Genomic DNA, 461,373 nt, shown 5'->3' on the forward strand with positions numbered 1-461,373 from the left:
AAAGTGTTCCTCGGCGTGGCGAACGCCTCGAGTTTCACGAAAACCGCGCAAAGCATGCACCTGAGCCAGGCTGCGCTCAGCGCGATCATCCGGGAACTCGAAACCCAGTTGCAATGCCGTCTGCTGGAACGCACCACGCGCACCGTCGCGCTGACGGAAGCCGGCCGCGCGTTCTATCCGACCGCGATGAAAATCGTGGAAACGCTCGAAAAGTCGGTCGTCGAACTGAACGAGCTCGGCCGCCAGAAGCAGGAATCGCTACTGCTCGGCTGCACGCCGATGATTGCCGCGAGCCTGATGCCGCAGGTGCTCGGGCGTTTCGCGGCTGCCTATCCGACGTCGACCGTCGAACTCGTCGACCGGCCGCCTGGCGAGTTGCTGCGGATGGTCGAGGACGGCGACCTCGATGCGGCATTCGGTATATTTTTCTCGCAGCTTTCCGGCATCGACCGCGTGCCGATGTTTCCGTCACGGCTCGTCGCCGTATCCGCGGAAAGCGATATGTCGCTGGGCGGCCCCGCAGCGCGCGAGCGGCATGGCGTGCGCTGGAGCGCGCTCGAAGGGCTGCCGCTGATCACTCTGCCGAAGGACAACCCGCTGCAACGGCTGATCGAGGCGACGCTCTCGAAAGAAGAAGTAACCGTGAGCCGGCGCATGGTGGTCGGGCATCTGCAAACTGCAATCGCAATGGCGCACGAAGGCCTCGGCATCGCCGTCATGCCTTCGTTCTGCGAACACATCTGCAAGCACTATCGCGTGCAGATCGACGTGATACGGCCGGAAGTGGAGTTCTCGTTTTACCGGATCACGCGCAGCGGCCGCGATACGCTGTCGGTGCTCGATGCGTTCACGGAAATGTTTGCGCAGGCTGCTCAACAACGGCCTTCGGCACTCGCCGCGCAAGCCGCTGCGACCACGCAAGCAGCGCGGAAAACAGCGCGATAAACACGAACACCGCCGACACGTTCACGAAGAGCCGGCCAAGCGGCAAATGCATCGCAAGCAGTACGCCGCCGAGCATCGATCCGGCCACCGAGCCCAACTTGCCCACGCCAATCGCGCTGCCGACACCGGCCGAACGCAGCGTCGTCGGATAGACGATCCCGGCCACCGCATACAGTCCAAACTGCGTGCCGATCACGCAGACGCCGCTCGCAAACACCGCGGCAAACAGCAGCGCGACGGGCATCGGCATACCGAGCGAGGCCGCGATCGGGCAACCGAGCACCGCGAGCGTCAGCACGACAGCCATGCCGTAGCGGTCTACGCAGCGGCTTAGGGCAAGCGCGCCGACCGTGCCGCCGACCGGAAACATCATCGCAACCTGCGCGGCGCGCACGGGTTCGAGATGACTCATGCCGAGCAGAATCGGCAACCAGTTCTGCAGAAAATGCAGCGCCAGCGAATTGAGCACGAACACGATCCACAGCAGCGGCGTGATACGGCGAAGTTCATTGCCGAACAATGCAGCGACGCTTGCGCGCTGCGTTTGCGATTCGTCGTCGAGCACATAGTGCGCATCGGCATTTGCGTTCTGATCGGCGCCGAGACGGCGCGCGAGCTGCGCGATACGCTGAGGATCGCGCCCATTCATGATCAGAAAGCGGATCGATTCGGGCAGCAACGCGAACGATGCAAACGCAACCGCCACCGCAGCGATGCCGCCGACGACAAACACGACCTGCCAGCCGAAATGCGGCAACAGCCACGAAGCAACCGCACCGCCGCCTCCCGCGCCGATCGAAAAACCGGAGAACATCAGCGTGATCCATGTCGCGCGGCGTGCCTTCGGCGCGTATTCGGACACGAGCGCAACGGTGTTCGGCACGACGCCGCCCATGCCGATGCCGGCGAGAAAACGCAACAACGTCAGTTCGCCGAGCGAAGATGCGCGCGCGCTTGCCAGCGTCAGGACACCGAATAGCACCGTGCCGTAGATAATCGTGCGCCGGCGGCCGAAGCGATCGCCGCTGAAGCCGAGCAGCAGCGATCCCACCAGCACGCCAAACAATCCGAAGCCGAAGACGTGTCCGAAACCGGCGGCGTCCGTATGCCACTCGGCGATCAATGCAGGAGCGGAGTAGGCAACGGCAACCTGATCGTAGCCGTCGATCAGCACGATCAGAAAACACCATGCAATCAGGCCGATTGCGAACCCGCCGAGCTTCTGTCGCTCGACGAGCGCGGAAACATCGACGGTGGGGCGGCGATTGGCAGCCGTGCCGGCGCCGTCGTGGGTATCTGAAACCACGGTCATGTTCGTCTCCTCCCTGCGCGCGTCGCCTCGATCGGCGAGCGGTGCGCCTGCGCTTTAGCGCAGGATTTTGTCTCGTTGGGCAGCTTTCTGTTTGTGATGGCCTGACGAAGCAGGCCGCAAGCCGTCAACGAGTGTAGTGAAACGCACCAGCGAAGGGAATCAACGAATCATGATTGGTTGATCGAACGATTCGATGAATCGTCAAACTTCAAAAAAACTCAATTCGAGGCTGAACGGCAGGCTGAACGGCAAGCCACGCTCAGCCGCGACGCTCGACCGCGGGCTCGGCCCGATTGCCGCGTGCCATGCTCGAAAACACGCCATCGCGCCGAATCAGGCCATGGAACATCGCCGCGGCCAGATGCCCGAGAAAGCTTAGAAACAGCAGCATCGCGAGCCACGTATGCGCGCCGCGCAGGAACGCGTAGAGCCGCGGACTCTGCGGGACGATGGGCGGCAGATCGAAACCCGGAAACATATGCACCGGAAAGCCGCCCGCCGACAGCATCGACCAGCCGACCAGCGGCATCGCAAACAGCAAGAGATAGAGCAGCCAGTGCGAACCTTGCGCAACACAGCGCTGCCAGCCCGGCATATCGCCCGGCAACGGCGGCGGACGGTGCGTGATACGCACGATCAGACGCAGCACGACGAGCAAGAGAATCGCAATGCCGAGCGGCCGGTGGATCGCGATCAACGTCAGATGCAGCCGCGAAACGGTTGCGACCATACCGACGCCGATAAATAGCATCGCGACGACAAGCGGCGCCATCAGCCAATGGAAGAAGCGCGCCGGCAAACTGAAATGTGCATGACCTGATTTCATTGATGCCCTTCTGCTATCGATGATTTCCGAGCCGCCGGCCCGTGCGCTTCTTCGCGAATCCGGCGATTGAACGATACCGCGTAGGCAGCCGAGCGCGCCGCGAGCAGTGGATCGTCGGACGGCTTGAGCCCGTCGGGCAACACGGTCGGATCGTAGTTGATATCGCGACAGTCGCCATCGGCCTGCGCGGTTTCGTGCTCGATCGTAAGCGTTCCCGCATCGATCTGCCGGCGATCGTCGGGCCACGCCTGCGTGGCGTCGTTCGTCACGTCGCCGGGCGCGGCCACCGTCAGAATCAGATGCCAGCGCAACGGTCCTTGCGCGAGCCGGTCCGAAAGCTCGCCGGACAGATAGTTCGGCGCATTGCCGCTTGGCTTCGCGGGCGCATAGGCCGCTTCGGGAACCATCGCCCAGCGGATAAACGACGTATTGCCATCCGCATCGATCGCCCGGAACGCGTTGATGCTGTAATACGCGGCATTCGCGAAGCTGCTCGAAGGCGAATGCGCCTTGACCCACTGCTGGAACGGTTGCGTTTCAGGGTGAGCGGCGTAAAACGCTTTCAGTTTAGCCGGATCGGGCTTGCCCGTTGCCGGGTCGGGCTTGCCCGCCGCGAGCTGCTCGTAGAATGCTTCCGGCGTGTTGACTGCAAAAACCGGCGTATTGTTCATTCCGGTGCGCCACTGCGCATGATTCGGCAACTGGAATTCGAGCGCGAAGCTGCGTACCGGCGTGCCCCCGTCCGGTGCAACCGGGTTTGGCCCGGGAATCGCAAAGCGCCCGATGACCGGCGTGCGCACCGGATCGAATACCTCCGCGCGCGAAATGCCGGACGCCTTGCCGTTGCCTTCGAAGTAACCGGCCACACATACACCCTTCGCGTGATTGCGTCTGAAACCCGGATGCACGCCGCCATACGTTTCGAATTTGTTGACGATGCGTTGCGGGCTCAACCTGTCCGGCGCGGCAAAACCCGCAACGTAGACAAAGGCACCGCCCACCGCGAGCACCACGACACCGATTGCGCATAGCTTGCCGATTTCGCCGAGATGCTGACCGGGATGGCGCGCGAGTTCGGCCAACGAAAACGGTCGTTCGTTCATGAAACCTACCCTTTGCGTGAGATTTGCAAATGGGCGAACACAGGCTTCGCGTGTTTATTCCATCGCCCTCAAAGTCGTGCAAATGAAAGGTTAAACGTTTACATGGGCGCTTAACGAAGCAATGCAAACAATTGATCTCGCGTTTATCCTAGGCACGCTCGAACTTGTCCCGGGGAAACCTCATCATGTCTGAATGCAACCAATTTGAACTATTCGGTTTCTGGCGATCGTCAGCGACCTATCGCGTGCGCGTCGCATTGAACCTGAAGAATATGAATGCGGAAGAGATGACCATCGATCTCGACGCCGGTCAGCAGCGCACCCCTGAGTTTCTCAAGGTCAATCCGCTCGGCGCGCTGCCGACACTGATCGAAGCGGGGCAGCAGCCGCTCACGCAATCGATCGCCATTCTCGAATATCTCGAGGAACTGCAACCCGATCCTCCTCTGTTGCCCTCGGATCTCCAAGGGCGGGCGCGCGTGCGTTCCATCGCGTCGATGCTCACTGCGGATACGCATCCGCTCGTCGTACCTCGTGTGAAGAGCTACCTGATGGAGCGCGGCGGCTTCGATCTCGCCGCATGGCGCGACTGGCAGATCCAGTGGTTCGGCACGGGAATTCGCGCCGTGGAAAAGCGTCTTGCCACCGAAGCCGGCACCGGCATCTGGTGTCACGGCGATGTGCCGACGTTCGCCGATATCGCGCTTGCAAGCATCATCGCGGTGATGCGCGTGTTCCAGATCTCGATTCCGAATACGCCCACCGTCGACCGCATCATCGCGCAGTGCGATCTGCACGAGGCATTTCTGAAGGCCGCTCCATACCGGCAGATCGGCGCACCGCCGGTGCCGATGCGAGGCTGATGCAAAACCGTCAGTGCAACGACGGTTCGTCGAGGCCGAAGTGGCTGCGCAATGTGTCGTGCAGCGACAGCGCGGCATGCGAGATTGCAGGTGTCCATGTGCTCGCCCCATCGCACATACGCTGCAACTCGCGGCAACAGTCGGCGAATTGCGGCTCGTGCACGATCAGGAATGCACCGCCCGCACTGTGCGCCCAGTCGCGTAATGCCGAGCGGTCGCAAGCGTCGATGATGCCCGCGAGCCGCGGCAGATCGGTGCTTAAGTGGTCCTTTAGCATGGCGAGGTAACGCGACTTGTCGACGGCATCGAGTGTGTGCGGTTCTTCGTGGGCTGCTAACGGATGCGGTGCATCTGCTGCATGACGTTGTGTCTGCGCTGCCGGCGCGGCATCCCATAGGGCGAGCAAGCCGCTTCGCAATTGCTGCAGCGACGCGGGCTTCGGAATATAGCCGGCGAAGCCGCGCTGCCGCCATTCCTGCGCCTGCTCCGCTCCGGTGACCGCGCTGAATGCGGTCACCGGCAGCGCGGGATGCGCGTCGCGCAGCGCCGACATTAGCGCATATCCGTCCATCTCCGGCATATGGATGTCGGTTAGCACAAGATCGACTTCGGTCTGCGAAAGAACGGCGAGCGCCTGCTTGCCGTCGCCGACGACGATCGGCTCGCAGCCAAGCGCCGTCAACTGGTCCGTGATGAGCGCCTGATTCAGAGGGTTGTCTTCCGCCACGAGCACGCGTAAGCCGGTTAGCGCCAAGGAATCCGGCGCTTGCGCGTCACTGGCTGTTCGGGAAGAACGCTGTTCGCGCGCGTCGTTCAATGCGGGCGACGCGGGCGTTTGCGGTTCACGGCGCGCCGCAAGCGAGTTTGGCGCGTCGGGCACGGCATCGCCTTGCACATCGCCGCACGCATCATTGTTCAATGCTTCGTCGCGCTGTTCGTCGCGCTGCTCGTCGTTCACTGCGCGCTCGATCGCCGCGCCTAGCGCGCGTTGGCTAAATGCCGTTACTTCCCATACACCGTCACTACGTGCAGCGGCGCCAGGCGGACCCGCGGGCGTCATCCACACGACATTGGCCGAGCGGCACGCGCGCAGTTGCGCGATGGCGTCTTCGCCGTACTCGCCCGTCACGATCATGAACGCTGGCCGGTTGATACGCAGCCAGTTCGGCGCCGCATCGAGCGACGTTACACAGGTCACCTGCCATCCTTGCAGCGCCAATACTTCGTCGAACCACTTCGCCCCCGCCAGTTCCTTGCAAAGAACGAAAGCGCTGCCGCGCATCGCAGACGCAGGACCCGATGCCGCCGCGGGATGCGCCGCCACGCTTTCATCGTGACCGGCAGGCATCGCGAGCGGCAAGCTCACCGTGAACGCACTGCCGACGCCGTGCACGCTTTCCACGGCGATCGTTCCGCCCATCAGTTCGGAGAGCCGCACGCAGATCGACAGGCCCAGCCCGGTGCCGCCGAAGCGGCTCGCCGTACCGGGCTCCGCCTGCACGAAAGGCTTGAAAATGCGCGCGACCTGTTGCGCATCCATGCCGATTCCGGAATCGCTGACGCGACAGACAAGCCTGTCGCGCCCCGCGTCGTCCGTGTGTATCTGAGCGCCAAGCACGATCTTGCCGCTCGACGTGAACTTGAACGCATTGCTCAGCAGGTTATTGACGATCTGCACGACGCGCGTGCTGTCGCCTTGCCACACACGGTTCAAAGCCGGCGACAGATAGGCGTAAAAATTCAGCGACTGCTTGCCGGCCAGCGGCGCATACGACAGCGCGAGATTCTCGAGATCGTCGAGCGGATTGAACGGCTCGCTGACGAGCTTCATCATGCCGGCATCGATCTTCGAGAAGTCCAGAATATCGTTGACGATGCGGCGCAATCCGTCCGCCGCCATGCCGACCGCGCGCACACGCGGCTCATGCTGCTCGAGACCGGGGCTCGACGACAGCAACTCCAGATTGCCGAGCAGCGCATTCATCGGCGTTCGTATTTCGTGGCTCATGGCGGCGAAGAAGTTGCTTTGCGCGCGCATCATCGCTTCCGTTTCGCGTTGCGCCGCACGCAGTTGCTGACCAAGCGCATAGCGGGCCGAGATATCGAGAATCGCGCAGAACAGCACGTCTTCGTTGTCGTGGCGCGCCGCTTCGTAGTTGATTTGCAGCATTGTGGCGTCCGGCGCGGACGATGCGTGCCATGCCCCCGATGCGTCGGCCTGCCTCGGCAATGCGGCCACGATAAATTCAGATGCCGATGCACCGGCGGCGGCGGATGCGGACGCAATCGCATGCAGACTATGCTCCGTATAGGCCGCCGCGATGTGCGGCGGCAAATGCGCCGCGTCGCCGAGGCGCATCAGATCGCGCGCAAGCTGGTTCGATGCCGCCACTGAAAAGTCCTGTTGCCTCACGATGCACAGCCCGACCGGCGTCGCACTGACGACGATGTGATTGATCGTCTCGTTCTCGAGTGCGCGCCGCGCTTCGTCGTGCCAATCGCGTAGCAACCGCATGCCCCAGAACTTCGCGGTCAACGCCATTGCGATCACGATCAACAGTCCAAGCCCAACGATGGAGAACAGCTGCAGTGCCGCGCCGGCAATCACCGCACGCCACGGCACATAGCTGACCAGCAGGCCGTGCCCGGGTGTCACCGCATCGACGAGTACGACGCCGCGCCACGCGTAATGGATGACGCCGACGCGTGTGTGGCTTGCGACGTCGCGCAGCCATTGCAGCGTCGATGGCGCGAGCGCCGGCTTCGCTGTGATCGAACGCTTGCCGCCCTCGCCCAACAATAGCGTTGCCGAACCCTGTGGTTGATCGAACCCGGAGAGCATCGCACTGGCGTCGACCGTCATCGCGATCAGCATGACGGGTTTGCCGTCCACGCTCGGCATGCTGAGCGCGGTCACGACGGGCACGCCTAGCAGCGGGTCCGCGTAGGGTCCGATAAGCGCACGCTCGCCGGCCGCGAGCGTGCGCTTGCCCGTTTGCGCCGCGAGTGCATCCAGCGTCGCTTCGCGCAACGCGGCCGCAGTGCGGGAAGTCAGCGAAGGCGCATGGGCACTCGTGTGCATGCCAGGCGCCGGCAGGATCGCCGCGAAGTCGCCATCGAGCCCGATCAACAGCGTTTGATAGGGCAAGCCGAATGCTTCGCGCGTCATGAACGTCGATTCGGCGGTTTCGGCGATGCGCCGCAGGTGCGCGCCCAGATCGGCGCCCCATGCGTTGCGTGTCGCCTCCGAAACGACCACGTCGAAGGGCACACCGAGCGTTGCGGACCGGCCCGTCGCCACGCCGGACCGGCTGATCTGCCGAACCAGGTCTTCCGGTGCATCATGCGCGTCCAGCGTCCGCCGATAGAACTTCACCGTCAATTCGCTGCGGATCAGGAACGACACACAACGATGCAGAAACAACGAAATGTCGGATGCATTCTGCGCGCCGATTCTGCGCTGCATATCGAGTTGCCTGTCGATCGCAAGCGTGGCGAGCAACGTGACCGATATCGCGATGATCGCGATCAGCGCTGCAATCGTCGCGATGTACAGGCGTTGCTGGCGCCGCGCATTCGCGGCGAGCGAGGCGAATGCGTCTGCGAGCGACTGCTGCGTGCGGTCGAGGATGTTGGGCATCGCATCGGGCAAGTATGTGGGCCGCGGCATGGCGCGCGTCACGCTCTTCGCCTGCATACCATCGCAAGCAGCATGAGCGCGGCCTTTCGCGGGCAACACGGTGAATCCACTATAGGTCGTTTCGATGCACGGGACGCCGATATGTCTGATGGATCGGCGTAAGCCCCACCTCGACAAAAATTTATTGCGCCGTCAGCATGGCAATCGTCAGCGCCCCGAAGTGTGTGCGGGCCGGCTGACCCGAGTAACAACGGCGTTTTAGCGGCCCGTCCCTTGTGGACGGGCTATTTTTTCGCGCCGGCATAAAACGCGGCGCATTCGCGTCGCTGAAAGCGCAATAAATACCGGCGCAGATGCTGCCCGGCATAAATTTCCGCATGGCGTGCTAGCTCGCGCGGATATCGACGCTGGTGCACGGCGGCTAAAGAACATATCGTCCAGGGGTGGTCATCGGGCGATGATAGGCTGATCACTTCGCGCGAGCGCCGCGTCGAACCGGCACATCCCCGGGGTTGTCCCGTGCGCATCGCGTTGCTTCGTCGCAACCGGCAGCGGGAGAATCGCCATGCATGCACCAGTCGCCACGCTATCGGCGCATTTCGCCGCGATGGCCCGCAACAACGCGTGGTCGAATGCGCGGCTTTATCGGGCATGCCTGACATTGTCCGACGAGGCGTTCGCCGAGCGCCGCGTAAGCTTCTTTCCTTCGCTGCAACTGACGTTGCACCATATCCTGCTGGTCGACCGTTACTACTTCGACGCGCTCGTCGACGGCGGCGCAGGCCTCGCGATTTTTGCCGACGAAACGGCCCGTCCGCGCTGCGCGGAGCTGTGGCCGGCGCAGCGCGAGCTCGACCGCCAGCTGATCGCATTCTGCGACGCGCTCGACGATGGCGCGCTGCGGCGCGGCGTCGTCATCGACCGCGGCCCGGACATCGGTCAGCAACATGAGACGGTCGGCACGGTGCTGCCGCACCTGTTCATTCACCAGATTCATCACCGGGGCCAGGCGCATGCGATGCTTGCCGGCACCGATGTGCCGCCGCCCCAGCTCGACGAGTTCTTTCTGCTGGCCGATACACCGGCGCGCGAGCGCGAGCTGACGGCGCTCGACGACAAGCGGTAGGAGGCGACGCGACGCGCCCGAAGCGGCGACCGCACCGCAACAGGGCACAAAAAATGCGTCCGGCGACGCGGCAACTCGCGTTAAACTGGCTCCAGCATTCGCTCGCGGCTTCGGTGCATGGTGTGCCGGGCCGCGCGACAGAACGGTGAAGCTCCCCGTACAATGCTTGTTCTATAACGGATGAGGAAATTTTCGATGCGCACCACCGGGTCTTCCGGGGCAATGGCCCTGCTCACCGAGTACGACGACGCGACCGGGCGTGAACTGCGCACGCTGCGGCTCGAAGCGACAGAAGACGGCAAAGGCATTCTTCTCGTTGAAGTCGACGAACGCAAACCGGGCATTCATCGCGAAGTGCGTTACGAAATTACACCCGCCGAACTGATCGCGGCGATTCGCGCGCATGGCGCGGAACTGCCGGGCGAGCAGCACAACCACCACCGGCACGCAACCTGATCCGCGCGGCGGCGCGCTCGCAATGCCGCGCTGCCGCGTCTGCCTGCGTCTGCTTGTTTTCTCGCGCTCCTGCCGTTTTTCTGCCGCCCCTCTGCTGTCGTTCCAGTTCCCGCTGCACTTTTCTTCGCCACACGCGGCTGTCATTTTCACCGGCGTTTTTCTGGTAGTCTGCCGACCGTTCGACGTCGTCCAAATGCCGCCCGCGAGCCTTGCGGACGGCATCCAGCCATCCGCCCGGCGCAAACGGAATGGCTGACTGTAGCAGCCGCTCCAGCGCTGACGGGGTGTTGCCCCCGTCGCTTGCACGCGGCGCAAATGCGTCCATAATTCTTAACTTACCTGACGCAATTGCGGCTTCCCGAGCCGCGAAAAAGTAAACCGATGCTACATGACCTCGTCGAGCAATACGGGCCCGCGATCGTCTTCGCCAATGTGCTCGCCGCATCGATCGGGCTGCCCGTGCCCGCGATGCCGTCCCTCGTGCTGTTCGGCGCGATGGCCGCCATGAATCCTGCCACCGTCGGCACGCAGCTCGTGTCGGTGCTCGTGCTTGCGATCTTCGCCACGCTGATCGGAGACAGCGCGTGGTATCTCGCCGGCCGCATCTACGGCGGCAATACGCTCAAAACGCTTTGCAAGCTGTCGCTCTCGCGTGACAGCTGTGTCAAGAAGACCGAGCGCTTTTTTGGCCGGTGGGGCGTGCGCGTGCTCGCCGTCGCAAAGTTCATTCCGGGCCTGTCGATCGTTTCGATTCCGCTGGCGGGCGCGATGGGCACGCCTTACCGCACGTTTCTCACGTTCGACAGTATCGGCGCCGCATTATGGTCGGGCCTCGGCCTCACGCTCGGCGCGCTCTTCGCGCAGCAGATCGACATGCTGTTCGCCGAAGCGGGCCGGCTCGGCAAGCTGACCGCGGTCGTCGTCGTCGCATTGCTGCTGCTTTACGCCGCCTACCGCTGGATGCGCCGCCGCCAGTTGCTCAACAAACTCGCGAAGGCACGCATCAACGTCGACGAGCTGTACGACCTGATGTCGAACAAAAAAACGCCGGTGCTATTCGACATCCGCTCCGAAGAAAAGCGCAAGCTCGATCCTTTCGTGATTCCGGGCTCGAAATTCGCGGACGAACGCAACCTCGACGACATCGTCGCGACCTATAAGCCCGACCAGAAGCTCGTCATCTATTGCTCCTGCCCGAACGAAGTGTCCGCCGCATGGATGGCCAAGGCACTGACCGAGGCCGGCTTCAAGGACGTGGTGCCGCTGCGCGGCGGCCTCGACGCATGGCGCGACGCAGGCCGCCAGCTCGAGCCGCTGGCCGACGAACCCGCACCGCACGTCGACGACGTCGGCATTTCGCCGAAGGCCGTATAGCGATCCGCGCGCCGGCCACACCGTTTTATCTGACTTGACGCAACCGAATGATGCAACCGACGCAAGGAGCGGTCCGATGCTTGTAGCAACCCGCGATGGAGAAGGACAAGCCAGCGAAGTCGTCGCGGAAGCGCCGTACTCGACGCTGTCTACGCGGCGCCACCAGATGTTCCCGACGCTGACACCCGCCGAAATCGATCGCGTGCGGAATTTCGGCGATCTCAATCACTGGCATGCGGGAGAATTTCTGTTCCGCACCGGGCACAATGGCCCGGGCATGATCGTGATGCTGTCCGGTACGGTGCGCATCACGCAGCGCGACGGGCTTGGCCGGGAGCACCTTGTCGTCGAACACGAAGGAGCGGGGCAATTCCTCGCCGAAGTCGGCCAGCTGTCGGGCAAGCGCGCGCTCGTCGACGGCATTGCGATGAAGCCGGTCAGCGCGGTGCTGATCCCGCCCGAGCGCCTGCGCGCGCTGATCATCGCCGAAGCCGAACTGGGCGAACGCATCATGCGCGCACTGATTCTGCGGCGCGTGGCGCTGATCGAAAAAGGCGCAGGCGGCCCGATCCTGCTCGGCAAGAGTTACGATGCGCGGCTCGTCGCGCTGCAAAGCTTTCTGTCGCGCAATGGCCATCCCCATTCGGTCATCAACGAGCGCGACGAAGAAGCGCTCGGCCTTATCGAACAGTTCGGCGCGCAGCCCGAAGACCTGCCGCTCGTGATCTGCCCCGACGGCCGCGTGCTGCGCCGTCCGAGCGATCCGGAACTCGCTTCGTGCCTCGGTCTGCTGCCCGACCTCGACGAGAAACACGTGTACGACGTTGCCATCGTCGGCGCGGGCCCCGCCGGCCTCGCGACAGCCGTCTATGCGGCGTCCGAAGGACTGTCCGTCATCGTGCTCGACAGCCGCGCGCCAGGCGGCCAGGCGGGCGCGAGTTCGCGCATCGAAAACTATCTCGGCTTTCCGACCGGCATCTCCGGTCAGGCGCTCGCGGGCCGCGCCTTCGTGCAGGCGCAGAAGTTCGGCGCGCACGTCGCGATTCCGCTGAAGGTGAAAGCGCTGCATTGCGAAGAGCGGCCGCATCGGCTCGAACTGACCTGCAACGCCGGCATCCGGCACGGCAACGTGCGTGCGCATGCCGTGGTGATCGCAAGCGGCGCCGTGTACCGCCGTCCGTCGATCGAAGGGCTCGACCGTTTCGATGGCCGCGGCATCTACTACTGGGCGTCGCCGGTCGAAGCCAAGCTCTGCAAGCACCAGGAGGTTGTCGTGGTGGGCGGCGGCAACTCGGCGGGGCAAGGCATCGTCTATCTTGCGTCGCACGCGGCGCACGTTCACGTGCTGATCCGCCGCAGCGGCTTCGAAGCGACGATGTCGCGCTACCTGATCGACCGGATCCGTTCGCTGCCGAATGTGACCGTCCATCCGCAGTCGGAAATCGGCTGGCTCGATGCGGACGACAGCGGCCTGTCGACGATCGGCTTGAAGTCGCCGCTGCCGAACGGCCAGGACCGCTTCGAATCGCGGCATCTGTTCCTGTTCACGGGCGCCGATCCGAATACCGCATGGTTGCGCACGTGCGGCGTGCAGCTCGATGCGAAGGGCTTCGTGCTGACCGGTGCAGATTCGGCTTGCGATCTCGTCACTTCGGTCGAAGGCGTGTACGCGATCGGCGATGCGCGCGCCGGATCGACGAAACGCGTTGCGGCCGCGGTCGGCGAAGGCGCGGCCGTGGTCGCGCAGATCCATCAGATGCTCGCCGTGGCGAACGGCGAAGCGATCGCGCTCGGCGCGTAAGCACACGAAAAACGTAAGCACGCAAAAAGCGCCTGATAAGCGCGGCATCGTCAGCGTCGGAGGCCGCGATCGAAGGCCGCGGTCCAAGCCGCGGCCTAGTGCGCAGTCGGATCGGCAGTGGAGCGCGCCGCGGCGCTCAGCCTTCTTCAACTCACCTTCAGTGCTCGACCTTTGCGCGCAATTCGCGAGCCGTTTCGAGCAGACCTTCATAGCCCGCGCGAGCGTGCTCGGGTAGATCGGGATCGCCGACCAGCGTGCCGAGCGTCTCGATCAGGCTATACAGAATGCCGCGTGCCGCGCTGATCGCGATATGGCCGGACTGCACCATTTCGCCCACATGGGTGACTGCTGCGTCGAGATGTTCGAGGTCGGGGTGTTCGGCGTCAGGCGCGCCGCTTTCGGGCCGTTTTTCAGGTGCATCGCCAGTCATGGTGGTGTGCCGTTTCGGTTAGTCCATCGTGGATCGGAAGCGTTGTTTTCGTTATATACCGATCGCACGCAGCCGTCACGCGCGCGATCGCACGCTTTCGATCGACGGGGCGCGACAGCCGGTCGCATCCCGCGCGCGAACCCGCGACAGCGGAAAGCGCGAGCCCCGATATGGGCCCGCACCCGCGATCTGACCGCGACTAGCGCAAGCGGCGCGTAGCGGTCCTCAAGGCTTCCATTGATACACGACGATCTTCGCGCGTGCGTCGTCTTCGACCAGCACGTCGTACTCGCCGTTCGAGCGCAATGTCGCGCTGATGCCAAGTTCGACGTCGACCTGCCCGCTCGTGTTGCCAACCGTCGCGCCGGGCGTCATATACCCGATCTCCTGCCCCGTGCTCGCGTCGTAGACGTCGATCCTCTGCGTATAGAGTTGCGCAACGAACACGTAGTTGCCCGCGGCCGCCACGCCGACGGTCGTGACCGGTGGATTCGACTGCAGGTTCCACTGCAGCGGCACCACGTACCGCTGCGTCGGATGGCCCGTCGTCCAGTTGTCGTAGCGCGCGAGGATCGGCCCAGCCTCTTTCCACAGCGACAAATTCCACGGATGCGCCGCGGTATAGCCGGTGACGTACATCGTGTCCGTTTCGGGCACGTAAAGCACGCGGCCGGTGCCGGTGAATATCGCCGGCGTCGGAAAGGTTTTCGCGGCTGCATAGTCGTAGACCGGATTGCCAAGCGAGTCGAAGCCTTGCAACGGCAGTTCGCGGATGCCCTTCGTCGGCGTGCCGAACCACACGTTGCCGAGCGAATCGACCCAGATAAAGCTGTTGCCGATCGTGCTCGACGCCGACGGATTACTCGTCAATTCATTCGCATCGATGCCGCCATTCCCGTTCGTATCGCGCCACATCCATTCCCCGACCGCCGGCTGACCCGCCGGATACCCGCCGGCGATCGGCAGCTCCGCGAACATGCCCGAAGGAATCGCGATATTGCCGTGCGCCGGATCGAAGCGATAGATATAGAGTTCGTGCGAATACGGGTCGAGCGCATAGAGATACGGCTTGCCGCCGTTCAGGCGCCGCAGCATCGGCTCGCCGCGCACGAGGCGCCCGAGGTGCAATTCCGGATCGTCTGGATAGTTGAAGCGATCCACGGTGAAGGCCGAATAGGTCCATTGCTTTCCGGCCGGGTTGTTCCAGTTCATCGTGAAGACTTTCGAACCGGTGTAGATCGTGTTCTCCGACGCCGGATCGAAGGTTGCGCCATCAACGAACAGCAACCCGTCGAGCTCCCACCGCAACGCGCGCGACACGCCCGTAAACGCCTGCAGCACCGCGCCGGCGCCGACCGACGGCGAGTTCAGCTGACGCGGCCCCTCGCTGTTCTGTCCGACATAGAGATTGCCGGCCTGATCGAAGCCGAAACCGGTAATGCCGTTGTAGCTGCCCAGTTGCACGGCGCCCGCGTTATGGAAGATGCCGCGCGCGGTGCCCATCGAACCAGCCGGTGTCGTCAGACCGCTCGCACTCTTGTTGTAGATGAGCAGTTGCTGGCTCCGTCCGTTGTCGGAGATAACCAGCTGACCCGATGGCGCAATCGAGATATCGGTCGGCACTACACCGGCAGGCAACACTGGTGCGCCCACGATCGGCACACCGCTCGACGAATAGTGCGCAATCGCATATTGCCCCGTCATCGCACCGGTAATGACCCATAGCGTCGAATCGGTATCGATCGCGATGCGACCCGGCGACGTCACGTTGAACGAGCGCAGGCGCTGCATCGTATTCGCATCGTAGGCAATGACCTGGTTTGCGTACTGGTCCGACACGTAGAGGGTCGTGTCATTGGCCGCGAGACCGCGAATACCTGCGTCAGTGCCCGTGCTCACCGTATCGACAACGAGAAAGCTGTTCCTGGTGGCATTCGCGCTATTGGCGATACCGCTGGCAAACGGCGCGCCCTGCGCGATGTTGCTGACGAGCCGCCGCGTGATGCCGTACCACTGCTGGTTAACCGGCGGATAGTCGGCACCGGTGAGCCCGTTATTCTGATTGCCGATCGACATCGCCGCATACACGTATGTGCGGTTCGACGCGATCGCCTCGCCGCCGCTCGCGCCCCAGCCGTGCGTCGCGCCGCCGACCGCAAGCCTGTCACCATTTTTGTATGCGGCGATTTCGCTGCCGCTTTCGTCCCAGCCGCAATTGACATAAACGGTGCCATCGGGCGCGACGTTAATGGCCTGAATGTCCTGTTGCATCCATTTACCATCGCCATAACCAAATGTATTGCCAAGCCATGAAGTAGCGTAATTCAATTTCGATTGTGCATTACAACCAACAGGGACAAGGCTGCTCAATGCGAGCAGCGCCGCACCCAGATAAGAGAGGGTCTTCAAGTTCTGCGTCCTTGCGGGGGATAATGAAGCGAATTGCAGGCGGGACGTGGGAATCGGGCACATCATGCGCCGGATTCCCGTTACACCTGGATTTGTCCGCAGAATACCGCGACGCTCGAATCGCAGAACTGGATTGAAATGGTGGAAATACCGCTCTATTAGGCGATTTGGAATGCGTGCCTACGGTTTACTCGGTGCACATCGAAATAATTCGGCCCTTTTATAGGCTCATTATCCGAGGATATTTATAAAGGACTCGATGAATTTTTACGGCGTATTTCGAAGCACTTTTATCGAAGCGGTTTGAGGCAGTCAAAGCACGCCGTTCCTGCGATACAGAAGCCGCGGCACCACGCCGAACGCGACCAGATTGCCTAGCGCAACGAGCATCAGGCCGGTCACTGCGAGCAAAGACCATCGGTAACCTTCGAACACTGTCGATACTGCGAGCGCGACGAACGGAAACAGCACCGTGCAGTAGGCGGCGCGTTCCGGGCCGATCCGGCCGACGAGCGTCAGGTACGCGGTAAAGCCGATCACCGAGCCCGGCACAGCGAGATAGACGAGCGCGCCGAGATATCGCGCGTCGGTCTGAGGCGCGAACGACAGGCCAGCGAGCGCGCTGCCGGCGGTCAGCACCGCCGCGCCGATCAACATGCCCCAACTGTTGGTGACGAGCGGATGCAAACCCATCGCCTGCATTTTGGTCGACAGCAAATTGCCAACCGAGAAGCACATCGTGCCTGCGAGTGCAATCGCGAGCCCGAACCATACGGCCTGTTCGCCGAGATGCCCGCTGATCTGCTGCAGCGACAGGCAGACGATTCCGGCAAAGCCGAGCAACGCGCCAGCGATTGCCGCCGGCTGCAGCGGCCGGCCGAGAAAGATGCGCCCGTTGATTGAATTCAGCAGCGGTGCAGTCGAAAACACAACGGCGACGAGGCCGCTCGGTACCGCGCGTTCAGCGTAGTAAAAACAGAGGAAGTTCACGCAAAACAGTGCGAGTCCTTGCGCCACCAGATATCGCCACGCGCCGCGCGGCGGCCGCAGCGGACGCCGCGTCGCCGCGACCAGCGCGAACAGCACGGCCGACGCGAGCCAGAAGCGATAGGCAATCGACACCGGCGGCGGCACATCGCCGAGTTGCCATTTGATCGCAATCCACGTAGTGCCCCAGATCAACACGGTCACCACATAAAGCAGCAAATTCATCGAACGCACCTACAAGGCAGGAAGAGTCCGACTATGCGGTTTTGCACACCGCAGCGCATGTCTGGAATTGCGCACTTTCTGCATGAACGGACGAGCGTGCCGGCCGCCGGTCTTATACTACGTACGAACATGCGCCGACGAAAATGACCTCCGTCCCTTCCCCCGACACTGCCGCTGCCGCAGACCCGGTCGATCCGCCGTTCGGCGTCCATTCGATCTGCCACACGCTGGCCGTGTCCGACGCGACGCTCGACCGCTTTGCATGGCTTGGCGACAAGCTCGCGGTGGCCATCTGGACTCGCGAAACGAGGGAGGCGGAAACAGCCTACGAGCAGCCCGGCCATCACACGCTCTCGTGCTATCTCGACGGCGGCCATCGCACCGAACGGCAAAAGCTGCCGGGCCGCTACGGCGCACCGAGCCGGCTGTGCGCGCTGCCCGGCGATCACGAATCGCGCTGGTGGGTGCGCGGCCATATGCATTTCGTGCATCTGTACTTCCTGCCCGAGCATTTCACGCAGCGCGCGATTCGCGAACTCGATCGCGAGCCGCGCGAACTGACGCTTGCCGACCGTACGTACTTCGAAGATGCGCGCATCGCAAGCTTGTGCCAATCGCTCGTGAACGACCGCTGGGACGATACCGACGGACGTTTGCGTGCCAACGAAACCGCGCACGAAATGCTGTCTCTGCTGTTGCGCTCGCAAGGCGTGAGCCGCACGAATGCGCCGCTCAAAGGCGGCCTCGCCGTGGCGACACGCCGGCGCCTGCGCGATTACATCGACTCACACCTCACGCAAGCGCTGACGCTCGGCGAACTGGCGAATGTCGCCAATCTGTCCGAATATCATCTTTCGCGAATGTTCCGCATTTCGTTCGGGTTGCCGCCACACGCCTGGATCGCGCAACAGCGCATCGAACGCGCGCGCGGGCTATTGCGTACCACGTCGCTGCCGCTCGCCGACATCGCAATGCGATGCGGCTATGCAAATGCAAGTCACTTCAGCCATCGCTTTCGCGAGGCGCTTGGCGCAGCGCCGATCGTTTATCGGTGTGCGTTGCGCAACGAGGAGACGCGATGAAAATCCGCGAATTCGGCGTCGAACGCTGGATGGATCTGTACGAGAACCGCTGCGAACTGAACCTCGCGGAAACCTGCGTCGAATCGTTGACCGTCGGCGAACTGCTGCGCATCGCGGGCAAGGAAGACGCGCTGCTCGACGAGATCCTGCCGATGAAGCTAACCTACGGCGCGATCGACGGCAGCGACCGGCTGCGCGCGAACGTCGCATCGCTCTACGACACGCAGCGCGTGCCGAATATCCTGATCACGCACGGTGCGATCAGTGCGAATGCGCTGATCTACGAAACGCTCGTCGAGCCCGGAGACCACGTCATCTCGGTGCTGCCCACCTATCAGCAGCACTATTCGATTCCGGAAAGCTACGGTGCGAACGTCGATATTCTGCGGCTACGCGAAGAAAACGGCTTCCTGCCGGACCTCGACGAACTGAAGCGCCTGGTCACTGCTAAAACGCGCGTGATCGCAATCAACAATCCGAACAACCCGACCGGCTCGCTGATGGACCGCGCGTTTCTCGAACGGCTCGCCGATATCGCGCGCTCATGCGGCGCGTATGTGCTCAACGACGAGGTGTATCGCGGCACCGATCAGCACGGCAACGGCTTCACCGCGTCGATTGCGGACCTCTACGAACAGGGCATCAGCACCGGCAGCATGTCGAAGACATGGTCGCTCGCGGGGCTGCGCGTCGGCTGGTTCGCGCGACTTCTGTGTCGCGCTCGTCGAAAAGACCGGCGTGATGTTCACGCCGGGCAGCGCGCTCGATATCGAAGGTTATGTGCGGATCGGCTATGCGAACAGCACCGATGTGCTGGAGAGGGGACTTGCGAGGGTGTCCGGCTTCATGAAGGATCTTGCGCGCCGTTAGCGGTGCCGTCAGCCGTTAGTGTTGTTCACCCGATCAGGCCCCGCACGCTATGGGTCGCGCTTACGTCGTGTGATCTTTGCGGCGCAGCGCTTCGGGCAAGCCGAACATCAGAATCGCCGCGCATACGAGGCTCATACAGCCGATCACATACAGCGCCGGCGTCGTACTCCCGGTCACGTCGCGAATCCGGCCGACCATCACCGGGCTCACGATACCGCCCAGCTGACCGAGCGTGTTGATCAGCGCGAGGCCGCCCGCGGCGCCGGCGCCGGTCACGAGCTTCGGCGGCAAGGCCCAGAACGCAGGAATCGACGCGACCACGCCGCCGCCCATCACCGCAAGCGCGATCACGAGAAATACGGTCTGCTTGTCGAAGATGCCTGCGGCAAAGAAGCCGACCGTCGCCATCAGCAACAGGCCCGCAACGAACTTGCGGCGTTCGCCGGTCGCATCCGATATGCGTCCGACGATCACCATGCACAGCGCGCCGCAAATATACGGAATCGCGGTCAATAGCCCGATGATGGTCGGGTTATGCGTACCCGCGCTGCGAATCAGTTGCGGCGCCCAGAAGTTGAGCCCGTACGACGCGACCTGGATCAGGAAATAGATAAGGCCGAGCGTCAGAAAGCCGGGCGTGCGGATCGCTTCGCCGAACGACTGGCTGTGATGTTTCTGCTGCGTTTGACCTTCGATCTGACTCGACAGGTAGAGCTTTTCCTGCGGCGTAAGCCAGTTCGCATCTTCGACACGGTCCTTCAGCACTTTCAGCACGAGCAGGCCCAGCACGATGCAAGGCAGGCCGCCGAGCAGAAACAGCCAGTGCCAGCCGCGAATGCCGAACACGCCATCCATATAGCCGAGCACGAGGCCCGACAGCGGTGCGCCAAACAGGCCCGAAAACGCGGAGGCGAGAAACAGCAGCGACGTGATACGGCCGCGGAAGCTCGCCGGGAACCACAGCGTCAGATAGTAGAGCACGCCGGGCGCAAAGCCCGCTTCCATCGCGCCGATCAGAAAGCGCAGACCGTAGAACTGCCATTCGGTTTGCACGAACACCATGGCCGCCGTCGCGAGACCCCACGAGATCATGATGCGCGCGATCCAGCGTCGCGCGCCGACCTTGAAGAGCAGCATATTGCTCGGCACTTCGAAGATCACGTAACCCACGACAAACAGGCTTGCGCCAAGACCGTACGCGGTATTCGAAAAGCCGAGATCGCTCTGCAGCTGGAACTTCGCGAAACTGATGTTGATCCGGTCGAAGAATGCGAACAGATAACAGATCATGATAAGCGGCATGAGCCGCCATGCGACCTTGCGGATCAGCTCAGCCGTGTCTTCAATGCTCGTGGTCGGTTTGTCTGCTGCGACTGCGCCTAGATCGCTCATTCTGCGTCTCCATGCCGGATTTGGCTACCTGCCTTCCGGTCGTCGGTTGTTGTTCGTGGACTGTGTCCCGTTCAATTCGTCAGGGGTTCGAACAGGTATTGCCGTTCGCGTTTTTCTAACACTCGCTACTCACATGCAGACGATGCCGTCCGGCACCGGATGCAGATCCTTGTTGCGGCCGGCCTTGGCCACCTGTCCCGAGGTCTCGTGACCGAGCAGCGCGGGCAGCGCGCGCGACAGCGTGATCAGCTTGTCGAGATCGATACCGTGCGGGATGCCGACTTCCTCGCACATGTTCACGAGGTCTTCGGTGCAGATGTTGCCCGACGCGCCCGGCGCGAACGGGCAGCCGCCAAGGCCGCCGAGCGACGCGTCGAAGCGGCGCGCGCCGGCTTCGTATGCGGCCATCACGTTCGCGAGGCCGAGGCCGCGCGTGTTATGGAAGTGCAGCGTCAGCGCGCTTGCCGGCATGCGCCCGAGCGCGCGTTTGACGATGCGCGCAACCTGGCGCGGATTGGCCATGCCGGTCGTGTCCGCAAGCGTAATTCCCTGAAAACCGAGCGCGAGGTACTTGTCGACGATCGACATCACGAGGTCCTCGTCGATCTTGCCTTCGAACGGACAGCCGAACGTCGTGGCGACCGTGCCGTTCAGCGAGACCGGCGCGCCGCGCGTGAAATCGACGATATCCGCGAATCCCGCAAGCGACTGATCGCGCGTCATCCGCATGTTCGCAAGATTGTGCGTCTGGCTCGCCGACATCACGAGGTTCAGCTCGTTCGCGCGCGATTCGAGCGCGCGCTCCGCGCCGCGCCGGTTCGGGATCAGGGCGACATAAATCACGTCGGGATGGCGGCGGATCCGATGAAACACGGCCTCGCCGTCGCGCAATGCCGGAATCGCTTTCGGCGACACGAACGAACCTGCTTCGATGCGCGAGAAACCGGCCGTCGACAGTGCGTCGATCAGCGCGACCTTGTCGGGCGTATCGACCCACGTCTTTTCGATTTGCAGGCCGTCGCGCGGAGCGACTTCCTGCACGATCAACCTGTCGTATGCGGTGTCGAAGTTCATTGCACTGCTCCTTCGTTACGAAGCCGCTCGATGTCGGCGGGCGCATAGCCGAGTGACGCAAGCACGCCGTCCGTGTGTTCGCCGAGCGTCGGACCGCTCCAGCGCACTTCGCCCGGCGTATCGGACAGTTTCGGCACGATGCCCGGCATCTTCACCGATGCGCCGCCCGGCAGTTGTGCCTGCAGCAACATCTCGCGAGCCTGATAGTGCGGATCGCCAACAATATCCGCAACCGAGTAGATGCGGCCAGCCGGCACTTCGGCGCGCTCGAGCGCGGCCATCACGTCATCGGTCGAATGGTGCGACGTCCATGCAGTGATCGCCGCATCGAGCATCGCGCTTTGGGCGGCGCGGCCGTCGTTGCGCGCAAGCGCCGGATCGTCGGCGAGGTCGGGACGGCCGATGACCTGCATGAGCCGCTTGAAGATCGGATCGCTGTTGCCGGCGATCACGACGTAAGCATTGTCTTCGGTGCGGTACGTGTTCGATGGCGCGATGCCCGGCAGCGCACCGCCGCTGCGCTCGCGCACGTGGCCGAGCAGGTCGTACTCGGGGACGAGGCTTTCCATCAGATTGAACACGCTCTCGACGAGCGATACGTCGACCACCTGACCTTCGCCCTGCCCCGTCTTCACGCGCAGCACCGACATCAGCGCGCCGATCACGCCATGCAACGACGCAAGCGAATCGCCGAGGCTGATGCCGACGCGCGCCGGCGCGCCGTCGGGCTCGCCGGTCGTATAACGGATGCCCCCCATCGATTCGCCGATCGCGCCGAAACCCGGCCGGTCGCGATACGGGCCGGTTTGTCCGTAACCGGAAATACGGACCATCGTCAGTTTCGGATTGATGGCGTGCAAGGTGTCCCAGCCGAGGCCGAGCTTTTCGAGCGCACCGGGACGGAGGTTTTCAACGAGGATGTCGGCGTCGGCAACGAGCCGCTTGACGATATCGGCGCCATCGGCCGATTTCAGATTGACGCAGATGGATTTCTTGTTGCGAGACTGGAGGTACCACCAGAGCGACGTTCCCTCATGGAGCTTGCGCCATTTGCGAAGAGGGTCTCCGCCGTCGGGTGCTTCGATCTTGATCACTTCGGCGCCGAATTCCGCAAGAAGCCGTGCGGCAAACGGCGCGGCGATCAGTGTTCCGATCTCGACGACCCGGATACCCGTAAGAGGGCCACTCATGATGCTGTCTCCTGATGCTTCAAGGCGTTGGAAGACAGCTTAGAAGCCCCACGGATACAGCGTCCAACCTCCATTCACCAATGATATTTCGCGAAACGCGAAAGGTCGTTTTGCCGCCGATTTCAGCGGAAATTCGTTTTGCAGTGCATCAAGCCGCGGTTTCCACCGCCCGCAGGTGGTCGAAAAGCAGCCGCCCGACCGGCGAAAGCGAGCCGGCATCGCGCACGACGATCACCAGACTGCGTTCGGCCCACTCGTCTTCGAGCTTGACGGCCACGAGGCCGAGCGGCCGCCCCATGATCTGAAATACGTTCGATGGCACCAAGCCCACCCCCATATCGGCCTGCACCATCCGGCAGACCGCGTCGAAGCCCGGCACATGAATGCGCAGCCGCAGCGGTTTGCCGGCCTGACGTGCGGCCATATGCGTGCGCGCATTGATGGAGCTGGCCGAATGCAGGCCGACGTGGTCGCTATCGAGCGTTTCCGCGAATGCAATCCGCTCGCGACCCGCCAGCGGATGGTCTTCGCGCATCACGACCACGAGCGAATCGTGCCGGTAGTGCGTGGCCTGCAGGCCGCGCGTGTCGGCCTCGCCCGAACAGATGCCGAGGTCGGCCAGGCTGTCGGCGACGGCCTCGACGACACCGCCGCTCGGCCGCTCTTCAAGGTCGATCTTGATCTGTTCGTTGACAGAGAGGAAACCGCGCAAGTCTTCCGGAAGGAATTCGACGATCGCCGACAGATTGGCCATCATGCGCACATACCCGCGCACACCGGTTGCATGACCTGCGAGTTCGATACCGATATTCTCGACGTCGCGCATCACGCGCCGCGCGTGATGGAGCAGCGTTTCACCCGCCGGCGTCAAGGTCATGCCGCGCGCGGTGCGCTGAAACAGCGTCGCGCCGACGGCCTGTTCGAGTTCGAGCAGCCGTTTGCTGGCAGCCGAGATCGCGATCGCTTCGCGTTCGGCGGCGCGCGTGAGCGTACCTTCTTCGTAAACGGCGATGAATAACTGAAGCGTCGTGAGATCGAGTCGTCTCAGCAGGCTTTTTAAAACCATAGGTGGGGTGCGCAAGGGCGGGAAGTGGGAGCCGGTCCGTATTTTGCCGCGATGCTGCGCGCAGCGCTGGCGAACGGGCAAAACGCGCGATGAATGGCGTTTATCGGCACTTCACACCGTATTTGCGCCGGGGCCGCTTCGCATAATCGCGCCATGCTTCGGCTGACACCAAGGCTCGGTCCGCTCGACGCTCGCCCCTTCAAATCCCTGCCGGCCGCAATGCGCGAACTTCCTCGTTCCTTTCACGCAATGCCTGCATCATTTCGCCGAAGCTTCAGTCGAACGCCGACAGCGAAACCGGATCGCTGGCCGGAAATGTATCCATCAACGCCTGATCCACAAGCCACTCGTGATGTTCGCTCGCGCTGCGTTCCCTCTGTGCGAGTGTCTCTTCGTCAAATTCGAAAACGGGTTTGATATGCTGTCTCATGATGCGCTCCTCGAAAGCATGAAAGGGGTGACGTCACGTTCAGTATTGGCGCGCGGCGCGTCGGCCACAATCGTTATGCACCGTTCAACGCTGCCAGACATACGGCGTCCTCTGCCAATGCGCACAGAGGGCGATCATCCGAGGAGAGCAATGCATGCCGAGCGTCGCGATCGCGATTTTTCCGGGCGTACAGGCCCTCGACGTCGCCGGGCCGGTCGACGTCTTTGCGGAAGCGAACAGGTTTATCGACCGTGCAGAACACTACCGCGTGACGCTGGTCGCCGCCGATGTGGGCACGATGCGCGCGTCGAACGGCATGTCGTTGACCGCCGATGCGACCTTCGATGCAGAGCGGCGCAGCTTCGATCTCGCGCTCGTCGCCGGTGGCCCGGCATTGCCCGAGGCCACACCCGACGAACGGCTGCTCGAGTGGTTGCGTTTTGCGTCGGCACACTGCGGCCGTTATGGGTCGATCTGCACCGGCGCATTCGCGCTCGGCCACGCGGGCCTGCTTGACGAACGCAACGTCACGACGCACTGGCAGCACGCGGCGCAACTCGCCGCGCAGTTTCCGCGCGCGAACGTCGATTTCGACCGTATCTATCTGCGCGACGAACGTCTCGTGACATCGGCGGGCGTCACGGCGGGTATCGATCTCTCGCTCGCCCTCGTTGCCGAAGATCACAGTCCGCAAGTCGCGCTTGCGGTCGCGAAACGGCTGGTCGTGTTCTCGCAGCGCCAGGGCGGGCAATCGCAGTTCAGCCCGTATCTGACGGCACCCGCCGACGATGCTTCGCCGGTCGCGAAAGTGCAGGCGCATGTCATGGCGCACATCAGCAAAAGCTTCACGGTGAAGCAACTCGCAGATGTAGCGGGCATGAGCGCCCGTAATTTCGCGCGCGTATTCGTGCAGGAGACTCACGTCACGCCGCATGAATTCATTGAACGCGCGCGCATGGACGCGGCGCGCAAACTGCTCGAAAGCACCGGGCTCGCCCTGAAGACGATCGCCTACGATTGCGGGTTCGGTACCGCGGACCGCATGCGCATCGTGTTTACAAAGCGTATTGGCGCAACACCGATGCAGTATCGCGAACGGTTCAAGAATACGTAGCGCAGCGCGCCATGAGCCTCTCCCTCGGCGCATGGCGCGGCCAAGGGCAAATACTCAATATCCCGTGAGAAAATAGACTGGAACTCATAACTGTCTTTCTCGGGATCGATACCATGTCCGACGCATCCTCTTCTTCGTCTTCCATCTGTGCGGTCGTCACGGGACACACTCGCGGTTTCGGCGCAGCGCTCGCCGAAACCTTGCTCGCACGCGGCATTTCGGTGCTCGGGTTGTCCCGCAACCGGCATGCGACGCTCGCCTCGCGCGGCGACGCCGCATTCGAGCAAGTTGAACTGGATCTGTCGAGCATCGAGGAAATCGCGCAGTGGCTTGGCGGCGGTCAACTGCCACGCTTTATCGGCAATTCAGAACGCGTATTGCTGTTCAATAACGCCGGGACCGTGCAGCCGATCGGTCCGCTCGAGGTGCAGGATCCTTCCGCCGTTGCGCAATCGGTCGTGCTGAACGTCGCTGCGCCGTTGATGCTGTCTGCTGCTCTTGCCGCCGCCAGCACCGGCGCGGCAGACCGGCGCATCGCGCATATCTCGAGCGGAGCGGCACGTAACGCGTACGCGGGCTGGAGCGTGTATTGCGCAACGAAGGCCGCCCTCGATCACCACGCGCGTTCGGTCGCGCTTGATTCGAATCGCGCCTTGCGCATCTGCAGCATCGCGCCGGGCACGCTCGACACAGACATGCAGGCGGAACTTCGCGACTCGACTGACGAGCGCTTCCCGATGCGCGGCCGCTTCGTCGAATACAAGCGCACCGGCAAGCTCGCCACGCCGCACGATGCCGCGGTCAAAATGATCGACTTTGTGTTGAGCGATGCATTCGGCACGACCCCGACCGCCGATCTGCGCGAATTGCCGTAACGCGGCGCCGTATCGGCGTTTCAATCAGCGCATAGGGATCAAATATTTTTAATCGGCTACGCAGTAGCCGATTTTTTTATCGCCAACCCTCTGACATTTTTTTTATCGGCCATCCGTTGTAGCGTGACCAGACAAACTCCTGATTAGACGAGGTTTCTGGCAACTATGTCAGTGCTACTGATTGCACGGTACATAAGTGCACTCGAAGCGGCACGATCTCGGCACAACTGACCGATCTATGGAACAAGTGCGAGAAAAGCGGTATGAAGTACTGGACGGACTGCGAGGGGTCGCTGCGATCAGCGTCATGCTGATGCATTACTCGGAGAACACCGCGCACCCGCTATTCAAGACTGCGGACATCGCGGTCGATCTCTTTTTTATCCTGAGCGGCTTTGTATTGATGCACTCGTACAGGAAAAAACTCCTGTTCGGCCTGAGCGCCCGTGAGTACATCAAAAAGCGCATCATCCGGCTCTATCCGATGTTCGCCATTTCAATGGCGATCGGCATTCCTGCGCTATTGATAGCCGCGGCAGCCGGACTCGCCGATTATCCGATACGCGCGATGATTGTCGCGTCGCTGAACAACTTGCTATTTATGCCCTACCTCGGCGATCACGGAGTCGGAAATTTCGTCGGTGCCACTGCACATTTTCCCGTCGAAAAATTCACCGTCGGAGAAATCTTTCCGGCCAATCCGTCCGCATGGTCGCTGTTCTTCGAAATGGTTGCGAGCGTCGCCCTGCTGGTACTGGTCCGCCTGCAAAAACGCGACCTGATCAGAATCATCGCCGGGAGCGCATTTCTGTTGCTGGCGACCGGCGCGTTGCTAGGCTGGGAGCACAAGGGTGCGGTGCCCATATTCTTCGGCGCAGGCTGGGGAACGCACAACTTTTTCGTCGGCTTCATTCGCGTGGCGTATGGATTCACAATGGGCGTGCTCGTCTACCTGCTGCATGAGAAGCCGTTGCCGCGGCGCTTCGGCGGTGTGCTATCGGGCATCGTTCGGAACGACATCGCGCTTTACGCGCTATTGGCGGTGATCGTTGCCTGTCCGTTCGGCGTCAAGGGCCTCTTCCCGATGGCAGTGATCTTCGCTGTCGCGCCGCTAATGGTCTATCGTGGTGCGAGTATCGCGCCGAGCGGGCGCATCGGTGCGCAGTTTGCACACTTCCTCGGCTGGCTGTCGTATCCAGTCTACTGCCTGCATTTCCCGATCGGCCGGCTCGTCTTTATCTACCTCCCTCAGAGCGAGCAGCATCCGGTCGAGACGATCGCGATATCGGTTGCACTGACCATCGCGGTCTCGGTGGTCGCGACGAAGCTGATCGAAGAGCCCGTGCGCGCGTATTTGACGAAGAAGTTCGCGTCGAGAAAGCGCGAGAGCCTGAAAAAGGCCGGCTCTGTTGTTTGACGACAATGTCCAGCGATCACGGGCAGTGACCCGCAGTGATCCGCAGCGACCACACTGCACTTCCCGAAAACCCTCACCTTTTCAGGCGCTCACGGCCGTCGCTTCACATCGATCGAGAAAAATATCCGTTAAAACGCGACACTTTCTCTACGCCCAAACAAAAAGCGAGCGCCCAAGGCACTCGCTCCCGAAAAACCTCACCTTGATTCGAAGCGCACCCAACATCGGTGCGGCAGCTTCAAGGCCAATGTGCGACGCGGGTCAAACCTTCCGGCGGCTGCGGCGGAACTGGTCGAACAGCACGGCGAGCAGCAGAATGCCGCCGCGAATCAGATACTGATAGAACGTCGGCACGTTCAGGAGACTCATCGCGTCCTGCACCGAGCCCATGATCAGCACGCCGACGAGCACGCCCGAGATCGTCGCGACACCACCCGTCAGCGAAACGCCGCCGAGCACGCACGCCGAAATCACGCCGAGTTCGAGGCCCACCGACGTCTTCGGATCGCCAAGGCTCATCCGCGATGCGAGCATCACGCCGGCAAAACCGGTGACAAGCCCCTGCAGCACGAACACGGTGATCTTGATACGCGTCACCGGCAAACCGGCGAGCAGCGCCGCTTCGCCATTGCCGCCGACCGCGAGCACGTTCTTGCCGAACACGGTCTTGCGCAGCAGGAAGCCGAACAGCACGAAGCCGACGATATTGCTCCAGATCGGATATGAAATGCCAAGGAACGAACCGCCGCCGAGATCGAAGAAGCGCTCTTCGGAGATCATCACCGCATCGCCGTTCGACGTGATGTACGCAAGGCCGCGCACGACTTCCATCATCGCGAGTGTGACGATCAGCGAGTTGATCTTGTAGCGCGCAACCAGCACGCCGTTCACGAGCCCGACCGCGCCGCCCGCGAGCACGCCGCCGGCGACACCGAACAGCACACTATGCGTAGCCGTAATCAACGTCGACGCGACCACACCCGAAAACGCGACGATCGACGCGACAGATAGATCCACCTCGCCGAGCGCGAGCACGAACATCATCGTTACCGAGATCGAGCCGATCAGCGTAACCGACAGCAACAGGCCCTGCATGTTGCGGCTCGTCAGGAAGTCGGGCACGGTCAGCGAGAGCACGGCGAACAGGATGATGAACACCATCACGATGCCGGACTTGTTGATCAGATCCCACATGCGCGCGGCGTGCGACGACGCGCCGGGCTGCGCGGCACGGGTAGCTTGGGTAGTCGGAGTTTGCATGGTCATCTTCATCCAGTGGCGCGCTAGCCCGCACGCCGTTGCTTTCGGCGGCTCAATGCGGCAGAGCCAGTTTGATCAATTGGTCAGGGGTGGCCTGCGCCTTCGGCAGATCGCCGACAACGCGCCCTTCTTTCATTACCAGCACGCGATCGGCAATGCCGATCACCTCGGCGAGATCGCTCGACACGACGACCACCGTGCGTCCCGCTTCGGCGAGCTCGTACAGCAGTTCGTAGATTTCGGAACGCGCGCCGACGTCGATGCCGCGTGTCGGCTCGTCGAGCAGGAAGATGTCGATGCGCTCGGCAAGCCAGCGCGACAGAATCACCTTCTGCTGATTGCCGCCCGACAACGTGCCGATCGCCGTCTCGGTGTTGCGTGTCTTGATCGACAGCTTGTCGATATATTCGCGCGCGAGGTCGCGTTCGCGCTTGCCGTTCAGCAGAAAGCGCGCCGCGCTGAAGTGACGCCGCGCGCTGATGTTCAGATTGTCGGCCACCGACGCGATCGCGACGATGCCTTCCTGCTTGCGGTCTTCGGGGCACAGCGCAATACCGGCGCGCACCGCGTCGCGCGGCGTCGCGAACGCCATGCGCTGGCCATTCAGCTCGATATGGCCCGCGGTCGGCGCAACGGCGCCGTAGATCAGCTTCATGAGCTCGGAGCGACCCGCGCCCACGAGCCCGAAGAAGCCGACGATCTCGCCCTTCCTCGCGGCAAACGACACCGGTTCCGACAGCCCCGGCCCAAGCAGCCCCTTCACTTCGAGCTGCACCGCGCCGGTCTCGCGGGCACGGTACCCATAGACGTCCCGAATCGACCGGCCGACCATGCAACTGATCAGCCGGTCGCGGTCGAGGTCTGCAACCGATTCGAACGTTTCGATGCGACGCCCGTCACGGAACACCGTGACGCGGTCGCACAGTTCGTAGACTTCATCCATCCGGTGCGTGACGTAGATCACCGCGCGACCTTGCGCACGCAACGCGTTGATGATCCGAAAAAGATTCTCCGTTTCTCTGGCGGACAGCGAACTCGTCGGCTCGTCGAACGCAATGACGCGCGCGTCGCGCATCAGCGCCTTGCCGATCTCGATCATCTGCCGCTGCCCGATCGACAGGCGTTTGACCTGCGTGTTCGGGTCGATCGATTCGCCGAGACGCTCGAGCTCGTCGACGGCGCGCTTGACCAGTGCCCTTTCGTCGAGCACGCCGAAGCGGTTCGGCAATTGCCCGAGCATCAGGTTTTCCGCAACCGTCAGCTCAGGAACGAGATGCAACTCCTGGTAGATGATCGCGATGCCGGCCTCGATCGCCGCTTTCGTCGTCGTGAACTTGTGCTCGACGCCCGCGAGGCGCAGCGCGCCCGACGCGGGTTGATTCACGCCCGACAGCACTTTCAGCAGCGTCGATTTGCCCGCGCCGTTCTCGCCCATCAGGCCGTGCACCTCGCCGCTGCGCACCTGGAACGACACGTTGTCGAGCGCGAGCACGCCCGGGAAACTCACGGAAATTCCGTCGAGCTCCAGATACGTGCCGCCGTCGGCGCGCGGCCGCCCTTGCTGCGTAGCGGCGCTTGTTTCAGCATTGACCGTCATCGTTGATGTTTCCGTTATTGCATCCCGCAAACCTGCAACTGCGCGTTACACCAGGCCGAGCCGTGCGCAAAGGCCTCCCGGTGGTCCGGGTGGCCCGGCCTCCCGAAACTCGCCCTGCCTTAAATCCCGAGTTCCGTGCGCACGTCCTTCCAGTTATCGCGCGTCATCAGCTTGCCGGTGGTCTGCGTGTCAGCCGGCGGTTGCTTGCCCGTCTTGATCCAGTCGACGAGGTTCTGCGCGCTTTGCTTGCCGTGATTCGTCGAGCTCACTGCGATCGTGCCGTAGAAGCCCGTCGGTTCCTTCTTCTGGAACTCGGCGAACGCCTCGCCCGCACCGTTGATGCCGACGCCGATCACGTCCGAACCCGGGATATGCACCTGCTCGGTCGCGCGCACGCCGCCCAGCACCGTCTCTTCGTTCAGCGCGAAGATCACCCACTTCTTGATGTTCGGGTGCTTCGACAGAACCGGCGATGCCGCGTTGAAGCCGCCTTCGTCGTCGGTCGTCTTCTGCGGCGCGTCGAAGATGTTGTCCTTCTTGAAGCCGTTGGCGAGCAGCGTTTCGGTCGCGCCGTCGGTGCGCAACTTCGCGGTCGGCAGTTCGTAGTCGGTGATGCGGATCGCGCCGACTTCTTCCGGCTTCCAGCCGCGCTTCTTCATTTCGTCGCTGATCGCCTGGCCAACCTGATTGCCGATCTTGAACGCCGACATGCCGAGGTGCGGCACGCCCGCGAGCGGCTTGCCGGACGAATCGACGAGCTGGTCGTCGACGGTCACGAACTTCATGTTGTAGCGCTTTGCGCGCGCCTGAATCGCCGGTCCGAGACGCACGTCCGGCGGGCAGATCACGAAGCCCTGCGCGCCTTGCGCGCCGAGGTTGTCGATCGCGGCGAGCACTTTCTCGCCGTCAGGCGTGCCGATGTTCACCACCGAGAAGCCTTCCTTCTGGCCAAGCGCGGTCGCTGCCTTTTCCTCGTTGATGAACCACGCCTGCTCCGGCATCTTCACGAGCACGCCGATCTTCAGCGGTGCGTCGGCGTGGGCGGACAGGGGCAGTGCGAACGGCGCCGCGCACAGGGCGGCCACGAGCGCGGACAGCGTCAGGCGGCGAATCGGGTTGGTCATGCGTGTCTCCTTTTGAGTCGTTGAACCGTAGGTGCGGTTGAATACGTTGATTGCTCTGGTTGCTCTGGTTGCGTTTGTTACTTCAAGTGCGCTTCCTGTTGCTTCGGACGCGCTGGTTACTTCAATTGCGGCTTGTTTGCGCACGTCGTTGCCCTCGGTGCACGCAGCGCCGCTTTTCTCCCGTTGCCTGGCTTTTTCCTGCTCAGTCCTCGAAAGGCTCGACTGCATGGTGGCTGCCGAGCAGGAATGCATCAGCCACGAGGCGCAGTGGACGCACGTCGACGTCCTGCTCGCCGTGATCGATGAGCCACTGGAAACGCTCGTACAGCGCCGGATATTCGCGTTCCGCCGCGAGATCGACGGGCTTGCCCGCGATCGACAGACGCTTGCCGCCTTCCGTGAGGAACAGCGTGCCGTCGGTCGTCGCGACTTCGATTTCCCATTGCTCGACCGGGCCATAGCGCCAGTCGAACGACGCATGCACAGGCACGCCCGCTTCGTCGACGAAATCGAGTTCGGCAGCGATCGGCGTCTGACGGTTCGACGGCACATGAAGCTGCGCAGACTTCAGGATCACTTCGCGCGGCAGCATGCGCGTGACGATCGACAGCGCGTTGATGCCCGGATCGAACACGCCGAGACCGCCCGGCGTCCAGATCCACTCCTGGCCCGGGTGCCAGCGTCGCACGTCTTCTTTCCAGCGCACATGAACCGATTGAATCGCGCGCTGCGCAAGCCATTCACGCGCCACTTCGACGGCCGGCGAATAGCGCGAATGCCAGGTCGCGAAGAGCGTGCGGCCCGCCGCGCGCGCCATCTCGCGCAGCACTTCGACTTCGTGCACGCTCGCGCCGGGCGGCTTTTCGAGCATCACATGCTTGCCGGCCGCGAGCGCGGCGCGTGCCTGATCGAAGCGCACATGCGGCGTCGCGCACAGCGAAATCGCATCGAGATCGGGCTCGCCCTGCAGCAGCGCGTCGATGGTCGGATAGTTGCGCACGCCTTCGACTGTCGCATTGCGGCTCGCGCACGCAACGAGTTCGAAGCGCTCGAGCCCCGCGATGGCGGGCAGATGCTGGTCACGCGCGATCTTGCCGACGCCGACGATACCGATCGAAAGTTTTCTGTTCATACTGCTGCTTTATTGCTGCTGTTTTAACGGTTACGTGCTGATTGACTGCACTCGGCATCCGCGCCGGGTGTCCCGCTTGCCGCGCGTTTCAATGACCCCAGCGCAGCGCGAGCGGATTCGCTTCGCGCGCGAGTTCGAGCAGTTCTGCGCGCGTCGCACCCGACAGCGCTTCGAGCGGATGACGCACCGCATCGCTCCTGATCACGCCGCCTTCCATCATGACGGTTTTGGTCGCACGCAACCCGCACTGGCGGTTTTCGTAGTTGATGAGCGGCAGGATGCGTGCGTAGCCGGCGCGCGCCTCGTCGCGGCGCCCGGCGCGGAACGCGTCGAACACAGGACGGATCAGGTCCGGCAGCAGCGCGCTCGACATCGTGCCGGTCGCGCCGGCGTCGAGGTCGGGCATCAGCGTGATCGCTTCCTCGCCGTCGAACGGCCCTTCGATTGCGTCGCCGCCGGCGGCGATCAGCGCGCGCAGCTTCGCGGCCGCGCCCGGCACTTCGATCTTGAAGTAGCGCACGAGCGGCAACTCTTTGGCGACACGGACCAGGAACGGCACCGACAGCGCAACGCCGGAAAGCGGCGCATCCTGAATCATGACGGGCACGCCCGCCGCATCGGCAATGCGCGCGAAGTGCTCGAACATGGCGTTTTCGTCTACACGCAGCGAAGCGCCGTGATACGGCGGCATCACCATGATGATGCTCGCGCCGGCCGCGACAGCGCGCCGCGCGCGCTCGCTGGCGATCTGCGTGCTGAAGTGACTGCAGGTCGCCATCACGGGAACGCGGCCAGCCGTATGCGAGAGACACAGATCGACGAGCGTGTCGCGCTCCGCATCGGTCAGCACGAATTGCTCCGAGTAGTTCGCGAGAATGCAGATGCCGTCGACCTTCTGATCGACCATGCAATCGATCACGCGCCGCTGGCCGTCGAGGTCGAGTTCGCCCGACGCAGTAAACGGTGTCGGCGCGACGGGGAAAAGACCGGAGAAGCGAGGCGAGTTGACCACTATTTGAGACTCCTGTTGTTCTGCCGTGCGCAACGGGTAAAACCCGGGCGCAATCTTGAATTAGCCAAACTATATGCGCGAGCGATCCGTCTAGTGATTAGTGTTTTCCCCCATTCTCGCAGCATAAAAAGTCATTCTATTTGTCTTCCAGTGAGAGTAAATTCCCGATATGCGGGCACGTAATACTGGTGTCACTGACAAACGCGCTCCAGAATTCGACGCGCGCCGTCGCAACCAAAAGTCTAGCTACAACAAGGCTTGGCACCGACACGCGGCATCGCATATAGTCTTACTATATTGAACAAAATCGATCGAGACAACATGACTGATCAACCCCGCAAGCTCCGCTCGGCCCAGTGGTTCGGCACCGCCGACAAGAACGGCTTCATGTATCGCAGCTGGATGAAGAACCAGGGCATTCCGGATCACGAATTCAACGGTAAGCCGATCATCGGCATTTGCAATACGTTCTCGGAGCTGACGCCTTGCAATGCGCATTTCCGTAAGCTCGCCGAACACGTGAAGCGCGGCGTGTTCGAAGCGGGCGGCTTCCCCGTCGAGTTCCCGGTATTTTCGAATGGCGAGTCGAATCTGCGGCCCACCGCGATGTTCACGCGCAACCTCGCGAGCATGGACGTCGAGGAATCGATTCGCGGCAATCCGATCGATGCGGTCGTGCTGCTCGCCGGCTGCGACAAAACCACGCCCGCGCTGCTGATGGGCGCGGCAAGCTGCGATGTGCCGGCCATTCTCGTGACCGGCGGCCCGATGCTGAACGGCAAGCATCATGGCCGCGATATCGGGTCGGGCACCGTCGTCTGGCAGTTGTCCGAACAGGTCAAGGCCGGCAAGATTTCGATTCACGAGTTCATGTCGGCCGAAGCGGGCATGTCGCGTTCGGCAGGCACCTGCAACACCATGGGCACCGCATCGACGATGGCGTGCATGGCCGAAGCGCTCGGCGTGACGCTGCCGCACAACGCGGCGATTCCCGCGGTCGACGCGCGCCGCTATGTGCTTGCGCATATGTCCGGCATGCGTATTGTCGAGATGGCGCTGCAAGACTTGCGGCTGTCGAAGCTGCTCACGCGCGAAGCATTCGAAAACGCGATCCGCGCGAACGCGGCGATCGGCGGCTCGACCAATGCAGCGATTCACCTGAAGGCGATCGCCGGCCGCATCGGCGTGGACCTTTCGCTCGACGACTGGACGCGCATCGGCCGCGGCACGCCGACCGTCGTCGACCTGCAGCCGTCGGGCCGCTTCCTGATGGAAGAGTTCTATTACGCGGGCGGCCTGCCCGCGGTGCTGCGCCGCCTCGGCGAAGCGGGCCTGCTGCCGCACCCGGATGCCCTGACGGCGAACGGCCACTCGCTGTGGGACAACGTGAAGGACGCGCCGAACTATAACGACGAAGTGATTCGCCCGCTCGACAAGCCGCTCGTCGCCGACGGCGGTCTGTGCGTGCTGCGCGGCAACCTCGCGCCGAACGGCGCGGTGCTGAAGCCGTCGGCGGCTACACCCGCGCTGCTCAAGCACCGCGGCCGCGCGGTCGTGTTCGAGAACTTCGACGACTACAAAAAACGCATCGTCGACCCCGAGCTCGACGTCACCGCCGATTCGGTGCTGGTCATGAAGAACTGCGGTCCGAAGGGCTATCCGGGCATGGCCGAAGTCGGCAACATGGGCCTGCCGCCGAAGCTGCTCGCGCAAGGCGTGACCGACATGGTGCGCGTCTCCGACGCGCGCATGAGCGGCACCGCGTACGGCACCGTCGTGCTGCACGTCGCGCCCGAGGCGCGCGCGGGCGGCCCGCTTGCGGTCGTGCGCGACGGCGACTGGATCGAACTCGACTGCGAGGCCGGCAAGCTGCGCGTCGATATCGACGAAAAGGAAATGGTCGCGCGCCTTGCCGAATGGAAGGAAATGCAAAAGCCGAACCCGAAGGATGCGACCGGCTACCGGAACCTGTATATCGAGCACGTGCTGCAAGCCGACGAAGGCTGCGACTTCGACTTCCTCGTCGGTTGCCGCGGTGCGGAAGTGCCGTCGCACTCGCACTGACGATCGGCCTGTGAGGCGCGAATAAGGGCTGTCGAGGCCCTTGCGCGCCTGCTCTTTCTCCGCTTTCCCTGCTCGCCAGAAGCCGGCGTGATGGTTGCGCCGGCAACCACATTTGCCGCGACACGCCAGCCGCGATGTGCGGCAAGTCTGCGCGCGCCCCGCGTCCGCCCTCGGCCCGGCTAGCCTAGCCCGCGCGCCGCGAACCCGAGAATCGAATCGGCATCGACGCGCGCGTTTTCGAGCTGCACGAGGCTCGCTTGCCGCGCGCCGAGTGCATCGCGATTCAAAATCGCCGTCAGAATCGCCTTATGCCGCGGTAGCGACAACGCGTGCGTGTCCGGGTGGCGGCTCGTCAGCTTGATCGACTCCGATAGCGCAAGCGACATCATGTTGCCGATATACGCGAGCATGTCGTTGTGCGTTGCAGCCATGATCGCGCGGTGAAATTCGAGGTCCGGCTCGAGCAGCGCGCCGGCGTTTTGCGCGTGTTCCATCTGGTCGTACGCGGAGTTGATCCGTTTGAGGTCTTCGTCGGTGGCCGCTGTCGCCGCAAGCGCCGCGGCCGCCGGTTCGATGATGCGCCGCACCGTCATCAGCGCGCGGAAGAACTCGCCTTCGGGAATGCTGTTGAGCGTCCAGTACAGCACGTCGGGATCGAGCATGTGCCACTCGTCGCGCCCGCGCACGATGCTGCCCACACGCGGCTTCGAAACGACGAGCCCTTTCGCCACGAGCACGCGCGTCGCTTCGCGCAGAACGGGCCGGCTCACTCCATACTGTTCACAGAGGGTGGATTCCGCCGGCAGCCGTTCGCCCGGCTGCAACCGCCCGCTGACGATCTCGATGCCCAGTTCCTGCACGATGCGGGCATGCATGCTTTTTCGTTTCTGGAGGTGCCGATAGTCCATTGCCGTTTGTTTTCGAAGCCGCTCGAGTGCGGACTTTGTGCGCGGAACCGATGGCGGTCAGGCCGCTGTGGACCGGCACACTGGGCGGGGCCCGCCGGGGTGAGCCAAGCATAGCATGCGAGTCGCGAGTTGTTGCCTGGTGCAGAGACCAGGTGCAGCGAGCAGGTTCGCTTCTTGCTAAAGGCAGGTTGGCGGAAGTTGTACCGCTTTTTGCGAGGGACATGACAATGAAACGTAAATTCTTCGCTGTACTGCTTGCATTCGTTTCTCTGGGCTGCCAGACCGCATTCGCTGCGTCGTCGGAGCAGGACGGCAACAAGGCGTGCCGCCGCGACGCTTTTCGGCTTTGCTCAGCGGAAATTCCGAACAAGGACAAGATCGAGGCCTGCATGAAGCAGCACTACGATCAGCTATCGCCTCCATGCCAGAAGATGTTCCAGTCCTCGTCGTCCAACAATGATGGGAAGTAACACTCAAGGAGAAGATGCAGATGAAGACTTTGGCTCACAACAGATACACGATGAAGCACAAGACGAAGCTCGCCGCGTGGCTAGCCGGCGCAGCGCTCGCCGCCGGCGCGGCAACCTGCGCCTTCGCACAGGACAACCCACAGACGGGCAGCACACAAGGCAGCGCGGCAGCCCAGACGGCAAATCCGTCAACGAGCGCGGCACCCGGCGCCGCCAGCATGACCAAGGCGCAGCGCAAAGCCGCGCAAAAGCAGGCGCGCAAGGAGGCACGCGCGAAGCGCACTGCCGAACTCAAACAGCTCGAACAGCACGGTTACCAGCCGGGGCGCGACGATCCGAACTACCCGGACGACCTGCAGAACGCGCAAAGAAAGGCCGGCATCGGCCAGGGCGCGAGCCAGTAGCAGGCACGCTCGACAGTTCCGTCCAACATTTCACGCCGTAAGCGCCGCCGGAACCGGCCGCGGCGCCCTGCGCTGCTGAAACACGCAGGCAAAGCGTCTATGTGATACTTCCGACGCTCGACGGCCGGTCATTTCGCTCCGCATTGCGACAGCCGGTCCTGGTATAAGACAATCCGACAAGACCAAGCCATTCCAGCCAAACATGCCGACATCACTAGAACAAGCGGACGCGAAGCCCGACAGGCAGGCGGCTGTCGCAACCGTCGACGAGGCGAATTTCAGGCGCATCATCCGGCGCAATATCGCATTGCCGCTCGCGGTCGGGCTCGTTACGGTCGCCGTGTTCGCGGTGCTGATCGCGTACCTCGTCTCGACGGTGAACTGGGTCGAACATTCGGAGCGCGTGATCGGCGATGCAAACGAGGCGCTGCGCCTCGCGGTCGATCGCGAGTCGTCGCTGCGCGGCTTCCTGCTGACCGGCGACGACGAGTTTCTCGCACCGTATCAGGCCGGCCAGCCGCGCTTCCAGTCGCAGATCGCCGAGCTGACCGGGCTGGTTGCGGACAACCCGCCGCAAATCGAAAAGCTGAAGACCATTCAGGCGATCCAGGCGCGCTGGAACACGTACGCGCAGCAAATGATCGATGCGAAGCGCAAGCATCAGGACGTCAGCGATGTCGTTGCCGCCGGCCGCGGCAAGGCCGAATTCGACGAGACACGCCGCATATTCGGCGAATTTCTGGAGATCGAGCAAGACCTGCGGCGCCAGCGGTCTGAGTCGGCGCGCAGCCTGACCGGCACCACCGTCGTCGTGTTCCTCGTGTTCAGCGTGCTGATCAGCGCACTGCTCGCGTTTCGCGGCCGCCGCGATCTGCTCAATCTTTCCGGTAATTACGACGCCGTGTTGCGGCAGCAGCTCGCGCACACCGAACAGTTGCAGCAGCAGGTGTGGCTGCGTTCGGGGCAGCGGCTGCTCGCGGAAAAAGTGGTCGGCCAGGCGACGGCGCCGCTCGTCGGCCGTGCGATTCTCGAGTTTCTTACGCAGTACCTCGACGTCGTCGTGGCCGCGCTTTATGTGCGCGACCGGGTCAACGGCGAATTGCGGCGCGTCACGACTTACGGCTTCAGCGCGGAAAGCGAGCAGAACACGCGCAACTTCCATGACGGCGAAAGCCTCGTCGGCCAGGCGGCCTTCTCGCGCCGGACCATCGTGCTAGAACAGGTGCCCGACAACTACATCAAGGTCGTCTCGGGTACGGGCGCGGGCACGCCGACGAGTGTGATCGTGCAGCCGATCGAGAACGACGGCATGGTCAACGGCATCGTCGAAATGGGCTTCATGCGGCCCGTCAGCGTCCGCGATCAGGAATTCCTGCAACTCGTGTCCACGAGCATCGGCGACTTTATCGAAGCGGCGCTTTATCGCGAGCGGCTGCAGGATGCGCTCGCCGAAACGCAGCAGCTCAACGAGGAACTGCAGGTGCAGCAGGAAGAACTGCGCGTGTCGAACGAAGGACTCGAGGAACGCGGGCACGCGCTCGTGGAATCGCAGGCGCGGCTCGAAGCCCAGCAGGCAGAGCTCGAACAGACGAATGTGCAGCTCGAGGAATACGCGCAGCGGCTCGAACGGCAGAAGGCCGAACTGATCGCCGCGCAGGACGAGCTCTCCGCGAATGCCGCGCGGCTCGAGCAATCGAGCCGCTACAAGTCCGAGTTCCTCGCCAACATGTCGCACGAACTGCGTACACCGCTCAACAGCTCGCTGATTCTCGCGAGACTGCTGCAGGAAAACCGCAACGGCAATCTGACCAGCGAACAGGTGCGCTACGCGGAAACCATTCACGCATCGAACAGCGACCTGCTCGTGCTGATCAACGACATTCTCGATCTGTCGAAGGTCGAGGCCGGGCAGATCACGATCGAGCCGACCGGCGTGTCGATCGACGCGCTGCTGCGATCGCTGCGCGAAATGTTCGAGCCAATGGCGGCCGCGAGGCATCTGCGATTCTCGGCGCAGCGCGCGCCCGGCGTGCCGAATACGATCGTCACCGACGGCCAGCGTCTCACGCAGATTCTGCGCAACCTGCTCTCCAATGCGCTGAAGTTCACCGAGCGCGGCGAAGTCGCACTCGACGTCGCTGCCGACGAAGCAGGCTTGTTGCGTTTCGACGTGCGCGACACCGGCATTGGTATCGCCGAGGATAAGCTCGAAATGATTTTCGACGCGTTCCAGCAGGCGGACGGGTCCACGAGCCGTCACTACGGCGGCAGCGGCCTCGGGCTGTCGATTTCGCGCGAGTTCGCGCGGCTGCTCGGCGGACGCATCGGCGTAGTCAGCGATCTCGGCCGAGGCAGCGTGTTCACGCTGTGGCTACCGACCGAGTTCCCGGCTGAAGCCGCGGCGCCCATCGCGCAGACCGCGCCGGCACCGGCGGGCGAACTGCGCGGCGCATCGTCGGGTGCAGCGGGCCCGACAGGCCCGGCGCGCGGCGCCGGGCGCGGCGCTGCCGCGCCGGCCGGCACAGGCAGCGCAGCGCAGCGCGCATCGGACGCATCGGCGGCCGGCACGCCTAACGGCGCGCGCGCGTCCGGTGGCTTGCGCTCCGACGCGGCGCGACAGCCGATCGACGACGACCGCGACAACCGCAAGCACGACCAGCGCCTGATTCTTGCCGTCGAAGACGACCTTGCGTTCGCCGAGATCCTGCGCGATCTCGCGCACGAACTCGAATTCGACTTCATCCACGCGACCGACGCCGCGAGCGGCGTCGCGATGGTGCGCGACCTGCAGCCAACCGCGGTGCTGCTCGACGTCGGCTTGCCGGACCGCTCGGGTTTGACGGTCCTCGAATGGTTGAAGAACGACCCGGACACGCGCCACATTCCGATTCATATCGTGTCCGCCACCGACCATGCCGCAAAGGCGCTGCATCTGGGCGCGGTCGGCTACACGCTGAAGCCCACCGCGCGCACGACGCTCGAGGCCGCGATTCGCCGCCTCGAAACACGCCTGCAGCAGCATATGAAGCGCGTGCTCGTGATCGAAGACGACCGCGCGATGCGCGAAAGCATCCGCGCGCTGCTGCAAGGCGAAAGCACCGAGATCGTCGCCGTGGCGACGCTCGGAGAAGCGCTCGAAGAACTCGAGCGCACGCAGTTCGATTGCGTCGTCACCGACCTGGCGCTGCCCGACGGCACCGGCTACGACCTGCTCGAACGGATGGCCGCCGATCCGGCCCTGCAGACGCTGCCCGTGATCGTCTACACGGGCCGCATGCTGTCGGGCGACGAGGAACATCGTCTGCGGCGCTATTCGAAGTCGATCATTATCAAAGGGGCGAAATCGCCCGAGCGGCTGCTCGACGAAGTGACGCTGTTTCTGCACAGCGTGGAGTCGTCGCTTGCGCCCGAACAGCAACGGATGCTGCGCACCGTGCGGCAGCGCGACAACGCGTTCGAAGGCCGCACGATCCTGCTCGCGGAAGACGACGTGCGCAATATCTTCGCGCTGTCGCACGTGATCGAACCGCTCGGCGCGAGGCTCGAAATCGCGCGCAACGGCCGCGAAGCGCTCGATCTGCTCGAACAGGGCGTCGATGTCGACCTCGTACTGATGGACATCATGATGCCGGAGATGGACGGCTTGACCGCGACTGCGCAGATTCGCGCGAATCCTCGCTTCTCGCAGTTGCCGATCATCGCGCTGACCGCGAAGGCGATGGCGCACGACCGGCAACGCTGCCTCGAAGCCGGCGCCGACGACTATATTTCGAAGCCGATCGACGTCGACAAGCTGATCTCGCTGTGCCGCGTGTGGCTGCGGCAACGATAGCCCGCTGGATCGAGCGCATGCCGGACCGAACGGAGAGCCGCATCAGCATGGAGACCAACCCGATGACCCGCTCGTCCTACGAGCTGTCGCCGCAACGAATGCACGATTTCGACATCGAGCTGAAGCTGTTGCTCGAAGCGATCTATCTCAAGTACCAGCACGACTTCCGTCACTACGCGATGTCGTCGTTGCGGCGCCGGCTTGCCCAGGCGCTCGACGAATTCGGCGTGACCACGCTATCGCAGCTGCAGGACCGCATCATGCGCAGCGAGGATGAATTCGGCCGGCTGTTTCACTACCTGACGGTGCAGGTCAGCGACATGTTCCGCGACCCGCAGTACTTCCTCGCGCTGCGCGAACACGTGCTGCCGCTGCTGCAGACGTATCCGTCGATCAAGGTATGGGTAGCCGGCTGCAGCACGGGCGAGGAATTATGGTCGCTGAAGATTCTGTTCGACGAAGAGGGTTTGACCGAACGAACGCTGTTCTACGCGACCGACATCAACCCGGGCGCGCTTGCGCGCGCCGAAGCGGGCATCTACGCGCTCGACCGCGTCGCCGGCTTTACGCGCAATTATCTGGCGGCGGGAGGCAAGCATTCGCTGTCCGACTATTATCATGCGGCGTATGGCGGTGCGCGCTTCGCCGGTTCGCTGAGCGACCGCGTGGTATTCGCCGACCATAGCCTCTCGACCGACGAGGTGTTTCTCGAAGCGCATCTCGTGTCGTGCCGCAACGTGCTGATCTATTTCGATCGCGGCCTGCAGGACCGCGCGCTCGGCCTTTTCAGCCGCTCGCTCGTGCGGCGCGGCTTTCTGGGACTAGGCAGCAAGGAGAGCCTGCGCTTTTCGAACCACTACGACGGATTCGAAGAGTTTCGGGAATCCGAACGCATCTATCAGAAACGATAAATGCGGTAACGAATGCAGCGTTGACCACCGCGCACGGATCGGCGCTAAATTCGACGCTTGACCGGCCGTTAAACCGGGGGCCATTCGATCCGGCATCGAATGGCCCCGCCACGACCGACCGACTGAACAGGACCCGTATGCGAGACGACAGAGCCAGTGCCGCCGCCCCGCCGCAGGCGCGCCGTTCCGCGCGCGCGTTGGACGCGTTCGACGCGGTCGTGCTCGGCGGGTCTGCCGGCGGCATCGAAGTGATCGCCATGCTGCTGGCTGCGTTGCCCGCCGGCTTTGCATCGGCCGTGCTCGTCGTTTCGCACCTGTCGGCCGACCGGCCCAGCTACCTCGTCGAATCGCTGCGACACCGCTGCCGGTTGCCGGTCGTCGAACCGGATTCGGGTGAAAGCGTCGTCGCGGGTCGTGTACACGTCGCGCCGCCCGGATATCACATGCTCGTCGACGACGATCGCACGATTGCACTGTCGGTCGATTCGTCGGTGCGTTTCTCGAGACCGTCGATCGACGTGCTGTTCGAATCGGCAGCGCATGCGTACGCGTCGCGGCTGCTCGGCATTCTGCTGTCGGGCGCGAACGACGACGGCGCGCATGGCCTCGAAGTGATCCGCGCAATGGGCGGCATCGCATGGGTGCAGGACCCGCAAACAGCAAGTTCGGCTACCATGCCGCGCGCGGCGATCGCTCGGGGAGCGGTCGACGACATTCTTTCTCCAACTCTCATGGCCCAGCGGCTCGCCGCGTTGCAGGCCTCATCGTGATCCGACGCCATGGCGCATCCATCAGTCAATATTCTGATCGTCGACGACACCGCCCATAACATCACGGCGCTCGAAGCGTTGCTGTCGCGTCCCGGTGTCGAACTGCTCGTCGCCAACTCGGGGACCGCGGCGCTCGATCTGCTGCTCAAGCACGATGCCGCGCTTGCGATTCTCGACGTCAACATGCCGGGCATGAACGGCTTCGAACTGGCATCGCTGATGCGCGGCAGCCCGCGCACGTCGCACGTACCGATCATTTTCCTGACCGCAACCGCTGAAGACGCGTCCCGCACGTTCCGCGGCTACGAAGCGGGCGCCGTCGACTTCCTGCATAAGCCGTTCGATCCGCGCATTCTGCAATCGAAGGTCGATGTGTTCGTGCAGCTCGAGCAGCACAAGCGGCAGCTCGCCGAGCAGCTGCTCGCCACGCGTCAGTTGCTCGAAGCGAACGAGATGCTGATGGCCGTGCTCGGACACGATCTGCGCACGCCGCTAGGCACCGTGCTCGCGTCGGCCGAGTACCTTGCGCGCATCGCGCCGGACGAACAGGCGGCGACGGTCGCGAACCGCATCAGGAACAGCTCGATGCGGATGTCGCGGATGGTGCATCAACTGCTGAACCTCGCGCGGCTGCAAGGCGGCCGGATGCCGCTTGCGCCGCGCAACGCCGACCTCGCGGCGCTCTGCGGTTCGGTCATCGAAGAGTTCGCGACGCAGGAAGGCGTCGAACGCATCGCACTCGATGCGCGCGGCAACTGCACCGGCAACTGGGACACCGATCTGCTGTGGCAAGCAATTTCCAATCTGATCAGCAATGCGTTGCATCACGGCGCGCAGGACAGCGGCATTGCCGTCGAAGTCGACGGCGGCGAAGCGGGGCGAGAGTCCGCTCACATTACGCTGACCATTACGAACGGGGGCGCAATTCCGCCAAACGTGATGCCGCATCTGTTCGAAGCGTTCGGCAGCACGACGCCGGGCCGGCGCGCGGTCGACAACCGCTTGCCCGCCGCACAACCCAAGGACGGCCGCCCTCGCGGAGGACTCGGGCTCGGCCTGCATATCGTGCGTACGATCGTGCAAATGCACGGCGGTAAAGTGTGCGGCGCGTCGGATGCGGAACGCGGCACCGTTTTTACGATCGAATTGCCGCGCGCAGCGCCCGGCATGTCTCGCTGACGGCACAGACAGCGTTGCAAAAACAGCGTGGTTTTACCTCGCGCGGGCGAACCGCTCTACAATGCTTCCCGGCTGTTTCGAGGCGTCGCGCGCCGACGCTTCGTTGCGCCGCTGTTTCGCTGACTCGCTCGTGTTCAACATGCTTATCCGTCGATCCCGCTTCGCGCTCGTGCTGCTGCCTGGGTTCGCCCTCGCGCTTGCCGCGTGTACGTCCACACCCAAACCGAAGCTGCAGGACGAATTCCTCAGCAGCGACATGAGTCCGTTCATGCACACGTTCACCGTATCGAGCGCGGAAGCATGCGATTCGGCGCGCCGCGCGCTCTTGAGCCAGGGCTATATGACGACGGCCGCACGGCCCGACACGATCGATGCGTCGAAAAATTTCCAGCCCGCGAGCGACTCGCACTACACCGTCGAATTTCACGTGGTGTGTACAGCGGGCGACGATGCGGCGAATTCGAGTGTCGTCTATGCGAACGCCGTGCAAAACGGCTATGCGCTGAAGAAGAGCGACACGTCGGCCAGCGTCGGGCTCAGCATTCTCGGCTCGCTGTCGCTGCCGATTCGCTCGAACAGCGACGCGATGGTCAAGATCTCGAGCGAGACGATTCAGTCCGGCAGGTTCTACGACCGGTTCTTCGATCTGGTCGGGCGCTATCTGCAAGCCTCCGTACGTACGGCGCCGGTGCCGGGCACATCAGTCGATGCGACGTCGTTGCCTGGCGATCCGTTGCCGCTGCCTGCGCCCGCGCTCGTTGCGGCGCCCGTGACGGTCACGCCGCCGCCTACGCCCATCGCCGCGCTTCCGGTGACGGCGACGCCTGCTCAGGCGCTGCCGGCGGCGGCTGCGCCGAGCGCGGTTGCGACGTCGGCACCGGCCGCCGCCGTCACGGCACCTGCCCTCGAGCCCATCGCGGAGCATGCGGTCGCCGCCTCGCCCGCGTCGAACCCGACGATCGCGCCGCAAGCGCAGTAGGCCTGCAGCAAGCGTTATGCGCTTGCCTCTGCGCGTTCGCGAATCAGGTCGATCAATGCCCGCAGCCCCGCGGGTACGTGACGCCGCCCCGGATAGTAGAGACACAGGCCATCGAACGGCGGCGTCCAGTCGGCCAGCACGCGCTGCAGCGTGCCGGCTTTCAGATCCGCCCCGACGGTCCATTCGCTCAGGTATGTAAGCCCAAGGCCGGCGCGCGCGGCCAATAGCATCAGTTCGGCATCGTCGAGCGTGATCGCCCCTTTCACGTCGACCGTGAGCGCCTCGCCATGGCGCTCGAACTCCCAGTGGTAAATCGCGCCGCTCGGCATGCGCGTGCGGATACAGCGGTGCGCGGCGAGATCGGCGGGCGTGCGCGGCGGCGGATGCTGGGCGAAGTACGCGGGGCTGCCAGCCACCGCAAAGCGCAGCATCGGGCCCAACGACACCGCGATCATGTCCTGCGGCACCGTTTCCGCGAGGCGGATGCCCGCATCGAAGCCTTCGACGACGATGTCGATCATGCGGCCCTCGGTGACGATGTCGAGTTTCATCTCCGGGTAGCGGCGCAGAAACTCGATAAAGATCGGCATCGCCTGGCGAGCCGCCCCCACGGATGTATTGATCCGTAAAGTGCCCGATGGCGTGTCGCGGTGGCTCCCCGCCTGCTCGAGCGCAGTGCGGATTGCCGAGAGCGCGGGTGCGACGCTGTCGGCGAACTGGGCGCCGGCTTCGGTCAACGAAACGCTGCGCGTGGTCCGGTTGAAAAGCCGCACGCCGATACGCGCTTCCAGCGCTGCAATGGCATGGCTTAGTGCCGACTTCGACACGCCCAGTTCGGTTGCCGCTGCCCGGAAGCTGCGATGACGCGCGACGGCGAGCACGGCCTCCAGTTCGGTCAGCCCGGATGTTTCCATTGTCCTGAATTACTCAACAAGTCGTCCTTGATTATATGGCTAGTCAGGCCAACGGACTGGACCTATCTTTGAGAGCCACTCAGACGTTCATGCACGTAGAGGAGCTTTCGACTCATGCAAGACATCGACAAAATCTATATAGACGGCGAATTCGCAACGCCGCATGGCGAGGAAAAGTTCGATCTGTTCAACCCGGCCACCGAGCAGGTGATCGGCCGCGTGCGGCTTGCCGACGAACATGACGCGAATCGCGCGGTCGCGGCCGCGAGACGCGCGTTTGCGTCGTTCTCGCAAACCGGCAAAAGCGAGCGGCTCGACATGCTGCAGAGCATGGCCGACGCCGTGGCCGCGCGCGAAGACGAGCTCTACGAAGCGATCATCGACGAATACGGCTCGCCGGCGGACCGCGCGCGCTGGATGGCCAGGTACGCGCAGACGGCAATGGTCGAAGCCGCGAAGACGCTGCGGCAATACGATTTCACGAAACGCATCAACACGAGCGAGGTAGTGATGCAGCCGGTCGGGGTGGCCGGCCTGATCACGCCGTGGAACGCGAATGCGCATTTCATCTGCAACAAGCTCGCGACCGCGATGGCGGCAGGCTGCACCGCCGTCATCAAGCCGAGCGAGATGAGCGCGATCCAGACGCGCATCGTCACTGAAGCGCTGCACGAAGCGGGCTTGCCGGCCGGCGTGTTCAACATCGTCACAGGCCGCGGTGAAGTGGTCGGCGCGACGCTCAGCGCCCATCCGGATGTCGCGAAGATTTCGTTCACGGGCTCGACGGCGGTCGGCAAGTCGATCCTGCGCGCCGGCGCCGATACGCTCAAACGCATCACGCTCGAGTTGGGCGGCAAATCGCCGTTCATCGTGCTCGACGACGCCGATTTCGACGAAGCGGTGCCGCTTGCACTGCAGGCCGGCTTTATGAACAACGGGCAGGCTTGCATTGCCGGCACGCGCATCCTCGTGCCGCAACAGCGCGTCGCGGAATTCGAGGCGCGGATTCGCGCCGCGGTCGAAAAAATCCAGTCGGGCAATCCGCGCGACCCCGCTACCGCGATCGGCCCGATGGTCAGCGAAAAGCAGTGGAACCGCGTGCAGCGCTATATCCGCATCGGCATCGACGAAGGCGCGCGCCTCCTCACGGGCGGCGCAGGGCGGCCCGATGGGCTCGCGTCCGGCTGGTTCGTGCGGCCTACGGTGTTCACCGACGTGCGCAACGATATGACGATCGCGCGCGAGGAAATTTTCGGCCCGGTGCTGTCGATCATCGCGTACCGCGATCTCGAAGACGCGATCGCCATTGCGAACGACACGACCTATGGGTTACAGGCGTATGTCGTCTCAGCCGACGCGGCGAAGGCGCGTGAAGTGGCCGCGCACATCGATGCGGGCCGCGTGATGATCAACGCGATCACCCACGACCCGGCCGTGCCGTTCGGCGGATTCAAGCAGTCGGGCATAGGCCGGGAAATGGGGACGCTGGGGCTCGAAGCCTATCTGGAGCCGAAGGCGGTAATGGGGACGTTTTGAGGCGAGTCCGAGTGTGGTGATCTTGCCGCTGTAGAGTACACAGCGAGCGCTGTCTGATGTACAGCGCCGCGCTACGCCTACGTTTGCGCCTCACACCAGACCCCGCATCGTCCTCGCGATCGCCTGCGGCGGCTGCCCGAATGCGCGCAAGAACGCGCGCCGCATTCTTTCGCGGTCGCCGAATCCGGTCTCGCGCGCGACGACGTCGACGCCATGCCGCCCGCTTTCGAGCATCAGCCGCGCCGCTTCGACGCGCAGCCGCTCGACGGCCTTCGCCGGCGTCTGTCCCGTTTCCGCGCGAAACGTACGCGTGAACTGACGCGGGCTCAGATGCGCCGCGCTCGCCAGTTCCTCGACCGAGAGTTCCGCCTGCAGATTCTGCTTCGCGTAGTTGAGCGCGTCCTGAATGCGGTCCGATTTCGGCTCGAGGTCCAGCAGCGCCGAAAACTGCGATTGTCCGCCCGCGCGCCGGTGATACAGCACGAGCTGTCGCGCGACCGTGCGCGCCGTCTCGATACCCGCATCCTTCTCGACGAGCGCGAGCGCCAGATCGACGCACGCACTCATGCCCGCCGAAGTCCATACCGGCCCATCGATGATGAAAATGCGGTCTTCCTCCATCTGCACGTCCGGGTAGTCGCGCCGCAGTTTGTCCGCGAAGAACCAGTGCGTGGTCGCGCGGCGGCCCGCAAGCAACCCGGCCTCGGCCAGATTGAACGCGCCCGTGCACGTCGAGCCGATGCGCCGGACGCGCGGCGCCGAGCGCTTCAGGAAGTCGACGACAGCCGGCGGCGACACCTGCGCGTCGTTGGCGCCGACCACGAGCAGCGTATCGAACGGGCTGTCGTCGAACTTCTGCGTCGTGACCGCAAAACCCGACGAACCCTGGACCGGGCCGCCCTCTTCCGAAAGCAGCACGAGGTCGTACATCGGGGTGTCGGCCACCCGGTTTGCGAATTCGAAAACGCTCAGCACCGACAGATTCATCATCTGAAAGCCCGGAAACAGCACCACGCCCAAGCGCAACATAGCGATTCCTTACTGATGTCCTAAAAGGTTGCATATACGACATTGCCGCCATGTGAGTATGCACCTATTCTTCGGGACATGCAGCAACGCATCGCGATTCGAACCGAATCTACTCACTTTCTGGAGGCTGAACATGTCGAACACATCTTTCAAGGGTACCGCCGTCGTCACGGGCGCATCGACCGGCATCGGCGCTGTCTACGCGCAACGGCTCGCGCACCGCGGCTATGACCTCATCGTCGTGGCCCGCAACCGCTCGCGTCTCGAACAACTGGCCAAGCGCATCACGAGCGAGACGGGCCGCTCGGTGGAAATCGTCACCGCCGATCTTTCGAAAGACGAAGACATCCGCCGCGTCGAAAACGTGCTGCGCACCGACGCCAGCATCACGCTGCTCGTCAACAATGCCGGCATCGGCGCCGCGCTGCCGTTGTTGAACTCGGATGTCGACGCGATGGAAGCGATGATCAAGCTCAACGTCGTGTCGCTCACGCGCCTCACGTATGCGATCGCGCCGGCGTTCGTCGCGCGCGGCAGCGGCAGCATCATCAATGTCGCATCGATTGCCAGCGTCGCGCCGGAAATGCTGAACGGCGTCTATGGCGGCACGAAGTCGTTCGTCGTCGCGCTCACACAATCGCTGCATCATGAACTCGGCGACAAGGGCGTGCGCACGCAGGCCGTGCTGCCGGGCGCAACGCGCACCGAGTTCTGGGGCATCGCGGGCCAGCCCGTCGAGAACCTGCCTGCGCACATCGTGATGGACGCCGGCGACATGGTCGACGCCGCGCTTGCCGGCTTCGATCAGGGCGAAACGGTGACGATTCCGTCGTTGCCCAATGTGGCCGACTGGAACGCATTCGAAGCGGCACGCCAGGCGTTGATGCCGAATCTGTCGCGCAACAAGCCGGCCGAGCGCTTTGGGGTGCACGCGAAAGAAGCAGTAGGGGAAGCCGTGTAAAGAGGCGCGGCGCCGATTCGCGCCAGCACCACGCTTCGGCGCACCACGCGTCGGCAAAACACGCCGGCCGTCGCAACGTCCGCTCCCGCGGACAAGGCGATGGCCGGCGCGCTGCCGGATAAAGGCCGCAAACAGCCTGCTAGTTCGCCAGCGACTGAAGTTGCGCGAGCAATGAATCCGGGATCTCGATGCCGTCGCGGCCAGCCGCGGCGGCCAGACCGTGACGGCGCTGCCCCGGCAGGCGCACGTCCGGATCCTGCAACAGGCTTTCGATAAGCGCTTCGACACGCGACAGGTACATCTCGTTGCCGGCGAGCGCACCGGGGTCGACCGCCCAGAACAGATGGCCGATGCGCGAACGCTCGCCTTCCTCGGTCAGGAACGAGCCTGCCTCATAGCCGAAGTTCGCGCCCGCGAGCGCGGCCGCGAGCAGTTCGACCATCAAGGCAAGCATGGCGCCCTTGGCGCCGCCGAACGGCAGCACCATGCCGTCGAGCGCCTCCTTCGCATCCGTGGTCGGCGTTCCGTCGCGCGCGGTTGCCCAGCCTTCGGGGATCGGCTTGCCCTCGCGCGCGGCGATCATGATCTTGCCGCGCGCGGCCTGCGACAGCGACAGGTCGATCATCAGCGGTTCGCCGTCGCGGCGCGGAAACACCGCGGCGATCGGATTGGTGCCGAACAGCGGATGCCGGCCGCCCCACGCCGGCATCGCGCCCGGTGAATTGCTGAATGCGAGACCCACAAGACCGGCTTTGCCGAGTGCTTCGAGATGGTACGCGCCGACGCCGAAGTGATGGCTGCGCGTGACGCTTGCGACCGCGCTGCCGTGTTCGCGCGCACGCGCGATCAGCGTTTCGATCGCAAGCGCGCAGGCGGGAAACGCCATGCCGTCGGCCGCATCGACGAGCACCGCCGCATTGCGCGACGCGATCACCGTGGGCCGCGCATGCGGATCGACGCGGCCGTTGCGCAGTTGCGCGATATACATCGGCAGCCGCGCGACGCCGTGCGACGACAGGCCACGCTCGTCCGCATAGACGAGTGCACGCGCCGTGGTCACTGCCGTCTCGTGCGGCGCGCCCGTGCGTTCGACGGCGCTCGTTGCAAGCGCAAGCAGGACATCGGATGAAACACGCGTCATGGCAGAGTTCCTTTTTCATGTTGCGGCCGGGACGCGCCGAAGCCCGGCCGCAACGTCCCGCCACGTCAGTTCGAATGTTCGCGCGCGAAAGCCGGCGGCGCGCCGCCATCGGTCTCGCCCGTTTGCGTTTGCGGCTCGTCGCGCAGCACGTCTTGCGGCGGCGCCGCGAGAAATTCTCGGGCGGCGCGCGCATCGAACGCGCCTTCCCAGCGCGCCACGACGATCGTCGCCACCGCATTGCCGATCATGTTCACGATCGCGCGTACCTCATTGAGCACGCGATCGATGCCGAGAATCAGCGTGATGCCCGCCACCGGAATGATGTTGTGCGTCGACAGTGTAGCGGTAAGGGCGACGAGCGCGGCTCCTGCGACGCCCGCACCGCCTTTCGACGTCAGCATCAGCACCGCGAGCAGGCCGAGTTGCTGCCATAGCGTCAGATGCGTGTTCGTCGCCTGCGCGATGAACAGCGACGTCATGGTCAGATAGATCGCCGCGCCGTCGAGGTTGAACGAGTAGCCGGTCGGCAGCACGAGGCCGACCACCGTCTTCGGACAGCCAAGGCGCTCGAGCTTTTCCATGAGCCGCGGCAGCACCGATTCGGTCGTCGACGTGCCGAGCACGATCAGCAGCTCCTCGCGCAGATACTTGAGCAGCGGCCACAATCCGACGCCGGCCCAGCGGCATATCGTGCCGAGCACGAGCACGATGAACAGAATGCTCGTCACGTAGAAGCACACGATCAGCAAACCGAGCTGCTGCAGCGTCGTGATGCCGTACTTGCCGACCGTGAACGCCATCGCGCCGAAGGCGCCGAGCGGCGCGAGCCGCATGATCATCTCGACGATGCTCATCAGCGTATCGCTGGTCTGCTCGATCACGCGCATCAGAAAACGGCTGCGGCGCGCGCCCAGCGAAAGCGCGATGCCGAACAGCACCGAGAACAGCAGCACCTGCAGCAGATCGCCGCGCGCAAAGGCGCCGACCACCGAGTTCGGCACGATCTGCTCGAGGAAATTCGTCGACGCCTGATGATGCACTTCGGTGACGAAACGTCCGACCGCTTGAGGATCGAGCGTCTTGGGATCGATGTTGAGTCCCGCGCCCGGATGCAGCACATTCGCAACGACGAGCCCGATCACGAGCGCGATCGTCGTGACGATTTCGAAGTACACGATCGTCTTCAGGCCGACGCGGCCTACCGATTTCAACGACTCCATCCGCGCGATGCCGACCGACACGGTGCAAAAGATCACGAGCGTGATCAGCATCTTGATGAGACGGATGAAGGTGTCGCCGAACGGCTTCATTTGCACGCCGAAGTCTGGCGCGAAGTGACCGACGAGAATGCCGGCGGCAAGTCCGATCAGGACCTGGACGTAGAGATGTCGTAGCACGCGCAAGATGGTGTCTCCTCCACTCGCTGCTGCCTTGCTGGAAATGGGACAATGCCGCGCGACGCGCGCCGGGCTTTATATGCGTCTGCTTGCCCTTGTGCGTGGTGATGGACTGCGCGTTGCGCGAGCAATGCATGTGCGGCGCCACGCGCGGGGGCGAAATGCGCCCGCGCGTGAGCCGTAACGCCGTGCTTGCAGGCCAGGCCTTGCGGCTTCGCCTTCGGCTTTACATCCGGCCGATCAGGCGCTTTCGAACAGACGCGTCAGCACGAACTCGCGATGGCCGAGCGCTTCCGCGGCCGTGAAGCGGCCGTTGATTGTCGCCATCATCGATTCGAGCAGCTTGTCGCCGGCCTGATCGAGGTTCTGCTCGCGCTGCAGCAGGCCCGACACGTCGACATCGATATGCTCGCTCATCGTGCGCACGGTGCGCGGGTTCGCGCAGATCTTGATGACGGGCACGATCGGGTTGCCGATCACATTGCCCTGACCCGTCGGGAAAAAGTGCACGGCAAAGCCCGACGCCGCGCACAGCGTGACCATTTCCGCCGCCGCGGACGACGAATCCATGAACCAGAGGCCCGAATGCGTCGGTTCTTCGGCCTTGTCGAGCACGCCGTCGATCACACACTTCTTGCCGATCTTCTGGATGTTGCCGAGCGCCTTTTCCTCGATCGTCGTGAGACCGCCCGCGATATTGCCTTTGGTCGGTTGCGATTCGGAAAGGTCGTCCGTCTTCCAGCGGTTGATCATGTCCTGGTAGCGATCGAACATGAACTGGAAGCGCTCGCGCACCTTGTCGTTTGCACAGCGCGCGGCGACGATCTGTTCGCCGCCCGTGAGCTCCGACGTCTCTCCGAACACGAGCGTCGTGCCGAGCCCGTACAGCTTGTCGAATGCATTGCCGACCGTCGGGTTCGCGCCGCAGCCCGACGTCGTATCCGATTCGCCGCACTTCGTCGACACCCACAGGTCGGAGATCGGGCACTCGGTGCGATCGAGCGACGTGGCGTACTGCACCATTTCCTTCGCGGCCTTCGATGCACGCATGATCGTGTCGTGATCGCCGTGCAATTCGATGCCGAAGCCCATCACCGGCTTGCCCGACTTCGCGATGCCGTCGACCACGCGCTTGGTCCAGCCCTCTTCGATGCCGATCACGACGACAGCCGCGACGTTCGGGTTGCAGCCCGCGCCGATCAGCGTGCGGAAATGCAGGTCGAGATCGGCGCCGAATTGCAGGCGTCCGTACGGGTGCGGCAGCGCCATCGTGCCTTTGATGTTGTTTTCGACAGCAAGGGCCGCCGCGTTCGACAGATCGTCGACGGGCAGGATGATCACATGGTTGCGCACGCCGACGCGGCCGTTGTCGCGACGATAGCCGCGGAAAGTGGTGTTCTTGTCAATCACGCTCATGATGTGTCTCGATGTCTTGGATGTAGGGACGATGCAAAGCGGGTAGCCGGAGCGACTCCGGGCATGTGACCCGGGCGGATAGTCCCGGGTTTACCAGCGCTTCGTCTTGATGTTGTGCACGTGAGCGTGCTCGCCCGCCTTGATCGGCGCGACGACCTTGCCGATGTCGACGCCGTACTTGAACACCGTGTCGCCGACGGCCATGTCCTTCAGCGCGACCTTGTGGCCGATCGGAATGTCCTGCTTCGCCGGCACCGTGACGATTTCGTCGTCGTCCATGATCCATGCGTTCAACTGCGTGCCGGCCTTGATGCCTTCAACCACCGCAACGCCGACGGTGTCCTTCGCTTCATGCAGCACGATGTGAATCGTTCTTTGCGACGCTTTTGCCGCACCTGCTTCGGTGTTGCTCATTGAAATGTCTCCAGGGTGGTTGGTCGGTCGGCGCGTTTTGTGACGTCCGTGGAAATCATCTTAGGCGGCGATATTGCCTATGTCAACCATATCATCTATATGTGTTCAATGAGCCGGATGAAGTAGAATTCCGATGAGAACCTGACAAAGCGATTGCATCGCCGGCATGCTGCGAGACACGGACCAAGGGGCACCCGCCATGAATACGCCGACCATCATCGGTACGACGCCCGCCATCGGCGGCACGCGTTACAAGGAAGTGAAGAATGCGATGCTCGCGGCGCTAGCGGCGCACGAATGGAAAGGCGGCGAGACGATTCCTTCCGAAAAGCGCCTCGCCGAGCGTTTCGGCGTGTCGATCGGCACATTGCGCAAGGCAATCGACGAACTCGTTGCGGACAACATCCTCGTGCGCCATCAAGGGCTCGGCACGTTCGTTTCCCAGCACCAGCGCGACCGGCATTTCTTCCGCCTGTTCCGCATCGTGCGCGCCGACGGCGAGAAGACCTATCCGACCGTGAGCCTCGTATCGTTCAGGAAGGCGAAAGCCACGCGCGAAGTCGCGGCACTGCTCAACATCGAAACCGGCGCGCGCGTCTTCACGTTCCTGAACCAGCTCGCGCTGCACGGCGAACATGTGATGACCGAGAACATCACGGTGCCGGAGTCCCGTTTTCCCGGGCTCAGCGAAACCACGCTGCGCGAGCGGCCCAGCACGCTCTACAACCTCTATCAGGACGTATTTCACATCAACGTGGTAGGCACCGACGAACGCGTGCGCATCGCGCTCGCGGACGAGGTGGAAAGCGCATTGCTCGGCGTCGAACCGGGCGCGCCGATCCTCGAGATCCGGCGCGTCGCGTACTCGTATCATCGTGTTCCCGTCGAGGTGCGCATCTCGCACGTCAATACCGCGCACTACGACTATGTGGGCGCTTCGGCTTCGCACGACGAAGCTTCGTGAGCCGCCCTGCGCGTAACCGTATTCTGTTAATTTGCAATCGGCGAAACGATCACCTACACTCGCTACTCATACAGATGATGTAAATCATAAAGCTGCGGTACGCGCTAACCGCCAACTATCAGGAGACCCTCACGATGCATACCTGCCTGCTTTCACGAAGCTCCAGAGCGATCCACCCCTCCCGTCGCCCGGCGTCCTGTCGCGCCGCAACGAATCCTTAATATTGGCGACTCATACTGCGCCGCTCCGTCCCCGGAAACTTCTCTAACGATTTGCCGTGCCGTTCCTCTCGCAAGGAGTGTCGAGCAATGAGCTTTCGCAAAGTCGCCGTCGTACTATCCGCGCTGGCCGCGCTGTTCGTCTGCACGGTGGCCCGTGCCGACATGACAGAAATCAAGATCGCACGCCAGTACGGCGTCAGCTATCTGCCGCTGAGGCTGATGCAGGATCAGAAGCTGCTGGAAAAGCATGCCGCGCAGTTGGGCATTCCGAATCTGAAGGTATCGTGGGTCGAATTCGCGGGCGGCAACGTCATGAACGACGCGCTGCTGTCCGATTCGCTGCAGATCGCCTCGGGCGGCGTCGCCCCGCTCGTGCTGCTGTGGTCGCGTACCCACGGCACGCCACTCGAAGTCAAGGCGCTCGCCGCGATCAATTCGATGCCGCTGCTGCTGAACACGACGAACGCCGCGGTGAAAACCGTTAAGGACTTCTCCGGTAAGGACAAGATCGCGCTGCCGGCCGCCAAGGTGTCGATCCAGGCGATCACGCTGCAAATGGCCGCGGAAAAGGCCTTCGGCGCGGGCAATCAGGGGCAGCTCGACAAGTACACGGTGTCGCTGTCGCATCCGGACGCGCAGCAGGCGCTGCTCTCGGGCAGCAGCGAGGTGACCGCGCATTTCGGCTCTCCGCCGTTCCAGGAGCAGGAGCTCACGCATCAGAACGTGCATACGGTGCTCAATTCGTACGACGTCCTCGGCGGCAAGTCGACGTTCAACCTTGTCTGGTGCACATCGAAGTTCTATCAGCAGAACCCGAAGCTCGTCCAGGCGTTCATGGCCGCGCTCGACGAGGCCGAAGCGTCGATCAACAAGGATAAGCACGCGGCGGCGCTCGCCTATTTGCGCATCAGCAAGGACAAGAGCAGCGTCGACGATATCGAGAAGATGATCTCGGCGCCAGACGTGCAGTTCACGACGGTCCCGAAAAACACGGTCAAATACGCGGACTTCATGGCGCGCACCGGCCTCATCAAGACGAAGCCGGCCTCGTGGAAAGACATGTTCTTTCCGACTGCGCAATCGCAGCAAGGGAGCTGACCATGTATTCGATGCGTAACAGCAATGGCGCGTCTTCGTCGGGACATGCGCCGGACAATGCACCGCTGCTCGACGTGAAAGGCGTCACGCTGCAATACAAAACGCGCAAGCATCTCGTGATGGCCACCTATCGCGTCGACTTCCAGGTCTTCCAGGGCGACCGGTTCGTGCTGCTCGGCCCGTCCGGTTGCGGCAAGTCGACCTTGCTCAAGAGCGTGGGCGGCTATCTGCCGCCCACTGAAGGCTCGATGACGCTGAAAGGCAAGACGATCACGAAGCCGGGCCCGGACCGCATGATGGTATTTCAGGAATTCGATCAGCTGCTGCCGTGGAAGACCGTCAAGCAGAACGTGATGTTTCCGCTGCTGTCGTCGCGGCGCCTCAATGCGCGTGAAGCGGAGCAGCGTGCGATGCACTACATCGACAAGGTCAACCTGACGAAATTCGCGGACAGTTACCCGCATACGCTGTCGGGCGGCATGAAGCAGCGCGTCGCGATTGCGCGCGGCATGGCGATGGAACCGGACATTCTGCTGATGGACGAGCCATTCGCGGCCCTCGATGCGTTGACGCGCCGCAAGATGCAGGACGAGCTGCTCGCGCTATGGCAGGAAACGCGCTTCACCGTGCTGTTCGTCACGCACTCCATTCCGGAAGCGATCAAGGTCGGCAGCCGCATTTTGCTGCTGTCGCCGCATCCGGGCCAGGTGAAGGCCGAACTCAACACGGCCGTATCGGGCGAGGCCGCGGTCGCGCTCGAGAAGCGCATCCAGCACATGCTGTTCGAAGACGAAATCGAAGAGGCCGAGAATGTCTAACGGTACTGCACACGACGCCGCATCCGCCACTGCATTTCCCCCTTCAACCGGCCGCGGAGCAGGCCGCGATGCAGGCCCCAACGCGGCAGCCGGCCTCGCGTCGGCGCCGCGCGAAGAGATCGTTCGCGAGACGAGCGACACGCATCAGTTCAGCGTAGTCGAAAAGCCGCTATCGACGTTCGAGCGGCTTTACAACCAGGGATGGATTCGCAAGTTCGTGATTCTCGCGTTTCTCGCGATCGTCTGGGAAGTGTACGGTCGCATCCTGAACAACGCCCTGCTGTTCCCGACGTTCAGCGCGACGGTCCAGGCATTCGTCACGAGCATCGCGAGCGGCGAATTGCCCGGCAAGGCCTGGGCATCGATTCATGTGCTGCTGATGGGCTACGCGTGCGGCATCGTGCTCGCCGCGCTGCTGACGGCAGCGGCGATTACCTCGCGCATCGGCACGGACTTTCTCGAAACGATGACGTCGATGCTGAACCCATTGCCCGCCATCGCACTGCTGCCGCTTGCGCTGATCTGGTTCGGCCTCGGCAACGGCAGCCTGATTTTCGTGCTCGTGCATTCGGTTACATGGTCTGTCGCATTGAATACGCATTCGGGCTTTCTGTCGGTCAGCAACACGTTGAAGATGGTCGGACGCAACTATGGACTGCGCGGCGGCCGCTACGTCACGAAGATCCTCGTGCCCGCCGCGTTCCCGAGCATTCTCACAGGGCTGAAAATCGGCTGGGCGTTTGCATGGCGCACGTTGATCGCCGCGGAACTCGTGTTCGGGGTGAGCTCCGGTTCGGGCGGTCTCGGCTGGTTTATCTACGAGAACAAGAACCTGCTCGATATCGCGAATGTGTTCGCCGGGTTGTTCACGGTGATTCTGATCGGCCTTGCAGTCGAGAACCTGATCTTCCGCACGCTCGAACGTCATACGGTGCAGCGCTGGGGCATGCAGTCGTGAGCGCATCGAGGCCGGCTGCGTGGACAACGAGATCGAGGCGGCATTGCTTATGTTGCGCATGAGGTCGCGCGCCGCTGCGGAGCGAAATCGTTGAGCACGCAACTCGCGTTGCTCGTCATCGGCGGCAGCGCGATCGCGGGCTTCGTATCGGGTCTGGCCGGCTTTGCATTCGGCCTCGTCGCGATGGTGTTCTGGGCATGGACGCTGCCGCCGCAAGCGATCGGGCCGATGCTCGTGGTCGGCTCGCTGGTCGGCCAGGTGCTGACCGTCGGCACGGTGCGCGGCCAGATTCGCCCCAAAGTGATCGGGCCGTTCATTGCAGGCGGAATGATCGGTGTGCCGATCGGCGCCGCCCTGCTGCCGATCATCAATCCGACCGGCTTTCGCATCGGTGTCGGACTGTTGCTGATTGTCTATTGCGGCGTCATGCTCGGGGCAAGAAATCTTCCGAGGGTAACCGCCGGTGGTGCATGGGCCGATGGCGGCATCGGCATGATCGGCGGTATTCTCGGCGGCATTGCGGGTCTCGTGGGCCCCGCACCGACTGTCTGGTGCATGCTGCGCGGCCATCACAAGGACTTGCAGCGCGCGATCTGCCAAAGTTTTTTTATCGCCATGCAGTCGCTGACGCTCGTCATGTACGCGCTGACCGGCCTCATCGGCCGGCAAACGCTGATGCTGTTCGCGTGGATGCTGCCGTCCACGCTGATTTTCGCGTGGCTCGGATCGCGTCTGTACGTGCGCATCTCCGATACGGCATTCAGGCGCGTGCTGCTCGCGCTGCTGTTTGCATCGGGTGTCGCGCTGCTCGGCACATCGCTCGTTCACGCGTTGCGCTAACTGCGTGCATCGGTCCAAGCCGCATATCGGCGGCCAGTTCGCGGAGAACCCGCCATGAGTGCGATTCGCTATTTCGTCACGTTTCTCTCGGTTGCGCGGCACGGCTCGTTTGCCGCGGCCGCCGACGAGGTATGTCTCACGCAAGCCGCCGTGAGCCAGCAGATGCGTTCGCTCGAACGCGATCTCGACATGGTGCTGTTCGAGCGCACGCCGCGCTCCGTCTCGTTGAGCGAACAGGGCCGCACGATCCTGCCGCTCGCGGAAACGCTCGTCGCGAACTATCGCAAGATTCTCGCGGCCGGCGAGCGCGACGAAGTGGCCGGTGTCGTACGCGTCGGCGCGCTCGTGTCGTCGCTGATGGGCGCGTTCGCCGATGCGATGCTGAACCTGAAGCGCCGCTATCCGCGGCTCGAGCTCAAGCTTTTCACGGGGCTATCGAGCGATTTCGCGACGCGAGTGGAAAGCGGCGAACTCGATGCGGCCATCGTCACGCAATCGCCAGCCGGGTTTCCCGCGATGCTCAAGTGGACCGCGCTCTACAGCGAACCGATGGTGCTCATTACCTCGGCGGAAGATCCTCGCACCGACGTCGACGCGCTATTGCAGGAACCGTATATCCGTTTCGACCGGCAAACGTGGACCGGCATCCTGATCGAAGAAGCATTGCAGGGGCTCGGGGCTTCGGTGCACGACATCATGGAATTGAATTCGCTCGAAGCGATCTGCGAGATGGTGAAGCGCGGTTTCGGCGTTTCGATCGTGCCGCGTCTTGCGAACGCAAACTGGAATGAGGAGTCCGGCCTGCGAGTGACTGCACTGCCGGAGCGTATCGCACCGCGCCGTGTCGGCTTGCTCGAACGCCGCGAGCATGATCGCGGCGCGTTCACCGACGCCGTGAAGCGTCATTTCACCGGCGGCGCCGACGAGCCGGCCACAACCGCTTCGCGCGGCGCGGGTACAGATGCAGGCGTCGCGTCCGCCGGCGTGGCGGTGGGTGCATCGTCGAGCAACGACTGACCGGGCCGCACGCGCGTGAACTGAACGCGGCGGCGCGTCGTTTCGAGCGCGCCGTCGTCGAGCATGCGCAGGCACATATAGTCGGATGTCTCGAGATCGCCCGCGTCGGGGAAATCTTCGCGGAAGTGCGCGCCGCGCGAGTTCTCGCGCAGCAGCGCCGATTCGGTGATCGCGCGGCTCACGAGCGTGAGATTGCGCAGATTCAACCAGTCGTGCCATGACAGATTGAACCGCAAATCGCGGCCGTCGACGCCCGTGCGATCGAGCCGCGCCTCGATCTCGAGCAAGGCGCCGCGGGCGCGCTCGAGGCCCTGCGCATCGCGCAGAATGCCGACGTCGTTCCACATCAGGTCGTAGAGCGTTTCGCGAATCGCTTCGAGGTCGCCATCGGGCTTGCGTGTAAGCGGCGCGCGGCATCGTTCTACCGCACGCTCGATCTGGCCGCGGTCCGCTTCTTCGTCGCGCCCATGGCGCGGCACCCATCGCGCCAGTGTTTCACCTGCAATGCCGCCGAACACGGTCGAATTCGCGACGCCGTTGCCGCCGAGACGATTCGCACCATGCACGCCGCCCGCATCTTCGCCGGCGACGAAGAGGCCCGGCAGCGTCGTCGAGCAGTCGGCCTCGAACGCGACACCGCCCATCATGTAGTGCGCGGTCGGCACGACTTCGACCTGACCGCCCGCGAGATCGAAACCGCAATCGGCGCAGCGCTCGACCATGCCCTTGAAGCGCTGGCGCACCGACTCGGGCCCGAGATGGTCCATGCGCAGATAGACGCCGCCGTTCGGCGTCGCATTGCCCGCGCGCAATTCGCGGAAAATACTGCGCGATACGATATCGCGCGTCGCGCGTTCGCCGCGCGGATCGTAGCGATGCATGAAGCGCTCGCCGTCGCCGGTTAGCAGGTAACCGCCCGCGCCACGCAAGCCTTCTTCGAGCACGGTACCGGTCATGCGCGTATGGGTGCCGGCCAGCAGCCCCGTAGGATGGAACTGCACCATTTCCATATCGCGCAGCGTGAGGCCCGCGCGCATGGCCATCGCCATGCCGTCGCAGCTCTTGTCGCCGCTCGGCGTGTGGTACTTGTACATCGTCGGGCCGCCGCCGGTCGCGAGCAGCACCGCTTTCGCACGCACGAATACGAACTCGCCGCTGCGCATGTCGATCATCAGCACACCGGCGAGCGCGCCGCCCGACTGCGTTTCGATGAATTCAACCGCGCGGTGTTCTTCGAGGCGCGCGATGCCGCGCGCCCAGACCTGCTCGGCCAGCCGGTTGATGATCTCGATGCCGGTCTGGTCGCCCTTGTGCACCGTGCGATCGAAGGTCTGCCCCGCGAACGCCTTCTGCTTCAGCGTGCCGTCCGGATTGCGATCGAAAAAGCAGCCGAGCTCGTTTTCGAGTTCGTGAATGCGTTCTACCGCGCGCGTGACGAGCGTCCACGCGAGATCCTGGTTCGACAACCATTTGCCACCCTCGATCGTGTCCATGAAATGACGCTCGATCGAGTCGCCTTGCGCGAGCGCGACGTTATAGCCGCCCTGCACCATGCGCGTACAGCCGCATTTGCCGAGCAGGCCCTTCACCGCGATCGTGATGCGCAACTGCGGCGCTGCGGCGTGCGCGTGCAGCGCCGCGAACAGGCCCGCGCCGCCGCTGCCGAGAATCAGGATATCGGTGTCGTACTGCTTCATCTGCGTGGACTCCGGGTCGGCTTTATCAAGGCTGCGAACGAACACCGAGCGACGCGAGCACCTTGGCGCGCTGCGACTGCGTGTTCTGCTGCACTGTCGAGTAGACGCTGCCGCCGTGGCTATCCATTGCAACCAGGAGCGGCCCGAACTCGCCGATCCTGAAGCGCCACAATGATTCGGGGTTCAGGTCGTCGAGGTCGACGTCTTCGATCTGCTCGATCCAGGTCGTTTCGAGCGCGGCCGTGCCGCCGACAATCGCGAGATACACGCCGCCGTGTTTCGCGAACGCGTCGGCGGAGCCCTGCGCGAGGCCGCCTTTGCCGATCACGATGCGCACGCCGTATTGCGCCATCAGCGGCTCGGTGAAGCGCTCCATGCGCATCGACGTCGTCGTGCCGATGCATACCGGCTCGTAGCCGGCTGGGTGTTCGGCCGATGCCGGCACGCGACGCACGTTCGGCGCCGTATGAATGACCGCATGGCCATTCAGATCGAAGCGCGTCTTGCGGCCGCGATCGAACATATGAATCTGCGTGGCGTCGCGAATGCCGAACAGCGTGCCGGTCAGCGTCACCATGTCGCCGATTTTCAGTTCACGGATCTGCGCCTCGGTGACGGGCATCTGCAATACGTGGTGCGTCATTTATCAGGTCTCCTCGCGGCCGGCGTCCCTGGGCCCCGGTGTCGGTTGATTCCGGTTTCCCATGGACAGCCCATCAATAGCCGTATTCGACTTCACCGCGCGTCAACGTCGCGCGTGCGCGCCGCGCCGAATGGCATTGCATGTTCACCGCGACCGGATTCATCGTGATGTGCGTCGCGGCAAGTTCGACATGCACGGCGAATGCGGTCGCATCGCCGCCGAGCCCTTGCGGACCGACGCCGAGCTGATTCACCGCGGCCGACAGCTCCGCTTCGAGCGCGGCCGCATGCGGATCGTCGTTGCGCGTGCCGAGCGCGCGCGTTGCCGCGCGCTTCGCGAGCCACACGCAAAGGTCCGAGGTGCCGCCCACGCCGACGCCGACGATCGTCGGCGGGCAGGTCTTGCCGCCGGCGTCGATCACGCAGTCGATCACGAAACGCTTGATCGCGTCGATGCCGTCGGCCGGCGTAGCCATCTTCAGAAACGAGTTGTTTTCGGAGCCGCTGCCCTTCGGGATCATCTCGATCACGAGCGTATCGGCGGTCGAATCGAAGTCGAGATGGATTGCCGGCATCAGCGGGCCGCATGACGTCTGTTCGTTCTGTCTCGTCAACGGATGGACGACCGACGAGCGCAGCGGATGTTCGCGCGTCGCGCGCTCGCAGCCGCGGCGAATCGCCTCTTTGAGCGCGACCCCATCGAGCGCGAGTCCGGAACCGATCGTCACGTTGTAGATCGGCAAGCCCGTGTCCTGACATAGCAGGTTGTCCGCGCTTTCAGCGACGCCGATATTCGTGCGCATGATGCCGAGCACGCGGCGCGCGGTGTCGTCGGTTTCCGCGCGCTCGAGACGCGCGATGCCGTCCTTGATGTCCGGCGGCAATTGCTTCAATGCGCGAATGTACAACTGCTTCGCGACTTCTTCGACTTGCTGCATGTCCATCGGGTGGTCTCCATCGCGCTCGAATACTGGCGCGCCGGGTCTTGTTAAACAGGTTGCGCCTTAACAATTACAACGTGAGCGACAGCGCGAAGGCGAGCCCGATCACGAGCGCGCCGCCCGCGGTCGCTGCGATCAGATTCTTGCGCAGGCCGCTCCACGGGCGGTATTCGATCAGCAGAACGCGCACGCCGCCGATCAGATGCGCCGCGAGCAGCGTGACAAGCCCCCATTCGGCAAAAACAAACGCGGGCTGACGCGTGACCGCGAGAAACGAATCGAACGCGGCGGCGCCATGCAAGGCGGTGCCGAGCGCCCAGAAATGCATCGGCAGGAAAACGGCGAGCGCGAGGCCCGACAGGCGATGCACGAGAAATGCCCACCACGCGGGATGATTGCGCGCGCGAACGTCGGCACGACGGCCGGGCGTTTTGCGGCGGCCCGCAGCAGCGGTGCTCGCGGCATGCAATGCATCGAGTTCGCTCATAGCGGCCCTCCAGTCAACGCGAAGACCGCGCGCAAGCCTGCAATGGCCAACATCAGGCCGACCAGCACGCTGACGGCGAACACGCTCGGGCCCCGCCACCGAAGCCATTCTTCGGCGATGCGGCGTAAGCCGACCGGCACGTGCGCGGCGGCGGCCAGCACGAATACCGTATAAAACAGGCCCCAGACGACGTTGCCATGCAACCGCGCGAGAATCGCACCCGCGGAAAGGCCGCCATGCACAACGGCAATCATCGTGATCAGATGTACGGTCACGCACACCGCGAGCACCATTGCCGAAATGCGCTGTACGCGCCAGCCGCTCATCGCTGCCTTCATTCGAGTGCTCCTCGCGGTGCCTTGCCGTTCAAACGCTTCAGGCCGGCTATGCTCGCGGTTGGCGCAAGCGACTTCGGACAGCGTTCGGTGCATGAGCCGAGCGTGTGGCACGAATGGCAACCCGCGTCGTTCGATATCGCGGCGACGCGCGCCTGCTGCTGCGTGTCGCGCACATCGTTGACGAGCGTCCATGCGCGGTTCAGTGCGGCCGGGCCGAGGTAGTCAGGATTCCAGGCGACGACGTCGCAGCTCGCATAGCAGACGCCGCAGCCGATGCATTCGATGCCTGCATCGGCGGCCTTACGCTCGGCCGATGCCGGATCGACACGTGCCGCCGGGTCGGCGCGCGTGCGCTGGCCCGCGAAATAACCTTTCGCATCGCGCCACTTATCGAAGAAGCCGGTCATGTCGGTGGCAAGGTCTTTCACTACCGGCAGGTGATTGAGCGGCGCGATTTCGAGGACGTCGTCGGCGTGGCGCATGACTTTCGTCACATGTGTACGACAGGTCCAGCGCGCGCGGCCGTTGACCGTCATCGCACATGAACCGCACATGCCGACGCGGCAGGCGAAGCGATACGAGAGCGTCGCGTCGAGATGGCGCTGGATATGAATGACGACGTCGAGAACCGTCTGGCTCTCCATGCGCGGCACGTCGAAGCGCTGAAACTCGCCTTCTTCGGCACCGCGCCAGACGCTTACTTTCAGTGTTGTGGGGGTAGCGCTTGGCATCCTGGCTTTTGATTCGCGTGGGGCAGCGAAGCCAGTCTACGGTGCTCGCGCAGCGGCTGAAAGCCAAACATTTTTGCGGCGAGATAAAGAATTTCTTTTGCTCAGAGCGTGCCCGCCATGTTGCGCACCCAAGTGGCGAAATTCTCGTTTTCGAACTCGTACGCGTCCCTCGGCGACTTGACGACAACGCCTTTTGCCGCGAGGCGCCCAAGCGCGCGTTGGACATGAGTAGCGCCTAGCGCCTCGATACCCAGCTGTTTCCTGAAGTCCGCCATCGCGTCGCGGGTAAACGGCCTGAAAAGAGGATTTCCCGCGACTTCCCGAACCAGCAAGCGTTCGAGTGCGCTCAAGCCCTCCCACGTGGTTTCATGGCCTTCCGCTCCGGCCAGCTTCTCGATCTGCAGCGACACCGCGGTATCGAAAGACATGCGCGGCTGCATCATCAGCGTAATTGCAACTTCGAGCAGCGGTTCCGGACGGTGGTGAAACTGCGCGAACGCGGCCTTCAACTTTTTCTCGTTGAGCTTGCGCGAAGTGGCAGCCGCAAACCGCTTCGCAACGAATTGCACGAACGCTTCGTCGAGCAGCGGAAAGTCTTGCAGCGGATTCGCTGCCGAATAGAGCGGCGCACGCGTGTCCGTAAAAACATGGCCGAGCTGCGTGCGCGATGAACCGGTGAACACGACTCGAAGATTGTCGCGATACTTCGTCAGCGCCGTACGCAGCGCGCGCGCCACGTCTTCGCCTTCTTCGCTTCGGCCGAGAGACTGGGCTTCGTCGACGAGCAGCAGCACGGGCCTGCGCCGCGTCAGATCACCAAGTAATTCGTCGAGCCGCAGTGCCGCAGCGGTGGCGGCCCGCTTTTTGTCGTCATTGAGTTCGATCGCGCCTTCTATCGACGTGCCGGCGATTTCAGCCTTGCCCCTTAACGACTTCACGGACGGCGCCAGCCTCGCTTTCAGCTTCTTCGCGAATGTGTCGGGCTCCTGCGGTAATTCCAGCGCGTGCAGCAATGCGGCAGCAGGTGTTTGCCGCGTTTGCCAAAGATCGGCGTAGACGACGTGGTAGCCCATCTGCTGGGCAGCGGGCGCCAGATCCTGCCGCAGAAATACCGTTTTGCCCGTGCGCCGCGGCGCAAAGATGGTGAGCGACGCGAGAATGCCCGAATTCAGCGCAGCCAGATAGGCGTTGGCCAGATCCGGGCGAGGAAAGTGCCAAAGCTCGGTCAGCTTCATGAATTACACAAAATTATTGTCGATTTGAGTAATTATACACACCGGTGATAATTTCGTGTAATGGCCGCCAGGTAAGGAGCGGCCGAGCCGGCGGCCGTGCCGAGGCGCTTGCCAGCGCTTCGGGTGCCGCCTCGCGCGCTCAGGCTGCCTGGCGGTAATAGAGGTTCTGCGGATGACGCGCTTCGGCGAAAAAGAACCAGCGCTCGGCCACGAGCCCCGCGTACTGGATCGCACACGCGGCGCATAGCAGCACGGCCGACAGCGCGACCGAACCGACGCTGCCACCCAACGCAATCAGCACGAACGGCACCGGGAACGCCGCGATCAGAAACGTCCACTTGATGCGCTGCAGTGTTTGCGGCGTCTTGCCATGGAAGAACTCGCGCAGATTGAACGCGCCAGCCGTAAAGCCGCGCGATTTCTGGACGACCTTCGCCGAACGGATACCGGTCGCGCTTTGCACCGTCGATTTCGGACGCAAGCGCGCATTGCGCCTGAGCGACGCGACGCGCGCGACACAGCCGGCGAGCGTCAGCACGCACGCGCAGACCGCGAGCCCCGGCACGAGCGTTGGCGCGCACCACGCGGCGCTTGCCGTCGCGACCGTGAAGCCCGACGCGCAGCCGAGCAGCACGAAATTCACCATCGTGAGCGGTGTCGCCCACTCCTGCAGAAAGCGCAAGCACGCATAGATCATCGACGTGCAGACGAACAGTGCGCCGCTCGCGAGCACAGCGATCGCGCCGGCCGCGAGCGAATACGGCAAGCCAAGCGCATGCAGCACGCCGTACGCAAACACGCATGCGAGAAACACCGGCAACGCGAGGCATTCGCGCGACAGCCACGACGTGCGCCACATCGCGATCGCGCGCCACGCGCGCTCCGGATGTCCGAGGTGAAAAAACGATGCGAACAGTCCAAGCACGCCGAGCACGACCGACAGCGCGGCGCCGGCGACAAAGAACGCCTGCGGCGGCATCGCGATCAGGCCGAGCTGCGCAACGAGTTCGACGCCGAAGAGCGCGATCATCAAGCCTTGGCCCGCTCCGCTCAACGTCGTCAGAAATACAACCGAGAAAGCCGGATTCATCGTGGGGTCTCCTGATTCTTTTAAACGCGCGTCGCCATCGACGCGAGATCGACCGTGCCGTGCTCGAGCCCGGCCGTCCCCGCCGTATGACTGTGCCCTTCGTGGTCCGCGCTTCCGGCATCCGAACCGCACGAGCATGACCCGCTGCCGCACGCGGTGGTCTTCTGCCGCGGCAAATAGTGGTTTGCGGGACGCGTGCCCCACTCCGGCATCAGCTGGTACCCGCCGCGCTCGCGAATCGCCTTCGATACGACGGATTCAGGATCGTGGATATCGCCGAACAGACGCGCCGACGTCGGGCACGCGAGCACGCAGGCAGGCTTGCGGTCGCGCTCGGAGAACGCCTCGTTGTGAATGCGGTCCGCGCAGAGCGTGCACTTCGTCATCTCCTTGCGCTCTTCGTCGAGTTCGCGCGCGCCGTAGGGGCATGCCCACGCGCAGTATTTGCAGCCGATGCAGCGGTCGAAGTCGACGAGGACGAGGCCGTCTTCCTTGCGCTTGTAGCTCGCGCCGGTCGGACACACGGGCACGCACGGCGGATCCTCGCAGTGCAGGCACGATTTCGGAAAGTGGATCGTATCGGCGAGTGGAAATTCGCCGGCCTCGAAGGTCTGCACGCGGTTGAAAAACGTGCCGGACGGGTCGGCATCGTAGGGACGCGCATCCGAAAGGCTGCCTGCCTCGCCGGACGTGTTCCATTCCTTGCAGCTCGTCACGCAGGCGTGGCAGCCGACGCAGACGTTCAGATCGATCACGAGCGCCATCTGGGTCATCGGGGTGCTCCTCAAATATCTTTCGAAGTTTTGACAGTCCGGCGCAAACGCGCCGCGAATTCGCCGCTCCCCGCGAAATAGGTCTGCACGATGCGCTTGAACGTGCCGACCGATCCGGGCAGCGGCTGCATCGGCGCGAATTGCGGCAGCGTGTGATCGGCATCCGCTTCGGCCGGATAGACGCGCACGCGCACGTCATACCACGCGGCCTGGCCGGTAATCGGATCGGAGTTGGAAATGCGCGAGGGCGACTGAGCGGAAGAGGTTTTGCCCGCCTTGCCATCAACGGGCAATTCGTCCGTGATCAGGTGATTGAGCAGAAAGCCGCGCTGCGATTCGTTGGCGTCGGGCCCGAGATTCCATGCGCCCGCGGCCTTGCCGATCGCATTCCATGTCCACACCGTGCCCGGTTCGACCGCCTCGCTATAGCGCGCCATGCAACGCACCTTGCCCCATTGCGATTCGACGTAGATCCAGCCGCCGTCTTCGATGCCCTGCTCGCTCGCCATGCGCGGGTTCATAAACAGGTAATTCTCGCCATGAATCTGGCGCAGCCAGGCGTTCTGCGAGTCCCACGAGTGATACATCGCCATCGGCCGCTGCGTGACCGCGGCCAGCGGAAAGCGCGCGAGATCGGTGGTGTCGCGTTCGAGCGGTTCGTACCAGAACGGCAGCGGATCGAAGTAGCGTTCGACGCGTTCGCGCAGATGGTCGGGCGGCTGACGTCCCTTCGTTTTGCCTTGCGCCGCCAGACGGAATTTCTGCATCACGTCCGAATAGAGCGCAATCACAATCGGTTCGGGAAACTTGCGAAAACCCTTTTCGACCGCGAATTGCAGATACGGACCATTCTGGCCACGCATGTACTGCATCGTTTCGGGCAGCGTGTAGTGGTACACGCAGTTGTGTTTCGCGTATTGCTCCCACTGATTCGGGTTCGGCTTGCCGACCAGCGCATCGCTGCCGTCCTCGCCGCGCCAGCCGATCAGGAAGCCCACGCCCGAACCCGGCGCGGTTTCATGCTTAACGATGAACTCCGGATAGTCGCGATATTTGCGCGTGCCGTCCGGCTTCGTGAAAGCCGGCAGCTTGAGACGGCTGCCGAGTTCGATCAGCACTTCCTGGAACGGCCGGCATTCGCCGCTAGGCGGCACGACCGGCACCCGCACGGAATCGACCGGACCGTCGAATTCGGAGATCGGGCGGTCGAGCATCGACATCGCATCGTGACGTTCGAGATAGGTCGTATCCGGCAGAATCAGATCGGCAAACGCCGTCATCTCCGACTGAAACGCATCGCACACGACGATAAACGGAATCTTGTATTCGCCGTTGTCGTGCCTGTCGGCGAGCATCTTGCGCACTTCCACCGTATTCATCGACGAGTTCCATGCCATGTTGGCCATGAAGATCATCAGCGTATCGATCGGATACGGGTCGCCGCGCCAGGCATTCGTGATGACGCTATGCATGAGCCCGTGCACCGCGAGCGGGTACTCCCACGAGAACGCCTTGTCGATGCGAACCGGTTCGCCGTGCTCGTCGATAAACAGATCTTCGGGCGCAGCCGGCCAGCCGAGCGGCCCCGTTGCAAGCGGCGTGTTCGGCTTCACCGCATCCGGGCTGTTCGGCGGTTTCGCCGACGGCGGCACCGCGCGCGGAAACGGCGACTTGTGGCGAAAGCCGCCCGGCCGGTCGATCGTGCCGAGCAGCGACATCAGCACGGCGAGCGCGCGAATCGACTGGAAGCCGTTCGAATGGGCAGCCAGGCCGCGCATCGCATGAAATGCAATCGGATTACCGGTTACGGTCTCGTGCGTTTGGCCCCATGCATCGGTCCAGCGAATCGGCAGCGTGATCTTGTGATCGCGTGCGGTATCGGCCATTTCGCGTGCGAGACGACGAATCGTGTCGGCGGCAATGCCGGTGATTTCAGCTGCCCACTCGGGCGTGCATTGCGCAGCGCGTTCGCGCAGCAGTGCGAACGACGGCGTGACCGGTGTGCCGTCGTCGAGCGTATAGCGGCCGTCGAGCGCGGGCGTAGCGCCCGGCGTGTGATGCAGCACCGGGCGCTGGCTTGCGCTATCCCACCACAAATGATTTTGCGGAAACAGCGGATTGCTTTCCGGTGCGTCGAGATTGCGCACGAACAGGCCGAACTCGTCGCTTTGCTCGTTCATATTGAGCAACTCGGCCGCATTCGTATAGCGTTTGACGAATTCGTGATCGTAGCTGTCGGTGGCGAGCAGTTCGTGGATCAGCGCCATGAACAGCGCGCCGTCGGTGCCGGGTCGAATCGGCACCCATTCGTCGGCAATCGCGGCGTAGCCGGTGCGCACCGGATTGATCGCGATAAATCGGCCGCCCGCGCGCTTGAACTTCGAAATCGCAATCTTGAGCGGATTCGAATGGTGATCTTCCGCGGTGCCGATCATGAAGAACAGCTTCGCGCTGTCGAGATCGGGGCCGCCGAATTCCCAGAACGAGCCGCCTATCGTATAGATCATGCCGGCAGCCATGTTCGCCGAGCAGAAGCCGCCGTGCGCCGCATAGTTCGGCGTGCCGTACTGCTTCGCGAAGAGACCGGTCAGCGCCTGCATCTGGTCGCGGCCCGTGAAGAGCGCGAACTGCTTCGGGTCGGTGGCACGCAGATGCGCAAGCCGCTTTTCGAGCGTGGCGAGCGCCACATCCCATGAGACCGGTTCGAACTGCGCCGTACCGCGCTCGGCGTCCGCCTTGCGCATCAGCGGTTGCGTCAGACGCGCCGGCGAGTACTGCTTCATGATGCCTGACGAGCCCTTCGCGCAAATCACGCCCTGATTCAGCGGATGCTCGGGGTTACCGTCGATGTAGCGCACTTCGCCGTCGCGCAAATGCACGCGAATGCCGCAGCGGCACGCGCACATGTAACACGTCGTGGTTTTGACCTCGAGCTTTTCGTTTTGCGTACGCGCGTGATGTTCCATGCTTGCCCCATACCTCGCAAAGTCCATTCGATAAAACAGACGAGAGTCCGCTTTTCATCGTAGAGGCGTTATAAGCAAATGAAAAATCGTTATTTCGAATCCGTTCTATCGAACCGACCGATAGTTTTACGCGCGCTCCCGCGACGCCCCGGCTCTGGCGCCAAGCCTTTGCTGGCGGGCGATTGCGGGCGCGCGCGGTCCCGAAAGCGCGCGCTTTTCAGGAATTCCGGCCGCTGGTTACCGAAAGGCTAATGAATGGTTCAGGTCGAGGCGGCGACGCGGCGCTGCCTTGAAAGCGACGCCGCGTCACTTATGACCGCGAGCGAACCCGTCAGGCGTTATGCGCTGAGCAACATTGCGCGACGTGTCGGCACGGTGCCCGTCACACGTCCAAGCGGCGCGCCGGCCGTCACGAAGCGGATCGCGCGACGCATGTACAGCACGCCTTCGTTGCGGCTCACGACTGTCGTCGTCGCGTCGGTCAGCGGATCGATGATGTCGAACAACGGTTCGCCCGCGCACACGGTCGCACCAATTTCGGCGCGATGCACGAGGATCCCGCTCGCCGGCGCATACAGCTGTTCACTACCGGCAAGCGGCGTAGGAGACATCAGGAGCGCGGGCAACGGTCTCGCCTCGCCGCGCAGCGCGCCGCGATGCGTCAGATAGTCGATCAACGCATCGCCGTCCTGCTGCGCGACGTCATACGATACGTCGCGCTGCCCGCGGCACTCGACCGTCACCGCGGCGGTGCCCGTGCGTACCGGCTTGCTCGCCGGCAACGCCTGCTGCAGTTGCCACCAGAACAGGCTATGCGCTTCGTCGAACGACTGGCCGCCCGAGTCGTTCGCAAGCATCGACGCGCGCGAACCGAGATAGCGCGCCAGCGGTTCGAACTGCGCCCAGCCCGTTTCGTTCGTATAGAGATGCATTGCGGCTTCCTGCGAACAGTGCAGATCGATCACGATGTCCGCGTCGAACGACAGCTTCAGCAATTCATGCTGCAACGATTCGAATTCGTCGACAGGGGTGTGGAGTTCGAGTTCATCGTGCATCAACTGCCGGACGATGCGGCGGTTCTCGAGCGGATCCGCGCCGAGCGTCTCTTTCGCGCGCTCGATCGCCGCATTGAACGGCAGGAAATGGCGGTTGAAATTCCTGCCGCTGCCGAGTTCGAAGCGCCCGACGAACTGGCCGAGCACGTACTGCGACAGCCCGATCGGGTTGGCTACGGGCACGAGCACGATTTGCGCAACGAGCGCGCCTTGCGCTTCGAGTTCGACGAGGCGGCGCTTCAACAAGACGGCCGTTAGCATCGCCGGTGTTTCATCGGCGTGCAGCGATGCCTGGATGTAGATCTTTTCGTCGCTTTGCGCCGGGCCGAAACGGAACACCGTCAGCTCGCGGCGCGTGCCGACGGCGGGTGACAGAAGCGGGATCGATTGCTGGTTCATCTCTGGCGGCGCCGGTTATGAAAAGTTCGGCGTCATGCTACGGCGGTTCGACCGTTTAGTCACGGGGCGCCTGAAGCTGCGGCGCACCGCCCCACTACCCTCGGCACAGGCCGCGCGAACCCTGCCGCGAGCGTCGTTCCCGAATCGGCTCACCGTTGGCGCGGCTGAGCAATCATCTTTTCAATTCGAAAATACTGTCGATCTCGACGGGAATGCCCATCGGCAACGTATGCACGCCCAACGCGCTGCGCGCCGGCAATTTGTCTTCGCCGAACAGGTCGCGCAGCAGATCGCTCGCGCCGTTCGCCACCTGAGGATGCTGCGTGAACGACGCATCGGCGCGCACATACACGGTAAGCCGGCTGCAACGGTCGACCTTGTCGAGACCGTATTCGTCGTCGATGCAGGACAGAATCATCAGCATCGTGAGCTGGGCCGCGCGCTGCGCCGCTTCGAGCGACAGCTCCGTGCCGACCATTCCGACGACAGGCTTGCCGTTCTCGAACGGACCAAGCCCCGATACATACATCTGGCTGCCCGATATCGACACCGTACGATACGAACCGAGCGGACGGATCGGAGCGGGCAGTTCGAAGCCGAGTTGCGCAAGGCGCGAGGGGAGGTTCATGGCTGGGTTCCAGGTAAAGTTGAGCCTTGCTCGCGCGAGGCGAAAGGCAAAGGCCGAAAGGCCCGTACGTCTGGAACAGCAACCTGTGGCGCTTTATTCCAGAACCCGGATAAAGCGCCACCGAAAGGAAAGAAAGAAACAGCCGAAAACGAAAACGTTACGCGTTGGCCTTGGCAGGATAGCCGCCCGCGTCGTCAACGCGTTGCCGGATCGCGGCCGCGCCTTCCGGCTCGCCCGTAACGGTACCGGGCATCTCGCGGCCGCGCAGCGAGCAACCTGCGGTCTCCCTGACGAACAACAGCGCGACCATGCCGACCACACACGCGGCCATCATGTAATAGGCGGGCACGAGCGTCGAACCCGTATGCGCGACGAGCCAGTCGTTCGCCATCGGCGCGGTGCCGCCGAACACCGACGTCGAGACGTTGTACGCAATCGCCACGCCGGCGTAGCGCGCCTGGGTCGGGAACATGGCGGGAAACATCGCCGAAATGCTCGCGAGTTGCGGCACGTACAGCAGTCCCAGCACGGCGAAGCCGATCAATGCGCCGGTCACGCCATGCGACATCAGCGTGAACATCGGCACTGCCGCGACGAACAGGCCGACGAGCGAGATCCACCAGACGCTCTTGCGGCCGATGCGATCCGACAACGCGCCCGAGAACGGCAGCAGCACCATCATCGACAGCATGCCGATCAGCGGCACGAGCAACGACATGTTGTCGCTCATATGCAGCTGCGTCTTCATGAAGGTCGGCATATAGGCAAGCAGCACGTAGTTCACCACGTTGAGTGCGATCACGAGCCCGCCCAGCAAAAGCATCGGCCTCAAGAATTGTCCGACGAGCTGCCCGAGCGGCATGCCCGTCTGCTCGTCGTGCTGCGCAGCCTCGGCGACTTCGCGGAACACTGGCGTATCTTCGAGACGAATCCGCAGATACAGGCCGATCAGACCGAGCGGCGCCGCGACGAGAAACGGCAAGCGCCATCCCCACGCATGCATCGTGTCGCTGCCGAGCGCGACGGAGCAGCCGAGCATCAGAAACGCACCGAGCGAGAAGCCCGCGAGCGTGCCGAATTCGAGGAAACTGCCGCACAAACCGCGTTTGTGGTCCGGCGAGTATTCGGCCATGAAAGTCGCCGCGCCGCCGTATTCGCCGCCGGTCGAGAAGCCCTGGATCATGCGCAGCACGATCAGCAGCGCCGGCGCCCACCAGCCGATGCGCTCGAACGACGGCAACAGGCCGACGCACAGCGTGGCGATGGACATCAGAATAATTGTCAGCGACAGCACATGCTTGCGTCCGACGCGATCGCCGACCGGTCCCCAGAACAGCCCGCCCAACGGCCGCACCAGAAACGAAACGGCAAAGGTCGCGAGCGCGAACAGCGTTGCCTGTGCGGTGCTGCCCGGAAACAGCGCCGCCGATACATAAGTCAGACCGTAGCTATAAATGCCGTAGTCGAACCACTCGGTGGCATTGCCCATCGCCGAGGCGGCTATCGCTCGCCGCAGCGAGCAGCGGGGCTGGGGTGTGATATTTCCCTCAGCCATGGGTCGCGCGTAGCTCATTGGTCGTCATCCGTGAAACGTGAACCGGCCGGCGCCGAGCATGGCACCGGGCTATGGACTCACGATACAGAGCGACAAATTAATCTCAGGTGTCCCAGGACAATCGGCAGGCTGGGGTTTTCCCGCACATCCGGCACCGCGGCAAAAGCGGTGCGACGATGCCGCGCAATGGTGCACGGTGCGCACGCGCGCGGGGCAGCGCGCTGCGACCGAAACGCAAAGGCGGCAGCATCGTCATCGTCGGACCCTGCGGGCCCGAAGCCGCGTGCCCGGCGCTAGCGCACCTGACGCGCGCCGCGCATCCCGAAGCCCGCGAGCGCGCCGACGACGCACAGCACAGCCACATACAGTTGCGGCGCATCCGGATTCGACTTCAGCATCAGCGACACCGCGATCGGCGTCAGCCCGCCAAACACGGCATAAGCGACGTTGTACGAAAGCGAAATGCCCGAGAAACGCACGGTCGGCGGAAACGCGTTGACCATCGCCACCGGAATCGCCGCCACCGAACCAACGAAAAAGCCCGTCACCGCGTAGTACAGAATGAGCGACGATGGATCGGCTGCGACCCGCGTGAACATCGCGTAGTACGACACCGCGAGCAGCAGGCAACCGACGAAAATCGTGCGCGCCGCGCCGAAGCGCCCGGCGAGCGAGCCGAAAATCACGCAGCCGATCGTCAGGCACAAGGTCGCGACCGAGTTCGCCGCGAGCGTCGTCGCGGCGTCGAGATGAAAGCGCTTTTGCAGCAGCGTCGGCGTCATCAGGATCACGACGACGATCGCCGCGGTCAGCGTCCATGTGAGGATCATCGAAACCAGCACGGGGCCGCCGTGATCGCGCAGCACGGCCTTCAATGGCACTTCGGACGCAAGCGACTTGCGCTGCTGCATTTCGACGAACACCGGCGTCTCCTGCAGCCAGCGGCGCATGAAGGCGGCGAGCAGGCCGAACAGTCCGCCGATCAGGAACGGAATGCGCCACGCGAACGCGACGATTTCCTCATACCCGTAGCGATGATTGACCGCCGATGCGATCAGCGAGCCAAGTAGAATGCCGGCAGTCAAACCGGCTGTGAGCGTGCCGCACGCATAACCGACGTAACGGCGCGGCACATGCTCGGAGACGAACACCCACGCGCCCGGCACTTCGCCGCCGACCGCCGCGCCCTGCAGCACACGGCATATGAGCAGCAGTACGGGCGCGACCAGACCGGCCACGTCGTACGTGGGCAGAAGTCCCATCAGCAGGGTCGGCAGCGCCATCAACAGCACGCTCAGCATGAACATCCGCTTGCGCCCGACGAGGTCGCCGAAGTGCGCCATGATGATGCCGCCAAGCGGGCGCGCAATGTAACCGGCCGCGAAAATGCCGAAGGTTTGCACCTGCCGCAACCAGTCGGGAATCGATGTGGGGAAGAACAGCTGCCCGATCACCGCCGCGAAAAACACGTAGATAACGAAGTCGTAAAACTCGAGCGCGCCGCCGAGCGCCGCGAGCACAAGCGTTCTATGGTCGCTGCCCATTAGTGGGCGGTGGGGGATGAAAGAGGCTTGAGTATCGGTGGTAGTCATCGTTGGAGATCTTATCGGTACAACTGCACGATGGGTGTCCGGGATCTGAAGGCCGTTTGAAACGATGCGGCTTTCAGCATTCGGCTTCTGGCGGGGGCATCAGGCAGGGGCATCAAGCTTTCACAACACCTTGTCGCCGAGGAATATTCCAGACGGCGCATCGCTTTTGACCCGGCGCGGCTCAGTCGTCCCATGTCCGCATCCCATGTCCGCATCCCATGTCCGCATCCGATAGAGAGGTAAACGAAAACGGCGGAGCCGCTATTACGGTCCGCCGTTTTCACCTGGACTGCTGTGCTTTACTACCCTTACCCGCGATTACTCGCGCCGTGTGGCGAGCTCCGCCCCCTGGCGCAGCGCTTCGAGCAGACTGCCTTCGTCGGCAATGCCTTTGCCCGCGATATCGAAGGCCGTGCCATGATCGACCGACGTGCGCACGACCTGCAAGCCAACCGTGACATTGACGCCTGCTTCGAGGCCAAGCACCTTGACCGGTCCATGTCCCTGGTCGTGATACATCGCGACCACGAGATCGAAATCGCCGCGCCCCGCACGGAAAAACAGCGTATCCGCCGGCAGCGGCCCTTCGATATTCCAGCCGCGCTCGCGCAGCTCCTGCACGGCCGGCACGATCTTCTCGTCCTCCTCGCCGTAACCGAACAAACCGTTTTCACCGGCGTGCGGATTGATCCCGCACACGGCAATCTTCGGATTCGCGATGCCTGCCTTGACGAGCGTCGCATGACCGCGCTCGATCGTGCGCTTCACGAGGCCCGGCTCGATCTTGCGGATCGCATCGATAATGCCGATATGCGTCGTCACGTGAATCACGCGCAATTGCGGTGCGACGAGCATCATCGACACTTCTTCGACGCCGGTCAGATACGCAAGCATCTCCGTGTGGCCCGGGAATTTGTGGCCGCCTGCATGCAGCGCTTCCTTGTTGAGCGGCGCCGTGCAGATCGCATCGATCGCGTTTGCCTCCGCAAGTTCGACCGCGCGCGCGATGTACTGATAGGCGCCATCGCCCGCAATCGGCGACAGCTTGCCGAACGGCAGGTCTTCGGGAATCAGGCCGAGGTCGATACAGTCGATGGTGCCGAGCTCGTAGCGCGCCTCGGATGGTTGCTCGATACGGCGCACCTTCGCCGCGCTGCCGACGATTTGCGCGGCGCGCTCGAGCCGCTTCGCGTCGCCGATCACGAGCGGCCGGCACTGCCGGTAAACCGTTTCATGGGCGAGGCTCTTGACGATGATCTCGGGGCCCACGCCGGCGGCGTCGCCCATCGTGATGCCGATTACGGGGAGATAGTGGCTCATGGCTTCCTGATGCTTCCGTTCAGAGGAGAGTTCGTTTGTTGCACGCGGCCCGCGCGCGCTGCGGACTGCAAATCGGTTTGCGCCCGCATCTCGGGATCGTCGCCCGGCTGCAGCGCCTGCTGCGCGCCGCGCAGATGCAGCCATGCGCCATACAGCGCATGCTCGCTGCCGAAGGCGCCGGCCTTCGTGACCACGGCAAGCTGCCGCCCCTCGTCCGACGGCTGCGCGACCGCGACGCCTGGCTCGACTTCGGACAGCAATTCGAGGCTGCCGATGCCCGCTGTGCCGAGCATCGCGCGCGCGGTTTCGCCGCCGGTCGCGATCAGGCCCGCGAGATGGCCGACGTGCGGCTCGACAAGCGCGGCAAGCGCGGTGGAAAGGTGCGCGCCTTCGGACGGATCGAACGCGTCGTCGCGGCCGATGCGCACGAGAAGATCGTTGCCGGCTGCGAGCGGCACGCCGATCGCGGCCTGCCATTGCATGCTGTCCGGATGACGTTCGAGGTCGCGCAGCACGGCAGGCGGCACGATCAGTTCGGCCATGCCCGTGCGCTCGCGCAGCAGCGCGCATTGCGCGCCGGACACGGCCGACAGGCTGCCCACCAGCGTCAGGATCGGCCCTTCGCGACGCGTCGGCGCCACGGGTGCCGGTGCGTCGTCGCCGAACAGGTCGGGGAGCGCCGCGAGTTCGCGCGCGAGACCGCCTGAGCCGACCCAGAAGAACGCATCGCCCAACGCCAGCGTTGCACGCGCGAGCAGATTCAGGTCGGCTTCGGTTTGCGCGTCGACGATCAATGCCTGCACGCCGGCGCGGATCTGTTCGGCGATCGACTGCGCAAGCAGGCCGGATTGCAGTTCGCGCATCCGTTCGACGGAGAGCTGCGCGGTGCGCAAACCGGCTTCTTCGAGCATGGGCTGCAGGTCCGCGGTCTTGCCAGCGTGCTCGAGCTGCCACGTCTCGGTTTCGCCGAGCGGCACGCCGCGCACGAAAACGCGGCCGTCGCGCACTGTGCGCCCTGTGGCCGGAAAAGCAGGCGCGACGATCGCAAGACCTGCCAACGGTTGCAGCGCCGCGACTTCGGCAACCCAGTTGCCGCGCAGCGTCGAGTCGATCTTCTTGTACAGACGCCGCTGCGATGCGCTCCGGCTCGTGCCATCCGCGCTCGCGCCCGGCGCACCGCCGAACGCCCGCCACGCTTGCGCCGCACGGCTTGCCGCGGCGGCCGGTGCGAGCCGGCGCGAATCCGTATCGAGCGCGATCACGGCGAGACGGCCGGCCGCCGCGTCGCGCGCGGCTTCAACCGCTTCGTCGGCGCCGAGCGCGACGACCGTGCGACGTCCGGCATTGGCAAAGCCAATCGCGCAATCGGCCGCGCCCGACAGGTCGTCGGCGACGATCAGCATGCTCACTGCACGGTCTCCCGGTTGCTGCCGACGCGTGGCGACGCCACGCGCTTTGCGACGGCCGCGGTCAGGATCGGACAGAGGATCGCGGTCACGACCACGCATGCGGCGACGAGCAGCGTCGCGCTCTTCGCGGCTTCCGCATACACGGGGTTTGCCGCGGCGATCAGCGCCGGCACCGCCGCCGCATTACCCGCCGTATTGGCTGCCGACACGCCGGCCACGCCGGTGCCGTTCGTCAGGCGATCGACGATGTAAAGGGGAATGCCCGTCACGATCACGACCGCGATACCGAGCCCGATGCCGAGCAGGCCCGCTTGCCAGACTTTGTGCAGATCGAGGCCGGCGCCGAGCGCAAGCGCGAAGAACGGAATCATGACCGGCACGGCGCGGCCGAGAAATTCGCGCATCTCGCGGTCGAGATTGCCGAGCAGCATGCCGAATGCGAGCGGCAGAATGCTGCCCACCAGGGTCTGCCACGGAAAAGCGGAGAGCCCCGCGACGCCGAGCGTGACCATTGTCAGAAACGGGCCCGACTCGAGCGACATGATCGAATACGCCCCGACGTCTTCCGAGCGTCCGTACTGGCCCATCAGCGCCATATAGAGGCCGCCGTTCGTGTCGTTCATCGCGGCGACGACAGCGAGCGTCGACAGGCCGGCGAACAGACCCGACGTGATCGGCTGCTCGCCGAGCAGGTGTCCGAGCGCAACCCCGACGACGATCGCCGTGCCGACTTTGGCGGCGAACAGCGCACCGCCTTTCTTCACGATATAGGGCGTCGCTTTCACGTCGATGCTCGCGCCCATGCAGACGTAGAACACCGCGAGGATCGGCAGCGCGCCGGTAAACAGTGCATTCGTGAACGAGCCGAAAAATTTCGGCATGTCCGGCAGGAAGGTCGCCACGAGCGCGCCCAGCAGCAACGGGACGATCATCATCCCGCCGGGCACGCGCTCGATCGCGCGCTTGATACGAATTTGAGCCATTTGAGGTGTCTCCCGATTGACTAAGGCTTACCGATTCGATCATTATTTTGATTGATTCGATCAAAATAGTGTAAGGCTCGATCGCTTGGCGTGCAACCCAAAGCGGGCCGAGGGTTTACGCTTAGGCTCAATGATCAGGCGTTTTCAGCCTTATCTGGATGGCCTCGGCGGAAATCATCGGAAAAATGTTGCGCGCCACGCGAAGCCCGAAATTGATCGATTCGCGCAAAATGCAAACCCGGTAAACTACGCCGTTTCGTCCCGCGCAACGGCCGTGCCGCGGGGCACAGGCCGCCTTTCGGAACCCGGAGCCCATGAAAGTAGCGAACCGTCGCGAGGCAATGCTCAAAGCCGTACTGTCCGGCATGACCGATGTCGGCGCGCTGTGCGAGCACTTCGGCATGTCGGAGGCCACCGTGCGGCGCGATTTGCGCGCACTCGCCGAAGAGCACCGCATCGTGCGCACCTATGGCGGCGCCGCGGCGCCTGTCGGCATGCATGAACCGGAAGAATCGCTCGAGACGCGGCGCCAGAGTTTTCGCGACCAGAAGGACGCGATTGCGCGCGTCGCGGCGGCACAGGTGCGCGACGGCGATACGATTTTTCTCGACGGCGGCACGACGACCGCGGCAATGGCACGGCTGCTCGCCGGCCGGCGCGACTTGCGCGTCGTGACCAACAACCTGCTCGCGATCGGCGTGCTCGCGTCGAGCGACGTCAGGATCACGCTGATCGGCGGCGATTTACGGCCGTCGAGCATGAGCACGCTCGGGCCCATTGCACAGCTCGCGTTGAGCCGCCTGTCGGTGGACAAGGCGTTTCTCGGCGCGGACGGCGTCGTGGCCGGACGCGGCCTGTGCGAGGCGAGCGCCGAGCAGGCCTATCTGAAAGAGTGCGTAATCCGTCAGGCCGCGAGCGTCTTCGTGCTCGTCACGTCGAACAAGCTCGACCATGCGAGCCAGCAGCACTGGACGCCGCTCGAACGCGCATGGACGCTCGTCACGGATGCGGCGCGCGAGGCGCCGCAGCTGGCGAGCTTCGTTCGCCACAGCGACGTGACCGTGTTGAGCGCCGCCGAAGAGACGGCATAAGACGTCGAGAAATACGCAGAGAAGACAGCGAGACGCGAACGCGCCGCGTCAGCACTTCTCCGCGCCGACCCGCGCGTCGAGCTCCTCGACGCGCACCGGCTCGCCAGCAGCGGTCAGCGTCGAAATCGCGACGATGCCGAGTATCGCCAGCACGGCACCGAAGCGGAAATCGGTCGCAATGCCCGCGCGGTCGACAATCGTGCCGCCGACCGACGAACCCACCGCGATTGCCACCTGAATGATGCCGACGAACATCGCCGACCCCGCTTCGGGCAGATCCGGCGTTGCGCGCTGGATCCACACGCTCATGCACAGCGGAATCGCGCCGAATGCGATGCCCCATGCCATCAGAACCGCCGTCACCGCGAACGCGTAGTGTTTGAAGAACGGCATCGTCACGAGGGCTGTCAGCAGCAGCACGACCATCGTGAGCAGCGCCCCTTTCAGGTTGCGGCCGACGACCGTCGACACCGCGAAATTCGACACAAACCCGATAATGCCGAAGCCGAGCAGCACCCACGTGATGCCCGATTCGCTGAAGCCCGCATCGCGCAGCAGAAACGGCGCGATATACGTATAAGACGAAAAGTGCGCGCCGAACACGAGCGCGACCATCAACAGACTCCTGCGCGGATGCGGGCGGCGCACCAGTTCGACGAGATCGGTGAAACGCAGCGCCGCGCTCGACGGCAACGACGGCAGCAGCACGGCCTGCGCGGCCAGCGCGACGGCAACCAGCACGCCGGTTGCCATAAAAGATACGCGCCACGAGGCAAGCTCCGAAATCAGCGTGCCGAGCGGCACGCCGATCACCGTCGCGCAGGTCACGCCGGCGAGAATCGCCGCCGTCGCGCGCGCCGCTTCGTGCAGTTTGACGAGCCGCCCTGCCGCCGCCAGCGCGAGCGTCCAGAAGCCGCCGAGGCTCGCGCCGAGCAGCGCGCGGCCGATCAGCATCACGGCAAAGCTCGGCGCGAACGCGGAGATCAGATTCGACGCGAGCAGCAAGACCGACAGTGCAATCAGAATGTAGCGCCGGTCGATACGACCCGCGCCGAGCATCATGCCCGGCGCCGAAATCGCTGCGATCACGCCGGGCGTCGTCACCATCAGGCCGGCCGTGCCCGGCGTCACGCCGAGTTCGCGCGCGATCTGCGGCAACAGGCCGACCGGCAAAAACTCAGTGGTCACGAACGCAAACGCGCCGATCGTCACCGCGCCGACTGCGAGCCACGCACGCAACGGGGACGAATCCTCGTTTTCCGGCGAACCGTTGCTTGCCGGGTTATTGCTTTCCATCATCATGATGAGGGCTGCTTTCAGTTAAACGAACATATCCGGACGAAGCGGGTTTGCACGTCGTTCATAACGACGTGCGCAAACTCGCAACAAACCCGCGCCGTGAATGCGGGCTTTTGTCTCCGGAAGCGGTCTTTGGATATGAGAAACGTCGCGCGTGAAAATCTGCTGCAACGCTTGGTGCAACGTCGAAACATGCCGTCGCGCCAGGTCGGGATCCGTGCAGATTCGACAATGCGGTGACCAGCGTGCCAACCGACGTGGTAACCCACGCGGACAGCCGGCGGCGAGCAAGGCGACACCTTACCACCGCGCACGAAGTCTTGCTGACGGTCATTCGCCGTATTGCGGCATGCGAAATCGCGTGAATAAAAGAAAAGGCCGCCAGCGGCAGCCAGACACTGCCGGATGACGGCCGAATAGAAAGCCAATAAAGAAGATCGCGAAATACGCCGCGCTTTTATTTGGATTTTTGAGCTAATGATTACGTATCGAGTTTCGGCGCGGCAGGAAAATCGACCGGCACGCGCGTCGTGCCGTGCAGATAGTTCGTCACGGTTTTGTCACCGATCACGACGATCGCGTCGACGATATTGCCTTTCGTCCAGCCGGCCGCGAAGAACGCGTCGACCAGCGACTGATCCGCGTGCCCGCGGTTCACAGCGATATTGCGCGTCAGGCGGGCGAGCGCGTCGAGCTTCGCGTCGAAGCTGGCCTTGCCGCTGCGGATCTCGAGAATCTGCTCGTCGGTAAAACCGGCCGATCGCGCGATCACGGTATGAGCGGCGAGGCAGTACTCGCAGCTATTCACTTCGCTGACCACCAGGTTCAAGACTTCGCGCGCCTTGCCGCTAAGGCTGCTCTTTGCGTTCTGAAACGCCAGGTAGTTGCCGAGCGCGTGCTCCGAATGAGCGAGCGTCGCGTAGAGGTTCGCCGTCCGCGTCGTTCACCGCCTGAGCGGCGTCGAGCGTGGCCGGAATCTCATGCTTGAGCAGCGCGATCAGCTTTGCGCTTTCGGCGGGGGTGGGCAGTATCTGGACGCGCGCGCGGTAGCTGCACGTTCCCCCTTCCCTGGCATCGATGGCAAGCTTACCAAACGTCGCTTCCGCAAACAGCAGGTCATCGCGCGTCTTGACGCCCGTGTGAAGGTGCAGGCTTAGGGTAACAGGACCGCGTTACGGGAGATCGGCAAGCGTTCCGCGCACCGCCAAGGCAGTGCGCGGAACCCTGCTAATTGTCGCTGTACAGCCCCCTATAGGAAACCTGACCAAGCAGGAAACCGAAGCCCGCGATGTCCTGCAAGCCCTCATTGACGCCTGATATTGTTAGCACCGCAGGCGCGCTTGCGATAGCAGCACGCATCATGACAGGGCTCACCATAGCCATCAGAAGTAGTTGCCGATTGATGCCTAGAAGCATCAGCGAGCCGGTGCCCCCAAACAGGTATCCGACTGCGCCTTCCAGATAAACCGTCGCACCTTCAAGGCTTTTCGGGTTATTCAGGTCGACGCCCTTGAACGACTCTGTTAGAAACAGCGTGCCCGCGCTAGTGAAATCCGCGGTCGATCCCGATCCACTAAGCTCGTCTTTCTTGAAGATGAATTTCGGCAATGACGCCCTTGGAACATGAAGTCGCTCGGCCAGCGAACTCGACATACTAGGGCCAAAGCCGCTGTACACGTACTGATGTGCGCTTTGTGAGGGGTCGTCCAGCACGAACATGCCCCCCTCCGCTCCAAATGAGCCAACTCCTAAGGTGACACCGGCGCTGGTATGAAAGCGCCATCCGCTTTTCCTGAGAATCTTCACTGAGTGTCCGCCTTGCCGGTTGATTCACCCTTAAGGCCAGCGAAAATAAAGATTGCAGACAGGCTCGACAGAAGACCCGGCCACCACCAGATCAGCATGACGTTATTGATAACCGCTGTGCCTCGCGGGTCGTCAACGTTGTATCGCACCTGCACGGTGTCGCCAACGTTGACAGACCACCAGGCACTCGCCGGCAGTTCAATGCGCTTCCGGTCCTTCGCAGTAAAGCTCACGATGGGGTGATGTCCGCTTGGACTAAGCCGAACTACCTGCCCGTCAGTTACAAGCGACGATTCATAGAAATGGATCGCCTGGCTAATGGCAAACACCGACGCTATTGCAGATGCGATTCCGACTGCGAAAGGGACCAAGTTTGCGTGTCTCATCGTTCGCTGTTCTCCCTGATGTCGAAGTTCGCAGTGACCGCTCCCGCATTACCCCCTCTAATGTCCTGCAGACTGTACTCCTGCTGCACGCGGGAAAAGGACAGTTTGACGTGTTCATAGTAGCCCTCACCAACCACTATCGGCTCAACGTGCGTGATTACGACATTACTCATTGTGATTATCAAAAAGTCGATGGGTATACCGCCCGCTTTTCGCATGGTCAGCACAACCTTCGGGATATGCCGTCCGGTCAGGCAGTAACGCATCAGGTTTGGGCTTGCCCGGTCAATCTGATGAACGAATTCGAGATCGTTGATGGTCGCCTTGGCAGCGCCACCACCCGCCCCTGAGAGCATCCCGGACGGCTGTGACATCTTCCATCGCCAGCTTGAAACCTCGATTTCGCCCCGGTGCGCCATGTCCCGAGATTCACCGCTGATGCCGTCAATCTTGACAAATATGTCAGACATTCGAATCCTCTCAAAAAAGATGGTGAGGCGCTTTTATCATTGTTGCAGATCCCGTTTGTCACAATTTGCAAATGTTCGATTTGGCGTGGTTTGACGCAGCGTGGCGCAGATCGTCGCGCTTCGGGTTCATGTGGAACACAAACGCGTCAAACACCTTGTATTCGTGGGACAAAGTGCCTATGCTCGCGGCAATATTAGGCTCACTATCGGCAGAGCCAAACGGCACGCCACCGCCGCCCTGGCAGTAGCAGCAGCACGAAGCCCGCACCGGACCCCATCCCTGTGCGGGCTTTGTGTTTGGGAGTTCCGAACATGCGCGGTCAATGGTCGCACCTGTACAGCACGCCCCGATGGCGCAGGCTGCGTGCGGCGCATCTCCGGGCGCATCCGTGGTGCGTGATGTGTCTTGAGCGGGGCGAGTACACGCACGCGAGCGTGGTCGATCACAAGCGCCCGCATCGTGGCGACACCCGCCTGTTCTTCGACGCAGGCAACCTGCAAGCCCCGTGCAAGCCCCATCACGACAGCACCAAGCAGTGGGAAGAACACCACGGCATGACGCGCGGTTGTGATGCGGACGGCAACCCGCGATGCGGTCACGGGCGCGCTGGCCGCCGTGGGCCTCGGGTCGGTGCCCACATGGTTACGCCCGTATGGGGTCCTGTCGAACGGCGAAAAATTCCGGGCGGACCTTGCACGCGTTGTGTGCGAAGCGCCTGAGGCAGTCGTGATCGACGAGTTCTCATCCGTGATTGACCGGCAGATCGCGCGGTTCGGTGCGCTTGCTTTTGGCAAGGCATGGCGACGCACGGGAGGTAAGTGCGTGCTGCTCTCCTGCCATTACGACATTCTGGACTGGCTGGAACCCGATTGGGTCTTCGACACGGCGACATGCCACTTCCAACGGGGGCGCTTTGGCAACGGCCAAAGTTTGACCTCGAGATTTGGCAGACGGACAAACGTTACTGGCACCTTTTTGAGCCGCATTACTATCTGAAACTTCCCGGCATGATTGCGGCTGTCCGTTGAGCTTGAAAGTGCAGTGAATTGGCATGAATCTACGCCCCTGTTAGAAAAAGGTTCAAAGTTTGTCCGGACCGATTTCTAGCAAACCGCTTTGAGCATGTTGTAAAAAACCGTCATCGCATGTCTCGCTTATGCTGGCTCTACAACCCGCCAAATGCATTGAAAAGCGACCCCGCCGTGGTAACGCCCGGCTGTTCTTCGACAAGGTACCTGCTGGGGCTGTGCAAGCCGCATCACGACGGCACCAGGCAGTGAAAAGAACGGCAATGCCGTCATGCCGGCTTTCAGGCAGCGATTTTTTTGAAATGCGACACTACCCGCCCCTCATCAGAGGCTCTACGCCACTCGCGGAGTTATGTCATATGTCTGAAGCAACGCAGTTCTGGATGGTCTCCGAGGCGCCGACGCCTGTCGCGCCCTTCTCGCACGCCGCCGAATCGGGCGGCTGGGTGTTCGTCACCGGCCAGATGCCGACATTGCCCGACGACGACTCCGCGCCGCTGCCCGAAGGCGTCGCCGCGCAGACCAAGCGTGTGATGGACAACCTGGTCATCGTGCTCAAAGGCATCGGTCTGGGCCTCGAGCACGTGGTCTGCGCGCGTGTGTTTCTGACCGAGTTCAAACGCGACTACGCCACGCTGAACGCCGTCTACGCCGCGTATTTCCCGCCGGGCAAACTGCCTGCGCGCACTTGCGTCGGCGTCACGGGGCTCGCGCGCGACGCGCTCGTCGAGATCGATTTCATCGCACGGCGCCCCGCCTGACAGCGCGATCCAGCCTGCTCGTCGACGCTCGTCTTCCAGACGTGCGGCGATGAAATGCCGTATCGTGGGTAACCCCTTTGCAATGCAAGGAGCCCATCCGATGCAGCAGCCTTCCATTCACGGCGGCCGGCGCCGCTTTCTGCGCACCGCAAGCAGCGTCACGCTCGGCGTGCCGCTCGCGATGTCCTTGCAGCAGCTTGCACGCGCGCAAGGCGACGCCGCACCGCTGCCGCGCATCGCGCGCCGGCCGATTCCGTCGACCGGCGAGCCGCTGCCCGTGATCGGCTGCGGCACGTGGCGCACCTTCGACGTCGGCGACGATGCGAACGCGCAGGCGCGGCTTGCGCGTGTGCTGCAGGTGCTGTTCGACGCGGGCGGCTCGACCATCGATTCGTCGCCGATGTACGGCACATCCGAGGCGGTGACCGGCACGCTGCTCACGAAGCTCGATGCGCACGGCAAGGCATTCGTCGCCACGAAGGTATGGACGCGCGGCCGCGAACAAGGCATTGCGCAAATGGAAGAATCGATGCGGCGGCTGCAGCAGCCGCACATCGATTTGATGCAGGTGCACAATCTCGTCGACTGGCGCACGCAGCTCGCGACGCTGCGCGACTGGAAAGCGCGCGGCAGGATCCGCTATATCGGCATTACGCATTACACGTCGAGCGCCTTTCCCGAGGTCGAAGCGGTCATGCGCAGCGAAAAGCCCGACTTCGTGCAGATCAACTACGCAGCCGACGACCGCGATGCCGAACAGCGCATCCTGCCGCTTGCCGCGGACCTCGGCATCGGCGTCGTGGTCAACCAGCCGTTCGGCGGCGGCGGGCTGATTTCGCGCGTCAGCAAGCGGCCGCTGCCCGCATGGGCCGCGCAGATCGGTTGCACGACGTGGGCGCAAATCCTGCTGAAATTCGTGCTCGCGCAACCGGCCGTGACAGTCGTGATTCCGGGCACGGGGCGTCCCGAATACATGATCGACAATGTGCACGCGGGCGTCGGCGCCTACCCCGACCAAGCGCTGTGCAAGCAGATTGCCGACGCGGTCAATGCGTAAGAATCTCAGGTTCGTCTGCCGGACGCTAAAGCGATCACCGCATTGGCTATAATCGCCACGCTCGATCGAAGACGCATGTGCAAGGAAGGTTTCGATGTCGCTGCCCGCTAGCTCAGCTCAACATTCGTCCCCGCCGAACGGGAATCTCGGCCATCTGTCGCGCGGTGTGTTTCTGCATACGGGCTGGCGCAGTGCCGGCACGTGGGTGTGGTCGAAGTTTCGCGAACTCGAATCGGTCACTGCGTTTTACGAACCGCTCAGCAATGTGATCGGCGAACTCAAGCTCGCGGATCTCGGCGTGCTGAAGCCCTCCTTCAATTCCGGCCACCCTGCGCTCGCTGCGCCTTACTTCGCCGAATATCGACCGTTCATGCGCGAAGGCGCGCGCGGTGTGCCCGGTTATCGCCGGCGTTTCAGCACGGACCGCTTCGGTGCGGCGCCCGACGCCGAATTTGCCGCATTGCACGCCTATCTGCACGAGTTGACTGAACGCACGCTCGATGCGGGCAAGATGCCGGTGTTCAAATTTTGCCGGTCGTCCGGAAGACTCCCGTGGCTCAAACACGCGTTTCCGGCGGCGCTGCATGCGGCCGTGATGCGCAACCCCGCTTCGCAATTCGCGTCGGGCTGGCTGTTGCATCAGGAATGGCGCAATCCGTTTTTTGTCGCGGCGCCATTGCGCGTGTTAGGGCTCAACCGGCGCGAGCCGCTCGTGAAGGCCGTGATCGACGCATGCGAAGTGCGGCTGCCGCCCGATGCGCCTGCATCGGACGATGCCTACGCTGCCGTTTGCGAGCAATACGCGCGCACGATCGAAGGCTCGCAGGCATATCGCGCGTTTATCGCGTTGTGGGCACTGTCCGCCGTGCGCATGGCGAATGCGGCAGATATCGTCATCGATATCGACCGGCTTGGCAGCGACCACGCGTATGCGGCCGATCGCGCCGCACAGCTTGCCGCGCGCAGCGGCATTGCGCCACGCTTAGACGATGCGCGCGATCTCGTCGACGAACTCAAAAGAACGCCGGCGCGCATTACCGGCATCGATGGATGGTCGATTCGCGCCGTGCACGGCGCCGTGCAGAAATTTGTCGATGCGCATGTCGTGGCTGCGCAAACGGCTGCTTCGACGCAAGCACTCGACGTGGCCGCGCTCGTGCGTGAAAAGCTCGCGCTCGCCGCGACGATTTCAGAGCCGTGGAGATAGGCCGGGAACGTTCGCCCATCAGCGCATCGTCAGCACAGCCGCACCCGATACTCGCCCGCCGCGTAAGTCGTCGAGGGCGCGATTGGCGTCCGCCATCGGATATGCCGTCGTCTCGATCTTCAATGGCACTTCGTTGGCAATCCGCATGAATTCGGCGCCGTCCTCGCGCGTCAGATTCGCAACCGACACGATGCGCCGTTCGCCCCACAGAAACGCATAAGGGAACGACGGTATGTCGCTCATATGGATGCCGCCGCAGACCACGATTCCGCCCTTTACGACCGCTTGCAGCGCTTGCGGAACGAGCGCACCGACCGGCGCAAACAGCAGCGCGGCATCGAGCGCACGCGGCGGCGACGTGTCGCTGCTGCCGGCCCACACTGCGCCGAGACGCAACGCGAGCTGCTGCGCGGCGCTGTCGCCGCTGCGCGTGAACGCATAGACGCTGCGCCCCTGATGACGCGCGACCTGCGCGACGATATGCGCCGCGGCGCCGAAACCGTAGATGCCGATATGTTCGGCGTCGCCGGCCATCGCGAGCGTCCGGTAACCGATCAGCCCCGCGCAAAGCAGCGGCGCCGCTTCGACATCGGTGTAGCGCTCGGGCACATGCAAGCAGTAGCGGCTTTCCGCGACGGTGCGTTGCGCGTAGCCGCCGTCGATCGTATAGCCGGTGAAGCCCGGCGTATCGCACAGGTTTTCGCGGCCGGCCGCGCAGAACCGGCAATGTCCGCACGTATGGCCGAGCCACGGCACACCAACGCGATCGCCGACTTCGAAGCCGGTCGCGCCGGCTCCAAGCGCCGCCACCGTGCCGACGATTTCATGGCCCGGTATGACCGGCCGCTTTGGATGATCGAGTTCGCCGTCCACCACGTGCAGATCGGTGCGGCACACGCCGCACGCGTGGATATCGATCAACAGCTGGCCCGCGGCCGGCGCGGGATCCGGCAGTTCGGTTTCGCGCAATTGCGGCCCGGAACCATCGAACAGCATCGCATGCATGAGCCCCCCTTCTCTCGCGAAGATCGTTCGCCCCGTTCCGAAGCATACCCTCCTCGCCCACCGGGCAATGTGCGTACGCGCCGTTTTCCGCAAAGCGGTGCGCACGCCAGCGATCAGCAATCGATGCTGCGCGCCAGCCACTTCGTATGCAGCACCTTGCAGAGCCGTCCGATCTCGGCCAGCACGTAAACAGGGCAGCTTGCCCCACCGCCCCCGACATCGGGCAACCACAAGCGGATAAACGCCGAAAACATTTCGAAGTCGGCGCGCGTCGGCAGAATGAAACGGTAGCCGCCCGGCAGCGGCGCCCACTTCGTGAGCTCGTGCAAATCGAACCAGTTCATGGCGCGATCTCCGGCCTGGACGCAAGCGGTCGTTGCGTCGGCATCGGGCGCCTGAATTCGCACAGGCGCATGTCGCGAGATATGCGCCGGAAGGCGGCGCGGTCGAGAGACGCCTTGCCCGAGCGGCAAATCGGCGCCCTCGCCGTGCCGCTGCCGGCATGGCGTTGCGTGAACTGCATGATGAATCCCCTCGGTTTTATTTCCGTGATGGCCGTGACGGCTGCGCGGTGTGCGTACAACCGGCCTTCGCGTCGTTACGTATGCACGGTCGAGCGCACGCGTAGCAACGTCTTTTGCGGCAGAGGGGAAGGGGGCGTAATGCAGGAGGCAAGCAGCGCTCGTGCGCCGCGGATGCGATAAAGCGATTTCATGTCGGACGTCCGGTTTTCAGATTGACTCATCGGATGCAAGATGCAGCCGAAATGGCGTATCGCGTGGAAATTCCGCGGGAAACGCCTCTGTCGCCTTGAACCGGCGTAGGTCGCGCCTTGCGGGCGCGTTAGACGCGAAACGCGTGCCAGCCGATGTCGCCACGCTTCTCGCGAAGCCGCACAGGCTTGCCGTGCAGGCATCGCGGGCCAACGAGGGTGCGCATCGGCGATCGGTGCACGCCATCGACGCACCATCAAGCGTCACGAAAACGGCGAGTGCTCGCGACCTGGCTTCGTGATTTTCACGGAATGTCGTAAAGCAAGCGCTGAATTTCAACTCTTACGGACAATCGCGAGCCGCTTCATCCGCGATTCGAGCGTCGTCGGCTTCACGCCGAGCCGCTCCGCCGCACCGGCCTTGCCGCTCACGCGCCAGCCGGTCTGCTCGAGCACGCGCAGAATATGCGCGCGCTCGTTTTGCTCGAGCGTGGGCTCCATGCAGGCGGCAGCCGCCCCGGCAGACGGAGCAGGAGCGGGCGGCGCGGCGGCGGCGGTCGCGACGGCGGCGGCAGTGGCGGCCGCGAACGAGACTGGCGTCGAAGCGCTCGCAGGCGCCGCCGCGTCGCCAAACCAGTCGCCGAGCGCCAGTTGCGAGCCCCGCGACAGAATCACCGCGCGTTCGATCACGTGCTGCAGTTCGCGCACGTTGCCGGGCCAGCGGTAACGTTCCAACGTCGCGAGCTGCCCGGCTGTCAGCGCATCGACATGCTTGCCGTACTTCGCCGCATAACGGCGCACGAAATGCGCGGCCAGCGGCGCCACATCTTCGGGACGCTCGCGCAGCGGCGGCAGCATCACGGGAAACACATTGAGCCGGTAATAGAGATCGGCGCGGAAACGCCCGGCGGCGGCTTCGTCGGCAAGACTGCGGTTCGTCGCGGCAACAATGCGCACATCGACCTTCTGCGTGCGCACCCCGCCGAGCCGCTCGAATTCGCCTTCCTGCAACACACGCAACAGCTTCGCCTGCAGATCGAGCGCAAGTTCGCCGACTTCGTCGAGAAAAAGCGTGCTGCCGTCGGCCAGTTCGAAGCGTCCCGCCTTGCGCGCGAGCGCGCCGGTAAATGCGCCCTTCTCGTGGCCGAACAGCTCGCTCTCGATGAGGTTCGCCGGCAGCGCCGCGCAGTTCAGCTTGACGAGCGGCTTGCCGTGCCGCGGGCTCAGCTTGTGCACGACCTGCGCGATCAGTTCCTTGCCCGTGCCGGTCTCGCCGCTGACGAGCACCGTCGCGTCGGTGGCCGCCACCTGCCGCACTTGCTGCATCACCTTGTCGAGACCCGTCGCGCCGGCCACGGGCTCGTACTCGCTCGCTTCGCGCAGTTCGTCCTCGAGATAACGGTTGAGCCCGCGCAACTGCCCGACTTCGGCCTGTGCCTTTCGCCGCTCGGCGATGTCGCGCAAGATCAGCGTGTAGATTGCCTGCCCGTGCCCTTCCGCATACGACAGGCTCGCTTCGATCGGAAACGGCGTGCCATCCGCACGCACCGCGTTATGCCCTTCCGGCACCCACATCGGCGCGGCGCCCGGCTCGGCGCGCAGATAGTCGCCGAGCAGCCGGCACAGCGGCTGCGCGAGAAAGCGGCTGCACGGCGCGCCGATCGCCGCGCGCGCGTCGCAGCGGAACACGCGTTCGGCCGCGCGATTGAAAAACGTGATGCTGCCCGCGCGATCGAGCGCGACGACCGCGTCCATCATCGATTCGACGATGCCCGATAGCCGCGCTTCGCTTTCGAGCAGGCAATGGCGCAAGCGCTGCAATTCGAGGTGCGTGCTGACGCGCGCGAGCACCTCGTCGTGCTGGATCGGCTTCGTGATGTAGTCGACAGCGCCAAGCACGAAGCCCTTCACCTTGTCGACCGTTTCGGTCAGCCCGCTCATGAAGATCACCGGAATTTCGCGCGTCGCCGGGTTTGTCTTCAGGCGCTCGCAGGTGGCGAAGCCATCGAGCTTCGGCATCAGCACATCGAGCAGGATCAGATCGGGGCGCATATGGTCGAGCTGCTCGAGCGCGCTTTCGCCGTCTTCGGCAACCGACACCGCAAAGCCGTGCGAACTCAGCAGTTCGAGCAGGATCGACAGGTTCGCCGGCGCGTCCTCCACGATCAGTATCAGCGGGCGGCCGTCGCTCGCAAAATCGCCGGCGAAGCGTGCGCCGCTCATCGCGTCCTCGCGAGACCGGCAAGCCAGCGGCGTAGCGCCTGCATCCTGTATGCACCGCCCAGCGCGCGCAATTGCGCGACGAACGGCGCGTAGGCGCGATCCGCCTGTTCGATTCGCGCCGCTTGTGCAAGCAACTGCGTGATGTCGCCGCGCGCCGCGAGTTCGACGAAGCGCCGCAACGCATCGGCGGGCGGCGCAATGAGCGGGGCATCCGGCAGTTCCGTCGAAGTCGGCGCGTCCGCTTCGGCGTGCCCAGCCGAACGTGCGTCCTCAGCGTCGCTGTTTGTCGCATAGACGGGATTCAACGAAAGATGCGCGCACAACAATTCGAGTAGACGCTCCTGGCGAAACGGCTTCGGAATAAACGCGTCCGCGCCCGCTTCGAGACAGCGCGTGCGGTTGTGTTCGAACGCGCTCGCCGAAATCGCGAAGATCACGGTGCCGGCCAGTTCGGCCATCGCGCGAATCCGGCGCGTTGCGGAGAGGCCGTCGACACGCGGCATACGCATGTCCATCAGAATCGCGTGCGGCCGCAGACGCACCGCTTCGCTGATCGCGGACTCGCCGTCGGCGGCTTCATGCACGAGAAAACCGAGCGGCTCGAGCACATCGCGCAACAGGCTGCGCCCATCCTCTTCGTCGTCGACCACGAGCACCGTGCGCCGCTCGCCTTCGACCGCGGTCAGGAGCCGCTCTTCGACCACCGCCGGTCGTACCGTCACCGGCGGCAGATCGAGCTCGAACCAGAAGCGGCTGCCTTCGTGCGGCGTGCTCGCGACCCGCAAATCGCCGCCCATCAACTGCACGAGCCGCTTGCTGATCGCAAGGCCCAGCCCCGTGCCCTCGACCACCGTCAACGGATCGCGCACCTGATGAAACACGTCGAAGATCTCCGACAGATGCTCGGGCTCGATACCCACACCCGTATCTTCGACGACGAAGCACACGCGGCCTTCGTGCATGCCTGTTTTGAGCACGACGCCGCCGCGCTGCGTGTATTTGATCGCGTTGTCGAGCAGATTCATCAGCACCTGACGCAAGCGGCGCTCGTCGGCGCACACGAGCGCCGGAAGCTCGGACCACTGTGCACGCGTAAACGCGAGTCCTTTGGCCTGGCTGCGGCTGCGCATGATTGCGGCAATGCTTTCGAGCATGGTTGGCAGATCGAAGCTGTCCGAGACCAGATCGAGCGTGCCGGCTTCGATCTTCGCCATGTCGAGAATCTCGTCGATCAGCCCGAGCAGGTGTTCGCCCGACTGCCGGATCACGTTGAGCGCCTTGCATTGCCGCTCGGACAGGTCGGCTTCGCGGCGCAGCAATTGCGCGTAGCCGAGCATGCTGTTGAGCGGCGTGCGCAATTCGTGGCTCATGCTCGCGAGAAATTCGGATTTCGCGCGATTCGCCGCTTCGGCCGCTTCTTTTGCCTTGCTCAATTGCGCTTCGCTTTCGCGCAATGCGACTTCCGCGCGCTTGCGTTCGCCGATGCCGATCACGCTGCCGCGTATCAGCCGCCGCGCCGGATCGGGCAGCCGCACGAGCCTCACTTCGCAGGGAAACAGCACGCCGGCCGGATCGACATGCGTCCATTCGAACACGGGCACGCCGCCGTTTAACGCATCGTCGATTTTTTCGCGCGCCGCTTCGCTCGACAGGCGCCCGTCCGGTTGCCGCTCGGGGCTCAGTTCGACGGGGCCGATCGAGAGCAGCGAGGCGCGGTCGTAGCCGTACAGGCGCGTGGCCTCGTCGTTCACTTCGATGAAGCGCAGCGTATCGACGTCGAGCAGCGTGATCGCGTCGGGCGCGTACGCGAGCATCGTCGACATGCGCTGCTCGCTCTGGCGCAACGCCTTTTCCGCGCGTTCGCGCTCGTGCCGCTCGACCGCAAGCGCGATCAGATTCGCCAGCGCAATGCCGAACAGACGATCTTCGGTGGTCCACGCGAGCGGCGGCCCGATCTGCTCGAGGCACAACACGCCGTCCACGTTGCCTTGCACGCGAATCGGAATATCGAGCATCGCGGTGACGCCGAGCGGCGTCAGATAGCTGGTGCCGAACTCGCAGGTGCGCGGATCGCGATGGGCGTCGTCGGCGACGATTGCTTCGCTCGATGCGAGCGCTGCGAAATACGCGGGATACGACTGCGCGCGCAACTGCGCGCCGTCGCTGTGGCGGTTCGTGCTGCACTCGTACAGATCGAGGCAATGAATCGCCGTGCGCGCGCTGTCGTAACGCCACAGGCTCGCGCGCGCGACACTCATCAGGCGCGCGGCCGTTTCGGTGATGAAGCGCAGGGTCTCTTCGAGATGCTCGCCGTGCGAGACGTCGATGCGCGATAGTGCAGCGAGCGCGGCCTGCTGCTCGAGCAGGCCTTCGCGCCTGACACGCGGACTCGAATACGGAGTGGTGGATCGCCCTGAAGTAGTCACCGCGTTCTTCCCCAGGCTGCACACAGATGCAATGCGAATAGCGGGTACTTTACACCTTGCCTTCAACGTTTGACAGCGATTGCAGCGCATGCTTTTCGTGTGAAGTAAACGTCGCCGTTTCCCGGAAACGCTCACCTTTCAGGGCAACTGCGTAGTTGCGCGAGCATCCCGCTGCCGCCCTGATCGCGCAACGCTTCGTTCTCCGTCATGGGCAACGCGCGTCGACGCGCCACCCTTTTCCGTTTAATTGCCTACGATTGAAAGCTCATGCAACGCCGGGCGCGCGCTGTCGCGGCGCAGCATCGATCACCCCATCCGGAGAACCGAAATGGCGACGTGGAAACCCGATCCCACTTTCTATCCGTCGGCACGACTCGCAGGCGGCGCACCGAAGGAGACGCTTGCCTATGTCGCGAGCTTCGACCCCTTGCGAAAGCTGCCTGACGATATCGCCGTGGTCGATGTCGACGCTTCCTCGGCCGACTACGGGAAAATCGTCAAGCGCGTCGAGATGCCGAACGTCGGCGACGAGCTGCACCATTTCGGCTGGAATGCGTGCAGCTCCTGTCTGTGCCCCAATGCGCCGCATCCGCATTCGGAACGACGTTATCTTGTCGTGCCGGGGCTGCGTTCGTCGCGCATTCATATCATCGATACGAAGCCCGATGGCCGGAACCCGAAAATCGTGCGCGTGCTCGAGCCCGACGAAGTCGCATCGAAGGCCGGTTATACGCGGCCGCATACCGTTCATTGCGGGCCCGCCGGCATCTATGTCGCGTCGCTCGCGAACGACAAAGGCGACGCGCCGGGCGGCATCTTCCTGATGGACCACGAAACGTTCGATATTCGCGGCCGCTGGGAAATCGACCGCGGCCCGCAGGAACTCGCTTATGACGTGTGGTGGCATCTCGGCTACGACACGGTCGTCACGAGCGAATGGGGGCTACCCGCGACCTTCGAAAACGGCCTCGTGCCGGACGTGCTGCTCGGCGGCAAATACGGCCACCGTCTGCACTTCTGGGACATCAACACGCGCAAGCACAAGCAGGTCATCGATTTCGGCGCGGAAAACCAGCTCGTTTTCGAACTGCGCCCCGCGCATAACCCGACGAAGGCACACGGCTTCGTCAATTCGGTAATCAGCCTCAAGGACCTTTCGTCGTCGATCTGGACGTGGTACCGCGACGGCAACGAGTGGGCGGCGCGCAAGATCATCGAAATCCCCGCCGAGCCGGCCGATGCGGATGCGTTGCCGCCCATGCTCAAGGGCTTCGGCGCGGTGCCGCCGCTCGTCACCGATATCGCGCTGTCGCTCGATGACCGTTACCTGTACGTTTCGTGCTGGGGCACCGGCGACCTGCGCCAGTACGATGTGTCGGATCCATTCCGTCCGGAACTGACGGGAACGGTGCGCATCGGCGGCATCGTATCGCGCGCGACGCATGCGGGCGCGGACGGCAAGCCGTTGAACGGCGGCCCGCAAATGGTCGAGGTCAGCCGCGACGGCAAGCGCGTGTACTTCACGAACTCGCTGTACGGCGCGATCGACGATCAGTTCTATCCGGACGGGCTCGACGGCTGGATGGTCAAGCTCGATGCGGCGCCGGGCGGCGGCCTTGCGTTCGACCCGAAGTTCTTCCTCGAGTGGCCGGACACGCATCGTCCGCACCAGATTCGCCTCGAAGGCGGCGATGGTTCCTCCGACTCGTACTGCTATCCCTAACGCGTGCAACGGACACTTTATGAACGACCTGTTTGCGGGCGGCCTCGCATCGACGTGGGCCACCGTGATCGGCAGCGGCGTATTTCACGGCGTGAATCCGGCGATGGGATGGCTGTTCGCTGCCGCGCTCGGCCTGCAGCGCGGCAGCCGCAAAGCGATGCTGCTTGCGCTGCCGCCGATCGCGCTCGGTCACGCGGCGTCGGTGCTGCTCGTGATGACTTCGGCGATCGCGTTCGGCGTGTTCGTGCAGACTTCGCATCTGCGCGTCGCGTTGGGCGCGATATTGATTGCGTGGGCCGTGTATCACCATCTGTATGGGCATCGTCATCGCGCGAGGGTGGGAATGACGGCGGGATTCATCGGGCTCGCGCTATGGTCGGCTGCGATGGCAACGATGCACGGCGCGGGCTTGATGCTGATTCCGGCGCTGCTGCCGGTTTGTGGTGGAGCATCCGCTGTTTCGGCTTCCGCCTCCGCTTCGATCGCTTCCGGTGCGGCGGCAAGTCTGCTGCCTTCGTCGTTGCAGATGGTGGGACAGATGACGGCGCTGCATACGATCGTCACCCTGGTGACCGAAGCCGCGATTGCGTTCGCGGCCTATGAATACCTCGGGCTCGGCCTGCTGCGACGCGGGTGGATCAATTTCGACTGGCTGTGGTGCGGCGCGTTGACGCTAACGGGCGCGCTGCTGATCGTGACGGCGTAGGCACTGAAACGGCTCTGTGCTTTCACTTTTTGCGGATCCTTTCCATGTTCCCGGATATCCTCACCTCTTGCGTTCGGGCTCCCGGATCGGCTCACCATCGAAAGACGGCTTCAACCCTTCATCCACATGCGTAGCCGGTCGCGCCAACCCGCATGCAAATGCCTGCGCGCCGTCCAGTTATAGTCCGGACAAACTCGCGCGCGCCATTCGTCGGCCTCGCCCGTGAAGCGCGAAACGCCGAACTGCTGCGGCGCTTCGAACAGGTCGAGATACGCGCGGCGATAGTGCTCGATCATCGCGCGCTCCGCATAGTGCGTCTCCATCCAGCGCCGCGATGCCGCGCCGATTTCCTCACGCAGCGTTCGGTCCGCGAGCAGCGCGCGCAACGGCGCTTCCGCCTCTTCGAGCCGTACGTCGACCCACGGCAAATCGGTTGCGCCGGTCAGCCTGCGCAATTGCGACTGCACGCGCTGGTCCAGATAGCCGAGCGTCGGCTTGCCCTGCGCCAGCGCTTCGAGTCCGCTCAGGTGATAATTGCCGGTCACGCATTCGTCGATTGCGACGGCGGCATGTCGCTTGAGAAGCAGACACTGATCGTGTGGCGTGTCGACGATCAGCTGCAAGCGGCACAGTCCCTCGCGTTCGAGCTTGCGCAACAACGCGAGTGTTTGCGGCACTCCCTTCGTCTCCCAGCGCGCTTTCCATGCCGATGCACGACCGCTCGGCGAAAACGTCACGATCGGCGTGCCGTCCGCTTCGGGATGAGGCAAATAGCGCGGATCGTCAATCGGCACCACATTCGGCACGACGCGCGCATAGGGATAAAAGCGTTCGGGGCCTTGCGCGATCACCAGCTGCGGCACCCCTTCCCGCACGATGCGCTCGATCAGGCCCGCATCGCCGTTCGCCCATAAATCCGGCGCGGAGTGGTATTGACGGATCAGCCTCTTGTCGCCGAATCGCTGCGCAAAATTCGCACCGAAAGTCTCATCGAACGAGAAGTATTGGTGAATGTGGATCACGTCCGCTTCGGCGATCGCGTCTAGCGCTTCCTGCTGCTGGGTCCGCCAGTCGAGGTCGATGGCGAATGTGCGTGTCCGGTAGGCAGCGGCATTGAATACCACATGACGCGCGCGAATATCGGTGAGGCGGTTGAGCGCCGACACGATATTGCCGGGGCTGCCAGCCACCGGCGTGTTGGATAGATGAACGACCTTCATTGAATGCGGCTGCGGTGGCAATTGCGCGATTGCGGCTCAGGCCTGCATTTTCCGCGCGGCACGCGTGCGCAGACCGACTAGCGAGTGCCAGCTTCGCTTCTCGAAGATTCCGGCGTCGAGTGCGCTCTCCATCGACAGATTGACGACGCGCACGCCACGTTGCTTCAGCAAGGCCGACGCCTGCCTGAACGAAGGCTCGATATGCGCGCCGAAGTTCCGGTCGAGCGCGCTCGGTTGCATGTTGCCCCCGGTTTCGTAGAAGCGCGGCGTGCGCGACGCATTGCGCAGATCGACGCCATGCAGAAATACACTGTCGAAACCCAGCGAATGCAGCACCTGCAAGCCCGCATATGCAACCGTGCAGCCGTCGAATACGCCGTGCCGTACATCGAGGCTAAAACCGAGCACGCGCTCTTCATCGAACAAAACGAGGTCGCTGCGCGCAGACGACGCGTTCAGATCGCGGCCGCGCAAGGCACGTTTTCCGGCCGGATACTGCACGTCTTCGATCACGAACACCCGGCAGCGCATGCCGTCCAGCGGAAAATACTGCGCGATATACCAGAGCACGAGCGGCGTGGCGAACAGAACGAGCGGCTGTCGCAAGATGCGCGCAACGAGATCGGGCCGATTGCGCGCGAATCCTGCATCGACAATGCAGTAGTAATCAAAGCGCAAGTCGTGCCGGTCCTGCAGCGCGATGGCGCCATTGACGCCCATCACGTGATCGAGATCGAGTTTGCTGTAGTCGATCGCATTGATCGATGGACCCGCCGCAATCAGATGACACGCCCCGGTATGCGAGCCGAGCAGCGCCGACGTGTTTTCGATAGCGAGCCGGTGTCGCCCGATACGCATCGCCGCAATGCATCGTTGCGCATCGCGATCGATCGACACCGCGCGCCACAGGCGCTCGTTATGACGATACGCGCGCGAATGGGTCCAGCGATAGAACAGCTTGCAGAGCGTGGCGGATAACCGCCGGGTCCGGCGCGGCCATACATAGGCGCTAGCCTCCGGCGCTTCCGCCGAGGCATCGCCTAACGATACCGTCCGGTCGACTGACAGCATAGGGTGTCCCCAGCAGTGCGCCGGGACTGGCGCACCGAGTGGGGCACAGTCTAGTGCCGTCGCGTGTTACACGCATTACGACCATTAAGCCGATTGATTACGTTTCGTTACGCGCTGAGCCTCTTGAGCCTCGAACATTTATGCATATCACATGTTTCTCTATGCGCTCGATGACAACGGAGGGGGAAAAATTGACGTCTCCAGAAACCGTATATACTGTTTATATCGTTTATAAGATTCCGAAGGAGATCGAGCGATGGCAGAAACCGAAAAAGCAACGCCGGCGAAAAGCAATACAAGCGCCGGCAAAACGGCAAAGACCGCGAAGGCAGTGAAGGCAGTGAAATCTGCAAAGCCCGCCGCTAAACCAGCGGTTAAGGCAGCCAAACCCGCTGCGCAGGCGCCGAAAGCGGATCAGGCACAGCAGCAGCCGGCCGGAAAGGCCGTCAAGGCAATCAAAAGCGTGAAGGCCGCGAACCCGAAAGACGGCAAAGAAGAAAAGGCGCGCCGCGTCAAGAAAGACAAGGTCGTGCGCGATAGCTTCACGATGCCGAAGTCCGATTACATGAAAATTGCCGAACTGAAGCAGCGCTGCCTCGATGCGGGCGTGTCGGTGAAGAAGAGCGAATTGCTGCGCGCAGGCCTCGCGCTGCTCGCCGAGGCACAGCCGAAGCGGCTTATCGCCGCTGTGTCGGCGCTCGATACCGTCAAGACAGGGCGCCCCGCGAAGTCCTGAACGAAAATGCGAACAGGCAGGCGCGGCAGGGCCCCCTTCTGCAGCACCAACCTGCCGCTCCAACCTGCCGCATTGAAACTGCCCTGCCGCGCTAAACCAGTCGCCTCAAGGCTGCTTCGATGTGCGCGCTTCAGCCTGCGAGCTTGCGGAACGTCTCGAGCACCGCTTCACCCTTGAACGGCTTGACGATCCAGCCCTTCACTCCCGCTGCCTTGCCGCGTTCCTTCATTGCCGGGCTGCTTTCGGTGGTTAGCATGATCACGTTGACCGTCGCATTGCCGAGTTCGCCGCGAATCTTTTCGACCATCGTCAGGCCGTCCATGTTCGGCATGTTCACGTCGCTGATCACGAGCTTCGTGCCGGGGCTGGCCTTCAGTTTCGCGAGCCCGTCTTTGCCGTCGACTGCCGTATCGACGTCGAGACCGTTTTTCTTCAGAAAGCCGGCCACTTCGTCGCGCACCGTGCTCGAGTCGTCCACTACCAGAATCTTTGCCATGCTGGTTTCTCCGTAACGCCTGTCAGAACAGATCGAGTTCGCCTGCTTCGACCGTCGTGCCCGGCTGCTCGGTGATCTCCCTGAATTCCTCGGGCGACCAGCTGAGGCTGAACACGAAACGTTGATGCAGGTTGACCGAACGGCCCGATTCCTCGTCGGTGATCGTATAGACGAAGCACAGTTGCGGGTTTTCGGAGCCGAACGACATGTATTTCTGCCGGTGATTGACGAGCAGCGGCACTTGCACCTGGGCGCGCGCGAGCGTATCGGCGTCGCCCAGATAGCGGTTCTTGAACGCGCCCCAGATCAGATTGGTCAGTTCGCCGAGCAGATCGTTGAGGTCGCGGAAATCGGCTGCGCCTTGGCCGGTACCGCGCCGGTCGAGCAGCGCGAGCAGCGGTTCTTCTTCGGCCTGGATCATCATGTAGCCGCGACACCATGCGCTTTCGAGCGCGATCAGGCTGAATACCTCGCCGAAAATAATGCGGTCGCGCACGATGGTCGGCGGCGCGCAGGTAATGGTGAAGTCCTTGAACAGCGTCGAGAGCTTCGACTCGCTCAGTTCCGAAATGCCGCGCACGAGCGCATTCGGGTAATCGAGGCTGAAAATATAGCGGTCGATCACTTCGCGCAGCGGCGACATGTCCGAGGCCACGTAGGCCGCGCAGATAATCTGCCGCAGGCTCTCGGGCAGATCGTCGAGCGTCGTGCGCGCTTCGCGCCGCATGATGACCGGCAATTCGGGGCGCACCGCATACACGCGGTTCGCGATCGCCGCGGCCTCGTCGAGCGAGCCGCCGTAGTTTTCGTCGAGCAGGATCGCGCCGAGGTCGATATTCGCACGCAGCACCGACAGCAAGCGGCTTTTGCGCACCTTCACAGCGACGAGGTTGTTCTCGTCGCAGAAGCGCTTGATGGTGTCCATGTGCAGCGGGCTTTCATCGAGCACCAGCACCTTGCTGACCGGTTTATTGAGGTTCATCGCTCGCCTGCGGGTTCGTCCAATGGATAGATCAGAACAGCTCGAGTTCGCCGCTCGTGTCTTCGGCCATGCTCACGTCGGCCATGAAATCGATCGGCGCATGCGCACACACGCATAGCGTGGCGGACAACTGCACCGAATCGTTGATCGTCACAGCCCACGTCTCGAGCAGGGCGGGCTTGAGCCCTTCCAGATACGGCAGGCAACGTGCGCTCAACATATAGGGCGTCGACATCCCCAGGTCCGGAAAGTAGCTCAGCAGCTCCTGATTGATGGCGCCGCAGCACAGGTTGCAGATTTCCTGAAACACTTCGCTGAACGTCCGTTGCGCGTCACCCTTCGTGTAGTACCCGACGGTCGCGGCGTCCTCGTTCACGTGCAGCATCAGCAACAGACGGAACGAGATCGATGAAATCGTCAGGACCACGACGTTCGCGTCGTTCGCGCGATCGGTCATCGTGCGGGCCACGCCTGCGTTCGCAACGGCCTCGGCGGTCGCATCCGTGCCCTGCCGCCGCGTTTGCGGCACGAATTGACACGTATCGGCCGAGTCCACCGTCAGCCTCGATTGCGCAGCCTTCTGCAGGATGCGCTCGAAGCTTTCCTTCGCTTGTGCGCTAATCACGTCCGGCGCCTACTGAAGTTTTGCCTGGAACTGATTCGCGAGCGCTTCGACACTCGCGAGCGACGCGGCGACCATCTTGCCGCCCGCCTGGATGTCCTGAAACGTCGCGGTCGTGGTCAGATCGTTGCGATGGAGGCTGTCGCGATAGCTCTTCGACAGTTCCTCCGAACGCGCGGCAAGCGCGCGCACCTCGCTTGCAACCACCGCGAAGCCACGCCCGGCCTGGCCCGCGCGCGCAGCCTCTATCGACGCGTTCAGCGACACGATCACCACGTGCCGCACGATCGACGACAGCTCCTGGTTCTTCGTGTGCATTTCCTGGTTCTGCGTCATCAGCGAGATCATCTGCTCGTGCCAGCGTTCGAACGTCCCCGCCAGACCCTTCAGACGCGACGCTTCGCGGGCGAGCTGCTGCGCGTCGCGCGTCCATTGCTCGCGGTTTCCGGTCGCTTCATGCAACGACGCGCGCGTCTCGTCGACGAGCGCCGTCTGCTGCACAAGCGCGCCCTGCAGCCGCTCGATCGATGCTTCGAGCTCGCGCTTGTCCGCTTCCGCTTGCGCAAGCAACGCGGTATGGCGGTCGTCGTCGCGGGCGAGCGCGTCGATTCGCGCATCGGCTTCGTCGCGCAACCGTTCGATCAGCCGCGCGCGATGTAACCGGTGCACGACGAATGCGAACACGGCGGTGATCACACCGGCCGCGACGGCAATTGCTACATACTGTTGAGTCACACCCATCCTTCAAGCATTCCATAGACGCGAGGCGCGCGAGGCGGCGTGCGGCCCGCAAGCGCCTCGCGCGCCGGCTCAACCGGCCAGATGACCATGACCGATAGACGGCGATTGCGCCGCGTCGTCGCCACGCGTGTCCGTACCGAGGCTGTCCACCGCGAAGCTGTCCGGCAGGCAGACGATCGTCTGGAACTGGCGGAACTCGGCGCCCTTGCGGTCGTCGGTGAAGCGCAGCTCGATGCTGCCGTGTTCGCGGCTCAGGAAATCGCGCACCGCATCCATGCCGACGCCGCGCCCCGATACTTCGGTCACGTGCTCGGCGGTCGAGAAGCCCGGGCGGAAAATGAACTCGGCGACTTCTTCGTCGCTGACTCGCGCGTCTGCGTCGATCCAGCCGCGCTCGACGGCAATCGAACGAATCCGGCTCAGCGCAAGACCGCGGCCATCGTCGCTCAACGTGATCTGCAGCGCGTGATTGTCGACACCGACTTCGATATCGATCGCACCCGCGGCCGGCTTGCCCTGCGCGGCGCGCACCGCAGCCGTTTCGATGCCGTGATCGATCGAGTTGCGCAGCAGATGCATGAAGACGTTCTTCATCGTGGCGCCGGCCTGGCTGCGCAGGCGGTAGCCGTTGTCGTCGATGCGCACGACCGGCGCTTCCTTGCCCAGTTCGGCGGCCAGCGACGGCAGCGAATCGAGCACGCCCGAGAGCGTTTCGGCCACGCTCTCGGTGCCGAGCACGCGCAGCATCCGGTGCAGCGCATCGCGCATCGTGACGAGCGCGTCGACGTCACCGGTATTCGCGGTTTCGAGCAGTTTCAGGCTGTGAGCAATATGGTCCTTGTCGACCATCAGATAGCGGTCCGCGCCGCCGCGGCGCGCGAGGCGCTTGCGGCCAAGGCTGATTTCATTGATTTTCGCGTAGCTGTCGATCGCCTCGCGCACGCGGCCGAGTTCGGCCATCAGCTGTTCCTGATCCCACACGCGTTCGGCATCGTCACGGCGCAGTTCTTCGTAGCGCTGCTCGGTTTCGTGCACGATGTTCGTCAGATGCTGCAGGTTGTACGTGCGCGCATTGCCCTTGATCGTATGCATGTTGCGGAACAGTTCGGCAATCGCGCTGCCGTCGGGCAGCTCGTGCTTGCGGATGATCCGCTCGTTTTCGCTGACGAAGCCGCTTGCGCTATCGATGAAGTGATGGAACTTCTCTTCGTTGACCGCGAGAATTTCGCCGATCATTTCGAGGCGTCGCTTCTGTTCGCCTGCTTCGGCCGCGAGCTTGCGCAGCTCAGTCACATCGCGCACGCACAGCATCAGTCGCACGATCGTGTCGCTTTCGTCGGTAATGGCAGACCAGCTCAGATCGAGCGTCTTCAAGCGGCCATCGGGCATGCGCTTTTCGATTTCGCCGACGAGCAGATGCTGGTTGAACTCGAAGTTGATCGCATCTTCGCCGAGGCACGCGTGCGTCGCCGCGTCGATCTGCGATAGTTCGTCCGCGCCGAGGCCGGTATCGCTGAACACGAGATCCATCAGCGGACGGCCTGCGATGTCGTCCGTTTCGAAAATCGCTTCCAGATAGGCCGAATACTCCGCATGAATCACCGCATTGTCGACTACAGTCAGAATGCCCTGCTGCATGTTTTGGAGCATTGCCTGGATATCGGCGGTCTTCTGTTTCAGCAGCAGCTGGTTTTCCTGAATTTTCTCGATCATGCCATTGAACGCGACAATCGAGCGGCCGATTTCGTCGAGACGGCCCACCGGCACGCGGCGCGTGAAATCCTGGCTCGCGGCGATCTCGCTCATCATCGCCTGCATGCGCGACAGCGGGCGCGTGATCTGACGGTATAACAGCGCACCGATGCCGGTCAGCAGCAAAATCGCGACACCGGTGACGGAGGCGATCGCCATGGTGGTCGTCGCGAGCTTGTTGTTCAGACCGGCGATGGCCTCGTCTTTCTGGCGGTTTTTCTCGATGCGCAGCGTTTCGACAATGCCTTCGAGTTCGTCGCGATACTCGGCGACATTCGCGAACAGATACGCCTGAGCCATTTCGTTCTTGCCCGCGAGCTTCATCTTCGCGGTGTCGTCGATGGCGGCGAAGTAGTTGGCAAGGCTTTCCTGTGCTTGCGTCACCAGTCCTTTCTGCGCCTGGCTTGCCGCGTCTTTCCCTTGCAGCGCGAGTGCCTGTTTCAACGTTTCGCGCTTTTTCTTCAGCTCGTCCTCGGCCTGCGAAACCATGTTCGCATCGGGCGCATAGACGAGCGTCATGGTGGCGATCTGAACGTCCTTTACCTGCGAGACGAGGTCGGCGGACGCGAGCGCGCTGGGCACGACGCCTTCCGTCACCTTCCTGACTTCGGTTGCGCTCCCTCTGGTCTGGTACACGGCGTAACCGCCGATAGCCGACAGAGCGACGAACATCAAAATCACCAAAAGCGTAATGCGATGACGGATAGTCATGTTGCGATTCCCCGAGGTGGTGCCGGCGTAGGTGTCCTGCTGTCGTTGCAGCGGGATCGTGTCGCCTTATTTCAGTGGCCCGTTTGTCGAGCGGCGTCGCGATTGTTGAGGATCAATGTGACTGAACGATGAATCTTCACAATATCGGCTGCGGCTATGCACCGCGGCGGGCCTTAAAATTACGTATAGATCGGGCTTCAAATCGGGCTGCAGGTCGGGCTATGAATCATCGCCGGATGAGCGGGCGGCGAAATGTATATGTCACAATATCCGGCAAAATCTGATAGGTTTTCCTCGATTCCGTTCGGTTCTCGCTCAGTTCCCCCCAGTTTTCTTTCGATCAAAGCGTCGTTGCCTATGAAACTGAACCTGGCGCCTTCTACTTACGGAGCGGACCAGTCGGGGCTCGTTTGCAGCTTCCGGTTCGTTTCCGGTCAACCGGGCGTACCGATCGACTCCGATTCGGTCGCACGGTGGCTCGCCGATTACGAAGTGAATCGCGAACGTGCGAGCGGCGATTTCCTTTGGCTCCACTTCAATCTTGCGCATGTCGCGAGCGAACGCTGGATGCGCGCGCACCTCGACCTGCCCGACGAATATTTCGAGGCGCTGCGCGAAGGCTCGCACTCCACACGCATCGAGCATCAGCACGGCGCGCTGCTTGCGGTCGTCAACGACGTGATCTTCGACTTCGAGAAGACGCCGTCCGAAATCGCCACACTGTGGGTCTACACGCACAAGAACATCATGGTCACCGCGCGCCTCAAGCAGTTGCGTTCGGTCGACCGCTTGCGCGCCGCGGTGCGCGAGGGCGAGATTTTCAGCACGCCGGCGGAACTGCTGATTCATCTGATGCGCGATCAGGCCGATCTGCTCGTGCAGATCGTGCGCTCGAGCAGCATCGAAGTCGACCGTATCGAAGATCACTTTCTGTCGAAACAGTCGGTGGAGAGCCGTCGCGATCTGGGCGCGATGCGCCGCGTGCTGGTGCGGTTGCAACGGCTGCTCGCGCCGGAGCCCGGTTCTATCTTCCGCCTGCTCGTGCGTCCGCCGAAGTGGCTATCGGAACAGGACGTTCAGCATCTGCGCGATTCGACCGAAGAATTTTCGCTCGTGCTCGGCGACCTGTCGGGTCTGGCCGAGCGGATCAAGCTGCTGCAGGAAGAAATTGCCGCGCGTCTCGACGAGCAGACGAACCGCACGCTGTTCACCCTGACCCTCGTCACGGTGCTCGCGCTGCCGATCAATATCATCGCCGGCCTTTTCGGCATGAACGTCGGTGGCGTGCCGCTCGCGGAAAATCATCATGGCTTCTGGGTCATGGTGCTGACCGTGGTCGGTCTGACGGCGCTCGCGGGTTGGTGGGTGTTCAGACGCACAGGACGCTCTTCGGGCGGCTGAACATCGTCGGGCCGCCCCTCGAGATGAAAGCCGCCCGCACGTATGCGGCAAGCGATACGTCGCCGCCTTGCCTCGAAAACGACATACAAGCTTCATCGTTTCAATATGCGTATTAGCCAGACTGTTCTCTTCGAACTCAACGATCGAGGAGGCAACTCATGGCTGTCGTCGTGCGCGCTTATCTGTCCCCCACGCTCGTGCTGCTGGCATTCGACTGGCCGCAAGGCAAAGGCCGGGACGATTTCCTGGGCTTTGCGATCAAACGGACGCCGGGCTTTTTCGATGCATCCGGTAAAACGCGCGAAGCGAGCAGCTGGCTGCCGAACCGGATCACCTTCGACGGGCCGGTGCGCGACACACAGCGCGACGCGCCGACGAATACCGCGCCGATCCAGAAGTTCATGTGGTGGGACGCGCGCATCGATCCGCCGGACCGGCAGCAGCATTTCGAATACGAAGTGTATCCGGTTACAGGAAAGCCAACGGCGCCCGAACTCCTGGAAAGCGAAGCCGCGACGTGCCGCATTGCATTGCCAGCCCATATCGAACGCGGGATAGGCAGCTGGTTCAACCGTGCGGTGGTCAGCTCGCAGGCTTTCGCGCGGATGGTCGACGCACTGCATCTGAAAGCAGAGGAAGCGCCATCGAAAGCCGAGGCGCTGCAGTTGCGAACCTGGCTTGCGAACGATATCGAAGATACCTTCAAGACCATCTTTGCCGATGCGCAACGTGCGGTCGCCGCGGTCTATCACCTGACCGATACGTTGTGGGCATTGCCCGCGTTCGAAGCGTTCGGCAAAACGCACGGCAAGACTGCGCTTGCACTCGTCTACGACGCCCATCAGGTGCGCGAAAAGGGCAAGACATTGCCGTCGCCGAACCAGCCCGCCGTCAACGCGCTCGAAGGCATCGCCACGCTGTCCGGACGAACGAATACGCACATCATGCACGACAAGTTCATTGTGAGCGACGACGGCAATGGCGGATCGCGGCCCGCGCAATTATTGACAGGCTCGGCAAACTTCACGACCGAAGGGCTGACCGAGCAGGCGAACGTGCTGCATCTGTTCGAATCGCCCGCGCTTGCACAGATCTATAGCGATCGCGCCGCGAGCCTTGCGCAGAATCCGACGATCGCCGAAACCGCGAAACTGGTCAACGGTTGGACCGAACCGGTCATGGTTGGCGATGCGAAGATTCGCGTGTGTTTCTCGCCGGAGCCTAAAGACCAGCGTACGCAAATCGATACGATTATCGACGCGATCGGCGCCGCCAGGCATTCGGTGGTGTTCTGCCTCTTTATGCCGACCGACGCGCCGCTGCGCGACGCATGTTTCAAGGCCGGCGACAAAGGGCTCATGATGTTCGGGCTCGTCAATCACATCAGCGAAAAATCGGCCGAGGAAGCCGAACAGGCTCAGCAGGACGGCAAGGTGCTCAATACCACTCAATTGGCGAACCTCGAGCTCTACCATCGCAGCAAGGACCAGAAGGATGTGATCGATGCGGCGTTCTTTTCGCCGGCCACCGTGCCGGACGGATTTACACCGGAGCTGCAGCTCTTCCCCGGCGAACATGCGCCGCCGTATGCGCCCGTCATCATCCACCACAAGTTTCTCGTGATCGATGCGGAAGGCGACAATCCGGTCGTCTATACGGGCTCCGCCAATATGAGCAACAACTCCGAGCATTTCAACGACGAGAACCTGCTCGAGATTCGCGACAAGCGCATCGCGGGAATTTATCTCGCGGAGTTTCTGCGTCTATACGAACACTATCGGGCACGCGCGATTGCGATCGACGAACAGCAGAGCGGTCACAAGCGCGAACGTCTCGTCCTGCAGCCGGACGGGACATGGGCGGACAAATATTTCGTCGAGGGAAGCCCCGAGCAGAAAGCGCGCGTGGCGCTCGCGCATCGGGCTAGCGACTGACGCAGCGTTTGCGTACCGCATCGGCGCGGTGTTGGCGATGCCCGCCCTATTCCTCGCTTTCGATCATCGCATCGCGATGTTCCTTGGGTTTCGCGAGCCAGTACCGATGCAGTGCGCGCTCGGCAACGCGGCCGAAAATCAGCAACACCATAAACAGGAACGCCGCGATCAGGGCGATGGACCACGCGCCGACCCCGCACACAATGCCCAGCGCTGCGGTCACCCATATCGATGCGGCCGTCGTGAGGCCGCGAATCTTGTCGAAGGGTGCGTTCTGCACGATCACGCCGGCGCCGAGAAAACCGATGCCGGTCACGATGCCCTGAATCGCGCGCGACGTTGCGTCGACGCCGGCCACCCCATGCAGCGCGAACCCCGCGCCGGCCATCGTCACGAGGCACGAGCCGAGCGCGACGAGGCCAAGCGTTTTGACGCCCGTGGGCTTGCCGCGCATGTTGCGATCGATGCCGATGATGCAGCCGACGAGCATGGCGATAATCATCCGCAACAACGCTTCAGTGAGAATGGGGCCGGGCAGCATAGGCGCGTTCAGATCAGTTTTGCGGTTTCCACGGCCACGATGGATAAAGGCCGGCAGTCGCTTCGGTTGCAGCTCGCGGCAACGGCGGCAACTGATCGCCGAACCACGAGACCTCGTCTTTCAGGCTTGCCGCATAAGCCCGCCAGCCGTCGTCGTTTGCGGCAAACAGCGTATCGCGCACCACGGCCGCAAGACGCTCGCGATTCAACGCGGTTTCCAGCAATTCCGCCGGCCACACGGCAAACGCCGTACTGACGAGCCGCACGAATTCATGCGCGGTCATCTCACCCGCTACATGCTGCAACAACGGCAGCTTCGCAAGCGTACTGTGCGCCGATAAAAACTCGCGCAGCGTAATCGTCGCGTGATCGGCTGAATGGGACAGAACCTTGTCCATCGCATCGAGCACCGCGCCGAGGTGCAATAGCAGTGCCCGACGTTCGAACGCATCTTTCATCACATCTTCCGTTTAGCAGTCAGGCCCACCATTCTAGTCCGGCTGACGGATATACCTCGAAAAATGCGTGCAAACACAATTGACGACATGACGGAAATGTCATGTTCGGCTCATCTTCGCACTGTGCCCGATCCGTAGCATCAATCGCATCCAGTCTCACGATGCGTTCGCCACATGCTCAGATACACACTTTCAACATTCCTTGCGGTGGTCTCGTTAGGAGCAACAGTGGCCCGTGCGGAGCCTCTCACGCTCGACGACGCATTCGCGCTTGCTGCACAAAACAATCCGCAATTGCGCAGCGCCCACTTCAATGCCGACGCGACCAGCGGCGCAATCATGCAAGCCGCTGCGCGCCCGAATCCATCGCTGTCGCTATTGCAGGAAGGATTCAGCGGCGCAGACCGCACCTCGACTGCACTTATCAACCAGACGATCGAACTCGGCGGCAAACGCAATGCACGCCTCGATGTCGCGTCCTACCGGCGCGAGGCTGCGCTTGCCTCGCTCGATAGCCGTGCGGCCGCGTTGCAGGCGGATGTCGCAAGCGCCTTCTACGGTCTGCTCGCCGCGCAGCGCCAATTGCAGGTGGCCAATGAGTCGGCGCAACTCGCCGCGCGTTCCGCCGGCATCGCCGATCGTCGCGCGCGGGCCGGCAAGGTGTCGCCGGTCGAAGCGACGAAGGCGCGCGTGGCCGCCAGCGCGGCCGACATCGAAACGGCCAATGCGCGCCGCCGCGTGGCCACCGCGCTCGACGCGCTTGCGAATGCGACCGGCAGCGAGGCGGCGCGCACGCGTACCGCAACAGGCGATCTCGATACGCTCGCGTCAGTCGAGCCTTTAACCGAGCTTCTCCCGCGCATCGACGGCGGACCTGATTCACGCGCGGCGCGCGCCGAAGCCCTGCGTGCGAACGCCGCGATCACGGTGGAAAAAGCGAAACGCATTCCCGACATCACGATCAGCGCCGGCATGAAGCGCATCTCGACCGCCGGCGCGGCGATCAATCAGGCGGTGATCGGTATCTCGATTCCGCTGCCGGTCTTCGATACGAACAAGGGCGCGTTGTTAGAGGCCGTGCATCAGGCGGAAAAAGCCGATGCGGACGTCGACGCCGCACACGCACGTCTGCAGCTCGAATTGACGCAAGCCTATGCCGCATACGAAACCGCCGCCGGCGAAGCGCGCCGCCTGAAGGCCGATGTGCTGCCCGCGGCCCGCGAGGCGCTCGACGCGGTGTCGCGCGGCTACGAACTCGGAAAGTTCGCATTTCTCGACGTGCTGGACGCGCAGCGCACCCTGTTCCAAGGCGAATCGCAATACGTGCAGGCACTCGACGATGCGCATCGCGCCTACGCGGAGATAGGACGGCTAGTCGGCGCTCCAGCGTCTCCAACCCGACGCGATGCCATTACTTCCATGGGCTACTGACATGAAAAATTCGATCTTGCCGCGCAAATACAGGACCAGTGCCATGATTAGCGCCTTTATTCTGATCGCGATTATCGTCGCCGTGCTCGTGCGGGCGCGCGAACCGGCAAGCGCAGCAGCACTGCCCGCTAAAGTCGCAATCGCAACCGATCGTCCAACGGGGAGCAGCGGCGGCACGCTGCTGACGAGCGGCGCGCTCTCGATCGAAGTGTCGATGTCCGAAAAGGACGGGGACGCACGGCTCGTCGTTTTGCCTTTCGTCGACGGCAAGCGCGCCACGAAGAATGTCAGCGTGACCGGATCGCTCGGCCGTTATGACGGCACGCGTCAACCGTTGAGCTTCGCCGCCGACGCGGCATCGCGCTTCACCACCAGCACAGCGATCGCGCGGCCGCATGTATTCGACGCAATGATCGCGGTGACAGCGGGTGGCCGCTCTGCCTCGTTCACGTTCTCGCAGGCAGACGGGGCCATCGCGCTCAACGCGCAGCAGATCAAAGCTAGCCGAATTGAAATCTCCCGGGCCGGGCCCGCGCAGGTGGTCGACCGCCTTCGTCTGCCCGGCGAAATCAGGCTCGACGAAGACCACACCGCGCACGTCGTGCCGCGCGTCGCGGGCATTGTCGAACGCGTGGACGTATCGATCGGGCAGACCGTCAGGCAGGGGCAACTGCTCGCGGTGATATCGAGCCCGGATCTCGCGGACCGCCGCAGCGAACTGCTTGCCGCGCAGCGCCGCTTGAGCGCCGCGCGCACCACGTACGAACGCGAACGGTCGCTGTGGCAGGAGCGCATCTCCGCCGAACAGGATTATCTGCAAGCGCAAACGCAACTGCGTGAAGCCGAAATCGCCGCTCAAAACGCGCGTCAGAAGCTTGCAGCACTCGACGCGAACGCCAGCGCAGGCGCGTTGAATCGCTATGAATTGCGCGCGCCGTTCGCGGGAACCGTCATAGAAAAGCACATCGTGGCAGGCGAAGCGGTCGCCGGCGACACCAACGTCTTCGTGCTGTCGGATCTCACGTCCGTTTGGGCCGAAATGGCCGTGCCCGCGCAGCGTCTGAACGACGTGCGCGTCGGCCGCGCGGTAACCGTCAGCGCCACCGCGTTCGAGTCGAGCGCGAGCGGGCACATCGCCTTCGTCGGCGCATTGCTCGGCGAAGCGACGCGTACCGCGCCTGCTCGCGTCGTGTTGCCGAATCCGGGCGGTGCATGGCGGCCCGGCATGTTCGTCGATGTAGCCGTCGATGCCGATGCCCGCGATGTGCCCGTCGCCGTGCGCGCCGATGCATTGCTCGACATCGACGGCGCGCCGTCCGTGTTCGTCCTGTCGCCGAAGGGCTTCGTCGCACAACCGGTGCAAACCGGGCGGCGTGACGCGCAGACCGTCGAAATCGTCGCCGGCCTGCAGCCGGGGCAGCAGTATGCCGCGGCAAACGCGTTCGTGCTGAAGGCGGAACTCGGCAAAGGCAGCGCGGAAGACCACTGACGCGATGCACGACACCAGCGCCTTTCTCGTCGCCGCGTCCCACCCATGAGGTCACACCGCAAATGTTCGAACACCTGATACGCGCCGCGATCGCGCACCGCTGGCTCGTGCTGCTCGCGACCGCCGCAGTGGCTGCAATCGGCGTCTACAGCTACGGCAGGCTGCCGATCGACGCCGTGCCCGATATCACCAACGTGCAGGTCCAGGTGAATACGACGGCGCCCGGGTATTCGCCGCTCGAAGCCGAGCAGCGCATCACCTTTCCGATAGAAACGGCCATGGCCGGTCTGCCGCATCTGCAGCAAACGCGTTCGATATCGCGCTACGGCTTGTCGCAAGTCACCGTGATTTTCAAGGACGGCACCGACATCTATTTCGCGCGGCAACTGGTGAACGAGCGCCTCCAGGAAGCGCGCGGCAAGCTGCCGCCCGGCATCGAGCCCGCCATGGGGCCGACGTCGACGGGGCTCGGCGAGATCTACCTGTGGACCGTGGAGGCCGACACCGATGCACGCAAGCCGGACGGCGCGCGCTACACGCCGACCGATCTGCGCGAATTGCAGGACTGGGTAATCAAGCCACAACTGCGCAACGTGCCGGGCGTTGCCGAAGTGAACTCGATCGGCGGATACGTGAAGGAGTTTCGGGTCGCACCGGATCCGGCGAAACTGATCTCGTACGGGCTCACGTTCGCCGATATCGTCCGCGCGCTCGAGCGCAATAACGACAACGTCGGCGCCGGCTACATCGAGAAACGCGGCGAACAGTATCTCGTACGGGTGCCGGGACAGGCGCGTTCCGCCGACGAGCTCGCCGGCATCGTGCTCAACAATACCGGCGGCATACCGGTACGCGTGAAAGACGTCGCGCAGGTCGACATCGGACGCGAACTGCGCAGCGGCGCCGCTACCGCCGATGGGCGCGAGGTGGTGCTCGGCACCGTGTTCATGCTAATGGGCGAGAACAGCCGCACGGTTGCGAAAGCGGTCGCGGCGAAGATGGTCGAAGTCAATCGCAGCTTGCCGCCTGGCGTGCGTGCGGTGCCGGTCTATGACCGAACGACGCTCGTCGATAAAGCCGTTCAGACGGTTAAGAAAAATCTTATAGAAGGGGCGGCGCTCGTCATTGCGATTCTGTTTTTGTTCTTAGGGAATGTTCGCGCCGCGCTGATCACCGCGTTCGTTATTCCGCTATCGATGCTGATCACATTCACCGGTATGGCGAATGCGAAGGTCAGCGCGAATCTGATGAGTCTTGGCGCACTCGATTTCGGAATCATCGTCGACGGCGCGGTGGTGATCGTCGAGAACTGCGTCAGAAGGCTCGCCCACGCACAGGCGCTTGCCGGCCGCGTGCTCACGCGCGACGAGCGCTTTGCCGAAGTGTTCGCCGCGTCGCGGGAAGCGCGGCGCCCGCTGATCTTCGGGCAACTGATCATCATGGTCGTCTACGTGCCGATCTTCGCGCTGACGGGCGTCGAAGCGAAGATGTTCCATCCGATGGCGATCACCGTCGTGTTCGCGCTCGCTGCCGCGATGGCGCTGACGGTCACGTTCATTCCGGCGGCCATTGCACTTTTCATCGGCAAGCGTATCGAAGAGAAGGAAAACCGGCTGATGGGCTGGGCGAAGCGGCGTTATGAGCGCGTCCTTTCCCTGTTCATCGGTCATCCGGGGCGCGTGCTCGCGGGAGCCACGATGATCGTTTGCGGCGCACTGCTGCTGGCCACGCGGCTGGGCAGCGAATTTGTTCCGAGCCTGAACGAAGGCGATCTCGCGGTCGCCGCGCTGCGCGTGCCGGGCACGAGTCTTTCGCAATCCGTTGAAATGCAAAAAACCCTTGAAACGACATTGAAACAACGTTTTCCCGAGATCGAGCGCGTGTTCGCTCGCACGGGCACCGCGGAGATCGCGGCGGATCCGATGCCGCCCAATCTGTCCGACGGCTACATCATGCTGAAGCCTGTTGCGCAGTGGCCGGACTCGGGCAAGCGACACGAGCAGTTGCGACAAGAAATTGAGAATGTTCTGTCAGATCTTCCAGGAAACGCCTACGAATTTTCTCAACCGATCCAGTTGCGATTCAATGAGCTGATCTCCGGCGTTCGCAGCGATGTCGCATTAAAGCTGTTCGGCGACGACATGTCGGTGCTAAGCGAAACCGGCAACCGGCTGGCTGCCGCCCTGTCTCGAGTGCCGGGCGCCTCGGAGGTGAAGGTCGAACAGACGGCGGGCTTGCCGGTGCTCACCGTCGCATTCGATCGCGACAAGCTCGCCCGTTATGGCGTGAGCATCGGCGACGCGCAGGACGCGGTCGCGGCCGCCGTCGGCGGACGCAATGCAGGCCTGCTGTTTCAGGGCGACCGGCGCTTCGATATCGTCGTGCGCCTCCCCGATGCGCTGCGCTCCGATCCCGAGGCACTTGCACGGCTGCCGGTTTCGTTGCCGTCGGCCGTAGGTACAGTTGCCGCGCCCATCGCGCGAACTGCGCCTACCTCGGCTAACGGGTCAACCGCGTCGAGCGCGGCCACGCGCCCGTCCTATGTGCCGCTGTCCGAACTCGCCTCGCTCGATGTCGCACCGGGCCCGAATCAGATCAGCCGCGAAGACGGCAAGCGGCGCATCGTCGTAACCGCTAATGTGCGCGGTCGCGATGTCGGCTCCTTCGTCGCCGAAGCTAAAGCGAAGGTCGGCCAGAACGTATCGATCCCGCCCGGCTACTGGCTTGCATGGGGCGGGCAATTCGAGCAGATGCAAAGCGCCGGCGAGCGCTTGCGCATTGTCGTGCCAGCCGCGCTGCTGATGGTATTCGTCCTGCTCTACGTGATGTTCGGCAATGTCAAGGATGGGCTGCTCGTCTTCACGGGCATTCCGTTCGCGCTCAGCGGCGGCATCGTTGCGCTGTGGCTGCGTGGGCTGCCGTTTTCGATTACGGCGGCTGTGGGCTTTATTGCGCTATCGGGTGTGGCGGTGCTGAACGGGCTCGTGATGCTGTCGTTCGTCCGCACGTTACGCGAAGAGGGTATCGATCTCGACGCCGCCGTGCGTACGGGTGCGCTGACCCGTCTGCGGCCGGTGCTGATGACTGCCCTTGTCGCCGCACTCGGCTTCGTGCCGATGGCGTTCGCCACGGGAACCGGCGCCGAAGTGCAGCGCCCGCTCGCGACGGTAGTGATAGGCGGCATCCTTTCGTCGACCGTGCTCACGCTGTTCGTTTTGCCCGTGCTTTACCGCGCCGCCTATGCACGCGGCAAGTTCAACGTTTCGTTACTCCGAAGTCGCCGAGGTGATGTGCAATGCGAATCCTGATTGTCGAAGACGAGCCGAAAACCGGCCAGTATCTGAAAAAAGGCCTGAACGAAGCGGGTTTTGTAACCGACTGGGTTGAAGACGGCGTGACGGGATTGCATCAGGCGGAAACCGAGCACTACGATCTGATCATCCTCGACGTGATGCTGCCGGGCAAGGACGGCTGGACGGTTCTGCAAAACCTGCGGCGCACGCAGTCGACACCGGTGCTGTTCCTCACCGCGCGCGACGATGTGGACGACCGTGTAAAGGGCCTCGAACTCGGCGCCGACGATTACCTCGCAAAGCCGTTCGACTTCGTCGAACTGCTCGCGCGGGCGCGATCGATTTTGCGGCGCGGCCAGCCGCGCGATGCAACGACACTGAAAATCGCCGATCTCGAACTCGACTTGACGCGACGCAAGGCGCTGCGTCAGGGCACGACGATTCTGCTGACCGCCAAGGAGTTTTCGTTGCTGTGGCTGTTGATGCGCCGCGAGGGCGAAATCCTGCCGCGCGCGACGATTGCATCGCAGGTGTGGGATATGAATTTCAACAGCGATACGAACGTCGTCGACGCAGCGATCCGGCGTTTGCGCGCGAAAATCGACGACACCTATGAGCCGAAACTGATTCATACCGTGCGCGGAATGGGATACGTGCTCGAGCAGCGCGGCAGCGGCGCTACGTGCGATGGTGCGGGTCAGCCATGAGGACCGACATTCTGCCGCGTACGCTACGGGCACGCCTGACGGTGTTGATCGTCGCGTCGAGCACGGCCGTGCTCGCGTTGAGCGGGTTCACGCTGTATGAGGCGCTGCGCAACCGCATCGAGGCATCGGCAACCGCCGAAATGGATGCGACGATGTCCGCGCTCAAGGCGCATTTGCCACAGGTGCGCGCGATCGAGGAGATTCCGTACCTGACGCAGACGTGGATCGACATGCTGCATGGGCATGCAAATCTGAGCCTTGCGATCTTCGATAGCGCCGACCGCCGGTTGCTGAGCACGCCCGGCTATCGGCACGACGCGCGCGTCGCCGCAACACTCGAACGCGCGCGACTGGTGCCCGCGCCGATCGTCGTTCAAGAGCCTCGAGTTGCGCTTCGCTATCTCGCGACCGCTATTCCTCTTGCAACAAGCGAGAATGGCGTGCGTGTGGTCGTGCAATACGACGCCAACGCAGATCGCGCGTTGCTGCGCACCTATGCCTACACGATCGTGCTGATTCAGGTGTGCGGCGTGCTGATTGCGGCATGCCTTGCGTATGGCATCGCGCTGGTCGGACTCAGCCCTTTGCGGCGGCTGGTCGCACAGGCGGAAGACATGTCGACGAGCCGTCTTGCGCATCCGCTGCCCGATCTGCAGGGCGCCGGCGAACTGCAGGATCTGGGACGCGCATTCAACGGCATGCTGGCGCGCCTCGACGAATCGTTCACGCGCCTTGCGCAGTTCTCGTCGAATCTCGCGCACGACCTGCGCACGCCGTTGACGAATTTGCTCGCGCATGCGCAGGTCGTGTTGTCGCGGCAGCGCTCGGCTGCTGAGTATCGCGAAGTCATCGAGACGAGCGTCGACGAATATCAGCGCCTGTCGAGAATGATCGACGATATGCTGTTTCTCGCGCGCGCCGATAGTACGCAGAGCGCGGTCACCATGCGAATGTTCGATGCGTTCGCGGAAGCCTCGCGTGTCGCCGGCTTTTATGAACCGATGGCCGAATGCGCTTCAGTGAGGTTCGATGTGCGCGGCGCGGGCGTGGTTTACGGCGACCCGCTGCTTTTCCAGCGCGCGTTGAGCAATTTGTTGTCGAATGCGCTCGCTCATGCGCCGCAGGGATCGACAGTCGACATTCACTGTCTCGCAACCGGCAATGGCGACACGATGCTCACGGTGTCGGATGCGGGGCCAGGCATCGAAGCGGCGCACCGCGCGCGCATTTTCGAGCGGTTCTACCGCACTGACCCCGCGCGGCACAATCTCGCGTCGGGCACGGGTGGCGCCGGGCTCGGGCTCGCGATCGTCAGGTCGATCATGCAGTTGCACGGGGGCGAATGCGGCGTGGAAAGCGAGCCGCATGTGCGCACGACGTTCTGGCTGAAGTTTCCGGCATGTGCGCAACGGGCTTCGACCTAGAACCCCTGCACTGTCGCCGTCGCATGTGCGACGAGATGCACGACGCCGAAAATGACCGCGCCGATGCAGAAGGCCATGAGCACGGCGACAAACGGCAGCAGAACGATATTGACGTTAGCGAAGTCCGATTCGTGGGACGTGCGCTTGCGCACGCCGAAGAAGCTCGCAAGGACGATACGGACGAGGCGGACGAATTCCATGGCTCTGCTCCTGAAGGTCTGGGGTCGACGGGGGTTGCCCTTATCGAGTTGCCCTCATCATCGGAGCGTTCGGGAATTGAAAACAGCAGCAGATGCGCGTCGAATTCGCGAAGCATCGGTGGCAATTTGTCGCGGGAAGCGGGCCTTGCCCCGCTATGCGGCTTTGGCCGCCGCCGCAATGAACCGGCGGCGGCGAGCCGATGGCTAGCGTGATGCGATCGCGCCATCGTGATGGTCGACGCCCGGATTCGCCTCACCCGCATGCTTCGAGATAGCGTGCAACTCCTTATTGCGGGCGATCTGCTCGCTGCTCGGAGGATAGCTGGTTTTGCTGATCGGGATCATGCCGTCGTGACGGGCCTGCGCGAGTTCCTGCTGGACCTGTGCGCGGGTTTTTCCCTGGGCTAGCGCGGCTTGCGCAACGAAAACGGCGCTCAGCGACGCGGTAAAGGCCAGCAGGGTGAGCTTCGCGGTACTCATGGCATTTCTCCTTTGAAGTTCGATCGACCTCAATGGCTGATCTGAGCTTCAGTTTGGAGTGGAGACGGTGCGCAACGATGAGCGGCAGATGACAAATCTGGAGGGGAGCGGACATGGCGCCCTTGTTGCCGCGTTTCGGGTCGCTACGAACCGGGATTCGCGCACGACCGTTGCGCGCGCAAGCAAACAATAGTTACCGTCTGGATCGCGAATGCATTGCCCGGCAGCGTCGAATGCGAGCGGGCGCAATGGAGGTTCTACGTTCACACCTGATCAGGGGACGGCGTGCCGCCATCGTCTTCCGGTTCCGGCACTGCCCGGTTTTCCCGCCCAGTGCGCCGGACCGATTGCGGCGGCTCGCCTAAGGTGCGGACGAACGCGCGCCTCATTCGATCCCGGTCGAAAAAGCCCACTTCGTTCGCAATGACATCCATCGAATGGCGTCCCTGCTCGAGCATCAACCGGGCCGCTTCCACACGCAGCCGCTCGACGGCCTTTGCGGGCGACTCGCCGGTCTCTGCGGTGAACGCCCGGCTGAACTGTCGCGGGCTAAGACTTGCCACCTCCGCCAGTTCCTCGACGGACAGCGCATTACGCAGGTGCGCAACGGCATAGTCGATCGCTTTCTGGATCCGGTCGGATTTAGGCTCGAGCTCGAGCAGCGCGGAAAACTGCGACTGACCGCCGGCACGCCGGTGATACACGACGAGTTTGCGCGCGACCGTACGCGATACGTCCTTGCCGTGATCTTTCTCAATCATGGCAAGCGCCATGTCGATCGTGGCCGCCATGCCCGCCGATGTCCAGATCGAGCCATCGACGACGAAAATCTGATCTTCGTCGACCGCCACTTCGGGAAAGCGACGCTGCAGATCGCCGGCAAAGCGCCAGTGAGTCGTCGCTCGACGGCCATCGAGCACACCGGATTCGGCCAGAACGAACGCCCCTGTGCACGGCGCCGCGACACGCCGCGATGTCTTGAGCGCATGTTTGACAAAGGCTGTGAGCGCAGGCGAGCACAGGTCGGTTTCGACGCCTGAAGCGAACATGACCGTGTCGAATACGGCGTCGCCGAACGGCTCGCTATCGATACGAATTCCCGACGCCGCCGCTATCAGCCCGCCCGTTTCGGAAACGACGGACACCTCGTACGCGGACTCTCCGAGCACGAGATTGGCCAGCTCGAATGCGGTGACCGCCGCGAAACCCATCATATAAAAGCCGGGAAACACGACGAACCCGACGCTATGCATATGGCCCCTCCGTCCAGCACGTCATGAATTGAGGGTATATCTGACGTTTGAGAAGCCGTCAACAATCCCTATCCTTTGCCCTGTCATCGGAAGGAGATGTTGAAATGGACCGTCGATTACTGATGCTCGCGATAGGGATGTTCGCGATGGGCACCGACAATTTTGTCGTGGCCGGCATTCTTCCTGGCGTTGCTTCATCGCTTCATACGTCCGTGAGCATCGCCGGCCAGATGGTCACGCTCTACGCGTTGTCATACGCGGTCATGGCGCCGGTTATGGCGGCAATCGCGGGCGGCTGGCCCCGCAAGCTCATTCTGGTGCTGGCGCTCGGTATTTTCGTGGCCGGCAATGCGATCAGCGCCGTCGCAACGAACATCGACATGGTGCTTCTCAGCCGCGTTCTCGCCGGGTTTGGCGCGGCCCTGTTCTCGCCTACCGCCCTCGGTGTCGCTTCGGCGCTAGCGCCGCCTGAAAAGCGAGGCCGAGCGCTGTCGATCGTGACAGCCGGCCTGACCGGCGCAACAGCGCTCGGCGCTCCCATCGGCACATTGATCGGCGGGTTCGGCAACTGGCGCACGACGCTGTGTTTCGTCACGCTGCTCGGGCTGATCGCGATGCTCGGCGTATGGACGATGCTGCGCTCGCTCCCGGCAACACCGGTCGTCACGCTTGAAGAGCGGCTCAAGCCCATTCGCGAACTCCCGATCGCGCTGACGCTGCTGACGTCGTTGTTTGCGTTCGGCGGCTTCCTGATGATCTATACCTACGTCGGGCTCGTATTCGATCGCGTGACCCTCGGCAATGGACGCATTCTTGCCGGCATGTTGCTCGTCTGGGGAATCGCCGCCACGGTCGGCAACGTGCTGTGCGGCCGGCTCGTCGACCGCTTTCCGAGCCGCATTATCGTGAACGTGGCGCTTTGCATTGCCATCGTCAATTTTTGCGCACTGCCGTGGACCTCGGCTCACACGATGGGGGCCATGATGGCGCTGATCATCTGGGGCATCTGCGGCTGGGGTCTTCTCGTGCCGCAACAGCATCGGCTCGTCGAACAGGCGCCGAACGCGGCACCGCTCGTACTGGCCTTGAACAACACCGCTACCTATACCGGACTCGCCTGCTCCGCCGTGCTGGGCGGGTTGGTTCTGCTGTTCGTCGACCGGCACTACCTGAGCATGGTCGGCGCGGCGCTCATCGCGGTCGCCTTTGTTCTTTCAGAAGCGGCATTTCGTTACCGGACACGCGAACACGCACGGGGAGAAATGCATCGCTTGACGAACCACACGAACGCATCAAGCACGCTGGGACCCGCTCGCGAACGCGATACCGGAGAAGCAGCATGCGGACTTTCGGCGGGCAGTGCGCGAGGCAGGGCCCGGGTCGATGCCTGATGAGGCTCAGCAATTTTTGTTTGAATGGAAGATTCATGGTTACACAGACACAATTCACCGGTCGCGACGTCTTCGCCCGCACCTTCGATGCCGATACCGAGTCGCTTGCCGCAATTGCCGAAAGACTCGAGGTGCGCGGAAAGCACCCGTTCTTTACAGACGTCATCGGTCACTACATGGACGCATTGCGCCTCGGCCGCGAAGAGGCCGTATTGGAGTTGGGCTGCGGCACGGGCGTCATCCCGCGTGCACTAGCAAAGCGTACCGACGTGAAGGGACGCATCACCGCCATCGACATCAGTGCGCATCTGGTCGAAATGGGCGCACGCCTCGCAGCGGAGGAAGGCGTTGCCGGGAAAATCGATTTTCTGGTTGGCGATGCGCATTCGATCGTCGAACCACAAGACCGGTTCGACGTCGTCATCATGCACACCCTGCTAAGCCACGTGGTCGACCCAGCAACGGTGCTTCGCGAGGCTCGGCGTCTGCTCCGGCCCGGCGGGCGCGTCGTGGTTTTCGACGGCGACTTCGAGTCGCTCACATTCGCGACCGATGCACCCGATGGCGGTGCGCAAACGGATCGGCTCCTCGGCGTATCGGGACAAGCGCATGGCCGCGTGATGCGTCTGATGCCGCAGCTTCTCGGCGAAAACGGCTTTCGTCTCGAATGGTCTCGCGCCTATGTGGCGGCCGACATCGGGCGCGCCGACTTCTGGGAGTCGCTGCTTGCGACCTTTCGCACGCTGCTGCCGAAATCGGGTGTGATGTCGGTGGACGATGCGGATCACTATGCAGCCGGGCTCGAGCGCGCGTCTGCAAACGGCCGGTTTTTCGCGTCGTGCAACTTCTATACGATGATCGCGCGCATTGCCGCGTAAGGGAATAAGTTATGCATACCCAAATCAATTCGATCCGGAAAGTTCGGCGGTTGAGCCGTTGGACAATCCCCTGGGCCGCTCTAGCGATCGCACTGCTGGCGCTGACGATCCCGCGGCCGGCACTCGCGCAGGCTGCCGATGAAGAAACGGTTTCGCCTGTCATGCAGCAGACGATTCCAGAGGCGCCCTCGAAAACGATTCTTGTCGCCACTGTCACGTATGCGCCGGGCCAGGCTTCCTCGCCGCACAAGCACCCGGGGTCGATCTTCGCGTACGTCGTAGAGGGCAGCGTCGAATCGCAACTTGCGGGCACGCCGCCTAGAACCTATGGTACCGGTGAGGCGTGGTACGAACCGCCGGGCGCACATCATGTGGTGTCCCGCAACGCGAGCAAATCGCAGCCGGCGAAGTTACTGATATTCGCGGTGACATCAGGCCATGAACCCGTCAAAGAGCCGCTCGCGCGCTGAACCCGTCCATGAATTTTCAACCTTGACCGGCCGCCGCTGCACTGCGCACCCAGATGCGTTGGACCCCGCGACCAGGAGAGCAGATCGTGACAACATCGATGCAAGCAGTTCAAATTGAAAAGTTTGGTGGACCGGACGTCCTCGCGCTTCGCCAGCTTCCTGTTCCCACACCGGGCGAAGCAGAAGTCGTCGTCAAGGTGATGGCCGCGGGTGTCGGTCCGTGGGATGCGTGGATTCGCGCCGGAAACAGCGTCCTTCCGCAGCCGCTGCCTCTCACGCCCGGCTCCGACATCGCGGGCCGGGTCGTCGAGGTCGGGCGCGGCGTGACACAATTCGCGGAGGGCGACGAAGTATTCGGCGTCACCAACCTTCGATTTACCGAAGGCTACGCGCAGTATGCAAAAGCCAGGGTTGACATGATTGCGGCCAAACCCGCCGGCGTGAGTTTCGAAGAAGCCGCATCGCTGCCCGTCATAGCGGTAACCGCGTGGCAAATGCTGCATGACTTCGCAGGTATCAAGCCCGCCCAACGCGTTCTGGTGCTCGGCGGCTTCGGCAACGTCGGCGCCTTCGCCGTTCAGATCGCCCGGCTTGCCGGTGCGCATGTCGTTGCAACCGCGTCGGATGCTCAGGCGGATCATGTCCGCGCTTTCGGCGCAGACGAAATCATCGAGCGGAATATGAACCGCGTCGAAGCGTGGTCCGCCGGTTTCGACGCCGTGATCGATACGGTCGGCGGTGAGGCGCTCGAGCGATCCTATGCGCTCGTGCGGCCGGGCGGCGTTGTCGTGTCGGCAGTGCAGAAGCCCGATGCGGCCTTACTGCCGCGGCACGTGAGATCCGACTTCCTTCTGGTTCGCGTTGAAACCGGCATTCTCGAAACGCTCGGCAGCCTCGCGGCAGACCATCGACTCAAGACCCGCGTGGGCGAAGTTCTGCCGCTCGCCGAAGCGCGTCGCGCACACCAGATGATCGAAGGTGCGCCGCACAAGCCTGGCAAAATCGTTCTTGTTCCTTGAACGCGGCGAAACAGGCATAGCGGAGCAAGCGACCCTAAGCGAATACAAACGCGATACAAACGCCGCAGATCGAATCGTGCGCACGTCGATCGGAAGCATGTCATGCATGACCGGGCTTCCGTCTCTTCTGTAGCGCACCCGAACGCCGGCGCACGGATGCGACCGTCCCGCTCGAATCGCGGACAACCAGTTCCGCCGCAAACGTAACCCTCTGCGCGCCCGCATCATTGCCCGCTACCTGCGCAAGCAACGTATTCACCGCTGAACTGGCCATCTGCTGGAACGGCTGCCGTACTGTGGTGAGCGCCGGATGGAACTGCTCCGCCATCGGAATGTCGTCAAAGCCGACCACCGAGATATCGTCGGGTACGCGCAGCCCGGCTTCGCGCGCCGCGGCGATCGCGCCAAAAGCGCTTTGATCGTTGGCCGTGAAAATTGCGGTAGGCGGGTCGGCAAGATGGAGCAGCCTCGAGGCCACTTCGAAAGCCGTCATTTGCGACAGGTCGCCCGATGCAATCAACTCGGGCGCATGCGGCAGCCCATGTCGCGCGAGCGCATCGACATACCCGCGTTGGCGGTCGCGCACGCCTTCGATCGAATTCCCTCCGCCCAAGAACGCAATGCGTGAGTGTCCAAGCTCGATCAGATGCTCGACCGCAAGCTGGGCGCCGCCGTAGTTATCGACCGATACCGACGGAAACCGGTTCATCGTGCCGCGCTGATCGATCACCACGACGGGCAGATTCGCTTTCGCTAACGAATCGAGCCATAGCGATTCACGCGGCAGAATCGCAAGCAACGCATCGGAGAATTGCCGCACCAGCCCGAGCACGTCTTGATGCATGCGTCTGTCCTCATCGGACATCGTATAGATGAGCACCTCGCAGCCGGCAGCCCTAGCGGCACGGCCGGCGCCGAGTATCAGTTCGCTCGAGAACTGCGTATCGAGCGTCGGCGTGATGATGCCGATAATGCCGTTGCGCCCGCCCGATAGTTTTTGCGCCGTGCGATTGACGACGTAGCCGATATCGGACGCAATGCGCAGCACCTCGTCGCGCGTCTCGCGCGAAACGCCAGCGCGGCCGTTGAGCGCACGCGACGCGGTCATCTGCGATACGCCGGCCAGCCGCGCTACGTCTGCCAGCGTGGGATTTTCTTTGGTCATGCCGTCAGTCGCAAGCGGGTGATGAAAGATGGGACATTAAACATAGACTACGTTACCGCTAACGTTCATTCTGCATTCATTCTAAGCGAACAGATCCGAAGCGCAATCAGGGCTTTTATGGGCCGCGCGCATCTAACCAAAATCCACTGCCTACAAGGCTCTTCCCGCTTATATGCAAATCGCGTACAGCGTTCGCCGCGCGCTTGAGGGTTAACCTCATCTGGCCACCATTTGGCGACGTTACTACCATCTCTAACGTTAAGGATACCGTTAGTCGTTCCCTATTCTAACGATGGAGACTTCAAGATGGCGTATGCGGCGGTATCGAAGGCGATAGGCCTCACTGCACTCTGCTCCTTGCTGGCAATCGCAGCAGGCACGGCGGCCCACGCGCAAGACGCGAAAGTCATCACCGCGTGGGACCAGCAAACCAACGCGACATCGAGCAAGATCCTGCGCGATGCCTCTGATCGATTCGAGCAGAAAAACCCGGGCTACAAGGTCGAGAATTCGCACGTCATCAACGATGCATACAAGACCAAGCTCAAGGTTGCGTTCGGCGCCAACCAGCCGCCGTGCGTGTTCGAATCGTGGGGCGGCGGCCCGCTGCACGAATACGTCAAAGCCGGCCAGATTGTCGACCTCACGCCGTATCTGCAGAAAGACCCTGCCTATCGCGACCGCTTTCTGCCGTCGTCGTGGAAGGCCGTGACGTTCGACGGCAAGACTTATGGCGTCGCGGCGGAAAACGCGTCTGCCGCCGTGATCTTTTATAACAAGGACATCTTCCAGCAATACAGTCTCAAGCCGCCCGCAACGTGGCCCGAACTGATGCACGTCGTGCAGGTGCTGACATCGCACGGCATCGCGCCGTTCGCGCTCGCGAACAAGAACAAGTGGACGGGTTCGATGTACTACATGTACCTTGTCGACCGCATCGGCGGCCCGGACGTCGTGCGCGCCGCGCTCGACGGCGCCGGCAAGGGTTTTGACGATCCTGCCTTCGTCGAAGCCGGCAAATACATCCAGCAGCTCGTCAAGGCCGGTGCATTTGCGCAAGGCTTCAATGGTCTCGACTATGACGTCGGGGCGTCGCGCCGCCTGCTCTATTCGGGTCGTGCGGCAATGGAACTGATGGGCGGTTGGGAAGCATCGACCATTCAAAGCGAAAACCCTGCGTTCTCGAAGAAGCTCGATTTCTTCCCGTTCCCGAGCGTGCCCGGTGGCAAAGGCGATCCGCGCGACGTGATCGGCACGGTCGGCGATGGCTTTCTTAGCATCTCCACCGAATGCAAATTCCCGGATGCCGCGTTCAAACTGATCGAGTCGCTGACGGACGACGCCGCGATGCGCGCGCGCGTCGGAGACCGCAAGATTCCGCCGGTCAAGAACATCGCACTTGACGACCCGTTCCTCAAGCGCCTGCAGAACCTGATTGTCGACGCACCGAATGTTCAACTGTGGTACGACCAGGCTTTGCCGCCGCACCTCGGCGAAGTTCATAAGGACACGACGCAGGCGCTGTTTGGCCTGTCGATGACGCCCGAAGCCGCCGCGCAGCAAATGGAAAACGCCGCCAAGGCGGGCGGTTGATACCCTGCAACGGGCGACATCTGCGACAACACATTCATCATCTCAACCGGATAGCCCGGCCGGCGCCGTCATCGCATGCATCGCGGCGCCGGCCGGCAGACCTGCCGTGAACATCGTGCTCCCCGCCGTATCCGAACGCCGACGCCGGCTGCGCTTTCCCTCGCAGGCGCTCGTCGCGGCTGCGTTCCTCGCGCCCGCTGTGCTGCTGCTCGCGGTCTTCCTGCTCTATCCGCTCGTCTCTAGCCTGCGGCTTTCGCTGCTCGACTGGAATGGTCTTGGCAGCAACGCGCGCTTCGTCGGCCTTTCCAACTGGGCCCGGCTCGCGCACGACAATGTGTTCTGGCAGTCGCTCTTCAACAATGTGATTCTCGCGGTCACGTCGGTTGTCGTCGAATTGCCGATCGCACTTGCGCTCGCCGTGCTGCTCGAGAAAGCCGGTCGCGGTTCGCGCGTGCTGAAAATTCTCTATTTTCTGCCGCTGCTGATGTCGAGCGTCGCCATTGGCGTGCTGTTCAAGAACGTCTACGATCCGAACTTCGGTCCGCTCAACACCGCATTGCGCGCGCTCGGTCTCGATGCGCTTGCCCAGGACTGGCTCGGCGATCCGCATTTGTCGCTCGCGTCGACCATTGCCGTGATCTGCTGGCAGAACGTTCCGTTTTACATGATCCTGTTTCTGGCCGGACTTTCCTCGATGCCGGTAGAGGTCACCGAAGCCGCGCGTCTCGACGGCGCGTCCGAATGGGTGATCTTCTGGCGTATCAAGCTACCGCATTTGCAAGGCACTGTGCGCACCGCGGTGCTGCTCGCCGTGCTCGGCTCGCTGCGCTACTTCGACCTGATCTATGTCATGACGGGCGGCGGACCTGAAGGCTCCTCGGAGCTGATGGCCACCTATATGTATCGCACCGTGTTCAGCTCGTTTCAGCTCGGCTACGGCAGCACGATCGGCTCGGCGATGTTCATCATCGTCTGTGCGGTCGCGGCCATATCGCTGCGCTTTAGTCGCCGTTACGCGACCGAGGTCTAGACCATGAAATCGAAACCGCGTCTGGGCGTACCGCTTCTCGCGCTGATCTGGCTCGTCGTCACGACGCTGCCCTTTCTTTTCGTGGTCGCGACGAGCCTCAAAACACAGGACGAAACGTATTCGTCGCCGGTGTGGGCATTGCCCCGGCATGTCTACCTTGGCAACTATGTGGCGGTGCTCCAAGGCCCCTATTTCACCTACTTTCGTAACAGCGTGTTCGTTGTCGGCGTTTCCGTCCTGCTGATCGTATTGGCCAGCGCAATGGCGGCCTATGCATTCGCGCGCATGCGCTTTGCACTGAACAAGACGCTCTTTGCAATCGTCGTCGCGGGCATGATCGTGCCGCTGCACGCAACGCTCGTGCCGATCTATCTGCTCACACGCAACCTCGGCATCTACGATACGCCGTTCGCCTTGCTTGGCCCCTACGTCGCGTTAAGCCTGCCGATCTCGATTTTTATTCTCACCGAGTTCATGCGCCAGATTCCGCGCGAACTCGAAGAAGCCGCGCAACTGGACGGCTGCGGTCCATTCGGCATTTTCTGGCGCATTTTCTTTCCGCTGTCCACGCCAGGGCTCGCCACGGTCGCGATCTACAACGGCATCGGCCTGTGGAACGAATTCATCTTCGCGTACATGTTGACGTCGACACCCGAGCATCGCACGCTGCCGCTCGCGATATGGGATTTCCAGGGGCAATATTCATCGAATGTGCCGGCCATGCTCGCGGTCGTCACGCTCACGTCGTTGCCGCTGATCGTTGCCTATGCATTCGGTCAGGAACGCGTGATCAAAGGGATGATGGCCGGCTCGCTAAAGGGCTAAAGGGCTAAAAAGCTGAAGGCTCGACGAACCGCAACGATCACCGCGATACCCCTATTAGGAGTAAATGGATGGCGCTTCAGGACACCAGCGAGTTTCCGGTTTATCGCCGCGCACATATGCCGACCGAGGCCCGCGTCGCCGATCTGCTCGCGCGCATGACGATCGACGAAAAGATCGCACAATTGCATGCGGTCTGGCTCAAGCTTTCCGTCGACGGTCAGCATGCATGGCGCACGGAGGATTTTGCGCAACGCGACACCGGCGTGCCGCTCGACACGCTGCTGCGTCATGGCCTGGGCCAGGTGACGCGCCCGCTCGGCACGCATACCGTCGATCCACGGGAAGGCGTCAAGGCGCTCAACGCGTTGCAACGGCAGATGGTCGAGGAAACGCGTCTAGGCATCCCGGTGATGTCGCACGAGGAGTGCCTGGTCGGCCTGATGATCAAGGATGCCACGCTCTTTCCTTCGTCGCTCAACTACGCCGCAACGTGGAATGCGGCGCTGATCGGCCGCGTAGGCAAGATGATCGGCGAGCAGGCCCGCTCGATCGGCTGCCGCCAGGGACTGGCGCCCGTACTCGACGTATCGCGCGATCCACGCTGGGGCCGTACCGAAGAGACGTTTGGCGAAGACCCTTACCTCGTCGGCGTAATGGCATGCAGCTACGTAGAAGGCTTGCAGGGCGAGCGCCGCGATGTGCTCGCGACGCTCAAGCACTTTGTCGCGCATTCGGCGAGCGAGGGGGCGCGCAATCATGCGCCGGTCCACGTCGGACCACGCGAACTCAACGACATCTATATGCTGCCGTTCGAGATGGCCGTGAAGCGTGCACGCGCGGGTTCCGTGATGCCGGCCTATCACGACATCGACGGCGTGCCGTGCCATACGAACCGCGAACTGCTGCACCAGGTACTGCGTGACAAGTGGGGCTTCGAAGGATTGATCGTCGCCGACTACGTCGCCGTGAATCTGCTGTACACACATCACGGAGTCGCTCGCGACGCAGCCGACGCCGCGTCGCAATCGTTCAATGCGGGCCTCGATATCGAGTTGCCGGGTCACGAGTGCGCGCGGCACCTGAAGGAAGCACTCGCACGCGGCGACATCAGCGAAGCGACGATCGATGCGGCCGTGACGCGCGTGCTGCGTACGAAGTTCGATATCGGCCTCTTCGAACATCCGTATGCAGACCCGGACCGCGTGGACCTGCGCAGCGACGCGGCACTCGATCTCGCACACGAGGTCGCGCGCCAGTCGGCCGTGCTGCTGCGCAACGACGGCGTGCTTCCGCTGGCCAATGACGGCAAGCAGAAAATTGCAGTGCTCGGCCCAACCGCGGACGACCCGCTCGCTTTGCTGGCGGGCTACAGCTTTCCCGTGCATCTGATCGTCAGCGGCGAACAGTCGGTTGCATCGATCACGACGCCGTTGCAGGCTCTGCGCGCCATGCTTGGCGAGGCCAACGTGGTGTATCAGAAGGGCTGCTCGATCATCGAAGAGCGGCGCGCCGGAGCCCCCGTGTTTCCCGGCGACGTCGGGCTCGACACGCGTGCACCGAATGCGCGCGACGAACTGATCAGCACGGACACGTCTCGCATCGCAACCGCGGCAGCGGCCGCACGCGAGGCCGATGTCGCGATCGTATTCGTCGGCGACCTCGCGGGCCTGTTCCAGTCGGGAACGGTCGGAGAAGGTTCCGATACCGACAGTCTGGCACTGCCGGGCGTGCAGCAGGCATTGGTGGACGCTATCGTCGCCACGGGCACACCCGCCGTTGTCGTGATGACGGGTGGCCGCCCTTATAACCTTGGCGGCCAGGAAGAACATATTGCCGCGCAAATCATGGCGTTTGCGCCTGGAGAAAAAGGCGGCGAGGCGCTAGCCGAACTGTTGACGGGGCGCGCCGGCTTTAGCGGCCGTCTGCCGCTGTCGGTGCCGACTAGCGCGGGTGCCGTGCCCTACGTCTATAACCACCGTCTAAAGAGCGCGGGGACGCCGGTTGCCCGGCATTTCGGCTCGCGCTATCCGTTCGGATTCGGGCTGACGTATACGCGCTTTGCATATGGCGAGCTTGAACTGATTGCAGCCGAAGCGCCGATCGAGGATGGCACCTTTGAATTCCGCTTCAGCGTCGAAAACATCGGTGCACGAAGCGGCGATGAAGTCGTACAGGTCTATGTGCGCGACCGCCTCGCTTCGACGTCACGACCTGTAAAGGAATTGAAGGCATTTGCGCGCGTGACGATCGAGCCGCACGCGAAGGCGCTTTTACGTGTACGGCTGCCAGTCGACATGCTGAATTTCACGGATAGGCGCGGCGAGCGCATTGTCGAACCGGGCGAGTTCGATCTCATGATCGGCAGTTCGAGCCGCGACATCCATCTAAGCGCGACGCTCACGATCAAAGGCGCGGCGACGCGAACCCTTGAACGCGATTGGCGCATGATCAGCGACGTGCAGGTATGCTGAGGCGCGTGGCGTGGTGCTCCCTCGCGTCTTACACAATGCATTAGAATTCCTGACTCACCCGAACCTTGCCGCCATCATCATGACCAGAGACGAACGCTTGGACACGCTAGCCGCGGAAATGGGCTTTCCGCTCAACGAGGAAATCAAGGTAGGCGGAAAATACACGCCGGTGCTGATCGACGGCGAGATGGCTTATGTTGCCGGCCAGATCCCAAGGGTGGGCAACGAAGTTCGCTTCGTCGGAGCAGCTGGAGAGGCGATCCCGCTAGAGGATGCAAAGCGCGCGGCGGGAATATCCGCGATACGCGCGCTCGCACTGATCAGAAATGCTTGCGGCAGCCTCGATGCGATCGTTTCCGTACCGCGCATCAACGTATTCGTGCGCAGCGCACCCGACTTTACCCAGCAAAGCGAAGTGGCCGACGGCGCATCCGATGTGCTGTCGACGGTCCTCGAAAACGCCGGCGTCCATACGCGCACGTCCGTGGGCGCGTTCCAGTTGCCTAAAGGCGCAGTCGTCGAAGTGGACTTCTGCTTCAAAGTCAGCAGGTGAATTCGCGCTTGCCGGCTAGACGAGCCATCACGCTATATGCAATTGGCCCTGGCCGTTCCTTCTTTACTGGCTCGGCGTGGCATTATCAACCGCGCCCTGCTGCGCGTACGTCGACTCCCAGCCGCCGCCCAGCACCTTGCACAGCGTAATCAGATTGATATCGGCATCGGCATCGCTCTGCTCGAGATCGCTTTGCGCTTTGAGCAACTGCCGCTGTACGTTCAACACATTCAGATAATCGACCGCACCCTGCCTGTATCGCTGTTGAGCCACCGATAACGCCCGCTCGTTCAGGCTCACCACCGCTTTGAGCCGATCGCGCCGCCGTTGTTCGGCGTCGTAGGTGATCAGCGCATCGTCCACCTCGCGCCATGCCTGCAGCACCGTGCGCTTGTACACGATCGCCGCTTCCTGCTGCTGTGCCTCGCGCAGCTCCAGTGTTCCCATGAGCCGGCCACCCTCGAATATAGGCATCATGATCGAAGGGCCGACAACGAACTGCCCCGATGCCCAATTCGCAAGGCTCGACAGCTGAAGGCTTTGAAACCCTGCACTGCCATTCAGCGAAATGCGCGGATAGAAATCGGCTTTGGCCATGCCGATCGCCGCCGTCGCCGCATGCAGCTGAGCATCCGCCCTTCTGATGTCGGGCCGGCGCTGCACGAGCTCCGATGGAAAACCGATCGGTACCTGCCGAGGAAGTTCGGGCACATCGCGCGGCTCGACGAGACGTGCTTTGAGCGCACCCGGTTCCTTGGCGAGCAGTACGCCAATCGCGTTGATCGTGGTTTCCGATCGGGCCTCGAGCGCCGGAATCAGACTTTCGATCGACTCCACCTGGGCCGATGCGTTGGCGACGTCGAGATCGGTCGTCACACCATCGCGTTTGCGTATTTCCGTGAGCTGTGTCGCGTTGCGCGCAATGTCGAGATTCTGTCTGGCTATCTGGAGCAGTGCCTGCGTGTCGCGCAACTCGATGTAGTCCCGCGCGAGCTCGGCGCGTACGGACAACAGCACGGCATTGCGATCTTCATATGACGCAGCCGCAAGCGCCGTCGCCGCCTCGACGCCGCGCCGCACCCCGCCCCAGATATCGAGTTCCCACGAGGCGTCGAAGCCAAACTGGTACAGGTTATAAGCAGGCGAGCCCGATGAACCCGGCAACGGCGCCACGCCAAGCGGTGCGCCGCCGGATGCCGATTGCGGCTGACTTTGCGCCGGACTCACGCCGAGCAGCGAAAGAATGCCGTTCGGGCTTCCCCGTTCGCGGTTATACGACGCCGCCCCGTCCAGAGTTGGATATTGTGCGGCGCCCGCAATGCGCTCTCCGGCCCGGCTTTCCCGCAGGCGCGCCGATGCGGCGGCCACGTCGAGATTCGCGTCGGTCAGTTCCTGCTGCAAAGCGTTCAGCATTGGATCGTCGAAGAGCGTCCACCAATCCGGATTGAATTCCGATTCGACAGCTTTGCTCGTCGCTTGCGCCGTTTGCGCGCGGTCGAATACGTCCGGCGTATGAGCGTGCGGATGTTCGAAGTTCGGGCCGACGAGGCAGCCCGACAGCACGGAGCACAGCAATATCGCGAGCGCCGGCGTGCGGATGGAAAATTCGCTCGCGTTCATTTCTTACCCGCTTCCTCGATCGGCTTGTCGCCACCGCTCGCAACGGTCACTTCCGTCTCGACGGAGAGCCCTACGCTCAATTCCGCAGCCGCTTCCTGTTCCCGATCGATCGTGATTTTCACGGGCACGCGCTGCACGACCTTCGTGAAATTGCCCGTCGCATTATCGGGCGCGATAGGCGCAAAGCTCAAGCCCGTGGCAGGCGCAAGGCTATCGATATGCCCTTGGATGACAACGCCCGGCATGCTGTCGACCTTGATGCGCACGCGCTCGCCCGGCCGCATTCTCGTCAGCTGGTTCTCCTGAAAGTTCGCGACGACATAGGCATCGGACAACGGCACGATCGCAAGCAGCGGCGCACCGGTCGTGACAAATGCCCCAACACGCACGGAACGCCGCCCGACCTTGCCGTCGACCGGCGCGTGAATTTCCGTGTACGAAAGATTGAGCCGAGCCTGTTCGAGCACGGCTTGCGCATGAGCCAATGCACCAGCAGCCTTGTCGCGCTGCGTACGCAACACCTCCAGGTTTTGCCGGGTCGCAAGCAACGCGGCTTCATCATGCGACTGCCGCGCGAGTTGTTCAGCGAGCGTGCTCGACGCATGCTGCTGCTCCTGCGTCGTACCCGCACCCGACTGCGACAGATCCTGGTAGCGCGCGGCGTCGGCGCGCGCGAACTGGATCGCCGCATCGTCGGCGCGAAGCGTTGCTCGCGCCTGATCGACAAGCGACGGCTGCCGCGCGATCTCGGCGTCGAAGTTCGCGACCGCTGCTTTTGCCGCGGCTACATCGGCTTCGGCGCTCATCAGCGCGGCGCGAAAGTCGCGGTCGTCGATACGCACGAGCAATTGCCCGGCCTTGACGCGCTGATTGTCTTCCACCAGTACTTCCGAAATCTGCCCGGCAATACGCGGCGCCACGAGCGTGAAATCGGCCGTCACGTAGGCATCGTTGGTCGATTCCGTGCTCGAGTCCGCAAGAAGCGTCGTGCAACCCCATGCCGCGACGCCAAGCACGACCACACACATGGCAACGCGAATCGTTTTTCGAGGAAAATTCATGACAGTTGACATATATCGACGTTTCAGCGGGAAGAAGGCTGCGTAGTGCTCCACGGCGGATAGATACGCACAGGCAAAACCGGAACAAGCACAAGAAGGAAAACCGCGACACCCGCCATGAGCCGGTAGAGGTCGGCCGAGGTCAGCACCACGGCCTGTTCGTGGATCCGATGGGAGAGTTCGCCGAGACCATGCGCGGCGTCGACGCTCTCGCTCGTCACCAGCATGTTGTTGCCCACGTGGTCGACGAGCATGCTCGAGTGAAAATGCTCGCGCGCCGTACCGAAACCTTCGATCAGACCCGTTGCAACCGCCGCGGAGAAAGTTTTCAGCGAATTGAACATCGCCGAGGCAAACGGACCTTCGGTTGGCGGCAAGCCTGTCGTGACACCCATCAGAATGCACATGATCACCATCGGTTGCGCCGCGATCTGCAACGACTGCAGCCAATAGAAGTTCTCCCGCACCCAATCGGATGTGACGAAGCTGCCCATGATGCACGTGGCCGCCATCAACGAAAGACCCATGGCCATGACCCAACGGAAGTCCACGCGCCGGACGTTCAGCACGGCCGCCGTCAACGGCAGTGCAAGCAGTAGCGGAACAGCCACCAGCAACGCCAAAGGCGTTGTTTGCAGCGGTCTGTAACCATGAATTTTCGCGAGATATTGCGCAGGTATCACGGCGACGCCGGTCAACAGCACGACGGCGCCGAACAGCGTGGTCAGTCCATGCGTGAAATTCCGGCGCGACAGCAATTGCAGCCTGAAAAACGGAAGCGGGTGATACCACTCGTTGACAAGGAACGCTACGAGCAACAGCGCACCTCCATAGAGCATCACGCAGATAAAGTCCGAGTTAAGCCAGTCGAGGCGGTCCCCCTGCAAAAAGCCAATCACGAGCATTGCGATGGCCGGCAACCCGGTACAGAATCCGCTCCAGTTGAATGAGCGGAATCGATCGATTTTCAGAGGTTCCTCAGGAAGCCCGAGATGGATCGCGAAACAGCACACGACGCCTAGCGGCACGACTTGCCAGAATGCCATCCGCCAATTCACATACTCGGTCCATAAAGCCGTAAGCGGTGTACCGAGCGCGGGACCAAAGGTTGCCGTGAGCGCGTAGCCGGCAAGCCCATATAGCTTGATTTTTGGCGGCAGATAACGCAGCGCCACGATGATCAGCATCGGCGGCAGGCATCCGCCGGAAATGCCTTGCCATACACGCAACGTATAAAGCGCGGGCAGATTCGGTGCAAGCGGACACAGCACGCCAAAGAGCATCGTGGCCAGCATGGCGCCTATCGCGAATCGCTTCAGCGTGAACGTCACGCCGAACCACGGTGCAAACACCATGGCGGAAACATTGGCTGCCTCGAACAGAACCGTGAGCCAGCTGCCGTCGTCGTGCCCGATCGAGAGCGCACCGCGAATGTCCGTCATGGCCTGTGCCGTGACCTGCTGGTTCAGGATCGCCGATAGCGAAGCGAGCAGCATGCCGATCAGCCCTGTGGCAAGACGCAGCGTCAGCACCGGCTGTGCAGGCTTCGGCTGTGCCGGAGGGTCCACGGGCAGCCCGGCAGACGGCGACAACGATCGCTCGGGCATCTCGTTGTCCGTTCCAGTTTTCCATGGGTTGACGGTGGTGTTCATGAGCGTCGACGCCGCAGTGATAGCCGTTGAATTTTAGAAGAGGAAATCGAAATGATTGAAGCCGGCATGGGCCCGGTTTCAGGCCGATCTGTTCGTCAATCTGGCCAAAACCGTCTTCACGTGCGTGACAGTTGACGGGTCGGGCAGTGCCTGTTTGCCGGCCAGTATCGCGAACGGTTGCGCTATGCCGTGCGTTGCTTCTCATCGAAGTATTGCGGCGCCTCGCGACGATCGAACATCCCATACTCGCGAACGATGCGAACCTGCCGCAGACGCACTCCATCGGGCAGCGTCGCGCGGCGCGCGAATGCTTCGGCCGCGTCCAGGTCTTTCCATGTCACCACGGCGATCACATCGCCCGGCGTCAATAACGCATCGAATGCGTCCCATGCGACGAGGCCTGGCGCGCGCGGATCGAACCCTAGCGATCGCGCAACCGCTTCTGCGCCGGCCTGCCTGACCCATTCCGGCGAACGCTTCGCGTCGAGCAGCATGACCGCCTTGCCGGCTCCGGTCTCGGTCACGTCGAGTCGCTGCTCCTGCAACGTGTGACCCGCGGGAATTCGAGTATCGGCGACGACCTGGCCGATACGCAGCCGATAGTCGGCGAAGACGCGCTCGCGCGCCGCTTCCTGCACCTTGTGGTGTTTTGTCGAGACACGCCAGCGCACGAGCGATTTCTCGTCGCGCCAGCTCGACAGCGAGAGAAGCCATGCCTCTCGCGTCAGACTCGCGTAACGCGTGTTGTCGATAAAGCCGTCGGTTGCTTCGAGCTCGGGGCGAAGCATCTTTGCCATGCCGAGATAGGCGTCGAACTGCTCGGCATAGGGATTGACTTCAAGCATTGCAGCGAACATGGAACAGACTCCTTGATCTGGTTAGGTATGCTGATATCGCGTATCGCATCGCGGCTTGATTTATTGTCGGCGATGGTCGGCGATACTTAAAGCCAAAGGAGTCTGGCAATCGGGCCAATCAGTGCGCGAAATTTGCCAACGCAAATATTCGAAACTTCGATCAGGCCGCTCTTTAGATGGATTTCCAATTGGCCATCTTTATACGTTCTCGGGCCAATCGTCCGGATGCGGCACCGGCATGCATGACAGCACGCTTACAATCGATAACGGTAAATGCATGGGAAGGCTGGGTAGCGGGATGGACAGATTACGCGAGATGGAGGTGTTCGTTGCCATCGTCGATCGAAGCAGCTTCACCGGCGCGTCGGAGAAACTCGGCATGTCGGCCCCTGCGGTTTCACGCGCGCTGACCTCGCTCGAAGCGCGCCTCGGCACGCAATTGCTGACGCGAACCACGCGCTCGATCCGCCCGACGGAAGCAGGCATGTCGTACCTCGATATGTGCCGCCGCGTCCTCGATACGATCATCGATGCGGAGGCGAACATATCGGTCGACCAGAACAACCCGGTCGGCACGCTAACGGTCTCGGCTCCCGTGCTGTTCGGCCAGCGATTCATCGCACCGCTCGTCAACGCCTATGCGCGCCGCTATCCGGACCTCAACATCAACGCGGTCTACGACGATCGCACGACGCGCCTTCTCGAAGACGGCGTGGACATCGCAATCCGCATTGGTCATCTCGGAGATTCGTCGATATTCGCCGTGCCGTTGGGCTTTGTCCGGCGCCGGACGTACGCGGCTCCCGCCTATCTGGCCACGCATGGGGAACCGCTTCACCCAAGAGACCTCGCCGATCATCGATGTGTGTCTTTTACCGGTGTTACGCATCCGTTCGAATGGCTGTTCTATGAAAATGGATTGCGGGTACCGGTCCGGCTTCAGCCGAAGATGATCGTCAATCTCGCGCCCGTAGCGGTGGCGGCGGCCGTCGACGGTGCGGGAATCACGCAGCTGTTCTCGTACCAGGCGGCACCCGAGGCGCTGGAGGGAAATCTGCAGCCCGTCCTCACTGCCTTCGAACCCGAGTCGACGCCAGTCAATCTGCTCCATGTCGAGCGCCGTGGCGCGAGCGGCAAGGTTCGCACCTTCGTCGAGTTCGTTACCGAGACATTGCGTAGAAATGTGCACCTTCAGTACGCGGGCAATGCGGACCCTATCGATGGCGCTGCCAGCGATTCTGCCGTCGCAACGCCCGTTACAACCCGCCGCAAGGTCGCAAAGCGCGCAAAGAAGGAAGCCGGCGTCGCTACGCAATAGCAGAATGCGTGGACGCAGCCGCGAGCTGAAGCTCGCGATAAGCGCTAACGAGCGCGTCGAGGCTGAATGCGCGGTTCAGGCCGCTAGGATTCGGCAATACCCAGACACGCGCACCGCCGAATGCAGCCGATTGCAAGCCCCATTGAATGTCACGCGTGCCGGACATGGCAGAAAACGCCATTTTCCCGAGAAACGCGATGTATCTCGGCGCATACCGTCCGATCTTCTGTTCGAAGTCGAGCGTAGCTGCTTTGATCTCGGCTAGCGAGAGATCATTCGCGCGGGCCGTTGCACGCGAAATTGCAGTTGTCAGGCCATAACCGTATTGCAGCAAGGTACGGTCGTCTTCAGGACGAAACTGTTCCGGCGTAAAGCCTGCGCGATGCATGACGCGCCAGAAGCGGTTGCTGTGGCCTGCGAAGTGGCGGCCCGTCGACGCCGCCAGCAAGCCCGGGTTGATCCCGCAAAAAACGACCGATAAGCCGGGCGCAAGAATATCCGGAAGACTTTGAAGAGAAATGGAGGAAGACATCGATCTGGACTTTTCTCCCGAACTTAAGCCATTTCTTCTTCGAGGTTCGACACGACTCGCTCGCCGGCGCTGTTGCAAGTCCACGGCTGTCGATCCTCGGCATCGCCACGGAATCGCTGCCGATATTGCCTGGGCGTCACGTCAAGCCGCCGCGCAAATGTCGTGCGCATATGCGTCGCACTATGAAAGCCGCATTTGAACGCGACCGTCTTGAGCGGAGCATCCGTTTCTTCAAGCATCTTTCTCGCGGCATCCACGCGCACCTGTTCGACAAATGCGGACGGCGTGACCTTCGCGTATTTCGCAAAGAGCCGCGAGAACGTACGCCGGCTCACGGAAACGGCCTTCGCCAGCTGTTCGATCGATAGCGTATCGGCCAGATGCTCGGTCACATACCGGTGCACCTTGCCGATGATCGGATCCTGGCCTTTGCGTATGCCAATGTATGGGCTGTACTGAGATTGCCCGCCTTCTCTCTGGATATAGACGACAAGGCGTTTTGCCACGCGCACCGCGATCTCGTGGCCGCAGTCTTCGGCCACGAGCGACAGACACAGATCGATGCCCGCCGTGACGCCGGCCGACGTGAACAGACGCCCATCACGCGTGAATATACGGTCGGGCTGCACGTGCGCGTGCGGAAAGTCGTCGGCGAGACGCGCTGCTTCAGCCCAGTGCGTGGTCGCTTGCTTGCCGTCGAGCAGGCCGGCGCGGCCGAGCACGAACGCGCCGTTGCAGACGGAGCCATATCGCGCGGCGCCGCGCGCCTGACTTTGCAGCCACGCCAGCAATTCGGGCCGTGGCCGGTAATCGGGCAGCCTGGGGCCGCCCGCGACGATAAGCAGATCTGCCTGAATGTCGAAATCCGCGTAGCCAAAGGGTACCGACAGTTGCATGCCGTTTGCGCTGGTGACATAGCCGGCCTGCGCGCCGACGAGCGCAACCTGATATTTCCGATGTTCAGGAAGAAGCGTATTGGCTTCGGCAAACACGTCCATGGGGCCTGCGACGTCTAGCGCTTGCACACCATCGAACACAACAATGGCGACTTTCATTGATCTGACCTTCTTCAAGTACAGCGAACTCTTTTGGGTACCGCGGCTCATCGTCCGATCGCTCTATTTCGATTCATCGCGATATGCCGTGTAGCGAGCGATGGCCCAGATTACCTCAATGCCTGCATAACTAGCACACCCGTTCCGTTAACTGACTCTTGCGTCGATGTAACAAGTGAGAAGCGCCGCGCAATGTTGCGATGCATCGCGAACGCGAATGCGGGCCTTGGATCGTCGTGTCCTGGAAGCCGCCCATTTTGGCCAGCGAAGCGCCTCGACGGAACGCCACGCAGTTTCGATCGTTGGCAGAATTATCGTCACCAAACCCTCGCAATTCTTCCGGAAGCACATCAACGAGATGTCAGATGGACCGGCTATACGGAGAACCGCCGAAACAGCCGTCCATAAGCTGGTGCCGAACATACGCTGTTCCCGAGTTGAAAGGGATATCAACCTTTGAGCCCGGCGCCGAAACGATCGGCGCCCTTTCCGTACGCGTTTGCGTGCGAGTTTCAGTGCGAGATTCAGCCGTGAACCAGAACCCGAACGTCGCCCCACATGCCATGCCGACATCGCCGGAAGCCGGCAGATCCATGTCGGGCGCCGACATCATCCTGCGCGTGCTTAGCGAACAGGGAGTCGACACCGTATTCGGCTATAGCGGCGGCGCGATCCTCCCGACCTACGACGCCGTGTTTCGCTTCAACGAAATGGTTGAACAACGCCCTGAACGCCAGATCAAGCTCGTCGTGCCGGCTAACGAACAGGCCGCGGGCTTTATGGCCGCCGGGTATGCACGCGCAAGCGGAAAGGTCGGCGTGTTCATGGTCACGTCGGGGCCTGGTGCAACGAATGCGCTGACGCCGATCGCGGATTGCAACGGCGATTCGGTGCCCGTCGTGCTGATTTGCGGACAGGTGCCGCGTGCCGCGATCGGGTCCGATGCGTTCCAGGAGGCGCCCGTCTTCAACATCATGTCGGCGTGCGCAAAGCAGGTCTTTCTGGTGACGGACCCGGCCAAACTCGAGGAGACGCTAAGAACTGCATTCGACATCGCGCGAACCGGCCGACCGGGCCCTGTCGTGGTCGACGTGCCGAAGGACATCCAGAACTGGCAAGGAACCTATAAAGGCCACGGCACCTTGCATTTTCGCGGCTACTCCGACCGCCTGCGCATGGTGGCGCGGGGCGCCCGGCTCAAACCGGGCAAACGCGCGGAATTCTTCGAGCTTCTTGCACAAAGCGAACGGCCGTTGCTGTATGTAGGCGGAGGCGTGATTGCGGCAGGTGCCGCCGCCGAACTGCGCGAGTTTGCCGAGCGCTACAAGATTCCTGTCGTCACCACGCTGATGGCGCTCGGCGCGTTGCCGACCAGACATCCGCTTCGCCTCGGCATGCTTGGCATGCACGGCGCCGCCTGCGCGAACTATGCGGTTGAAGATTGCGACTTCCTGATCGCAGTCGGCGCGCGATTCGACGATCGCGTGGCCGGCGGACGTCCTCACGCGTTCGCGCCTCGCGCGCGGCACGTTGCGCATATCGATATCGACGCAGCGGAGATCAACAAGATCAAGCGCGCGGACTGGGCGCATGTCGGCGATGCCAGAGATACCTTGCTGTCTCTGATGGAAGAAAGCCCTGCCGTACGGTCGCCTGTAGCGTGGCTCGAGCATATCGCCGAACTGAAGCTCACATATGGCATGAACTACGACCGCAACAGCGCGCTCATTCAACCGCAGTTCGTCGTCGAGAAGCTTGGCGAAATGACCGGCGGGCGCGCGATCGTCACCACGGGTGTCGGTCAGCATCAGATGTGGGCCGCGCAATATTTCGACTTCATCGAGCCGCGAAGCTTCCTGACGTCGGGCAGCATGGGGACGATGGGTTTCGGGCTGCCGGCAGCCATCGGTGCGCAATTCGCGCGACCGGACGCGCTCGTGATCGACATCGATGGCGACGGCAGCATCCGCATGAATGCCGGCGACCTCGAAACAGCCACCACGTACGGCGTGCCCATCAAGGTTCTGCTGCTCAACAATCTCGGCGACGGGATGATCCGGCAGTGGCAGCGCCTCTTCTACGAAAGTCGCTTTTGCGTCAGCGACAAGGCGCTGCATAGCAAAGACTTTGTCATGTCGGCAAAAGCCGATGGCTTCGCCTTTGCGCGCCGCGTCGAAACAATCGGAGAGCTCGAAGGGAGTCTCCGGGCATTCGTCGAATTCGACGGGCCTGCGTTTCTCGAAGTGATGATCGATCAGAATGCCGATGTCTTCCCGATGGTCGGGCCTGGCCAGAGCTACCCGCAGATGGTCACAGGACCGTTCATCCCATCGAGGCCGCTGCTCGAGAGGGCGCCGCACGAGGCCGGGCGCCGGCAGACCGCCTCGGACATGTTCTAACCAGGCGGTGCCCCATGATCGACGTAGACAGAATTCACAAGGTACTGGCGCATCCGTTGCGGCGCGAGATTCTGATGTGGTTGAAAAGCCCAGGCCTGCATTTCCCGCAGAATCGCTCTCGTCATCCGGATAGCGTCTCGATCGGCACGATCCACGCGCGCACGAAGCTGTCGCAATCGACGGTTTCCGCGCATCTTGCGATGCTGACGCAAGCCGGCCTCCTGAGAATGCATCGTGTCGGGCAATGGGTGTATGTATCCCGCGACGAGGAGACGATCCGGCGATTCGTCGCACAGCTCGCGAATGAGCTCGAGTAGCGTAATCGCGTGCGGAGTACGCGTGTGATCCCGCTTTGGCGCGCCGCTTTGGCGTACGCTAGCCCGACGATGACGCCGCAGCGGCCGCCCTGCCGCGCAGCCAGTTCATCGCCGTGAAAAGCAGCGTCGCAAACACGATCAGCACGGTCGCCACCGCGAGAATCGACGGGTTGATCTGGTCGCGAATGCCACTCCACATCTGCCTCGGCACCGTGCGTTGGTCGGGGCCGCCGATAAACAGAATGACGATCACCTCATCGAACGAAGTGGCGAATGCAAACACACTGCCCGTCGCGACGGCCGGCGCGATCAGCGGCAATGTGACGCGGCGGAACGTCGTCCATGGGCGCGCTCCGAGCCCGGACGCGGCGCGCAGCAGGCTTTGGTCGAACGAAAGCAGCGAGGCGGTCACCGTGATCACGACAAACGGCGTGCCGAGCGCTGCGTGCGCGAGGATCACGCCCAGATATGAATTCACGAGGCCGAGCGGCGCGAAGATCAGATAAAAGCCGGCTGCGACCACGACGATCGGGATGATCATCGGCGAGATCAGCATCGGCATGATGATCGCGCGAAACGGAAACACCGAACGGCTCAAGCCTAGCGCCGCGAGCGTGCCGAGGCAGGTCGCGATCAGTGTCGCAACCGCGCCGATGCCGATGCTGTTCGCGAATGCCAGTTGCCAGTCATGCGAGCCGAACGCCTGCGCATACCAACGCAGCGAAAAGCCCTCCATCGGATATGAAAAGAACGAACCCGAATTGAACGACAGCGGCACGATCGCAAGAATCGGCGCGACGAGAAACAGGAAGATCACGGCGCAATGCACGCGCAGCCATCCGCTTGCAATTCGCTCCGACAGCATCCGGTTACCCTGGGCTTGCATGCTGGCCTCCGTTAGCCGAATCGCAACCGGTCGATGCCGACCAGCCGGTTGAACACGAAATAGAACACGGCCGTGAAGATCACGAGGTAGCACGACAGCGCGCCCGCAAGCCCCCAGTTCAACAGTTCGTTCGTTTGCATCGCGATCAGTTGGCTGATCATTTCGTCGCCGGCGCCGCCAAGCAGTGCGGGCGTGATGTAGTAGCCGAGCGCGAGCACGAAGACCAGAAAACATCCCGCGCCGACACCGGGCAGCGTCTGCGGAACATAGACACGCACGAAAGCGACGGCCGGATGCGCGCCGAGCGACTGCGCAGCGCGCACATACACCGGCGATACGCCTTTCATCACCGAATAGATGGCGAGAATCATATAAGGCAGCAGGATGTGCGTCATGCCGATCAGCACGCCCGTACGGTTGAAGATCAGCGACAACGGATGGTGCACGATGCCGAGGTTCATCAGCGCGGCGTTGATCACACCCCCGGGTTGCAACAGCACATACCATGCGGTCGTACGCACGAGCAGCGACGTCCAGAACGGCACGATCACGAACAGCATCAGGCGGTTGCTTTGCCTCGGCGGCAGCGTTGCAAGCAGATACGCGACCGGATAACCGAGCAGCAGGCATAGCAGCGTAACCGTCGCGCTGATCTGCACCGTGCGCAGGAACGCGGCGCGATAGACCGCGCTATCGGCAGGTACCTCGCCGACCGATCCGTCGGACGCCACCTGCGCGTCGACGGCATTGAGCAGATAGTCGGGCGTCGGCGAGGCGGCCGCGCGCTTCAATAGACGCCACGTCTGGTTCTCGCCCCAGCGCGAATCGATATCGATCAGCGCAGGCTTCCATGCGGCCGGTGTTTGCGAGCGCGTCTCGCGCGCGGTCTTCATCAGCAGGCTGCGGAATTCCGGTTGATAGAAGTTCATCCGGCGCGCGACATTGCCGAGGTCGCCCGTTTCCGCAGCCTGTTTGAGCCCTTGCGCAAGCGCGGAAAATGCCGCTTCGCCGGGCACGCCGTTACCGTCCCATGCATGCAGGACCGCCGTCAGTTGCGGCATGCTGTCGCGCACTTCGGGGTTTTGCACGCTGCGGGCCAGCAGGCTTGCGATCGGCGCGACGAACGTCGCAAGCAGGAACACGAGCAGCGGCAACGCGAGCAGCAGCGCCTGCGCGGCTGCTTTGCGGCGCGCGCGGCGCCACGCAGGACGGTTGCCGCTGCTGCCGGTGCCTGCGCCGGCGTCGAGGGATGCCGGCGGATGCAATGTCGTGTTCATCGTTGCGCCTGTCTGCTCGATACTGATGTGATAGCTGTATTACTGGGTAAGCCACACCTGGAAGCGCTTGTTGATCGCATCCGCGTTGTCGGCCCAGAACGTCGCGTTGATCTGCAGCGGACGCTTGAAGTTGGCCGGCGCGGTCGGCAGGTCAGCGAGGCGTTTCTTGTCGATCAGCGGAATTGCGTCCTTGCGCGGCGGCGCGTACGCGATGTACTTCGACAGATCGGCGTACGCTTGCGGCGTCGATGCCGCAACGATGAACTTCGTGGCATCGGCCGCATGCTTCGCGCCTGCGGGAATACCCCACCACTCGTAATCGTAAACCTGGGCATCCCAAACGATCTTGAACGGCTTGTTGTCCTTGTGCATCGCGTCGTCGATGCGCCCGTTGTACGCCTGCGTCATCACCACCGCGCCGTCGGCGAGCAGCTGCGGCGCCTGCGCACCGGCGTCCCACCACACGATGCTCGACTTGATCGTATCGAGCTTCTTGAACGCACGATCGACGCCGGCCGGCGTACCGAGCACCTTATAGACATCCTTCGGCGCGACGCCGTCGGCAATCAACGCCCATTCCATCGCGACCTTCGGCGATTTGCGCATGCCGCGTTTGCCCGGGAATTTCTTCAGATCGAAGAAATCGTTGATCGTGGTCGGCGGCGTAGTCAGCTTCGTCGTGTCGTAGGCGTAAACCGTCGACCACACCATGGCCGATACCGCGCAATCGCTGATCGAGCCCGGCAGAAAATCGCTCGTATTGCCGAGCAGCTTGCGGTCGAACTTCTGCAGCAGACCTTCGTCGCACGCGGTGATCGCATCATTCGTCTCGAGGTCGATCAGATCCCACGTGGGGTTCTTGGCCTGCTCCATCGCGTTCAGTTTCGCGAGGCCGCCGTCATACGATTCGAGCGAGAAATTCACGCCGGTCTTCGCGGTGAACGGCTCGAACCAGGCCTTCTTTGCAGCGGTTTCGTACGCGCCGCCGAATGTAACGACCGACAGCGTGTCGGCGGCGTGCGCGGCGCCAGAAAGGATCGAGAAAACGGCGACGGCGGCCAGAACGGCGCCGCGCGGGAAGCGGGAACGGGTAGCGTGCATTTTAGTTGGCTCCTGCGATAAGTGGCGATGCGGACGATGAAGGTGAAAACGCTGCGTCGTCGTCGGTCGTTACCGCGACGCGCGCAGAAAGTGCGGGTAGTACCTTGCAGTCGTCGCGGCGCCACGTCACGGCCGCGGTATGACCGAGCGCAGGCAGATCGTGGTGCTGCGTATTCGGCACCTTCACGATCACGCTCTCGCCATGAGCCAGTTTCAGATGCACGCGATGGTGGTCGCCGCAATAGACGAGTTCTTGCACCAGTGCATGGACGACGTTGAATTCTTCGTTTTCGCTGCGCGCGGCGCCGCCCGGCGCCGCGTCTGCTGCCGCGGCAATGTGGGCGCGTTCGGGCCGCAGCGCGAGCATCGCTTCGCCACCATCGCGCAGGCCAGCGCCCGCGCGGCCGCTGATCGGCGTGCCGTCGGCGAGGCGCAGCGTGGCCCACTCGCCGCTATTCGTCACGACGCGGCCGGTGAGGCCATTGTTTTCACCGACGAAGTTCGCAACGAATGCATTCGCGGCGTTTTCATAGAGTTCGGTCGGCGTCGCCGCCTGCTGGATGCGTCCATCGGAAAAAACCGCGACGCGATCCGACATCGTCAGCGCTTCGTTCTGGTCATGTGTGACGTAGACAATCGTCAAAGACAGTTCACGATGCAGCCGCATGATTTCGTATTGCATGCTTTCGCGCAGACGCTTGTCGAGCGCGCCGAGCGGCTCATCCATCAGCACCACGCTCGGCTCGAACACCAGCGCGCGCGCAAGCGCGACTCGCTGCTGCTGGCCGCCCGACAATTGCGCAGGACGCCTGCCCGCAAGATGCGGCAGTTCGACCATCTCGAGCGCCCGCGCCACGCGCGCCTTCTGTTCGCTGCGGCCGATCCTGCGCACCGATAGCGGAAACGCGACGTTTTCAGCGATCGTCATATGCGGGAACAGCGCGTAGTTCTGAAACACCATGCCGATATCGCGCTGATGCGCCGGCTTGTCGTCGAGCCGTTTGCCGTTCAGGCGAATCTCGCCGCGCGTCGGCGATTCGAAGCCCGCAAGCATCATCAGCGTCGTCGTCTTGCCCGAACCGGACGGGCCCAACAGCGACACGAATTCGCCGCGCGCAACGTCGAGATCGAGCCCTTCGACGACGCTGTGAACACCGTCGTAAGACTTGCTGACCCCGGTGAACGAAATAAACGGTTGACTGGACATGGTCGTTTGATCATCCATTGCGCGTCATCACGTGGCGGTTCGCCGCGCAACATAGTGAGCGAAGTCATAGTTCGGCCGCTCGAGATGGCTCAGGTTGCCGGGCTTTGCAAGCGGCGCGTGCACACCGCGAAACACGGCCTCCACGCCGCGTCGGTCTTCCGCATTGACTTCGTCGAGCAGCGTTTTAAGGGTGGCCATATAGTCGGCCGCTTTGGGATCGTTGATGAATTCGGGCGAGAGCCCGCCGCCGAAGCGGATATGCACCTGGCCGACGCCGCGCGGCTGCAGCAGCAAATACCAGAAGTAGCCCGGCGTAAGCGTGACGAGGTGCGTCGGGTAGATCGCAAGCAGCGCGGTCGTGCGCCGCCAATGCCCTTGCAGGCGCGTATTGTCCGGATGCGCATTGCCGATCGGCAGCGACGCTTCCTTCGTGATCCAGTGATAGTTGAACGCGGGCCGCCCAGGCGGACATTCCATCTCTTCGAGCCGCGAATGCGGACCCACCGTCGCGCGATGCAGCATCGGCAGGTGATAGCTCTCCATGAAATTTTCCGCGAGGATTTTCCAGTTGGTATCCCACACATGCTCCTCGTGGAAGGTCTCGACGTAGTCCGTCATACCGTATGGCTCGATCAGCCGCGTGAGCTCTTCGAGCTGCGTCGCCACGGCTGGTGCGTCGGCATTGAGCGTGACGTATATCCAGCCCTGCCACGTTTCGCAGCGAATCGACGCAAGCCGGTAGCTTTCCTTGCAGAATCCCGGCTGCCGCTCCATCAACGGCGCGCCGGCCAGTGCGCCATCGAGCGCGTAGTTCCATGCGTGATACGGGCAGACGATCCGTCTGACGTTGCCGCGTCCTTCGAGCAACACCGACATGCGATGCAGACACACGTTCGACATCGCGCGCAGCCCGCCCGCCTCGTCACGTATCACGACGATCGGCTGTGCGTCGATCTGCGCGGTCAGATAGTCGCCGGGCTTGCCAAGCGCACTTTCGCGGCCGACGCATAGCCATTCCTTGCTAAAGATTTCGCGCTGCTCGAGTGCGAGAAATGCATCGGATGTGTAGACGCGCGGCGGCATCGAGCGTGCGTCCTCGAACGGCCGCTCGCAGTTCGCCAGCAATTCGCGGGCGATCTCACATCCGTTGTCCGGCGAGCTTGCGAGGGCAGCCATAGCATCTCCAGCTAGCATTCATTGCGATGCACACCAATCTATCAAGTCAAATTACCAGCCGAAATATTGTTTTTGGATGTAAAAGCCAGTTTTTTCCTATGCAGCACGCTTTGCGGGGCCAGGCACGCCGTCTAACCGTCGCGGTGCAGGTCGCGAATCTGCGTCTCGCAGAAGCCTGCAAAGCGCTTGACGACCTGACGCGGCTTCAGTTCCCGCGATTGCGCGATACCAAGCGTCGTCGCCAATACGTCCTCCTTGAACTGCTTGATCACGAAGTCCGCGCCGTCCACGGTTTTGAATGATTTGAGCGGGTAGTTCAGGATGCTGTAGCCAAGGCCATTGGCCACCATGCCGCGCACCACTTCCGGCTGCGACGAGCGGAACGCCGGCACGGGCCGTGCGCCGACCATGTCGAACAGGGCTGCGAAGTATTCGCGGCTGTGCGGCAGATCAAGCATCACGTAAGGTTCATCGAGCAGATCCAGTAGCGAAACCGCGCGCCCTCGCGCGCGTGCCAGCCGATGCAGCTTCGGCAGAATCACGTAAGGCGGCAGCGAGACGAGCGGCGTAAAGGCGATTTCTTCGGTGAGGTCGAGACTGTATGTCAGCGCAAGGTCTAGCGTACCGTCGCGCAAACCGCGCAACAGGTCGTCCTGATGTGCTTCCTGGGTGCGGAACGTCACCCCCGAATGACTGGCAATAAAGCGGCTGATCAGCGCCGGCATGACCGGCGGCGCAAGCGACACCATGCAGCCAAGCGAGATCGAACCCGACATGCCGCCGTCCATCTCGCGCGCGGCCGACTGCAATTCTTCAGCGTTCTTCAGCAGATTGCGCGCTTGCCCCAGCATGTCGCGGCCCGCCTGCGTCAGCGACAGACCGCTTGCGTGATGGCGGATGAACAGTTGCACGCCGAACGACGCTTCGAGATCGGCCAGCGCCGTCGAGATCGAGGGCTGCGAAATATGCAGCTTTCTCGCCGCCGCCGTGAACGACAGCACTTCCGCCGTCACCACGAAGTAGCGCAACTGCCGCAACGAATAATGCAATTGACCCACTTCCATCGTCTTTCCCCGATGCGTTATCTGTCGCGATTGTGCGTCGACAGAAATCTTTTTGCATAGGGAAAACCGATGTATTGCATTTTTGAAATGTGTTTTTCGGATGCGCACCGCGAGCGTAGATTGCACAAGCGCCTTACGGATGGAGCGAGCAATGACCGCTGAAAACACATCAATCGATACGCTCATTGTGGGCGCCGGTCAGGCCGGCGTCGCGATGAGCGAACATTTAAGCAGACAAGGGGTGCCGCACCTCGTGCTGGAACGCGGCCGCATTGCCGAACGTTGGCGCTCGGGACGTTGGGATTCGCTCGTCGCGAACGGCCCGGCGTGGCATGACCGGTTTCCGGGACTCGAATTCGAAGAACTCGATCCCGACGCTTTCCCGTCGAAGGAGCGCGTCGCCGATTACTTCGTCGCCTACGCGAAAAAGTTCAATGCGCCGATCCGCACCGGTGTCGAGGTCAGACAGGTCGTGCGCGCGCCGCGCCGGCCCGGGTTCGTCGTCGATACGTCGGATGGCGTGATCGAAGCGAACCGTGTGGTGGTGGCGACGGGTGCATTCCAGCGTCCGCTGATTCCTCCGATCGTTGCCAAAGAAGCGCTGCTCACGCAAATCCACTCGGCCGATTACCGCAATCCGGGCCAACTGCCCGACGGCGCCGTGCTCGTCGTGGGTGCTGGGTCGTCAGGCGTACAGATTGCCGATGAATTGCAGCGCTCGGGCAGGAAGGTCTATCTGTCCGTCGGGCCTCACGATCGGCCGCCACGCGCGTATCGCAACCGCGATTACTGCTGGTGGCTCGGCGTGCTCGGCGAATGGGACAAAGAAGTGGCGACGCCGGGCAGGGAGCACGTTACGATTGCAGTGAGCGGCGCGCGCGGCGGCCAGACAGTCGACTTCCGCGCGCTTGCGAATCAGGGCATCGCGCTGGTCGGTTTGACGAAGTCATTCGATGCCGGCGTGATGCGCTTCGAAGCCGATCTCGCACTGAACCTCGCGCGCGGCGACGAGAATTATCTGGCGCTGCTCGATGCCGCGGATGCGTATATCGCGAGCAATGGGCTCGATCTTCCCGAAGAACCGGGCGCGCGCAACGTGCTGCCGAACCCGGAATGCGTGACCCGCCCTATTCTCGAACTCGATCTGCACGAGGCCGGCGTCACCTCGATTATCTGGGCAACCGGCTATACGGCGGATTACAGCTGGCTCAAAGTCAACGCGTTTTCGCCGAACGGCAAGCCGCAGCATCAGCGCGGCGTGTCGAGCGAACCGGGTATCTATTTTCTAGGGCTGCCGTGGCTGTCGCGTCGCGGCTCCAGCTTTATCTGGGGCGTCTGGCACGACGCGAGACATATTGCGGACCACATCGCGATCCAGCGCAAGTATTTGTCGTATCGCGATGCAACGCAGCGTCATTCCGAGCCGTGCGCAAAAGCGGAAGGCGACGATGACGCACACCCCGGCTCAAAACATCTCGTCGGCGCGGCCAGCTAGCAGAGCGGCTGATTGCGCGGCTAAACGCACGCACTTTCCCTCAAGAACCAGGTGCACAATGAACCAACCTACTCACACGCGCATCCGCATGTTCAACACGCGGGACACGTATCCGAACCAGACGCTGAATAACGACCTCTGTCAGGCCGTGCGAGCCGGCAATACCGTCTATGTACGCGGACAGGTCGGCACCGATTTCGACGGCAACCTCGTCGGCCTCGGCGATCCACGCGCTCAAGCCGAACAGGCGATGAAAAACATCAAGCAACTGCTCGAAGAAGCCGGCAGCGACCTTTCGCATATCGTCAAGACTACGACCTATCTGATCGACCCGCGTTACCGCGAGCCTGTCTATCAGGAAGTCGGCAAATGGCTCAAGGGCGTCTTCCCTATTTCGACGGGCCTTGTGGTGAGCGCGTTGGGTCAGCCGCAATGGCTGGTGGAGATCGACGTGATCGCGGTGGTCCCCGACAACTGGAAGCCGAATCAGCCTTAAGGAGCAGACATGACATTCTCGATCGTGGGGCGCTGCGCAGAAACGGGTCAACTCGGGATTGCGATCAGTTCGTCGAGTATCGCGGTCGGTGCACGCTGCCCGTGGCTACGCTCGCGCATCGGGGCAGTTGCGACGCAGAATGTCACGTTGCCGTCCCTTGGGCCGCAGATACTCGATTTCCTCGAAGACGGCGAGCAAACGCCTTTATCCGCGCTGGAGCTGGCGCTCGAGTCGGACGCATGGAGCGCGTATCGACAGGTACTCGCGATCGACAACCAGGGACAGACGGCGTTTTTCACGGGCAAGGAAGCGCTCGGCCTGCATCACGCCGTCGCGGGCGAGCAATGCGTGGCGGGCGGCAATATGCTCGCCCGCCTCGAAGTAATCGACGAGATGGTGCAGGCATTCCAGAACGCGCACGGCATGCTTGCCGACCGTTTGCTTGCCGCGATGCACGCCGCGATTGCGGCCGGCGGCGAAGCGGGCCCGGTTCATTCAGCGGCGCTCAAAGTGGCTGGCGACGTGATCTGGCCGATCGTCGACTTGCGCGTGGACTGGGCCGACGAAGGCCCGATCGCAAAGCTGGACGCACTTTGGCAAGCTTACCGACCGCAAATGCAGGACTATCTGACCCGCGCGCTCAACCCCACTGCAGCGCCCAGTTACGGAGTGCCCGGCGATGAGTGAGCGCTCGACACAAACACTGCTCGACACGCTGATCGGCTTTGCCACCGTGAGCCGCGATTCGAACCTCGAACTGATTGTTTTTATACGCGACTATCTGCGGGCCCTCGGGGTACATAGCGAACTCTTCTACAACGACGAGCGCACGAAGGCCAACCTGTTCGCCACCCTCGGTCCCGACGATCGTGGCGGCATCGTGCTCTCGGGTCATACCGATGTCGTGCCTATCGATGGGCAGCCATGGACCGTCGATCCGTTTCGCCTTACCGCGAGCGAGGATCGACTATATGGTCGTGGCACAGCCGACATGAAAGGCTTTATCGCTTCGGTTCTCGCAGCCGTACCCGCGTTTCTCGAGCGGCCGCTCAAGCTGCCCATCCATCTCGCGTTCTCATATGACGAGGAAGTCGGATGTCTCGGTGTTCGATCGATGCTTGCCGATCTGCAGCAGCGTCCGTACCGGCCGCGCCTGTGCGTGATCGGCGAACCGACCGGATTGAAACCGGTACTCGGCCACAAGGGCAAGCTCGCGATGCGCTGCCATGTGAAGGGCGCGGCATGCCATTCCGCCTACGCGCCGTATGGCGTCAACGCTATCCAGTACGCGGCACGGCTCGTCAACCGGCTCGAGGAAATCGGCGAAACGCTTGCGCAGCCTGAACATCAGGATGCACGCTTCGACCCGCCGTTCTCGACAGTACAGACCGGCGTGATCAAAGGCGGTCGTGCACTGAATATCGTGCCATCCGAATGCGAGTTCGATTTCGAGGTCCGCGCGCTGCCGGGCTTCGATGCGCAGACAGTGCCGGACAAACTCCAGGCCTACGCGGAAACCGAACTGCTGCCGAAAATGCGCGCGGTTCAGCGCGAAACCGATATCCGGCTGCAAGCGTTGAGCGCCTACCCGGCTTTGGCTACCGAGGCCGACAGCGACGCAGCCCGGCTTCTCGCGCTGCTAAGCGAGACGTCCGAATTCGGCACCGTTGCGTTCGGCACCGAAGGCGGCCTGTTCGAGCAGGCCGGTATTCCCACCGTGGTGTGCGGACCGGGGAGCATGGATCAAGGCCATAAACCCGACGAGTTCATTACGTTCGAACAGTTGGCGCGTTGCGATGCCATGATGGTTCGCCTTGCCGATCATCTTTGCACTGCCGACTGAAACCTCTGCAAAACCAGACGAGCATCGTTCTTGCTTGATCTGCTCATCGCAATCGCTCGCCATGACCGTCGTTAAGCGTCAGGCGCGCAGGGCCGCTCCGTCGCGAGCGGCAGGGAGCCGCGATGACAAAGATCGGCATGTCCGCACGCGTTGCAATTTTCGCCGTGCTTTTTGCAGTGCTTGCCGCATGCGGCGGCGGCGGCAGCAATAGCGCAAGCGGAAGCAATGCCGCCGGCGGTCCGGCGGGCGGCGTCCAGTTGCAGGTCGTTTCGTTTGGCGACAGCCTGTCCGACGTCGGCACGTTCGCCCCGCTAGCGAGCCCGGTAGGCGGCGGCCGCTTCACCACGAACCCCGGTCAGGTGTGGGCGCAAAACGTCGCACAGTATTACGGCGACACATTGAACGCGGCGTTCACGATCAGCGCCAGCCACCAGTTGAGTCCTCATGGCGGCTTTGGCTATGCCGAGGGCGGCGCAACCGTTGCAACGCCGGCCAACCTCAACAACTTCCTGATTGATGTGATCGGCGATGTGGAGATGCCGGTCAATCAACAGGTGTCGAGCTATCTGTCCGCGCATGGCAGCTTCAATGGCGGGCAGCTAGTGCTCGTTTGGGCCGGCGCAAACGACGTGCTTCGTGCGGGTGCGCTGCCCGCAGCGGCGCCCATCGTGCAAACGGCCGCGACGACGCTCGCGCAAATCGTCGCGCAGATCGTGCAGAACGGCGCCACGCATGTGGTCGTAGTCAATTTGCCGAATATCGGCCTGTCGCCGAAAGGACTCGCCGCTGCCGACGGCGGCGCGACGCTCACGCAACTGTCGCAGTTGTTCAACGATACGTTGAACGCCGCATTGCAGGCCAATGGACTGCAAGGCAAAGTGATCGAAGTCGACTCCTTTGGCTGGGTGAATCAGCTCGTTGCCAACTTCCAGGCCAATGGCTTCGCGGTATCGAACACCGGCCAGGCGTGCGACCCTTCGAGAACACCCAACAACACGGCACTGCTTTGCTCGCCGGCAACCTATACGACGCCCAACGCGGACCAGACGTATATGTTTGCCGATGACCTCCATCCGACCACACGCATGCACGCCCTTTTTGCACAATTCGTGGAGCAGCAGATTGCAAAGAGCGGCCTTGGACGATAGAGCGCGGAGTCGTAGCGCGCATCAGAGCAGCGGACAAAGGCATCGCTGCACGGTTCCCCAGGAACGCACCTGCGCATTCTCCCCAACCACGCGTGCGCAACCGGTGCTCGGCATCGCGAGTATCACGCGCTAAACGAAGATGGCGCGACTGAAACGTGGTCCCGACTTTACGGCTGGTGAATGAATTCTCGCTGTGGCTCAAAGATCGTAGCCAAGCTGCGCGCGTCCGATCTCCGTCAGGTCATCCAGCGTCGCGCGACCGGCGAAATCCACTTCGAAATGATCGCCCGGAAAATCGGGCGGACTCCTGCCCTCGATAAAGCTGGGCAGTTGCCGTTTCAGATAAGCGTCGTTCTTTGCACAGCCCGGCGCCGACGCGATGTACATCACATTGCTATAGCCGTTGCCGCGATGCGCGTCTTCAACCGCGTGAATCACGTCGCTATGCCAGAACACCGTGTCGCCTGCCTGCATGAGGGGAATCGACGAAAGCGCATCGAACAGCGGCGCGTGATATTCGGACTTGATCGATAGCGCCCGCCCCGGCATCGCACCGCACAGGTCGTCTTCAGCCACATCGTCCTGAAGCGCGCGCAATAAGACGTACACCATCGCGTTCGCCATCGGCACGAGTTGCAGCGTGCCGTCGCCGGGGCCTTGCGGCGTCAACGCGGTCCACCCCTGGAAGGTGCGGAACATCGAGCAGACCGCCGGGGACGGGATTTCCTCGACGTCAGTTCGCCATGCCGCGTCGAACGGGTCGTAATCGCGCCAGTTGCCCGAGAAAACATGGCGATACACCTTGCGGAAATTCGGCTCGATCCAACGCTCGACCGATCCGCCATCGCAATGGGCCGACAGTCCCAGCGATCCGGAGCCCGGAGGCCTGCGACGCAACCGGTCCGCATAAACAGGCACGCGGTCCGGGTCGAAATGCACGCGGCCTTCGCTTTGCACACGCCAGAGCCGGTTCAGAAACACGCGGGCCTGCGTCAGCGCCGTCGATTGCCTTGCGAGCACTTGCGGCTTGGACCAGTACACGCCGTAAATTTGCGGCTTGCTCGAGGCAAGCTGACCGAAGTACTTGTCTTCCGCGCGATTCATCAGCTTTGCGTCGAGGTGGTTACGCTCGACGTATTCAGCAATATCGCGATCCCACTGCTCGACGAGCGAACGATCGAACACCGCGCGTATCACACATGCTCCACGCGACTTGATAAGCGCGATCTGCTCCGTGCCGACACGATTCGCGACTATGTCTTCGAACCGGATCTCGGGAATAACGGGCTCGCCACGGTCGCGGAGCCTCGCGATAAGTTGGGCTTCCTCGTTAATTGCCGCTTCGACGTCGGCAAATACCGCGCGATAGTCAGGCAGTGCTTCGCGCAGTTGCCGCTTTGCGGTCCTGATTGCTGCCGGCAGGTCGTCGATTTGCAATGCCATTGCCCTGTCTCCGTTCAGTGATCGTGCAGGCAATCGTACGTCGGCGCCGAACTCGCGAGTGATACTATCGAGTCAATGTTTTTGCAGATTCGGCCATGAAAGCGACATACGAACGCGTCGAGTTCGGCGACAGCCGTTCAGTGAGGATTTACCACCGGCGGCTGCCGGGAATCCCGTTCGAATGGCACCATCATCCAGAGTACGAATTGACCCTGACGATGAATAGTCAGGGCAAGCGGTATATCGGCGATTCAGTGGCGGTCTATGGCGCGGACGACCTCGTCCTCGTTCCGCCGAATCTGCCGCATACGTGGGCATCGAACCGCTCGATCGATGCGTCGGCTCCGCAAGTTGCAATCGTCGTATGGTTCGACGGCGCCTGGGTGCGCCGCTTCGCGGACGTCTGCCCCGAGTACGGCGGCTTGCGCAATCTTCTGCGTCGCGCCGCGTGTGGGCTTTCGTTCGAAGACGGAGCCAGCGCGCACATGCGCGAGCATCTGGACCAATTGCTCTGCAGCGACCCTCGCGAGCGGCTCAAAGCCGTACTCGATGTGCTGCACTGGTTATCGCAGTTGCCGGCCGCACCGCTCGCGTCGCCGAGTGCGTTCGATGCAAACACGGGTGCGCCATCCGGCCACGAGCCCGAGCAGCTCAATCGCGTGCTGGCATTGATCGACACGCAATTCGCGCATCCGCTGCCGCTTGCGACGCTCGCCAGGGCGTCAGGACTTTCGGAGCGTTCGCTGACACGGCACTTCATGCAACACGTAGGGGAAAGCGTCGGCCGCTATATCACGCGCATTCGAATCGGCCACGCTTGCCGGATGCTAACCGACACGCACATGCCGATATCGGTGATTGCCGCGCGCTCAGGATTTTCAAACGTGGCGAACTTCAACCGGCAATTCAAGGCTGCCAGGCATTTCACGCCCATCGCCTACCGGCGGCAGTTTGCCGGCGCGCGCCGCGCGGAGGACGAGATGGAACCCGCTTTGACCGAACGCTCGCCGTCGCTTGAGCGAAAGGCCGCGCGCTGAGCGATGTGCCTCAGTTGACCGCCCCCGCAAGCCACTTCGCGATATTGATCGAGTAGCGGTGGATGTCGCGCATCGCCTGCTGTTCGGTTTGCATGCCATTTCCCGGCGGTTCGCTCACAAAGCTCGGGGCGCCGTGCTGCGTGTCCCAGTTATAGTCGGCGAAATGGTGAAACGTACTTTCGGCGACGGCGGGCCCGCCATGCGTCGACGGTTCGAACACGACTGCCAGATTGAAGTTGTTCCCGGTGGCTTTGCTTTTACCACGCGCGACCACACGCGCGGGTTCATCGCGCGGCGCATCGACAGCGCCTTCGTGCGGATGCGCGGGCAGGAAGCGGATTGCGCCGGTGGGCGACTCCGGGTCGGCCAGGATCGGATGCGTTGGCCCGACGACCGCGATCTCCTGGTAGTCGCCATTTGCACCCGAGTGAAAATTCGGCCACAGGATATACGACGTGAACGGATCGTCGATCACGCGCTTCGATTCGTCGGGCTCCGGGTTGTGCGTATGAAAGTGATGCGCCTTGCCGACACCGCCCAACGTGCATATCGAACAGCCGAGGTCCATATGATCGCGCGTGACGAGCAGGCCACGGCCTGCCTGCCGGAATCGCGTGATGCCCGCGCAATCTTCGGGCGTCAGTCCATTGCCGACGTCGACCGCAAAGAGCCACAACTGGTCGAATTCCGTTTCGTCGAGGCGGGACAGAATCGAATCGGGCGCGCCCGGCGGATCCCGGTCGCGTGCGACGACATTGAACAGAGCGCGTCCCTCCGCGTCCCGGTACGACCGTAATAATTCTGTCAGGCGGCTAAACCGCGCGATCGACCAGTCGTCGCTAGTGGGCGGAATGGTCGTTTGAAGCAGGATCTGGATGGTATTCACGATGGCTTTCTGGTCGGATCGATGGGTACACAGCGGGGAGCATCAGCGGATCACACAGCGAGAGGCCCCGCCTCGCGAAGTCTCCAACGTTAGCGAAAGCTACGTAATTGTCAAATGAGGTCCGCTTTTAAGCGTCGCTTAAGGCTGGGACGAGAAAGTTAAGCGGCTCGCGAGTTCGTTCTTTGATTTCGATCTCTTGCAACAAGGAGTATGCAAATGCACTTTCGCACCGCCATTGCCGCCGGCGCGCTCGTGTTGGCGCCGGCTCTCGCGTTGGCCGCCGAGCCGATGCTGGTGAAAATCGACGGACAAGTCGTTCCGATCGAGGGGCACACGCATGTCATACAAACCGCTGCCGGACCTGCGCATGTCAGCACATGGAGCTGGCACAGCCCGAACGGCAGCGGGATGATCGAGGTGCAGAGCAGCACGGGCGGCGCGCCGCCGGCGTGGGCTTTGCAACAGATGCGCGACATGCAATCCCAGATGTTGCTCATGCAGCAGCAAATGCAGCAGATCCAGCACGCGTCGCTGAACCAGATGCTGGTCGTGCCGCAGCCGCTTACGGTTCTTTTCGTACCGTCCGTCCCGATGTTCGAGGCTGTGCCCGCCAGCACGCCGGACACGGTGCACCCGGCCACGCCGCTGCATCGGATCTCGCCGTCTCCGATACCGCAGACGCCGGGCGTGAAAGCCTGACGAAGGCCTGGCACCGGTCACTTATCGGTATAGGGTCCAGGCGGCGCCGTGTGCCTGGACCTTTGACTCCGATGAAGTTCTCCGGGAGTGACGCCGTACAGCTTCTTGAATGCATTGCTGAAGTGGGCCGCGCTGACAAATCCGCACTGCCATGCCACTTCGCTGATGCGCAGCGCCTCGCCTCCGGTCGCAAGGATTCTCTTTGCCCTTGCCAGACGCTGATGCAGCAGATAACGCGTCATCGAAGTGCCGTCGCGCTCAAAGAGCTTGGTCAGATAGCCCCTCGACACACCCATTGCGTTCGCCACCGCTTCCACCGTCATGCTCTCGTCGCCGACGTGGCGCTTGATGTAACGTTTGACCTCTCTTAGCATCGCGTCGGAACTGCGCGTGCGTCCGGGCGCACTCAAATCGTCGGCAACAATTTCCATCAGGTCGATCAGGTGCTCGGCGGTCAGCTTCTTCCCATGGGCAGTGCAGTGCTGTCCGTAAGCGGCCGTCGATGCGATAAACGACCGCAGCACTGCAACATCCGGCGACGTCACATCCGGCATGAACATCTTGCGGCTGTGCAGCGCGGCACCGCGCTTCTCAAGCGCCGTTCGCGGCAAACGCAGCGCTAGTCCGCGAGCATTGCCATGCGATGTCTGCGTATATTCGATGCTAGCGTCGAACAACAACAGCGCCCCTTCCGCCACGCTCAATCGGACCCCGTCCTGCTCCATGTCGATCGCGCCGCTTTCCACAAGCAGCATGACGAGCGCATGACTTCTCCAGTTGTTTTCTCCGCGCCCCGGAATCCACGTCCATTGCTGTCCCGACAAATCCGCGATTTCAAATCGAAGGTCCTCCATGAACCACGATGCGACCCGCAGATCACGCTGAATTTCCGAAGCAAATTTGCACTCCATGCTCCAGTTCGTTCTCACCAGGTCGCGCCACTCATCTTCGGTTCTGGCGATCTGGCCATCAAGCGATTGTGCGGCGAAGCGCATCATCCCAATATCATCCGTAGCCCGCAATCGGACGCAATTCCCAGAAAAGTTTTAGCGCGTGTCAGTCATAGCATACCTAACTACCTTACACGTCGAAGCCGATCGTTAAGACGTATCCTTACCGCAAAGAGGTACGCAGAATAGTCTATTTGCGTTTCCTCATGGTTGACTGACGGATGAATCGCTTGTCTGAAAATTCGCGAGTTTTACGTTGCATTAACTGATGCGCTGGCCCGGAATAAACGGTTACCTCATATGTTCATGACTGAGCGGAATCAACAGCTTCGAGCGGACGCACGGACGCTGCTCGAAGCCACAACAAACTTCATACTGAAACAGGTTGAAACTGATTCATGTCAAGAGAACCTCAGCAATGGGATGTCGACTTCACCAACGCGGAGTCGTGGGCTACGGTCATGGCGGATAGCTACGACGTTCGTTCTACGCTTACGCGTTCTTCCTTGGCCGGTTGCTCGATCAAGGCTCGACAGATGGGCGAGGTTCAGGTGACGAGTGTCCGCCTGGCCGGGCAAAACATCTCTCCGCTCGAGAATCGGTTCAAGGAAGTGGGAGGGGAGGACGATTACCTATACTTCAAGATCGTCCAAAGCGGAGCGTTCGATCTGATAAGCGGTAAAGACCAGCAATCGTTCGGTCCGGGCAGTGCGCTCTTTGTTAATCCCGATAGCAACTTCACCGAGATCTACCGGGAGCCCACCGAACTTCTGCTACTTCGCCTGCCCAAAAAAGCGCTACGCGAACGTGGCGGTCACGATGCAGTCCAGCAATATCTGGCACCCGATATCCAGTGCCCTGACGTTCGGGCAGTCAACGAATTCGTGCAATACGTCGAAAGACAGGCAGGTGCGGTCAGCCCCTATCTGTCGGATCAGCTAAGCCGTCACTGCCTCGATATGATCGACACGCTTCTCACGCGTCCGGGAAGTGGGGCTAACCGGCCGCGCATCGCAACCGCGTTCCATGCGAAGCAAACAATCATCCGCCTGCTTGGCGAGCAACGACTTAGCGTCGAGCGCATCGCTGCGGAAACGGGCGTATCGGTCAACCAGCTGAACCGCCTGATGAAGGCCGATGGTCTGTCGCCGATGCGCTTCGTGTGGCAAATGCGTCTCGAGCGCGCATCGCGCCTGCTCTCCTCGCCCGAGCAAGGCAAAGTGTCGATCAAGGAGGTGGCGTATCGCTGCGGCTTCTCAAGCGAAGCGCATTTTAGCCGCGCGTTCAGGAGCCGCTATGGCATGACTGCGCAGCAGTTCTTGCGTCGATCGAGCCGTGTCTCCGATTGATCGCGGGTGACGACTCGTATGACGGCGCTGTCAACCGGCGCCGCTTTTACTTGCTGTTTTGCGCCAGCGCACCACTGCTGTTGGCACCGACGAACAACGAGGTCAAGAAGTTCGAATTCGATTGCGCCTGTGCCAGGATCGTATTGAGAGCGGTGAACTGGTCGTTGAATTGCGAGGTCAGCTGCGCGGCAAAGTCGTCGAGATCGTTCTGCTGCTTCGCGAGATTCGCGATGTCGGCAGTCAGGTCGTTCGTGCGATTCGCGATAATGCCTTGTCCCGAGGTGTACGAAGTCAGCACCGAGTCGAGCTGCTGCGCAATGCCGTTGGTTTTGTTGAAAAGCGCGCCTATCAGCGCCGGATTGTTGGTGACGGCGTCGTCGAGCGTGGGGCCGTTCGGGTCCGCATCGATCTGCAACTCGGCAAACGGCTGGCCGCCCGTATCTTTCTGAAACGTAATGCCGAGCGACGCAAGTGTGCCTTGCAAACCGCCGTTCGACACAAGGCCGCCCACGATGCCGCCAAGCGACGCGCCGATCTGGTTGATCATTTCGTCGCCGAGCAGTATGCCGCCGCTGCCGGGCACGTTCGCCGTGCCTGGCGCGGCGAGCGAATTCAGCTGGTCGATCACCGTGTTATAGGCGGTCACGAACGCTGAGAGATCGTTTTCGACCGCCCCGTCGTCCGGCGCGACAGTCAGCGTCTGCGGGCCCAGCCCTTTCGCCGTCAGCGTGAGCGTAATGCCGGGAATCGCGTCGGAAATCGTATTCGTCGAGTTGGTGACGGGCACGTTGTTCACCGTGAGCTGCGCGTCTTGCGCGGCCTGCGACTGCGTCCAGAAGCTGTTGTTCGACGCGATCGCGGACGAGCCCACCGGCGCATTCGGGTCCACGCTGGTGGACGAAGTCACCGCGAACTTCGCGAGCGCGCTGTCGCTCGCCGCACCCGTCACGCCGATGCTGATCGTATTGGCCGCGCCCGTCGAAGTGGACTGCAAACTCAGCGCCGGCCCGTTCTGGCCTGTGATGATGGTCGCCCTGATACCGGGGTTGCCGGCAGCCGAATTGATTGCGTTCACAACATCATCAAGGCTGTCGTTCGACGAATCGACGTTGATCTGAAACGACTTCGCGCCGGCCCCGCTGCCAAGCGAAATGGTCAACGTGCCCGAGCCCAGCGCGTTTGCATCGGATTGGGAAAAGCTGCCGGAAGTGATGGTCTGGGCCTGAGCGATCTGCTTCGTGTCGATCTGATACGTGGCCGCCGATGCGCCCGACCCCGCCTTTGCCGTAATGCCGTCGCCGCTCAGCGTCGCGCTGAACGACGATAGCGCGCTGCCGTTCAGAAATGGCGCGAGCGCCGTCTCGAGCCCGAGCATCGTACCGGATAGCAGCCCGAGCCCGCCGATCTCGGTATTGTCGTTCGATGACTGCGTAGACAACGAGGCTGCAGGGCCCGCTATTCGTGCTTTGACCAGCGTCGTTACAAGCGAATTGACGTCGAGCGGAGTGCCGGTCGAGCTGGAAATCAACGACTGGGCGGCCTGCTGAACGGCTTTTGCCGCGGCCTGAGCGGCGGCAGCTGCCGTGGCGCCAACGGGTGAAGTCGACATTCGGATACTCCATGCGGCCTGTGCGGCCGGTTTATAAGGCTATCGGGACATGACGCGGATCCGAAACGATGTCCGCGCGTTCTCGCTCGTGGATGAGCCTGCCTGCATACTCGTGCGGCCCACCCACGAGTCAGTCGCAATGTTTAGTGCGGGAGTAGACTGAGCACTTGCTGGGGTATCGAATTCGCTTGCGCGAGCACCGAGATACCGGCTTGCTGCAGCACTTGCGCCTTGCTCAGGTTTGCCGTCTCCTGCGCGAAATCGGCGTCGGTGATCTGCGATTGCGCGCTTGCGAGGTCGGTCGACTCGTTTTCCTGAGATTGCGAGATTGCGGTAAAGCGGTTCTGCACAGCGCCGAGCGATGCCTGGATATTCGCGATAGTGGCGAGCGCGTTATCGATAGACAGCAACGCGTTGTTCGCGCCCTGCGTCGTGCTGATGTCGATGTTCGCGACCGAGCTCGGCACATTGAGTGTGTCGATGCTCGCGAGCGCACTACCCGCCGGCTGTGCACCCGCCGCAGTCGAACCGATCGTGCTGGCCGGCACGCTGGCAAAGGAGAGCGCGCCGCCTGCGGCGACACTGAAAAGGCCCGCCTGTGCGCCCGAGCCCAGTTGATTGCCGTGCTGATCGAGAAACTTCAGACCGCCCTTGCCGTCCGACTCGACCGTGACCGACGTGATCGTGTTCGTGTCGCCCGCGGGGGCATCCGTGCCCGTCGAGGAGTCGATGTTGATGCCCGAGATGACGCCGAAAACCGTGCCGTCCGTTGCGCCGGAACCCGCACTGGCGGCGGATGAGATCGCGGCGAGCTGGTTCGCCGGCGTAAGCGCACTGCTGCTTCCCACCGACAGCGACGAGACGCCGTTGGTTGTCGTCGTGGTGAACAATGATGACGACGCGGCCGTGGAAATTGCATTGCCGTTCTGATCGGTGAAGGTGAAGCCACCGCTGCCGTCCGAGATTACGTTGATCGACGTGATCGCGCCGGGGCCGCTTGCTTCCGTGCCGTCCGCGTTCAGATTCAGGCCCGTTATCGTGCCCAGCGTATTGCCGGCCTGCACGAATCCGCCCCCGAGCGATGCCGCCGAAACGCCCTGGCTCAGGTCAAGCGAAACTGTCTGACCGACGTTTGCGCCCACCTGCACATTGATGACGCCGGCTTGACCGTTGAGCAGGCCGAGGCCGTTAAACTGCGTTTGCGAAGCGATACGGTTCACCTCGCTGATCTGCTCCGCAACCTCCTGTTGCAATGCTGCCTGGTTGGACGGCGTCAACGTTCCGCCGGCTGCTTCACCGGCAAGCTGGCGAATGCGCCCCAGACTTGCAGTGATCTGCGTGAGCCCCGTACCGGCCGTCTGCACGAGCGAGACGCCGTCGTTCGCATTCGATACACCCTGATTCAAACCATTGATCTGCGTTTGCAGCGAAGTGGCGATCGCGAGACCTGCTGCATCGTCGTTCGAGCCATTGATGCGCCTACCTGACGAGAGGCGCGTGATCGCCTGAGACAGCGCGCTACCCGAGGCATTGAGGTTTTCCTGAGCGACGAGCGAGGGAATATTGCTATTGATGCTAAGCATGAGGTTTTTCCCCTAAAGAATCGAGTCTTTGAGACTCGCGACATTAAGATCGGCGGAAGCATATTGATTGCCGGCCGCCTTAGCCCGCGTTGACGGCAATGATCGAAGCGGCTTGAGGGGAAACACCGCATAGGCTTCATTCACGCAAGAGAAAGTCGTCATACGCGCAAGCGGCGATGCGGACGATCGAAGAAGATAGTGTCGCGGTAATGAGTTCGGACATCGGCATGCCAGAGAACACTGCAAGCGCCCAATCAGACGACAAAGCCATCGCTATCACGCTAGCCATGCGCGTGATCGACGGTTCGTTTTCGACGATCGCGATCAGCGCTCGCGACTTGACGGCATTCTTTGCGTTGTTAAGCAAATGTCATCGCGAAGCATCCTGCAAGAATGCAGCGGCCATCATGGCGAAGCGATTGCAAATCGACGATGCGCTACGCGACTCGCTTAACACCTTTGAACTGGCAAGCTGCCTTGCTTCATTAGCACGATGGGAAGAAGACGAGGGAGCCTTCGAAAAAGCAGCACTCGCTCTTGCGAAACGCTTATCGATCGGGCGAGTATCGCCAGGCCATCTGAACGGACAAGCTATTGCCAACTGCTGTGTCGCATTAGCAAAATGGCATGACGCACCGGTGTGCAAAGAGGCGTGCCGCCATCTGGCAGGCCGTATCGCGGCGGACGAAGCGATCGTGCGCCAGCTGAATGGCGTGCGCCTCGCGATCTGCATTCATGCACTGAGCCGATGGAGCGACGATGACGCATGTCGTGCCGCCGGCGTGCGTCTTGCAAGGCGAATATCCGAAGATGGAAACTTGCGGCACAATCTGAACGCACGGTATCTCGCTGTCTGCCTCGATGCATTGGCTCAATGGCCGTCCGATGATGTGTGTCGGCGTGCATCGGTGCAGTTGGCGCGCAGGATCTCAACGGACTTATCGGTGTGCGAGCGACTCACCGCAAAGCATTTCATCAATTGCCTGAAAGCGCTCAGCACCTGGAACGATCAAGCCGCATGCAAAGCAGCCGGGATGCGGCTTGTAAAACGTCTCGCGGACGATGGCGCACTGTTGCAACAACTTGCCGCTGCGCGTTACGCGGGTGATTGCATGAACGCACTGAATAGTTGGCCCAACGAAGAAGCATGCTTTCGGGCCGCAGCCGAGGCCGTGCACCGTCATCGCGACGCCGTCGCTCATGAAGCAACTGTCGATTGAGCACGAAAGGCAAATGACAGCTTATCCACATCGAGAGAAGTCCCGATAGTCTTAAGTGCTTTTCTGCTCCAGTCTCCAATTCCTTACCTGCTTAATAACGGAGACAGGACGTGCAAATAACGAAGCTTGCGAGAACGGCGCTGGCCTGTGCGGCCATTGCCGCCGGCACTGCACCGGCACTATCGGCTGAGCCGCAAGGCGCCTACGGACCTCCGCTCGAAACCGTCAAGACCTTCGATACATTCAAGCTCGTCGGCATCGGCGTCTCCCACGAGGGCCGCATTTTCGCGAGCGCGCCCGCTGCGCAGTCCGGCGACAAGCTCGTCGAGGTCAATGCGCAAACCGGCGCGATCACTCCCTATCCCGATGAAGCCTGGAACACGTCCGGCAAGGACACGGAGCATGAGTGGGTGGTTCCACAGGCGATGTGGGTCGACAAAGCCGATCGTCTATGGGTGCTCGATTCCGGGCGAGCGGTGCTGACCGCCGCGGGTGAGGGCGCAAAGCCCAAGCTTGTCGAGTTCGATTTGAGCACCAACAAGGTGATACGCAGCTACGGCTTCGACGGCACCGTTGCACCGACCGATTCGCTCAACGACGTTCGTATCGATCTCGTGCATGGCTACGCATATCTGACGAACATCGGCAATCGCGGCAGCCTCGTCGTCCTGAACCTCAAGACCGGCCAATCGCGGCAGGTTCTTGCCGGCGATCGATCGACGTATGCCGATCCCAAACAGCACCTGATGATCAACGGGCAACCGGCACTAACGAACGACGGCAAGATCGTTGCGATTCATGCCGACGGTATTGCACTTTCGCCGGACGCGAAATGGCTTTACTACCGCCCGCTAACCGATCACAACTACTGGCGGGTGCCAACGAGGGCGCTGACCGATGCAAAGCTCAGCGCGAGCCAACTGTCGCACAAGGTTCAGTATCTCGGCTCGGCGGAACTGACAGGAGGCTTGATCATGGACCAGCATGGGACGCTGTATGGCGGCGATCTCGAACACAGCACCATCGTCGCGCTCGATCTCGATCCCGCTACGCACAAAGTCAAATCGCAGCTCTTCGTGCGCGCGCCCGGCAAGCTTTCGTGGGCCGACGGGTTTGCGATCAGCCAGGGCTACATGTACATCGCGGATTCCCATCTCTGGGAGGTGACGTTCAAGAACCATTTGCCGCGTTCAGGGCCCTTTACGATCTTTAAGGTAAAGCTTGGCGGATGAGAGTCACGCCCCCGCCGCTGGAACGCGGCGGGGGCGTGCGACGCCGCTTCAAACGCGGCTGTCGGCGTCAAAACCGATGCTTCATTCCAACCGCAATGACCACCTGCTCGTTGCCCGCCGACGGGTCAAGCGTATAGACACTCGCGTCGAATGCCCCATTGCCGTTTCCACCGCCGACTCGCTGATAAACGCCTTCCAGATAGACATCGGTGCGTGGCGAGAACAGATAGTCGGCCTGAGCCATGACCTGATTCCAGTGCGGCGACGCTGAGGTGAAGCCCTTGGAGGCTCCGCTGAATTCACCCGTGGTGTAGGTGTACGACGCGCCGAGGCTCAGGTCCGGCCGCAGGAAATACCGGCCGTTGATTTCAAAGTTGTCGAATTTCATCGACGTCCCCGCAAGTGCGCCGACGCTCGTGCTGCCGTCCTGTAACAGCCCCGTGATGTTGTCCGTCACGGAGTGAGTCCACACGACGCCAACCGACGACTTGCCGAATTTGTATTGCGCACCGGCACCATAGATCTGCTGACGGCCGCCGGTCGTCAACGCGTCACCGTCGCCCGTGCTTGCTGCGCCCGATGCGTTGGCCAGCGCCGGGTCGGCCGTGCGGTTGATTTGCAGATAGGCGGCGCCGAAACTGAACGGGCCGTACGCGTAGCTTGCACCGAAGCTATAGGCGCCGTTGTTGGCGAAGTTATCCGCCTGGTTCGAGAACGCATACATCGCACCGGCCTTAAAGCCGCCATACGTTGCGCTGCTGAACTTGACCGAATTGTTCAGGCGCAGATCGTTGTTCAGGTTGTCGTTGTCGTAGACGTGCGTCGCCAGGTTGCCGCCGAAGCCTGAACCGGTCGCGCTCAACGGTGCGACGAAGTCGACGAGGAAGTCGTATTGCCGGCCGAGCGTCAGCGTACCGTACTGATTCGAATGGAGACCGACCCATGCCTGTCGGCCAAACAGGTCGCCGCCGTTCTTGAAGGTGCCATTATTTACATTGAAACCGTTCTCGAGCCAGAAGACTGCACTGAGCCCTCCGCCAAGGTCCTCCGTGCCCCGCAGGCCCCATCGCGACGTAAAGACGTTCCCGCTTTGCAACGAAAACGCACTGCCGCCTGGCGACGTCGCACTCGAAGGGGTAACGCGCGCGTTATTCTGGTACACCACACCTGTATCGATCAGGCCAAACAGCGTCACGCTGCTTTGCGCATGGGCGGCTCCCGCAGCAAGCAGGGCGGCGCCTGCGGCACAACATCTGATCTTCAGCAACATTACATCTCGTTTCACTGGTATTCCCCGGTTGAGTGATCGGCAGTCGCCTCGGGCGACGTGCGGTATCGTCCGGCATCGCTGCGATGACGAGAGATGGAATGCTTTATTTCAGTGGTAGCGGAAGTTCGTCACGCTCGCTAAACAAATGTTTATCGACGCGGCTCCGGCAGATGCTTGCGCGGCGACATAGCCCGCATATTCGGCAAACGAACCCTCTGAAGACGGCAACGGCCGATTGGATGTCGCGCGCTCGCGACAGCGGAAAATGCATGACCGCGGTCTACCGCGGGCAGATCCGCGCGTCTCGTGTGCAATCGGTAAAGCGGTTGTCACACATGCAATAGGCGTTTCTCGTGCACGCACACGCTTGCGGCTACCTCTACCATTTGCTTGAGCTTGCAACGAGAAAGGAATAGCAGATGAGTTGTTCATCCGAAGATGCATTCGCCGTCAAGCGGTCTGGCCGGTCGAAAGAGTTCGATCCGAAAGTCTGCTTTCTCGCGCTAGGCACGTTCGCCATCGGCACCGACGCGTACGTGATCTCCGGCATTCTTGCTTCCGTAGCGCGCGATCTTCACATCGGCATCAATGCGGCGGGCCAGCTGGTCAGCTGGTACTCATTTACGTATGCCGTCGCAGCTCCGGTACTGGCGGCGTTCATCGGCCATCTGAAGAAGCAGAACGTAGTTGTCGGCGCACTGATCCTGTTTGCGGCAGCCAACGCCGTCTGCGCACTCTCAACGACCTTTGAGCTTCTCGTCGCCGCACGCGTGGTCGCCGCGATTGCGGGCAGTCTTTATACGCCGACGGCCTATACGCTCGCGGCTACGCTCGCTGCGCCCGAAATGAAGAGCAAGGCGCTTGCGGTCGTCGCTTTGGGGTTGACGTCGGCGACCGCGCTCGGTGTTCCGATCGGCACGCTGATCGGACAGCACGCCGGATGGCACGGCACATTCTGGCTTGTCGTCGTCCTGTCGCTGGTGGCCGCAGTAGCAATCCGCGCGGCGCGGGTATCGTCGGGCGACGGGGCGCTTGCCCCTTCCCCGGGACTCATCGCGCGATTCAAACCGCTCACGCATGGTTCGACCTTGCTCGCGTTGTTGCCCGCCGTCGCAATCGGCTCGGCGTACTTTCTCACGTACACCTATCTTGGCGCGATACTCGGTGCCCAAGGCTTTCCTGCGCGCCAGATCGCGGCGGTCTTCGTGGCGTCCGGCATGGGCGGTGTGGCCGGCAGTTTCGCGGGCGGTCAGCTTGGCGTGCGCTTCAAACCTGTCGCCGTGCTCGTGGCGACGTTCGTCGTGCTCGGCATCGATGCGGCATTGCTTGCGTTTTCGATGCTGTCGTTCTGGACTGCCGCATTGTCGTTATCGATTCTGTCGGCCAGCGGCTGGCTATTCCTGCCGGTTCAGCAGTCGCGGCTTCTCAGGATCGTCGAACCGCATCACGCGCAGCTCGTGATGGCATTGAACAATTCGTGTGTCTACCTCGGCTCGGCTGCAGGCACCGTAATCGGCGCCGCCATCATTCGCGCCGGGGTCGGTTTGCAGGATCTGCACTGGGCATCGGCGGCACTGGCCGTTGTCGCGCTGGCCACGCTTGCGCTCAGCTATCTACGCAGCGGGCAGTGAGCGCGCCATGCCGACTGCGGTGACAAATCCGGTGCTAACGGTATGGCGCGAAAGTGTTTAGACAGTCAAGCTCCTCTAACACGCGGTCGGCGCGACCCGCTCTATCTCCAGGCCGAACAGCGGACGCAATCGCGTGCCGAGGACATTGCCGAAAAACGCGGCGACGAGCCAGAGCCATCCATGCACACTGCCTGACACGATGCCGCTGAAATACGCGCCAATGTTGCAGCCGTATGCAAGGCGCGCGCCGTATCCGAGCAGCAATCCGCCGACGACCGCAGCCACGAGCGAGCGCAGCGGCACGCGCCAGACGGGCGCATAGCGGCCGGCCAGCGCGGCCGCCAGCATCGCGCCGATCACGATGCCGATATCCATGACCGAGGTCACGTCATGCGAGACCGGCGCGGCGAGCGCCGCGGCGTTCGGCTTGCTGGTCCAGTATGCCCAGTTCGCGACATCGAAGCCGAGCGAGGCGGCCGCCTTCGCGCCCCACAGCGCGAACGCCGACGTGATGCCCCATGGCCGCCCGGAAAGCGCGAGCGTCGCAAAGTTGAGCACGGCAAGCGCGATTGCGCCTGCCAGCAGCGGCCATGGCCCATGCAGCCACGGCGACGTGTGAGGCGGCTGCGTATGTGCGGCGACGAGCCGGCCATGCCTGCGTTTTTCGATGACGACGGTTATTGCCGCGATCAGCGCAAAGAGCGCCCAGTTGAGGAACAATGCGGGCGCGACGCCGAGCATTTTCACGAGCGAGATCGCGGGCAATTGCGGCAGCGCGGTCCAGAAAGGCATGTGCATGGTCGCGATGACGGACCCGGCGACGAACCCGATCAGCGTGACGATCATGCGCGTGCTGCCGCCGCCGACCGTGTACAGCGTGCCCGACGCACAGCCGCCGCCGAGCTGCATGCCGAGTCCGAACATGAATGCGCCGACGACGACCGAGGTGCCCGCCGGCGACACGAGGCCTGTGACAGGATGGCCGAACAGCCTGCCCGCTGCCAGTGCGGGAAAGAACAGTGCGACCCCGATGGCCAGCATGAGCATCTGCGCGCGCAGGCCGGCGCCGCGGCCGTCGGCAATAAATACGCGCCACGCGGACGTGAAGCCGAACGCCGCGTGGTAAAGCGCGATGCCGAGCAGCGCACCGACCACGTACAACGCCGCTTGTACCGCGCTGACGGTCTGCACGAGGTACCACGCACCGGCGACGATCAGCAGCAAGGCCACGCCTAGTGGACCGGGATCGATAGCGGCGCGGCGGGAAATCGGGGAAGCAAGATCGGACATGTCGAGTGCGTTTATAAAGACGTGGGCAAAACGCATATTTTCTCGCGATTAGCGCAAGCTTGCACGGCGTGAAAGCAGGCGGCGCAGCGATGCTTCCCGTGCACTGCGCCGCACCCGGCCGATCGGCGCGTCGCGCTTGTACGACGAATTGGTTGCGAGAATCGATGATGCTCGGCGATCGGGGATTCGATGGGCAATCAGTGCGATTTTGAAGCGGCGCAAGTCGCCGCTGTTGTAGCGTGTCCCTTTGCGTGCCCCTTTGCATGTGCCTTCCTCGGAGCATCCCAAATTCAAGGAGATCGCGACATGAGCAATGCAAAAACAGTCGACATGAAACTGGAAGTGGTCGTCATTCCGGTAGCGGACGTCGATCGCGCGAAGCAGTTTTACGCCGCCTTAGGCTGGAGGCTCGACGTCGATATCGTGAAGGACGAGCAGTTTCGCGTCGTGCACTTCACGCCGCCCGGTTCGCACTGCTCGATTCTGTTCGGCACGGGCGTCACCACCGAAGCGCCGGGCTCGGTGCAAGGACTTCACCTGATCGTCTCCGATGTGGTGGCTGCCCGCGAAGCGCTTGTCGCGCGTGGTGTCGACGTGAGTGAAGTTTTTCACGACGCAGGCGGGCTCTTCCATCATGCCGGCGAAGAAGGACGCGTAAGCGGCCTGCATCCTGCGCGCAACAGTTACGGATCCTTCGCTTCGTTTAGCGATCCCGATGGAAACGGGTGGGTCTTTCAGGAGGTCACGACCCGCCTGCCTGGACGCGTCGACGCGCAAAACATCGCGTTCACATCGTCGCAAGAGCTGGCGGCGGCACTCCGGCGTGCCGCCGCCGCGCATGGCGAGCATGAGAAGAAGACCGGCAAGCATGACGAAAACTGGGCCGACTGGTACGCCGACTATCTGGGGCGCGAGTCGGGCGGGTGACTCGCCGTTGGCCGATGAGCAGGCAATCAGCGCTGTGCACTCGTGTTGGCGCCGACATTTGCGCCAGGATTTCCACCGGAACTTGCGCCGGTATCGGCGAACACCGGCTGCACAGCGGGCTCCAACGCGTTCGTGTCATCGATATTCGGCGCGGCTGCTTTCTCGGCTCGCCAGCGCACACGTGACTCGTGCATCGTTCTTAGCGCAAGGCGCGCCATTTTCACCCATCCGGAAGGGTGCGGGTCCGCGAGCATGCTGAGTGCACGCGCATAGTCGAGGGTGAGGCCGGGCGTCCACGCCATTGTCGCTGCGCGCTTTCTGACTTGTGCCGCAACCCATAGTTCAGGCGTCACGGCGATATGTAGAAACGGCTTCCAGCCACGGTCCATTCCCCACGCGCGCGCCGACGCTCCTTCGATTGCCGCTTCCAGCGCTTTCGCGACCGTGCTCGAGCAGTTGCGGTATGTCAGGTTGTAGATTGTCGTGCGGCGATATTCGGCCCAGAAACGTTCGAGCCGTTGCGCATCGTAGTTGTGTATGCGGACCTGACGCGTGGAAGGACACCACGCTTTCGCTTCGGTCTGGTAGTCGGGCTGGAACACGCCAGGCACGTCGTTATCCCGCGTCGCACGCAGGATGCGCGAGAACTCGTCCGGCGACCGCTCGATTTCAATGGCCGGGTACAGGCTGATATAAACGCCTTCCGCCGACTCGAGCGCGGCATGGCCTGTCGAGATCGCGCCGTTTCGATCGACCGCGGCTATGTAGCGGTCGATGATCGGCTGCCGTCGTGCCTGCGATTTCGCCGAACCGACCGGCGTCCACACGTGTATGGTCAGAACATGGTCGCGCCGTTCGGCAGCGTCGCTGGACGCGTTCGGCGACGGAGGCTTCGGTACGTCCTGCGTGGACATTTCTGTGGATGCTCGTGCCCGCATTGCGGCGGCTTCCATCGCCGCGACCTTATGCTCCGTGCGCTTTTCGTCGGCCACGACGGGGTTTGTCGCCATGCGCCGCACACGGACCGCGAGCAAGGTCATGTTCCAGCCGCCGAACAGCAGTCCGAACGCGACACAGTATGCGATGGTGCCCGCATAGTGATCGGGATAGGGCTGGTAGAAAAAGATCGCAATGGCGATTTCCAGTACGCCGCCCGCAATCGCCACCTTCCATGTGCGGTAGCGCACGAGTGCCGCGGCAATGATCTGAAGCGTGCCGTCCGCGAGAAACAGCGTGCCGAAAATCAACGACAGGATGAAGTTGCCGTGCACGCCTCCGATCAGCACGAGCCCGGCGGACACGATAAAGGTCACACCTTTGACATAGCGCAGCGTGCGCTGTCCGCCTATGCCGGTCCAGGCGACCGCTAGCGTAGCGAGGCCTTCGAGCAGAAGCAAAGCGACGAATGGAACGATGGGGAACCAGAGCGCGCCGTCGAGCGCATCGCAGAAAATCACCACCCCTAACACGGTGCTTAGAAATCCTACCGCGAGCAGTTCGCGCCAGCGCGTGCGCAGATAGTCGACACCGAGCAGGATCATCACAAGACGGACCATGGCTTGATCTTCCCTTCGTCTGGAGACCGTGGCTGAGGAACCGCAACTGAACCAACGCACCGACCGCCGGCAACACAACGATGATAGTTCGTCGTGCACGACTCGACGTGGGCTTTGATTTTGTTCAGAACAATTCAACGTCGTCGCATTGCGCCCGTTCGGCACCCTGACTATCGAATCGTCATACCGTAATGTCGAACGCAGCGTTCAACCAGTTGGCCTCCCGCCTGCGTGCAAATCTGGAATCTGCTCGGCGCCGTCGAATACTTTCTGTTATCCCGGTGCTACGGTTAGATTGCGGCAAAGCGCGACTCAATCAAACTTCAACCCGATCAGGACGCGGACATGAAACTTGGCAACAGCGACACCGCAGTGGTATTTATCGACCCTCAAAACGATGTGCTCAGCGAGCATGGCGTGAACTGGGGAGTGGTAGGCGCGAGCGTGACGGAAAACCGCACGGTCGACAATATGGAGCGCATCTTCAAGGCGGCGAAAGCACAGCAATACGAAGTCTTTATCTCGCCTCACTACTTCTATCCGACCGACTACGCGTGGAAGTCATACGGTCCGCTCGAGCAAGGCGAAGTGGAGACTCGCAGTTTCGCGCGCAAGGGGCCACTGAATCTCGGCGGGTTCGAAGGATCGGGCGCGGACTGGCTTGCACGGTTCAAGCCATACATCGAAGACGGCAAGACTGTCGTGGCGAGCCCGCATAAGGTATGGGGGCCGCAGACCAACGATCTGACTCTGCAATTGCGCAAACGAGGTATCGGCAAGGTGGTGCTCGGCGGCATGCTGGCCAACATCTGCGTCGAATCTCACCTGCGCGAACTGCTCGAGCAGGGCTTCGAGATCGCGGTCGTGAAGGATGCGACTGCAGGGCCGCGGCACCCCGTGTGGGGAGACGGCTATCAGGCCGCCCTGGTCAACTACCAGTTCCTTGCGCACGCGGTGCTGACAACCGACGAGGTCGTGGCCGCGATGCAATAAGCGAGGCGGCGTTGCCGCTCGATGTCTTTGCGAAGCGAAACAATTCGCTTGCGCTGGGAGTGGCTTCAGGTCCCCGTTGTGACGGGGACCTGGATCTTTTTCGCTGGTTCGCTTCGCACGAAGCGTTTAGATAGCGCGCGCCGCACGGGAATATCGACATACCTGTCGAGGATGGCAATCAGCGCCAGCATCGCGCAAAGAAACGCCAGAAGTGCATCGGCGCCATACATGCGCTCCCTGTTGACGGGAAGCTTAGACAGGAACATGAGGACGGGCACGTGCGTGATGTAAAGACCGTACGATATTCGCCCAAGTCTCGCGAACACCGGTGCGACGCATGACGGAGGTTCCGCGACGGTGGCGATATAAACAAGTGCCGGCACGCCTAGAAGGACTTCGGCTGCGCTGGCAATACCTGTCCAGGTTGCAGGCACATTGATGCAAAGCATCAGTGCCGTACAAACCAAGGTTAGTGCGGATATGCCGGCGCTTTTGCGATGATGCGCTGTACGCCGACGATACAGGAGCACGCCTATGGAAAATGAGAATACGACTCGCGCGAGCGCAACGTACCAACCGGACACATTCCATCCGGCGTCAAGGCTGTCGTGCAAAAGCGAGCATACGAAAACAACCGCCCCTGACAGAACGATTACCGATACGAGAGCGTATGTGTTGTCTTTTCTGACGAATTTCGCGTATGCGCAATTTGCAACGAGTTCATAGAGCAGAGACCATGCGGGATTATTGACCGGGTAGAGAGGCTTGGCTCTCGACGGCAACATCAGCAGCGGGAGCAGCACTAGCGACGCCATGCTTATCGCCGATCGTATGCCTGCAGGTTGGCTACCGGGCTCCTGGAAAAAATGTTCGAAGAGGCCGACAAACGTCCCGAGCAGATAAAACGGCAACAGACGTATCAGCCTTATCTTCAGGAACGAAAAGAAGGTGAGACTTCCGGATTTCAGTCGTGACTCATATGCGTTTGCTACAACGAAGCCGCTCATGCCAAAGAAGATGTCGACCGCAAGATAGCTTTGCTGGAATTGCGGCGAAGTGAACATCACAGGTGCATGACGGAACACGATCAGAATTGCGGCTAGCCCCCGTATTGCATCGAGGTTGGTGTACTTGCGTTGAGTCATGCGGGTGCCGGCTTCCCTTCGGGTCGAAATCAATGCTGTGGCCAACAGCGCAGGCCGTTCAGCGGCGCGAGTGCGCAAGGATAGCGCATGCGGCAGCTACCCCCTCCTCTTTCAACTCCTGTCAGGTGTGGCACGCGAACAAGACGCCGCCGCGCACACGCGTGTGTCAGCGGCAAACGGCAAAATTGGAGTTCTTGACCTTCCCAGTGTGGGAAGGTCCATGCTGTCACCGTTTTCCCGGCCACCGGCTTTCGCCCGAATACCGTTCAAGCCTGGGTGCGAAACCAGGACGGAAGGTCGTACTGTAGTTCTCAACCAAGGAGATGCAACATGCACAAGCGGGTCCTCGTTCGAGCTTTCGGAATCTGTACGGCGTTCGCGATCGGCGCGGCCGGCGCAGCCGCCAACGCGCAGCAGGCTGCGTCGATGCCGGGCATGCATATGAACATGGCCGGTTCCTCGGCTGACTCCTCGCCAGCCACACAGGCATACCAGGAGGCAGACCAGAAAATGATGCAGCACATGAGCGCGCCCCCATACACCGGTGATGCGGATAAGGACTTTGTTACGCACATGTTGCCCCACCATCAAGGCGCCGTCGACATGGCTGAGGTCGAATTGAAGTACGGCAAAGACCCGCAGATGAAGAAGCTGGCGAGCAATATCGTGAAGGCGCAGAAAGAAGAAATCGCAGTAATGAAACGTTGGCTGGCAAAACACGAGGGCAAGTGAGCGATCTCGTCTGCGCGCGACAACTGGCTCAACAGGATGCCAAGCCAGTTGTCGCATGCGAGGTTCAAAGATTGTCGATCTCAATCGGCTCGATCGCGTCGGCAATCTCAAAGCCGAAGATCTTTCCGTAGAAGTACAGTTCGGCTTCGAGGCAACGCCGGATATTGTCGGCAACGCGAAAGCCGTGTTGCTCCTCGGGAAACACGATCGATGCGACTGGCAAACCCTTCTCGCGCACCGAACGGTACATCGCTTCGGCCTGGTCGAGCGGCACGACCTTATCTTCGCCACCCTGGAAAAGGATCATCGCGCACGACAGCCGGTCGGCATGATTGATCGGCGAGCGCTCGCGATACAGCGCCTTCTGTTCCGGATACGGCCCGATCAGCCGGAACAGGTAGCGCGATTCGAATTTATGCGTGCCTCGCAGCAATGCTTCCAGATCGCCGATCCCATAGTGGCTTGCGCCCGCCTTGAAGCAGTCGCGGAAGGTCAGCGCGCAAAGCGTCAGATACCCGCCGGCGCTGGCGCCTCGCACGGCAAGGCGTTCTTTGTCGACAAGACCCTGGTCGACCAGATAGGTCGCCGCGGCGACCGCATCGTCCACGTCGTCGACGCCCCAGCGCCCGCTCAATTGCTGGCGGTAAGCACGGCCGTAGCCGCTGCTGCCGCTGTAGTTGACATCGACCACCGCGAAGCCGCGGCTGGTCCAGAATTGAACGTTCCATTTGAACGATCGGTCCGACGAACTCGTCGGACCGCCATGCGCTACCACGAGCAGTGGGGGGCGTTCATCGGCGGGGCCCGCATGGTCCGCATTGAATGGCGGATAGTACAGCGCATGCGCGGTCCTGCCACCCGTCGACGGATAACTGATTGGCTGCGCGATCGACGTATAGGCGGGATCCACGTCGGTCCGGCTCGAGCTGCGCAGTACGCGATGCGTGCGGGCCGTCAGGTCGAACTCGACGACCGCCTCGGACGATGCCGGCGTGGCAGCGATGAAAACTGCCTTGTCGCCATGCACGTGAAGGTCGCGCATCATGCAGAACGGCATGTCGACCGGCTCGAAGACTCTCGCGGCGGGATCGAGTATGGCAAGGCGCGAGTCGGTGTCCTGCTCATAGATGCAGAGAATCCGCCCATTCGCATCGAAGCCGTAGGTCGTCATGCCGAACAGCCATTGCGGCTTGCCGAATTCCGCTGCGATCGGATGCAGCGGAATCATTTCGTCGCCGTCGAGACGATAGAGGTTCCACCAGCCGCTGCGGTCGGACACGACATGAAGCTGCCCCGCGGGCGACCACGCAGGTTGAAACAGCGACTCCGTCACTCCCGCCGCGATGCGGCGCGGCGTGCCAATGCGGCCATCGCCGCCGATATCGGCGAGCCAGAGTTCCGTGGCGTCCCACGGCATGTCGGGATGACTCCATGCGAGCCACGCAAGACGGCTTCCATCGGGACTTAGACACGGCGATGAGAAGAAGTCGTGTGTGTCGGCAATGCGCGTGAGTGAACCGGAGTCGAGATCGATCGCAGCGAGAAAGTTGACCGGTTCGTGAGCGTGCCCGCGATGGTCTTCGCATACGGCAATTAGCCGTCGATGTCGGCTGTCTTCGATCAGATCGGCGAAGCGCAGTCCTTGCGCTCCGGCTTCGGCCCCGTTCAATGCGCGCGGCATGCCGATGCCATCGGCGTCGAGCGCATAGAGGCGTTGATCGGCCGCATTGCTGAAGTACACGCCGCCACTTCCGACCGCATACGCACCACCGCCGTATTCATGCACTTGCGAGCGCACGCTGACAGGCGCCGGCAGCAGATCGGACGCAGCACCGCCTGCGTAACGGACCAGTGCATTGCGTCCTTGTTCCTGCGGCCGGCCTTCGGTCCAATAGATAGCGTCGCGCGCGATCGCGGGCTGGCCCAGACGGATCGTGTCGCCGACGATCAGGTGCGTCGTAACGGGAGACTTCCACGCGCCATACGGTTTGATTGCAGGAACGGTTTTCATGTGTGCGGGTAGCATCGTCAGGTGGTGGAGCTGCTGCATGCATCACCTTATCGCAAACAGCGATCGCCCGGTGCCTCACGCATCGCCTGATCGTCCCCGAGCTTCCATGTCGCAGCGAGGACGCCCGCCAGCCCGCGTCCTCGCCCGCCAGACGCTTACTGCCTCGCCATCTTCACGATGGTGAGCGTGCCGTCCACGTTTTCGACGCGCACCTTCACGTTGTCGCCTTGCTTGACGCTCCTCGCCATCGCCGGCTCTTTCGCCTTGAAGGCCATCGTCATGGCCGGCATGCCGACATTGGCGAGCGCTCCGTGCTTGAGCGTCACCATACCGCTCGCCGTATCGACATGTTTGACGACGGCATCGGTCATCGCGTCGTTGCCGGCCGCCGGCGCATGGCTCATGGCGCCCGCGCTCATCTTCATGCCTGTCATGTCGTCGGCAAACGCGGCGCTGCTGGTTGCGGCAGCAGCGAGCGAAATGAACAAGATACTCGACTTCTTCATGATGTTTCTCCAGAGTGGGATGACGGCACGGACGTGCCGATAGGGGACGATGGCACTCGCGCGCCGCTCGCGACTGCAAAAGACTTCGGGGCTTCGCGGTTGCGCGGCAAACGGCGTCGTTGCAACAGCAACCAGGCGGCGGGAATCACGAACATCGACAGCAGCGGCGCGGTAATCATCCCGCCGACCATCGGCGCGGCAATCCGCTGCATGACTTCGGAGCCCGCGCCGTGTCCGATCATGATCGGAATGAGGCCTGCGAGCACGACTGCGACAGTCATCGCTTTGGGTCGTACGCGCAGCACGGCGCCTTCGCGGATCGCATCGGTCAGTGTCGCTTCGTTCAGCGGTTCGCCTGCTTTCAGGCGACGGTTCAGCGCTTCCTTCAGGTACAGCAGCATGACCACGCCGAATTCCGCGGCCACGCCCGTCAGCGCGATAAACCCCACCGCGGTCGCCACTGACACTGCGTGGCCGAGCATCCAGATCAGCCAGAATCCGCCGACCAGCGCGAACGGCACGGTCGACATCAGTAGCAGCGCGTCGGCGGCCGAGTTGAACGTGAGGAACAGCATCAAGAAGATCACGACCAGCGTGACCGGAATCACCATCCGCAGTTTCGCCGCTGCGCGCTCGAGATATTCGAACTGTCCGGACCACTCGATCGAATATCCGGGCGGCAGCGTGACCTTCCGCGCAACGGCCTGCTGCATCGCCTTCACCGCAGTTTCGAGGTCGACATTGTGGATATCGATGTAGACGTACCCGGACAGTCGCGCGTTTTCGCTGCGAATCATCGGTGGACCATCGTCGATCGCGATATGGGCGACATCGCCAAGCGCAATCTGCGCGCCACGATCGGTGACGACCGGCAACTCGCGCAGTTTGTCGACCGAGTCGCGCACGCCTCGCGGATAGCGGATATTGATCGGGAAACGCTCGCGGCCCGCAATCACTTCGCCGACGTTATCGCCGCCGACCGCCGTCGACACGACGTCCTGGATATCGCCGACCGAAAGCCCGTAGCGCGCCGCTGCCTGCCGGTCGATATCGACGTCGATGTAGTGTCCGCCGTTCAGTCGTTCCGCGAGCGCCGACGTGACGCCCGGTACGCCCTTCACCGCGCTTTCGACCTGCGCGGCAACCTCATCGATCTTCGTCAGATCCGGCCCGGAAACCTTGACGCCCACCGGTGTCTTGATACCGGTCGACAGCATGTCGAGCCGGTTGCGGATCGGCGGCACCCAGACATTCGAGAGCCCCGGCACCTTCACGGTCCGGTCCAGTTCGTCGACGAGCTTCTGCGGCGTCATACCCGGCCGCCACTCGCTGCGCGGCTTGAACTGGATCGTCGTCTCGAACATTTCGAGCGGCGCCGGATCGGTGGCCGTATCGGCGCGGCCCGATTTGCCGAATACCGTTTTCACTTCGGGCACGGTCTTGATCAGCCGGTCTGTCTGCTGCAGCAGCTCGGACGCCTTGTCGGCCGAAATTCCAGGCAGAGCGGTCGGCATATAGAGCAGGTCGCCTTCGTCGAGCGGCGGCATGAACTCGCCACCCAGATGCGATAGCGGAATAACCGTTAGTGCGAGCGCGACGGCTGCGAGCCCGATCACGAACCACGGCCGTCGCAACGTGCCGTTGAGCAGCGGCCGATACAGCTTCACCAGCAAACGGTTGATCGGATTGCTGGTTTCGCGCGGAATGCGCCCGCGGATCAGATAACCCATCAGCACCGGCACGAGTGTGACCGACAGGCCCGCGGCAGCGGCAATCGTATAGGTCTTGGTGAACGCAAGCGGCGAAAACAGCTTGCCTTCCTGCCCTTCCAGCGAAAACACCGGGATAAACGAGAGTGTGATGATCAGAAGCGAGAAGAACAGCGCGGGACCGACTTCCGCCGCCGCGGTCGCAATCACCTCCCAGCGTTGCGCCGTTGTGATGGGTTCGTCCGGGTGTTCATGCTCATAGGCCTCCAGGTGCTTGTGCGCGTTCTCGATCATCACGATTGCCGCATCGATCATCGCGCCGATTGCAATGGCAATGCCGCCCAGCGACATCAGGTTCGCGTTCACGCCCTGATAGCGCATCACGATAAAGGCAGCGAGCACGCCGAGCGGCAACGAGAGAATCGCGACAAACGCGCTGCGCAGGTGGAACAGAAAGACCGCGCAGACGAGTCCCACGATGATGAATTCCTCGATCAGCTTGTCCGTCAGGTTGTCCACCGCGCGTTCGATCAGCTGTGAGCGGTCGTACGTCGTGACGATTTCGACGCCGGGCGGCAGCGAGCGCTTGAGGTCCGCGAGTTTCGCCTTCACGCCTTCGATTGTGGTCAGCGCGTTCTTGCCGGACCGCATCACGATCACGCCGCCGGTCACTTCGCCCTGGCCGTTCAGTTCCGCGATGCCGCGGCGAATTTCGGGGCCGATCTGGATGCGCGCGACATCGCCGAGCAGTACCGGCGTGCCGGCGTCGTTGGTGCGCAGCACGACGTTGCGGAAGTCATCGAGCGAGTGCAGATAGCCCGACGAGCGCACCATGTATTCCGACTCCGCGAGTTCGACGACCGAGCCGCCCGACTCCTGGTTCGCCTTCTTCAAGGCGTCGGCCACCTGCTGCTCCGTGATGTTGTAGGCACGCAGCCTGTCCGGATCGAGCACGACCTGATACTGCTGCACCATGCCACCGATGCTCGCCACTTCCGACACATCCGGGACCGCCTTCAGTTCGAACTTCAGGAACCAGTCGTTGAGCGCGCGGAGTTGACCGAGGTCGTGGTGGCCGGTGCGATCGACGAGCGCGTACTCGTACACCCAGCCCACACCGGTCGCGTCCGGCCCGAGCGAGACGGTCGCGCCCGGCGGCAGACGGCTTTGCACCTGGTTCAGATACTCGAGCACACGCGAACGCGCCCAGTACTGGTCGGTCTTGTCGTCGAACAGCACATAGACGAAGGCGTCGCCGAACGACGAGTAAGCGCGGATCGTCTTTGCGCCCGGTACACCGAGCAGCGTGGTGGTGAGCGGATAGGTGACCTGGTCTTCGATCACCTGTGGCGCCTTGCCCGGATACGACGCCTTGATGATCACCTGCGTATCCGACAGATCGGGCAGTGCATCGAGCGGTGTTTCACGCAGCGAATACACACCCCATGCCACGACGAGCACGGTGGCGAGCAAGACGAGAAAGCGGTTCTGAATCGACCATCGAATGATGCGCGCGATCATTTGGCGCCTCCTGCGGGTTCGATCTTCGTGAGCTGATAGCCGTCGTCGGACGGTTTGAAGACGAAGTGCACGGTGTCGCCAACCTTCACATCCGCGAACGCATTCGGCGCGGGCTTGCTGAACGACATCGTCATCGCGGGCCAGCCGAGCGCGGGAATGGGCTCGTGCGAGAACGTCATGTTGGCGGGCGTGATCTGTTCGACCTTGCCGGTCGTTTCGTAGCTCGAGGTTGAGGCCGCGTCTGCAGCCGATGCCGCTGCGGACGCCGACGCACCGGGCGCTGGCGCATCGCTAGCCGGCCCAGACGCCGGCGCGCCTTCAATACGCGGCAGCACCGACTTCAGACTCGCTTCCGAATCGATCAGGAACTGCCCCGATGCAACGACCGTGTCGCCGTCGTTCAGGCCGCCGAGCACTTCGGTTTCGTTGCCGACGTCGTTGCCGACCGTGACGGTGGCAGGCTGCAGGCGTCCATCGCTGTTTCTCACGATCACGACCGAGCGCTTGCCGGTGGTAATCACGGCTTCGGACGGCACGAGCAGGCGCGATACCGTTTTCGCGCCGCTTACATGCACGCGCATCAACATGCCGGGTGTGAGCCTGCCATCGGCGTTGTCGATCTCGAGCCGCGCCTGTAGCGTGCGGCTCGTCGTGCTGATGCCCGGTAGGATTTCGCGAATGCGGCCCGTGAAGTGCCGGGTCGGATCGCCGCTGAAGGTCGCATCGACGCGCATGCCGGGCCGCGCATCGAGTGCGAGTGCCTCCGGAATCTCAACGATCAGCCACAGCTTCGACAGGCCCGCTACTTTCGCGAGCGTTTGACCCGGCGTCACCATCGCGCCGTCGCGCACGTTCAGTTCGCTGACGACGCCGTTTTCGGGCGACGACAGCACAATATGCGTCTGTGCGCGGCCCGTGCGATCGAGGCTCGCGATCACACCTTCGGGAATCGACATCGCACGCATGCGCGCGCGCGAGGCCTGCAGCAACGCATCGTCCATGCCGCCGCGTTTGAGCGACAGATATTCCTCTTGCGGCGCGAGCCAGTCGGGCACGAACAGCGATGCGATCGGCGCGCCCTTCGCGATACGCTGCATCGGCGCACTGGCATAGAGACGGTCGATATAGCCATTCACGCGCGACTGCACGACATCGGCCCGCGACTCATCGAACTGCGTGGTGCCGATCGCATCGAAGCCTTCGCTCGTCTCGCGCCGGTGCACGGTTGCGTAGCGTATGCCGAGGTCCTGCTGCAAGCCCGGATTGATGCGGATGCCGGTGCTGCCGCCGCCGTCGTCCGCATAGACAGGCTGCAATTGCATGTCCATGAACGGCGATTTGCCCGGCTTGTCGAAATGCTGGTTCGGCACCATCGGGTCGTGCCAGTACAGCACTTTGCGGCCCGATTGCGCATCGGCCTTGTCGCCCGATCCTGCAGCGGCCGTCATGGCGGGCATCGAACCGGTGGTCGCCGCGCGGTGCGTGCCGACGACGTAACCTGCCGCCAGCAACGTCACGCCGGCAAGCACCGACGCGACGGCCTGTACGATTAGCTTCCTGTTCATGGTTGTCCTCATTGGCCAGCGGTCGCGATCAGTTCGGAAGGCAGGACCTGATACTCAAGCCCGGCCCAGACGAGCGACACCTGTCGCTCGAGATTGAGCACCTGCAGCTCCGTTTCGAGCTGCAGGTGCCGCGCTTCGAACGCGTCGGCAAGCGAGCCGGTTCCGGCCCGGTAGGCCGCGTTGGCCAACTGCACTTTCTGATCGGCGGCGGGCAATACGGTCTGCTGCAGATTGGCGAGGCGGTCGCGGCCGCTCGCGAGCTTTGTCGAGAGCGTCTGAATACCGGCCATCACCTGCCGCTCGGCGTCTTCGTAATTGAGCCGCGCCTGGGTACCCATTTCGGATTTCTGCTCGACGTCGCGATCCTCGAGATTCTTGCGGTTGATCGGCAATGGAATCGACACGCCGAACGACACGTAGTCGGAGAAATTCCCGCCGCGTTTGAAATAGGTCAGCCCCCACGTCCAGTTGGGACTTCGGTCGCTACGCGCGACGTCGGTCGCCGCATCGGCTACCGAGATGGCCGAGCGCGCCGCGATCAGCGCGGGCTGCACCTGTGCGATCTGCTCGGCGCTCATGCCCGGTACCGGGGAATCGAGCGACGGCGTCTGGTCGGCGACTTCGAGTACGTTGCCGGCCGCGGTCCAGCGCGACAGATCGATCAGCGCGGCCTTCTCATCCTGCTGCGCATCGATCAGCGCATCGCGCGCATTGCCGAGCATCACGCGCGCCTGGGCAATATCTGTCGCGCTGCCTTGCGCGCCGCGGTACGACGCCTGCCGGACCGCGAGTTCGTCGTTCAGATGATCGACGAGCGCCTTGTTCAGCGTAACGGCCTTCTTTGCGAAGACGGCGTTGAGCCATGCCATCGCTGTCTGCTGCCGGACTTCGGCGAGCTTCTCCAGATAAGTCGTCCGGTCCTGATCGACAGTGCGATTGGCAAGCGCGGTGCGCAGGCGGCGCTTCGCCGGCGAGACCCATTCCTGCTCGATGCCGATGCCGCGCATCGTGAAATCGTCCTGGCCGATCGTGAAGGCCTGTGGGCCATTGATCGGCAGATCTTCGACGCTCAGTTTCAACGTCGGATTCGGCAACTGCCCTGCCTTGACGACGACGGCCGAATCGCCGCGCACGGCGGCTTGTGCGGCCTCGATCGACGAGGAGCGCGCCTGCGCCACCTCAAGTGCCTCGTCGAGCGTCATGCCGGCGCCCTGCGCGTAAGCGGTACGGGCGGCGAACATGACGAATGCCGCGAGCGCGACAAGGCGCAACGCGACGCGCCGGCCGCGCGGCGGCGAAGATGGGAAAGACATGTGAACCCCGAATGGTCGAGCCTACGCCGCGCTCGAGCGAACGTGAGAGCGCGGGCGTAAAGGCTCAGGTCCTCAGCGAGGACGAAACGTCACCGCGCACGCGCGGTGTACCAGAGGATCGGAGTCAGACGGAACGCGGAGGTCGCCAGAGACCATCCGGCGCACGGATGGAAAGCGATTGCGAGTAGTGGAAAACGATGCGGCTCGAAGCCGGTGCCGCGTGGCGAACGACGCTCGCATTGGAGCCGGAATAGTAGCAACTGCCGAATCCGCATTGCGCGGTCATCTTGCAGAACCCAGCCTTCGACGCCTTGCCGCCCGGCGACGGCTGCATCGAGTCGCAACCGGACATGACATCGGCCATGCCGCTCGCGTCCGCCGCCACGGCGGACTGCTGCAGCGGACAATCCCCGGTCAGGCCGCTCGCTGCCAGCCCACTGAGGGGCAGCATCGCACACAGCAAGAACACGAAGAGGGTTCGAATGAATTTCATGGCGACAATCGAATGACGCGACATTCTAGCGGGTTCGCAAAACTTGCGCAGCGCGCTCGCGGTGCCTCGCGTCAATCAGTGCGGGCAAGCGCGTGGAGAAGCTTGCAGTGCTCCGCCGTCGGGCCGGCACAATGGGCTACCTGCCTGAGCGCGCGCCGCATACGCTGAAGGTCGCGGATCTTCCCTTCGATATCGGCAATATGAGCGCGCGTCATACGGTCGGCATCGGCGCAAGGACGCTCGGGGTGATGTGCCAACGTGAGCAGATCGCGAATCTCATCGATCGTAAAACCGAGTTCCCGGCCGCGGCGGATGAACGACAGCCGCTCGAGCGACTTCCCGTCGTATTGCCGGTATCCGTTGCTCGCGCGGCTGGCAGCGGGCAGCAGATCGACTTTCTCGTAGTAGCGGATTGTCTCGACATTGACGCCGGCGAGCTGGCTCAGGCTGCCGATCGAGTAGGTGTCAGTCATCGCTTGACCCTGTAGTGGCTACAGGGTTCACGATACCCGTTCCTGAGAAATTGCGGAATGCCAGTCATGCCCGGACAGTGCTGCCACCATTGCGACGATCAATCCGGCCAACGTCAGCCGGTCTATCGCAGACTGCTCTGGGTCGCGCTGAGCATCAACCTCGCCATGTTCGCCGTCGAAGTGCTGACGGGCTTGCGCAGCGGTTCGGCATCGCTGCTCGCGGATTCGCTCGACTTCCTCGGCGACGCTGCAAACTACGGCATCAGCCTGTTCGTGCTCGGCTCGGGTCTGGCCATCCGTGCATACGCATCGCGTCTCAAGGCGATATCGATGCTGGGATTTGGCGTCTGGGTGCTGGGTCTCGCGGCCTGGCATCTCTACACCGGCCGCGTGCCGAGTGCGCCGACAATGGGCGTTGTCGGCGCGTTCGCATTGCTGGCCAACGGCGCGGTGGCGGCCCTGCTGTTCCGGTTCAGAGACGGCGACAGCAACATGCGCAGCGTCTGGCTCTGCACACGCAACGATGTACTGGGAAACATCGCGGTCCTGCTCGCTGCGCTCGGGGTCTTCGGCACCGCAAGCGTGTGGCCGGATCTCGCCGTCGCTGCGACCATGTCCTTGCTCGCACTGACTTCCGCCGTGCATATCCTTCGCCAATCCGGGAACGAGCTTCGCGGCGACGTTTCGGAGCGCAGTGCTCCCGCCAGACATTGATTTGCATCGAGCGTTGCATGAGCGTGCCAGCACGCGACGCTGCGCAGTTCGACTGCATGGCCAACAGACCGGATAGTTGTCAGGCGTCCCCGTCCTGCGCACCGGAGCGCGCCGGATGCACCGCAAGCATGTGGCTCGAAAACCCCTTCTCCTGCTCCAGCCGCCAGGTCGCCCACAGGCGTTTCGTCGATTCGTCGAGTTCGATCGCGAGCCAGTTTCGGTGCGCAACGAGACGCGCGCCCGCGCCCGGCAGCTCCATCATCTGCAGCCGATGTTCGGAATCGATCACTTCGCCGGCTTGCGCTTTATGCTCCATATAGGAGAGGAAAAAGAATTCGGCAATGCCCGACGGGGCCGGATGGACGACCGCCGAACTCGTGAGCTGATTGAGCCTGCGCGCGTTGTTCGAGGCCGCATCGTTCGCTTCGATCACGCCCCAGGCAGCGACGTGCACGTCACCGGACACGATGGTCACGCGCCGCTTGCGCGGGCCGTCCGCAAAGGCGGTCAGGTTTCGCACGAGTCGCTTGCGCTGGCCTTCGTGATCGTCGTTGGACCAATGATCGTGGACGTCGTCGGACAAACCTTTTGTGACACTCTCGCGCGGCATACCGAAACTCAAGATCGCTTCGGCAAGGCGGATCTTCGGATGCGCAACCGGCACGCTGCTGATGAACAGCAGATGCTCGACCGTGTCGGGTACGGTGGTGAGCCATTGCGTCATCGCGTCCCACGTCACGCCGCCGATCACCTGCAACTGCGAACGTTCCGTGCGCAGATCGGGGACGAGTACGGCGAGCGGCCCGAACACCGCCGCATGCGAAAATCCGGGCTGCTGCGGCAAAAATGCCGGAGCGTACACGTCTTTCTTTGCGACCTTGTTCCAGTCGATCGGACTCAGGCGCGGAAGTCGCGTCGGCTGATCGGGAAGCGTCATCGGCGGCAGAAGTTCTTCGGGCATCTGTAGCTGATATACCCAAAAGTTTCGCCGTGCCGCCGCGAACATGGCGCGAAACACGGGGCTCGCCTGCAGCTCCGCACTGTATGAACCCCAGCCGTCGAAAATATCGTGATCGTCCCACATGACGAGCGTGGGAATCGTCGCGAGCGCGCATGCGGCATCGAGGGTGCCGTCGTACGCATTCGCAGGCCATGGCGCCTTACCGCGCGCATAACGCCACCGGTTGATGTACAGCTCGAAATAGTAGCGTTCGATATCCTCTGCCAGTTTCGCGTCCACCGCAAAACCCGACTGTTCCGCGATCGGCAGAACGCTCCAGTTCTTGAGCGCTTCGATGTCGTCCCAGATGGAATCCATGTAGATCTGATCGCCGCCCATCAACATCGCATGGAAGCGCAACGGACTGCCATTGTCGAACAATTCGGAATTGACCCATGCCTGATGCTCGTCCCATTCGCGCTCAAGGTTCTTGAGCAGCGCGCCATCGTGATTCGTGATCAGATCCGACCACGTGTTCTGCGCTTCGTGTTGCAGATCCTTGATCGCGTTCGCTGACGAAAATCCGTTGCACGATACATAAGCGAAGCGCGGCGCATGTCCGACCGCGGGCACGCAAAAACGCCACGTTGGTGTGCCGCCGAGCGAATACACGACGACCTGGTCCTGAGCCAATTGCCTGACCGGGATCGCATAGCGGAACACCTGCGCATCGGCCGTTTTGCGCAGCGCGCGCGGCGCGGTCGCATCGGTCTTGCCGTTGACGGTGAGCTTCGGCGGCACGGCGTCCGCGGGAATCACGATCATCACCGTGACGCGCCAGACTGTCGGTGCATCGGCCGTCGCAGCCCGCAAGCCGAGCACTGGCCCCATGAGCAGATCGGTCTGCTCAGGCGTCTTTCTCCGAGTCGTGGACATTATTCACCTCGTCGTATCAGCCGATGAAGATTAGTGCAGTGCGCGACGATGCACGCATGAGGACGAACCCTATGGAACATCGCGAATTTTTCCCAAGGCTCGACACGTCTTCTTTTTATTACAATGCTGGAACAGCCGGCCCATCGATCTGCATCCGAGTCCGGTTCTGAGCTTGTACATGCGCATCTGCCGGCCATCAGGGCTCGACATGACGGCCGCCGTAATGGAGACATTGCATGGCAGCGTTCGTCGCTCATCCGGCTTTCCTGTTTGCCGCCCTGCTCGTTCTTTTTGTCGCGGCTGTCGCGTTTGGCGCTTATGTACTACGGCGCGTTGCCCCGCTCCCGGAAGAGGACCGCGAAGACTTCAATATCGTGCAGGCCGCTACGCTTACGTTGCTGGCCCTGCTCGTCGGCTTCAGTCTCTCCATGGCGGTTGGCCGATACGATCAGCGCAAGAATCTGGAGGAGAGCGAAGCCAACGCGATCGGAACCGAATTCGCGCGCGCGGATCTTGCCAATGCAGCGGTAAGCGCAAAGATGAAGGCGGGGCTCGTGCGCTATACCGAGCTAAGGCTGGCCAATTTCCGGACGCGGGACAAACAGGAACTCGAACGCATCCGCCGCGACACAATCGAACTCCAGGCTCAGTTGTGGCGCCTTGCCACAGAGGTCGCGCAGGAGCAGCCGACGCCGATCGGCGCGCTCGTCGTTGCGGGGATGAACGATGTGCTGAATTCGCAGGATTACACCGAAGCCGCACGCATCAATCACATACCGCTCGGTGCGTGGTTTCTCATGATCGTCATCGCGGTGCTTGGTTGCGCCGTACAGGGCTATGGCACACGGGGCAAGCTGCGCAGAGGCTTGCTCGTGACCATTCTGCCCATAACCGTTGCGCTGTCGCTCGCCCTTATCGCGGACATCGACAGCCCGCGCGCAGGGCTCATTCGCGTTCAACCTCTCGATCTGACGAGGTTGTTGCAGTCGCTGACGAAGTAATGCGAGCATCGGGAAAAATAGAAGCCCGTAATGCTGCCAACGCGCACCATGCCTTGCCCCGAACCGGTACCGACTCCGCGGATTCGCGTCGGATACGACAGTGCAGCCATTGTCATGCCTCGCGCGCCAGACCCGAGCGCATGGCCCAGAATCATCAGGCCGACAAGCACAATGTGGCCCGACCAATTTGCGCTGCATCAATTGCGCACTCACCATGTGCGGGCAATGACAGTAACGCGGCGAGCTCGTCCGTAGAGCCTCGCGGTTCGACGGAGACAATTCGACATGAAGATCAAGGAAGCCATCGAGCGATTCCCCGGTGGCATGATGGTTATCCCGCTGCTGTGGGGTAGCCTGCTCAACACCTATTTCCCGCACGTACTTTCGATCGGCAGTTTTTCGACGTCGCTCGCACACGGCGCGTTGCCGATTCTTGCTGTGTTCTTTGTCTGCATGGGCGCCGAGATCCAGTTGAAGACCGCGCCACGCGCGCTAAAGAACGGTGCCGCCATTACGATTTCGAAACTCGTGAGCGGTGTCGCAATCGGTCTGCTCGTCAGCTATATCTTCAAGGGCAAGCCGATATTCGGGCTATCCGGCATGGCAATTATTGCGGCCATGACCAATGCGAACATGGGCCTTTATGCGGCGCTGACCAAGCAGTTCGGCGACGAGGTCGATCGCGGTGCGCTCGCCGTGCTGTCTATTCTCGAAGGGCCGTTTATCACAATGGTCGCGCTCGGCGTATCGGGCCTTGCGAAGATTCCGTTCATCGAGCTACTTGCGACGATCCTGCCGATCCTGATCGGCATGTTGCTCGGCAATCTCGACCGCAACATGCGATCGTTCCTCAAGTCAGGCGGCGATTTGCTGATTCCATTCTTCGCGTTCGGCCTCGGCGCGCAGATCAATCTGCACGCGATTCTCGGAGCGGGCGTGTCGGGCATTCTGCTCGGACTCGTGACGCTGGTATTCGGCAGCATCGTGAATATCATCGCGTCGCGACTGGCGGGCGGCACCGGCGTCGCCGGGGCGGCTGTGTCGACAACCGCAGGCAACGCGGTCGCAACGCCGACAGCAATCGCGGCCGTCGATCCGCATCTCGCGTCGTTGATCGCCGTTGCGACGCCGCAAATCGCGGCATCGACGATTGTGACGTCGCTGCTGACGCCGTTGTTGACGGCGCTATACGCGAAGCGTTTCAAAGGACGGCGCAAAGACGAAGACAACGTCAGAGCAGCGTCGCCGCTCGCCAAGCCGGCGGACGCTGCGTGAGGCCCTGGACGTCCTTCAGGTCTGAGCCCGCGGCCTGGTGAAAGAACGCGCGCCTAGCCGCTTGTCGCCGCGTTCCGAGCGGCGGCATTCGCAGCAGGCGCGCAGTCTTTAGCGTATTCGGCGTTCAACCGGTTCCGCGCGTCGCCGATATCGGGCGAGTAGTTGTCGAACGCGGGCCGGTAGCCGAACGATTCCAGCTCTCTTAGTTCGCGCGAGACGTCTGCCCGCGACGGCGCGCCGTGCGCCGGCTTGAACGGATAACTGTCGCACTCCTTCCGGGTAAGGTGTTGCGATGCGAGGGCAAACGAACTTGCCAGCATCAAGGCGAGCGGCACCGCATGCAGAAACGCTGCTTTCATGGTTGTCTTCCTCCATCTCATGTAGTCGAACAGCCATCGATCAACTTTCGATGACCGTTGTCCGACATTACGTCGCGCGCGCTCTCAGGGCGCGATCAATCGGATGAAGGTTTGTTTATGCGGGCTGCGCCCTGAACGACATCGGCGGCGACTCATCCTCTGAGAGTCGAAGGCAAGTACTTCGAATCGTAGTTCGACGATGGCGATAGCGGCACGCGCGACTAAACCGCGCGCGATAGCGCGCGATCGCAGTCTCGTTCGACATGAAAGCATAAAGGAACGGCACTTCTTCACGCGCCCGCATCGACAGGGGCTGTTCGCGATGTATCGAGCATTCCGAGGCCAAGGCCTTCGAGCAGATGAACCTGCACCTGTGCTGCTTGCGCGTTGATGACATCGGCGCCGAACGATTCGCCGACAATCACGCGCGATGCGCGCGATCCATTCGGTTGATCGACGACCCGGCTAATCGCTTCAGCCACGTCGTGAGGGTTCGGTGCATTCTCGCCCGCGAACTGATCCATCAAGCGCTCGACCATCTTTCCAGGAATCGCGCCGATTTCCCCATAGCCGGCACTCCGTCCCGCATCGCCCGGCTTCTGCGCGTTCGCGAACATATTCGTCGGATAGGTGCTCGGTTGAACTAGGACCACGTCGATGCCCAGTTGCGAGAGCTCATAGCGGTAACTATCGGTCAATGCTTCCAAAGCGAATTTCGAAGCACCGTACGGACCGAAAAACGGAAGCGTCACGCGGCCGAGGAACGAACCGATATTCACCACTAGCCCCCCGCCCTGGCGCCGGAAGACCGGCAATGCGGCGCGCAACGTTCGTTGCACGCCGATCACGTTGACGTCGAAAAGCGCGCGCACCTGGTCCGCCGTGAACGATTCGGAAATTCCCGCCGAACCGAGGCCCGCGTTATTGATGAGCACGTCGAGCCGATCTGTTTTTGCGATGACCGAAGCGATGGCCTGCTCGACCGACTCGTCGTCGGTTACATCGAGTTCGACGACTTCGATCCCGTTCGCGCGCAGCGCGTCCGCATGCGGGCGGTTACGGCCCGTGGAGTCGCGCATCGAGGCGAATACACGGTGCCCCACTTTCGAGAGCGTCTCCGCCGTATCACGTCCGAAGCCGCTGCTTGCACCCGTGATAAGTATGGTCTTTGACATGGTGGACAGCCTTTCAGGTAGCACAGTTAAAGGAATACGTATTTTCGGCAGGCGTCGATGCCGAAGCGGCTACATATCGAATGCATCGCGATTTGCCGCGAGGAACGCTTCGAGCGGCTGCGGCGCCGCCCCGGTGATTCTTTCGATGACATCGTTCGTGCCGGAGAAAATGCCGTTCTGGTAGTCGATCGCAATTTCAACAAAGTGCTGGATCATGAACTCGGGCACACCGGACGCTGCCAGATCTTCGCGATACTGATCAATACTGCTGGGGCTATACACAATCTTCCGATCGAGAAATTTGCCGACGACCTCGGCGATCTCCCGCTGGTCGAGTTCCCGAGCACCGTACAGCGGATAAATCTTGCCTATGTGCGCGACTGGATTCGCCAGTAAGGCGGCAATGACACGCCCCTGATCTTCACCGGAAATTGGCGCGTGACTTCCACTGCCATAGGGGAGCGTGATTTTTCCCTGCTGCAGCATCCGGTCGCGCACCCACGGGAATCGCAGCCACTCTGAAAAGAAGGTCGGGCGAATGTGCACAGTCGGCACGCCTGACCAATCGAGCACGCGCTCGGCAATCCAGTGATTGCGTGCCGCATGGCTCTTTGCATCTTCGCGAGCCGAAATCTGCGACATGTTCACGACGACATCGAGCCCGGCGCGAAGGGCCGCGTCCGCGAAATAGGCGGTTACCTGGATAAGATCCGGTCGCAGGGGATAACACAGGTATGCACCGGATACGCCTTCGGTCGCGCGGATCACGGCGTCGTGATCGACGAGATCGCCCACGACGATCTCCGCGCCGAGTGCCCGAAGCGCCTTGCTGCGCGCGTCGTCGCTATGAACAAGCGCCCGAACCGCGTGGCCGTCGCTGATCAGATTGCGCACCGTATGCGCGCCAGTTTTGCCGGTCGCACCGGTAACCAGCAATTTGCGTTGTTTCATGATGTCGTTACTCCATTTCAGATTTTCATTAGCATGTGCATACGCACACGCAAAAGTGGACAGACACCGGCCATGACATGTTCAGCGCCGGCAATCAGAGCGAGTCGAGGCGTTCCTTGACGGACTGCAGCACGCGCGCCGAGGCATCCGGGTCGACAATGATCCGCGACATCGTGACCGCCCCAACCATGGCTGCGACGGCAAATACGGCACGGGATTGCGTTGCGTCCGGTTGCGAGCGGCCGAGGCACCTCGTCACCATCTCGACGAGATCGTTCAAACCTTCCGACGCCGCCGTGCGTGTGCCTTCGTCGGCCCGAGCCAATTCGCTGCCCATCGCAGCAAGCGGGCATCGGGCCACGCGATTGTCGCGATGATCGGTCGACACGTAGCGATCGACGATGGCCTGAAAACTATCCGTGCCTTCGCCGTCGCTTCCGCTTGCAGCGTTTTCCAGCGAGGCGATCATCGACTCGAAGCTCTTTGCGCATGCTTCGGCAACCAGTTGATCCTTCGATTCGAAATGCCGATAGAAGCCGCCGCGCGTAAGCCCCGCTTCGGCCATCAAGTCATTGAGCCCTGTCGCGTGGATGCCATTGAGCCGGAACTGGCGCGCCGCCACGTCGACGATACGTCGACGCGTTTCGGCCGTTTCCGTCTTCGACTTTTTCATCGCTCGCCACGCTCCATGTCTATCCGTTGAGATAGAAGATAACTGACATCTAAAACGACATCAAGGAGTTTGGCGAAATAATGTTGTTCGTTTCCCGCGCAAGGACGGATCGAGAGAAATGTCGCGTATATGTGTGCGCCCGGAGCAGCGACGCTCGAAGCACGCGTGCTGTAGGCGGCGAGCGAGCTACTCGCTCGCGTCGGTGAATAAAGCCTTGCGAATGATCGCGTGCACGCCCCAATTACCATCCACCACTTGCGTCACACCGAAGTCCACTGCCACCGACATCAGCGAAATCGCTTCATCTTCGCTGAGCCCCTTGGTGGTCATCAGGAAACGCCGCGTCTTGATGAAGGCATCGCGCATAGCCTGATCGAGCGTCGACTTCTCATAGACTTTACTTTGCGCATGAGAGCCGAACTCGGTCAGGTAGTTCGGATGACTGAATCCATGCAATACCCAATCATCAGCTGTTTCGACCAACGGATACGTCAGATCGGCAAACGGCTTTCCAGCAAGCGTCGCCTTCTTGTGCAGGATCAACTGGAAATCGCCAGTCAACGAGCACTCGATCGCGGTACCGCACAGCTCCGAATCTCCTTGCGATGCATGCGGATCGCCGACCGACAGCAGCGCCCCTGCGACGCCCACGGTCAGATAAACGCTGGCGCCCCGCGCGACGCGCCAGTTGTCGAGATTGCCGCCGAATGCGGACGGCGGGATCGAATCGATCAACCCGTCCTGCTGCGGTGCGACCGCGATCAGTCCAAAGTGCGGACGGACCGGAATTCGCACGTTCTTCAGTACGTCGTGATTTTCGACAACCGTCGAGTGATCGACGGGTACGCCCGGATAATCGATGGTCGGATGCACGACGCCGAACGGATCGCGCTGCGGCGTCCACCGGTAGTTGTAAACGGCGCGTGCAAACGACGAACCGTGCTCCGGCAGGTCGGCATCGAGTTCATAGATCGTGATGACTTCGCGCGGCTTGGGCTCCGTCAGCAATTCCCGATAGTGAAAGCCCCACCATGCCGCGGCATTGCTGCCGAATGCCCGGCCCGCGAAATGCGGGTTGGCGCAGCGACGCGGATGCACATCGAGAATCTTCACTTCGAGCACGTCGCCGGGCTCCGCGCCGCGCACGGCGACCGGCCCGGTGCAGATATGCACGCCGAACCCTTCGCCTGCGCCACGTCCATAGATCGACGCATCGATCGGTCCGGCACCGCGCCGGTTCACGTTCTTGCGCTCCGCCGTCCAATGAAACACGCTTTCGGCACCGGGGTCACCGGCTATCATGCGCGCCCAGTCGTCGGATGCATGCTGCGTGAGCGTTTCGATTGTCACGGTGTCGCCGCTGTCGACCTCGAGCACCGCCTTCAGATCATGCGAAAAGTAGCCCCAGTGCACGGTATTGGCAGTCGCGCGCAACAGATGGTGGCGCGGCCTCGGCAACCGGTGGCTGCCGCCCTTGCTGTTCGCGACGGCGCGCGCCTTCGCCGGCGCCTGGGCGACCATCGTATCGGAGCCATCGTCGACTTCTCCTGGCGTTACTGTCAAAGATGCCGTACCGTGAGCAAGAGCGACCGGCTGCACATGCGCGAGCAGCGACTCGGCATTGAGCGGCACACCGCGCGACATGCGCCGAACGAGATGACGCGCGAGTTCGAGACCGGCTCCGTGCCGGAATGCACGCGGCGACATCTGATACTGTTCGCGAAACGCGCGGCTGAAATGCGCAGGATCGTTGAAACCCCAACGAAAGCAGATGTCCGAGATCGACATCTTTTCGTAGAGCGGGTCGACAAGTTCCGCACGGCAGCGTTCGAGCCGTCGCTGCCGCAAATAAGCGGAAAAGTTCTGGTTAACCGTCTCGAACAGTTTCTGCAGATAACGCGACGAGACACGCTGCTCCTGCGCAATCGCGGCCAGGCTGATCGTTGGATCGCCCAGGCGTTCATCGATCGTGCGGCATACGCGCGCGAAGATCGCCGCTTGCGAGGCGGTCAGGCCATTGATGCTCGCTTCCCGCTGACGTCCGGCGAGGCACGCAACGAGAAACTCCGCAAGGGCGAGTTCGAGGGGCCGCAATTCGCTTACCGACAGCGTATCGACGCTCTCCGCAATCGACGCGAGAAATCCCGAAAACACATGTCCGATACCCGCATCGGCGGCAATCTTGCCGGCCCTTATCGATGACGAAGCGAAAAGGCGCGCGCCGACTGCCGCGCGCGGGACGCGCACGACGAACACGCGAAAGTCCGTCGCAAACACGAGCGACGCCGGCTCGCGCGGCGGAAGATAAACGATGTCATGTACCGCGACCGGTTCGCGCCGGCCATCAACGACAAGCGTCGCGTCGCCGTCGACGGCAAGCACGATCTGCAGGCTGTCGGACGCCGATGACTTCAATTCGAGCGTTTGCGCAACCGATGTCAGCACGCTGAGCGCGAAGCCTCCGATCGATGTCCGCGATTCAATGATGCCGTGCAGCGCACGAGCCGCTTGCGGCGTGCCGGTAGCGCTGCTGCGCAGACCGATACCGTCGAGCGCGTCGCGCCATGCGCGCAACCGCCCGGCTTGCGGGTAGGACTCGGTCGTGAAGCGCAGCGGTTCCAACGTAAGACTCCGGGATCGTGACAAGCGACGCGGGAGCGCCGCGCTCGGCATCGCCCGGAACCGGCTCGGTAGGTCTCCTCGCAGCACCGGACGCGTTATCGCGGCTAGACAAGGCAACCTTTGTGCCATTGCTGCGCAAAAGCCGGTGCGGGCAATGTGCGGCGCATACGCGTGCACATTGCGCAAGCAAGCGGGACGCGCAGGAAGTGCACAACGCCCTTTCGACGAGCATCGACGCGCGCATTCCTGCGCCAGAGTCGCGCACGTGCACCGTACTGGCGCAGCGGCTGCCGTGTCAGCCGAGCGTCAGCGAAGTTGAAACGGAAATCCAGTCATCCCGCTGCAAACACATTCTTTCGAATCGACCCGTGCACGCCCCAGTTGCCGTCGACCACTTGCGTGACACCGAAGTCGGCCGCGACCGACATCAGCGCAATCGCTTCGTCTTCGCTCAGCCGGTGCACGGTCATCAGAAAGCGGCGCAGCTTGCGAAACGCGTCGCGCATCGCCTTATCGAGGCTCGCGTGCTGGGCGACTTCGGTTTGCGCGTTCGGGCCGAGTTCCGCGAGGTAATTCGCGAACGTGAAGCCGTATACGGACCACAATTCGTCGGTTTCAAGCATCGGATGCGTGAGTCCTTCCAGCGTTGTACCGGCCAGATCGCTTTTTCTGTGCAGCACGAATTCGAAGTCGCCGGTCAGCGAGCATTCGATCGCCGTGCCGCCCAGTTCGCTGTCGCCCTGCGCCGCATGCGGATCGCCGACCGAAAAATACGCGCCGTCGACCGCAACCGGGTAGAACATCTTCGCGCCCTTGCCGACGCGCCAGTCGTCGATATTGCCGCCCGTGTAGCCCGGCGGAATCGAACTGACAAAGTCGGACTCGGCGGGCGCGAGTCCCATCGTGCCGAAGTGCAGGCGTGCCGGCACTTTCACGTTCGGCAGAATATGTTCGCGCTTGCGCACGAGCGTGTGATCGACCTTGACGCCCGGATAATCGATCATCGCATGCACGACGCCGTCGGGGTCCGTCTGCGGCGTCCATACGTAGTTATAAACCGCCCGCGCATACGGTTCGCCGGCGGTGTCGAGCTCGAATATCGTCACGACTTCGCGCGGCTTCGGTTCTTCGATCAGATCGCGGTAGTGAAAGCCCCACGACGCCGCGACATTCGAGCCGAAGCAGCGGCCCGCATAGCACGCGCTGCAGCTCGGCCGCGGCCGGACATCGAGAATCCGCACTTCGAGCACGTCGCCTGCCTGAGCGCCTTCGATGGCGACCGGCCCTGTCAGCAGATGCACGCCGACGCCCTCGCCGGACCCGAGCTTGAACGGCCCTTCGGTCGGGCCCGCGCCGCGTCGCGGCACGGCCTTGTGTTCGCGCGTCCAGTGAAACACGCTTTCCGCGCCCGGGTCGCCGGCAATCATGCGCTCGTGGTCGTCGTTCGCGTGATGCGTCAGTGTTTCGATCGTCACGCGGTCGCCGGAGCGCACAGTCAGCGCCGGCGCGACCTGCTTGCTGAAGTAACCCCAATGAACCGTTTCCGGCGATACGGCAAGAGTGTGATGCTTCATATCGTTTCGGACCTCGTGGCCATTTCAAACCCTGAATCGGCGCCCATCACGTTGAGGAATCTCGCCGTCAATGGATGCTGTGGATGCCTGAGCAGTTCGTGCGCCGGTCCTTCCTCGACGACGTTGCCGCCGCTCATGAAGACGACGCGATCGGCGACCTGATCGGCAAAGCGCAACTGATGGGTGGAGATAATCATCGTCAGCCCTTCTTCGCGCGCGAGCCGCTGAATCACGTCGAGCACTTCGCCGACGAGCTCCGGATCGAGCGCGGACGTCGGCTCGTCGAGCAGCAGCACGCGCGGACTCGGCGCCAATGCACGCGCAATCGCGACTCGCTGCTGCTGGCCGCCCGACAGGTGGCGCGGCAACGCATCGGCGCGATGGCTCAAGCCGACGCGTTCAAGCAGTTCGTCTGCGCGGCGGTTCGCATCGGCGGGTTGCATGCGATGCACCCAGCGCAATGGACCGGCGATGTTTTCGCGCGCGCTCAAATGGCTGAACAGGTTGAACTGCTGGAACACCATTCCGACGCCGACGCTCGCGCGCTCGTTGGCGATATCGCGCGCGCGCATCGGCCGGCCGTCTTCGCGATAGCCGAGCCTGCGCCCGCCCACGTGAATCTGCCCCGCGTCCCATTGCTCGAGATGGTTGATGCAACGAAGCAGCGTACTCTTGCCCGAGCCGCTCGGGCCAAGCAGTGCGATCACCTCGCCCGCTTGCACGGTCAGATCGAAACGGTCGAGCACGGTCTGCTTGCCGTAGCGTTTATGCAGCCCCGTCACGCGCACGGCCGCGGGACGCTGCGCGAGTTGCGCGTAACGCTTTGCGCGCTCGGCCAGCGACGGAGCCGCTGCGCGCGATGGCGCATGCGCAGGCAGCGCAGCGGCCATTGAAGCTGCGTGCGCCGAACCGGACGCCGCAGATTGCAGCGCTGCCGCCTCTGCTTCTCCGCCGCTGGGCATGGCATCCTGCGGCACCGCCGCATCGTCGGCGTTTGCGCCGCGCCGCCGCCACGGCAGAAGCCGCGCAAACCGTTCCGACGGAGCGCGATCGAGATCGAGCGCTGCTTCGGCGAATAGCTGAATCAGCGCAATCGCGCCGGTCAGCAGCAGATACATCAAACCGGACGCAAAGAAGATCGAAAAGAAATCGAACGTCGACGATGCGAGCTGCGTGCTGCGCAGCGTCAGTTCGTCGACGGCGATCACCGACGCAAGCGACGAGTTCTTCAATGCGCTGACCGACTCGTTGCCGAGCGCCGGCACGATCGTGCGGATGGCTTGCGGCGAGATCACGCGGCGCATCAGCACGGCCGGCGTCATACCGAGTGCCTGTCCCGCCAGCAGTTGTCCGCGATCGACGCCGAGCACGCCCGCGCGCAGAATCTCCGCGATAAACGGCCCTTCGTTCGCCGCGAGCGCGAGGCCCGCGGCGCCTAACGCACTCAGCTTGAGTCCGATATGAGGCAGCGCATCGTACGCGAATACGAGTTGCAGGATCAGCGGGGTGCCGCGGAAGATCACCGTATAACCGCGTGCGATCACCGCGAGCGGGCCGACCTTGCTCAACTGCATCGCGGCGAGCACGAGGCCGACGAGCAATCCGCCGGCGAGTCCGAGCACGGTCACGGCGATCGTAAAGCCGATTCCGCTTAGCAGATACGGCAAGCTCAAATAGTGCAGAAACAGATCCATCAGACAGTCACGCTCAGTTCGATACGATCAGCTTCGGCGCTTCGAGATTTTCCGACGGCAGCGACCACTTTTTCAGCAGTTGCGCCTGCGCGCCCGACTTCTGCAGTGCGACGAGCGCCGCCATCACCGCCGCGCGAAACTCCGGCTTGTCCTTCGGTACGCCGATTCCGACCGAATAGGGCAGCGTGACGGCCGTCGCCTTTTCGAGCTTGTCCGGATAGGCCTTCACAGCCTGGTCGACGGTGTTCACGTCGTTGATGTAGGTGTCCGCGCGGCCCGCGAGAATGGCCTGAATACAGTTCGCATTGTTGTCGTAGAGCTGAACCGTCGCTTCGGGCTTGCCCGCCGCCTTGCAGGCCGGCGCGAGGTTGTTGATCAGCGGCACTTCGACGTAACCGGTGTTTTCCGCGGCCGTCGTGCCGCACATCGTCGCGTTGATGCCGGTGATCTTCTTCGGATTACCCTTCGCGACGAGCACGCCGTCAAACACCTTCGAATACGTAATGAAGTCCGCCGCTTTCGCGCGTTCCTCGGTTGCGTAGATGTCCGAGATCACGATGTCGGCCTGGCCGCTTTGCAGCGTCGTCAGCAACGCGGCGAACGTCACGGGCTTATAGGCCATTTTGAAGCCGAGACAATCGCCGATCGCTTCGCCGAGGTCGATATCGAAGCCGATATATTTGCTCGGGTCGTTCGGATCGAGCGCTTCGTAGCCCGGCGTATGCGGGTTGATCGCATTGGTCAGCGTCTTGCCCTTCAATTGCGGGTACTTCGCCTGCAGCGCCTTGCACTCCGCGGGGGTCGCGGTGCCTGCGGCCATTGCGGGGCGAGTGCCCACTATCAGTAGCGCCAGCAGACAGAGCGCGCCGGCGACAAGTTCGCGCCAGCGTCCGCGAGCGGCCGCCGAGCGCTGCCGGCCGTGCGCGTAGTCGATAAGTTCTGTATGCATCGGGAGACTCCGTGAGCGGCAGATGTCAACGGCACACACCATGTACGCCTCATTGCATCGCACAAGCCCAAGCGTAGGCAGCCGAAATTCCGCGGACTTGTCTCGACGCGCACAAATACCTGGATTGAGGCGAAGAAGCGGGGCCGGACCGTCCGGGGGGCAAGCCGGCGACGACGCGGCCATCGCGATGAGTCGAATGAGCAGTTTGCTGATCCGCGATGCCATTCACGCGGCACCTGGCGAGTTCTACAGTTCACCCATGCCGTACGAAAACGGTAACCCCTAACTCCTTCTGGAGACGCATCATGGTCGGAACCTTCGCATTCGCTTATTGGGTCAGCTTGTTCGCGCTGTTCGCAGTGTTTGCCGTCACGGGCATGTTCGGAATCGGTACGGCTTTTACCGCGCTGCTCAAGGTGCGCGCCTATCCGGCGCGCGCGCTCGGCGCGGTGGCCGGTGCGGTAATCGGGTTTGCGCTGCTCGGCGCACTGCCGATCTTCGGTTGAGTCCACGCGCGGCGCGTTGCCGATCTTCGATCGATGCGCGCGCCGCGCAAGTTCGTGACGTTGTCTGCCACCTCTCGTTTCTGCGGCCGTCTCAGCAGCATTTTCAAAAACTTTGCATACTACGTGCCGCGGCTCTCGCGCCGGAACACGTAGAGACAGAAAATCACCAAGAGGCGGTAGATGAAAACAATGACGGGGTGGACAGTTCGGGGCAGGCTGATCGCGGGTTTCGGATCGGTTCTCGTTGCAGTGATCGCGCTCGCCGCGATTGCGATCTATCAGGTCGAGAACGTGCGCATGCGGCTCGACGACATCATCGATGTAAACGGCGTGAAAGAACGCTTCGCGATCAACTTTCGCGGCAGCGTGCACGACCGTTCGATCGCCATGCGAGATGTGACACTGGTCCCCGCCGACGAATTGCCGAAAGTCATCGAACACATCAACAGCCTCGAGGCGGACTACCAGCAGTCCGCGCAACCGCTCAGGCAGATCTTCGATCAGGGGGCGAACGTCACACCCGAAGAACGGCAAATCTACGGACGCATCAATGCCGCACGCGAACGGACAATGCCGCTGATCAGCCGCATCATCGAGCTGCAAAAAAGCGGCGATACCGACGGCGCGCGCAAACTGCTGCTTGCCGACGCGCGGCCCGCCTTCGTCGATTGGCTCGCGGCGATCAACACGATGATCGACTTCGAAGAATCGCTGAGCCAGGACGAAGGCGAACGCGCACGCGAGATCAGCAAGCAGTTCCGTCTGCTGATGGCAACGCTCACGGCGCTCGCCTGTCTATTCAGTGCCGGCGTGGCGTGGTTCGTGGTTCGCAACGTCACGCGGTCGCTCGGCGCGGACCCGCGCGACATGATCGCGTTTGCCGAGTCGATCGAGGCGGGCGACCTGTCGCGCCGCGCGCCAGTGCGGGCCGGCGACACCTCGAGCGTGATGGCGACCGTAACGCGGATGCGCAATAACCTCGCGGACATCGTGCAGCAGGTGCGGCAAGCCGCGCATGGCGTCGCGGACGCGAGCCGCGAGATTGCCCAGGGCAATGGCGATCTCGACGAGCGCACGCACGGCCAGGCGGCGGCGCTCGAACAGGCAACCAATGCACTCGGCAAGTTCGACGCCAGCGTGCAGTCGAACGCGGACAACGCGGTGCACGCCAATGAGCTCGCGAAGCGCGCGTCGGTCACCGCGAGTGAAGGCGGCGATGCGGTCGGCCGTGTCGTCGACACGATGCACGGCATCAATACATCGTCGAACCGCATCGGCGAAATCATTTCGGTAATCGACTCGATTGCGTTCCAGACCAATATTCTCGCGCTCAACGCCGCGGTAGAAGCCGCGCGAGCCGGCGCGCAAGGCCGCGGATTCGCGGTGGTGGCAGGCGAGGTGCGCATACTTGCGCAACGCAGCGCGGAGGCCGCTCGCGAGGTCAAAGCGCTCGTTCAGGACAGCGGCGCACGCGTGAATGAAGGCACGCGCCTCGTCGACGAGGCAGGTTCCACGATCGGCGAGGTCGTATCCTCGTCAGGCAGCGTGACGACGATCATGAGCGAGATCAACGACGCGTGCCGGCAGCAGACGCAGCAGATCAGCGAAGTTCGCGCGATGATCGATCAGCTCGAGAACGGCACGCGCCAGAACGTGGCCCTCGTCCAGCAATCGGGCGCGGCGGCCGATGCGCTGCTCGATCAAGCCGAGCGCCTGCTGACCGCAGTGGGCGTATTCAAGCTCGACAATAGCGCGGCGCAAGGCGCCTCTAACGAGGGCCGCTCGAGCTTCAACGCGGCATCGCCGGCTGTCCCGATGCTTTCGGCGGGCGCGGCCTAAGCGCGACGGTCGTTGCTTATCGGTGCACCTGCGGCGGATCGTTGATATGCATTCAGGCGATCGCCTTCTTCATACGGGCCACGACAATAAAACGAACCGGACGATGCGATGAACGATGCAATCCGCTTGCGCGCCGCTACGCCCGCCGACGAACCGTTTTTGATCAGGCTGCGCAAACTCACGATGACCGCGCATCTCGAACGCGCGGGCGAACCGGTCGACGACGAGTCGCACCGGCTGCGCGCACGCTCGAATCTGCACATTGCGCAGATCGTCTGTTGCAACGGCGAAGACATCGGCCTTATCAAGCTGGTGCGCTCGGAAACCGGCTGGCACCTGCAACAGCTACAGATACTACCCGCCTATCAAGGCCGAGGCATTGGCACTGAGGTGATTCGTGCCATGCTCGCCGAAGCGCGCAAGGCACGCGTCACCGTTTCTCTAAACGTGCTGCACGGCAACCCCGCGGTGCACCTGTACGAGCGACTCGGCTTTCAGGTGACCGGTCAAACTTCAATCGAACTGAACATGACCTGCAGGCCCTAGCATCGCCAAGCACACCATTTGATCGCATCGCATCATTTCCGGCTCATTTCCGATCGATAGAATGCCAACGACGTCACAATAACGCGCTCGATTCATCTTCGAACACACGAGGGCTTCCAATGAACATTCGTCGAAAACTTGCCATGACGCTGGTCGCTTCGCTCAGCGGGCTCACCGCCATTGCAACTGCGGCAAGCGCGCACGCCGAGATTCAACGCTATACACCGGAACCTATGTGCAAGACGATGGACCCGCAAACCGGCATCGAGGCTACCGCCCGCGAACAGATCGCCGAAACGCCACGTGGCCAGTTCGCTTATTACAGGCTCGGCCGGGGTAGCCCGCTCGTGCTTGTCACGGGCTTTCGCGCGACGCTGACCGAGTGGGACGCGGCCTTTCTGACCGAACTCGCGAAGCATCACGATGTGATTGTCTTCGACAATCGTGGCGTCGGCCGCTCGGAGGCAGATACGAGCTCGTTCTCGATCGGCGATATGGCGCGCGACACGGCCGCACTGATCGACGCGCTGCATCTGCACAAGCCGACCGTGGTCGGCTGGTCGATGGGCGGCGCAATCGTTCAGCAGCTGGCCATCGACTCGCCTGCGTCGATGGGCAAGATGGTGCTGTTGAGCGCGCCGGCTCCCGGCAGCTTCGGCACGCCGCTCTCGCCGCAGGTCGAAGCGACGCTGTCCGGCAAGCCCGGCGTCACGTTGGCCGACGTCATGGGCGTGCTGTTTCCCGCGGCGTACGTGAGCGACGCGGAGCGCTGTTTCAAGCAGGACATGTTTACGCCGGCGGACTATGGCAGGCACGCGATTTCAGGCACCGTTACCGCGGGGCAAACCGAAGCGCTGCGCAACTGGGAATCGAACGATCGGGCCGGGCAGGCGCTGCGCGCGGTGCATATCTCGACGCTCGTGATGAGCGGCAATGACGATACCGTGGTGGTGCAGAAGAATGCGGAAGCGCTCGAGCAACTGCTGCCGAATGCGCGCCTCTTTGTCGTCGATGGGGCCGGGCACGCGATGATGTATCAGTATCCGGTGGCGCTCGCGCGCACGATCAATTCATTTGCGGGCGAGTAGAGGAATACCGCGAAACGCCGCCGCTTTTGCTTCAGCCGCTTTTGCTTCAGCCGCTTTTGCTTCAGCCGCTTTTGCTTCAGCCGCTTTTGCTTCAGCCGCTTTTGCTTCAGCCGCTTTTGCTTCAGCCGCTTTTGCTTCAGCTCTTCGCGGCGGCGTCGTTCAACATCACGGTCCAGCCGAGTCCGCGCACATTGCGTATGACGGATAAGCCAAACTTCTTGCGCACCGAGTGGATCAGCACGTCCACCGCATTGCTTTCCACTTCTTTTCCCCATCCGTACAAGCGGTCTTCGAGCTGCTCGCGCGACAGAATAGTGCCGGGCCGCTCGAGAAACGCGAGCATCAGCGCAAATTCGCGCGCGGACAGCACCGATGTCGCACCATTGACGCACAACGTGCGCTTGTCGAGATCGAGGCTCAGATTTTCGTCGCCGAGACGCGACACCGCATAGCCAGCCTTGCGTCTGATCACCGCGCGGATTCGTGCGAGCAGTTCCGGTACCTGGAACGGCTTGAGCATGTAGTCGTCGGCGCCGAGATCGAGCCCCTGCACACGTGCGTCCAGTTCGTCGCGCGCGGTCAGGATCAGCACTGGAACCGGGTTGCCCTTCGAGCGGCACGTTTTCAGCAGTTCAATGCCGCTCATGCCCGGCAAACCGAGATCGAGCAGCACAACCGTGTATTCGGCCGCTTCTATCGCCGCGCAGCCGGCGATGCCGTCGCGCACCCAGTCGACGCTGTAATCGGCGTCTTTTAACGCACGCAGCAGGCTTTGTCCGATCTGCAGGTCGTCTTCAATCAGTAGCACTCGCATGATGTCGTGTCACGGCAGCGGGAACGGGTGTTCGATTTGCGGCGCGAAGCGCGAGGAGAACGGGGGAGCGGCGCCGGGTATCGGAATAATAGCTGACTCGAGAGCGCTCAGGACACCGGAAATAACGCGGTTGACTTCGTTGTGCACGCCACTATCCGGATTGCATAGCGCGGCGGCGAACCACGACGCGCGGCGCTTAATAAAAAAGGCCGGCCGCAAGAGCGGCCGGCCGAAGGATTCTGGCCTATACCGATCGCCGAGCCAGAATCAGAGGGGCCGTGGATCCGGATCAGCGGGGAGCGTGACGGTTCGTGGGCCTGTCTTCGGGAGACGTTTCAATCGTACGTACGAAGAATGAGCCTTGAATGAGCGAAAAACAGCAGGCGGTCGAGCCGCAGTCGGCCGCTAGGCGGCGCGCGTGAAACCGATCGACGCGACAATGCCCGTTTGCCCATCGTCGCGATTCCTGAGCGACGCGGTGCCGCCGTACCTGGCGACGATCGCCTTGACGATGGAAAGGCCAAGCCCACTGCCTTCAATATCGGTGTTCGCACGAAAGAAGCGGTCGAACACGCGCGGCAGCAGCTCTTCCGCAATGCCCGGTCCCGTATCGATGACCTCGATCCAGACCATGTCGCTGCGCACCTCCGTGCGCAAGTCGATCTTGCCGCCGTCCGGCGTATAGCGAATCGCATTGCTGACGAGATTGCGGATCGCAATGCCAAGATCTGCTTCGATCGCGCGCACCTTTGCGTTCACCATCTCTTGCGCGCCGATGTCGATATTGCGCTTCATCGCGATCGGCAGCACTTCGGCGACCGCCGCGACGACCACGTCCGACACGTCGACCTGCGTGACCGCCTCGCGTTGCAGCGACGCATCGGCGCGCGCGAGCCGCAGCATTTGCGCGATCATGCTGCCGCTGCGCGCAATGCCGCGGCGCAGTTCCTGAAAGCGCTCCTGATTGCCCGGCGCGATGTCGCGTTGCAGATTATCGGCCTGCAATTGCAGGGCGGTCAGCGGCGTGCGCAACTCATGCGCCGCATCGGAGATGAACTTCCGTTCGCTCTCCATCGATCGCGCGAGGCGTTCGATCATCCGGTTGATCGAATCGACGAACGGGCGCAATTCGATCGGCACGCCGGTAGTGGGCAGCGCCTGCAGATGCGCGGCGTCGACCGTCTGCACTTCGGACCCGAGCCGGTTCAGCTGCCGGAAAGAGAAGCGCACGACGAGCATCACGGCCGCACAGACAAGCGGCACCAGCACGAGAATCGGCCACAGCGTATTGACCGCTGCCTTCTCCGCGAGCTCGTGACGCACCGACGAACGTTGCGCCACCTGGATCACCTTCGGCGCGTCGCGCAACGTATAGATGCGCCACTGTTCGCCATTGACCATCTCGGAGCTGAAGCCGGCCGCCGCCTCGCGCGGCAGCGGCAACGACGGATCGGTGGACCGGTACGGCGTTTCGAGGTCGTCGCGCCAGATCGTGATCAGGATGTCGCGCGCCGGCTGCGAACCGCGTGTGGGAATCGTGGGGATCGCATCGCCGAGGCTGCCCCGCAGGCGGCTGGCGACCTGCTCGAGACGCAGATCGAGCAGGGCGCTCATGCCCGCTTTGGACAGTTGATACGAGCTGATGCCCTGCACGATGCCGACGATGCTAACCACCGCACACAGCGCAAGGACGAGCTGGGTTCTTAATGACTTGATCATGGCGGCGCGGCGACAGAATGACGTTGACGAAGACGCCCGAGTCCATCGAAGAGCAGAACAGCCGGCTCGCGAAATCGGGATCGGACCGATCGCGAAGCGACGAAACGACGACGAAGCAAGTTCTCGGCAAAAGCCCTTTTTTGAGGTCGATTCTACTCTACGCGCTGTTACGCAACGCTTGCCGGCAAGCGCGCGAACGGCCTGGACGCGAAGGGCGCGTAGCCTCGGCTACGCGCCCTCGATAAAATCAGCGTGACGACTGACGCGCCGTGAATGGCGGATGGCATCGACACTGATCAGTGATGCTGATAGATCGAGTTCAGGCCGATGTCGTCAACCGGAGTGAATACGCGAGCGCCGGACTTCGAACTCCCGCTCGTCACACCGCCGTAGCTATCGGCATTGGCCGCTTGCGCCGCATCGTGAGCCGCGGCTTGAGCCGGTACAGCGTCCGCAGCCGGCTGGCTTTGGTCGGCCGCGGGCACGTAGCCAATTTCTTCGAGCTGAATGATCTGCACATACTCGCCGGTGTCGGGAGACGCTACAGCAGGTTGTTGAGCGCGCTGCGGTGCGGTCTGCGCAAAGCAGGCAACCGGAAGAGCAAGAGCGGCGGCGACTGCGGCAATTTTGATCAGCGATTTCATGTTGATTCCCTCCAGTGGTTTTGACGGTTTGTGGTTAAGGCGTTGTGTCTTTCCACGGAAACCATCGTACTGGCCGAGAATTAGCGGAAAATGAGTGATCGTTGCTCCGTGCGCTTATGCCGCCGCGGGCAGCTTAGCGCTTGCCGGCAAATACAAAGACATCCGAACGGTTGGCCCTCGGCAGCGCGAGCAGCAACTGCGATTCGTCAAGCACCGCGGCTCCCGATACCGTCGCATTGGCATCGATACATGGCGCGCCGCTATACGTGGCCGACACATCGTAGGCGGTAATGCCGCTGCTCGGCGTCAGCGTGCCGCGAAACTCGCAGCCATTGGCGGTCTTGCCGGCCAGCAAGCCGCTCGAGGTGATCGTCACCTGTGTGGCGGACGCACCCTGCAACGAGCTTCCCGTACCGCTGTACAGCCCCTGGATCGACGAGAGCGACGGCGGTTCGCCGAGGATCAGCGTGGGGCTCGCGTTGAATGCCACGTTGTCCGCCTTGTCGCCGGGCACGGCAACGAACCCGCTGATGGCCGGCGATCGTGCAAAATCGATATCGACCTGTACCGGCGTCGCCTTGCGCGGCTGAACGAGGCGATAGCGGGTTGCCTGTTTGCTTTGGTACTTGCCGTCTTGCGCCTGCTCGGCGGTACCGACAACGACGACATCGTCGATGGCGGGGCGCGCCGCCGATGGCGTTCGATAGAACAGGTAGGCGCTGCCATCGAGCTTCGCGAGCAGCGTCAGCCTCTGTTGCGTGGACAACGGTCCGGTATAGATGCCTGCTGAAGACTGGATGACCGTGGTGGTTCCAGATTCGGAGGAGAGCTTGCTGCTGCCGCATGCGGCAAGGGATACGCACAGCGCGACGCTTAGGGCAGTTGTTTTCATGATTGAGAGCCTGCGTGTGTACGGGACACTCGCAGTGTGCAGCGTTTTCTGCCGATTGTCGTCGGAAAATCGCCGAAAAAATTCAGGCCGGCCTCGCGATGCGCGAAGCCGGCCTCATCATTGCAGCCCGAGCCGTTGATGTCCACCAGACCGATCTGTCAGACATCAGCGCCAGTACGTATAGCCGTAGTAGTGCGGCCGGTGCCACCAGTACGGATAGCCGTAATAGCCGGCTACGACAGGCGGAGCCGCATAGACTACCGGAGCCGGCGGCGGCGCATAGTAAACAGGCGGAGGCGGTGCATATACGGGCGCCGGCACGACCGGCACGATGGGCATCACCGGTGCGATGCCCACGCCGACGAACACATGCGCCTGCGCGACGCCTATCATGCCGGCGGTCAGAGCGGCGGCAACTATCAGGTGGCGAATCCCTTTCATGTTGTTCTCCTCGGACTGGATGCGGTCGTTCGACTGCATCGCTCAACCGGGATTGTGGCCGCCGAGAATGAGCACAGAATGAGGAGTGGACCGGCGGTCCGCTTTCAACGCCGGAACCGCTGATTGCACCACGCCCCCCCGATGCCGCAAAGACGCTACTTCAAATGCACCGATGCGAGCAGTTCGGCGATACCGAGCCATGCGATCTGCACGCCGATGCACAGCAGCACGAATGCGAGCAGCCGCATGGCAACCTGAATCCCGACCGCGCCGAGCAGCCGTTCGAGATGCCCGGCAAAGCGCACGCAAACATAGATGCTCGCGCACAGGATCGCCAGCGCGATGCCGACACCGGCAATATGAACCGGCAACAATCCCTCCCTCGGCGAGCCCGTGCCCAAGGCGATGGCGACCGAAATCGCGCCGGGCCCGACGGTGATCGGCAGTGTCAGTGGATAGAACGCTTTCGCACGCAGCGATGCGCCGCGCTCGATCGGGGTTTCGGCCTGTGCTTCCTTGTCGGGTTCGTCGTCGGTCGGCGCTTGCAGCAGCGTCCATCCGGCCACCGCAATCACGATGCCGCCCGCCACGCGTAACACCGGCACCGAGATGCCGAAGAACGACAGCACATAGGCGCCGATCGACAACGAGCCGAGCAGAATGAACAGGCTGTTGATCGAGATACGCATGGCCAGCTCGGCGCGCTGCGCTTGCGTCGCGTGCGGGATCATCGTCAGCGTGATGATCGCGGTGGCCGGCGGGTTGATGACCGGGAAGAGACCGGTCACCAGCAGCAGAATGGTCTTGATCAGTTCGTTCAGCATGGGCTGGGTCGGTCGTGGGCTCCGACCGCATTTTTACCAGGGTCCCGCTCGCCTGGCAAGGTGATTCGCTGCCGCTCAGTGCGCCGCCGCGGCCGCCCCGCCCGCACCGCCCGCACCGGCCTTGACCGGTTTCGTCAGCCAGATCAGCGGAATGATCACGATAAAAATCACCGCCGACAGCCAGAATATGTCGTTCAACCCCAGCATCGCGGCCTGTGCGTTCAACGACCGTTCAAAGAACGCCAGTGCCTGGCTGCTGTTGCCGCCCAACGTCGAATGCAGCGAATCGACCGCGCCGGTGAACAAGGGGTTATTGACGCTCGCCTGCTCCATCAGTTGCGAATGGTGGAGGATAGTGCGGTTGTTCCAGCCCGTCGTCGCGAGCGAGGTGCCGACGCCGCCCGCGAAAACGCGCACGAAATTCGACAGGCCGGCCGCCGCGGGAATCCGCTCGGGCGGCAGACCCGACAGGATGATCGCCGTGAGCGGCACGAAGAACAGCGCGGTCGGTATGCCTTGCAGCAGCGTAGGCAGGATCAGCGTCCAGACGTCGACGCCGGTCGTGTAGTTCGAGCGCATGAAGAACACGATCGCATAGCCGACGAACGCGAGCGTCGCGAGAATGCGCGCATCCGACTTCGGCATGATGCGCGCCATGACCGGCGCGAGCAGCACCGCGAAGATGCCGAGCGGCGCGGTCACGAGACCCGCATCGACCGAACGATAGTTCAGGTAGCCCTGAATCCACTGCGGCAAGATCACGAGATTCGAAAAGAACACCGCGTACGCAACGGAAATCGCGATCGTGCCGCCGCGGAAATTGTGCACCGCGAACAGGCGTAGATCGACAATGGGCGCCTTTTCCGTCAGCTCCCAGATCAGGAAGAACACGAAGCTGATTCCCGCGACGACGGCGAGCGCGCAGATCACCGGCGAATTGAACCAGTCGAGGTCTTTGCCTTTGTCGAGCATGATTTGCAGCGTCGCAACCCATGCGATCAGCGAAAGCAGGCCGATCTTGTCGATCGGCAGGCGCCGCGCCGGCGTTTCGCGCTTGTGATAGATCATCCATGTAACGGCGGCCGCGAACAGGCCGACAGGAATGTTGATGTAGAAAATCCACGACCACGAATAGCTATCGGTAATCCAGCCACCGAGCGCGGGACCCGCGATCGGTCCGACTGTAGCCGTCATCGACCATAGCGCGAGCGCAGTCGAGCTCTTCGCCTTCGGGTACGAGGCAAGGAGAATCGCTTGCGACAGCGGGATCAATGGCCCCGCCACCGCACCCTGCAGCACGCGAGCGGCAAGCAGCACGACAAGGTTCGGCGCGATGCCGCACAGCCACGACGACAGCACGAATAGCAAAATCGCGCCGACAAACAGTTTGATCTGGCCGACACGCTGCGTAAGCCATCCGGTCAGCGGGATCGCCACCGCATTCGCCGCGGAGAACAGCGTGATCACCCACGTGCCCTCGTCGACCGACACGCCGAGGTTGCCGGAAATGGTTGGGATCGCAACATTCGCGATCGACGAATCGAGCACATTCATGAACGTCGCCAGTGCAACCGCCAGCGTGGCGAGCACCAGTTTTCCGCCGGAAAGCGGGGGTGGACTGGCTGTGTTCGTCGAAGCATCCATGATGTCGTTTCCTTCGGTTCGCTAGTGTTTCTTGCGCGAATAATCTGGCGTGTCAGATATATGGATCAAAAAATGGCGAATGCCTTTGGGAATCGACTCATCCGGCCCGTTGTGCGGGATCGCGCCGCGTTGTTGTTTTTGCCGGCACCGCATCAGTCGAACGGCCCGATTTGGCGCCGCCCGATGCGACCGGCCCCTCGCCTACCGTGTTCTGCGCAATGATTCGCGCGATCTCGCCATCGGCCTGCGCACCGTAATCGGCGAACACGTCGGTTCGATAGCGTGTGTTGAGCGCCGCGCCCAGCTGATTACCCGATCCATCGTGCGTGTCGACATCGACCTGCATCGACAAGCCGATGCGTAGCGGGTGGGCATCGAGTTCTTTCTGGTCGAGCTCGATGCGCACCGGCAGACGCTGCACCACCTTGATCCAGTTGCCCGTTGCGTTCTGTGCGGGCAGCACGGCGAATGCAGCCCCGGTACCCGCCGAAAAGCCGACCACGCGTCCGTGATATTCGACGCTGCCGCCATAGACATCGGCGGTCAACCTCACGGGCTGGCCGATGCGCATCTGCCGCAACTGGCTTTCCTTGTAGTTCGCGTCGACCCACACGCCGTCGAGCGGTACGATCGCCATTAGCGGCGTGCCAGGGGCGACGCGCTGCCCGACTTGCACCGAGCGCCGTGCGACGTAACCGGTAACCGGCGCAGGTAACGTATTGCGCGCATATTCGAGGTATGCGGCACGCACTTTCGATGCGGCGGCGCGCACGTCCGGATGATCGGCGACCGTCGTGCGATCGGTCAGCGCGCGGTTCGACTGGGCCTGCTGGCGTGCCGCGTCGAGCGCCGCCTGTGCCGCGGCGACGGCGTCGCGCGCGTGAGCGACATCTTCAGCCGACACCGCGCCGGTGTCCGACACGGCGAGCCGGCGCCGCAGATCGGCAGTCGCGCGATCGAGGTCGGATCGCCGCTGCGCGACCGTTGCGTCATAGAAGTCGTTGTTCACGTAGAGGCTGCTGACACGTCGCACCGTTTGCCCGAGCATCGCTTCGGCATTGCCGAGCGCGATCTTCGCATCGGCCGCGTCGAGCGTCACGATCGGCTCGCCAACCTTGACGATCTGCGTATCGTCGGCGTTGACGGCAACGACGGTGCCGGTGACCTGCGGCGTCAACTGCACGAGATTGCCGCTTACGTATGCATCGTCGGTAGTCTCGTGGTAGCGCGCGTACGTCATGTAATACGCGCTGTATGCCGCGCCCGCGACGACGATCGCGACGCCCAGCAGCGAAAGCAGCAGCTTGCGCTTGCGCGACTGCGGTTCCGCCTGCTGCGCCGATTCGGGCTGCGGTGCAGAAGCGGCCGCGGCGGCTGCCGCCGATTTCGTCCGGTCCTGAGTATCGGTTTCGCTCATTTCAATTCTCCTGGGCTCGGTTGTTCTTGTGGGTCCGTGTAGCCGCCGCCCAATGCTGCGGCAAGGGCGATCTGCTGATCGCGGCGGTTCATCCGCAGGTTCGCGACTGCCTGATCCGCGGACAGCGCGGTCACGTCCGCGTTCAGCACGGTCAGCTGATTCGTGAGGCCCGCCTTGTATTGCGTCAACGCAAGTTCGTCCGCGCGGCGCGCCGCGTCTTGCGCGGTCTGCGCATCGGTCAGTTGCCCGTCGGTGGCGCGAATATCCGCGAGTTGCGTCGCCACCTCGCTCAGCGCGGTGACGAGTGTCTGGTTATAGGTTGCAACCGCATAGTCGAATTCCGCGTAGCGGCCTTTGAGCTTCGCGCGCAGCTCGCCGGCATCGAAGATCGGCAGATGGATAGCGGGTCCGACCGAAGCCGTGCGGCTCGCTGCCGTCAGGAAACGGCCGAAGCCGAACGCGTCGAAGCCGAGCGCCGCGCTCAGGTTGATGTCGGGATAGAACTCGGCCTTTGCCGATTTCACTTCGTGCGTGAGCCCGTCGACGCGCCAGCGTGCGGCAACGATATCGGGCCGGCGACTCACGAGGTCCGCGGGCAAATTGTCCGGCAACCGCACTTCGTCACCGAGGCCAAGCCCGGGACGCGCGATCTCGAGCCCGCGGTCCGGTCCTGCGCCGAGCAGCGCGGCAATCTCGTAGCGCGTCGTGACGATCGAGCCGTCGATCGCCTTCAGGGACGCACGGCTTGTCGCGAGATTCGCTTGCGCCGTCTTCAATTCGACGTCGGTATCGAGACCCGTCGCGATACGGTCCGCGGCGATGCGCTCGATCCGTTCGCGTTGCGCAATTTCCTGCTCGGCGATATCGCGCAAAACATAGAGCCGCGCAAGCTGGTTGTACGTGCGCGAGAACGCCGTCGTGAGCGTCAGCCGGACCATCTGCGCATCAGCTTCGCTTGCCTGCAGTTGCGACAGCGCCGCTTGCAATGCTTCGCGATTCTTGCCCCACAGGTCCAGCTCGTACGATGCGCTGAGCAAGCCCGTGTTCTGCGACTGCCAGCTTCCCGCATACGGCGGTGGAATGAACGAAGCGCCCGAGAGCTGCTCGCGCCGGTATGAATAGCGCGCATCCGCACGTGGCAGCGTCGCGGCCTTCGCCGTCTCGCCATAGGCCGCTGCGGCAGCCACGCGGGCGCTCGCCTGCGCGACGGTCGGGCTGCCGCGCAAAGCCTCGTCGATCAGTGCTTTCAACTGCGCGTCGCCGAACTGATCGGCCCAATCGGTCGTCGGCCAGCGGCCGCCTTCGGCCGGCACGCTCTGCTGCGTGGCGTAATGCTGCGGGTCGGCAATCTGCTGATCGCCATGAATGCCCGCATAGTTCACGCACGCGGATAAAGCCGCCGCAGCAATCGCCGATATGCCGACTCTCAGTCCGCGAGATGCGTAGCACGTCGCATTTGTTTGACTATCCATTTTCTGACCTATCAGATATATGGGTAAAAAATTATTCAGTCTTTTATCAGCTTGCGCAGTAAGCGGCGTAGTTCGTTGAATTCCAGTTCGGAGAAGCTGCGCAGCCGGGCATTGAGCACGTCCGGCGCGAGTTCGGCGATGCGCAGCGCGGTAGCGCGTCCAACCTCCGTGAGTTGCAGATTGACCAGCCTGCGGTCTTCGAGGTCGCGCGAACGGATCAGCAAACCGAAGCCTTCGAGCTTATCGAGCGTGCGCGTCATCAGACCGGTATCGATGCTCAAATAACGAGCCAGACTGGCAGGCGTTGTGTTCGAGCCGCGCAGCAGCGACATCAGGATGCCAGCGTGCTGGGCCGTGATGTCCAGCCCCTTCAGCGCGGCTTCCATATCCGCCGCCAGCTGATTGCGCGCCTTGTTCAATATGAACCCGACGCTCTCGGACTGCTGATAGTTGTCTGGCGTATAGAACGGCATCTCTGACCTCATCATTCGCTGCATGAACAATAGTTGATCTGTCAGAGATATTCAAGCGATATTTCGCGATGCGATGCCGTAAAACGCAGCATCCACGGGACGGTAGCGGAAAAGGGAGAAAAACTGACTGTGCGCCGCGAAGGACGCGAGACGGCAGCCTATTCGGCGACGAATTTGCGCAGCAGGCGACGCAATTCTTCAACCTCGCCCTTCGTGAATTTTTTCAGCCGTTCGTTGAGTACCGCGGGTGCGATTTCAGGGATTCTCGCGGCCACGGCGCGGCCCGCGCCCGTCAGCGTCAGATTGACGACGCGCCGGTCTTCCGCGTCGCGCGAACGCACGATCAGGCCTTTGGTTTCGAGCTTGTCGAGCATTCGGGTCATCAAGCCCGTGTCCGTGCCGAGCGCCTTCGACAGTTCGAACGGCGTGCTCGCGGTTTGCTGTTTCAGCAGCAGCAAAATACCCATCTGCTGGCTCGATATATCGACCTCCTTGAGCGCCGCATCCATTTCCATCAGGATCAGATTGCGCGCCTTGTTCAGCGCGAAGCCGACACTGTCCATCAGATTGAAATTCTCTTTTGTGTAATGGCGCACGGGAATCTCCTCGATGAATGCATAGGCGGGCTGACTGACAAGTCAGATATTACCAAAACAGTTCTCGCGCGACGAGCGGAGCCGGCACGTACGGACAAACGCGGCGGCAACCGTGCGTTTCACCTTCTACTTCAGACCAAGACGCTTCGCGAGCCGGTTCAGATTCGCGCGGTCCATTCCGAGCGCACGCGCGACGGCAGCCCAATTATTGTCGTGCCGCTCGAGCGCATCGGCCACGAGCGAGCGTTCGAACGCAGTGACCGAGCTGCGGAAGTCGGCCGGCGACGCATCTGCCGCATCGGCGTCGCGCTGCTTGTCATGCTGCGCGGTAACCGTTGCGTGCGCGGTCGATATGCCGAGATCGGTGGCCGTCAGCGTCAGAATGCGCGGCCGGTCGCGATGTCGCGACAGCGCCTTGAAAGCGCTGCGCCCGATCATGTGTTCGAGTTCGCGTACGTTGCCGGGCCACCGGTACGCAAGCAATGCCGCCTGCGCATCGCTTGAGAGCCGAATGCTCAGCAATCCAAGGCGCGCGCGGTTTTCTTCGAGGAAGAAGCCGGCAAGCAGCAGGACGTCGCGCCCGCGCTCGCGCAACGGCGGCACGCGCAACGGATAGACGCTCAAACGGTGATACAGGTCCGCGCGAAACCGGCCGGCGCGCACTTCTTCGGCGAGGTCGCGGTTCGTCGCGGCGATCAGCCGCACGTCGACCTTGTGTTCGCTGTCCGAGCCGATGCGCTGCAACTGTCCGTTTTGCAACACACGCAGCAGCTTCGCCTGCACGGCGAGCGGCAATTCGCCGACTTCATCGAGCAGCAGCGTGCCGCCGTCGGCAAGTTCGAATTTACCGCAGCGGTCCGAGGACGCGCCCGAAAACGCGCCGCGCACGTGGCCGAACAGCTCGCTTTCAACCAGCGTGTCGGGCAGCGCTGCACAGTTCAGACTGATCAATGCCTTGTTTGCACGCGGCGAACTCGCGTGAATCGCATTCGCAACCAGCTCTTTGCCGACGCCCGTTTCGCCTGTAACGAGCACGGTCAGGTCGCTGTTAGCGACCGTGCGGATTTCGTCAAGCAACTGCTGGCGCGCAGCACTGCTACCGATAATTTCGCGCGTCCTGGTGCCGCTCGCCTGCCGATATGCTTCGGCTCGCTCACGCTCCTCTTCGGTAACGCGTGCGAGCGAATCGATACGCTCGGCGACACTGACCGTGGCGGCAGCAAGACTCAGGAACGCCTGCAACAGGCGCATGTCGAGGCTGTCGAAGCACGCCGGGTCCAATGCATCGAGTGTGAGCAGGCCCCAGGGGTGGCCATTGATGTAGATCGGGCAGCCGAGACAGTCATGCACTTCGAGATCGCCGCTTACGCCCTGCACAAGGCCGTCGTACGGATCGGGCAAGCCCGAATCGGCGGGAAAACGCGTGGGATCGCGACGCGCGAACAGCGCGACGAAGCGCGGATGATCGCTGACGCGAAAGCGCCGCCCGAGCGTATCGCTCGTCAATCCATCGATCGCGAGCGGCACGAGCATATCGCCTTCGAGCCGCAGCAGCGCGGCCGCGTCGCCCGGAAAGAGCTCGCGCAGCGTCGCGAGCAGACGGCGATAGCGCTCGCTATCGGACAGATCGTGCGAAAGATCCTGAACCAGCGGGATCAAGGCGTCTAGCACATCCGATGCAGTCACTTCGACTTCATGTGCAGTCGATTCGACTCGCGTCATAGTTACTTCATCTATTCGTAAGGCAATGATTTTAATACAAATCTGAGCTGGTCCGTTCCATGCATTACTCCGCCCGAGTTCTAGAAGGGCATTCCGCCCCACTCTCATTCGATGAGGTAAGTTTCATGCTGTCGACCGAACATCGCACAATCGTCAAAGCCACCATCCCGCTGCTCGAGAGCGGCGGCGAGGCGCTCATCTCGCATTTCTACAGGACGATGCTCGCCGAGTATCCGGAAGTGCGCCCGCTTTTCAATCAGGCCCATCAGGCAAACGGCGACCAGGCTCGCGCGCTTGCAAATGGCGTGCTGATGTACGCACGTCATATCGATCAGCTCGAACAGCTGGGCGGTCTCGTTTCGCAGATCGTCAACAAGCACGTGTCGCTGAATATCCTGCCTGAGCATTATCCGATCGTAGGCGCCTGTCTGCTGCGGGCGATCCGCGAAGTGCTCGGGCCGGAGATCGCAACCGATGCGGTCATCGAAGCCTGGGGCGCGGCCTACCAGCAGCTTGCCGATATCCTGATCGGCCTCGAGGAAAGCGCGTATGCGGCGAAGGAAGCGGCGCAAGGAGGCTGGCGCGGCACGCGCAAATTCACGGTCGCGCGCAAGGTGCGCGAAAGCGACGAGATCACTTCGTTCTATCTGCGGCCCGCGGACGGTGGTGCGCTGCTCGACTTCAAGCCGGGACAGTTCATCGCGCTGCGGCTTGTGATCGACGGCGAGGAAGTGCGCCGCAACTATTCGCTGTCGGCGGCCGCGAACGGGCACGAGTATCGGATCAGCGTGAAGCGGGAGCCGAACGGGCGGGTGTCGAATTACCTGCATGATCATGTGATCGAAGAAGACACGCTCGATGTGTTCGCGCCGTCGGGCGACTTCACGCTCGAAGACAGCACGAAGCCGCTCGTGCTGATCAGCGGCGGCGTGGGCATCACGCCGACGCTTGCGATGCTGCGCGCTGCGCTGAAGACGTCGCGGCCCGTGCACTTCATTCACGCGGCGCGTCACGGCGGCGTGCACGCTTTCCGCCACTTTATCGACGATCTCGCCAAGCGCAACCCGCAACTGAAGCGCTTCTATGTGTATGAAAAGCCGCGTGCGGAAGACAGCGCGCATGATGCGGAAGGCTTCCTCGACGAGGCGCGGCTGCGTGAATTCATGCCGGCTTCAAGCGACGTCGATGTGTATTTTCTCGGGCCTAAAGCGTTTATGAAAGCGATCAAAAAGCATCTGAAAACGCTCGGCGTGCCGGCGGCGCAGGCGCGCTATGAGTTCTTCGGGCCGGCCTCGGCGCTGGACTGACGATTCGCGTAACGCGGCTTGAGGCGAACGAAGAGACGCACCTCAAATCCGGCGTCTCTTCGTTTCATTTCGCAACCGCTGGTTGGTGAAACCTCGAGCCAACCGGATCCACTATCCGGATCAGGAAGAACGCACCGGCGCCGATCATGAACGGCGTCCGACGACTGCCGCCGCCTGAAACGCCGCGACCATGACCGTCAGGCGGTGGTGCCACGACGTAAACACCAGCAGACGTCCACGGTAGGGCACAGCAAGAGAGGTTCACGCCTGAAAAGCGGATACATTGAAACGAAACGTATTCCGCGAAAACATCTTTTCTATGCACGGCTTCTTGAAGCTGATTCGCCAAGCTTTGACAATTATCTACCGCTGTCCATAATTGAAATCAGTTCGATACGGCAATGGCAACAGGTTATCTTTCTATTTCATTGGCCACCTCATCTTAACCACGACACTGCGATTATCCATGGTTGATGGATGCATATAACCATCCGTTCGAACTTTGAAACGTTAAGAAATAACCCGATTCTCTTTTTCCCTGGCAACGCTCCTTAACGCTTTCCAGGATGCCTTTTTTATTCGGATATCGAACTTGTCCGGATTGTATGCCGCGCAGTACATCAAGGTGCAGCTCGTCTATGGAGCGATGCCATGCCTACCATCACCAACGCTATCGAACGGCAACAGGGTACCGCGCGCGACAGTTCGCCTCGAATCACGTTCGTGCGTAGCGGCACAAATGAAAGGCATGTCGGAAACATCACGCTCGAAACTATCGGAGAGTCGGATACCGATAGCGAAGCACTGCAACCTGCTCCTGCTCATCGCACCCAGCAAAGCACTTTCGGCGATCTCCTCCACCGATTGACCGAGCGCATGATCATGGAGGTTGTCAGTCTGCTGTATCCGCCCTATCTCGCGGCGGAAACGGCGATGCAACAATTGAGGACCGCATGGAACGCCGCATCTCAGTCGGACTACGTTGCTGCCGCAAAAGTATGGCAAGAAAACCGCGTCGCGCTGGAGACGTTCCTGAACGACTATGCGCCCCTATTACCCGATGTCTTGCAGCCTCGAGTGCAATATGCGCTTGCGACGATCGGCCGGACCGCTGAAATTCTATGCCTGTACGGTGAACTGCAAGACGTTTACAACAATCCGGAATTTTCGTGGACTGAAAAACTGGGCAGCATGTGGTCGAAGAAAGAGCGAATTCCGTGGATCGGGCAATACGTTCCAGGCGAGGTGGAAGAATGGCTCGACTGGGCTATGGAGGTCAAAAAAGAAGCAGATCTGTACATTGGCGCCGCGGCCGACATATCAAAAGTAGTCAACACAATTTCGAAGAATGACGATCAGGGCTCGGCGACCGGGGACGAGACGATAACCGCACTCAGCGCCCTGATTAACAGCAATGAAAAAGCGCTTCCAGAAAAGCTGCGCGACTACCTGATGGTCTTACCGGACGAGACCTCAGGCTCACTTCAACTGTACAACGAAAAAATACAGAACCTGCTTGACGGTCTATCCGCGCTGCAAAACATTACTTCCATCGAAGATGCGTTTGAGCACGCAACGAACCTGGCCAGGATGGGATTGATCGACCTGCCGGCCGCCCCTTCGACCGTCGCCACAAATGGCAATTTTGCCGAAAGGCTCAAAACCGAACCTCAAATCTTCACCGAATTCCAGGCTGCATTAGTCGAACTGTTCAGCCCCGACGCTACTGTTGCGTATCGGCTCACAAAGGCACATGAACTGGTGCGTAAGCCCGCTATGTCGGCCATGCTGGGAAATCGCCTGGTTTCGGAAATCGAATCCGCGCTCACTACCTTCGCAGACGTCGCCTGCTTGTACAGAACGGGAAACAGCATCTATGTCGAACTCGCGACAATCCATCGCAGCGCGGCCCCTACCATCAATAAGCTGGCGCAAGTCAACGATCTGCTTGCCCGTCGAAAAGAAGCAATTCCAGAGCAATGGCGCGGTTTGGCGACCATGATCCAGGAAATCGTGGCCGATTTGGGCACTGAATTGCAGATCGGCGAAAGCACGGATCTCAGTGACATCCTGGCTCGCATCGATCGCATCTCTGTCTATTTGAAGAATCTGCTGCAATCTCCCCTGCTCAGAGCCCAGCTATCGCACGAACGTTTGCAGCAAATAGCGGAGTTGCTGGAGTCGGCAGGACTCACCTCGCAGCTTATCCGGACCATACTCAGTCTTCCTGAGGATAGTTCGTTCTCCGACTATCTGGATGCGCTGCGCGGTACGCAAGGCGGTCTTGATCTGCAAACACTGATGGCACCTCTGCTGCAGCTATCACCGGGTTTGGCCAAGGCAGGCGCCACACTGAAAGAGATGCCTTCGTGGCCCGGCTCCGGTTCAGGGTGGGCTGACAAACTGTCCTGGCTAACTGAGCTGCTCGCTCACCCGGACCTCGACACGCTCGAACTGCACGCCTGGCTTCCCGAAGAGACTGGAACCGCGTTGCATACCGGGGTTCGCGCATATCGAAGGCTCCAGGCATTTCCAATGGACGAAGATTCGATCAAGCAATCCAAATGGCTGGTCGACGTTCTGGAGGCCCCGGAACTCAAGACACTCCTGTCCGACGTTGGAATCTCACCGTTGTACGACTGGTTAAAGCAGCATATATCGCCGGAAGGCAGCGAAGAGTTGTTCAAGACATTCTTCGATCTTGCCAAACCGGCCGGAAGCTGGCAGCACAGGATAGGCAACACGGTCAAAGGCGTGTTCAGCACACTCTGGCGAAATGCCGATTGGGGACGCCTCGCGAATTTGCCGGGCGGAGTAGTGGGATTAAGCTGGATTTCACCGACAGCTGAATCGATGAGGCGGCCTTTGCTTCAAATGCAGAAATGGGCAAGCCAAACCCCGTATCGTGATAGCTGGAAGCAAACGGTGATGGAATTCTTGCGTACGGCCGGATTGGACATCTCCAGAGATAAGACCGTTGCGTTGAATCTGATTCCAAACGTCACGGGTCACCCGCTTTTTGATCGCAGTTCGCACCTGAAGGCGTTAACCGTACACGAACTCACCCTATCCATTGCCGACGCAAACACGCCTGAAGAGGCGATGGTTGCCGTGGCAAAGGCATGCACTCAGGACCCGGGCCTGAAGCCGTGGTATCCGCCACTCTTGCAACTGGCCGTGGCGTGGTCTCTGTACGACCTCTCACGGGCTCCTGCGGACGAATATCCTGACCGATTGCAGCGTATCGACAAGTGGCTCGGTCAGCTGGAACCGGAGCTGCCGGCCGTCAAGCCATTACGAAAGCTGCTGCCTTTACTAAGCGATCTGCGGAAGGTATCCGAAAAGCTTAGTGGCGAGCAGATGTCAGCGCTGTCGACAACCTCCTGGCTTGAGTGGGGCTGGGGATTGGCCGAGATGCTAGGCACTAGCCAGGAACCTGAGTTTCGAAGCCTGCGCACAAAACTGCAAGGGCAGATGGAGGCGTGGACCGGCGAGTTGGCGGAGAGCGCGCTACAGCAGTTTCTCGGCAAAGTATTAAAGGCGACGTTGTACGAATTCCCGCCCGGATGGGCCTGGAAGGATGTAGACCTGAATAATGCTAGTCCGGATGCACAAGGCGTTTATACGCTGTCGACACAGCAAGGGCCCAAACGATACATCAGGAACGAAACGGGAACATACCAGGTCGAGCAGGTCGACGACGCCTGGTGGCTGATCCATCCTCATGGCCTCGCTTCCGATACGCCCGGATGGCTCAAGAAGCGCATCGAACGTGTCGGCGGCCGTTGGCGGCTATGCGCACCCACGCCAAAGCTGCCGGGCGGTGTGAACGACGAGGATCGCTTGATCGGCGACGATTGGGACTCGGAAACACAGCCATTGCCGGACGGCCTTATAACGAAGCAAATGCTGGAAGACGAACTGGCGAAACTCGAGCGCCAGCCGCTCCCTGCGTGGCTTTCGGTCAGCGGCCTCACTGTGGGAGCAGGTCTGGTTATTCTAGGTCTCGTTGTACTTCTTTACCGCCTCTACAAATGCCGAACATCAGCTACGGGCGAACAAGGTGGTCAACTGCTTCCACTGAATCCGGTCGATAGCGCTCACCTTTCTGGCGAGGCGATAGCGGAGCAAGCGCAGTCAACCGCGCCGTTAGAAGAAATGCCTGAGGAGACGGCGGATCTCCTTGCGCAACCATCCTCACGCGCGCCTGACTCCGAGACGGTAATCGATATGGACGAGACTTTGGCCGAAGCTTCGTACACCCGACGTCGGGCGAACGGTCAGTCGGGCTCGACATTGCGCAGTCTCTCAGTCCCGACCGTGCTCGGCGTAACCGCAGTGCTCGGTGGAACCGCGTTCGTCGCGGCAGGCAGCAAAGCGATGAAGCAAAAAAGGCAAACCGAAGGTGATTTGAGTCCAGACGAGCTCGACGAACTGCTTAACAAGGTCACGGAACTCTCGCAGGATTCCACCACCGACGAGTCGACGCAGCGGCGAAAGCGCGATATTCGGCTTAGAACCAGGCTGGAGCGTGACCTGGAACAGGAGTCGCCATCCGATATTGATGACGAAGAAAACATTCATCGAGGACCGGACAGCGAAGCCGCTGCGTATTTTCACTTCAAAGAGGCGTACTACGTCAAGATCAATTCAAATTACTGGAAAATCGATAAACCACAAGTAATATCGTTCGACAACACGATCTACAGAGATCTTTCTATCCGATACAAAACAATCCTGCACACGGCACAAGGCAAAAAATTCCCTATCGTCTACAGCGACCCGCTTGGATGGATGCACGAAGCCGAACAGGACGGACACTTCTTTACTGACATTACACCCGAACGAGCGATCGCCTCTTTTGCAACGCATAACCCCGTAGTTCAACAGAAAAAAGGCCCAGGAAGTAATTCTCTCCTCGAAACACTGGTGCGAAACGATTTCGACGACAAGAGCGCCTACAACTATAACGACCTTCTACGGTCCAGCTCATTACCGCAGAACGTGTACCAATCGCGCAATTCCGGAAAATATTATCTTAAAATTCGAAACAAGTATTGGAGCTTCAAATGGTGGAGAACGTGCGACAGTTCTTCCACGAAATACTGGCACGAATCAGTCAATTACGCAGGCGACATCACATATGAAAAAAAATCGACTGCAGGGGAACAACGTCTGTTCGTCATATATAGCAAGCAGATGGGAGAATGGGTGCCCGCAATATTTTGGGCCGGTCGCCTTATCGGCATATCCTCCCTGAAACAACTCGATAGGCGGACTGATTTTCCGTCGCCCTCACCGCTACCCGGCAGTCTAGCTTCGTTAGAACGCTTTGCAAGTGAGGAATTCAGCCCTCTCGGTTGGCACAAGGAAGAGAAATATCTTCGCAAATCAGACTCACCCGGACTCAAAAATCGTGACCTTTATGAAGACTCCCGAACAAAAAAGCAATATATAAAGATCGACAACAAATATTGCGAAATAAAAGTGGAGAAAATATTCTGGCCCGCAGTCGGAGAGCCTCCGACCGGCTATGATCCAAACGTAATTATTAGCGGGCACATCAATTATATCAAGAAAAACACGTCCCAATCCATTGACCACCGAGCTGAATACGCCCTGTTTGTTATATACGATTCCACGCGCGGCTGGGTAATCACAGACGTCCGCGAAGGCGCAATATCCGGTCTAGACACAACCGCAAGTACTGATACTACGACTGCGTCAGACCAACTTAAAAAATTCGGTTATCGACTTGGTCAATCTCAAGTTGGCGTAAGTAACCAGCAAAAGGGCCGCAAGCACGGAAGCCTTTACTTCGATCCAGAAAAGGGACGACAGCAGTTATTCATGTATCTGAACGATACCTACTGGCCATTCGAAATGACCGCCCCCGACGAAGGATTTCTCGATGCTGTCTGGCCTGATGGACGACCCGTAGAAATTGCTCTACGCCTGGATGAGCAGGTCTGGAAACTTGAATGGGAAGATGAAGCAGTGCCTGCATGGTTTTCAGAATGCCTGCGCATAATGACGACCCATGGTTCGGTAGGATACACGCTTATCAACGCCGCCCGGGAGTTATTGAGTCGCGAGCCAGCTACAGACGTCTTTTCATTGATGACCCATTTGCTGTTAGCACTGACAGAAATGCGCTCATATTATTTTATAAAAAGAGACAATGATAAGTTAAAGGCAACTTATATTTTAGAATCGCAATTACTTGCATTCGCCGACTCAATCCGAGACAGGCTTCAGAAACAATTCAATAAAATCGGCAAGCATCTTTCCGACCCGTTACAATTTTCAGGTGCCGGCGGATATGAACTCGATCAAGCCATATTTTACGATGCACTCGAGAATAGTTCGTTTGGGAGCAACCTCAGTCAGATCGAGCTGCAATTAAGAGACGTCGACGAACAACTTGCCAAACTTGTCGCCGCTCGGAAAGCGGCCGAAAAATTACTCAAGCGCGCCCAAATAGGATTGGGCGAGGAACGACCAGACACCTCTACCCCGCCCCCGCTTCCCTTTAATTCGTTTGTACAGCCAATAACCGATTTTTTTTCATCCGTAGGAGAGACCATTTACAACTATCTGTTAGAGAATGACTGGACTCATATTAAATTATGGGCATTGAACTTTATTGAATATGCCAAATCAGAGGAAAAAGAGTTAGGCATTATGTCGGACGAACTGATTACTACGAGATCGAGCATAGGAGTATCGCCAGACAGATACCAGAGACTTTATACAATGTATAAAGCTGGAATTACACTAGGAAAGTTGATCGAAAATAAATATCTTGGAGAAAAATGGAAGTCACGGGACGCTTTTACGAGCGGATCCGAACAGGCGGTTCGCGCTGCCTATGCTGGTGCATTTACTGAACTGAGTTTCGATATTGCGGAAGCGGAAAAGCTTGCGCGCCAGTCCGGGGGAAGCAAGGCGGAGATGGAGAAGTTCATGGTGTCTTGGACCTATCTCGTCGGCCGCCAGGATGCGCTAATAAGATATTTTCATCTGGCGAGGGCGACCCGCAACAAGGTTCAGGACATTGTGTTTAATGTTCAAAATAATTATCTGGATATTGAGCAAGCTGTAAAGGCGGCCGAGGAAATTATCTTGAGTGACGATGGACAACATAACTACATGAGCACAGATGTGGTGCCGCTGGCGGCAATGATCTACGAGATGAAAGTAAGCGGCGCGAGCAACGATTCTGAAGGCAGCGCCTCCGAGACAACACTCGAGAAATTTAAGCAGGCATACCGTTCTTTACATCCTTATCATGCATTTATGGAAAAGCCACCACCTAATTATATAAGTATTCAGAATATTAAGCCGGCCTCCTTCTTCCCGAGCGGTGACAGGGATGAGCAGTACACAAGACAATTTAAACGATATTATGCGGACGGCATCGGGTACGACGCAGAAACGCTTATCAGAAACGGCCTCGAAAGCATTTCGATGCGCTACAGTAATATGTACAACGTCAAAAAAGTGATTCACATGCGATGTGTTACATGCGAATTCGACGTCTATTACATACAGCTGGTTGATAATTCATGGTTATATTTTTGCTTCGTTCATGGAACTGGCAGTGACAAGTTATCCAGCAAAATAGAAAGGCGAGGTATAAAAACAGAATTCAAATGGAGCGGTACCGAACCACCACGGGGAGCACTGTATGCTCGATTTGAAGAAATTGTTCGCGATCCGAGTTTACGCAAAACGGACAAACTTCAATATGTCTCGATCGATTATCAAATGATAGAAACTGAACAACCCGCAGGTAATAAATATGGACGATTGGTGCATTTCCGCGTTGTCAAGGAAGAAGAAACACCACCCGCCAGTCTTGCAGAAGGCAAACTCATTCCATATCTAAGATCCGAAGTCGTACAAAATCTGACCGAGCTAGCCGAGTCAATGAAGGCGGCCATGTACGAGCCAGGTTTGCTCACCAAGTTAGCTGCCCTCTTCCTTCCTTTTTATGGAGAAATTCAGCGCAAACGGATTGCCCAGAAATACAATATGAACGCGCTTTCACTCATCTTTGACGGGGCTTCCGTACTTTTAACCGTCATGCCTCTCGCGAAAGAATTTGTACAAATATTCCGTCAGTCAGCGCTAAGATACATAGTACAGGGATGGCAGCGTGGCCTTCGCGGTCCTTTTCTTAATGCATACGTGTTCAATAAATTAGGCACGTTCAAGCCTTCTTTTATGTCTGCGGTTTCGACTACCGGACGCAAATCAGCCGATTTATTGCTCGGTGCATCATATGATCTTTTTAATCCACTGACAGTTCCGTTCAATCCATTTGGTTTTAGCGTCACAACGCACGGGGCTGCGTTCCAGATACGGAACATAGCAGATGTGGCTGGCGACGCGACAGGCCTCTATGGATTCCTACAGAACACCGTGTTACCTGCCGGCATAAGTCACCTGAAGCCGCCCGAAGCAAAGCCACCGCTCGAACTTGTAGATATCGGACTCGGCTCATATATGTCCAAAGCACTGGTCAATACACCCGAAGGTCCTGCGACCGTCTTTTATCACAAAGACAGCAGCGGAAAGTACTATCAGATTATCTGGAACAGATTATTCGGCGACTTCACTCTGGCGGAAGCCGATCAACCTCAACCACCGCGGTTAGTCAGAAAATACAAAACGTGGAGCGAAGATAAATTTCCGCGCGCATTAAGCGGAGACTTGCGCTATCGCCATACAAGTCCCGATCTCGAGCACGACGAAGTCGAAATCATGGCGACTCATCTACAGCGCGCATGGGTCGATGCACGTTATGTGCTCGCAAACGCCAGGCGCACGGTGCAAGACGAGGCTCCGGGAACAACGGCCCAAGTCGATAAGGCACTAAAAATTTTCTGGGGAAGTTCCGCGCCGGAGATCAAGAAGGTTTTTGCAAACGCGGCAGGAAATGTACTCAACTATATAAGTCAGCTTGCATTGTCTTCAGATGTCGCATACCTGAAGGCGGATGACACAAACGAACGCATATTGGACACCCTTCCCGGCGCAGCTCACGACATCAAGATGGCCATGGGGGGCGGCTATGTTCTCAAGGAGTCTGAACTTCCAGCGATGTCCTTCCAGGACGACAAGAACATCACGAGGCCAGGCTTCATTGCGGAAGATAGCCAATCGGTCAAGGACCTTTACGTTGGACGCGGCAACATCCTGCCGATGACCATGCGTCAACACGCGTTCGACTATAACAAGTACCCGCTGTTCGTATCGGCATATCAGGTCTACACAAACGCGCTGTCGAGAATGCTGATCGGCGAAGGCTATCGTGCAACCGGCTCCACCGCGAGAAGCAAGGTGAAGTGGAAGGAAGTGCGGGACAAGGAGCAGGCCCGTCTGGCCGGCCTGACCAAAGATGAAAAGCGCGAACAACTCGACAAACTGGCAGGCCAATATGGCCTTACCTTGCTCGATGGCACGCCGCTCGAAATTACAGATCTCGCCAAACTCGACAGCGACCCAAGTCTTATGCTTGACGCATCCGGAAAAGAATCCGGCCTCGATGTGGCGAGCATTGTGGCGGGCGGTGCAGCATGGCGTGGAAAGAGCAACAAAGGACAGTCCACTTCCATGATCGCCAATGCGGACAACTTCTCGTTGCTCGTTTATCTGATCAGCGATATCAAGTTCGATCCCGATCGGTATAAAGCCTTCGTCGAGAGCTACGATGCCTGGAACGGCGCAGCAGTCTCAGGCGAATTGTTATGGAAATGGTTCGACGACAGCGACACATAAATCCGCGTAGAAACTGTCTCGCGCGCAGAGGCGCTCGGATCAGAATCTCCCCGTCTGCTGCTGCGACATATCGACCTCGGTACTCTGCACTGCGGGTGCGCTATCACTAGCGTCCGTCAAGAACACAGGCACCGTCACCGAGAGGCTCAGCGACAAGCGCGGCTTGTTGCCCAGTGCCTGCCAGAAATTGCCAAGCGTGTTCAATTCGTCTTTCGGCGGAATCATTCGCGTATACGCACCCGGCATATCGGCGAGCTGCCGGTTATTGATGAGCGCATTGACCACCTGATTCATCACCTTGATCGATGTATTGTCCGGCGCCCCGCCCGGGCTTCCCGGACTGCTGGTCGCCGTCTGTGCGATGTCCCAGTAGGTGATGATGTAGTTGCAACAGACGTTTACCCAACCCGGCGCGATCGTGGAAGTCTTGGTGTCCGCATGGTAGGTAGGCACGCGCATTTGCGCCGTTCTCATCTGCAAATCCTCGTGGATCTCATAGAGGAATACGCTAAGCGTGGGCTCGGTCGGCGGACTGTCCGCCGCCGGCAGGTCGAAGATGATCGACACGCCCGTATCGGGATTGACGTCGATGTAGCCGCTCAATGCATCGTAAAGCGCTTGGTTAACATCGAGAATCGTGGTGTCCGACGCAGTGGTTCCGGCCATTTCCAAGCTCCTAAATCTGCAAACGCCCTACCTTTGCCAATTCGCGCGCACACGCCTGCTCGATATGGCGCATCATGACTCGGGGCGCCCGTTCGGATTTCGCCAGCCAGCCGGCCAGCATCGCGATGTTGCGAATGCTGGCGCCCGTTACTTCGATCCGAGCGGCCAGTTGCGCAAAGTCGATTTGTTCATCCACCTCGATCTGCGCAGGCCAGATTGCTTTCCACATCAACTCTCGCAGTGTGGCATCCGGAAACGCAAATCGGGTAACGAACGTAAAACGCCTGATAAAACCTTCGTCCATGTGACCGCGATTGTTGGTGGCCAGAATAACTAGCCCGGGGAATTCCTCGAGACGCTGCAACAGATACGAGACTTCGATATTCGCGTGCCGATCCTGAGCGTCCTTGACCTGGCTACGCTTGCCGAAGAGCGCGTCGGCCTCGTCGAAGAACAGCACCCCGGCGTCGGCTTGTGCCATATCGAAGATTCTCGCCAGGTTCTTTTCGGTTTCCCCAACGTACTTGTTGACCACACTCGACAGGTCGACCTTGATCAGATCGGTGCGCATGCCCTTGGCCATGGCTTCCGCAGCCATCGTCTTGCCGGTACCCGAGGGGCCGTAGAACAGCGCACTGATGCCGGTTCCGTAATGCACCTTGTCGGCAAATCCCAGTTCGAGCAATTCTTCGCGGAACCGGATAGCCGCGCTTATCTCGTCCAGTTGCTGACGCAGTTCGGGCGAAGCGATCAGGTCATTCAACGTTCGCCGCGGTTCGATTCGCTGCGCAAGATTGCCGAAGTTTTGCCGGGCGCGATAGCGTAGCGCCTGTGTCCAGTCGCATGCCTCGACGCAGCCGTCCGGCGCGCGCTGATAGCGGTAGAAGAGGACTTCCTGCCTGATTGCTGCAAGCTCATCCGGATGAAATGAAAAACGTCTGCTTAGTCCCACCGTGTCGATGCGCGGGTCGTCGAGGTAACGGTCGAGCGCGCGCGCGCGTTCAACCGAAGTCATCGCCGGCGGATCGAATACGACCTGCGCCGCGCCCGGCAAACGTGTCACCGGAGAATGGCTGTCCGCGACGCATATGGTCGGAATATGAATTTCCGACAGACATCGGGCCAACGGTTCGAGCAATGCCGGGCGTGCCTTGCCGACCTCGTCCAACGACTTCACAAGCACCGCGCAACGATGCAGACGCGCGTTTCTCAATGCCTGCCGTAGCATTTGCAGCGCGTCCTCGTCCTCTGTAGGCAGACGAGCCAGATCCAGCGCCAGAGCGCCGTGGCCGAATGTGGCCAGCGCATGAACGACGTCGGTTTCGCGCGCGTCCCGCAGCGTAACCACCGACGGTGTGACCGCCTCGAACACCGCGCGTCGCAGTACCGATTGCAGAGCCGCCACACCTGGGGTCGAGGCAGCGTTCGCATCGAGTGAAAGCCATCGGCAAAATCTGTCCAGAGCCGGTGCCTGATACCGGTTGCCGAGCAGGAAGTGCCAAACCTCGAGACTCGTGAGTAGCGGCATTCGACCCCAGCCGTCACGCGTCAATGCGGCCGACGACACCGGCTGAATGAGCTGGTACGCGCTTAGCGGCGCCTCCGGCAGAAAGTTCGATTGTGCTTTCTGCCGATCCTCCCAGTTGGCACAGAAGAGCCGTAGTGCCAACTCGATCGTCGGAAAATGTTGACCCCGTCCCTGCAGAAGCGACAACAGGGTCTGGTACCGGCTATCCATGTGCGGCAGCAGGCCAAGCAAAATGACGTCGCGTTCGAACGCGTTAAGGCCGAAGCGCGTCGTCAGGTATCCAAATGGTTCGTCGGCAAGCACGGTCGCGACGGCATCCACCACCGATTCCCGCGCGTTTGCCCGGTCGTCGAAATCCATCCAGGCGGGCGCGCCGGAAAGATTGCCGATTCTCTGCTCGATTTCGTCCGGTGCGAGCAGCACATCGCCCGTCCAGACAACAAATGCGCGCTGGTGATAATGCCTTTGGAGCAGAAGATCGACCCGCTCCACGTGGTGCATGAGACGCTTCCACGCATATTGGGCGAAAGAACTTTCCGCCATCTGGGACAGCGACGCATCAGCCATGGTCAGGTACCCATTCGTCGAAACGCGGTATCGGCCAATCGATCATAAGCGGATCGCGTAGCCACGGCATCACCAGCACCGATAGGGGCCACGGCCAGTCCTGCAGCAGTACGTCGAACGGCTCTGCCGCAACCTCGAGCACCGCTCCCGTGTCGGCAATCAAGAGACTTCCGGGCCGCTGGAGAAACAGCGTCCGCACGTCGAGGGGCTTCAGCGTGCGCCATCCCGGCAGTTGCAGCGGCAATCGTTCAAGCCACTCGACAAGCAGCGACCGCTGCTCGTCCCCGGCAGGCTCGAACCGAAGCGGCGCCTCTTGCGGTTTCAAGCCGCACACTCTCTGCGTGAAGTCGCTGCGTCCCGCCGAAGCCGGCGCGTCCTGCCATATGAGCCAGTCAAGCCATACAGCCGCCTGCTCTTGCGCATCCGGAGAGTTGAATTGCTTTCCGTCCCATAGCTTCAATTGACGGAAAAGGTCGGGCAGCAACGGCCATAGCAAAACGATGCCTGCGTTGAAAACAGGTATGGCGGGTTGCTCTTGTCCTTCCTCGACAATGCCGGTGGGTTCGTGACTGGAATACTGCTGCAGCCGTCGCCTCACTTCGGTGGGAAGCCTGTGCTTCAAAAGACGTCGCACTCTTGCGTCCCGCCACAGCAACCTCTGCCAGCGAAGCAGTGCCGCTCCCGCCGGCTCCGAAAAAATAGCGAGCGCTTCTTTGTCGATATGGGCATCAACAACGTGTTCGACGAAAGCATCGGCGTCGTTGCGAGGAAACAGATTGGCGTCCGACTGACGGGATACAAGCTGCGTCTTCAGCCAGTACAGTGCCTTGAGAAGAAGCGTCAATTCCGTGAGCGGAGCACTGCCGCATAGCCATTGCAACAACGGCTGGGCATTTTTCCACTGCAGCAGATACCGCCTCGACGACCTCCTCAAGCACAACGGGGCGATCGAACTCCATGCGCGTTCGGGACGCCTCTCTGACACGCATGCAGTTACGCAACGCTTCACATCGTCGATGTCATGCGTCGATGGGGAGAGTCCGATCGCGTGAACCGGCCTCGGACGATTGATGTGAGGCGTCGGTTCTTCGCTGGGCCTTTCCGTCATGTCCATATCGAACTTTCGACTTCCGACGTGTTGCAGCAACGCTCGCCGAAATTCCTGGGAAAACCGGTTTCGAAACTCGTCTTCGAACTGCCATGCCTGCATGACGCCCAGGTCCAGCCGAAGCGTGTCGAGATGCAAACCGTCGTGCCGCCGCGTCGTTTCCGTTGCGATTCGGCCGACATCATCCTTTAACATCGCATGGAACAGCCGGCCACACCTTTCCACCACCGCTTCACCAATGCGCAACGGTGCTTCGAGAGATATGGTGAATTTTTCGATGGCGACGCGCATGTGTTTCCTCAGTTTTCGAGTCGAAAGGCGACGCGCTTATAGTTTCATGATGTAGACGAGACAATAATAGGGAACCGTTACGTTAATGGTATGAGATTGAGCGTCCTGTTTCGCGCTAGAGACCGAATGCCCGTGCGCCACGTCATGTTGATAGGCCGTAATATCGTTTCTCGCGAACATAAGCGTTGATGTCGACGTCGGAGTATCACTGCTGTTAAAGTCTGCGTAATAGCAGTGAGGGTAGTCGTTACCGCCGGAATCGACGTCGGCGGGGCTGTGGAAAGCGTTGATACTGTAGCCAGTACCATCGGCAGCATTATGAACAGACAGCGTCAGTCCCGATGGAATGTGCTCGGGCTGCAGCACAGTTCCGGCTATCGTGACGGTAACCGCTGGAGTCTTGCTATCGCTCGTCGTCGCAACATACTGATTGTTCGGATCACTGGTGTTCATCGCGACGCTATTCTTCGCATTCTGATTCTCAATACTGCTCCCTAATACGAATCGTCCGCGTAAATCCGGCGTAGGTGGCGTGCCATCGCATAGCGCCCAGCCTTCAGGGATGGAAGTTCCCGAAAACATCATGATCATTCCCTTCACAAAAGCGATGGACGCATTCAGGCTAACGCCATTGCTGTCGACCATAATTCCCGAGCCCGCTTTGACAGCCACGTTGCCATTGCTATCAAACTCAACGCCATTACCGATCTTGACCTTGAGTCCGTTAGCATCGACGTCCATTCCATAACCGGTGTGAACGGTCGCCCTGACGCTATGGTCGGCAGAGTCGATTCCGAGGCCAAGTCCCGTCTTCAGCGAAAGCTTCCCTTTGTTCGCGGCGTCGCTGTCCGGCGCGACTTGCATCCCCGCGCCGACGCTGTTGTCCGTCTGATCCGCACTTTGGCCGATCGCGCGGCGGCCGCATTCAGCGATATCGATGAGTTCGCTGAAATCGGTGTCCAGTGGAATGGAGCCCGCCTGGAACCGGCTTTTCAGATCGTCCGTCGTTCCGCCTGTGGTGCCGGCCACTGCCGCAGCACCTTCGCTCGAATTTGCGTTCGCCATGACTTACTCACTCCTTGGTCCCATCTGCAGGGGGCAATGAATCGTTTTTCGGCACGAAGAACAGACTGTTTTCCACAATGACGTCGACATTCCACTCGTCGCCGCCCGCGCCGATCACTTCGGTCTGCTGCTCCGGTGTCGCAATGATCATCGCGCCGATGCCGACATCGAGAGCGGCAGGCACCCGTCCTAATCCGAGTTTCCACAACAACTGGAAGGTGGCCGTGCTCGGCGCGGTCTTGGTGCCTTGCCATACGGCATAGCTCAGCGCAAAGCTCGCAAACGACTGGGGGTCGTGCGGGTCGGCACTGAGCCAATGGATCATCAACGCAATATGTGCGGGAAGCTCTGCCTGAACGCACTGCTTGATCCACGACTCGGTCGCATCGGGGTCGCCCCCCTGGGGCAGCATGCCCTTGTTCAGCACGAGGCTGACGATCATTGAAAATCGATCGGCGATGCTCAGCGTGTGCCACGCGTAGCCGCCGGCATCGGCGGGGGACGGAAAGGTCCCGGTTTCTCCTGCGGCGGGAATCACCTCTAGCGTCCCCGCGATGCCGTCGACCTGCTTGACGAGAACCTTCATCGACCAGCTTGTGCCATCCGGTCCCGATATCGCATCGATCGACAGCAGATCGCCTTCCCGCACGCCCGCCGGAAACGGAAACGACGATGCGATGGTCAATACGACCGGTGCGACGGGCGGGTCCGGTGTGTCCACCGCATACGTCAACGGATAGACGATCTCTCGCAACCATGCCTGGCAGTTCTGCCAGTAAAGCGCGTGATCTTCCTGCGCCTCGAGTACCGCGGAGACACGCGCGGCGAGCGGCGGGTTGGCGGCGAGCTGCAGCGTGAACGATTGACTGGCTGCATCCACCTTGTCGACGATCAACCCTTGCAGCGTCATTCCGTTGCTTTCCGGATAGAGCCGGAAGTCGATCAGGTCTCCGCTTCGAAGGTCCGATAACGAAGGCGTTGCCGGACACGTCACCGTTAGCGTACGGCCGTCTTCCGAAAGGTCCACCGCGGTCGGATAATCAGGCGTGTCGTAGGCAGGTGATGGTTTTGCGGGCAGCAGCGAGCGATGCTCGACGAGATAGAACGGCAGCCTGCCCATCTCCACCGGGTGCGAGAACAACGTCTCGCCCCACCCCATGCGGGCGGTAATGCGCTTTTGCAGCGCGGATACCCTGTCTACGCGGATATTGGCGCGCCGGTAAGCCAAGCTCGTGACTTCAGCCAGATAGTCCTGCTCGACTTGCAGAAATTCGTCCTGCGACGTGTCGAGCATCTGCGACGCTCGCTGCGTGCCGAAGTAGCCCAGCAGAAAATTGACTACGTTTAGCTCTTGCTCGTAGTCGTCGGCGGAAGACGTGATCTGATCGACGAGCAGATTCTTGTATGCCGCATGCGCAGCATCCCCGGCGCTACCATCGGCATAAGGCCATTGCGCGCCCCACACCGTATCGCCATCGCGTTTGAACGACAGCAGGGCGGGAAGCATGGCCAACTGCTGGCACCCGTTGGCCATCGCCTGCTCGAACGGCAACAGATACTGATACAAAGGCTGCGGACCGCCATAGCCGATCGGCAGTTGCAAACCGTAGCACGCCGGCATCCTGTCGGTCACCGGGTGGTATTGCGACAGGTTGCGCGCTTTGCCGTAAGGCAATACCACCGGCGGATTGCGCTGTATGACGACTGCCGGTAATTGCGCCTCGATATCGTCCTTGCTGCAGACCACGATCTTTCCGTCCGCCGTGATCAACCGCACCGATTGCACGAGCGTGCCGATCGGATCGTCGCCCCATGTCTGCGGATAGCGGTTCGGCCCCCCCGTGTTCCAGGTCCACATGCCGTTGCCTGACGGCGGATCCGAATATTCCCGAAGAGACAGAATGCTTTTTACGCCCTCAATCTGCATCCATTTCTGTGCCAGTCCGCTCAGATTGACGTACACAGTGTTGGTGTAATCGGTCGCCGCGGGCAATTCAGGCTGCCATCCGTGCAGCAGATACGGCCCGTCGTAAATGTCTTCCGTCGCAAAGCCTTGCTGCTGTAAAGCCGCGGTGCTTTCGTGATCGACCGCCGGAGAGATATAGGCCTCGGTAGCGGTGTAAATATCAGCGAAGATTCTTGCGTAATCCTGTGCTCCCTCTTCGATCTGTATGTCCGCGATGGGATTGATTTCCACGGGCTGCGCCACCACGATCTTGCTGATGCATTCGCACAGGTTGCGGTAATCGGTGAGGAAAGCGCCAAGCACCTGTTGCGCTTCGGCGCTGTTCGCAGCCGACTCGCGAGTCGGCTCCAGATACAGCGCGTAGTCGCCGCGAAGGCAGTATGTGACCGCGCTTGCACCTTCCTTGGTGAAGCTGAACTCGAGGCTCTCGGGATCGTAGTAGTAGATGTAGTCAAAGCAGTTTGCGGAAGCGGGGTCGTTGGAGTCCAGCGCAATCAGCTGCACATCGCGGTACAGGTAGTAGGTTTCCTGTGGATTGGTGAGATCGAGCAAGGCGCGCCGGTAGTCCGCGGGCGTGATCGGTCCACAGGTCAATGCCGTTTGAGGACCGAAATCGATGGGGAATAAGCCCCCGCCCGGAAGCTGCTCGTCGACCGCTGGCGTAAGCAGATCGGCGAGAGGCAAGGTATGCCGATACGACAGATCCGACGTGCTATAGCTATATCCCTCGATGAATGTCACACCGGGGTCGTGCTCGCCGGTGTCGGTCCAGACCTGTCCACCGAAGTTCGCGATCGCTTGCAACGCCTGATCGCACAGTGCATCGAAATGAATATCTGCCCGGACCAGACGGAGCAGTTCAGAGGGCCGACGCATACGTCCTCCCCGTCGGGTTCGCGCAAGAAGCGGTAGTCTGCCAGGTTAGGATCAGAACCTCGTCGCGTTGTGCATGGATCGAGACCGACTGTCCGTTCAACGTCATGCTGTTGACGCTGGTCACGAAAGGCTGCTGCTGAATCCAGGCAATGATCCCGTAGTAGTCCAGTGTATTGCCCAGCGTGACGCCGCGCGGTCCACCCAGTATCCACGGCATGTAATGCAGCGTCAGCCGCTCCTGCAACTGGCGGTATCCGTAGTCCGGGTTCACGTTGAATGTGATGTTGTAGGCAATCCGGACGTCGCGATATCGCGGATTGACGACCTCGATGCGAGCCCACGCGGACGCGAGTCCCTGCAGATATTGCTTCATTTCGTTCAGATGGGCCTGGCTGAACTGCGGACGCAACGGATCCTGGTTGTCCTTCTTTTCGTTGACGGGTATCGCCACGACGGTTTGTATCAGCGAAGCAGGAAGGTCCGTCATGCTGTCCGCCGGCGGCAGCGCGACATCGAATACGTTGCTGAAATGCGCTTGCAGCAGCGCCGCCATGTCCTGCCATGTCAATGCGCGGTTTCGGTGAGACAGTCGCTGCGCAACGCGCGAGAAGAATTCGGACGGCGTTTCCGCCGGACGTCCGCCGCTAGACGGCCACGGTTGCGTCACGGACGACAATCCCGCCACGGGCGTCACCGCGCGCGTCACGGTGAAGGCAGGCAGCGGGCGTGTGAAGTGGCTTGCGGGCACGGTTTGCGGCTCATCGAGCGTCGCGGTCATGCCGTTTGCGGATATACCCTGCAACCAAACGTAACCGTACTGCGCGGTCTCCGCGCTTTCATTCACCCGCGCCGGGTTCATGAGTGCACACGGCTGATCGAGCACGGCGCGCAACCAGTAGCGGCCGGACGGCATCTGCGGCGCATCGGTGGCGGCGTCGTGCGGCAGCACCGCCGTCCACAGGCCGCAATCCATCAGTCCTTGCGTATCGTCTACCAACGTGTCGCCGAGCGAGGCCCAGGTGTTCGCCTGATTCAGATATTCCCATGCAGGCTGCAACGACTGCGGGCTCTGTAGTTGCCAATACAACGAAAGCGTTTCGCCCGGGGTGCCATCGGTCAGCCCGACATATAGATATGAACTATCCGGATCATCCGGTTGCGCGCCCTCCGCCATATAACCGAACGGCGTCAGCAGATACTGGACGATGTCGGCCGCCTCGACGGCATAGCTCACCGTCATCGCATTGATTTGAGGTGTGTAAGGCGGATTGAGCGTCGTCGTGCCCGCGAGCTTCTGGTAATCCTGATGGCCGAAATCGCGACCCGTCAATTCGAAGCGGAGCCAGCGCGGCCAGTCGCACGGATTCGACGGATTACCTGCGCCGGTGGGCAGCATTGGCGGTACGGCCACTGTCAGGCTGGCCCCGGCGGGCGCACCCTTGCCTGCGGCGAAGAGCGGCTGCGGCCCCGTCGCGGCCGGGTTGTCGATGCTGGACGAAAGCGGCTGCGCGCCCGAGCTCGACATCAATAGCGCCTGCACTTTGAAGTCGCTATTGTCGGCCGGCTTGACGTCGCTATCGTAGTTCGCGTACCAGTCGGGAAAGCCTTCGTCCGGCAGACCCAGCCATCGTGGTGCCAGCGTCAGTTCGAGCGGCGCGGTCTGCTCGCACCAGTCAGCGGCGATCAGATTGAAGCCGCTCCCGACGACAGGCATGGTGCCGAACGGATAACTCGCGCCGTCGAGACGGTTGGCGCCGCTATCGGTGCCATAGCTCACGGCACTGCCGCCTTCGACCTGGACTGACAAGCCCACGATAACCGGCACCGTCTGACCGTTCACGCACCCGAGTTTCAATACGGGGACGTCCATCGTGATGCCATCGAGATTGTCGGGCGGGCTGATGGCCGGCTGATCGCCGTCGAGCAGCCACGAAAGGGTCAGTTGATCCTGCGACACGCTGGAAAGCGCGAGTTCGAGCCAGCCATTGGCGCCGCTCACCTGCGCGACAGTCAAATCCGCGCTCGTCACAACTGAGCCGAATGTCACAGTGAATGTTCGGATTCCTGTACTCATTGCAAGCGAATCCGATGCGATCAACCGGCCGACGACTACCGGCTGCTGTTGCGCTTCGGGATCGAACAACCTGACGCCGGCCGTTGGCCAGGCGCCCTGCTGCTGATCGTATGCGATAGCGGCCACTAGTGATGGGCCATCGCCGGGCTGCACCCAGCGCAAGTCCGTCCAGACGCTGGGGTTCACGAGCAAGTCGGCGTCGAGTGCGTATCTGATCGGGACGCCGCCGGTTTCGCCCGCATCGAACAGGGTGCCGGCCCGCAACAGGCATTCGCGAACCGACGGGCTCAGTGCGAACTGCAATACGACATTGTCCGACTGCGCCGGCGACTCCCGCAAACTCAACAGCTCGCGATAGTAGAGATCCCTGTGCGCGAACGGCAGGTAGTTGAACAGCGCTCTCGGCGTTTTCAGCAGCTGGAGAAACGCCAGCATGAACGCCTGTTGCGGCAGCAACGTTCCATCTGCCGAATCCGGTTTGCCAGACAGTTCGGCAAGCACGGGTGGAGCGTTCCCTGACATGAAGAAGAAGTCCGCCCACGTGTAGCTGCTGTCAAACGGTATCAGCGCGACGTAGTCTTCGAAGGATTGCAGCAGCTGCTCGTCGCTACGGCCATCGAGTCTGAAGCCATCGTCGACTGCAAGCTCGCTGAGCGCCCGGAGCAGCTTGTCCGGCACGGTCATGTTTGCTCTCCTGCCAAATTCCCGGCCATCCGTTCATGGTCGAGAGACTCGTGTGCCGAGCCGCCTCATGCCCAAGCGGGCAGGTGCGGCTTCAGGCACGGACAAATTGCTGATGTGCGATAAATGCCCCGCGACCCATGCCGGGTGCGGTCGTATCCGGTGTAAAAGGAGTGCTCGCCATCACAGCCGGGGCCGTGGGCGTGAACCGCGCGGTGAATTGCGCCCCTGTTCCCTGAAGCATCAGCGGCGTCTGTCCCGCGACATAGGGCGCCGTCTGACTCGCGTCGAGCATTTCGATGCTGACGATGCCTGCGCCAGGCGAATAACCGGCAATGAAGTACTGCGCCGGCCATTGCGCGCGCTGCTCGTCGCCGACCACGCAAATCCGCCGGCCCAATATCGTCGCGATTCCGGTACCCGTCAGGATCGCGGGTCCCGAGAGCACAACCTGGCGCGGGCCGAACATCGGTTCGAAGGTCGCCTCGTCGCCGTCGCAAAGCACCGGTGAACTCATTGGAGCACTCCTCGCACCGCCTGTGCGATGTCCAACGTTCCCGACATACGCTGCGCCACGTCACTGCCGCGCAGGCAATACGTAATGTCGACGGACACCGTGCTGCTGTTCGTTCTGGACTGGTAGACGCGTATTCGCGTCAGGTTTGCGCGAGGCTCATAGCGCAGAATCGCATCCACGACTCTCGCCTCGATATTGCTCGTCAGGTCGCCGTTGATGTTCTCGAACATGACGTCATAGAGCGCGCACCCATAGCCGTCACGCATGATTCGCTCGCCCGGCTCGGTACTGAACAGAATGCGCAAGCTCTGCCTGACGTCCTCCGCGCCGTTCGCCATGACAACGCCGTCATCGATTGAGAATGCGGGTGGGAAAGCCCATCCGCGTCCAAAGATCCGGGTCAGAATGTCGTCGCTCATGCCAGGTGCTCCGTGACGGACGGTTTGCTTAACTCGAGAAATCGATCTTCGGGCCCTCGATGGAGACCGAAGTCTGGCCCGACAGTGTCAAACTGCTGCATTTCAGCGTCAGCGTGCTGTCGGTCTGCAGTTCGCCGCCCTGCTTGAGACTGAGCTGCTCGTGGGGCGAACTCAGAGACACCGCCTGACCCTGCGTATCGAAGCGCAGCTGGTATTGCTGGCCCTCGTGACTCACGACAAGGGCCTTCACGAAATTGCCGGCGTCGGGTTCGATCGGCGCCGGATTCAACGGGTTGTGCATCGAGCCCAGAATGACCGGATAGCTCGGGTCCTCGTCGAAGAAGCCGACCACGACCTCGTCGCCCACCTCCGGGTAAAAACAGAATCCGCTCGTCGCGCTGGCATAAGGCTTTGCAAGCCGGGCCCAGACTGCATTGCTGCTCTCGCCCAGCACAGGGAGACGAACCTGCAAGCGATGCATGCCATCCGGATCTTCCTTGAAAGCGCAAACCACACCGATGTGCAGGCCACACGCTCTTGGCATCGACATCGGCTCGCGCAGCACGTCGTCGTAACCGAGCGTCAAAAGCGTACGCCAGCCTTCGCCCTTTGCGATTCGATGACGGATACCGGTAATGATGGCGCCGCCGTCGAAGGCCCGGCCGAATCCTTCTATCCCCAGTGTCTGCCCCAAGGCGTAATGCGCCGAGCCGTCGATGAGGAATTCGCCCGAAGCCCGGGACGACTGAAAATTCATCAACAGGCCCTTCGCCAGCGCGGTCGTTTCGTCGAGTCGAAGCGGTGTGCTGTAGTTGAACGACCACGGCACATCGTTGATCTCGTGCCCATGCGCACAATTGAACGCGCCGCTGCCTAGCTGCGTCGCTACGCCGGTGACAGTGTCGTTGATCTGCGCATGATCGTTCCAGCTCGAAGCCGTCAGGACGGATGGCTGGAATTGCTCGCTGAATGTCCAGGCGCCCTCTTCGATCAATGTGTCCTGTCCCGGCACGGACGCTCGTTGCCGCAATGTCCGCGCGGGTTGAGGCGCGAGCCGGGGCGGCGCGATTTCGACTCCTTCCGGATTCGGAAACGCCCACACGCCGTTGACACCCAGACGGTGGCGCATGAAATGCCAATCGGAGCAACGGAACTGTACGAGCTGGTCATGCTCGACGCTCATTCCTTCGACGTGCAGCAACGCAATCCCCTGGGCGACCAGCAGGTTTGTCGCGATCACCGCGTCGGTCATGTTCTCGAACAGTTGCGATCGATGCGTGTTCTGCAGCTTCTGCAAGTCGTGGCGCAAATGCAGCACGAGTTCGGTCCGGGCCCGGGTCATACTGAGTTCCTGCCTCACGATCACGCCGCGGAAGATCAGATGTCCTCTGTCGTCCGGTTCATGAAGCAGCACTTCCACTTTTTGCCCTGCGCTACAAAACGCAATCTCTTCCTGAAAGGTGATCAGATCTTCCAGCGCGTCGCCTTCCACGGACAGCACAATGCGCGCAGTGGGGATCGCATTGACCTTGTGCTGTACTTCCGTGCGCTCCGCCTTGAGCGCGATCAATGGCTTGGGAGGCTCTCCGACCATCACAGCCGTGACCGGTACGGGACGCATCATTGCTCCTTGTCTGCGCTTGAGACCTGCAGTTGCTGCCCCGGCTCGATCGCGTCAAGACTGTCCAGATCGTTCTCGGCTGCGACCTCCAGGTAATCGGGCGCTTTCGCCAGCGAACCCGCAGCGCTCGTGGCAATCGACGGCAACGGCGTCGCATCGGGCACGGTAACCACTGCCTCGCCTGGCGAAAGCAACTGTTCCTTCGCGCTTTGCAGTGTCAGGCTGCCGTCCGCTACGAGCTCCAGCGTGGCGGTCGCTCGCAGAGGAGTCGCATCCCGCTCGAACAGCGTGTAGCGTATCGACAGCGAACTCATGCGTCCCGCGAAATAGCCGTGGCCATTCCAGCCCATCCTCCCCCACTTCACTTGCAGATAACGGGGTTCGCTATGCGCCGGGTCGACGTTGTAGCAGAGGCCGCGCAACAGACCTAATTGCGCGTCGATCGGTTTCCGATTGCCTGGCATTCTCGCGTCGAAAAGCAACTCGAGCGATAAGCTGCCGGGCTTCGTCTGTACATAGCGATTGCTTTGCCGCGTCGTATTGATAAACACGTCCGGCACGAATTCCGTCTGATAACTGAGGCCGATGGAATCCGGGTTGTACATCACTGCCAGGCTGCCCACGAGTTGAGTCAATTCCCGGTCGCCGTAGGCGATCAAGGTCAGCTTGCCCGTCCTTCCGAGCAGGCCCACGATCACCACTCCAAACGCTGTTCGCACAGCATTTCGAGCACCCTTCGCGCGATGGTTTCGACCCACTCTTCATCGGGCAGACGCCTTGCGGGCAGAACCTCCACGGGACACGCTTCATCCGCGGTGACTTTCGCCTGGATAATCAGCTCACGAATCTCGACCGTCATAGCTTCGCTCCTAACGGGATCATGTCCTGGTACCGCAACTCGAGCGTATTGATCAGAACCTGATTGCTATTGGCATCGAGATCGCCGGTCTGCCATCGCACGGGAAGCGCTTTTGTGATCACCCAGTTCGTCAATGGCAAAGGCCACGGGTCGAACAGCGAGATCACCGCATTCAGGTACATCACCTTGCCGCCGAGCAGCTGCCTGTTGAACAGCACGCTAAGCGGCGTCAACAGCATGACGCCCCGTTCCATCACTAGCGATCCATGCTGGATCTTGTCGGCAAAGAAGCGGTTTCGCAGATTCTCGCCGCCCTCGGAGTAGGCGGTGACGCCCAGTTCGCGCCCTAACCCGGTGATTCGCTGGAAACTCGCGTCGATGATGTCGGGCACCGGTACGCTTTCGATCCAGAATGTGACTGAAAAGCGATGCGATACGGAGGGCTGATAAAACGGTCTTTCCATCACGCCCTCGCCTGTGGTGCGTTGACCGACATACGGGTATCGAACGTGAGGCTGATCTCGATGAACTCGGCAGGATAAGCGACCGCCACGCCGATCTTGATGATCATCTTCCCCTGATCGATATCCGCTTGCGTCATCGTTTCGCCGAGGCCGATCTGCACAAAAAAGGCCTCGGCCTCCTCTGCCCCGTAAAGGCCGCCCTCCAGCCACATGTTGCGCAGCCAGATATGGGCCATTCCATGGAATTTGACCCAGGTAAGCGCGTTGTTGTCTTCGAAGACGAAGTGCCGGCCCAGCTGGCCGATTTGCGATTCGATGTGCGCCACCAATCGCCGGATCTGCACATACAGCCACGGCGATGCGATGTCCACCGCGAGCGTGCGGCACCCCCAGATGCGAACGCCCTTGCCGGCGAAGCTTCGGATCAGATTGATGGATGGGCCTGTCGTCTGGAACAAGCCGGACGATTGCAGCCACGAACATGTCGGCTTGATGACCTGAGACAGCGCGACGTTGGCGGGTGCGCGCCAGATGCCATATTGCTCGTCCGTCGTCGCCATGACCGCGATCACCGCCGCAGACGGTGGAACCACGATCTGCGTTTTCGTATCGCTCTCGTAGCCGGTCACGAGACGAGGCCAATACGCAGCGCCCCATTCTGGTTGCGTGGGATGCTGCGCGAGAAATGCAGACAGACAGGCGGCAGCGTTCGCAGGGTCGTCAGGGCTGTCGAAAACGCCGAATACGCCCGCGCGGACCTGGCAGGCAGCGAGCAATGACAGCCACGCTTGCGCCCAGTATGCGGATTCTCCGTCGGGCAACAGCACCATGTCGGGAATGGCTACCAATGTGATGCTGGCTTCCTGCGCAATCGCGGTGGAAATGCGACCGTCGGAGATCGCCGCGATCAGGTCGTCCGGGGTAAGGTCCACGGGATTGGCGTATGACCCTAACGAAAGCACGAAACCGCCTCGACCGCCATTGTCGAAATAATGCCGTACTGCGTAATAAAGGATGTATCCGTCCGGCGCTGCACCGCCGAAGGCCGACTCGTAATCGTCGAAACTGTTTATCGCTACGAGCGTATAAGCCGTTCCCTTCTCGGTGTACCCGACAAATACCGGCACGGCGGTCGCAACGGGATCGTATTCGCCGGGTATCGCATCGTCGCTGTACACCACATCGGGTTGACTGATTCCCATCATGGAAGCTTCCCCTCGTCCGCGTGCGCGCACCCGTCACATCGACATGCTCTGCGTGAACTCCAGAATGATGAACTCGGCCGGCCGCGCGGCTGCCATGCCGACTTTGGCGATCATCTTCCCCGCGCTGATGTCCTCGTCCGACATGGTGACGTCTTTGCCGATCTGCACGAAGTACGCATCCTCGGGCTTGCCTCCGGCCAGCGCGCCCTGCCGCCATAAGCTGTACAGATAATTCTCGATCGCGTGTCTCGTCTTCTCCCAGGTAGGCTGGTAGTTCGGTTCGAACATCATGGTCTGCATTGCCTTCGTAATGTCCGCTTCGGCGCTGTTGAACAGGCGCCGCACCTGGATGTACCGCCAACTCGTGTCGGTCGCTTCCGATGTGCCGGCGAGGGTGCGGCACCCCCACGGCACGATTCCGCGGCCCGGAAGCTTGCGGATGACGTTGATGCCGTCATCGTTCATCGTGCCCTGGTCGGCATCGCTGACCATCACCGCTACGTCGAGCGCACCGCTGATCGGAGCGTTCGCCGGGGCATTCCATACACCCCGGGTTCTGTCGGTCGCGCAATAGATGCCGGCCATTGCGGCGGCTGGCGTTACGGACACTTTTAATCGCGCAAGACGTGAATCGATCGTTGCGCTGATTTCTGTGTACAGGTCGGGATTAACGGGCTTGAGGTCGCTAAACCCGGTCACCGATCTGCCGCTGTCGTCTATATATCCGATGACCTCAATAAGATCGTCGGGCGGGCGCTCCGATGCCGCTGATTCAATGAGGCCGGGATAGTAGACGCTCGTATATTCGGATTTTGTATCTGGAGGCTTCCCCTGGGCATCCGCATCGGCGATCAGGAAATAATTGTTCCCCGCGCCTAGTAGAGAGTTCAACCAGGAATAGTACGTGTCCCGACGATCCGAATCGATCGTGTAATGCAGATAGACAAGTAAGGTGATATCTCGCACCCTTTTTATAGCCGATATAACACCATCGCTCGTCCCTATCCTAAGGATGTAACAAGGTCCTCCGCCGTTTTCAAAATATTGCCGCAATGCCAGGTCGATTTCCGGATGACATTGCAGGATTACTTCGTATGTATAGGAATAGCCACCACCTGACAGCGGCTCTGAATCAATTTTCACGGCGACTTCGCCGAGTCGAGGATATAAGCCCTTAAGCACACAATAGTCGAGCCAATTATCCAGGCGAATACAGACGTCCTCTGGAATGTCTGTGTTCAGATTCTCACTACAGTCCGTGAGAAAAACGGGCACCGCAGTAGCAGCAACATTGACTGATACCGAGGGCATCCCTCCCTCTACAACATAAACACCGGGACAACTGGGTTGCGTTGTCATCGTGCGCCTCTCGTTTTATTGAGTGCGTGGGTGCGATGGGAAGGCGAACGCAGCTTAAGCGTGCTCCATGTCTTGCGTAAATTCGAGAATGATGAATTCGGCAGGCCGCGCGGCCGCCATACCGACCTTGACAACCATCCGCCCCTGGTTGATGTCGTCATCGGTCATCGTGACACCTTTGCCGATCTGCACGAAGTACGCTTCACTATCCGAGGCTCCGGCCAATCCACCCTGCTGCCACAAGCCATGTAGATAATTCGTAATAGCCGTGCGCACCTTTTCCCATGTCGGAGGCGTATTGGGTTCAAACACCATCGTGTTCATCGCACTGCGCATATCGCGTTCGGCGCTGTTGAACAGACGACGTACGGAGACGTAACGCCAGTTATCGCTGTCCTCCAGCGTGCGCGCTCCCCAGACGGTCGGCCCCGTATCCTCGAAAGTGCGGATCATGTCGATTGCTCGGCCCTGGTTGTACTCTCCCTGCAGGTCGTCGCTCACCCTGAACTTCGGCGTGTACCCACCCGGCAGCGGCATATTGGCCGGCGCCTTCCAGACCCCGCGACTGCGATCGTTCTTGCAGTAGAGGCCGGCCATCACCGCGCTCGGTGGGATATCAACCGTCGTCCAGTTCACTTTGAGATAAGGGTAATAGACCGCTGCATACGGTGTGCTCGGGTAAGCGTCCGCTGCCCCTGTCGTCGTGATTTCGGTGGTAGGACCGTCGAGGATAACGAACAGCCCGTACCCGGGATCGGTAAGCATCGTGATGCTCGTCGAAATATCGTTGCCGTTCGCGACAGCCAGCGTCACCACGTCCTTCCAGGCAATTACCGCATTCGCGAACCCGGAATTCGCCGTTGCGTAGCAGGTGCCGCCGCCCGATTCGAAATAGGCACGAAGTCCGGCCACGCTCGCATCGGTGAAATCGGGGGCGCCGTCGTAGTAGTTCGTCAACTCGAGGTAGCTATTGAATTTCACCACCTCCGTACTGAAACTACTGCCCATGCAAAAAAACGGCACGGCGGTCGGAAGGTTGCTGACCGAGATGGCGGGAGAGGCATCTTCCTGGATGTACACACCAGGATAAGTGGTGACGACGGTCATGGCATTTCCCTCTTACGCAGTGGCCTGAATCGTGATGCGATCGGCCATCAAAGACATTTCCTGCACCGCAATCTCATTACTCGCGGCATCCAATGTGGGTGATGACAAGGATGTCGGAAATGCGTTGGCGACGTTCCATGTCATCAACAATGTCGTGCCTGCCTCGTCCGTCAGACTGATGGTGATGTCCTTTTTCTCCACCTGATTGAGCGAAATCGAATTGATCCACGCATACAGTTGCGAATCGCCGGGGAAGACTCCTTTGCGCAAGGTAATGTTTGGAACCTGGCGCTGGCCCGGCATCTTGAACCAGTTCCCAATGCCGTCACGATATTCAATCGTGTCGTAGGTGATGTTCAATCCGGAAACGTTGTTGAAAGGAATGTCCTCGCCACCCATCGAGACGATAAAACGATAGGTTGGAATCGGATATGAGGCAGCTATCTGATCGGGTGTAGTCGCCATGACCGTGCTCCTTGTTGCACATGTATTCAAACCTGTTTTATCGTATTCCTAACTTCTGACGTCAGGGAATCTTTACGGTTGAATCCTAGCAGGCGACTTCAGTACTTCAAGCGAAATCGGAAAGAATATTCAAATAACTGGATGAGCGGTTCGAGTCACGAATGCCAACATTAAGTTGATGGCAAACGAAAATGCCGGACACACCGGTACCGTCGTCGAACCGCTGCATCGACAATCTGCGCCGCAATGAGGCAGCTCGCAGTCGATGGTGATGAAAATTGACCGCTATACGCGCCTCGCCGCACGCATCAACGCGACATAAGCGACGGCCCCGGCAATCGCACCGATCAGCCAGCCGAAATTGTTCTCCGGCAGCACATGCAGCAGTTGCGTGCAAAGTTCCCAGCCGATCGAAATGCAACCCGAAACAGCGAGCGCAATGACGCCCATCCTGTTCCAGCCGCCGTCATAATAAAAGCGGCCTTTCGGCGACATCGAATAGAGTTCGGCGGTCTGTACCTGCTGCTTCTTGACGAGATAGAAATCGGCCATCATCACGCCGTAAAGCGGCGCGAGCACCGCGCCGAAAACACTGACGAAGATCGTGATCGCCTTCGCGCTGTCGACGAAGATCCACGGGCAGACAAGCACCGCGAGAATCGACGCAATCAGGCCGCCGCGCTTGAAATTCACATGCTTCGGAAACAGGTTCGCAATGTCGTACGCGGGCGAGACAAAATTGGCAACGATATTGATGCCCATGGTTGCGACGATGAACGTCACGCTGCCGATCACCACCGCCACCTTGTTCTGGATGTGCGCGACGATCGCAACCGGGTCCATGATCATCTGCCCGAACACGGTCGCGCTGCCCGACGTCACGATTACCGTAATGATCGCGAAGACAATGAAATTCACCGGCAAGCCCAGAAAATTGCCCGCTTTCATCTGCCGCTCGCTTTTCGCAAAGCGCGAGAAGTCGCCGAAATTGAGCAGCAACGCCGCGAAATAGCTGACGACGAGCAGAATCGCATTGCCCATCGAGGCCAGTTGCTGACCGCCCGTCAGCTCCTTGCCGCCGAGCGTCAGGCTCAGGCTGCCGAGCCCCGCCTGCGAAAGAATCCACGCCATCAGCACGAACATCACCACATAGACGGCGGGCCCGCAGAAGTCGATGAACTTGCGGATCGTGTCCATGCCGCGCTGAAAAATGATCAGCTGGAAGATCCACATAAAGAGGAAGCTGATCCAGCCTAGGCCATCGAGACGCAGGAAGCTCACTTGCGTCAGCGACGCCGAAGCGGGAATAAACAGAACGAGCAACGTTGCGACGGCTTTCGACGCGAAATAGGTTTGCACGCCATACCAGACAATACCGACCACACCGCGAATCACCGCCGCAAGGTTCGCGCCCATCACGCCCATGCTGACGCGCGCCATCACGGGAAACGGAATGCCGTGCACGTAGCTGGGCTTGCCGACCCAGTTCATCAGCACATACACGATCAGAATGCCGACCGCGAGCGCAAGCAGCACCTGCCAGCCGGAGATGCCTAGCAGAAACAGACTCGCGGCAAACGTATAGCCGCCAACGCTGTGCACATCCGACATCCACATCGCGAAGATGCTGTAACCGGTCCACGTGCGTTTATCGTGCGGCACAGGCGCGAGGTCGCGGTTATGCAGCCGCGCATCGGCTTGCTCAGCGAGTCCATCCAGTTCGCGTGGTGCGTCGCTATCGTAGAGAGGTGACGAGGACATGGCTTTCCCCTTAAGGGTTAACGACCGGTTATCTGCGAGAGATGCAGTGCGTTACGTAGTGCCATGGCGCGGTCCGCGAGTGCGGAATGACGGGGATGGGGATCGCGTCGGAGTGGATTTTTATGCTTGCAATATAGATTGTTTGAGTAATGCGAGCGCTTATCCAGTTGTCAAAAACCGGTGGCGTGTCAATGCGACGAATCGGACGGATCGGTGCGCGCAGCGGAAGCTCGCTCGACCGTGGCGCTCGCCTCGCGCATTTTCTCGAGTGTCTTCGGTCCGAGCCGCAGCGCAATGCCGATCGCGAGCGCGTCGACAATGCAAAGGTGCACGAGGCGCGACACGCCCGGCGTGTGCGGCTCGACCGCGTTCGGCGCGCGCAGCAGCAATGGAATATCAACGAGCCACGCAAGCCGCGATCCGACGTTGGTCAGCGCGATCGTCGTTGCGCCGCGCTCCTTCGCGATCTGGATGCTTTCGTTCACTTCGACGCTGCGCCCGGAATGCGAAATCGCGAACGCTACGTCGCCGGGTTCCATCAGGCCGGCGTACAGCCGTTGCAGATGCGCGTCCGTGAATGCGCTTGCGGCAAGATCGAGGCGCAGCAAGCGCAGTGCGGCGTCCTGCGCCACGAGCCCCGAGCCCGCGCCGACGCCGAAGAAATAGACGCGTCGCGCGCTGGTCAGCGCGGCGAGCGCCGCTTCGACCGCAACCGGATCGAGCGCGCTGCGCGCGTGGCTCAACCCTTCGATCGCTGCTTCGCCTACCTTGTCGAATAGCGTCTGGATATCGTCGTTACGCGCAACCGCCTGCGACTCGTACGGCATTCCGCCCGCGGCGCTTTGCGCGAGACGCATCTTGAAGTCGCGCAGGCCATGCGCGCCCACCGCGCGGCAAAAGCGCGTGACCGACGGCTCGGAGACTTCCGCACGCTGCGCGATCTCGGTAATGCTCGCGCGCATCGCAAAGTCGACGTCGGCCAGCACCATGTCGGCAACCTTGCGTTCAGCGGGCCGCAGCGACGGCAACGCATCGCGAATATGGGGAATCAGGTTTGCTGCGGACACCCGCATGTTCCTCTTGGGTTCAAGGTCAGCAAATCGGCGCCACGGCGCCCGCTGCACAACGCGAGCACGCGCGGCGCGGCGTCAGGCAATCCTGCGTCCGCTCTGCGTATCGAACAGATGCCGGTGTTCGAGTGGCAGCCGCAGCGAAATGCGCTGGCCGGGCTCGAGCGCCGCGCGCTCGCGCGTCGTCACGCACCACGCAGTGCCGCCTACCTTGCCATACAGATGCGTTTCCGCGCCGGTCGGCTCGATCACTTCTATCGTCATCGGAATGCCGTCCTGCGCATTGCCCATTTCGACATGCTCGGGCCGCACGCCGAGCGTCACCTTTGCGCCCGGCTGCACCGGCTGACCTGCGAGCGGAATGCGCACGCCGTCGGCAAGCAACAGCGTCAGGCCAATGTCGCCGGCCACGACTTCGCCTTCCGCGAAATTCATCGACGGCGAACCGAGAAAACTCGCGACGAACAGATTGCCTGGCCGGTCGTACAGCTCGAGCGGACGCCCGATCTGCTCGATGCGCCCCGCGTTCATCACGACTATGCGGTCCGCCATCGTCATCGCTTCGATCTGATCGTGCGTGACGTAAATCACCGTGTTTCTGAGCCGCTGATGCAGCGCCTTGATTTCGGTGCGCATCTGCACGCGCAGTTTTGCGTCGAGATTCGACAGCGGTTCGTCGAACAGGAACAGCGCAGGCTCGCGCACGACGGCGCGGCCCATCGCGACGCGCTGCCGCTGGCCGCCCGACAGCGCACGCGGAAGGCGATCCAGATAGCCGCCGAGGTTCAGCATTTTCGCGGCCGCTTCGATACGCGGCTTGAACTCCGACGCCGATTCCTTGCGGATGCGCGGGCCGAACGCGATATTGTCGTACACCGAAAGATGCGGATAGAGCGCGTAGCTCTGAAACACCATCGATATATTGCGCTGCTGCGGTGCAAGCGCGTTCGCGCGCGTGCCGCCGATCGTCAACTCGCCGCCGCTGATTTCCTCGAGGCCCGCGACCATTCGCATCAGCGTGCTCTTGCCGCACCCCGACGGGCCGACCAGCACGACGAACTCGCCGTCGTCGATATGCAGGTCGATGCCGTGCACGACCTGGGTGTCGCCATATCGCTTGTAGATGCCGCTCAATTGCACTGCTGCCATGCTGTCCTCGTCGTTGTCAGCCGGGTTTTGCCTTTGCTTCCTGCCGCATCTTTGCTGCCGCTTGCGCCTGTTCGCATCTACTCGCGGCTGTCGCGCCGCCCGCTCAAAGCGATTCGAGCGTCAATTCCTCGGCCATCAGCCGGTTGCCCGCCATCAGGCCGCCGTCGACCGGCAGCGCCACGCCGGTAATCACGCGCGCCAGCGGCGACGCGAGAAACAGCACCGCATTCGCGATGTCATCGGGCGTCGCGAAGTCGCCCAGCGGATACCACTTCTTCAGGTTTTCGAAGACCTGCGGATTTTTGTCGACACGGGCCTGCCACGCCGGCGTCTTCACGGTGCCGGGGCAGACGATATTCGCGCGAATGCCGTAGCGGCCCAGTTCGACTGCGAGCGCCTTCGTATAGCTGATCAGGCCGGCCTTTGCCGCGCTGTACGCTGGGTGTCCGAGCATCGCCATGCCGTTGACCGAGCCGATCAGCACGATCGCGCCGCGCTGGCGCTCGATCATCGATGTGCGCACCGCCTCGACCGTGTGGTACGAGCCATTCAGATTCGAATGCACGTCGCGCTGCCACGTCGCGGCATCGGTCTTCGCAAGCGTCAAGCCCTCGGCCGAGCCCGCGTTCGCGACGACCACATCGACCGGGCCGGTCGCGGCGGTCGCGCGCGCAACCGTGTCTCGCACTGCGTCGGCGTCGCCGGTATCGACCGCGAGCGGCGTGACATGCGCCGCGCCGAACCCGTTCGCGAGCGCTGCGAGCGGCTCCGCTTTGCGATCGAGCGCCAGCACGTGATCGCCCGCTTCGACGAAGCGCTTTGTTAGTACGCTGCCAATGCCGCCACATGCGCCTGTCACCAACACCACACGTTTCATCGTCGTCCGTCCTCGTGCATTTTATGCCACATGCATCGCATTCGATGCCATGTAAATTTCCAACATGTGAGACACCGACACGCTCCGTAAGCCCTATGTAGCCAGCGCATCGATGCGCCTCGCGGTTTACCCGAATCGCTACAAAAAAGCCCATTTTTACAGGATGTTATGCAAACGATACGGCGTCAAAAAATTATCGGCATCCCTACGTGACAACATTTTTTTCGTCCTGTAGGATTTTTTCAAACAATTCAACCCAAAGCGGCCGGCGACGGCAGCGGACCACCCAGGAGAGAGAAATGTCGTTGCATGCACGTGCTTCCCTCACGCTCGGCAAGCTTGCCGTGGCGCTCACGTTTGCAGGAATGGCCATAGCGGCGCATGCCGATACGGTCCGCGTCACGGTCGCCCACTACAGCGATCAGACGGCGCCGTACTTCGAGAAAATGGCGCGCCAGTTCGAAAAGGCAAATCCCGGCACCACGATCAAGATCGAAGACGTGAACTGGGACACGCTGCAACAGAAGCTGCAAACGGACATCTCCGGTAATGCGAACGCCGACCTCGCCATCGTCGGCACGCGCTGGCTGCTCGACTTCGTGAAGGACGGCGTCGCCGAGCCCCTCGACGGCTACATGGACGCGAACTTCAAGAACCGCTTCATCGGTCCGTTCCTGGCGCCGGGTCAGATCGACGGCAAGACGTATGGTCTGCCGATCGCCGCTTCGGCACGCGCGCTGTACTACAACAAGGACCTGCTCGCGAGCGTCGGCTACCCGAATGGCCCGAAAACGTGGAACGACGTGATCGACGCGTCGAAGAAGCTGAAGGCGAAGGGCATTGCCGGTTTCGGCCTGCAAGGCAAGGAAATCGAAACGGACGTCTACTATTACTACGCACTGTGGACCAACGGCGGCGACGTCGTGAGCAAGGGCAAGGCCGCGTTCGATTCGCCGGCCGGCATCAAGGCCGCGACGCTCTACAAGACCATGATCGACGAAGGCCTCACGCAACCGGGCGTGACCGGCTATAGCCGCGAAGATGTGCAGAACCTCTTCAAGCAGGGCCGCGTCGCGATGGTGATTTCCGCGCCGTTCCTCGCGAAGCAGATCAGGAAGGAAGCGCCGAATCTCAAGTACGGTATCGATCCGCTGCCGGTCGGGACCAAGGAAGCGACCTACGCCGTGACCGATTCGATCGTGATGTTCAAGAACTCGAAGGTGAAGAAGAGCGCGTGGAAATTCCTCGACTATCTGTTCACGAAGGAGCCGCGCGTCGAGTTCACGAGCACCGAAGGCTTCCTGCCGACGACGAAGGCTGAAGCGGCCGACCCGGCATTCGCCGATCCGGACACGAAGGCGTTCATCGCCCTGCTGCCGACCGCGCACTTCGCGCCGACCATCACGGGCTGGGAAGACACCGCGAAGGCCGTGACGAACGCGATGCAAGCCGTGTATCTCGGCAAGGAGAAGCCGGCCGATGCGCTGAAGCAGGCGGCAAACGAAGCAAATAAGTCGTTGGGCCAATAGCGCGGGACCAGCACGCCTGCCCGCCATGATGCCGCGTCACGCTCTACCCGACGCGCGCGGCGTCGACATCCTCAAGCCCGCGCCGCCGCCCGCCGGCGGCGCAGGTCACGCCGCACCCGGCCTCGCGGCCGGCGCTTTTCTGAACGAACACGAGCACGCATGAGCCGCCCCGCCTCCGCTTCCGCACCCGCCGCGCTGCGCGCTTCAGGGTCCGTTTCGCCGCGCATGACCACGCCATGGCTGCTGATCGCGCCCAGCCTGATCCTCGCGCTGTTCATCATCAGCTACCCGATTTTCAACATCGTGTATCAGTCGATGCACGAGGTGTCGCGCTTCGGCGCGATTCGCGATTTCAACGGGCTGCAGAATTTCTATGCCGTGTTCACCGACCCCGTGTTTCTCGACGCAACGCGCCGCACGCTCGTGTGGACCGCATGCGTGGTCGGCGGCACGGTGCTGCTTTCGGTGCCCGTCGCGCTGATCCTGAACCAGGATTTTTACGGCCGCGGCGTCGCGCGCACGATCGTGATGCTGCCGTGGTCCGTGTCGCTGACGATGACCGCCGTGGTCTGGCGCTGGGCCTTCAACGACGATTACGGCATGGTCAACGTCACGCTGCAGCGCCTTGGTTTGATCGGCGGCCCGATTCACTGGCTCGCGACGCCTGAGCTCGCGTTTCCGGTGGAAATCGCCGTCGGCATTCTCGTATCCATTCCGTTTACGGTGACGATCCTGCTCGGCGGCCTGTCTTCGGTGCCCGGCGATATTTACGAAGCCGCGCGCATCGACGGTGCAAGCGCCTGGCAGCAATTCCGCCAGCTGACGCTGCCGTTGCTGCGGCCGTTCATCAACATGGCGATCCTGCTGAACGTGATCTACGTGTTCAACTCGTTCCCGATCATCTGGGTGATGACGCAAGGCGGCCCCGACAACGGCACGCATATTCTCGTCACCTATCTTTACGAACTCGGCTTCCGGCTCGGCCGGCCGGGTCAGGCGGCCGCGGTGTCGCTGATCATGCTCGTGATGCTGTTCGTGTTTTCGATCGCGTATCTGCGCATGCAGCCGCAGAAAGAAGGAGACACAGCATGAACACGAAAATGAAACGCTCGCTATGGTGCTGGCTCGCGCTGTCGCCGCTCGTCGTGGTCGTGCTGTTTCCGTTCGCGGTCATGTTTTTCACCGCGCTGAAGCCCGCGCCGGAAGTATTCGTCTATCCCGCGCGGTGGTTGCCGATGCACTGGCACTGGCAGAACTTTGTCGATATGTGGGATGCCGCGAATTTCGGCGTCGCGCTGCGCAATAGCGCGGTCATCAGCTGCCTGTCGACGCTGCTCGCGCTCGCGGTCAGCCTGCCCGCCGCTTATGCGCTCGCGCGCTTTCCGTTTAGCGGTCGCAGCGTGTACCGGCAGTTCCTGCTCGTCACGCAAATGCTGTCGCCCATTCTGCTGGTGGTCGGTCTGTTCCGGCTCGCGGCGATGATTCCGTACGGCGACGGCAATCTCGTCGATTCGAAAATCGGCGTCATCGTGTCATATGCGGCGTTCAATATCGCGTTTGCCGTGTGGATGCTGTCGTCGTATTTCCAGACGGTGCCGCGCGACCTCGAAGAATCGGCGTGGCTCGAAGGCTGCAGCCGGACGCGCGCGGTATTCAAGGTGTTTCTGCCGCTCGCGGTGCCGGCTATCGTGGTGACGGCGATTTTCACGTTCATCAATGCGTGGAACGAGTTCGCGGTGGTGTATACGCTGATCCGCTCGCCTGAGAACAAGACGCTGACCGTGCAGGTCACCGATATGGTGGCGGGCAAGTACACGGTCGAATGGCAACTCGTCATGGCCGCCACCTTGTGTGCGACGCTGCCGGTTTCGGTGGTGTTCGCGTGGCTCCAGCGCTATCTCGTCAAAGGGCTTGCGCTCGGTGCGGTGAAGTAGTGGTCCGAAACCGTTTGCGCGCCGGTTGAAGACGACACATACCCGGTAATAGACTGTCGGTTTTCCATTGCACGAAGAATTACGCATAACGAATGGAGACCGTCTCATGACCCACAATATCGAAGGCCGCACGCGCTGGCTGGCACTCGTCGTGCTTTGCCTCGGCGTGCTGATGATCGTGCTCGACACGACGATCGTCAATGTCGCCTTGCCCTCGATTGCAGCCGATCTCGGCTTCTCGGAAACGTCGCTCGTGTGGGTCGTCAATGCATACATGCTGACGTTCGGCGGCTTTTTACTGCTCGGCGGCCGTCTCGGCGATCTCTACGGGCACCGCAAGCTGTTTCTCGCCGGCATCACGCTGTTCACGCTGGCGTCGCTCGCCTGCGGGCTCGCCAATTCGCAGGTGATGCTCGTCTGTGCGCGCGCGGTGCAGGGTCTCGGCGGCGCAGTCGTCTCCGCCGTGTCGCTATCGCTGATCATGAACCTGTTTACCGAGCCCGACGAGCGCGCGAAAGCAATGGGCGTGTACGGCTTCGTCTGCGCGGGCGGCGGCAGCATCGGCGTGCTGCTCGGCGGCCTGCTGACGAATCTGCTGAGCTGGCACTGGATCTTTCTCGTCAACCTGCCAATCGGCATCGCCGTGTATGCGTTGTGCGTCACATTGCTGCCCGCAGGCCGCGGCCATGCGCACGGCGAGCGGCTCGACGTTGCAGGTGCGATCACGGTGACGGCGTCGTTGATGCTCGCCGTCTACGCGATCGTCAACGGCAACGAAGCGGGCTGGACGTCCGCGCAGACGCTCGGCTTCATCGGCATTGCGGTCGCGCTGCTTGCCCTGTTCCTCGCGATCGAAACGCGTGTGCAGCATCCGCTGATGCCGCTCGCGCTGTTCCGGATGCGCAACGTGTCGATCGCCAATGCGATCGGCGTGTTGTGGGCCGCGGCGATGTTCGCGTGGTTTTTCATCTCGGCGCTCTACATGCAGCGCGTGCTCGGTTTTGCGCCATTTCAGGTCGGACTTGCGTTTTTGCCCGCGAATCTGATCATGGCGGTCTTTTCGCTTGGACTTTCCGCACGCATCGTGATGCGCTTTGGTATTCGCCGGCCGATCGGCGTGGGTCTGCTGCTCGCCGCGATCGGGCTTTTGCTGTTTGCGCGCGCGCCGGTCGCCGGCCAGTTCGTGGCCGACGTGCTGCCCGGCATGGTGCTGCTCGGCATCGGCGCGGGCGTTGCCTTCAACCCCGTGCTGCTCGCCGCGATGAACGACGTCGAGCCGAGCGATACCGGACTTGCGTCCGGTATCGTCAACACGTCGTTCATGATGGGCGGCGCGCTCGGTCTGGCGGTACTCGCCAGCCTCGCGGCCGCGCAAACGGGCGAGCTTGGCGCGACGCAGGACATGCACACGGCACTCACGGACGGCTATCACGTCGCGTTTCTGTGCGGGGCGATCTTCGCCGCGCTGGCCGCGGCGCTCGGCGCATTCGCGCTGCGCACGGCACCGTCGCAGGAAGCGCAAGCGCAAGAACAAAACAAACACCGCGCCGCGACGGATCGGGTTTGACACGGCCGCGCGGCGCAGCGGCGGATCCGCGGGGATTCCGCGGGATTAGCTCCAATCAAGGCTCCGGGCCCGCTGTACCGCGCCTGCCGGCGCGGTACAGCGGTGCGGCGCGCACTGCGCCGGTCAATGTGGCCCGTTGGTGGGCTGCTCGTCGTGCGACGATTCGAGCGGCTTGTGCGCATCGCCGCCGGCCCCCGGAAAGAATGCGTTCCAGACCGCCCGCACGCCCTCGGCCGCCGCCACTTCGGCGCCGATGCTTTCAGTATCACCACCGCTCGTCGCGGGGTCTTTGCTCAAGCCGCGCCAGTGCGTAAATACGAGCAGCGGCTTTTCAGTCCACTCGTCCTCCGCATAGCGCGCAAACGCGGTTTCGCCGCTCACCAGCTGCACTTCGTACCATCCCTCACGTACCGGCTTGTATTCGTCTAACGGAAACCACTCGGTCGGATCAATTTCCATGTCGTCCCTCTTTCGGTTCGTCGGTCATCACGGGTGCTACACCACTGCCGCCAGTATGCATTGTACGTGCGGAACGGGTCGCGTTTGCGATGGGCTCACGGGCTGAAGGAAGATCCTGGCCGACGCTCGGGCGCGTTCGGGGCGAAATGCTGTGCCCGCAAACATATGCGATTTTTTCGAACATGATCGACAACTTGTTCGTACGGCATTTGACGTCTCAAAGACCACAATTCCCTTCACACCGAACGCATGTTCATAGGAGAACATCATGAATCGCTTTGAAGGAAAAACCGTACTCGTGACCGGCGGCAACAGCGGAATGGGTCTCGTCACTGCGCAGGCTTTCGCCGCCGAAGGCGCACGTGTGATCATCACCGGTCGCGATGACGCTTCGCTTGCAGCGGCGGCGCTGACGCTCGGCGAAACCGCACTCGCGATCCGCAACGACGCGGGCTCGGCGGCCGGCGCGCGCGAACTTGCGCAGCGTCTTGCCAACGAGGACGTGCGGCTCGACGCGGTGTTCATCAATGCCGGCGTCGCGAAGTTCGCTGCGTTTGCCGACGTGGCGGAATCGATGTGGGACGAGTCGTTCGACATCAACGTCAAAGGTCCGTACTTCCAGATTCAGGCACTGACGCCGCTGCTCAACAAGGGCGCGTCGATCGTGCTCAATGCGTCGATCAATGCGCACATCGGCATGCCGTTGTCGTCGGTTTATGCGGCGAGCAAGGCCGCGTTGATCTCGCTGGCAAAGACGCTATCGGCCGAGTTGTTGCCGCGTGGCGCACGCGTCAATGTGGTCAGCCCGGGCCCGGTCACGACGCCGCTTCATGCGAAGCTCGGTTTCGATGACGACACGAGGGAGCAACTGCGCAATCAGATCCCGCTTGGCCGCTTCGGCGATTCGAGCGAAATCGCGTCGACGGTGCTGCATCTGGCGTCGCCGGAGTCGGGTTTTATTGTCGGCACCGAGATCGTCATCGATGGCGGAATGATCCAGCTTTAAGCATTTCGCGCGAGCTCGCGTTGCAGGCATACTTCTGTCTCGACATCACATCACGAAAGCGCCGGCTGCACGGCCGGCGCCGTCGAGGAGAACAGAGTGCAGCAGAGAACCAATGAATTCGGTCAGCCGATCGGCTTACCCGTCACGAACTGGGAAGGCGTGCCGAAGCCCGACGGCACGGCGTTGACGGGCCGCTATTGCCGGCTCGAGCGCCTCGATGTCGAGCGGCATGCGAACGAACTGTACGACGCATATGGGCAGGCGCCCGATGCACGCGACTGGACCTATCTAAGCGCGGGACCGTTCGAGTCGTTCGACGCATTCCGCGCGCACCTCACGCGCATCGCCGCCACGGCTGACCCGTTTCACTATACGGTCATCGATACCGCCAAGGGCAAGGCGGTCGGCACGCTCGCGTTGATGCGCATCGATGCGTCCAATGGCGTGATCGAAGTCGGCTTCGTCACGTTCTCGCGGCTGCTGCAGAAAACCCGCGCCGCGACCGAGGCGATTTATCTGCTGATGCGCTACGCGTTCGACACGCTCGGCTATCGCCGCTTCGAATGGAAGTGCGATTCGCTCAATGCGCCGTCGCGCAGTGCGGCACTGCGCTTCGGCTTCACGTTCGAGGGAATTTTCCGCCAGGCCATCGTCGTTCACGGGCGCAATCGCGATACGGCGTGGTTTTCGATTATCGATAGCGAATGGCCCGCGATTCGCACGGCGTTCGATACATGGCTCGAGCCGGAGAACTTCGATGCGGGCGGCGTGCAACGACGCAAACTTGCGGAACTGATCGAGGCGCAACGCGGCGCCGCGCACGTCACGGCTTCACGCTGAAGCGCGTTTCAACGGCCTTCGCGAGGCGCTACTCGCGCCTCGTTTCACAAACACCGCGTTGCGGCCACGCTGCGGCTTAGCCTTTGATGAACTCGAGCAGATCGGCGTTCACCTTGTCGGCCTGCGTCACGCACATGCCGTGCGGCGCGCCCGGATACACTTTCAGCGTCGCGTTCTTCACGATCTTCGCCGACATGCGGCCGGCTGCGTCGATCGGCACGATCTGGTCGTCGTCGCCGTGCAGGATCAGCGTCGGCACGTCGATCTTCTGCAGATCCGCCGTGTAGTCGACTTCCGAGAACTCCCGGATGCACGCGTAGTGACCGACAATGCCGCCGCTCATGCCTTGGCGCCAGAACTCGTCGATCGTGCCTTGCGAGACTTTCGCACCGGGACGGTTGTAGCCGAAGAACGGCAGCGCGAGGTCCTTATAGAACTGCGAACGGTTATCCGCGACGCCTTTGCGAATGCCGTCGAACACATCCTTTGGCAGGCCGCCCGGATTTTTCTCGGTTTTCAGCATCAGCGGCGGCACCGCACCGATCAGCACCGCCTTCGCGACACGCTTCGTGCCATGACGGCCGATGTAATGCGCGACTTCGCCGCCTCCCGTCGAGTGACCAACGAGCACGGCATCTTTCAGGTCGAGATGTTCGATGACGGCGGCGAGATCGTCCGCATAGGTATCCATATCGTTGCCGTTCGCGGTTTGCGACGAGCGACCATGACCACGGCGGTCATGCGCAATGACGCGAAAGCCCTGTTGCACGAAAAACAGCAATTGCGGATCCCACGCGTCGGCATCGAGCGGCCAGCCATGCGAGAAGACTATCGGCTGCCCGCTGCCCCAATCCTTGTAGAAGATGTGGGCGCCGTCTTTGGTCGTGACCGTATTCATCGTAAAGCTCCGTGCTGGTGAAAAAACTACTGAGGAGGAACGCGCGCCGGCAGATAAAGAGCGGGCGCACTGCCCGCTCGCCCACAAGCCGATGCGCGGGCGATGCGATGCTTCAAGTTGCGGGAGTTTCATCGGGCGGTCATATGCCGCCGATCTTTACGAAAAAACTGCGGCACGTGCCGGCGCGAAAATGCCGGGTCCTTGCACGCTGAAGGTGCAACCTCGCGAGATGCAAACACCTGAGAATCGGTTCGCTGATTATGCCGGGGATTTTTCGCGCTGCATATAAACCATGGTTTATATCCGTTGCGCTCGGGGCGACGTCGTAGTGCCACGATTGGGCAGTGATGGCCGCCTCATTTGTATTAGGTGCGTTGTTGAGAGCGGCCGGATAGCGGCCAGGCAGGCGCTAGCCCGCGTACGCTTTTTCCAGCGCCGCGATGTCGAGCTTCACCATGCTCATCATCGCTTGCATGGCGCGCTTCGTTTTTTCGCGGTCTTTGTCCTGCAGGATTCTGAGCATGACGGTCGGCACGATTTGCCAAGAGACCCCATAGCGATCGGTCAGCCAGCCGCATTGCACCGGCGCGCCGCCTTCGACGAGCCTGTCCCACAGCGTGTCGACCTCGGCCTGCGTTTCGCACTTGACGAACATCGAGATGGCCGGCGAGAACGTGTACTGCGGGCCGCCATTGAGGCCTACGAACTCTCGCCCTTCGAGTTCGAACGTTACCGTCAGCACTTCGCCTGCCTTGCCTGGAATCGCATCGTTGTAGTACGACGTCTCGACGATCCGGCTGTTACCGAATACCGACACGTAAAACTTCGCCGCTTCTTCCGCCTGACCGTCGAACCAGAGACACGTGGCGATCTTGTCCATTGACACTCCTTTGCCTGCCTGGGTTGGCGGCGCTCACATCGCGCGCCGCTGTCAAATTTAGCGCCGGCGTGTGGCCTGTCACTGACGCGACTTCATCATCTCCTGCATCGCCGCCTGCATTTCCTCATGCGACAGATCGACCTTGTGCGTTGCGACCGACCAGCGATGCCCAAACGGATCTTCAAGCTGCCCGTAGCGGTCGCCCCAGAACATGTCGGCAGCGGGCATCGTGACCTTCGCACCGGCCTTCTCTGCCTGCGCAATGGTTGCATCGGCATTGTCGACGTAGAGGTGAATCGTAACGGGCGAGCCCTTCAACGCCTTCGGGCCAAGACCGCCGCCGCACTCGGGCATTTCGTCGGCGATCATCAGTGTCGAATCGCCGATTCTCAGCGATGCGTGCATCACCTTGCCGCCGGGCCCAGGCATGCGGACCTGCTCGACCGCGTTGAACGCTTGCTTGTAGAACTCGATCGCGTCGGCCGCGCCGGCGCAGACGATATGCGGGGTCAGCGAATGCATGCCTTCGGGGATGGTTCTCGTGGCTGGCTTGGACATAGTCGTAGCTCCTGTCTATCGACAAATGAATAGGGTGGCGAAGCGTCACCGGACACCGTGGCTTCATCACGACGACGAGTAGGCCACCGTCGGATCGACATGAGCAAGCGGAAATTTGTCGATAGCCGCGCGGCGCGGCGATGCTGCGCCGCAATACCCGAACTGGCACGCAATGTGCAAAGCGTGTGTCGTCGATGGGGTTAGCCAATCGGCTTTCCCGATTCATGTTGCCGATAAGAGGTGTGTCGTGACCAGGAACTGGTTCTCCCGATTTTCGACCGCGCTCTCGACGATGGCGGGCCGGCCCGTCACGTTCGTCATCGCCGTGATGCTCGTCGTCGTATGGGGGGCGAGCGGGCCATTGTTTCACTTTAGTGACACGTGGCAACTCGTCATCAATACGTCGACGACGATCGTCACGTTTCTGATGGTGTTCCTGATCCAGAACACACAGAACCGCGACACTGCGGCAATGCAAATCAAGCTCGACGAATTGATACGCGCGGTATCCGGCGCGCATAACGCGCTGCTCGATCTCGAAGAGCTCGATGAAAAGGATTTGACGCGGTTTCGCAAGCATTACGAACAGCTCGCCGAGGCCGCGCGCGGCGCACTGCGCTCGGGCGGCACCGACACCGATTCGCCGTTTGTCGAGGATCGGCCGGACAATGCCCATCAGGACGACGCGCCGAATCAACGGCGCCGTGATGCGCATAGCGAGCGGGAATGTGACGGGCAGCGAGGGCGCGAAGAGAAACGGTAGGGGAGGTGACAGGCCGCGGCTCGTGCTAGCGCGGCCTGCCGGTGCTTCCGCACGTTTCATCCATGCGTTTGCGTTCCGTTGCCGCGTCGTTCAGGCGGAAATCGGTTTGAGCCGCGTGTCGACCGTTATTGCGATTGCGTCGAGAACGGTCGGGTATTGCAGCGTGAGTGCAGGTCGCCGTGTCAGTGCGAGCCGCTACTCATTTGCTGCGCGCGCTCGAGGAGCAGGTCGCGCTCGCATGCGTTGCGCGTCATCGCCGCCGCGCGTTCGAATTCGGCGCGCGCTTCTTCGCGCCGGCCAAGCCTGGCAAGCAGGTCGCCGCGTACGCTCGGAAGCCAGTGGTAATGCGCGAGCAGCGGATCGTCACCAAGCGCATCGACGATCTCGAGTCCGGCGGCCGGACCGAATGCCATGCCGACCGCCACTGCACGATTCAACTCGACAACCGGCGACGGCGCGACTTGCGAGAGCGCGTCGTAGAGCGCAACGATGCGTTCCCAGTCGGTCTCGTCGGCCGTATGCGCACGCGCATGGCACGCCGCCAGCGCGGCCTGCAATGTATAGATGCCGCTGCCGCCGCCGAGCGATTCGGCCCGCTCGAGCGCGGCGAGGCCACGGCGGATCAGCAACGGGTCCCAGCGGCTGCGGTCCTGGTCGGGCAGCAGCACCGGCTTGCCTTGCGCATCGACGCGCGCGCGAAGACGCGACGCCTGAATCTCCATTAGCGCGGCGAGACCATATGCCTCGCCTTCGTCGGGCACGAGTCCGACGAGTACGCGCCCGAGCCGCAGCGCTTCCTCGCAAAGCGCGGGACGCGTCCAGTCGTCGCCGGCCGTTGCCGCATAGCCTTCGTTGAAAATCAGGTAGATCACTTCGAGCACCGACGCGAGCCGCGCGGCGCGCGCATCGGCCTGCGGCACTTCGAACGGCACCTTCGCGGCAGACAACGTGCGCTTCGCACGCACGATGCGCTGTGCGATGGTGGGTTCAGGCACGAGAAACGCGCGCGCGATTTCGTCGGTGGTGAGGCCGCCAAGGAGCCGGAGCGTCAACGCGACGCGTGCATCGGTCGACAGCACGGGGTGGCACGCGGTGAACATGAGCCGCAGCAGATCGTCGCCGATGTCGTCCGCGCGCGCGGCATCGAGCGCATCGACGAAATCGGGCACGAGATGCGCCTCGAGCGCGTCGAGGTCGTGGCCGATTTCTTCGCGCTTCCTCGCGTGCAGCGCCTCCTGGCGCCAGCGGTCGAGCGCGCGGTTTTTTGCGGTTGCCATCAGCCACGCTCCCGGGTTGTCGGGCACCCCTGCCTTGGGCCAGTGCTCGAGCGCGGCGACGAGCGCATCCTGCGCCAGTTCTTCGGCGACGCCGACGTCGCGCACGATGCGCGCGACGTGCGCAATAACCTTCGCGGATTCGATCCGCCACACCGCCTCGATCGCACGATGCGTCGCGGCCGACGACACGGCCGGCCTCAACGAGCGTCCGGCGCAGCCGGCGCTGCCGCCTGGTCCGGCATCGGCACATTCGGGTCCATGTAGGCAAGCTCCCAGATGTGGCCGTCCAGGTCTTCAAAGCCGTGGCTGTACATAAAGCCGTAGTCTTGCGGCTTGCGCGGCACCGAACCGCCCGCTGCGAGCGCTTTTGCAACCAGACCGTCGACTTCGGCGCGGCTCTCGCACGACAGGCAGATCAACGCTTCGGTGCTCTTCGAAGCATCGGCGAGCGGCTTCGTCGTGAAGTTGCCGAAGAACGGCTTCGTCAGCAGCATCGTGAAGATGTTTTCGCCGACGATCATGCAGGCGGCGTTCTGGTCGGTGAATTTCGGCTCGAACGTGAAGCCGAGGCTCGCGAAAAAGGATTTGGAGCGCTCGAGATCGTCGACCGCGATATTCAGGTAAATCTGCTTGTGCATCGTGCACCTCGCTTGAGTGGCTTCGTCGAATTTGAGCGACTTCAGTGGTTCGTGCCTTCGAGTTTGCGGAAACGGTCCATCGACGGGCTCGGTTCGAAATCGTCGAGCCCGAAAAGTTGGCGCACTTCGATCTCACCCGCCGCGTGCTCCCCGAACGGTGCCGGAAAGCGCCGCGCCCACTCCATTGCTTCTTCGCGCGAACGCACCTGGATCAGCGTGTAGCCGGCGAGCAGTTCCTTCGTCTCGGCGAACGGGCCGTCAATGACCGTGCGCCGGCCGTTGTCGTAGCGGATGCGCCAACCCTTCGATGTGGGCTGCAGGCCGCTCGCGTCGAGCAGTACGCCCGACTTCGCGAGTTCCTCGTGATAAGTCGCCATGGCGGAGATCAGTTCTTCATCCGGCATCCTGCCGGCTTCGCTGTCCGCGTTAGCCTTCACCATGATCATGAATCGCATCGCCGTTTCTCCTTGTTTGTCGCGTCGGGCTGGCAGAACAAAGAGCCGCGCAAACCCGATTGTTCAGCGACTCCTTGCCTGCACGACGAAGCAGCAATGACCAGATCGACACGCGAAACGCGACGGACACGCCAGGGAAAACCCTCGATTCGACGGCGCAACCGGCCTGAGCGACGAAGCACCATGCCCCGTGCCTTGACGCTACTGGAAACAAGGCCCCAGCTTGCGCACTTCGATCGTGCACCACCGAGCGGCCGGGCATTCGGCAGCAAGCGCGAGAGCTTCATCCTGCGTTTCGCAGTCCAGCAGAAAGAACCCGCCGATCATTTCTTTCACCTCGGCGAACGGCCCGTCGACAACGCGCGCCTTGCCGTCCTGTACTTGCAGGCGCTTGCCCTTTTTCGCGGTGGTGAGCGATTCGCCCGAAATCAGTACGCCGCGCTCTTTCAGCGAGTCGCGATACCGCACCATTTCGGCAAAGACCTCGCGTCCGGCGATTTCCCCGCGTTCTTCGCGCTGATCGACCGGCTCGACGATGAGCAGCATATAAGCCATGGAACCTCCGATGAAAACGTCATTGCAACGGTTGCCGTCGCGCACGCGCCGGCCTGCTTGCGGCTAGCGACGGCAGTCTAGCAAGCGGATACCGGATCCTGCAAACGCGTGCAAACGATAATGCAGGAAGCCTTGGAGCCGAATGACGAAAATCCGTACGAATGGGAAGGAATGTCAATTCGATCTTTAACGGTTCATATGATTGACGATTATTTTTGACATTTCAATTAGCCAAACGGGATAGGACATTTCCTACCCAATCCTTAATTCACAATCGAATTCACCAAGACAAATTCATAGATAAAAGTGTTGTTAACTCGTTAATTTTTCGAGATAAATTCGATTAAACACTGACTCCTATCGATCTGACGTTGCCATCAAACAACGCCTCATTCAATCTCGAAAATAAACCGGTCTTTATTTGAGATGAACAAGCCGATTAAAAACAAGTCCCTACTGTTCATTCATCGATTTATTTCCTAATCAGCAAAAATTAATTGCCAATTGTTCGAGAAAGAATGATTAGGGAGCCTACCTATACTGCGTGGCGTTCCCCAGACAGGGAATGGACCGGCCTTGTCGTGGACCGGCTGCACGCGTTGCGTGCCGGGCTTCCGGCGCCGACGCGTGATCCACAGAACACCGAAGGAAGGAAGCTCAGATGAAAAAGACCCTGATCGTTGCGGCCGTCGCCGCCTCATTCGTTCCGCTCGCTCACGCGCAAAGCAGCGTCACGCTGTATGGCCTGATCGACGCGGGCTTCACCTATACCAACAATGTCGACGGCAGCGGGCGCGCAGCCATCGGCAGCGGTATCGATCAAAGCCGTTGGGGCCTGCGCGGATCTGAAGATCTGGGCGGCGGTCTGAAGGCGATCTTCAACCTCGAAAGCGGCTTCGACATCAACAACGGCAGGCTCGCGAACGATGGCTCGCTGTTCAACCGTCAGGCGTACGTCGGTCTGTCGAGCGACTACGGCACCGTCACGCTCGGCCGCCAGTGGGATGCGATGCAGGACTACGTCGCGCCGCTCACCGCAACCGGCAGCTGGGGCGGCACGTATTTCGCGCATCCGTTCAACAACGACAACCTGAACACGAACGGCGGCTTCCCCGTCAACAACTCGATCAAGTACACCAGCGCGAACTATGGCGGCTTCACGTTCGGTGGCACCTACGGCTTTTCGAATCAGAGCAGTTTCGCGAACAACCGCGAATACAGCTTCGGAGCCGCATACCAGTACGAAGGTCTGCGTGTCGCCGCCGCTTACTCGCAGCAGAACAACCCGGGCGCGACGTCGAACGGCGCAACGACTGATCCGGACATGAGCGCGATCTACGCGGCAACCGGCGGCTTCCGCCAGCGTGAATTCGGCGTCGGTGTGAGCTATGCGTTTGGTCCTGCTCAGGTCGGCGTGGCCTGGACGCAGTCGCGTATGGACAACTTCGATATGTCGGAAGGTTCGTCAGCGCACGTGAACAACTACGAAGTCAATGCGAAGTACAACTTCACGCCTGCTCTGAGCGCCGGCATCGCTTATACATACACGGACGGCGATTACAACGTCTCGGGTGTCAAAACCAACGTCGGCCATCTGCATCAGGTCGGTGTGCAGACCGACTATGCGCTGTCGAAGCGCACCGACGTCTATGCGCAAGTCGTCTACCAGCGCGCAACGGGTGATCAGGTGGGCGCCGCGTCGATTTACTCGGGCAGTGCGAGCCAGTTGTCGTCGTCGCAGAATCAGGCGGCTGCGACCGTGGGCTTGCGTCACCGCTTCTGATCGCATGGGGATGCGGCCCGATCCGGGTCGCTAACCAGACTGCCGGCGAAAGCTCCCGTGCACACGCAACGCGGGAGCTTTTTTCATTACGACTAGCGCCCCGCCCCACGTTTCAGCTCGGCCGCAAGCCGGTCGAAGCTCTCCTTGTTCGCCTTCAGCGCAAACGTTTTCACCTGATCGCGCACCGCCGCCGTATCGAACACCATCCGGTAAGTCAGCGTGGTCTTATCCCCGGCTTCGTCGAACGACACAATCACCGTGAAATGCGGCCCGGAAACGTGATCGAATACGATCCGATCCGGTTCGCTGATCTCGACAAATACGCTGTGGTTTTTATAGTCGACGCCATCCGGTCCGTGCATCACGAAGCGCCAGTTTCCGCCGGCCTTCAGTTCGAATTCGTGGAAGGTGTTCCGGAAGCCCTTTGGTCCCCACCAACGGGCGAGGCGCACGGGGTCTGTCCATGCGCTGAAAACGCGCTGACGCGGCGCGTCGAAGGTACGGGTCGAAAGAATTTCAAGGTCGGGAACCGTCGCGTTCCCTTCGGTTGCCTCGGACATGGCGCGGCCTCCTCGAACGACAGCGCGGACATCCGCGCATCGGACGCGAACGCCCTGAAGGCAGCATAACGCAACGCGGCCGTGCGCAGTGACAATGCGCGGCGCTCAACTCGCGCAAGACTGCGCCGCGGCGGGTTCCGTTTCGACGGGTTCGATCGGCACGATGCGGCGCATCGGCGGAGCACCGCATTGGCGCAGCAGATCGCGCAGTTCGTTGATGACCGGGAACACCTCATGGTTCCAGTCCGCGCCCTGCGCGTCATGCGCTTCCTGTTCGCGTTCGACGATCCAGCGGTCTTCGGCGAAGATGCGCTCGGTGAACCAGACGAGTAGCGGCCACGCCATATCGAGCAGGAATCCGAGCTTGGGCCGCTTTACGGAGAGCAAACCGAACGTGCGATTCGTGCGCTGCTCGGCGTCGAGCGGCACGTAGATGATCCACAGGTCCATCACGAGCGTTCCTTCCGACGTGCGGATCTGCAACGTCTGGTAGGGATACTGCGTGCGGATCGTCATCACGTCCTTATGTTTCTTCGCGCCTTGACGGCTTTGCCCGAACACCAGTGCTTCGCCGATTGGCTGCTGGCCTGCTTCGCGCGAGAACGTGTAGTCGACCTCGACCCAGTCGTCGCCGCGGCGACGTCCGAGCGAGCGCGCGCGCATCTTGCCCATCTGCCGACGGTGCAGGAACTGATGGTTCATGTCCATCAGGTTTTCGTGCATGAACGAGTAATGGCATGCTACTTCACGTCCGAAGCGACGCGTCTTGTACTGCCGGTTCGCGACCGAACCGAGCGGCGGCAGCGGCGTCGATCCGGCTAGTTCGGCTTTGCCCGGGAACACGAAAACAAGCCCTTCGACTTCCCGGCACGGATACGCGCGCACGCCGTTCGGCAGCCGTTCGCGACCCAGATACGGAACGTCGATGCAGCGGCCTGTGCAGTCGTAGGTCCAGCCGTGGTAACAGCAGCGGATCGCTTCGCCATCGACCACGCCGCCGTGCAGCGGCACCTGACGGTGCGCGCAGCGGTCTTCGAGTGCGAACACGCTGCCCGACTCGGTGCGCACGAGCACGATCGGCTCGCCGGCGAAGCGCACGCCATGCGCCTTGCCGCGCTTCACTTCATGCGACCATGCAAGCGGATACCAGTGGTCCGGGTTGATGTGAACGCGACGCAAATCGCGCACCGGTGCTCCCGCAGGTATTTCGGCTGTGCTGCTTTCCACAGGACTGACTGCGTGCATGTATGCCGCCCTCCTCTAGCGACCGAGCCTTCGAATACTTAAAAAGCGAAGTTCTCGAGCTTTCTATTGAATTACTGAGTTAGCTGCTCAGTCTACCGGAAGTCGGGGTGCTTTTTGACAATTCGAGAAAATGAACGCCGGCGCGAGCCGGCACGGTCGTGATGGGGGCAGGGAATCTGCGTATGACGCGAAGCCACAAACAAGAAAGGGCCGCGGTGCATCGCGCACCGCGGCCCTTGCCGATTAATGATCAATGTCGAAAAAGAGGTGGGCCCTTACAGCCTCTATGCGTACGGCCCGTGCATGCCCGTCATGACTTCATGACTGTCCGTCGTTGCCGCCCGGCGCAATCAGCCCCGAGCGGTGTTGCTTGCCCCAGGACTTGCTGCCGCGCAGGAAATGAAACCAGCCGAGCACGGCCCCGGTGTGCCGCAGCAGTTGGAACGTGAACGGCTCGGCGATCGCCGCGGCCGTCGCCGACCACAGACTCGATCCGGCGCGCAGCCCGGTCCAGCGTCGATACAGGTGGATGCTCCAGATATAGAACGCGAGATCGAGCGCGGTCTTCAGGAAGATCACGCTGAAGATCGAAACGACAATCGCGCCGTGGCCGCCGAACAGGAACGCGAGCAGCAGCGCGAACGCCGTCAGCCCGTAGACCGGCTGCATCGTATCGAATGCCTTGACCGGCAGCATGAGCATGCCGAGCGTGCCGTAGCGACGATTGCCGGTCATGTCGCGATTCCAGTATTGCGTTTCGAGGAAGCCGGCGAACCAGCGGCGCCGTTGCCGCAGGAAGCTCGCGAGCGTATCGGGCGCGTCGGTCTGCGCGTGCGCGTCGCCGACCACGCGGACGTCCCAGTCGAGCCCGCGGTCCACCGAATAGCGGCGCAGCCGATGGATCAGCTCGTAGTCTTCGACGAGGCACTGTCCGTCGAAGCCGCCGACCGCGACCAGCGCCTCGCGCCGGAACGACGCGAAGGCGCCCGACACGAGCAGCAGGCTATCCGCGCGCATCCATGCAAAACGCGAGATGAAGTTGCGCATGTACTCGTACGTCTGGAACCACTGGAACAGGCGACCGCCAACCGACTTGCTGCAGATCGGCACCAGAATGCCGGTCGCCGCCACGAGCGTCCCGCTCGCCGCGAATGCCGCGCGCATTGCGCGTGTCGCGTCGGGTGCGAGCAGCGTGTCCGCGTCGACGGTCATCACCGTTTCGGTCGTCATCCGATCGATCGCGGCGTTCAGCGCGCGCGCCTTGCCGCCGTGCGGCAGACGCAGCCAGTACAGATTCGGATAACGCCTGCTCGGCGCGCTCAGTTCGCCGAGCTCGGGTGTTGCGAGACCGTAGCGCGTGGTCAGCAATGTTTCGGTGCCGTCGGAAGAACCATCGTCGGCAATGATGATCTGCGCAGGCCCGTCGACCTGTTCGAGCAATGCGGCAAGCGTCACGGGCAGCACGGCCGCCTCGTTATGCGACGCAACGATGACACCCATCGCGGGCAAGCACCGCGCACCCGCCTCCGATAGCCCGGTTGCCGCGTTCGACGACATCATGCGCTGCGCGAGCGGCCACGACTTTATCGTGACGAAGAACAGCAGCAGCGTGTCGTAAACCACGTACGCAATGCCGGTTGCCCAAGCCACCACGCCATGCAGAAAGAACGCGCGCGCAAACAGCAGCACCCACAGCGCCGTAACGCCGCCGTGAATCAGCCGGCCCGCCCAGGTCGCCGGCTGCGGCGTGATGCGTGGCGACACTGCAGCAAGCGCGTCTTCGAGCGAATGCTTAGTCGTACTGGCAGTGCGCTCGGCCTGCGCTTGCGGCGCCTGCGGTTCGATTACGACGTCTGCACACATCAAGGCACCATCCGTTTGATGACCGAATGCCGATCCAGCCACTGATGCTTCAACGCACCGCCGACGTGCATCGCGAGCAACGCATAAAGCGCGTAGCCGAACCATGCGTGCACCGTGCCGAGCTTGTCGTGGAGATGGAGCCGTTCCTTGACGGCAGGATCGATATTCATGATGAAGCCGATCCGCGGCCATTCGAAAAGGTGGAAATACTGCATCGGATGCGTCGCCGCGTCCTTCCATGCGGAATCGTGCGCCCAGCCGGAAAGCGGCAAACCGATCATCAGCAGATACAGCAGGAAATGCGCAACATGCGCGGCCATCCGTTCCCACGCCGGAAACTCGTTCGGCAACGGCGGCGGCTTATGCGAGACGCGCCACAAAATGCGTAACAGCGCGAGACCAAGCACCGTGATGCCGATCGACTTATGCGTATCGATGACCGGTCGCACCCAATCGTCGGGCAGCGAATCGGCGCTCAAGCCCAGCACGACATTGCAGATGATCAACAGCGCGATCACCCAGTGCAGCACCATTGCGATGCGCGTGTATTGGGTCGGCTCGCCGGCGCGAGCAAGCGCCGTGGGTCCGTGCCGGGACTCGATTCGGGTCGTCATTGGTATTTTTTCGGGAAATAGGGTTGGCGACGAAAGCTATTCGAAATGGACGCACAAGCGACGCGCAAACGTGCGGTCAGTTCGCTTGACTGCTTAACGCACAGACTATCCGTTTTATTCCGGGTTTTCCTGTACGTCGAAGTGTATTGGCGTCCGAATGTGTTTCAGTTCATTGCAAGGGACATCGAAATTTCATCGAACGAAAGCGTCGATGCCCTGTACGAGGCGTTTCGCAAGGCGCGGCTGGCGCAGCTGGTCGATCCACCATTGCAGGGCGCGGCCGTCATGGTCACCGCGCCACGCGACGTATAGCACATTCGGCTCGCGCGGGTCGGCCGTCTCCTTTTCGATCAGCTCGCCTCGCTTCAATAACGACGCAACGCGCTGCCGCGGCACCCAGCCGACCCCGAGGCCGTCACGCTGCGCGAGAATCTTCGCGCGCATGGTCGGCACCGCGAGCGACGCCTGCCCGCCGACGACGCCATATGCGCGGCCGCTCGCGCGTGACGAATCCGCCACCGCAATCGCACGCTGTTTCGAGATCTGGTCACGCTTGAGCGGCTCTTTGGCCGAAGCGAGCGGATGGCGCGGCGACACCGCGAACACCCATTCGACAACGCCGAGTTCGAACCAGCGCAGGCCCGCAATAGCCGGCGGTTCGTTGGTTGCGCCAACAATCAGGTCGGCGCGACCGTCGCGCAACGCCTCCCATGTGCCGCTCAGCACCTCATGCGTCAGGCGCAGCTTCACGCCCGATTGCAGTGCATCGAATGCGTGGATCAGCGGCATCAGCGTGTCGAATTCCATCAGTTCGTCGCTGACTATCCACAGGCGATCTTCCCAGCCGCTCGCCACCTGGCGCACGCGCTGCGTCATTCGCGCGACATCGTGCATGAGCCGGGCCGCCTCTTCGGCGAGCAGATGGCCTGCTGGCGTCAATTGCAGGCGATAGCGGCGGCGATCGAACAGCAGCGCATCGAAGCGCGTCTCGAGCTGGCGCGCCGCATGCGAGACGGTGGATGGCGCCTTGCCGAGGCGCGCCGCCGCCCGCGACAGGCTGCCGCTCTCGCGGATCGCTTCGAGCAGCGTCAATTCTTCGTCGGTCAACATGTTCAACTCCGTCGAACGTATCGGGCGGAACGATCGTACGGCAAAGCGTCCGGGCCCGCTCATCGTGCGCGGCGACCGGCCTGTTCCGCGACGCCTGCGCGCCCGGGCAACGCGACTAGTTCAGCAAGGTCGATAGCTTCTGGCGACGCGCTTCTTTCTGGCGGACCCTGTCCATCGCGTCCTCGCTGATCCGGTAGCTCGAAGAAAGCGTCCTCTGGCCGAACCTCACCGTGCCGGACCGGGGATCGTATTCGGCCCGCCAGTGCTCGACACCATCGAGCGTGTGCGCCGTGAGCCGGCCCGGCGCCGTCGACATCAGGTAATAGCCGTCGGGAAACAGCCAGGCGGCATTGTTCTCCAACAGCCACCTGGATGTGTCGCGCACGTCTGCGTAAGGTATCCAGTCGGCATAGTTCAGGAAATTGCCTTCGTACCTGTTGCCCGGCACCTTCGTCACGAAATGTGTCGCCGTCTCGGGCAGCGCCGAATCCGGATCTGTCTCGAACAGATAGAGACGATGCTGCCCGCCCGTGAGTCTTCGAAACGTGTATTCGTTGATCTGCGGCGGCGTGGCGCGTGCGCCATCGGGCCTCCTGAGCGCCCATTGCGACCGCAGCCCGGCACTGGCGTCCGTCACGAACGGTTGATATGCCATTACGCCGACCGTCAGATACTTGCCGTCTTCCAGATGCACGAGCTGCGAATTCGCATAGTTGAATACACCGTTGGTGCTGTTCGGATTTGACGGCAGTGCGCCGAGATACACGTTTCCATCGTTCCCGACCCGCAACACCTTGCTGTAATCGCTCGCCAGATGGAAGCGGCCGTCGTCGCCCATCGTGAACTCATGGCGGCTCGCCGGAGTCCGCGTGCCGGCCACCTGCGGCACGCCCTCCGCGTCGATATAAAGGCGTACGCCTTGCGTATCGTTACCGCCGTATGCGTCGATCGTCAGCGGTCCACGATAATCGAGGGCCGCCGCCTGCCGCGCCTGAATGCGGCGCACCTTTTCCCACGCGTTGTCGTAAAACTGCGCGTGCATCCGGTTCAGATCCTGTTTGAATCCGATTGCGACTCCGCGGCTATCTCTCGTTACGAACGCGCGATAACCCGACTGATTCCATACGCCGCTGTCGAGCGGCAGCCGCGACAGCTGCGGTTGCGCGCCGGCCGTGCGCGTCTGGTTATAAACGTCCCATCGGTATTTCGGGTTAGCCACGAACGCACCGGCCACGCCATGACTGACGGCGCGCCACCCGCGAATCTGCGCATAGTCGATCCGGCCCATCGCCGCGACCTCGAAGTTTTCCGGCCTGCGCACATACGAGCCGAGGCTCATATTGACGTCGATCATGTTCGGCGTCGGCGCCACGAAATAGATATAGCCGCTGGCGTCCGGCAGCTTTGCGACCGCCGCGCGCTCGCGGCGGAACGTGGCGAGATAGCCGGCGCTATCGAGCAGCTTCAGGTTCGATGCGGTATCGAAGTTGTGCAGATCGAGGTTCACGTTGCGCATCGCGATCTGCTCCGATGAAAAGCCGCCGCGCGCCTCGAGTTCCGCCGGCGCGACGGTCGAAGGCCGGAACAGCGCGTATGGCTTGGGATCCCGTGCGTAATCGGTCGAGCGTTTCAGATCGACGTGCGGCCGCTGCGTGTCCGGCGAGTCGTCGAGACCGAAATCGGGCGGCGCAATGGGCGACGGGAACGGCGGCGTCTGGGACGGGTTTCCGTTGATTCCGAGCAGCGGCTCGATGCCGCCGAGCGTGATATTCGCAGCCAGCGATTCGTGCTGCCACGGTGCGCCCTGTTCAGCCTGTCCTTGCGGTGCCGCCTGATCGTCGTCGTAATGACCGAAATACACCGTATCGACGTGCGTCACGCCGCCCGAGTCCGCATACCCGTCATTGATCGCGCTCGCCAATGCTTCGGACATCGCATTGAAATCCGCATATCGGAACACGCCGCTGCGGGGCTCGTGGAGTTCGTAGCGGTCGCGATGGAAATCGCCGGATGCGCCATGCCGCTGAATAACGATCGAATAGGCGTCTGCCGCGTCGCGGCCGGCAGGCGCGGCGCCGCCCGTTGCGCCGCCCGCCGCGGGCGGCGTTCCGAAGGTCAGACGCAGTTCCGCGACGTCGTTGCGATATGGCACGCGCGTGTCCTCGACATCGCGCAGTTCGCTAAAGCGATGCCTCAGATCGTCAATCAGACGCGGTGCGACGTTGATATGCAAGGCGCCGGGTCGCCGGCTCCGATGCGGCAAATCCGTCAGCAGTCCCTGTCTGTTCTGCTGCTGCAGGGCGCTGATTTCGTCGATCGAGCGGGACCGGCGCGTCTCATCCGAAAGTCCGCGCCAGATATCGTCGGTCGCCTGAATCAGCGTCGGCGCGCGGCCCTGCGCGACGTTCCTCAGCGCAAGGTACGCAACGCCTTGCGACGCGGTTTCGACGGCGCGTGCGTCGCCGGCTGCAGCGGCAAGCGCCGCGCCCGACAGTTCGTTCGATTCCTGCGCGGTGGAGGCGAGCAGACGGCGCAAGCGGGACTCCTCGCGCGACAGCGCGGATGCCGGTAGCGACGGCCCGCTCGTCATATGCGGCAGCAGCAGCCCTCCTTGCGGCAACGCCGACTGACTGTAGAACTCGATGCTCTGTGGCTCGGCCTCGAAGGCATTGCCAGGATCCCTGAATGCGGTGTTCAGGTATGCCTCGAGCGCCTCCCGCATCGATCGCTGGTTCTGATACAAAAACGCGCCGTTGTTCGGGTCGAAGATCGCATATTCGCCGCGATCGCGGCGCTGCACGAGCAGTGCGTGTCCATTTATCTCACGCGGCCTCTGTGTTGAAACCGGCGCGCCGGCAGCCGGCGCGCGATACAGCGCAAGCCGCACAAACGCCAATTCGCGCTCGCGCAGCTCGCTGCCCAGGTGGTTTAGCGCGCTGTTGATCGTCGCATCGCGCTCGGAACCCGGCGTGATCCGTTCGGTCAGTCGCAACTGAAAGTTCCCCAGCGCAAGCGACGATGCGCGCCGTTGATATGCGCCGACGCGGCCAAACATTTGGGCCGCCGTTCCGTCCGCGCGTCTTGTCGCGTCTTCGCGAATCTGTTGAACAACCGCATAGAGGCTCGGCGGGGCGGCCCGGCCGCCCTGATCGATGCGGCGCATCACCTCGCGCACCCAGCCTTCGCACGCCGGCCTGTAGTCGATGTTGTCCTCGCTTCGATAGCGATACTGGTCGAACGTGCGGTACGAATACGATTTCGACTTCAACGCATCGCCGCCGCGACATTCGCGAAACTCTCTCATCTGTGCGCATCGGCTCAGCACGGGCCCTCGGGGCGTGGGCGTCGACGGCTCAGGGCGGCTGTCGTCTGCCGCCGGCTCGTCGACTCGCGGGACCGGCGGCGTGGCCGGCGGTTGCACCGAGCTACCGGCGAGAGCAGATGAGAACATGATGTGCTCCTTGCAGCGTCGCGACGCGGCCATGTTGACCGTCGTATTGCAACATGCGGGCAAGGACGCCGCGTCGTATCGGGGTGCGACATGACGGTACGGCGGACACTGACGCACCGCTCACTTCATGAAATAAACGCCCCTCAGGGCTGTGCGTAGAAATTCACGGCGCGCTTCGCCCTCCTGCACCCTTTGCCATGCATCGTCGCTTATCCGGTAGGCGCGGCCGGCACGGTCGGGCAAGCGCCGGGACGGCCCGCCTGCGCCATCGTCCTTGCCTGCGGCGGACGTGCCGGAAATGCGCTGTACGGTGCTCCCTCCCACGGTCCGCACCTGCAAACCGCCGGTTCGATCCGGCACCGCGTAGTACCCATCCCGAAAGAGCCATGCGGCGTTCTGAGAATCGAGCCAACGCGCCACGTCGCGGGCGTCGCCGGCCGTCATATGCGAGGCGTAATCAGCGAAGTCGCCGTAAAACCGGTTGACTGGTACACGCGTGACGAAATGCGTTGCGGTTTCGGGCAGAGCGGTATCCGGATCTTCCTCGAACCGGAATAATTGTTGCCGGCTGCCCGCCGCCCTTGCGTCGAACGTATGCAAGTTTGTCGACGGCGGTGCGGCGCGCTGTCCGTCGGGGCGTTCGAGACGCCAGTCCGAACGCCAACCGGCGTCCCAACGGGTAACAAACGGCGTAAACGCCGTCTTGCCGACTGTCAGATACTTGTCGTCCTCGCGATGCACGAGATGGCGTCCGTCATAAGCGAATACACCGTTCAGCGATGCGGGGTCCTCGGGAATTCTGCCCAGATAGACGTATCCGTCGTTGCCGACGCGCAGCACCGCGCCATGGTCGTTCGCCAGATGAAAGCGCCCGTCGTCGCCGATCGCAAACGAGCTGCGGTTGCCCGCGTGCCTTGCATAGCGGCTGTAGGCGGTATCGGCAGCCACCTGGCCATACCCGTCGATGAAGACATGGGTTCTCGATGCGTCCCCGCCATATGCTTGAATCGTCAGCGGCCCGCGGTAATCGACTCCCATCGCCTGGCGCATCTGCAGATTGCGTACTTTCTGCCACGCATTGTCGTAAAACGCCGCGTGCTCGACATTCGGATCGCAGTGGAATACCGCTGCACCGTTCTCGCCCGTCGAGACGAACGAGCGGTGAGGCGCGGTGTGCCACGCGTCGCCGGTAATCGGCATACGGGCAAGCTGCGGCTGTGCGCCTGCCGTGCCCGTCCGATCGTAAACATCCCAGCGATATTTCGGATTCTTGATAAATTCTCCGGCAATGCCGCCTGTCACGGCACGCCAGCCGCGAATCTGCTCGTAGTCGATGCGCCCCATCGCCGCGATTTCGCCGGATTGCAGATCACGCGCGTGCGATCCGAGTGTCGCGCCGACGTCGATCATGTTCGGCGTCGGTGCGACGAAGTACACGAAGCCGTTTTGTGCATGAGCTTGCAGACGGCCGAGTGCGACACGTTCGTTGCGAAAAGTCGCCAGATAGCCCGCGCTGTCGGTGACGGCCGGCCGTGCCGCCAGGTCGGCGTCGTGAAGATCGAGATCGACGTCGCGCAGCTTCGTCTGTTCCATGTCGAAACCGCCGCGCGCCATCAGCACTTCTGGGCTCAGCGTCGATGGGCGAAACAGCGCATACGGCCGGCGCTCGGCCGGCGGCCGTTCCGGCGAGCGCTTCAGCTCGTCGTGACCGGAACCGGCAAGCGACGTCGGCCCCGTGTTCACGTCGGGCGGCGGCGGCAGCGTCGCGTGAGGCGGCGTCATTGCAGGGCTGCCGCCAATATCGAGCATGCGTTCGACGCTGCCGAGGCGCATGTCGGCCGCTGGTGACTCCCGCGACGTGGACGGCATAGGCAAGACAGGCAAGACCTGATGCTCGCGCCGGCTGTCGGCGAACCACGTGGTGTCTGCACGCTCGATGCCGCCCGATTCCGGATAACCATTGTCAAACAGGCTTCGCAACGCCGACGACATCCGCGCGAAGTCCGCGTATCGGAATACGCCGACACCGGGATCGTAAACGGCGTACCCGTCGCGCTCGAAGTCGGCCGATGGCCGCAGCCGCTGCACGACGATCGAATGGCCTTGCGCGTCGTCGCTTTCGCTTGCGTTCGGATCGTCGCTATCGACGGACCGGAACGTCAGTCCGATTTCGGCAAAGTCATTCCGGGAGCCGCGCACGGCGTGATCGCGATAGTACGCGGTGGCGAACTGCCGTCGTAGATCGTCGACGAGCGCGGCGCCCGAACGAATGCCGGTCGCCCCCGCATGCCGGAGCCGGTCCGTTATCTCCGCCACGACTGCGTACTGGTTCTGCTCCTGAAGTTCGGCGATGTCGCGAATCGTCGATTGCCGGCTCGCGGCATTGCCTAGCTGTACCCGTATATCTTCGACTGCCGACAGCAAATCCGGCGCGCGGCCACGCGCGACGTTCTCCATCGCGCGAACCACGAGCCCGCTGCACATGCCAGCCATCACGCGCCGCTGCCCTGCCGCCGCGGAAAGCCCGTCGTCCGACAGGTGATTGGACGCGTCCGCAGTGTCCGCGTAAGCGCGCAAGGTCGCAGCGCTGCTGTGCGATTGAGAAGACGGTCCCGGTTGCGACGCATCGGCCCACGCATCGGCCGGCGCAACGACAGCCTCGACCGCCTGCGCGGAAGCGCCCTGCGAGGGGCTCCGCGACGCGGAGAAGAATTCGAGGCTATCGGGCACGACGATGCGCCCCGCTTCGCCGAAAGCGTCGTCGAGATATCCGCGCAGCGCGTGGTCGGCGGCGCGCCAGGTCGGGTACACGAACGCGCCGTTATTCGGGTCGAAGATCGTGTAACGATCGTGCTGCTGTCGTTGAATCGCGAGCGTGTGCCCTGTGCGCCCTTCGTTCGACCCGCGCACGGTCAATCCGACGCGCAATACGGCCAGGTCGCCTGAATTGCGCAGATGCCCACGCGCTGCGCCTAACATGCCGTCCACCCGTTCGCCCCGCTCGCCATGCGGATCCGAATATACGACGGGAGCTTGCGTGTGACGACGTAAAGCCAATGTCGCGGGACTCGCCTGGAGATCAATGACGCGGTCGAACATGTCAGCCGCGGCGAGGCCGCCCCGCTTCGCCTCGACGCTCATCTGGCGAACCGCCGATTGCAGCGTAAGCGGCTGACGGGCATCGCTCCTGTCGATGCGCCGTAGTGCTTCCCACACGGCGCCATCGCAGGCGCCGCGATGCTCGGGGGTCCGCAAGCGCCGGAAGTCGTACTGGTCGAAACGCTCGTGACCCACCGATCCGGTGTGGAGCGCTTCTCCACCGCGGCACTCGCGAAACCGCGAACCGGGCAAGCAACGGCCGAGCACGGCGCCGCGTTTCACGCTCGGCGCCGTGCGCGTCGCGTCGCCCTTTCCGGCCGATCGGGTTTCGCTCGCTCGCGGCGTCGCGCGAGCGTCGGCGCCGCGATGATCGGCGCGAACCAGGCGGTCGACCTCGACGTTCGGCGTGACGTGGTCTGCCGGCCGCCACTCGGTTGGCCGTGCCCGGCCGCCTGCGGGATGCATGAACATGACGCGGACTCCTTGGGCGCGCTTGCCCCGCGCGGGAGTCGCTATTGCATCATTAGCGCCGGGATTGGATGCGATGCTTATGCAATGCGCGGCCGGCGTGCCTGCATCGGGCCGCGCGCGCCGCTCATGCCTTCAGAGCCGCGAATGCTTCCTCGAGTTCGGCGAGGTCGCCGGGCCTCACGACGCGCCCGATTTCAGCACCGTCGCGCATGAAAACAAGTGTCGGCCACAGCTTTACGCGAAACGAACGGCCGAGCGGGCGCCCCGGCCCGTCTTCGATCTTCAGATGACGCGTACCCGGATGCTGTGCAAACGCTTTTTCGACGATGGGCTGCGCGCCCTTGCAGTAGCCGCACCAGTCGGTGCCGAATTCGACGACGGTTACGCCGGTAAGCGCATCGACTTCCGCGCGGGTCGGGGCGGTCTTCGCATATGCGGTAACGGTGCTCATGTTCCCTCGTGCAACGTATGAGAAAGGGCGGCGCGTTGATTGGCGCCTCGACTCCATGTTGCCTCGATCCGGCGCATGTTGCCTCGAACCGGCGCACTTTGCCGATCGCGCTGAGCGTGGCCGGCATGCAGTCCGGCATGCGGCGGCTAGCCGCGTTGGCGCCGCGTACGCACGGCCTGCGCGAGTTCGTCGAGCACCGGTTCGGTTTGCGCCCAACTCAGGCATGCGTCGGTGATCGACACGCCGCGAGCAAGCGGCACACCCGGCTTGAGGTCCTGACGGCCGGCTTCGAGATGGCTTTCGATCATGACGCCGATGATGCGGCGATCGCCCCCCGACAGCTGTTGCCCGATATCTTTCGCGACTTCCGCTTGCCGCTCGTGCGATTTGCCCGAATTCGCATGCGAGCAGTCGATCATCACCTGTTCGCGCAAGCCGAGCTTGCGCAATGCCGCGCATGCCTCTTCCACGCCGGCGGCGTCGTAGTTCGGCCCTTTTTTGCCGCCGCGCAGGATGACGTGTGCGTCGTCATTACCGCGCGTTTCGAAGATCGCGGCCATGCCCATCTTCGTCATGCCCATAAACGCATGGCTTGCGCGGGCGGCGACGATCGCATCGGCCGCGATCTGCACGCCGCCGTCGGTGCCGTTCTTGAAGCCGATCGGGCAGCTCATGCCCGAAGCAAGCTGCCGATGGGTTTGACTCTCGGTCGTGCGCGCGCCGATCGCACCCCACGCGATCAGGTCCGCGATGTATTGCGGGCTCAGCAGGTCGAGAAATTCGGTCGCGGTCGGCAAACCGAGATTGCCGATGTCGATCAACAGTTCGCGCGCGCGGCGCAGGCCTTCGTTGATGCGGAAACTGCCGTCGAGGCGCGGATCGTTGATGTAACCCTTCCAGCCGACCGTCGTGCGAGGCTTCTCGAAGTACACGCGCATGACGATCAGCAGATCATCGCGCAATGCGTGCGCCTTCGCCTTCAACAGATGCGCATAGTCGATCGCCTGATCGTGGTCGTGAATCGAGCACGGGCCGACGATGATCACCGGCCGGTCGTCGCGACCGTGCAGCACGTTTGCCACTTCCATGCGGCTTTTTTCGACGAGCGCTTGCACCGCAGCGGGGATCGGCAGTTCATCGAGCAGCAGCGCCGGAGAAATAAGCGGTCGCACCGCGCCGATGCGCGTGTCGTCGATGCGCGTGATGTCTTGCGTGGAATCGGCGGAGCCGGCTTCCTGGTCTCGTGTGGGGTTGTCGATGCGGCTCAAGAGGATTCTCCGGCGTGGGGCTTCGCGGGCTTGCGGGTTCCGGCTCGGTTCCGGCTGGATTCCGCGGCGGTGAAACGGCGATTATCGCATTTCGCCATGGCGGCGAAAGGCGGGCGCAGGGTTACGCCATGGCGCCCGCTTCATGTGCCGTTTTCATTTCTCGCTTTTATGTGCCGCTTCGTACCCTGCCTGACGCTCAAGACGGACGCGTCAGTTGCCGCTCATCAACTGCACGAGGTACGGCTTCCATACGTCCGGATGCGCGAGCGTCTGATGCCCATACGAATGCGCGGTTTCAGGCATTTCGACGAAGCGGCCGCCCGGCACTTCGCCGATCAGCTTCTGCATGACGCCGAGGTCCGTCGCATTGATCAGGTCGTCCGCGAAATTGACGGCGAACAGGCGTCCGCGGATTTTCGACAGATCGGGCGCAGGGTTGTAGTCCCACGACGATTCGAACCAGTACAGCACGTCGTTCGCATCGGTTTTCCCGGCATTCGCGACAAGCGTGTCGTACATCTTCGTCGCCGAGGCGCGGTCCGGCGCTTCGGTCTGCATACGCGCGGGGTTGTTCGTCATCAGCGTGAAGATCGGCATGACGCGCGTCCATTGCGTCGGCTCGGCCGTATATGCGCCGCCCTGCCAGGCGGGATCGTTGCGAATCGCGCCGACGATCATCTGCCGCCACAGCCAGTTGCGGCCCGCCATCGCGATCGGCTGGCTGGCGATCGGCATCAGCGCGTCGGCCATGCCCGGATAGCGCTCGCCCCACATCCACGTCTGCATGCCGCCCATCGACGTGCCGAGCACGAGCCGCAAATGCTTGATCTTCAGCCCGTCGACGAGCAGTTGATGGTTCGCCTCGACGACGTCGCCGTAACCGTAATGCGGGAAATTCATCCGCATGCCGTCGCTGGGCTTCGTCGAACCGCCGCGGCCGAGGCCGTCGGGGATCACGATGAAGTAACGGCTTGCGTCGAGCGGCTCGCCGGGCGCGAAGAGCTCTTTGCGCATCAGCGGTGTCAGATACGCGTTGCTCGTGCCCGTGGTGCCATGCATCAGAAGCACCGCGTTGGTGACGTCGCCGCGCGCATCGCGCTGCGGCGCGCCGAGCGTCACGTAATGGATGCGGACCTCGGGCAGGATCGTGCCGTCCGAGAAATGAAAGTCGTGTGCGACGAAATCCGCGGCACGTTCGGGAATCGCAGCATGGGCGTCGGACGGCGTCGCAGCGAAAGCGTGAGCGGCTAGCGAGAGGACTGCGAGCAGGGTTGCCCGCGTCGCGATCGATCGGATCACTTCGGTCTCCGGTTTGTTGTGAAGAATTCGGAGTGCGATCGTACACGAACGCGCGGCTCGACGTTTATCGATTGGCTGTCGCGCTGCTTTCATTTTTCCGCACTGCGTCACCGGGACCCATCCCGATTCTCCCGCGTGGCGAATATATGCAGTGAGAGTGCAGTTTTGCGGCGGCCCGCGGCCCGCTTTGTTCGAACGAAAGACGCGCGATTGATAGTTCGATTCAATTGGTATCGAGACGTTTAGCGACGTGTAATGCTATTCCCGTGTTTTGCCTTTTTTCTGACCGTTACAACCGGAGAGATTCATGGCCCAGCCACAGCTTGACGCCGAAGAAGTCGTCAAGGCAATCGCCGCTGAAACGAACACCCCGCCTGAAACCGTCTCGAAGCTTTACTCCGACACATTGGCGCAATACCAGGCCGACGGTCGCATTCTCGATTACATGCCGCTGCTCGCCGCGAAGAGAGTACGGGAGACGCTGCGCCAGCCCTCGTCGCGCTAAGGCCTGCGTTGCGATCTGCGATGAGCGGCACCGTTTCGGACCGACCTCTGGTTCGACCTGTCACACCCGACGATTTCGATGCATGGCTGCCGCTATGGGACGGCTACAACCGTTTCTACGGCCGCGTCGGTGCGACGGCGGTGCCGCGCGAAATCACACAACTGACGTGGACGCGGTTTTTCGACGGCTATGAGCCGATGCATGCGCTCGTCGCGGAACGCAACGGCAAGCTTGTGGGCCTCGTGCACTACCTGTATCACCGCAACACGACCATGGCCGGGCCGACGTGCTACCTGCAGGATCTGTTCACCGATGAAGCGGAACGCGGCAAAGGCATCGGCCGCGCGCTGATCGAACGCGTGTATGAAGAGGCGCGCGCCGCGCGTGCGGAACGCGTCTACTGGATCACGCACGAGACCAATGCGACGGCGATGCAGCTCTACGATCGCATCGCCGAACGTTCTGGCTTTGTGGTCTATCGCAAGGCGCTTTGAGCGTGTGCATCGGATCTTTGCTTCGGGCGCGGCGGACGCAACGCTGAGGTAGATCGATGCTGCGACGATCAACTGAGGTCGTTCAGCAGTGACGCACGCACGCTCGCTTCAATCGTCTGCACCGGAACCGGATAGTGCGGATGATCGCATCCGATCAGCAACGCCGCGCCGTCGCGCAAGCGCGCCTTCATCGCCGATGTCAGCTCGAAACGGGCAAAGTGCACGGCCGATGTCTTCTCGTCGTTCTCTCGATCGAGATCTTCGTCGGCGATGGCATAGACGGGCGCGTCGCCTTCCACCTGAACGAAAACACGATCTTCGATACCGATGAGCCGCGCCAATGCCGCCCGCCGCTCGACCTCGTTCTCGTACTCGATCTGGATCGTCGCTTTCAGATTGCTGCCGTCGGGTACGAGCGGCAAGTATGCTTCGAGTTCGCCCTGAATGCCGTCTTCGTCGAAAATCTTCTCGATGTGCAGCATCTCCTGAATCTGATAGCGAATCGTAAGCTCGTCTTCGAACAGAAAGGTCAGGTGGTTGCCGAGCTTCACGGTGCGGTGTTTCTTGTGCTCGATTACGCGGCTGCGCATTGCCGTGCGCGACTTCGAATAGTTCTCGAGCGACAACAGGGAGTTCCTTGCGATCGTCATCGGATGTCCTTGCGATGTGAGAAGGCTCATAAACCGTAGGCTTTGCGCAGCAGCGTCAGCGGATGCGCGAGTTGCGCCTTTGGCAAACCGGTTTCGTCGAACCCCTGTTCGATATGGTGGCCCGCCAGCTGGCAGTCGGACGAAATGTAGTCGGGCTGCGGCTGTGCCATTGCCTTGAAGACCGGCGTGCCGATTTTCATCGCCGTCTCGTGGAACTCCTTTTTCACGCCGAACGTGCCTGCGTGTCCGGAGCAACGCTCGACCACCGTCACCTGCGTGTCCGGCACGAGCGCCAATGTTTCGGATGTCTTGCGGCCGATGTTCTGCACGCGCGCGTGACAAGGCACGTGATACGAGACCTTGCCGAGCGGCGTATTGAAATCGGTCTTCAGCAGACCGTCGCGATGCCGTGACACAAAGTACTCGAACGGGTCCCAGAACGCTTCGCTGACCGCGCGCACGTCTTCGTCGCCTGGGAACATCAGCGGCAGCTCGTGTTTGTACATCATCACGCAACTCGGAATCGAACCGATCAGCGCGTAACCGTCACGCGCGTATCTGGCGAGGATCGGCAGGTTTTTCTCCTTCTTCCGTGCCACGCCGTCGAGGTCGCCCTGTTCGAGCAAAGGCATTCCACAGCATGACTCGCTGCTTACAAGCTCATACGGAATCTCGTTATGCGCGAGTACCGCTAGCAAATCGTGACCGATGCCCGGCTCGTTGAAATTCACATAGCACGTTGCATAGATCGCCACCTTGCCGGGCGTTCGTTCGCCATCCCGAACCGGTATATCTCGCGATCGCTTCGCTGCACTGCGGAATTTACGCGAGGCGAACGACGGCAACCACGCATTCCTGTCGACGCCTAGCGCCTTCTCCATCAATCCGCGCGCGGCGGCCGTATGGTTGACGGCGTTGACGGTTTGGGTCACGACCGGGATGCCGGCGAAATGGCCTAGCGCATCGGTATTCGACAAAAACCTGTCGCGTGTTTTGACCTCGCCGCGCTTATAGCTCGCGGCCTTGGCGCGCAGCATCAGATGCGGGAAATCGACGTTCCACGGATGCGGTGGCACGTACGGGCATTTCGTCATGTAGCAGAGATCGCACAGATAGCACTGGTCCACCACCTTGCCGAAATGCGCCTTGTCGACGTCGTGCGCTTCGCCGGTGTCGGTCTCGTCGACGAGATCGAACAGCGTGGGGAATGCACCGCACAACGATACGCAACGGCGACAGCCGGCGCAGATATCGAAGACGCGCGTCAATTCCTCGTCGATTGCGTTCTGATCATAGAAAGTGTCGGAGCGCCAGTCGAGCGCGTGCCGGGTCGGTGCTTCGAGACTGCCTTCCTTGTGGGGCATGACGTCAGTCTCCTTTTCATCGTTCTTGTTTATGCCAGGAGCCGTTTCGTGGAGAAGATTGGCACGCGAAGCGGCGCGAGAACCGCGGACGTACGCCGCGGTTTCTCGCGCAATGCGTGGGGCGTGCCGTTCAGCGTAACGGCGTCGGGCATCAATTCACACCGCCGGCTGCGGCCTCGTCAGTCCACCAGCGACTCGAGCGCTTTCGAATAACGGTTGGCGTGGCTGCGTTCCGCTTTGGCCAGCGTCTCAAACCAGTTCGCGATTTCGTCGAAGCCTTCGTCACGCGCCGTTTTCGCCATGCCGGGGTACATGTCCGTATATTCATGCGTTTCGCCGGCGATTGCGGCCTCGAGATTCAGGCGCGACGAGCCGAACGGCAAACCGGTGGCCGGATCGCCCGACGCCTCGAGATATTCGAGGTGGCCATGCGCATGACCCGTCTCCCCTTCCGCGGTCGAACGGAACAACGCTGCGACGTCGTTCTGGCCCTCGACGTCCGCCTTGGCGGCGAAATACAGGTAGCGGCGATTGGCTTGCGATTCGCCGGCGAATGCAGCCTTGAGGTTGTCTTCTGTTCTGGATCCCTTCAGTTGTGTCATCTGAGCCTCCATCCATCTTTTGTAGTGTGGGAATCGCGCGTTGGGGAAGCGGGCATCGTCGCGAGCGACGGCGGCTGGACGCGCGCGCCTGAGCCGTGCATTAAATCTAGAAGCTCACCCATGCGTTCCCAATTGTCATTTTCAATCTCGCCGATAGTGGTTTGGGTTGCATAACTTTTCGTCCGACATAGACTGTTGTAGCGGACAAGCGTCTATGCGGGGGATTGGAAATGCGGCTGACCATCCTTATCAACGGTCCGGATCCAACCGTGAATCATGACTACGCAGTGCTGTGGCTGGACACCGAACAGCGCCGCTGGTCCAGAGAAGCACACGAAGGCGTGCATCTCCCCCCGTGGGGAGAAATGCGCGATAGCGACGGTGTCACTGCGTTATGCGCGCCGAGCGCAGAAGCGCCGTTGTGCACGCTCGAGGGATTGCATGTCGACCGCAGACAGCGTGTCAGTTCTTCGCAAGGCGTTGCAGCATGGCAGTCCGAACGCACGCATTCGCCGATGAACGGCTTCTGGCGCCTGCAAGCAGTCGATCGCCAGCCGGTAAAAGCGGAAAACAGCATCTTCGGGCGCTGACCGGCGCCCTTGGCGCGCGCGTGCATCGGCCCGCGCTGCGCAACTGGCCATTCGTAGCGAATGGCCACCGCAAATCGATGAATCGCGAGGCGCCGCAACGGCAGCCACCCCGTGTAGTTCCGTAGCGCCCTCTTCCTCTTGCTTCTTCACGCGTTCGAAGTGCGTTGCTGCAGTGCAATCGCATCGTCGCTCGCGCCGCGCGACGCTATACTTGCGCCTCGCCGTTTCCGCCCATCCTTTTTCCGTCCTGCCTTTCATCCCTCTGCAATCTATGAAGAAGTGGTTTCTCTGCCTGCTAGCCGCTGTCGCGGCTCATGCGACGGCGGCGCCGTCCTGCACCGATTTCACGCCAAACGGCCAATGGCCCGTGCTAACCAATCCGAAAATGGCGCCGAAAACACGCATGCTCTGCTATGCGGATTTTGCGGTGCTGCATTCCGGCATCACGCACGGGCCCTTGTGGTCCGCCGAACATCTGACGCGCGATCATATCGAGGCAGCCAGAAATATGACGCGCACGAATCGCTTCTTCGAAGATGCGCGCCTTCCTGCCGGCGAAGGTGCGACGCTCGCCGATTACAGGCGCAGCGGGTTCGACCGCGGCCATATGAGCCCGGCCGGCAATCGCTGGAACGAGGCAGGCATGGCGCAATCTTTTTCGCTCGCGAACATCGTCCCGCAGAATCGCGAGAACAATGAGCGCTTGTGGTCGCGCGTCGAAAGCGCCGTGCGCAAGCTCGCGCTGAAATACGATGACACCTACGTCGTCACGGGCCCGATGTTCGTCGGCCAGCAGTTGCAGACGATCGGCGCGACGCGCGTATTCGTGCCGACCCAATTGTTCAAGGTGATCTACGTGCCGTCGAAGCGGCTTGCATTCGCGGTGGTCGTGGACAACATTGCGACCAACCGCTACAACCTCAAAACCGTGCATGAACTCGAAGCGGCCAGCGGCATCCGCTTTCCCGGTATTCCCGAGAGTGCGAAGGACGAACGGCCAGGAGGACTCAAAGGTGTTTAACGCGTATTCAAACGACGTCGACGTGCTCGGCATTGAGGGCGATGCGTTGACCATTACGAATGGCACAACCCGCGTGCTGATCAGCGGCACGCTAGCGCTCACGAAGGATAAGCGCGGACTCAAGGCCGCGCTTGCGCTCAAGCAGGCAGTCGATAGCGCGGTCGCCGCATTGCAGGCGCAAGCGGATTTGCCCGAACGCATCAAGGACGAGCCGGACGCGAAGCCGGGCGTGGTCGATAACCCGTTTTGAACGGCGTCGTGTCGCGACGCATTTCGCCCGCGCCGGCGGGCGAAAGCTCTATTCAGCGTACTCCCGCAACACCATCGTGATGCGCGCCTTTGGCCTAATGATCCAGTAAGTCCGATCACAAATGCAAAGGAGACGACATCATGCTGGTCAATCCACCTTCTATCGACCCGCGCATGCGAGCCGACGGCGACACCGCGAAGGACGCGGCTGCTTCAGCTCAGCAGCAAATTGCCAACAGCGCAGACCGTGCATCAGATCAGACAGCCACTGCTTTCGCCGATACATCGTCGCCGCGAGCAAGCGACAAGCCAAAATCGCCATCACACGCTCCTGCAAGCCGCGAACGTTCGAGCGCTTCCAGGCAGACAGGCGTGCCGCCCAGAACCGGCACGCTTCACCGCAAACAGCCCGAGAGTCGTGCACGGGCCCCCGCGAGCCGTGCGGACGATGACCGGCTGATTGCTAACCTGAACCGGATGTTGACCACCGCGCAAATCGGCGCCTGGAACGAATCGAGCGATTACATCCGCGGTTCGATCGAACACGATCTCAGCAGCGATCGCGGTGTGCTCGAGACCTCCGCGCAGAACGTACGCACTGCACAAAGCGGACTCGATGATGCCCAGCATCAGATGACCAGCCGCGCGGACCCGTTCTCGGGCATCCCTTGGCCCGCCGACTATACAAAGTACGAAGCTGCCAGACAGTCGCTCGCACGCGCACAACAGGCAAATGAAGACGCGGAAAAATCGTGGCGCGAGGCCAACCGGAAACATCTGGCCGATATGCCGCCGTATATGTCCGGCGCGATGATGCTCGATGCGACCAACCGCATCGCACAGGACGCCCATGCCGGCCGCGCCAACTGGATCGTATCGGCGACCGATGCGCGCGCGCTCTGTCGTCAGGCGACACAGAATGCGAAGCAAAAGATCGACGACCACCTGAATAAGGCGTGGGAACAGCTGGTGCTCGATTTGCGCGCGTGGCGGAGCAACAATGTCGGCAAGATCGATTCCGAATCGATCGTCAGGCAGATGAACAAGACATCGGAGACTTATCTGCTGCTCGAACAGGACGCGGCGCAAAAGAAAGGCATCATTGACGCACGCGTCAAGAGCTTCGACGATTGGCTGGACCAGAACCGGTCCGCCGTCATCGCCAGGCGCAACCCCGATGACGCAGCGCAAAAGAGCGCCGTCGTCGATTTGCTGCGCGAACGCCGCGCCAACCTCGATAGCGCGATATCCGATAGCAACGATCAAAGCCATCTGGCTGCTTCGTTGATGGCGGCGACGGTCAATCACAGCCGGCTCGCGACACCTGAAACCAGCGAGGCCGTCTTTGTTTCGGAGGCCCACCCTGGCGGCAGTCCTCATGACTATGCCGGGAAACTGTCGTTTTACGACACGCGCTCGGGCAAAGACATACTGATCGGCACAAAAGATCTCGGCGTCACGTCGATCACCGTGCCTGAAGGCGACAGGGGAGATCCGGCTGCCGCGATTCATCCGGACTCCATCGTGCCGCCGCCGCTGACACCGCCCGGCACGCACCTCAAACTTCAGTACTCGTACGAGCGCTCAGGCGCGGTCCGCTATCCGGAGCAAAACGGACTCGTCTTTACCACCCAACAGACGAACGCGCAAAAACAGGCCGAAAAGGACTTCACGAAATACGGCGGATCGGTTGCCGGCCTCGTCAGAGCCGGAGAATACGGCTACGTTCGCTTTAACAACTCGCAGTTCGTCAAGGACAAATTGCCGACACTGTCCCGGGTTCAGAAGCCGATGATGCCGTTCAATGCGCCCTTGCCGGCAACGCTGCAATTTGCAACGCGCGGCATATCGATCGCATCGGGCTTGACGCGCGGCGCGATGTACCTCGAATCCGCCGCCAACAAAGTGGCGAGGGGCGAAGATCCGACGTCCGACTACGTGGCCGCCGGAGCGGCGTTCGCGCAGGGAACCATCGATTCGTCGGTCGGCTTGTATGTCGACGCGGCGCTCGTATCCGCGAGCCAGTACAAAGCGGATAACCGCGAGGCGAAGCTGCCGGGAAAACGCGCTCAAACGCTGTTTCCACAATCCCGCGACGAAACTGCTCGTGGAATCAGTTACGAATACAAGCCCGACGGCTCCATCGAAAGCGCGCAAAGGATCGACCCGAAAACCGGTGAGCTGCAAACCTACACGCCCGCGCACACCGAGCTTGCCAAGCTGGAGCCCGCTGGCAATGCATCGCCGTCGAACGCGGGCACGACGTCGGGTGCCGCACAAGGCGAAGCGATGGTTCGCACCGTCCCGCCCGTGGCCGACTCGGAAATCCAGAGCGGGATCAGGCGTTCGGCGGACAGCATCGTTGCGTCGGCCGAGCGGGTCGCTCAGGCTTATGGTCCGTTGAACACCAGCGGACTGCCGCAAATCGATACCGGCAGGGCGCGATTGAATGCGCTGGCCGCCGAGTTGCGCGAAAGCGCCGACCAGGCGAAAAACTCCTTCCAGAAATTCGCCTTCAACGTCGAGCTCAATCGTGCCAACGAACTCGGGGGCAAAAAATGGCCCATTCCCGGCGGCGTCAAGCTTATGGCGTACGCTAGCGCGGGGCTCGTCGTTCCAGCGTTGGTCGAATATGGCGTCAAGGTGTCCGATTACATCGAAAGAGCCAAACAGGGGACGCTCACGCGAGCGGACGACCTGAGCCTCGCTGCGTCGACCACCAACGCGGTCACGATGGTGACACCTTATATTCCGGTGGTCGGGCCGATCATCACGCCGTTTCTGCTGATCGCCAGCATGGCGATGAATGCGGCCGCGGGCTCGTTCAACAAAACGCCGGTGGAGAAAGTCTCCGCGCTATTGCAGTCGCAAACGGCGCATCCGCTTGCGAATCTGGGCGGCTATAACCCTATCGTGCCACCCGCTCCCCAAGCCTGACTTGCACCTGAACGCGCCTCACGACCGCGCACGCGCTAGCGCGCCTGCGACCGGATCAAACGCGCGCTATGCCACGCAGTCAATGCGACCGCAAACCAGATCGGTATATACGTCGCGAGCTGCGTGGACAAAAGATGCTCGCCAAGCAGCGTCACCGATACGAGCACGAGCAGCACCGGCTCGACGTAGCCGAGAATGCCGAATAGCGCCATCGGCAACAGGCGGCTTGCCTTCAGATACGAAGCAAGCGCGACGGTGCTCAACACGCCGAGGCCCGGCAGCCAGAGCACCCACATGTCGATGCGGCCGGACAGCAGCTGCAGCGAGCCACCGGTCGCGACCATCACGCCCGCCACAGGGACGAGCATTGCCATTTCAACGGCGAAGGCGGTCAGCGAGTCTGCATTGATTTTGCGGCGGAGTACGAAATAAGGCGGATAGCCAAGCGCGACGAGTACGGTGGGCCACGCAAATGCGCCGGTCGCCCACAGCTCGTGTGCAACGCCGGCCGCAGCACACGCGACCGCCGCCCATTGCAGCGGATCGAGCCGTTCGTGATAGTAGAAGCGCCCGGTCAGCACCATGGTCAGCGGCAACAGAAAATAGCCGAGTGAAACTTCGAGCAGGCGTCCATGCAACGGCGCCCACATAAATACCCATAGCTGAATACCGAGCAGCGCGGCGCTTATACCTAGCGCGAGCGCGATCCAGCGCTCGGTCATCGCGCGCCGGAAGAGCACGCGCATCTGCGGCAAACGAGAACGCAATGCGACGAGCGTCAGCGCGCCAGGCGCGGTCCACAACACACGCCACGCGAAGATATCGAGGCCGCTCAACGGCGCGAGCAGCTTCACGTAGACCGACATCAAGGCGAAGAGCGCGGATGCGCTGGCCGAAAGCGCGATACCGCGCCCGGGTTGATACGCGCTCATTGCGTGAAGATCTCGCATTCCAGGTCAAAGCCCGCATTCTAGACGCCTCGCGTATCCAACGGGAGGCATCCGACATACGAATGGGTACGTGCACGATTTCTCACATTGGAGTACAACGTAGCCTCATGCCTTTCTCGTCCGTTCATCGTCTGTTTCCCTTCGGGTCACATCGCCGTAACCGGTAAGCGCGATTCTTGCTTGAAACGCGTCTTAAATGCCGCGGATAACGAACGCAATGTCCTTTTAATTGCGCGTTCAATCCAGCGGGTGTGTCCGTCCTTCGTGTGCGAAGTTCGTCGAACCGACCGTGCACGCAACGCGAAACCACCGGCAGCATCGCCAGCCGCCGCCGGAAACTACAACATGGAGCGAACATGTCCCAGCCTGCCCTATCGCACGACGTCTCCCCCGAATTCGCCTCTGCCGTGCGAGCCGGCCTGACCCATGCGCCACAGAAGGAGCTGCCGTCGATGTATCTGTACGACGAAGTGGGCTCCGCGCTCTTCGAAGTCATCACGGCACTGCCCGAATATGGCGTCACGCGCGCCGAGGAGCGCCTGCTCGCCCGGCATGCGCCCGATATCGTCGCGCATGTGCCGCACAATGCGATCGTCGCCGAACTCGGCAGCGGCAGCGGCCGCAAGACCCGGCGCATTCTGGAAGCCTTGTGCAAGAAACGGCCGACGACGTCGACCACCTATTCGCCGATTGAAATTTCGCGCACCGCTTTGCAATTATGTCGCCGCGAACTCGGCGATCTCGAGCGCCTGTCGATCGTCGGCTACGAGCGCGATTACCTGGCCGGGCTCGCGGAAGTCAGCAAGCGGCGCGCGCGCGACGAGCCGCTGCTCGTGCTGTTTCTCGGCAGCACGATCGGCAACTTCGGCCGGCTCGCGGCCACGCGGTTTCTGCGCGACATCCGCGGCATGCTGATGCCCGGCGACGCGCTGCTGCTCGGCACCGACCTCGAAAAGCCCGTGCCCACGCTGATCGCAGCCTATGACGATCCGATCGGCGTGACCGCGGCGTTCAATCTGAATCTGCTTGCGCGCATCAACCGCGAACTGGGCGGCACGTTCGACCTCGATGCATTCGAGCATGTCGCGCGTTTCAACCCGGATGCGCGCAGCGTCGAAATGCATCTGCGCGCGAAGCATCGCGTCACCGCGCAGATTCGCGCAGCGCAACTGAATGTGACGCTCGAAGCCGGCGAAACGATCTGGACCGAAAGCAGCCACAAGTACCGCGCAACCGAGATCGGCGCGATCGCTGACGATGCGGGCTTCGCATGCGAGCAGCAATGGGTCGAACGCGACTGGGGGTTTGCGGAAAGCCTGCTGGTTGCGCGATAAGGCGCGTGGCGCGGAGCAGACATGGCGGCGAGCTTGCGCGATTACGCGGCATCGCTCGCCGGCGCGTGCGCGCTACCGCGACCACCTTGCTGTCTCAGTGTTGCTCGAAACGCTCGTAGCGCTTATCGGTCAGGCGCTCTTCGCCGGTCACCTCAGTCACGCGCGCTGCGGGCGGTCCGTGCCGCAGCCACGTGAGCATCCGGTCCACCTGGTTCGCGGGTCCTTGCAGCATGGCTTCAACGGAGCCGTCGTCAAGATTCGCGACCCAGCCTCTGACACCGAGCGCGTGGGCCTCGCGCACGGTCGCAAGGCGAAAGCCGACGCCCTGCACGATACCCTTGACGCGCACGTAGTACGTTTCGATCCGCGAATCGAGATCCGTGCCGGTCATGCTCTCATCTCCTGATAGTCTTTCAAGCCAGTCCTTCAAGCCGGCATTCTAGTCGCGTCGCAACGGAAATGCCCAGTTCCGGGCTGCAATGAAAGCGCCAGGCAGTGCACGAATGAAACACGAGCGCCGGGATAAGCGCGACACGAGCGCGGCACGAGCACGACACGAACCCGTCGCGATCGCGGCGAAGTTCTACGAAGCGCCACACGGCTTTCGCGCCCACGTACAATCCGACCACTTGGCCAAGGGAAACCACACAGGAATGAGTGATCAGAATCGCGATCTCGTGCTCGTGACGGGCGCGTCGGGCTTTGTCGGCTCGGCGGTGGCGCGCATCGCGCAACAGAAGGGCTTCGCGGTGCGCGTGCTCGTGCGAGCCACGAGTCCGCGCCGCAACATCGAGGAGCTCGACGCGCAGGTCGCCGTCGGCGATATGCGCGACGAAGCGTCGATGCGCGCCGCGCTGCGCGGCGTGCGCTATCTGCTGCATGTCGCGGCCGACTATCGGCTCTGGGCGCCCGACCCGAGCGAGATCGAACGCGCGAACCTCGAAGGCACCGAGGCCACGATGTGCGCGGCGCTGAAAGAAGGCGTCGAGCGCATCGTCTATACGAGCAGCGTGGCGACGCTGAAGGTGACCGATTCCGGCCAGTCGGTCGACGAAACCGCGGGCATGACGCCGCAACAGGCGATCGGCGTCTACAAGCGCAGCAAGGTGCTGGCGGAGCGCGCGGTCGAGCGCATGGTCGCCAACGACGGCTTGCCCGCCGTCATCGTCAATCCTTCGACGCCGATCGGCCCGCGCGACGTGAAGCCGACGCCGACCGGCCGCGTGATCGTCGAAGCGGCGCTCGGCAAGATGCCGGCCTTCGTCGATACGGGCCTGAACCTCGTGCATGTCGACGACGTCGCAGCCGGTCATTTTCTCGCGCTCGAGCGCGGCCAGATCGGCGAACGCTACATTCTCGGCGGCGAGAACCTGCCGCTGCAGACCATGCTCGCCGATATTGCATCCCTGACCAACCGCAAGCCGCCCACCCTCGCCCTGCCGCGCTGGCCGCTTTATCCGCTTGCGATGGGCGCCGAAGCCGTCGCCAGGATCACGAAGCGCGAGCCTTTCGTCACGGTCGACGCGCTGAAGATGTCGAAGAACAAGATGTACTTCACGTCGGCGAAAGCGGAGCGCGAGCTCGGCTATCGCGCGCGCCCATATCGCGAAGGGTTGAAAGACGCGCTCGACTGGTTTCGCGATGCGGGGTATCTGACGAAGTGACGCGCGGACGTGCTGCATTTTGTTACAACGTCGAGCGCCGCGGCCGAGGGTAAAAGCGCGTTCTGAAAGGTAAAATCGCGGGTCTTCTCAGAGAACCGTCGTATGAACCTTCAGGAACAGATCGGCGCGCTCGAAGCGAGCGTCGATGATCTCATTGAGGCCGCTGCTGCATCAGCGGTCGCGGCTTCGGCTACCGCGTCTTCGCCCTCCGAGCCTGCCGAGCCTGCCGGACCCGCCGCGCAAGACGCCGTACAGGCCGAATCGCCCGCATCGGACAACAAGCCCACACTGCATATCGACCGGCCGAACCAGAACGAAATCGTAATGACGATCGGCGATCGCTCCGTGCGGTTGCATCCACTGCAGGTAGGCCAGCTTATCGAGGAATTGTCGAATGCGCGCGCGTCGATGCAGCCCGAAGCGCCGGCGAATCTGCCGCCCGGCTGGCGTTTCGTTTCGACGAAAAATCCGGTGATGGCGGTTCAGAAGCAGTCGAATGGCGACCGCCTGCTCGTCATGCGGCACACAGGCCATGGTTGGGTGCCGTTCACTTTTTCGCCGGATACGGTCATCCAGTTGTACATGATGCTCACACAAGCGTGAGCGGCGGGGCCACACGGCGTCGGGGCGCGCGCGTTTGCCGCTTTACCGCGCGGTCAGTCAGCGCAGCAGCGGCAGAAGCACGCCCGGCAGACGCATCGGCTGCGGCGACGCGGGATCGGCGTCTTCCGTAAGATCCGCGGTCGTGCCCGGCCAAACCACTGGGCGAACGCAGAAGTCAGTCCAGCGCGCGTCGCATTCGCCTGCTCGCACCGCTTGCCACACCTCACCCGCGCCCGCCTGCGCCGGCGGTTCGAACACCGGCGCGAAGGTCTTCGCGCGAAGACCGACCATCTCGGCATAAGCCTTCGATCCGCCATAGCTCTTCAGCGCCACGTTCAGATCGCCCCCGGCGGACTTCATATAGCCATAGAGAATCGCCGAACCTACCTCGATATTGGTGTCCGGTTCCGTCAAATCCTTCACGTTCCTCAGCAGCGGACGGTGCGCGCTCGGCACGACCTGCATCAGGCCAGTCGCGCCGTTGCGGCCCTTCGCTTTCTCTTTGAAACGCGATTCGATCGAGATGATCGCGAGCAGCAGCGCAGGCGGCAGAGCGTACTTCTCCGATGCGACCCGGACCGCATTCGATATCTGCACCGCCTTTTCTTTCGCGACGCCGAATTTTTGCGCGAGGTAGTCGGAGACGCGGTCGCCGGCGGGGCGAGCTTCGCGGATACCCGCGGGCGATGCGTCGCTCCGCGCCGCCCGTGCTTCGGCCTGAGTCTGAACCTGAGCCTGAATCGGTAAGTCGGTACCGGCTACGTCGCCACTGTCGCTGCCAGAGCGAGCAAATGCGATTTGCATCAGACCAGGCAACAGCGCGAGCATGCAAAGCGGGCGAAGTAACCTGGTCGATGCAATCATCGTGTGTGTCCCGTGTTTAGCGTTCCTGCACCGGCGCCTGGACGCGGGCCTTCCACTGCCCGCCCGTGCCGCGCCAATATCGCACCGCTGACCCAATCGTTGCACTCACATAAAAAAGAGCGACGAGCGGCAGGAACGGCGCCCACAGCGGCGAGCGGCCGTAAAAGCGCAGCATCGGCGCGTAGGCGCAGCACATCGCGGCCCATGCGATCCATGCGGGCCAGCCCAGCGGACCGAGCGTCAGCGCGACAACCGGCGGCACCAGATAGATGACCACCATGCCGAACACCGTACCCACGAGCAGCCACGCGGAATAGCGCAGCTGCGTGAAGGCCGTGCGCGCAATCATGTTCCAGATCTCTTGCCAGTTGTTATAGGGGCGCAGCGACACGCTGCGCGCGGCAAGATCGAGCCGGATCGAATGGCGGCCTTCGCCGCGATGCTTGATCAGCGCGGCGAGCGTGCAATCGTCGATCAGGGTGCTGCGGATCGATTCGATGCCGCCCGCTTCCTCGAGCGCGCTGCGGCGCACGAGCATGCAGCCGCCGGCCGCACCGGCCGTGCGATTGCGCGGATTGCCGACCCATGCGAACGGGTACAGCTTCGCAAAGAAGAACACGAATGCGGGTATCAGTGCCTTTTCATAGAACGAATCGCAGCGCAAACGGACCATCAGCGACACGAGGTCGCGCTTTTCCGTGTCGGCCCGCGCGACGAGTTGCGTGACGGCATCGGCCGGATGGCCGATATCCGCATCGGTAAGCAGCAGGTACTCGGGCGCCAGGCCCAGCGACCTGACGGTTTCGATGCCCTGCGATTGCGCCCACACCTTGCCCGACCAGCCCGCGGGCAGCGGTTTCGCGAGCATCACCGTCAGACGGTCGGGGCATTGCAGCTGCATGGCGGCGGCGCGCGCGGCGTCCGCGGTGCCGTCGGTGCTGTGATCGTCGACCACGACGACGTGGAACGCACCCGCATAGTCCTGCTCGAGCAGCGACGCGACGGCCTCGCCGATCGCGTCGGCTTCATTGCGCGCCGGTATGACGGCGACGACCGATGGCCACGCGTCGCGGCCGTCGGTGGCGAGCGGCGGCGCCGGGCGCGCGCGCCAGAAACCGCCGCGCGCGAACAGCAGCACGCACCAGATCAAAAGGGAAAGACAGCTGAGGACAAACAGCACCACCGCGCTCATGCGGCGGCTCCGTTGCGGCGCTGCGAGACGACTGTCAATTTGACCGATGACCGGGCGCCGAGCGCGGCGCGCACACGCCGGCCGTCGGTCAGTGCGCTCGCGGCCGTCCGGTGCGGCGCGTTTGCAACAGCGTAGTAATCGTAATGGTGGACTTCCATACCGCGAGCCTCTAGATTCCACATTCAGCAAGCGGCAGTCACTGCAACATCGCCGCGGGCCCCTAGTTTAAAGGTTACGTGCCGGCCGCGCATTGAGTCATTTTTGCCATCTGACGCGATTCGCCCGAAACGGCCCAAAGGCAAACCGGCCCGGTTAGCGTTAGAATGCGCGTTTGGTCTTCAAACAACTGCTTTTTGTCCGTTTAAGACATCAACAATATTATGGACGCGGCGAACGAGTCATTTTTACCGATATCGTCGCAAACCCGCGTCAGTCGGAGTTCGCCAGCTTATGCGAGTCATCCTTGCTCAACCCCGCGGCTTTTGTGCGGGCGTTGTACGCGCGATCGAAATCGTCGATCGCGCGTTGCAGCAACACGGCGCGCCCGTGTATGTGCGCCATGAAATCGTCCACAACAGGCACGTGGTCGATAACCTGCGCAGAAAGGGCGCTCGCTTCGTCGAAGAACTCGATGAAGTGCCCGAGGGCGCGGTTGCCATTTTCAGCGCGCATGGCGTCGCGCAAAGCGTCGAGCGCGATGCGGAACAACGCGGCCTCGACGTGCTCGATGCGACCTGCCCTCTCGTCACGAAGGTGCACGTTCAAGGCCGCCAGTACGTCGCGGCCGGCCGCACGCTGATCCTCATTGGCCACGCGGGGCACCCGGAAGTCGAGGGCACGATCGGGCAAATTCCGGGTAAGGTGCTGCTCGTTCAAAGCGAAGCCGAAGTCGCAAAGCTCAATCTGCCCCTCGATACGCCTCTGGCGTACGTCACGCAGACTACGCTGTCGGTCGACGACACCCGTGGCATTATCGACGCACTGTTGAACCGCTTCCCGGACATCGTCGGCCCGGACACGCGCGACATCTGCTACGCGACGCAAAACCGGCAGGCCGCAGTCCGAGAGTTGAGCACGCAGGTCGACGTGCTATTGGTCGTCGGCGCAACGAATAGCTCGAACTCAAACCGGCTGCGCGAAATCGGCAGCGAAAGCGGCGTGCCGAGCTACCTCGTCGCAGACGGTTCGGAAGTCAAGGCCGAATGGTTCGCGAATGCGCTAACCGTCGGCATCACCGCCGGCGCATCGGCGCCGGAAGAAATGGTGGAAAACGTCATCGATGCGCTGCGCGCATTGGGCCCCGTCGACGTTTCGACGATGGCGGGCCGTGAAGAGAAAGTTGAATTCAAGTTGCCGTCAAAACTGACGCAACCACTCGCTGCACGCGAAGTTTAAGGAGAACCGTCTTGTCTATTCCGCTGCTACAGAAAGTTCGGGTCGGCGCCTACATCATGCGCCAGCACCTGTCGGGGAATAAGCGCTATCCGCTCGCACTGATGCTCGAACCGCTGTTCCGCTGCAACCTCGCCTGCAATGGCTGCGGCAAGATCGATTATCCGGATCCGATCCTGAACCAGCGGCTGTCGTTGGCCGAATGCCTCGAAGCCGTCGACGAGTGCGGCGCGCCCGTCGTCTCGATCGCGGGCGGCGAGCCGCTGCTGCACAGGGAAATGCCGCAGATCGTGAAAGGCATCATGGCGCGCAAGAAGTTCGTCTATCTCTGCACGAACGCGCTGCTGATGGAAAAGAAGATGGACGATTACGAGCCGAATCCGTATTTCGTCTGGTCCGTGCACCTCGATGGCGACAAGGACATGCACGACCACTCGGTGTCGCAGGAAGGCGTCTACGAGAAGGCCGTCGCCGCGATCCGCGAAGCGAAGCGCCGTGGCTTCCGCGTCAACATCAATTGCACGCTGTTCAACGATGCGAAGCCGGACCGCGTCGCCGCGTTCTTCGATACGTTGAAGCCGCTCGGCGTGGATGGCATTACGGTGTCGCCCGGTTACGCGTATGAGCGCGCGCCGGATCAACAGCACTTCCTCAACCGCGAAAAGACCAAGCACCTGTTCCGCGAAATCTTCAAGCGCGGCAACAACGGCAAGAACTGGTCGTTCAGCCAGTCGGCCATGTTCCTCGACTTCCTCGCGGGCAACCAAACGTACAAATGCACGCCGTGGGGCAACCCGGCGCGCACCGTGTTCGGCTGGCAACGTCCGTGCTATCTGGTCGGCGAAGGCTATGCAAAGACCTTCAAGGAGTTGATGGAATCCACCGACTGGGACAAGTACGGCACGGGCAACTACGAGAAGTGCGCGGACTGCATGGTCCACAGCGGATTCGAAGCGACGGCCGTGATGGATACGGTTACGCATCCGCTGAAGGCGCTGAAGGTCAGCAGGAACGGCCCGAAGACGACCGGCGCATTCGCCAAGGATATTCCGCTCGACAAGCAGCGTCCGGCTGAATATGTATTCTCGCGCCACGTGGAGATCAAGCTCGAAGAGATCAAGCGCACGGGCAAGGGCAAGAAGGTCGAGACAGCTGCCGCGATGAACTGATTGCCCGGTCTGAAGTTTTAAAGACCGACGATTCAAGACCGACACAACGAATAAAGCGCAACGGTATAGGCCGTTGCGCTTTTTCTTTTGAGTTGTCAGTCTCTCAAGCTCTCAGGTTCAGCAGCACTTTCCCGCACCACCTCCATACCGCGCGCTTTGACGCTCGCGGAAAAACTCATCGTAGGTCATAACGGGCCGGTCGGGATGCGTCGCGCGCATGTGTGCAACGTAGGTGTCGTAGTCCGGCAGCCCCACCATCAGGCGCAGCGTCTCGCCCAGATAGCGGCCTGCAGACCTCATGTCGTTGCGAAGATTCGAGAACATGGCGGCGGCTCCGTTCAGTTCGCGCCGCCCGCTTGCGGCGCCGCGGGCATCGCTTCGAACGGCGTTTCCCGCGCGGTGGGATGGTTTGCACGCCGCGCACGCAACACAGCACGCACGCCATATACCGTGATGCTCACCACGACCAGAATGAAGAGACCTGCGAGCGCTGCGTCGATATAGTCGTTGAATATCACGCGTTGCATTTGTGCGAGCGACTTCGCGGGTGCGACGATCTTCCCTTCATCGGCTGCGGCGCTGAGCTTCGCTGCGTGCGCGAGGAAGCCGATCTTCGGATTTGCATCGAAAATCTTCTGCCAACCGGCAGTCAGCGTGCAAACGAGCAGCCAGGCGGTCGGCACGAGCGTGACCCACGCATAGCGCTCGCGCTTCATCTTGAACAGTACGACAGTGCCGAGTACAAGTGCAATACCGGCCAGCATCTGGTTCGAAATGCCGAAGAGCGGCCACAACGTGTTGATGCCACCGAGCGGATCGACAACGCCCTGATACAGGAAGTAGCCCCACGCGGCCACACACAAGGCCGTTGCGATCAGGTTGGCAGGCAGCGATTCGGTGCGTTTCAACGCCGGATGGAACGTACCGAGCAGATCCTGCAGCATGAAGCGGCCCGCACGGGTGCCCGCGTCGACTGCGGTCAGAATGAAGAGCGCCTCGAACAGAATGGCGAAGTGGTACCAGAAGGCCATCATCGCCTCGCCGCCGATCACCTGATGCAGAATGTGCGCCATGCCGACCGCGAGCGTCGGGGCGCCGCCTGCGCGCGCGACGATGGTCGTTTCGCCGACCGCCTTCGCGGTTTCAGTGAGCATTTCCGGCGTGAGCATGAAGCCCCATTGCGATACCGTCTGCGCGACCGCTTCGGGCGTCGTGCCGAGCACTGCCGCCGGCGCGTTCATCGCGAAGTAGATGCCCGGTTCGATCACCGAAGCAGCCACGAGCGCCATGATCGCGACGAACGACTCCATCAGCATCGCGCCATAGCCGATGAATCGCGCGTTGCGTTCGTTGTCGAGCAGCTTCGGCGTCGTGCCCGACGAGATCAGTGAATGGAAGCCCGACACCGCGCCGCATGCGATCGTAATGAACAGGAACGGGAACAGGCTGCCGGACCAGACCGGGCCTGTGCCGTCGACGAACTTCGTGAGCGCGGGCATCTTCAGTTCGGGCGCGACGATCAGAATGCCGATCGCGAGACCGACAATCGTACCGATTTTCAGGAACGTCGACAGATAGTCGCGCGGCGCCAGCAGCAGCCAGACCGGCAGCACCGACGCGACGAAGCCGTAACCGATCAGAATCCACGTGAGTTGCGTGCCGCTGAACGTGAACCATGCAGCAAGCGCCGGGGAGTCGTGTACCTGTTGACCGAATACGATCGACGCCATCAGCAGCACAAAGCCGATGATCGACACTTCGCCGATGCGGCCGGGCCGGATAAAGCGCGTATAGACACCCATGAACAGCGCGATCGGAATGGTCGCGGCTACCGTGAACGTGCCCCACGGCGAATTCGTCAACGCCTTCACGACGATCAGCGCGAGCACCGCGAGGATGATGACCATGATCAGGAACGCGCCGAACAGCGCGATCACGCCGGGCACGGTGCCGAGCTCCATCTTCACCAGATCGCCGAGCGAACGGCCGTCGCGGCGCGACGAGATGAAGAGCACGATGAAATCCTGCACCGCGCCGGCAAACACGACGCCGGCGAGAATCCACAGCATGCCCGGCATATAGCCCATTTGCGCGGCGAGCACAGGGCCGACGAGCGGACCCGCACCGGCGATCGCCGCGAAATGATGGCCGAACAGCACGTACTTATTGGTCGGCACGTAGTCGAGCCCGTCGTTGTGCCGCACCGCGGGCGTGATGCGTTCGCCGTCGAGCTGTAAAACCTTGTTTGCGATAAAGCGGCTATAGAAGCGGTACGCAATCAGATATACGCAGACTGCGGCGATTACTATCCACAACGCGCTGACGCGCTCGCCATGCGCGAGCGCGATGGTGCCGAACGCGAATGCGCCGAACAGCGCAACCGCAGTCCAAACCAGGAATCCGGAAGTCCGATTCATGGAGTCTCCTGTTTAGTTATACGAATCCAATGCCTGACGACAATTAGCCGATGCGGCATCGTATGTTCGCCAAGCGCTGGCCGTGTAGTATTCGCTTTCGTCGTTGGCGTCACAAGCGCACAACTACGTAAGCTCGCTACGTACTATTACGTATGCCATCCGGCGGACTTTTCAGCGATGAACCTTAAAGCGAAGATATTCCTGCTCGCGATCGTGCCGTTCCTGCTTGCGATCGTCGGCATCGGAATCGGCGTGCGCCATCAGGCCACGGCGCTCGCGCGAGCCCAGCACGCCACCACGCAGGCTGCGTATCTCGCGAGCAAGGAAATCGAGCTGCGCCACTACGTCGACCTCGCGATGAGCGCAATCGCGCCGCTTTACGAAGCGGCTGGCGAGAACGCCCGCGACGATGCGATGTTACGCAGCCGCGCGCTGGCCACCTTGGAAAAACTCGATTTTGGTCAGGATGGCTACTTTTTTGTTTATGACATGCATGGCCGTTCGCTGATGCATCCGCGCGAACCGGATCTGGTCGGGCGCGATCTATGGACGCTGCGCGATCCGGCCGGGTCGCTCACCATCCAGCAACTGATCGCCGCGGCATCGCGAGGCGGCGGCTACGTGCGCTACGTGTGGCATCGTCCGTCCACGGGCAAGCTCGCTCCGAAGCTCGGCTACGTCGTGCCGCTCGAACGCTGGAACTGGATGGTCGGCACCGGCATTTACCTCGACGACGTTGATACGACGCTCGCGCACATCGACCAGCGCGCATCCTCGAATATCGAGCGCACGATGATGTGGATCGGCGGCATCGCGCTCGCCGGACTCGCTGTCATTACGCTATGCGCGCTGGTGCTGAACGTAAGCGAGTATCGCAGCGCCGACGCGAAGCTCAGGCGTCTCGCGCAGCAGGTCGTCGCGTCGCAGGAAAACGAGCGTGCCCGGCTGTCGCGCGAGCTGCACGACGGCATCAGCCAGATGATGGTGTCGGTCAAGCTGCTGCTCGAATCGGCGCTCGCGCGCTTCGAGCATAGCGACGCGCGGTTGCCGGCTGCGGAGGCCGCGCTGTCCACGGGTCTCGCGCGACTCGGCGATACGTTGCGCGAAGTGCGGCGTATTTCGCACGCGCTGCGGCCGTCCATGCTCGATGACCTTGGGCTCGCCGCCGCGCTCGAACAATTGACGCGCGAACTGGGCGCCGAATCCGGCGTCGCGATCGCATTCGCGCAGACGGGTCAGGCACACGGCATGCTCTTGCCGGACGCCATGAACACCGCGCTCTTTCGTATTGCGCAGGAGGCGCTAACGAATATCGTGGGGCACGCACACGCATCCGAAGCGGCGCTCGCGCTCGACATATCGGAGCACACGGTCGTGCTGACGATCGAAGACAACGGTCGCGGCTTCGACATCGATCGCGTCCAGGCCGACCCGAACGCGGGCGTGGGCTTGCGCAACATGCGGGAGCGACTCGAAGCGCTGGGTGGGGCGCTGTCGCTCGTGTCTCAGCCGGGGCGCAGCGTCGTACGGGCAACGGTGCCCGTACCCGCACACGGCAACAATAAGGCATCGGCATACGCCTCGGCCGACGACGCATCGCCCACCGGCACGCGCATCGCGCAGGAGAACCGACCATGAACGACACGTCGCCGGCCGCCACGCGCCTGCTCCTTGTCGACGACCACCCGCTCGTGCGCGACGGCCTGCGAGTGCGGCTCGAAGCGGTGCTGGGTTTCGCCGTCATCGGGGAAGCCGGCAACGCCGATGAAGCGATCGCACTGGCGGCCGCGCATCAGCCGGACCTCGTGCTGATGGACGTCGGCATGAACGGGATGAACGGCATCACGCTCGCGGCGGTCTTTCACGAACGCTTTCCGGACATTCGCGTGCTGATGCTGTCGATGCACGACAACGTCGAATACGTCACGCAAGCCGTGCGGGCCGGTGCGAGCGGCTACGTGCTGAAGGACTCGCCGGCCACTGAGATCATTCGCGCGATCAGTGCGGTGCTCGACGGACAAACGTTCTTCAGCGCAGGACTCGGTGTGAGGATGATCGAGGCATCGGCCGCGCTTACGCCGCTTGCGCGCCTCACGCCTCGCGAGCGGGACATTCTGGACGCATTGGCAGAGGGTTTGTCGAGCAAGCAGATTGCGCAGCGCAACGGCCTGTCGGTGCGTACCGTCGAAACGCATCGGCTGAATCTGAAACGCAAGCTCGATATTGACGGCCAGGCGGAATTGATCAAATTCGCCGTCGAGCACCGCAGCAAAAAATAGCCGTGCGCCGAGCCGAAACGCGCGCCGGGCGCGGCACACGCGCATTCGCGTGATGCAGCGCCCGGCCCGGGTGCATAGTTCAGGAAGCGTTGCGTGCGTTGTGCTCGGTCAGAAATTTGATCAGACCGTCGACGCCGCCTTTCGTCAGTTGCTCCTGGAACTGCCGCTGGTAAACCTGGATGAGCCACGCGCCGAGCATGTTGATGTCGTAGATCTTCCAGCCGCCAGCGGTCTTTTCGAGCCGGTAGTCGATCTGGTCGTCGCCGCCGTTGCTGAGCACATGCGAGGTCACGACAGCGTCGTTGCCGCCGGCCTGGATGTTGGCCGGCTGAAACTGGAACTTCACGTCCTGAGCGCGCAATTGCGACAAAGACGATGCGTAAGTTCGCACCAGCAGCAACTGGAATTGCTCATATAGCTGTTTCTGCTGGTCGGGCGTGGCGGTGGACCACACCTTGCCAACCGCGATACGCGTCGTACGCTGGAAGTTCGTGGCCGGCACGAAATGCGATTCGACCACGCCGGTGATCTTGCGCATGTCCCCACCGCGTGCCTGGGGATCGGCCTTCATTGCCTCGACTGTGCCTTGCACCGCGCTCTTGACGACGGCCTCAGGCGCGGTTTGTGCAATAGCCGCGGTGGACACGAAGGCGGCTGCCAGAAAAACAGTCAGGTAACGTTTCATATACGGTTCGGTACGTTGGACAATGGGCGCCGGCTCATGGAGGCAACGGACGAGGGGCCAGTATAACGGCTTTGTCACATGCCTTTGACACGGCCTGCCGCCCTTCGATCCGCCTACAGCCGGGTTGCGTCGGTATACTTGTGCGCTCTTGAAGAAAATGCCATTTAATGACAGGGGCTCTGCGCCTACATGCTGAAGTCATCCATCGTCCGCCTTGCTGTCTTTTCCGTGCGCCGCCCGTTGCAGGTGATCGGCGTGTCGCTCGCGCTCGCCATTGCGAGCGGCTTCTACGTCGCCCATAACTTCAAGATCAACACGGACGTGAGCCGGCTCGTCGAAAACGACGAGAAGTGGGCCGCGCTCGACAATGCGATCGATCAGGCCTTCCCCGAACGCGGCGATACGATTCTCGTCGTGGTCGAGGCGGCGGCGCCCGAGTTTGCGGGCGCCGCCGCGGACGAACTGACTGCCGCGCTGCAAAAAGAACCGAATGAATTCGTCCGCGTCACCGAGCCGGCCGGCGGACCCTTCTTCGAGCACAACGGTTTGCTGTTTCCGTCGTTGAGCGATGTCGAATCGACCACATCGCAACTCGTCAAGGCCAAGCCGCTCATCAACTCGCTCGCGCAGGACCCGGGCCTGACGGGTCTCGCGAATACGCTCAACACGAGCCTCCAGCTGCCGCTTACGATCGGCCAGGTCAAGCTCGGCGACATGAGCCACCTGCTATCGGAAAGCGCGAACACGCTCGATAAGGTGCTCGCCGGCCAGTTCGCGGTCATGTCATGGCGCGGGCTCGTCGACAAGGATGAAGCGAAACAGCCCGCGCGCGCATTCATCACCGTGTTGCCGGTGGTGAATTACGGCGCGCTGCAGGCAGGCGCGCACGCGTCGAATCAGATCCGCAAGATCGCCGCGTCGCTGAACCTCGAGGCCAAATACGGCGCGCAGGTACGCCTGACCGGCAAGCAACCGCTCGCCGACGAAGAGTTCGCGTCGGTCAAGGACGGTGCCGCAGTCAACGGCATCGGCACATTGCTCGTCGTGCTGTTCATTCTGTGGCTCGCCTTGCGTTCGGGCCGCATGATCGTCGCGGTGCTGATCACGCTGTTCGTCGGCCTTGCGATCACAGCCGCGCTCGGTCTCATGATGGTCGGCGCGCTGAACATGATTTCGGTCGCCTTCATGGTGCTGTTCGTCGGGCTCGGGGTCGACTTCGGGGTGCAGTACGGCGTCAAGTATCGTGAAGAGCGCCATCGGGACAACCGCCTTGCGGCCGCGCTCGTCAATACCGCGTACAGCATCGGCGTGCCGCTGACGCTCGCGGCCGTGGCCGTCGCCGAGAGTTTCTTTTCGTTTTTGCCGACCGCGTATCGCGGCGTATCGGAGTTGGGAAAAATTGCAGGTGTCGGCATGTTCGTCGCGTATTTCACGAACATGACCTTGCTGCCGGCACTGCTGAAGGTGTTCAATCCGCCCGGTGAAGCGGGCTCGCCCGGCTTCACCCGGCTTGCGCCCGTCGACGACTTTCTCGACCGCAACCGCAAGCCCGTGCTCATCATCACGCTCGCCGTGATCATCGGCGCCTTGCCGCTGCTCGCGCATCTGCGGTTCGACTTCAATCCGTTGCATCTGAAGGATCCGCACACCGAATCGATGGCGACGCTGCTGTCGCTGAACGACGCGCCGGAAGCCGGCGTGAACAACGTGCATGCGCTCGCGCCGAATCTCGCCGGCGCGGACCGGATTGCCGCCAGCCTGTCGAAGCTGCCCGAGGTCGGCCGCACGACGACGCTGTCCACCTTCATTCCACCCGATCAGCCCCAAAAGCTGGCGCTGATCTCGGCCGCCGCCCAGCAACTGCTGCCGGCGCTCACGCAAACGCCGGCGCCGCCCGCCACCGACGCCGTGCGCGTCGATGCGATAAAGCGCGTGGCGAACCAGCTTTCGCTCGCCGCCGAAGATCACCCGGGCCCGGGCGCTGCCGAGGCGAAGCATCTGTCGGAAACGTTGACGAAACTCGCGGCCGCGAACGCCGCCACGCGCGAGCGCGCCGAAACGGCGATTTCGGAGCCGCTGCGCATCGCGCTCAAGCAGCTGACGAACCTGTTGCAGCCGTCGCCGATCACCGAAGCCACGCTGCCGCGCGACATCGTGAGCGACTGGGTCTCCAAAAGCGGCCAGGCCCTCGTCGAAATCTCGCCGAAGGTGCCGCCCGGCACCGACCCCGGCGACGACGTCATGCTGCGCGCGTTCGCGAAGGCGGTGAAAACCGCCGAACCCGCCACCATCGGCGGCCCGATCTCGATCCTTCACTCGGCGAACGTCATCATCCTGTCGTTCGTGCAGGCAGCCTGCTGGGCGCTGGTTGCGATCACCACGTTGCTATGGATTGCCTTGCGGCGCTTCAGCGATGTGCTGCGAACCCTGATTCCGCTACTGGTGTCGGCCGTTGTCACGCTTGAGCTTTGCGTGGTGTTCCGCATGCCATTGAACTTTGCGAATATCATCGCGCTACCGCTGATGCTCGGCGTCGGCGTCGCATTCAAGATCTACTTCGTGATGGCGTGGCGCCGCGGCGAAACCGGCCTGCTGCAGTCGAGTCTCACGCACGCGGTGATCTTCAGTGCGGCGACCACCGCAACGGCGTTCGGGAGCCTCTGGCTGTCACACCATCCCGGCACGTCGAGCATGGGCAAACTGCTCGCGCTGTCGCTCTTCTGCACGTTGATCGGCGCTGTGGTATTTCAACCGGTACTGATGGGCAAACCGCGGGTGCGCCGCGTAACGACGAGAAAAAAACAAAGGATTGATGCATGAAGATGCGAACCGCCGTACTGGCGATGCTTGCCACCGGCCTGATGAGCGGATGCGCGACGGGCCCGAACCGTACGCCCGGCGACCCGCTGGAGCCGATGAACCGTGTGATCTTCAACGTCAACGACAAGGTTGACACCGCTGTCGCCGTGCCGCTTGCGAAGGGCTATCAGAAGGTCACGCCGCAGCCGCTGCGTCAGGCCATCAGTAACTTCTTCTCGAATATCGGCGACCTCGACAACTTCGCCAACAGCATGCTGCAGTTGCATATCACCGAAGCGGTCGAGACATTGATGCGCTTCACGATGAACACGGTGTTCGGCGTCGGCGGCCTGCTCGACTTCGCGACGCCTGCCGGTCTACCGAAACATAAGCAGGATTTCGGCCTCACGCTCGGACGCTGGGGTATGCCGTCGGGCCCGTACCTGGTGCTGCCACTGTTTGGGCCGAGCTCATTCCGCGACAGCGTCGGCTTCGCCGTCGATTTCCGTTTCAACCCGATCCACTACCTCGATTGGGAACCGCGCACGGTCTTGTACGGCGTGCAATTCCTGAGCGTGCGTTCCGACCTGCTCGGCGCGACAAGTCTGCTGCAACAGGCGGCACTCGACAAATATTCGTTTGTGCGCGACGCGTACACGCAGCAGCGGCGCGCGTTGCTGCGCGGCACGGGTGCGCCGGAGCAGGCGCTGCCGGATTACGGCGATGAGGAATCCGGTGCCGCACCGGCCGAGCCTGCGTCGGGAGCAGCCGGTTCGAGTTCCGCGCCGGCGGGCGTGCCGATGTACACGGACCCAGGCAACGCGCCCGCGGGCGGCGGCAACGATGGCGGTCCGGCCGTGCCGAACTATAGCGATCCGGGCGATTCGTCGTCTTCGCCGCAAGGAAAAGGAACGGGGACCTCGGGCGACAAGAGCGGCGCCCCCGCGGTGCCGAACTACAGCGATCCCGGCGAGAGCGCGCCGTCGAGCAACGCTGCTCCGAAGTAAGCGGGCACGGCGCAGCCTGCCTGCGCGTTACGCGACTCGCGGCGAAAACCGCAGCGCGCCGGCCTGATCCAGCGCGCGACGCGCATCGACCAAGGTCGCGCGCGCGGCGCGCGCGTCCGCGGCAAGCTGCATCAGAGGGCGAATCTGCGACGGCTGTTTGATCAGCTCGCGCAGGATCGGCGCGATAGCGGTGCTGCCGTCGTCGCGCAAGCCGGCGGTCGCAGCGGGCGGCAACGTGCGCCACGCCGGGTCGACCACCGCGCGGCACACCGCGAACGGCAATCGGTGCGCGTGGGCAATCGCGCCCGCCAGATGCGATTCCATATCGACCGCCAAAGCGCCGGTGGCGCGATGACGCGCCGCCTTGTCGGCTGCGCCGGTCAGCGGCGCGGCGACGCCCGCGAGCCAGCCACGCCGCAATTTCGCGGCGAGCGGCGTTGCCGCAAGCGCGGCGGCGATTCGCTCGGACCACACGTTGTCGGTCTCGACCGGCCCCAGCGGTCCATCGACACCGTCTGCGACGATCAACGCGCCGGGCTCGAGATCGGGCGCGAGTCCGCCCGCCGTACCAAAGCTGATAATGCCGGCGCAACCGCGCGCGACAGCCGCGGTCAATGCACGCTCGAGCAGATCGGCGCGCGCCGCGAATACGGCGTCGACGCCGTCGCCGCGCGCGATGCGCGCTTCGAACGCCATCCCGGCGACCGCGATAACGGGCAACGAAGCCGCCTCAGGTTCGGCGGCACCACCGGCTGTGACGGGCGCCTTCGCGCTCACAATCCGACCTTGACGCGCGTTTCGCCGGCCCGCGTCATCTGCCGATAGCGCGCAAGCGCCCACAACGGGAAGAACTTGCGATAGCCGTGATAGCGCAGATAGAACACGCGCGGAAAGCCCGTCGCAGTGAAGCGCGTTTCATCCCACAGCCCGTGGTCGCGCTGCTCGCGTACGAGATAGTCGATGCCGCGCGCCACCGCCGGATGCCCGATCTCGCCGGCGGCAATCAGCGCGAGCACCGCCCACGCGGTCTGCGACGCGGTACTCGTCGCGCGCTCGTAGCCGCGGTATTCGAGCTTGTAGCTCGTGCCGTCCTCGCCCCAGCCCCCGTCGGCGTTCTGGATCGAGACGAGCCATTGCGCCGCACGCTTCATGGCCGGATGGTCGAACGGCATGCCGACGGCGTTCAGCGAACCGAGCACGCTCCACGTGCCGTAGATGTAGTTCATGCCCCAGCGGCCATACCAGCTGCCGTCGGCTTCCTGCTCCTTGAGCAGATAGTCGTAAGCGCGGCGCGCGGCGTCGCTCGTCGCCGGCAAATCGCCCATTTGCGCGAGCATCGACAGGCAGCGGCCCGACACGTCCGCAGTCGGCGGATCAAGCAGCGCGCCGTGATCGGAGAACGGGATGCTGTTCAGGTGGTAGTGCGTGTTCTCGGGCTCGAACGCGCCCCAGCCGCCGTCGCTGCTCTGCATGCCGACCACCCACTCGCGCGCCCGCGCGATCGCAGCGTCGTAGGCCTGGGTTTGCGTGTCCACGGCAACGCGATGCATGGCCGCCACGACCACGGCGGTGTCATCGACATCCGGGTAATGCGCATTCGCGTACTGGAACGCCCAGCCGCCGGGGCGCACGTTGGGCCGGCGCGAAATCCAGTCGCCGCGCACGTCGAGCACCTGCAGCGGCACAAGCCAGTCGAGGCCGCGCGCGGCGGCCGCCGCGGCGCGCGCATCGCCGGTTTCCAGCAGCGCGTGCGCAGCGAGCGACGTGTCCCACACCGGGGACAGGCACGGCTGGCAATACGCTTCGTCTTCGTGGATGGCGAGCAGCTTGTCGACCGAGCGTCGTGCAATCGCGCGATTCGGGTGATCGGCCGGATAGCCAAGCACGTCGTACATCATGACGGAGTTCGCCATCGCCGGGAAAATCGCGCCGAGGCCGTCTTCGCCGTTCAGGCGCTCATCGACGAACGCGAGGGCCGCCGCGATCGCGCGCTCGCGCGTCTTCTTCGGAAAAAGGCCCCCGGTGACGCGCAGCACCGCGTCGATCGAGCGGAAGAAGCGGAACCAGCCTTTGCTCTGGTGTGCCGCGCGCGGCAGCATTCCCGTATTGACCGGCGCGCCGATGAACAGCTCGTCGATACGCACGCCGCGCGGGTTGCGCGCAACGGGACGCTTCGCGGCCAGCACGAGCAGCGGCACGATCACGGTGCGGGCCCAGTACGACACCTTCGACAGATGGAACGGGAACCACTGCGGCAGCAGCATCATCTCGACCGGCATCACGGGCACCGCACGCCACGAAATCACGCCGAACAGCGCGAGCAGCACGCGCGTGAATACGTTGACCGCTTCGGCGCCGCCATGCGAGAGCACGGCTTCGCGCGCCCGGCGCATATGCCCGGCATCTTCGGCGTCGCCGATCATTTTCAGCGCGAAGTACGCCTTGACGGTTGCGCTGACGTCCATCGCGCCATCGGTGAAAAGGGGCCAGCCGCCGTCCGGCAGCTGGATGCGACGCAGGTAACGGCCGATTTTCTGTTCGAGTTCGAGATTCGCGGTTTCGCCGAGGTAGTGAACGAGCAGCACATATTCGGCCGGAATCGTCGCGTCGGCTTCGAGCTCGTAGACCCAGTGGCCGTCGTCGCGTTGCGCGGCAAGAATCGCCTCGGTGGCGCGCTCGATGGCCGTGTCGAGCGCGGCGTCCGGCACCGCTGCGGCAGCTTGCGCGGTTGCGTCTGCGCCGGGCTGAGCAGCAACCTGGGCAGCACCCTGAGCACCCACGTCAGCGGCAGCCGTCGCGTCTTGTGCGCGATCGGCTGCGGGGTTTGCTTCGCCCAACTGCTGGGCGACGGATAAATCGTTCATCAGCGTCCCATCGGTTCGTTCAGGAGCAGATCCGCGGCCTTCTGGCCCGAACGGATCGCTCCTTCTATCGTTGCGGGCAGACCGGTAGCCGTCCAGTCGCCCGCAAGCATCAGGTTGTTCCAGCGCGTACGCGCCGACGGGCGGCGCATTTCCTCGTCAGGCACCGCCGCGAATGTGGCGTGCGGTTCGACGCAAATCTGCCATATCGGCATCGGCTGCGCCGGCAGGCCGGTTGCCTGCGCAACGTCGGTCCACAGCGTTTGCGCGAGCGCATCGCGCGGCATGCCCGCAAGTCGCTCGGCGCCGTGGGCCGTGGCCGATAGACGCCCGTCGGCGGCCGCCAGCCAATGCGCATTGCCGTTGATCAGCGCGGCCGTGGGCGGTTGGCCTTCCGGCGGCTCGATCGCGAAGTGCGCGGTCACCATCGGCGAAAAGCGCTGCGGCGCCTGAATATCCGGCACCAGCGCTTGCGCGACGGGAGGCGGCACGGCGAGCACCGCGGCTTCGCCGTCTTCGAGCACGATGCGCTCGCCGGCCACTTGCAACGCTGTCACGCGGCCGTCGGCGAATTCGATCGCGTCGAGCCGTGCACCGAGCCGGATCGTCGCGCCGCCGTGCTGGAGCAGGCGCAGCGCAGGATCGACGAACGCGCTGCTGAGGCCGCGGCGCGCCACGAGCGGCCGATAGGCGTCGCCACCGGTCGCGAGGGTTTCGCGCACCGCGGTGGCGGCGAGTTCGGCCGTGCCGTCGCGCGGATCGACGTTCATCATCACCGTCAACAGCGGCCCCAGCATTCTGTCCCACAGCACACCGTTGCAACGCATTGTCTGCGCGAGCGTGCGGCCCGGCTTCGCGAACAACAGCGGCACGAGCGTCAGATAGTCGCCTGCATGCGTGTGCGGCACGCGCGCGGCCGGGTCGAGCATCCAGAACGGCACGCGCCCCGGCGACGGCCGCACGGTCCAGCGCATGCGCGTCGCGACATCGATGAAATTCAGCTCCGGCTGCGTCGGCCCGACCAGTTCGTCGCCGGCGCCGATCGCGCGCACATAGTTCAAGGTGGCATGGTTGCCCGACACCACCACGTGATTGCCGCTGTCGACGGTCGCACCGAGCGTACGGTCATAGTACGAGCGGCAGCGCCCGCCTGCCTGCTCCGCTGCTTCATATAGCGCGACCTGCGCACCGCGGCGCTGCAATTGCACTGCGGCGGCGAGGCCCGCAAGGCCTGCGCCGATCACGTGGACCAGCTTGCGCATCAGAAGAAGGCGTACCGCGCGAGAATCCACAGCAACCGCGCGCGCGGCTTGCGGACCTTGGTGCGCGGGATATCGAAACCGCGCTCGACGGTGCGCTCGAGCAGGCAATGATAGACACCCGACATGATGCGCGGCGCGCGCACATGCGTACGCGGGCACTTGTCCATGATCGCATTCGACGCGATGAAGTGCCGCTCGGCGCGTTCCGCGATCGTCGCGCACACGCGCGGCAGGGAAGGATCGTCGGCGATGGCGGCGGGGCTCGTCGCCGCGATGCCCTCACGGGCAAGCAGTTCGCGCGGCAGATAGCAGCGGTTCAATTCGGCATCTTCGTCGATGTCGCGCAGGATATTCGTCAGCTGCAGCGCGCGGCCGAGATGATGGGCGAGATCGCGGCCGGGCTGCTCTTCCATCCCGAAGATTCTCACCGATAGCCGCCCCGCGGCGCTGGCGACGCGGTCGCAGTAGAGGTCGAGCGTCGCCTCGTCGGGCGCGCAGATGTCGGCCTCCGCGTCCATCGCCATGCCGTCGATCATCGCGTGAAAGTCTTCGCGCTGCAGATGGAACGTATGGATGTGCCGCGTCAGTTCGCGCAGCGATTCGCGCGGCGCGCCTGCATAGCACGCGTCGATGTCGGCGCGCCAGCGCTCGAGCGCGGCAGCGCGTTCGGCGCGCGGCTGGCCGCCGTCGGCGATATCGTCGACGGCGCGGCAGAACGCGTAAATCTGGTACATCGCATCGCGCTGCGCAGCCGGCAGGATGCGCATGGCGAGATAAAACGAACTGCCGGAGGAAGCGGCAGCGGCGTCGGTTTGTGTGTCGTCCACGACTGGATTGGAAACGGCCAAGACAATCTCCGCTGAGGCGCCCGATTAATGGGGCGATCAAGAAGTCATGCCTACCCGCAGGGTAAGCCGCCCGCGCGCGCGGACACGCGCGAAATCACATTTGAAATATGCCGGCCGGGATGCCGGAACGGGCGAAAGTATACCAGCCATCGAAAGCCGTCGCTAAACCCGGCCCGGCGGGCGGTGCGCCCGGCGAGGACATGGCCATGTAAGGCTTGCCAAGCCGGCTGGTGGTCGAACTACTGCGCGGTCGGCCGTGCGAACGGCCGAAACGTCAGATAAAAGCGATCGACCGGTTACGGCCCTGCCGTTTAGCAGTGTAAAGGGCCGCATCGGCTTCGTTGATCAGCGCTTCGTAAGCCGGGACACCGGCTCGCGCCGACGCGCCACCGACGCTCGCCGTGACCGGCACGCTGACGCCGTGTACGTCGACCGGCGTGTCGCCGATCGTATTGCGGATTTTCTCGGCGACGAGCATCGCATCCTCGAGCGGCGTGCACGGCAACAGCAGCGCGAATTCCTCTCCTCCGAACCGCCCGAACGTATCCTGCGCCCGCACGACGCCGGCCACGCGCTGCGCCATCTCGCGCAGCACGGAATCGCCGGCCACGTGCCCGAACTGGTCGTTGATCTTCTTGAAGTGATCGAGATCGAACAGCAGGATCGACAGATCGCCGCCATAGCGCTGCCAGCGCGTGTATTCATCACGCAGCCGCACTTCGAAATAGCGTCGGTTCGCGATGCCGGTCAGCCCGTCGCGGTCCGCGTATTCCTGCAGCTTCGCCACCGCTTCCTCGCGTTCGCGTTGCATGATGCTCACGTGCGTCACATCGGAGACCGTTACACACACGGCTTCGACCTCGCGATCGCGCATCAGCGGCATGAACGTGCAGTCCTGCTGCATATAGTCGACGCCGCCCGTGATCGGCCGGTCGTGGTCGAACTTGAACAGATACGGCCGCTGCTCCCATGAACTGAACGCGAAGCTGCCGAGCTGGAACACACTCTCGAGCTTGCGCGTGAGCCAGACGCGCGGCAATTCCGGAAAGTTCGCGAAAATCGATTTGCCGACCACCTGTTCGGCCGACAGGCCGCTGTGGTCGTGCATGAAGCGGTTCCACATCAGTACGTTCATTTGCCGGTCGAGCACGAAAATGCCGAATCCGACGCGTTCCACTACCAGGTCGCTCAGCGAGGCCGTCGAGACATTCATAGGCTGGACAACAGTACATCGAGTGCGTGATTGATATGCAGGATGGAGTCTTCGGCCATCAGCATGACGAGATGCGCGCGAAAGCTCTGATCCTCGAGCGAGAAGTTCACTTCGACGAGCAGCGCGACGCTCCATGCGAGGATGTTCGGCTGGAATACGTCGTCGAGGGACATCGTGAGACCGAGCATGCCCGGCGCCGAGAACACCGGCGCGCGACCGAGCTGCTCGAAGATGCACGAGACGCACGCGCCGGTCAGCAGGTTCGCGATATCGAAGATCAGCTCTTCCTGGCTGGTCGCCTCATAGGCGGATTTCGCATAGGGGTCGCTGACGAGCGCGCACAACTGTTCGACGTTGCCGCTCTTGCAGATCACGAGCGCTTCGCCCTTGATATCCGAGCGGAACCCCTGGCGCACCGCGGCGACGGTCTCGCTGATGCCGGTCATGTCGCGCAGCGCCTGCGCGGCTTCGCACACGTTGACGACGCGCACCCGCGGCACCGACAGCTCGATGAACGCATCGAGCAGCAGCGCGAGGCGTTTCGCGGCCTGTCCCATCGCGAGATTCGCCACCTCCTGCAACGCGTCGCGCTGGTCTTCGTTGAGAACTGGCTCAGGCATACAACCCGTACTCCTTGAGGATGGGAAGGACCGCCTCGGGGGTCACGGGCTTCGCAATGAACGCGATTGCGCCGAGCGCGCGTACGCGTTCCTGCGCCATCGGCTGGACGTCCGCGGACACGACTATCACGAATGTGTTCAGATCTTCGTGCTGCAGCGCTTCCAGTACCTGATAGCCCGTCATGTCGGGCATCGTCAGGTCAAGAAACATCACCGTGGCTTTGCCGGCGCGGTACAGTGCGAGTGCTTCGCGCCCGTTCGATGCGTAGGCGATCTCGACGTCCCAGTCCGCGGGCAGTGCTTTCGTGAGCACCTTCCGGGCAAGCAGCGAATCGTCGGCGATCACGATGGGCAAGGGCATGGCGGCAGAATCGGTAAACGGAATTGTCTCGTGCGTATTATCGGCGGCTGTCGGCGGTTCTTTAGCAACCGGCAGGATTTACTGCGTGCAGGCGGAATGCTGCGCCCGCCTCAGGCGCACGCGGTACGAAAAAGGGCAAAGGAGTGCGACGCCGCGCCGCGTTGTGATCGACAGGCACGCAGATAGTCGCGTGCGCGTCGAAAGACGATAATGGCCGGCATTTTTGAACCCCACCCCGTGGCAGATTTTGCGCGGCAACGGGCCTGATGCATGCCGTGCTGCCCCGCTCGCTGAATATCGCGAACTACCCTTCCGTCTCGTTTGACTGGGATGTCGGGGCGCCCTCGCGCAGTTGCGTCCGGACATGGCGGGCGCATGCATTATCTGGGGCGCAATTTTCAAAGCAAACTGGGGAAAAGGCAACTCGCCAAATTGCGGTACATCGAACAAAAGTCACTCAAGTGACAGGTCTTCCGGGGACGTTTTAACCACTAACTAATCAAATGTCGCGGTTTATACTTTTGTGTACGTTTGCGCTTCCGGATTTGTCACTGTTTCGCGGAGACTTCGGCCTATCTGAGGGAATTCGAATCGCGGTCACCGTCAGCCGCCGTATGATGGTGGAAGTCATGCCTGCCCTTTCCGACTTTTGCCGCGGTGTCCAAGATGACTTCTGATCGGCGCGAATCGGCTGAAGAAAATCGTGACGCCGGCGACCGGTCCGAAGAGACCGTGTTTCCGGCCGTGCCCGAACACAATTTCGCGGTCCGGCGCATGACGTTGATCGCGCTACTGGTCGCGGCCATCATTCTTCCATGTGTGTTCGTCGCGGTCATGGCGTTCAACGACTTCCGGGCTCGCGAGGCGGAAGCGACCGATGTGACGCTGCGCACCGTGCGCGTTGCCGAAGAGCATGCGCTCAAGGTATTCGACATGAACGAAGCGCTCGATGCGCGCGTCGTCGATCTCGTGCAGGGTCTCGACGACGCCGGCATTCGCGCGCGCGAAGCGCAGATCCACGACAAGCTCGATTCGATCGGCGGCGGTTATCCTCAGGTCGCATCGATGTCGATTTTCAGCAGCGACGGCACGCTGCTCGCGAGCAGCCGCTTCTATCCCGCGCCGCCCTTATCGATTGCCGGGCGCGACGATTTCGTCGGCATTCGCAACGGCAGCGTGATCGAGCATGTGTCGAAGGTCATGTCCGGCTCCGCGGCGGATGGCGAAGTCGTATTCAATACCGGGGTCGCACGCCGTAACGGCGACGATGCGTTTGCGGGCATCGTCTCGGTCGCGCTGCGTACCGGATACTTCAGCGACTTCTATCGCGACCTGCTGGGCGGCAGCGGCTCGCCGATGACAATGGGCCTGACGCGCACGGACGGTGCGGTGCTCGCGCACTATCCGCCGAGCCGCAGGGCGGACGCCGAGCCGCAGAAGTCGCCGTTCACCGAAGCGCTTGCCGAAGGCCGCCGCGCGGGTGTCGTGCGCGTGCATTCGATGCTGTACGGCGATACGCAGATCGTCGCGTTCCGGCGCGTCGGTTCCTATCCGGTGTACGTTGCGTGCGGCTATCGCACTTCGGCGATCTGGGCCGCGTGGTACCGGCATCTGAGCGTGCTGATCCTTGCGATGTTCGTGCCGTCGGTGGTGCTGTGGTGCGTGATCTGGCTGTCCTTGAGGCGACTCGCCGCCGAAGAGGAAGCATGGGAGCACTGGCAGGCCGAAGCGTCGATGCGCCGCTCGATCGAATCCGCGTACCGGCAGTCGCGCAAGATGGAAGCGCTCGGCAATCTGGTCGGCAGCGTCGCGCACGATTTCAACAATCTGCTGATGATCATCTCGGCGAACGTCCAGATCTTGCGCAAACGGAAAGCGGCCGCATTCGACCGCGAACTGTCGGCCGTCGAGCGTGCGTTGAAAAGCGGCCAGTCGCTCACGCGCCAGTTGCTCGGCGTGGCGCGCAAGCAACCGTTGCGCAACGAAACACTCGCGATCGAACGCTGGCTGCCCGGCTGCCGCGAGCTGTTGCGCGCCTCGCTCGGGGCAAAGGTGTCGCTCGTGATGGACATCGGCATCGGCGTCTGGCCGATTCGCGTCGATGTCGCGGAACTCGAACTTGCATTGATCAACATTGCGGTCAATGCGCGCGATGCGATGCCGAACGGCGGGCGCTTCACCGTGCGTGCGAAGAACATCACGTTCCGTCACGAGGACGGCTTTCCGCTGACTGGCAACTTCGTCCAGCTCTCGCTCGAAGACACCGGCGTCGGCATGCCGGCCGACGTGCTCGCCCGTGCCTTCGAGCCGCTTTTCACGACCAAGCCGAAAGGCATGGGCACGGGCCTCGGCCTGCCGCAGGTGTTTGCCTTCTGCGAACGCTCGGGCGGCCTGGCAGCGATCGACAGCGCGACCGGCGCGGGCACCTCGGTGCGGCTCTATCTGCCGCGTACGACCGGCGAGGCGGTTCAGCCGGAAGCGCCGGTCGAGCCGATCGTCGCGGAAAACGACACGCCGCAAGGGCTGCGCATCCTGCTCGTCGAAGACAACGACGAAGTGGCAGCGGGCACCGAAGCGCTGCTGCAGATGATGGGTCATGAGGTCACCTGCGTATTCAATGCGGATACGGCGCTGCGCCTGCTCGACGATGCGCGCGCAAAGCAGGCGAAAAGCGGCGAGCCGCTGCCGTTCGATCTTGTAATCTCGGACATCCATATGCCCGGCAAGCTCAACGGTATCGATCTCGCGGAAGCGATCCAGCACTTCGAAACGAAGCTGCCGGTCGTGCTTGTAACCGGCTACGCGGAAGAACTCGAGCGCGCCCGGCACGTCGACGCGCATGTGTTGCCGAAGCCATTCGATATCGCGCTGCTCGATCAGTTTCTGCAGACGCTGCAGCAGGATCTGCCGTCGTCGAATGCACATCCGACCCATTAAGCGCGGGCTGCTGAGGTTACCGGGCCGTTTGTAAAAAGGGCGCTGCGCGCGCGTGGCAGAAACGGTCTGCTTGCGCTTTGCGCGGGCTTTGCGCCGCAGGAAATCCCGGCACGATCGTTGCGCACCTTCCCGTTAACGCCGGCTGGCGAGCGACGGCCGTAAGCTGTTGCGCCGCCGGCCTGAGCGAATCATCCGGGAGGCAGCCATGCGACAGACGGTTATCGGCCTGTTCAACACTTACGCGGAAGCAGACGGTGCGCGCAACGCACTCGTGCAATCGGGCTTCGCTTATAACGAGGTCGAGTTACGGGCGAACCCCGAAACGGCGTCCGATGCGATCGCCGATGAATCGCCGGGCGTGCTCGCGAATATCGAGCGCTTTTTTTCGAGCCTTTTTTCGACGTCCGGTTCGAGTCTCGACGAACCGATAGCCGAACGCTACTCGGATGCCGTGCGGCGCGGGGCGGTGCTCGTGGCCGTCGATGCGGCTTCCGACGCGCACACGGAACTGGCGCACAACCTGTTGATGCGCCTTGGCGCGCACGACGTCAGCGAGCGCGCGCGTATCGATCAGCCGCCGCGCGGTGCCGGGCAGGCCGCACAAGTGCGGCGCGAACATTCGATGCTCGACGAGCTCGGTCTCGGCACACCGGGGGCGACACCCACCGCTGCGCAGCCGCCGAATGAGGCGTTGCGCGCGATGGAAGAAGAGCGTCGCTACGAGCACATCGACGCGCCACCGCACGATACGCCGCTCGATGACGAAGCCGCGCGGACGGCGATCGCGGCCGGCGGCCTGCCCGGATCGGGCGCGGTGCTGCGGCCCGATCTGGCCGATACCGGTCGTCGCGAACTCGACGAAGCGGCAATGCGCGAAGCGCGACTGCGTGAGCAGGTGCGTGACGTGCCGGCCACGCCGCTTGCGCCATCGTCGCAAGAGCAATTTGCGCCCCCGCGTGATGAGTTTTCGCGAACCTCTGGCGAGGCTCCGTCGAGTGCGGGCGACGAGTCTGCGTATCCGGCGAGAACCGTGCGTGGCGCCGCGCAATATCAGTCGGATCCCGCGGACATTAGCCGGGCGACACCTCTGCCTGGCGAAGGCTTATGGCAGCGCCAGGCGGCGGAATCCGTCAGCGAGCCAGTGAATATGACCCCTCGCGCGCCGGAACCTCGCAATACTCCAAACGTTCGCGGCGATGCACAGACCGGCGCCGGGTCCGAGTTCCCGTCGGCGGGGGCCGGCTTGGGTGGCACGGCCGGCATGACGAATGAACATGACGCGCGCCAGCAGCTGCGCGGCGACGACTATTCGCCACCGACAGCTGCGACCAGGTCCGCCGCAAACCAGCAGGCAGTCCGCCGCGCCGGCGATGGCGACCTCGGTGCACCGATTCCCGACGAGTTTCTCGAGTACGAAGAGGATTTCCGCCTGCACTACGACGAGCAATTCGGCGCACGCGAGGGCCCGCGTTACGACGAATACGTGCCGGCTTACCGATACGGCGCGACGATGGGACGCGACGCACGCTATCAGGATCGACCGTGGGACGACGACGTCGAACTCGAAGCGCGTCACGACTGGGAACGCGCGGCGCCCGAGGGAAGCTGGGATCGCTTCAAGGCAGCGGTTCGGCATGGATGGGAGCGCGTGACCGGTCACCATCATCATTGACGACAGGCGAGCGTAACGATGATCGGCAGAACAGCGGCGCCGTGCATTCCGCGCCGCTTCCAGCGAAACCGGGTCGACGCGCCGATCGACGTGCGGCTGGATGCACGAGTCGACACGCAGGCGGACGTCGGACGTGCGGCGCTTCAGCGATTAGATGTGGTGCTTTTAGACCTGGTGCTTCTTTACCCAGGCAACGAAGGTGTCGACGAAGTTCTGCAGAAATTCGCGCGTGCCGTCGTTAATGATGGCGCCGTTCGCATCGATACGCGACGGATCGTGCTTCACGAAGATTTCGGGTTGGCCCATCGTCGGCACGTCGAGATACGCGAGCACGTTGCGCAAATGCTGTTGCGCGAGCGCGCTGCCCATCGCACCCGGCGACGTTCCGCACACCGCACCCGGCTTGCCGCCCCAGGAACTGTGACCCCACGGACGCGAGCCCCAGTCGAGCGCGTTTTTCAGCACGCCGGGAATCGAACGGTTGTACTCGGGTGTCACGAACAGCAACCCGTCGGCGGACTCGATCTGCCGTTTGAACTGACGCGCCGGCTCGGGGAAGTCCGCGTCGTACTCCTGGTTGTACAGCGGCAGGTTGCCGATCTCGACAAATTCAAATTTGAATTCGGCCGGCGCGAGGGAAATCAGCGCATGGGCAAGTTGCCGGTTGAAAGATTCGCGGCGAAGGCTGCCTACGATGACTGCAATCTGGTAAGCCATAGTGTCGTTCCCATAGAGTTACGTCAGTTAAAGGTACGGCTTTGTAATCATAGCGGCATTCGCGAATACGCTTCGGGTCTGTGGACAAGTCCGGTACCACGTCTGTTATCCACAGATTTCGGGGAAAACCTTGTGGATAAATCGACCCTTCTCCTTGTGACTCAAGCTTGCGATCGGCTAGCGGGCGCGTGGCAAAAACTACCTGCGACGATGCATTCCAATTACGGCGCGCTGTGATCCTGTTACGGCACGCTTGCTCGGGCCTTTGGAGCGGCCGCATGTCTCGCGCCGCGCACACTTTACGTAGCGAGTTCATCGGTCGCGGGTGCAGTTTCTTACGGAGGGATAACAGCATGACACGCGTTACTTCAGGTAAATCGCACGACGAAGCAATGGCTGCTCGCAAAGGGCAACGTCAAAAGGCGCAGGAACAACCGGGCGGCGAGATGGCCGTCGAGAACACGCAGGCCGATGCGGAGCACAGCTGCGGCGAGTTGTCCGAAGAGGGCAAGAAGGTGTGGCGAACCGGCAGCGGAATCGATGGCGGCGGGAAGAGTTCTTGACGAGGCCTTGTAGCCGGATTTAAATCCGTCCAGGCGGCAAGTGAGGGAAAATGTGCGCCGAGTCCGCTAAGGCGCCTTTTCTCCCACTGATGAATACGAACTGTCCTTACAATCGGCGTCGGCAACGGCGCTTCATCCTCTACGCAGAGTCAGGTTCTCGCTGTTCGTCTCGCAGCGACGTGCGGGGGCGGGCATGAGGACCCTGATCGCCGAACAGGCGTTCGACGATCCGGCCTATCTCGACCGGCTTCGCCGCGACCTGTTGCGTTTTGCGCGGCTTCAGTTGCGCGATGCGGCAGCGGCCGAAGACGCGGTGCAGGAAGCCCTGGCTGCGGCGTGGACGCAGGCCGACCGGTTTGCCGGTCAATCCGAACACAAAACGTGGGTTTTCGGCATTCTGCGTCACAAGCTCGTAGATATCCTGCGCGCGCGGCAGCGCACGATCAATCTGTCGGCGCTCGACGACGAACTCGATGGCGAAGCCTTGCTCGATCGCGAACTTTTCAAGGAAAACGGGCACTGGTCGCGCGAAGCGCAGCCTCGCTCGTGGCCGACGCCCGAACGGGCGCTGCGTCAGCAACAGTTCTGGACGCTGTTCGAGATGTGCCTCGATCACTTGCCCGAACAGATCGGGCGCGTGTTCATGATGCGCGAATTCCTCGACCTCGAAACCAATCAGATTTGCAGTGAACTGCAATTGTCGGCGAACCATTGCAGCGTGCTCATCTACCGTGCGCGCTTACGGCTGCGCGCATGCCTGACCGAAAAGGGCTTTTCCAGCGGGGACGTCGATGGGGAAGTGTAAAGACATCACGCGGCTGCTTTCGGACGCGCTCGAGCGCAACCTCGAGCTGCGCGAACGGCTCGCCGTCGGCGCGCATCTGCCGACTTGCAGCGGGTGCCGCAACTTCCGCAGACACATCGGACTGCTGCGTGCGGCCTCGCGAGCGATGAGCGGAATCGACGACGTCGATGATGCCGGCCCGCGCGAGCAATAGACGGACGCGGCGCGTGTCTCCGATGTGAGTGCAGCTTGATTGACACGCATGCCTGTTTGACGCGATGACGAACTCGGCATGTTTGACACGCATGACACTTTTCACGGCAGCGATGCGCGTTAGGTCCAACGTGATTTGCTTATGCGAATTTATCGGTTCGCGATCGCCGGCGAGCGACTTATCGTTGACGCAACCGGTCCATGTTGCGTCCGTCTTTCGCCAGGTCGATTCCCGATCCCAAATCATGATTCGTCATCCTTCCCTGACGCGCCGCGCATTTCTCGCCGGAGCCGGCGCCGCGATGGCCGCAGCGGCCCTGCCCTCCATCGCCGCTGCACGCGCCGCCACCTCCATCCGCATTGGCTATCAAAAGGCGGCAAGCACGCTCGTCCTGCTCAAAGCGCACGGCACGCTCGAGAAGCGCTTTGCACCGCTTGGCATCACCGTCAAATGGACTGAATTCCCGGCGGGACCCCAATTGCTCGAAGGCCTCAATGTCGGTTCGATCGACTTCGGTTATGTCGGCGAGGCACCGCCGGTCATCGCGCAGGCTGCCGGTGCGAACTTCGTCTACACCGCTTATGAAATCCCGACGCCGCACGCGGAAGGCATCCTCGTACATCGCGACGCGCCGATAAAATCGGTCGCCGATCTGAAGGGCAAAAAAGTCGCGTTCAACAAAGGCTCGGACGTACATTGGTTCCTCGTCGCCGCGCTGCAGAAGGCCGGTGTGCAGTACGCGGAGATCCAGCCGGCGTTTCTGCCGCCCGCCGATGCGCGCTCGGCATTCGAACGCGGCGCGGTCGACGCGTGGGCGATCTGGGATCCGTTCCTCGAGGCCGCGAAGCGGCAGACCAATGCGCGCTTGCTGACCGACGGCGCAGGCATCGTCAGTCATCACCAGTTCTTTCTGAGCGCGCGTCCGTTCGCACAGGAAAACGCCGACGTCATTGCGGCAGTGGTCGACGAAGTCGGCAAAGAAGGCAAATGGGTACGCGGCCACAACGCCGAGGCAGCCGCGCAGCTTGCACCGATCCAGGGACTCGACGCGAGCGTCATCGAGAGCGGCCTTCGACACTACGCGCACGTGTATCGTCCAATCGACGCATCCGTGCTCGCGGAGCAACAACGCATTGCCGATGCATTTGCGCAGCTTCGCATCATTCCTCAGCAGATCGTGACGAAGGACGCGGTTTTGCAGGTAGCGAAAGGCTGAATTCGCTGACGTCGGTATTTGCTGGAATATCTACCCCAAGTCGAAATCTTCTACGCGCTGTTCAATTTACTCGTCGAATAGCGCTTTGACGTTTTCGGGCGGCCGGCCGATCACGGCTTTGCCGTTGCGCACGATGATCGGGCGTTGAAGCAGGATCGGGTGTTTGACGAGCGCTTCATAAAGTTGAGTGTCGTCGATATCGTCAGCGCCCAAGTTCAGGTCTTTGTACTCAGGCTCGGTACTGCGCACCATGTCGCGTACCGGGCAGCCAAGCATTCGGTTCAATTCCTTCAACTGCGCGACCGTCAATGGCTCGCGCAGGTACTCGACGATCATGACCGGCTCGTTTGCTGCGTTGAACGACGTATCGATGAGTTCGCATGCGCCTCGCGATTTCGAGCAACGAGGATTGTGATAGATCGTGATCATCGTGGTGGCTCCATGGTTGCGATGGGCTGTATTGAATAGCAGGCCGAAGCGGGGTCCTGGAATTTTAGCGGGCTTGCGAAACGCCAGCGAAGAGCGCCACTCCGGCCAATTCCGAACGGGCTGTGCTTTGCTCCGAGGGCGGCGAGCCTTGTGACGTTCCGATCATCGATCGTCGCCCTCCATTGCAAGGCCGCGCATCATGCGGTCTGCGCCGACACCTGCTTTATGCGCATAAAGCCGCGCTCTGCTTGCGCGCTCATCCCCGCTCTTTGAGCGAAACACGTGACCGCTTAAGCCGCTTAGCGCTCGACATCCACCTCATCCAGTGAAGACGCGCCGCCTTTATGCGCATAAACCCAGGCCGAATCGCTAATCTGTCGCACTGTCACGACAAAATGCATTGAAACAAAAATACATCAAGGTAGAATTCAGCAGCGTCCAATACGGGGAGGTGAAGCTTGGCAGCTGAAATCATCGCAGTCACACAACAAAAGGGCGGTGTCGGAAAGAGCACGATCGCGATGCATCTCGGCGCCGCTTTCCATGAAAAGGGAAAGCGGGTTCTCGTCGTCGACGCGGATGGGCAAAACACTTTGGTTCACTGGGCAAGCGCGTCGTCGGATGGAGAAGCCGGCATTCCGTTTCCTGTCGTCAATCTCTCGGAAGCCGGTGGCCAGATCCATCGCGAGATCAAGAAGTTCGTCGGTGACTACGATGTCATCGTCGTCGACTGTCCGCCGTCGATCACCGAGAAAGTCTCCGGCGTTGTATTGCTGGCCGCGACGGTCGCCGTCATTCCCACATCGTCTTCGCCGGCCGACTATTGGTCGAGCGTTGGGCTCGTCAAACTGATCCAGCAAGCGCAGGTCATGAACGAAGACCTGCGAGCGGTCTTCCTGCTAAACAAGACTGAAGAGAAACGCATGCTGACGCGCGAACTCAAGCGCGCGTTGGAAGAGCTGGGTTTTCCGCTACTCAAAACCCAGATTCCTACCCGTGAGGCGTACAAGCAGGCCATGGCCCTCGGCCAGACGGTGCTGCAGATGAACGATCGTGGCGCCAGACTCGCGAGCGTGGAGATCCGCGCCGTCGCCGAAGAGATTGGTGCCCTGCTTCCCTGAATTTATGCGCATAAAGGTCCCTGAATGAAACCCTCCCAATTCGCCAAAGGCTTTCAAGCGCGCCCGGATACAACCAGCAGCGAAAAGCGCACGGCACTCGATCGTCTCAACGCGATCGACGGCCTCGTGCAGAGTCCCACCCGCAAAACGGATGACGTCGTCGGCCGTTCGAGTCAATCGATATCTCAGCCTGCATCGAATGAAGTCGAATCAACGGAATCGATCCACGAATCGCCGCAGTACCGAGCGTGGCGCGCCGAACATGGCTATCGTCCGGGACAAGTCATCGAACTGACGCTTAAAGTGATCAAGGCGAGCCCGTTCAACCCGCGGCACTTCTACCTGAAATCGTCGATCGCAGAGCTTGCCGTCAATCTCGCAAAGCAAGGCCAGCAGCAGGCCATCCACGTCATTCCAGACTACGACAATCCCGGCACTTACTTCGTTAGCGACGGCGGTCGCCGTGTGCGCGCGCTAAAGGAAGCCAATAAGGAAACCGTGAAAGCGATCGTCATCGATCTGCCGATCGGTATCCAGAGCTACAAACTCGGTTACGACCTCAACGTTCAGCGCGATTCACAGACTGTGTTCGACAACGCAGTCGTCTGGAAGCGATTTCTCGACGACAAGCACTTCCAAAGTCAGAAGGAATTGGCCGAGCATCTGGGACTCGATGAATCGACGGTCGCTGTCGCCTTGTCGATCGCAAAGTTGCCCGAAGTCGTGATGCAGGAAATGGTCGCAAGACCGGATCGGTTTGGCTCGAATATGGGTTATCAGGTGGGCCGTTATCACTCGGCGCGCGGCACGGACGCCACGCTGCGCCTCATCAACAAGATCCTGGCCGACGACCTCAGCACTCGCCAAGTCGCCGATATCGTGAAGGGCAGGGCGAGCGCGCAGGAAAGCGCCAAGCCTGCAGGACGTCAGCGCTACGCGCAGCGGCTCGAGATCAAGTTCGATGGTGTGTCGGTTGGCGATCTGAAGTCTTATGGGGACGATCGCATTGAGCTGCGTCTGCGAGGGCTGTCGCGCGAAAAACGTGACGACATCCTTCAACAGATCGAGCGAATGTTGCAGAAAAAATAAAACGTCGAAGACATCGTGGCGCGCCGAGGTGAGGCTTCGTGCGGATCATGTGCGATGCGACAAAGCGCAGCCATATCGCGCGGGAGCAGAACGCACGCGCCGCTCCTCACGCCACCGGTCGCGCGCGTGTTACCCACGCAACGCACACTAACCGCGTGCAATCGATCGGGCCAGTCGGATAAGCAGCCTCAAGCGGCGCGCGATTGGCTCAACGTGAAGGCGAGCAGATCGCCATCGGTCGGCTCGCCCCAGGTTTTCCGTGCGAGCCAATCGAAAAACGCAGTCTCGGCGAGCTTCGAATCGAGGCCACGGCGGCGCCAGTCGTCGCGCATATGGGTGCCAAGCTCGGGCAGTTCGTCTTCTTCGAACGACTGGCGCGCCACCTGCTGCTCGGCGTCGCCCTGTTCCTCATAGAGCGCCTGCGCTTCCTTGCGCCGATACGCTGCATATTCGCTCAGCAGCCGGGCCTTCAGATCGTCCGCGGGAACCGCGCCGGACGCCTTGCCGCCACTGGCCGGCGGCAACGCTTCGACCGGCGGCGCATAGCCCTTCTTCAGCGCGTCCTTGAAGAGCGCCGGCGCGCTGCGCACCGGCGGCAGCGTCGTGCTGCGCATCCGCTGCTCGGTCATCTGCAGCGCCGCGCGAATCCGGTTTTCTTCGCTGTCGGCGTAGAGCGTTTGCGCTTCCTTGAGCGGGATGCCGATCTTCACCATCCGGTCGACGAGCGTGCTGTCGAACACGTTCGGATGCTCGTCGAGCGCCAGCATCGGCTGCTTGCGCTCCGTCACGCGGAACTGGATCTCGGCAACGCGCCGGCCTTCGCGATGCTCGATCAACTCGACGAAGATGTTGGTAACGGCGTTGACCTCGGCGATGGCCGGCCGCAGGTAGTCGCGCTTGAAGTACTTGTATTCGCGCTTCGCCTCGTCACCGGCCTCGGTGTCCGGCGTGCCCGACAGAATGGGCCGCCACCATTCCCACGACTCGCGCATCGTCAGATGGCTCGGATTGGTCAGATAGCGTACGCAGATCTCGTACAGCGCGAGGCCCGCGCTGCTGCGCAGCTGGCTCTGGAACTGCAGGCTCAGACGCGCGTACTGTACCGGGTCGAGCAGCTTCTTCTTGATCTTCGGTGCAAACGAGAATTCCACCCACACGCGCCGCGTGGCCGGATCTTCGAGAATTTCGGCATCGGCAATCAGCGTCGAGATGCCCCATTTGCGGCCGGGCTTCTGGCTCGACGTGCCGGTGCTCCATTCGACCTGGACCGACACCATCCGGCGCAAGTGTTCCTTGACGAGCGCGGTGTCGTTGGAATCGAATGCGGAGTTGGCAACGATATCGGACAGGAGCGCGCGATAAGTGTCGCCGGATTCGTCCGCCTGCTGCGCGACGGCCAGCAGCACGTTGAACAGCTTGCGGGTCAGGAGGGTGATCTTGCCGCTTTTCGGCTGAATCGCGATGGCCTCGACTGCCTTGCGCAGTTCGGCGGAACTGGGGCTCACCACATCGGTTTTCTTCGCGCGCTTCGTGGCCATGCGTCGGGTCGGAAAGGATTTTGCGCAAGGATACCGACTGGGGTGATGCGCGTCTATAGGGTGTGCCTCACCATTTCCTGGTGAAGCCGGTTTACGAGCCGCGACTCACCTCGCCGCATTCCCGAAAACACTCACCTTCCGAAATTCCGGGGCATTCCGGCATTCGTTGCTTGTCGCGGCATCTGTAAAAGTCGCTCGCGACGAGGCTGTCGCTTGCGGCGTCCTTCATCTCCCGTATCGGCTCACCGCAACGAGCGTCGTAATTATGCGACGCAAAATCTCGATGCAAAGACACAGGCTTGCGAATGTCGGCGGCCTTCGGCTAGCTTCGCATGTGCCGGAGCGTCAGACAGTCGCCCATCAGGGCCATCTGCTGCTCACGGATGGGAATCCCGCGCACCAGTTCACTGCCCGCATCGCGGCACCCCGGAAGCCCACGCAGCACCACCACTCCCGAAAACTCTCACCTGAAGCACCTTGAGAGCCGCAGAAATCGGACCTTCACGATTTATAGGCAGCGCCGGCAGTGTTCCGGGGTCCCGAAAAACCTCACCTCAACGCGCTTCGGACGCAGCTTCCGCGATGTCTGCCGAGCTGCAGCGTGATCTCCCGCAAACCCTCACCTATCGCTGCTCTCCGGAAAATCCCCAATCGATTCTGGTACTTACGATGTACATATAAAGCGGACCATGACTGGCAAACCTCTCCCGAAATTCCTCACCTTTAGCGCGCGCACCCGTGGCCCAGCCAATCGGCCGCATCTTCGGACGCCACCCGAAAACGCTCACCTCTCGATCGCGGAATGGGGCAAACGCGCTCGTCGCGATCGCCTTCTGCTGTACCTTTGCGGTGAACAACCGCTAATCGGATCCCGCATTTACTCACCTTAAGCGCATTTAGCGACTCCGAGGCATCCCGCAAAACCTCACCTTTGACCGACGCATGACATTTCCGGCCCGTCGACCGATGACGGTTCGCGCTCCCGGATTCCCTCACCTTTGACAGACTCTTCATCTCCCATTGCCCGTTGCAGACGAAAACCCTGCCCGAATCTCCCGAAAATGCTCACCTTTGGAGGCCACAGATGCCGAAGACCGCCCGGGAAAGCGCTCGACGCCCCGAAAAACCTCACCTGACAAGGCTCTGCGCTCCCGTTCGCTCTCACCGATCGCATTGATAGCGGCAAAAAAACACCAAAAAGCGACGCCGGAAGCCCTCCCGCAGCGACTCACCCTCGCGTGATCGCAAGCAAGGGGCCACCATTCCGGCAGAACAGGGCCTGCACGCGCTTATTCCCCGAAAACGCTCACCTTTGAAGGATGCCGTTTTTCCGGGCGTCTCCCGAACCCGCTCACGAACTGTCCTGCACTTGCTCACCAGGCGCCCCGAATCCCATCACTGCACAATCCCGTGCCGGCTCACCACGAATCCCGTAAAACTTCACCTGACTAGCCGCAGATCCTTACCTGATAAGGGTTTGCCGTGGCGTTAACGTTTTTAACCAAGGTTCAAGGGTGTTTACTTTTATGTCTCTCAAGCGAATAACCGCGAGTCGCGGAGAGAAACTGCAAGGTCAACACCCTGCACGTCTCATTTCGCGTCGTGAAACATAGGGTCGAAATGCCAGAAACAAAGAAAATCTTTTAGCTACAGATACTTATGGGCTATTCTTCGCTTTGTTTCACGGATGACCGTGCAGAATCGTCGGTAAACGCGCTCGCATTGTGGTATGCAAGCCTTCCACCAGATTAACGATCTTAGTACGGATAGAAACGTAGCAAACATTACGTAATTTGTTATGATTCATCGAATCTAATCTGCGACGAGGCATACATGAACCTCGATGACGAACGCGAGGCGATCCAGCGGGAGCTGGAGTCGATGCGGCAGACCGGTGCTCGGCGCCAGGAGCTTTCCTTGCATGCATGCAAACGGCTCTTTTTCGATCTTGGCATCCGACCTTCGATGGCTGCTGTCCGGGAATTGACCCAAACCGGCAGCGCCAGCGACATCCCGAAGGACATCGACGGCTTCTGGGAACGTATTCGCCAGGCGTCGCGCGTACGCATCGGAGCTGGCGCGATTCCGAAGACGCTCGAAGAGCGCGCCGGCGAGCTGCTCGGCACACTGTACCAGGAAGCACTCGTCGAAGCGCGCGCATCGCTCGACGAAGAGCGCGCGGAAATGCAGGCATCGATTGCGGCCGCGCATCAGGAAATGCACGACGGCAAGATCCGGCACGAAGCAGCCGAGCAGGCGATTGCGCGCAGCGAGGCTCGCGCGGATGCCGCATGGGAGCGCGTGCGCGCGCTCGAGGCGCAACTGGCTGCCGCGTCGACGCACGGCAGCGCGCATCAGGAAAGCCTGCAGGCGTCGGTACGCCGGCTCGATGCGGAAAACGAGACACTGCAAAAACGCCTCGAAGCCGAGCAGTCGACGAGTGCGGCATTGCGCGAACGAATCGACGCACTTCACCAGGAAATGCGCGAAAGCACCGAGCATTACGCGCAGCAGATCAAGGACGCCGTATCTGAAGCGGAGCGCCGCGTGAAGCCGATGCTCGTCGAACTGGATTCGCTGCGCAGTATGGCGGCGACTTATCAATCCGGCGTGCGCGAGGCGAGCCGCAAGGAATTCGATTTCATCCAGCAACTTGCGGCGGCCAAAGCGAGAGGCGACCGACTCGATGCGCAATTGCGCGAACAGTCCGACGAACTCGATGTGATGACGCGACAGGTCGCGGCGCTGCGTGCGCAACAAGGCATCGATCCTTCGATCGCGCGTCTGATGTTTGCGCTTGCGAGCGCAGGCCGTTTGAGTGCCGATGAACTTGCGTCGATCGGCACGGCGATCGACGGACACGTCGTGTTGCCGGCGCATTGTCCGAAATGCGAAGCAGGTGAGCCGGAGCTGTCGCATGTCGATCACCACTACGAATTGTCTTGCCCGGAATGCGAACATTCGTCGGGAACAGGGGCGTCACGGCTTGAAGCGGTCGCGCGCTTTCTTTCCGAGGGAGCCGTTTCGACGTCTATGTAAGCCCAGGTCGTGCAAGGCTTTTCTGCAAAGGTGAGCTTTTGCGGGATCGCCCGAGGTGAGTCTTTACGGGACATTCGCACATCGGTGAGCGCTCGCGCAAACGCGCATCACCGGTTCACGCATCGCTGGTTCCGGGCTCACCTTGATCGAACTGGCCGCCTGTTTGTTCGGATACCCAGGTTTTCCAGGCACGATGTAGCCGATGCGCGGAAACCGGCTGCGCGAAACCGAGCCACTGGCCGACGAGTTCCGGGTCGACCCCGCTATCGAAAAGATCGGCAGCAAATGTATTGCGCAACGTCTGCGGGCTCGCGCGCGCTTCACGCGAAGCCGCAATGCCCGCGGTGCCGATCAGCGCATCGATTGCGCGCAACGCCGTTGCCTTGTGCATCGGCCGTCCCGACGACGACGCCGGAAATGCGAGCACGCCTGCGAGACCCACGGCCGCACGCACCTCGAGCCATGCGCCAAGCACCGCGACGGCAAACGGCGCAAGCCGTGTGCGACGCGACAGCAACGGATTGTCGCCGTCGATGGTGAGCCACGCAGTACCGATGTCGATATTGCGCATTGTCAGAGCAATGGCTTCGCTGGTCTTCAGTCCACCGCCGAGAAAAACCGCGACGAGCGCGCGATCGCGATATGCGCGCCAGCGTTCGGCACCGGACACGCCGGTCACCGGCGATGAAAGATGGGCGACGAGCGTTGCGCGCTCGGCCGGAGAAAGAAAACCGGTCGGTTCGTTGTCGCGCGCGTTACGCCAGCCCGCTTCGCCATCTTGCGCGATGAAGCGTGCCGGATTCGTCGACGCCGCTTCGATGGAGCGCACGTGATCGAGCACGCGTTCGATCAGCCGCAGATACCGCGCACGCTGCGGCTTGCGGATCGACAGGCCCGCGACGAAATCGGCGATCGAACTGCGGTCGACAGTCGCCAGTGTTTTGCGCCGCGCTTGTAGCCATTCGAGAAACAGGCCCCACTGCGCCCGATAGACCTGTGCCGACGAGGCGCGGAATTGCTGGCTTGCAAGCCACGCGTCGAACGCGACCGCGGGGTCGCGCAGCCAGTCTTCCCGTTCGCGATCGAACAGGTCACCCGATGCGGCCGGCATTGGCGTTCGAGTGCGGTTCACATCGCTACCCGCCCCACGCTCGCGCCCGGCGTTTGCTTCTGCTTGCGGGCTGCGTGGCTGCCGCCAGCCGTGCCGCTTCCCGTTGCGCTTCTTCATACGCAGCAACCGCGAATGCGAATACCGCAGGCAATGCATTCGATGCGCCGAAATCGACGGGGTCGTCCGTTTCCGGATAAGGCAACGCCGTAGGCCGCTGAAACAGGCCCAGCATCAGCGCGTCGTGCCGGCTGGCGAAGCCTAGGTCGGCCAGCGCTTCCGCCTCGATGGCATGGAGCAGGCGCCACGTGAGCGGAACCTGCTGCGCGATATAGCGCGACGCGATATGCCGGACGATGTGCTCGAGGTCGCGCGCCGCATTCCGGTAGCGCAGCGCGGCTAATGCGGCATCAGGATCGGGGGACGAGCGGTTCATGTCGGCTCCGGTCGCAGTCGATAGGACGGGGATATACTGTACAAATATACAGTACTCGTTGCAACCTCTGCGAAAAGGCGGGCATACGAAAAAAGCGGGCGTACGAATCGCCATGCGATAAGCACCGGCATTGCCGCTGGCGTGCGCGCACCGCAGTCAACGCGTCAGCCGTGAATCACGACCAGCAGTGCCTTCGCTTCGTTTTTGCCGGCGTTGCGAATCGCGTGCGGCTCGTCGGCCACATAGCGAGCAGTGTCCGCCGTTTTGAGCCGCCTCGTCGCGCCTGCCGCTTCGACGTCGATCGTGCCGTGCAGCACGGTCAAATGCTCGCGCGTTCCCGGTTCGTGTGCGTTCGATACGAGCGCGCCGCCTGCGGCAAGCGTAAGCTCGTACCACTCGAACTTGCCGGCGAGCTCGATGGGTCCCCACACACGCAACTGGTATTTCGCATCGTGTCCGCTCAAGGTTGGGATCTCGTGCGGGCCGGATACCGCAATGGCCTCCGGCGCTTTCGGCGGCGCGAACAACGAATCGAGGCTCACGCCGAGCGCGTTCGTCAGACGCCATGCGACGGCGATGGTCGGATTCGCCTTGTCGCGCTCGATTTCGGACAGCATCGATTTCGACACGCCCGCCGCGCGCGACAGATCGTCGAGCGTCATCTTGCGTTCGCCGCGCAGCCGCTGGATCTGTTCACCGACACGCGGCGGCGCAGCTACGGCCGCTACCGGGGACGTGTTCACCAGAGTTGCAGCCGCCGACGTTGCTGCACGGCGCGAGGTACGCGACCGACGCGGGGATTCCGAGCTTGCCATTTACTGACCCATCGTTTAGAGTTGTTCGACATATCGAACTTAAATTCGAAAAATCGAATTTTTCCGGTAAAGCTGATAGTCGACTATAACAGGCCGCTGCGCGTCGAAGCACATCCAGACCTCGCGGGCCGCTCACTCGAACAGGAGCTGATTCATGCGCGATGCTTTCCTTTCCCATTTGCGAGGCACGCTCGATCAGATTCGCGCCGACGGCTTCTACAAGACGGAACGTGTGATCGCGAGCCCGCAGGCCGCCGACATCAAGCTCGAAGGCGGCGCCAGCGTGCTGAATTTCTGCGCCAACAATTATCTGGGCCTCGCCGACGATCCGCGCCTCATCGCGGCCGCGAAGGTTGGACTTGAGCGCGACGGCTTCGGCATGGCGTCGGTGCGTTTCATCTGCGGAACGCAGACCGTGCACAAGGAACTCGAACGCGCGCTGTCCGCGTTTCTGCAGACTGACGATTGCATCCTGTATTCGAGCTGTTTCGATGCGAATGGCGGTCTGTTCGAAACGCTGCTCGACGAAAACGACGCAATTATCAGCGACGAACTCAATCATGCAAGCATCATCGATGGCGTGCGGCTCGCGAAGGCGAAGCGCTATCGCTACAAGAACAACGATCTCGCCGATCTCGAAGCAAAATTGCAGGAGGCCGATGCGGCGGGCGCGCGCTTCAAACTCATCGCAACCGACGGCGTGTTCTCGATGGACGGCATCATCGCGAATCTTGCCGGCATCTGCGATCTCGCGGACCGCTACGGTGCGCTCGTCATGGTCGACGATTCGCACGCGGTCGGTTTCATCGGCGAGCACGGCCGCGGCACGCCCGAACATTGCGGTGTGCTGTCGCGCGTCGACATCGTCACGGGCACGCTCGGCAAGGCGCTAGGCGGTGCTTCCGGCGGTTACGTCGCAGCGCGCAAGGAGATTGTCGATCTATTGCGGCAGCGCTCGCGTCCGTATCTGTTCTCGAACACATTGACGCCGAGCATCGCCGCCGCCTCGCTGAAAGTGCTCGAATTGCTCGATAGCGACGAAGGCGCGCAGTTGCGCGAACGCGTTCGTGCAAACGGCGCGCATTTTCGCCGCGCGATGACTGCGCTCGGCTTCACGCTCGTACCCGGCGAACATCCGATCATCCCTGTGATGTTGGGCGATGCGCAGCTCGCATCGAAGATGGCCGATGCGTTGCTCGCCGAAGGCGTCTACGTGATCGGATTTTCCTTTCCTGTCGTGCCGCGCGGCCGCGCGCGCATTCGCACACAGATGAGTGCGGCGCATACCTCTGAACAGATCGATCGCGCGGTCGATGCGTTCGCACGCGTCGGCCGTTCGCTCGGTGTGATCTGAAACGACACCGCCGCACCTTCGCATCGTCGGAACACTCGTCTCGCAGGAATCACCATGAAAGCCTTGGCAAAACTCGAACGCGCGCCCGGTCTCACGCTGACCCGCGTCAAAAAACCCGAAGTCGGTCATAACGATGTGATGATCCGCATCGCGCGCACTGCGATTTGCGGCACCGACATCCATATCTGGAAGTGGGACGACTGGGCGCAAAAGACGATTCCCGTGCCGATGCACGTCGGTCACGAATACGTCGGCGAGATTGTCGAGATGGGCCAGGAAGTACGGGGCTTTGCGATCGGCGACCGCGTGTCCGGCGAAGGTCACATCACATGTGGTTTTTGCCGCAATTGCCGCGCGGGGCGCCGCCATCTGTGCCGCAATACAGTGGGCGTCGGCGTGAATCGCGAGGGCGCATTCGCCGAATATCTGGTGATTCCCGCGTTCAACGCGTTCAAGATTCCACCTGAGATTTCCGACGATCTCGCCGCGATCTTCGATCCGTTTGGCAATGCGACGCATACGGCGCTGTCGTTCAATCTCGTCGGCGAGGATGTGCTGATTACCGGCGCCGGGCCGATCGGTATTATGGCGGTGGCGATTGCGAAACACGTCGGCGCGCGCAACGTCGTCATCACCGATGTCAATGACTACCGGCTCGAGTTGGCGCGCAAAATGGGCGCGACGCGCGCGGTGAACGTGTCGCGCGAAACACTGCGCGATGTGATGGCGGACCTGCATATGACCGAAGGCTTCGATGTCGGCCTCGAAATGTCGGGTGTGCCGAGCGCGTTTACGAGCATGCTCGAAGCGATGAACCATGGCGGCAAGATCGCACTGCTCGGCATTCCGCCCGCGCAAACGTCGATCGACTGGAATCAGGTCATTTTCAAGGGGCTCGAAATCAAGGGCATCTATGGCCGCGAGATGTTCGAGACCTGGTACAAGATGGTCGCCATGCTGCAAAGCGGGCTCGATCTGTCGCCGATCCTCACGCACCGCTTTGCCGTCGACGACTACGAGCGCGCGTTCGCGACCATGCTGTCGGGCGAAAGCGGCAAGGTCATTCTGGACTGGACCGTGTAACTTCGATCGTACCTGTCGAGCCGGGCGACGCGATCGCGCCGCCCATCCGCGCGTATCGATTCAACCCGCCGAGCCCGACGGCGGCTTGTCGAATTCGGCCTGAATCCGCACGCGCACTTCATCGCCGACGGCCGGAAACCATGTCGACAGCCCGAACTTCGAGCGGCTGAAGCTGCCTTCCGCCGAAAAACCCATCGTGTCGAGCTTTGTCAGCGGGTCGACGCCGTAGCCGTTGAACTTCACATCGAGCGTGACCGGCTGCGTCGTGCCGCGAATCGTCAGGTCGCCGGTCAGCTTGCCGCTCGTTTCGCCCGTGCGCTCGAAACCCGTGCTGACGAAGCGGATGTCCGGATAGCGTGCGACATCGAGCATTTCATCGCCTTTCACCATCTTGTCGAGCTGGGGTACGTTCGTGTCGATGCTCGCGGCATCGATCGTGATGGCCGTCGAGCTGCTCGCCATGCCGCCTGCACGCCAGTCGAGCTGACCGGTAACGCGGTCGAAGCGCATCACGAAGCGCGAATACTTGAAGTGATCGACATCGAACGTGACGCTCCAATGACTCGGGTCGAGCTTGTACGTGCCGGCCGGGACGCGCGACTCGGCGGTGCTGACGGTGTGCGTGACCACCTCGAGCGGCGTGCACGCGCTCATCGCGGATGTCGTGGCTACGACGAGGAAAAGCGCGCGCACGACGGCGGTAGCGCGGACAGCGGATTTCTTCATGTTTTTTCTCTCCGTTCGATTCGACACGCACCCCGAACGATAGCGCACGGACAGCTTTTAGCAAGCTACCGGCGCGAGCGGTCGCCCGGCCGCCAACCCGACTGCATGCATCGTCCGAAAAAGAACACTTGACGAGGTAGAATGATCGTTCTACCATTCGCCGCATGGCTACCTCGACCGACACCTCATCAGCATCCGCTTTGGCTTCCAGTTCGGCACGCGACCGGCTGCTCGAAGCGGCCGAGGCGCTGATTTACGCGGGCGGAATTCATGCGACCGGCGTCGATGCGATCGTCAAGCAGTCGGGCACCGCGCGCAAAAGCTTCTACACGCATTTCGAATCGAAGGACGCGCTCGTTGCAGCTGCGCTCGAGCGGCGCGACGAACGCTGGATGAAATGGTTTATCGAAGGCACGCTGCGCCATGGAAAGCGGCCGCGTGCGCGTCTGCTTGGCATGTTCGATGTGCTGCGCGAATGGTTCGTGTCCAAAAACTTTCACGGTTGCGCATTTTTGAATGCCGCCGGTGAAATCGCCTCGCCCGACGATCCGATTCGCGTCGTCGCGCGCGAGCACAAGGAGCGTCTGCTCGCATTCGTGCGCACGCAGTGCGATGAATTCGTCGCGTCGATCGGCGCCGATGCACGGCGCGCCGCGAAGCTTTCGCATCAGTTGCTGATTCTGATCGACGGCGCGATCGGCGTTGCGCTCGTCAGCGGAGACCCGGACGCGGCAATCGATGCGCGCGGCGCCGCCGAACATGTGCTCGATGCCTACGAGGCTCGCAACGTCCACAACGCACCCCACACCCACTCGCATTCCCAACGCCCCACCCGTCCGCGATCGGACGGGCAGCCATCCACCGCAAGAGACCGTAACCCGACTTAAGCGACCTTAGGAGGTCATCATGGCAGAGATCGAAACCCGCCCGCCCGTTCCGCCCTTCACGCGCGAAACGGCCATTCAGAAAGTGCGCGCCGCAGAAGACGGATGGAACACGCGCGACCCGGAACGGGTATCGCTTGCCTATACGCCGCAAAGCGTATGGCGCAATCGCGTGGAATTCGCGACGGGCCGTCCGGCGATCGTCGAATTGCTGCGCCGTAAATGGAAGCGTGAGCTCGATTATCGATTGATCAAGGAGTTGTGGGCATTCGGCGGCAACCGTATCGCGGTGCGCTTCGCCTACGAGTTTCACGACGACTCGAACAACTGGTTCCGCGCATACGGCAACGAGAACTGGGAATTCGACGAGAACGGCCTGATGGCGCATCGTCACGCAAGCATCAACGAAATGCCGATCCGCGAAACCGACCGCCTGTTCCGCTGGCCGCTCGGCCGCCGTCCCGACGATCATCCTGGCTTGTCCGATCTCGGCCTCTGATTATTGCGGATCAAACCTGCTCGTTACGCAGTGTTGACGGTGAACGTTCCTGCCGGACGTTCACCGTTTTGTTATTTGCTCGCCGAATATCGTTCGTCGGATTGCCGCCGATTGTGGGTTACAGTGGGCGCCGGAGACGCCTATCGATAGAGACCGCAGTTCTGACGTCACCGGCATCGGGCCGCCGGCGGAGACGACATGCGCTTTCGGCAAATCAGGAAAACGAGGAAAAGCGCGTGCCGCGCCATGGCGGCGCTCGCAGTCGGACTGGCGGCATCATCGGCTTATGCCGAATGGTGCGGCGGCGGCGTTTGGGTCGACGCCATGTTCGCGTCGTATCACATCGACCCGGACCCCGACACACACCTCGAGCAATTCAATCCGGGTCTTGGCGTCGAATGCTGGCTGAATAGCCAGTGGGCGCTGACGGCAGGCGGTTTTCGCAACTCGCTGCGCCGGCCTTCCTACTACGGCGGCGGCGTTTGGGCGCCCGAGTTCGCGCATTGGGGTTTCGTCAGGCTCGCGGTGATGGGCGGCATTATCTCCGGCTACAACTACAACGACTGGGGCCTCGGACACAACCACTCGATCGGGCCGGTCGCCGCGCCGATCGTGATGACCGCGTACAAGCGCGTTGGGATGAACTTTATCGTGATCCCGCCGATTCCTTCGGAAGACTTGCCATTCACGATCGGGTTTCAGATGCGCGTGAAATTCTAGCGAGCGGAGGCGCGACAATATTCGCGTGCGTGCCACGGAAGACAACTGGCAACGATCCCGTGTGCGCGCATGAAGAAGATCATCGTCGCTTTGCCGATTGCCTCGGGCATGCTGGGCCGGGCGTGCAGTGTACGTGCCCGGACGAACCGGACGTGGCCGTGCCGCCGCAAGGCGGGCCGGGCAACGCTTTCTGCCAGCCGGGGCAAGCCAGGGAAGGTAACTGCTGAACGCGTCCTGTTGCTGTTGCCTTATAGGCTTGATTGCCGAAATGGTATTTAGACCCGCATCCTGATTTGGATGCGAATGCATCAGTACGGCTCGCCCCCGGCGAGGCCCGACTGTCGCAAAGGTGAGTATTTTCGGGAAGCAGCTCAAGTGAAGCGCGTCGCTTTGACGGCCTCACCTTGCTTGATCGGAGTCATCTCTGATCTGCGTTGTCGTCCTGTCCCAAGGTTCGGTCCGGTTCGCGATATCGACATACAGCACGCCGTTCAGATGATCGATCTCGTGCTGGATGATCCGCGCATGAAAGCCGCGCGCTTCGCCGCCGATCTCATTGCCGTCGACGTCGTACGCGAGATACGAAATACGCGAGTGGCGCGTGACGTAACCGCGCTTGCCCGGCACGCTGAAGCAGCCTTCTATGTCTTCGACCGCGCCGTCGCCCGATGTGATGACCGGATTGATGAGTGCGGTTGGCGGCACCGGCGCCTCGCCGGGCGCGCGTTCGCCACCGGGAAACTCGAGCACGACGATGCGCTGGCTGATACCGATCTGCGGGGCGGCAAGTCCGACGCCGCGGCCGCTGCGCATCGTGTCGAACATATCGGCGACGAGCGCGCGAAGTTCATCGGTGCCGAAGGCGGTTACCGGTGCCGCGACTTGCCTGAGCATCGGCGATTCGAACGGAAGGAAGGTGCGTTCCATGATCAGAATCCGTGATTTGAAAATTGCGACATGTGCGCGAAGCGATCGCGAAGCTCGTTCCTGCCCAAATGAACCTGATGTGAACCGGTCGGTTCACTGCTTCTCCCGCGTGTTGTAGGCGTAACCTTACTGGCATTTTGGACAAAGTGCGGCGAACAGAGACGTCGCTCCCGAAAAGCCTCACCTTTGCGATACGCCGCTTCGAGGCACAGCACCGCAAATACCAGCTACGCCGCGAGACTGTCCGCCAGCAAAATGCTTTGTGAAACAAGATCGGAGAACCAAAACATGAAGGTGAGCTTTTTCAGGATCTCACCTGTCTGTCGTAAAGATCCATTGCTGTTTCGCGAACATGTACTCGTCGCGTTCCCGACCCACTGCTTCGCAATGGTCCGATTCGCTCATTCCAGCAGCGAATCTTGCGGTTCGTAAGCATTATCGACACGTGCGTCGAAAATATTTCGACGCGCCGGAATAAACCCGATCAAAGTCACGTTCACTCCTCGACGCGCGTGTTTCGCGCGCCGTCGTCGTTTCTAACGATCGCCAATGTAGCGACCGCCTTCAATCGAGCAGGTCCCCACTTTCGTGCTTTTTTCGGCCTCGCGCGTTGCCGCGTGCGGCTGCTGCATGCCCTTCGCACGCATCGCATGTATTGCCCGCATCCGGCGGTCATGCGACACGCGTAGCGAAGCGGCACATCACTGAAGTGCGTTTGAAAGGGGATCGATTCATGAATGTCAGAAGGGCTCGCCAGACGGCGCGCAGGGTTCGTGCGCGTTTGCGCAGGAAAACCGATATTCGGCTTGCCGCGCTATGCATGGGCATCGCAATCGCGCAATCCGGATGGGCGCAGTCGCAGGCACAACAACAGCCATTGCCAGCAGAACCGCCAGCACAACCGGCAGTCCCGACGGGCATAGCGCAAAGCTCATCGTCAGGCGCGTCTACCGCCGCGCTGCCCGAAGCAACCTTGCCCGCGATCCACGTGCAAGGCAGCGCGCCGACCGGCTATGGTCCGCTCGTCGAAACCGATCGCGTCAACGATCCGCGGCACCGCGTGGATGCGACCAAAACGGGCACGAAGCTCGAAGATTTGCCAGCAAGCGTTCAGGTCATTCCGCGCCAACTCGTCAATGAGCAAGGCGGGACGATGCTGCGCGATGCGATCACGAACGCGAGCGGCGTCAATTATGGCGGGCAGGATTCGAAGGGCTATTACGATCACTTCCTGATTCGCGGCCTCAACGCCCAGGTGTACGAAGACGGCTTCTCCGATGGCGACGAGCTGAGCGGCATCTCGCACTCGCTGAACGGCGTGAAGCAGGTTGAGATTATCGAGGGTCCGGGTTCCGCGCTTTTCGGCAGCGGGCCTCCGGGAGGCACGATCAATATCGTGCACTACACGCCATCGCCCGATCTCCACTACGGCGCGAGCGTGCAGACCGGTTCGTACGGAACCCTGACGAATAGCGATTACATCACCGGGCCGACCGGCATTGCAGGGCTCAACTACCGCGTCGACGCCACGTTCTCGCGCACCGACGGCTTTCGCGACCTCGCGAGCCGCGACTATGAGGTCAGGCCCGATCTGCAATGGCAACTGGGCAAGCACACGCTGGAATTTTCGCTCGACTTGCGCGATATCCACGAGACACCCGATTCGTACGGGATTATCTATTTCAACGGCTCGCCGCTCTCGAGCGTCTCGCGCAACGCGAAATTTTCGACGCCGTTTGCGACCGCGCGGCAAACCTATGTGCGCCCTGCACTGACCGATAAATGGGAAGTGAACGACTTCCTGACGATCAACAACCGCTTCTCGTATCTGCACCGCTCGCTCGACGCGCTGACGAATGGCGACAGCACCAGCACGAAGATCAGCAATGGAGAAGTGATCGGCCGTCAGTTGCGGCAGCAGGACGACAGCGACAACAGCTTCGACTATCAGCTCGAGCCGGTGTGGAAGTTCGGCACCGGCAGCGTCGGTCATACGCTGCTGACGGGCTTCGAATATCAGCATCAGCTAATCGATACCGAACGCACGACTGCGGACCTGCCGAACATTCCCGACGCGTTCAACCCGGTGCCGCCAGAAACCAGCGCCGATCAGCTGGCGTTCCTGTGCGACGCGAAGCACTCGTGCGATAACGACCGTCTGGTCGCGAACTACTACAGCGTCTATGCGACCGATCAGATCGACGTGACCGACAAGTTCAAGGTGCGCGCGGGCGTTCGCAAGGACTGGTGGGATACCTCGCTGACACCGAATATCTCGGTGCCGGGGCGCTTCGGCACGAACGGCCAGCCGTTGCTCGCCGGCGTAACGGACTCGCGCAACGATGCACCGGTCAGCTGGAACATCGGCGCACTGTACAAGCTGCTGCCGTGGATGACGCCGTACTTCGGCATTTCGAAGAGCCACTTCGCGAATTTCAACTCGGAGAATACGCAGAACGGCATCGGAGCACCGGAATCGGCGCTGCAGTATGAGGTCGGCGTAAAGTTCTCGCTTCTCAACGAGCGCCTCATTCTGAACACTGCGCTCTTCGACGTGAAGCGCGACAACGTCGCGGCACTGACGACGATCAACGGCGTCGAATCCGTCGTGTTCGACAGCCAGAAAACGCGCGGCGCGGAGGCGTCGATCGACGCGGCGCTGACAAGCCATTGGCACGTCATCGCGAACTTCACCGCGCAAGATCCCGAAATCACCGATAACCCGCAGGGCATTTCGTCCGTCGGCAATCGTCCACAAGGTGCGCCCGCTTATATCGGCAACCTTTGGTCGACCTACGATTTCTCGATTGCGGGCGTGCCCGGTTTTCATGTGGGCGCGGGCGTGAACTACGTCGCAAAGACATACAGCGACATCACCAACGCCAATTCGATTCCGTCGTATGTGATCGCGAACGCGGCTCTCGGCTACGAGGCGCCGCGCTGGGGTATCGATCTGAACGTGCACAACCTGTTCGACCGGCGCTATTACGTCGCCGCGAATGCGGCGGGCGCGTTCGTGGGCGAGTCGTTGAGCGCGTTCGTCAACGTGCACGCGAACTTCTGATACGGCACGACCGACGGCGTCGCTGTGGAGACTGCGACCACCTGCCGTCGCGCGCGCTGGCTCGTCGATGCGTCGGGGCGCAGCGCAGTGCTTCGGCGTCAGCTGGCGGCTCGTTCGTCCGGCCGCCGGCGCGGCGTACCGACTCGTCGGCGGCGCTGCCGCGATGTTCGATCCACGCAGCGGCCAAGGCGTGCTGTTCGCGCTGTCGTCGGCGCTCGCGGCGGCGCGTTCGATCGTGGCCGTCGAACAGGCGCCGCAAGGCCGCTCACGGCTCATGGCTCTTCGCACCAATCGCATCAAGTTGCGCCAGCGCCTGATCCGTCAATTCGATCTGCGCTGCCGCGATGTTCTCGCGCAGATGCGCGACCGACGACGTCCCCGGAATCAGCAGAATATTCGGCGACCGATACAGCAGCCACGCGAGCGCGACCGCCGCGGCGCCCGCGTACCTAGACGCGCACGGCCGCCCGGCGCACCCGCGCGAGTTGCTCTCGCACGCGTGTCTGCGCGGTCAATTCGCTGGCGGCGCAATGCCGACCTGGGATTTCGAGCGCGACGGCGAAGTGGTTCGCGTCGACCCGTCGGGCCCGCTCGTGGTGCGCCCCGCCGCCGCGGTGGAACTCGCGGTCGACGCCGCGCTGGCGGGACTCGGCGTCGTCCATCTCTATGAAGGCATGCTGCGTGCGCATCTGGACAGCGGCGCGCTGGAACCGATCCTTGAACCGTGGTGGCAGCGTTTTTCCGGCCCGTTTCTGTACTATCCGGGCCGGCGACATCTACCGTCGCCGTTGCGCGCGTTCGTCGATTTCCTGAAGGCTACCGAAGCATCGTTCCCCGAACTGCCTCACCTCATGAATTCGCCATCTGTGGCAGACTAGGCTTCTGTGCTCTGACCCGGCAATGGCGGTCATCCACATTCTTCCCGCAGCGCGGCAACCCGCGAACACGCGAAACTGCGGCACATCCTCCGCGATAGCGGAAGACCGCAGTCGAACCTGAACGATGGGGTCGTTGCAGTGGCGGACAGCAGCTTCGAAGTCCTGGCGAACGACGGCGAACGCGCGTTTTGCCGAACGACGCGCACCAATCCCGACGGCACGCAGACATCCGTGCTCACCGTGCGGCCCGCCGGCGAACCGCCGACGGCTGCCAGCGTCGATCGCGTCTCGCACGAATACGGCCTGAAAGACCAGCTGCACAGCGCATGGGCGGTACGGCCGCTCGAACTCGTGCGGCAAGGCGATCAGACGGTGCTGATCTGCGAGGATCCGGGCGGCGCGCCGCTCGAACGTCTGCTCGGCGAGCCGTTCGGCACCGAACGCTTCCTGCAGCTCGCGATCCGCATGGCTGCGGCGGTCGGCGAATTGCATCAGAGCGGCCTCGTGCACAAAGACCTGAAGCCCGCGCACATTCTCGTCGACGAAACCGCGGGCACGGTGCGGCTGACCGGTTTTGGCCTCGCGACCTTGCTGCCGCGCGAGCGGCAGTCGCCCGCGCCGCCCGAGACCATCGCCGGCACGCTCGCGTACATGGCGCCCGAGCAGACCGGCCGCATGAACCGCTCGATCGATGCGCGCAGCGACCTGTATTCGCTCGGCGTCACGTTCTATCAGATGCAGACGGGCGTGCTGCCGTTCACGGCATCCGAACCGATGGAGTGGGTGCATTGCCATATCGCACGCAAGCCGGTCGCGCCGGACGAGCGGGTCGAGCACGTGCCGCCGCAGCTGTCGCGCATCGTGATGAAGCTGCTCGCGAAGACCGTCGAAGAGCGCTATCAGTCGGCGGCGGGCCTCGAGCACGATTTGCGCCGCGCGCTTGCCGCCTGGCAGGCGCAGGGCAGGATCGACCCATTTGCGCCCGGCGAGCGCGACATTCCCGACCGGCTGCTGATCCCCGAAAAGCTATACGGCAGGGAACGCGAAATCGCGACCTTGCTCGATGCGTTCGAGCGCGTCGTCGCGGACGGCATGCCGCGCCTCGTGCTCGTGTCCGGGTATTCGGGCGTCGGCAAGTCTTCGGTGGTCAGCGAACTGCATAAGGCGCTTGTGCCGCCGCGAGGTCTATATGCATGGGGCAAATACGACCAGTACAAGCGCAACGTCCCGTATGCGACGCTCGCGCAGGCGTTCCAGTGTCTCGTTTCGCAGATCCTCGGCAAGAGCGACGAAGAGTTGGCGCACTGGCGCGCTGCGCTGCAGGACGCGCTCGGCCCGAATGGCCAGCTCATGGTGAAGCTCGTGCCGCAGCTCGCGCTCGTGACCGGCGAGCCGCCGCCGCTGCCCGACGTGCCGCCGCAGGACCAGCAAGCGCGCTTCCAGATGGTGTTCCGGCGATTCCTCAGTGTATTCGCGAGCGCCGATCATCCGCTGACGCTGTTCGTCGACGACCTGCAATGGCTCGACGCGGCCACGCTCGATCTCATCGAACATCTGATCACGCATCCGGACGTGCGGCATCTGCTGCTGGTCGGCGCGTACCGCGACAACGAAGTCGGTGCCGCCCATCCGCTCGCGCGCACGTTGACGCGGCTGCGCGACAACGGCGGCGGCGGACGGGCCAGCGAGATCGTGCTCGCGCCGCTCGGTCTCGACGACGTCGGCCGGCTGCTTGCCGATGCGCTGCGTGGCGACGCGGCACATGTGCAGCCATTGGCCGAGCTCGTGTTCGAGAAGACCGGCGGCAATCCGTTCTTCACGATCCAGTTTCTGCTCGCGCTCGCCGAACAGGCGCTGCTCGCCTTCGATCGCGAAGCGGGCGCGTGGACATGGGACCTGCCGCGCATTCGCATGATGGGATTTACCGACAACGTCGCGGACCTGATGGCGGCCAAGCTCGGCCGCCTACCGCGCGACACGCAGCAGGCGCTCGGCCAGCTCGCGTGCCTCGGCAACGTGGTGCGAGCCCACACGCTTGCCGTCGTCTACGGCGCGGCCGAGGAAACGACGCATGCCGCGCTATGGGGCGCAGTGCTCGCGGGCCTCGTGCTGCGTACGAACGGCACGTATACGTTCCTGCACGACCGCATCCACGAGGCCGCTTACGTGCTGATTCCCGAGCACGAGCGCGCCGGCGCGCATCTCCGGATCGGCCGCGCGCTCGCGGCGGTGACGCCTGCGGACGAACTCGAAGACAACATCTTCGAAATCGTGAACCAGTTCGATCTCGGCGCCGCACAGATCGTCACTCAGGACGAGCGCGAGCAGGTTGCGCAGCTGAACCTGCTGGCGACGAGGCGCGCGAAAGCAGCCAGCGCGTACGAAGCGGCGCTGCGCTATTGCCGTGCCGGCCGCGCGCTGCTGGCGCAAAACGAATGGGAACAGTGCTATCGGCTCACGTTTAACCTTGAACTGTGCGCCGCCGAATGCGAATACCTGATCGGCGAAATGACGGCTGCGGACTCGCACCTCGCGATGCTGTCGACGCGTACGCAGACGACGATCGACCTCGCCGCCGTGACGTGCGTGCGCATCAATCTCTATACCACCCTCGATCAGAGCGATGGAGCGGTCGAAGTGGGCCTCGCGTATCTGCGCAAGGTGGGCGGCGACTGGTCGCCGCATCCGGCGGCCGATGTCGTGTTCGACACCTATCGACGTCTGTGGCACCGGCTGCAGGCAAGCCCGAGCGATTTACTGCTCGACCTGCCGCTGATGAAAGACCCGGAGCGCTCGGCGACGATGGATGTGCTGACCGTTCTGACATCGCCGGCCTTGTTCAGCGATCCGAATCTGTTTCGACTCGTCGTCAGCGAGATGGCCGTGCTGAGTCTCGAGCACGGTAATAGCGACGGTTCGTCGCTCGCATACACATGGATCGGTGGCGTGCTCGGCTCGTATCTCGGCGAATACGAAGCAGCCTATCGCTACGGCCGCCTCGGGCTCGAACTCGTCGAGACGCGCGGACTCGATCGCTTCAGGGCGCGCGTGTACCTCGTGTTCGCCGTGCATATTTCGCACTGGATGGAGCCGCTGCCGGTCTCGCGAGCGCTTCTGCGGCGCGCATTCGAAGCTGCGCTCGAGGCGGGCGACCTGTCGTACGCATGCTATGCGTGCGCCGACATCAGCACGAACCGGATCGCCGCCGGCGATGCGCTGGCCGACATCGAGCGCGAAGCGCTGCTCGGGCTCGAATTCGCGCGCAAGATGCGCTTTGGCCTGATCAACGACGTCCTGATCGGGCAACTGCTGCTGACGCGGACGTTGCGCGGCGTGGCAGCGTCGGAAGCGGCAGAGTTCGACGCAGGGTTCGATGCACGCAGTTTCGAGCAGCGTCTGAACGATACGCCGCAATTGGCGATTGCGGCCTCGTACTACTGGATTCGAAAATTGCATGCGGGCGTCTATTTCGGCGACGACGCGGGCGCGATCGCCGCGGTGGCGAAAGCGCTGCCGTTCCTGTGGACCACACCGACGCAGTTCGAATGCGCCGAATTTCATTTTTATGGCGCACTTGCACGCGCGGCGCATTGCGACGCGGTGACATCCATCGAACGTAGCCGGCTTCGCGAAGCCATCGCCGGACACTACGAGCAGCTTGCCGTGTGGGCATCGAATTGCCCGGCGACGTTCGCCGATCGCGTTGCGCTGGTGGGCGCCGAAATGGCGCGCGTCGATGGCCGCGATATGGAGGCGTTGCAGCTCTACGAACAGGCGATCCGGCTCGCCCGCGAGGGCGGGTTTATCCACAACGAAGCGCTGGCGTACGAACGCGCGGCACGGTTCTGCCACGCGCGCGGCCTGCCCTCGGTGGCCGAAGCATATTTACGGAACGCGCGGCGCTGTTATCTGGTTTGGGGCGCCGACGGCAAGGTTCGGCAACTCGACCAGCGCTATCCGCACCTTGCCGCCGATACATCGATACCGGGACCGATCAGCACGATTCGCGCACCGGTCGAACATCTCGATCTCGCGACCGTGCTGCGCGTGTCGCAGGCGGTATCGGGCGAGATCGTGCTCGACAAGCTGATCGACACGTTGATGCGGACCGCGATCGAGCATGCGGGCGCGGTGCGGGGCGTTCTGATCCTGCTCGATCGCGGCGAGCAGCGGATCGCGGCGGAAGCGGTCACCGGTGGGGACGCGATCACGGTCGAGCGATGCGACGAGCCTCTCAATGCCGATGCATTGCCTGAAGCGATCGTGCAGAAGGTGCTGCGCACGCAGGAAGCGTTGATTCTCGACGACGCAGCGGCCGATCCGGCATTTGCCGCTGATCCGTACGTTCGCCGGCGCGCGGCGCGCTCGATGCTGTGCGTGCCGCTCGTCAACCAGAGCAAAACGGCCGGCATGCTGTATCTCGAGAACCACCTCGCCGCGCGCGTGTTCACGCCGACGCGTATCGCCGTGCTGCGCCTCGTTGCGTCGCAGGCCGCGATCGCGCTCGAAAATACGCGCCTTTATCGCGATCTCGCCGAGCGCGAAGCGAGGATCCGGCGCATCGTCGACGCGAACATCATCGGCGTTTCGTTCTGGGAACTCGACGGGCCGATCCACGCGGCGAACGATGCGTTCCTGCGCATCGTCGGCTACGACCGCGAAGACCTCGCCGCGGGCCGCTTGCGCTGGAACGAACTGACGCCGCCCGAATGGCACAGGCATCACGACAGCAAGTGGACGCCCGAGCTGAAAACGACCGGCAGCGTGCAGCCCTACGAAAAAGAGTACTTCCGCAAGGACGGCACGCGCGTGCCGGTGCTCGTCGGGTCGACGACATTCGACGAAACGCGCAACCAGGGCGTCTCGTTCGTGCTCGATCTGACCGAAACCAAGCGCGCCGAAGAAGCCCTGCGAATCATGCAGACGGAGCTCGCCCATGTGAACCGCGTCGCGACGATCGGGCAACTGACCGCGTCGATCGCGCATGAGGTGAACCAGCCGATTGCCGCGACCGTTGCGAATGCGGAAGCCGCGCTGCGCTGGCTCAACCGGCAACCGCCGAACCTCACGGAGGTGCGCGAGGCGACCCAGCGCATCGTCAAGGAGGGCCATCGCGCGGCCGACGTGATCGGCCGCATCCGCGCGCTGATCAAGAAGGCGCCGCCGCAGAAAGACCGCCTGAGCATCAACGATGCGATTCGCGACGTGCTCGAACTCGTGCGCGCCGAGACCCTGAAGAACGACGTATATGTACGCATCGAACTCGCGCCTGGCTTGCCGGCAATTTTCGGCGACCGCGTGCAATTACAGCAGGTGTTGCTCAATCTGATCGTCAATGCAATCGAGTCGATGAGCGGCATGGCCGACGGCGTGCGCCATCTGTCGATCTGCACGCGGCACGTGCGCGACGCGAACAGCGCGAGCGCAAGCACGGGCTCGATTCATGTCGAAGTGCGCGATTCGGGGCAAGGGCTCGATCCGGCGCGTGTCGACCGCCTGTTCGAGACGTTCTATTCGACGAAGGCGAGCGGCATGGGAATGGGCCTCGCGATCTGCCGGTCGATTATCGAGGTGCATGGGGGCACGCTGTCGGCTAGCGCGAACGAGCCGCGTGGCGCGGTGTTCCGGTTCACGTTGCCGGTCGATAAGGCGGGCTGACTCGCCGCGCGTGGCGGCGCGTCAGCGTGCTTCGCTTTACGTCGGATACACCGGTTTGTACGCGCGTTCCCTGATATAGGCTTCGATGTCATCGGGGCGCGGCACGCGTGCGAGGTCTTTATCGAAGATATGTTCCGCGACGCGTGCAGCCACGTGCAAGGACGCGTCGAGAATTTTCGCTTGCGGCGGATAGATGAGCCCCGTGTCGAGGCTGTCGTCGGTGACCTGTTCGGCAACGGCCCTTGCCGCGACGATGAACATCTCCTCTGTGACGCGCTTCGCTTCCGTCGCATACACGGCCATGCCCATTGCCGGAAAAATGTAGACGTTGTTGCCTTGCCCCGGCACGAACGTGCGGCCGTCGTGCAGCGTGACCGGCGCAAACGGGCTGCCGCTTGCGAAGATCGCTTTGCCGTTCGACCAGCCGTACGCTTCTTCGGCGGTGCATTCGGAGCGCGAGGTCGGGTTCGAGTACGGAAAGATGATCGGCCGCTCGTTGATTTCGGCCATCGCTTCGATCACCTGCTGGTTGAAAAGCTTCGGCATCGTGCTCACGCCGATAATGCCCGTGGGCTTCAATGCCTTGACCGCGTCGACGAACGAGTCGAGCGGCGCATGGTCGACGGCGAACGGCTTCTGGAAGTCCGCCAGATCGCTGCGCGATTTTTCGATCAGCCCGTGTACGTCGAACAATGCATGGCGCGCGCGCGCCTGATCGATCGTGAGCCCTTCCAGCGTCATCGCTTCGCTGATCAATTCGGCGATGCCGGTTGCCGCCGAGCCGCCGCCGAGGAACAGAAAGCGCTGCTCGGCGAGCTTCTGGCCGGAAATTCGCAGTGCGCCGAAAATGCCCGCCAATGCGACGGCGGCCGTGCCCTGGATATCGTCGTTGTACGTGCAGAGCTTGTCCTTGTAGCGACTGAGCAGCGGTACCGCGTTGAAGTTCGCGAAGTCTTCCCACTGGATGCAGCATTTCGGAAACAGTGCTTCGACGGCTTCGACGAATTCATTGACGAATGCGTAGTAGGCGTCGCCGCGCACGCGCTCGTGGCGCAGGCCCAGATAGAGCGGATCTTCGAGCAGTTCATGGTTGTTGGTGCCGACGTCGAGCACGACCGGCATGCAGAACTGCGGCGGCACGCCTGCACAAGCGGTGTAAAGCGCGAGCTTGCCCATCGGAATGCCCATGCCGCCTACACCGAGATCGCCGAGGCCGAGAATGCGCTCGCCGTCGGTCACGACGATAAAGCGCACGTCGTCTTCAGGCCAGTTCTGCAATAGCTCCTTCACGCGGCCACGCGCGGAGATTGGCAGAAACATGCCGCGTGCGCCACGATAGACGTGATCGAACTTCTGGCACGCCTCACCGACGGTCGGCGTGTAGACGATCGGCATGAAGCGCGACGGGTCCGACATGATCGTCGCGTAGAACGCTGTTTCGTTGCGCAATTGCAGGTCTGAGAGATACAGGTACTTCTGCAGGTCGCTATCGAGGTGCGCCAGTTCCGAATGCACGCGTGCGACCTGCAGTTCCAGCGTGCGGACGCACGGCGGCAATAGCCCTTCGAGGTGATAGGCACGCCGCTCGGCTTCGGTGAATGCCATGCCCTTGTTCAGATGCGGCGAGCGTAGAAGCTCGAAACCGGTAAGCGTGCTTTGCGGGTTCATCGAAGGCTCCTCACTGTTCAGTGGCGACATACGGCTTGACCATCTTGCGGGCATCGACCACGCGATCGAATTCTTCTTCGCTGACGAAGCCGAGTTCGAGCGCGGCCTGCTTGAGCGTCTGATCGTGCTCCATCGCGTGGTGCGCGATCTTCGATGCCTTGTCATAGCCGATCACGGGCGCGAGCGCTGTGACGAGCATCAACGACCGTTCGACATATTCGTCGATCTTCTTCACATTCGGCCGCGTGCCTTCGACGAGAAAGCGCCGGAAATTCGTGCATCCGTCGGTAAGCAGCGTGATCGACTGCGCGATATTGGAGATCATGAGCGGCTTGTAGACGTTCATCTCGAGGTAGCCGCCGGCGCCGCCGAAACCGACCGCGACATCGTTCGCCATGACTTGCACGGCGATCATCGTCAAGGCTTCGGCCTGGGTCGGATTGACTTTGCCCGGCATGATCGACGAGCCCGGCTCGTTTTCCGGAATCAGCAGTTCGGCGAAGCCCGCGCGCGGGCCGCACGACAGCAGGCGGATGTCGTTGGCGATCTTGTAGAGCGACGCAGCAAGCGTTCGGAATGCGCCGGACAGGTGTATCAGCGCGTCGTGCGCGCCTTGCACGGTAAATTTGTTCGGGGCGCTGACGAACGGCAATTGCGTGAGCTTCGCGATTTCCGCGGCGGCCGCCTCCGCAAAACCGGGCGCCGCATTGATCCCGGTGCCGACCGCGGTGCCGCCGAGCGCAAGACGGTAGACGCCATGCAAAGCGGCGTCGAGTCGCACGAGGTTATCTTCGAGCATGCCGGCATAGCCGGACCATTCCTGCCCGAGCGTAAGCGGCGTCGCGTCCTGCATATGCGTGCGGCCGATCTTCACGATGTCCATCCATTCGGCGGCCTTGGCGCCGATCGCGTCGAGCAGTTCACGGACGGCGGGAATCAGCCGCTGTGTCGTATTGACGGCGGCCGCAATGTACATCGCCGACGGAAACGAGTCGTTCGACGACTGCGACATATTCACATGATCGTTCGGATGCACAGGATGCTTGCTCGCGAGCGGCGTCCCCGCAAGCTGACAGCAGCGATTCGAGATCACCTCGTTGACGTTCATATTGAACTGTGTGCCGCTGCCGGTCATCCAGACATGCAGCGGAAACATGTCGTGATGCTGGCCCGCGAGAATTTCGTCGCATGCCTGGGTGATCAGTTTGTGCGCCGCGGGGTCGAGACGCTTGCCGGCGAGATTCGCATTGGCAGCCGCTTTCTTGAGCGTCGCGTAGGCGGTGATCATTTCTCGCGGAATCAGATCGTGGCCGATGCGAAAGTGCTCGAGCGAGCGCTGCGTTTGCGCGCCCCAGAGCTTGTCGGCGGGGACCGCAACTTCTCCCATGCTGTCGGATTCCGTGCGGACGTTACTCATCGCTTTGCTCCTTTCGATGAAAACCAGCTGCAAGGTGTGAAGACTGGATGAAGTGACCGTTGAGTACGCGCGAGTATGCGCGGACCTGCGCAGCGCGGGACGCGGAAGGATCGGCTGCGGTGAGTTGTGCCGGCGCGTGCGAATGCCGGGAACAGCGTTGACGATAGCGCACGCGATAACGGCAGGATAGCTATACAAACGTCCCGGTCCGGACGAACGGTGTATGCGCGGGGAATACGTTGGTTTATGCGGCGAACGTGCGATGGACAGCGTTCGGTCAGGTCCTGGAAAACGGGAATATGAGGCCGGCTTTGACGTCTGCTTTTGCGCTCGGTTTGCGCCCGTGTTTTGTCGAATGCGCCTTGTCAGCCGGCCTTGAGAATATGAAGAGATCGGTATTTGCTGCTCACCCGTTGCGGAACAGAAAGCTATAGGCGTTTAACGCGGGCACGCCGCCAAGATGCGCGTACAGCACCTTCGAACCGGCGGGGAATTCGTTGTTGCGCACCATCTGGATCATCCCGTCCATCGATTTGCCTTCATAGACGGGATCGGTGAGCATGCCTTCCATTCGCGCGCACAGGCGAATCGCTTCGAGCGTTCCTTCGTTCGGCAGCCCGTATGCGGGCCCGGCGAATCGCGTGTCGAGAATCACGTCGCTTTCGTCAAGGCGCTGTTCGAGTCCGACGATCTCCGCCGTATGCCTCGCGATGCGCGTGATTTGCGCGTGCGTTTTTTCAGGTGTCGCCGATGCATCGATACCGATCACCTTGCGCGCGCGGCCATCGGCCGCGAAGCCGACCACCATGCCCGCTTGCGTGCTGCCCGTCACCGAGCAGACCACGACGTAGTCGAATCTGAAACCAAGCGCCTGCTCCTGCTGACGCACCTCCTCCGCGAAGCCGACGAACCCGAGCCCGCCAAGCGGGTGCTCGGAGCAGCCGGCCGGGATCGGAAACGGTTTGCCGCCCGCTGCGCGCACGCTTTCCATCGCGTCTTCCCAACTCTTGCGAATGCCGATATCGAATCCGTCCGCGACGAGCCGCACGTCCGCGCCCATGATGCGCGACATCTGGATGTTGCCCACGCGGTCATACACCGCATCCGAATAGTCGACCCAGTTCTCCTGCACGAGCACGCATTTGAGGCCCAGATGCGCGGCGACCGCCGCGACCTGGCGCGTCTGGTTCGACTGGATGCCGCCAATCGACACGAGCGTGTCGCAGCCCTGTTCCAGCGCCTCGGGAATCAGGTACTCGAGCTTGCGCGTCTTGTTGCCGCCGAAGGCGAGGCCGCTGTTGCAGTCTTCGCGCTTCGCATAGAGCTCGACCTTGCCGCCCAGATGCGCGCTGAGCCGTTTCAGCGGAACGATGGGCGTCGGGCCAAAGGTCAGCGGGTAACGCGGAAAATGTCGCAGGTTCATGATGCCGGGCTCCTTCGTTCTTTCAGGGATGAAGGTCTACATGCTATGAAATCGCCTCGAAAATGAGCTTGCAAAAATAATCGCCAATGCGTAGTTTTGAAACACACTACGGCAGTTCTGTTTAATCAAATTTCGTATTCGGGCGGTTCTACGCAATGAAAAGACCTTCAACGCGCGCGGCAAGCGAACCGGAAAGCATGGCCATCGACCGCGTCGACCGCGCGATTCTGCGGCAGCTGCAGCGCGATGCATCGATCTCGAATGTCGCGCTCGCCGCCAGGGTGAATCTGAGCGCGCCCGCCTGCCTGCGCCGTGTCGAACGCCTGAAGAACGCTGGCTATATCCGTTCGACGGTCGCGCTGCTCGACCCCAAGCGGCTCGATGCCGGCATGCTGGTCGTGATCGGCGTCGTACTCGACCGGTCGACGCCGGAGTCATTCGAAGAATTCGAGCGCCTTGCGCAAAAAGTACCGGGCTGCATGGAATGCCACGTCGTAACCGGTGAATTCGACTATTTCATGCTGATCCGCACACGCGACAACGACAGTTTCAACAAGCTGCACGCACAGAAGCTGCTCTATCTGCCGGGCGTGCGGCAGATACGTTCGTTCATCGCTTTGCGCGAAATCCTCTCGACCACTTCGTTCCCGGTTTAGCCGCCTGTCCTCGCCGTTCGTCGATCGGGACGAATGCCCGTCCCGATCGACGAAGAAACACGCCGGTCCATCCCGAAACGCACGCCATGCGCGCGTTTCCGGGCTGCAATGTCACCTGCGTGACACGAAAATTACCGAGTATTTCGTCGGCAATCCGCAAAGGTCTTCCATTCTCGCGGCGCTGCGCGCGCGGTGCCGCATCTTCTGGCAATGCACCTCGAAGGAGATACTCGATGTCGAAATTCAGCCCGTTGGCGTTGACGCTTATCGCTTCATTGTTTGCGGCATCGACGGCGCACGCCGGCGTCGATCTGATCGCGACAGGGCAACTTGGCGGCACTATCGGCGACCTCTCGCGCGAAACCTCGGCGCCGCTCGAAAACGGCGCGCCGGGAAATCTGTTGGGTGGTATCGGTTCCGCCATGAGCTTTGCCGGCTGCAATACGTTCATCGCCGTGCCCGACCGCGGCCCCAACGCGATACCGTTCAACCCGGCGATCGACGACACCGCGTCGTACATCAATCGCTTTCAGACGATAAACCTCACGCTCTCGCATGCGCCGGCAGGTTCCAGCCTGCCGTTCGTCGCGACGCCGAAGCTGATCGACACCACGCTGCTCCATACGTCGGATCACCTCGTGTACGGCAACGGCGCGGCAGAAAACGTGCCGAACGGCGCACCGAAGCTCAACAAGACCGATCACACGAACTACTTCACGGGCCGCTCGGACAACTTCGATCCGACCCATCTGTCGACGGATCCGCTCGATGCGCGGCTCGACCCGGAAAGCATCCGCGTCGCGAACGACGGGCAGAGCATCTTCATTTCAGACGAGTACGGTCCGTACATCTATCGGTTCGATCGCAGAACGGGGCGCCGCATCGACGTGATCAAGGTGCCGGATACGTTTGCCGTATCGACGTTGAGCCCGGTCGGCGACACGGAGATCGCGGACAACACGTCGGGCCGCGTGGCGAACAAGGGCATGGAGGGACTCGCGATCTCGCCGGACGGCAAGACGCTGTTTGGCGCGATGCAAAGCCCGCTGTTACAGGACGGCGGCACCGATGGCGGATTCACGCGCATTCTGAAAATCGATTTGCGCACCGGCAAAACGCAGCAATATGCGTATCCGCTGACGAACATCGGCACCGACAAGAAGCCGAAATTCCCGACCATCAGCGATGTCGTCGCCGTGAACGATCACGTGCTGCTGATGGACGAACGCGACGGCCACGGTCTCGGCGACGATTCCGCGGCGGTATTCAAGAAGGTGTTTCGCGTCGATCTGAACGGCGCGCAGGACGTCAGCCAGGCAAGCGGCGAGGATGGCCTCAAGGCGCTCGCGCTGCAAAAGACGCTGTTTCTCGATGTGGTCGACGTGCTGACGAAGCACGGCTTCGCTGCAACGGAAATTCCCGCGAAGCTCGAGAGCCTGACGTTCGGTCCGGATATCACCGTGCATGGCGAGCACAAGCACACGTTCCTGATTGCGAACGACAACGACTTTCTCGGTACCGTGACGGATAGCCTGCATCCGGACGGCGAGCCGAACCCGAACCAGTTCTTCGTGTTTGCGCTCGATAAGAGCGATCTGCCCGACTATGTGCCGCAGCAGCTTGCGGGACGCGGCCATTTCGACGACTCGAACCGGCATGGGCACAACAACATGTGCAGCTTCGTGACCGACGGCAACGATGACGACGACGGTCATGATCACGGCCACGGCCACAACCACGACCACGACGGCTCGCACTGACCAGTCAGGTCGACGCGAACTCGATCGACGGCTCGCACAGAATCGGGAAATTGACCGAGTTCGCCACGTAGCATTTCTCGTGTGCGGCATGATGCAGATGTTCGGCGCGCGAGCGATCGTCGCCCTCACGTATCGTCACGCGCGGGCGCAGAACGATTTCCGTGAAGCTTCCGCGTTGCGGACTATCGAGCATCGTTCCGTGCGCATCGTCGACATAAGCGAGCACCGTAATGCCCGCTTCGGCGCACAAATGCAGATACCAGAGTTTGTGGCACGCCGAGGCCGCGGCGACGACGAGGTCTTCGGGACTCCAGCGCGCCGCGTCGCCGAGGAAGGCGGGATCCGACGAACCCGGAATGTCGGGTTTGCTGCCCGAGCGAATCGTGTGATCGCGGCTGTAGTCGCGATAGCCCGATGTGCCGGATCCCTTATTGCCGATCCATTCCACCGTGACGTCGTAGGTATGCTCGCCGTGCGCCATGACAGCGGTCTCCTTGAGTTCGCGGGTGCGAAAGCGCCATTATGCGCGTGCGGGCGGCGCCAGGAGCGAACAGAAGTCCACATGCGATGCTGCGCGCGAACGACTCATTCACGAGTTGATGTATTGAATCGAGCGTGAACGCGGCAGCATCGTGGAACGACAGTTACGGGTTCGACACGTCGATGCGGCCGAATACGCCCGTTGTCTTACTCGGACCCGCGGCAAAGAACAGCGTATTGCTCGGCTGATTATCGACATTGTTGCCGAAGCTCATGCCCCACAAGCCCGATTGTACGAACGGCTGACCATTGCCGAGCATGAGCTTGCCCATATCCTGGCCGGTCGTCGGATTGAACACTTCGATGAATCCCGAGCCGAAGTTGCCGACCAGCATCATGTTCGACAGCGGGCCGAAGTTCGACGGCGCGAGCACCATGCCCCACGGCGCATTGAGCACGCCGCCGTTGCTGACGATACGGCGGACGAAGTTGCCGCTCAGATCGAATTCGTCAAGCACGCCAAGACCGTCGCCCGTGACCTGAGCCGCCTTCGCCGCGTTCTGTTGCGCGTAGGTGACGAACACGCTATTGCCGAGGTGCTGGATGCCGAACGGCGCGAAGCCAGCCGGCATGTTGGGGTCGACGAACTGGCCGGCGGGCTGGATCTTGTGGAACTGCGCGTCGAACATATCGACCTTCGCGCCATGGAAGTCCGTCGCGTAAAGCCGGTTCTCGCCGTTCACGTTCACCATCGTGATCCCTTTATAGTTCGCGCCGCCCGCGCCGTCGTCGAACGCGGTCACGGCTTCAGTCGGCAGCACATTGGGCGACCACGCGGCGATCGTGCCCGCGAACGTCGCCCAGATGAACACCGCCTTATTGAGCGCGCCGCCGTTGGCGCTGATCATGAAGTCGGTCGTCGGGTTGAAGATGATGCCCGTCGGACTGGCCGGGCCGTTCGTGCCGTCCGGAATCGAGACGACGAGCGACTGGATGTTGCCGTTGCCGTCGAACAGTGAAGATTTTTGAGTGTTGTTATCGGAGACCCACATCGTCGCCGTGGGGTTGAAGGCGACCCCCCAGCCGTTCTGCAGGTCTGGGTCTGCCTTGGTCGCGACGACGCTGCCATCGGAATCGAGCAGCGTTTCGTTGAAAGTTTGCGCGGGCGGCGGCGAATTGTCGTCGCCGCCACATGCGGCGACGACGACAGCGACCGATGCTGCGAGCGCGAGAGCGAGAAGGGTTTTGCGAGTCATCATGGGGAGCTCCTGTTAAGGTTGTTCTGGGAACGAAAGGGCTTTTCACGGCGCAATGACACGCATGCCTGATCATGTGCACCGATACGAGGGGGCGGCACCATCGCTGCGCATTGCATAGCAAGCCTATGCAATGCGCAGCACACACAAAACAGCATCAAAAGAAGCTTTATTCCTGGGAAACGAATTGAACGCGTGGACTTGAAGTTGTTGAATGAATGAAAGGCTTTTAAGGCCAAAACAGATGGGCGCACGCTGATGGACGGCATTGAATGGTGAGGAAATACGGGATCTGGGCGATGCGAGGTTCGCTTGCGCGACGGAGCGAAGCGATGTATCGAAAGACGTCGCGGGAGATGGCAAAAAGGTACACACAATCCGATACGGATTCGCCATGAGAATCCGTTAGGTTCGCTCGAAGGCGATAAGGCCGTTGAGGAAGAGTGAAGGCGCTATGGCGTCGAAGCCTGCGGCTTCAGTTCCAAAGGCTGTGCATTGATCCTGATGCGAAATAGCGTATAGGGCTTCTTGCGCAGATCGCGGCCATGATTGAACTGCGCCTGGCGGTTGAGCTGATTCGCCGTGAAATACAGATAACCGTCCGTGCCGATCGACAACGCATCGGGCCACAGAATGCGCGGGTCGTGCGCAATCGTGACCCATGTGCCGTCGGGCAGCATCTTGCGGATGCTGTTGCGCTCGTAATCGCCCGCATAGACCGCGCCGTCGGCGTCGGACGCGAGCCCGTCCGATGCGCCTTTTTCTCCGAGGTCGCGCACGCTCGCTTCGACTTCGCCGTCATCGGCATGGCGGTCGCGCAGAAACTGCGTCGCCACCGAATACAGGTGCCGGCTCGACAGAGGCGAGAAGTAGAGAATGTTGCCGTCCGCCGACAACGCGAGTCCGTCCGCTGCGAAATGCGCCGGTGCCGGCTTGCCGCCGGGACCGTCCTCGGTCATTTCGATGCCTTCGACAACGGGGATGAATGCCGGGTCGCCCTGCGTGGCCGGATGCGCTTCCAGGGTCCGCCATGCGTCGCCGCTCGCGAGATCGACGACGATAATGCCGCCCGGACCCGCCGGCGAAGAATCGGACAGATACGCGACGCCTTCCTTGCCGTAGCGGAAATCGAAGCGTACATCGTCGATATACGACATCGGCAGCAACACGTTCGGCTCGAAGACGATGGTCTTCACCACTTTGTCCGTCGCGAGATCGACGGCGACGAGTTTCGCGCCGCCTTGCACGGGCGGCGCGAATTTCGGCGCGGCCGTATCGAGTATCCACAGACGGTTGCGATAGTCGGCAACGATGTTCTGTACGCTAAGCAGCGTCGTTCCCGGATGCATCGGGTCCGGCCGGTTGATCCGCGCATTCGGATACGGCACCACGTGCCCGTCTACGATCTCGCCGACCGTGAACGGCACGTCGTCGCCCCAGCGCGGATAGTTGACGAACAGGCGCCCGTTCGGCGCTTTCGCGACACCGGACGGCATTGCACCATAGAACTCGTGGACGGGCTCGATGTGGCCGATCGAGCGTTCCTTAGGCAGCGCCAGGGCATCGTCGTGCGTGGCGGTTTGCGCGTGTGCGAGGCCCGCCCAAACGGCGAGCGCAGCGGCGCTTGCGGCTGCCGCCGCTGCTGCATATCTGCCGAAGGTCATGCGGCACCCTCCTCGATGCGGGTTCGATCGCGTTCGGTGTCCGGGCTCAACGCGAGCTTAAGCACGAGTTTAAGCACGAGTTTAAGCACGCGCTTTGGCTTTTGTGCTTTACGCGCATGTGAACGCTTCAAGGCTCGATTGAATCAGGTCGCCGCCTTGCGCCTTGTCGCAGATGCATGGTCCGACTCCGCACTGCAATATCCGGCGAAAATGGAAAGCCGCATAGGGGCTGGCGAGCGGGCCTGGACGTTTTGCCGTGTATGGCGTGTGCCAACACCGCGTGCCGAAGTGTTGTCGCTGACAAAACGTTTTGCGGCCGGCGACACGTCTGGAGATTTCCCGCACTTGGGCGCAAACACCCGCCGCGCAACGCTTCGCTTCAAACCGGCAACGCTTCGCCCGTTTTTTGCGGATGCATGGCCACGGGCGCAGCAGCGCCTGTCAGTCAATTGCGTTGCAATGGAGTCGGGAAATGTGGATCGATCAAGTCAGTCCGGATTTGCGGCAGAAGGGCAAGACCTTTGTTCAGCGTTTGCTCGCGGGCGGTACAGCCGCTGCAATCGTGCTCGCGCTCGCCGGCGGCGCAGCGCTTTGGCACGAAGAGCGTACGGCCTCTATCGAAGCGTCGTCGGACATGTCGCTGCGCGACCAGGTGTGGGATGGCCGCGTCGGTACGGCTATGGCGGGCGATCACGCGGGCCGCATCTACGCTGTCGTCGATGCGTTCTCCGGCAGCGAGGAAGCGATCGTGAGCGCGGTTCGCGACTGTAATGAAGGACGCAGCAAGCTTCAGTGAGCCGCTGCATCGACATCGTGTGCTCTCCCCCGCGTTCGGGTGCCTCGGAATAAACTTCGGCGCCAAGCGTTTGAAAGAAGGCCGGACGGGGCGTCTTCGTCCGCACGCGAACGCAAGAGGATCCATCGATGCCCACGCTGAACAATCGGAAAGCCAACGGGATTGCCGGGAGGCGCGAATGACGGTTCGCGCGGCGATCGTAGGCATGGGCAGATGGGGACAACGCCTCGCGCTGTCGCTGCAGGGAAGCGGCAAGATTCAATTCGTGGCCGGTGTGACGCGACGCGTCGGGCGGGCGCAGGAATTCGCCGATACGCACGGCATTCCGCTGACGAGTCACTATGACGACGTGATCTCGAATCCCGCGATCGACGCGGTCGTGCTCGCGACGCCGCATAGGCAGCACGCGCAGCAGGTGCTTGCCGCCGTGGCCGCCGGAAAACATGTGCTTTGCGAAAAACCGTTCACGCTCGATCGCGTGTCGGCTGCGCGATGCATCGAAGCGGCGCAGGCGGCTGGCATCGTACTCGCGGTCGGCATGAATCGCCGCTTTTTGCCTGCCGTTCGCGATCTGATGGCGCGCGCGCGTTCAGGCGATCTCGGCACATTGCTGCACGTCGAAGCGAACTATTCGGCTAACGCGATCGGCTTTTATCCCGCTGGATCGTGGCGTCTCGATCCAGCGGAAGTGCCGTGCGGCGGCCTGACGGGCCTCGGCATCCATATGATCGACTCGATGATCGAAATGCTCGGGCCCGTGCAAAGCGTAGTAGCGGTATCGTCGAGCCGGATGATCTCCGAAATCGACGACGTGACGGCAGTGCTGCTCGAGTTCGCTTCGGGCGCGAGCGCCTCGCTGTCGACAATGCTCGCGACGCCGATGATCTGGCGCCTGCACGCGTTCGGTTCCGCGGCACACGCGGAATTGCGCGGCATCGCGCGGCTCGAGGTGACGCGGCGCAATGATGCGCCTGCGCAGGTGTTCGACTACGCGCCGGTCGATATCGAGCGCATGGAGCTCGAAGCGTTCGCCGATGCCGTGAAGGGTTACGCGCCGTTTCCCGTGCCACTCGACGATGCGTACCATGTCGTTGCCGTATGCGAAGCGATCGTGCGGTCTGCGGCGACCGGTGAGCGCGTCGAGCTTGATCCGGTGCTCGCGGTTAGCCAGGCATGACGCCATGAAGAAGATAGTGACGATCGCGGCTGCATTCGCGTTGTGTTGCGCCAGTCTCGGTGCCGGCATTCAGGCCTTTGCCGATGCGCCTGCGCTAGTGGTGAAGAGCAGCGACGGCGAACGCAGCTTTACCGCTAGCGACTTGCTCGCAAGACCGGACATCAAAAGCGTGAACCTGACCGGTACCGCAAGCGGCGATATCTATCGGCACAAGGTCGAATATCGCGCGGTGCCGCTGCTGGCGTTGCTCGGCAATCATCCCGAGGCGCACTTCGATACGGTAGAGGTGCAGGCCACCGACGGTTTCGTCAGCGAGATTCCGCTGACACTCGTTCAACGCGGTGCGAAAAACGGCGCTATCGCATGGCTTGCGGTCGAAGACCCGGCGCACCCGTGGCCCGCGCTGCCGAAGGAAACCGCGTCTGCAGGGCCGTTCTATCTGATCTGGCAATTCCCGGAGCGTTCGGGCGTGAGCCGCGAGCAATGGCCGTATAAAGTGGCGCGCATTTCACTCGTCGAAAGTCCCGATCATCGCTGGCCGCAGCTTGCGGTGCCGGCGAGGTTTGCGGGCGATGCCGGCGTCAGGCGCGGCCACGACGTATTCGTCGTGCAATGCATTGCGTGTCACAAGATGAACGGCGGCGGCGCCGGCAGTGTCGGCCCGGATCTCGGCCAGCCGATGAACGTCACGCAATACTTCAAGGACGCAGGCCTGCGCGCGCTGATTCGCGATCCGCACAAGGTGCGGACATGGCCCGAGCAGCGCATGATCGGCTTCGGGCCTTCGGTGATCCCGGATGCCGATATCGAGGCGCTGCTGAAATACCTGCACGCGATGGCGAGCGCGAAGCTAACGCTCGCCGATTAACTTGCTCTGGACCAGCGCGCCTGCTGCATGCCGGCGCCTTCATGCAGCGCGGCGCCCGGCCACGCGCCGCTTTCGACGAGCTCCGCGGCCTGCGCGCGAATCATATGCGCGACGTCCCACAGCCCATCTGGTATGACGCGATTCTGTGGCCACGCGAGCGCGACATCACGCCTGATCACCGGGTTTTGCAGCGGATAGCAGTTGAGCCGTTTGGCCGCGACTTCCTCGATGACGGAGGCCGAAGGCAACACCGTGCACCCGCAATGCGCGAGCACGAGCCGCTTGGTGATCGAAATCGAGCCATCGCATTCGAGCGCAATGTTTGGTTTGAAGCCATGCTTCGCCGCGACCGTTTCGACCATCACGCGCAAGCCGTGATGCGTGCTCGGCAGGATCAGCGGCACCTTCGCGAGAACGTGCACGTCGACCGGCCCTTCGGGGTGCGCGAAATCGGGCGGCGTGACGAGGCAGACCTGCTCGGACATCAGCGGATCGAACTGCGTCGAGCCCGGATACTCGGGCACATACATGATCGCAAGATCGACCTCGCCGTCGGCAAGCCAACCGAGAATATGACTCGCGAGACCTTCGATAAACCGGATGCGCGTGTTCGGATAGCGCGCCTTGAGCGTGTGGCCGAGGCTGCCGAACATGATGCGTGCGATGGTCGGCTGGGCGGCGATGCACAGGCTTGCGGGACCGAGGCCGATGGTGCTGCGCATCGCATCGCGCGCTTCGTGCAGCGTGCGTTCGAGCGCCGTTGCGTAGCCGAGCAGCTGTTCGCCGTGTTCGGTCAGCCAGACGCCGCGGCCGCTGCGCCGAAAGAGCCGCACGCCGAGCTCCGCTTCGAGCATGCCGATGCGGCGACTCACGGTCGACTGGTTCGCACCGAGCTCCATCGCCGCGCGGGAGATGCTGCCGGTTCTGGCGACGCGCGCGAACAGTTCGAGGTCGTCGGAATTCACGCGCGTCACCGCACCGGATGCATATGCGCGTTCAGCACCGCGACCGCGCTTTCGAGCGCGCCATCGCCGATCGGCACGTCCATCAGGCGCAGCGTTGCTTCGACGCCGGCGAGGCAGCCGAGAATCATCGCCTCGTTGACGTCGCCGAGATGCCCGATGCGAAACACCTTGCCGCTGTGCGGTCCGAGGCCGCCTGCGAGCGCGACCTGAAAGCGCTCGCGCGCGATCGTATAGATCTCGGCCGGGTCGATGCCTTCGCGCACGCCGATCGCGGTGATCGACGCGGAGCGCGCGGCCGGATCCTTCGTCATCAGCCACAGCGCGCCGTGCTCGCCCCATCGTTCGACGGCAGCATGGACCGCGCGCGAGATGCGCAGATGTCGCGCAAACACCGCGTCGTACCCTTCGCGTTCGATCAGCTGCAGCGACACCTCGAGGCCCATCAGGTGGCTTTCGGGAGGCGTGCCGCAAAATTTGCGGTAGCCGAGCGGGCTCTTGCGCAAATTCCAGTTCCAGTACACGCGCGGCGTCGGATTATCGCGTGCGACGTTCAGCGCTTTTTCGTCGACGGCGGTAAAGGACATGCCCGGCGGCAGCATCAATGCCTTTTGCGAGGCGCCGATCGCGACGTCGACGCCCCACGCGTCCATCTCGAACGGTGTCGCGGCAAGCGATGCGACGACGTCGACGACGAGTAGCGCCGGATGCTGCGCGCGGTCGATTGCCTGCCGCACTGCGCGGATGTCGCTCGTCACGCCCGTCGACGTATCGGTCTGCACGGCGAAGACCGCGACGATTTCGTGCGATTTGTCCGCGCGCAATGCGGCTTCGACGAGGCCCGGATCGATCGGCGAGCCGGCTCGCGCCTCGGTGCGGATCGCATGCGCGCCGCAGCCTTCCGCGGTCTGTGCCCAGGTTTCGCTGAAATGTCCGCTGCCGGCGACGAGCACCTTGCTGCCGGGCGGCAGCAGATTGACGATCGCGGCTTCCCACGCGCCGTGACCGTTCGCGGTGTACATCATGACGTCCGCGTGCTTCGTGCCGAGCAGCCGTTGCAGCCCGCGCTCGCAATTTTCGATAACGGCAGCGAGGCGCGGATCATTCAGATCGAATGGCTGGGCGCTCATCGCGTTGCGCACGAGGTCCGGTACGTGTGTAGGCCCAGGCGTGTGCAGAAGTTTGATGCCGACTGCCGTCGGGAGATTCGGGTTCATGGGCGCGGATCGGTTCTGTTTTAATAAGGTTGGCGCGCGCATGATTATGCCTGGTACGGCGACCCGGGCGCGGCGCGCGGGTCGCCGCCGGATTCAGGCTTCGCTGCGCAGTTTTGCGAGCGTGCCCATGAACAATTGTACCGATGCCTGGATGTACATCGGATCGAAGCCGAGAAACAGATCGTTCACGCCGAGACGTATTGCTTCGGCCGCCTGCTCGGGCGTGATCGCGAATGAAGTCAGGCGCGGGCGTTTCGCCTTGATCTTGCGCATCACTTCTTCGATTGTTTTCCGCACTTCGGGATGGTTCGGGCCGTCGCTATAACCCATATTCACGGAGAGATCGAACGGCGCGGGAATGGCGCCGGCCACGCCTTCGAGGTCTAGAATCGCGTCGAGGTCGCGCACCGCGCCTGGATGCTCGATCAGCACATAGACGTGCGTTTCGGCATTCGCGCGCTTCGCGTAGTCGAGCATATTGGTTTGCCATTGGTATTGCGTGCGGAACGGGCCCCAGCCGCGGATGCCCTGCGGCGGATATTTGGCGTAGGACACGGCATCTTCAGCGTCCTTGAGACAGGTGATCATCGGCACGACAATGGCTTTGGCGCCGCTGTCGAGCGCGAGCTTGATCTGCGCGGCGTCGTTGTGCGTGACGCGAATCCACGCTTCGGCCGGGGTGCCGATCGTCGCGGTGACCATTCTGTAAGCGGTCTCGATCGAGATCGGGCCATGTTCCATGTCGATCAGCACATAGTCGAAACCGGCACGCGCGAACATTTGCACCAATTCGGGGGACGGCGATGTGACGCCGATTCCGAGCGTCACGCCTTCAGGCTTTTGCAGCGGGTTGGAGAGGTAAGCAGACGGGTTGGCTGGGCTTTGTTGCATCGGGTAGCTCCTCTTGCTTGAAGGGAAGTTCGGGATCGGTCGGTCCGCGCAGATTGAGCGGCAAAGACTGAGCGGCGTACGGCCGCTCGTTGCCTATTCCTGATAACACGCGAGCAGGTCGAAATAGTCCGCGCAAAAGTGCGGGGAGCGTGTGCGCGCTTGCACTGCACGCTGCGCTCAAGCTCAGGTAGTGCTATCTGACAGGTAACATCTATTCGGGGAGGTGTGCGGTGAAGGTCGTTCTTGCCTATATCGAGGAGCCGCCGTTTGGCTGGACCAACCCGGATCAGTCGGCGACAGGTGCCGATATCGAGCTGGCGGACTCGGTTTTGCGAGCGATAGGTGTCACACATGTCGAACATCGGCTGACAACGTTTGCCGAACTGCTGCCCGGTGTTCAGAGTGGGCGTTGGGATATGAATGTTCCGCTGTTCGTTACGTCCGAGCGCATCGCGAAAGTGGAGTTCAGCATACCGGTATGGGCGATCGGCGATGGATTTCTCGTGCGTAGCAGCAATCCCAAGGCATTGTATAGCTACGAGTCCATCGCCCAACGCCCCGACGCCCGGCTCGGCGTGATAGCCGGGCAGGTCCAGCACGGGTCCGCGCAAGCCAAAGGTGTACGTGATGTGCAGATTCTACTTTTCGAACAGCAGGCGCAGGCTGTTGCAGCGGTGGAGTCAGGTGAAATCGTTGCATATGCCAGCACCGCGCTCGGCAACCGGATCGTCGCCGAACATATCGGTCTTACGCGGGTCGAATCGGTCGACCATGAGTCGACCTTGGGCGACGGTAAAAGCGCGCCGGTCGGAGCGTTTTCATTCCGAAAGGAAAATCGCGCTTTAGTCGATGCGGTGAACAGGCAGTTGCGCGTTCACCTCGGTTCTGCCGAGCATCGGAAAAGCATGGCGCGATTCGGTTTGAGTGAGCGCGAGATAGATCCTGTGTTGCGATAATTTCGCGCGGAGTGATTGCAACGCAGCGACGCCGTTACGCCGCTATGCTACGACTGTCTGGCCTCGAACATCTGCTGAACAAACGCCCCCATCGTTGCGAGCGACTGGCGCCCCGCATCGAGCTGTTGATAAAACAGACTCCATGCGTGAATCATGTCGGGCCAGATATCGAGCACCACGCGCACATCGGCTTGCGCCGCGTGGCGTGCGAGCCGCACGGAATCGTCGAGCAGCGTTTCCGCGGTGCCGACGTGAATCAGCAACGGGGGAAGGCCGCTCAGGTCTCCATACAACGGTGACGCGAGCGGCATACGTGCGTCCGCTCCGTTCAGATAGGACGCGGCCGCTTCGAGCAGATACGGTTTCTGTATCAGCGGGTCCACATCTGCCTTCGATTCCATCGAATCTCCAGTCATTTCCAGATCGGTCCACGGCGAACTCAACCACGCGCATGACGGGAGCGGCACACCCATTTGCCGCAGCGAGATCAGTATCGCGAGCGCAAGTCCACCGCCGGCACTTTCGCCGGCCAGTGCGATGTTCTGCGGCATATATCCTCGCGAGAGCAGAAAGCCGTATGCGGTCAACGCATCTTCGAGTGCGGCGGGGAACGGATGCTCGGGAGCGAGCCGGTAATCGGGCGCAAGCGTACGGGCGCGCGTCACGCGCCCGATCTCCGCGACCAGATGCCGATGCGTGGCGATGCCGCCTGAGATATAGGCGCCGCCGTGCAGGAACAGGATGACTCGCGTGGGGTCGGCAGCAGGTGTCGACGTCCATTCGGCCGGAACGCCATCGGCGTTCTCGGCTTCGACATGCGCGTCAGCTGGCGTCGCGTAGCGGCTGACGAGCGAGAGCAGACGTGTGCGCCGTTCGGCAAGACCGGTAGGGCGCGGCGCTGAAGCCAGCAGTTCGCGAATGCATTCGATCTGCGGATTGGCCATGTTCGCTCTCCTGAGAGATGCACATTAGCGAAATGGTAATGCAAAGCAGTCGTTCTTCAATGCATGGGAATGTGCGGTTGGTCACTTGTGATGCAACGTTTATAGAACTGCCCGCGAAGCCGCATATTCAAGGGTGCGACGTCAGTGCGAGGTTAGTGCGACAACGAAGTCGAGGAAGGCGCGTGTCTTCGCGGGCACGTGATGTCTCGACGGATGATAGGCATAAAGCGGAAAGCGCTCGTCCGACCAGTCCGGAAAGAGATTGATCAGCTTGCCTTCGCGAATCAGCGGCTCTGCGACGAGCAGCAGCATCTGGGCGATGCCGAAGCCGGCCACGCATGCGCTGAGCAACGCGCTCGGTTCGTTGACGGTGAGGCGTCCGTTCGTCGGCACGACGAGTTGTTTGCGCTTGCGGTGAAATTCCCAGGCGTAGGGCCTGCCGGTCTCCGGGTTGCGAAACTCGAGGCACCGGTGGGTTTGCTCGCTCAACGCTTGTGGATTTGCGGGACGTCCGTGTCGCTCAAGGTACGCGGGCGCCGCGACTGTGACGACCGGTGTTTCAAGTAGCTTGCGCGCGACGAGGCTCGAGCTGCGCGGTTCGCCGAATCGCAATGCGAGGTCGAAGCCATCGGCGATCAGATCGCCGAGGTGGTCGCGCGCAATGAACTCGAGTTCGAGATCAGGGTGTGCGTCCATGAATGCTTCGAGTGGCGGCCCGAGAACGCTGCGGGAAATGACGGGGTCGAGATTGATGCGCAGCTTGCCTCGAACGGATACGGCGTTTCCCGCTGCTGCCGACGCGGCTTCCTCCATTCCGCGCAGGTGCGGCATGACCTGCTCGTAAAAGCGGCGGCCTTCATCGGTCAGAGAAACGGAGCGCGTCGTGCGATTGAAGAGCCGTATTTTCAGCCTCTTTTCGAGGCGGGCTATCGCGCGGCTTACGCCTGGCGGCGACATCTCGAGCAATTCGGATGCGGCCGCGAACGTTCCCGCATCGACGACGGCGGCAAATACGCCAATCCCGCTGGACAGATTTTCGCTGCTCGGTTTCATATGCTCGGAACTCCGATGCCGATTGGACTACAACGCGGGACTACAACGCGGGACCACAACGCGGGACCACAACACGCTACCTCGGCGCGCGACCTCGACGTGACGAATGAACAGCGATTCTACACACCGTGGCCACCAGCTTGACCCGATCCGATCATACGGAAAGCAGACGAAGCGCTTAGCATAGACGCTTAAGCTAAACGACGGCCACGGACCCATCATGCCGAAAGCTCTTCCTCCCGACCTCTCCAATGATGCAGGCCCTGGAAAGTCGTTGGCGAGGCATTATCCGCGTGGAACGCGGATTGACCCGCATTCGCACTCGTGGGCGCAGGTGCTGTATGCGGTCTCCGGCGTGATGTGGGTCGAAGTCGGGCAGGAAGCGCTCGTCGTGCCGCCGCAGCGCGCGGTGTGGCTGCCACCTGAGTCCACGCATTCGATCCGGATGATGAGCGCCGTCGATATGCGCAATATTTATCTGCGCGAAGCCGACGTGCAACATCTGAGCAAAGTGCCCGACGTGTTCGAAGTGAACGGGCTGCTGCGCGAACTGATCACGATGCTTGCGGAACATGAATCGGAGCGCGACACCCATTATGCCGATCTCGCGTATCGACTCGTCGCGCTCGAACTCGCGCATGCGGGCCGCTATTCGCTTCGTATCCCGCTACCCGATGCGTCGGACCGCAGGTTGGACATGCTTTGTCGCGCCGTTATCGAGAATCCGTCTGTGGAAATCAGTTTTGAACAGCATGCGGGATCGGTCGGCGCAAGCGTGAGAACGTTGGCCCGGTTGTTCTCGCGCGCATTGGGGCTTGGCTTTGCCGAGTGGCGGCGCCAGGTTCAGCTTGCGATTGCATTATCGCGGCTTGCGGAGGGGCAGTCGATCAGTTCGGTCGCGCATGCGCTCGGCTATCGCTTGAGCAGCTTCAGCGACATGTTTAGACGTGAGCTCGGCGTCTCGCCGAGCGAATTTGCGTCGAACCAGACCCTGGCCGGCCCGACAGCCGATGGTGCCGGGCGCGCGGTACCGGACGCGTGAGCCATGCCTCGCCGCCTGTCCGAAACTCGAAAAACGTTGTCCTGACGCGCGGCGCCCGCGGTCCTAGACTTCGTCGTGTCGCTGCTGGCAACCGGACACGGAAGAACACGCAAAGCAGCATTCACCGATCAAGGAGCGAGCGTGAAAGCTATTCAGTTCAAATCGTTTGGCGAGCCGGACGTGCTCGAGTATCTCGAACTTGCAATGCCGCGTGCGGACGCCGGCAACGCGGTCGTGCGTGTAAAGGCTGCATCGATCAATCCGAGCGACGTCAAGAACGTGTCCGGACATTTTTCTCACACGGTGCCGCCGCGCGTGCCGGGCCGCGATTTCAGCGGTGTGGTGGTCGAGGGGCCGGCCGAATGGATCGGCGCCGAAGTGTGGGGCACGGGCGGCGACATCGGCTTTACACGCGATGGCACGCATGCCGAGTACATTCGTGTGCCGGTGGCGTCGCTTGCGCGCAAGCCGGTGAATCTGAGCCATGAACAGGCAGCGTCGATCGGCGTGAATTTCGTCGTCGCGTGGCTTGGCGTGGTGGAATACGCGAAGCTCGAGGCCGGCGAGACGATCGCGGTGATCGGCGCATCGGGCGGCGTGGGCGGCGCCGTCACACAGATCGCGAAGACACGCGGCGCACGCGTGATTGCTGTGGATCGCCATGAGCCGGACCCGAACTCGCCGGCCGGCCGTTTGATTGACGAATATGTCCAGATTGGCGATGACGCGGCTCAACGTGTGAAGATGCTTGCGGCGGGCGGCGTCGATGTCGTATTCGATGCGGTTGGCGGTGTGACGTTTGAACTGGCGCTGGGTCTCGCGAAACGGCGAGGACGCGTGGTCGAGATCAGTGCAACGGGCAAACGGCGCGTCGAATTCGATCTGATCGACTTCTATCACAACGAGACGCAACTGTTCGGGGTCGACAGCGCGAAGCTCGGCGTGGCCGAATCGGCAACGCTGCTAAAGGCACTCGTAGAAGGTTTCGAACAAGGCAAATTCGAGCCGCCGCTGATCGCGCAGTCGTTCCCGCTCGTCGATGCGAAGGCCGCTTATCGGGCCGTTGCGGGAGGGACGCGGGGCCGTGTGGTGCTGCAGATGTGAGCGGGCGATTGCGTCGAGTCGGGGGATTGTTCAGATCGACGCCTATAACATTTCTGCTTCAATGCAGATCGGTGCGCTCGCGAGTACTGTGTTCTGCGCAGTCATGACGTTCGCCACAATCGTGATCGCGCAAACGCGGTTGCTCATTGCCGGAAGACCTCCTGAACGGATTCCTTGAAAAGAGGTGCCAGCCGTGCTGCCAGGTAATCCATAAAAGCCCGCGTGGCCGGAAGAAGGCCACGTCGCGTTGTGAACACAAGGTGAACGATGCTGTCATGTGAATGCCACTCGGGTAGAACCCGAATCAGGCGGCCGTCCGCGAGCGCGTTATTGCAGATCGCCAAAGGGAGGAGTGCTATGCCAGCGCCCGCAATGGCGCTATTTAGAAGGACAGAAAATTCGCTTGTCGCCAGCTTCGGAGAAACCTCGATTATCTCTTCTTTGGTCCCGCATACGAGATTCCATTTCTCGCTTCGAATATCTTCCCCCAGCGACAGGATGGAACATCGTGCCAGGTCGGCAGCCGACGCTGGCATCGTTGTTTTTTCCGCATATCTGGGACTGGCCACCAGAACTCGTCTGCTCAGCCCGATCCTTTTCACAACATAGTTCGCATCGCTATCGAGTTTGTCGCGTATACGCAAAGCCACGTCAAAACCGTCGCCAATGAGATCCACACTGCGATTGGACACCACCATCGAGAGTTGGATGTCCGGGTAGGCTTCCAGAAAGTCCGGAACGATGGATGAAACTGCTGCGAACACCATCCCTGGCGGGCACGCGAATCTCACCGCGCCACGAGGCGCAGCGTTTGCCTTCCGGGCGATCGCGTCAGCGCCCTCCACGCCTGCCACGATGGCCTCGCATTGCTCGTAGACCTCGAGACCGACAGCGGTCACACGGAAGCCTCGGCTCGACCGCTCAATGAGCCGCGCCTGAAGCCGTTCTTCAAGTCGCGCGACCCGCTTGCTTAGAGCGGACTTCGTCACGCGAAGCGCACGTGCGGCTGATGAGAAGCCACGATGCTGCACCACCTTGGCGAAGTAAAAATAGTCGTTCACATCCTGCATGGTGTTCTCGGAGAGGAAACGATGGGTTGCCGATAAGCCGCTTTTTTGACGTTCATTTCTAAAATACCATGCAGGAGTTGAATCACTAGCGTGCCCATGTGGTTCTTAGGATATTGATTCTTCAACAATGCTATTGAAAGTGCAATTTCGGCGGTCTTTATCCGAACGCGCAGGAAGGCGTGCGTGCAATTACCACCGGTGAAATGGACAAATCAAAATGACGAACGCCAAGATCGTGCATCCCGATGAAGGGGAAATCATTCACCCTTTTGGGTTGCATATGAACGTACTCCTGAGCGGTCAGGAAAGTGAGAACGCGACGTCTATCATTCTTGCCACGCATAAGCCGGGCGAAGGACCGCCCCCTCATTTTCACGCCGGCCAGGACGAATGTTTCTTTGTTCTCGAAGGTGAATATGAATTGTTCGTCGCGGGACAGACGCACCGCGCGGGACCCGGAACCCTTGTATTTCTGCCCCGGAATACCGTTCACGGCTTCAGGAATATCGGACCAGGTGACGCGCGGATGCTCGACTGGAGCCTTCCAGCCGGCCAGGACCGGTATTTTCGTACGGTCCATGCGCAGCAGACCGACGGCAGTTTCAATCCGGAGAATATGGGCGAGTTGAGCCGGCAGTTTGACACGTATTTTCCAACTCGATAGCACGATCGCGTTTCCTGGTCTAACCGGTTCGAGTGCCATTTGCTCCGGTTACGGCTAAAACCATAGCCGTAGCTCGCGCGGTTCGGTAAGCGTAACGATTGGATTTACTGGTTGCGCGATGTCGCATATGCCACGCTGGGTGCGGTGCCTGGTGTCTGCATGGCTTGCACCATACGCCTCTCGCGCGAGCAGATCGGTCAGGCCATTTCGGGCGCGCTCGACTTGCGCGAATGGCTAAAGAGGGACTACCCGTTCATCATCCGGCCGCTAGGGTCGCACGCCGGCAAAGGACTGGAAAGGGTATCCAATGAAGAGGAGCTCGGCTGCTATCTGGAGAGGTCGGCGCACGAAGAGTTTTATTTGGCGCCGTTTATCGACTACAGCAGCGCCGATGGGCTGTTTCGCAAATACCGGATTGTCATGATCGACGGAGAACCGTTCATGTGCCACATGGGCATTTCAAAACACTGGATGGTTCATTACCCGTACGAGGAGATGTTGGCCGACGCGAATCGACGCGAAGAGGAAGCGCGCACGATGGCGCGTTTCGATACTGAATTCGTGGTGCACCATCGCGACGCGTTGCGGCAAATCGCGGAATTGACTGGTCTTGAATACATGGGCTTCGATTGCGCCGAGACGCAGGACGGCCGCCTGTTGATTTTCGAGATCGCGACCGGAATGATCGTGCATGATATGGACGACCCGCAACACTTCCCTTACAAGGCGCCTCAAATTCGACGGATCGCGCATGCCTTTGAACAAATGCTGCGGCGCGCGTCGCGTGCGCGGTGAGTCCTTCCCTCCCAAATGCACTCATGGCAACTCATTTGACCGAACAGGAGCAGCAGGTTCTGATGCCGCTCGAGGCCTTGCTGGAGGGCATACGCAGACGCGACCGGGACGCGATGATGGCTCAGGTCATGCCAGAGGGCGGGGCAACGATAATTCGCGCGGGACGCGTGCTTCACTATTCCTTGCGAGCGCTAATCGAAAGGCCGTTTCTGGAAGGCGATGCAGACGAACAGATTTACGATCCGGTGATATTGATCGACCATGACATTGCGGTTATCTGGGCGTCTTACAAGTTTTTTCTGAACGGCGCACTGCACCATTGGGGCACCGACGTCGTTAATCTCGTCTGTCAGGGCGACGGAAAATGGCTCATAGCGGGTATAGCGGACAACAGCAGGACGTAATCCGCGTGGCGACCTTTTACGGCGGCCGCCGTGACGCCGGCAAGGCACGACGTGACGACGCAGTCCGGCCTGCCGCTACGCTTACGCGTTTCCGTCCGTTCCAACGTGCTGCTCGAGCCACGCAAGAAGCTCGCGATTGACGAACGACGGGTTCTCGAGACAAGAGATATGGCCGGCGCCGGGAACCAGCACATGGCGGCAACCGATTGCCTCGGCCATGCGGATCGCCTCCGACGGCGGCCGCGGAATATCGAGTTCGCCGCACATCACCAGTGTGGTCGCAGCGTCGAGCGCGGACAGGCGCGCGACTTCGTCGGGGCGGCCGAAGGTAAGCCGCCCGAGCGGCGCGATCGACTGCCGGATCTGGTCTGCCGAGAACGCCGCGAGCGAACGCTTGAACGAGACGATGAGGTCGCCGTCGGGCGGCGCGCCACGATGGAAGAACAACGGCGCGACCGCGTCGATGATCGGCGCGGGTATGTGCCCGAGCGATTCGATCGTGCTGATGATCTGAGAGTATTGCGCAAGCGTCGCCGCGGGCTCGGCGCCGCGGTCCGAGTCCATGATGACTAGCGCCTTCACGCGCTTCGGTTCACGCAACGCAAGTTCGGATCCCCACATTCCACCGACCGACAAGCCGATGACCGCGCACTGGCTGATATGAAGCGCGTCCAGCAGCTCGCTTGCCTGCGCGGCGAGATCGCCGAAGCTGCGCGTGCTTTCCGGCATCGGTCCCGATTGGCCATGGCCCCACAGATCGGGCACGATGACTCGGTACTGTTGCGACAGCGCTTCGATTTGCGGCTGCCACATCGCCGAGTCCCACAAGTAACTGTGTCCGAGCAGTACCGGAAAACCGCTGCCTTGAATCCGATAGTGCAACTGCTGTTCTGCGATGGTAATGAATGGCATGTCGATAGGGCGTGACGGGTGTGATTCGAAGGTCAGATTCGAGCGGCAGAAATTCTGCCTGAAAAGCGTATTGACGAAAAGTTAAAAAGAAGACGTAAGCTCGCCGAGCGTGGCTCGTTTGCGTGCTTTTCGGTGAAGCCGCCCGCTATCGATCGACATCCGGAAATGCCGGCTGAATCCGTTGTCTTTACAACGCGCATATGCCGATGCATTTGATCAGGTTTGAGGTTATCGGAGTGTCGGCTGTTGAACGACGTTATTGTAAGACTTTATTCAAAAAAATTTTGACTGTATGCGAACTTAAATCTCTTTTACCTGCAATTCAAAAATGACGGATATCGAATGATTGGGCAAAATTTCAAATTTGAATAACATTCAATCTACTGGCACTTTTAAAGCATGGTCCGGTTGTTATACGAACTATTCGCGTTGTATTTAGCGCGTAACAATCCGAACCAATTTGAGAAAGGCCATGGAAGCTCAACAGAAGGCGTTAAAAACAGGATTCGTTGAAATGGCCGTAGCGGTCTGTATCGGCTTCACCGCAAATACGGCAACGGCAGCATTGGGTGACTTTCCGTTGACCGGCGCCGATCCTCGCGTGGCCTCCAGTGTCATGGGAGCGGCCCGGGTGGCGAAGGCAGCGATGTCCTTGCAGGGCGACGCCGCAACCTCTTCCGCAAATGCACTGTATAGCGTGAACGTCGTCACACTAAATTCGGGCACCGTTGTGCGCGAATTCGTCGCGACGTCCAGCCAGAAGGTATTCGCGCTTATCTGGAATGGTCCGCGCACGCCGGATTATGCGGACATCCTCGGCGCCTATTCGGAACGCTATCTGAGGCCTTCGAGCGCTGACGTAATCCATGTGGGTGGTTTGAGCCAACGAAGCCTCAGTTCGCAGGATCTGGTCGTGCAGTCGATGGGGCATCCCGGCCGATTCAGTGGCTCCGCATATCTTCCGCGCGAAATTCCGGCCGGCGTTTCCCTTTCCGAACTTCAATAATCGGGGCCGACATGAAAAAGCTGATTGCAGTTCTCGCCTTCGGTCTGGCGCTCGCGGGTTGCGGCGGCGGCGGTGGCGGTGCGGGTGGCGCGGTGAGCCAGATTTCCAGCCAGAATCTGGCCGCCAATTCGGTCAACGTGACGGTGGACAGCAAATTCGGATTTGTGAACGCGCCGTACGTCACCCTGACCATCTGTGCGCCAGGCACAGGCAATTGCGCCACGATCGACCATGTTCTGGTCGATACGGCTTCCGTGGGTTTGCGTCTTCTGCGTTCGGCGGTGCCGGCTTCGCTAGGCCTTGCCGACGCAAAGGACTCGGCGCAAGGCAATACGATGGCCGAATGCGCCGAGTTCGCTGCCGGGGTTGCATGGGGGCCGATTTCGAAGGTCGACCTGAAGATTGCCGGCGAAACGGCGCCGTCGTTGCCGATTCAGATCGTTGACGACTCGTTTGCCTCGGTTCCCGCCGATTGTTCGAGCGCGGGCCCCGATATGGCTGCGAAAGGCGCTGCATCGTTCGGCGGCAACGGTCTGATTGGCCTGAACGTGATCCGTCACGATTGCCAGACCTCGTGCCAGTCTCCGGCCGCATCGATCTACTACGATTGCGCGGGCGCGAATTGCACCGGAGTTGCGGTGTCGCTCGCGGAACAGTTACCCAATCCGGTCATACAGTTTGTAACCGATAACAACGGTGTGACGCTGAACTTTCCCGCAGTCGGCGAAGGCGGCCAGAGCACGGTTTCCGGCACGATGACCTTCGGGATCAACACGCAGGGCAACAACATCTTGCCGTCGACCGCGCAGCAGATGACCACCACCGTGTTCGGCGAGGTGACCGCGAGTTTCAACGGCCTGCCGATGCCGGGCTTCGTCGACTCGGGTTCGAGCGCGTACTTTATCGTGGACCCGTCGATTGGGCAGTGTCCGTCGAGCTTTTCGAGCCTGCCCTGGTTCTGTCCGACTGCTCCTGCAACGCTTTCGGCGTCGCTGCAAAGCGAGAGCGGCGCCACGCTTGGTGTTTCGTTCACGCTGTTCAACACGGAGTCCGAACTCGGTAATGGCTTGAACGCAGCGCATGAAGGCATCGGCCAGAACCTCGGATTGTTTGGAGCGGGCGAACTGGATCTGGGTATGCCCTTCATCTACGGCAAGCGCATTACTTTTGGCATTCAGGGTAGCGATGATTTCTCGTCAGGCACGCAACCGTTCTTTGCGATTCAGTCGTGAACGGCACCGGGAATGCCGCACGGCGATCCGGCGGGGCGGGGTCGATCAGCTCACGTACCGAGTGTCGCCCGGGTGCGGGTCGGGCGGCCGGTGAGCGGCGACTGCTGCGTACCGGTCGCGCACGCGCGGGCCTCGATCGACGCAATGTAACGGACTCAACCGGAAACCTGCTCTGCAGCGACATCGTTGCAGGCCGGCTCAAGCGCCGCGCGGTCCGTTCCGCGGTAGAGCGAACTTTCATTTCCAACCGTTAACCGTCAACACCGCGATTTGAAGGTTATGCATAGACCTTTACTGCTTGCGCGAGATAAAGCAGCAGTATCGGAACATCGTAGTACCTCCCGCTACTGTCATCAGCCGCGAAGGTTTGCGAAAGCGGTATGTCAGTCACGCCACGTTGCACAGGTTTCCTGAGGCCAACCCCTTTCTCGCTTGCAGTAACTCTTATAATAAGAGTATATTGCCTCCATGCACTACCGATGCGTGCCCCACGCGGCGACCGCGAAACGATCGACTGCATATGGATCGACGTGGTATGGAGCTATGGGTGGACGCTAGACGTTTCTGATTTCAATTGGAGAGCCCCATGGAGCGGAGCCAGACCGGCTATTCCGGTAACCGTGTGCTTGCGCTTGCTGTCAGCGTGACGGTGGCCAGCCTCTGGTTTGCTGTAGTTATCGCTGTGCCAGAACTTCAACGTTGGTGGTTATCGGTAATCGCCGTTTGTGCCGTTGTACCGCTGTTGCTGCTCGGCGGAGCATGGAAAGCGCTTGCACGCACCTCTCTCACAGCATCACAGCGACTGACGACCTGGATGGCCATCGCAATCCCGCTCACGCTGTGGCTTGGCGCAGCTTGGGTAATCGCCTCAATGGGGCTTCTTCTGCCAGGCACAGTTCGGATTCCTCTACTGCCGCTGCTCGTCATTTTCCCGACTGCAATCGCTATTGCAGTGCTTGGGCACTCAGTTCATGTAAGCAAGCTGCTCGATGTTACGCCCGCTGCCTGGTTGATCGGCATTCAATCCTACCGGGTTGTCGGTGCGGTGTTTTTCCTGGGATGGATGGCAGGGACAATGCCAGGCGTTTTCGCCTGGCCCGCCGGAATCGGCGACGTTATAACGGGGCTGATGGCATTGCCTATCGCGACGGCGATCGCAAGCAGGCGGCCAGGCAGTACGCGCGCGACCTTGCTTTGGAACGCGTTTGGTTTGGGCGACCTGGTCCTTGCGATCCTTTTAGGTGCGCTGACGTCGCCGGGGCCACTTCAACATCTAAGCTTCGAACATCCAAATTTAGGAATCGGAGCGTACCCCTACGCCATTATTCCCGCTTTCATCGTTCCGGGTTCTTTCGTACTACATGCCTTGTCGCTGCGCCAATTGTTAAAACGCCCCCGTTCCAGCGACATGATTTCGCCCGCTTCAATTCGTCGATCAGACGAAATTCTGTGACCCTGATTTATGGAGCCGATGTCCCGATTACTTTGCGGTATCCGAACCGCCGGAGATGAAATCAAATGACTGACATGAACAACGCCGCTCGACGGGGTTTCCTGAAGACGGCGGTAGCGCTGGGAGGGACATCCGCACTTGCGGTGCTCGCGATTCCCACGCGCGCCGAGGAGCTCCCGCAATCTGACGTTTCATTGACCGCTCTTAAGGACACACCGCCAGGTTCCGGCGAAAAGGTAACCGTCGAGCGCCGTGGTTCAATCGTCCTCCTTGGCATTAATCGTCCCGACTTCCAGAATCGCGTCGATCCCGACACATTCAAAGAGCTGGCCCAAGCCTACTATAACTACGACCGCGATCCTTCATTGCGTGCTGCAGTTCTGTTCGGACACGGTGAGAATTTCTCGAGAGGTATCGATGTTGACGGTTTCCGATCGCTAGGCGGAAAACCTCCGATATCGCAGGCGGACGCCATCAACCCGCTCGCGACAACGCCGGGGCCGCGCCTTACAAAACCTCTCGTTGTCGCTGTCCACGGTGACACCTGGAACATGGGTCATGAACTGTTCCTCGTCGCCGATATCCGGATTGCTTCGGCCGACACCCGCTTCGCACAGGATGAGAATACACATGGACGTTTTCCCGGAGGAGGCTCTACAGTTCGGTTCGTTCGCGAGTCGGGATGGGCGAACGCCATGCGCTATATCCTGACCGGCGACCATTGGAGCGCTGAAGAAGCACATCGTATGGGAGAGGTGCAGGTGATCGTGCCCGACGCAAAGGCTGCGTTAGACACGGCGATTCAGATGGCCAACAAAATTGCTGATTGCGCACCACTTGGCATCAAGACTTCTTTGGCATCGGCTCGCCTTGCAATCGATCCTTCCGAACAGGAAGCCTTGTTCAAGCTCTCTACGCAATATCGCGCATTCTTCCAGACACACGATTTTCTGGAAGGTCGCAGAGCCGAGATTGAAGGTCGCAAACCGGTCTACGACGGAAAATGAACGGGGCGCTACCGTGAGCGTGACTTTCGTTGCCCGATCGGACGGCGTGCCGGTTCGCGGGACAACCCATGTTCGACTACTCGTTGCTCGCGACGTCGCGCCGCATGTGACAACCGCCAGCGTACGAGATCGTCCGCGCCGGGTCCTTCCTTGATACCCAGATCCTGGGCGCCGAGCCGCTCGCCTGTTTTCTGATCGATGAAACACCATCCCACGTCGGCGCCCGTTTTCAGATTCACGAACTTTAGCGGCGGCGCTGAAGCGCCCGAGACCTGCCAGCGGTCTCCAATCTGGGAAAGCATCAGCATGACCGGGGCGATTTGCCTGCCCTTGTCGGTCAGGAAGTACTCGTGCCTTTCCGGGTTCGTCTGGTAGAGCCGGCGTTCGACAAGGCCATTTGCCTCCAGGTGTTTAAGTCGGTCGCTGAGCGTGGCGTTGGTCACCCCGGATGATTGGCGAAAGTCGTCATACCGGCTGAGGCCGAAGACGAGGTCGCGCAGGATCAGTAAACCCCAACGATCGCCGATCGCCGCCATCACCCCGGCGATTGAACACACCATTCCATCGAAACCCTTCGAGCGCATGGTCACTACCCCTCGTTAACCTTAACAACCTTAATGGTCGCACAACTCTCATTATAAGAGCTGGCGCGATGCGGTTGATTGACGTACTGATCGACGAATGGTGTGGTTGTTCCTTTGTAACTCTTATTATAAGATTGACATGCTATGTGGTGTTGGACGATGAATGTCCGGCAATTCTTTTGATCGCATCTATGGAGTATCGATGACCTCCTACACTACCTCCAGGATCTTCGTTGTTGGCGGCACTGGCGCTCAAGGCTTGCCGGTAATCAACGCGCTGGTCGGCGACGGAAAGTACTCTGTCCGAGCGCTCAGCCGCGATCCTCATTCGCGTCGCGCAAAAGCGCTCACTGGACTTGGCGACGTGTCCATTTTCGAGGGAACGTTCGCGGACGACGGCGTCCTGCGGGAAGGATTCCGTGGTTGCGATGGGGCATACATCAATCTCGACGGCTTCAATACCGGTGAAAAGACCGAGGTTTACTGGGCTATCCGTAGCTACGAGATCGCTATAGAAGAAGGCATCCGTTTTTTCGTTTACGGCAATCTTGACTACGCGCTCAAGAAGTCGGGTTACGATTCGCGATTCCGCGCCGGCCACTATGACGGTAAGGGTCGCATAGGTGAATGGATCCTGGCTCAAAACGAGGCGAACAAGGACAGAATGGGCGCGGCTTTGCTTACCACGGGGCCATACATGGAGATGGTGATCTCGGCAATGACACCGATGACGCCCTCTGTAGAAGATGGCGTGGTGGTCTGGAAAGTCCCGCTCGGCAATGGGTCCGTGCCGCACGTCGCCCTCGATGATTGTGGATACTACGCGCGGTGGCTCTTCGATAACGCTGAGCGCGCGAATGGGATGAATCTCGAAGTCGCTGTCGAGCATATCAAATATCGAGACCTTGCTGCGGCGTTCGAGAAGGTGACGGGACATCCGGCGCGGTACATCGATACTGACCTGGACACATACTGGAGCGGTGCGCTCGGAATGGCAGCTGCATTGCCTGCCGGGTACAACGCCGATATCAGCGACAAAAGCACCATGAGTTTCAGGGACAATTTCACCGGCTTCTGGAACATCTGGAAACACGGTGTTGTTCAGCGAGACTATGCATTGCTGGACGAAATCCATCCGAATCGGATCAGAAGCGTTGAACAGTGGCTAAGGCGCGAAGATCAGCTGGGAAAAGCGCACGGGAAAGGAAGCCTTTGGGAGCGGGTCCAACCCGAGAACCTGTATAAGTCAACGCCGCTGCTAAAGCTGACCGAGGACCGGAGGATGGGGAAGCTTTAGACGCTGGCGCGGTGGATGGTGCCGGAGTGCGCTCCCGTCCGGATTCTTTTCCCGAGCACAATAGACAACCTTAAATTTCTCTTCATGATTCCGCTTGCGTAGAGCAATCCTCGCTTCGCTATGCTTGTTCACACGCACTCCTGCTCAACCTGCTTGTGCGGGAGCCCTTCGAAAAGACTGTTGTGGGTTCGGATAGGAGACTTCACAATGAACGCATGTCTTAAAGCGTGGATCGGCGTGTGTATGACCGCGAGCGCCTTATTGCCAGTGTGCGCGCACGCGCAGACTTCATCCGCAAGCGAGACTCTTACGACGAGCCAGACTGCACAAGCGACTCCGCCGGCCCCGAATCAGTCAGGCAATTGGCAACCGTATGCATCGAGCGGGGAGACACGGGCACAGGTTTACCAGGATCTGGTGCATGCGGAGCAGGACGGCCAGATCAAGTATCTCGACCGGACGATTTACGCACACCACTAGAGCGCTTCAGGCGCGCATCAGCGACGGCGGCGTTGTCAAATGAGTGGGATCGTGCGCGGTCACGGCCTCGTAGTGACCGAGCTGATCCCATACCACGAGCCGATGGGTATAGTCCCGGTTCGCCGTGCTCGACCCGCGGACTGTTCCCAGTCGTACAACATCGGCATCGCCGAGACCTGCCTGTACCACTCCGACCTTGACATTCACGTCATAGCGCTCGTTGATGAGATCTAGAAGCGTCGATGCGCTGCTGTTGCTACCTGTATCGAAAAACAGCATCTTGCCGCGCTCATTCGGGCGGTTCGGCTGGCTGCGGCGCACTTCGTCGACCGCGTCGTCGTATCTTGCGCGAATCTCGCCGACTTCGTCGTCCAGTGCCTTACCCTGCAAATGAGGCCTCAACTGCTGAACGAGCGAATAGATTGCGCAATTGTTGCCGGAACCGGAATTAGGAATGCTCTCCAATCCGTTGCGTTCGAGATGGCGGCGGAACGCCTGGTTGTTATCCGACTGCCCGCTTAGTTCTGAATCGCGGCGGCTGCGCTCTACTTCCGGCGGCTCGCACTCGACCGATTTTTCCAGCAGTGGCCGCTGATCGGTGGCCTCGAGCTGGAAGTGCGCGCGAGTGCCTGCCGGCCTTGATGGTTCGTCCTGCACGGCGGTCGCGTCGTCGTCGCACGCGAGCGTGCGAAAGGCGTGATCCTGCCGGCTACGGCGAATCGCTTCGGCAAGCGCGGACTTGTTGGCCGCGTTAAGTTCGTCATGCGAACCGGTGCTGATCGCGTCCTGTTGTTCCCGCGTGACAAAACGGCTGTAGTCGGGCGCTCGCCGGCCGCCGTTCAACTGCTGCAGCCCGCATAGCGGACTGTGCTGGGCGATCGCCGGAGTGGCCGACGTATATACCGGTGCATACGCCAGCATATGCGGTTTGTCCGGCATTTGATCGAAGCTCGGCAAAACATCGTCGACATGTTCGCCGAGGCTGGATTTATCAAGGTCGTGCAGCATGGGTGAACGCTCGAAGCGCGCGGCGGAAGCGCGATGACCCGCGTCTGAAGTGTAGGGCGGGCGTGGCGCGTGGCGTGAATCGATGCGCGAAGCGCGCGTCAATCACGCGAATCATGTTCTTTTCGACCCGAGGAGACCGGGACGCTGACCTCCACCTCGGCGTTATGCCGCGGCGACAGGGTCGAGTGCCGGACGCGGCGCCTTTCTCGCGACGACCCGGTGTGAAATGACCGGCGCTGGCTCATGCGGCGCACGCGTAATCGCGAAAAGCAGCGCGTCGCCTGCGGGCAGATGCCGGTTGGGCCGCGGCTCCCAGTTCGCAAGCCGGCCCTCGAGCGTAAAACCGAGGCGCGTCATCGTACTGGCTGCGGCGCCTTCGGGTGCGCAATACGCATGGATGCGACAAAGCTGCGGCTGTGCAAGCAGCCAGCCGATCAGCCTCAGCAGCGCGGCAAGACCGGCGCGGCGCCGGCGGTGGCCTTCGCGCCGGCTCGTAATCACGCCGATCTCCGCGCGCGGCGGCGCCGGTTGCAGTTCGACCGCGGCGACGAGGCGTCCGCTTTGCAGATCCTCCATCGCCCATGTAAAACAGGTTCTGCTGTTCCAGCCCAGCTGGCAACTGCGGATGAAAAGTCGCGTGTCGTCGACATGACGGTGGGTCGGAAACGGCAGCCACTCGGTGACGGCCGGATCGCCAAGCAACGTTTCGAAGAGCGCATCCGCATCGGCGTCGGTGAAAGGCCGCAGCCTGATGTCGTCGGTTTCGATGGTGGCCGGTGGACAAAAGGTGTTCATCGACGTGCCTCTTTCATCGCGAGAGCGTCTCGGACGGCGCTTCCTTGAACATCTTCCGATACCCGTTGAGTAGCGTCGAGCGATGCTGCACGCCCCAGCGGTTGGCGATCTGCAACACGCTGGCCGAATGAGAGTCGCTGACCATCAGTTCCTCGCGGATATGCTCCATCCGCTTGTTGCGGATCAGCTCGCTCGGCGACACGCCGAGGTGTGCCTTGAATGCGGCCTGCAAGGCTCGATCGGTGACGCCGATATGCGTCGCGACGTCGCGCACGGACAGGTCCGCGCGTTCGAGATTGTCGACAAGGTAGCGATACGCACGACGATATTTGCCGGGCAGCCGCGCGCTGATGTCGTCGGGCGCGGGCTGTGTCTGTTCGGCCGGCGTGGCAGGCAGCGCGACGCTGTCGGCGCGCACATGCCTGATCGACATCAGCGCGTAGCGGCCGTACCACTGCGCGTGGTCGCCAAGACGCCCTTGCTGCTGTCGAACCTTCGCCTGGCAATACAGGTACTCGAGATACCAGCGCGCGTGCTGTACGCCTTGCATAGGGGAGTCGCGAAACATATGCAGCATCGTTTCGGCGACATGCGGCGCTTTGCCCGCGAGCGCGCCGAGAGCGACTTCGAGACGCAGACTGCGGTGATAGTCGTCGAGTCCCGCGCTCTGGCTCCAGCGCAAATGCGCGTCGATCTGGCCGAGCGCTGCGTGGCTGCCCCGTGCGAGGGCCTGCAAGTGATGCAGGTAGTCGATTCGCCGCGTGAGCACCGCGATGGCGGGGGTGCTGTCGTCCGCCAGTGTAGGCATTCCATCGCCGACGTGCGCCGGCATGAATTCGGCGATGACCGATTGCCAGTAGATGTGATCGGCAAGCGGTTCGGTCGAGCGCAGCCGGTACTGCACGAGCAGATCGTGGCGCAGCGTGTCGACGAGCCTGCGCCAGCGGAAGTCCGGCGCGAGCGCGGCGAGCGCGGACATTGCTTCGAGACGCTTGCGCACGCCGTCGAGGCGGCCTAGATGGAACAGCACGAGCGCGGCGCCGACGAGGCTTTCGAGGCGTTGCTCGTTGCTTGCCTCGTCATCGTCGGCGATGCGCTTGAAGCACATCAGAGCGGTGCCGAGATGGTTCTGGAATAGCGCCTGCCAGCCCGCATTGCGACACAGCGCGGCGCGGATCGCGCTGCGTTCGCCGCGCATGGCTTTTTGCGCCAACCGGTACGTTTCCTCGGCATCCTCATAGCGGCCGAGCACGAGCTGCACATCGGCGTATGCCTGCAGTTCCGCCTGGCTCGGCGCATCGTCGGGCCGTTCGTGATCGACGCGCGCGGCGGCGACGGCAGCCGCGTCGTGAAACTGGCCGGCGAGCATCTTCGTGCTGAACGACGCAGCGGCGTGCGCCGATGAGAGAGCCGACGTAACCGCGAAGTACAAGGTGGACGACATGGAGCGCTCCTGCAGGAATGTTCGTGATGGGAAACGACGTTTAGGTTGCATCGTTCGTTGGCAGCATCGTTGCATTCAGTGCGGGCGGGCTCAGCAATTTTTGACGTTCTGTTACTTTCGGCGTTACCTGGCGAAGTGGTGTGGCTCATGACGCGAGCGTCTAATGCCTCGTGAGCTGGTAGAGCATGTCGCTGCAGTGCTGCGCAAACTGCAGAATGCTGCCGACGACATTAACCATGAATTTGCCGAGCATCCCCATGCCTTTCGTCATCCTCTCGACGTCCTGCAGCAGTTGATACCGCTCGGGCGAGAGATAGGGCGGCGGCGCGACGTCGGCTGGCGAATAGGGCGGTGGCGATTCGAGCTGCTGCATGTGTGGCGGTGGCCCAGGCGGCGCCGCATAGCGCCCGGGCTGAGGCGGTGGCGAATAAGCCGGTGGCATCGAATCGTGATCTTTAATGTGGGTTTCACTGATCTCGTCCGCCTCATGACCCTCGACGTGGGCGTCGTCGACCTTGTTCGCTTGCGATGGAAGGGATCCCTTTCTTTCGATCGAATCTTCGGCGCGAGTGTTGTGCACCGTGAATGCGCTCGCCCCCAGCGGTGGGTTGACTGGTTTATCGATGGCCGGGCTGATCGAGCGGTCGATAATGGGACTGTGTGCTCTGCTGTCCAGTTGCCTGACGATGGCGGGATCCGCAGGCCTGCGCGGCGACGGAGCGATGAGTGGCGAACGCGAACGTATATCGAACGGCGAAGGCGAACGCGAATCGAGCGGCGACGGCGAACGCACGTCGTTCGATCTCGTTCGCGATGGCAATCGCGATACGCGGATGCTCGGACGACGCTGTTGCCCGACCGGCGTATGCGCATCGTTCCCGGTGTCGCGCATCAGAGGGGCAAGCGTTGCGCCGACTTGCATCGTCTTTGATTCGAGGCGCGTGCTGCCGGGCCGCGCAAGCTGCTTGCCGTGCTCGGGCGTTAGATCTTCCGGAATATCGACGCCCGACACTGGAGCCGTTGTGTTCGAGGTGGCTTCTGTCAACACGTGTTTCTCGCTGAAAAGAGGTCATGGCATTTGCGGTGGCCTTCGAATGGCGCGCACGGGTGCCGATGACGCGGTTATAGGCGAGTGACGTGGGTGGGCGGCGTGCCGCGTGCGAAGCCGCGCGACACGACGCGAACCGGCATGCGGCGGCGGCGCCTGCCTCGCCGAACGGTCCGAAGCGCCTGGCGGCGACGCGAAGCGGCAAGCGTAGCCGGTCTGGATTCCGATGGACAGCCTCGTTGCGGATCGCTAATTTTCATCGCGACGCCCGCCGGCCCGCACGGATCGTCAGTGCGCGATGCGGCCCCGCAACTTTCAACGATCAAAGGACTGAAGATGAATCGCAGACGCTGCTGTTATGCGCATCGTCAGCCGCCTCGCGGCAGTGCACGAATCACGTTGCACGCGGTGCTTGTATGCGCGCTTGTTTTCCTGAGCCGCCCCGCGTTCGCGGATTGCTTCGATAGTGCGGCGTCGTACCAGGGTGTGAGCGCGACGATACTGCGCGCGATTGCCTGGGTGGAGTCGCGTGGCAATCCTGCAGCCGAGCATCGAAACGCAAACGGCTCTGTCGACATCGGCGAATTGCAGATCAATTCGGTACATCTACGCGAGCTGGCCCGTTTCGGTATCGGCGTGTTGGCGCTTCACGACGAATGTGTGAACGTTTATGTCGCCGCGTGGCACCTAAAGAAAAAGATGATCAAGTACGGCAACACGTGGGATGCGATCGGCGCGTATCACTCGGAAACGCCGAGGCAACGCGATGCCTACGTACGCTCGATCAAGTCGACGCTGGAGCGCTGGGGCGTGTTGCCGCTGTCGCGCTGACGCGACAGCGGCAACACAGCATGCGCGCAATTCACGATATCGCCGAACAGGAAACCGACGATGTTTATCAGGAATGCTTGGTATGTCGCAGCGTGGAGCGCTGAAGTGGTCGCGGATCGACCTTTCGCGCGCACGCTGCTCGAGGAGCCAGTCGTGCTGTTTCGCGATCCGCAAGGCCGCGCGCATGCGCTCGCGGACCGCTGTCCCCATCGCTTCGCGCCGCTGCATAAGGGCGATGTGCGCGATGGCACGGTCGGCTGCGCCTATCATGGTCTGCGCTTCGACGGGACCGGCCGCTGCACGTTGAATCCGCACGGCGACGGCCGTATTCCGGAGGCTGCGCGCGTACGCAGCTATCCGGTGCTCGAGCGTTATGGAGCGATATGGATCTGGATGGGCGAGCCGGCGCGCGCCGAGGGCGCGCCCGCCGCGCTGCCGGATTTTTCGTTCGTCGATCCCGAGCACAACGAGGTGAGCACTGGCTATCTGCTGACGCACGCGCACTATCAGTTGAGCGCCGACAATCTGCTGGACCTCAGCCATTTTCAGTATTTGCATCCGGACACGCTCGGCAGCCCGGCGATTGCGGGCGATCCGGGCCGCTTCAGCGAGTCTGGCGAGACGGTCAGATCGCACCGGCGTACCGAGGCGGAGCAACTGCCGTCGTTCATCGCACGCGCATTCGGCGTGCCGGACGGCATGTGCGTCGACCGTCGGTTCGAAGTGCGCTGGGACCCGCCCGGGCTCATGGCGATTGACATTCGCGTGGCGCCAACGGGCGTGACGTATGGGCGCGAGTCGCGTTCGGCTCATCTGCTGACGCCCGAGACCTCCGCTAGCACGCACTATTTTTTTGCGTTCGGTCTGCCGAAGACGCTCGGTCCGGCTGCGCGCACGCTCGTCGACTATGCGCTCGCCGGGCTCGTTACGCCGTTTCGCAATGAAGATCTGCCGATGCTCGAGGCGCAGCAGGCAGCGCTGGGAGACAGCGGCTTCTGGGAGCGGCAGCCCGTGTTGCTGCCGATCGACGGCGGCGCAATTCGCGCGCGCCGCATCATGGAGCGCAAGCTTGCCGAGGAGGCGCAATGCTCGAACGCGTGAGTGGCGCAAACGCGCCTGTAACGGCGCCGCTATCCCGCGGTGCGGCGAACCCGGCCGCTCTTGACGGTCCCGCAAAATTCACCGCCGGCCCGCCGGCGGTGCGCAACCTGAACGAACTGTGGCTCCGCTGCATTCTCGATGTGCTCGCCGGCACGGGCGTGCGGCGCGCGGTGCTGTGCCCTGGCGGGCGCTCGTCGGCGATGGTGATGGCCGTGCACGGCGATCCGCGCTTTGCCGATACGCTTGTCTTTGCTGACGAGCGCAGCGCCGCGTACGCCGCGGTCGGCATGATGAAGGCCACGGGCGAACCGGTGCTGATGGTCACGACATCGGGTTCCGCGGTGGCGAACGCGGTGCCGGCGCTGACCGAAGCCGACGAGTGCGGGTTGCCGCTCCTGCTGTTGACCTGCGATCGTCCGCGCGCGTTGCGCAACAGCGGCTTCGGCCAGATGATCGATCACCTCGGCGCGTGCCGTGCGTTCGTTCGTGCGAATGTCGATCTGCACGATCCGGTCGCGGACCGTGCCGCGCTCGCCGCGCTGCGGCGCGACGTGGCCGCGGTGCTGGCCGAAGCGCACGGCGTGCGTCCCGGCCCGGTGCACGTGAATATCCCGCTTGCGGGCCGCTATGATGCGACCGAACCGCATCCGGTGCCAGCCGATGTGCTGCATGAAGCCGGCCATGCGGAGGCGCCGCCTGCGCCGCCACCGCGAGAGGGCAACAACATCGGCGCACTTGCGGCCCGGCTCGGTCTGCGTCCGGGGATGCGCGCGCTGGTGGTGGCCGGGCCCGACTGCGACGTGCCGCTCGCGTGGCTCACGGAGTTCGTTCGCGAGTCTGGTTTACCGGTTCTGGCTGACACCGGCAGCGGCTTGCGCGGCAGCGGGTTCGAGCACGTGCTCAATGGCCACGACGCGCTTGCGTTGCGGCGCGCGGTGACGCGCGAGCCCCCCGAGCTGCTGATCCGCTTCGGCCTCGCGCCGGTGATGCCCGTGGTGCAGGACTACCTCGAAGCGCACCCGTGCCCGACGATCAAGGTGTCCGCGGCGCGCCGCGAACGCGACTATCTGCATCCGCGCTTCGAGCCGCTCATCGGGCCTGTACGCGCCGAGTTGCGCGAACTCGCGGCCGCGCTTGCGGACGGCGACGAACGATGGCGTCGCGAATGGCAGGCGGCGGCAAGCGAAGCCGCGGCGGTGCGCCGCGAGGCGGTGGAAGGACTCGACTGGGGCGAGCTGCCGGCGATGCGCGAACTCTACGCGCACGACGGCTTCGCGTTTCTACATCTCGGCAATTCGATGTCGATCCGGCACGCCGATCTGTTGTACGACACGCGGTCGAATCGGCAGGCCGTCTATGCGAATCGCGGCGTCTGGGGGATCGACGGTACGCTCAGCACCTTCCTCGGCGAGGCGCGCGCCCGCGCAGACGCCGGCATGCTCGTGCTCGGCGATCAGGCATTCCTGCACGATTTGCCAGCGCTTGCCACCGCGCAGCGCATCACGACGCCAGCATGCGTGTGCGTGCTCGACAACGGCGGTGGCGCAATCTTCGACTTTCTGCCGCTTGCCCGGTTGCGCGGCTACGAAACCGCGATTCGCAATCCTTATGCCTTCGACACCTCGCGCATGGCGTCGGCGTTCGGCTTGTGGCACGCGCGTGCATCCAACCGCGAGGAACTGCGAGCGGCACTCGATGCGGCGTGTACGCGCGCCGGCGTCACCGTGCTGGAGGTGCGCGTCGAGCCGTCGTCAGGGGTGACCGGCATGCGCCAGGTGGCCCTTGCGTTGCGGGCTGCCGTCTTCGCTACGTCACGAGGTGTACTGAGTTCATGAGCTGCAATTTCAATCATCGAATGGCGCGTCAACTGCGCTTTCTCGGCGCGGCCGAGCCCGACAGCGTGTTTCTCGACGATCTGCAGCAGCTGATCGACATCACGCGCACCACCGCTCGCGTGCGCGCGACGCGACGGCGCGGCGAGCCGCTGCGCATGCTGCTGCTCGGCTACGTCGGCGCCGGCAACACGGGTGCGGATCTGCGCGCGATCGAAATCATCCGGCAGATGCGGCGCCTTTTCGCCGGGCGCACGCTCGACATTGCGCTATTCGGCTGCGGCGATCTGATCGATCATCCGGTACTCGCGTCGGTCGAACGGCTGCAGCCCGAGTCGCTGTATGTGCCGGACGCGCTCGATGCCGCGCTGCGGCGCTTCGACGTGGTGCTCAATGTGGAGGGCTCGACGTACACGTCCAAGTTTTCCGATGCGCTCGCCGGCATGTTGATCGGCGGCGTGGCGTTTGCCGACGCACACGGTGCGCTCGCCTGCGCATACGGCGTCGATGCGGGCGCGATGACGCCGCGGCTCGCGCGCTTCGCGGCGGTGAACGCCGCGCGCGCCGCCGTGTTCTGCCGCAGCGCGGGCGCTGCGCGCCAACTGGCGGCGCTCGGCATCGACACGCGCATGGGGGCCGACAGTGCATGGGGGTTCCGCGCCACGCAACCGGCAGCGCGCGAAGCCCCCTATGCGGCGCTCTGTCCCAACAACCCGTACTGGTGGCCCGTGCAGACCGATGTGCGCCGGGCGTATCGGCTCGACGGCAGCGACGTCCAGTCGCCGTTGCGTCACGGGCCGCTTACGTTTCATACGTGGGACGACGAGCGTGCGCGGCGCTTTTCCGCCTATAAGGCCAGCTTTGCCATGTTGGCGGCCGGGTTGCGCGCGCAAGGCATCGAGCCTGTGCTGGTCGCGATGGAGCGCCTCGATCTGGCGGCTTGCGACGAAATCGCCGCACTGCTGCCGTTTCCGGTGCGCATCGTCGCACGCGGGCGCGAGACGCTCGATGCGGTGGCCGCCACGGTCGGTCATGCGCGCTGTGTGGTGACCACGCGCTTTCATGCGGCGGTGCTGGCCATCGCGCACGGCGTGCCGGCTGTCGGCGTGTCGATGGATGAGCGCATCGAGCAGTTGTTCGACGAAGCGGGCGTGAGCGGCTGGAATTTCAGTTGCGACGATCCGCATTTCGGCGCACGGGCGCTGGCGCGCCTCGCATCGTGCGCCGGCGATCGCGAGCGTCTACGCGGCGCGTACGAGCGATTCGCCGCCGTGCAGCGGCAACGTTTCGACGACATGGGCCGGGCGCTGCGCGCGTCCGTCGACGCGTTCGTCGATCATTGAAGGCACGCCGCGCCCGTTGCGATTCCCGCCACGGCACGGCCGCGCGGCTCGCGCGCAAGTCGCGAGCCGCGACCGTTGCTACATGAGGTTGTGCAGAATCGAGCCGCCCGGGTTCAGCAGATTGAGCCCGGACCCCATCACACTGCCGAACGAGTGGCTGACCGTCGGGTCGAGCAGCGTGCTCACCGGATTCGGCAACAGGCCGCCGAGGGAAAACACCTGTGCCGCGTCGTACTCGCGACCGGCCTTCTTCGGATCGGACGAGTCGCCATCGAGCGCGCCCCCCGTCTGGTTCGCGATCGCATAAGCGCCGGCCGACGTGCCCGTATGCCCTTTCGACGTGAAGTCGTACTCGTGCGCAGCCGGTCCTTGGGTCAACAGTTGCGAGGCCTGCTGCTTCGTGATTTCGCCGCGATTGATAGCCATCTGCAAGTTGTTGATCACATCCTTCTTCTTTTTCGGGTCGTTCGCGTTCTTGTCGAACTGCGCGGCGGCGTCCGGATTCTTGCTCTTCCACGCATCGAGCGCGGACTGGTACTGCGGGTTGTTCTCTCCGGGCGTCATCGAGTTCTGCATATACGTCATCACCTGCGTGGTGTACTTGTCGATGTATTTCTGCGCCTCGTCGCCGAGCTTGTTACTGTAGTCGGCGATGTTGTTCATCATGTCGCTCATGCCGGGCATGCTGGTTGGAATGTCGATAGACATTGCGTCCTCACGGTTGGTTGAAAGACAGTCGTGCGTGACCGCGGCGGCCCGCAGGCGCGCACGTCGCCCAATCTATCGGGGTGCGAAAACAGGTCCCTTGCCGCTACGAAGACACTGCGTCCCACACGAATCGCACGCTGCACGGCCGCATGACACCCGCTTTTTTTTCAGGATAATCTTGCCGTGCTTTCCGGCGTGGACGATGCGCGCGGCCGTGAAGAGAGGGCATGGGCGATCGCATCGGATGCCGGAGCGAACATGGAAGTGAAGTGGATCGAGGACTTCGTTGCCCTCGCGCAATATCAGAGCTTTTCGCGCGCTGCGGACATGCGCAACGTTACGCAATCGGGATTCAGCCGGCGCATCCAGGCGCTCGAGCAGTGGGTCGGCGCCGATCTGATCGATCGCGGCAGCTACCCGTTGACGCTTACGCCGGCAGGCCGCCTCTTCAAGGAGGCGGCCGACGACATCCTGCGCAAGCTGTTCGACACGCGCTCCATCATCCGGATGGACCAGCGCATGCCCGGAACCGGCCTGCAAATTGCCGCCGGACATACGATCGCCGTCGGTTTCGTGCCCGCGTGGCTCGATTCGCTGCAGGATCGCTTCAAGGACCTGCGCGTGCGCGTGGTTCCGACCAACGTTCACGATTCGATCGTGATGCTCGTCAACGGCAACTGCGAACTCATGCTCGCGTACGAGCACCCGGAACTGCCACTGCATCTCGATCCCGCGCGCTACGAATATCGGACCGTGGGACACGACGTATTCATGCCGGTACGGCGCGCGAGCGGCCGCACGGGGTCCGATATGCGGCTGCCCGGCACGGCGGAGCGTCCGGTGCCCCTGATCGCTTACAGCGCGTCGACCTATTTCGGCCGCTGTCACGCACTACTGTTGCGTCATGCCGGCACGAGCGCGGCGTTGCAGCCGCTTTTCGAGTCCGACATGGCGGACGTGCTCAAGCAGATGGTGCTGAACGGGGCGGGTATCGCATGGCTACCGAAGAGCCTGATCGAAAGCGAGCTCGAGGACGGCGTGCTCGAGCCCGCCGGCGAGCGCCGCTGGATGCTCGATCTCGAACTGCGCGTCTATCGCGACCGCGGCAACACCGCGCCGTTGCTGGCCGACCTGTGGCATCACATCGCCGCCGCGAACTGACTTCGCATGGTTATGCGAGCGCCGCATAGCTCGATGCAAGCACCGCATCCCGCGAATTTTGTTCGCCTCTAGTATCCGTACTGTCTTCCGGTGTCATGGCTATGACACCGAGGAGGAGACCATCGATGCGCGATCCGGTAACCGATCGTGCACGGGGCGCTTGCGCCCGCAACAACCGGATAGAAGAGGACAATGATGAAAAGCCGTCTCACACTGCAGATCGCCGCGGGCATGGTGCTAGGGGTGATCGTGGGCTATGCCTGTCATGTCGGCGCCGCCGACGCCGCGTCGGCCAGGACGATCGCCGGATACTTCACCATCATCACCGATATTTTTCTGCGCCTCATCAAGATGATCATCGCGCCGCTCGTGTTTGCCACGCTTGTCGCGGGACTGGCGGGCATGGACAGCGGCGATGAGGTGGGACGCATCGGTTTGCGCACCATCGGATGGTTCGTCGTCGCGTCGCTGTTCTCGCTTGCGCTCGGGCTCGTACTTGCCAATACGCTGCAGCCGGGCGCTGCGCTGCACATGAGTGCGAGCGGCACGGACGTCAGTACCGGCCTGAACACGGCCGGACTCAACTTCAAGGACGTGGTCGAACACGCGTTCCCGACGAGCCTGCTCGACGCGATGGCGCGCAACGACATCTTGCAGATTCTCGTCTTCTCCGTGTTCTTCGGCGTGGGCCTGAGCGCGCTCAAGCGCGACCCGCGCGTGCAGGCGATCGTGCACGCGGTCGACGGGCTGGTCTCGGTGATGCTGCGGCTAACCGGCTATGTCATGCGCGCGGCGCCCATCGGCGTGTTCGGCGCGATCGCGTCGGCCGTCACCTTGCGCGGCCTCGACGTGCTGTTTACCTACGGCAAGCTGATCGGTTCGTTCTATGTCGGCCTCGTGCTGTTGTGGGCCGTGCTGATCGGTCTCGGCTATGCGTTCCTGGGCCGGCGCGTGTTCACGCTACTGAAGTGTGTGCGCGAGCCCGCGATGCTGGCCTTCTCGACGGCGAGTAGCGAAGCCGCTTATCCGCGTCTGCTCGAACAGCTGGAGCGCTTTGGCGTCAGCAAGAAGGTCGCGGGCTTCACGTTGCCGCTCGGCTATGCCTTCAATCTCGACGGCTCGATGATGTACCAGTCGTTCGCGGCGATCTTTATCGCGCAGGCGTTCGGCATGGACATGCCGCTGTCGCAGCAGATACTGATGCTGCTCGTGCTGATGCTGAGCAGCAAGGGCATGGCAAGCGTGCCGCGCGGCTCGGTGGTCGTGGTGGCCGCGGTTGCGCCGCTCTTCCATCTGCCGGCCGAGGGCGTCGTGCTGGTGCTGGCGGTGGACCAGATTCTGGACATGGGTCGCACGATGACGAACGTGATCGGCAACAGCGTGGCGACCGCGGTGATCGCGAAGTGGGAGGCACGGCGTGCCGGCGCGCGGGCGAGCGAGGGCGCGCAGTTCGAGCAGTTGCAAGGCGAGGCCTGAACCCTCCGGAACCCGCACCATGAAAGTATCGACGACGGATTCTGCCCGGCGCTCGTTCGGCATCATCGGCGGCCTCGGGCCGCTCGCCGGGGCCGACATCTTTTTCAAACTTGTCAAGGCAACGCCCGCACGCAGCGACGCCGAGCATTTCGATGTGGTGTTCGAGCAGCACCCGTTTCCGAATGCAGGCGGCTCGCGCGCCGCGACGACCGAACGCAAGCTATACATCTTCGACATGATTCGCAACTTCGAGAAGCGCGGCATTACGACTGCGGTGCTGCCGTGCTTTCTCAGTCACAGTTTTATCGATCAGTTGCAGGAAAATGCGTCGCTGCAGATCGTCGACATGCTCGACGGACTGCGCGGGCACGTCAGGCGACGCTATCCGTTGGTACGGCGAATCGGTGTACTGACCTCCGACTATTTGCGTGATGTGCGGCTGTTCGAGAGGTATTTCACGCCGCCCGAATTCGACGTGCTGCATCCGCGCGTGCGGCAGGCGGCTGCGATGGACGATGTGACGGGCGCGGTTTATGGAGCCGACGGCATCAAGGCGGGCAATCTGAGCGGCAGACCGATCGAGTTGTTACGCGCCGCGTGCGCCGATCTGATTGCCCAGGGTGCCGAACTGATCCTGCCCGGACTCACCGAGATCCCGCTCGTCGCCGATCAGCTCGGCACGCTCGGCGTTCCGCTCCTGGATTCGAACCAGGTCTATGCGCACTATGCGGCGAACGGTCACTACGACAGCCGTGCACGTGTCTTCAAGGTTGGCGTGGTGGGCGGCGTCGGACCGGCGGCCACGGTGGATTTCATGCACAAGATCGTGCGCAACACCCCTGCTTCGCGCGACCAGGACCATATCAAGCTGCTGGTCGAGCAGAATCCGCAGATTCCGGATCGCACCGAGAATCTGATCGGCGACGGGCCCGATCCGACGGTCTCGCTCTATGCGACATGCAAGAAGCTCGAAGCGGGCGATGCGGACATTATCGCAATTCCCTGCAATACGGCGCACGCCTACGTCGAGCGCATTCAACCGTATCTGAGCGTGCCGATCGCGAATATGCTGACGGTAACCGTCGAATACTTGCGCAGTTCGTTTCCCGCGCTGCGCGAGGTGGGTCTGCTCGCGACTAGCGGCACGATCGCGAGCGGCGTCTATCAGAAAGCGTTCGAGGCCTGCGGGCTGACCCAGGTGGTGCCGGGTCCGGCGCTGCAGGCCCGCGTAATGAACGCGATCTACGGTCCGCGCGGCGTCAAGGCCGGGTTGACGGAAGGGGAGTGTGTCAACGACGTGCGCGCGGCAGTCGATGCATTGATCGACCGCGGCGTCGAAGTGATCGTGCTCGGCTGCACCGAGCTGCCGCTGTTGCTTGCGCAGGGAGAACATGTGTCGGAGAGCGGCCGCACCGCATGGCTTGCGGATCCGACGGACATTCTCGCGAAGTGCTGCGTTGCGTATGCGCGCGGTGCCGCAAGTCCGGATCGGGTATTTCCGCTGGTCGGCGCCGACGCGATCGCTCGCTAGTTCGCCGATGCGTCGGCGTGCCTGCGCATATGCGAGATGGCCGGAAGGTGGTTGGTATCCCGAATCATAGGGTTGAGGATCGGGCCGGTCTGAACGACCGGCGAGCGGTTCGTGGGCTTCGCGTCTCGCTCAGGCGCTTCGTGCAAACGAAAAGGTAAGAAATCCGACAGATTTACCTTGGCGTTTTCACGGAGGTCACTATGGATGTGCAAAACGTCGGCACTCACAACGCCGCTCATGATTTAACCGAGCCTCAACAGCCCGGTTCGACGGTCACGGAGCAACCCGTTCCACAGTCGAGCCGAATGACTCACACGCTTCCGCTCGCTTCGCGAGCGATGCCCAGCGCCGCGCCGAAACCGAACGAGTATCAGCGGCGCATCGGTGTGCTTAGTACCGATCCGAAAGCCGGCCATCGTTTCGCAAGCGAACTGGTCAGGCAGGCCGGTAATGTTACCGACCAGCAGCATGCGGACGCTGTCCTGGTGCAGGCGAACGACCTGCCCGCCGGGGAACGGGGCGAAGCTGCGACGGCCGGCATCAGACGAGGCATCGACGTGCTGCACGGCACCGGCGCCGGGATCGCGATCGTCACGGATACGGCCGCGCATGCGGATGTGGGCGTGTTACGGCAGCACCTTGCCAAGTTCGCACCGAACATGGAGTTGATCGATCTGCCGACGAGCGCGCTCGAGAAGCTCGATCAGGACAATCCGGGCGCACGCAATGTCGGGCTGATCGTGTCGCCGCGCACGTTCCAGACGAATGTGTATCAATCGCGCGCACAGGGCAATAAGGCCTTTCACGCGCATCCAGGCTCGCACGACGCGCTGCTCGAGGCCGAGCGGCCGGATGCCGGCAAGGATCAGATTCGGGCCGGACGCGAGGCGTTGCGCAATGCCGTGACCGAAATGGCGAAACGTAACGACATCGACGCCATCGTGCTCGGCTATCCGGGCCTGTCGGACGCATTCGGCGAAAGCCACGTCCGGCGTGCGGACGGCACGATGATCCCGGTTATCGACAGCAACGCGGCGGCTGCGGGGAAGGCGCTCGAGCAGGCGAAACGCGCGCGCGGCAACGACGGCTCGGACTCAGAGTCCGATTCGGAAGGCTGCCTGAGCGGATGTCTCGGTTCGCTGAGCCTGAAGCAGGTCGTTACGCCGTTCACGCGTCCGGTCGCGGATCGCCTCGAAGCGCTCGAGCGTTATACGCCGAAAGCGGGTGTCATGGGCGGCCAGGGCGCGCTTGCCGGCGCGCAATTCATGGGCGAGCTGGTCGAGTTGGGCGACACGCGGCCGGTGCTCGTGCATCAGGCCACCCATATCGCCGATCGCACGTCGTTCATCAAGAAGCAGGCGGGCCACGAGTCCATGCAGGACGCCGTCGATCCACGCCCGGAAATGAAGAAGAGTCTCGATCTGATGGCGGAAGCCGGGGTCACGCACGCGGTGATCACCTGCAATACGGCTCACAGGTTTCACCCGGACCTTGTCGACCATATCGCGACGCAGGGGCACAACATCCAGTTGCTGCATATCGCGGACGCAGCGCTTGATGAAATCAAGCGTCAGCGGCCGAACGAGAAGCATATCGCCTTGATGGCGACCGACGGCACGATCGCGAGCAGGCTGTACCAGGATCACGACAAAAAGCTCGAATGGATCACGCCGGATCGTGAGACCCAAGAGGTCGCGATGAGAAGCATCTACGACGGCATCAAGCAGAACAAGATCCAGGAGGGTTCCGATGATGCAGCGCTCGTCGTTGATTCGCTGATTGCGAAGTATCAACGGATGCACGGCGATATGAACCGCTACCCGGTCATCGTGCTTGGCTGCACGGAGTTCCCGATCGCGCTGCCGAAAGAGATGCGCGAAGCGCGGTGGCCAAACGTCACGTTCGTCGATACGCTCGCGTCGCTTGCGTATTCGCTGATCGAGAAGTCGCGTGTGCCGGTGCCGACAACGACGCGCAACGTCGACGACGCGGCGAATGTGCTGCGCGTACGGGTGAGCGCACTCGAGGAAGCCGAAGCCGCATAACGCGGCAAGAGGCCGGCATGCGCGCACAGGCGCGCGCACGCCGGCCTCCCGATCTCAACCGGAACACATTGACGGAAAATATCATGACCCTTAATACACCTGAAAAAGCAGTCGTTTCGCCGTCGCGCCATGCGATGGAACTCATTGCCCGCGAATTCAACGCCGTGTTGGGCAATAGCGCGGATGCCGGCCTCGCGCTCGTTGTGGACAATCTCGTCGCGTTGAATATCGCGCCAGTCGGAGCGCAACGCATCGCGGCGTTCTGTCACGTGGGCGATGCTTCCCGGATGACACCGGATGCATGGATCAGCATGCTGTCCGAGGCTGCGCTGTGGGGTATCGACGGCGAGGCGATGCGCTTCGGCGTATTGGACGACTTTGTCGCGCTGATGTGGAGCTTTCCGCCGACGCTGCCCGACGCCGAGATTGTCGGCGGTCTGCGTCTGATGCTCGAACGTGCAGTGGCCGTTGCACGGATGGTGCGCAAGAGCGCCGTTGCGGCGCCCGTGACCGCGTAAACACTGACCTGCCGGCGATGAGGACAGGTGTCCTGCATCGCCGGCTCACCGGAGAGAACAGATGGATGCGCTATCGGCGCCCGGTCCGTCGCGCAGCGGACCGGCGCAGGAATTCGAACTCGAAGAAGTGGACAAGCACGGCAAAGTTTCTGTACTGGAGAGCGCGCATACTCCGCAGCCTCATGGCGGCGTGCTGTCTCGCATTCCGCCGCAGATCAGCAGCGGCAGGCGGCTCGATACGCAGATGCACGTGAGGACCGGCGCGCGTCAAGGCGACACGGATCCGATGCAGCGCTTCGCCGCGCTGCAGTCGAAGTTGCAGGGCGCCGACAGCGAGCCGCCGTCGCGACTGACGAGCCTAATGCAATCGCTTGCGCCGGCCAATCTGTATCAGAAAGCGACCGGGTTGTTGTCAGCGAAGCCGGAAGCGGTCGATCAATCGCTCGCGCACGTGCATCGTTCGGTGATCGGCGCTTCGTTCGAGCATAGCGGCGCGCAGCCGACCACGCTGCTCGGGCATCTGAACAATGGCGGCCCTCACGCATTGAGCAACTTCTGGTCGGACCCGAGCATCGGACAGGGTGTGGTTCGTCCGTCGCCGCAGTTGTTGAAGGAACTCGACCGCATGGCGGGCAAGGATCGTCATCTGTCGGCACTGGCATTGTCCTTTGCGTTCCAGAGCGCGACCGAGCCGCATAAGGTGGCGCCGCCGGCCGCACATGAAATCGGCGCGCTGCGGCTGTTGCAAGCGCCCGACATGCTCGACAAGATGTCCGCTCGCGTCGCGCGCGGCAAGCCCGACAACGACCCACACGTTGAGCTCGCATATCACGCGCTGCAACGTGCCGCCCAAAGCAATCAGTTTCCGGAAATGCTCGGTTTGCTGGGCCACAAGCTCGATGAACGGAAGCTGGATGCGCTACAGGGCATGCTGCAGGCAAGCGCATTGGCCAACCGCAGAGCAGCGGGCGGCGAAGCCGACGAAGCCGGCGGCGGCAACACCGCAACCACGTTTGCGCGACGCACGCAGTCGGCTTTTCATCAGTTGCTCGCGCACGGCGAGGAAGCCATGACGCCACAGCAGAAGGCCGATGTGTTCGCGTGGCAAAACGGCTTTCGCGACGATGGGCCCGGCTCGCCGCTGGCAACCGTCAAAGCGCGGCTCGCGGACCTCGCGGAAGCCTACGGCTGCGAAGACGACGCGCTCGCCACTTCACCGCTGCGCGCGGCACGCATGGGCCTCGGCGGCGCGGACCTGCGGACCCTGAAAGAGGAAGGGGCGGACGTGCGGGCGCTCGCGGACTCGCCGGCCGTCGAGACGCTTGTGGATCTGCTGCGCGAGCAGACCGCGGCGCGTATTCACGCCGCGCAGTCACCCGACGACAAGGCGAAGCTGATCGCACAGCTCGTTGCGCTCGATGCGTGGACGCCCGCGCAAAAGCGCACTAACCGCTTCGAGCTCAACGACGTCGTCAACGGCCGCGGGTTCGACACGAAACAGATGGATAGCGTGCCTCGCACGGCACTCGACTCGTATTGCCTGCGTGCCGCGCGAAACAGGCCGGTGCTCACCGGCGAGGGGAACGAGCAGGCGGCGGCGCCGGGCAGCACCGAAGCGCGCAGCAGCGCGGACCTCGCGCGAAGCGCGCTGCGCGAACTCGCAGACACGCGCATCGGCATCGCGGACCTTGCACATCTGGCGAACGAATACGCGGTGACGGACGAGCAGGTGCGCGAGCGGCATCGCAGCGCATCCGGCGTCGAGACCGATGCGAACCAGCTGCAAGCGGAACTGCCGCCGCTCGAGCAGGTGTTCGCGCAAGCGGCGCGCGTCATCGACGCGAAAAGTGCGCGGCCGGCCAGCTCCAGCCCCGAGGATGCGATCAAACTGGTGCGCGACTTCTTCAGTTCGGCTCAGTTCGGCAACAACGTCCGCTATTCGAGAAGCCGGACAGAAGGCCTCTCGTCGCGCGGCTTTGCGTACAACATCGCGCACCAGGTCTACGCGGATGCGCAGAAGGCCGCGCACCAGCCTGTGCTCGTCCGCGGCAATCTGAGCACCGAGGTCTTCTCGGCGGACGTCGTGCGCTATGGTGTCGCGACGCACGGCGGCGAGTGGTCGTTCGGCCACGAAACGCGCTACACGAACGGCGGCGGCGGCGGTCTGCAGGGCGGACGCAACTTCGGACCGGAGGACCACACGTCGCTGGCGCGAATTGCGGGCGGCCTCGATATCGGCTTTTACGCGCACGACTATTCGTCGTTCGACGGCATCATGATTCGCTCGATGCGCCGCGTGAATCCGGACTCGGTCGAGCTCGACGCCACGCCGCCGCGCTTTGCGCACTTCGACAAGGAGGTTCGCGACGAGATGGCCGAGCTGCAGCCGACCATTCGCAAACGCTCGCTTGAACTGATGGAGCGCAAAAGGGCCGGGACACTCGATGAAGATATAGGCGACGAGATGCTGAAGACGCTGGCGGACAAGGGCATGTCGTCCGGTCTTTCGCTCGGACTCACGCAACAGGTCACGACGACACATCGCTCGGACATGTCGGCATCCGTGGGCGGCTCGCTGACGACCGCGGGCGAAAACGGCGCACGCTTCGGCGCGAGCGCGAGCAGCGGCATCGAAAAGGTCTGGCGCGCACGTTACGAGCAGACCGATGAGACCGGCGCGGTGCGTGTCGTCAACCATCGCGAAGGGTCCTACACCCGGATGCGCGGCGGCGCGACCTCGGGCATCAATGCGTTCGTCGGTTCGGCGGGCGTGCCGCCGACCGACGCCGCGTCGGCCTCGATCCTGTTCGACGAAATCGGTGCGAACGCCAAGGTGCGTTTCGTCTATCACAAGGACAAGCTGGTGCCGCGCTTCTGTTTTTCCGACGCGGAGTTTCCGGACGTCCAGTCGTACGAGCGCTACCTCAACCATCATCGCGAAGAGTACAGCGAGATGTTCAGCCATCTGCACGGCGGCGATCTTGCGGAGGGCAGCAAGGAACTCGACGCGCACATCGAACTCGTCAAGGGCATCCGCGCACAGAACCACATCAACTATGCACGCGCGCGGTTGCGGGAGGAACACGCGCAGCGGCTCGACGAATATCGCGGCATCGGCGCGCTGGTGCCGCCGCAAATGGCCCGCTTCAAGGCCGAACTCGAATCGACACAGGAGCAGCTTATCGGGGATCCCAAAGCATTCAGCAAGGCATCGGGCATTACCTACGCCCCCTATGTAGACCAGGAGGGCTTCGGTCAGTCGGTGGCCGGCGTGCGGCTCAAGGCAAGCACGGACATGTACGCGGAGCGCGAGATCATCTTCGACACGATCGGTTGGGCGCGATTGAAGAATCGCGAAGACGGATCGGCTGTCGAAATCGATCCATCGGGTAAGCGCGCTTAACGACTCGTTCGCTTTCAATCTGGGCAGGGTTTCGGAGAAATTCGGACCCTGTGTTTCGTCACGTCTGTAGCACATGCAACGATCGCGCCGAACCGTAACAGATTGTCAAAGATCGCGGGCGGCGGCGTTTCAGCGGGTAAGAATGGTCAGACGGTTAAGACATAAATGACGACGGGTTGAAAGCGGTGAGAAGGAGATACGGTTCAGCGATTCGTGGACGACGCCAGCAATTCATGCAGTTCGATGCGGTGGTAAGTGGAGCGCAACGCATCGCGTCCGGAGATCACTTCTTTGGCGACGAGCTGCGCGAGGTGTTCGTTGAGCGAGCGCGACATGTTGTCTTCCTTGCGGCGAATGAATTCCGCGAGGAAATGGATTTTCGCCGGATCGACGAGCAGTGCGCTGACCTGCTGGTTGTGATTGAACAGCAGTTCGCTTGCGAGTACGAGCTGATTGCCGTCTTCGCTCGGCACGAGACTCTGGCAGATCACCCCGATCAGCGAATTGGCAAGCGAACTGGCATGCCGTTCACGCTGTTCGGCGGGGAAGAAGGACAGCAGGCGTGTGAGCGTGTTGAGCGCGCTGCTGGTGTGCATCGTCGCGAACACGAGGTGGCCGGATTCGCCGGCCTGCAGCACCGCCTCGGCGGTTTCGAGATCGCGGATCTCGCCGACCATGATCACGTCGGGCCGCTGCCTGAGCACTTCGCGCATGCCTGTCGAAAAACTCGGCGTGTCGGTCGGCACCTCGCGTTGCGAAATGATCGACTGGTGGCTTTCGAGCCCGTATTCGATCGGCTGCTCGATGGTAACGATGTGGCAACTGCGCGTGCGGTTGATGTGATCGAGCAGCGACGCGATGGTGGTGGTCTTGCCGGAGCCCGTCGGGCCGGTGACGAACACGATGCCCTTGCTGCTCTCGAGCATCGTGCGGATGTAGGCGGGCAGTCCGAGCTTGTCGAGCGGCAGCGGATTGAGCGGCAGGCGGCGGATCGAGATTACCGTCTTGCGGCCGCCGGATGTGCGGAATACGTGGCAGCGGAGCCGGCAGCGCGTCAGCACATATGGCCGGTCGAGCGCACCGTGCGCGAGGCGTTCGTCCCACTGCTCGTCGATCGACGCGAGCAGCGGGGACATCTCGTCGAGCAGGACCGGGCCGCCTTCGGCTTCGATCCAGCCGCGCGGGGTCTTGATCATGATCGGGCGGTCCTGCTCGATGTGAATGTCGGTAAAGACGCGGCTCCCGTCGACGAGATCGAGGATTTCGCGGGTCAGGTCGCGCAGTTCGCTGGGATGGTGGGTCATCGTGGCGGCTCGGTGGAAAGACAACAGCAATCGTGTCAGCCCGCGGGCCGGATGTCCAGCGTGGCGACGGGAACACACGGCGGCGCATAGCGACGGTACTGGACGGCATGTAGTTGTGCCGTCAACCATTATTACGGGGTTAGACGACAGATGCGTACGGTCATTGCATGGATGGCGATGCTGACTGCACTGGCGGGCGGATGGCCGGTGCACGCCCGCGCGGACGGCGCGCCGGCCGCGCAGAACAGCGGCCAGGTCACGGTCGAAGGCGATTTGCATGAAGGCACGCGCGTGGCAACGAGCGGTGCGAACGTGCCGTTGCGCACCGCGCTGCGGCTGATCTTGCCGGCTGACTTCAGCATCAATTTGCCGAATGCAGGCGCATGGGCTGCTACGCCGGTTACCTGGCAGCAAGGCAAGCCGCTCGTGCAGACGCTGCGCGATGCGCTCGCCGGGCACCCTGAACTGGTTGCGCAAGTGGATGGCGATTTTCAGCTGGTGACGATCCGTTACCGGCAGCCGTTCGATGCACGGCCGGCCGCGCAAACGATGTCCGAGGACATCGCGCCGAACGCCGCACGCATACCCGGGCAGGCTCCCGCGCAAACCGCCGCGCAGAACGTGCCGCCGATGCTTGCGCCTGCAACGGTCGCCGTGCCCGCACCTGCGACGATACAGGCCCCGCAAACGGCGCAGACCGCGCAATCCCGCATGATGACGCCCGCATCGCCTGTCTTCGCCGCGTCTCAGGCGGTGGCAGCGCACGCCGCGGCACGTAACGCAGCGCACGCCGCTGCAGCGGGCATAACAGGTGCGTCCCCCAAACCATCGGGGATCGCCTCGACGCAAGTCGCTCCGGGCCCGACGCAAGTCGCACAAGCGACGCAAGCGGACCGCACGCCGGCCCCGACGGAAGTGGCGGACCCCGCGCTCGCACCGATATCGGCGGTGGCTCCTGCGCCGCCGCCCGTACAGCAAACGTGGCGCATCGAGCCGTCCGATCGCACGGTACGCGCGGCGCTGACGCGCTGGGCGCAGGACGCGGGCTGGCAGCTTGTCTGGGAAGCGCCAACCGACTTCAGCATCGACGCGGCCGCCACGGTGCACGGCACATTCGACGAGGCGCTGCAGCAGGTGGTGAGCGCGCTCGCTCATTCGAATGCGCCGGTGCAGGCCATTCTTTATCAAGGCAACAAAGTTCTTCGAATCGTCGCCAAGGGGGCAGCGTGATGCGCAACACGATTTTGCCGCTCGCGCTCGCCGCGATTTTTCTCGCGGGCTGCACGGGCCTTTCGCAACGGATCTCGGATGCCGTCTCGCACGATCGGAACGCGACGCAGAGCGCACTTGCTTCGACCCGCGACGGTCAGGCGAGCCTTGCGCAATCGTCTGACGGCGTGATTGTCAATCACGGTTTGTGGCTATCGGGCAATCCGATCCGGCTCGCGCACGAACGCACGCTGCCCGGCGTATTCTCGCAGCCGGCCACGTTCGATCGCGACGTCGCGTCGCTGCAGGAGTTCGCCGAGCACATCGCGCGCCTCACGCATGTTCCGACGCGCGTCGCACCGAATGCGCTGGCCGGTTCGCGCACGCCCGCGGCGGTGGCGCCAACCGTGCCGGTGATCGGCGCGGCACCGCCGCCGCTGCCGACGCTGCCGGGGCTGACCGCCGAAGGCAGCGGACGCGGTGCCGCCGCGTCGGCCGGCGTCGCGCAACCGACGCACATCGCGTACCGCAACGGCGATCTGCGAGGGTTGCTCGATGCGGCTGCGACCCGTTTCGGCGTGTCGTGGAAATTCGCGGACGGCGCGATCGTCTTCTTCTTCACCGATACGCGCACGTTCCAGGTCAGCGCGATTCCGGGCGACGCGACGATCAACGCGAACGTGATGAGCGGTTCCACCAGCGACGGATCGAGCGCGTCGTCGAACGGCTATGGGTCGTCCTCCGGCGGCGGCGCGGGCATCATGGCCGGCGGCGCGGGCGGCGGCGGCACGCCGAGCGTGACGTCGAACAACACCGCGAATACGGTCGTGAACTCGCAGCTGTCGGTGTTCAACAGCTTGCGCGCGTCGATTCAGGCAATGCTCTCGCCGTACGGTAGTGTGGTGTCGTCGCCGGCAACCGGCTCGATTACCGTCACCGACACGCCCGACGTGCTCGATCGCGTCGCATCGTATATGGACGAGGAGAACGCGACGCTGTCGAAGCAGGTGCTGATCAACGTCACGGTGCTATCGGTCACGCAGTCTGCTCAGGATAGCTATGGAATCAACTGGAACGCGGTGTATCAGGCGCTGGGCACCGCGTTTACCGTGACCAACACGTTTCCGACCACCGCGACCAATCCGGTGTCGTTCGCGGCCCAGGTGATCACGCCGTCGAGCCGCGCGGCCGGCACCCAGGCGATGATCAGCGCGCTCTCGAGTCAGGGCACGGTGCGCCGCAAGACCTCGGCGTCGATCACCACGCTCAACAACCAGCCGGTGCCGGTGCAGGTAGCAACGCAGCAGGGCTACCTCGCATCGGTGTCGACCACCAACACGGCGAATGTCGGCTCGCAGACATCGCTCGTGCCGGGCACCATCACGACCGGCTTCAACATGACCTTGCTGCCGCATCTGCTCGACAACGGCACGGTGCTGCTGCAGTTCTACACGAACATCTCGTCGCTGGTCGACCTGCAGACCGTGACGAGCGGCGGTCAGCAGATCCAGACGCCCGACGTGGATACGCGGAACTTCCTGCAACGCGTGTCGATGAAGTCCGGCGAGACGCTGGTGCTAAGCGGCTACGAGGGTACCAACGACAACCTCGCGCAGCAGGGCGTCGGCAAGCCGACCCATTACTTCTTCGGCGGTGGCTATGACGGCACGCGCCAGCGCGAAGTGATCGTGATCCTGATCACGCCGATCATGATGAACGGCGCGTGAGCGGCGGCACCCGTCAACGGAAACGTGCCATGGCCACCCAAATCATTCAGATCGACCGGCAGCGCTTCGTTTGCGGACTGTTCTGGCAGTCGCTGTCGCGCCGCCATGAGCTGCGCAAGGAAGGCATCGAACTCGCAAAGAAGCTGAACTTCGAGCTGATGGTGTTGCGCATCGACCGCGGCGTGGCCGCCGCGGGCTTCGCCAATACGCGCGAAGGCGCGCAGGCGGGTGTGCCTTCGCTCGGCGTGATCGTGTCGAAGACGGTCGCGATGGAAGGCGCGTTCTACGAGGGCCGGCAGCAAAGCGCGCCGAACTGGCTCGGCGCATTCAGGCTGCCCGATGGCCGCTGGGCATACTTCGCCGTGCGCGACGGCTCGTTCCTGCCGAACGGCGACTGGATCGGTGATAGCGACGAGGTGTTCGAACGGCTCAATTCGGACTATGCGCTGGGCGGCTGGAACGTCGTCATCGGCGACAGCGAAATAGAAGGGATGGGGTTCCACAACTTCTATCCACGCCGGATCGAGGAACTGCTCGGCCGGCGCCGCGGCCAACGCGCGCCGGTGCCACGCTGGGCACGGCTGCGCCCGGTCTCGCACCGGATCTCGTGGCGCAGGCTCGTGCTCGTGGCCGGTGTGCTCGCCGGCGCGTCGCTCGTCGCGTATGGGTGGCTTGCGCATCGCCGTCACGTTTTCGAAGGCGAGCGTGCGCGCCTGTTCGATGCGGCGCGCGCGCGGCTCGCGCAGGAGGCGGCGACGCGTCGGGAAGCCGAAGTGCATCCATGGGCCACGTTGCCGACTCCGTCGCGCTTCGCACGCGCGTGTATCGAGCATTTCACGCAACTGGCGCCCGGCGGTTGGGAACTCGAGCATTTCATCTGCCAGCCGGGGCGCGTCGAGTACGTCTGGTCGCGCAACGGTTCAACCGTCGCGCTGCTGCTCTCGCGCGAGCCGCGAGCGCTGCTCGACAGCGCGGGCGAGCACGCCTCGCTGTCGCAGCCAGCGCCGATGGGTGCGGGTGTCGACGACACGCTGCTCGCACACACCGGCGTCAACGCGCGACTGCTGTCGCGGTTCCAGTTGCTCGATATGCCGCTCACGCTTGCGCCGCTGCCCGAGAGTGCACCGGCCGGCACACTTTCGCAACTGGGGCGGCCCACACCGCCGGTGCGGACGTGGCACGCGTGGCGGCTGCAGGCGAGCCTCGGCGCCATGCCGCCGGTTGCGCTCGCGCAGTATCTGGATGAGCCCGGCGTGCGGCTCGACAAGTTGACCTATCAGGCGGGCACATGGTCCGCGCAAGGAGTCGTCTATGCAAACTGATCTGCTTTTTCGCGTGCGGCTCGCGGCGTTTGCGGGCTGCCTCGCGTGGAGCGCGGCAGGCCATGCCGCCACCGGGCAAGGCGCCTCGCGCGACACGCAACAAAGCGAACCGTCTGGCTCGACGACGTCGAATGCGGCGGACGAACTCATGCATCTGCAGGAGCAGACGCTGCTGCTCAAAGCGCAGCTCAAGAAGCTCGACGCGCAGGCGCAGGTGGCTGAACGCACGGCGGCGCTGTCGCGGCTCGGCGGCGGCGGCGCGGATGACATCGACAGCGGCCGCGGCGCATTGCGTGTGGTCGCGATCGAGGGGCTGGGTCGCCGCCTCTCGGCGACGCTGCAGACGGTCGACGGTCAACAGTTCGACGTGGCCGCGGGTGATCAATTGCCCAACGGTGTGCGCATCGTGTCGGTGGCGGCGAATGAGGTGCTCGCGCGCTCGAACAGCGGCCGCACGCTGCACCTGATGCCGGTTCTGTCGCGCGGTGCCGTTCCTTACGGCCCGGCGCCGGCCGCCGGCGTGCCCGGTTTGCCCTCCGGCTTTCCGGCAATGCCGAGGGAGTGATTCGATGAGTACAGCCATTTTGCTGAAGCCCTCGATGAATGCCGTCGAAACAGCGCCGGCTCCCCATGCGCGTGGCGCGTGTCCGCTTTCCGACGATGGCCCGCTGGCCGCGAGCGCGGAGGAGCGCAAGCTGCTATGCCTGCTTGACGACGGCCGGTTGCTGATCGCCGAGGGGCATGAGATGAACCCATACGTGCTGTCCTACCGCGCCCGGCTCGAGCGATTGAACTTCGCGTACCGCGCTTATGCGGTCGGTCTCGACGAAGTGCGCCGCGCGTATGAGGGGATGCGGCGCGACGGTACCGCCGAGCGTCTCGATCACACCGCGATGCAGGTGCTGGCGAAGGAACTGATCGCGCAGGCATGTCGCGAGCGCGCGTCGGACATTCATATTCGCGTGAAGCGCTTCAGCACCGAGATTCTGTTTCGGATTCACAACGAACTGGTACGCGTGAGCGAGCAGACCCGCGAGCACGGTGCGCGACTGCTGGCGACGCTCTATTCGGCCATGGCGAGCGTATCGGATAACACATACAAGCCAAGCGAGCGCCAGGACGCGAGCATCGGCGATCGCGATAAGCTCCCCGCGCAGCTGTTCGGCGTGCGGATCGCGACCGCGCCGACCAGCATCGGCAATGTGATGGTGTTGCGTCTGCTGTACAACGATGCGGGCGAATCGACCGAACTCGATCGGCTCGGTTTTACGGGTGCGCAGTCGCGGCAGATCGGCGAGCTGCGACACCTCCCGCATGGCATGAACATCATCAGCGGCCCGACCGGTTCCGGCAAGTCGACCACGTTGCAGCGCGTGCTGCTCGGCCAGCTCGGCGAGTCCAACGGCAGCCTGCACGTCATTACGGTCGAGGATCCGGTCGAGTATCCAATCGTGGGCGCCGTGCAGACGCCGGTGGTCAATGCGTCGACCGAAGAAGCGCGCTCGCTTGCATTCGCGGCGGCGATCGCGAACGCGATGCGTCTGGACCCGGACACGATCATGATCGGCGAAGTGCGTGATCGGGCATCGGCGCAAGGCGCGCTACGCGCATCGATGACCGGACACCAGGTATGGACCACCGTCCATGCGAATGGCGCGCTTGCGATCGTCGACCGCCTGATCGACCTCGGCTTGCCGCTGCGCATGGTGACCGACGAATCCGTCGTCACGGGGCTCATCAGCCAGCGGCTCGTCAAGCTACTGTGTCCGCATTGCAAGGTGCGTTTCGCCGATTCGGGCGCTGCGCGCGACAGCGACCTTGCCGCGCGGCTGCGGCAAACGGTCGGCGGCGAGTACGAGGCGGTCTGCGCGCAGGGCGCCGGCTGCCCGCATTGCATGGGTCGCGGAACGATCGCCCGCACCGTGGTCGCCGAGGTGGTGCGCACCGACGCCGAGTTTTTCGCATTGCTGCGCGATGGCGACAAGGCTTCCGCGACCGCTTACTGGCTCGACCAGTTGGGCGGTCAGACCATCGTCGAGCACGCCCTCGCGAAGGTTGCCGCGGGGCTCGTCGATCCGCGCATGGCGGAGCGCGTGGTCGGCCGGCTCGTCGCGCGCGGCGAGCCGGCGCGGCTGCGTCCGGTGCGCATCGGGGGCGGCCATGCGTCTTGATCTGAACCGCAGGTGGGCGCGCCTGCAGGCCGGGCCCGACGCGCGACTGCGCATCTATCGCAAGATCGAAAAGATGCTGTCCAACGGGCTGCCGCTGTTGAAGGTGCTCGAAGAACTCGAACTGCGCGCATCGCGCGAAGGCCGCAGGCCGAACGAGCCGGCCGCGATCATGCTCGGCGAGTGGCGCCAGGTTGTGCAGAACGGCGGCACGCTCGCCGAAGGCATGGAAGGCTGGGTGCCACAGGCCGAGCAGATGATCGTCATGGCGGGCGAGCAGTCGGGCCGTATCGAAACGGCGCTGCGCTCGCTGAACGTGATCGTCGTGTCGGGCCGCCGCATTCGCCAGGCGATCACGGGCGGCCTCGCGTACCCGTTCGCGTTGCTCACCATGACGCTTGCCTACCTCTATCTGTTCGGTGCCCGTGTGATTCCCCAGTTCGCGGTCATCGTCAGCCCGCAGCGCTGGCATGGCACCGCCCATCTGCTGTATCTGCTGTCGCGCTTCGCGCAGGGCTGGATGGGATATTGCGTGCTGATCGGCGTGCTGTGCGGCGCGCTGCTCGCGTACTCGATGCCGCGCTGGTCCGGGCGGCTGCGCAATTCGCTCGACCTCTTTCCGCCGTATTCGATTTACCGGCTGGTGGTCGGCGTCAGTTTCCTGACGGCATTCGCATCGATGCAGGCGGCCGGCTTCACCGTCGAAAAATCGCTGGCACGCCTGTCGGCAAATGCGCGCCCCTGGCTGCGCGAGCGTATCGAAGACATGCTGTTCGGCGTGAAGTCTGGCCTCAACGTCGGCGAAGCGATGCGCAACACGGGCCATCGCTTTCCGTCGCGCGAGATCGTCGACGATCTGTGCGTGTATGCCGAATACAAGGGATTCGCGGAAGCCCTGAAGACGCTCGCGGACGAATGGATGGAAGCGGGCGTCGAACGGGTTGCCGCGCAAATGCGGGTGTTGAACGGCGCGGCGATCGTCCTGCTTGCGCTGCTCATGGGCGTGCTGATTACCGGTTTTTTCGGCATTCAGCAGGAAATCGCGGCGATGACACGGTCGCTGCACTGAACTCAGGGTCTCATTTTAACGATGCGGGGATGACATGAAACAGGCGACTCACTCGGTAATCCGTATGAAAACCAGGCGGGCGTTGCGCGGCCCGCGCGCCGCACAGCGCGGCGCCTCGCTGCTCGAGGCGATCGCGTATCTGGGCGTGGCGGCGATCGTCGTGATCGGCGCGATCGCGCTCCTCAACGGCGCATTCAGCAGCGCGAACACCAACGCGGTAAACGAGCAGGTCAGCGCGATTCAGACCGGCGTGAAGAAGCTCTACATGGGGCAGGCGGGCGGCTACGGCAATCTCGGCAACAGCGTGCTCGCGAGCGCAGGCGTGTTTCCGTCGACGCTCACGCCGTCCGCCGCGACGAATACCGTCACCAACACGTGGAACGGCGCGGTGACCGTGCAGGGCACCGGTCCGACGTTCACGATCACGTATGAGAACGTGCCGCGCAGCGTATGTGTGAACGCGGTCACCGCGGGGGGCAGTTGGGTGTCGATCAATATCAACAATAACAACGAGACCACCTTACCGGTGCCGCCCGATACCGCGGCGACCGATTGCAATTCGGAGACGACCAACACGATCGTCTGGACCTCGACGTGATGCATCCGCACGGGGACACGATGCGTCGGCCATCGATGCGCGAGGCGAACGCGCGTGGCGAGTGCAGGGGAACGGCAACGTGATCGCGATCTGGATCGTCGTGGCGTGCAGCGCGCTTGGCGGCCTGTATGAGCTGATCGACGCCGGCTATCTGCAGGCCACGCCTGCTGCGGCGACCTTTACGCTCGCGCAGAGCATGAGCGCGTACCGCGCGGCGCTGATCGCGTATGCGCGCAGCCATCCGGAATTCGAGGGCAGCGTGCCCGCGCAAACGCTGCAAGCGCTGCTTGCGCCAAACGCCGTGGACCCGCTCTGGCGGAACTACGTGTCGCCGAATGCCTCGACCCCCGGCAGTCTCGTTGTGGTCTATGCGAGCTCGGCGAGCGCCGCACCGGCGATTGCGGGGATCGAAACACTGGCGGGCGGCTCGGCATTCGCGGGCGTCTCGCTCAACGGCGCGGTGATGTCGCCGGGCAACCCGGCGGTGCCGCTTCCCACGGCGCTGGCCAGCGCCGTGCCGAACGGCGTGCCGGTATGGATGGCGCAGGCCTATTGAGAGCGGAGCGCAGCCAATCATGAAATCGCGCACCGAAACGCGCATGAAAACGCGTACTACGGGCCAACGCGGCTTTACGATCGTCGAACTACTGGCGGCGCTGGCGATCGCTTCGCTCGCGTTTGCGGGCATTGCGATGATGGTCAATACGTCGTTGGAAGACGCGCGCGGGCAGCAGGCTGCGCAGTATCAGTCGCGGCTTGCACAGGCCGCAGCGCAACTGATCCAGCAAAATGCCACCGCGCTTGGCGCGGCCGCGACCACGACGAAGCCGGTGACGGTGAAGCTGCAAGGTGCGCCTTATCAGTTGTCGACGTATCTGCCCGACGGCGTGCAAAACGAAAACGCGTACGGGCAGACACCGTGTCTGTTCGTCTATGCGACCAGCAACGGCGGACTGCAAGGGCTGCTCGTGACCGAAGGCGGGAGAACCATTCCCGATGCGCAGCTTGGCTACATCGCGGCGAACGCCGGGCCCGGCGGCGGTTCGATACCGGCCGCGCAGAATACCGGCGGCGCGGCGCTCGGCGCCTATGGCGCATGGCGCTTCGCCGCGCCGAATCCGGCGAACGTGTCGTGCTCGGGAGTCAAGACGGGCGTCGGCCATCTGGTCAGCGAAATTTTCCCGGACAATAGCCAGGGCCAAAACACGGACTTTCTGTACCGCGTGAGCGTGCCCGGCAATCCGACTGCCAACACGATGCAGGTGCCGATCGTGCTCGCGCAGCAAACCGACTTCAGCCCATGCACGGCGGCCGCGGGTTCGCTCGCGGCCGACGCAAGCAGTAACCTGCTGACCTGCAGCGGCGGTCAGTGGCAGCCGCAGGCGTCGCTGCACTGGCGCGATCCGGTCGCATCGGCGTCGGATCTCGGCGATACCGCAAAGGTGCCGCACCCGCGGCTCGGCGATGTCGCGATGACCACCAACACCGGGCGCGCTTATACGTTCAACGGCACCGCGTGGCAAGCGTTGGCGGTGGACGAGGCAGGCAACCTGAATCTCGGCAATCGGCAGGCGCAGGGCAATTCGTGCGCGCCGAACGCGGTCGACACGACGCCGGTTACCACGGACGGCACCGGCCGCGTGCTGTCGTGCCAGAACGGCATCTGGCAGACGCAGTCGGAAATCACGCCCGGCAGCAACATGACCGAATGCCAGATGATGATGACGACGCCGAATGCGACCGACTACGCCGGCTGTGCGGCACCACCGTCGAACAATTACGACGCGGCGCCGTTTTCACACAACGTGTCGAACGGCACCTACTCGTACACGCGCGAGCTGACGGTGCAACTCACCAAGCCCGGCATCGTGTCGGTGACGTCGTGGGCTCACATGAACGACGGGCTGTGCAGTACGCGCTCCGGCGCCCAGGCGCAGATGTCGCAAGACATCGATATTTTTACCGCCGCGGGACAGCAGATCGGACATGTCGAAGCGCAGAGCCCGAAGCTGACCGACGACTCCGGCGGCATCAACAACACGATCACGCAGGCGGCGCCCGCCGGCAGCTATCAGGTGCAGGTCACGACCAACTGGGCGACCTACAACCTGATCTCGACGCCGTGGACCAGTTCGTTCTGCGGTGCGCAAGGCCAGACCATTCCGAATACGCCGGTTGCGGCAGGCTGGACCGTGAACACCTACTACTAGCTGAAGACCACGCGGTGCGCCGCATCGCTCATCTGAAACCTGAACCTGAAGCCGATCATGAAACGATTCGTCAAAGCTGTTCTGCTTGCCGCCCTGGCGCTTGGCTGCGTCACCGTACCCGCGGCGCCGGTACGCTGGCGGACCACGCAGATCGACTACTCCGCCGACGCGAAGGATATCAAGGACGTGCTGCGCGATTTTTCCGCGAGCCAGAATATTCCGGCGAACATCTCGAAGGACGTGGCGGGCAGCGTGACGGGCAAGTTCCACATGCCGCCGCAGCGCTTCCTCGACACGCTCGCGTCGTCGTTCGGCTTCGTCTGGTATTACGACGGGCAAGTGCTCGATATCGTGCTGCCCGAAGAGATGAAGAGTTCGCTCGTGAAGCTCGATCATGCTAGCGCCGGGGAACTGCGCGACACGCTTGCGGCGATGCATGTCGCCGATCCGCGCTTTCGCATCACCTACGACGATGCGCAAGGTGCGGCGATCGTCAACGGCCCGCCGAACTATGTGCAACTGGTATCCGATATTGCCGCGCGTCTCGATGCCAATACGTCGCATCGCGCGGGCACCGTGGTCCGCGTGTTTGCGCTGCATCACGCGTGGGCCATGGACCGCACGGTAAATATCGAAGGCACGTCGGCGACGTTGCCCGGCGTCGCGACCGTGCTCAACAGCATGTATCACCCGAATCAGGCGGGCGCGTCGACGTATGGCGCGGCGCCAGGCGCAACCAGCGTGGCGAACGTGCAGCACGCGCGGGGCGTGAACGATGTGTCGGGTAGCGCGCTGGGCGGCGCGCCGATGCCGCCGCTGCCGCCCGGCGCGCAAGGCGGCTCGGGCGGCGGCGCCTATGCGGCGCCGCAGGCGGGCAATCCGCAAAGCTCGAGCCTCTTCAGCGGTCTGACTGGTCGCGCGTCGCCGCAACTTTCGGGCGCACTCGGCCAGGCCGGCATACCGGGTTCGCCCGCCGGCGCGCAGCAGGACAACGACATGCTGCCGGTCATCCAGCCGGACCAGCGCACGAACTCGGTGTTGATTCGCGACACGCCGGACCGCATGGACCAGTATCCGGAACTGATTGCACGCCTTGACGTGAAGCCGCGTCTGATCGAGATCGAAGCGCATATCTTCGAGGTCGATACCGACTCGCTCGCACAGCTTGGCGTGAACTGGACCGCCCACAACAGCCATGTCGACCTGCAAACCGGAAATGGCGCCGGCACGCAGAACGTATACAACGGCACGCTCGCGCCAACCTTCGGCAATACGACGTTGCCGGGCGGCGTGACCGCAGCCGCTTCGCCCGCCGGCGCCGCGCTCACCACGGTGCTCGGCAACGCCGGGCGTTATCTGCTGGCCAACGTGAATGCGCTGGAGCAGCACAACAAGGCGAAGATCGAAGCGAGTCCGAAGGTGGCGACGCTCGACAACGTTGAAGCCGATATGAGCAACGACACGCAGTTTTTCGTGCGTGTGAGCGGCTACACGTCGGCCGACCTGTACAGCGTGTCGACCGGCGTGTCGCTGCGCGTGCTGCCGATGGTGGTCGACGAGAACGGGCGCACGCAGATCAAACTCGACGTCGCGATTCAGGACGGCCAGCTAAGCGGCCAGACCGTCGACAACATTCCGGTGATTTCGAGCAGCAACATCAATACGTCGGCATTCGTCAACGATGGCGAGGCGCTGCTGGTGGCGGGCTACAAGGCCGCCAACATCACGCACAATCTCACCGGCGTACCGTTGCTCTCGAAGATTCCGCTACTCGGCAATCTGTTCAAGTCGACCGATAACGAGGACAGCCACATGGAGCGGCTCTTTCTTCTGACGCCGCATATCATCGACCTATGAGCGATGCGCGTGGCCGACCGCGCGGCATCGCGCTCGCCGTATTCCGGGTGCGTCCGCGGCTGGAATACGGCATTGCTTCGTCGTCATGCTGCGGCGCTGTGCGCGGCAGTCTGCAGGGCAGGGATCACATCGCGTGCGAAGCGTTGCATCGACGCCATCACGCGCGGGTGCGCCAGCGCGCCGAACCAGAAGCTCGCGCTGAAGTAATCGCAGCAGAGCCCGTCGCGAATCCTGCGCAACTGGTGCACGCATTCGTCGACCGTGCCGATCACCGTGTGGTCGTCGCGCAGCGCGGCGATGGTCGGTTCATGAGGCAAGGCACCGGCCGGCACGATGCCGTCGATCACCGCGCCCTGGTCGTGGCGCAAACGCCAGGTCGCGCGGCCGTTCCACAGTGCCTGTTCTGCCGCTTCCTCCGCTTCCGCGTGACTCTGCGCGACGTAGACCGGCCGCTGCGTACCGATGCGCAGCGGCGCCATCGCCGTCGCGAGGTCGGGCCATGCGTCACGCATATTGGTCAGCGTCGAGATCGGCTCGAGCACGCCCGTGAACATGTTTGCGCGGCGCCACACTGCCTGCTCGACCGACTCGCGGCGACTCGAATTGACGACCATCCACAGCGGCATCGCGCGCTGTACGGGCTGGGGCACGAGGTGAGTCTCCGGAATCTGGAAATGCTCGCCCTCGTACCGGAACACGGGTTCGCGCAAGGCGGCAAGCAGCACGTCGAGCGCTTCGTTGTCGCGCTCGATAGTGTCGCCTTTATCGATCTGGAAACGCGCGTACTGGTAGCTCTGGTAGCCCTTGCCGATGCCGATTTCGACGCGCCCGCCGCTCAGCACATCGAGCGTCGCGAGTTCTTCGGCGACCGTCAGCGGATGATGCAGCGGCAGTGGCACGATCGCGGGCCCGACGCGCAGCCGCCGCGTGTGCGCGACGATATGCGACAGCAGCAACAGGGGACGCGACGTGTGCGCGTAATTCGTGAAGTGATGCTCCGCCACCCACAGATGGCTGAAGTTCAGCGTATCCGCGGCGCGTGCCATGTCGAGCGCGCGGCGGTACAGCTCGGCAGCGGGACGCGGTTCAGGGGCGGGCATCGTAATAAAGAGGCCAAATTGCATTCACTGCTCCCGGGAACTGGACACGTCGGCGCTGGACCGCGCCGACCTGGCCCATGCGACTGCGCACAGCGCGCGACGCGATGCGGCTCTGCTGCGATTAACGTCGATTTGTGCCGCGTGCGTGCGCGCCTGCACGAACCGATGTTCCGGCACGCGCATCCGCGTTCGCGGCGCTGCAGTGCACGCGCGATGGCCGTGTGCGCGGCACGGCGCGGATCGTCGGCGCTTGCCGGAAGCCGCCATGACTGAACCGCTCGCGTTGCCGGCCGCCGCGCTCGATGCGCTGTTCGACAGCCAGCCGTGGGGCACGATCGCGGTCGACCGCGAGCAGCGTGTGCTGTTCGTCACGGCGGCGGCAACCCGCCTGCTGCAACGGACGATCCGTAGCGGTGCGCCGTTTGCCGAGCTGATGCGCACGTACGGCGTAACGGACTTCGACGCGAAAGGTGGCGAGCACAGGCAGGAGATCGAATTTCAGGCGGGTGCGACATGGCTCTGGCTGACGCGCCACGCCGTCGAGGATAGCGAGCCGATTGCCGCCGCGTACGCGCTGGTCGACATCACGAGCATGCGTCGTGCGCTCGGCGAGCGGATGGAGTCCCTGCGGTTCATGTCCCACGACCTGCGTTCGCCGCAAAATTCAATCGTCGCGCTCACGCAGCTTCACGAATCGGATCCGCGGGCATTTGAAGCATGCGGTGGCATGCAGCGCATCGCCGAACTGGCGCGTTACGCATTGTCCATCGGCGATAAATTCGTGTTGACGTCGATGGAAAGCGGCTTGCGGCCGCACGATCTCGTACGCTTCGACCTATGCGCGACGATCCGCAGCCTGATTCCGCAGCTCGATGTTGCGGCCGTATATCGCGGTGTGGCGCTGCGTTTGTGGCTGGCAGAAGGCGATGCCGTCTGGATGTCCGGCGTGCGCGTGTTCGTCGCGCGGGCGTTGCAGAATCTTGTCGACAACGCCATTCGCGCGTCCGCACCGGGTGATCCTGTGACAGTTTTGCTAAAGGTCGTGGACGGTTACGCCGTTATCACGGTAAGCGACGCGGCGGGAGGGTTGCCGGGGCTCGCCGCGCGCCGTGTGATGCACGACTTCGATGCGCTTGCAGGCCAATCGTCCGGTGCATTCGGCCTCGGCCTCAAGCTCACAGCGCGCGTCGTGCAGATGCACGGCGGCACGCTGCACGCACAAGCCAATGCCGATACCGGGACCGACTTCGTCATGCGGCTGCCGTGCCTGACCAGCCGGCGCAAACACGCGATGCCAGGCGCAACGCCCGGCCACGGTGGGTTCGCGACGCTCGAGCGCCCGGATGCGAACTGAGTTCACCGGTGCAAGGCGCTAAGCAATCGATCAGCGGCCTTTGGCCGCGAGACAATCATGGTGCGCAAGCAGATTCGAATCGTTCTCGCTGAAGATGATGTGATCCAGCAATCGCTGCTGGTGTCGTGGCTCAAGGCGGAGGGCTATCACGTCGATGCGTTCGACAATGGCCTCGACGCCCGGAACCATCTGTCCAACCACTGGGCGGACCTGATGATCCTGGACTGGGATTTACCCGGTATACCGGGTGACAGGCTGCTCACGTGGGTGCGCGCCCGCTCGAGCTCGACGGTGCCCGTGATTTTCCAGACGGTCCATTCGGACGAAGAGGACATCGTTCGCATTCTTGACACCGGTGCCGACGATTTTCTCGTGAAGCCGTTCGACAGGATGGTGCTGCTCGCGCGCATTCGCGCGTTGCTGCGGCGTTTCAACAACACGGCGAGCGACAGCCGGCAGATGATCGTCGGGCGCTACCTGCTCGATCGCGCGAACCTCAGCATCTCGGGCGGCGATCTGATGCACACGCTCGGTACGAAGGAGTTCGATCTGTTGTGGCACCTTGCGTCGCATCGCGGCACGGTCGTCCAACGCCAGGACCTGCATTCGGTTGTCTGGGGCTGGGACGGCGGCGCGACGAGCCGCTCGGTCGACATGTACGTGAGCCGGTTGCGCGCGAATCTGAAGGCGATCGGCGTCGAATGGACGATCCAGTCGGTGTACGCGAAGGGCTACCGGCTCAATATGAGCGACGACGGCGGCGTGAACGTCGACGCGTCGCGCACGAACCGCAATCCCTCTGCCGTGCCGGTGTAGCGCGAGCATGCCGGGATGGGCGCGTCTGTTCGCGATGGGCCGGCACGCGGCAACGGTGCGGCTCCCCGGAGGCTCGGTGCCCGTTTATGCGCTCTGCCTGCTTTACGCGGCGTACGCGGCGATCGACGTCGCCCCGGCCGTCGCCGCAACGCGGGCGGTACCGGCAGCGGTAGCCGCGCGGCAGACGCGCGCGGCGCAGGCCAGCATTCCGTGGGCGATCGCGCGCTTTCAGTATTCGACAAGCGGCGCGAGTGTGATCGACGTGCTGGCCGATCTGTCGGCCGCCACGCGGGTGCCCATTTCGACCGGCGCCTTCGATCGCGTAGGCGAGGCCGATGCGGCCGGTGCGTCGAGTCCTGCCGGTTCGACTAACGGCCGTGTCGAAGGGCGCTTCGATCTCCCGCCGCAGCGTTTTCTCGAGATGCTTGCCCACTCATACGATCTCGACTGGTATTTCGACGGCAGCGTGCTGCACGTCGATCCGGCGAGCGCGCGGCGCACGCTGTTGCTGCGGCTCAACTATGCGCCGCGCGTCGCACTGCACGAATTGCTGGCGCGCGACGGCACGGCCGCGGACCGCTTCCCGCTGGTCGATGGCGAGGGTGCTGGCGTCGTTGCCGTGGCCGGGCCGCCGATGTTTGTCACCTTTGTCGCGCATGCCGCGCGGCGGCTCGATAGCAGCGCGCGTGCGCAGGTGCGTACCGCCGTGCGGGTGATCGCGCTGCGCAATGCCACGGCCGCCGACCGCAGCTCGTTCGACAACGGCCGGCGCGGCGTGATCGAAGGCGTCGCGTCGCGCGCGCGGCGGCAGCTCGCGCCGCCGGACGCTGCCGCGGCCGGTCTCGTCGAATATGAAACGCCACTGCCGGTGATAACCGCGGACGCCCGCACCAACTCCGTTCTGATTCGCGACCGCGCGGAACGGCTCGACATGGATGCACGCACCGTTGCGGCGCTCGACGTGCGGGCCGAACCGGTTGCCGTGGATGCGCTGGTTGCCGAGGTCGATTCAACGGCGGTGCCGGCACTGGCGCTGGGCGTGCTGATCCCTGACCAGAATGCGGCAGCCGGCAGTGCACATGTGCGCATCGGCGACTCGGGCGGTGCGCTGCGCGCGCGAATCCATGCGCTGCGGGCGCTGCGACGTGCGCATATAACGGTCGAGCAGACGCTGCTGAGCGCCGATGGTGCCACCGCCGACCTCGAAGTGCGCGCGGGCCAGCCGCTCGATGTCGCGAGCGAGGCCGCTTCCGCTGCCGGAGCGCACGGCGACGCCGCGCCAGCCGATGGCTTCGCGCTCAGGGTCTTGCCGTGCGTGGTCCGCCGTGACGACGGCACTGGCGTTCGCAGCGTGGCCCTCGCGGCCGAATGGCGCTCGCGCGCGAACGTGCAGGTGGTGCGCATGGTGCTCGCGCCGCTGCAAGGGGTCGTGATGGTCGGGACTTCGAGCGAGGCGAGTGACGCGCGAACCCAACTCGTGATGCTGGTGCCGCATATCGTCGATAGCCGGTGAGCGGCTGCGTACGAGGCGGGCTAGGCGCGCAGCCAGAAATAGTCGCCGGCGATGATGCCGGCGAACATCTCGTCGCCGGATTCGATGATGTTGTTGCGCCAGTAGCGGCCGTGTTCCGCATAGTGCGCGAACAGGTCGGCGACCACGACTCCATCGACATCCGGCGTGAGCGGCAAGCGGAGAATCAGCACGATGCCGCCGGTGTCGCCGTCGAGTCCGAGTTGCGCCTGATCCTGTGCGTAGATCAGCAGGTTGGCCTCGAGCATGAGCCGGAATATCGCCAGCGTGCGGCCGGCGGTGACCGTGCCGTAATGGAAATTCACGTACATCGCCTGCGGGTCGTTCTCGAAATGATCGAGCCGTACGTCGAAGCCTTCCACTTCGACGGTGCGTGTCTGCAACACATGGTCCGGGTCGGGGAGGCCGACCACCGCGCACACGTCGCGCACGATCTCGGCGAATCGTTCGATGCTCATGTTCGATCCGAATGCGATAAAGAGCGAAAACCAGGACACGTCCCCGGTTTTCGCTGGCCTGCCAAACCGGCCGAAGGCGCCGCGCCGCGCGGACACCCGGGCCTCGACCGCCGTCAGCCTTTCTTGGCTGCCTGTTCGACGTCGTCTGCGCCGGTCTTCGCGATGTTGAGCACCGACATGACGAGCGACATCATCACCTGCATCATCGCCATCTGGATCATCGCCGGAATCATCGCGCTGGCGATGTCCGACGCTGAGCCGGTCGCGGCGCCTGCCATAGGTCCGAAAGACATGCTTGAACTCCTTCCTGTTGAGATAAAAGACAACTCGTATCGCGGTTCGGCATTGTTCAGCCTTCCGCACCATCGCCCGCATGACGCCGGCGTACCACCCTGCTTACTACTCGCGTACTGCTGAACCGATGTCACCGCTTGCCATCTACGGCTTGTCATCTACCGCTTGCTGCCTCCCCGTGCACGGTTCAGTGCAGAGCGACTTCACCGGCGCCCGGCAGTTCGTGCAGACGGTGCACGATGTTGCGGGCGGCGACGAGACCGCGATAGAGCTTCTGCAGCGCGGCGCGGTCGATGGCGTCCTCGGTCACGCAGGTCGCGTCGCTGACGCGCTGCGCACACGCATCGAACGCGGCGACGATGCGCGCCACGCGCGCGGGCGCGGCCGGCGAATCGAGCACCTGCTGCAGCTGTTTCAGATCGTCGCGAACGGCTTCGAGGTCTTCATGCATGGTGTTTCTCCTGTCAAAGGTTGAAAGTGCGTAATGCGTCTAACGGGCGAAGCAGCGCTCAATGCGCATGCGCATTGAGCGGGACGACGGATTCGCGCAGGGCGTGGCCGGTGTCGCCGGCTTCCCGCATGGCCGCCGGAAACAGATGTTTGACGCCGTCCTGCGTTTGCACATATCGCGTGTCGCCGACGGCGAGCATCGCGGTATAGACGGTCATCGCGAGCGTCGTCGGCGCCTCGGTCACGTCGACGTCGATACGTTTTACATTGCTGTCGAGATCCGCGCGCAGCCGGTTCAGTCCTTCGCGGAACTGCGTGAGCGACGGCACGACGCCGCTTACCGTGAAAACGCCGCCGCCCGAATACGCGACGTGCAAGCCGTCCATGCCGAGGGAGTCTTCGATATTCGCGACGTCGGTCTGTGCGACGTCGTATTGCCGCGCGACCGCACTGCCCATGCGCAGGAAGATCGCGCGTGCGGCGACGTCTTCTGCGGCGTTCGCCACCATGCCCTCGACCGCGATCGTGTCGCCACGGAGCTGCGCATGCAGGTCGGCGAGCTGCGCCGCATGCAGCGCGCCGTCGAGCTGCCGCGCAAGTTCCGCGCTGCCGTGCGCGGCCGGTGCGGGCTGCGACGGGCGGCCGACGCGCCCGTACACGAGCGTGCCGGCCAGCGTGAGCAGCGCCGCGGCCATCGCGCTTGCGCAGAGGGCGCGCAGCACGCGGCGGGTGCGGCCGACTTGCGCACCCGGGCGCGCAGACACGGCGCCGGTGCTGTCCGCGGCGGGCGCGCGTGCGGTTCCCGATGCGCCGTACATGCTCGCGAGCAACTGGATGTCGGGTGGCCACTGCGCGTCTTCGGTGCCGAAGCACAGAACAGTGGTGCCGAACGGAAACGGTACGAAGTCCGGAATCAGCACGACTGACGGATCGTCTCCCGCAGCCGGTGCGCGCATATCGTCGGCGCTGCCGTGCGATCCGTCGAGCCGCGACGCGCGGATTACGCCTGTTTCGTCCAGTTCGACGGCGACTTCTTCGTCGTCCCAGTCCGTGATGCAGATATCGGTATCGTCTGCCTTGCCGATCCGGTAGCGGCCCGGCGTGAGCCTCGCCTGGATGCCCGCATGCGTGCCCGTCAGGATGCGCAGGATTTTCATTCCAGTGGTTTCCGATTAATCAATCATGCAAAGTAAATGTCGACGGCTCATACGGCAGCGAGGCCAGTCTAGAAGGGCTGTGTTTTGCCGGCGGAGTGTCGGGCGAAGCCATTATGTGAGGCCCGAAGCGCTGCTTCCAGATGGCGTTCCGCACGCTCGGCGAGCGGCGCTGTCAGCGCACGGCGATTGACCAGCTCCACCAGAGGCAGCAACGCATTGAAAGTGGCCTCTGTGTCGCTGCACGGCACGACGATGGGTGTGCGACGTAACCGGGTCTGCGTATCGATCAGCGTCTGCCGGACATAGCGCAGAACGTCGCCGAAAAGCGGGGCGCCGTTGCCGCCGCCGCTGCGTGCGCGCAGTAGGTCCAGCATGACGGCAAGCGTTTCACGTATCGGCTGCGCCGTATCGCCGCGGCGCAGGCGTTCTCCGATTGCGAAACACTGCTCGGCTGCGGCGGCATGCAGCGATGTGCCGTGCAGAAGCGGTTGCTCGCGAAGCTTGGCGCCGAGGTCCTGCAATTCGGTGCGCGGTGCGGACTCCGCGCTGGCTGACCTGACGCACACCGCCGGCGCAAAGCGGCCGTCGTCACGATCGGGCGAACCCGGCGCGGGCAAGCGCCGCTCGTCGGATTCGAGTGTATGGTCCGTTGGCACCGGCTGTGGTTGGGCACCGCGTTGCGAATCGGCGCGTGCGCCCGGCGGTTCGCGGCGCGGGCCTTGCTGCTGACGTTGCTGCTGTTGTTGCCGACGCCGCTGGTCGTCCTGCTGATGCTGGCCCTGGCCACCCTGTCGTTGCTGACCGCTCTGCTGATGTTGTTGCCGGCCGTTGTGGCTCCCTTCGCGACCGCCGTCGCCGTGACGCGCGGTGACCCGCGCATGCAGGACACCCGCGCTCGCAGTCCTGCCCGGCAACTGATTGGCCTTCGCTGTGCCTTGCGTTTCGGCGGTTGCGGTGCTGTGCCTGATCTTCACGTGCCGGTATTGGCGCGCCTTATGCCGGATTTGGGTCTGCTGTTGTTGCGTACGTTGCGCGTCGGTGGAGTCGGCATGCTGGTTCGGGTCGACTGAAGCGGTATGCGGAGACGACAAGCGTTCGATGCTCATGACGGTACCGCGGTCGTGAGCAGTTGCGTCGCGAAGCGCAGGATGGCCGAGCCGCCCCATGCGCCGGTCAATGCGAGCGTGGCCAGCACCGCGACCAGCTTGACGCAATGCGAGATCGACTGATCCTGCAGCGACGTGACCGCCTGCACGAACGAGATCAGCAGCCCCGACAGCGCGGATACGATGATGACGGGCAACGACACGTACAGGCATAGCAGCAGCCCTTGCGTCGTGAGTCCGATCAGGTCTTCGGTGTTCATCGCAATTACCTTAGCGGTAGGTCAGAATGAGTCCGTGAATCAGTGTCGACCAGCCGCTCATCGCAACGAACAGCAGCAGCTTGAACGGAATCGCGACGTTGGTCGGCTGGATCTGGTTCATGCCCATCGCGAGCAGCACGTTGGCGATCACCAGGTCGACGACGATAAACGCGATGTACAGCAGAAAGCCGATCTTGAATGCATCGCCGAGCTCCGAAAGCGTGAAAGCCGGCGCGAGCACGATCAGGTCGTCCTCGTGCAACTGGTTGGCCATTTGCTGCGGCCAGATCACATGCGCGGAACGCAGGAAGAACAGCTTCTCGCGTTCGCGCGCATGCTTCTTCAGAAACTCGCGGAACGGTTCACGCGCCGCGCCGAACGCCTGGATCATCGCCTGAGACGGTTCGGGTGCCACCTGTTCGTGGCTTAGCGTTTGCATCGCGCTCATGCCGACTGGCGCCATCACGTACAACGACACGAGAATCGCGATGCCGTTGAGCACCATGTTCGGCGGCACCTGCTGCACACCAAGCGCATTGCGCAACAGTCCGAGCACGACGACGATCTTCGCGTAGGACGTGACGACCATCGCGACGAACGGCACGAGGCTGATCGCCAGCACGGCGATCAGCAGTCCGGTGAAATCGCTAAACTGGGTCATGGCCGTTCGACATCTGGACGATTCGAACACCGAGGTGTTCGCCGACCGTCACGAGTTCGCCGGTGCCGATCACCTGTCCATACGACACGAGCCGCACACGCGCGTCGTGCAGCGTGCCGGGCAGTTCGAGCACATAGCCTGCGCGTAACGCGGACAATTGCACGAGCGGCAGGGTCACGGTCTCGATTTCGAAGCGCACGGGTAAATCGAGTTCGTCGATCGATGTGGCACCCTGGGTATCGGTGCCGCTGAGCGCCGCATCGGCGCGAGAAAGATCATGGGTCATTTGTGGGTCCGTGTTGATAACAAGTCGGTTGCCTTCGAGCGTCACGCGCGTACTGAGTTGACGCGCGCCCGGCACACCCCAGAACAGTTCCGCGTCGTCCGCCCGTTGCGGCGTGGCAAGCAGGGAGCGCAGCGCCGCACGTGCGCCGCGCACGATCACGTCGCCGGGACGCAGCTGGTTGAGCGCTCCAACATTGAGTACTTTTTCACCGACACACAGCCATGCCGGCACGCCGATTTCGCTGACACAGCGCGCATAGGGCACGCGCTGCGTGGCGAGGTGCGCTTCGAGCGGTTCCAGCCAGGCAAGATCGACAGGACCGAGCGCACATTCGAAACGCCGCCCGTCGCGCACGAAGCGCAGCGTGAGACCGTCGCGTGCGGGTCCGGCGCAGCGCAGGCCGGTGACCTTCACATCGTCGAGACCAAGCTTGCCCAGAACGTCGAATAGCGGCTCGAGCAAAATCGCTGCGACGGCGTGCCGTAACGATGCGGCGAGGCCTGCATCGCTCGACGCATCCGGTTCCGCTGCGGCGCTGGCGAGCGCCGGATAGAACGCGAGCTCGACGCCGAAGCTTGCAATCGCACGACCGCGCTGCACGTCGATCCAACCCGACGTCTGCCAGGACGTGGGCACTTCCTGTCCGACGCGCCAGTCGGTCACGCCGAATTGCTGGGCGAGACGGGCTTCGAGGCGTGCGTCGCACAGCAGTCTCGACAGGCGAGCGGTCGTGGGCTCGATAGCGGGCAGCAGCTGGGCCCAGTCGGCGAATCGTTTGACGGGTATTGGCGTATCGGTAGTGGCGTGTGGCTGGTTCATTATGTTTTGGAATCGGTTATCCGCGTCCTGTGTGCTGCTTGCCGTGACATCGGCAATACGATGTCGCTTTGGTTCAGTCTGACGCGATCGATACATCGCGCGGTGTGTTCAATTCATCGAGCAGCAAAACGAGACGATTCCTCAGGACGACTTCGTGTCGGGAGATTAGCTGGCTGATCTCGGCGGTCCGCGTATCGAAACGAAGCGTGAGGTCGAAACGCGAAAGAGTCAGATGCAGTGTGCAGTCGGGCAGCAACGACGCATCGAGGCGAATGCGGATCGACCAGTTACCGCTTTCGATCACGGCGGGATCGGCGCAGAAATCGGCAACGCGAGCGGCGAGAAAATGCATCAATTGCGCGACGCGCGCCTGTTGTTGCGCGAGTGCCGCGATGAATGGCGCGGCCAGTTCGTTCAGACGCCGTTCGCGCACACGGGTGAGCGTCTCTGCATCGGGCAGCGCATCCGCGTTGTCGTGCGAATCGTCGTCGTTCGGGTCGGGCTCGGCCGACGCGAGCGCGGCGGCGTTGCCGGAGCAAGCTTCGTCCGCCGCTTCGCGTGCGTTGTACAGTGTGCCGCTCATGCGCCGTTCGCCACGCAGCCGCGCGCGCCGCACGAGCGCCGCATAGTCGATACCTTTGCGCGACGGCGCGAGCGGAGCCTGCCGATGGCCGGCTTCGTCGACGTCGGCGGGCGCGGCGGGAATGATGCGCGGACTGATCGTCGGACCGTTCATGACGACGCCCGCTTACAGCGTCACCCGTCCGAGCGGACGCAGTTCAATGTGATCGGACAACTCCTGATACGAGTACACGGGCAGCCAGCCGAGGCGCGCTTCGATCATGCGCCGGACGTAACGGCGAATGTCCATCGATGTGACCAGGGCGACGGCGGAGCGCGGCGTATCGCCCGCGTACGACTGAATCGCATCGCACAACTGGCGGATCTGGTCCGGCTGCAAGGCGAGGAAATTGCCCGTGGGCGTCTGTTTGATCGACTGGCGGATGTGCTGTTCGACGTCGTTGCCGAACAGCACTGCATCGAGGGTCGGCGCCCCACCGCTGGCCCGGTATGCGATGTAGCGGGACAGATCGCCGCGCACGTACTCGGCGAGCATCAACATGTCTTTTTCCTTCGGACCCCAGACGACGAGGCTTTCCATGATTCCTCGCGCGTTGCGGATCGACACCTGTTCCTCGAGAAGACGGCGCAATACGTCGGCAATGCGCTGCAGCGGCAGCGCCTTCTGCACTTCCGCAACGAGCCCCGGATAATCCGCGCCGAGCTGATCGAGCACCCACTGCGTTTCCTGAATGCCGACGAACAGATGCGCGCGCATGCGCAGCATGCCGACGGTCTGGTTTGCGATCACCTGCTCGATGCGCCAGATGGTGGCGTCGGCCGGCGCCTGACGTTCGCCGATCCAGTAGCTTTGCGGCAGGCCGCCGGCTGGCCCCGCTGCTTCGCAACTCGCGGCCAGCGCGGCGTCGCCTCCCGCATCGGGCAGCATGACCTTGCCCGCCGGCACTTGTACATGGGCGCAAGGCACGTCGTGCAGCAGAATCTCGTAAGTGTTGGTCGGCAGATCGTCGCTCGACCACATCGTAATACCCGGAAACGGCAGGCCGATTTCATCCTGAAGCCGGGAGCGCTGCGCTTCGAACGCGTTGTCGAGCGCAGTGGGCGAGAGCTGCCCGACAAGATTCGGGGAGAGCCGCACGCCGAGCGCGCTGGTGAATTGCGGCGCGCGTTTCAGGATGGCCGGCGCGTCGCCTTTCGCGCCCGCGCGCTGCAACGATGCTACCTTTGCACCCGTGTCTTCCTTGCGTGCGTTCTTGTTGTGCAGCCGGTATCCAGCGAACGCGAGCGTCGCGGACAGCAGCACGAAGAGCGGCCAAGGGAAGCCCGGCACCGCTGCGAAGCCGAGCAGCAGCACGCTCGCGAACCACAGCGCGTTCGCGTTGCCGCCCATCTGGCGAAGCAATTCTTCGCCGAGCGAGCGGCCGCCGCCTTCAGCGGTTTCGTCCGACACGCGCGTGATCATGACGCCGGCCGCCACGGAAATCAGCAGCGAGGGAATCTGCGACACCATCGCGTCGCCGATCGACAGGATCGAGAAGCGGTTCGCGGCGTCGCCGGCCGTCATCGCGTGATAGGCCATGCCGACCGCGATGCCGGCCACCATGTTGACGAGCGTGATGACGAGGCCGGCTATCGCATCGCCCTTCACGAATTTCATCGCGCCGTCCATGCCGCCGTACAACTGGCTCTCGACCGCGAGCCGCGCACGTTTGCGGCGCGCTTCGTCGGGCGTGAGGATGTTCGCGCGCAGGTCCGCGTCGATGCTCATCTGTTTACCGGGCAATGCGTCCAGCGTGAACCGCGCGCCGACCTCGGCGACGCGTTCGGAGCCTTTCGCGATCACGATGAATTGCACGGTCGTGATGATCACGAACACGACAAGGCCGACCACCAGATTACCGCCCACCACCAGTTCGCCGAAGCTGTCGATGATGCGGCCGGCGTCGGCGTGCAGCAGGATCGACTTGGCCGACGCGATGTTCAGCGAAAGCCGGTATAGCGTCGTGAACAGCAGTGCCGACGGAAACGACGACAGCGATGTGATCGACGGCACGTACAGGGTCACCATCAACAGCGTGACGCTGAGGCAGATGTTGACCGACAGCAGCACGTCGATGATGTCGGGCGGCAGTGGCAGGATCATCAGCGAGATGATCGCGACGATCAGTAGCGCAATGCCGATTTCGCCGCTGGCGGGCAGTTTGAGCGACTTGAGCATGGCAGGCTCCGTAGCAAGGTCAGGAAGGTTCATGGAAAGGTGAAGCGGGAGGTGGGGCCGGGTTCGCGGCGGCGCCGCGCGCCATGCCCACCGACTCGACCCAGCGCAGGATCGCGGCGACTACTTCGAACAGCTCTTCGGGAATCGCGTCATTGACGCCGATCCGATACAGCGCGCGCGCCACCGGCGGGTTCGCGACGATCGGCACGTCGTGTTCGTGCGCAAGCCGGCGCAAGGCGGCGGCGTCCGCGTCGACGCCGCTTGCCACCACGACCGGCAACGGATGTTCGCCGGGCGCGTAGCGCAGCGCGACGGCGTAGTGAGTGGGGTTCACCACCATCACGTTCGCGCGTGCCACGGCGGCAGGTCGCGGGTCGCCGCGGATCAGTTCGCGGGCGCGCTGCCGGCGTTCGTGTTTCATTTTCGGATCGCCGTCCTGGTTCTTGCGCTCACGCTTCACTTCGTCCTTCGTCATGCGCTGCGAGTGAAGAAACATGACGTGCTGCAGTTTCCAGTCGGCCGCGCCGACCACCAGATACAGCACGAATGCGACCGACAGCATCCTGAGCAGCGCACTCCATAACAGCGTGGAAAGCTGCGGCAGCGGTTCGTACAGTGCCTGCGTGACGAGCGGGAACAGGCCGATGATGGTTTTCCACAGCACCACGATCAGCAAAGCCGCCTTGACGATCATCTTCAGCAGATCGATCAAAGACTTCTTCGAGAAGATGCGCTTCATGCCGCTCGCCGGGCTGACCGAGCTCAGCTTCGGCATCACCGGATGCATCGACACCTTCAGACCGACCTGCGCGAACGAGGCAAGCGCGGCCGCGAGGAGGCCGACCGCCGCGAGCGATACGCACACGAGCGCGCACAACCCGAACAGATGAAACAGCGCAGACGTGAGGGCCTGGGTGGAGCGGTCGGTCGTGGGGAAATCGAGTGCGATGCCGAGTGCCGCGCGCAGCGAGTCGAGCAGCCACGAACCGCACGCATGGAACGCGATGATCATGGCCAGCAGCGTGGCGGCCGAGATCAGGTCAGTACTTCTGTATACCGAACCTTTATCGCGAGCGTCCTTGAGCTTTTTCGCGGTGGGTTTTTCGGTCTTGTTGCTCATTTGTGCGAGGGCGGCGACGCGCTGGCCAGTGGCGAATGGGCTGCACGATAGACGCGAGCGGCGCGCGGGCGCGCTTGCCGCGCGAAGGGCCGCTGGTTCGTGCGAAGCGCGTCTGCGCACCGAGCGCGACGGCGCCGATCACCTCTGCTTCGCGTGCTTTCCAGTCGCTTCGCCTCGCTGGACCGCGGCCGGACGGGCCGTTTGCTACCGTGCGTTCATCGGCCGCTGCCGTGCTTGACCCCGCGATCAATCCGCGAAACTCCCTCTTATCAGGATCACAAAATGAACCAGAAACGCGAATATATGGACTGCAGCCCGGAACTGTTCGGTGCGCTGATCGAGCTTGTACGGATGTCGGTCGTCGACCAGTTTCCTACCACGCGTGTCGATATCGGCGACGTCGAGCATCTGCTCGAGGCAATGCGTACGCTGCGCCCGAATCTGGCGGAACTGAGCCTGTTCGACGGCTTCGTGCATGTGGTGCGCGGCAACTGGCGCGAAGCGGCGGACGTGTTCGGCGCGCTCGCTGGGCAATCGCTATGCATGCCGGGCAGCAAGGCGATGATGATTTACTGCCTGAGTTCGAGCGGCAATGCGGACTGGCGCATTCTGGCGAGCCAGCTGCTCGACGAAGAAGCGATTACGCCGGAGGCGCGCATGCTCGTGCATGCGGTGATGGCGCGCAACGATGTCGAGCAGGCCGGCGAATTGGCGATGACATCGGGCGAATTCGTCGAACCGGATTCGCTGCGGCGCTTGCGTGAGGAGTCGGCGGATGCGGGTGGCGGCGGGAACGGCAGCCTCGTGCCGCTCGACGGTCAATACTTGCGCCTCTGAGCGCGGCCGCAAGGGAGATAGCCATGGATCAGCCTCTGTCCGTGCTGGCGCTGCAGGCAGCGCTCGCGCAACAGCCGGCGCTCGCCGGCATCGAAGTCAGCGGCGGCCCGGCCGCTGCTGTGCCGCCGCATCTTGCCGGCAGCTTCGAGGCGTTGATGCAGCACAGTGTAATGGGACCTGCCGCGCCGTCCGCGGATACCTCGGGAACGATGGTCGCGGAACTGGCGCGCGGCGAGGATGCCGCCTTCCAGTACGTGTCGAACGACATGCTTTACATGATGAACAACGTCGATTCGATGTCGATGGGCGAGATCACTGCGGCCGCGATGCAACTGCAGATCGAGGCCGCCAGCCTGCAGGTCGACATGCAGACCAAGATGAGTGTCGTCACGTCGTCGAAGGACGCCATTGAAACCTTGATGAAGAACCAGTGACATGAGCAAGCCTGCCCAGTCAACAACCCGGCGCACACGGCACGCGGCGCGCCTCGCGGCGCTCGCGCTGGTGCTCGCGCTTGCCGGCTGCGACAAGGAGCTGTACGGCAATCTGACCGAGCGCGACTGTAACGAGATCGTAGCCGCGCTGCTGCAGGCCGGCATCGATGCGCACAAGGTCAGCGCCGACGGCGGCAAGACGTGGAGCGCGAAGGTCGACGAGAACCAGCTCGTGCGGGCGATGGACGTGCTGCGCGAGCGCGGCCTGCCAGCGCGGCGCTACGACGATCTCGGTGCCCTCTTCAAGAAGGACGGTCTGGTGTCGACGCCGGTCGAAGAACGCGTGCGTTTCATCTATGGCGTGTCGCAGGAGCTGTCCGACACGTTGTCGAAGATCGACGGCGTGGTGGTAGCGCGCGTGCACATCGTGCTGCCGGACAACGATCCACTGTCGAGCCGCGTGAAGCCGTCGTCGGCGTCGGTGTTCATCAAATACCGGCCTGACGCGAACCTCGCGACGCTCACACCGCAGATCAAGAACCTCGTCGTGCATAGCGTGGAAGGCCTGACCTACGACGAAGTCAGCGTGACGTCGGTCCCGGCCGATCCGCTCGAAACGGCGGACACGGCGCGGCCCGGCAGCCACGTCTCGCTGACGGCGCTAGCGGGCGGCGTTTTCGCGGTGGGGGCGCTCGGGCTGCTGGCGGTGCGCGGGCGGCGCGCAGCACGCGGTGAAGCCGCGGCGGCCGAGCCCGGCGCGGGGGCGCCGCCGGCCTTGCCGGGCGGGTTATTCAAGCGCCGCGAGTCCGCCGATACGGCGCCTTGACGTGGGCGACCACGCGCCACTTTTCGAAGGGACCGGCAGATGACCGACATCGAACGGCACGGCAGCGTCGCGGCCCGTCTCGCCGGCATGCTGATGCAATACCAGCGCAATCGTCTCGCGCTGTTCGACTGGATGCATCCCGGCTGGCGCGGGAGGGCGCTTGCCGCTTTGCCCAACGCGGACTCGCCGGGCAAGCGTGCGCTGCGGGCGCGTGCGGCGGATGCGTGGCTGCGTGCGGCAGGCTGTGCACCGCCGCCGCTCGCGGCGTTTCGCGGCAGGGCGGGCGCGCTTGCTGCGTTGCCGGTGGACGACGCGCTGTGCGCGCTGCGCTTGCGCGCGCTGCATTTTCGCCGCGCGGAGTTGCGCTACTGGGTAGACCGCGAGAGCCGCGACCGGGTGTCGGTTTGGCTCGGCCGCAATGCATCCGCCGCGCTGCGCTGGCTGATCGAAACACCGAATTCGCCGGCTATCGACCGGCTGATGCGCGACTACGGGATGGCGCCGCTCGATGAACTCGACGATATGTCGCTTGCGTGGGAGGGCTATTGTCTTTTTACGCGCCCGGGGCACGGTGTGCCGCTCGATCTGTTGCGCTTCGTGTGGGATGAAGCAGCGGCGGTGCCGAACTGGCTGCTCGCGTACGCCGCGGCGAGCTACGAGGAGGACGGGGTCCGCGTGATCGACCGTCTTCCCGAATTCTTTCAGGAGCACGTATGGTGATCTGGTTAAGACAGACACAGGACGAACCGGCGGCCGGCCACGCATTGCACGGCGTCGGCGTGACCGGCGAGATCGTACGGCGCGAGACGCTGGCGCAGCTCGTCGAACTCGACGACGGCTACGAGGCGCTGCGGCGGCAGCGGGACGACATTCTGGCGGCTGCGCACCGCGAAGCGGCGCGGATTGCCGCCGCGGCTGCCGACGAGGCGGCCGCGCTCAGGGCCGACGCGCAGCGGGAGTTCGATACCGGGCGCGAGCGCGGTTACGACGCCGGACGCCGTGAGGCGCTCGCGCAGTGGTACGGGCAGACCGCTCAATTGCTCGCGCAGCGCCGCGAGATCCAGGCGTCGCTGCGCGAGCGCATCGCCGCGCTGGTCGTTGCGGCCGTGGAGAGGATCGTCGTCAACGAGCAGCCCGCTGCGCTGTTCGCGCGTGCGTCGGACGCGGTCGACCGCATCATCGACGACGACAGCCATTTGCGCATTCGCGTCAATCCCGACCAGCGCGAAGCCGCGGCGCAAGAATTCGCCCGGGTCGCGGCGGACTGGCGCGAACGTGGGCGCCCGGTGCCCGTCACCGTGATCGGCGACCCTTCGCTCGAAGTCGGAGCGTGCATCTGCGACACGGATATCGGCTCGATCGATGCGAGCCTCGACGTGCAGATCGACGCGGTGCGAAGGGCGGTCGCGCGCGCATTGCGTCGGGTAAGCGCGGGTCAGCAAGCGCAGGAAGCGCAGGAAGCGCAGGAAGCGCAGGAAGCGCAGGAAGCGCAGGAAGCGCAGGAAGCGCAGGAAGCGCCCGTTGAGTCGGCGTCGCCGTTGCCGGTCGCCGAGCAGGAACCCGCATGACTTCGATCCATGTGCCGGAACGGCAGGCGCACGATGCGTTCGCGCTCGAAAGCCTCAATGTGCTCGCCGATTCGATCGAGGCGGAGCTCGGCGACGAGCCGGCCCTGTCGATGCGCGGCAAGGTGCTCGAGGCGATCGGTACGCTGATTCGCGTCGGCGGCATCGACGTGCGGCTCGGCGAGCTTTGTGAACTGCGTACTGCGCGGGGAACGCTGCTGCAGGTTGCGGAAGTGGTCGGCTTCGCGCGCGATACCGCGCTGCTGTCGCCATTCGGGCGGCTGGCCGAGCTTTCGCGCGAAACACAGGTCATCGCTTTGCGCAAGCCGCTTACCGTGCCGGTGGGCACGCCGTTGTACGGACGCGTGATCGACAGCGTCGGCGCGCCCCTCGACGGCCGCGGGCCGATCGAGACCGACGAGCGCCGGCCGATCCACGCGGACCCGCCTAACGCGATGAGTCGGCCGCTGCTCGAGCGCTCGCTCGACACGGGCGTGCGCGCGGTGGATGCCATGCTGACCCTCGGCGAAGGGCAGCGCATGGGCATCTTCGCGCCGGCCGGTGTGGGAAAGAGTACGTTGATGGGCATGTTCGCGCGTGGCACCGCATGCGATCTGAACGTGATCGCGCTGATCGGCGAACGCGGCCGCGAAGTGCGCGAATTCGTCGAACAGATCTTGGGGCCGGAAGGGATGGCGCGCTCGATCGTCGTGTGCGCGACCTCTGACCGCTCCTCGATCGAACGTGTGAAGGCTGCCTACGCGGCCACTGCGATTGCCGAATACTTCCGGGACGCGGGCAAGCGCGTGCTGCTGATGATGGATTCGCTGACCCGTTTCGCGCGCGCGCAGCGCGAGATCGGACTCGCAGCCGGCGAGCCGCCGGCGCGACGCGGCTTTCCGCCGTCGATTTTCGCGGAGTTGCCACGGCTGCTCGAGCGAGCGGGGTTGTCCGAGCACGGTTCCATTACCGCGCTCTATACGGTGCTGGCCGAAGACGAATCGGCGAGCGATCCGATTGCCGAAGAGGTGCGCGGCATTCTGGACGGACATATGATCCTGTCGCGGGAGATCGCAGCGCGCAATCAGTATCCGGCGATCGACGTCAGCGCGAGCTTGTCGCGCGTGATGCCTCAGGTGACCGAAGCTCAGCATCGCGCGGCGGCGGGTCATCTGCGCCGGCTAATTGCGAAGCACCGCGAAGTCGAGACGCTGCTGCAGTTGGGCGAGTATCGGGAGGGCGGCGATCCGCTCGCGGATGAAGCAGTCCGCAAGATCGAGTCGATCCGCGCGTTTCTTGGTCAGGGCACCGATGAATTCAGCGCGCGGCGCGCGACGCTGGCCGCCCTGCAGCAACTATGCGCGTAGCGATTCGATGTGTTGCGCGCGTCACTCTCGACTAAGGAGACGCCTGTCATGAAGGATCCCCGCACTCGCGCATTCGCGCTGGTGACCCGCCGGCTCGAGCGCGTGGACAAACGGTTGCGCGAAACGCTGAGCGCGCAGCAAGCGCGCTTGCAGGAGGCGCACCAGCAACTGGCCGATCAGCAGGATGCAGTCGCGCAGGCGCGCCGCGAACTGGCGCGTCACGAATCGCGTATCGACGCACTGCTCGACGGCCGCCGGCTGGTGCGGATCGACGAACTGCTCGGCTGGCAGGACCAGCGTGCCGGTGCAGTCGCGCAGTGCGACGCGCAATTGCAGACGCTCGCCCGCATGCGCGACGAGCTCGCGCAGATCGACGCGCAAGCGGCGCGGACTCGCCACGCCATTCTGCGCAACGACGCGCGTATCGACATTTGCAGAAAGCACGTTGCGGCGTCGGAAGTAGAGGCGCAGACACGCGCCGACGACGCCCAGGACGAGGATGCCGAGGAGGGTCTTGTCGCGCGCCGCCTTGCCGCACGGCGACGCGATGTGCGCCGGGCCGGCACGGGAGTTGTGCGATGAATGTCTTTGCGAGCGGTGTGCCCGAACTCGGTGGCATGCTGATGCACTTTTTCACGCTCGTTGCGCTATGCGGCGTGCGACTGCTGGTGATCATGATCATCTTTCCGCCCACCGCCGACCACGTGTTGCAGGGAACCACGCGCAACGCGATCGTGATGCTTTGGGGGGCATATGTCGCTTTCGGCCAACAGGCGATGATGCCGGAGTTGCACGGCTGGCGCCTCGTTCTGCTTGGCGGCAAGGAGGCGGTGATCGGCCTCGTGATGGCGTTCGTCGCCTCTCCGGTGTTCTGGGTGGCGGAAGCGGTCGGCACCTATGTCGACGATCTGACCGGGTACAACCACGTTCAGATGACCAATCCGAGTCAGGGCCAGCAGACTTCGCTGATGTCGACCTTGATGAGCCAGTGCGCGATTGTCGCGTTCTGGACGCTCGGAGGTATGACGTTCCTGCTCGGCGCGCTGTTTCAGTCGTATCGCTGGTGGCCGATCGACAGCATGGCGCCGGTGCCGGCGGCGATGCTGGAGACGTTCGTGCTGCATCAGACCGATTCGCTCATGGAAACCGTGGCGAAACTCGCGTCTCCCGCTCTGCTGCTGTTGCTGCTCGTGGATCTCGGACTCAACCTCACGAGCAAGACTGCGCAAAAGCTCGACCTGAACGCGTTCGGGCAGCCTGTGAAAGGCGGGCTCGCGGTATTGATGCTCGCGCTGCTTATCGGCATCTTCATCGGCCAGGTTCGCGACCAGGTTGCGCTCTTTCACGTAGCTGAGCAGATTCGGGCGCTGGCCGGTTGGAAGTAGCGCCCTCTCGATTGCTTCGCGTGATGTTCGCCGGCTGCGGTACGCGCGCGCCGTTGACGATGGAGTTTTGCGAAGCTGGCGTTGTCGGCCCGGCGCTGTGCGATATGCCTTGCATTCCGATGAATTCAGTCCCTCTACTGTTACAGATCGAAATATGGAAGCGACAACGTCCTACGAACTCAGCCAGAAGTTCTTCTTCGACGCGGCACATACGCTCGATCGCGAAATAGACGCAGAAGGCAGCCGCAGAATTCATGGCCACACTTACCACGCTCAAGTGGCCGTGCGCGGCACGCCGCAAGCCGATTCGGCGATGCTCGTCGATCTTGGCATGTTGAATGAACAGATCCGCGTCGTGCGCGATCAGCTCGACCATCGGTTTCTCGACGAAGTACCGGGCCTCGGTCCGGCCACGCTCGAAAATCTGTGTGCGTTTATTCATCGCGAGCTGTCAGCCCACGTACCAAATGTCGTCCGGGTGCGGGTCGAGCGGCCGGCGAGCGGCGACCGCTGCGAACTGGTCGCGCACGCGCGCGAGTCGCGGTGATGACGGTTCCGACATACATGCAGTCACGGCTCCTCCAACCGTGGACGGTCGGATTCTGTGTATGCGGTCCGGCCGCTCCGATCCGGCAAGAGGGGCAAGCGGGCCGGCGTCGGTTCTTCTATCCAGGGTACCGCACTTCTCCGTGTGTATCGCAGATGCAGTAGTGCGAGCCAACGAAACGAGAAGTCCTCGCGCACGCGCACGTAGCGCGCACGACGGCAAGGCTCGACGCAACCGCGCCTTATGCTGGACCAAAAGGCAATCCACGCAGCCAATCGGGCAATAATAACCATCGATGCCAATGCCAAAGCCGCACAAATCCGGAATGAAGCGGTCTCAAAGTTAGACCCGGAAAAGTGAAAGATAAAAATCATCGGGATCACGAGCGAGACCTGGATGATGACGGCGGCTAGCGCGAATGTCTTTAAATAGGCTCGAACCATACTGATTGAGGCGTTAGTCAACATGGTTCGTCTGCAGGGAGTCGAATTAACGGACGGGCACTGTGTGATTTTTTCAAGCGACATGAAAATAATCGCAATTACACTGGCGCGTCGCCGATTACGGCAAAAGCAAATAAAACGATAAGACGAATTACATTGGAAGCGGCCGGCCATCAATGCCGCACGGCGTCTCGCAGTTCGAACCTGCGCGCGGTGCCAACTCGGGACAGCGACCGAGCCGCATTTAGCGGGTGGAACTGCGGTAATGCGCGGGCGACACCCCGATCACGCGTTTGAACGCGTTGCTGAATGCGCTCTCCGAGCCATAACCGAGTTGCCCGGCCAGCGTAGACAACGTCGCATCGCTGTTTCGCAGCGCATGCTGTGCAAGCAGCATTCGCCATTGCGTCAGATAGGCAAGCACCGGCACACCGGAGACCGCTTTGAAGTGGGTCGCAAAACCGGTTCTCGACATTCCGGCCGCCTTAGCGAGCTCATGCAACTGCCATTGTCTGCCGGGAGAGCGATGCATCAGGGCGATCGCTCCGACAAGGCGCTTGTCGTTCGCCGCACGCAGCCATCCGCATGGAGCCGGGTCGGCAGCTTCGAGCCACGTGCGCAGCGTCTGGACGAACAGCAATAGTGCGAGCTGGTTGGAGATCAGTGTGGCGCCAAGCCGCGCGTCGGTGCGCTCCTGCACGATCTGCTCGAGCAGCCAGCGAAGCTTCGCCGCGTATCTGGAATTCGCCCGAATGTGAATCAACGGCGGCAGCACCCGGCCGATCAGATCGCTGCACGTCTGATCGACGCGCACGTGTCCACCCACCTGCGTGCAATCCTCGCCATTGCCTATTACTGCAGTCCGGTTGTCCGGGCTACCCGAAAATGCGGTGCGCGCGTCGATCGGCGTCGCGTGCAGATCGTTGCAGAGCATAAAAGAGCGTGGCTCTGAAATCAGGAAGACGTCACCTTCCCGCACTTCGAGCGGCGTTGCATCGCCGTCCATATGGAGCCAGCAATTGCCTTTTGTGAGCGCGAAGAACTTCAAATGGTCCGGCTTCGGAAATCGAATGGCCCACGCGCCGCCTGCGGAGAAGCCACCCGATACAGTGAGTCTTGCCTCCACCAACTGGAGAAAATCGGAAAGCGGATCGAATTCCATGTTCAGAAAAGTAATACGTAATTCGAACTTTAACGGGCGAGACTATCGCAATGAGGGAATTTAAAAGCAAGTGGATCGCTATATTTGCTTCGTACGGGAACACCTTTGCTTCGCATTGACGGAGAACGGGTTATCGCGCCGTCATGCGCAGTCCTTAGCAGTGACATGGATATTGCCTGATACGGTGGATCGCGATTTATTCCAGAGCCCGAATATATCTCCCGCCAGAGCGATTCTATCGCGAGGATCTGTCGGGTTGAATGCGCCATCGTTCACGTTTGCATATCGATCGTTCAAATTCTTCTTTGCCGGATTCGAGTGTTGTCATCGAATGTCCTGGGCACGACGCGTGCAATTGGGACCATCGTCGCATGCAGGACACATCGTTAGCGAGTGTCGCGATCGGAACATGCCAACGTTGCGCGCTTAAAGCGCGGATATCCGAATGAATATCGTCAACCCATCCAATGCAAAGGAGTGACCCAATGCCTGAGCTGGCAGACCATCAACGCAGAGCATTTCTAGTGAAAGCCACGGCCGCGGCAGGCGTGCTTGTCGCCCCGTCGCTTGCAAGCGCAGCATCCGCCACACCGGGTGGCAATTCCAAAGGAGAGACGTCGATGAACCAGAGCAACCGTGCGCGCCAGATCTTTCGGCCCGAGTTCCGTTTCGGTCTCGGTGGCGTACCGCTTGGCAATGAATTCAACAAGGTGACCGATGACGACGCGCAAGCAACGATCGAGGCTGCGTGGAATGTGGGCGTGCGCTACTTCGATATGGCGCCATGGTATGGACTTGGCCTCGCCGAGCGGCGGTTCGGTCATTTCCTTCACAACAAGAATCGCAACGAATATGTGTTGTCGACGAAGGTCGGAAAACTGCTGAAAGCATCGAAGCATAACCAGCATCAAAAGTTGTTTCCGCTGTCGGACTCGCCCAACGATGTCGTCTACGACTATTCGGCCGACGGCGTACGGCGTTCGATTGAAGACAGTCTGCAGCGGCTTGGCGTCGATAGCATCGACGTGGCTTTCGTTCACGACATCTCGCCGGACTTTCCGTATTTCCCTACGTCGTGGGAAGAGCAGTTCGCAATCGCGCAGCGCGGGGCGTTCCCTGCTCTGTCGCGAATGCGCGAAGAAGGCATCATCAAGGCATGGGGCATCGGCGTGAACCGGCCGGAACCCATTCTGCGCGCGCTGCAGGTTGCGGACCCGGACGTCTGTCTCTGCGCATCGCAGTATTCGCTGATCGATCACTCGAATGCGGTGAAGCAGCTCTTCCCCGCTGTGCGTGAACACAATGTCGCGCTCGTCATCGGTTCGTCATTGAACGCGGGATTTATTTCGGGCAGCCCGCGTTACAACTACGGCCCCGACAACTACAAGATTCCGCCCGCATTCATTGAGAAGCGCGAGCGTCTGCGCGCGGTCGCCGCGAAGCACGGCGTCGACTTGCGAACGGCCGCGCTGCAGTTCTCGTCGGCGGCCGATGTTGCAGTGGCACTGGTCGTGGGTGCAAGCAGCCACCAGCAGATCCTCGAAGACTACAACTCGATGCAGGCGAAAGTGCCGGCCGGGTTCTGGCAGGAATTGAAGTCTTCCGGACTGATCGAACAGTCCGCCGCCACGCCTGCCTGACCGGCGTTTCGTGCGATGGGCCGTGCGGCCCATCGCGGCTATCTTCCTTGTCGACCAGCGAGTTCACGAATCATGCGGTTATTCATTCGATCTTCATTCGCGTTGTTCATTGCCGCCAGCACCTACGCGGTACCGGCCAGCAACACGGCACAGGCGGCGCAAAGTGCGTCGTCTGCGGATGCCGGCCAGCCTTTTATCAAGTTGCCTCGCACCTACAACACATCGGACAGCATGGCGCGCATGCCCGATGGCCGCATCATCCTCGCGGTGCCGAACTACAACAACCTCACCTTGCGCAAGCAGGGCCGCGCGGCAGACGAGGCGCCTGCGCGCCTCGCGATCGTCGATCCGGTGCACAAGACCGTCCACGACTGGTATCGGTTTCGGGCGCAAGACCTTAGTCCCGCCACGGGCAAAGTCGCGCCGATGGGCGTCGCATTCGGACCGGACGGCAACCTGTACTACGTGGACCGGCAAACGCCGTACGGAAGCGGCGCGAATAGCCGCATCGGCCGTATTGTGGTGCGCGACGGCAAACCGGTGCAAAACGAGATCGTCGTCGAAGGCGGCATCGGCACGAACGATCTCGCGTGGTATCGCGATCGGCTCTATGTGACCGATGCGGGCATCCGGCCTGGCTCGGGCACGAGCAACACGGTAAGCGGCGTGTTCATGTTCACGCTTGATGAACTGCAGCACGGCCCCGTGCGGATAAAACCGGATCCGGCGCGCGAGGGCGCGCAGGATCCGCACCTGATCGCTACGTTCGTATCGAACGGTAAAGCGAAAACCGGTGCGGACGGCATCGTGTTTGACGATGCCGGCAACCTTTACATAGGTGTCAATGAAGAAGGGACGATTTTCCGGATCAGCCTCGATGCGGATGGACGGCCGGCGGGCAAACCGACACTGTTCGCTCGCGATCCCAACCTGCTGTCGACCGACGGTATGGCGTTCGACGCACGCCATCGGCGGCTATACGTTGCCGATTTTCTCGGCAACGCGGTGCATGCGGTCGATATGGATGGCAAGGTCACGACCCTGCAGAAGAACGGCGACGCCGACAGCACGTCGGGCAAGCTCGATATGCCGTGTGCGTTGCTGCTGCTCGGCGACCAGTTGATCGTATCGAACATGGACTACGTGTCCGCGGCGCCCGGCAGTGCGGTCAATACGACGCTCAATGCCGACCACGCACTCACAGTGCTGAACGTCGCTCAGTAGGGTGACGATGCGAGCGCGCGCAACAGCGGATGCGATCTCGCGAGCTCGGCGCATCCCCATGACTTCGCTGTGGACAAAGGGTGAATGATGGCTCGATCACATCGGTTGGCGCTGGGCGCCCTTGTGTTGACGTGGGCTGCACACGCCGCCAGCGCGGCAGGGCCGGGTCACGTGACGGTGACCTCGTCCGCTTACGGGAAGACCGCAAGCGGTCAGGCCGTCGACCAGTACACGTTTGTGAATCGCGCGGGTGTCGTGCTGAAGGTGATCACATACGGCGGCATCGTGACCACGCTGGATGTGCCCGATCGCAATGGGCATTTGCAGGACATCGTGCTCGGCTTCGATTCGCTGGCCGACTACGAGCGGCGCAACGACAAGCTGTACTTCGGCGCTTTGGTGGGCCGCTACGCAAACCGGCTTCGCGGCGATCGTCTGCGGATCGACGGGCGGGAGTATCGTCTGCGCGCGAACGAGGGCGCGAATACAGTGCATGGCGGTCCACACGGCTTCGATACCAGGGTGTGGGTTGCAAAGGACGTACGCAATGACAGACATAGCGCAAGCGTGACGCTCGAGTATGTGAGCGCGGACGGCGAAAACGGGTTTCCCGGCACGCTGACCGTCGACGTGAGCTATACGCTGACCGATCGCAACGAGGTACGCATCGAGTATCGCGCGAAAACGGATCGCGATACGGTCGTGAATCTGACAAACCATACGTACTTCAATCTCGACGGGCAAGGCAGCGGCAGCGTCGAGCCGCAAACAGTGGAGATCGCTGCGTCGCGCTATACGCCGACGGACGCGCAACTCATTCCAACGGGTGAGATAGCGAGCGTGGCCGGGACCGTGCTGGATTTGCGCGAGCCGGTCGCGATAGGCGCGCGGCTTCGGTCTGCATCGCAGCAGCTCGCGAACGGCGGTGGTTACGACGTCAACTATGTGCTGGACAATGGCGGCCGGCGAGAGCCCGGGTTCGCGGCGCGTGCATACGACCCGCAATCGGGCCGCGTGCTCGAGATCGATACGACCCAGCCGGGTCTGCAGTTCTATACGGGGAACGCGCTGCATGGGCGCGTGCCGGGCAAGGGCGGCGTACTGTACCGGCAGACGGATGGGTTTGCGCTCGAGCCCGAGCACTTTCCGGATTCGCCGCACCATCCGTCGTTTCCGGACACGCTGCTGAAGCCTGGAGAATCGTTTTACGAAGTGACTATCTGGCGTTTCGAGACGCGCTAGCCAGGATAGCCCGGCGCAGAGGGCAGCGTTTGCATCGGGCTGTGCGGGTGAATTCGCCTCAGTTTCCGGTCCGTGTGCACCTGGCCGTGCCGCTATCGCCGCTCCTGAACTGCGATTCGAAATATTCGCCTTCGAAGCGAAGCGGCGCCTTGGAGACGATCTTGCCGATCAGCACGCCGTGATCGTTCTTGTCGGACGTCGATGCGAAGTTGAGTGCGATGGTGTTTCCGTCGACGATCGCTTCGCCGGAATACGCAAGCTGGTTATCGACATAAGCCGCTTCGCTGAAGCCGAGCGTATGTGCGCCGTGATGATCGTTGCGCCGGAATTCGTGCGTTTCCCGGAAATCGCCGAGATTTTCGTCGTGTCCGACGCAACTGTACGTGCCGCTGATGTCGGTTGGAACGGCGCGGGCCTGAGCTGTGCCGGCGAGCAATGCAAGCGCCACGACGCACGTCAATGTGCAGCGCGGGATCGAATGATTTGCGTCGAACGCGATATGGCGCGCATGCGTGCCCGTGCGAACCCGTGATGCTGAAGCAGGAGTTGGCGTTTTCATCTGTATCTCCAGTTGGCAGCCGATTGAATTGAGGAATTCATGGGTGATGCGGATGCATGGCGACTGCTTGATTGATCGGCTGTTTGACGTCGTCGTCATATTGCGGGTACGGATATATGCAGAACGGAGAATCCGGAAGAGTCGGCACGTTGCACGAAGGTCCGGACGCCTGTCGATAAGGTCTTCGCCGATGCGATCGGTGCTTGCCCATTCAAGTCGGGATTCTTGATTATTCGAGGCCGGATTTAATGCAAATTAAAAAGCGGCGTCGGTAGAATCGGATAAGAAGTCAGCCTGAAAAGCTGATTTTTTGAATTCGTTGAACGAATAATCGTGCGAGATATGTCAAAGGCTAGAGAAAGTTCAATCGATGGGTTCGGTATCGCCGGTAGATAGGGTCGCTATTGCAGACAGCGCCTGTGCCGGCGGCGCGTTCGAGTGCGCAGCGCGGCGCCACCGAAGTTGCCGACCCGTGCGAGCCGCTCGATGCGCTGACCTTGCAACGAGAGGTTTTATGACGACACGTTTCGCCCCTCACTTTCTGCTCGATCCGCCGCGTTATCCGGCCGAACGGTTTGCGCCGCTGGCCGACCGCGCGAAGCGCCTGCTGGGTACGACGGCCGATCTCGTGTTTATCCAGTCGGACGCGATGCTCGCGCTGCAAACCGCAGCGGCAAGTATCGCGCGACCCGGCACGACCGCGGTCAACATCGTAACCAGCCCGTACGGTGTGTGGTTCGGTACGTGGTTGAGGCGCGGCGGCATGAAGGTCCGCGACGTGAAGGCCGGGCCAGGGCAACCTGTGGATATCGACGCTGTCGTTGCCTGCGTCGAAGCGCTGCCTTCGGTCGACGTCGTGGCCTGCGTGCACGCGGAATCGTCGAACGGTGTGTTGAATCCGCTGCCTCAGATCGCCGCGCTCGCGAGGTCGCACGATGCGTTTTGCGTCGTCGATGCTGTCGCATCGGTGGGTGGGCATGCGCTCGAATTCGACGCATGGGGTATCGACATCGCAGTGGCCAGCGCGCAAAAGGCGCTCTCCGGTCCAGCCGGCGTGTCGTTCGTCGCGGTGAGCCAGCGCGCGTGGCGACGCGTTGTTCAAACACCGGATGAGGCGCCGTCCATCCTGTCATTGTGGGACCTCAAGCGCAACTGGCTCGAACGCGGCCGCGGCGCGTTGCCGGGCACGCCGGCGACGCTCGAGTTCTGGGCGCTCGAAGCGGCATTCGATCGCGTCGACGCGCAAGGGATCGACGCGCTTATCGCGCGCCATGCGCGAGCAACGCGCGCGACCCGGATGGGCCTTCGTGCGCTCGGCGTCGTGCCGCCTGTGGCGCGCGACGACGCGGCCTCCGCGCTGATAACGGCAGCGCCTGTGCCAGAAGGGGTCGACGTGGCCGCCATGCTCGCACACGCAGCGGACAAAGGAGTGGAGCTCACACGGGGCTTCGGCGACACCGGCGCGAATATCGTCCGCTTGAACCATACCGGCGTGCGCGCGGCTTTCGAGGCGGTGCTCGCGAACGTCGTGGCGTACGGTTCGGCGCTCGACGAGCAACGATTCGCGGTCGATGTCGGCGGTGCCGCGCAAGCGGTTCGCGAGGCCTATTCCATGCGTTGACCCTGCAGCGGAAGGCCGCCCGTGCGGTTCGCAGCGCGCCCCGGGTGACTCGTCGTGCGCTTTGCCTCAGCCGGCTTCGTGTCGCGTCCCGGGCGCAAATCGCTGCTTGCGTGGTTCGCAGTCGCTCAACCTCGCCGCGACATCGGCGCGCGGCATTCCTGATGCAAAGTGACATGACAGAAGACTTCATTTCGTCGACGCCGCTGACTATCGGTATCGAACTCGAAGTACAGGTCGTCAGTACCCACGATTTCGGACTATGTCCGCAGGCACGGGATCTGTTGCGGCAAACGGAAGGGCTACAGACAGTCGGCGCGATCAAACCCGAAACCGGGCAGAGCATGATCGAACTGTGTACTGGCGTCTGCATCGGCCACGCGCAGGCGCTGGAGCAACTGACGCAGCTGCGGGATGCGCTCGTCGATGCGGCCGATTTCCTCGGTATCGCAGTCTGCGGCGGCGGAACGAATCCGTTTCACTACTGGTTCGACGAGCGCTCGAACGGCAGCCCGCGCTCCGAGCATCTGATGGGCGTGTACGGCTATCTGTACCGGCAATTCACGATCTTCGGGCAGCACGTGCACGTGGGTTGCCCGGACGGCGATACCGCGTTGCGTTTGCTCCATTCGCTGTCGTGGTACGTGCATCACTTCATCGCGCTGGCCGCGTGTTCGCCGTTCTCGCAAGGACACGATACCGGCTACGCGTGTTCGCGACTGAATAACGTTGCGCCATTCCCGCTCTCCGGACATGCACCGTTCATTCTTACCTGGCCGGCGTTCTGCGAGTACATGGAGCGCATGCGGGCGACGGGTATGGCCGCGACGTTGAAGGACTTCTACTGGGATATTCGCCCGAGCCCCGGCTACGGCACGATCGAGGTGCGCGTGATGGACACGCCGCTCACTATCGAGCTGGCCGCCGCGATCGGCGCCTATATCCAGTGTCTTGCAGCGCTTTTCCTCAACGGAGAAGCGCTGCCGTTATCGGAGTCGAACTACGAGATCTATCGGGTGAATCGCTTTTCTGCGTGCAGGCATGGCCTCGACGGGGTCGCGATAGACGTGCGAACGGGCCGTCGCAGCTCGATTCGCGATGAAATTCTGGCGATGCTGGAAGTGCTTGCGCCGCACGCGAAGTCGTTGGGCGCGGAGGCTGCGTTCGCCTATCTGAAGGAACGACTGCAGCGATCGGGCACGGTGAGCTGGATGCGCGATATCCACAGCGAAAGCCAGTCGCTCGAGGAAGTGGTGCGCCAGCAGTGCCGCTTGTGGCGCGGTGAAGTGTCCGCCATGCCGGGCGGCGTCGGCTGACGGCAGCCCGCGACTGCCCGGCTCGCGCGACGCGAGCCCGAAGGGACGAGGCCAGCCGGCCCGATGTGTCCAATGAACGCCACCATGGGAAATCGCCGTCATGTTGAACATTTTCATTGCAAGCGTGGTCGGTACCGCGATCGAGTACTACGACTTTTTCATTTACGGCACTGCAACGGCACTCGTTTTCGGTCAGCTGTTCTTTCCGTCGAGTGCCTCGTCCGCGCAATCGCTGGCCGCGGCGTCGACGTTTGCGCTTGCGTTCTTTGCGCGGCCGTTGGGCGCCGTGCTATTCGGTCATTTCGGCGACCGGATCGGACGCAAGTCGACGCTTACCGCGACGCTTCTGACGATGGGCGTGTCGACGATCGCAATCGGCGTGCTGCCGGGATACCGCACGGCCGGCGCCGCTGCGCCGCTGCTGTTGTGCCTTGCGCGCTTCAGGCAAGGGCTCGGTATTGGAGGCGAGTGGGGCGGCGCGGCGCTCGTCGCAACCGAATTCGCACCGCGCCACCGGCGCATATGGTTCGGTATGTTTCCTCAACTTGGCCCGTCCATCGGGTTTCTGCTGGCCAATGGCATGTTCTTTCTGCTTTTCAGCGTCATGACCGACGCGCAATTTCACGACTGGGGCTGGCGCATTCCTTTTGTCGCGAGTGCGCTTCTGCTCGTCCTCGGCCTTTATGTGCGTCTGAAACTTGCCGAGACGCCCGCGTTCACGCGTCTGAGCATGCTTGGCGCGCAACGGGACATCCCGTTCGCCGAGCTGGTCTCGCGGCATGGCAGGCAGTTGATCGTCGGCTCGCTTGCGATCGTGCCGAGCTACGCGTGCTTTTCGATCGCTTCGGTGTTCGCGCTCGACTACGGCGTGCGGGTCGGTCACATTCCGCGCACGCAATTCGTCGAGCTGCTGTGCATTGCGATCTTCGCGGCGGCCGCGATGACGGTGCTTTCCGCCGCGCTGGCGCAACGCTTCGGCAGCCGGCGCGTGCTATTCGCCGGCTCGGTGCTGTGCATTGCGTGCGGCCTGAGCGTCGCGCCGCTGCTCGGTGCGGGCACGGCTGCGCGTGCGCTGCTGTTTCTGCTCGTCGCGTTCGGCACGATGGGCATGACGTTCGGTCCGATGGGCGCGGTGCTGTCGGGACTGTTTCCGGTCGACGTGCGGTACTCGGGCGCATCTGCAACGTATAACCTCGGCGGCGTGCTTGGCGCGTCGTTTACGCCGTACCTCGCGGAACTGTTGCTCGCGCGCGGAGGACTGTCGTGGGTGGGCCTGTTCGTTTCGATCTCGGGATGTGTGGCTTGTGTTGCGGTATCGCTGACGACGGACGTGTCGCTGGACGACGGCAAGTCGCGCCCGGGCCGGCGCGGGAGGATGGGGCGCGAGTGAACGCCGCGGCGCACGCCTGTTCCCGCCGGGTCCGCGAGCCGGCCCGGCACCGCACGCCCCGTTCGCTAACCGCCCCGTTGGCGTCGAACCTGATCGACGCTGACCGTGCCGTGTTTGTTGCCAAAATGTTCGAGCACGAAACGGGAGATCGCCACGATCTCGATATCGGAGTACCGGTCGGCAAAGCCGGGCATGGCGGCACTTTCTGCGTCAACGCGAATGCGCGTGCCGTGCAGGTCGTTGACGGCCGAGCTGCCGGTCAGGGACGCATAGGGCGACTGCCGGCCGCTGCCGTTCCACGCATGGCAGCCGGAGCAGTCGGCGGCGAAAAGTTTCGCGCCGAGATTGCCGCGCACGTCGGTGCCGCGCGCCGGGAGGAGACTGGACGAGTTTGTCGCGCCCTTCGGAGCCAGTTCGACCGCCGCGCGGCTATCGGTCTGCACGGGGGCGACGCTGCGCAGGTAGGCGACAACCGCGTGAATGTCTGCCGCGCTCAGATACTGCAAGCTGTTTTCGACGACCTCGGCCATCGGCCCCGAGGCCGAACTTCGACCCGGCGCGTGCCCCGTCGACAGATAGTCGGCGAGCTGCGCGTCGGTCCAGCGGCCGACACCCGTTTGCGGATCTGGCGTAATGTTCCCGGCTAGCCATCCCTGCATCGTCTCGCCGCTCAGCGCGCGTGCATTTTCCAATCCGTAACCGGCATTGCGCGGTGTATGGCATTCGCCGCAATGACCGAGCGCGGTGACGAGATAAGCACCGCGCCTGACTTCGACGCTGGCCGTATCGGCGGCCGGCATGCGCGCCTTGCGGAAGAACATGAGTTTCCATAGCGGCAGTGTCCAGCGCTGGTTGAACGGGAAGGCGAGGGTGTTGGGCGTGTTCGGTTCGCGCACCGGCGGCTGGCTGAACAGGTAGGCCTTGATCGCGAGAACGTCGTCCCGGCTGAGCGCTGCATACGAGGTGTACGGCATCGCGGGATAAAGCGTGTGGTGCGGCGATACGCCCTCGCGCACCGCGCGAACGAAGTCGTCGTCGGACCAGTTGCCGATACCCGTCTCTTTGTCCGGCGTGATGTTCGTCGAGTACAGCGTGCCGAACGGAAGCCCGAAGGGGGCGCCGCCCGCGAGCGGCGTGCGCCCGGGCGCGGAGTGGCAGGTCAGGCAATTGGCCGCGCGGGCGAGATATTCTCCGCGCGCGATCGGTTCGCGTATGGTTGCCGGCGCGCCTGATACCGGAGCAACGGGTTCGCTTGCCGGCGCGCGCGGCGGGTATGCGGCGACGTATGCGGCGACATACGCGAAGCCGAGCGCAGCGGCTGCGAACACGCCGCCGATGAGCTTGTGCAAGCGGCGGCTCATTTGCCTGGGCGCGCGTCGCGCAGCGTTTGCGCGGCAAGGTGGATCGCTGCCTTGATCCTTCGATATGTCGCACACCGGCAGATATTGCCGCTCATCGCGGCGTCGATGTCCGCGTCGGTAGGCGCGGAATTTTCGCGCAGCAGCGCGCTCGCGCTCATGATCTGCCCCGACTGGCAATATCCGCATTGCGCGACGTCCAGTTGCACCCACGCCCGTTGCACGGCGTCGCCGACCGGCGTACGGGCGACGCCTTCGATCGTCGTCACCGACTTTCCCGCCGCGCGCGCGAGCGGCAGCATGCACGAGCGCACCGCCGTATCGTTGAGATGAACGGTGCACGCGCCGCACATCGCCATGCCGCAACCGAACTTCGTGCCGACGAGGCCGAGCTCGTCGCGCAGCAACCACAGCAACGGCATATGCGGGTCTCCGGTAAAGCGGACCGGCATCCGGTTGACGCTGAACGTGAACGTCTGTACTTCTGCGTCGTCGGGTTTCATGGCAGTGCCTTTCATGAGGAGACGGGCGCTGGCGGTGCGATGCCGAGCGGGAGCTGAAGCGCGGAGCGGGGGCGTCCGAGGTGGGCAAGCGCATTTGCCACCGCGGGAGCGATCATCGGCACGCCTAATTCGCCGACCCCGGTTGGCCGTTCTTGCGACGGCATGATGATCACCTCGACTTCCGGCATCTCGTCGTGGCGCAGCACGCGGTAGTCGTGGAAGTTCGACTGCACAACGCGGCCGTCGCGCAGTGCGATCTGACCGAACAGCGCAACGCCGAGACCGTAGCCGGTGCCGCCTTCGATTTGCGCGCGGATCACGTCCGGATTGACCGCCATGCCGCAGTCGACTGCGCACCACACCTTATGCACGCGCGGCACATCACCGGGGCCGATCGATACGTCGGCGATCTGCGCGACGCTGGTGTGAAACGCGCGGCCCACGGCGACACCCATCGCCCGGCCCTCGCTGCTGCGTCCGCCGCGCCAGTTCGCGGCGCGGGCCACCGCCTCGAGTACGGCGGCTTCCCTCGGCGCATGGCGAAGCAGTGCGAGCCGTCCCTGTACCGCGTCCTCGCCCAGGCTGTCGAGGATTTCATCGATAAAGCGTTCGACGGCGAAGGCGGTGTGCGTGCTCGCCACCGAACGCAGCGACGACGTCGGTATGCGATCGTGCACGATGTGGGCGTCGCAGAGAAAGTCGGGAACGTCGTAGAGCATGTTCGCCGCACCTTCGACCATCAGCGCGTCGGCGCCGCCCGGCATTTTCGAATTGAGCACGCTATCGACGCCGAACGAGTGACCGACGATCGTGTTGTGCCACGCACGGATGCGGCCGTTCACGATCGCGGCCTTCATGCGGTGCAGGATCATCGGGCGATACCAGCCGCCGCGGATATCGTCCTCGCGCGTCGATACGAGCTTGACGCCGCGTCCTGGTCCGATGCCCTTTGCGGCGGCGGCCATGTCGGCTGCGAAGTCGGGGCCAAGCACCTCGTTGCCAAGGTCGATGCGTCGGCCGAAGCTGCCGCCCGCATAGGTCGTCTCGATCTCGATGCGCTCGGGCGGCAGGTTAAATAGCCGCGCGAGCTGCTGCTGGTCGAATGTCGTCATCTGGCAGCCGTAGCGGGCCCTGACGCGGCTGCCGTCCCAGAACAGATAGCCGCATAGCGGCTCCATCGGCGCGTGGGCGACATATGGGAAGGTGTATTCGGCCTCGACGACCTTGTCGGCGTGCGCAAACGCGCGGCTCACGTCACCGCGTTGCGCGGCGACCGCGCCCCGTTGCACGCAGACGCGGCGGAAATGCTCGAGAATCGCCGCACAGTCGCGCGACTGCGCGCCGCTTTCGTCCCACTGCACGTCCAGTTGCTCACGGCCGCGGATTGCCGCCCATGTGCTGTTCGCGTAGACCGCCACGCCCGTATCGACCTGCCGCACGTCGACAACGCCCGGAATTGCGCGCGCGCGCGTGGCATCAAACGACTTTACCTTGCTGCCGAAGCGGGGCGCCTTGCGGATCGTCACGGTCAGCATATCGGGCTCGCGGACGTCGATCGCAAAGTGCGCAATGCCGCTGCATTTCGCGCGTGAATCGACGCGCGGCATCGACGAGGCTTTGCCAATCAGACGGAATTCGGCGGCCCGCTTCAGGACGAGCGCGGCGGGGTCGGGCGGCGGCATGCGCGAAGCGAGTGCGGCGAATTCACCGTATCGTGCGCGGCGTGCCTTTGCCGGATGGGTCAGCACACCGTTGCCGGTGCGAATTTCGTCGGCGGGGACTCGCCATTGCTTTGCCGCAGCTTGCACCAGCATCGAGCGCGCCATCGCGCCCATGCGGCGCATCTGCTCGTGTGCCTCGGCAATCGCACTCGAACCGCCGGTGCCTTGCCACTTGTACAGAAGGTGTCCGTAGATCGCCCGGTCCGCCGGCGCGGTTTCGACACGGATCGTCGACCAGTCCGCATCGAGCTCTTCGGCGACGAGCGTCGCCATGCCGGTGTGCGCGCCCTGGCCGAATTCGATGTGCTTGCTGATCACCGTCACGACGTCGTCTGCGCCGATGCGCACGAATGCATTCGGTACGAACGTATCGGGCGTCGTCGCAGTTTCGCGCGCGAAGCCGCGGCGAAATGGCAGCGCGGTGCCGACGATCAGGCACGGCACTGCCGCGAGGAAGCGGCGTCGCGATGGGTCCAGTGCCGGATCAGGCATATCGGGTCGCGTTGCCGAGCGGGTCCCGTTCGTCGATATCGAGCGATAACGACAGGTCGGCCCACGCGTGCGCTTGCGCCTCCAGTTGCCCGGCGCGCTCGAGCAGCACGTCATACGCTTCCCGCCCAGCGGCGAACCGCACGGGCGGATGCGCGGCGCGCGTCAGCTCGACAATCGCGCGGCCAAGCCGAACCGGGTCGCCCGCCTGACGATGATTGGCGGCATCGAGTTCGGCTTTGCGTCGGGCGGCATAGTCGGCATAGTCGTCGATCGCGAAGTTGCCGTGGCTGACGGAACTTGCATCGAGAAAGTCGGTGCGAAACCGGCCGGGTTCGACGAGCGTCGTACGGATGCCGAAGGGCGCCAGTTCGCCGGCGAGCGACTCGGACCAGCCTTCGAGCGCGAACTTCGACGCGCAGTAGATCGACGATCCGTCGAAGCCTTTGATACCCGAAATCGACGAGATATTGACGATGTGTCCCGAGCGCTGCGATCGCATCGCCGGCAAGACTGCCCGCGTGAGCGCGAACGCGCCGAAGAGGTTGGTAGAAAACTGGCGCGCGATCGCTTCCGGCGACACCAGTTCGAACGGTCCGAGCTGACCATAGCCGGCGTTGTTCACCAGCACGTCGATGCGGCCGAAGCGCTCGAGCGCGGCGTCGACTGCTGCGGATATGGCCTCGTTGTCCGTTACGTCGAGCGGCACGACCGCAAGACGGTTGCCGAAACGGCCAAGCGCCGCGTGAATCGATTCAGGCTTGCGTGCGGTCGCGACAACGCGGTCGCCCGCTTCCAGCGCTGCTCGCGCAATTTCGAGCCCGAAGCCGCGATTGGCTCCGGTGATCAACCAGCTGCTCATATGTTTTTCTCCGTCAAACGGTCTGCACCATCGAGAAGAATCTAGTACGGCAGCGTTGGCCGGCGGTAGCCCGATACATCGTCGTTCTTGCCCGATGCGATATGTGCTCGCAGGCTGAAGTAATGAGCAAATCTTGTATCGGATTGGGCAAGGATTCGCGACCGAACGGGCGGACGGCATCCTATACTGGAGCAACCCGCCAGAGGATCCGGCAATCGCGTGGACCGTCGGAAGGAAACGACGCAACGGCAGCCCCATGCTCGTGATGCGATCCGGCAGGCGACGAGACAACGGGAAGATCGGCAGATGGCTTCTATTCATACGCTGGCGCGGCAGGTAGATCCGTGCGCAGACATTCGCGGGCGATTGGCGAGCATCATCGCGCGGCATCTCGGCGACAGGCGCGAGAGCGAAACGCCGGTGTCCGGGCTGACCATACATGGCACCAGCCGGCCGTCGGAACCTTCATCGTATCTGTATGAGCCTTCGTTCGCGTTGATTGCCAGCGGTTCGAAGCGCGTCGTGCTGGCAGACGAGACGTACGTCTATGACGAAAGTCACTTCCTGCTTACCGCGATCGGGCTTCCGACCATCGTACAGGTGCTCAATGCGTCCCCAAGCACACCGTACTATTCGGTCAAGCTCAATATCGATCTCGAGCTGGCGAGCGAACTGATCGCGGAAGTCGATGAGCACGGCTTGCGCGCGGCGTCATCCGAAACCGGAATGGCGCTCGGGCCGGTCACGCCGCCGCTCGCGAACGCGACTTTGCGGCTGGTCGAACTGCTCGATACGCCCGAGGATGTGCCGATTCTCGCGCGCCCGCTGCAGCGGGAATTGCTCTACCGGGTGCTGACCAGTGGAGCGGGTACCCGGCTGCGCCAGGCGGTGGATCTCAACACGCAAAGCAACCGCGTCGCGAGAGCGGTGCGCTGGATTCGGCAGAACTATACGCATCCTCTTCGCATCAAGGATCTGGCGGACTCGGTCGGTATGGCCGAGTCGACGCTTCATCAGCATTTCCGCACGCTGACCGCCATGAGCCCGCTGCAGTACCAGAAACGCTTGCGCTTGCACGAGGCCCGTCGTCTGATGATCAACCAGCGCATCGATGCCGGCACGGCAGCTCACCGGGTCGGCTACGAAAGCGCGACGCAGTTCAGCCGCGAATATAGCCGCCTGTTCGGTACGTCACCGAAGCGGGACGTCAGAACGATACTCGACGCGGATGCAAACCACGTTCGGCTCGCACCGGTCGATTGAAGGGCTGAAGCAGCGAACCTACGGCACAGCACGACAGGAAAAATACGCTCGCCGTTAAAGCCAATCGCCCGCAAGTCGAAGCGCTCCGCAGCAAGCCTGCGGCAGATGCCCTATCATACGTGCCACGCCTGTGGCCTTCATGCGGCTTTCGCATCGTATGCGTGCAGGGCGTCCCCGATTTACCTGCCCCCTACATGTCCCCGCTTCCTTCACGCTCCAGACAGCTGTCGATTCTGCTCACCGTCTCGTGCGGTTTCATCATGGCGATGCTTGACGTCACTGTCGTCAATGTCGCGCTCTCCGATATCCAGCGTGACTTCTCGGTACGGCTTGCCTCTCTCGTCTGGGTCGTCGACAGCTATACGCTGACCTTCGCCGCGCTGCTTCTGCTTGGCGGTGCGCTGGCAGACCGGGTTGGCGCGCGACGCGTCTACATGCTCGGTCTCGTGCTCTTCATCTGCGCGTCGGCGCTGTGCGGCGCAGCCGGATCCGTCGCCGTGCTCATTGCCGCGCGCCTCGTTCAAGGGATGGCCGCCGCGCTGTTCGTCCCGAGTTCGCTGAGCCTGCTGACCGAGTCGTTCGAGGACCGCCATGTTCGCGCAAAGATCGTCGGGATATGGAGCGCGATCGTCAGCGTTGCATTCGCGTCGGGACCGCTCGTCGGCGGTGTGCTCGTGCATCGCTACGGCTGGCGCAGCATTTTCTATCTGAACCTGCCGGTCGGACTGGTCGGCATTGCGTTGGCATTTGCGTTCCTGAATGCGTCGCGCCGCAAGTCGCACGCGCTCGACATGCCTAGCCATGTGCTCGTCATGATCGCGCTTGCGGCACTGAGCTTCGTGCTGATCGAAGGGCCCGGATTCGGCTGGTCCAGTCCGGCGATCATTGGCGCAGCCTTGCTGGTCCCGCTCGTGCTGCTGCTCGCCGTCATCCGCGAACGACGTTCGTCGACCCCGGTCATTCCGGCAGGCCTCGCTCGCAACGGCACGTTCTGGGCGCTCAACGGGATCGGTGCGTGCATGAACGTCGTGGTGTTCGGCGAGATATTCGTGTTGAGCCTGTTTATACAGAAAGTCGACGGCGAGAGCGCGCTCGGTGCCGGCGTCCGCATGCTCCCTGTCATGGCGGTGTTTGCCATCGCCAATTTCTGTTCGGGGCACTTGTCCGCACGTCTCGGTAGCCGAAAGCTGCTCCTCGGCGGTATCGGACTGGCGGCCATCGCGTCGCTTGCCGTCGCGCTGCTCGGTACAGGGCTACCACTTGGCTGGTTGATCGTGCCCATCGCGCTGGTCAACCTCGGAGTCGGTTTTGCGGTGCCGGCCATGACGGCTACCGTCATGCATGAGGCGGGTCAACGCAATGCCAATATCGGCGCCGCTGTGCTGAATGCGAACAGGCAGATCGGCGCGCTTGCGGGCGTAGCCGGACTCGGCATCGTCCAGCATCTGACAGGCGACTGGGCAAGGTCGTTGCGCATCGGCTTTGCGATTTTCGTGGCGTGCCTCGCGATCGCATGCATGCTCGCATGGTGGCGCGTCCAGGCCGCGCCGAAAAAGATCGGAGAACTGTGTCCTGCAAAAAGCGGGGCCGAAAGCAACTGACCGGGTTTGCTTGCCGCTTTCTGGCATCGCGTCGGACTGATGACGCGTCATCGGCGCTGATTCCATACATCGCGCAGCGTCTGGCGAAGCAGCGGAATGGTCTGTTCGAGCAAAGGCCAGGTGGGACGCTGAGCTGATGTCGCAATCCATAACGTGGTCTGAAGCGGTGGGTCAACGATCGGGCGCAAATAAAACGGCTGTTGCTGGTCGTCGGTGTGGACTGCCTTCAGAGACAGAACCGCATGAAGGTGCGCATCATGCACGAGGTTCAGAATCGCGGGAATGCTCTCGATTTCCAGTGCGATACGCGGCTTTAACGAGAGCTGAGCCATCGCCCCCTCCAGCAGCAAGCGGATCGAATGCGGGCGACTCGGCATGACAAGCTGATGCTGGGCCACCTCGGCGAGGCTGACCGGCTCACCGGTCAGCTTGTCTCCGGGCGAGGGCGGGGTCGGGCAGCTTGAAACGAGGTACAACTGCTCGTCAAGAACCGGCGAAAGCTCAATGGATGGCGAAGTTGCGTTCGTGTAGACCACTGCACAGTCGGCACGCCCGATGGCGAGCCATTCGAGCGTGTAGGCCGAAAGGCCCTCGAGGATGCAAAGTGTCGCTCCTGGAAAGCGTTCGCGAAATCGCCGAACCAGAGGCACAGCCAGCTTCAAACTGACGCTAGGCGGCAGCGCAATCACAAGTCTGCCCGTTGCCTGTCCGCGCCCTTCCTCCATGTCTGACTGAACGCGTTCTACCTGAGCCAGAACGCTCCGGCTGTGTTCGAGCAGCCGTCTGCCCGGTTCCGTCAGCGTAACGCCGCGCCCATTGCGTTCGAGAAGCACCTGCCGAAATTCCAGTTCGAGAGCACGCACTTGCCGGCTCAGTACGGGCTGGGCAATGGAGAGGAAGTTTGCTGCGCGCGTGAAGCTGCCCGATTCGGCAACACGCACGAAATATTCCAGCTGGCGCAGTTCCATGGCCTCCTCCGGGAATGCAAAACGCACATAGCTAATATACACGAAATAACATTGTTTGATATCAGAATATAAAAAATAATGCGGTTGTCGTGATGGCCAGCGCATGGGGGAGACAGGCAAGGGTGCATTACATGACCGACCATGCGAGGTGGAATCTCGCACGCCCGGCTTACTCGTTCCGGATGCCGCCCCCCGGCGGAATGGATGCATCGTTGGCGGGGCGGCTCCAGCGTGCATCGAATTCTTCGAAGCAGCCGGCTCGTTATTCATTAAAAGATCGCGTCCGGAGAACATTGAATGAAATTTCAGAAGAGTCCGGGTTGGCTGGACTGGTGCTCCGAGCCCTCCCGGCCGGTCTTCCTGCTTCCTGAGGGTGCAGTCGATGCCCATTGCCATGTTTTTGGTCCGGCTGACATTTTTCCTTTTGCTGCGGAGCGCAAGTACACGCCGTGCGACGCTAGCAAGGAGCAGCTGTTTGCGTTGCGCGATCGGTTGGGCTTTAGCCGCAATGTCATTGTCCAGGCCACATGTCACGGAACCGACAATCGTGCCTTGGTCGATGCGTGCCGGAGCTCGGGCGGACGAGCGCGCGGTGTCGCCTCGATTCGACCTGATATTTCGGATGGCGAATTACATGATTTACATGAAGCGGGTGTCAGAGGCGTGAGGTTCAACTTCGTCCGACGGCTGGTGGATTTCACGCCCAGGGACGAGTTACTGGACATTGCCGGCCGGGTAGCCGGACTGGGCTGGCATATCGTCGTCTATTTCGAGTCTGCCGATCTTCCGGATCTGTGGGACTTCTTTAGTGGTTTGCCGACCATCGTGGTAGTCGACCATATGGGACGCCCGGATGTCACGAAGAATGTGGATGGGGAGCAGTTCGAACTGTTTGTGCGTTTCATGCGCGAACACGAGAATGTCTGGTCAAAGGTGAGCTGTCCGGACCGCCTGAGCGCGTCCGGACCTCCCGCGGTTGCAGGCGAGGCCAGGCCCTATCGAGACGTAGTCCCGTTCGCAAGACGTATCGTTGAGACCTTCCCGGATCGGGTGTTGTGGGGAACGGACTGGCCACACCCCAATGTCAGGGATCACATGCCGGACGACGGCGTGCTTGTCGACTTCATCGCGCAGATCGCGCCGACACGTGCGCTTCAGCGCAAGCTGCTCGTCGACAACCCCGCACGCTTATATTGGAGAGAGTGATGCAAATGCTGCGCGAGCGCGACTACGACGATATTCCGGGAACCTACGTATTCGACGGAAGACGATGCCAGATGGGCTTTGCGCTCAACGCGTTTTGCAAGTCATTGGACCTGGCTGCCAATCGGGAGGCGTTTCGGCACGACCCCGAAACCTATCTTTCCAGGTTTAGTTTGAGCACGGCACAACGCCGCGCGATAGTTTCCCGCGACTGGCTGGATATGTTGCGGCTGGGGGGCAACATTTACTACACGTTCAAGCTGGCCATATGCGATGGGCTGACGATGCAGCATGTGGGCGCAGCGATGTCCGCCAGCCCCATGAGTGTGGAGCAATTTCGCGCCATGATGGCTTCCGGCGGGCGGCCAATCTCCGGAAACCGCAGCGTAAAGGAGCAACGGCATGGCTAGGATAGTCGGTGGCGTCGCGACATCGCATGTGCCATCCATCGGTGCTGCGATCGATCACGGCAAGATTCACGATTCATACTGGCATCCCCTTTTCGAAGGCGTGCAGCCAGCGCGGAAATGGATCGAAGACGTGAAGCCTGACGTGGCAATCGTGGTGTACAACGACCATGCGTCCCGGTTCGGGCTGGATATGACTCCGACCTTTGCGATTGGCATGGGCGCGCAGTTCGCACCGCACGACGAGGGTTATGGTCCGAGACCCGTGCCTGTCTGTCAGGGCGAGCCCGAGTTCGCATGGCACCTGGTGGAATCACTGGTTCTGAAAGAAGAGTTCGACATCGCAATGGTCGGCGAGATGACGGTCGACCATGGATTGACCGTGCCGCTCTCGCTGATGTTCGGCCAGCCGCGAAGCTGGCCGTGCAGGGTCATCCCACTGTGCGTCAATGTGATTCAATATCCTCAACCCACCGCATTACGTTGCTTCAGGCTCGGTCAGGCACTGCGGCGAGCGATTGATTCGTACGAGCGCGATCTTAAGGTGGTCATTTGCGGAACGGGTGGCATGTCGCATCAGTTGCAAGGCGAGCGCGCAGGCCTGATCAACGCGGAATACGACCGGATGTGGCTCGACAGGATGGAGGACGATCCGCAATCGCTTTGCAGGATCACTCACACGGAGCTTTTGCGGGAGGCAGGCTCGGAGGGACTCGAGATCATCATGTGGCTCGTTATGCGCGGGGCGCTGGATCCCGAAGTCCGTCGTATTCATCGCTTCTATCATGTGCCGGCATCGAATACCGCATATGGCATGCTCGTGCTGGAGGGCGCTTAAGGGCCTTTGCACGAGGCTCATCGATACCGACAGGCGCGAAAAGCGTCCAAGCCGTGCGGCTGTCGTTACTAGACGACGTCGAGGCAATCCCAAAAGGCGGCAAGGACGGCGCATAGACCCGGTTCTCCGATGGTGCGCTTCTTCACGGACCGCGCGTGGGGTGTTTTCGCGTCGTGAGTGTGAACCGGCGAATATTTGGAGAGCGTGCCACGCGCACGCAAACGCGGTTACCGATGTCGGGCGCGTCGCGACTTCGTGCCTGTCTGGCCGGTTGCGGGAACATCCGCTTGTGAGTCTATGGCCTTTTCAACTTCGACTTCGTATTTCTGGAGTTCTTTTAGCACTACCTCCCGTAAAAGCGACGTGCTTTCAGCGATCAGCGAGTCATTGCCGGTACGCGCAGGCGTCGCTATAGACAGGCCACATTCAAGGCGAGGGCTGCGGATGCGATGCAAACGCAAATCCGGATCTCCAATGCAGGGCTGTACGCCGCTGAGCGGAATGACGGAGTAGCCGTAACCGTGGCGGACCATATCGAGTATCGCGGTGAGATTCTCGATTTCGTGGACCACCTGGGCAGTCAATCCGCGTTCAGCGAGAGCGGCCGCCAGCACCCCGTGCACAACGTTGGTCTTTCCGGAGATGACCAGAGGCAGCTCAGACAGCTTTTCCAGCCCGACTGAACGAGGCGGTACGCAGCCCTCGCGGGCGGCCTGGGGACCCGAGACCAGATAAAGATTTTCGCTGGCGAGAGGCCGAAGCTCCACCGTGGTGTTCGATATCGGGGTGTAGATAACGGAGCAGTCGAGTTTTCCGGCACCGACAAGCTCTCCAAGATTTGCCGATGTGCCATCTACCGTCCGTAGCGTCACTTCCGGCAACCGTTCACGAAATGCCCCGATCAACGGAACGACGACCGTTCTGGCAAGAGAGGGCGCGAGGCCCAGTGCGAGCGTGCCCTGGACGGGACCACTAGCGCCTTTTGCCGCCCGCTCGGCAATGGAAATCTGACGAAGCACCATCGGCACCTGATCGAGCAAACGTCTTCCCGCGTCTGTCAGTACAAGTCCGCGGCCATTTCGCCGGAACAGCTCGGTCGCGAGTTCAGCCTCGAGTTGCGCTATCTGTCGGCTGAGCGCGGCCTGCGTCACTCCGAGCACGCTTGCGGCGCGGGTGAGATTTCCAATCTCGGCGATTCGCGAAAAGTTTTGCAACTGCTTGATTTCCATAAATCAGATCGCTTGTCACATGCATAACAGATATGCCAGTTAAATCATTCCCCGTTAAGAGATATTAACATAAAGTAACTCTCAAAGGGGCCGCTCATTAAACGATCGAGACTTTCGTCCCCGGATTGGTCGCGAATCACCGCGAATGACTGACTGCGGGGGGTTCGCAGCAAATTTTGATTACAGGAGACTCCATGAACGCTCCCACGAAACCCGTGGTGTTCAAGCCAAATTCGCGCGGCGCCGACCGCTACCAGTACCTGACGGAGACGGGCCCCGGCACACCCGCCGGCGAGCTGATGCGGCGCTACTGGCAGCCGGTGGCGCTGGTCGATTCGCTGCCGCCGGGAGGCGCGCCTCAACCGATCCGTATTCTGGGCGAAGACCTCGTGCTGTTTCGTGACGACACGGGCAGGGTCGGTCTCATCGATCGCAAATGCGCACATCGATGCACTGACCTCGCGCTCGGCCGCGTCGAGGACGGGGGAATCCGTTGTCCGTATCACGGCTGGCTGTTCGACGTCGAAGGGCGTTGCTTGAGTCAGCCAGCGGAAGTCTCGGCAACCGCGAAGGACCGTATTCGCATGAAGTCGTATCCGCTTCGTGAGGCGGCGGGTGCCTTCTGGGTATATATGGGTCCTGGCGAGGCGCCGCTCTTCCCCAATTACCCCGCTCTCGCAGGCGGCGCCCGGCATTGCTACACGACTCGATGGTTCGGCGACTGCAACTGGCTTCAGGCGAGCGAAGGCAATATCGATCCCGTCCATACGTCCTACCTGCACCAGCTCGAACTGTCGAACGACGTCATGAAGGCGCGATGGGGTGTGTTTTCGAATCAGTCCCGTCCGGAACTGGC

The 461,373-nt window shown here is 62.3% G+C and carries 392 protein-coding genes and 5 pseudogenes (2 of these 397 running past the window's edge); 181 read left to right on the top strand and 216 right to left on the bottom strand.

The genetic code is table 11. From position 1 onward, the window contains the following. A protein-coding gene (locus tag BTO02_RS21080) for a LysR family transcriptional regulator (RefSeq protein WP_075159208.1) crosses the window boundary here: on the top strand, positions 1 to 945 show its 3' portion. The gene continues 24 nt to the left of window position 1, outside the view; only the last 945 of its 969 coding nucleotides appear in the window; the start codon falls outside the window, past its left edge; it ends in the stop codon at positions 943 to 945. On the opposite strand, the gene BTO02_RS21085 is transcribed toward BTO02_RS21080, so the two are convergent. The 3 genes from BTO02_RS21085 to BTO02_RS21095 all read right to left on the bottom strand — a co-directional run bounded on the left by BTO02_RS21085 (position 848) and on the right by BTO02_RS21095 (position 4,186). Then, a complete protein-coding gene (locus BTO02_RS21085) occupies positions 848 to 2,257 on the bottom strand; it encodes an MFS transporter (RefSeq protein WP_075159209.1) in 1,410 nt (469 codons plus the stop codon). The two genes, BTO02_RS21080 and BTO02_RS21085, sit on opposite strands and share 98 nt — an antisense overlap. A gap of 259 nt (positions 2,258 to 2,516) precedes the next feature. Beyond that, on the bottom strand, positions 2,517 to 3,083 hold the full coding sequence (locus tag BTO02_RS21090; protein WP_075159210.1) for a cytochrome b: 567 nt from the start codon (positions 3,081 to 3,083) through the stop codon (positions 2,517 to 2,519). Continuing rightward, positions 3,080 to 4,186: a catalase family peroxidase gene (locus tag BTO02_RS21095; RefSeq protein ID WP_083615294.1), complete on the bottom strand. Its 1,107-nt coding sequence runs from the start codon at positions 4,184 to 4,186 to the stop codon at positions 3,080 to 3,082. The genes BTO02_RS21090 and BTO02_RS21095 overlap by 4 nt, the downstream gene beginning before the upstream one ends. 185 nt (positions 4,187 to 4,371) lie before the next feature. On the opposite strand from BTO02_RS21095, the gene maiA reads away from it, so the two are divergent. Beyond that, positions 4,372 to 5,049 carry a maleylacetoacetate isomerase gene (gene maiA, locus BTO02_RS21100; protein WP_075159211.1) on the top strand — a complete coding sequence of 226 codons (678 nt, stop codon included), beginning with the start codon at positions 4,372 to 4,374 and terminating at the stop codon, positions 5,047 to 5,049. A 10-nt stretch (positions 5,050 to 5,059) separates the two neighbouring features. On the opposite strand, the gene BTO02_RS21105 is transcribed toward maiA, so the two are convergent. Beyond that, a complete protein-coding gene (locus BTO02_RS21105) occupies positions 5,060 to 8,719 on the bottom strand; it encodes an ATP-binding protein (protein ID WP_198039300.1) in 3,660 nt (1,219 codons plus the stop codon). 535 nt (positions 8,720 to 9,254) lie between these two features. Between BTO02_RS21105 and BTO02_RS21110 the strand changes: the two genes are divergently transcribed. The 4 genes from BTO02_RS21110 to BTO02_RS21125 all read left to right on the top strand — a co-directional run bounded on the left by BTO02_RS21110 (position 9,255) and on the right by BTO02_RS21125 (position 13,446). Then, the gene (locus tag BTO02_RS21110) at positions 9,255 to 9,815 is read left to right on the top strand and encodes a DinB family protein (RefSeq protein WP_075159212.1); all 561 of its coding nucleotides are present in this window, start codon (positions 9,255 to 9,257) and stop codon (positions 9,813 to 9,815) included. A gap of 195 nt (positions 9,816 to 10,010) precedes the next feature. Then, positions 10,011 to 10,271 (top strand): hypothetical protein, encoded by a 261-nt coding sequence (locus tag BTO02_RS21115; protein ID WP_075159213.1) that lies wholly within the window; start codon positions 10,011 to 10,013, stop codon positions 10,269 to 10,271. Between the two features lie 381 nt (positions 10,272 to 10,652). Continuing rightward, a complete protein-coding gene (locus BTO02_RS21120) occupies positions 10,653 to 11,645 on the top strand; it encodes a DedA family protein/thiosulfate sulfurtransferase GlpE (protein ID WP_075159214.1) in 993 nt (330 codons plus the stop codon). A gap of 76 nt (positions 11,646 to 11,721) precedes the next feature. Next, a complete protein-coding gene (locus BTO02_RS21125; RefSeq protein ID WP_075161245.1) occupies positions 11,722 to 13,446 on the top strand; it encodes an FAD-dependent oxidoreductase in 1,725 nt (574 codons plus the stop codon). Positions 13,447 to 13,603: 157 nt separating this feature from the next. On the opposite strand, the gene BTO02_RS21130 is transcribed toward BTO02_RS21125, so the two are convergent. From BTO02_RS21130 to BTO02_RS21140, 3 genes are all read right to left on the bottom strand, one after another. Continuing rightward, entirely contained in the window at positions 13,604 to 13,876 is a 273-nt protein-coding gene (locus BTO02_RS21130; protein WP_075159215.1) for a hypothetical protein, read from the bottom strand. Positions 13,877 to 14,101: 225 nt separating this feature from the next. Beyond that, positions 14,102 to 16,147: a hypothetical protein gene (locus tag BTO02_RS21135; protein ID WP_232243627.1), complete on the bottom strand. Its 2,046-nt coding sequence runs from the start codon at positions 16,145 to 16,147 to the stop codon at positions 14,102 to 14,104. Positions 16,148 to 16,597: 450 nt separating this feature from the next. Continuing rightward, positions 16,598 to 17,497 (bottom strand): DMT family transporter, encoded by a 900-nt coding sequence (locus BTO02_RS21140; protein ID WP_075159217.1) that lies wholly within the window; start codon positions 17,495 to 17,497, stop codon positions 16,598 to 16,600. A gap of 143 nt (positions 17,498 to 17,640) precedes the next feature. On the opposite strand from BTO02_RS21140, the gene BTO02_RS21145 reads away from it, so the two are divergent. Next, positions 17,641 to 18,579 carry a helix-turn-helix domain-containing protein gene (locus BTO02_RS21145; RefSeq protein WP_075159218.1) on the top strand — a complete coding sequence of 313 codons (939 nt, stop codon included), beginning with the start codon at positions 17,641 to 17,643 and terminating at the stop codon, positions 18,577 to 18,579. A 152-nt stretch (positions 18,580 to 18,731) separates the two neighbouring features. Next, positions 18,732 to 19,223, top strand: a pseudogene (locus tag BTO02_RS35200) (aminotransferase class I/II-fold pyridoxal phosphate-dependent enzyme); the annotation flags it as partial. A 286-nt stretch (positions 19,224 to 19,509) separates the two neighbouring features. Here the strand turns inward: BTO02_RS35200 and BTO02_RS21155 are convergent. From BTO02_RS21155 to BTO02_RS34835, 5 genes are all read right to left on the bottom strand, one after another. Continuing rightward, positions 19,510 to 20,841 carry an MFS transporter gene (locus BTO02_RS21155; RefSeq protein WP_075159219.1) on the bottom strand — a complete coding sequence of 444 codons (1,332 nt, stop codon included), beginning with the start codon at positions 20,839 to 20,841 and terminating at the stop codon, positions 19,510 to 19,512. 129 nt (positions 20,842 to 20,970) lie between these two features. Then, positions 20,971 to 21,915, bottom strand: coding sequence for a hydroxymethylglutaryl-CoA lyase (locus BTO02_RS21160; RefSeq protein ID WP_075159220.1), 945 nt, complete (start codon positions 21,913 to 21,915; stop codon positions 20,971 to 20,973). Then, entirely contained in the window at positions 21,912 to 23,105 is a 1,194-nt protein-coding gene (locus tag BTO02_RS21165) for a CaiB/BaiF CoA transferase family protein (protein WP_075159221.1), read from the bottom strand. Before BTO02_RS21165 ends, BTO02_RS21160 begins: the two co-directional genes overlap by 4 nt. Positions 23,106 to 23,253: 148 nt before the next feature. Beyond that, positions 23,254 to 24,171: a LysR family transcriptional regulator gene (locus BTO02_RS21170; RefSeq protein ID WP_075159222.1), complete on the bottom strand. Its 918-nt coding sequence runs from the start codon at positions 24,169 to 24,171 to the stop codon at positions 23,254 to 23,256. A 274-nt stretch (positions 24,172 to 24,445) separates the two neighbouring features. After that, positions 24,446 to 24,601 (bottom strand): hypothetical protein, encoded by a 156-nt coding sequence (locus tag BTO02_RS34835; RefSeq protein WP_198039301.1) that lies wholly within the window; start codon positions 24,599 to 24,601, stop codon positions 24,446 to 24,448. A 154-nt stretch (positions 24,602 to 24,755) separates the two neighbouring features. On the opposite strand from BTO02_RS34835, the gene BTO02_RS21175 reads away from it, so the two are divergent. From BTO02_RS21175 to BTO02_RS21185, 3 genes are all read left to right on the top strand, one after another. Continuing rightward, a complete protein-coding gene (locus BTO02_RS21175; RefSeq protein ID WP_075159223.1) occupies positions 24,756 to 25,715 on the top strand; it encodes a GlxA family transcriptional regulator in 960 nt (319 codons plus the stop codon). A gap of 113 nt (positions 25,716 to 25,828) precedes the next feature. Next, positions 25,829 to 26,590 carry an SDR family oxidoreductase gene (locus tag BTO02_RS21180; RefSeq protein ID WP_075159224.1) on the top strand — a complete coding sequence of 254 codons (762 nt, stop codon included), beginning with the start codon at positions 25,829 to 25,831 and terminating at the stop codon, positions 26,588 to 26,590. A 238-nt stretch (positions 26,591 to 26,828) separates the two neighbouring features. Further along, the gene (locus BTO02_RS21185) at positions 26,829 to 28,007 is read left to right on the top strand and encodes an acyltransferase family protein (protein WP_075159225.1); all 1,179 of its coding nucleotides are present in this window, start codon (positions 26,829 to 26,831) and stop codon (positions 28,005 to 28,007) included. A gap of 261 nt (positions 28,008 to 28,268) precedes the next feature. Here BTO02_RS21185 and araH read toward each other — a convergent pair whose 3' ends face one another. The 5 genes from araH to BTO02_RS21210 all read right to left on the bottom strand — a co-directional run bounded on the left by araH (position 28,269) and on the right by BTO02_RS21210 (position 34,132). Continuing rightward, positions 28,269 to 29,267 carry an L-arabinose ABC transporter permease AraH gene (araH, locus tag BTO02_RS21190; RefSeq protein ID WP_075161246.1) on the bottom strand — a complete coding sequence of 333 codons (999 nt, stop codon included), beginning with the start codon at positions 29,265 to 29,267 and terminating at the stop codon, positions 28,269 to 28,271. Positions 29,268 to 29,319: 52 nt separating this feature from the next. After that, positions 29,320 to 30,864 carry an L-arabinose ABC transporter ATP-binding protein AraG gene (gene araG, locus BTO02_RS21195; RefSeq protein ID WP_075159226.1) on the bottom strand — a complete coding sequence of 515 codons (1,545 nt, stop codon included), beginning with the start codon at positions 30,862 to 30,864 and terminating at the stop codon, positions 29,320 to 29,322. Between the two features lie 119 nt (positions 30,865 to 30,983). Continuing rightward, entirely contained in the window at positions 30,984 to 31,988 is a 1,005-nt protein-coding gene (locus BTO02_RS21200; protein ID WP_075159227.1) for an arabinose ABC transporter substrate-binding protein, read from the bottom strand. A gap of 202 nt (positions 31,989 to 32,190) precedes the next feature. Continuing rightward, complete coding sequence (locus tag BTO02_RS21205; protein ID WP_075159228.1) at positions 32,191 to 33,120, bottom strand: Gfo/Idh/MocA family protein; 930 nt, start codon at positions 33,118 to 33,120, stop codon at positions 32,191 to 32,193. An 88-nt stretch (positions 33,121 to 33,208) separates the two neighbouring features. Further along, positions 33,209 to 34,132 (bottom strand): dihydrodipicolinate synthase family protein, encoded by a 924-nt coding sequence (locus BTO02_RS21210; RefSeq protein ID WP_075159229.1) that lies wholly within the window; start codon positions 34,130 to 34,132, stop codon positions 33,209 to 33,211. Between the two features lie 321 nt (positions 34,133 to 34,453). Between BTO02_RS21210 and BTO02_RS21215 the strand changes: the two genes are divergently transcribed. Then, positions 34,454 to 36,196, top strand: a complete 1,743-nt coding sequence (locus BTO02_RS21215) for an IlvD/Edd family dehydratase (RefSeq protein ID WP_075161247.1) — start codon at positions 34,454 to 34,456, stop codon at positions 36,194 to 36,196. Between the two features lie 179 nt (positions 36,197 to 36,375). On the opposite strand, the gene BTO02_RS21220 is transcribed toward BTO02_RS21215, so the two are convergent. Then, positions 36,376 to 37,104 carry a FadR/GntR family transcriptional regulator gene (locus tag BTO02_RS21220; RefSeq protein WP_075159230.1) on the bottom strand — a complete coding sequence of 243 codons (729 nt, stop codon included), beginning with the start codon at positions 37,102 to 37,104 and terminating at the stop codon, positions 36,376 to 36,378. A 227-nt stretch (positions 37,105 to 37,331) separates the two neighbouring features. Here BTO02_RS21220 and BTO02_RS34395 point away from each other — a divergent pair, with 227 nt between their 5' ends. The 7 genes from BTO02_RS34395 to BTO02_RS21255 all read left to right on the top strand — a co-directional run bounded on the left by BTO02_RS34395 (position 37,332) and on the right by BTO02_RS21255 (position 45,649). Further along, positions 37,332 to 37,574 carry a hypothetical protein gene (locus BTO02_RS34395; RefSeq protein WP_075161248.1) on the top strand — a complete coding sequence of 81 codons (243 nt, stop codon included), beginning with the start codon at positions 37,332 to 37,334 and terminating at the stop codon, positions 37,572 to 37,574. Positions 37,575 to 37,594: 20 nt separating this feature from the next. Next, positions 37,595 to 37,978, top strand: a complete 384-nt coding sequence (locus tag BTO02_RS21230) for a hypothetical protein (RefSeq protein WP_232243628.1) — start codon at positions 37,595 to 37,597, stop codon at positions 37,976 to 37,978. A 202-nt stretch (positions 37,979 to 38,180) separates the two neighbouring features. After that, positions 38,181 to 41,810 carry a response regulator gene (locus BTO02_RS21235; RefSeq protein WP_075159232.1) on the top strand — a complete coding sequence of 1,210 codons (3,630 nt, stop codon included), beginning with the start codon at positions 38,181 to 38,183 and terminating at the stop codon, positions 41,808 to 41,810. A 62-nt stretch (positions 41,811 to 41,872) separates the two neighbouring features. Then, entirely contained in the window at positions 41,873 to 42,721 is an 849-nt protein-coding gene (locus BTO02_RS21240) for a CheR family methyltransferase (protein WP_075161249.1), read from the top strand. A 137-nt stretch (positions 42,722 to 42,858) separates the two neighbouring features. Then, the gene (locus BTO02_RS21245) at positions 42,859 to 43,491 is read left to right on the top strand and encodes a chemotaxis protein CheB (RefSeq protein WP_083615297.1); all 633 of its coding nucleotides are present in this window, start codon (positions 42,859 to 42,861) and stop codon (positions 43,489 to 43,491) included. Positions 43,492 to 43,500: 9 nt separating this feature from the next. After that, a complete protein-coding gene (locus tag BTO02_RS21250; protein WP_075159234.1) occupies positions 43,501 to 44,670 on the top strand; it encodes a hybrid sensor histidine kinase/response regulator in 1,170 nt (389 codons plus the stop codon). Between the two features lie 139 nt (positions 44,671 to 44,809). Further along, positions 44,810 to 45,649: a DUF2242 domain-containing protein gene (locus tag BTO02_RS21255; protein WP_075161250.1), complete on the top strand. Its 840-nt coding sequence runs from the start codon at positions 44,810 to 44,812 to the stop codon at positions 45,647 to 45,649. Between the two features lie 14 nt (positions 45,650 to 45,663). Here the strand turns inward: BTO02_RS21255 and BTO02_RS21260 are convergent, their stop codons facing one another. Then, entirely contained in the window at positions 45,664 to 46,563 is a 900-nt protein-coding gene (locus BTO02_RS21260; RefSeq protein WP_075159235.1) for a LysR family transcriptional regulator, read from the bottom strand. A 114-nt stretch (positions 46,564 to 46,677) separates the two neighbouring features. Between BTO02_RS21260 and BTO02_RS21265 the strand changes: the two genes are divergently transcribed. Next, a complete protein-coding gene (locus tag BTO02_RS21265; protein ID WP_075159236.1) occupies positions 46,678 to 48,099 on the top strand; it encodes an aldehyde dehydrogenase family protein in 1,422 nt (473 codons plus the stop codon). Positions 48,100 to 48,189: 90 nt separating this feature from the next. Here BTO02_RS21265 and BTO02_RS21270 read toward each other — a convergent pair whose 3' ends face one another. Continuing rightward, positions 48,190 to 49,128, bottom strand: coding sequence for a GlxA family transcriptional regulator (locus BTO02_RS21270; protein WP_075159237.1), 939 nt, complete (start codon positions 49,126 to 49,128; stop codon positions 48,190 to 48,192). Positions 49,129 to 49,261: 133 nt separating this feature from the next. Between BTO02_RS21270 and BTO02_RS21275 the strand changes: the two genes are divergently transcribed. Beyond that, positions 49,262 to 50,089 carry an SDR family NAD(P)-dependent oxidoreductase gene (locus BTO02_RS21275; protein ID WP_075159238.1) on the top strand — a complete coding sequence of 276 codons (828 nt, stop codon included), beginning with the start codon at positions 49,262 to 49,264 and terminating at the stop codon, positions 50,087 to 50,089. A gap of 139 nt (positions 50,090 to 50,228) precedes the next feature. On the opposite strand, the gene BTO02_RS21280 is transcribed toward BTO02_RS21275, so the two are convergent. The 4 genes from BTO02_RS21280 to BTO02_RS21295 all read right to left on the bottom strand — a co-directional run bounded on the left by BTO02_RS21280 (position 50,229) and on the right by BTO02_RS21295 (position 54,457). After that, on the bottom strand, positions 50,229 to 51,230 hold the full coding sequence (locus tag BTO02_RS21280; protein WP_075159239.1) for an Ldh family oxidoreductase: 1,002 nt from the start codon (positions 51,228 to 51,230) through the stop codon (positions 50,229 to 50,231). A gap of 65 nt (positions 51,231 to 51,295) precedes the next feature. After that, positions 51,296 to 52,633 carry a C4-dicarboxylate transporter DctA gene (gene dctA / locus BTO02_RS21285; RefSeq protein WP_075159240.1) on the bottom strand — a complete coding sequence of 446 codons (1,338 nt, stop codon included), beginning with the start codon at positions 52,631 to 52,633 and terminating at the stop codon, positions 51,296 to 51,298. A 234-nt stretch (positions 52,634 to 52,867) separates the two neighbouring features. Beyond that, complete coding sequence (locus tag BTO02_RS21290) at positions 52,868 to 54,043, bottom strand: UxaA family hydrolase (RefSeq protein ID WP_075159241.1); 1,176 nt, start codon at positions 54,041 to 54,043, stop codon at positions 52,868 to 52,870. Between the two features lie 90 nt (positions 54,044 to 54,133). Continuing rightward, complete coding sequence (locus tag BTO02_RS21295) at positions 54,134 to 54,457, bottom strand: UxaA family hydrolase (protein WP_075159242.1); 324 nt, start codon at positions 54,455 to 54,457, stop codon at positions 54,134 to 54,136. Between the two features lie 199 nt (positions 54,458 to 54,656). On the opposite strand from BTO02_RS21295, the gene BTO02_RS21300 reads away from it, so the two are divergent. The 6 genes from BTO02_RS21300 (at position 54,657) to BTO02_RS21325 (ending at position 60,373) form a co-directional block, all read left to right on the top strand. Continuing rightward, positions 54,657 to 55,421: a GntR family transcriptional regulator gene (locus BTO02_RS21300; protein WP_075159243.1), complete on the top strand. Its 765-nt coding sequence runs from the start codon at positions 54,657 to 54,659 to the stop codon at positions 55,419 to 55,421. Positions 55,422 to 55,729: 308 nt separating this feature from the next. Next, entirely contained in the window at positions 55,730 to 56,740 is a 1,011-nt protein-coding gene (locus BTO02_RS21305; protein ID WP_075159244.1) for an ABC transporter substrate-binding protein, read from the top strand. An 11-nt stretch (positions 56,741 to 56,751) separates the two neighbouring features. Continuing rightward, a complete protein-coding gene (locus BTO02_RS21310) occupies positions 56,752 to 57,558 on the top strand; it encodes an ABC transporter ATP-binding protein (RefSeq protein WP_075161251.1) in 807 nt (268 codons plus the stop codon). Beyond that, positions 57,551 to 58,516, top strand: a complete 966-nt coding sequence (locus BTO02_RS21315; RefSeq protein ID WP_083615298.1) for an ABC transporter permease — start codon at positions 57,551 to 57,553, stop codon at positions 58,514 to 58,516. The genes BTO02_RS21310 and BTO02_RS21315 overlap by 8 nt, the downstream gene beginning before the upstream one ends. 90 nt (positions 58,517 to 58,606) lie before the next feature. Then, positions 58,607 to 59,356 carry a sulfite exporter TauE/SafE family protein gene (locus BTO02_RS21320; protein ID WP_075159245.1) on the top strand — a complete coding sequence of 250 codons (750 nt, stop codon included), beginning with the start codon at positions 58,607 to 58,609 and terminating at the stop codon, positions 59,354 to 59,356. A gap of 54 nt (positions 59,357 to 59,410) precedes the next feature. Beyond that, entirely contained in the window at positions 59,411 to 60,373 is a 963-nt protein-coding gene (locus BTO02_RS21325) for a LysR substrate-binding domain-containing protein (RefSeq protein WP_075159246.1), read from the top strand. Here BTO02_RS21325 and BTO02_RS21330 read toward each other — a convergent pair. From BTO02_RS21330 to BTO02_RS21410, 17 genes are all read right to left on the bottom strand, one after another. Further along, on the bottom strand, positions 60,259 to 62,070 hold the full coding sequence (locus BTO02_RS21330; RefSeq protein ID WP_075159247.1) for an L-aspartate oxidase: 1,812 nt from the start codon (positions 62,068 to 62,070) through the stop codon (positions 60,259 to 60,261). The two genes, BTO02_RS21325 and BTO02_RS21330, sit on opposite strands and share 115 nt — an antisense overlap. Positions 62,071 to 62,095: 25 nt before the next feature. Beyond that, positions 62,096 to 62,713 (bottom strand): FumA C-terminus/TtdB family hydratase beta subunit, encoded by a 618-nt coding sequence (locus tag BTO02_RS21335; RefSeq protein ID WP_075159248.1) that lies wholly within the window; start codon positions 62,711 to 62,713, stop codon positions 62,096 to 62,098. A gap of 73 nt (positions 62,714 to 62,786) precedes the next feature. Further along, the gene (locus tag BTO02_RS21340; protein WP_075159249.1) at positions 62,787 to 63,656 is read right to left on the bottom strand and encodes a fumarate hydratase; all 870 of its coding nucleotides are present in this window, start codon (positions 63,654 to 63,656) and stop codon (positions 62,787 to 62,789) included. 67 nt (positions 63,657 to 63,723) lie between these two features. Continuing rightward, positions 63,724 to 64,140, bottom strand: a complete 417-nt coding sequence (gene sdhC / locus BTO02_RS21345; protein WP_075159250.1) for a succinate dehydrogenase, cytochrome b556 subunit — start codon at positions 64,138 to 64,140, stop codon at positions 63,724 to 63,726. Further along, entirely contained in the window at positions 64,137 to 64,478 is a 342-nt protein-coding gene (locus BTO02_RS21350; protein WP_075159251.1) for a succinate dehydrogenase, read from the bottom strand. Before BTO02_RS21350 ends, sdhC begins: the two co-directional genes overlap by 4 nt. Then, the gene (locus BTO02_RS21355) at positions 64,475 to 65,209 is read right to left on the bottom strand and encodes a succinate dehydrogenase/fumarate reductase iron-sulfur subunit (protein WP_075159252.1); all 735 of its coding nucleotides are present in this window, start codon (positions 65,207 to 65,209) and stop codon (positions 64,475 to 64,477) included. Before BTO02_RS21355 ends, BTO02_RS21350 begins: the two co-directional genes overlap by 4 nt. A 101-nt stretch (positions 65,210 to 65,310) precedes the next feature. Continuing rightward, positions 65,311 to 66,444 carry an AAA family ATPase gene (locus BTO02_RS21360; protein ID WP_075159253.1) on the bottom strand — a complete coding sequence of 378 codons (1,134 nt, stop codon included), beginning with the start codon at positions 66,442 to 66,444 and terminating at the stop codon, positions 65,311 to 65,313. A gap of 139 nt (positions 66,445 to 66,583) precedes the next feature. Continuing rightward, positions 66,584 to 67,534: a dimethyl sulfoxide reductase anchor subunit family protein gene (locus BTO02_RS21365; protein WP_075159254.1), complete on the bottom strand. Its 951-nt coding sequence runs from the start codon at positions 67,532 to 67,534 to the stop codon at positions 66,584 to 66,586. Between the two features lie 20 nt (positions 67,535 to 67,554). Beyond that, complete coding sequence (locus BTO02_RS21370) at positions 67,555 to 68,307, bottom strand: 4Fe-4S dicluster domain-containing protein (RefSeq protein ID WP_075159255.1); 753 nt, start codon at positions 68,305 to 68,307, stop codon at positions 67,555 to 67,557. A gap of 11 nt (positions 68,308 to 68,318) precedes the next feature. Beyond that, positions 68,319 to 71,273 carry a molybdopterin oxidoreductase family protein gene (locus tag BTO02_RS21375; protein WP_075159256.1) on the bottom strand — a complete coding sequence of 985 codons (2,955 nt, stop codon included), beginning with the start codon at positions 71,271 to 71,273 and terminating at the stop codon, positions 68,319 to 68,321. 338 nt (positions 71,274 to 71,611) lie between these two features. Beyond that, positions 71,612 to 72,727 (bottom strand): succinylglutamate desuccinylase/aspartoacylase family protein, encoded by a 1,116-nt coding sequence (locus BTO02_RS21380; protein WP_075159257.1) that lies wholly within the window; start codon positions 72,725 to 72,727, stop codon positions 71,612 to 71,614. A gap of 172 nt (positions 72,728 to 72,899) precedes the next feature. Then, positions 72,900 to 73,355, bottom strand: coding sequence for a RidA family protein (locus BTO02_RS21385; RefSeq protein WP_075159258.1), 456 nt, complete (start codon positions 73,353 to 73,355; stop codon positions 72,900 to 72,902). Between the two features lie 157 nt (positions 73,356 to 73,512). Next, on the bottom strand, positions 73,513 to 74,928 hold the full coding sequence (locus BTO02_RS21390; protein WP_075159259.1) for an MFS transporter: 1,416 nt from the start codon (positions 74,926 to 74,928) through the stop codon (positions 73,513 to 73,515). Between the two features lie 275 nt (positions 74,929 to 75,203). Continuing rightward, entirely contained in the window at positions 75,204 to 76,502 is a 1,299-nt protein-coding gene (locus BTO02_RS21395) for an MFS transporter (protein ID WP_075159260.1), read from the bottom strand. Positions 76,503 to 76,820: 318 nt separating this feature from the next. Continuing rightward, the gene (pdxA, locus tag BTO02_RS21400) at positions 76,821 to 77,822 is read right to left on the bottom strand and encodes a 4-hydroxythreonine-4-phosphate dehydrogenase PdxA (protein WP_075159261.1); all 1,002 of its coding nucleotides are present in this window, start codon (positions 77,820 to 77,822) and stop codon (positions 76,821 to 76,823) included. Beyond that, positions 77,819 to 79,231, bottom strand: coding sequence for a four-carbon acid sugar kinase family protein (locus BTO02_RS21405; protein ID WP_083615299.1), 1,413 nt, complete (start codon positions 79,229 to 79,231; stop codon positions 77,819 to 77,821). The genes pdxA and BTO02_RS21405 overlap by 4 nt, the downstream gene beginning before the upstream one ends. Continuing rightward, complete coding sequence (locus tag BTO02_RS21410) at positions 79,228 to 80,214, bottom strand: 2-keto-3-deoxygluconate permease (RefSeq protein WP_075159263.1); 987 nt, start codon at positions 80,212 to 80,214, stop codon at positions 79,228 to 79,230. Before BTO02_RS21410 ends, BTO02_RS21405 begins: the two co-directional genes overlap by 4 nt. 314 nt (positions 80,215 to 80,528) lie before the next feature. On the opposite strand from BTO02_RS21410, the gene BTO02_RS21415 reads away from it, so the two are divergent. Continuing rightward, entirely contained in the window at positions 80,529 to 81,305 is a 777-nt protein-coding gene (locus BTO02_RS21415) for a DeoR/GlpR family DNA-binding transcription regulator (protein WP_075159264.1), read from the top strand. A 48-nt stretch (positions 81,306 to 81,353) separates the two neighbouring features. On the opposite strand, the gene BTO02_RS21420 is transcribed toward BTO02_RS21415, so the two are convergent. Then, the gene (locus BTO02_RS21420; protein ID WP_075159265.1) at positions 81,354 to 82,607 is read right to left on the bottom strand and encodes an MFS transporter; all 1,254 of its coding nucleotides are present in this window, start codon (positions 82,605 to 82,607) and stop codon (positions 81,354 to 81,356) included. Positions 82,608 to 83,085: 478 nt separating this feature from the next. After that, positions 83,086 to 83,484 carry a carboxymuconolactone decarboxylase family protein gene (locus BTO02_RS21425; RefSeq protein ID WP_083615300.1) on the bottom strand — a complete coding sequence of 133 codons (399 nt, stop codon included), beginning with the start codon at positions 83,482 to 83,484 and terminating at the stop codon, positions 83,086 to 83,088. 100 nt (positions 83,485 to 83,584) lie between these two features. On the opposite strand from BTO02_RS21425, the gene BTO02_RS34400 reads away from it, so the two are divergent. After that, positions 83,585 to 83,761 (top strand): hypothetical protein, encoded by a 177-nt coding sequence (locus tag BTO02_RS34400; RefSeq protein WP_156883937.1) that lies wholly within the window; start codon positions 83,585 to 83,587, stop codon positions 83,759 to 83,761. 70 nt (positions 83,762 to 83,831) lie between these two features. On the opposite strand, the gene BTO02_RS21435 is transcribed toward BTO02_RS34400, so the two are convergent. The 3 genes from BTO02_RS21435 to BTO02_RS21445 form a co-directional block, all read right to left on the bottom strand. Continuing rightward, complete coding sequence (locus BTO02_RS21435) at positions 83,832 to 84,323, bottom strand: hypothetical protein (protein WP_075159266.1); 492 nt, start codon at positions 84,321 to 84,323, stop codon at positions 83,832 to 83,834. A gap of 83 nt (positions 84,324 to 84,406) precedes the next feature. After that, positions 84,407 to 84,739, bottom strand: coding sequence for a DUF3592 domain-containing protein (locus BTO02_RS21440; RefSeq protein ID WP_198039302.1), 333 nt, complete (start codon positions 84,737 to 84,739; stop codon positions 84,407 to 84,409). 53 nt (positions 84,740 to 84,792) lie between these two features. Continuing rightward, positions 84,793 to 85,266 (bottom strand): Hcp family type VI secretion system effector, encoded by a 474-nt coding sequence (locus BTO02_RS21445; protein WP_075159268.1) that lies wholly within the window; start codon positions 85,264 to 85,266, stop codon positions 84,793 to 84,795. A gap of 571 nt (positions 85,267 to 85,837) precedes the next feature. On the opposite strand from BTO02_RS21445, the gene BTO02_RS21450 reads away from it, so the two are divergent. From BTO02_RS21450 to BTO02_RS21465, 4 genes are all read left to right on the top strand, one after another. Further along, complete coding sequence (locus BTO02_RS21450; protein WP_198039303.1) at positions 85,838 to 86,263, top strand: hypothetical protein; 426 nt, start codon at positions 85,838 to 85,840, stop codon at positions 86,261 to 86,263. Between the two features lie 391 nt (positions 86,264 to 86,654). Continuing rightward, complete coding sequence (locus tag BTO02_RS21455) at positions 86,655 to 87,056, top strand: RidA family protein (RefSeq protein ID WP_075159269.1); 402 nt, start codon at positions 86,655 to 86,657, stop codon at positions 87,054 to 87,056. 100 nt (positions 87,057 to 87,156) lie between these two features. After that, the gene (locus tag BTO02_RS21460; protein WP_075159270.1) at positions 87,157 to 88,113 is read left to right on the top strand and encodes an aldo/keto reductase; all 957 of its coding nucleotides are present in this window, start codon (positions 87,157 to 87,159) and stop codon (positions 88,111 to 88,113) included. Between the two features lie 94 nt (positions 88,114 to 88,207). Further along, positions 88,208 to 89,320, top strand: a complete 1,113-nt coding sequence (locus BTO02_RS21465) for a hypothetical protein (protein WP_075159271.1) — start codon at positions 88,208 to 88,210, stop codon at positions 89,318 to 89,320. Positions 89,321 to 89,338: 18 nt separating this feature from the next. On the opposite strand, the gene BTO02_RS21470 is transcribed toward BTO02_RS21465, so the two are convergent. From BTO02_RS21470 to BTO02_RS21490, 4 genes are all read right to left on the bottom strand, one after another. Continuing rightward, positions 89,339 to 90,325, bottom strand: a complete 987-nt coding sequence (locus BTO02_RS21470; RefSeq protein WP_075159272.1) for a zinc-dependent alcohol dehydrogenase family protein — start codon at positions 90,323 to 90,325, stop codon at positions 89,339 to 89,341. Positions 90,326 to 90,438: 113 nt separating this feature from the next. After that, on the bottom strand, positions 90,439 to 90,669 hold the full coding sequence (locus tag BTO02_RS21475; RefSeq protein ID WP_075159273.1) for a hypothetical protein: 231 nt from the start codon (positions 90,667 to 90,669) through the stop codon (positions 90,439 to 90,441). Positions 90,670 to 91,373: 704 nt separating this feature from the next. Then, positions 91,374 to 93,260 carry a sigma 54-interacting transcriptional regulator gene (locus tag BTO02_RS21485; RefSeq protein ID WP_075159275.1) on the bottom strand — a complete coding sequence of 629 codons (1,887 nt, stop codon included), beginning with the start codon at positions 93,258 to 93,260 and terminating at the stop codon, positions 91,374 to 91,376. Continuing rightward, positions 93,257 to 95,686 carry an ATP-binding protein gene (locus BTO02_RS21490; protein WP_075159276.1) on the bottom strand — a complete coding sequence of 810 codons (2,430 nt, stop codon included), beginning with the start codon at positions 95,684 to 95,686 and terminating at the stop codon, positions 93,257 to 93,259. Before BTO02_RS21490 ends, BTO02_RS21485 begins: the two co-directional genes overlap by 4 nt. Positions 95,687 to 96,014: 328 nt before the next feature. Between BTO02_RS21490 and BTO02_RS21495 the strand changes: the two genes are divergently transcribed. Together BTO02_RS21495 and BTO02_RS21500 are read left to right on the top strand one after the other, a co-directional pair. Beyond that, entirely contained in the window at positions 96,015 to 97,409 is a 1,395-nt protein-coding gene (locus BTO02_RS21495; RefSeq protein WP_075159277.1) for a selenium-binding family protein, read from the top strand. Positions 97,410 to 97,428: 19 nt separating this feature from the next. Continuing rightward, positions 97,429 to 98,115: a hypothetical protein gene (locus BTO02_RS21500; protein ID WP_075159278.1), complete on the top strand. Its 687-nt coding sequence runs from the start codon at positions 97,429 to 97,431 to the stop codon at positions 98,113 to 98,115. A 110-nt stretch (positions 98,116 to 98,225) separates the two neighbouring features. On the opposite strand, the gene BTO02_RS21505 is transcribed toward BTO02_RS21500, so the two are convergent. Next, a complete protein-coding gene (locus BTO02_RS21505) occupies positions 98,226 to 99,335 on the bottom strand; it encodes a hypothetical protein (protein WP_075159279.1) in 1,110 nt (369 codons plus the stop codon). A gap of 36 nt (positions 99,336 to 99,371) precedes the next feature. Next, positions 99,372 to 100,406, bottom strand: coding sequence for a hypothetical protein (locus BTO02_RS21510; protein WP_083615302.1), 1,035 nt, complete (start codon positions 100,404 to 100,406; stop codon positions 99,372 to 99,374). Positions 100,407 to 100,662: 256 nt separating this feature from the next. Here BTO02_RS21510 and BTO02_RS21515 point away from each other — a divergent pair, with 256 nt between their 5' ends. Continuing rightward, the gene (locus BTO02_RS21515) at positions 100,663 to 101,142 is read left to right on the top strand and encodes a hypothetical protein (protein ID WP_075159280.1); all 480 of its coding nucleotides are present in this window, start codon (positions 100,663 to 100,665) and stop codon (positions 101,140 to 101,142) included. A gap of 130 nt (positions 101,143 to 101,272) precedes the next feature. Here the strand turns inward: BTO02_RS21515 and BTO02_RS21520 are convergent, their stop codons facing one another. The 5 genes from BTO02_RS21520 to BTO02_RS21540 form a co-directional block, all read right to left on the bottom strand. After that, the gene (locus BTO02_RS21520; protein WP_075159281.1) at positions 101,273 to 101,638 is read right to left on the bottom strand and encodes a response regulator; all 366 of its coding nucleotides are present in this window, start codon (positions 101,636 to 101,638) and stop codon (positions 101,273 to 101,275) included. A 22-nt stretch (positions 101,639 to 101,660) separates the two neighbouring features. Continuing rightward, complete coding sequence (locus tag BTO02_RS21525; protein WP_075159282.1) at positions 101,661 to 102,620, bottom strand: chemotaxis protein CheX; 960 nt, start codon at positions 102,618 to 102,620, stop codon at positions 101,661 to 101,663. A gap of 31 nt (positions 102,621 to 102,651) precedes the next feature. After that, entirely contained in the window at positions 102,652 to 103,245 is a 594-nt protein-coding gene (locus BTO02_RS21530; protein ID WP_075159283.1) for a hypothetical protein, read from the bottom strand. A 9-nt stretch (positions 103,246 to 103,254) separates the two neighbouring features. Beyond that, complete coding sequence (locus tag BTO02_RS21535) at positions 103,255 to 103,977, bottom strand: methyl-accepting chemotaxis protein (protein WP_198039304.1); 723 nt, start codon at positions 103,975 to 103,977, stop codon at positions 103,255 to 103,257. A gap of 75 nt (positions 103,978 to 104,052) precedes the next feature. Beyond that, positions 104,053 to 106,446, bottom strand: a complete 2,394-nt coding sequence (locus tag BTO02_RS21540; protein ID WP_075159285.1) for a HAMP domain-containing protein — start codon at positions 106,444 to 106,446, stop codon at positions 104,053 to 104,055. Positions 106,447 to 106,803: 357 nt separating this feature from the next. Between BTO02_RS21540 and BTO02_RS21545 the strand changes: the two genes are divergently transcribed. Both BTO02_RS21545 and BTO02_RS21550 read left to right on the top strand, forming a co-directional pair. Further along, positions 106,804 to 107,847 carry a transporter gene (locus BTO02_RS21545; protein WP_075159286.1) on the top strand — a complete coding sequence of 348 codons (1,044 nt, stop codon included), beginning with the start codon at positions 106,804 to 106,806 and terminating at the stop codon, positions 107,845 to 107,847. A gap of 158 nt (positions 107,848 to 108,005) precedes the next feature. After that, positions 108,006 to 109,781 (top strand): phospholipase D-like domain-containing protein, encoded by a 1,776-nt coding sequence (locus tag BTO02_RS21550; RefSeq protein ID WP_075159287.1) that lies wholly within the window; start codon positions 108,006 to 108,008, stop codon positions 109,779 to 109,781. Between the two features lie 46 nt (positions 109,782 to 109,827). On the opposite strand, the gene BTO02_RS21555 is transcribed toward BTO02_RS21550, so the two are convergent. Together BTO02_RS21555 and BTO02_RS21560 are read right to left on the bottom strand one after the other, a co-directional pair. Continuing rightward, entirely contained in the window at positions 109,828 to 110,322 is a 495-nt protein-coding gene (locus BTO02_RS21555) for an MgtC/SapB family protein (RefSeq protein WP_075159288.1), read from the bottom strand. A 13-nt stretch (positions 110,323 to 110,335) separates the two neighbouring features. Further along, positions 110,336 to 110,779, bottom strand: coding sequence for a hypothetical protein (locus BTO02_RS21560; RefSeq protein WP_075159289.1), 444 nt, complete (start codon positions 110,777 to 110,779; stop codon positions 110,336 to 110,338). 174 nt (positions 110,780 to 110,953) lie between these two features. Between BTO02_RS21560 and BTO02_RS21565 the strand changes: the two genes are divergently transcribed. From BTO02_RS21565 to BTO02_RS21585, 5 genes are all read left to right on the top strand, one after another. Further along, positions 110,954 to 112,210, top strand: a complete 1,257-nt coding sequence (locus BTO02_RS21565; RefSeq protein ID WP_083615303.1) for a TolC family protein — start codon at positions 110,954 to 110,956, stop codon at positions 112,208 to 112,210. Between the two features lie 16 nt (positions 112,211 to 112,226). Further along, the gene (locus BTO02_RS21570) at positions 112,227 to 113,699 is read left to right on the top strand and encodes an efflux RND transporter periplasmic adaptor subunit (protein WP_442953520.1); all 1,473 of its coding nucleotides are present in this window, start codon (positions 112,227 to 112,229) and stop codon (positions 113,697 to 113,699) included. A 62-nt stretch (positions 113,700 to 113,761) separates the two neighbouring features. Continuing rightward, positions 113,762 to 117,007, top strand: a complete 3,246-nt coding sequence (locus BTO02_RS21575) for an efflux RND transporter permease subunit (RefSeq protein WP_075159291.1) — start codon at positions 113,762 to 113,764, stop codon at positions 117,005 to 117,007. Continuing rightward, positions 116,995 to 117,699: a heavy metal response regulator transcription factor IrlR gene (gene irlR, locus BTO02_RS21580; RefSeq protein WP_075159292.1), complete on the top strand. Its 705-nt coding sequence runs from the start codon at positions 116,995 to 116,997 to the stop codon at positions 117,697 to 117,699. The genes BTO02_RS21575 and irlR overlap by 13 nt, the downstream gene beginning before the upstream one ends. Beyond that, the gene (locus BTO02_RS21585; protein ID WP_075159293.1) at positions 117,696 to 119,123 is read left to right on the top strand and encodes a heavy metal sensor histidine kinase; all 1,428 of its coding nucleotides are present in this window, start codon (positions 117,696 to 117,698) and stop codon (positions 119,121 to 119,123) included. Before irlR ends, BTO02_RS21585 begins: the two co-directional genes overlap by 4 nt. Here the strand turns inward: BTO02_RS21585 and BTO02_RS21590 are convergent. The 3 genes from BTO02_RS21590 to BTO02_RS21600 all read right to left on the bottom strand — a co-directional run bounded on the left by BTO02_RS21590 (position 119,120) and on the right by BTO02_RS21600 (position 121,056). Then, positions 119,120 to 119,323 (bottom strand): DUF2970 domain-containing protein, encoded by a 204-nt coding sequence (locus BTO02_RS21590; RefSeq protein ID WP_075159294.1) that lies wholly within the window; start codon positions 119,321 to 119,323, stop codon positions 119,120 to 119,122. The genes BTO02_RS21585 and BTO02_RS21590 overlap by 4 nt on opposite strands. 204 nt (positions 119,324 to 119,527) lie before the next feature. After that, positions 119,528 to 119,803, bottom strand: coding sequence for a DUF4148 domain-containing protein (locus BTO02_RS21595; protein WP_075159295.1), 276 nt, complete (start codon positions 119,801 to 119,803; stop codon positions 119,528 to 119,530). Between the two features lie 263 nt (positions 119,804 to 120,066). Then, positions 120,067 to 121,056: a GlxA family transcriptional regulator gene (locus BTO02_RS21600; RefSeq protein WP_075159296.1), complete on the bottom strand. Its 990-nt coding sequence runs from the start codon at positions 121,054 to 121,056 to the stop codon at positions 120,067 to 120,069. A gap of 104 nt (positions 121,057 to 121,160) precedes the next feature. Here BTO02_RS21600 and BTO02_RS21605 point away from each other — a divergent pair, with 104 nt between their 5' ends. The 4 genes from BTO02_RS21605 to BTO02_RS21620 all read left to right on the top strand — a co-directional run bounded on the left by BTO02_RS21605 (position 121,161) and on the right by BTO02_RS21620 (position 124,814). After that, the gene (locus BTO02_RS21605; RefSeq protein WP_083615304.1) at positions 121,161 to 122,447 is read left to right on the top strand and encodes an MFS transporter; all 1,287 of its coding nucleotides are present in this window, start codon (positions 121,161 to 121,163) and stop codon (positions 122,445 to 122,447) included. A gap of 35 nt (positions 122,448 to 122,482) precedes the next feature. Next, positions 122,483 to 123,325 (top strand): methyltransferase domain-containing protein, encoded by an 843-nt coding sequence (locus tag BTO02_RS21610; protein ID WP_075159297.1) that lies wholly within the window; start codon positions 122,483 to 122,485, stop codon positions 123,323 to 123,325. Between the two features lie 50 nt (positions 123,326 to 123,375). Next, positions 123,376 to 123,795, top strand: coding sequence for a cupin domain-containing protein (locus tag BTO02_RS21615; RefSeq protein ID WP_442953477.1), 420 nt, complete (start codon positions 123,376 to 123,378; stop codon positions 123,793 to 123,795). A gap of 98 nt (positions 123,796 to 123,893) precedes the next feature. Next, positions 123,894 to 124,814, top strand: coding sequence for an NADP-dependent oxidoreductase (locus BTO02_RS21620; protein WP_075159299.1), 921 nt, complete (start codon positions 123,894 to 123,896; stop codon positions 124,812 to 124,814). 100 nt (positions 124,815 to 124,914) lie between these two features. Here BTO02_RS21620 and BTO02_RS21625 read toward each other — a convergent pair whose 3' ends face one another. Further along, complete coding sequence (locus BTO02_RS21625) at positions 124,915 to 125,979, bottom strand: LacI family DNA-binding transcriptional regulator (protein WP_075159300.1); 1,065 nt, start codon at positions 125,977 to 125,979, stop codon at positions 124,915 to 124,917. 306 nt (positions 125,980 to 126,285) lie between these two features. Between BTO02_RS21625 and BTO02_RS21630 the strand changes: the two genes are divergently transcribed. The 5 genes from BTO02_RS21630 to BTO02_RS21650 all read left to right on the top strand — a co-directional run bounded on the left by BTO02_RS21630 (position 126,286) and on the right by BTO02_RS21650 (position 132,451). Continuing rightward, positions 126,286 to 127,572 (top strand): extracellular solute-binding protein, encoded by a 1,287-nt coding sequence (locus tag BTO02_RS21630; RefSeq protein WP_075159301.1) that lies wholly within the window; start codon positions 126,286 to 126,288, stop codon positions 127,570 to 127,572. 106 nt (positions 127,573 to 127,678) lie between these two features. Next, positions 127,679 to 128,602, top strand: a complete 924-nt coding sequence (locus tag BTO02_RS21635) for a carbohydrate ABC transporter permease (RefSeq protein ID WP_198039305.1) — start codon at positions 127,679 to 127,681, stop codon at positions 128,600 to 128,602. Positions 128,603 to 128,605: 3 nt separating this feature from the next. Next, on the top strand, positions 128,606 to 129,427 hold the full coding sequence (locus BTO02_RS21640; RefSeq protein WP_075159302.1) for a carbohydrate ABC transporter permease: 822 nt from the start codon (positions 128,606 to 128,608) through the stop codon (positions 129,425 to 129,427). Between the two features lie 68 nt (positions 129,428 to 129,495). Beyond that, on the top strand, positions 129,496 to 131,898 hold the full coding sequence (locus BTO02_RS21645; protein ID WP_075159303.1) for a glycoside hydrolase family 3 N-terminal domain-containing protein: 2,403 nt from the start codon (positions 129,496 to 129,498) through the stop codon (positions 131,896 to 131,898). Positions 131,899 to 131,977: 79 nt separating this feature from the next. After that, complete coding sequence (locus BTO02_RS21650) at positions 131,978 to 132,451, top strand: RidA family protein (protein ID WP_075159304.1); 474 nt, start codon at positions 131,978 to 131,980, stop codon at positions 132,449 to 132,451. A 63-nt stretch (positions 132,452 to 132,514) separates the two neighbouring features. Here the strand turns inward: BTO02_RS21650 and BTO02_RS21655 are convergent, their stop codons facing one another. The 4 genes from BTO02_RS21655 to BTO02_RS21670 form a co-directional block, all read right to left on the bottom strand. Next, positions 132,515 to 134,071, bottom strand: coding sequence for an efflux transporter outer membrane subunit (locus tag BTO02_RS21655; RefSeq protein WP_075159305.1), 1,557 nt, complete (start codon positions 134,069 to 134,071; stop codon positions 132,515 to 132,517). Then, complete coding sequence (locus BTO02_RS21660; protein WP_442953478.1) at positions 134,068 to 135,132, bottom strand: HlyD family secretion protein; 1,065 nt, start codon at positions 135,130 to 135,132, stop codon at positions 134,068 to 134,070. The genes BTO02_RS21655 and BTO02_RS21660 overlap by 4 nt, the downstream gene beginning before the upstream one ends. 23 nt (positions 135,133 to 135,155) lie before the next feature. After that, a complete protein-coding gene (locus BTO02_RS21665) occupies positions 135,156 to 136,739 on the bottom strand; it encodes an MFS transporter (RefSeq protein ID WP_075161256.1) in 1,584 nt (527 codons plus the stop codon). Between the two features lie 227 nt (positions 136,740 to 136,966). Next, positions 136,967 to 137,641, bottom strand: coding sequence for an antibiotic biosynthesis monooxygenase family protein (locus tag BTO02_RS21670; protein ID WP_075159307.1), 675 nt, complete (start codon positions 137,639 to 137,641; stop codon positions 136,967 to 136,969). A gap of 298 nt (positions 137,642 to 137,939) precedes the next feature. On the opposite strand from BTO02_RS21670, the gene BTO02_RS21675 reads away from it, so the two are divergent. Further along, positions 137,940 to 138,959: a LysR family transcriptional regulator gene (locus BTO02_RS21675; RefSeq protein WP_075159308.1), complete on the top strand. Its 1,020-nt coding sequence runs from the start codon at positions 137,940 to 137,942 to the stop codon at positions 138,957 to 138,959. Here BTO02_RS21675 and mug read toward each other — a convergent pair. Beyond that, positions 138,949 to 139,491, bottom strand: a complete 543-nt coding sequence (gene mug, locus BTO02_RS21680) for a G/U mismatch-specific DNA glycosylase (protein WP_075159309.1) — start codon at positions 139,489 to 139,491, stop codon at positions 138,949 to 138,951. The genes BTO02_RS21675 and mug overlap by 11 nt on opposite strands. Before the next feature lie 23 nt (positions 139,492 to 139,514). Then, positions 139,515 to 140,546 carry a GlxA family transcriptional regulator gene (locus BTO02_RS21685; protein WP_075159310.1) on the bottom strand — a complete coding sequence of 344 codons (1,032 nt, stop codon included), beginning with the start codon at positions 140,544 to 140,546 and terminating at the stop codon, positions 139,515 to 139,517. 593 nt (positions 140,547 to 141,139) lie between these two features. Here BTO02_RS21685 and ilvB point away from each other — a divergent pair. Further along, positions 141,140 to 142,945: a biosynthetic-type acetolactate synthase large subunit gene (gene ilvB, locus BTO02_RS21690; RefSeq protein WP_075159311.1), complete on the top strand. Its 1,806-nt coding sequence runs from the start codon at positions 141,140 to 141,142 to the stop codon at positions 142,943 to 142,945. A 14-nt stretch (positions 142,946 to 142,959) separates the two neighbouring features. Continuing rightward, on the top strand, positions 142,960 to 143,262 hold the full coding sequence (locus tag BTO02_RS21695; RefSeq protein ID WP_075159312.1) for an ArsR/SmtB family transcription factor: 303 nt from the start codon (positions 142,960 to 142,962) through the stop codon (positions 143,260 to 143,262). Positions 143,263 to 143,320: 58 nt separating this feature from the next. Here the strand turns inward: BTO02_RS21695 and BTO02_RS21700 are convergent, their stop codons facing one another. The 6 genes from BTO02_RS21700 to BTO02_RS21725 form a co-directional block, all read right to left on the bottom strand. Beyond that, entirely contained in the window at positions 143,321 to 144,148 is an 828-nt protein-coding gene (locus BTO02_RS21700; protein WP_075159313.1) for an ABC transporter permease, read from the bottom strand. Positions 144,149 to 144,159: 11 nt separating this feature from the next. Next, positions 144,160 to 145,425 (bottom strand): ABC transporter permease, encoded by a 1,266-nt coding sequence (locus BTO02_RS21705; protein ID WP_075159314.1) that lies wholly within the window; start codon positions 145,423 to 145,425, stop codon positions 144,160 to 144,162. 39 nt (positions 145,426 to 145,464) lie between these two features. Continuing rightward, positions 145,465 to 146,526, bottom strand: a complete 1,062-nt coding sequence (locus tag BTO02_RS21710; protein WP_075159315.1) for an ABC transporter substrate-binding protein — start codon at positions 146,524 to 146,526, stop codon at positions 145,465 to 145,467. A gap of 1 nt (position 146,527) precedes the next feature. Then, on the bottom strand, positions 146,528 to 147,733 hold the full coding sequence (locus BTO02_RS21715; protein WP_075161257.1) for an ABC transporter ATP-binding protein: 1,206 nt from the start codon (positions 147,731 to 147,733) through the stop codon (positions 146,528 to 146,530). Positions 147,734 to 147,760: 27 nt separating this feature from the next. Then, on the bottom strand, positions 147,761 to 148,909 hold the full coding sequence (locus tag BTO02_RS21720; RefSeq protein WP_075159316.1) for an SRPBCC family protein: 1,149 nt from the start codon (positions 148,907 to 148,909) through the stop codon (positions 147,761 to 147,763). A gap of 131 nt (positions 148,910 to 149,040) precedes the next feature. Further along, a complete protein-coding gene (locus BTO02_RS21725) occupies positions 149,041 to 149,973 on the bottom strand; it encodes a LysR family transcriptional regulator (protein ID WP_075159317.1) in 933 nt (310 codons plus the stop codon). Between the two features lie 151 nt (positions 149,974 to 150,124). Between BTO02_RS21725 and BTO02_RS21730 the strand changes: the two genes are divergently transcribed. The 6 genes and pseudogenes from BTO02_RS21730 to BTO02_RS34405 form a co-directional block, all read left to right on the top strand. Continuing rightward, positions 150,125 to 151,468, top strand: a complete 1,344-nt coding sequence (locus tag BTO02_RS21730) for a flavin-containing monooxygenase (RefSeq protein WP_075159318.1) — start codon at positions 150,125 to 150,127, stop codon at positions 151,466 to 151,468. Positions 151,469 to 151,526: 58 nt separating this feature from the next. Beyond that, positions 151,527 to 151,964 carry a RidA family protein gene (locus BTO02_RS21735; RefSeq protein ID WP_075159319.1) on the top strand — a complete coding sequence of 146 codons (438 nt, stop codon included), beginning with the start codon at positions 151,527 to 151,529 and terminating at the stop codon, positions 151,962 to 151,964. A 9-nt stretch (positions 151,965 to 151,973) separates the two neighbouring features. Continuing rightward, the gene (locus BTO02_RS21740; protein WP_075159320.1) at positions 151,974 to 152,651 is read left to right on the top strand and encodes a DUF1028 domain-containing protein; all 678 of its coding nucleotides are present in this window, start codon (positions 151,974 to 151,976) and stop codon (positions 152,649 to 152,651) included. After that, complete coding sequence (gene argE / locus BTO02_RS21745; RefSeq protein ID WP_075159321.1) at positions 152,644 to 153,807, top strand: acetylornithine deacetylase; 1,164 nt, start codon at positions 152,644 to 152,646, stop codon at positions 153,805 to 153,807. The genes BTO02_RS21740 and argE overlap by 8 nt, the downstream gene beginning before the upstream one ends. Before the next feature lie 122 nt (positions 153,808 to 153,929). Beyond that, positions 153,930 to 154,955, top strand: coding sequence for an SGNH/GDSL hydrolase family protein (locus tag BTO02_RS21750; RefSeq protein WP_075159322.1), 1,026 nt, complete (start codon positions 153,930 to 153,932; stop codon positions 154,953 to 154,955). Next, positions 154,955 to 155,135, top strand: a pseudogene (locus BTO02_RS34405) (DSD1 family PLP-dependent enzyme); the annotation flags it as partial. The gene BTO02_RS21750 and the pseudogene BTO02_RS34405, both read left to right, overlap by 1 nt. An 18-nt stretch (positions 155,136 to 155,153) precedes the next feature. On the opposite strand, the gene BTO02_RS21755 reads toward BTO02_RS34405, so the two are convergent. Then, positions 155,154 to 156,398, bottom strand: a complete 1,245-nt coding sequence (locus tag BTO02_RS21755) for a DUF1479 domain-containing protein (RefSeq protein ID WP_075159323.1) — start codon at positions 156,396 to 156,398, stop codon at positions 155,154 to 155,156. Positions 156,399 to 156,493: 95 nt separating this feature from the next. Here BTO02_RS21755 and BTO02_RS21760 point away from each other — a divergent pair, with 95 nt between their 5' ends. Beyond that, positions 156,494 to 157,435: a helix-turn-helix domain-containing protein gene (locus BTO02_RS21760; RefSeq protein ID WP_075159324.1), complete on the top strand. Its 942-nt coding sequence runs from the start codon at positions 156,494 to 156,496 to the stop codon at positions 157,433 to 157,435. A gap of 10 nt (positions 157,436 to 157,445) precedes the next feature. Here the strand turns inward: BTO02_RS21760 and BTO02_RS21765 are convergent, their stop codons facing one another. Continuing rightward, positions 157,446 to 158,321 carry a hypothetical protein gene (locus tag BTO02_RS21765; protein WP_075159325.1) on the bottom strand — a complete coding sequence of 292 codons (876 nt, stop codon included), beginning with the start codon at positions 158,319 to 158,321 and terminating at the stop codon, positions 157,446 to 157,448. A 216-nt stretch (positions 158,322 to 158,537) separates the two neighbouring features. Between BTO02_RS21765 and BTO02_RS21770 the strand changes: the two genes are divergently transcribed. Further along, a complete protein-coding gene (locus BTO02_RS21770; RefSeq protein ID WP_075161258.1) occupies positions 158,538 to 159,020 on the top strand; it encodes a hypothetical protein in 483 nt (160 codons plus the stop codon). Positions 159,021 to 159,037: 17 nt separating this feature from the next. On the opposite strand, the gene BTO02_RS21775 is transcribed toward BTO02_RS21770, so the two are convergent. Further along, on the bottom strand, positions 159,038 to 160,018 hold the full coding sequence (locus BTO02_RS21775; protein WP_075159326.1) for a helix-turn-helix domain-containing protein: 981 nt from the start codon (positions 160,016 to 160,018) through the stop codon (positions 159,038 to 159,040). A gap of 413 nt (positions 160,019 to 160,431) precedes the next feature. Between BTO02_RS21775 and BTO02_RS21780 the strand changes: the two genes are divergently transcribed. Next, positions 160,432 to 161,319: a helix-turn-helix domain-containing protein gene (locus BTO02_RS21780; RefSeq protein WP_269668049.1), complete on the top strand. Its 888-nt coding sequence runs from the start codon at positions 160,432 to 160,434 to the stop codon at positions 161,317 to 161,319. Positions 161,320 to 161,365: 46 nt separating this feature from the next. On the opposite strand, the gene fliD is transcribed toward BTO02_RS21780, so the two are convergent. Both fliD and BTO02_RS21790 read right to left on the bottom strand, forming a co-directional pair. Continuing rightward, complete coding sequence (fliD, locus tag BTO02_RS21785) at positions 161,366 to 162,928, bottom strand: flagellar filament capping protein FliD (protein ID WP_075159328.1); 1,563 nt, start codon at positions 162,926 to 162,928, stop codon at positions 161,366 to 161,368. 143 nt (positions 162,929 to 163,071) lie between these two features. Beyond that, entirely contained in the window at positions 163,072 to 164,511 is a 1,440-nt protein-coding gene (locus BTO02_RS21790; RefSeq protein ID WP_075159329.1) for a flagellin N-terminal helical domain-containing protein, read from the bottom strand. A gap of 176 nt (positions 164,512 to 164,687) precedes the next feature. On the opposite strand from BTO02_RS21790, the gene BTO02_RS21795 reads away from it, so the two are divergent. Then, positions 164,688 to 165,731 carry a hypothetical protein gene (locus BTO02_RS21795; RefSeq protein ID WP_156883939.1) on the top strand — a complete coding sequence of 348 codons (1,044 nt, stop codon included), beginning with the start codon at positions 164,688 to 164,690 and terminating at the stop codon, positions 165,729 to 165,731. A gap of 110 nt (positions 165,732 to 165,841) precedes the next feature. Continuing rightward, positions 165,842 to 166,963 (top strand): L-dopachrome tautomerase-related protein, encoded by a 1,122-nt coding sequence (locus BTO02_RS21800; RefSeq protein WP_075159331.1) that lies wholly within the window; start codon positions 165,842 to 165,844, stop codon positions 166,961 to 166,963. 67 nt (positions 166,964 to 167,030) lie between these two features. On the opposite strand, the gene BTO02_RS21805 is transcribed toward BTO02_RS21800, so the two are convergent. After that, on the bottom strand, positions 167,031 to 168,233 hold the full coding sequence (locus BTO02_RS21805) for a porin (RefSeq protein WP_075159332.1): 1,203 nt from the start codon (positions 168,231 to 168,233) through the stop codon (positions 167,031 to 167,033). A 419-nt stretch (positions 168,234 to 168,652) separates the two neighbouring features. On the opposite strand from BTO02_RS21805, the gene BTO02_RS21810 reads away from it, so the two are divergent. After that, complete coding sequence (locus BTO02_RS21810) at positions 168,653 to 169,864, top strand: MFS transporter (RefSeq protein WP_075159333.1); 1,212 nt, start codon at positions 168,653 to 168,655, stop codon at positions 169,862 to 169,864. Between the two features lie 75 nt (positions 169,865 to 169,939). On the opposite strand, the gene BTO02_RS21815 is transcribed toward BTO02_RS21810, so the two are convergent. Beyond that, positions 169,940 to 171,154 (bottom strand): YeeE/YedE family protein, encoded by a 1,215-nt coding sequence (locus BTO02_RS21815; protein WP_075159334.1) that lies wholly within the window; start codon positions 171,152 to 171,154, stop codon positions 169,940 to 169,942. A gap of 306 nt (positions 171,155 to 171,460) precedes the next feature. Here BTO02_RS21815 and BTO02_RS21825 point away from each other — a divergent pair, with 306 nt between their 5' ends. Beyond that, positions 171,461 to 172,081 carry a VOC family protein gene (locus BTO02_RS21825; RefSeq protein WP_075159336.1) on the top strand — a complete coding sequence of 207 codons (621 nt, stop codon included), beginning with the start codon at positions 171,461 to 171,463 and terminating at the stop codon, positions 172,079 to 172,081. A gap of 26 nt (positions 172,082 to 172,107) precedes the next feature. On the opposite strand, the gene BTO02_RS21830 is transcribed toward BTO02_RS21825, so the two are convergent. Beyond that, on the bottom strand, positions 172,108 to 173,637 hold the full coding sequence (locus tag BTO02_RS21830) for an HdeD family acid-resistance protein (protein WP_232243630.1): 1,530 nt from the start codon (positions 173,635 to 173,637) through the stop codon (positions 172,108 to 172,110). A 345-nt stretch (positions 173,638 to 173,982) separates the two neighbouring features. Here BTO02_RS21830 and BTO02_RS21835 point away from each other — a divergent pair, with 345 nt between their 5' ends. Then, a complete protein-coding gene (locus BTO02_RS21835) occupies positions 173,983 to 174,630 on the top strand; it encodes an isochorismatase family protein (protein ID WP_075159337.1) in 648 nt (215 codons plus the stop codon). 65 nt (positions 174,631 to 174,695) lie between these two features. On the opposite strand, the gene BTO02_RS21840 is transcribed toward BTO02_RS21835, so the two are convergent. After that, positions 174,696 to 175,775 (bottom strand): acyltransferase family protein, encoded by a 1,080-nt coding sequence (locus BTO02_RS21840; protein WP_075159338.1) that lies wholly within the window; start codon positions 175,773 to 175,775, stop codon positions 174,696 to 174,698. A gap of 330 nt (positions 175,776 to 176,105) precedes the next feature. Between BTO02_RS21840 and copM the strand changes: the two genes are divergently transcribed. Continuing rightward, positions 176,106 to 176,507 carry a CopM family metallochaperone gene (gene copM, locus BTO02_RS21845; RefSeq protein ID WP_075159339.1) on the top strand — a complete coding sequence of 134 codons (402 nt, stop codon included), beginning with the start codon at positions 176,106 to 176,108 and terminating at the stop codon, positions 176,505 to 176,507. A 64-nt stretch (positions 176,508 to 176,571) separates the two neighbouring features. On the opposite strand, the gene BTO02_RS21850 is transcribed toward copM, so the two are convergent. From BTO02_RS21850 to BTO02_RS21880, 7 genes are all read right to left on the bottom strand, one after another. Next, positions 176,572 to 178,557 carry a S9 family peptidase gene (locus tag BTO02_RS21850; protein ID WP_232243631.1) on the bottom strand — a complete coding sequence of 662 codons (1,986 nt, stop codon included), beginning with the start codon at positions 178,555 to 178,557 and terminating at the stop codon, positions 176,572 to 176,574. A 116-nt stretch (positions 178,558 to 178,673) separates the two neighbouring features. Beyond that, positions 178,674 to 179,024 (bottom strand): copper-binding protein, encoded by a 351-nt coding sequence (locus tag BTO02_RS21855; protein WP_075159340.1) that lies wholly within the window; start codon positions 179,022 to 179,024, stop codon positions 178,674 to 178,676. Next, positions 179,021 to 182,254 (bottom strand): efflux RND transporter permease subunit, encoded by a 3,234-nt coding sequence (locus BTO02_RS21860; RefSeq protein WP_075159341.1) that lies wholly within the window; start codon positions 182,252 to 182,254, stop codon positions 179,021 to 179,023. Before BTO02_RS21860 ends, BTO02_RS21855 begins: the two co-directional genes overlap by 4 nt. Then, entirely contained in the window at positions 182,251 to 183,819 is a 1,569-nt protein-coding gene (locus BTO02_RS21865; RefSeq protein ID WP_075159342.1) for an efflux RND transporter periplasmic adaptor subunit, read from the bottom strand. Before BTO02_RS21865 ends, BTO02_RS21860 begins: the two co-directional genes overlap by 4 nt. Positions 183,820 to 183,827: 8 nt before the next feature. Then, positions 183,828 to 185,132, bottom strand: a complete 1,305-nt coding sequence (locus tag BTO02_RS21870; protein WP_075159343.1) for a TolC family protein — start codon at positions 185,130 to 185,132, stop codon at positions 183,828 to 183,830. Positions 185,133 to 185,256: 124 nt separating this feature from the next. Further along, the gene (locus BTO02_RS21875) at positions 185,257 to 185,625 is read right to left on the bottom strand and encodes a hypothetical protein (protein WP_075161260.1); all 369 of its coding nucleotides are present in this window, start codon (positions 185,623 to 185,625) and stop codon (positions 185,257 to 185,259) included. Positions 185,626 to 185,696: 71 nt separating this feature from the next. After that, positions 185,697 to 186,098 carry a MerR family transcriptional regulator gene (locus BTO02_RS21880; RefSeq protein ID WP_075159344.1) on the bottom strand — a complete coding sequence of 134 codons (402 nt, stop codon included), beginning with the start codon at positions 186,096 to 186,098 and terminating at the stop codon, positions 185,697 to 185,699. 66 nt (positions 186,099 to 186,164) lie between these two features. Between BTO02_RS21880 and BTO02_RS21885 the strand changes: the two genes are divergently transcribed. Beyond that, positions 186,165 to 186,812, top strand: a complete 648-nt coding sequence (locus tag BTO02_RS21885; RefSeq protein ID WP_075159345.1) for a cation transporter — start codon at positions 186,165 to 186,167, stop codon at positions 186,810 to 186,812. Between the two features lie 79 nt (positions 186,813 to 186,891). Here BTO02_RS21885 and BTO02_RS21890 read toward each other — a convergent pair whose 3' ends face one another. Further along, positions 186,892 to 188,688: an alkaline phosphatase family protein gene (locus tag BTO02_RS21890; RefSeq protein ID WP_075159346.1), complete on the bottom strand. Its 1,797-nt coding sequence runs from the start codon at positions 188,686 to 188,688 to the stop codon at positions 186,892 to 186,894. Between the two features lie 236 nt (positions 188,689 to 188,924). Between BTO02_RS21890 and BTO02_RS21895 the strand changes: the two genes are divergently transcribed. Together BTO02_RS21895 and BTO02_RS21900 are read left to right on the top strand one after the other, a co-directional pair. Beyond that, the gene (locus tag BTO02_RS21895) at positions 188,925 to 189,689 is read left to right on the top strand and encodes a bestrophin-like domain (RefSeq protein ID WP_075159347.1); all 765 of its coding nucleotides are present in this window, start codon (positions 188,925 to 188,927) and stop codon (positions 189,687 to 189,689) included. Positions 189,690 to 189,974: 285 nt separating this feature from the next. Further along, positions 189,975 to 190,964: a 2-keto-3-deoxygluconate permease gene (locus BTO02_RS21900; protein ID WP_075159348.1), complete on the top strand. Its 990-nt coding sequence runs from the start codon at positions 189,975 to 189,977 to the stop codon at positions 190,962 to 190,964. Between the two features lie 53 nt (positions 190,965 to 191,017). Here the strand turns inward: BTO02_RS21900 and BTO02_RS21905 are convergent, their stop codons facing one another. The 8 genes and pseudogenes from BTO02_RS21905 to BTO02_RS21940 form a co-directional block, all read right to left on the bottom strand. Continuing rightward, the gene (locus tag BTO02_RS21905) at positions 191,018 to 191,323 is read right to left on the bottom strand and encodes a DUF4148 domain-containing protein (protein ID WP_075159349.1); all 306 of its coding nucleotides are present in this window, start codon (positions 191,321 to 191,323) and stop codon (positions 191,018 to 191,020) included. Between the two features lie 290 nt (positions 191,324 to 191,613). Further along, complete coding sequence (locus tag BTO02_RS21910; RefSeq protein WP_075159350.1) at positions 191,614 to 192,498, bottom strand: SDR family oxidoreductase; 885 nt, start codon at positions 192,496 to 192,498, stop codon at positions 191,614 to 191,616. Between the two features lie 69 nt (positions 192,499 to 192,567). Further along, on the bottom strand, positions 192,568 to 193,449 hold the full coding sequence (locus tag BTO02_RS21915) for an NmrA family NAD(P)-binding protein (RefSeq protein WP_075159351.1): 882 nt from the start codon (positions 193,447 to 193,449) through the stop codon (positions 192,568 to 192,570). Between the two features lie 94 nt (positions 193,450 to 193,543). Beyond that, on the bottom strand, positions 193,544 to 194,122 hold the full coding sequence (locus BTO02_RS21920) for a TetR/AcrR family transcriptional regulator (RefSeq protein ID WP_075159352.1): 579 nt from the start codon (positions 194,120 to 194,122) through the stop codon (positions 193,544 to 193,546). 186 nt (positions 194,123 to 194,308) lie between these two features. After that, positions 194,309 to 196,744: an acetamidase/formamidase family protein gene (locus BTO02_RS21925; protein WP_075159353.1), complete on the bottom strand. Its 2,436-nt coding sequence runs from the start codon at positions 196,742 to 196,744 to the stop codon at positions 194,309 to 194,311. A gap of 332 nt (positions 196,745 to 197,076) precedes the next feature. Continuing rightward, positions 197,077 to 198,315: pseudogene (locus BTO02_RS21930) on the bottom strand (acetamidase/formamidase family protein); the annotation flags it as partial. Continuing rightward, entirely contained in the window at positions 198,315 to 200,012 is a 1,698-nt protein-coding gene (locus BTO02_RS21935; protein ID WP_075159355.1) for an amino acid ABC transporter permease/ATP-binding protein, read from the bottom strand. The gene BTO02_RS21935 and the pseudogene BTO02_RS21930, both read right to left, overlap by 1 nt. A gap of 13 nt (positions 200,013 to 200,025) precedes the next feature. After that, positions 200,026 to 200,961: an ABC transporter substrate-binding protein gene (locus BTO02_RS21940; protein ID WP_075159356.1), complete on the bottom strand. Its 936-nt coding sequence runs from the start codon at positions 200,959 to 200,961 to the stop codon at positions 200,026 to 200,028. A 305-nt stretch (positions 200,962 to 201,266) separates the two neighbouring features. Between BTO02_RS21940 and BTO02_RS21945 the strand changes: the two genes are divergently transcribed. From BTO02_RS21945 to BTO02_RS21960, 4 genes are all read left to right on the top strand, one after another. Then, complete coding sequence (locus tag BTO02_RS21945) at positions 201,267 to 201,467, top strand: hypothetical protein (RefSeq protein ID WP_075159357.1); 201 nt, start codon at positions 201,267 to 201,269, stop codon at positions 201,465 to 201,467. A gap of 180 nt (positions 201,468 to 201,647) precedes the next feature. Continuing rightward, complete coding sequence (locus BTO02_RS21950) at positions 201,648 to 203,306, top strand: methyl-accepting chemotaxis protein (RefSeq protein WP_075159358.1); 1,659 nt, start codon at positions 201,648 to 201,650, stop codon at positions 203,304 to 203,306. A 108-nt stretch (positions 203,307 to 203,414) separates the two neighbouring features. After that, positions 203,415 to 203,852, top strand: a complete 438-nt coding sequence (locus BTO02_RS21955) for a GNAT family N-acetyltransferase (protein ID WP_075159359.1) — start codon at positions 203,415 to 203,417, stop codon at positions 203,850 to 203,852. Between the two features lie 119 nt (positions 203,853 to 203,971). After that, positions 203,972 to 204,940, top strand: coding sequence for an alpha/beta fold hydrolase (locus tag BTO02_RS21960; protein ID WP_232243632.1), 969 nt, complete (start codon positions 203,972 to 203,974; stop codon positions 204,938 to 204,940). A 136-nt stretch (positions 204,941 to 205,076) separates the two neighbouring features. Here BTO02_RS21960 and BTO02_RS21965 read toward each other — a convergent pair whose 3' ends face one another. From BTO02_RS21965 to norR, 12 genes are all read right to left on the bottom strand, one after another. Beyond that, the gene (locus BTO02_RS21965; RefSeq protein WP_075159361.1) at positions 205,077 to 205,754 is read right to left on the bottom strand and encodes a response regulator transcription factor; all 678 of its coding nucleotides are present in this window, start codon (positions 205,752 to 205,754) and stop codon (positions 205,077 to 205,079) included. 405 nt (positions 205,755 to 206,159) lie between these two features. After that, positions 206,160 to 207,473, bottom strand: coding sequence for an ATP-binding protein (locus tag BTO02_RS21970; protein ID WP_075159362.1), 1,314 nt, complete (start codon positions 207,471 to 207,473; stop codon positions 206,160 to 206,162). A 296-nt stretch (positions 207,474 to 207,769) separates the two neighbouring features. Further along, positions 207,770 to 208,117 carry a hypothetical protein gene (locus BTO02_RS21975; RefSeq protein ID WP_075159363.1) on the bottom strand — a complete coding sequence of 116 codons (348 nt, stop codon included), beginning with the start codon at positions 208,115 to 208,117 and terminating at the stop codon, positions 207,770 to 207,772. A gap of 133 nt (positions 208,118 to 208,250) precedes the next feature. Beyond that, entirely contained in the window at positions 208,251 to 209,009 is a 759-nt protein-coding gene (locus BTO02_RS21980; protein ID WP_075159364.1) for a hypothetical protein, read from the bottom strand. 165 nt (positions 209,010 to 209,174) lie between these two features. Further along, positions 209,175 to 209,450, bottom strand: a complete 276-nt coding sequence (locus BTO02_RS21985) for a hypothetical protein (RefSeq protein WP_075161261.1) — start codon at positions 209,448 to 209,450, stop codon at positions 209,175 to 209,177. Positions 209,451 to 209,605: 155 nt separating this feature from the next. Beyond that, complete coding sequence (locus BTO02_RS21990) at positions 209,606 to 210,274, bottom strand: MarC family protein (RefSeq protein WP_075159365.1); 669 nt, start codon at positions 210,272 to 210,274, stop codon at positions 209,606 to 209,608. Positions 210,275 to 210,349: 75 nt separating this feature from the next. Beyond that, positions 210,350 to 211,918: a DHA2 family efflux MFS transporter permease subunit gene (locus BTO02_RS21995; protein ID WP_075159366.1), complete on the bottom strand. Its 1,569-nt coding sequence runs from the start codon at positions 211,916 to 211,918 to the stop codon at positions 210,350 to 210,352. Positions 211,919 to 212,015: 97 nt separating this feature from the next. After that, complete coding sequence (locus BTO02_RS22000; RefSeq protein WP_075159367.1) at positions 212,016 to 213,335, bottom strand: HlyD family secretion protein; 1,320 nt, start codon at positions 213,333 to 213,335, stop codon at positions 212,016 to 212,018. Continuing rightward, a complete protein-coding gene (locus BTO02_RS22005) occupies positions 213,332 to 214,807 on the bottom strand; it encodes an efflux transporter outer membrane subunit (RefSeq protein ID WP_075159368.1) in 1,476 nt (491 codons plus the stop codon). Before BTO02_RS22005 ends, BTO02_RS22000 begins: the two co-directional genes overlap by 4 nt. Before the next feature lie 35 nt (positions 214,808 to 214,842). After that, positions 214,843 to 215,280, bottom strand: coding sequence for a MarR family winged helix-turn-helix transcriptional regulator (locus BTO02_RS22010; protein WP_075159369.1), 438 nt, complete (start codon positions 215,278 to 215,280; stop codon positions 214,843 to 214,845). Positions 215,281 to 215,438: 158 nt separating this feature from the next. Then, positions 215,439 to 215,876 (bottom strand): MarR family winged helix-turn-helix transcriptional regulator, encoded by a 438-nt coding sequence (locus BTO02_RS22015; RefSeq protein ID WP_075159370.1) that lies wholly within the window; start codon positions 215,874 to 215,876, stop codon positions 215,439 to 215,441. A gap of 126 nt (positions 215,877 to 216,002) precedes the next feature. After that, complete coding sequence (norR, locus tag BTO02_RS22020; RefSeq protein ID WP_075159371.1) at positions 216,003 to 217,598, bottom strand: nitric oxide reductase transcriptional regulator NorR; 1,596 nt, start codon at positions 217,596 to 217,598, stop codon at positions 216,003 to 216,005. Positions 217,599 to 217,723: 125 nt separating this feature from the next. Between norR and hmpA the strand changes: the two genes are divergently transcribed. Beyond that, complete coding sequence (gene hmpA / locus BTO02_RS22025; RefSeq protein ID WP_075159372.1) at positions 217,724 to 218,905, top strand: NO-inducible flavohemoprotein; 1,182 nt, start codon at positions 217,724 to 217,726, stop codon at positions 218,903 to 218,905. 651 nt (positions 218,906 to 219,556) lie between these two features. Further along, complete coding sequence (locus tag BTO02_RS22030; protein ID WP_075159373.1) at positions 219,557 to 228,691, top strand: hypothetical protein; 9,135 nt, start codon at positions 219,557 to 219,559, stop codon at positions 228,689 to 228,691. A gap of 39 nt (positions 228,692 to 228,730) precedes the next feature. On the opposite strand, the gene BTO02_RS22035 is transcribed toward BTO02_RS22030, so the two are convergent. The 20 genes from BTO02_RS22035 to BTO02_RS22125 form a co-directional block, all read right to left on the bottom strand. After that, positions 228,731 to 229,357 carry a DUF4255 domain-containing protein gene (locus tag BTO02_RS22035; RefSeq protein WP_075159374.1) on the bottom strand — a complete coding sequence of 209 codons (627 nt, stop codon included), beginning with the start codon at positions 229,355 to 229,357 and terminating at the stop codon, positions 228,731 to 228,733. 10 nt (positions 229,358 to 229,367) lie between these two features. Then, a complete protein-coding gene (locus tag BTO02_RS22040) occupies positions 229,368 to 231,452 on the bottom strand; it encodes an ATP-binding protein (protein WP_083615310.1) in 2,085 nt (694 codons plus the stop codon). Beyond that, positions 231,445 to 232,851 (bottom strand): contractile injection system tape measure protein, encoded by a 1,407-nt coding sequence (locus BTO02_RS22045; protein ID WP_075159375.1) that lies wholly within the window; start codon positions 232,849 to 232,851, stop codon positions 231,445 to 231,447. The genes BTO02_RS22040 and BTO02_RS22045 overlap by 8 nt, the downstream gene beginning before the upstream one ends. A gap of 36 nt (positions 232,852 to 232,887) precedes the next feature. Beyond that, positions 232,888 to 233,916, bottom strand: a complete 1,029-nt coding sequence (locus tag BTO02_RS22050) for a tail fiber protein (protein ID WP_075159376.1) — start codon at positions 233,914 to 233,916, stop codon at positions 232,888 to 232,890. A 7-nt stretch (positions 233,917 to 233,923) separates the two neighbouring features. Beyond that, positions 233,924 to 236,758 (bottom strand): hypothetical protein, encoded by a 2,835-nt coding sequence (locus BTO02_RS22055; protein ID WP_083615311.1) that lies wholly within the window; start codon positions 236,756 to 236,758, stop codon positions 233,924 to 233,926. Next, on the bottom strand, positions 236,742 to 239,516 hold the full coding sequence (locus BTO02_RS22060; protein WP_075159377.1) for a hypothetical protein: 2,775 nt from the start codon (positions 239,514 to 239,516) through the stop codon (positions 236,742 to 236,744). Before BTO02_RS22060 ends, BTO02_RS22055 begins: the two co-directional genes overlap by 17 nt. A 91-nt stretch (positions 239,517 to 239,607) precedes the next feature. After that, positions 239,608 to 240,030: a hypothetical protein gene (locus BTO02_RS22065; RefSeq protein ID WP_075159378.1), complete on the bottom strand. Its 423-nt coding sequence runs from the start codon at positions 240,028 to 240,030 to the stop codon at positions 239,608 to 239,610. Continuing rightward, positions 240,027 to 240,449, bottom strand: a complete 423-nt coding sequence (locus BTO02_RS22070; protein ID WP_075159379.1) for a GPW/gp25 family protein — start codon at positions 240,447 to 240,449, stop codon at positions 240,027 to 240,029. Before BTO02_RS22070 ends, BTO02_RS22065 begins: the two co-directional genes overlap by 4 nt. A gap of 28 nt (positions 240,450 to 240,477) precedes the next feature. Beyond that, on the bottom strand, positions 240,478 to 242,073 hold the full coding sequence (locus tag BTO02_RS22075; RefSeq protein ID WP_083615312.1) for a phage baseplate assembly protein V: 1,596 nt from the start codon (positions 242,071 to 242,073) through the stop codon (positions 240,478 to 240,480). Continuing rightward, positions 242,070 to 242,762, bottom strand: a complete 693-nt coding sequence (locus tag BTO02_RS22080; protein ID WP_075161264.1) for a CIS tube protein — start codon at positions 242,760 to 242,762, stop codon at positions 242,070 to 242,072. The genes BTO02_RS22075 and BTO02_RS22080 overlap by 4 nt, the downstream gene beginning before the upstream one ends. 2 nt (positions 242,763 to 242,764) lie before the next feature. Beyond that, positions 242,765 to 242,929 carry a DUF5908 family protein gene (locus BTO02_RS34410; RefSeq protein WP_156883941.1) on the bottom strand — a complete coding sequence of 55 codons (165 nt, stop codon included), beginning with the start codon at positions 242,927 to 242,929 and terminating at the stop codon, positions 242,765 to 242,767. Then, positions 242,926 to 243,393 (bottom strand): phage tail protein, encoded by a 468-nt coding sequence (locus BTO02_RS22085; RefSeq protein ID WP_075159381.1) that lies wholly within the window; start codon positions 243,391 to 243,393, stop codon positions 242,926 to 242,928. Before BTO02_RS22085 ends, BTO02_RS34410 begins: the two co-directional genes overlap by 4 nt. Further along, positions 243,393 to 244,598: a phage tail sheath family protein gene (locus tag BTO02_RS22090; protein WP_083615313.1), complete on the bottom strand. Its 1,206-nt coding sequence runs from the start codon at positions 244,596 to 244,598 to the stop codon at positions 243,393 to 243,395. Before BTO02_RS22090 ends, BTO02_RS22085 begins: the two co-directional genes overlap by 1 nt. A gap of 33 nt (positions 244,599 to 244,631) precedes the next feature. Continuing rightward, the gene (locus BTO02_RS22095; RefSeq protein ID WP_075159383.1) at positions 244,632 to 245,957 is read right to left on the bottom strand and encodes a phage tail sheath C-terminal domain-containing protein; all 1,326 of its coding nucleotides are present in this window, start codon (positions 245,955 to 245,957) and stop codon (positions 244,632 to 244,634) included. Positions 245,958 to 246,011: 54 nt separating this feature from the next. Then, a complete protein-coding gene (locus tag BTO02_RS22100) occupies positions 246,012 to 247,064 on the bottom strand; it encodes a phage tail sheath family protein (RefSeq protein WP_075159384.1) in 1,053 nt (350 codons plus the stop codon). A gap of 12 nt (positions 247,065 to 247,076) precedes the next feature. After that, positions 247,077 to 247,529 carry a phage tail protein gene (locus BTO02_RS22105; RefSeq protein WP_075159385.1) on the bottom strand — a complete coding sequence of 151 codons (453 nt, stop codon included), beginning with the start codon at positions 247,527 to 247,529 and terminating at the stop codon, positions 247,077 to 247,079. Between the two features lie 285 nt (positions 247,530 to 247,814). Beyond that, positions 247,815 to 249,290: an NCS1 family nucleobase:cation symporter-1 gene (locus tag BTO02_RS22110; RefSeq protein ID WP_075159386.1), complete on the bottom strand. Its 1,476-nt coding sequence runs from the start codon at positions 249,288 to 249,290 to the stop codon at positions 247,815 to 247,817. A gap of 188 nt (positions 249,291 to 249,478) precedes the next feature. Continuing rightward, the gene (locus tag BTO02_RS22115; RefSeq protein ID WP_075161265.1) at positions 249,479 to 250,357 is read right to left on the bottom strand and encodes a MurR/RpiR family transcriptional regulator; all 879 of its coding nucleotides are present in this window, start codon (positions 250,355 to 250,357) and stop codon (positions 249,479 to 249,481) included. 81 nt (positions 250,358 to 250,438) lie between these two features. Further along, on the bottom strand, positions 250,439 to 251,509 hold the full coding sequence (locus BTO02_RS22120) for an ABC transporter ATP-binding protein (protein WP_075159387.1): 1,071 nt from the start codon (positions 251,507 to 251,509) through the stop codon (positions 250,439 to 250,441). A 103-nt stretch (positions 251,510 to 251,612) separates the two neighbouring features. Further along, the gene (locus BTO02_RS22125; protein ID WP_075159388.1) at positions 251,613 to 252,386 is read right to left on the bottom strand and encodes an SDR family oxidoreductase; all 774 of its coding nucleotides are present in this window, start codon (positions 252,384 to 252,386) and stop codon (positions 251,613 to 251,615) included. A 299-nt stretch (positions 252,387 to 252,685) separates the two neighbouring features. Between BTO02_RS22125 and BTO02_RS22130 the strand changes: the two genes are divergently transcribed. The 5 genes from BTO02_RS22130 (at position 252,686) to BTO02_RS22145 (ending at position 257,416) form a co-directional block, all read left to right on the top strand. Next, positions 252,686 to 253,915, top strand: a complete 1,230-nt coding sequence (locus BTO02_RS22130; protein ID WP_075159389.1) for an ABC transporter substrate-binding protein — start codon at positions 252,686 to 252,688, stop codon at positions 253,913 to 253,915. Positions 253,916 to 253,940: 25 nt separating this feature from the next. Next, complete coding sequence (locus tag BTO02_RS34415) at positions 253,941 to 254,078, top strand: hypothetical protein (RefSeq protein WP_156883942.1); 138 nt, start codon at positions 253,941 to 253,943, stop codon at positions 254,076 to 254,078. Next, entirely contained in the window at positions 254,075 to 255,007 is a 933-nt protein-coding gene (locus tag BTO02_RS22135) for a carbohydrate ABC transporter permease (protein ID WP_075159390.1), read from the top strand. Before BTO02_RS34415 ends, BTO02_RS22135 begins: the two co-directional genes overlap by 4 nt. Further along, positions 255,004 to 255,849: a carbohydrate ABC transporter permease gene (locus BTO02_RS22140; protein ID WP_075159391.1), complete on the top strand. Its 846-nt coding sequence runs from the start codon at positions 255,004 to 255,006 to the stop codon at positions 255,847 to 255,849. The genes BTO02_RS22135 and BTO02_RS22140 overlap by 4 nt, the downstream gene beginning before the upstream one ends. A gap of 106 nt (positions 255,850 to 255,955) precedes the next feature. Continuing rightward, positions 255,956 to 257,416 (top strand): DHA2 family efflux MFS transporter permease subunit, encoded by a 1,461-nt coding sequence (locus BTO02_RS22145; RefSeq protein ID WP_075159392.1) that lies wholly within the window; start codon positions 255,956 to 255,958, stop codon positions 257,414 to 257,416. 123 nt (positions 257,417 to 257,539) lie between these two features. On the opposite strand, the gene BTO02_RS22150 is transcribed toward BTO02_RS22145, so the two are convergent. Next, a complete protein-coding gene (locus tag BTO02_RS22150) occupies positions 257,540 to 257,875 on the bottom strand; it encodes a hypothetical protein (RefSeq protein ID WP_075159393.1) in 336 nt (111 codons plus the stop codon). A 268-nt stretch (positions 257,876 to 258,143) separates the two neighbouring features. On the opposite strand from BTO02_RS22150, the gene BTO02_RS22155 reads away from it, so the two are divergent. After that, positions 258,144 to 258,881 carry an SDR family oxidoreductase gene (locus BTO02_RS22155; protein WP_075159394.1) on the top strand — a complete coding sequence of 246 codons (738 nt, stop codon included), beginning with the start codon at positions 258,144 to 258,146 and terminating at the stop codon, positions 258,879 to 258,881. A 96-nt stretch (positions 258,882 to 258,977) separates the two neighbouring features. Beyond that, complete coding sequence (locus tag BTO02_RS22160) at positions 258,978 to 259,721, top strand: GNAT family N-acetyltransferase (protein WP_075159395.1); 744 nt, start codon at positions 258,978 to 258,980, stop codon at positions 259,719 to 259,721. 76 nt (positions 259,722 to 259,797) lie between these two features. On the opposite strand, the gene BTO02_RS22165 is transcribed toward BTO02_RS22160, so the two are convergent. The 3 genes from BTO02_RS22165 to BTO02_RS22175 all read right to left on the bottom strand — a co-directional run bounded on the left by BTO02_RS22165 (position 259,798) and on the right by BTO02_RS22175 (position 262,057). Beyond that, the gene (locus tag BTO02_RS22165; RefSeq protein WP_075159396.1) at positions 259,798 to 260,619 is read right to left on the bottom strand and encodes an alpha/beta fold hydrolase; all 822 of its coding nucleotides are present in this window, start codon (positions 260,617 to 260,619) and stop codon (positions 259,798 to 259,800) included. 409 nt (positions 260,620 to 261,028) lie between these two features. Then, positions 261,029 to 261,499 (bottom strand): VOC family protein, encoded by a 471-nt coding sequence (locus tag BTO02_RS22170; protein WP_075159397.1) that lies wholly within the window; start codon positions 261,497 to 261,499, stop codon positions 261,029 to 261,031. A 78-nt stretch (positions 261,500 to 261,577) separates the two neighbouring features. After that, positions 261,578 to 262,057 (bottom strand): VOC family protein, encoded by a 480-nt coding sequence (locus BTO02_RS22175; RefSeq protein WP_075159398.1) that lies wholly within the window; start codon positions 262,055 to 262,057, stop codon positions 261,578 to 261,580. Between the two features lie 247 nt (positions 262,058 to 262,304). On the opposite strand from BTO02_RS22175, the gene BTO02_RS22180 reads away from it, so the two are divergent. Continuing rightward, positions 262,305 to 262,820, top strand: a complete 516-nt coding sequence (locus tag BTO02_RS22180; RefSeq protein ID WP_232243633.1) for a low affinity iron permease family protein — start codon at positions 262,305 to 262,307, stop codon at positions 262,818 to 262,820. A 182-nt stretch (positions 262,821 to 263,002) separates the two neighbouring features. Here BTO02_RS22180 and BTO02_RS22185 read toward each other — a convergent pair whose 3' ends face one another. From BTO02_RS22185 to BTO02_RS22200, 4 genes are all read right to left on the bottom strand, one after another. Next, entirely contained in the window at positions 263,003 to 264,286 is a 1,284-nt protein-coding gene (locus BTO02_RS22185) for an RNA polymerase sigma factor (RefSeq protein ID WP_075159400.1), read from the bottom strand. 8 nt (positions 264,287 to 264,294) lie between these two features. Next, the gene (locus tag BTO02_RS22190) at positions 264,295 to 264,735 is read right to left on the bottom strand and encodes a VOC family protein (RefSeq protein ID WP_075159401.1); all 441 of its coding nucleotides are present in this window, start codon (positions 264,733 to 264,735) and stop codon (positions 264,295 to 264,297) included. Between the two features lie 41 nt (positions 264,736 to 264,776). Next, positions 264,777 to 265,190 carry a YciI family protein gene (locus BTO02_RS22195; protein ID WP_075159402.1) on the bottom strand — a complete coding sequence of 138 codons (414 nt, stop codon included), beginning with the start codon at positions 265,188 to 265,190 and terminating at the stop codon, positions 264,777 to 264,779. 201 nt (positions 265,191 to 265,391) lie between these two features. Further along, positions 265,392 to 265,745, bottom strand: coding sequence for a YciI family protein (locus tag BTO02_RS22200; protein ID WP_075159403.1), 354 nt, complete (start codon positions 265,743 to 265,745; stop codon positions 265,392 to 265,394). A gap of 661 nt (positions 265,746 to 266,406) precedes the next feature. Between BTO02_RS22200 and BTO02_RS22205 the strand changes: the two genes are divergently transcribed. Further along, positions 266,407 to 267,528, top strand: coding sequence for a porin (locus BTO02_RS22205; protein WP_075159404.1), 1,122 nt, complete (start codon positions 266,407 to 266,409; stop codon positions 267,526 to 267,528). A 92-nt stretch (positions 267,529 to 267,620) separates the two neighbouring features. Here the strand turns inward: BTO02_RS22205 and BTO02_RS22210 are convergent, their stop codons facing one another. The 10 genes from BTO02_RS22210 to BTO02_RS22260 form a co-directional block, all read right to left on the bottom strand. Continuing rightward, positions 267,621 to 268,088 carry an SRPBCC family protein gene (locus tag BTO02_RS22210; protein WP_075159405.1) on the bottom strand — a complete coding sequence of 156 codons (468 nt, stop codon included), beginning with the start codon at positions 268,086 to 268,088 and terminating at the stop codon, positions 267,621 to 267,623. A 105-nt stretch (positions 268,089 to 268,193) separates the two neighbouring features. Further along, positions 268,194 to 269,333 carry an aromatic ring-hydroxylating oxygenase subunit alpha gene (locus tag BTO02_RS22215; RefSeq protein ID WP_075159406.1) on the bottom strand — a complete coding sequence of 380 codons (1,140 nt, stop codon included), beginning with the start codon at positions 269,331 to 269,333 and terminating at the stop codon, positions 268,194 to 268,196. A gap of 318 nt (positions 269,334 to 269,651) precedes the next feature. Beyond that, entirely contained in the window at positions 269,652 to 271,196 is a 1,545-nt protein-coding gene (locus tag BTO02_RS22220; protein WP_083615314.1) for a glycosyltransferase family 2 protein, read from the bottom strand. Next, positions 271,196 to 271,810 carry a cytochrome b gene (locus BTO02_RS22225; RefSeq protein ID WP_075159407.1) on the bottom strand — a complete coding sequence of 205 codons (615 nt, stop codon included), beginning with the start codon at positions 271,808 to 271,810 and terminating at the stop codon, positions 271,196 to 271,198. Before BTO02_RS22225 ends, BTO02_RS22220 begins: the two co-directional genes overlap by 1 nt. Before the next feature lie 192 nt (positions 271,811 to 272,002). After that, positions 272,003 to 272,920 (bottom strand): LysR family transcriptional regulator, encoded by a 918-nt coding sequence (locus BTO02_RS22230; RefSeq protein WP_075159408.1) that lies wholly within the window; start codon positions 272,918 to 272,920, stop codon positions 272,003 to 272,005. Between the two features lie 115 nt (positions 272,921 to 273,035). Beyond that, positions 273,036 to 276,371, bottom strand: coding sequence for an enterotoxin A family protein (locus tag BTO02_RS22235; protein ID WP_198039307.1), 3,336 nt, complete (start codon positions 276,369 to 276,371; stop codon positions 273,036 to 273,038). A gap of 120 nt (positions 276,372 to 276,491) precedes the next feature. Further along, positions 276,492 to 279,941 (bottom strand): enterotoxin A family protein, encoded by a 3,450-nt coding sequence (locus BTO02_RS22245; protein ID WP_075159411.1) that lies wholly within the window; start codon positions 279,939 to 279,941, stop codon positions 276,492 to 276,494. A 124-nt stretch (positions 279,942 to 280,065) separates the two neighbouring features. Further along, positions 280,066 to 280,392: a thioredoxin family protein gene (locus BTO02_RS22250; RefSeq protein WP_075159412.1), complete on the bottom strand. Its 327-nt coding sequence runs from the start codon at positions 280,390 to 280,392 to the stop codon at positions 280,066 to 280,068. A 146-nt stretch (positions 280,393 to 280,538) separates the two neighbouring features. After that, a complete protein-coding gene (locus BTO02_RS22255) occupies positions 280,539 to 281,660 on the bottom strand; it encodes a 3-deoxy-7-phosphoheptulonate synthase (protein ID WP_075159413.1) in 1,122 nt (373 codons plus the stop codon). 210 nt (positions 281,661 to 281,870) lie between these two features. Continuing rightward, positions 281,871 to 282,956: an alpha/beta fold hydrolase gene (locus tag BTO02_RS22260; RefSeq protein WP_156884069.1), complete on the bottom strand. Its 1,086-nt coding sequence runs from the start codon at positions 282,954 to 282,956 to the stop codon at positions 281,871 to 281,873. Between the two features lie 310 nt (positions 282,957 to 283,266). Between BTO02_RS22260 and BTO02_RS22265 the strand changes: the two genes are divergently transcribed. After that, positions 283,267 to 283,464 carry a DUF3562 domain-containing protein gene (locus BTO02_RS22265; RefSeq protein WP_075159414.1) on the top strand — a complete coding sequence of 66 codons (198 nt, stop codon included), beginning with the start codon at positions 283,267 to 283,269 and terminating at the stop codon, positions 283,462 to 283,464. 20 nt (positions 283,465 to 283,484) lie between these two features. Continuing rightward, complete coding sequence (locus BTO02_RS22270) at positions 283,485 to 283,958, top strand: GNAT family N-acetyltransferase (RefSeq protein WP_075159415.1); 474 nt, start codon at positions 283,485 to 283,487, stop codon at positions 283,956 to 283,958. Positions 283,959 to 284,026: 68 nt separating this feature from the next. Here the strand turns inward: BTO02_RS22270 and BTO02_RS22275 are convergent, their stop codons facing one another. The 3 genes from BTO02_RS22275 to BTO02_RS22285 form a co-directional block, all read right to left on the bottom strand. Continuing rightward, on the bottom strand, positions 284,027 to 284,608 hold the full coding sequence (locus BTO02_RS22275) for a DUF3501 family protein (RefSeq protein ID WP_075161268.1): 582 nt from the start codon (positions 284,606 to 284,608) through the stop codon (positions 284,027 to 284,029). A gap of 26 nt (positions 284,609 to 284,634) precedes the next feature. Then, positions 284,635 to 285,972, bottom strand: coding sequence for a heterodisulfide reductase-related iron-sulfur binding cluster (locus BTO02_RS22280; RefSeq protein WP_075159416.1), 1,338 nt, complete (start codon positions 285,970 to 285,972; stop codon positions 284,635 to 284,637). A 179-nt stretch (positions 285,973 to 286,151) separates the two neighbouring features. Beyond that, complete coding sequence (locus BTO02_RS22285; protein ID WP_075161269.1) at positions 286,152 to 286,574, bottom strand: rubrerythrin family protein; 423 nt, start codon at positions 286,572 to 286,574, stop codon at positions 286,152 to 286,154. Positions 286,575 to 286,804: 230 nt separating this feature from the next. Between BTO02_RS22285 and BTO02_RS22290 the strand changes: the two genes are divergently transcribed. The 4 genes from BTO02_RS22290 to BTO02_RS22305 all read left to right on the top strand — a co-directional run bounded on the left by BTO02_RS22290 (position 286,805) and on the right by BTO02_RS22305 (position 291,371). After that, a complete protein-coding gene (locus tag BTO02_RS22290) occupies positions 286,805 to 287,164 on the top strand; it encodes a DUF3564 domain-containing protein (RefSeq protein ID WP_075159417.1) in 360 nt (119 codons plus the stop codon). A gap of 271 nt (positions 287,165 to 287,435) precedes the next feature. Further along, a complete protein-coding gene (locus tag BTO02_RS22295) occupies positions 287,436 to 288,185 on the top strand; it encodes a DNA/RNA non-specific endonuclease (protein WP_075159418.1) in 750 nt (249 codons plus the stop codon). Next, positions 288,178 to 288,435 (top strand): hypothetical protein, encoded by a 258-nt coding sequence (locus tag BTO02_RS22300; RefSeq protein WP_075159419.1) that lies wholly within the window; start codon positions 288,178 to 288,180, stop codon positions 288,433 to 288,435. The genes BTO02_RS22295 and BTO02_RS22300 overlap by 8 nt, the downstream gene beginning before the upstream one ends. 371 nt (positions 288,436 to 288,806) lie before the next feature. Next, positions 288,807 to 291,371 (top strand): hypothetical protein, encoded by a 2,565-nt coding sequence (locus BTO02_RS22305; RefSeq protein ID WP_156883943.1) that lies wholly within the window; start codon positions 288,807 to 288,809, stop codon positions 291,369 to 291,371. Positions 291,372 to 291,406: 35 nt separating this feature from the next. Here BTO02_RS22305 and rarD read toward each other — a convergent pair whose 3' ends face one another. Continuing rightward, a complete protein-coding gene (rarD, locus tag BTO02_RS22310; RefSeq protein WP_075159421.1) occupies positions 291,407 to 292,303 on the bottom strand; it encodes an EamA family transporter RarD in 897 nt (298 codons plus the stop codon). Between the two features lie 374 nt (positions 292,304 to 292,677). Here rarD and egtD point away from each other — a divergent pair, with 374 nt between their 5' ends. Then, positions 292,678 to 293,655 (top strand): L-histidine N(alpha)-methyltransferase, encoded by a 978-nt coding sequence (gene egtD / locus BTO02_RS22315; protein ID WP_075161270.1) that lies wholly within the window; start codon positions 292,678 to 292,680, stop codon positions 293,653 to 293,655. Between the two features lie 94 nt (positions 293,656 to 293,749). Here the strand turns inward: egtD and BTO02_RS22320 are convergent, their stop codons facing one another. Then, entirely contained in the window at positions 293,750 to 294,046 is a 297-nt protein-coding gene (locus tag BTO02_RS22320; protein WP_075159422.1) for an acylphosphatase, read from the bottom strand. Between the two features lie 262 nt (positions 294,047 to 294,308). On the opposite strand from BTO02_RS22320, the gene hpnA reads away from it, so the two are divergent. Together hpnA and BTO02_RS22330 are read left to right on the top strand one after the other, a co-directional pair. Then, the gene (gene hpnA, locus BTO02_RS22325; protein ID WP_075159423.1) at positions 294,309 to 295,319 is read left to right on the top strand and encodes a hopanoid-associated sugar epimerase; all 1,011 of its coding nucleotides are present in this window, start codon (positions 294,309 to 294,311) and stop codon (positions 295,317 to 295,319) included. A gap of 102 nt (positions 295,320 to 295,421) precedes the next feature. Then, a complete protein-coding gene (locus BTO02_RS22330; RefSeq protein ID WP_075159424.1) occupies positions 295,422 to 295,922 on the top strand; it encodes a hypothetical protein in 501 nt (166 codons plus the stop codon). Between the two features lie 57 nt (positions 295,923 to 295,979). Here the strand turns inward: BTO02_RS22330 and BTO02_RS22335 are convergent, their stop codons facing one another. After that, positions 295,980 to 296,786: a lytic transglycosylase domain-containing protein gene (locus BTO02_RS22335; RefSeq protein ID WP_232243634.1), complete on the bottom strand. Its 807-nt coding sequence runs from the start codon at positions 296,784 to 296,786 to the stop codon at positions 295,980 to 295,982. 16 nt (positions 296,787 to 296,802) lie between these two features. Continuing rightward, positions 296,803 to 297,978, bottom strand: a complete 1,176-nt coding sequence (locus BTO02_RS22340) for a glycosyltransferase (protein ID WP_075159425.1) — start codon at positions 297,976 to 297,978, stop codon at positions 296,803 to 296,805. Between the two features lie 450 nt (positions 297,979 to 298,428). On the opposite strand from BTO02_RS22340, the gene ispH reads away from it, so the two are divergent. Continuing rightward, on the top strand, positions 298,429 to 299,373 hold the full coding sequence (ispH, locus tag BTO02_RS22345; RefSeq protein ID WP_075159426.1) for a 4-hydroxy-3-methylbut-2-enyl diphosphate reductase: 945 nt from the start codon (positions 298,429 to 298,431) through the stop codon (positions 299,371 to 299,373). 11 nt (positions 299,374 to 299,384) lie between these two features. Next, positions 299,385 to 300,539 (top strand): adenosyl-hopene transferase HpnH, encoded by a 1,155-nt coding sequence (gene hpnH / locus BTO02_RS22350; RefSeq protein WP_075159427.1) that lies wholly within the window; start codon positions 299,385 to 299,387, stop codon positions 300,537 to 300,539. Between the two features lie 117 nt (positions 300,540 to 300,656). Here hpnH and BTO02_RS22355 read toward each other — a convergent pair whose 3' ends face one another. Both BTO02_RS22355 and BTO02_RS22360 read right to left on the bottom strand, forming a co-directional pair. Further along, on the bottom strand, positions 300,657 to 300,863 hold the full coding sequence (locus BTO02_RS22355) for a YbdD/YjiX family protein (protein ID WP_075159428.1): 207 nt from the start codon (positions 300,861 to 300,863) through the stop codon (positions 300,657 to 300,659). A 14-nt stretch (positions 300,864 to 300,877) separates the two neighbouring features. Next, positions 300,878 to 302,956 carry a carbon starvation CstA family protein gene (locus BTO02_RS22360; protein WP_075159429.1) on the bottom strand — a complete coding sequence of 693 codons (2,079 nt, stop codon included), beginning with the start codon at positions 302,954 to 302,956 and terminating at the stop codon, positions 300,878 to 300,880. A 177-nt stretch (positions 302,957 to 303,133) separates the two neighbouring features. Here BTO02_RS22360 and BTO02_RS22365 point away from each other — a divergent pair, with 177 nt between their 5' ends. Further along, complete coding sequence (locus BTO02_RS22365; protein WP_075159430.1) at positions 303,134 to 304,594, top strand: cache domain-containing protein; 1,461 nt, start codon at positions 303,134 to 303,136, stop codon at positions 304,592 to 304,594. Then, entirely contained in the window at positions 304,591 to 305,235 is a 645-nt protein-coding gene (locus BTO02_RS22370) for a response regulator (protein WP_075159431.1), read from the top strand. The genes BTO02_RS22365 and BTO02_RS22370 overlap by 4 nt, the downstream gene beginning before the upstream one ends. A gap of 79 nt (positions 305,236 to 305,314) precedes the next feature. On the opposite strand, the gene BTO02_RS22375 is transcribed toward BTO02_RS22370, so the two are convergent. Next, positions 305,315 to 305,920: an MlaC/ttg2D family ABC transporter substrate-binding protein gene (locus BTO02_RS22375; protein WP_075159432.1), complete on the bottom strand. Its 606-nt coding sequence runs from the start codon at positions 305,918 to 305,920 to the stop codon at positions 305,315 to 305,317. Positions 305,921 to 306,109: 189 nt separating this feature from the next. Between BTO02_RS22375 and BTO02_RS22380 the strand changes: the two genes are divergently transcribed. Together BTO02_RS22380 and BTO02_RS22385 are read left to right on the top strand one after the other, a co-directional pair. Further along, positions 306,110 to 308,740 (top strand): MMPL family transporter, encoded by a 2,631-nt coding sequence (locus BTO02_RS22380; RefSeq protein ID WP_075159433.1) that lies wholly within the window; start codon positions 306,110 to 306,112, stop codon positions 308,738 to 308,740. Next, on the top strand, positions 308,737 to 309,726 hold the full coding sequence (locus BTO02_RS22385) for an MlaA family lipoprotein (protein ID WP_075159434.1): 990 nt from the start codon (positions 308,737 to 308,739) through the stop codon (positions 309,724 to 309,726). The genes BTO02_RS22380 and BTO02_RS22385 overlap by 4 nt, the downstream gene beginning before the upstream one ends. Before the next feature lie 27 nt (positions 309,727 to 309,753). Here BTO02_RS22385 and BTO02_RS22390 read toward each other — a convergent pair whose 3' ends face one another. The 7 genes from BTO02_RS22390 to BTO02_RS22420 form a co-directional block, all read right to left on the bottom strand. Then, positions 309,754 to 310,422 (bottom strand): phosphorylase, encoded by a 669-nt coding sequence (locus BTO02_RS22390; protein WP_156884070.1) that lies wholly within the window; start codon positions 310,420 to 310,422, stop codon positions 309,754 to 309,756. Between the two features lie 77 nt (positions 310,423 to 310,499). Further along, the gene (gene shc, locus BTO02_RS22395; protein ID WP_075159435.1) at positions 310,500 to 312,590 is read right to left on the bottom strand and encodes a squalene--hopene cyclase; all 2,091 of its coding nucleotides are present in this window, start codon (positions 312,588 to 312,590) and stop codon (positions 310,500 to 310,502) included. After that, positions 312,590 to 313,849, bottom strand: a complete 1,260-nt coding sequence (hpnE, locus tag BTO02_RS22400) for a hydroxysqualene dehydroxylase HpnE (RefSeq protein WP_075159436.1) — start codon at positions 313,847 to 313,849, stop codon at positions 312,590 to 312,592. Before hpnE ends, shc begins: the two co-directional genes overlap by 1 nt. Further along, on the bottom strand, positions 313,849 to 314,697 hold the full coding sequence (hpnD, locus tag BTO02_RS22405) for a presqualene diphosphate synthase HpnD (protein ID WP_075159437.1): 849 nt from the start codon (positions 314,695 to 314,697) through the stop codon (positions 313,849 to 313,851). Before hpnD ends, hpnE begins: the two co-directional genes overlap by 1 nt. Positions 314,698 to 314,971: 274 nt before the next feature. Then, on the bottom strand, positions 314,972 to 315,910 hold the full coding sequence (locus tag BTO02_RS22410) for a GGDEF domain-containing protein (RefSeq protein ID WP_075159438.1): 939 nt from the start codon (positions 315,908 to 315,910) through the stop codon (positions 314,972 to 314,974). Further along, complete coding sequence (locus BTO02_RS22415; RefSeq protein WP_075159439.1) at positions 315,907 to 316,530, bottom strand: chemotaxis protein CheC; 624 nt, start codon at positions 316,528 to 316,530, stop codon at positions 315,907 to 315,909. The genes BTO02_RS22410 and BTO02_RS22415 overlap by 4 nt, the downstream gene beginning before the upstream one ends. Continuing rightward, positions 316,523 to 316,891: a response regulator gene (locus BTO02_RS22420; protein ID WP_075159440.1), complete on the bottom strand. Its 369-nt coding sequence runs from the start codon at positions 316,889 to 316,891 to the stop codon at positions 316,523 to 316,525. The genes BTO02_RS22415 and BTO02_RS22420 overlap by 8 nt, the downstream gene beginning before the upstream one ends. A gap of 666 nt (positions 316,892 to 317,557) precedes the next feature. On the opposite strand from BTO02_RS22420, the gene BTO02_RS22425 reads away from it, so the two are divergent. Both BTO02_RS22425 and BTO02_RS34840 read left to right on the top strand, forming a co-directional pair. Next, positions 317,558 to 319,828 carry a hybrid sensor histidine kinase/response regulator gene (locus BTO02_RS22425; protein ID WP_075159441.1) on the top strand — a complete coding sequence of 757 codons (2,271 nt, stop codon included), beginning with the start codon at positions 317,558 to 317,560 and terminating at the stop codon, positions 319,826 to 319,828. 205 nt (positions 319,829 to 320,033) lie between these two features. Beyond that, the gene (locus tag BTO02_RS34840) at positions 320,034 to 321,500 is read left to right on the top strand and encodes a hypothetical protein (RefSeq protein ID WP_075159442.1); all 1,467 of its coding nucleotides are present in this window, start codon (positions 320,034 to 320,036) and stop codon (positions 321,498 to 321,500) included. A 165-nt stretch (positions 321,501 to 321,665) separates the two neighbouring features. Here the strand turns inward: BTO02_RS34840 and BTO02_RS22435 are convergent, their stop codons facing one another. Beyond that, on the bottom strand, positions 321,666 to 322,217 hold the full coding sequence (locus tag BTO02_RS22435; protein WP_075159443.1) for an NADPH-dependent FMN reductase: 552 nt from the start codon (positions 322,215 to 322,217) through the stop codon (positions 321,666 to 321,668). Between the two features lie 353 nt (positions 322,218 to 322,570). Between BTO02_RS22435 and BTO02_RS22440 the strand changes: the two genes are divergently transcribed. The 4 genes from BTO02_RS22440 (at position 322,571) to BTO02_RS22455 (ending at position 324,994) form a co-directional block, all read left to right on the top strand. Then, positions 322,571 to 322,780, top strand: coding sequence for a hypothetical protein (locus BTO02_RS22440; protein ID WP_075161273.1), 210 nt, complete (start codon positions 322,571 to 322,573; stop codon positions 322,778 to 322,780). A gap of 193 nt (positions 322,781 to 322,973) precedes the next feature. Then, complete coding sequence (locus BTO02_RS22445; protein WP_075159444.1) at positions 322,974 to 323,585, top strand: RNA polymerase factor sigma-70; 612 nt, start codon at positions 322,974 to 322,976, stop codon at positions 323,583 to 323,585. Continuing rightward, on the top strand, positions 323,572 to 323,778 hold the full coding sequence (locus BTO02_RS22450; RefSeq protein WP_075159445.1) for a zf-HC2 domain-containing protein: 207 nt from the start codon (positions 323,572 to 323,574) through the stop codon (positions 323,776 to 323,778). Before BTO02_RS22445 ends, BTO02_RS22450 begins: the two co-directional genes overlap by 14 nt. A 244-nt stretch (positions 323,779 to 324,022) precedes the next feature. Then, positions 324,023 to 324,994, top strand: a complete 972-nt coding sequence (locus tag BTO02_RS22455) for a sulfonate ABC transporter substrate-binding protein (RefSeq protein ID WP_075159446.1) — start codon at positions 324,023 to 324,025, stop codon at positions 324,992 to 324,994. Between the two features lie 66 nt (positions 324,995 to 325,060). Here the strand turns inward: BTO02_RS22455 and arsC are convergent, their stop codons facing one another. Continuing rightward, on the bottom strand, positions 325,061 to 325,423 hold the full coding sequence (arsC, locus tag BTO02_RS22460; protein WP_075159447.1) for an arsenate reductase (glutaredoxin): 363 nt from the start codon (positions 325,421 to 325,423) through the stop codon (positions 325,061 to 325,063). 458 nt (positions 325,424 to 325,881) lie between these two features. Between arsC and parA the strand changes: the two genes are divergently transcribed. Next, positions 325,882 to 326,544, top strand: coding sequence for a ParA family partition ATPase (parA, locus tag BTO02_RS22465; protein WP_075159448.1), 663 nt, complete (start codon positions 325,882 to 325,884; stop codon positions 326,542 to 326,544). Between the two features lie 24 nt (positions 326,545 to 326,568). Further along, positions 326,569 to 327,633 (top strand): ParB/RepB/Spo0J family partition protein, encoded by a 1,065-nt coding sequence (locus BTO02_RS22470; protein ID WP_075159449.1) that lies wholly within the window; start codon positions 326,569 to 326,571, stop codon positions 327,631 to 327,633. A gap of 188 nt (positions 327,634 to 327,821) precedes the next feature. Here BTO02_RS22470 and BTO02_RS22475 read toward each other — a convergent pair whose 3' ends face one another. Further along, entirely contained in the window at positions 327,822 to 329,171 is a 1,350-nt protein-coding gene (locus BTO02_RS22475; protein WP_075159450.1) for a replication initiation protein, read from the bottom strand. A gap of 1,833 nt (positions 329,172 to 331,004) precedes the next feature. On the opposite strand from BTO02_RS22475, the gene BTO02_RS22480 reads away from it, so the two are divergent. Then, positions 331,005 to 332,210, top strand: a complete 1,206-nt coding sequence (locus BTO02_RS22480; protein ID WP_075159451.1) for a DNA-binding protein — start codon at positions 331,005 to 331,007, stop codon at positions 332,208 to 332,210. Between the two features lie 115 nt (positions 332,211 to 332,325). On the opposite strand, the gene BTO02_RS22485 is transcribed toward BTO02_RS22480, so the two are convergent. From BTO02_RS22485 to BTO02_RS22495, 3 genes are all read right to left on the bottom strand, one after another. Continuing rightward, positions 332,326 to 333,321 carry a tyrosine-type recombinase/integrase gene (locus BTO02_RS22485; protein ID WP_075159452.1) on the bottom strand — a complete coding sequence of 332 codons (996 nt, stop codon included), beginning with the start codon at positions 333,319 to 333,321 and terminating at the stop codon, positions 332,326 to 332,328. Positions 333,322 to 333,346: 25 nt separating this feature from the next. Then, on the bottom strand, positions 333,347 to 333,754 hold the full coding sequence (locus BTO02_RS22490) for a DUF2471 family protein (RefSeq protein ID WP_075159453.1): 408 nt from the start codon (positions 333,752 to 333,754) through the stop codon (positions 333,347 to 333,349). A gap of 164 nt (positions 333,755 to 333,918) precedes the next feature. Next, the gene (locus tag BTO02_RS22495) at positions 333,919 to 334,569 is read right to left on the bottom strand and encodes a helix-turn-helix domain-containing protein (RefSeq protein WP_075159454.1); all 651 of its coding nucleotides are present in this window, start codon (positions 334,567 to 334,569) and stop codon (positions 333,919 to 333,921) included. Between the two features lie 154 nt (positions 334,570 to 334,723). Here BTO02_RS22495 and BTO02_RS22500 point away from each other — a divergent pair, with 154 nt between their 5' ends. After that, complete coding sequence (locus BTO02_RS22500; RefSeq protein ID WP_075159455.1) at positions 334,724 to 335,923, top strand: glycine C-acetyltransferase; 1,200 nt, start codon at positions 334,724 to 334,726, stop codon at positions 335,921 to 335,923. A 54-nt stretch (positions 335,924 to 335,977) separates the two neighbouring features. Continuing rightward, positions 335,978 to 337,006, top strand: a complete 1,029-nt coding sequence (gene tdh / locus BTO02_RS22505) for an L-threonine 3-dehydrogenase (protein ID WP_075159456.1) — start codon at positions 335,978 to 335,980, stop codon at positions 337,004 to 337,006. A 60-nt stretch (positions 337,007 to 337,066) separates the two neighbouring features. Here the strand turns inward: tdh and BTO02_RS22510 are convergent, their stop codons facing one another. Next, entirely contained in the window at positions 337,067 to 337,732 is a 666-nt protein-coding gene (locus tag BTO02_RS22510) for a YceI family protein (RefSeq protein WP_075159457.1), read from the bottom strand. A gap of 164 nt (positions 337,733 to 337,896) precedes the next feature. Here BTO02_RS22510 and BTO02_RS22515 point away from each other — a divergent pair, with 164 nt between their 5' ends. The 3 genes from BTO02_RS22515 to BTO02_RS22525 all read left to right on the top strand — a co-directional run bounded on the left by BTO02_RS22515 (position 337,897) and on the right by BTO02_RS22525 (position 339,835). Then, positions 337,897 to 338,619: a TetR/AcrR family transcriptional regulator gene (locus BTO02_RS22515; RefSeq protein WP_075159458.1), complete on the top strand. Its 723-nt coding sequence runs from the start codon at positions 337,897 to 337,899 to the stop codon at positions 338,617 to 338,619. Positions 338,620 to 338,638: 19 nt separating this feature from the next. Then, on the top strand, positions 338,639 to 339,115 hold the full coding sequence (locus BTO02_RS22520) for a nuclear transport factor 2 family protein (RefSeq protein WP_075159459.1): 477 nt from the start codon (positions 338,639 to 338,641) through the stop codon (positions 339,113 to 339,115). A 198-nt stretch (positions 339,116 to 339,313) separates the two neighbouring features. Next, entirely contained in the window at positions 339,314 to 339,835 is a 522-nt protein-coding gene (locus BTO02_RS22525) for a hypothetical protein (protein WP_075159460.1), read from the top strand. 399 nt (positions 339,836 to 340,234) lie between these two features. Here the strand turns inward: BTO02_RS22525 and def are convergent, their stop codons facing one another. Beyond that, positions 340,235 to 340,762 (bottom strand): peptide deformylase, encoded by a 528-nt coding sequence (gene def, locus BTO02_RS22530; RefSeq protein ID WP_075159461.1) that lies wholly within the window; start codon positions 340,760 to 340,762, stop codon positions 340,235 to 340,237. A 973-nt stretch (positions 340,763 to 341,735) separates the two neighbouring features. Between def and BTO02_RS22535 the strand changes: the two genes are divergently transcribed. Further along, the gene (locus BTO02_RS22535; protein ID WP_232243636.1) at positions 341,736 to 343,826 is read left to right on the top strand and encodes a TonB-dependent receptor; all 2,091 of its coding nucleotides are present in this window, start codon (positions 341,736 to 341,738) and stop codon (positions 343,824 to 343,826) included. 265 nt (positions 343,827 to 344,091) lie between these two features. Here the strand turns inward: BTO02_RS22535 and BTO02_RS22540 are convergent. Further along, positions 344,092 to 344,256: pseudogene (locus tag BTO02_RS22540) on the bottom strand (aldo/keto reductase); the annotation flags it as partial. Between BTO02_RS22540 and BTO02_RS22545 the strand changes: the two are divergent. Together BTO02_RS22545 and BTO02_RS22550 are read left to right on the top strand one after the other, a co-directional pair. Next, positions 344,252 to 344,704, top strand: a pseudogene (locus tag BTO02_RS22545) (LysR substrate-binding domain-containing protein); the annotation flags it as partial. The pseudogenes BTO02_RS22540 and BTO02_RS22545 sit on opposite strands and share 5 nt — an antisense overlap. A gap of 138 nt (positions 344,705 to 344,842) precedes the next feature. Next, positions 344,843 to 350,362 carry a trifunctional serine/threonine-protein kinase/ATP-binding protein/sensor histidine kinase gene (locus tag BTO02_RS22550; RefSeq protein WP_075159462.1) on the top strand — a complete coding sequence of 1,840 codons (5,520 nt, stop codon included), beginning with the start codon at positions 344,843 to 344,845 and terminating at the stop codon, positions 350,360 to 350,362. Positions 350,363 to 350,398: 36 nt separating this feature from the next. On the opposite strand, the gene BTO02_RS22555 is transcribed toward BTO02_RS22550, so the two are convergent. From BTO02_RS22555 to BTO02_RS22565, 3 genes are all read right to left on the bottom strand, one after another. Next, a complete protein-coding gene (locus tag BTO02_RS22555) occupies positions 350,399 to 352,030 on the bottom strand; it encodes an NAD-dependent malic enzyme (protein WP_075159463.1) in 1,632 nt (543 codons plus the stop codon). Between the two features lie 10 nt (positions 352,031 to 352,040). Beyond that, positions 352,041 to 353,447, bottom strand: coding sequence for a class II fumarate hydratase (gene fumC, locus BTO02_RS22560; protein WP_075161275.1), 1,407 nt, complete (start codon positions 353,445 to 353,447; stop codon positions 352,041 to 352,043). 406 nt (positions 353,448 to 353,853) lie between these two features. Continuing rightward, complete coding sequence (locus BTO02_RS22565) at positions 353,854 to 354,870, bottom strand: 1-aminocyclopropane-1-carboxylate deaminase (protein ID WP_075159464.1); 1,017 nt, start codon at positions 354,868 to 354,870, stop codon at positions 353,854 to 353,856. Positions 354,871 to 355,025: 155 nt separating this feature from the next. Between BTO02_RS22565 and BTO02_RS22570 the strand changes: the two genes are divergently transcribed. Further along, positions 355,026 to 355,526 (top strand): Lrp/AsnC family transcriptional regulator, encoded by a 501-nt coding sequence (locus tag BTO02_RS22570; RefSeq protein ID WP_075159465.1) that lies wholly within the window; start codon positions 355,026 to 355,028, stop codon positions 355,524 to 355,526. 233 nt (positions 355,527 to 355,759) lie between these two features. Further along, on the top strand, positions 355,760 to 357,286 hold the full coding sequence (locus BTO02_RS22575) for an esterase-like activity of phytase family protein (protein ID WP_075159466.1): 1,527 nt from the start codon (positions 355,760 to 355,762) through the stop codon (positions 357,284 to 357,286). A gap of 4 nt (positions 357,287 to 357,290) precedes the next feature. Here the strand turns inward: BTO02_RS22575 and BTO02_RS22580 are convergent, their stop codons facing one another. The 3 genes from BTO02_RS22580 to BTO02_RS22590 form a co-directional block, all read right to left on the bottom strand. Next, positions 357,291 to 357,767 carry an OsmC family protein gene (locus BTO02_RS22580; protein ID WP_075159467.1) on the bottom strand — a complete coding sequence of 159 codons (477 nt, stop codon included), beginning with the start codon at positions 357,765 to 357,767 and terminating at the stop codon, positions 357,291 to 357,293. 163 nt (positions 357,768 to 357,930) lie between these two features. Continuing rightward, complete coding sequence (locus BTO02_RS22585) at positions 357,931 to 359,025, bottom strand: TIGR03118 family protein (protein ID WP_075159468.1); 1,095 nt, start codon at positions 359,023 to 359,025, stop codon at positions 357,931 to 357,933. A 449-nt stretch (positions 359,026 to 359,474) separates the two neighbouring features. Next, complete coding sequence (locus tag BTO02_RS22590; protein ID WP_075159469.1) at positions 359,475 to 360,686, bottom strand: L-dopachrome tautomerase-related protein; 1,212 nt, start codon at positions 360,684 to 360,686, stop codon at positions 359,475 to 359,477. Positions 360,687 to 361,158: 472 nt separating this feature from the next. On the opposite strand from BTO02_RS22590, the gene BTO02_RS22595 reads away from it, so the two are divergent. From BTO02_RS22595 to BTO02_RS22605, 3 genes are all read left to right on the top strand, one after another. Beyond that, a complete protein-coding gene (locus BTO02_RS22595; RefSeq protein ID WP_075159470.1) occupies positions 361,159 to 361,482 on the top strand; it encodes a hypothetical protein in 324 nt (107 codons plus the stop codon). 178 nt (positions 361,483 to 361,660) lie between these two features. Further along, positions 361,661 to 362,659 carry a Gfo/Idh/MocA family protein gene (locus BTO02_RS22600; RefSeq protein WP_075159471.1) on the top strand — a complete coding sequence of 333 codons (999 nt, stop codon included), beginning with the start codon at positions 361,661 to 361,663 and terminating at the stop codon, positions 362,657 to 362,659. Between the two features lie 4 nt (positions 362,660 to 362,663). Continuing rightward, positions 362,664 to 363,527 carry a c-type cytochrome gene (locus BTO02_RS22605; RefSeq protein ID WP_075159472.1) on the top strand — a complete coding sequence of 288 codons (864 nt, stop codon included), beginning with the start codon at positions 362,664 to 362,666 and terminating at the stop codon, positions 363,525 to 363,527. On the opposite strand, the gene BTO02_RS22610 is transcribed toward BTO02_RS22605, so the two are convergent. The 3 genes from BTO02_RS22610 to BTO02_RS22620 all read right to left on the bottom strand — a co-directional run bounded on the left by BTO02_RS22610 (position 363,524) and on the right by BTO02_RS22620 (position 366,597). Further along, positions 363,524 to 364,492, bottom strand: coding sequence for a LysR family transcriptional regulator (locus BTO02_RS22610; protein WP_083615509.1), 969 nt, complete (start codon positions 364,490 to 364,492; stop codon positions 363,524 to 363,526). The two genes, BTO02_RS22605 and BTO02_RS22610, sit on opposite strands and share 4 nt — an antisense overlap. Positions 364,493 to 364,497: 5 nt before the next feature. Then, the gene (locus tag BTO02_RS22615) at positions 364,498 to 365,706 is read right to left on the bottom strand and encodes a pyridoxal-phosphate-dependent aminotransferase family protein (protein ID WP_075159474.1); all 1,209 of its coding nucleotides are present in this window, start codon (positions 365,704 to 365,706) and stop codon (positions 364,498 to 364,500) included. A 93-nt stretch (positions 365,707 to 365,799) separates the two neighbouring features. Further along, the gene (locus tag BTO02_RS22620) at positions 365,800 to 366,597 is read right to left on the bottom strand and encodes an HpcH/HpaI aldolase family protein (protein ID WP_083615320.1); all 798 of its coding nucleotides are present in this window, start codon (positions 366,595 to 366,597) and stop codon (positions 365,800 to 365,802) included. 230 nt (positions 366,598 to 366,827) lie between these two features. Between BTO02_RS22620 and BTO02_RS22625 the strand changes: the two genes are divergently transcribed. Further along, positions 366,828 to 367,553, top strand: coding sequence for a transporter substrate-binding domain-containing protein (locus BTO02_RS22625; RefSeq protein ID WP_075159476.1), 726 nt, complete (start codon positions 366,828 to 366,830; stop codon positions 367,551 to 367,553). Between the two features lie 47 nt (positions 367,554 to 367,600). Here the strand turns inward: BTO02_RS22625 and BTO02_RS22630 are convergent, their stop codons facing one another. Together BTO02_RS22630 and BTO02_RS22635 are read right to left on the bottom strand one after the other, a co-directional pair. Then, positions 367,601 to 368,497, bottom strand: coding sequence for an alpha/beta hydrolase (locus BTO02_RS22630; protein WP_075159477.1), 897 nt, complete (start codon positions 368,495 to 368,497; stop codon positions 367,601 to 367,603). Positions 368,498 to 368,638: 141 nt separating this feature from the next. Next, entirely contained in the window at positions 368,639 to 369,550 is a 912-nt protein-coding gene (locus BTO02_RS22635) for a LysR family transcriptional regulator (protein WP_075159478.1), read from the bottom strand. A 220-nt stretch (positions 369,551 to 369,770) separates the two neighbouring features. On the opposite strand from BTO02_RS22635, the gene BTO02_RS22640 reads away from it, so the two are divergent. Further along, positions 369,771 to 370,592, top strand: a complete 822-nt coding sequence (locus tag BTO02_RS22640; protein WP_075159479.1) for an AraC family transcriptional regulator — start codon at positions 369,771 to 369,773, stop codon at positions 370,590 to 370,592. A 141-nt stretch (positions 370,593 to 370,733) separates the two neighbouring features. Beyond that, positions 370,734 to 371,696: a quinone oxidoreductase family protein gene (locus BTO02_RS22645; protein ID WP_075161276.1), complete on the top strand. Its 963-nt coding sequence runs from the start codon at positions 370,734 to 370,736 to the stop codon at positions 371,694 to 371,696. 143 nt (positions 371,697 to 371,839) lie between these two features. Here the strand turns inward: BTO02_RS22645 and BTO02_RS22650 are convergent, their stop codons facing one another. Beyond that, the gene (locus BTO02_RS22650; RefSeq protein ID WP_075159480.1) at positions 371,840 to 372,766 is read right to left on the bottom strand and encodes a LysR family transcriptional regulator; all 927 of its coding nucleotides are present in this window, start codon (positions 372,764 to 372,766) and stop codon (positions 371,840 to 371,842) included. Between the two features lie 280 nt (positions 372,767 to 373,046). Between BTO02_RS22650 and BTO02_RS22655 the strand changes: the two genes are divergently transcribed. The 3 genes from BTO02_RS22655 (at position 373,047) to BTO02_RS22665 (ending at position 374,629) form a co-directional block, all read left to right on the top strand. Then, positions 373,047 to 373,430, top strand: a complete 384-nt coding sequence (locus BTO02_RS22655; RefSeq protein WP_232243706.1) for a cupin domain-containing protein — start codon at positions 373,047 to 373,049, stop codon at positions 373,428 to 373,430. 111 nt (positions 373,431 to 373,541) lie between these two features. Then, positions 373,542 to 374,225, top strand: coding sequence for an ATP-grasp domain-containing protein (locus tag BTO02_RS22660; protein ID WP_075159482.1), 684 nt, complete (start codon positions 373,542 to 373,544; stop codon positions 374,223 to 374,225). A gap of 23 nt (positions 374,226 to 374,248) precedes the next feature. Then, the gene (locus BTO02_RS22665) at positions 374,249 to 374,629 is read left to right on the top strand and encodes a hypothetical protein (protein WP_075159483.1); all 381 of its coding nucleotides are present in this window, start codon (positions 374,249 to 374,251) and stop codon (positions 374,627 to 374,629) included. A gap of 81 nt (positions 374,630 to 374,710) precedes the next feature. On the opposite strand, the gene BTO02_RS22670 is transcribed toward BTO02_RS22665, so the two are convergent. Beyond that, positions 374,711 to 375,541 carry an alpha/beta fold hydrolase gene (locus BTO02_RS22670; RefSeq protein WP_075159484.1) on the bottom strand — a complete coding sequence of 277 codons (831 nt, stop codon included), beginning with the start codon at positions 375,539 to 375,541 and terminating at the stop codon, positions 374,711 to 374,713. A 472-nt stretch (positions 375,542 to 376,013) separates the two neighbouring features. Here BTO02_RS22670 and BTO02_RS22675 point away from each other — a divergent pair, with 472 nt between their 5' ends. The 4 genes from BTO02_RS22675 (at position 376,014) to BTO02_RS22690 (ending at position 380,239) form a co-directional block, all read left to right on the top strand. Beyond that, positions 376,014 to 376,547, top strand: a complete 534-nt coding sequence (locus tag BTO02_RS22675) for a DUF2844 domain-containing protein (RefSeq protein ID WP_083615321.1) — start codon at positions 376,014 to 376,016, stop codon at positions 376,545 to 376,547. Positions 376,548 to 376,558: 11 nt separating this feature from the next. Continuing rightward, the gene (locus tag BTO02_RS22680) at positions 376,559 to 377,779 is read left to right on the top strand and encodes a DUF3443 family protein (protein WP_075159486.1); all 1,221 of its coding nucleotides are present in this window, start codon (positions 376,559 to 376,561) and stop codon (positions 377,777 to 377,779) included. A 586-nt stretch (positions 377,780 to 378,365) separates the two neighbouring features. Continuing rightward, on the top strand, positions 378,366 to 379,232 hold the full coding sequence (locus tag BTO02_RS22685; RefSeq protein ID WP_075159487.1) for a hypothetical protein: 867 nt from the start codon (positions 378,366 to 378,368) through the stop codon (positions 379,230 to 379,232). Positions 379,233 to 379,297: 65 nt separating this feature from the next. After that, positions 379,298 to 380,239, top strand: coding sequence for an enoyl-CoA hydratase-related protein (locus BTO02_RS22690; protein WP_083615322.1), 942 nt, complete (start codon positions 379,298 to 379,300; stop codon positions 380,237 to 380,239). An 8-nt stretch (positions 380,240 to 380,247) separates the two neighbouring features. Here the strand turns inward: BTO02_RS22690 and BTO02_RS22695 are convergent, their stop codons facing one another. Then, complete coding sequence (locus tag BTO02_RS22695; RefSeq protein ID WP_075159488.1) at positions 380,248 to 380,823, bottom strand: winged helix-turn-helix transcriptional regulator; 576 nt, start codon at positions 380,821 to 380,823, stop codon at positions 380,248 to 380,250. Positions 380,824 to 381,025: 202 nt separating this feature from the next. On the opposite strand from BTO02_RS22695, the gene BTO02_RS22700 reads away from it, so the two are divergent. After that, positions 381,026 to 382,120 (top strand): NmrA family NAD(P)-binding protein, encoded by a 1,095-nt coding sequence (locus BTO02_RS22700; protein ID WP_075159489.1) that lies wholly within the window; start codon positions 381,026 to 381,028, stop codon positions 382,118 to 382,120. Positions 382,121 to 382,606: 486 nt separating this feature from the next. Here the strand turns inward: BTO02_RS22700 and BTO02_RS22710 are convergent, their stop codons facing one another. The 4 genes from BTO02_RS22710 to BTO02_RS22725 all read right to left on the bottom strand — a co-directional run bounded on the left by BTO02_RS22710 (position 382,607) and on the right by BTO02_RS22725 (position 386,859). Continuing rightward, positions 382,607 to 383,710 carry a hypothetical protein gene (locus BTO02_RS22710; protein ID WP_156883945.1) on the bottom strand — a complete coding sequence of 368 codons (1,104 nt, stop codon included), beginning with the start codon at positions 383,708 to 383,710 and terminating at the stop codon, positions 382,607 to 382,609. A gap of 60 nt (positions 383,711 to 383,770) precedes the next feature. Next, a complete protein-coding gene (locus tag BTO02_RS22715) occupies positions 383,771 to 384,403 on the bottom strand; it encodes a GNAT family N-acetyltransferase (protein WP_075159492.1) in 633 nt (210 codons plus the stop codon). Positions 384,404 to 384,416: 13 nt separating this feature from the next. Further along, entirely contained in the window at positions 384,417 to 385,847 is a 1,431-nt protein-coding gene (locus BTO02_RS22720) for a helix-turn-helix transcriptional regulator (RefSeq protein ID WP_075159493.1), read from the bottom strand. A 160-nt stretch (positions 385,848 to 386,007) separates the two neighbouring features. Then, a complete protein-coding gene (locus BTO02_RS22725) occupies positions 386,008 to 386,859 on the bottom strand; it encodes a hypothetical protein (RefSeq protein WP_075159494.1) in 852 nt (283 codons plus the stop codon). A 372-nt stretch (positions 386,860 to 387,231) separates the two neighbouring features. Between BTO02_RS22725 and BTO02_RS22730 the strand changes: the two genes are divergently transcribed. From BTO02_RS22730 to BTO02_RS22745, 4 genes are read left to right on the top strand one after another with little or no spacing between them, the layout of a single operon-like run. After that, positions 387,232 to 387,726, top strand: a complete 495-nt coding sequence (locus tag BTO02_RS22730) for a lytic transglycosylase domain-containing protein (protein WP_083615510.1) — start codon at positions 387,232 to 387,234, stop codon at positions 387,724 to 387,726. Positions 387,727 to 387,786: 60 nt separating this feature from the next. Beyond that, a complete protein-coding gene (locus BTO02_RS22735; RefSeq protein WP_075159495.1) occupies positions 387,787 to 388,827 on the top strand; it encodes an aromatic ring-hydroxylating dioxygenase subunit alpha in 1,041 nt (346 codons plus the stop codon). Beyond that, entirely contained in the window at positions 388,812 to 390,662 is a 1,851-nt protein-coding gene (gene menD / locus BTO02_RS22740) for a 2-succinyl-5-enolpyruvyl-6-hydroxy-3-cyclohexene-1-carboxylic-acid synthase (protein WP_075159496.1), read from the top strand. The genes BTO02_RS22735 and menD overlap by 16 nt, the downstream gene beginning before the upstream one ends. After that, the gene (locus BTO02_RS22745; RefSeq protein ID WP_075159497.1) at positions 390,659 to 392,002 is read left to right on the top strand and encodes a polysaccharide pyruvyl transferase family protein; all 1,344 of its coding nucleotides are present in this window, start codon (positions 390,659 to 390,661) and stop codon (positions 392,000 to 392,002) included. The genes menD and BTO02_RS22745 overlap by 4 nt, the downstream gene beginning before the upstream one ends. A 78-nt stretch (positions 392,003 to 392,080) precedes the next feature. Here the strand turns inward: BTO02_RS22745 and BTO02_RS22750 are convergent, their stop codons facing one another. Continuing rightward, positions 392,081 to 392,710, bottom strand: a complete 630-nt coding sequence (locus BTO02_RS22750; RefSeq protein WP_156883946.1) for a hypothetical protein — start codon at positions 392,708 to 392,710, stop codon at positions 392,081 to 392,083. Positions 392,711 to 392,968: 258 nt separating this feature from the next. Between BTO02_RS22750 and BTO02_RS22755 the strand changes: the two genes are divergently transcribed. The 6 genes from BTO02_RS22755 (at position 392,969) to BTO02_RS22785 (ending at position 402,844) form a co-directional block, all read left to right on the top strand. After that, positions 392,969 to 393,871 carry a LysR substrate-binding domain-containing protein gene (locus BTO02_RS22755; RefSeq protein WP_075161279.1) on the top strand — a complete coding sequence of 301 codons (903 nt, stop codon included), beginning with the start codon at positions 392,969 to 392,971 and terminating at the stop codon, positions 393,869 to 393,871. Positions 393,872 to 394,066: 195 nt separating this feature from the next. Beyond that, positions 394,067 to 395,347 carry a dicarboxylate/amino acid:cation symporter gene (locus BTO02_RS22760; RefSeq protein ID WP_075161280.1) on the top strand — a complete coding sequence of 427 codons (1,281 nt, stop codon included), beginning with the start codon at positions 394,067 to 394,069 and terminating at the stop codon, positions 395,345 to 395,347. Between the two features lie 19 nt (positions 395,348 to 395,366). Further along, complete coding sequence (locus BTO02_RS22765) at positions 395,367 to 396,878, top strand: aspartate/glutamate racemase family protein (RefSeq protein WP_075159499.1); 1,512 nt, start codon at positions 395,367 to 395,369, stop codon at positions 396,876 to 396,878. A gap of 305 nt (positions 396,879 to 397,183) precedes the next feature. Next, entirely contained in the window at positions 397,184 to 398,923 is a 1,740-nt protein-coding gene (locus BTO02_RS22775; protein ID WP_198039308.1) for an aspartate/glutamate racemase family protein, read from the top strand. A gap of 83 nt (positions 398,924 to 399,006) precedes the next feature. Further along, positions 399,007 to 399,441, top strand: a complete 435-nt coding sequence (locus tag BTO02_RS22780) for a hypothetical protein (RefSeq protein WP_156883947.1) — start codon at positions 399,007 to 399,009, stop codon at positions 399,439 to 399,441. Positions 399,442 to 399,502: 61 nt separating this feature from the next. Beyond that, positions 399,503 to 402,844, top strand: a complete 3,342-nt coding sequence (locus tag BTO02_RS22785; RefSeq protein ID WP_075159503.1) for a hypothetical protein — start codon at positions 399,503 to 399,505, stop codon at positions 402,842 to 402,844. A gap of 203 nt (positions 402,845 to 403,047) precedes the next feature. Here the strand turns inward: BTO02_RS22785 and BTO02_RS22790 are convergent, their stop codons facing one another. Further along, entirely contained in the window at positions 403,048 to 404,148 is a 1,101-nt protein-coding gene (locus BTO02_RS22790; protein ID WP_075159504.1) for a type IV pilus twitching motility protein PilT, read from the bottom strand. A gap of 150 nt (positions 404,149 to 404,298) precedes the next feature. Between BTO02_RS22790 and BTO02_RS35530 the strand changes: the two genes are divergently transcribed. The 10 genes from BTO02_RS35530 (at position 404,299) to sctC (ending at position 416,308) form a co-directional block, all read left to right on the top strand. After that, positions 404,299 to 405,378, top strand: a complete 1,080-nt coding sequence (locus BTO02_RS35530; RefSeq protein WP_332262278.1) for a TcpQ domain-containing protein — start codon at positions 404,299 to 404,301, stop codon at positions 405,376 to 405,378. Then, positions 405,378 to 407,084, top strand: a complete 1,707-nt coding sequence (gene pilN, locus BTO02_RS22800; RefSeq protein ID WP_075159505.1) for a PilN family type IVB pilus formation outer membrane protein — start codon at positions 405,378 to 405,380, stop codon at positions 407,082 to 407,084. Before BTO02_RS35530 ends, pilN begins: the two co-directional genes overlap by 1 nt. A 29-nt stretch (positions 407,085 to 407,113) precedes the next feature. Continuing rightward, the gene (pilO2, locus tag BTO02_RS22805; protein WP_075159506.1) at positions 407,114 to 408,406 is read left to right on the top strand and encodes a type 4b pilus protein PilO2; all 1,293 of its coding nucleotides are present in this window, start codon (positions 407,114 to 407,116) and stop codon (positions 408,404 to 408,406) included. After that, complete coding sequence (gene pilP, locus BTO02_RS22810) at positions 408,396 to 408,971, top strand: type IV pilus biogenesis protein PilP (protein WP_075159507.1); 576 nt, start codon at positions 408,396 to 408,398, stop codon at positions 408,969 to 408,971. The genes pilO2 and pilP overlap by 11 nt, the downstream gene beginning before the upstream one ends. A gap of 4 nt (positions 408,972 to 408,975) precedes the next feature. Further along, entirely contained in the window at positions 408,976 to 410,577 is a 1,602-nt protein-coding gene (locus tag BTO02_RS22815) for an ATPase, T2SS/T4P/T4SS family (RefSeq protein ID WP_083615324.1), read from the top strand. After that, positions 410,567 to 411,643 carry a type II secretion system F family protein gene (locus tag BTO02_RS22820; protein WP_075159509.1) on the top strand — a complete coding sequence of 359 codons (1,077 nt, stop codon included), beginning with the start codon at positions 410,567 to 410,569 and terminating at the stop codon, positions 411,641 to 411,643. The genes BTO02_RS22815 and BTO02_RS22820 overlap by 11 nt, the downstream gene beginning before the upstream one ends. A 64-nt stretch (positions 411,644 to 411,707) precedes the next feature. Further along, the gene (locus BTO02_RS22825) at positions 411,708 to 412,241 is read left to right on the top strand and encodes a type 4 pilus major pilin (RefSeq protein ID WP_269668044.1); all 534 of its coding nucleotides are present in this window, start codon (positions 411,708 to 411,710) and stop codon (positions 412,239 to 412,241) included. A gap of 79 nt (positions 412,242 to 412,320) precedes the next feature. Then, positions 412,321 to 412,797 carry a type IV pilus biogenesis protein PilM gene (gene pilM, locus BTO02_RS22830; RefSeq protein ID WP_075161282.1) on the top strand — a complete coding sequence of 159 codons (477 nt, stop codon included), beginning with the start codon at positions 412,321 to 412,323 and terminating at the stop codon, positions 412,795 to 412,797. Between the two features lie 43 nt (positions 412,798 to 412,840). Then, positions 412,841 to 414,451, top strand: coding sequence for a shufflon system plasmid conjugative transfer pilus tip adhesin PilV (pilV, locus tag BTO02_RS22835; RefSeq protein WP_075161283.1), 1,611 nt, complete (start codon positions 412,841 to 412,843; stop codon positions 414,449 to 414,451). Between the two features lie 57 nt (positions 414,452 to 414,508). After that, positions 414,509 to 416,308: a type III secretion system outer membrane ring subunit SctC gene (gene sctC, locus BTO02_RS22840; protein ID WP_075159511.1), complete on the top strand. Its 1,800-nt coding sequence runs from the start codon at positions 414,509 to 414,511 to the stop codon at positions 416,306 to 416,308. 83 nt (positions 416,309 to 416,391) lie between these two features. Here sctC and BTO02_RS22845 read toward each other — a convergent pair whose 3' ends face one another. Further along, positions 416,392 to 417,432 (bottom strand): LLM class flavin-dependent oxidoreductase, encoded by a 1,041-nt coding sequence (locus tag BTO02_RS22845; RefSeq protein ID WP_075159512.1) that lies wholly within the window; start codon positions 417,430 to 417,432, stop codon positions 416,392 to 416,394. A 241-nt stretch (positions 417,433 to 417,673) separates the two neighbouring features. Between BTO02_RS22845 and BTO02_RS22850 the strand changes: the two genes are divergently transcribed. From BTO02_RS22850 to BTO02_RS22860, 3 genes are read left to right on the top strand one after another with little or no spacing between them, the layout of a single operon-like run. Beyond that, positions 417,674 to 418,762 carry a sensor histidine kinase gene (locus BTO02_RS22850; RefSeq protein WP_075159513.1) on the top strand — a complete coding sequence of 363 codons (1,089 nt, stop codon included), beginning with the start codon at positions 417,674 to 417,676 and terminating at the stop codon, positions 418,760 to 418,762. A 57-nt stretch (positions 418,763 to 418,819) separates the two neighbouring features. Beyond that, positions 418,820 to 419,578, top strand: a complete 759-nt coding sequence (locus BTO02_RS22855) for a response regulator transcription factor (RefSeq protein WP_075159514.1) — start codon at positions 418,820 to 418,822, stop codon at positions 419,576 to 419,578. A 7-nt stretch (positions 419,579 to 419,585) separates the two neighbouring features. Next, on the top strand, positions 419,586 to 421,091 hold the full coding sequence (locus tag BTO02_RS22860; RefSeq protein ID WP_075159515.1) for a secretin N-terminal domain-containing protein: 1,506 nt from the start codon (positions 419,586 to 419,588) through the stop codon (positions 421,089 to 421,091). Positions 421,092 to 421,111: 20 nt separating this feature from the next. On the opposite strand, the gene BTO02_RS22865 is transcribed toward BTO02_RS22860, so the two are convergent. The 5 genes from BTO02_RS22865 to BTO02_RS34425 form a co-directional block, all read right to left on the bottom strand. Beyond that, positions 421,112 to 421,567, bottom strand: a complete 456-nt coding sequence (locus tag BTO02_RS22865; protein ID WP_075161284.1) for a molecular chaperone Tir — start codon at positions 421,565 to 421,567, stop codon at positions 421,112 to 421,114. A 113-nt stretch (positions 421,568 to 421,680) separates the two neighbouring features. After that, complete coding sequence (locus tag BTO02_RS34420; protein WP_156883950.1) at positions 421,681 to 421,860, bottom strand: hypothetical protein; 180 nt, start codon at positions 421,858 to 421,860, stop codon at positions 421,681 to 421,683. Positions 421,861 to 422,048: 188 nt separating this feature from the next. Further along, positions 422,049 to 422,312 carry a hypothetical protein gene (locus BTO02_RS22870; protein ID WP_075159516.1) on the bottom strand — a complete coding sequence of 88 codons (264 nt, stop codon included), beginning with the start codon at positions 422,310 to 422,312 and terminating at the stop codon, positions 422,049 to 422,051. A 58-nt stretch (positions 422,313 to 422,370) separates the two neighbouring features. Further along, the gene (locus BTO02_RS22875; protein ID WP_075159517.1) at positions 422,371 to 423,468 is read right to left on the bottom strand and encodes a hypothetical protein; all 1,098 of its coding nucleotides are present in this window, start codon (positions 423,466 to 423,468) and stop codon (positions 422,371 to 422,373) included. A gap of 68 nt (positions 423,469 to 423,536) precedes the next feature. After that, entirely contained in the window at positions 423,537 to 424,085 is a 549-nt protein-coding gene (locus tag BTO02_RS34425) for a hypothetical protein (protein ID WP_156883951.1), read from the bottom strand. Between the two features lie 24 nt (positions 424,086 to 424,109). Here BTO02_RS34425 and BTO02_RS34430 point away from each other — a divergent pair, with 24 nt between their 5' ends. Beyond that, positions 424,110 to 424,538: a hypothetical protein gene (locus BTO02_RS34430; RefSeq protein WP_156883952.1), complete on the top strand. Its 429-nt coding sequence runs from the start codon at positions 424,110 to 424,112 to the stop codon at positions 424,536 to 424,538. A 32-nt stretch (positions 424,539 to 424,570) separates the two neighbouring features. On the opposite strand, the gene sctS is transcribed toward BTO02_RS34430, so the two are convergent. The 6 genes from sctS to sctU all read right to left on the bottom strand — a co-directional run bounded on the left by sctS (position 424,571) and on the right by sctU (position 430,520). After that, positions 424,571 to 424,834: a type III secretion system export apparatus subunit SctS gene (gene sctS, locus BTO02_RS22885; protein WP_075159519.1), complete on the bottom strand. Its 264-nt coding sequence runs from the start codon at positions 424,832 to 424,834 to the stop codon at positions 424,571 to 424,573. A 10-nt stretch (positions 424,835 to 424,844) separates the two neighbouring features. Next, on the bottom strand, positions 424,845 to 425,495 hold the full coding sequence (sctR, locus tag BTO02_RS22890; protein ID WP_075159520.1) for a type III secretion system export apparatus subunit SctR: 651 nt from the start codon (positions 425,493 to 425,495) through the stop codon (positions 424,845 to 424,847). After that, positions 425,482 to 426,600, bottom strand: a complete 1,119-nt coding sequence (gene sctQ / locus BTO02_RS22895; RefSeq protein ID WP_075159521.1) for a type III secretion system cytoplasmic ring protein SctQ — start codon at positions 426,598 to 426,600, stop codon at positions 425,482 to 425,484. The genes sctR and sctQ overlap by 14 nt, the downstream gene beginning before the upstream one ends. A 73-nt stretch (positions 426,601 to 426,673) precedes the next feature. Further along, a complete protein-coding gene (gene sctP, locus BTO02_RS22900; RefSeq protein ID WP_075159522.1) occupies positions 426,674 to 427,336 on the bottom strand; it encodes a type III secretion system protein SctP in 663 nt (220 codons plus the stop codon). 12 nt (positions 427,337 to 427,348) lie between these two features. Beyond that, a complete protein-coding gene (gene sctV / locus BTO02_RS22905; protein WP_075159523.1) occupies positions 427,349 to 429,400 on the bottom strand; it encodes a type III secretion system export apparatus subunit SctV in 2,052 nt (683 codons plus the stop codon). Between the two features lie 19 nt (positions 429,401 to 429,419). Beyond that, positions 429,420 to 430,520, bottom strand: a complete 1,101-nt coding sequence (sctU, locus tag BTO02_RS22910) for a type III secretion system export apparatus subunit SctU (protein WP_075159524.1) — start codon at positions 430,518 to 430,520, stop codon at positions 429,420 to 429,422. A gap of 282 nt (positions 430,521 to 430,802) precedes the next feature. On the opposite strand from sctU, the gene BTO02_RS22915 reads away from it, so the two are divergent. The 9 genes from BTO02_RS22915 to BTO02_RS22955 all read left to right on the top strand — a co-directional run bounded on the left by BTO02_RS22915 (position 430,803) and on the right by BTO02_RS22955 (position 437,481). Continuing rightward, positions 430,803 to 431,357: an HrpB1 family type III secretion system apparatus protein gene (locus tag BTO02_RS22915; RefSeq protein WP_075159525.1), complete on the top strand. Its 555-nt coding sequence runs from the start codon at positions 430,803 to 430,805 to the stop codon at positions 431,355 to 431,357. Between the two features lie 23 nt (positions 431,358 to 431,380). After that, on the top strand, positions 431,381 to 431,791 hold the full coding sequence (locus BTO02_RS22920) for a type III secretion protein HrpB2 (protein ID WP_075159526.1): 411 nt from the start codon (positions 431,381 to 431,383) through the stop codon (positions 431,789 to 431,791). Position 431,792: 1 nt separating this feature from the next. After that, complete coding sequence (sctJ, locus tag BTO02_RS22925) at positions 431,793 to 432,617, top strand: type III secretion system inner membrane ring lipoprotein SctJ (protein WP_075159527.1); 825 nt, start codon at positions 431,793 to 431,795, stop codon at positions 432,615 to 432,617. A 39-nt stretch (positions 432,618 to 432,656) separates the two neighbouring features. Then, positions 432,657 to 433,337 (top strand): type III secretion protein HrpB4, encoded by a 681-nt coding sequence (locus tag BTO02_RS22930; protein ID WP_075159528.1) that lies wholly within the window; start codon positions 432,657 to 432,659, stop codon positions 433,335 to 433,337. Further along, positions 433,331 to 434,185 (top strand): type III secretion system stator protein SctL, encoded by an 855-nt coding sequence (gene sctL, locus BTO02_RS22935; protein WP_075159529.1) that lies wholly within the window; start codon positions 433,331 to 433,333, stop codon positions 434,183 to 434,185. Before BTO02_RS22930 ends, sctL begins: the two co-directional genes overlap by 7 nt. Beyond that, on the top strand, positions 434,182 to 435,549 hold the full coding sequence (gene sctN / locus BTO02_RS22940) for a type III secretion system ATPase SctN (RefSeq protein WP_075159530.1): 1,368 nt from the start codon (positions 434,182 to 434,184) through the stop codon (positions 435,547 to 435,549). The genes sctL and sctN overlap by 4 nt, the downstream gene beginning before the upstream one ends. A gap of 48 nt (positions 435,550 to 435,597) precedes the next feature. Further along, complete coding sequence (locus BTO02_RS22945) at positions 435,598 to 436,131, top strand: hypothetical protein (RefSeq protein ID WP_075159531.1); 534 nt, start codon at positions 435,598 to 435,600, stop codon at positions 436,129 to 436,131. Beyond that, positions 436,128 to 436,934, top strand: coding sequence for a type III secretion system export apparatus subunit SctT (gene sctT, locus BTO02_RS22950; protein ID WP_075159532.1), 807 nt, complete (start codon positions 436,128 to 436,130; stop codon positions 436,932 to 436,934). Before BTO02_RS22945 ends, sctT begins: the two co-directional genes overlap by 4 nt. A 154-nt stretch (positions 436,935 to 437,088) precedes the next feature. Further along, on the top strand, positions 437,089 to 437,481 hold the full coding sequence (locus BTO02_RS22955; RefSeq protein ID WP_075159533.1) for a 6-carboxytetrahydropterin synthase: 393 nt from the start codon (positions 437,089 to 437,091) through the stop codon (positions 437,479 to 437,481). 687 nt (positions 437,482 to 438,168) lie between these two features. On the opposite strand, the gene BTO02_RS22965 is transcribed toward BTO02_RS22955, so the two are convergent. After that, the gene (locus BTO02_RS22965) at positions 438,169 to 439,086 is read right to left on the bottom strand and encodes an AraC family transcriptional regulator (protein WP_075159535.1); all 918 of its coding nucleotides are present in this window, start codon (positions 439,084 to 439,086) and stop codon (positions 438,169 to 438,171) included. A gap of 620 nt (positions 439,087 to 439,706) precedes the next feature. Between BTO02_RS22965 and BTO02_RS22970 the strand changes: the two genes are divergently transcribed. The 3 genes from BTO02_RS22970 (at position 439,707) to BTO02_RS22980 (ending at position 443,192) form a co-directional block, all read left to right on the top strand. After that, positions 439,707 to 440,726 (top strand): aldo/keto reductase, encoded by a 1,020-nt coding sequence (locus tag BTO02_RS22970; RefSeq protein ID WP_198039309.1) that lies wholly within the window; start codon positions 439,707 to 439,709, stop codon positions 440,724 to 440,726. A 72-nt stretch (positions 440,727 to 440,798) separates the two neighbouring features. Continuing rightward, positions 440,799 to 441,950: a hypothetical protein gene (locus BTO02_RS22975; protein ID WP_156883953.1), complete on the top strand. Its 1,152-nt coding sequence runs from the start codon at positions 440,799 to 440,801 to the stop codon at positions 441,948 to 441,950. Between the two features lie 84 nt (positions 441,951 to 442,034). Then, positions 442,035 to 443,192 (top strand): aldose epimerase family protein, encoded by a 1,158-nt coding sequence (locus BTO02_RS22980; RefSeq protein ID WP_075159538.1) that lies wholly within the window; start codon positions 442,035 to 442,037, stop codon positions 443,190 to 443,192. Positions 443,193 to 443,250: 58 nt separating this feature from the next. Here the strand turns inward: BTO02_RS22980 and BTO02_RS22985 are convergent, their stop codons facing one another. Continuing rightward, complete coding sequence (locus tag BTO02_RS22985) at positions 443,251 to 443,751, bottom strand: hypothetical protein (RefSeq protein ID WP_075159539.1); 501 nt, start codon at positions 443,749 to 443,751, stop codon at positions 443,251 to 443,253. 514 nt (positions 443,752 to 444,265) lie between these two features. On the opposite strand from BTO02_RS22985, the gene BTO02_RS22990 reads away from it, so the two are divergent. From BTO02_RS22990 to BTO02_RS23000, 3 genes are all read left to right on the top strand, one after another. Continuing rightward, positions 444,266 to 445,372, top strand: a complete 1,107-nt coding sequence (locus tag BTO02_RS22990; RefSeq protein ID WP_075159540.1) for a pyridoxal-phosphate-dependent aminotransferase family protein — start codon at positions 444,266 to 444,268, stop codon at positions 445,370 to 445,372. A gap of 173 nt (positions 445,373 to 445,545) precedes the next feature. Continuing rightward, positions 445,546 to 446,685, top strand: coding sequence for a YbdK family carboxylate-amine ligase (locus BTO02_RS22995; protein WP_075159541.1), 1,140 nt, complete (start codon positions 445,546 to 445,548; stop codon positions 446,683 to 446,685). Positions 446,686 to 446,785: 100 nt separating this feature from the next. Next, entirely contained in the window at positions 446,786 to 448,075 is a 1,290-nt protein-coding gene (locus BTO02_RS23000) for an MFS transporter (protein ID WP_075159542.1), read from the top strand. A 65-nt stretch (positions 448,076 to 448,140) separates the two neighbouring features. Here the strand turns inward: BTO02_RS23000 and BTO02_RS23005 are convergent, their stop codons facing one another. The 4 genes from BTO02_RS23005 to BTO02_RS23020 form a co-directional block, all read right to left on the bottom strand. Continuing rightward, positions 448,141 to 449,424 carry a cytochrome c gene (locus BTO02_RS23005; RefSeq protein WP_232243637.1) on the bottom strand — a complete coding sequence of 428 codons (1,284 nt, stop codon included), beginning with the start codon at positions 449,422 to 449,424 and terminating at the stop codon, positions 448,141 to 448,143. Positions 449,425 to 449,432: 8 nt separating this feature from the next. Then, positions 449,433 to 449,885 (bottom strand): (2Fe-2S)-binding protein, encoded by a 453-nt coding sequence (locus BTO02_RS23010; RefSeq protein WP_156884072.1) that lies wholly within the window; start codon positions 449,883 to 449,885, stop codon positions 449,433 to 449,435. Between the two features lie 62 nt (positions 449,886 to 449,947). Further along, positions 449,948 to 452,149: a xanthine dehydrogenase family protein molybdopterin-binding subunit gene (locus tag BTO02_RS23015; protein WP_075159544.1), complete on the bottom strand. Its 2,202-nt coding sequence runs from the start codon at positions 452,147 to 452,149 to the stop codon at positions 449,948 to 449,950. Further along, positions 452,142 to 453,008, bottom strand: coding sequence for an oxidoreductase (locus BTO02_RS23020; RefSeq protein ID WP_075159545.1), 867 nt, complete (start codon positions 453,006 to 453,008; stop codon positions 452,142 to 452,144). Before BTO02_RS23020 ends, BTO02_RS23015 begins: the two co-directional genes overlap by 8 nt. Positions 453,009 to 453,314: 306 nt before the next feature. Here BTO02_RS23020 and BTO02_RS23025 point away from each other — a divergent pair, with 306 nt between their 5' ends. Beyond that, a complete protein-coding gene (locus tag BTO02_RS23025) occupies positions 453,315 to 454,271 on the top strand; it encodes an AraC family transcriptional regulator (RefSeq protein WP_075159546.1) in 957 nt (318 codons plus the stop codon). Positions 454,272 to 454,465: 194 nt separating this feature from the next. Next, complete coding sequence (locus BTO02_RS23030; RefSeq protein ID WP_075159547.1) at positions 454,466 to 455,872, top strand: MFS transporter; 1,407 nt, start codon at positions 454,466 to 454,468, stop codon at positions 455,870 to 455,872. A 47-nt stretch (positions 455,873 to 455,919) separates the two neighbouring features. Here the strand turns inward: BTO02_RS23030 and BTO02_RS23035 are convergent, their stop codons facing one another. Further along, positions 455,920 to 456,840, bottom strand: coding sequence for a LysR family transcriptional regulator (locus BTO02_RS23035; protein WP_075161286.1), 921 nt, complete (start codon positions 456,838 to 456,840; stop codon positions 455,920 to 455,922). A gap of 297 nt (positions 456,841 to 457,137) precedes the next feature. Here BTO02_RS23035 and BTO02_RS23040 point away from each other — a divergent pair, with 297 nt between their 5' ends. The 3 genes from BTO02_RS23040 to BTO02_RS23050 are packed head-to-tail and all read left to right on the top strand — an operon-like array spanning position 457,138 to position 459,288. Continuing rightward, the gene (locus BTO02_RS23040; protein ID WP_075159548.1) at positions 457,138 to 458,046 is read left to right on the top strand and encodes an amidohydrolase family protein; all 909 of its coding nucleotides are present in this window, start codon (positions 457,138 to 457,140) and stop codon (positions 458,044 to 458,046) included. Continuing rightward, on the top strand, positions 458,046 to 458,453 hold the full coding sequence (locus BTO02_RS23045) for a protocatechuate 3,4-dioxygenase (protein WP_083615326.1): 408 nt from the start codon (positions 458,046 to 458,048) through the stop codon (positions 458,451 to 458,453). The genes BTO02_RS23040 and BTO02_RS23045 overlap by 1 nt, the downstream gene beginning before the upstream one ends. After that, positions 458,446 to 459,288, top strand: coding sequence for a class III extradiol dioxygenase subunit beta (locus tag BTO02_RS23050; RefSeq protein WP_075159549.1), 843 nt, complete (start codon positions 458,446 to 458,448; stop codon positions 459,286 to 459,288). Before BTO02_RS23045 ends, BTO02_RS23050 begins: the two co-directional genes overlap by 8 nt. Before the next feature lie 227 nt (positions 459,289 to 459,515). Here BTO02_RS23050 and BTO02_RS23055 read toward each other — a convergent pair whose 3' ends face one another. Further along, positions 459,516 to 460,517 carry a LysR family transcriptional regulator gene (locus BTO02_RS23055; protein WP_075159550.1) on the bottom strand — a complete coding sequence of 334 codons (1,002 nt, stop codon included), beginning with the start codon at positions 460,515 to 460,517 and terminating at the stop codon, positions 459,516 to 459,518. Between the two features lie 194 nt (positions 460,518 to 460,711). Here BTO02_RS23055 and BTO02_RS23060 point away from each other — a divergent pair, with 194 nt between their 5' ends. Next, on the top strand, positions 460,712 to 461,373 hold the 5' portion of the coding sequence (locus tag BTO02_RS23060) for a Rieske 2Fe-2S domain-containing protein (protein ID WP_075159551.1). The gene runs 649 nt beyond the window's last position; 662 of the gene's 1,311 nt are visible here — the first part of the coding sequence; it begins with the start codon at positions 460,712 to 460,714; its stop codon lies beyond the right edge, outside the window.

Origin of the sequence: Paraburkholderia sp. SOS3, from assembly GCF_001922345.1 — a bacterium.
Taxonomy (GTDB): Bacteria; Pseudomonadota; Gammaproteobacteria; order Burkholderiales; family Burkholderiaceae; genus Paraburkholderia.

Excerpts from the sequence above, each read along its gene's own strand:
- BTO02_RS22485 (WP_075159452.1), bottom strand. The coding sequence starts at position 333,321 with ATGCCGGCCGCATCGGGTGACCTGTTCGATCGCGAACGGGAAGACTGG.
- BTO02_RS22920 (WP_075159526.1), top strand. The coding sequence starts at position 431,381 with ATGGATCAGCCTCTGTCCGTGCTGGCGCTGCAGGCAGCGCTCGCGCAA.
- BTO02_RS22875 (WP_075159517.1), bottom strand. The coding sequence starts at position 423,468 with ATGAAAATCCTGCGCATCCTGACGGGCACGCATGCGGGCATCCAGGCG.
- BTO02_RS22970 (WP_198039309.1), top strand. The coding sequence starts at position 439,707 with ATGAACCAGAGCAACCGTGCGCGCCAGATCTTTCGGCCCGAGTTCCGT.
- BTO02_RS21780 (WP_269668049.1), top strand. The coding sequence starts at position 160,432 with ATGGCGGATAGCTACGACGTTCGTTCTACGCTTACGCGTTCTTCCTTG.
- BTO02_RS21750 (WP_075159322.1), top strand. The coding sequence starts at position 153,930 with ATGACAAAGATCGGCATGTCCGCACGCGTTGCAATTTTCGCCGTGCTT.
- BTO02_RS21245 (WP_083615297.1), top strand. The coding sequence starts at position 42,859 with ATGCGAGACGACAGAGCCAGTGCCGCCGCCCCGCCGCAGGCGCGCCGT.
- BTO02_RS21875 (WP_075161260.1), bottom strand. The coding sequence starts at position 185,625 with ATGAAATTCATTCGAACCCTCTTCGTGTTCTTGCTGTGTGCGATGCTG.
- BTO02_RS22475 (WP_075159450.1), bottom strand. The coding sequence starts at position 329,171 with ATGGCCACGAAGCGCGCGAAGAAAACCGATGTGGTGAGCCCCAGTTCC.
- BTO02_RS21205 (WP_075159228.1), bottom strand. The coding sequence starts at position 33,120 with ATGAACAGAAAACTTTCGATCGGTATCGTCGGCGTCGGCAAGATCGCG.
- BTO02_RS21630 (WP_075159301.1), top strand. The coding sequence starts at position 126,286 with ATGGCGTATGCGGCGGTATCGAAGGCGATAGGCCTCACTGCACTCTGC.
- BTO02_RS21365 (WP_075159254.1), bottom strand. The coding sequence starts at position 67,534 with ATGAATCCGGCTTTCTCGGTTGTATTTCTGACGACGTTGAGCGGAGCG.
- BTO02_RS21545 (WP_075159286.1), top strand. The coding sequence starts at position 106,804 with ATGAAACTGAACCTGGCGCCTTCTACTTACGGAGCGGACCAGTCGGGG.
- fumC (WP_075161275.1), bottom strand. The coding sequence starts at position 353,447 with ATGAGTAACGTCCGCACGGAATCCGACAGCATGGGAGAAGTTGCGGTC.
- BTO02_RS22150 (WP_075159393.1), bottom strand. The coding sequence starts at position 257,875 with ATGGAAATTGATCCGACCGAGTGGTTTCCGTTAGACGAATACAAGCCG.
- copM (WP_075159339.1), top strand. The coding sequence starts at position 176,106 with ATGCACAAGCGGGTCCTCGTTCGAGCTTTCGGAATCTGTACGGCGTTC.
- BTO02_RS21810 (WP_075159333.1), top strand. The coding sequence starts at position 168,653 with ATGAGTTGTTCATCCGAAGATGCATTCGCCGTCAAGCGGTCTGGCCGG.
- BTO02_RS22280 (WP_075159416.1), bottom strand. The coding sequence starts at position 285,972 with ATGCCCCACAAGGAAGGCAGTCTCGAAGCACCGACCCGGCACGCGCTC.
- BTO02_RS21270 (WP_075159237.1), bottom strand. The coding sequence starts at position 49,128 with ATGTTGCGCTTGGGCGTGGTGCTGTTTCCGGGCTTTCAGATGATGAAT.
- BTO02_RS22590 (WP_075159469.1), bottom strand. The coding sequence starts at position 360,686 with ATGACCTTCGGCAGATATGCAGCAGCGGCGGCAGCCGCAAGCGCCGCT.
- pilP (WP_075159507.1), top strand. The coding sequence starts at position 408,396 with ATGCAAACTGATCTGCTTTTTCGCGTGCGGCTCGCGGCGTTTGCGGGC.
- BTO02_RS22565 (WP_075159464.1), bottom strand. The coding sequence starts at position 354,870 with ATGAACCTGCGACATTTTCCGCGTTACCCGCTGACCTTTGGCCCGACG.
- BTO02_RS22520 (WP_075159459.1), top strand. The coding sequence starts at position 338,639 with ATGGCAGAGATCGAAACCCGCCCGCCCGTTCCGCCCTTCACGCGCGAA.
- BTO02_RS35530 (WP_332262278.1), top strand. The coding sequence starts at position 404,299 with ATGCGTACGGTCATTGCATGGATGGCGATGCTGACTGCACTGGCGGGC.
- BTO02_RS22500 (WP_075159455.1), top strand. The coding sequence starts at position 334,724 with ATGCGCGATGCTTTCCTTTCCCATTTGCGAGGCACGCTCGATCAGATT.
- BTO02_RS21595 (WP_075159295.1), bottom strand. The coding sequence starts at position 119,803 with ATGAGTACCGCGAAGCTCACCCTGCTGGCCTTTACCGCGTCGCTGAGC.
- BTO02_RS22365 (WP_075159430.1), top strand. The coding sequence starts at position 303,134 with ATGAACCTTAAAGCGAAGATATTCCTGCTCGCGATCGTGCCGTTCCTG.
- BTO02_RS21715 (WP_075161257.1), bottom strand. The coding sequence starts at position 147,733 with ATGTCCAGTCAACCGTTTATTTCGTTCACCGGGGTCAGCAAGTCTTAC.
- BTO02_RS21475 (WP_075159273.1), bottom strand. The coding sequence starts at position 90,669 with ATGAACTGGTTCGATTTGCACGAGCTCACGAAGTGGGCGCCGCTGCCG.
- BTO02_RS22070 (WP_075159379.1), bottom strand. The coding sequence starts at position 240,449 with ATGAGCGACGACATTCTGACCCGGATCTTTGGACGCGGATGGGCTTTC.
- BTO02_RS21850 (WP_232243631.1), bottom strand. The coding sequence starts at position 178,557 with ATGCAGCAGCTCCACCACCTGACGATGCTACCCGCACACATGAAAACC.
- sctQ (WP_075159521.1), bottom strand. The coding sequence starts at position 426,600 with ATGAACCAGCCACACGCCACTACCGATACGCCAATACCCGTCAAACGA.
- BTO02_RS22470 (WP_075159449.1), top strand. The coding sequence starts at position 326,569 with ATGAAACCCTCCCAATTCGCCAAAGGCTTTCAAGCGCGCCCGGATACA.
- BTO02_RS22595 (WP_075159470.1), top strand. The coding sequence starts at position 361,159 with ATGTGGATCGATCAAGTCAGTCCGGATTTGCGGCAGAAGGGCAAGACC.
- shc (WP_075159435.1), bottom strand. The coding sequence starts at position 312,590 with ATGAACGATTTATCCGTCGCCCAGCAGTTGGGCGAAGCAAACCCCGCA.
- BTO02_RS22320 (WP_075159422.1), bottom strand. The coding sequence starts at position 294,046 with ATGACCGGCACGGATCTCGATTCGCGGATCGAAACGTACTACGTGCGC.
- BTO02_RS21965 (WP_075159361.1), bottom strand. The coding sequence starts at position 205,754 with ATGCGAGTGCTACTGATTGAAGACGACCTGCAGATCGGACAAAGCCTG.
- BTO02_RS21500 (WP_075159278.1), top strand. The coding sequence starts at position 97,429 with ATGAACGACCTGTTTGCGGGCGGCCTCGCATCGACGTGGGCCACCGTG.
- BTO02_RS21675 (WP_075159308.1), top strand. The coding sequence starts at position 137,940 with ATGGACAGATTACGCGAGATGGAGGTGTTCGTTGCCATCGTCGATCGA.
- BTO02_RS22370 (WP_075159431.1), top strand. The coding sequence starts at position 304,591 with ATGAACGACACGTCGCCGGCCGCCACGCGCCTGCTCCTTGTCGACGAC.
- BTO02_RS21950 (WP_075159358.1), top strand. The coding sequence starts at position 201,648 with ATGAAAACAATGACGGGGTGGACAGTTCGGGGCAGGCTGATCGCGGGT.
- BTO02_RS21370 (WP_075159255.1), bottom strand. The coding sequence starts at position 68,307 with ATGACCCAGATGGCGCTCGTGATCGATCTGAACGTCTGCGTCGGCTGC.
- sctL (WP_075159529.1), top strand. The coding sequence starts at position 433,331 with ATGGTGATCTGGTTAAGACAGACACAGGACGAACCGGCGGCCGGCCAC.
- BTO02_RS22635 (WP_075159478.1), bottom strand. The coding sequence starts at position 369,550 with ATGAAACCGAGCAGCGAAAATCTGTCCAGCGGGATTGGCGTATTTGCC.
- BTO02_RS22005 (WP_075159368.1), bottom strand. The coding sequence starts at position 214,807 with ATGGATAGTCAAACAAATGCGACGTGCTACGCATCTCGCGGACTGAGA.
- BTO02_RS21340 (WP_075159249.1), bottom strand. The coding sequence starts at position 63,656 with ATGGACATGCAGCAAGTCGAAGAAGTCGCGAAGCAGTTGTACATTCGC.
- BTO02_RS21755 (WP_075159323.1), bottom strand. The coding sequence starts at position 156,398 with ATGGCATTGCAAATCGACGACCTGCCGGCAGCAATCAGGACCGCAAAG.
- BTO02_RS21310 (WP_075161251.1), top strand. The coding sequence starts at position 56,752 with ATGCGTAACAGCAATGGCGCGTCTTCGTCGGGACATGCGCCGGACAAT.
- BTO02_RS22225 (WP_075159407.1), bottom strand. The coding sequence starts at position 271,810 with ATGACGACCCGAATCGAGTCCCGGCACGGACCCACGGCGCTTGCTCGC.
- BTO02_RS21705 (WP_075159314.1), bottom strand. The coding sequence starts at position 145,425 with ATGAACACGACATTGCATCCGCCGGCATCCCTCGACGCCGGCGCAGGC.
- BTO02_RS21735 (WP_075159319.1), top strand. The coding sequence starts at position 151,527 with ATGAACCAACCTACTCACACGCGCATCCGCATGTTCAACACGCGGGAC.
- BTO02_RS21590 (WP_075159294.1), bottom strand. The coding sequence starts at position 119,323 with ATGGAATTCGTCCGCCTCGTCCGTATCGTCCTTGCGAGCTTCTTCGGC.
- BTO02_RS21900 (WP_075159348.1), top strand. The coding sequence starts at position 189,975 with ATGAAGATCAAGGAAGCCATCGAGCGATTCCCCGGTGGCATGATGGTT.
- BTO02_RS23000 (WP_075159542.1), top strand. The coding sequence starts at position 446,786 with ATGTTGAACATTTTCATTGCAAGCGTGGTCGGTACCGCGATCGAGTAC.
- BTO02_RS21145 (WP_075159218.1), top strand. The coding sequence starts at position 17,641 with ATGACCTCCGTCCCTTCCCCCGACACTGCCGCTGCCGCAGACCCGGTC.
- BTO02_RS21170 (WP_075159222.1), bottom strand. The coding sequence starts at position 24,171 with ATGGTTTTAAAAAGCCTGCTGAGACGACTCGATCTCACGACGCTTCAG.
- BTO02_RS21230 (WP_232243628.1), top strand. The coding sequence starts at position 37,595 with ATGAAGACTTTGGCTCACAACAGATACACGATGAAGCACAAGACGAAG.
- BTO02_RS22380 (WP_075159433.1), top strand. The coding sequence starts at position 306,110 with ATGCTGAAGTCATCCATCGTCCGCCTTGCTGTCTTTTCCGTGCGCCGC.
- BTO02_RS22670 (WP_075159484.1), bottom strand. The coding sequence starts at position 375,541 with ATGCCATTCATTACCATCGCAGAACAGCAGTTGCACTATCGGATTCAA.
- BTO02_RS22445 (WP_075159444.1), top strand. The coding sequence starts at position 322,974 with ATGAGGACCCTGATCGCCGAACAGGCGTTCGACGATCCGGCCTATCTC.
- BTO02_RS21990 (WP_075159365.1), bottom strand. The coding sequence starts at position 210,274 with ATGCTGAACGAACTGATCAAGACCATTCTGCTGCTGGTGACCGGTCTC.
- BTO02_RS21525 (WP_075159282.1), bottom strand. The coding sequence starts at position 102,620 with ATGAACCTCAATAAACCGGTCAGCAAGGTGCTGGTGCTCGATGAAAGC.
- BTO02_RS21185 (WP_075159225.1), top strand. The coding sequence starts at position 26,829 with ATGGAACAAGTGCGAGAAAAGCGGTATGAAGTACTGGACGGACTGCGA.
- BTO02_RS22215 (WP_075159406.1), bottom strand. The coding sequence starts at position 269,333 with ATGCACGCAGTCAGTCCTGTGGAAAGCAGCACAGCCGAAATACCTGCG.
- BTO02_RS22515 (WP_075159458.1), top strand. The coding sequence starts at position 337,897 with ATGGCTACCTCGACCGACACCTCATCAGCATCCGCTTTGGCTTCCAGT.
- BTO02_RS21885 (WP_075159345.1), top strand. The coding sequence starts at position 186,165 with ATGCCCGGACAGTGCTGCCACCATTGCGACGATCAATCCGGCCAACGT.
- BTO02_RS22955 (WP_075159533.1), top strand. The coding sequence starts at position 437,089 with ATGGAAGCGACAACGTCCTACGAACTCAGCCAGAAGTTCTTCTTCGAC.
- BTO02_RS22420 (WP_075159440.1), bottom strand. The coding sequence starts at position 316,891 with ATGCCCTTGCCCATCGTGATCGCCGACGATTCGCTGCTTGCCCGGAAG.
- BTO02_RS22205 (WP_075159404.1), top strand. The coding sequence starts at position 266,407 with ATGAAAAAGACCCTGATCGTTGCGGCCGTCGCCGCCTCATTCGTTCCG.
- BTO02_RS23030 (WP_075159547.1), top strand. The coding sequence starts at position 454,466 with ATGTCCCCGCTTCCTTCACGCTCCAGACAGCTGTCGATTCTGCTCACC.
- BTO02_RS21910 (WP_075159350.1), bottom strand. The coding sequence starts at position 192,498 with ATGTCAAAGACCATACTTATCACGGGTGCAAGCAGCGGCTTCGGACGT.
- BTO02_RS21130 (WP_075159215.1), bottom strand. The coding sequence starts at position 13,876 with ATGACTGGCGATGCACCTGAAAAACGGCCCGAAAGCGGCGCGCCTGAC.
- BTO02_RS21760 (WP_075159324.1), top strand. The coding sequence starts at position 156,494 with ATGAAAGCGACATACGAACGCGTCGAGTTCGGCGACAGCCGTTCAGTG.
- BTO02_RS21415 (WP_075159264.1), top strand. The coding sequence starts at position 80,529 with ATGAAAGTAGCGAACCGTCGCGAGGCAATGCTCAAAGCCGTACTGTCC.
- BTO02_RS22050 (WP_075159376.1), bottom strand. The coding sequence starts at position 233,916 with ATGGCGAACGCAAATTCGAGCGAAGGTGCTGCGGCAGTGGCCGGCACC.
- BTO02_RS22155 (WP_075159394.1), top strand. The coding sequence starts at position 258,144 with ATGAATCGCTTTGAAGGAAAAACCGTACTCGTGACCGGCGGCAACAGC.
- BTO02_RS21555 (WP_075159288.1), bottom strand. The coding sequence starts at position 110,322 with ATGCTGCCCGGCCCCATTCTCACTGAAGCGTTGTTGCGGATGATTATC.
- BTO02_RS34420 (WP_156883950.1), bottom strand. The coding sequence starts at position 421,860 with ATGTCTTTCGGACCTATGGCAGGCGCCGCGACCGGCTCAGCGTCGGAC.
- BTO02_RS21520 (WP_075159281.1), bottom strand. The coding sequence starts at position 101,638 with ATGGCAAAGATTCTGGTAGTGGACGACTCGAGCACGGTGCGCGACGAA.
- BTO02_RS21920 (WP_075159352.1), bottom strand. The coding sequence starts at position 194,122 with ATGAAAAAGTCGAAGACGGAAACGGCCGAAACGCGTCGACGTATCGTC.
- BTO02_RS21730 (WP_075159318.1), top strand. The coding sequence starts at position 150,125 with ATGACCGCTGAAAACACATCAATCGATACGCTCATTGTGGGCGCCGGT.
- BTO02_RS21645 (WP_075159303.1), top strand. The coding sequence starts at position 129,496 with ATGGCGCTTCAGGACACCAGCGAGTTTCCGGTTTATCGCCGCGCACAT.
- BTO02_RS21390 (WP_075159259.1), bottom strand. The coding sequence starts at position 74,928 with ATGAGCTACGCGCGACCCATGGCTGAGGGAAATATCACACCCCAGCCC.
- BTO02_RS21300 (WP_075159243.1), top strand. The coding sequence starts at position 54,657 with ATGAATACGCCGACCATCATCGGTACGACGCCCGCCATCGGCGGCACG.
- BTO02_RS22760 (WP_075161280.1), top strand. The coding sequence starts at position 394,067 with ATGAAAAGCCGTCTCACACTGCAGATCGCCGCGGGCATGGTGCTAGGG.
- BTO02_RS21915 (WP_075159351.1), bottom strand. The coding sequence starts at position 193,449 with ATGAAACAACGCAAATTGCTGGTTACCGGTGCGACCGGCAAAACTGGC.
- BTO02_RS21090 (WP_075159210.1), bottom strand. The coding sequence starts at position 3,083 with ATGAAATCAGGTCATGCACATTTCAGTTTGCCGGCGCGCTTCTTCCAT.
- BTO02_RS22455 (WP_075159446.1), top strand. The coding sequence starts at position 324,023 with ATGATTCGTCATCCTTCCCTGACGCGCCGCGCATTTCTCGCCGGAGCC.
- BTO02_RS22620 (WP_083615320.1), bottom strand. The coding sequence starts at position 366,597 with ATGCAACAAAGCCCAGCCAACCCGTCTGCTTACCTCTCCAACCCGCTG.
- BTO02_RS23045 (WP_083615326.1), top strand. The coding sequence starts at position 458,046 with ATGCAAATGCTGCGCGAGCGCGACTACGACGATATTCCGGGAACCTAC.
- BTO02_RS21695 (WP_075159312.1), top strand. The coding sequence starts at position 142,960 with ATGATCGACGTAGACAGAATTCACAAGGTACTGGCGCATCCGTTGCGG.
- arsC (WP_075159447.1), bottom strand. The coding sequence starts at position 325,423 with ATGATCACGATCTATCACAATCCTCGTTGCTCGAAATCGCGAGGCGCA.
- BTO02_RS21085 (WP_075159209.1), bottom strand. The coding sequence starts at position 2,257 with ATGACCGTGGTTTCAGATACCCACGACGGCGCCGGCACGGCTGCCAAT.
- BTO02_RS21455 (WP_075159269.1), top strand. The coding sequence starts at position 86,655 with ATGTCTGAAGCAACGCAGTTCTGGATGGTCTCCGAGGCGCCGACGCCT.
- BTO02_RS22690 (WP_083615322.1), top strand. The coding sequence starts at position 379,298 with ATGACTGACATGAACAACGCCGCTCGACGGGGTTTCCTGAAGACGGCG.
- sctJ (WP_075159527.1), top strand. The coding sequence starts at position 431,793 with ATGAGCAAGCCTGCCCAGTCAACAACCCGGCGCACACGGCACGCGGCG.
- BTO02_RS22790 (WP_075159504.1), bottom strand. The coding sequence starts at position 404,148 with ATGACCCACCATCCCAGCGAACTGCGCGACCTGACCCGCGAAATCCTC.
- BTO02_RS21620 (WP_075159299.1), top strand. The coding sequence starts at position 123,894 with ATGCAAGCAGTTCAAATTGAAAAGTTTGGTGGACCGGACGTCCTCGCG.
- BTO02_RS21575 (WP_075159291.1), top strand. The coding sequence starts at position 113,762 with ATGTTCGAACACCTGATACGCGCCGCGATCGCGCACCGCTGGCTCGTG.
- pdxA (WP_075159261.1), bottom strand. The coding sequence starts at position 77,822 with ATGAGCCACTATCTCCCCGTAATCGGCATCACGATGGGCGACGCCGCC.
- BTO02_RS21610 (WP_075159297.1), top strand. The coding sequence starts at position 122,483 with ATGGTTACACAGACACAATTCACCGGTCGCGACGTCTTCGCCCGCACC.
- BTO02_RS21835 (WP_075159337.1), top strand. The coding sequence starts at position 173,983 with ATGAAACTTGGCAACAGCGACACCGCAGTGGTATTTATCGACCCTCAA.
- BTO02_RS22570 (WP_075159465.1), top strand. The coding sequence starts at position 355,026 with ATGAAAAGACCTTCAACGCGCGCGGCAAGCGAACCGGAAAGCATGGCC.
- BTO02_RS22360 (WP_075159429.1), bottom strand. The coding sequence starts at position 302,956 with ATGAATCGGACTTCCGGATTCCTGGTTTGGACTGCGGTTGCGCTGTTC.
- BTO02_RS22330 (WP_075159424.1), top strand. The coding sequence starts at position 295,422 with ATGAACCTTCAGGAACAGATCGGCGCGCTCGAAGCGAGCGTCGATGAT.
- egtD (WP_075161270.1), top strand. The coding sequence starts at position 292,678 with ATGTCCCAGCCTGCCCTATCGCACGACGTCTCCCCCGAATTCGCCTCT.
- BTO02_RS22745 (WP_075159497.1), top strand. The coding sequence starts at position 390,659 with ATGAGCTGCAATTTCAATCATCGAATGGCGCGTCAACTGCGCTTTCTC.
- BTO02_RS21275 (WP_075159238.1), top strand. The coding sequence starts at position 49,262 with ATGTCGAACACATCTTTCAAGGGTACCGCCGTCGTCACGGGCGCATCG.
- BTO02_RS21260 (WP_075159235.1), bottom strand. The coding sequence starts at position 46,563 with ATGGAAACATCCGGGCTGACCGAACTGGAGGCCGTGCTCGCCGTCGCG.
- BTO02_RS21255 (WP_075161250.1), top strand. The coding sequence starts at position 44,810 with ATGCTTATCCGTCGATCCCGCTTCGCGCTCGTGCTGCTGCCTGGGTTC.
- BTO02_RS22425 (WP_075159441.1), top strand. The coding sequence starts at position 317,558 with ATGACTTCTGATCGGCGCGAATCGGCTGAAGAAAATCGTGACGCCGGC.
- BTO02_RS21565 (WP_083615303.1), top strand. The coding sequence starts at position 110,954 with ATGCTCAGATACACACTTTCAACATTCCTTGCGGTGGTCTCGTTAGGA.
- BTO02_RS22210 (WP_075159405.1), bottom strand. The coding sequence starts at position 268,088 with ATGTCCGAGGCAACCGAAGGGAACGCGACGGTTCCCGACCTTGAAATT.
- BTO02_RS23025 (WP_075159546.1), top strand. The coding sequence starts at position 453,315 with ATGGCTTCTATTCATACGCTGGCGCGGCAGGTAGATCCGTGCGCAGAC.
- BTO02_RS22035 (WP_075159374.1), bottom strand. The coding sequence starts at position 229,357 with ATGGCCGGAACCACTGCGTCGGACACCACGATTCTCGATGTTAACCAA.
- BTO02_RS22860 (WP_075159515.1), top strand. The coding sequence starts at position 419,586 with ATGCCGGGATGGGCGCGTCTGTTCGCGATGGGCCGGCACGCGGCAACG.
- BTO02_RS22615 (WP_075159474.1), bottom strand. The coding sequence starts at position 365,706 with ATGAACCCGAATCTCCCGACGGCAGTCGGCATCAAACTTCTGCACACG.
- BTO02_RS22850 (WP_075159513.1), top strand. The coding sequence starts at position 417,674 with ATGACTGAACCGCTCGCGTTGCCGGCCGCCGCGCTCGATGCGCTGTTC.
- BTO02_RS21725 (WP_075159317.1), bottom strand. The coding sequence starts at position 149,973 with ATGGAAGTGGGTCAATTGCATTATTCGTTGCGGCAGTTGCGCTACTTC.
- BTO02_RS21235 (WP_075159232.1), top strand. The coding sequence starts at position 38,181 with ATGCCGACATCACTAGAACAAGCGGACGCGAAGCCCGACAGGCAGGCG.
- BTO02_RS34415 (WP_156883942.1), top strand. The coding sequence starts at position 253,941 with ATGATGCCGCGTCACGCTCTACCCGACGCGCGCGGCGTCGACATCCTC.
- BTO02_RS21450 (WP_198039303.1), top strand. The coding sequence starts at position 85,838 with ATGCGGACGGCAACCCGCGATGCGGTCACGGGCGCGCTGGCCGCCGTG.
- BTO02_RS22525 (WP_075159460.1), top strand. The coding sequence starts at position 339,314 with ATGCGCTTTCGGCAAATCAGGAAAACGAGGAAAAGCGCGTGCCGCGCC.
- irlR (WP_075159292.1), top strand. The coding sequence starts at position 116,995 with ATGCGAATCCTGATTGTCGAAGACGAGCCGAAAACCGGCCAGTATCTG.
- BTO02_RS22145 (WP_075159392.1), top strand. The coding sequence starts at position 255,956 with ATGACCCACAATATCGAAGGCCGCACGCGCTGGCTGGCACTCGTCGTG.
- BTO02_RS22585 (WP_075159468.1), bottom strand. The coding sequence starts at position 359,025 with ATGATGACTCGCAAAACCCTTCTCGCTCTCGCGCTCGCAGCATCGGTC.
- BTO02_RS22600 (WP_075159471.1), top strand. The coding sequence starts at position 361,661 with ATGACGGTTCGCGCGGCGATCGTAGGCATGGGCAGATGGGGACAACGC.
- fliD (WP_075159328.1), bottom strand. The coding sequence starts at position 162,928 with ATGTCGACTTCACCCGTTGGCGCCACGGCAGCTGCCGCCGCTCAGGCC.
- BTO02_RS22010 (WP_075159369.1), bottom strand. The coding sequence starts at position 215,280 with ATGCCGTTCTATACGCCAGACAACTATCAGCAGTCCGAGAGCGTCGGG.
- BTO02_RS22190 (WP_075159401.1), bottom strand. The coding sequence starts at position 264,735 with ATGCACAAGCAGATTTACCTGAATATCGCGGTCGACGATCTCGAGCGC.
- BTO02_RS21860 (WP_075159341.1), bottom strand. The coding sequence starts at position 182,254 with ATGATCGCGCGCATCATTCGATGGTCGATTCAGAACCGCTTTCTCGTC.
- BTO02_RS22855 (WP_075159514.1), top strand. The coding sequence starts at position 418,820 with ATGGTGCGCAAGCAGATTCGAATCGTTCTCGCTGAAGATGATGTGATC.
- BTO02_RS21140 (WP_075159217.1), bottom strand. The coding sequence starts at position 17,497 with ATGAATTTGCTGCTTTATGTGGTGACCGTGTTGATCTGGGGCACTACG.
- BTO02_RS21670 (WP_075159307.1), bottom strand. The coding sequence starts at position 137,641 with ATGTTCGCTGCAATGCTTGAAGTCAATCCCTATGCCGAGCAGTTCGAC.
- BTO02_RS22120 (WP_075159387.1), bottom strand. The coding sequence starts at position 251,509 with ATGGCAGCAGTGCAATTGAGCGGCATCTACAAGCGATATGGCGACACC.
- BTO02_RS22100 (WP_075159384.1), bottom strand. The coding sequence starts at position 247,064 with ATGACCGTCGTCACCACTTATCCTGGTGTGTACATCCAGGAAGATGCC.
- BTO02_RS21305 (WP_075159244.1), top strand. The coding sequence starts at position 55,730 with ATGAGCTTTCGCAAAGTCGCCGTCGTACTATCCGCGCTGGCCGCGCTG.
- BTO02_RS21165 (WP_075159221.1), bottom strand. The coding sequence starts at position 23,105 with ATGAGTGGCCCTCTTACGGGTATCCGGGTCGTCGAGATCGGAACACTG.
- BTO02_RS22000 (WP_075159367.1), bottom strand. The coding sequence starts at position 213,335 with ATGAGCGAAACCGATACTCAGGACCGGACGAAATCGGCGGCAGCCGCC.
- BTO02_RS23050 (WP_075159549.1), top strand. The coding sequence starts at position 458,446 with ATGGCTAGGATAGTCGGTGGCGTCGCGACATCGCATGTGCCATCCATC.
- BTO02_RS21700 (WP_075159313.1), bottom strand. The coding sequence starts at position 144,148 with ATGCAAGCCCAGGGTAACCGGATGCTGTCGGAGCGAATTGCAAGCGGA.
- BTO02_RS22990 (WP_075159540.1), top strand. The coding sequence starts at position 444,266 with ATGACGACACGTTTCGCCCCTCACTTTCTGCTCGATCCGCCGCGTTAT.
- BTO02_RS21215 (WP_075161247.1), top strand. The coding sequence starts at position 34,454 with ATGACTGATCAACCCCGCAAGCTCCGCTCGGCCCAGTGGTTCGGCACC.
- tdh (WP_075159456.1), top strand. The coding sequence starts at position 335,978 with ATGAAAGCCTTGGCAAAACTCGAACGCGCGCCCGGTCTCACGCTGACC.
- BTO02_RS21625 (WP_075159300.1), bottom strand. The coding sequence starts at position 125,979 with ATGACCAAAGAAAATCCCACGCTGGCAGACGTAGCGCGGCTGGCCGGC.
- BTO02_RS22555 (WP_075159463.1), bottom strand. The coding sequence starts at position 352,030 with ATGAACCCGCAAAGCACGCTTACCGGTTTCGAGCTTCTACGCTCGCCG.
- BTO02_RS21790 (WP_075159329.1), bottom strand. The coding sequence starts at position 164,511 with ATGCTTAGCATCAATAGCAATATTCCCTCGCTCGTCGCTCAGGAAAAC.
- BTO02_RS21200 (WP_075159227.1), bottom strand. The coding sequence starts at position 31,988 with ATGACCAACCCGATTCGCCGCCTGACGCTGTCCGCGCTCGTGGCCGCC.
- BTO02_RS21420 (WP_075159265.1), bottom strand. The coding sequence starts at position 82,607 with ATGATGATGGAAAGCAATAACCCGGCAAGCAACGGTTCGCCGGAAAAC.
- BTO02_RS23010 (WP_156884072.1), bottom strand. The coding sequence starts at position 449,885 with ATGCCGGTCCGCTTTACCGGAGACCCGCATATGCCGTTGCTGTGGTTG.
- BTO02_RS22510 (WP_075159457.1), bottom strand. The coding sequence starts at position 337,732 with ATGAAGAAATCCGCTGTCCGCGCTACCGCCGTCGTGCGCGCGCTTTTC.
- BTO02_RS21265 (WP_075159236.1), top strand. The coding sequence starts at position 46,678 with ATGCAAGACATCGACAAAATCTATATAGACGGCGAATTCGCAACGCCG.
- BTO02_RS21770 (WP_075161258.1), top strand. The coding sequence starts at position 158,538 with ATGCACTTTCGCACCGCCATTGCCGCCGGCGCGCTCGTGTTGGCGCCG.
- BTO02_RS21335 (WP_075159248.1), bottom strand. The coding sequence starts at position 62,713 with ATGACGCACCACGTATTGCAGATGCCCGTCACCGAGGCGCAGATCCGT.
- BTO02_RS21160 (WP_075159220.1), bottom strand. The coding sequence starts at position 21,915 with ATGAACTTCGACACCGCATACGACAGGTTGATCGTGCAGGAAGTCGCT.
- BTO02_RS22700 (WP_075159489.1), top strand. The coding sequence starts at position 381,026 with ATGACCTCCTACACTACCTCCAGGATCTTCGTTGTTGGCGGCACTGGC.
- BTO02_RS22650 (WP_075159480.1), bottom strand. The coding sequence starts at position 372,766 with ATGCAGGATGTGAACGACTATTTTTACTTCGCCAAGGTGGTGCAGCAT.
- BTO02_RS22340 (WP_075159425.1), bottom strand. The coding sequence starts at position 297,978 with ATGAGCGCGGTGGTGCTGTTTGTCCTCAGCTGTCTTTCCCTTTTGATC.
- BTO02_RS21470 (WP_075159272.1), bottom strand. The coding sequence starts at position 90,325 with ATGCATGCGATGCTGTTCGATGGTTCCGGGCCGCAATTGCGCGAAACC.
- BTO02_RS22135 (WP_075159390.1), top strand. The coding sequence starts at position 254,075 with ATGAGCCGCCCCGCCTCCGCTTCCGCACCCGCCGCGCTGCGCGCTTCA.
- BTO02_RS21295 (WP_075159242.1), bottom strand. The coding sequence starts at position 54,457 with ATGAGCAACACCGAAGCAGGTGCGGCAAAAGCGTCGCAAAGAACGATT.
- BTO02_RS22675 (WP_083615321.1), top strand. The coding sequence starts at position 376,014 with ATGGAAGCTCAACAGAAGGCGTTAAAAACAGGATTCGTTGAAATGGCC.
- BTO02_RS22170 (WP_075159397.1), bottom strand. The coding sequence starts at position 261,499 with ATGGACAAGATCGCCACGTGTCTCTGGTTCGACGGTCAGGCGGAAGAA.
- BTO02_RS22235 (WP_198039307.1), bottom strand. The coding sequence starts at position 276,371 with ATGTTCTCATCTGCTCTCGCCGGTAGCTCGGTGCAACCGCCGGCCACG.
- BTO02_RS21155 (WP_075159219.1), bottom strand. The coding sequence starts at position 20,841 with ATGAGCGATCTAGGCGCAGTCGCAGCAGACAAACCGACCACGAGCATT.
- BTO02_RS22065 (WP_075159378.1), bottom strand. The coding sequence starts at position 240,030 with ATGAGTTCACCGGTGCTTTGCGACGGCGACGAGGCGACCTTCGAACCG.
- BTO02_RS21515 (WP_075159280.1), top strand. The coding sequence starts at position 100,663 with ATGGCAGAAACCGAAAAAGCAACGCCGGCGAAAAGCAATACAAGCGCC.
- BTO02_RS22755 (WP_075161279.1), top strand. The coding sequence starts at position 392,969 with ATGGAAGTGAAGTGGATCGAGGACTTCGTTGCCCTCGCGCAATATCAG.
- BTO02_RS21485 (WP_075159275.1), bottom strand. The coding sequence starts at position 93,260 with ATGAGCGGCGCACGCTTCGCCGGCGATTTTGCGAGCGACGGCCGCCCG.
- BTO02_RS21865 (WP_075159342.1), bottom strand. The coding sequence starts at position 183,819 with ATGAACAGGAAGCTAATCGTACAGGCCGTCGCGTCGGTGCTTGCCGGC.
- BTO02_RS21605 (WP_083615304.1), top strand. The coding sequence starts at position 121,161 with ATGGACCGTCGATTACTGATGCTCGCGATAGGGATGTTCGCGATGGGC.
- BTO02_RS21135 (WP_232243627.1), bottom strand. The coding sequence starts at position 16,147 with ATGCAACAGGACATTCAGGCCATTAACGTCGCGCCCGATGGCACCGTT.
- hpnA (WP_075159423.1), top strand. The coding sequence starts at position 294,309 with ATGAGTGATCAGAATCGCGATCTCGTGCTCGTGACGGGCGCGTCGGGC.
- BTO02_RS22355 (WP_075159428.1), bottom strand. The coding sequence starts at position 300,863 with ATGTTCTCGAATCTTCGCAACGACATGAGGTCTGCAGGCCGCTATCTG.
- BTO02_RS21125 (WP_075161245.1), top strand. The coding sequence starts at position 11,722 with ATGCTTGTAGCAACCCGCGATGGAGAAGGACAAGCCAGCGAAGTCGTC.
- BTO02_RS21980 (WP_075159364.1), bottom strand. The coding sequence starts at position 209,009 with ATGAAAACAACTGCCCTAAGCGTCGCGCTGTGCGTATCCCTTGCCGCA.
- BTO02_RS22715 (WP_075159492.1), bottom strand. The coding sequence starts at position 384,403 with ATGAACACCTTTTGTCCACCGGCCACCATCGAAACCGACGACATCAGG.
- norR (WP_075159371.1), bottom strand. The coding sequence starts at position 217,598 with ATGACGCGAGTCGAATCGACTGCACATGAAGTCGAAGTGACTGCATCG.
- BTO02_RS22230 (WP_075159408.1), bottom strand. The coding sequence starts at position 272,920 with ATGTTGACCGACGAAGAATTGACGCTGCTCGAAGCGATCCGCGAGAGC.
- BTO02_RS21280 (WP_075159239.1), bottom strand. The coding sequence starts at position 51,230 with ATGACGCGTGTTTCATCCGATGTCCTGCTTGCGCTTGCAACGAGCGCC.
- BTO02_RS22845 (WP_075159512.1), bottom strand. The coding sequence starts at position 417,432 with ATGCAATTTGGCCTCTTTATTACGATGCCCGCCCCTGAACCGCGTCCC.
- BTO02_RS22490 (WP_075159453.1), bottom strand. The coding sequence starts at position 333,754 with ATGAACCGCTCGTCCCCCGATCCTGATGCCGCATTAGCCGCGCTGCGC.
- BTO02_RS22915 (WP_075159525.1), top strand. The coding sequence starts at position 430,803 with ATGAACCAGAAACGCGAATATATGGACTGCAGCCCGGAACTGTTCGGT.
- rarD (WP_075159421.1), bottom strand. The coding sequence starts at position 292,303 with ATGAGCGCGTATCAACCCGGGCGCGGTATCGCGCTTTCGGCCAGCGCA.
- BTO02_RS22780 (WP_156883947.1), top strand. The coding sequence starts at position 399,007 with ATGACCCTTAATACACCTGAAAAAGCAGTCGTTTCGCCGTCGCGCCAT.
- BTO02_RS22085 (WP_075159381.1), bottom strand. The coding sequence starts at position 243,393 with ATGGAAAGACCGTTTTATCAGCCCTCCGTATCGCATCGCTTTTCAGTC.
- BTO02_RS22765 (WP_075159499.1), top strand. The coding sequence starts at position 395,367 with ATGAAAGTATCGACGACGGATTCTGCCCGGCGCTCGTTCGGCATCATC.
- BTO02_RS34410 (WP_156883941.1), bottom strand. The coding sequence starts at position 242,929 with ATGACGGTCGAGATTCGTGAGCTGATTATCCAGGCGAAAGTCACCGCG.
- BTO02_RS22090 (WP_083615313.1), bottom strand. The coding sequence starts at position 244,598 with ATGATGGGAATCAGTCAACCCGATGTGGTGTACAGCGACGATGCGATA.
- pilV (WP_075161283.1), top strand. The coding sequence starts at position 412,841 with ATGAAAACGCGTACTACGGGCCAACGCGGCTTTACGATCGTCGAACTA.
- BTO02_RS22480 (WP_075159451.1), top strand. The coding sequence starts at position 331,005 with ATGAACCTCGATGACGAACGCGAGGCGATCCAGCGGGAGCTGGAGTCG.
- BTO02_RS22220 (WP_083615314.1), bottom strand. The coding sequence starts at position 271,196 with ATGTGTGCAGACGTCGTAATCGAACCGCAGGCGCCGCAAGCGCAGGCC.
- BTO02_RS22655 (WP_232243706.1), top strand. The coding sequence starts at position 373,047 with ATGAACGTACTCCTGAGCGGTCAGGAAAGTGAGAACGCGACGTCTATC.
- BTO02_RS22055 (WP_083615311.1), bottom strand. The coding sequence starts at position 236,758 with ATGCGTCGGCCCTCTGAACTGCTCCGTCTGGTCCGGGCAGATATTCAT.
- BTO02_RS22200 (WP_075159403.1), bottom strand. The coding sequence starts at position 265,745 with ATGGCTTATATGCTGCTCATCGTCGAGCCGGTCGATCAGCGCGAAGAA.
- BTO02_RS23040 (WP_075159548.1), top strand. The coding sequence starts at position 457,138 with ATGAAATTTCAGAAGAGTCCGGGTTGGCTGGACTGGTGCTCCGAGCCC.
- BTO02_RS22285 (WP_075161269.1), bottom strand. The coding sequence starts at position 286,574 with ATGACACAACTGAAGGGATCCAGAACAGAAGACAACCTCAAGGCTGCA.
- BTO02_RS22265 (WP_075159414.1), top strand. The coding sequence starts at position 283,267 with ATGGCCCAGCCACAGCTTGACGCCGAAGAAGTCGTCAAGGCAATCGCC.
- maiA (WP_075159211.1), top strand. The coding sequence starts at position 4,372 with ATGTCTGAATGCAACCAATTTGAACTATTCGGTTTCTGGCGATCGTCA.
- BTO02_RS21940 (WP_075159356.1), bottom strand. The coding sequence starts at position 200,961 with ATGCATACAGAACTTATCGACTACGCGCACGGCCGGCAGCGCTCGGCG.
- BTO02_RS21960 (WP_232243632.1), top strand. The coding sequence starts at position 203,972 with ATGAACATTCGTCGAAAACTTGCCATGACGCTGGTCGCTTCGCTCAGC.
- BTO02_RS21975 (WP_075159363.1), bottom strand. The coding sequence starts at position 208,117 with ATGAAATCGCTGATCAAAATTGCCGCAGTCGCCGCCGCTCTTGCTCTT.
- BTO02_RS22630 (WP_075159477.1), bottom strand. The coding sequence starts at position 368,497 with ATGGCCAATCCGCAGATCGAATGCATTCGCGAACTGCTGGCTTCAGCG.
- BTO02_RS21560 (WP_075159289.1), bottom strand. The coding sequence starts at position 110,779 with ATGAAAGATGCGTTCGAACGTCGGGCACTGCTATTGCACCTCGGCGCG.
- BTO02_RS21550 (WP_075159287.1), top strand. The coding sequence starts at position 108,006 with ATGGCTGTCGTCGTGCGCGCTTATCTGTCCCCCACGCTCGTGCTGCTG.
- BTO02_RS21660 (WP_442953478.1), bottom strand. The coding sequence starts at position 135,132 with ATGAATTTTCCTCGAAAAACGATTCGCGTTGCCATGTGTGTGGTCGTG.
- BTO02_RS23020 (WP_075159545.1), bottom strand. The coding sequence starts at position 453,008 with ATGAGCAGCTGGTTGATCACCGGAGCCAATCGCGGCTTCGGGCTCGAA.
- BTO02_RS21870 (WP_075159343.1), bottom strand. The coding sequence starts at position 185,132 with ATGTCTTTCCCATCTTCGCCGCCGCGCGGCCGGCGCGTCGCGTTGCGC.
- BTO02_RS22390 (WP_156884070.1), bottom strand. The coding sequence starts at position 310,422 with ATGGCGTTCGAAGCGCGCATCGCGCGCGGCGACGGCGTCGACGCCGTA.
- sdhC (WP_075159250.1), bottom strand. The coding sequence starts at position 64,140 with ATGAGCGAACTCGATGCATTGCATGCCGCGAGCACCGCTGCTGCGGGC.
- BTO02_RS22415 (WP_075159439.1), bottom strand. The coding sequence starts at position 316,530 with ATGCCTGAGCCAGTTCTCAACGAAGACCAGCGCGACGCGTTGCAGGAG.
- BTO02_RS22605 (WP_075159472.1), top strand. The coding sequence starts at position 362,664 with ATGAAGAAGATAGTGACGATCGCGGCTGCATTCGCGTTGTGTTGCGCC.
- BTO02_RS22195 (WP_075159402.1), bottom strand. The coding sequence starts at position 265,190 with ATGCGATTCATGATCATGGTGAAGGCTAACGCGGACAGCGAAGCCGGC.
- BTO02_RS21890 (WP_075159346.1), bottom strand. The coding sequence starts at position 188,688 with ATGTCCACGACTCGGAGAAAGACGCCTGAGCAGACCGATCTGCTCATG.
- BTO02_RS22040 (WP_083615310.1), bottom strand. The coding sequence starts at position 231,452 with ATGGCTGATGCGTCGCTGTCCCAGATGGCGGAAAGTTCTTTCGCCCAA.
- BTO02_RS34430 (WP_156883952.1), top strand. The coding sequence starts at position 424,110 with ATGGTCCGTTGGCACCGGCTGTGGTTGGGCACCGCGTTGCGAATCGGC.
- BTO02_RS22575 (WP_075159466.1), top strand. The coding sequence starts at position 355,760 with ATGTCGAAATTCAGCCCGTTGGCGTTGACGCTTATCGCTTCATTGTTT.
- ilvB (WP_075159311.1), top strand. The coding sequence starts at position 141,140 with ATGTCGGGCGCCGACATCATCCTGCGCGTGCTTAGCGAACAGGGAGTC.
- BTO02_RS21710 (WP_075159315.1), bottom strand. The coding sequence starts at position 146,526 with ATGCACGCTACCCGTTCCCGCTTCCCGCGCGGCGCCGTTCTGGCCGCC.
- BTO02_RS22110 (WP_075159386.1), bottom strand. The coding sequence starts at position 249,290 with ATGTCCTCGTCACCTCTCTACGATAGCGACGCACCACGCGAACTGGAT.
- BTO02_RS21325 (WP_075159246.1), top strand. The coding sequence starts at position 59,411 with ATGAGTGCGATTCGCTATTTCGTCACGTTTCTCTCGGTTGCGCGGCAC.
- BTO02_RS22450 (WP_075159445.1), top strand. The coding sequence starts at position 323,572 with ATGGGGAAGTGTAAAGACATCACGCGGCTGCTTTCGGACGCGCTCGAG.
- BTO02_RS21795 (WP_156883939.1), top strand. The coding sequence starts at position 164,688 with ATGCGGACGATCGAAGAAGATAGTGTCGCGGTAATGAGTTCGGACATC.
- BTO02_RS22270 (WP_075159415.1), top strand. The coding sequence starts at position 283,485 with ATGAGCGGCACCGTTTCGGACCGACCTCTGGTTCGACCTGTCACACCC.
- BTO02_RS22820 (WP_075159509.1), top strand. The coding sequence starts at position 410,567 with ATGCGTCTTGATCTGAACCGCAGGTGGGCGCGCCTGCAGGCCGGGCCC.
- BTO02_RS21815 (WP_075159334.1), bottom strand. The coding sequence starts at position 171,154 with ATGTCCGATCTTGCTTCCCCGATTTCCCGCCGCGCCGCTATCGATCCC.
- BTO02_RS34400 (WP_156883937.1), top strand. The coding sequence starts at position 83,585 with ATGCTTGAGCAGCGCGATCAGCTTTGCGCTTTCGGCGGGGGTGGGCAG.
- BTO02_RS22290 (WP_075159417.1), top strand. The coding sequence starts at position 286,805 with ATGCGGCTGACCATCCTTATCAACGGTCCGGATCCAACCGTGAATCAT.
- BTO02_RS21095 (WP_083615294.1), bottom strand. The coding sequence starts at position 4,186 with ATGAACGAACGACCGTTTTCGTTGGCCGAACTCGCGCGCCATCCCGGT.
- BTO02_RS22410 (WP_075159438.1), bottom strand. The coding sequence starts at position 315,910 with ATGAATGTCTCGACGGCCTCGCTGAGCGACCTGGTAGTGGAACGCGTC.
- araG (WP_075159226.1), bottom strand. The coding sequence starts at position 30,864 with ATGACGGTCAATGCTGAAACAAGCGCCGCTACGCAGCAAGGGCGGCCG.
- BTO02_RS21880 (WP_075159344.1), bottom strand. The coding sequence starts at position 186,098 with ATGACTGACACCTACTCGATCGGCAGCCTGAGCCAGCTCGCCGGCGTC.
- BTO02_RS22030 (WP_075159373.1), top strand. The coding sequence starts at position 219,557 with ATGCCTACCATCACCAACGCTATCGAACGGCAACAGGGTACCGCGCGC.
- BTO02_RS21105 (WP_198039300.1), bottom strand. The coding sequence starts at position 8,719 with ATGCCGCGGCCCACATACTTGCCCGATGCGATGCCCAACATCCTCGAC.
- BTO02_RS22735 (WP_075159495.1), top strand. The coding sequence starts at position 387,787 with ATGTTTATCAGGAATGCTTGGTATGTCGCAGCGTGGAGCGCTGAAGTG.
- BTO02_RS22440 (WP_075161273.1), top strand. The coding sequence starts at position 322,571 with ATGACACGCGTTACTTCAGGTAAATCGCACGACGAAGCAATGGCTGCT.
- BTO02_RS21435 (WP_075159266.1), bottom strand. The coding sequence starts at position 84,323 with ATGTTCGTGCTGGACGACCCCTCACAAAGCGCACATCAGTACGTGTAC.
- ispH (WP_075159426.1), top strand. The coding sequence starts at position 298,429 with ATGCGAGTCATCCTTGCTCAACCCCGCGGCTTTTGTGCGGGCGTTGTA.
- BTO02_RS22720 (WP_075159493.1), bottom strand. The coding sequence starts at position 385,847 with ATGTCGTCCACCTTGTACTTCGCGGTTACGTCGGCTCTCTCATCGGCG.
- BTO02_RS21375 (WP_075159256.1), bottom strand. The coding sequence starts at position 71,273 with ATGGAACATCACGCGCGTACGCAAAACGAAAAGCTCGAGGTCAAAACC.
- BTO02_RS22665 (WP_075159483.1), top strand. The coding sequence starts at position 374,249 with ATGGCAACTCATTTGACCGAACAGGAGCAGCAGGTTCTGATGCCGCTC.
- BTO02_RS34835 (WP_198039301.1), bottom strand. The coding sequence starts at position 24,601 with ATGAGACAGCATATCAAACCCGTTTTCGAATTTGACGAAGAGACACTC.
- BTO02_RS22130 (WP_075159389.1), top strand. The coding sequence starts at position 252,686 with ATGTCGTTGCATGCACGTGCTTCCCTCACGCTCGGCAAGCTTGCCGTG.
- BTO02_RS23055 (WP_075159550.1), bottom strand. The coding sequence starts at position 460,517 with ATGGAAATCAAGCAGTTGCAAAACTTTTCGCGAATCGCCGAGATTGGA.
- BTO02_RS21495 (WP_075159277.1), top strand. The coding sequence starts at position 96,015 with ATGGCGACGTGGAAACCCGATCCCACTTTCTATCCGTCGGCACGACTC.
- sctV (WP_075159523.1), bottom strand. The coding sequence starts at position 429,400 with ATGCTCAAGTCGCTCAAACTGCCCGCCAGCGGCGAAATCGGCATTGCG.
- BTO02_RS21180 (WP_075159224.1), top strand. The coding sequence starts at position 25,829 with ATGTCCGACGCATCCTCTTCTTCGTCTTCCATCTGTGCGGTCGTCACG.
- BTO02_RS21825 (WP_075159336.1), top strand. The coding sequence starts at position 171,461 with ATGAGCAATGCAAAAACAGTCGACATGAAACTGGAAGTGGTCGTCATT.
- BTO02_RS21460 (WP_075159270.1), top strand. The coding sequence starts at position 87,157 with ATGCAGCAGCCTTCCATTCACGGCGGCCGGCGCCGCTTTCTGCGCACC.
- BTO02_RS21685 (WP_075159310.1), bottom strand. The coding sequence starts at position 140,546 with ATGAAAGTCGCCATTGTTGTGTTCGATGGTGTGCAAGCGCTAGACGTC.
- BTO02_RS22865 (WP_075161284.1), bottom strand. The coding sequence starts at position 421,567 with ATGAGCATCGAACGATTCGCCGAGATCGTGCGCGACGTGTGCGCGGTG.
- BTO02_RS21665 (WP_075161256.1), bottom strand. The coding sequence starts at position 136,739 with ATGCCCGAGCGATCGTTGTCGCCGTCTGCCGGGCTGCCCGTGGACCCT.
- BTO02_RS22815 (WP_083615324.1), top strand. The coding sequence starts at position 408,976 with ATGAGTACAGCCATTTTGCTGAAGCCCTCGATGAATGCCGTCGAAACA.
- BTO02_RS21395 (WP_075159260.1), bottom strand. The coding sequence starts at position 76,502 with ATGACTACCACCGATACTCAAGCCTCTTTCATCCCCCACCGCCCACTA.
- BTO02_RS21895 (WP_075159347.1), top strand. The coding sequence starts at position 188,925 with ATGGCAGCGTTCGTCGCTCATCCGGCTTTCCTGTTTGCCGCCCTGCTC.
- BTO02_RS21945 (WP_075159357.1), top strand. The coding sequence starts at position 201,267 with ATGGTCGGAACCTTCGCATTCGCTTATTGGGTCAGCTTGTTCGCGCTG.
- BTO02_RS21640 (WP_075159302.1), top strand. The coding sequence starts at position 128,606 with ATGAAATCGAAACCGCGTCTGGGCGTACCGCTTCTCGCGCTGATCTGG.
- BTO02_RS21360 (WP_075159253.1), bottom strand. The coding sequence starts at position 66,444 with ATGAAGCTGACCGAGCTTTGGCACTTTCCTCGCCCGGATCTGGCCAAC.
- BTO02_RS21240 (WP_075161249.1), top strand. The coding sequence starts at position 41,873 with ATGACCCGCTCGTCCTACGAGCTGTCGCCGCAACGAATGCACGATTTC.
- araH (WP_075161246.1), bottom strand. The coding sequence starts at position 29,267 with ATGCAAACTCCGACTACCCAAGCTACCCGTGCCGCGCAGCCCGGCGCG.
- BTO02_RS22095 (WP_075159383.1), bottom strand. The coding sequence starts at position 245,957 with ATGACAACGCAACCCAGTTGTCCCGGTGTTTATGTTGTAGAGGGAGGG.
- BTO02_RS21830 (WP_232243630.1), bottom strand. The coding sequence starts at position 173,637 with ATGGTCCGTCTTGTGATGATCCTGCTCGGTGTCGACTATCTGCGCACG.
- BTO02_RS22165 (WP_075159396.1), bottom strand. The coding sequence starts at position 260,619 with ATGAATACGGTCACGACCAAAGACGGCGCCCACATCTTCTACAAGGAT.
- BTO02_RS23035 (WP_075161286.1), bottom strand. The coding sequence starts at position 456,840 with ATGGAACTGCGCCAGCTGGAATATTTCGTGCGTGTTGCCGAATCGGGC.
- BTO02_RS21985 (WP_075161261.1), bottom strand. The coding sequence starts at position 209,450 with ATGAAAGGGATTCGCCACCTGATAGTTGCCGCCGCTCTGACCGCCGGC.
- hpnE (WP_075159436.1), bottom strand. The coding sequence starts at position 313,849 with ATGCGCAAGCTGGTCCACGTGATCGGCGCAGGCCTTGCGGGCCTCGCC.
- BTO02_RS21650 (WP_075159304.1), top strand. The coding sequence starts at position 131,978 with ATGACCAGAGACGAACGCTTGGACACGCTAGCCGCGGAAATGGGCTTT.
- BTO02_RS22580 (WP_075159467.1), bottom strand. The coding sequence starts at position 357,767 with ATGGCGCACGGCGAGCATACCTACGACGTCACGGTGGAATGGATCGGC.
- BTO02_RS22245 (WP_075159411.1), bottom strand. The coding sequence starts at position 279,941 with ATGTTCATGCATCCCGCAGGCGGCCGGGCACGGCCAACCGAGTGGCGG.
- BTO02_RS22275 (WP_075161268.1), bottom strand. The coding sequence starts at position 284,608 with ATGACGATCGCAAGGAACTCCCTGTTGTCGCTCGAGAACTATTCGAAG.
- BTO02_RS21505 (WP_075159279.1), bottom strand. The coding sequence starts at position 99,335 with ATGAAGGTCGTTCATCTATCCAACACGCCGGTGGCTGGCAGCCCCGGC.
- BTO02_RS22175 (WP_075159398.1), bottom strand. The coding sequence starts at position 262,057 with ATGTCCAAGCCAGCCACGAGAACCATCCCCGAAGGCATGCATTCGCTG.
- BTO02_RS21995 (WP_075159366.1), bottom strand. The coding sequence starts at position 211,918 with ATGGATGCTTCGACGAACACAGCCAGTCCACCCCCGCTTTCCGGCGGA.
- BTO02_RS21855 (WP_075159340.1), bottom strand. The coding sequence starts at position 179,024 with ATGAAGAAGTCGAGTATCTTGTTCATTTCGCTCGCTGCTGCCGCAACC.
- BTO02_RS21510 (WP_083615302.1), bottom strand. The coding sequence starts at position 100,406 with ATGCTGTCAGTCGACCGGACGGTATCGTTAGGCGATGCCTCGGCGGAA.
- mug (WP_075159309.1), bottom strand. The coding sequence starts at position 139,491 with ATGTCTTCCTCCATTTCTCTTCAAAGTCTTCCGGATATTCTTGCGCCC.
- sctN (WP_075159530.1), top strand. The coding sequence starts at position 434,182 with ATGACTTCGATCCATGTGCCGGAACGGCAGGCGCACGATGCGTTCGCG.
- BTO02_RS21935 (WP_075159355.1), bottom strand. The coding sequence starts at position 200,012 with ATGGATCTGTTTCTGCACTATTTGAGCTTGCCGTATCTGCTAAGCGGA.
- BTO02_RS22995 (WP_075159541.1), top strand. The coding sequence starts at position 445,546 with ATGACAGAAGACTTCATTTCGTCGACGCCGCTGACTATCGGTATCGAA.
- sctT (WP_075159532.1), top strand. The coding sequence starts at position 436,128 with ATGAATGTCTTTGCGAGCGGTGTGCCCGAACTCGGTGGCATGCTGATG.
- argE (WP_075159321.1), top strand. The coding sequence starts at position 152,644 with ATGAGTGAGCGCTCGACACAAACACTGCTCGACACGCTGATCGGCTTT.
- BTO02_RS22295 (WP_075159418.1), top strand. The coding sequence starts at position 287,436 with ATGAAGAAGTGGTTTCTCTGCCTGCTAGCCGCTGTCGCGGCTCATGCG.
- BTO02_RS22335 (WP_232243634.1), bottom strand. The coding sequence starts at position 296,786 with ATGATTGCATCGACCAGGTTACTTCGCCCGCTTTGCATGCTCGCGCTG.
- BTO02_RS22975 (WP_156883953.1), top strand. The coding sequence starts at position 440,799 with ATGCGGTTATTCATTCGATCTTCATTCGCGTTGTTCATTGCCGCCAGC.
- BTO02_RS22075 (WP_083615312.1), bottom strand. The coding sequence starts at position 242,073 with ATGATGCGTCCCGTACCGGTCACGGCTGTGATGGTCGGAGAGCCTCCC.
- BTO02_RS22985 (WP_075159539.1), bottom strand. The coding sequence starts at position 443,751 with ATGAAAACGCCAACTCCTGCTTCAGCATCACGGGTTCGCACGGGCACG.
- BTO02_RS21465 (WP_075159271.1), top strand. The coding sequence starts at position 88,208 with ATGTCGCTGCCCGCTAGCTCAGCTCAACATTCGTCCCCGCCGAACGGG.
- BTO02_RS22825 (WP_269668044.1), top strand. The coding sequence starts at position 411,708 with ATGAAAACCAGGCGGGCGTTGCGCGGCCCGCGCGCCGCACAGCGCGGC.
- BTO02_RS21175 (WP_075159223.1), top strand. The coding sequence starts at position 24,756 with ATGCCGAGCGTCGCGATCGCGATTTTTCCGGGCGTACAGGCCCTCGAC.
- BTO02_RS21600 (WP_075159296.1), bottom strand. The coding sequence starts at position 121,056 with ATGCATAGCGTCGGGTTCGTCGTGTTTCCCGGCTTTTATATGATGGGT.
- BTO02_RS22045 (WP_075159375.1), bottom strand. The coding sequence starts at position 232,851 with ATGCGCGTCGCCATCGAAAAATTCACCATATCTCTCGAAGCACCGTTG.
- pilN (WP_075159505.1), top strand. The coding sequence starts at position 405,378 with ATGCGCAACACGATTTTGCCGCTCGCGCTCGCCGCGATTTTTCTCGCG.
- BTO02_RS22105 (WP_075159385.1), bottom strand. The coding sequence starts at position 247,529 with ATGGCGACTACACCCGATCAGATAGCTGCCTCATATCCGATTCCAACC.
- BTO02_RS21220 (WP_075159230.1), bottom strand. The coding sequence starts at position 37,104 with ATGGACTATCGGCACCTCCAGAAACGAAAAAGCATGCATGCCCGCATC.
- BTO02_RS21585 (WP_075159293.1), top strand. The coding sequence starts at position 117,696 with ATGAGGACCGACATTCTGCCGCGTACGCTACGGGCACGCCTGACGGTG.
- BTO02_RS21355 (WP_075159252.1), bottom strand. The coding sequence starts at position 65,209 with ATGCCAAGCGCTACCCCCACAACACTGAAAGTAAGCGTCTGGCGCGGT.
- sctC (WP_075159511.1), top strand. The coding sequence starts at position 414,509 with ATGAAACGATTCGTCAAAGCTGTTCTGCTTGCCGCCCTGGCGCTTGGC.
- BTO02_RS21655 (WP_075159305.1), bottom strand. The coding sequence starts at position 134,071 with ATGAACGCGAGCGAATTTTCCATCCGCACGCCGGCGCTCGCGATATTG.
- BTO02_RS22375 (WP_075159432.1), bottom strand. The coding sequence starts at position 305,920 with ATGAAACGTTACCTGACTGTTTTTCTGGCAGCCGCCTTCGTGTCCACC.
- BTO02_RS21955 (WP_075159359.1), top strand. The coding sequence starts at position 203,415 with ATGAACGATGCAATCCGCTTGCGCGCCGCTACGCCCGCCGACGAACCG.
- BTO02_RS22930 (WP_075159528.1), top strand. The coding sequence starts at position 432,657 with ATGACCGACATCGAACGGCACGGCAGCGTCGCGGCCCGTCTCGCCGGC.
- BTO02_RS34395 (WP_075161248.1), top strand. The coding sequence starts at position 37,332 with ATGAAACGTAAATTCTTCGCTGTACTGCTTGCATTCGTTTCTCTGGGC.
- BTO02_RS22125 (WP_075159388.1), bottom strand. The coding sequence starts at position 252,386 with ATGAAACGTGTGGTGTTGGTGACAGGCGCATGTGGCGGCATTGGCAGC.
- BTO02_RS21970 (WP_075159362.1), bottom strand. The coding sequence starts at position 207,473 with ATGATCAAGTCATTAAGAACCCAGCTCGTCCTTGCGCTGTGTGCGGTG.
- BTO02_RS21445 (WP_075159268.1), bottom strand. The coding sequence starts at position 85,266 with ATGTCTGACATATTTGTCAAGATTGACGGCATCAGCGGTGAATCTCGG.
- BTO02_RS22640 (WP_075159479.1), top strand. The coding sequence starts at position 369,771 with ATGCCGAAAGCTCTTCCTCCCGACCTCTCCAATGATGCAGGCCCTGGA.
- BTO02_RS22730 (WP_083615510.1), top strand. The coding sequence starts at position 387,232 with ATGAATCGCAGACGCTGCTGTTATGCGCATCGTCAGCCGCCTCGCGGC.
- pilO2 (WP_075159506.1), top strand. The coding sequence starts at position 407,114 with ATGGCCACCCAAATCATTCAGATCGACCGGCAGCGCTTCGTTTGCGGA.
- BTO02_RS22250 (WP_075159412.1), bottom strand. The coding sequence starts at position 280,392 with ATGAGCACCGTTACCGCATATGCGAAGACCGCCCCGACCCGCGCGGAA.
- BTO02_RS22775 (WP_198039308.1), top strand. The coding sequence starts at position 397,184 with ATGACTCACACGCTTCCGCTCGCTTCGCGAGCGATGCCCAGCGCCGCG.
- BTO02_RS21410 (WP_075159263.1), bottom strand. The coding sequence starts at position 80,214 with ATGGCTCAAATTCGTATCAAGCGCGCGATCGAGCGCGTGCCCGGCGGG.
- BTO02_RS21385 (WP_075159258.1), bottom strand. The coding sequence starts at position 73,355 with ATGAACCTCCCCTCGCGCCTTGCGCAACTCGGCTTCGAACTGCCCGCT.
- BTO02_RS21740 (WP_075159320.1), top strand. The coding sequence starts at position 151,974 with ATGACATTCTCGATCGTGGGGCGCTGCGCAGAAACGGGTCAACTCGGG.
- BTO02_RS22680 (WP_075159486.1), top strand. The coding sequence starts at position 376,559 with ATGAAAAAGCTGATTGCAGTTCTCGCCTTCGGTCTGGCGCTCGCGGGT.
- sctS (WP_075159519.1), bottom strand. The coding sequence starts at position 424,834 with ATGAACACCGAAGACCTGATCGGACTCACGACGCAAGGGCTGCTGCTA.
- BTO02_RS21110 (WP_075159212.1), top strand. The coding sequence starts at position 9,255 with ATGCATGCACCAGTCGCCACGCTATCGGCGCATTTCGCCGCGATGGCC.
- BTO02_RS22060 (WP_075159377.1), bottom strand. The coding sequence starts at position 239,516 with ATGACCGTGCCGGACAAGCTGCTCCGGGCGCTCAGCGAGCTTGCAGTC.
- BTO02_RS21540 (WP_075159285.1), bottom strand. The coding sequence starts at position 106,446 with ATGACTATCCGTCATCGCATTACGCTTTTGGTGATTTTGATGTTCGTC.
- BTO02_RS21720 (WP_075159316.1), bottom strand. The coding sequence starts at position 148,909 with ATGGCTGCCCTCGCAAGCTCGCCGGACAACGGATGTGAGATCGCCCGC.
- BTO02_RS21315 (WP_083615298.1), top strand. The coding sequence starts at position 57,551 with ATGTCTAACGGTACTGCACACGACGCCGCATCCGCCACTGCATTTCCC.
- BTO02_RS22685 (WP_075159487.1), top strand. The coding sequence starts at position 378,366 with ATGGAGCGGAGCCAGACCGGCTATTCCGGTAACCGTGTGCTTGCGCTT.
- BTO02_RS22870 (WP_075159516.1), bottom strand. The coding sequence starts at position 422,312 with ATGCATGAAGACCTCGAAGCCGTTCGCGACGATCTGAAACAGCTGCAG.
- BTO02_RS22945 (WP_075159531.1), top strand. The coding sequence starts at position 435,598 with ATGAAGGATCCCCGCACTCGCGCATTCGCGCTGGTGACCCGCCGGCTC.
- hmpA (WP_075159372.1), top strand. The coding sequence starts at position 217,724 with ATGCTGTCGACCGAACATCGCACAATCGTCAAAGCCACCATCCCGCTG.
- BTO02_RS21805 (WP_075159332.1), bottom strand. The coding sequence starts at position 168,233 with ATGTTGCTGAAGATCAGATGTTGTGCCGCAGGCGCCGCCCTGCTTGCT.
- BTO02_RS21350 (WP_075159251.1), bottom strand. The coding sequence starts at position 64,478 with ATGAAGGCAGCGATGAGCGGCTGGCGCGTACAGCGCATTTCGGCAATG.
- BTO02_RS23015 (WP_075159544.1), bottom strand. The coding sequence starts at position 452,149 with ATGCCTGATCCGGCACTGGACCCATCGCGACGCCGCTTCCTCGCGGCA.
- BTO02_RS21115 (WP_075159213.1), top strand. The coding sequence starts at position 10,011 with ATGCGCACCACCGGGTCTTCCGGGGCAATGGCCCTGCTCACCGAGTAC.
- BTO02_RS21905 (WP_075159349.1), bottom strand. The coding sequence starts at position 191,323 with ATGAAAGCAGCGTTTCTGCATGCGGTGCCGCTCGCCTTGATGCTGGCA.
- BTO02_RS22435 (WP_075159443.1), bottom strand. The coding sequence starts at position 322,217 with ATGGCTTACCAGATTGCAGTCATCGTAGGCAGCCTTCGCCGCGAATCT.
- BTO02_RS22965 (WP_075159535.1), bottom strand. The coding sequence starts at position 439,086 with ATGGAATTCGATCCGCTTTCCGATTTTCTCCAGTTGGTGGAGGCAAGA.
- BTO02_RS21775 (WP_075159326.1), bottom strand. The coding sequence starts at position 160,018 with ATGATGCGCTTCGCCGCACAATCGCTTGATGGCCAGATCGCCAGAACC.
- menD (WP_075159496.1), top strand. The coding sequence starts at position 388,812 with ATGCTCGAACGCGTGAGTGGCGCAAACGCGCCTGTAACGGCGCCGCTA.
- BTO02_RS21840 (WP_075159338.1), bottom strand. The coding sequence starts at position 175,775 with ATGACTCAACGCAAGTACACCAACCTCGATGCAATACGGGGGCTAGCC.
- BTO02_RS21330 (WP_075159247.1), bottom strand. The coding sequence starts at position 62,070 with ATGAAGCAGTACGACACCGATATCCTGATTCTCGGCAGCGGCGGCGCG.
- BTO02_RS22785 (WP_075159503.1), top strand. The coding sequence starts at position 399,503 with ATGGATGCGCTATCGGCGCCCGGTCCGTCGCGCAGCGGACCGGCGCAG.
- BTO02_RS34840 (WP_075159442.1), top strand. The coding sequence starts at position 320,034 with ATGCGACAGACGGTTATCGGCCTGTTCAACACTTACGCGGAAGCAGAC.
- BTO02_RS21120 (WP_075159214.1), top strand. The coding sequence starts at position 10,653 with ATGCTACATGACCTCGTCGAGCAATACGGGCCCGCGATCGTCTTCGCC.
- sctP (WP_075159522.1), bottom strand. The coding sequence starts at position 427,336 with ATGAACGGTCCGACGATCAGTCCGCGCATCATTCCCGCCGCGCCCGCC.
- BTO02_RS21290 (WP_075159241.1), bottom strand. The coding sequence starts at position 54,043 with ATGAGCGTGATTGACAAGAACACCACTTTCCGCGGCTATCGTCGCGAC.
- BTO02_RS22750 (WP_156883946.1), bottom strand. The coding sequence starts at position 392,710 with ATGTCTATCGACATTCCAACCAGCATGCCCGGCATGAGCGACATGATG.
- BTO02_RS22695 (WP_075159488.1), bottom strand. The coding sequence starts at position 380,823 with ATGCGCTCGAAGGGTTTCGATGGAATGGTGTGTTCAATCGCCGGGGTG.
- sctR (WP_075159520.1), bottom strand. The coding sequence starts at position 425,495 with ATGACCCAGTTTAGCGATTTCACCGGACTGCTGATCGCCGTGCTGGCG.
- BTO02_RS22495 (WP_075159454.1), bottom strand. The coding sequence starts at position 334,569 with ATGGCAAGCTCGGAATCCCCGCGTCGGTCGCGTACCTCGCGCCGTGCA.
- def (WP_075159461.1), bottom strand. The coding sequence starts at position 340,762 with ATGGAACGCACCTTCCTTCCGTTCGAATCGCCGATGCTCAGGCAAGTC.
- BTO02_RS22140 (WP_075159391.1), top strand. The coding sequence starts at position 255,004 with ATGAACACGAAAATGAAACGCTCGCTATGGTGCTGGCTCGCGCTGTCG.
- BTO02_RS21250 (WP_075159234.1), top strand. The coding sequence starts at position 43,501 with ATGGCGCATCCATCAGTCAATATTCTGATCGTCGACGACACCGCCCAT.
- BTO02_RS21380 (WP_075159257.1), bottom strand. The coding sequence starts at position 72,727 with ATGAACCAGCAATCGATCCCGCTTCTGTCACCCGCCGTCGGCACGCGC.
- BTO02_RS22980 (WP_075159538.1), top strand. The coding sequence starts at position 442,035 with ATGATGGCTCGATCACATCGGTTGGCGCTGGGCGCCCTTGTGTTGACG.
- BTO02_RS22385 (WP_075159434.1), top strand. The coding sequence starts at position 308,737 with ATGAAGATGCGAACCGCCGTACTGGCGATGCTTGCCACCGGCCTGATG.
- sctU (WP_075159524.1), bottom strand. The coding sequence starts at position 430,520 with ATGAGCAACAAGACCGAAAAACCCACCGCGAAAAAGCTCAAGGACGCT.